We start from the raw sequence: 461,373 nt of genomic DNA on the forward strand, positions 1-461,373 counted from the left end.
TTTTTGTCAGTCCCGTGGTCACGGCCCTGCAATCCAGGCAAAGGTGTTCGGGCGGCGGAGTTTCAAGTTCAAGCTCGGCTTCCCTGGTGGTCGGATGCTCCTGCTTGAGTGCTTGAAAACCGAAGGCAAAAGAGTCGACTACTATCCCTGAAAATGGGCCTATAACAACAACCAACCGGGAGATTCGCTCTGCCTGGTGTTGACTGGCCAGTTGAAGGAGTTGGTCGATCAGGTTCTGGGCAAGCGATAGTTCGTGCATGGTTACGAGGTGCTCCGTGGTGGCGGATGTGCCTTTCAGCAGATTCTCGGCAGTGGTTCGCCGGTGAGCGGTTCCAGCAACCGCTTGCCGCCAATGGTGGTAAGCAGAGTAACTCTGCCTTGTGCATGAGTGCCGGTGACCTCCCCGATGACCGTTGCCTCACGGCCTTCCGGTTGTTCGCGCATGGCTGCTATTATTCTGTCCGCCTGGCCGGGGTCGCAGATGACCACGCATTTTCCTTCATTAGCCAGGTAAAGCGGGTCAAGGCCGATCATTTCACACGCCGCATTGACCGAGGGCTTGATGAGCAACTTTGTCTGATCTAGGGTGATCTCAACCCCTGAAGCAGCGGCTATTTCACACAGGCAGGTAGCTATCCCCCCGCGAGTCGGATCGCGCATGACATGGGTGGCGCAGGGATTTTCTTCAAGAATAGCTGCACTGAGTCGGTGAAGGGGCTGGGTATCACTCTCAATATCACCGCTGATGGCGATTCCTGCCTGGCTGCTCATGATGGTAATGCCATGGTCAGCCACTGAACCGGAACAGATGACCGTATCTCCCGGTTTGGCCCGATTACCTGAAATATTGCAGCGATGAGAGACTATACCCACGCCGGAGGTGTTGATGAATATCCCATCTGCCTTCCCCTTGGGGACAACTTTGGTGTCGCCGGTAACAATGGCCACTCCCGCTGCGGTGGAGGCCTCGCCAATGGACTTAATGATTCGTTCGAGGTGTGCCATTGACAACCCCTCTTCGATGATCAGTCCGAGGCTGAGGGCAATAGGTTGCGCACCGCGCATGGCCAGGTCGTTTATTGTTCCGTGCACGGCCAGCTTGCCGATATCACCCCCTGGGAAGAAGATCGGGTCTACCACGTAACTGTCAGTAGTCAAGGCGATTTTGCCGTGGTGTTCGTCAAGTACGGCGCAGTCTTCAAGTTCATGCAATGCCGGACTGGTCAGGTAGCGCAGGAAAAGCTCGCTGATCAGGTTCTGGCTTGCCAGCCCACCGCTGCCGTGATCCAAGGTTACTGTTGTCTGTGTGTGCATACGATAAAAAGTGGTTTTATTTTCCTTGATCGCTGTATCGGTGATACGCTGCACAGGTTCCCTCTCCCGAGACCATACAGGGGCCTACGGGGGAAAGAGGGGTGCACCGTGTGCCGTAGAGCGGGCATTGGGGGGGCAACATGTGCCCTTTAAGAATGTCGCCGCATTTGCACCCCTTTGGTTCGTTGGCCGCTTCGATGGGGATGCCTAACTGGGAAAGCGCGTCGAACCGGCTGTATTTTTCTCTCAGTTCAAGGCCGCTGTCCATAATGGTTCCCAGCCCGCGCCATTCGCTGTCCGTCGGCTTGAAGACTTCATCGATCAGTTGCTGGGCCCGCAGATTCCCCTCGGCAGTTACAGCCCGGGTATAGCAATTGTCAACTTCGGCCTTCCCGCTGTTGATCTGTTGAATAAGGCTGACCAGGCCAGCGAGAATATCTGCTGGTTCAAAACCGGCGACTGTGCAGCTTATCTGGTGCGTTTGTGCAAGACGCCGGTAAGCATTGACACCGATAATGGCACTCACATGCCCGGGACAGAGTAATCCGTCCACCTCCAGATGAGGGTCCGACATGAGCATGTCCAACGGCTGGGGCATCGTCTTGCCTGCACTGATGATAAAAAAATTATCTACCCCTTGCCGGTCGGCCTGCAGCAGCGTGGCAGCTATGGTCGGGATAGTGGTTTCAAAACCGATGGCAGGAAAAACGATAGTGGTATCCTTATCCTTCATTGCCATTTGCAGCGCGTCCATGGGGGAGTAGACGACTTCCACTTGCGCCCCTTTGGTCCGTGCAGATGCCAGTGATCCTTTGCTTCCCGGAACGCGGATAAGGTCGCCAAAGGTGGCAACGGCCGTCCGGGGCAGCTCCGCGGCCCGAATAAATGCATCGATGTGGCTTGCCGGGGTTACGCATACCGGACAGCCTGGACCGGAGAGCAGGGTGATATCTTCTGGGAGAAGGGAGCGAATACCATGTCGAAAAATAGACATGGTGTGGGTGCCGCACACTTCCATGATCCTCACCGGTCGATCGAGTCTGTTGCTGATTTCCGTCAGTAGTGGCCCGGTAATGTCGCGGCTTCTGAATTCATCGGCACATTTCATGAGTCTCCACCCGGCAACCTTCCCTCTTTTTCCAGGCCTTCAGCCATCTGGCGCATGAGGTCAAGGTTGATGAGGGCTTCTTCTTCGGTCAGGGTGTGGATGGCGAAGCCGGCGTGAATAATGACATATTCGCCGACCTGCGGTATGCGGTCCGCCATTTCCAGGCGTATTTCCTTCTGGATGCCGTCAGCATTCACCAGCGCCACCAGTGGGTCAAGAAAATCATCCGCGTTTCCTTTCAGTTCAATAACCTGCATGGGGATGGCTAGGCACATATGTTTTTACTCCTTTTTCACAGGCTTTGCCCATGGAATATCAGGTTGTCAGGGAAGGGCGGAGCGACTCGTTGCGTGGAGCTCCAGCTATATAGGCCTGACCGAGGGCGATTCCGCCGTCATTGACCGGAATTAGTTCACCACTGTAGACGGCAAACCCGGCTTTACGCAACGTTTGTTCCAGTCCCTCCAGAAGAATTTTGTTTTGCATGCAGCCGCCGCTCAATACCGTGGTATTGACCATATATTGACGCTGGACTCTCTCAACGAGCAGGGTGATGCCTCTGATAAGCCAACGATGGAAAGAGTAGGCAATCTGCTCAAGCGATACCCCCTGCTGCAGGTCACCCCGTATCCACTGGGCCAACGGCAACGAATTGAGCACCCTGAGGCCGTCGTGAACATCCACTGTGGGCCGGTATTTTTCCTCATCAGGTGCGAATGCGGAAGAACCTCGGTTAAGGTGGAGTTGAGCCGCCTGTTCAAGCAGCATGGCGCCCTGTCCTTCAAAACTCGCCTCATGGCATATGCCGAGCATGGCGGCCACTGCATCAAAAAGGCGGCCGCAGCTCGAGGTAAGGGGCGAATGAATGTGCTTGCTGAGCATTTGTACCAGGAGTTCAATTTTTTCCACAGGTACCGAACTGAGTTCAGATGGCAGGTTATTCCGGATATCCCTGGAGAGAAGACCGGCTTGAAAAAGAAGCGCTGTCGCCATGCGCCAGGGCTCTCTCACTGCCTGGTCTCCACCGGGAAGCGGTAGGTGAGCGAGGCGACCCAGGCGACGGTAGCTGTTTCTGTTGGCAAGGTATATTTCACCGCCGAAGACTGTACTATCATCACCATATCCTGTGCCGTCAAGGATCACGCTGATGACTTCTCCGTCCAGGCGGTGTTCGGCCATGACTGCTGCGGCATGGGCATGATGATGCTGCACGGGCGTAAGTTCTCCCTGTAGCTTGCGGGCGAAGCGGGTGCTGGGGTAATCCGGATGACGGTCGCAGGCGACGGCGTGAGGGTGGCATTCAAGAATAGTCTGCAGGTGGGCAATACTTTCGCTGTAGAAATCCAGGCAATCGGGGTTGCTCAGTTCACCAATGTGCTGGCCTACATAGGCCTCATTGTTGCGTACGATGCAAAAGGTGTTTTTCATTTCCGCACCGCAGGCCAATATGTCTGCTGTCGCCAGAATCGGCATGGGTACCGGAGAGTATCCTCGTCCCCTGCGAAGCAGACGAACCTTCTTTCCCATTACCCTCGCTACCGAGTCATCTACTCGAGTAACAATATCCCGGTTATGGAGAAGAAAGAAATCAGCAAGGCTCTGCAATCGCTCCAGGGCCTCTTCATTGTCGGTACAGATAGGTTCGTCGGTGAGGTTGCCGCTGGTCATGACCAGGGCGTCCGGACCAAGAGGGGTATCAAGCAGTAAGGCGTGAAGAGGGGTGTAGGCGATCATCACACCCAGTACCCCCAGACCGGGTGCCAGATTCGGCGCTAGATTGCCGGCTGTTTTCTGGCGCAGGAGGACTATCGGCTGCTGCGGTGAGAGCAACAGGTCCCGCTCGATTTCGTCTACATCGCAGTATCGGGAAGCCATCGCCAGGTCCCTGACCATGACGGCCAGTGGTTTTTCGGGTCGGTTTTTTCTTTGCCGGAGGCGATGGACCGCCTCGGGAGAGCTAGCATCCGCTGCCAGGTGGAAGCCGCCAAGGCCTTTGATGGCGACAACCTGCCCATCGGCAAGAGCGAGGGCCGCGGCCTCGATGCAGTTGGTTGTGTCGAGCAGAATTCCGGAGGCGTCATGCCAACTGAGCTGTGGGCCGCATATTGGACAGGCATTGGGTTGTGCATGAAATCTCCTGTCCAGAGGGTCATCGTATTCCTGTTGGCATTGCGGGCACATGGGAAAATGTCGCATAGAAGTATGCGGACGGTCGTATGGTACCCGCTCGACTATGGTGAACCGTGGCCCGCAATTGGTGCAGTTGGTAAAAGGATAGCCATGACGGGGGTTTCCTGGAGAGCGAATTTCCTGCAGGCAGTCGCTGCAGACTGCAATATCAGGGGTGATCGGTACACTGGCTTGGTGACTGCGGTGACTGTGAATAATGGAAAACCCCTCGGTTGCAGTAGGGATACTGCACTCCTCCGTGGTAAAGGAAGTGATGGAGGCCATGGGCGGAGCTTTTTCCTGCAGCTTTCGGGTGAAGCTGTGGAGACTGGAGGAGGAGCCGGTGGCGATAATGCGCACTCCGTCGCCCGCGTTGGCAACCGAACCGTAGAGTCCCATGGAAGTCGCGAGCTTGTACACAAAGGGACGGAATCCCACCCCCTGGACAATGCCGTTGATGTTGATGGCAAGGGTCTGCCTGGTGTTGTCAGTCGGTTGCATAATTTGCCCCAATCCCTTTGCTCTGGACCTCCCTTAAGAGCTAAAAAAGCAGTGACGCTGCCTGTAACCCCGGTCGTTAAGGGAAAAGAGGGGTTTTGTATATTACTGGCACTACCTGAGTGCCTCTGCCTCTTTTCTGATCTCTTTGTAGCGCGGAGAATCGACGATTCGATGCTGTTCCAGTTCGTCTATTTCTTCCCTGCTCAGGTGAATCAGGCCGCACGCCGGACAGGCCAGGTCCACATCGTCAAGGGCGGCACGCTCTTTCAGCTCGTCAGCCGTCATGTGTCCCACATAGCCGCAAGCGCAGCCGGGGCATTCAGCCCGGACCGGTTTGCGCACTTTTTTCTTTCGTTTTCTTTCTGTCATCGTCTCTATTGGGCGTGTTGCTTCTCGTTCTTGGCGACCGTGCCTGGCGAAGTTGATTCTTTCAACTCAAGCAGGCGTTCATTCATTTCGTAGACCGCGTCAACGAAAGCGTTGGCTTCGTTTGCCGAGACCCAGATAAGCTGCACCTGGTCTTTACTGTATCCACAGTCAGTCAGCAGTTCTTCCAGGATTTCCATGCGTGCGAGCGCTTTGTGGTTGCCATCCTGGTAGTGACACTCACCGAGATGGCATCCTATGAGCATTACTCCATCGGCTCCGTGGTCGAGTGCGTGGAGAACCATTTCCGGATGGACCATTCCCGAACACATGACACGGATGATGCGAACCGAGCAGGGATACTGTATGCGAGCAATTCCCGCCAGATCTGCAGCGGGATAGGAGCACCAGTTACAGCACAAAGCTATGATTTTTAATTCGGTGGTGTCCATGGCCTTAGTCCGTCAGCGGCGTAGGCGCTGATGAAGATTTGTCGGTTTCAAGGGCGGCGTCTATTTGTGCAAGCAGCTGATTATAGGTATAACCGGTAATATTGACCCCGCGTTTTGGGCAGGCACCCTGGCATATGCCGCATCCCTTGCACAGAGCGGGGTCAATCTCTACGATCTTAGTTTCCCTGCCGTTCTCATCTTTCTGCTCAACCAGGGTGATTGCCTCGTACGGACAGGTATCTATGCAAATTCCGCAGCCATCGCAGAATTCAGGGTCGACGTGGGCCATGATGGCGTCCAGCTCGATGCTCTCCTTGGTCAGTAGCGCGGTGGCTTTGGAGGCCGCCGCCAGTGCTTGAGAGATGGACTCTTCAATCGGTTTGGGGTAGTGAGCGAGCCCGGCGACAAAAACGCCGTTGGTGTGAAACTCCACCGGTCGGAGTTTGGCATGCGCTTCCTGAAAGAACCCGTCTTTGCCCAGCGGGAGTTTGAACATTCGTGCAAGCTCGGCGCTTTCGGGGTTTGGCAGGGTGGCGGAGGCAAGAATGACCATGTCAGCCTCAATAGCCATCGGTCTATGCAGCACATGATCGTGGGTCGTCACCACCAGACCGTTTTCGCCCTCAGTAATCACCGGAGGTCCATGCTGCTCGTAGTTGATAAAAAGTATGCCCATGTCCCGCGCCTGGTTGTAGATCCTTTCCCGCTGTCCATAGGTTCGAATTTCCCGGTAGAGAATGTATATTCGTCGGGAGGGAACCTCTTTTTTCAACTTGATGGCGCTTTGGATGGAGTGGGTGCAGCAGGACTTGGAACAGTAGGGGCGCTCTTTGTTTCGGGAGCCGACGCATTGGATAAAGACAAAGTTTTTGCCGTTGGTTACCCGCATCTCGTTGTGCATATGCAGTTTGTCGAACTCGATCGAGGCGACCACATTGGGAAATTCACCGTATCCGAACTCTTCCGGGATATAGCGTTTACCGCCTGTGGTGAGAATGACTGCACCGTGTTTGATGGTTTTCTTCCTGCCGCTTGCCGTACGAATAGCGCTTGTAAAATGACCCGCCTGACCGGTCGAGTGCACCACCGAAGACTGCAGATGGAGAGTGATGTTTTTTTGCGCATAAACCTGTTCCTGCAGATCTTTGAGGTACTGGGGGACCTGTTCCCCGCTCCAGGTTTGGAAAAGATGAAGGGCATTTCCGCCAAGCAGGCGCGACTTCTCAACCAGGTGCACCGCAATGCCCTGGCTGGCCAGATTGAGTGCCGCGGTTATGCCGGATACCCCGCCACCAATGATCAACGCTGTGGGGATCACTGGGATGCGCAGAGGAAATAGCGGCTGTTGGAGACCTACCTTGGCCACTGCCATACGTATCAGGTCTTTAGCCTTTTCCGTCGCCTCTTTTGGATGGTGTCGGTGAACCCACGCATCCTGATTGCGGATATTGGCCATTTCCACCATGTATTCATTTATGCCGGATGAACGCAGGGTCCTGCGAAAGAGCGGCTCGTGAGTCTGCGGGCTGCAGGCGGCTATGACGATGCGATTAAGGTTTTTTTCCCGGACTTGGTTGCCGATGTACTGCTGGGTATCCTGAGCACAGGCGAACATGTTCTGGTCTACGTACGCTACCCCGGGAAGGGTAGAGGCATATTCAGCAAGCAGATCCGTGTCGATGACATTCGAGATATTTGAGCCGCAGTGGCAGATGAATACACCGGTTTTTACTTTTTCCGTATGCTGAGGGGTCAGCGGTGGTGCGGCAGGATTCTTTGTCTGAGTATGCCGGGCTGGGGCAAGTTGCATGGAAACGCAGGCAGCGGCGGCAGAACCACCAATGACCGACTGTGGAATGTCGCGAGGACCATTAAAGGCACCGCAGACAAATACCCCTTTCTGGGATGAAGAAACCGGCATGAATGCGGATATGGAGGCAAAGCGGTCAGGGGTGATATGCACGCCCATTTTTTCTGCCAGCCTGATGGCTGAATCAGGGGTCTCCATACCGATGGAAAGAACCACCAGGTCAACGGTCTGATCGACCTGCCTGCCCTCTTCATTGGCATAATGGATAAGGAGGGTACCCCTGTCGTCATAGGGTTGAACGCCGTGGATCTTGGCCCGTATAAAGTGAATGTTGTGTTCGTTTTTTGCCTGGATAAAGAAGCGGTCGAAATCTTTGCCGTGGGTGCGAACATCGCTATGGTAAATGGTCGCCTCCGCATCCGGCAGGTGTTCCTTGATTATCACCGCCTCCTTAATGGCGCACATGCAGCAGACCGAGGAGCAGTATTCATTATTGCTGCGGTTTTTGTCCCGACTGCCTATGCACTGGAAAAAGGCAACTTTTCTCACCGGTCCTCCATCTGAAGGCCTGGTAAGCCGGCCACCTGTGGGCCCGGTGGAGGCCAGCATTCTTTCCAGTTGCAACGAGGTGACGACGTTGGGGTAGTTGCCAAATCCCCAGATCCTGCTTTTTCCCGGATCAAAAGAGCGAAAACCAGGAGCCAGGATGATCGCGCCTACGTGCAGGGTATGTTTTTTCTCGCGGTCATTGAAATCGACGGCTTCAGCTGGGCAGATTTTGGCACAGGCACCGCACCTTTCCTGGCCGTTGAGTTGCAGGCAGTGTTGCTGATCTATTTGGTAGGTGAGGGGAACGGCCTGTGGGTATTTGATATAGATGGCTTTGCGAAAGCTCAATTTGTCGTTGAACTGATCATCCACCTTTATCGGGCATGCTTGGGTGCACAGGCCACAGGCTATACATCGCTCCTGGCTGACGTAGCGGGGATATTCCTTTACCCGGACGGTGAAGTTCCCCTCCTCACCCTCAACATCAAGAACCTTGCTCAGGGTCATGATGTCAATATTCGGGTGACGGCTGCATTCGACGAGCTTGGGGGCAATGATGCACATCGAACAGTCGTTGGTGGGGAAGGTTTTGTCGAGCTGGGGCATGGTGCCGCCAATTGCCCCTGTCTTTTCGATCAGGTGGACGAAAAATCCTGAGTCGGCTAAGTCCAGCGCGGCTTGCATTCCGGAGACCCCGCCGCCGACGACCAACACAGCGCCTTTTGTATCAGTCTTGACCATTGAGGGTACCTCTCTTTCCATGGGGATGCGACCGTACTGCACTCAGGCTTGCCCACCTGTGGATACGGGAGCGAATGGTAGTATTCATTGTTTTTGAGGCAGCACCAAGGCCTGGGATACAAGTTCCCAGAGGTATTTGACATCGATGTTCAGATTAAATTCACGGGCAAGGGACTTTTCCAATTGATCTCTGCAGCTGTGGCAGGAAACCACCACCAATTGCGCCCCTGATTGACGTATCTGCCTGGCTTTTTCTTTTCCGTAGTAGGTCCGCTCTGCTGCATAGGGCGTTGCCCAGGCACCGCCACCTGCGCCGCAGCAGTAATTGTCACGCCGGTTGGGTTCGAGTTCTGTGAACTGGCTGCAGCACGTGCGAACAATGGATCTTCCCTCTTCAAAATAGCCATGACCAAAGGTCTTGAGGGATTTTCTCCCATAGTTGCAGGCATCATGGAGGGTCGCCAACTGGGTGTGGACCGTCGGGTCAATAATGATGCGTTTGCTCTGAATGTATTCCAGTAGTAGGTCAAACACCGAATAAATGGTGAACTTCTGCAATGTCTCCGGAAACCACTTCTCCAGGCCGTACCTGGTAGCGTAATAGGCGTGGCCGCATTCCGGCAGAAGGAGGGCTCTGCAGTTGAGTCGCTCCATGTTATCGACGATGCGTTCGACAATGGTTTTCATGGCATTGTCGTCACCTGTATACAGGCCCCAGTTAACCCCCTCCCAGTTTTCAGAAGAAATTGTCCAGGACTCGCCGGCGGCGTAAAAGATTCGCCACCACCAGGTCATGTCGTCGGGCTGGACAAAGGGTTCTTTGGAGTTAACCGTTACCAGAAGGCGAGCGCCACGAACATCTACGGGAGTAGTGAACCCGGGGCAGGTAGTCTCTGCCAGTTCTTCACCTAAATCGTGGACAAGTTCGAGAAAATCATCCTTAGGAATTCCAAGATTATTGCCTTTTTCCAGGCAGGTGGTGAGTCCCTTCTGAATCGGGTGGGGAACCTTGGAGTTGTCCCGGCCAGCTCGCAACATGCGCATAAGATCGACAATTTCGATGTTCATGGGACAGGACTCTTCGCAGCGCCCGCACAGGGTGCATTTCCAGGGCCAATCGCTGGTGATGATCTCTTCCAGGACGCCGAGGGCTGCCATGCGCACAATTTTGCGGGGGTCCAGTCGGTCTACCCCGGTAAGCGGACAGGCGCTGGCGCAACTTCCGCAGGTCGTGCAGGTAGCAGCAAGCGCAGGGATCTGTTGACGCTCGGATTGATGCAGTTTGAGCTGGATGGGTTGGACCGCGGTTCTCGGCTGAGTGTTTCCATTGAACTCGTTTTCACGGGGGCGTGACGGGATATCAATCTTGGGTTTGCGGCCGAATTTTTCGCAGAGTTTAAGATAGTCTTCCTGTTGAATGACATACCTTCTTCCTGGCGCTTTTTGCGCGGGAAGCGTACCGGAATTAATCCAGTTCCTGATGGTATTGCGATGAACGCCGAATTCTTCGGCAAGTTCATTGACCTTGACTTCGTAAACCATGCTCTAGTGTCTGGTTGCGGTCTTTCGATTGCCCTCGGCGGGCGACCGGCGGGCATGAGCGGCTGTCTGTAGAGGCAAGACTGCGCTGTGCACCTCTTGCGTGGTACGCGACATCTGCTCCACAGAGAACCTTTTTGTGCAAACTGTGCATTATGCAATATCACATGGAAGAGCAGGTTAGTGCAAGCCTAAAGTAAGTCTAATGGAAAATTAACACAGGTAAACGCAGGGGGAGGATCGTTGAAACACGCAAACGGTGAGTACGTTCCTCGGTTCCGGCAGCGTTCAATGACCGACAAAGCCGGCAAACCACATGGTGAGCGGGGGATAAAAAGTAATGAGGAGGAGATCGATCAGCAGGATGCACAGAAAAGGGATGATGCGCCTGCTCACCGCTCCGATGGTATTGCCGGAAATGGAGGATGCGACAATGAGACAGATGCCCATGGGTGGGGTCAACATGCCGATGGCCAGATTGGTGACGACAATAACACCGAGTTGGATGAGGTCGATACCCAGAATTGGCAGCATGGCGGTGATGGTGGGGACAAGCAGGATCAGCGCTGCGGTCGTCTCGACAAAGGTGCCAGCCGCCAGGAGGAGAAGGTTGATCAGCAGAAGAAGGAGAATTCGATTGTCAGTGAGTTGGAGCAGTCCAGAGGCCAGTTGCTCGGGAATGTTCTCTATGGCGGCGATCCAGCTGAAAATCGATGCCATGGCAATAATAAACATGACTACCGACGAGGTGACCGCAGCATCACGAAACAGCGGAACAAGGTCGCGCGGACGAAGCTGTCGGTAGACAAGCATACCAGTGAACAGGGCATACATTACCGCTACTGCAGCAGATTCGGTGGCAGTGAAGATGCCGCTCAGTATGCCGCCGAGAATAATAACCGGTGCTCCCAATGCCAGCAGTGCCCGGCGAAAATTTTTCCATACCAGGGCAGCTGAGAATGGGGTTGTAGCCGCATAACGGTAACGGATGGAGATGATGGTGGAAACGGCCACCAGCGAAAAACCGATGAGGATTCCGGGTAGAATGCCGGCGGCAAAAAGTTGACCGATGGAGGCACCGGTGAGAAAACCAAAAATAATCATCGGGATGGAAGGGGGGATAATAACACCTATGGACCCCCCGGAAGCCTGCACCGCAGCAGCAAAATCCGACGAATATCCGGATTTTTTCATGGCTGGAATAAGGACCGCTCCAACTGCAGCGGCGTCAGCTGCTGCAGAACCGGAAATGCCGGCAAAAAACATTGCCGAAACAATAGTGACGGCAGCGAGTCCGCCGGGTAACCACCCGACCAGGGCGTTGGCAAAATCGATAATTCGTTTGCTGATGCCCCCTGCATCCATCAGCACACCGGCGAACATGAATAACGGAACGGCCATCAGGTGAAAAGAGTCGGTGCCGGAGAACAGCCGCTGGGCGATCATCATGAGTGGAAAATCACCCTGCGCCATGATCGCCAGTACCGAGGCGGCGCCGATACTGATGGCGATTGGTACATTGAGGACAAAAAGGGCCAGCAGAGAGATGAGCAGGATTTCACTGGTCATGATCGACGCCCAGCAGGAGATCAAGAAAAAAAGTGAGAGCGTAGACAAAGAGGATGGTGCTGCTGACTGGGATGACCGCCAGGATGATCCATTTTTCAATACCCAGGGCCGGTGATATCTGATGGCGGATAAAATAGGCGAACTGTACCCCGGCCACGGTTATAACACCAAAGAGCGTCAGAGAAACCAGATGGACCCCCAGCCCGGCCCAGCGCTTCATTACGGGTGCGAGCCGGACGACAAGGCAGTCAATGCCAGGGTGGAGTCCTCTGTAATAGGCCGTGGTGGCGCCAAGGAAACTAATCCATACCAGCATGTACCTGGCGAGCTCTTCGGACCAGAAAATTGAATTGTTGAGGACGTAGCGAAAAAAAACCTGCGCCGCAACCAGGAGGGCCATGGAGAAGCCAAGAGAAAAAAGCAGGTATTCCGTGCAGCTGTTTACCAGGCGGCACCACGTATGAAGGTAACGGATCACGGCGATTGGTAGCGCGAACGGGCAGGGGTTAAGGCTGCCCGCAGCTGTTTTTGCACACGGGCAACGGTCGACCAGACAGGGAGCGGGATCAAATCGATCACATCATCAAAGGACCGGGAGTATTACGCTATCTGGTAGCTTCCAGCATTTTGGTCAGCAATCCCTGCACCTTTGGCTCCTGATAGATATCCATTTCCTTCAGGTTGGCGACTTTGTTGCGAAAGGATTCAATGGCGGGGTTTTCCTCGATCTGCATGCCTTTTTCCTTGAGCAGCGCCAGACGGGCCCCGTCCTTTTCGCGGTTGTCCTTGCGCTGGTAGAGCGCTGCTTGGTACATGGCCTCCTGGATCATCTGTTGATCCTCAGGGGAAAGGGTCTTCCACCACAGCAGGGATGCAACATCGATGTGGGCTGAATACACATGGCGAGACATGGTCATGTATTGTTGTACTTCGTAGAATTTATACACTTCCATGACCCACAGGGGATTTTCCTGGCCGTCGATAACGCCCTGTTCGAGTTCGGAATATATGGGCCAGGGCATTGGCGTCGGGTTTGCTCCCAGTGACTGCCAGATTGATTTATGGAGAGGGGAGGCCATGACCCTGATTTTCAATCCGGAGACATCATCGGCTGAAGTAACAGGCCGCACATTGTTGGTGAGGTTCCTGAAGCCGTTTTCCGAAAACGCCAGTCCTTTGAATCCTACCGTTTCAAGTTCTGTAAGTATCTGCTCGCCCAGCGGACCATCGAGAATGGTATCGGCCTGCTGGTTGTCCTTAAAAAGAAATGGGTAGTTGATTACCCGGACAATGGGAGCAAAGGTATCAAACGGTCCAACGGTGATGACACCCATCTGGACGGTGCCCATCTGTATCTGCTGGAGTATCTCGGTCTCGTTGCCGAGAGCCTTTGAATGATAAATCTTCACCGTGTATTTGCCGCCGGAAGCCTTTTCAAGCAGCTCCTTGAATTTACCAGCGGCAATATTCTGTGCTGAGCCGGGTTTAGTGACTACGCCGAGTTTGATTTCCTGGGAAGCCAGGGTCCAGTGACAGGTGCAAAAAATAGAGAGGAAAAAAAGAGCAGAGAGGAGTCGTTTCATAGGAGTTGCCTGCCGTAATGAGGTAAAGACATTGGACAGGGCAAGCAACACGTCATTGTTGGTCACCCTCCACCAATGGCCGGAAAAATAGCGACCTGATTGCCTTCTTCCACGGCCTGGTCGAGCTGGCAGTGGCGGGAGTTGATCATGGTCACCCCTATCTCGTCAATATCAATATCAAGGGCAGTGATGATGTCGCGGACAGTCGTCCCTTCGGGAAGATCCTGTTCCTGACTGATGAAGCGATCATCCCGAAAATACGCGAAGAGTTTTACTGTAATTTTCATTGGTGTCAATATAAAAGTTCCCGGAGTCAGGGGCGACTGCATCTGGCTCCGGGGTGGTTAGCTGCGCACAGGGCAAGAGGTGTTTCGGCCCTGCAGTGCAGAGTGAGTAAATCAGGTCGCGCCCAGTCTATCCACCAAGTGCCGGGAAAATAGCAACCTGATCACCTTCTTTCACGACCTGGTCGAGCTGGCAGTGGCGGGAGTTGATCATGGTCACCCTTATCTCGTCAGTATCAATGTCAAGCGCAGTGGCAATATCGCGGACAGTCGTCCCTTCGGGAAGGTCCTGTTCCTGGCTGATGAATCGATTTTCACGAAATCGCGCATTGAGTTTTACTGTAACCTTCATCGGTGTCCTGAGAAGCGTTTTCGGAGCCAGGCATGAATGCACCTGACTCCGATGTGGATTAGAAGTTCCAGAAGGTGTCGATTTCTTCACCGGAAAAATCCCACACCACGTTGTGCGGTGCAATAGGCTCTTCGGTAAAGAATTCTGGCAGCCTGTCATCCAGGTTGGTGAATCCTGCAGCCTGGTTGAAGGCACGCTCGACCTTCAGGATGTGCTTGCCCAGATTGGTGACATCGTCGGCGGTCAGATTGATACCAAAGCGGGCGTTGATCATATCGATCAGGGCCGGCAGGCAGGTGGCATCATCCAGGGCGGCAAAGGCAATGAACAGGCACATGCCGGTGGAATCGATGGCCGCCGTGGCTATCTGCAGATTCCGGGAAAGCTCCACCTGGCCTTCATGGGTGAGCGGATCCAGAGAGCCGCCGACACCAAGAATATTAGTGGCAATGGTGTAGCCCATGGTGTGATCGGCACCCTGGGTGGAGGTGGCGTAGGTGATGCCAATTCCTTTGACCGCTCGCGGATCATAGGCGGGAATCGCCTGGTTTTTAACCACCGGAACCCGGGTTACGCCAAAAGCTCTGCCCACAGAACCGGCACCGTTGCCGATGATGCGTCCAAGTGGGGTGCCCTTGGCCACCTCTTCTTTGAGAATGCGTATGATGCCCTCACCGTCGCCGAATTCGAGCACGCCTGCTTCCATGGCCACGCCTATGGCTACAGGGGTTTCAATGGAATCGAGTCCGATGTCGTCCATCAGGTTATCGGCCTCGGCAATGTGGTCCAGGTTGTCCACTGCACAATCGGCCCCAAGGGCCCAGATGGATTCGTATTCAAAACCGGAAGTACGGTATTCATTGTCCGGACCGTTGAACACCTGGGAGCACTTGATCACGCAGCCGGCATGACAGTTATGGGAGGGCTTGCCGCCGCGGGCGACAATGGTGTCGTGCATGGTTTCACCGGAGATCTTCTCGTGGCCTTCAAACTGACCGGCAGAAAAGTTACGGGTCGGCAGTGCCCCGGCTTCATTGATGATATTGACGAGCACGTTGGTGCCGTACTGACCGAGTGCCTGGCTGATCGGATTGTCAATCAGGGCCTTGGCAAAAGTGCGGTTTGCCGCTTTGAAGGCTTCGGGATCAGCAATCTCCACTTTACGCGAGGTCTCAGCCACGGAAATGAATTTTACTTTTTTGGATCCTAATATCGCTCCCAGGCCACCACGGCCGTTGGAGCGCATTTTAGAATCCGGATCCTTGATCGAGATATTGGCGGCCGCCATTTTCATTTCACCGGCAGGGCCGATGGTGATCACGCCGGTCTTCTTGGTGTAGCGTTGTTCTACTGCTTCGGCCACGGCAAAGTTGCCTTTGCCGATCAACTCTGTTTCCTCATTGATGGTGATGCCGTCATCGCTTATGTGGATGTTGTACCAGGCATCGCCTTGGGGTTGTCCCTCAATGATCAGGGCCTTGACCCCAATCCTGGCCAGCAGCTGGGCCGAAGTGCCGCCGGCATTGGCTTCCTTGATGGTGCCTGTGAGCGGACTCTTGGCCCCGCAGGAGAGGCGGCCGGAATTCGCTGCGGTGGTGCCGGAAAGCAGTCCAGGGGCAAAGACTATTTTATTTTTCTTTCCCAGGGGGTGACAGGTCGGCTCTACTTCTGCTGCCACGATGGTGGAAGTAAGTCCTCTGCCGCCATGCCCTGCCCAGTCCGCCGGCACGTCCTCGATGGAGGTGCTCAGATCGGTCATATTTACACGATAAATTTTGTCTGCCATGGGTTTTCCTCCGAATTAGGGCTGTCTTTCAGCATGTGTGTGCTGTTTATCCTGTCGGATAAATGTGCTACTTCAATTTGAGGTTGTGGGCCTCTTTCTTTTAGTGGCAGTGCAGGATTGAAAAATGTGTGTGAATAAAAGCAGCAAAGTGTCCTAGGCGGTGACATATCTGTTGGCCTCAAGAGGCGGTGCCAAGTACTTTTGCAACTATCATCTTTTTCGTATGGGTATCCGGTTCCGGTGTTTTCCAGCTGATAAACTGTTTGACTACCCGCATAAAATCGCCGTTATCCGACTTGCATTGGTCACAGATTGATTCCGCGTTGTCGCGATACATCACAACTTTACTAGCCGGTTCTCCCTGGCTGCTGACAGCGGCCATTTTTTTACAGCCGCAATCCAGGCGGATAACAGCCACACCCACACCGTCCGGGCTGCCTTCAAGAATGGCCTCTATCATGGCCTGTTCCCCGCGCTCCGGCTGGTGAAGAGGGTTGTGCAATTTTTTCTTTGTTGCCATAGGTGATATATTCCATTTTGCTGAGGTTACGACCCAACAAGTTATTCATTTCTTACGGGTTGGGCAATAGGAAAAACCATGATTGCCATAGGCGCCGGGGTGGTGAGGAGATCGGCCTCTATCAGGAGGTGCTCCGGAAAGTGAAAAAGAGTGAAAAACCATAACTGAATACTCTTGACAAAGTCGGGGCGGTCAGGTAGAGGGGAGTCACTTTTTTTACTTTTTCAACCTTGCTGGCCAAGGTTAAAGCACCAGTGTTACATCATGTAACGGTTAATTTTTTTCTGGAGGTTGTAATCATGTGGGAAATCGTTGTTGATAAAGATAAATGTTCAGGCGATGAAGAATGCGTAGCAGCTTGCCCTGCACAGGTATTTGAAATGGTTGACGGCAAAGCTGAGCCGGTTGAAGCTGATGAGTGTCTGGGTTGCGAAACCTGCGTTGAGGTTTGTCCTGAAGAAGCTATCACGGTAACTGAAGTATAAGTTACGTTCTTCGATAGCCAGGTAGTGTATAAGCCCATCCCGCTTCGGGGTGGGCTTATCGTGTTTTAGAGGGACCTGCAGCGCTATGCTGCTGGTCCCTCTGCTGCGTCTGGTGCGTGTCTCTTGTTCAAGCCTGGAGTCAGTCATTCCATTCACCTTTTTGCTGCGCCCTTTCTGTGGACGGTTATCGGGTGGATGCTCGTTTTTCGCGGGTATCGCTTTCTGGATAATGAGAGCCGCTTTCTTCTGTTGCCGATTGCCCTCCTCATTGGTTCCTGCAAAGCGCTGTTTATCCTTGATAAAGTCGCCGTGCATGCGGTAAGGCGCATTGAACGTTTTGATGATAACACCTGTCTTGGCGCAGTTTTTTCCTGGAAGTCATGGATGCTGGTGATGATGATGATGGCGCTGGGCATACTTCTGCGGCAGAGCATGCTGCCCAGGCCTCTACTTGGAACCCTCTACGTGGCCATAGGCTGGGCGCTCTTTTTTTCCAGCCGGCACGGCTGGTTGGCCTGGTACCGTAAAAAGCGATCATGAAAGAATCACTCAACAGGGTAGTGGTCAGTGCCGGCGCACTGAGAAAAAATATGGCTATCTGCCGGAACCATGCAGGTGGTGCTGATATTCTGGCCATGGTCAAAGCAGACGGCTATGGGCACGGTATGATCGAGTGCGCACAGGTGTTTGTAGAAGAAGGTGCGGCAGCGCTCGGGGTAGCGGAGGTGGCTGAGGGCGTTGCCCTGAGGCAGGCAGGGTTTACCCTGCCTGTATTTGTCCTTGCTGGCATCATTCCGCAGACCGCAAAGACGGCAGTCGAATTTGACCTTGTTCCGGTCCTTCCAGACTGCGATGCCCTGGATGCCCTTGACACGCATGCCGGTAGGGTTGGGAAAAAGATAGCTGTTCACCTGAAACTGGATGCAGGTATGGGCCGGCAGGGAACACTGCCGAAAGACATTGTTCGCCTGGCGCGCGAGGTTGAGCTTCGACCCTGGCTGTGGGCAGGTGGGGTTCTCGCTCATTTTCCCATGGCCGATGATCCTACTTCCAGGCAATCCGATCAGGTTGTGGCCACCTTCCTGCGGGCTGTCGCGTTGTTGAAAGAGCAGCTCTCCCATCCTTTTACCTGCCACCTGGCCAATTCCGGCGGCTTGATGTATGTCAACGGCGCTCAGTTTGATATGGTTCGACCGGGTATTTCCCTGTACGGATATTATCCGGATGGTGAAGCCGGCAGGTCAGCAGCACAGGAACCGAAATTGGAACCCGCCATGCGGTTCAGTAGCAGGGTCATCCAGGTGCGCTCGGTGGATGCTGGGGTCGGAATCGGTTACGGGCACAGTATGGTTACCACCAGGCCGACGACTATCGCTGTTTTGCCCATGGGGTATGAAGACGGCTATCTAAGAGTGCTGTCGAATAGGGGGCAGGTATTGCTCAATGGCTGTCGCGCCCCGGTGATCGGAAGGATATCCATGAACCTGACGCTGGTTGACGTGACGGATGTAGGGCCGGTGCGGGTTGGGGATGAGGCGGTGGTGCTTGGACGGCAGGGCGATGAAGAGATTACCGCAGATGAAATTGCCGGATGGATGGGCACTATCAGTTATGAAGTGCTCTGCCTTTTCGGCCATATGAATCAACGGCAATTTATCGACTAAGGATAGTGTAGACACACAATTGGCACTGTTACGCAGTTCCGGCGAACTGCATTCGACGGCTTTTCCGCGGCTTCTTGGTTGTTTTTTCCTGCTGCGTGCGGATAGATGCTGGAGGGGTAACAACATCTTTGTTGAAAAGAAAATTATGATAAGGTCACAAGTAAAAGCGATTGTTGATAGCTGTTTTGCCCAAGGAGTCAGTGCAGAGCTGTGGGGGGAGAATCTACGCGATAGGTATACGGTCGAAGTTCCCAAGCACGGAGGACAAGGTGATTTTTCAACCAACTTTGCCATGGTGGCTGCGGGCATTGAAAAGAAAAATCCTCGAGAAATTGCCGCACGTTTTGTAGAGCTGGCATCAGCTCAGGAGACCATTGTCGAACAATGGGAGGTTGCCGGCCCCGGGTTTATCAATATTTTCCTCAAGAAAGATGTCTGGGCGTCCATCCTGCCGCAAATCGCCGCCGCAGATGAACAGTTTGGTGTCAGCGATAACGGTGCAGGGAAAAAGGTACTGGTTGAGTTCGTCAGCGCCAATCCTACCGGTCCCCTTTCCGTGGGGCATGGGCGCAACGCAATCATCGGTGATGCCATTGCCAGGCTGCTGGCGGCAAGCGGGTACAATGTGCATCGGGAATACTACTTTAACGATGCCGGTCGACAGATGCGGGTTCTCGGGGAGTCTACCCAGGCCAGGTACCTGGAACGATTGGGCCTTGAAAACGAATTTCCCGAGGACGGATATCAGGGAGAATACATTTACGAGATTGCCCAGGCTATGATCGATGAGGCCGGCGAAGCCTTCAGAGATGCCCCGGTCGACGTCTTCAAGGATAGAGCTCAGCAAGCAATATTTAAGGAAATCGACACTACCCTTAAGCGTATAGGCATAACCTTTGACAGCTATTTCAACGAGCATACCCTGTATGAGGAAGGGCAGATAGAAGACGTAGTCGACCAGTTTCGAACCCAGGACCTTGTCTATGAAAAAGAAGGGGCTTTATGGTTTAAGACCAGTGCCTTTGGCCAGGAACAGGACCGGGTCATCATCAAAAGCAGCGGTGAGCCAACCTATCGTCTGCCAGATATTGCCTATCACCGGGAAAAATTTCGGCGTGGCTTTGATTGGATGATTAACGTCTTTGGCGCTGATCATATTGCCACTGTTCCCGATGTGTTGGCAGGCGTTCGCGCTCTCGGGTATGACGACAGTCTTATAACGGTTGTTCTCTACCAGTTCGTCACCCTGCTGCGTGGCGGCAAGCAGGTGAAAATGTCCACCCGCAAGGCGACGTTTGTCACTGTTGACGAACTCGCCGACGAAGTTGGCGAAGATGCACTGCGGTTTTTCTTCCTAATGCGCAAAGCAGACAGTCAGCTTGAATTTGATCTGGATCTTGCGAAAAAAGAAAGTCAGGAAAACCCGGTCTACTATGTACAATATGCCCATGCCCGATTGTGCAGCATAGAAAAACAGGCAAAAGAACAGCAGATGGGCTACAGAGCCGGCAATGAGGTTAACCTACACCTGCTGCAGGAAGCAGAGGAGTTCGGACTGCTGAAGGTTATGGCTGATTATCCACAGCTGGTGGCTGGTGCCGCCGCAGACCTCGCGCCCCATCGGGTAATTTTCTACCTGATGGAATTGGCTGGACAATTCCATAGCTTTTATAATAAACATAAAGTGTTAACAGATAATAAAGAACTGAGTGAAGCACGTCTGTTTCTCTGTTATTGCCTGAAAACCGTATTTCGTAACGGCCTGCACCTGCTAGGTATCAGCGCTCCGGAAAAGATGTAGCTCTCTAGATGGCAGCAAAAAAAAGGCCACGTCCCAGAAAAAAGACCCCCAAACGTTTTCAGTTTCAGCTTGGCTGGAGCGGACTTTTTGGGGTCACCGTTGTTATTTTTTGTATTTTGGTGTGGATGTTCATGCTCGGAGTATGGGCCGGACAGACTATCCTGCTGCCGTCTAAAGAGACACAACGGAGTTCGGGATACACGTCCACCCATCTGGAAACAGAAAGCGAATCGGACCTGCCCACCGTGCATGCAAACGGCAAAAAACGAAAGGTAGAAAGCCGGTAGACTCCCGCTGCATGAGGTGGAGAGCGTTCATGATTGCGGGAGGAATGGTTAGCCGTAATGGAAGATTCCATAGCGTATGATGCAGCTGCCACAGGCAGCGGACGAATTCGTCCGGCCCGGATGGGCGATGTGCGAGCGATCCATCAGCTCCTGATGGGGTTTGCTGATCAGGGCCTGCTATTGCCCAAGTCAATCAGTGCGCTCTATGATTTTCTCCGCGATTTTGTTGTGTATGAGGAGGGCGGAGATATTCAAGGTATCTGCTCGCTGCATATCTGTTGGGACAATCTGGCCGAGATCCGCTCGTTGGCGGTACTGGAAGCAGCGCAGGGCTGCGGTATCGGTCGCGAACTGGTGCAGTCCTGCCTCGACGAGGCCAGGAGCCTGGAAATCAGTCAGGTTTTTGTGTTGACTTATCAGGCGACATTTTTCAGAAATCTCGGTTTTGTCGATAAGGATAAGCAGGAACTGCCCCACAAAATATGGAGCGATTGTATCCATTGCTCAAAATTTCCTGATTGTGATGAAGATGCGCTGATCTATACAACCCCGCCTCTTCCCCAAAAACAAAAATAATGAACAATCTGTTTTCTGATTGATCGAGGCGCTGGCCTCGAGAGTGGAGAATTTTATGCTCGGCAAAGCACTTACCAAGGTTTTTGGCAGTAAGAATGATCGAATCATCAAGCAGCTGCAAAAGACTGTCCACACCATTAATTCCCTGGAATCAACGGTTGAACCGCTCAGCGATGAGGAGCTGGCCGCCAAGACCGAGGAGTTTCGTCAACGCCTGGAAGAGGGGGAGACCCTGGATCAGTTGTTGCCCGAGGCCTTTGCGGTTGTTCGTGAAGCCGCCAAGCGAGTCTTGGGCGAGCGTCATTACGATGTGCAGCTGATAGGGGGCATGGTGCTGCACAGCGGGCGCATTGCAGAGATGAAAACCGGTGAGGGAAAGACCCTGACTTCTACAGCCCCGGTGTACCTCAATGCCCTGACCGGTAAAGGCGTGCATGTGGTCACGGTCAATGACTACCTTGCCCGGCGCGATGTAGAATGGATGGGCCAGGTCTATCGTTTCCTTGGCCTGACCACCGGATGCATCCTCCACGAGATGGACGACTCCCAGCGGAGGGAGGCGTATGCTGCCGATGTTACCTACGGAACCAACAATGAGTTCGGTTTTGACTACCTCCGCGACAACATGAAGTTCGATATTCGGGACTATTGTCAGCGGGGATTTCACTATGCCATCGTCGATGAGGTAGACTCCATTCTCATTGATGAGGCACGGACACCGTTGATTATTTCCGGTCCTGCAGAACAGACCACAGACCTCTACCTTAAAGTGGATCGCATGATGCGTCATTTTAAGGATGAGGACCACTATTCCCGTGATGAAAAATCTCGCCAGATCATGCTGACCGACGAGGGCGTAGCCCTTGCCGAGGAGTTGTTGGAGGTTGAAAATCTCTATGATCCATCAAATATCAACCAGCTCCATCATATCAACCAGGCCTTGAAGGCCCACTTTGTGTTTCAGCGGGACGTGGACTACATCGTCAAAAACGGACAGGTGGTCATTGTCGATGAATTCACCGGGCGAACCATGGAGGGACGGCGTTATTCAGACGGACTTCACCAGGCGTTGGAAGCTAAAGAAGGGGTGAAGATCGAGAAGGAAAACCAGACGCTTGCTTCGGTTACTTTTCAGAATTACTTCCGCATGTATGACAAGCTTGCCGGCATGACCGGTACCGCTGACACCGAGGCGCCGGAGTTTAAGAAAATTTACGATCTGGATGTGGTGATTATTCCCACCCATATGAAAATGATCCGCATCGACTACCCGGATGTCATCTACAAGAACCAGCAGGCGAAATATCGAAATATCGTCAATGAGATCAAGGAGCTCAACCAAAAGGGACAGCCTATTCTGGTGGGTACGATCTCCATTGACGTGTCAGAGAAAATTTCCAAAATGCTGTCCAAAGAAAAGATAGAACATGAGGTGCTCAATGCCAAACAGCATGAACGGGAAGCGGAGATTATAGCTGAAGCCGGATACAAAGGCAAAGTAACCATTGCTACCAATATGGCTGGTCGAGGCACCGATATCAAGCTCGGTGAAGGGGTACGTGAATTGGGCGGACTTCATATCCTCGGAACCAGCAGGCATGAAAGTCGACGCATTGATAACCAGCTGCGAGGACGTTCCGGCCGGCAGGGTGATCCTGGATCGTCTCGTTTTTTCCTCTCCCTGGAAGATGACCTGCTGCGCATCTTCGGATCCGGCCGCCTGAGCGGAATCATGGATAAGCTCGGCATGGAGGAGGACGAGCCCATTGAGCATTCCATGGTGTCCAAAGCGATTGAAAATGCTCAGCGTAAAGTGGAAGGACACAACTTCGATATCCGTAAGCATCTCCTCGAATATGATGATGTCATGAATAAACAGCGTGAGATTATCTACAAACAGCGGCGGGAGGTGCTTGAAAGCGAAGATGTACAGCCCATCATTCAGGATATGATTGCTGAACTCGTCGAAGAGGCGTGCGAAGGCATTGCTGTGGATCGCACCCCCTCGGAAGACTGGGACTGGGAGCAGTTCCATGAACGGATCGCGCAGCTCTTTAACGCCAAGGTCGAGTGGAGCGACGATGAATACCAGGACCTTGATCGTCAGCAGCTGCTGGATAAGCTGACTGAGTCGGTTAACGGGTGGTATACGCAGCAGGAGGAACGGAACGGCAGCGAGCAGATGCGTCAGCTGGAGCGGATGGTGTTGCTCCAGATGGTGGATACGCTGTGGAAAGACCATCTCCTGCAGATGGATCATTTGAAAGAGGGGATTGGTCTGCGCGGCTATGGGCAAAAGAATCCGCTCAATGAGTATAAACGCGAAGGGTACAACCTGTTCAGCGGCATGATTCAGGTGGTGAAACTGCAGACAGTTTCCACCCTGATGCGGGTCCAGATTGTTCAGGACGACGAGATTGAACGACTGGAGGAAGAACGGCGGCTGCAGCGTGAACGGGAATTGGAAGAGGCCAAAAAGGCTTCCAACCCGCAAGCGACTGAGCAAAAAAGTCAACAGCGCAAAGAGCCAAAGGTGGGACGAAATGCCCCCTGTCCATGCGGATCTGGAAAGAAATATAAAAAATGTTGTGGCAAGGCGGCATAAGCAACTCCGCCGACAGGCACCACCAGGGGAGGCCCATCCCGCTTGATTTGTCCAGCGTTTTTGCCTGATTCACCACCCATCGGACGAATCGTCTGGCTGGCGATTGTCCGATGGGCCGATGCATTGAAGATGCAGCAGTAACGGATTGACGGTATGTGAGCCTGCGGCGCGTTAGCCCCGCAGGTCGGTTGGGTTGAACAGGTTCTCTTCCATGTGTTTGATCTCATCAATGCCGGAAATGACGATTTCCGGGTCGGGCTCCAGCTCCTTCAGGTCGATTTTCTTCTCATAATCCAGGTGGTAGAGCAGGTGCCGCATACAGTTGATCCTGGCTTTCTTTTTAACGTCTGATTTGATGATCGTCCACGGGGAATTGGTGCGGTTGGTCTCATTGAGCATCTGGAATTTTTTTACGCTGTACTCATCCCAGAGCTTTTGCGCAAGGTTGTCCACCGGTGAGAGTTTGTACTGCTTGAGTATGTCGGTTTTTCGAGCTTCAAACCGTTTTTTCTGCTCATCCTTTGACACGGAAAAATAAAATTTAAACAGCTGTATTCCGTCCTTTACCAGCAGCTCTTCAAACAACGGAACATCCTTTAAAAAGCGTTTGTGCTGTTCATCAGTGCAGAATCCCATCACTGGCTCCACCATAGCCCGATTATACCAGGAGCGATCGAAAAGAACCAATTCGCCCCCTGACGGCAGGTGGGAGGCATAGCGCTGAAAATACCACTGGCTGACTTCCTTGTCGCTGGGGGCGGCCAGAGCGACTACTCTGGCGTTGCGAGGGTTGAGAAAGGCGGTAATCCGTTTGATTGTGCCGCCTTTTCCTGCTGCGTCCCGGCCTTCAAAGATTGCCAGCACCCGCATGTTTTGTTTTTTTATTTCCAGCTGCAGTTTCATGAGTTCGATCTGCAGCTTTTTCAGCTCTGATTCATATTCAAGGTGGGAGCGTTTAATCCAGATGGAGCAACGCTTATCTGTTTTTTTCTTGTCGGCATTTTTCAGTGCCGTCCCTTCAAGGAGTTTGGTGCTTATCGGGCAGGATGCTCCGTTTTCCTTTGGTTTTTCCCCCATGGTACACTCCTTTGGTGGAATTAAATATTCGAGTTACCCGCTGTCGCTGCAGCCAAGGCCAGAGCGGGGTGCCAATTTTTACGGTCCAATCGCGAAGAACAAGAAAAGAATCGATTGACTTCAACTAGATGATATTACATACAGTATAGGTGGTGAGCCGTTGAAAAACAAGGCACACCCTCGGTGAAGAAAAATTATTGTTCAACGGTAGCAGGAGGAAAAACGTGAGTGAAGTAACAGCAGAGGTAGCAGCATTCCTTGATGGATGGGTGGAAACCGACGACCGGAACAAGGCCGGTTTTCAACGACTGTATGCGCTCTTGCAAGGGCATGAACATGGCCGGCTGGAGTTCCATCCCAGGCCGGGAGTAACCTATTCCCTGCGCGGCATCAGGTCTCAGGAGGAAGGGGACCGCTTGTATGTGATGGTTGATGTGATAGAGGATGAGCCGCGATGGCTTTCTGTCTGCTTTTACGGAGCTATGGTGTCCGATCCCCAGGAAAAGGGTGCCTTTGTCCCTGGTGGCCTTTTAGGAGAGGATGCAGTATGCTTTGACCTCGACACGTACGCCGATGAGGAGTACGAGTACGTCGAGCAACGCATTGAGGAAGCGTATACCGCGTCCGGCGGCAACGCCTGACCCCGGCAGATACTCCTCCCGGCCCGTTCAGTTCAGTTTGCGTCCTGTGCGAAACATGGTGCTGTACAGCGGGGGGAGACCGAGATGGTCTAACTGTCTGACCACCGCCTCCACATCATAGCTGCAGCGGTAATGGCGCACCTCCAGCGATCGTGTGCGGAGAGTTATCGATGCGTAGGACGCCTGGGGGTTGCCGTCGAACATGCGACCGACTGACCCAGGGTTGATGAAATGTACTCCTTCCACATGTTTGTGGTAGGGAGTATGCGAATGGCCGGTAACCACAATGGTGCAGGAGCAGGATTTGGCCAATTCCGCAAATCGGGCGGTTTCGGTGGAGGCAAAAAGAAATTCCTCGTGCCTGGCGGGGCTGCCGTGATAGAGGCAGAGCCGGTGATCGCGATATTTCCAACTGTATCTCTTTTTCAAGGCACACAGGTACTGCCTGTTGGCTTCGCCCAAAGCATCGAGGGTAGTGGTATACATGATCCGTTTTTCCGGTTTGCTCGGCTTTTTAAAGCTTTTTCCCTGCAGGAGGCGGATAACCTTATCATCCGTATTGCCGCGAATGGAATGGGCTTTATGGCGACGGAGCCAATTGAGGGTTTCTTCTGGAAACGGTCCGTAGACGGTACAGTCACCGCAGTTGAAGATGTGATCAAACTGTTCCGGTGGATGCCGATGGCTGATCGCCTCCAGGGCCGGATAATTGCCGTGAATGTCGCTGAGCAGAAGGATTTTCATGGTGTGCTGCTATGTGTGGAGTGATCATCGCTCAAAGGAGCGGGCCCAAGAGCAGTGCTATATTTTCCCGCAAACGTTCGCCAAAGTGACGACCGGTAAAGCGTTCACAGTCAATCTCCGTTGCATTGCCGATGTAGTTCATCTGGAGTTGCCGGACATGGGATGTGAATTGTCGGTCATAGATGAAAAGCGTCATCTCGAAATTGAGCCAGAAACTCCGCATATCAAGGTTTACCGAGCCGAAAAGACAAAAATCGCCGTCAATGGTGATGGTCTTGGTATGGAGCAGACCGTTGGAAAATTCCATGATCTTCACTCCAGCTCTGGTCAGCGCTTCATATCTGGCCCGGCTGGCATAGTGCACCAGGCGGGAGTCATTTTTTTGCGGAACAATGACCGTTACCTCCACTCCGCGCTGCGCAGCTGATTGAAGGGCCGCAAGAATAGCATTATCCGGAACAAAATAAGGCGTTGTGAGGATCAACTCCTTTCGTGCCGCATAGATGGTGGTCAGCAGCAGATTATGAATAGTGCCTTCCTCCAGATTCGGCCCGGATGGCACCAACTGCACTAGCGCATCCCCATGGGGTTCGACAGGGTTGATATTAGAACTGGCGTACAACTCCTCCAGCGGAATGTGACTCTCCATCCTCCAGTCATAGGCGAACGACGCGCTCATGACCTCGACCACGGGCCCCTGAATGCGCACCATGGCATCGATCCATTTTCCCACCCCATGGTTCTGTTTGAAGAACCGGGGATCAACCAGATTCTGGCTGCCGGTATAGGCAATGGTGCCGTCGATAATCGCCATTTTTCGATGGTTTCGCAGGTCTATGCGGACGAACAGTGCCCGAAAAAGGCCTGCTGGCAGGGCTTCGAGGATTTCAATGCCGGCTGTGCGCATCTGTTTGGCTGTCTCGCTTTTCAGGTATGCTTTACTGCCGATAGAGTCGACCAGAACCCTGCACAGCACTCCCCGTTGAGTGGCAGCGATCAATGCCTCGGCAACGCCATCGGCCAAGCCGCCCTCATTCCAAATGTAGAATTGCAGAAAACAGGTGGATTTCGCCTGGCGGATATCTGCAATAAGTTTGCGTAAAAAAGCGGTGGGTTCGGTAATAAGTTCAAGGGTGTTGTCCGGCATGGTAGGGATGCCGACCATGGTATTGATCTGTCGATCAATAGGGCGGCATTCCTGATTGATATGGTCCCAGTTGACCGAAAGCCTTTGAGAAAGGGCGCTAGTCCATTGAGTGATGACCGGTTGCTCTGTCAATATCTTTCGTGCTCTTCGTTCACCGAGTCTGGTTTCGCCAAAGAGCAGATACGCACCGGCACCGATAAAGGGAAGAAGCAGGATGATGATCAACCAGGCTAAAGAGACGCTCGCGGAGCGTTTACGCATAATAACGCGAAGGGAGAGGCCGATGCGAATGGTGAGGTCCGCGATGAATATGGAGGTTGTGAGAACCCAGTAGATTTTATCCATTTGCTCCCAGGGGCGCTGGTCAGTCGATGCATAAAGAGGTGGGGCGGGGCTGATTTGCCTCGCGCCAGGAAAAAAGTGTTGCTGCGCCCCATCTTCACTTTTTTTTTAACCGGTATCTGTTAGATTACACCTAATTGTCCATCTCTTAAATGAAATATTCTACAGGACTCGTATGCACGTTACTGGATTTACGTTTGCAGCCGTTGAAGCCGGGGTTCGATACGCTAATCGTCTGGATCTTGGGCTCATTTACTCCGAGGTGCCGGCGGTGACCGCCGGTGTATTCACCACCAATGCAGTCAAAGCTGCTCCTGTGCTGATTGATATCGAGCGCTTGCGTGACGGCAAGGTGCAGGCGGTGCTCGTCAACAGCGGCAATGCCAATGCCTGCACCGGAGAACAGGGAATGGAGACTGCGCTGGCCACCGGTCAGCTGGTTGCGGAAAAGTTGAAGATTGACCAGGAGCTTGTGCAGCTTGCCTCCACAGGTGTTATCGGCGAGCCTCTGCCCTTTGAACCTTTCCAGGCAGCCATTGGCCCACTGACAGATTCGCTCTCGCCGGAGGGAGCGGCTCGACTGGCCGAGGCGATGATGACCACGGACACCTACCCGAAAACTGCCTTTGCCTCTGTAGAAGTCGGTGGGAAAACGGTCTCCATACTCGGCGTTGCCAAAGGATCGGGCATGATCATGCCCGATATGGCCACCATGCTCTGTTTTGTGATGACCGATGCGCAGATCGTATTCCCGGTACTCAACACCATGGTCCGAGAAGGGGTTGATCGGAGTTTTAACCGGATTACCGTTGACGGCGATACCTCAACCAACGACATGGTGCTGGTCATGGCCAACGGTGCAGCCGGCAATCCCTGGATTGACGATGAAAACCCTGAAGCGGCGCAAAGTTTTGAGACCGCCCTTCACGGGGTGCTGCATGACCTTGCACTGCAGATCGTACGTGATGGTGAAGGGGCAACCAAAATGGTTACCTTGCGTATCCAGGGGGCCCGGGAGCAGGAAGAGGCCATGAGTGCCGCTCAAACAATCGCCAATTCAGCCTTGGTGAAAACCGCTTTTTTCGGTGAAGACGCCAACTGGGGCCGGATTATCGCCGCACTGGGACGATCGGACTGTGCCTTTGATCCCAACAAGGTTTCCATTGCCTTTGATGACGTTCTCCTGGTCGAAAACGGGGTTACACGCGGAAAAGAGGCGGCCAAAGCGGCTGACCAGGTATTGAAAAAAAAGGAATTTTCCGTGGTTGTCGACCTGCACGAAGGCATGGAAGCAGCCGAGGTCTATACGTGTGATTTTTCCTATGACTATGTCAAAATCAATGCCGATTATCGAACATAGGGGTGCAGTGACATGGAGCAAACTATAGTGTATGGCTGGTACCTGCCGGACGAAGATGCGGCGAACGCGTTCCTTACGGTGCTGGGCAAAACATTTACCCTTGCCTATGAACCGGAAGAGGAACGAACGCTTTCCTATTACGACTCATTTGACTGGCGGCTTTTTGGTGCCGGGTACCTCTTTAGCTGCAATGGAGGGAAATGGGCACTCCGTGATCGTGTGACAGGAGAGGTTACCCTCCGGGAGAATGGTCCTCAGCCCACAGAAGGCCTGTTCGCCGATGCCTTTGCTGAAGGCGGATTGCGGAACCGCCTGCAGTCGCTGTTGGAAATGCGCTGTGTCTTGCCCATGGCCTCCGGGACGGTGACGGTTCAGGAAGTTCGCCTGCTCAACAAGGACGAAAAAACCGTGGTTCGCCTTTTCCTTGAATTGCATCATATGGAGGGCGGAGACCAACCGTTGAGGGCCCTCAGGATAGAGCCGGTTCGCGGATATACCAGGCAACTGGAGAAGGTCCATTCCACGTTGAAGAATTTTGATCCCATTGACCGGCCGCTGGCAATGCTTGACCTGGAGCAAGGGAGTGCAGGCAAGGGGAGAACCCCGGGTGATTATTCATCGAAATTTGTACTCCATCTTGATCCGGACCAGACCGCCCTTTCCGCAGTCAAGGATATTTATCGCCAGTTGCTCCAGACCATGCATACCAACTTGCCGGGTATCATTGCAGACCTGGACTCCGAGTTTCTTCACGACTTCCGCGTAGCTGTGCGGCGAACGCGCTCCGGTCTATCCCTGATCAAGGACGTGTTGCCGCCGGGGGTGGTGAGCCGTTTCAAAACAGATTTTGCCACCCTTGGGAAAATAACCGGACCCACCCGCGACCTGGATGTATATCTTCTCTACGAAGAGGAGTATAAGCAGCGCCTGCCTGAGTCCTTGCAGACAGGACTGCATACCTTTTTCGAAAACCTGGCCCAGTTGCGGGCAAAGGAACAGCGCAGCATGGTCCGGGCACTTCGCGGCGATCGGGTTCAGGATATTCTCGGTGCCTGGGGGGAGTACCTGGAAAGCAGTGATGACGCAGCCGCAAAATATGCAGATGTACCGGTTATAGATATCGCGAAAAAGATAATTTTTCGTCGGTATAAGCGGCTGTTGAAAGATGGACTCGCCATTCACGCTGAAACCCCTGATCAGGAGATTCACCGCCTCCGCATCCAGGGCAAAAAGTTGCGCTATGCTATTGAATTTTTCAGCTCCATGTTTCCTGAAAATGCTATTGGCGATGCGGTGCGCAGGTTAAAGAAACTCCAAAATTATCTTGGAGATTTCAATGACCTTTCCGTGCAGCAGAAAATGTTGCGGGAATATCTGCAGCACACCCGGCCCGGATCGAGGAAGAATTTAGAGCTTGGGTCAGCCCTGGGCGGTCTGCTGAGTAACCTCCACCAGGAACAGGTAAGTGCGCGCGATCAGTTTCCACGAGTTTTCGGCAAGTTCAGCAGTGCCAAGAATAAGGCCTTATTTGAACAGCTTTTCACCTGAACAGGGGAGTGGGTATGAGCATCCTCGCGGTTTATAACATCAAGGGTGGCGTTGGTAAAACAGCTACATCCGTGAACTTGGCTTATCTTTCCGCTCAACAGGGGGTTAAAACGCTGTTGTGCGATCTTGACCCCCAGGGGTCGGCCTCTTTCTATTTTCGTATTCGATCTCCAAAAAAGTTTAATACCAAAAAGCTCCTCAAAGGCGGGGAGCATATTGAAAAAAATATTCGTGGAACCGACTATCCGCAGCTCGACCTGTTGCCAGCCGATTTTTCCTATCGAAATATCGATATCGCCTTGGATGAATTGAAAAAGTCCACGACCCGGCTCAACAGTGTTTTACGGCCGTTGTTAGGAGAATATCAGCAAATCATTCTCGATTGTCCGCCGAATCTTACCCTGCTTGCAGAAAATATTTTTGTCGCCGCCGACCGGATATTGGTTCCAATCATTCCAACAACCCTTTCGCTGATGTCGCTTAAACAACTGTTTAAGTTCATGGAAAAAATAGGTCAGCGCCGTCAAAAGGCGCTGGTGATGTTTTCCATGGTGGAAAAGCGGAAAAAGATGCACCTGGAGTTAATGACCGCAATGCACAACCGCAAGGGCGTGCTCCACGCTGCCATTCCCTACCTGGCGGATGTTGAACGGATGGGGCTGTACCGTGAGCCTGTTACTGCCGCCCTGCCCAGATCCAGAGCTGCCCAGGCGTACCAGCAGCTCTGGCACGAACTGAGTGAGCATATGACCAGACCATGAAAACTCTTCTCCTCTGTCGTCACGCCAAATCGAGCTGGAAAGATCTTTCCCTTACTGATAGAGAGCGTCCTCTGAACAAGCGAGGAAAACGGGATGCCCCCGATATGGGCAATCGGGTCCGCGAGCGAGGGGTGAAACCTGATGCTATCGTTGCCTCGCCGGCAAAGCGGACACAACGTACGGCCAAGCATCTTGCCCGAGCCCTGGAGTATCCTGTCGGAGAAATTCAGACTGTTGAATACCTCTATGGTGGAGGACCTAGCTCTATACTCCATGTGCTGCGCAGCCTGGATGATGCACTGCAAACCGTGATGCTTGTTGGCCACAATCCGGAGACCACCATGGTCGCCAATCTACTCGGAGATTTGTCCATCGACAATGTACCGACCTGCGGCATTGTGGCCCTTGAATTTTCCTTTGACCAGTGGCGGAAGGTGCAGGCAGGCAGCGGTACCCTGGCATGGTATGATTACCCGAAAAAGAAGCCCTGAATGAGAAGAGGCAAGGCGTGAAACGAAACCCACTGGGCTTGCTGCTCGATCGTCTTTCACCCCCTCAGGGTTTAGTGTTGATCCTGCTAGCTATCCTTGTCGGCAGTTTTACCGGCCTTGCCGCAGTGGCCTTCATTCATTTGATCGCCTGGATTCAGCTGGCCCTGTATACGGTTTTTCATTCCGCTGTTCCCCGTCTGGGCATATGGAGCTACCTGTTAGTTCCCCTGACCGGCGCTCTCCTTGCGGGACCGCTCATCGCCTGGTTCGCCCGGGAGGCAAAGGGACATGGTGTTCCGGAAGTAATGCAGGCCCTGATCCTGCAGGGGGGAAGGATCCGGGCGAGAGTCGCTGCTGCAAAGATTGTGGCTTCGGCCCTGTGTATCGGCTCAGGTGGATCAGCCGGGCGAGAAGGGCCGATTGTTCAGGTAGGATCTGCCCTTGGTTCCGTCACAGGGCAATTGCTGCATCTTTCCGATGAACGGATTAAGAATCTTGTGGCCTGCGGTGCGGCTGCCGGCATAGCAGCAACCTTTAATGCACCGATAGCCGGTGTGGCATTTGCCATTGAAGTGTTGATGAGCGAACTGCAGGTCAGGATGTTTGGCAACGTGGTGATCGCCGCGGTCTCGGCTTCGATCATCAGTCAGGTTTTTCTCGGCGACCAGCCTGCTTTTCTCGTGCCGGCCTACTCCATGTCTTCGCCCTTTGAAATTATATGGTATCTCTTGCTGGGACTGATTGCAGCGCTGGTGGGTATTTTTTTTATTCGCAGCCTGGATGTATCCGAGCGGATTTTTGACGGCTGGAAATTTCCGCTTGCGCTCAAACCCTCCGTTGGTGCCGTACTGCTAGGCATATTGGGCATGAGCTACGTTGCCTTTACCGGCGCCTCTCCTGAAATTCTTTTTGGATACTCGCCGCAGCAACTGGTGGAACACAAACCCCATGTCTATGGATCGGGCTTTGAATTCATCGAGCGAACTCTTCGCGGAGAGGCGAGTTTCCTTCCTTTTTTGCTGCTGGTGCTGTTAAAGCCTCTGGCCACCTCCTGTACCCTCGGTTCCGGTAATTCCGGCGGGGTTTTCGCCCCGTCTCTATTTACTGGAGCTATGCTGGGTGGAAGCATGGGGGCTCTCCTCTCCTCCCTGCTCCCGGAACTGGCCGGCCCAACAGGGGCCTATGCTCTGGTTGGCATGGCGGCAGTCTTCGCCGCGTGTGCTCACGCTCCACTCACGGCCATCCTGATAGTTTTTGAAATGAGCAGCGATTACGGATTGATTCTGCCGTTGATGATCGCCGCGGTCACCGCCTCCAATGTGGCCCAGCATTTCTTTCATGATTCCATGTACACCACCAAGCTGACCCGGCGCGGTATCCGGTTCGACCAGGGAAGGGACCTTGATATCATGCAGGGGGTGATGGTGCGGGAGGTAATGAACAGCGAGCCGGTGATTATCGAAAAAGATGCCCCTCTGGCTCGACTTTTTCAGCTGTTTCAGGAAACCAATTATCTGGGATTTCCGGTGGTGGATGAGCAGGGGCTGCTTTGGGGAATTGTGACCCTGCAGGATCTGGAAAAGGTGCTGACAGAAAACAACAAATCAGCACGAGAGTTGAAGGTTGAGGATGTGGCGGTAGTCAAACCGGTAACCGTTTTTCCCGATGAACCGATATGGACCGCAATCCAGAAAATGGCCCCTCGGGACCTGGCACGTCTGCCGGTTGTCAGCAGAAGTAATCCCGCCACCCTCATCGGGCTCATCAGTCGGAGCAATATTTTGCGGGCGTATGATGTGGGCATCGTCCGCAAGCAAAGGGGGCAGTTGCTTGACCAGAAAATGGTCCTGAGGAGGGAGGAGCAGAACGTTTTTGTTGAGGTCAGGCTTCAGGCCGGACACAAGGCAGTCGGTTTGCTGCTGAAAGAGCTGCATCTGCATGAGGATGTTAATGTTGTTTCCATCGAGCGAGATGGCGTGCTGCATATACCGAAAGGAGAAAGCCGGTTCGCTGATGGGGATATCGTGACTCTTTTTGCGAGAAAAGAGGCGGCAGAAGTTGCCACCAGCCAATTTACAGGGCGCGGGGAAGAGAAGTGGGATGAAGAGTGACAAATCCGTGGCTGTGCAGCCAAATTGCTTGAAGTGTAAGCATTTTTATGTGACTTATGAGCCGGCAATGCCTCGAGGCTGCAGGGCCTATGGTTTCAAAAGCCGGCAGATGCCTGCTGCTGTTGTTTTTGCCAGTTCCAAAGCACATTGCCAGCTTTTTCAGAAACGTTGAACGCCGCATCCTGCGAGTTGGGGTTGGGAGCTCCCTGTTTCTGCGGCCAGCCAATTTTCTTGAGAGAGTCTGATTTTTTTGTATTACCATGAGTAGTACCTGTTGCATTTAATACAGCGCTTAATTTTCGGCTGATTTGCCTGTCCGGCAATACCATCGTCCGTCTTGTGCTCCAATCCGCCATTTGAGAGGGAGGAAAAGAACCGCAGCCAGTGGTTGCAGTGGAATGTAATCGTATGAAGTTATCAAAATTTGGAGAAAAATTTTCAGGTGATGCCGGCATACTCGCACTGATGGATGACCTTGGACGTGCTATGGCTCAAGGGGATATGATCATGATGGGCGGCGGCAATCCCGGCGTTATCCCCGAAGTACAGCAGGTCATTCAGCATCAGCTGCAGGATATTGTCGCCGATGAGCAGGCAGTGCAAAAACTAATCGGCATTTATGATCCTCCCCAGGGCAAAGGGGAGTTTCTTGAGGCGCTCGCCCATATGCTGAGGGCGGAGTTCGGTTGGCCGGTATCGCCGTCCAACATTTGCCTGACCAATGGAAGCCAGGCGGCTTTTTTCCTGCTGTTCAACATGTTTGCCGGTGAATTCAGCGACGGCACACGCAAAAAAATTCTCCTGCCAATGGCGCCGGAATATATCGGCTATGCAGATCTTGGATTGTGCAGTGATTTTTTTCTCTCTGTCCGACCGCGTATAGAGTGCATCGGTGAGCATCTTTTTAAGTACAGGGTTGATTTCAATGGCATTGATATAACAGAGGAGGTCGGAGCAATCTGCGTGTCTCGACCAACCAATCCCACGGGAAATGTACTGACCGATGCCGAGATACATGGTTTATCCGAACTGGCCCTGGAGCATGACCTGCCGTTAATTATCGATTCTGCCTACGGGGTGCCTTTTCCGGGAATGGTCTATACGGATATCACCCCCCTGTGGAACGAAAACAGTATTGTCTCCATGAGTCTGTCAAAATTCGGTTTACCGGCAACGCGAACCGGAATTGTCATTGCCGGAGAACGCTATATCAAGGCCCTGTCGGGCATGAATGCCGTGGTCAATCTGGCGCCCGGCAGTCTGGGGGCCACTGTCACTACCCCATTGATCCGTTCAGGCGAGATGCTGCGGCTGAGCCGGGAGGTCATCCGTCCGTTTTATCAGCAAAAAATGAAACGTGCCCTGGATGTGGCTGCTGAGTCTTTCGCCAAGACCGACTATAAGGTACACACGCCGGAAGGCTCCATGTTTCTCTGGTTTTGGTTTCCCGGGCTGCCCATTACCAGCGCGGAACTGTATCAACGGCTTAAGCGACGCAAGGTGCTGGTTGTTCCCGGTGAAAGTTTTTTTCCGGGCATCGATCCTGAGTGGTCCCATGTTCATGAGTGTATCCGGGTGAATTATTCACAGAATGAAGAGGAAGTGCATGAGGGAATTCGGATTATTGCCGATGAAATACGAGCAATTTTTGCGACGAGGGGTTGAGATGATTTTTTCGCGGTCACGCCTGTTGTTGCTGTTTCTCATCCCTTTATCGGTTTTCGTCCTTGCCCATACCGTTCACAGCCAGTGCCTGGAAGGCGACTGCAGGAACGGGACCGGGCATCTTGTGAGCGCAGACGGGCGTGACTATGTGGGGGAATTCAGGCAGGGATACCTGTGGGGTCATGGTAAGCTGGTGTTGCCCGATGGCTCCGTGTACGAGGGCAGTTTTCAACAAGGCCGGTTCCATGGCAAAGGTACGCTGGTCAGTGCTGATGGCCGCCGCTATACCGGCACGTTCAAGGATGGGGTTATTGACGGCAAAGGCACCTTGACCCTTGCAGACGGTCAGCAGTACATGGGAGATTTTACCCTTGGCCGTTTTAATGGGCACGGGAGTCTTTTTTATCCGGATGGTCGAGAATATACCGGTGATTTTCGCAACAACATCATCCACGGAAAAGGTAAGCTGACCTATGAGGACGGCTCAACCTACGAAGGGGAATTTGTTAATGGCAAGCCTGAGGGTAAAGGTGTCCGCCGTTATCTTGATGGTACACGCTACGAAGGCGATTATATCGGAGAAAGCCGCGAGGGCTCTGGCCGACTGGTGTTTCCTGACTCAACGGTCTATGAGGGACAATTCCTTCATGATATCTACCACGGCCAGGGGCAGCTGAAATTTGCAGACGGAAGAGAGTACATCGGTACCTTTGACCAGGGAAGCATGACCGGCAGCGGTACAATGACCTGGCCCGACGGCGGGGTGTATACGGGTGAGTTTGACAATGGCATCCCCCAGGGCACCGGGATGATGGAATATGCCAACGGGAACCGGTATGAAGGCGATTTTCAACATGGCCTGCGCCATGGCCAGGGAGTACTGGTCTATGCCGACGGCAGTCGGTACGAGGGCGGTTTTGCCGATAACCAGCTCCATGGTCAGGGGAGTTTACAAAAGGCCGATGGCACCATCTTTACCGGCACCTTTGACCAGGGCATGCCGGTTGAGCCGGCAGTGGTTGTTTCAACCGAGGAGCCGAAAGAGCCCGAGGAAGCAGCGCAACAGGCTGCAGCCAGCTCTGACAAGGAAGGTGACGTGTATGGTCCGTTGCGAATCGTTGCCAGGGTACCGGAAGAGAGTGTGGTGGCTGAGGGATTGTATCTGGTCGATGGTATCGTGTTCGCAGACAGCCAGCAACGGGAGCGATTCACCGGTACGGCACGAATCACCTCTGCTGATGGCAACAGGTATGAGGGGGAATTCCGGGATGGAAAAAAGGATGGCAAGGGTACCCTGTTTTATGCTGACGGCAGAAGGTATACCGGCGAGTTTTCCCAGGGGAGCAAGCAGGGAAGCGGTCGGTTGACCTATCCCGATGCATCGGTCTATGAGGGCAACTTTATCGCTGATCGTTTTGAAGGAGAGGGCACCTATACCTTTGCCGACGGCAGTCGCTATGTGGGTGAATTTAACAGGGGCAGCTTTGACGGCCTGGGGAAATTGACCTATGCTGACGGGAAAAAATATGTCGGTACGTTTAGAGACGACTTGCCGCAGGGCTACGGTACGCTGGTTGATCCCGATGGTACGGTGTACGAAGGCGGATTTCGCAATGGCCGCAGAAACGGCACGGGAACGCTGACCTTTAAGGACGGTCGTGTTGTCGAAGGAACCTTTCGAGATGATCAATTGGTCAGAGAGTAGGGCGGCAAGACGGAGATACGCAAAATCGTGTGACGGGTTAAGACAGAGTAGATGAGTGGAGGAGTATGAACTGGCAGTATCGAACAATTATTTTTGAGTTTGCCAAAGACGGTTTGCTCGGCGAGCGGTATGTCAATGATGAAGACATGGAACAAACGCTCAATGACCAGGGCTCCATGGGATGGGAACTGGTCAGCGTGGTCATGGTGCAAGAGGGTCTGCTTGCTGTTCTCAAACGTCCCGGCAATGCTGTCGCCAGCAAACCAAGGCCTACGGCAGCGCTGGAGGAAGGGCCGGGAAGTATAAAGAACCGTGTCCCGGAGAGCATGAGTAAGGAAGCTGTAACGCAACAGGAACAGGAACATATCCGCTCCATCACCAGGGCGGAAAAGCAGACGGGAGGGCAGCCCGAGAAACGCCATGTCGGAGACATACCCATTAGCTGATAGTCATGTTGATTCACTAAGCGCCGGAGGGGAAAACGCGTATGCCGGTTGATTTATCCTTACTGCTTCACCTCAAGGAGGTGCGCCGAAAGATTCATATGCATCCGGAACTCGGCTACCGTGAGGAGAAGACAGCCGCTCTCATCCGAAACGAGCTGGACGCATTGGGCGTTTCCCACCGTCAACTGGCTGTTACCGGAATTCGAGCGGAAATTATCGGCCGCACATCCTCCATTGACAATCCGCTTCCCACCATAGCCCTGCGGGCGGATATGGATGCCCTGCCCATCCAGGAAAACACCGGATCGGCATATGCTTCGCGCTACGAGGGAGTCATGCACGCCTGTGGTCATGACGGCCATGTGGCCATGTTGATCGGGGCGGCCCACTTGCTCTGTCAACGAGATTTTGCTGGCAGGGTCGTACTCCTGTTTCAGCCGGCCGAGGAGGCTGGCAACGGGGCTTCTCAAATCATTGCCGAACAGGGGCTTGACGACGTAGAATTGATTTTTGGCGGTCATATTGATACCCATTTTCCGACTGGGTACCTGACCGTTGACGAAGGCCTGATCTGTTCGTATGCCGATCCATTCATCATACGCATCCATGGGCGCGGCGGCCATGCTGCACGGCCCCACGAGGCGATTGATTCGGTGGTGTTAGCTTCCACTCTGGTCATGAATATGCAGACCCTCGTCTCGCGCCAGATCAACCCCTCCCATGCTGCGGTGGTTACTGTGGGCAGACTGCAAGCCGGGACGGTGCTCAATGCCATTGCTGAAGAGGCCGTGCTGGAGGGAACCATGCGCAGTGCCCACCCTGAGACCCGTCGCAGCCTGAGAGGAGCGCTGCAAAGGCTTATCCTGGGGGTGAAGGATATGAGTAATGCGGAAATAGAGCTGGAGTTTCTTGATGGGTTGCCTGCGGTGATCAACGATCCGCAGGCCACAGCGATTGCTCATGCTGCGGCAGTGGATATTGTCGGCCGTGACCGGGTCGGTACCCAGGGAACTCCAAGTCTTGGCGGAGAGGATTTTGCCTTTTATCAACAGTGCATTCCCGGTTGCCTGGTTCGGTTCGGAGCACAGATACCGGGTGACAAGGTAGGGCCGGCCCATTCCGGCCGCTATGATTTCGACGAAGCCGTGTTGGGCGTCGGGGCGGAATGGCTGGCAGCTGTGGCCCGCAAAGGCCTTAGCGCCCTGGCAGGAAAGAAAACCTAACCGAGGCGACCATGGGCACTATTCCGTTTGTTTCCAGTCGATCCTTTACCCTTGGCGTGGAACTGGAGTTTCAGCTTATTGACCGGGAAACCTATAACCTGGTTCCTCTGGCCCACAAGATTATTGAGCAGATTCCTGCCGCTTTCACGGACAAGGTTGTTCCTGAGTTTCTCCAGTCCACCCTTGAAGTTCGCACCGGTGTCTGCACTGGTATTGAAGAGGCTGCTGATGACCTGCGCGCAACTGTTCTCGCAGTAAATGCTATTGCCGCGGAGCATAATTGCTTTCTCCATGCAAGCAGTCTTCATCCCTTTGCCTGTCCTGAAGAGCAGGTGCTGAGTTATGGCGAACGGTACCGGCGGATAATGCGGGAGCTGCAGTACGTGGGAAGGCAGTTCATCTGCCAGGGACTGCACGTTCACGTAGGTATCCCGGATGGCGAAACAGCGATCAAGGTATGCGATACCATGCAGGCGTATCTGCCGCTGCTCCTCGCCTTGAGTTGTTCCTCCCCTTATTTCCGGGGAGAGGACACCGGACTCAGTTCCTATCGTACCAAGCTGTTTGAAGCCCTCCCCCTTGCCGGCATTACCGGTTATCATCAATCGTGGGCGGGGTTTGAGCAGGAGGTGCAAATGCTCCGTGACCATCACATTATAGCCGAGTACCGTGACCTGTGGTGGGATGTTCGGCCAAGTCCGCTGTTGGGCACGGTTGAAATCCGGATCTGTGATTTACCGTTGTGCTTTTCCCAGATGCTGGCCCTGGTGGCATTGACCCAGGCGCTTGTGGTAGGGCTCACCAGGAATATGGCTGAGCATGAACCCGTCAGCCATCAGGTACTCAGCTGCAATAAATGGCAGGCCGCCAGATACGGGGTGGGCGGTACCTTTGTTGATCCCCTTGGTCTGGTGGGCAGCGGGACCATGCCCATAGCCTCGGCAATTAGAAGGCTTATCTCCATTCTTCAACCCATCCTGATCAGTTTTGGGAGCCAGCTTCTCGTTGCCGACCTGGAAGCCGGCATTCTCAGCGAAAACGGCGCCGACCTCCAGCGTCGGCTGGTGAGAGAGGGCATGGATTTTCATGCAATGATTCAGCACCTGCACGATGAGTATTGGCATGAGTAAGTATACGCGCTCCGTAGTAGCTACCGGCCATTCCCTTGTCTCCCGGGCAGCGGCTGTAATCCTTGGTGAAGGCGGCAACGCCTTTGATGCGGCAGTGGCAGCCGGATTTGCAAGCGCCGTGGTTGAGCCTTGCCTGACCAGCCTCGGCGGCGGTGGCTTTCTACTTGCCAAAACAGACGGTAGACGGCTGCCGGCGGCAGAGGTTTTTTTTGATTTTTTTGTCGATACCCCGGGAAGGGGACGACACAACATTCCTGAACCGCATTTTTTCCCGGTCACGGTTGCCTTTGGCGGTTCTGATCAGGATTTTAATATCGGCCTTGGCTCGGTGGCCGTACCCGGAACCCTGAAAGGGCTGCTTCATGTGCACGACCGTCTTGGTTATATGGATCTCTGTGATGTACTGCGGCCGGCGGTAGAGCTGGCCAGGGGACATGAAATCAACGATTTTCAAAGCGTGTTCATGCAACTATTGCGGCCGATCCTGACCCAGAGCACCACCGGAAAGCAGCTCTATGCTCCTGAAGGGCGCTTGCCGGCCCAGGGAGATATTCTGGTCAACGAAGAATTGGCAGCCTTTCTGGAATATCTGCCCCATGACCACGGCCAGAGCTTTTACCGGGGGGAGACTGCTGACGCCATTATCCGCGATATGCACCAAGGCGAGGGGCTGTTGACTCTGGATGATCTTGCCGCCTATACTGTCATTGAGCGAAAACCTCTACGTATCCCCTATAATGGCTACACTTTACTGACCAGTCCGCCGCCGTCGTTCGGGGGCACCCTTATCGCGCTTTCCCTTGCTCTGCATGCGCAGGAAGAGGACGTGTATGGGTTCGGCTCGGTTCCCTACCTGCTTCGCACAACCGCCATTATGCAACAGGTGGAACGGCTTCGGGAACAGGGCTGGGTTACGCCTGCCCAGCTGAGTCGGTTCATTGACTCGCCTGAACTGCAGCAGGCAGCAGCTTGTGTGCGTTTATTTTCCCGCGGGACGACCCATGTTAGTATTGCGGACCGTGAAGGCAATGTTGCGTCCATGACCTGCTCCAATGGTGAAGGGTCAGGGTATTTTGCGCCGAATACCGGAATCATGCTCAACAATATGATGGGGGAAGACGATCTCCACCCTGATGGCTTCCATGCCTCCCCGCCTGGCGAACGGGTGGGTTCCATGATGTCGCCCTCGGTGCTGCTCGACGATGACGGCCAGGTACGGCTGGTTATCGGCAGCGGGGGGTCAAAGCGAATACGTACGGCAATTATTCAGGTCCTTAGCCAGATCGTTGATCTGGGTAGAGGGCTACAAGAGGCTGTTGATGCTCCTCGTCTTTACTGGGACGGTGAACTGCTGCAGGTGGAACCTGGATTTTCCGAGGAGGTGCTCGCGACAGTCAGTCGCAAGGTGCCTATGAATGCGTGGGAACGAAAAAGTGTCTATTTTGGCGGGGTGCATGCTGTCGTACCGGGGGAAACCGGTGCCGGTGACCCACGCCGCGGTGGCAATGCCATAGTGGTGGGAGAGGCATGAGCTGGTATATTCTCAAGCGGTTGTTGCTGATGGTGCCGACCCTGTTGGGTGTGATGTTGATCACCTTTACCGTCACCCAGTTTGTTCCCGGTGGTCCGGTGGAACGCATGATGGCTGAATTGGAAGGACAGGGAGCTGCCGGTGAGGCAAAGAGCGGACGAACCCTCTACCAGGGAGACCGGGGACTTGATCAGGACCGGGTCGAGCAGTTGAAGAAGATGTACGGTTTTGATCGTCCTCCTCTTGAACGGTTTCTGGACATGATGAAACATTACCTGGTGTTTGATTTTGGCCAGTCATACTATCACCAGCAGAGTGTGGTGCAGCTGGTCGTTTCCAAACTGCCTGTGTCCATGTCTCTGGGGCTCTGGACTTTCTTCCTGGTGTATTCCATCTGTATTCCTTTGGGCATCAGCAAAGCTGTTCGTGACGGCTCGACATTTGATGTGGTTACCAGTTCGGTCATCCTTGTCGGGTATGCCATTCCCGGATTTGTTTTGGGTATCGTTTTGATCGTGTTGTTTGGAGGAGGCAGCTTTTGGAGCATCTTTCCCCTGCGGGGGCTGGTATCGGACAACTGGCAGGAGCTAACCCTGATAGGCAAAATCCTGGACTACCTCTGGCACATGGTCCTGCCGATCACCGCTTCAACGGTCGGCAGCCTGGCGGTGATGACCCTGTTGACCAAGAACTCCTTTTTGGAAGAGATACGCAAACAGTATGTGATGACTGCCTGGGCAAAAGGGTTATCCGAGCGGCAGGTGCTCTATAAACATGTTTTTCGCAACGCGATCATTCCCATTATTACCGGGTTTCCCGGTTCCTTTATCACCGCATTTTTTACCGGCAGTCTGCTCATCGAGACCATTTTTTCCCTGGACGGGATGGGCCTGCTTGCCTATGAGTCCGTGTTAAACCGTGATTATCCGGTGGTCCTCGGTACGCTCTATTTTTTCACGATCATCGGGTTGCTTTCCAGGCTTCTTTCTGATCTCAGCTATGTCCTGGTGGACCCACGCATCAGCTTTGAAGGGGTTTCGTGAAGATGGCGCTGGCACTGCGCAATAAAAACAGTCTCGGCCGCCGTCGATGGCAGCTGTTTCGGCGCAACAGGCGCGGCTTTTATTCACTGGTTATTTTTCTGCTGCTGTTTATGACCAGCCTCTTTGCCGAGGTGTTGAGTAATGACAAACCGTTGCTGGTCCAGTATGGAGGAGAGTGGTATTTTCCCCTGCTCAAGGCCTATCCGGAAACGGTTTTTGGCGGCGATTTTGAGACGGAAACCGATTATCGAGATCCCTATATTCTGGAAAAATTGACCGCAGAAGGGAATCGGGTCATCTTTCCTCCCAACCCGCATAGCTATGCGTCCATTAACCTTACCCTTGATCGACCAGTCCCCTCTCCGCCTACGCGGGAAAACCTGCTCGGTACCGATGACAGGGGGCGAGATGTGCTGGCCCGACTGATTTATGGCTTTCGATTGAGTGTTGTCTTTGGGTTGGCGCTCACTGCCATCGGCACCGTGCTTGGCATTCTTGCCGGTGCCGTGCAGGGATACTTCGGTGGAAAACTGGACCTTGTTTTTCAGCGTTTTATCGAAATATGGGGTTCAATGCCTGAGCTGTACCTGCTCATCATCTTTGCCTCAATTTTCAAACCCAGCGTAAGCCTGCTGCTGATTCTGCTCTCCCTCTTCGGGTGGATGGGACTGTCCGATTATGTTCGCGCCGAGTTCCTCAAGGGGCGCAACATGGAATATGTGAAGGCGGCAAAGGCCTTGGGCGTGAACAATGTCACCATCATGTACCGTCACCTGCTGCCCAACGGCATGACTCCGGTCATCACCTTTCTTCCATTTCGGATGTCCGGAGCAATCCTTGCCCTCACCAGCCTGGATTTTCTTGGACTAGGTGTTCCGCCATCCACCCCGAGTCTGGGTGAGCTATTGGCCCAGGGCAAAGCCAATATTGATGCCTGGTGGCTTTCACTCTCCACCTTCATCGTCCTGGTGGGTACCCTTATTCTGCTTATTTTTGTCGGTGAAGCATTGCGCGAAGCCTTTGATCCGCGGAAGCAGTAAACAATACTCTTCTCCCGCAGGCCTCAGCACCAAAAAAGAAAGGGAGGGGCCAAAAGGCCGCCTCCCTGGAAATCAGTGTATTTCTTTTCAATCAGTTCTGGCTTTTCAATGCGTCCCGCAATTGATTGAATTCCTCCTTGATTATGTTCCTGATCAGTTGAAGATCTGCTGTTTTGTCCGCCGTTTCTGCCGCTGCCTCGGGTGGGGTGGTCTTTCCGGGTGCTGCTGAAGGTAAAAGCGGCGCGGCCCCTGCGTCGGCAAGGGCCTGTACGACCCCGTTCTGCCATTGGAGATACTTTTGCATGACCTCTGCAAAGTCAGCATGCTCCGACGCTGCAGGGCGGAGTCGTCCAAAAAGGGCATTGATCACTTTTTCGGTCGCATCAAGGTCAATACATCGGCTGTGAACGAGTTGCTTGACGATGGTTTCCAGGAGCTGTGCCGTGATCTGGTCCGCATCGTCTGCAAGGACTGCCTTCAATTCGGCGATCAGGCCGCCTGTCTCTGCTATAAGGGCATCGGTGGGTGTACGGACTGTCTGCGGGAGCACCGCACCCAGGGCGGCCAGACGGATTTCTTTTTCCTCTTCTGCCGGCAGGACAGATTCAGGCACAGCAGCCGCTTCCGGTGTGCGTTCAGCGGCAGGCGGTTGCATGGGGAAGGCATCTTCCAACTCCAGGGCCGGTTCCTCTTCATCATCCTCACTGGCATCAAAAAAGAAGTCGAGTTTTTCTTCCAGCTCCTTCTCCTGTTCACTGTCCTGGTGGCTCTGGGCAGGAGCGGGCGAACCACCGGTCATGCCAAGTGCCTGGTCAAGCGCCTCCCGTTGATTGTCCTTTTCAGCAAAGAAGTCGATGGGTTCTTCAAAATCTTCCCCGATATCTGTCATCGAGTTTTCCATGAGGCTTGTCTCTTCATCCCCCTCACCAAAAAAGAAATCGAGTTTTTCCTCAATATCGCTCAATGGCGAGTCTTCAGAGGTTTCCAGAGATTCATCAATGGTAAAACCCTGTTCGTCCTCACTGCCGGACAGGGCTGGTGCCAGACCGTCATCGACGCTTTCCGCATCCACCTCTTCCGCGGTTTCAGCGGGTGCATCATCCTCTTCGGAAAAGAAAGTATCGAGCTTGCTCTCAATATCAAACGCCATTTCCTCGGATGTTTCTGTCTCTGGCGGGGAAATTTTAGGCTTGTCTGCGGGCGTAAAGTCGGCGAGGGCCTCCTCAAGAGATGGCGCATCGGCAAGGGCAGGTATAACGTCATCACCCTGTGCGCTTGTTGCTTCGTCGGCCGCTTTTTCTCCGAAAACATCGTCGGAAAAGAGTTTGTCCAATTGGTCGTTGAGGTCACTCTGGGCCGGATCGCCAAATGACTCACTGTCTTCATTGAAACCGACTATTTCGTCCATACCGGAAAGTGCCGGTGCCAGGTCTCGCTTGGAACGCAGCTGAGTTTCAATGTAGCCATCGGCGATCTCATCACTGATCGGCTGAATAGCCTCTGGCGGGACAACTTCATCAGGATATTTTTTTTCCGAGGTCTCCATCGCCGGCGAGTGGTGAACCTCTTCAGGAAAGAGGTCATCCAGCTCCGCTTCAATATCCATGGAGCCGGCAGCACGTTCTTCATGAGTTACAGGAGCTGCTGTCGTGGCGAAAGGTTGCTCAGAGACAGGCGCTTCGTCGACCGCTTGCATCTCTTCAACCAGCTCGTCTACAATTTCTTCGGTTGGAGCAGCGGGCTCTTCAACAATAAGTTCCTTCAAGGCGTTCAGGCGGCTGACGCGGTCTATCAGCAGGGTCTGCAGCTGTTCTTTGTCCCGAGCATCAGGTTCCACGTGGAGTACCTGCTCAAGGCCTTCTGAAAACGCATGCAGGAGGGTAAACGATTCCGGGTGGGCGGTTGCCGCCGACTCTTCAATATAGTCCCCCAACGCACGCAGCCCCTGCACAAGCACCATAGCCGGTTTGTCGTCCGCCAGGCGCTGGTGGAAGTGATCCACCTGCTGGTTGAACTGGTTCAGGCTCTCCTCGGTCACTTCCCAGTCCAGACTCAGGATGCTCGCTTTGAGCAGTTTCAGGTGATCTTCCTCTTCCGGAGATACCGCCGCCCTCTCTTCCACAGCCGGTTGTAGCAGGATAGGGGCTTGCGGGCTCGTTGCTGCAGCCATTGCCGATTCCCCTTCCTGGTTGATCTGGTATTGTAGGATTTTGAACTTGCGAATATCGCCCTTGAGCATCATGGCGATTTCCTCTTCGCTGAGTGAATCCGAAGAGGTTATCTTCTCAAAGTTGTAGTAAAAGGTGAGGAGCAATTTAATCGAATTAGGGTGGGCATAGGCCCCTTTGCTCCGAATATAGCGACCGATTTTATCAAGCCCCTGGAGATACACTTCGGCAACCTTGTCATCCTGCCACTCTCCTTTGAGCGCTTGCAGTTCTTGGCTGAGCTCTTCGAGGGTCTCGTCGTTAATCTCCCAATCCAAAGAAAGGATAATTGACTTGAGGCGGGTCAGGATGGAATCATCCTCACTGGAAAATTCAAAGAGATCCACATCGCCCGTGTCAAAGGACTCATCGGCAAACAGCGTCAGATCCTCATATTCACTCATGCTGTTTTGTTGTTCTTCCTGGGGTTTTTTCATTACCTGACCCATGGTTGAGTGTCACGTTTCCTTGATTACTGCAGTTTTTTCTGGATTGAAATAATGGTGGAGGAGATAATTTTTTTCAGGGTATCTGCCACGTTATATCCTGTGAGCGCACTTGCCTCAAAGGCCGGGACTTTGAGCTTGGAGTTGAGGTCCTTCTCCAGGATGGACGTTGGCAGGATGGGGATGCCCTGGTTTCGCAGGTCGACCTTGTTGTATTGCAACACAAGCGGAATGCGAAAGATGGATTCCTTGTAGTCTTGCAGGTTTTCGTGGAGCTGATTCAATGAACGAATATTTTTTTCCCGCATCTGTTCCTGAGCATCAGCGACAAACACGATACCATCAACACCTTTGAGCACGAGTTTTCGAGTAGCATTGTATTTGACCTGGCCGGGCACGGTGTACAACTGAATTTTCAGTTCATACCCTTTGATCTGCCCCATGTTAAACGGCAGAAAGTCAAAGAAAAGGGTACGGTCTCCATGGGTTTTGAGACTGACCATTTCCGAGTGGATCTGTTTGGAGAATTTTCGGTTGATATACTCCAGGTTGGTGGTTTTCCCTCCACGGCCAGGTCCATAATAGACGATCTTTACCTGAACGATTTTATCTTTGAGGTTGATGAAACTCAAAATTATCTCCTGCAGCCAGTTGAAACGATCAGAAGGAAGAGGCGATGTTGCGGTACGCGTTTTCCGTAGAACAACGCTGTACTATCCCCAAAGCTTTTTTATGCGCTCTATGGTTTCCACAACGTTGAGGCGAAGAAAGCCAAGGGAAATGTTTTTCCCGAACATGGTAATCAGCAGCAGCTCATCGTCAATTTTTGAAAAGTGGATGTTGCAGTCTGTTCCTTTATGAAACAGGAGCGAAAATTCCTGTTCACCGACAAGCTTGGCCATGGCATCCACTGTGGCAAAGTTACCGGCAGCAAGGGCGGCAAAAGAATAAACGTCATACTTTGAAGTGCCGTTGTCTTTAGCAGTGATGATGTTCCCTGCCATGTCGATAATGATAACGCAATCTACGCCGATCTTAATGAGTTTTTCGGTCAGGATGACGTCAATTTTTTCAAGCTGTTCCTGGCTAACAACTCCATAATTCATATAGCTACCTCGTGCACGTCAAAGCTGTTTATAGTCAAAGGGAAAGATGATAGTAATTAAGTTACAACGAGTATACGCCAGATAAAAAGATATATGAAGCGGTTTTTGCTGATTTTTTCTTTTTCTGATTTTGTCCTCCCACGGTGCATATATGCTCTTCTGACCCGGGGGAAACCCTGGAGGTCTGGCAGTGCTGTGTCGAGTGTAACTATCCGGTATTGTATGGGAAATTCATAAATCGCCACCGTTGCTCCGGAGGGGCAAGTGTGGCGGCGCTCTAGGTTGAAGAGGAGGCAGCCGGCTACTCCTGTGGTTTGAGCGGGTCGAGTTTTTCCTTGAATTTGGTATTCACCGAATAGACAAAGGCAAGCACTTCAGCCACTGTCTGGTACAATTCCGGGGGGAGCTCTTCACCCACAGGGACCCTTGCCAGGAGCTCCACCAGGTCGGGATCCTGCTTGATAAAGACCCCTGCCTTTTCTGCTGAGGCGATAATATTTCGAGCGACAACTCCGCGTCCACTGGCCACGACCTCCGGTGCAATGCTCTTTTGCTCGTCATAGCGCAGGGCGACCGCTGTTTCCCGTTTCTCTTTTTCCTGCATATCAGGCCCTGGTGTTGATCATTCCTGAGGACACTGCAGAGATTTTCTGCAGCAGGCTGGCTGTCGGTTCCTCGGCACCCAGGAAAAATTGGGTTGCACCAAGATCAAGCGCCGTCAACCATTGACCGAGTTCCTCCCGGTGTTCACGCAGAAACGTCATTTTTTCCCTATCCTCAGAAAAAAAACGAATATCCACCCTGCCGTCTACCTGTTCCAGCTCAATGCGGAGGTTTCCCAACCCCTCCAGGGTGAGGTGCAAGGTGTAGCGCAGCGGTTCTGAACCGGGTGCCTGTTGTTGCTGCTTTTGCGGGGCTTGATCAATCAGCATGTACCCCTGGTCGAGAAAGGGCAGGGGCAGCGGTAAAAAAAGCAGGGCCTCTCCAGCAAGGCGAAGCTGCAGCATCTGGTACAGCTCAATGGTCTGCAACAACTGTCCGACCTGCTCTCCCTGTTTAAACTGCGCGGCAAGCTGTTGGGTTTCGAGAAGGGCGGATTTCAGGGTACGGGCGGCCTCCTCGCCCCGATTTGCCAGGAAAAGCGCTTCCATATTCACTCCCAGGCGGTCAAGAAGGTGTTGCAGCTGTTGTCCGTTGGGTTCTGGCGCGGAAGTCGCTGAAGCCAAAGATGGCGTCAGGGCCAGGGAAAGCAGGGCAAAGGTTTCCCTGGAGGGGAGCAGCGAAGGGGTTTCTCTGAAATAGGCGATGAGCTGCTGGGCAAGATTCAGGGATTGACTGTCGACCTGGCCTGAGGTGGTCAGGAGTTGCTGCAGCGCCTGCACGGGGACCCCGCGGTTTGCATCTGTCACCGCCAGGAGAAGCGATGGCTCCTGGGTGAGTGTTTGAAGGAGGTATTGCGCCTGTGGGCCTTGGGGCGTGTTGTGCACAGCCTCTGCCACGGTGTGCACTACTGTTCCCAGTCTGGCCGCGAGTGTTGACGGCAGTGCTGTTTCGCCGTTGCGTAGGGCCTGGATAACAGGAGTGAGCAGGGAAGCGCCGCTTACGCTGGTGGCTGGCCGGTTGGCAACATTCAAGCGTGCAAGGGTTTGGGTTATTGCTTCAAGGGTTGCTGCTGAGCGATTTCCCAGGCCGGATGCCGAACTTTCCGCACTCAGCTGGCTAAGGGAGGAGAAAAGGAATTTCTGGGTATCAAAACCTCGGAGGGTTGAGGCAATATTTCTGGTGATCGGGTCGGTCACCACCTGCATTTCCACTCGCGGGCTGGTGGTGCTGACCTGGAGATCGAGCTGCTGCCCTATCCTGAGAGGGGCGTTGGAATGGGCCTGGAGTTGTTTGCTGCCGATAAGCAGCTGGTAAATATTGTCTGCGCTTTTGCCGGTAACCGTTCCCTGCAGGAGTTGGCCTTTGGCAAAAGGGCTCTGCTGCTGCGCACCTTGCCGGCTTTCCTGCTGAAGGTGGATCTGCTGGATATTGAGCACTGAGGCGGGGGTGACGGGAACATCCATGGGTGCCTCATCTGCGCCGGTAAACGGCGGTGAGTGTTATCTGGTGGTCGGACCGTTTATTCTCTGACCTCTATATTTTCCCGAAGCTGTCGGCGTTGTTCATGCAGGCAGCAGGAAATAACCTGATCACGAACCTCCTGGCTGATGTCGGTAAAGTGCAGGGCAACCTGGTAGCGTTTTTTGCGCATTCTGTAGGTGCGAATGACCTGGCCCATGCAGACGATGCTCTGGTCGCTGAACGGGTTGGTAATTCGGATCTGGATTCTATTGCCGTTGCCCATAGGTTTTTCTGGAAACAGGCCAAGTACGCCGCAGCCACTGAGATCCACGGTGGTGCCGGCAAGGTGCCATTTCTGCAGCCGTACCTCTTTGGGACCGGGGATGTAGCCTATTTCAATGGGGGTATTGATGGAGACCCGAAAATATTCGCGCAAGGCCTCGGGCTTGATCGGCTCCCTGGCGATGAAGCGCAGTCGTCGGCTATCGATCACCTGGTCGAGCTCAGCGATAAGGTTCACCGTCGCCCCTTTGTGCTTGACCGTCAGTTGACAGTTCAGCCCAAGCAGCAGGTCCTCCGTTTTCCATGCATTGGGGGCAAAGAAGAGTTGAAAACAGGGGCCCTCGTCATGGTTGAACAGGGCATTGAGTCGCTGGTCCTCGTTGTTGCTGCTCGGGAGATCGATGACTGCTTCTGCACCGTCCTGTAATTTTTCTATGATCTCTTCAATTTTCGCCACAACGTCGTCAATGGTGAGGAGGTTGATCTGTCTGTTGGTCTTGATTTTGGCATGCAGTGGGGGCAATGGCTCAAGGTGCACTGCTCTGTTTTCTGTAACCGATTCTTTTTATTGTTGTTATAGCAGATTTTCCGGCTATTTCAACCCGCAAGCGTGCAGGACGTTGCTCAGCTTTGCTCTGTTCCTTTAACCTGTACCTTGAGCCGCAGGTGCTTGCGTTGCAGGTGGAAACAACTTGCCATGATTCGGTCCCTGTCTTCACTGGACAGGGCATCAAAATGGAGGCCAACCTGGTAGTGCTTGTCAGGCAGCGCTCTGCACCGGACCACATGGCCGATTATCTGCATTGTTTCCATCAGGCCTGTGGGCAGGGTAAGGGCGATGCGCACTTTCTCGCCGATTTCCAGAGGGCTGGAGAAGGTGCATAAGGCCCCGCTGCCGCTGATGTCGATGGTTTCCCCCACCAGCGGCCACTGGACGGCAGTTTCAGTCGGCTGAAACGGAATCAATGGTTCAAGGGCTATGGGAGTGACCGCATCGACCCGAAAATAGTTGCGGACCTGTTCGTGATTGATCAGCTCGGTTGCCTGCAGCTCAAGGGTCTGGTTGTCACGTACCGCCTCGATATCAGCGGTAACAGACACGTTCTGGCCGCCGATGTCTATGGTCACCACGCAGCTTCTTCCCCTGGTTGCCGCGTCCATGGGCAGGTCGCCTTCGGCAAAATAGAGGAAAAAGAGGGGCGGGGTGGCTGGGCCATACACGCATTGGATTCGCTCTGTAGCCGTATTGCCCGCACCCGGCAAGGTCACCCGGACGGCTTTCTGATCTGGTATGGTGGAGAAAAAATCCTCTAACGACTGCACTGGACACCTCGACTGGGGAGAATAGTGGACTCTGCTAGGGGTAGAGTGCCACAAGGAAAGAGCAGATGCAAAGGGTTTTCTCTTCCCGGGCAGAGCAGAGCGCAGCAGGACAGCGTCAAGAAGCGGTGCGTATTCTCTCGTCAATGCGGGGAGCTCAGCCGCAGTGGGAGAGCAGACGACCGCTACTGTCGGTGTTGGAATGGTAGCGGCGCATCATGGTGCCGCCCTGGTGGAGCTTGCGGAGTTCGTTCTGCTGCACAGCCATGATGCTTCGAATCTGCGGGGTCAGGCGATGATTGGCCGTTTGTATCTGCTGCATCAGGTCTAGAAGATCCAGCATGCGTGCCTGGTTGGACACGTCTCCACTTTGGTGCAGCTGATCCAGGATATGCTGATCCAGCTCTTTGGCAATATCCTGGTTGTCCATCATCTGCTGGTAGGTTGCCATCAGTTTTTCGGTATTCCGGGTGGAGAGCAACCGCTCAATTTCTCCCATCTGCGCGAGGATTGCCTTGTAGGTGGTGATTGCTTTGTCAATGATCATGGCTTACATCGCCGTGGCTATGGACTTATACTCTGTGGATGCGGGTCCCTCGGTGCCTGTTCCCTGGTAAGGGGTTGCCTGCGGCTTTGGCGTCTGCTGCTTGTTTATCTCGATAGCCTGGGCCCAGGTGGCGCGGAGGTCACTGAGCATGGTTTTCACCTCTTCCAGGGGTTCCACACTGTTTTCCAGGGTGGCATCCTGGAGCCGGCCAAGCATGTAGCTGTAGAGGGCATCCAGGTTTTCGGCCAAATCGGCGCTCTGCGAGTGGTCAAGGGTTGCCGCGAATTCCGAGAGAATAGCCGATGCCTTGTTGATGAAATGAGCGCGCTTGTCGACTTGCTTGTTTTCTATGGCCAGGATGGCCTGGCCGGTGAAGCGGATGGCGCCGTCATAGAGCATGAGCATCAGCTGTTCCGGAGTGGCCGCATTGACTGTATTTGCCAGGTATTGGTTGGTATAGCCGTTCATATTAGCTGTTCTGGTTATAGTTCATGATATTGCTGATACTCGCCATCTGCTGGGCCAGGTAGGAAGATTGGGTATTCATGCCGCTGACAAGGGTCTCCATGGCCGCGAATTGGGATTCCAGGGTCGTCTGCCGCTGTTCCAGTCGCATTTCCATGATCTCAATGCGGTTGTCGACCCGTTTGATATTGGAGTTAATGCTTTCCCGACGGCCGGCGAGCATGCCGGTGGTGGAGCTGGTCATGGATTCCAGGTACTCCTGGAACTGTGCAGCCAGCCCTTTTTTTTCCCCTTCTCCGGAGAGCAGGGCCACCACGCTTGGCAGGTTTTCATCCACGGCTTTGGACAGTACCTCATCATTGACCTGCAGGGTGCCGTCTTTCTGGGTCTCAAATCCTAGCTCTGCAAGGGTGCCCAGCACCCCGGAGGTATCCACGGGGGTAGTGAGCATGGACTGGAGGTGACGCTTGATGGAGTTGATCCCTGAATCGCCACTGAGCAACCCGCCGCCCTCGCCGTTAATCACTGACTGGCCGGTGATAAAGCTGATGACCTCGTTGTAGCCTTTGGCAAAGGCTTCGATGTTGGACTTGATCGCTTCCTTGTCCAGGTCGATGCCCAAATTGGTGGTGGTCCCCTCTTCAGCCTGGAGCAGGTCCAGGGTGACGCCCGGAATGGCCTCGGTCAGGGTGTTGGAGTCGGCATGGATGTCAATGGTATCTACCCGGATATGGGCCTGGGTGGCCTGCTGGACCGGCGGATTGACGGTGCCGGCTGCGTCCTCATAGGCGCCAAGCACATCGGTACCGCCAGTCAGCCCGCTGTCGTCCAGGGTGAACGCGGTACCCACATCATTGCCAGCAAGCAGCAGCCGGTAGGGAGCCGCGCTGCCATCATTGATGATGGCAGCCGAGATGCCGATATCCGCTTCATTGATGGCGTTCATGATGCCTTCCAGTGAATTATTCTCACTGGTGATGTCAATGGCATGACTCACGCCGTCAACGGTCACGTTGAGTGAACCGAGGCCGAAACTGGCACTCTCTTTACTGGCGAATCCGCCTGCGGAAACCGATTTCTGGGCCTGGGCCAGGGTGACCACCTCCACCTGGTAGCTGGTTCCAGCCAGCGCTTCGCTGGAAACAGAGGCGGTGAGGAAGTCTTCTGAGCTTTGACGGATGGAGCGTTGCTGGAGGGTATCCCGGTCACCCAGGGTATCGATAGACTCAAGAAAGGAATTGAGTCGCTTGTCCAGTTCAGCAAAGGCGGACAACCGGTTGCTCATCCAGGTTTTATCCGCTTCGAGCCGGGTAATCGGCAGTCGCTCGATGTTCATCAACTGTTCGATGATGGAACCGGTGTCAAGCCCGGAAGCGAGTCCGCTAAATTGGATAGACATGGTCGTACTCCGTGAGGGACGCTCAGCTCTTCGTCTTACCGGAAGGTATTGACAAAGTTGCCGCTGAGATCCTGCAGGTGTTTGGAGAGGCTGAGCAGTTCTTCTGCCGGTATCTGTCTAATAACCTCTTCGGTCTCGTGGTCGATAATCTTTACCACCAGTTCATTGACCGCATCGTCTTTTTCGAACCGAACGCTGTACAGGCCGTCTTCGGTCAACGCCTTGATCTGGTTGAGCAGTTCTTCACTCTGGACCTGACTGGATTCCTCTTCCACCTGGGGCTGGGTCTCCACTTCCTGGCGTTGCTGCTCCACCTGCTGGTCAGCGTCCTGCACCTTGGGGGGGGAAACGGTTGCACTTCCCACTGCTTCAAGCATCATGGTTTGTTCCTCCTGTTTTTACCTTCAGATTCGGAGGAGCCTGGTGGCCCCTCCGAAGGGATAAAAATTAACCGAGCAGGCTCAGGGCCAGCTGGGGCGCCTGGTTGGCCTGGGCCAGGATGGACACGCCAGCCTGTTGCAGGATGTTCTGCTTGGTCATGTTGGAGGTTTCCTGGGCAATGTCCGCATCCAGGATTCGGGAACGGGCTGCAGAGACATTTTCCGAGATGTTCTGCAGGTTGGCGATGGTGGATTCAAAACGGTTCTGGACCGCACCGAGATCACCACGGCTGGAGTCGACTGCAGCGATTGCTGCATCGATACGCAGGATAGCTTCATTAGCACCGTCACGTGTACCAATATCAATGATATTGACACCCTTGCTTGAGTCTACTGCCAAAGAAGTGGTAGTACCGAAACCTATATCTGCAGTGGTGCCGCCCAAGGTGATCGATTTATCTGCTGTTAAAGTGAGCGTACCCCGAGTAGTAGCATCAGCTATCAATCCAGTGACATCACCTGTTTCTTCAGTTTCAATATTTCGCCCATCCTCAGCGGTTAGGACCACGTCTCCATCGTCATTAAGCGCTGCAGTGATACCAGTTTCATTGGATTTCTGATTGATACCAGATATTATATCATTGGTGGCAACCGAAGTAGTAAGAGTTGTGCCTGCGTCCCCATCATCAGCTTGGCTGATGCTGTAGACCTCCACACCATTTACTTCCAGGGTATAGGCTTCGCCTTCTCCCACGGCGTCTGTTCCGTCACCTGGAGTAACAGTATAATTGGTTTCAGCATCAGCCACCAGTCCTGTGATTCCAGACCCTGAAAGAGCTGCGGCTTTGGCGTAGGCCGAGTCTTCTCCCCGATAAGTGGTATCCGTTGCATGGGCAAATTCGGAACTACTTCGTACGGTTTGTGCATCGCCATCGCCTAATGTAACCGTGATGTCACTGGCTGCATCAGCGGTCACAGCAGCATCACTAGTTCCGGTAGCGACATTACCAATATTTACAGCCTTGATACTACTAATACCGAAATTTATCGTTTCTCCAGCATTATACCCTACTTGAAAGCTGGCGCCTGCAAAACTACCATCAAGAAGCTTTTGCCCATTGAAGGTTGTAGTAGATGCAATTCGATCCATTTCAGAAACAAGCTGGTTGACCTCGGCCTGAAGAGATTTACGGTCACTGGCGGTGTTGGTATCGTTGGCCGACTGTACTGCCAGTTCACGCATACGTTGCAGAATATTGGTGGATTCCTGCATCGCGCCTTCAGCAGTCTGGGCCAGGGAAATGCCGTCATTGGCATTCCGAACAGCCTGATTGAGGCCGCGGATCTGGGAGGTCATCCGGTCGGAGATGGCCAGACCGGCGGCATCGTCCTTTGCAGAGTTGATCCGAAGACCAGAGGAGAGACGCTGCATGGACTTGTTGAGGTTGCTCTGGGATGCGCCCAGGTTACGTTGTGCGTTGAGAGAAGCTACGTTTGTTGCGATGGTAATTGCCATGATATTCCTCCGTGAATATTGTCAGGCGTATTTGTTTTCGTTGGCATCCTTGCCGGTTGATTGTTCATGTACTGCGTGTAGATGTTTCGCTGGTTAGCGCCTCCTGGTGGATTCTCGAATGTATATTTTTTGCCTTGGTTGAAAAAGTTATCGGGAACATCCTTTTCCCTTATACCCTTCATCGACGGGTCCCATTCCATCCTTTAGTTTTTTTTTCTTTTTTTAGTGCCAGGAGCCGAGAATAATATCGTTGTTCTTGCCAATGTTTTGAATTCTCTCGATATTTTCTTGTTTTTGTTCGCGGCCATGCGCATCAATTTTGTGGTTGAGCTGGGCGAGTGGGTGGTAAGGAACCTGTTTTTCTATCCTATTTTTCGGTTCGCGGATGGCTGAATTAAACTTCTGGTGACGGAAATAGAGGATCTGCATTACGGGGTACCTTGATAAAGAGTTCCACTCCGAAGAGGAAACCTCTTCGGAGTGGAGGGGATGGATATGGAATAGTTTACCCCTGGAGCAGCTGCAGGGCCAGCTGGGGAGTCTGGTTGGCCTGGGTAAGGATGGATACACCGGCCTGCTGCAAGATGTTGTTTTTGGTCATTTCCGAGGTTTCCTGGGCAATATCCGCATCACGAATACGCGAGCGGGCAGCGGTCAGGTTTTCCGAGACATTCTTCAGGTTGGAAATAGTGGACTCAAACCGGTTCTGGAGCGCACCCAGATCAGCCCGCTGGCTGTCAATCTTGTTGAGGGCTGCGTCCACGATCTTCAGCGCATCATTGGCGCCAAGGATGTCGCTGATATCAATGGCGGTTACCTCTTCCAGTCCGGCAATGACCTGGTCGCCGCCATTGGTGTTATTGAAGACACTGCCCGCTCCGGCGCCAAGAGTGGAGGTAGCGGTGTAGGAATCCTGGGAGGAGAGTTCAACCACCCCGGCGATCTTGGTGGAATGGTTGGTATTGGTCAATGTCTGTCCCGTGTCACCATCCTGGGGAACAACCCTGATATTACCGGCACTGGTATGGGTGAAATCAGAAAGTTCAATGTCCTTTCCTTCTGCCTGTACCAGGGTCAGTTCGCCGCCGTCCACGGTGGCGGTAATCCCGGTGGTACCGCTCTGGTCGTTGATCACAGTGGCCAGTTCCGACAGGTCATTCTGGGTGACGCTGGCGTTGACCGTCGCCGTGTTGCCGCCGCTCCCCAGGGTAAGGGTGACAATCCCGTCGGCTGAGAGGGTATCCAGGGTGACCTCGGTGCGGGCGGTGGCGGTTACGCCGGTTCTGGAGGCGGAGTTGGTGATCTGGGAGGCAATATCCCAGGCCGTTGCTCCGGCGCCGATAGCGATGGTGTCAGCCCCCTGGCTGCCGGAAATGGTTATACTCTGGCCGGCAATGGTATTGTTGGCAGGTAAGGCGTTTGCCGTAGCGGTCATGGAACCGGTACCCTGCTGGGCGGTCTGGTTGATGCCCTCTGTATCAGCCAGGGTGTATCGGCCCAGATCATCGGCAGCCATGGATTTGATGGAAACGCCTATGGTTTCATTGGCATTGGGCCCTACCTGAAACTGCTGGGAGACAAAGGTGCCGTCAAGGATCTTGAGCCCGTTAAAGGTGGTGGACTGGGCAATGCGGTTCATCTCGGTCTTGAGCTGGTTGACTTCAGCCTGCAGGGCGGCCCGGTCGGCCGCTGAGTTGGTGGCATTGGCGGCCTGGACAGCCAATTCGCGCATTCGCTGCAGGATGTTGGTTGATTCCTGCATGGCGCCTTCTGCGGTCTGTGCCAGGGAGATACCGTCGTTGGCGTTGCGCGCCGCCTGGTTGAGGCCGCGGATCTGGGCGGTCATCCGGTCGGAAATAGCCAGGCCGGCAGCGTCGTCTTTGGCGGAATTGATGCGGAGACCTGAGGAGAGCCTCTGCATGGAGGTGTTCAGGTCGAGTTGGGACTTGGTCAGGTTGCGCTGGGCGTTGAGCGAACCCACGTTTGTATTGATCGTTAAAGCCATGGTTATCCTCCATGAATTTTTCTAGCCTCGGTCGTCCATTGACTGATCTAGGCTAACGATACAAACGTAACTGCTCTCTCAATGCATACTGTCTCTCACAATGCTTTTCGGAAAAAGGGGGGGGGCAGTTAAGGAGTTTTTTAAAAAAAATAAAAAAGCCGCAACCAGCATATGCTGGCTGCGGCCACACCATCTCTTTGCACGGTGGTGCTTATTTTTTTATTTCAGGGAGCGGTGTGCGGGTATCGTACCGGGCGTCTTCCAGGATGACCTGCAGCGCTCGGTTGGTGGTCGGTGCGTACAGGATAGGCCCTGCAAGATTGAGGGTAATCTGTTTGTTCTCGCCTACGCTGACGATGCTGAGCACAAAGCAGCTGTCGTTATCCCCTATCTGCAGTTTTTTTCGTTCTTCCGCATCCGGAACCACCCCATAATCAAGAAAAAAGTTGGTGGGATCGGTCACCACAAAGGCATACACCGGGTCGTCGACCGATTGAATCCAGAACAGCGGCCCCTGCTGCTCATTGGGAATGACCAGAAAATTTTTCAGTTGTTCCAGGCCTATCAGGCCTTCCGGAAAATGGAGGACATTTGCCGGGTCGAATTCAATCTCACCAAATCGGCTTTGTATTTTTTTCATTTTTTTACTTTCCTGCTGGCAAGCTCGTTACTGAGGGCATCGAGATCAGCAATATCCCAACTGGCTGCATCAATGTTTTCCTGACGGATTCGGTCGTAGACCTCCTGGCGGTAAATTTTGGTGTCCCGTGGCGCATCTATACCAATGCGGATACCGCCGCTTTTCACTTCGACAATCTTAATGGTTATATTATCGCCGATAACAATTCCTTCACCGGCTTTTCTGGTCAGGACCAGCATGGTACCACCTATAAGGTATTCCGGAGGGATCCCCGGAGAGTTGAACAAAAGGAGCTGGAAAAAGGCTGTATCGGTTGGGGCGAACGATGCGCTTCAGATCGCCAGTCAAGCCTGCGACAGCCGGTTTCCTGGGAAGTATCGTGCAAACCAGTTGAAAAAGCAAGTGTTTTTAGCTGGTTCTAGGTATCAAATAAAGTCGAGGATGGAAAGTTGCGATACCTTGGAGGTAATGTTCAGCGCGGCCTGAAAGGCGGTTTCCTGCTGAATGATGTCGTTAAACACCTCGATGGCATCGGCATCTTCGTAGCGGGAGAGCACCTGTTGCAGGTCAATACGCACATCTTCCTGGTAGAGCATGGCGCTTTCCACCCGACTGGCGCGATTGCCCAACTGGGAACGGAGGCGACGGTTCTGATCGGCCGCGCCCTTAAGGTCACTGACGCTGGATTGCATGGCTGCCTGATCATTGGCGCGAATGGCCTCTTCCGCCTGGGTCAGCTCAGCAAACAGGTCAAATCGTCCTGCTGACACACCGTTGGGCGGATTGCCGGCCGGGTCGGGCGGGTTGTATGGGCCTTCATTCCAGGTGGTCGTACCCAGAAACAGGTCGTTGCCGGTCAGGTTGACCTGGAGGCGTTCTCCAGGGGTGATTTCCAGCGAGGTCGGGTTTTCATCTCCGCTGTAGAGGACCGGCCAGGTACGGTGATCGTTGGGGTCATAGAGCAGCGGATCATAGGCGCTGTTCTCTGTAAATGGTTTCGTCTCTTCAGCATAGCCGCTGAACAGGTATTTTCCGTCCACATTGCCGTTTGCCGCATCAAGCAGTTCTTTTTTCAGTTGTACCAGCTCATCGGCGAGCACGATTCGGTCTTCATCATTGAGTGACCCGTTGATGGCGTTGACCATTATCTCTTCGGCCCGCTGCATGATGTTTTCCACGTGGTCAAGATGACCGTCAGTGGCCTCCATCACATCCAGTGATTTGCCCATGGTCTCCAGGTAGCGATCCACGTTGCTCAGCTGTTTGCGGGTGTTGAGTACCGGCCGGATCGCTGCCGGGTCGTCGGAGGCGGTGTTGAGCTTTTTACCGGTTGCGCCGATTTTGCGCAGATTTTCCAGGTCCTGGGCTACGTCATTGAGCCGGGAACCGAGCATGCGGTAGGTGGTGCCTTGGGTCGCTTTCATAGGTTACTGTTTAAGTTGAAGGAGGGCGTTCATCATTTCATCGACCGTGGACAGAAACTTGGCCGATGACTCAAATCCCCGCTGGTACTGGATGAGGTCGATCATCTCTTCCTCCAGGGAGACCCCGGAAAATCCGTCCCGCAGGTTCTGCAGCTGCACGGTTGCGTCTTCGGCGCCGGCAAGGGCGAGGTCGTTGCGGCTGGCCTCAATACCGACAGTGGAAACCATCTTGCTGAAAAAGGCATCAAAGGTGTCACCGGTACCGGTGACCTTATAGGTGGTTTCCAGTTCGGCAATGGCCAGCACATTCTGGTTGTCGCCGGCAGCAGCGTTGCTCAGGCCGGCTGCGGCTATGTAGCTGCTGTCGCTAAACGCTACGGCAATGGCCCTGCTGGGTCGGTTATCCGGGGGCAGGGCAGTGAGGTCGTTGAAAAAGAGCTGACCGGTAGCCGGTAGTCCGGTGGCCGGGTCAATGAAGTAGCCGTCATCGTGGATGTCATTGACGGCCGTGGTCAGCTCGACCGCGAGCGTATCAAGATCATTGTGCAGGTCATTGATAAACACATCGCGGATTTCGTAGATGCCGCGGAATGTTCCGCCCAGTTCCTGGCGGCCGATATCGCGGGTAACGCCGGCGATCTCCAGCTGCAGATCCACCTGGCTGCCATTGGTAACGGTCTTGATGGTCATGGCGGTATCGCCCTGCACCAGGGGGAGACCGCCGGGAAGCTGAACCGCCAGCATGCCGCGGTTATCGGTGTAGGTCTGGACGCCCAGGGATTCGGAGAGGTTCTGTACCAGCAGGTCGCGCTGATCCCGGGCCGCATTGGCTGTTTGTCCGGAAATTTCCACCTGGCGGATCCGGTCATTGAGCCGCGCCACCTCGGCGAGCTGTTCGTTAAGGGTTTCCACTGCGCCGAGAATCTCGGTATTGAGGTTCTCATTGATGGTGTTGAGCTCATCGCTGACCTGGCGGAAGGCATCGCCCAGCAGGTTGCCGCGCTGGATAACGATATCCCGTTCGACCTGCCCGCTGGGGTTAGTGGAGAGTTCCTGCCAGGCGTCAAAGAACTTGTCGATTTCTCCGGCCAGGTTGTCTTCGGATACATTAAACAGGCGTTCCAGCTCACTGAGCGGGTTGGACCGCCCCATCTCTTCGCCGTAGGCTATGGTGCTTTCCTGGAGTTGTCGGCTGATGAAGCTGCTGTAATCCCGGCTGACATCGGAAACGCTTACCCCCTGGCCAATGAAAAAATCGCCAAAGTTGACGGCCGGAATCTGAATGAGTTCGGCACGCTGGCGTGAGTAGCCCTCGGTATTGACGTTGGCAACGTTGTTGCCGACGATTTCAATGGATTTTTGGTTGGCGCTCAGGCTGGTTTTGCCTGCATTCAGCGCGTCAAGCAGTCCTGACATGGTTGTTCGTTCCCTGAGGTGATAAACGGATGAACCACAAACCGGGACCAAGGTTCCGGTGTTGTCGATGTTTCTCCGTTTCTTATCGGCTGCTCTGCAGGGAAAATTTAGAAAAGAAAGAGGGGGAAAAGATGGGCAGGGCGAGCAAATCCGTTGCAGCGCCATTCGGGCTGCCGGAAAGGGCGGAGAGCGGGGAGGAGGCTATGGTCAGATCTTGCCGGAGAGCAGGCGACCGTTGATGGTGTTGTTGGCGGTGGCACCGTTATGGCCATAGGTGGTGGGCACCGTGCGTCTGCCAAAGAACTCCATGGTCTCCCTCACCCAGCCCAGCGTAGCGCGAAAGAGAAAGGCGTTACGGCGGTTTTCTTCCTGAACCTGACGGGCCAGGTGCTGGTCCTCCGGGTGAAGCTGGCTGATCGGGCTGAGGGCCTGGATGAGCGCCTCTTTTTGCGCCATATCCTCGGTCATGGCTTTGATATCGAGCTGCTTGGCGTGTTCACGTTCCCTAATGATGGTTTCACGCAGTTGAATGAGCAACTCCTGCACAGTCTCGCGGGTCATGGTCATTATCCTTCCACAAGAAATTTCAGCAGGCTCGAGGCTACCTTGTCCAGATCCGGCTCGTAGGTGCCGTTGGCTACCTGGGCTTTGAGTTCTTCAACCCTGGCGGCGCGGTCGCTGTTTTCGACTTTGGAAGCCTGCATTTCAGTGGCCCCTTTCAGCGCAGAGGAAAACGATGTGGATTCCGCACCTTCGCCTTTGCCGGTTTTCTGAGTTTCCCCGGGACCGCCTGTCTTGTTGACTTTGACGCCGCCGATCTGGGCCATACCCTTAATTCCAAAAAATTCCACAGTCATTTGGTTCACCTGTAGTATTGGCTATCAAACCACCATTGCGGATTCAGACACCCAGTTGTCCAGTTTTTCCATTACCGTGTCGTAGGTTGCATACGAGATGTCGGGCAACCAGCCTCCGAAGGCTTCAAGCGCTTCGCTAAACCCGTTGTCAATGCCTTCTCGAATGGCATCGATACGGGAAGGGTCGCCCCCCGCAACGCCTACGGCAAAGTGGAAAATACGATCAGATGTCTGTTCAACACCAAAATACCCGTCATCGGCTATCAGCTCCTGAGCATCCTCAGGAGAGATGGAGGCGATATCAAGTGACGTGTCACCTGTGAGAATTTGGGTGTCAATGCCTTGCTCTTTCAGCAGGTTGGCTACCAGGTTTTGCAGCATACCATACGAATTCCCCGCACGTTCAGTGATGTTTACATCACTGGTGTAGGTGAGAGCAAGCGCAGATTTACTGCCCAGACTTACCGCATCCGAGGATGTCGAACCGGTGGTCCTCCTATCGCTTAGCGCATGGTAATCCGCGTCTAAACGAAGGGTCTGCTGGCTGTAAATCGTACTATGGTTGTGGTTGATGCTGTGCAACATTTTCCTGCCTCCCTGCAGTGTTAGCGGCGCTTCCGTGGCCGCATGAACAGAATATTCAACGTTCTGTCATTATTCTCATCGGCAGTGGGCGAGGAAAACTTTATTGGAAAAAAAGATTATTTATAAAAAAAATGAAAAAAATTATTCTTTGGTCTGGTTCAAGTGCTGTTCCAGCTGCCGATACACCTGCTGGGCAATGCCCAGGCTCTCGGTGGCGGCCATGGTAGAGGCCAACTCGCCGTCGAGCATTTCTTGGTACATTTCCTCGGCATTGGACTTGGGAAACAGCTTATTCTCCGGTATGGATTTGCGCATCTCCTTGAGCAGCGACCGGATAAAGACAGCCTCAAAATCCTGGCTGGATTCTTTTAACGCCTTTTTTTCTTTGCTGGTGACCGCGGAGGAGGGCGTCTGAGCGGTGGGCGGCGGCAGCATGACTGATGGCGGATAGGATTTCATCGTATTGTCCTGAAAAGTTTAGAGGATAACCAGTTCACCCTGGAAAGCCCCTGCGGCCTTGATGGCCTGAAAAATGGCGATCAGGTCACGCGGAGTGGCACCGATTGCGTTGAGCGCATTGGCAATTTCACCGATATTGACCCCCATCTCCAGCACCACCAGGTTGCCTTCTTCTTCTATGGCCTCAATGGTCGTCTGCGGGGCTGCCACTGTTTCTCCGGCGGCCAGAGGGTTGGGCTGGGAGACCTCAATGGATTCGGAGATAATTAGGTTGAGGTTGCCATGGGAAACAGCGACCGTTGAGATACGCACGTCCTGCCCCATGACAATGGTGCCGGTACGTTCATTGACCACAATGCGTGCAGGAACATCGGGTTCGATCTCTATGTTTTCCAGCTCAGCAATGAAGCCGACCATGCTGCCTGGATAATCGGTTGGCTTTTGGACTCTTATCGAAGCCGAATCAAGGGAGTCGGCAGTTGCCGGACCAAACATGTCGTTGATTGCCCGGGTCATGCGGGAGGCGGTGGTAAAGTCGGTCTGGCGGAGCTGAAAGAGCAGTTCCCCGTTGTCAGGAAGGGCGAAGTCAACACTGCGTTCAACAATCGCGCCACCGGCAACGCGCCCGGCGGTGGGGAAATTCTTCTGCACCTGGGCAGCCTTGCCGCCAAAGGCTATTCCGCCTACTGCCAGTGGCCCCTGGGCAACCGCGTAGGTTCTTCCGTCCGGCCCTTTGAGCGGGGTCATGAGGAGATTGCCTCCGGATAGACTGGTGGCATCACCGATGGAGGCGACATGGATATCGATGGTACTGCCGGGGCGGGCAAAAGGCGGCAGCTCAGCGGTGACCATCACCGCGGCGACGTTGTCGGTCTTCATCTGGTTGAAGACATCCGGGGTAATGGCCATTCCCATGCGTTTGATCAGGTTGATCAGGGCCTGACGGGTAAAAACCGATTTTTTGATGTCGTCGCCGGTACCGTTCAGGCCGATGACCACCCCATAGCCCATCAACTGGTTGTCACGCACGCCCTGAATGTCGGCAAGGTCTTTGATGCGTGCAGCGTTGGACGGTGCAGCGCAATTCACCAGGAGCAGAAGGAGCGTAAGGATGGGAAGTATAACGTTGTTCATAATTACTGTTCCATCAGCCTTTAAAATGGCCAGGTATTGTCAAGAATGCGCATCAGCCATCCAGGTTTTTGTTTATCAGAAATAACACCTTTTCCGGTATAGGCAATTTGGGCATTCAGGATTTCGCTTGAATTTACGGTGTTGGAGGCTGTGATGTCAAAAGCCCTGACAATACCGGTGAGGTAGATGACCTGGCTTTCGTTGTTGACGGTCACTGATTTCCCTCCGCGAATTTTCAGGTTGCCGTTGGGGTAGACTTCTATAACCTGGGTTGTCAAGGTGGCTGCCAGGTCCTCTGAACGGGTGGTCCTGCCGCTGCCGGTAAAGGCATTGGAAAAATTGGCCTCCACCAGCTGGGACATATCCAGATTGGGGTTGTTTTCCTCAAACACCGCCTCGTAGCCAAACAGCTTGGGAATACCGGCGGTCATGCTGCTGTCGCGGTCGGTTTCGGTGGTGGCCTCCTTGGAGGCGCTTGCCTCTTCCTGGATGATCACCGTAACAATGTCGCCGATGTTGCGTGCTTTGATATCTGCCAGCCAGTTGCCCTCATCGCCAGTCCACAGGGTGCCGGGCGACTGGGGTTGCGGTGCCTGGACAACAGGTGCCTCCAGTGGTTCGGGCACGGTTACCACCTCCTGGGTACGCTGGCTGCAGCCAAAAGACAGTGCCAGCACCAGGAATGCCGACAACAGCCCCAACAGGGAGTTTGTGCGAGGACTGGGAAAAAAGAGGGGTGTCGCATGCATGTTAGAACTCCACTGTCACTATGCCCGGTGAATAGACCCGCGCATAGATGAGTTTGTTGGAAGAAATGTTTTTGACCCTGATGACGTCTCCGGTCCGGCCTGATGCCTTGGCAATACCGTTGGTGGTGATGCGCAGGTTGCCCTTGACCGCCTTAATTTTCACCAGCTCGCCTTCCTCAATGATCGGCGGGAAGGTGATGTCCGTCTGTTCTATGGCTCGTCCTGCACGCAAGGTACTGGCTGCCTGCATCCCGATCAGCTCATTGGCAGCGGTGACCGGATGGCGCAGGCGGGTAATGTCATGCCTGCTCATGCTGATCGCATCGCGAGTGATGATCGTTCCCCGGCGAATGGTTTCCCGTGCCACGGCAACCGGAGCCATGATTTCCACCTTACCCCTGACCGTGCAGTTGTGCGTCGGTTGACCATCAACCTTGAAGAATATTGAAAAACTTGAACTGCTCACAATATCTGGCCTGGAGGGCGTAACCCGCCAACTGACCTCGCCGTAGGGAAGCAGGATCTCCGATGGTGAACGGATAGAGGTAAAGCGAACCTCTCCCTGAGGCAGTTTTTTCCGATGCTGTTCCAGGTAGTCGATGATAATGCCCTGGAGTTGTTTTTGCTGTATACGGATTGCCTGGCGGGTAACGGTCACCGTTGGAGCACCTTGCCAGTCAACCATCCCGGAATAGACGCTCTGCACGGTAGAGCGGATGGCAGCGGGGTCCAGTTGTTTTTGTCCACCAGGAGCCGGCGATGGTGCGATAATCGTCTGGCCCAGTGTACGTGCCGCCGCATTATCCGGATGCAGGACGGCAACATCTGACAGGGTAATGTCTTCGGCAGACACGATCGCTTCAGTGCTCAAGGTGATTGACACCGCAGCGGCCACCGAGTGAAAAGGCGCAGCCAGCAGCAGTGCGGTGATGCTGATCAGTAAAAAAAATCCTTGCATAGTCAGGTTAGAGATTCGTCACGGTCTGCATCATTTCATCGGAGGTAGAGACAACCCTGGAGTTGATCTCAAACGCCCGCTGACTGGTAATCAGCTGCGCCAGCTCCTCCACCACGTTCACGTTGGAATTTTCGATAAAGCCCTGGAGCAGCAGGCCGTAGCCGTCAGTTCCCGGGGTACCGACAACCGCTACGCCGGAAGCCTCGGTTTCGCGAAACAGGTTGCGACCGACGGCCAGCAGGCCGCCATTGTTGACAAAGGTGACCAACTCGATGTTGCCTAATTCCGTTGTTTCGGTTTCATCGCCGAGCAGTGCACTGACGACGCCATTTTCACTGATGGTGATCTGCCGTGCATCATCGGGAATAACAATCTCTGGCTGTAGCGGATACCCGTCGGAGGTGACCATGCGGCCATCGCCGTCAAGCTTAAAGTTTCCAGCTCGGGTATAGGCGGTGTTGCCGTTGGGCAGGTCGACCTGGAAAAAACCATCGCCCTCTATGGCGACCTCCAGCTCGTTTTCCGTCTGTATCAGGTCGCCTTCGGTAAAGACTTTGCCAACCGCTCCGGTTTTCACTCCCAGACCCACCTGAATACCGGTGGGTGATCTGGTGTCATCAGAGGTGGGACTGCCCGGCACCTTCATTATCTGATAGAGCAGATCCTGAAAATCGGCGCGGCTGCGCTTGAACCCGGAGGTGGAAACGTTGGCCAGATTGTTGGATATGACATCGATGTTGAGTGTCTGCGCCGACATGCCGGTGGTAGCTGTCCAGAGAGATCTCATATATTGCCTCGTGAGCGTTAATTTTTCCGGGTATCCCGGGTATACGGTGCGATTATGCTACTGTGCCAAGTTCATCCTGCTTTTCACTGAGCCGGGAATAATTTTCCAGGGCCTTGAGGTGCGCTTCAAACTTGCGCTGGGTATTGATCATGGTGGTCATCTCCTCCATCATATTGACGTTGGAGGTCTCCAGGCTGCCCTGGACAAGGGTAAAGTCAGCCAGAGGCCTGTCGCCCCCCTGCTCGAGGCGAAAGCGAGTCCTGTCCACCTGTTTGAGCTGTTGTTCGTCGGTCACCGCATAGAGCTGCAGCTGCTGGCCCTGGTTTACCCCGTTGATGGCAATTTCTCCCTTCTCGCCAATGTTAATTCGCTTGCCGGCAGAATCCAGCAGTTGCAGGGGCTGGTTGCCTGCGCCAATCACCGTGTAGCCGTCAGAGGTTTTGATCATGCCGTTGGCATCGATCTGGAAATGCCCTGATCGGGTATAGAAGGTATCCTGCCCCTTGCGGACTTTGAAGAAACCCTCACCGATGATGGCCATGTCCAGATCCCTGCCGGTCTCCTGCATGGCGCCCTGGCTGAAATCCGTTCCTATTCGCCGGATGCGGGCGTAATTGATGCCTTTGGCATCGGTTACCTGTTTGGCATCGCTCAGGATTGATTCGAAGCTGATGCGGTTCTTTTTGAAGCCGGTGGTATGCACATTGGCCAGATTAGCGGCAATGTTGTCCAATGCCTGCTCCCTGGAGACCGCCCCACTCAGCGCACTGTATTTTCCGGAGACCATAATTTTTCCTGTCAGCGTTTACTCTTCTTGTTGTTCTATTCGGCAATTGCTGGGTTTTTCTTAACCGGTCTTTTAGCGGACAGCCGCCCAGGCAGCGTATACCGTCAGACCGATGGACCTATGTTGGCCATGGAGTGGAGCTTGATTAATTGATCAGCTTCTACCGTGGAAATCCGCAGGATCGAGGCAATCTCCTCCCGGGGCATCCCCTGCGCAAGCAGTTTGCTGAGTATGGTGTATTTTTCCGGCGGAGGTTGATGAATCCTGGCCTGGTTGAGCAGCCTCGGGGCCTGGAGGCTGGTATGCAGGGTGGCCTGGTCCAATGTCTTTTTAAAACCGGAACCAGGGGCGAATTGTCCGTCGCTGGCAAGGGCGAGTGACAGTTTTTTTTCCAATCGTTTTAACCGTTGTTGATCCAGCTGCGATGAACGGGTACCGGTAGGCTGCTTTTTTTTCAGGGCCATCACCATGAGGCTGAAACAAAAGCCAAGCAGGGTGCAGCAGATGATGAGAACGATTTGGGTATTCACGTGTTCACCTCCTGATAGAGAACAGGTGCGCTATTCATACAGTTCCGAATTGAGCAGTTTCACCCGCAGTTTCAGCAATGCCTGGCTATGCAGCTGGGAGACCCTGCCTTCGGAAACGCTGATTACTTCGGCAATCTCCTTTTGCGTCAACTCCTCATAATAGTAGAGTGCTATAACCAGGCGTTCTTTCTCCGATAGCTCTTCCAGAATGTCGGCGAGAAGGTAGGTGAGTTCCTCCTTTTCTATGATTTCGGAAGGCGTAGGACCCTCGACATCCTCCAGGGCGTCGAGGAAACTTCTTCCTTCCTGGCTGTGATCCAGGGACTCGTGCAGGCTGACACAGCCCAGATGACTGACCTGGGTCAACAGAGAGTGGTATTCATCAAGGGTGCTGTTCATGGCTGCTGCCATCTCCTCTTCACTGGGGGATCGACCAAGGCTGCGCTCCAGGCGAAGCATGGTCTGGGTGAGCTGGTTTTGCTTGTCTCGCAGGGTTCGCGAAAACCAATCAAGTTTCCGCATTTCATCATAAATGGCGCCCCGCATGCGATATTCAGCATAGGTTTTGAACTTGACCCCTTTGGAGCTGTCGAATTTATTGGCAGCGTCAGTGAGGCCGATCATGGCTGCACTGGTCATGTCTTCCCTGGTCATGAATGACGGGACCTGGGGGACCATTCGCTGCACCACGAGTTCGACCATGGGCAGGTTGTCGCGGATCATCTGGGACCGCTCGTCAAGTGGAGGTACCGGTGGATACATAATTACCGCATCTGTCCGTTACTATTTGCTGCCGAAGTCCAGCAGTCTTTTCCAGAAAAACTGAATGGACCCTTTGGGTTCAATGGTCTGGGGCTCCTGCATGATGGTGCGAGTAAGTGCCGCAAAAGCGCTGCTGGTTTTGGAATCAGGGTAGAGCTCAACCATGACCTGTTGCTTGCGGATGGCATCGATCATCATCTTGTCGCGAGGGATGGAGCCTATATAGTCAATAGAGATATCAAGATACCTGTTGGCCACCATGGTCAGTTTACGGTAGACATCAAGCGCTTCCTCCTCATTGCGGATGAAATTTACGATCAGGTTGAAATGTTTTTCATGATACTGCGTGGACAGCAGTTTCATTAAGGCATAGGCATCGGTGATCGCCGTCGGTTCAGGGGTAGTCACCACCAGTATTTCATGGGCTGCCGTGTTGAAGTAGGTGACATTCTCCGAAATACCGGCCTCCGTATCAATGAGGACAAAGTCAAAGTCATTGTGCATGGCATCAAGCGCCTCGAGCAGTCGCATCTTTTCGTGGGCGTCCAGTCGGGTAAATCGCTGCACTCCTGAACCGGCAGGAAGAATCTTGATCCCTCTCGGCCCTTCGACCAGGATGGCGTCCAGTTCCTGCTCGCCGGAGAAAAAGTGGTTCAGGTTATAGGTGGGAGCAAGCCCGAACACAACGTCGATATTCGCCAGCCCCAGGTCGGCATCAAGAATCAGCACCCGTTTGCCCATCCTGGCAAGGAGAACCGCCACATTGGCCACCACAGCGGTTTTGCCGACACCTCCTTTGCCGCTGGTGACGGCAAAAACCCTGGTGGTCGAGGGGGCAGGGGAAGTGTCATCTTGTTCTTGGGTATTGATAGCCCGCAGGGTTTGCGCCTGGTCAAGGGGACGTTGTTGGTTCTCAGCCATCGTGCAGGGTCCTTTGATCGTTCACGATTAGGTTCGCTATGGTTGCTGGATGAGGGGCGATAATATCTTCTGGCACCCGCTGCCCATTGGTAAGAAAGGAGATGGGGGTACTTATGGTGTTATGGATATTGGCAATGATGCCCAGCTGGTCGCATTCGTCTATCTTGCTGAAAATAAACGTGCTGATCGGCAGGACACTGAAATTTTCCACGGTTTCCAAAAGCTCATATTCGCGCGTAACCGAAGAGAGCAGCAGGTGATGTTCGATGCCGTGGCCCGGTGAAAAAAAACTTGCCATCTCAGCCAGATCGTGGGCGTTTCTATGGCTTCTCCCGGCAGTGTCGATCAGGATCAGGTCGTAGTCGCTATACTTGTCCAGCAACTGGTCGACCTCCTGGGGCTTGAGAATGACTTCCACCGGCAGCCGCATGATCTCACCGTATACCTTCAGCTGTTCCACTGCTGCGATCCGGTAAGTATCAATGGTAAAGAGTGCCACTTTGCCGCCGAATCGGCTCAGGTAATTCGCCGCAAGTTTGGCTATGGTGGTGGTCTTGCCCACACCTGTCGGTCCGATAAGGCTGATTCGTTTTTGCCGCTTGAGTTTGCGCTGCAGTACCTTTTGGGTAACTATGGATTTGGCAATTGCCCCTTTGAGTGCTGATTGTTCATCAAGCTGCGCATCGGGTGGTGAGCAGCGCAAATTTTCCATGGCCTGGTCGGCAATGGAGGCTGCGAGGCGTTCATTTATCCCGAATTCCCTCAGCTGCCTGCACAGGTGGCCATCTTGGTCTGCGAGCGCAGCAGGGCGCGCCTGGACAACCGAAGAGGGGCGAGGCCTTGAGCCGGCGGCCTGGATGCTGCTTACCTGCCGGGTCAGACCGGCTATGGTATCTTTGAGGGCAGCGATTTCCTCCTGGAGATGATCCGGCTGCGGCGGGATAGACTGAGGAGGAGGCGTTTTAGGGGGCGGTTCCGGTGTATCCCAGAGGGTGTCGTAGGAAAGCTCTTCGTCCTCTGCTTGGGGAAGAGTCGTTTGCTTGGCATAGTGTCGATATGGATCGGCACCCGGTTGTTTTTCCTGGGGAGGCCAGTCATTGTCGATGGCAGCGGTAATCTCGAGCATGGGTTTGCCCATGAGGCCCAGTTTGCCGCCGCGTCGAATGGTACGGGTGGAGAGAATCAGGGCGTCGGGACCAAAGGCCTCCTTGACCTGCTTTAACCCACTCGTCATATCGGGAGCTTCAAAAACCTTAACTTGCATTGATGGTTACCGTACCGACCGATTGAATATTGACATTAGTGGTGATTTCATTGTGGGAGAGGACAGCCAGGCTTGGAAAATACCGTTCGGTCAACCGCCGGACATGGTTACGAATCTGGGGGGTGACCAGCAGTGCCGGTTGCATGCCGCCCGGATAGCCGGCAATGAGATTGCTGAGGCTATCGAGTATTTTCTGGGCAATGGTTGGGTCAAGGGCCAGATACGACCCATGTTCCCGGTGCTGGATGGCGGTTTGGATGGTGTCCTCCACATTTTTATCCATGGTCAGGATAGCCATGGTGCCGTCATCCTGGGTAAAGGCCGCTGAGATGGAGCGTGAAAGGGCATGTCGCACGTATTCGGTCAGGGTATCGGTGTCCTGGGTCATGGGAGTGTAGTCCGCCATGGTCTCCAATATCGTCCGCAGGTCGCGTATGGACACCCCTTCCCTGAGCAGGTTCTGCAGTACGCGCATGATGCTGCCCAGGTTGAGGATGTTGGGGACCAGCTCTTCCACCAGTTTGGGGTAGGTCCGGGCAAGGTTGTCGATCAGGTTCTGGGTTTCCTGCCGTCCGAGCAGTTCGTGGGCGTGCTGCTTGATGGTTTCGCTGATATGGGTGGTCATTACGGTGGTGCAGTCGACCACGGTATAGCCGGCGATCTGGGCCTGTTCGCGTTTATCCTCGGTTATCCATAGAGCCGGCAGCTGGAATGCCGGTTCCTGGGTGGGTATCCCCTTGATGGTTTCCGTTACCATTCCGGGGTCCATCGCCATGTAGTATCCGGGCATCATTTCCGCTGTGGCGATCTTCACCCCTTTCAGGCTGATGGTGTACTGGTTGGGGTTCAGCTGGAGATTGTCTTTGATATGTACCGGTGGAACAATGAATCCACTGGTGACGGCAAACTGTTTGCGGATGGACTGTATCCGTTGGAGGAGTTCTCCGTCCTGAGCGGCATCGACAAAGGGAATGAGGCCGTATCCCACCTCAAGCTCGATCAGGTCGACATTGAGCATCTTTTCATAGTCTTCGTCCGGTTGAACGACTGGCTGCGGCTCCTCGGCAAGGGCCTTGGCTTCTTCCTCTTCCCGGTCTGATTTATCGATCCTGTAGCCGGTAAAGGCAAGAGCGGCAGAGAGAACGAGAAAGGGGAAGAAGGGCAACCCCGGGATCAGGGCAAAGGCCAGAAGAATACCAGATACCACCCACAGGGCTTTGGAGTACCTGGTGAACTGGCTTTTCATCTCTGTGCCAAAGTCATCGCGTCCGGTGGAACGGGTAACCAACATACCCGCAGCCGTGGAAATGATGAGTGCCGGCACCTGCCCGACCAAGCCATCGCCAATGGTCAGGATAGTATAATTCTGGGCCGCATCAGCAATGGGCATGCCCTTCTGGAGTACCCCGATAATGAAGCCGGCACCGATGTTGATGAGGGTGATGATGATTCCGGCGATGGCATCGCCGCGAACAAATTTGGATGCACCGTCCATGGCGCCATGAAAATTGGCCTCGTTGGAGATGTCCTCGCGCCGTTGTCTGGCGGTCTGTTCGTCAATGAGGCCGGCATTGAGGTCGGCATCAATGGCCATCTGCTTGCCGGGCATGGCATCTAGGGTAAAGCGCGCGGCAACTTCAGCAATACGGCCGGCACCTTTGGTGATGACGATAAAGTTGATGATCACCAGGATGATAAAGATGACCAGCCCTACCACATAGGAGCCGCCGACCACAAACTGGCCAAAGGACTGGATCACAGAGCCTGCCGCGCTCATGCCTTCGTGACCGTGCAGCAGTATGAGTCGGGTAGAGGCCACATTGAGAGAGAGCCGTAAAAGGGTCGTTGCCAGCAGGATAGAGGGAAATATGGAGAACTCCACCGCCTTTTGGGTGTAGAGACTGATGATCAGGATCAGGATTGCCATGGTTATGTTGAACGAAAGGCAGAGATCCAGAATAATCGGGGGCAGGGGGATGATCATGAGGACCAGTATCCCCACCAGGCCGAGGGACGCGAGAATGTCGCTTCGCTGCAGAGCGTCCTTCAGGTTAATACGGGTGAGCAGAGATTGGGTACTGACACTTTCCATTATCGCTGTGTGGTTTGTAAGGAGTAAACATATGCAAGGATCTCGGCGACTGCCTTGAAAAGATCCTCAGGTATTCCCTGGCCTATTTCTACTTTTGTATGCAATAACCTTGCCACTGGTGGGTTTTCAACCAGGGGGATATCATGTTCCCTCGCCAGTTCGCGAATCTTTGCAGCTACCAATTCCTGCCCTTTGGCAATGACTTGTGGAGCATCCATGGTGGTTGCATCATACCGAAGGGCCACCGCAATACGCGTAGGATTGGTGATAACAACATCAGCTTCCGGGACAGCGGCCATCATCCGGCTACGCGCGAGTTGCTGCTGGATGGAACGAATTTTTGACTTGATGTGCGGATCACCTTCGGTTTCCTTCATCTCCTCCTTGATTTCCTGCTTGGTCATTTTCATTTTCTGCTCCATTTCCCAGCGAACGAAGCCGTAGTCAATGGCAGCGAGAAAGATCATAATGGCAGCAACTTTGGCGATGATGAGCAGGGAGGTTGTACCCAGATACTGCAGAGTTGCACTGACGTCCATTTCACCAAGCAGGAGTGCCTCGTCAAATTCTCCTGCTGCGGTGTCAAAGGCGACCCAACCGATGAGAAGGACCTTGCTTAAGGACTTGATCAACTCAACCAGGGATTTTTTTGAGAAAAACCGGCCCATACCCTTGATGGGATCAAGTTTTTTCAGGTCAGGGGTCAGGGGTTGGGCGGTAAAAAGCCACCCTATCTGCACATAGGTGGAAAAAAAACCAACCACCATGGCCACGAGAAAAAGGGGGGCCATGAGCAGCCCCAAATGCTTGCCGAGAAAATAGGACAGTTGCATGATCGATGGCGGGGTAATGGCGAATTCACCACTTTTATTCCATACCATGGCAATCACGTCCTGCAGGCTCCGGAAGAACACCGGTGCATAAAAAATCCAGAAAAGCAGCAGGATAGTAAACAGTGCAGCGGTCTGTACTTCCCGGCTCTGCGCCACCTGTCCCTTTTTGCGGAAGTCGGCTCTTCGTTTTGCCGACGGTGCTTCTGTGCGTTCGCCTGTGGAGGTTTCTTCAGCCATGAACAACAACCCCTTACGGATTCAAGGATTACAGCAGCTACATCCCAGTTCTTTGCAAATCTTGCACCTGAAAAGAGGAATAAGCAACAACGATCTGCCGACCGGTGGAGCGCGGTGGAAAAGGAGGATGAATTGGCTACTTCTGTGAGAAAAAAAGAAGGACAACCGATGGGAGAAACGGGAATGCGCCTACAGGCGTCCGAAAAGGTAGAAGAATTCCATGATATTGAACCCCATCGTGTCAAATTCACGACGCAATATAGTGACAGCTGCGTTGAGTGTCAAACCTATGACAAAAAAGGCGATGCCAATGTTCATGGGAAAGGAAAGCATGAAGACATTGAGCTGGGGAAAGACCCTGGCAAGTATGCCTAACACCAGGTTAGAGATAAGCAGCAGGGCCAGGATAGGGGCACTGAATTTAACCCCCAGAATAAACATCTGACTGCCGAGCTGCATGAGCTTGGGGACAACTTCGCCGGAGAAGTCGAGATATCCCGGTGGAAACATCCGGTAAGACTCAATGATTGCCTGAAAAAAGAAATGGTGCCCATTCAAGGCTAAAAAAACGAGAATGGAGAAGATATTGATAAACTGACTCATCAACGATAATTGCTGAGTGGTTTGAGGGTCGAATATATTGGCCGCGGCAAAACCCATCTGGTACCCGATCACCGTCCCGCCAAAGCTCACTCCGGAAAAGATAAGCTGTGCCGTCAATCCGATAAGCGCGCCGAGAATGATTTCGTTGACCAGGAGCAGACCGAGTTCAGTGGGGGAGCGAATGCCTTGGGGAGTGTATTCGGCCATCAGAGGAAAGAGCAGCAGGGCGGTAGCCACAGCAAGCCCGACCTTCAGCCGCCCGGCGAGTTGGGAACCGGCAAAGACCGGTATGGCTGCGATCAGCGCCAACACCCTGGAGAGGCAGAGGAGGAAGCTCTGAAACTGGTCAAGAGCAATGAGTTGAAGGTCCATGGCACCACTCTGTTGCCGTGCAGGCAGCCCGCTACCTGCCGATGGTTGCGATATCCGCGATCAGGGCGGTGGTGAAGGTGATGAGCAGATTCATGATCCACGGGCCGAAGATGAGCAGGGTGACGAATACCGCGACAATCTTGGGAATAAAGGTCATGGTTTGCTCGTTTATCTGGGTTGCAGCCTGGAAGATACTGATAATCAGACCAACCAGCATTGCCACCAGCAGCATAGGCGCCGAGGCAAGCAGGATGGTCTCAACCGCCTTTCTGCCGATGTGAATAACCGTCTCAGGACTCATTGTTTTTTCCCCTGTTTGCCAAAGATCAGCAGCCGCCTTCAGGCAAAACTTTTCATCAGTGAGCCGACCACCAGCTGCCAGCCATCAACCAGAACGAAAAGCAGCAACTTGAACGGCAGCGAAATGATAATCGGCGGCAACATCATCATGCCCATGGACATGAGGACCGAAGCCACCAGCATATCTATAACCAGAAAGGGGACATAGATCATGAACCCCATCTGGAAAGAGGTCTTCAGCTCCGAGAGCATGAACGCCGGGATGAGGATCATGGTGGAGATTTCCTGCGCATTTTCCGGTTGTTTTTCATCGGTGATATCAACAAACAGCTGCAGTTCACTCTCCCGGACTTGAGAGAGCATGAACTCCCGCATGATGTCAACCGCCGTTCCCAGCGCCTGCTGCTGGCTGACCTGTCTGTCCAGATAAGGCTGGAGTGCCTGAGTATTGATTTTATTCAGTGCCGGCGCCATGATGAAAAAGGTCAGAAAAAGTGCCATCCCGATGATGATCTGGTTGGGCGGGGTGTTCTGGGTTCCCATGGCCTGGCGGACAAAGCCCAGCACAATGACTATCCGGGTGAAGGCGGTGGTCATGAGCAGTATGGCGGGAGCGACTGAGAGTATGGTCAGGAGAAAGAGAATCTGCAGGCCGGTGGAGACCTCTTCCGGTGTTGCGGCATCGTTGACCCCGATGCTCAAGGTCGGCAGGTTGACAGCGCCTGCAACCGCCACCTGAACAAGCAGTAGAAAGGGCAGGGCAAAGGAGGCGAACTTCCACTTCATTGTTCTTCCTTGAGCACGGTTTCAAAGGTTTTTTCTTCCGGGACCGAGGAGAACTCGGTCAGCAGGTGCATACCGTTGGTGCTGATCCCGATCAGTATTTCCCGGTTGTCCACCCGCACCAGGGCAAGGCTGTTTTTGGGAAGCACAGGTCGTATTTCCATTACTTTGATTCTGCTGGTTGCAGAGCCGCTGTACCCCATTTTTTTTCGCAGTAACGCGTACAGCACGAGTATCAGGCCAGTCACCACCAGCAGGGCCCACACCATCTGCATGAACATGGAGCCCATGGAGGGCAGTTCCGCACTGGCAGCGACGGCAGGGGAAGAGAGCATGAGCAGGATCAAAGGAACAGCGAGCCGGCAGTACATGGTTCAACCGAGCCGCTCGAGCCGGTCAGTCTGGCTGACAACCTCTGTCAGCTTGATGCCGAATTTGTCGCCGACTTTTACCGCCTCACCCCGGGCTATCAAACGCGAGTTGACGTAAAGGTCAAGGGGATCTCCTGCATGTTTATCCAACTCAACCACATATCCCTCTCCCATTTGCAGCAGGTCTTTGAGCAAAATTTTTGTCCTGCCCACTTCCACCGACACCTGCAATGGAACATCGAACAGAAACTCCAGGTCACGGGTGTCTGATTCCTTGGGTGCGGCAGGCGCTGAAGGGGAAGGGTCCTGCAGCAGCTCGGCGGTCTCCTCCGCGTTGAGGGTTTTTTCCGGGCTCGGGGCTGCGGGGTTGTCAGCTTGTTCCATGGTGTTCTCCCAGTGTACTGCTATTCAATCGAGTGGTTATGTGAAAGGCCTTTTTTCCGTTGCGTTCGCCGGGGATGGCAAAAAATTTCGGTTTATCCTCTACAACGACCTGCAGCGGTTGATCAGGGTCGTAGGCCAGATCGATAATATCGCCTTTTTTCATCTGGAGAATGTGCCTGATAGTCATGTCGATGAGCCCGGATCTGGCTGTGATCTCGCACTCCATGTCCAGCGCCTCCCGGATGAAATTCTTGCTCCAGCCGCTGCTGGCCTGGGTAATGGTGACCATCTGCCTGAACGCCTCGCGAAACGGTTCGATGGTAAGATAGGGAATGATAAAACGCATTTGCCCGATCCGCTCTCCAGAGAGGTATACGGTAAAGGTTGTAACCAGCACCTCTGTATCAGCATCAACGATATTGACCAGACGAAAATTATTCTCAATCTTGGTCAGGCTGGTGTGCAGTTCGGTGATGGGGGCAAATGCCTTTTCCAGGTCCCCGGTGATCCCCATCATGGTGCTTTTCAGAATACTGATTTCAATGGTGGTCAGGGTTCTGTCCGGGGTGATTGAGTCGCTGTCCATCGATGACCCGAGCATTATCTCGAGCAGGGTAAAGGCCAGGGCAATGTCAAAATGAAACAGACAACCGTATTTGAGCGGGTCGGTGCTGAATATACCGACTGCCCCCTGGTTGTTGAGGTCGAGCAGGCTCTGCTGGAACGTGGTGGAGGCAATATCGGCACGTTCAACGCTGAAGGATCGCTGCAATGTATTGGTCAAGCTCGTTCCGAAATTACGGGCGAACATGTCGATGATGATATCAAAGTTGGGGATGCGTGACTCTCCGCCGGCAGCAGCCCGTTGATACACCTGAAACAGATCAACCCCGGTGGACGGAATCAACCGCGCTTTCCGGCGACCGGGCCTTGACTCCTTTTCGTCTTCAAGGCTGATATCCCCGGTTTTGATTGCCGTGAGCAGCTCAGCAATCTCCTCTTTGCTTAATATCGGTTCCATGGCATCACTGCACAACGAAATCGGTAAGAAAGATGTTTTTGACCTTACCGGATTTGAGGAACATGTTGATTTTGCTTTTCAACTCCGCCTTGACCTGTTTTTTCCCCTGCAGGTCCTGCAGCTCTTCAAAGGTCTTGTTGCCGATAAGGAGCAGCACGGCATCCCGGATCTGCGGCATACGTTTTTCCGCCTCTTCCACCACCTGTTCGTTGCTCATCTCCAGGGTTAACGACGCCTTGACATAGTGGGCGGTATCGTCACTGATAATGTTGACAATAAATTCCTCGATATTGACCATCGGGCCTATTTCCGTATCATCCAGCGCCGGTTGAATCATTTCAACCTGCTCGTTGCTGCCCTCTTCGGGAGGAGGATCCTTTTTCAGAAAGAGAAAGTAGGCGCCGGCACCAGCACCAAGGAGGACAACCAGCGCTGCTGCAATAAGAATAATGAGCTTTTTCTTACCGCCGCCTGCTCCTTCACTGCTTTTCGAGACATCTTTTTCCGCCATAGTGGGGTCCTTTGCTTGATCTGCTATGTGGTTGGTTAAAAAGGTATTGTACTTGCGGGACGATTGAATTGATCAACCTTGCGATTACTGTTCAAGATGAATTCAACCCTGCGGTTTTTCGTCTGGTTTTCCTCCGTGGTATTGGGGTGGAGCGGTCTTGAGGAACCATACCCGGCGGCTGCCATGCGGTCGATTGAAAAGAGCTTGCCGCGGTTGTAGAACCGCATCACCGATACGGCACGGGCAACCGAAATGTCCCAGTTGGTGGTTGTGGGCAAGGTCGTCGGCGTATTGTCGGTATGCCCCTCGATGCGCAAGGTCATGGGGAGGGGACGAACGATATCAGCGATTTTTCGTAAAAGGGGATACGAGGAGGGGTTCAGGGTGGTCTTGCCCTTGTCGAACAGGATCGAGTCATTGATTCTGAGCACGATCGAGTCGTCGTCCCGCTGTACAGCCTCCACCTGATCCATCAGCTTGGTCATCTCCAGGTCATTCTTCACCCGCTTGAAGTAGGTCATCTTGGTTTCTCTGGGGATGGGCGTGAATTTGGATTCAGGAGGGGATTCGATGACCGGGATGGAGAACTTTTTCGGTGCTGCCGTTGTTCGCCAGCCAAAGGTGTCTTTAATGGATGTTTTGGCCTGCACGAACTTGACCGGGTCCATGCTGGCCATGGAGAGCAGAAGGACGAAAAAGGTCAACAGCAGGGTGACCAGGTCACTGAAGGTGACCATCCACAGCGGGGCGCCAGGCGGACATTCCACATTTTTTTTTGCCATGCGTACTTCTCCTGCCAGTTATTGAAAAATCGATTCCCGCTGCTTGGGGGCAATATAAGCGTGCAGTTTCTGCTCCATAACCCGGGGGTTTTCACCGGAAAGGATCGATTCCATGCCCTCTACAATCACAATTTTCTGCAGCAGCTCAGTCTTGGATCTGGTTTTCAGTTTACCGGCCATGGGGTTGAAGAGGATATTGGCCAGGACAGCTCCGTAAAAGGTTGTCAGCAGGGCGATCGCCATGGCCGGCCCGATGGAAGAAGGGTCATCCATGGTCTGGAGCATCTGTACCAGCCCAATAAGGGTTCCCACCATGCCCATAGCCGGGGCAATAGTTCCCAGCGAAGTGAATATTTCCCCGCCGCTGGCATGCCGTTCCTGGATGTAGTCAATCTCCGTGTTGAGCATGGCTTTAAGGTCGTCCGGTTCCTGACCGTCGACAGCCATTTGCAGCGCCTTGACCAGAAACTGGTCATCTACCGTATCAATAGAACTCTGGAGGGAAAGGATTCCTTCTTTTCTCGCCTTGTTGGCAAATTCCATCAACTGGTTGATCAGCTGGTTGGTGTTTTCTTCTTTGATGAGCACTGTTTTTTTGGCAATGCCAATAGCACTGAGTACATCGGCAAGGGGAAAGTTGATCAAGGCGACCCCGGCCGTTCCCCCAAAGACAATGAGCATGGAGGGAACGTCGATGAAAATACCCAGGCTGCCTCCCTGAAGAATGGCCATGAGCATCAGGCCAAAGGCAGCGACGATTCCTATTATGGTTGCAATATCCACGTATTGTTTCCTGGTTGAAAGAAGTGAGCGATCATTGGTTCTCGGTTGTAGCAGAGTGTACCGAAAAGCCGGATCAAAAACAAGGATGCAAAAAAGACGCCAGAGAAGGCTGAAGGGAAAAAGAGTGAGAGAAAAGGAGGATATCCTGTACTGCGGACAAGGAACCTGCTGGCCGCCTGCTTCAGAGCGGGTGCGGGCGGCCAGGAGTCAGAAAAATGACTTGGGATTAACGTTTGAGGTTGATGAGTTCACTCAGCATTTCGTCGACCGTGGTGATGATCTTTGAATTGGCCTGAAAACCTCGCTGGGTGGTGATCATCTTGACAAATTCCTGACCCATATCCACGTTGGACTGTTCAAGGGAGTTGGTGAAAATCCGGCCCAGTTCCGGTCCGGGCAGGCCCACGCGAATAGTGCCTGCCTCCTCGGTGGCGGCGTAGTGGTTGGAACCGGCAAGGGAAAGCCCGCCGGGGTTCTGGAATTTGGCCAGCACCAGCTGGGCAATGTTCACCTGTTCACCGTTGGAGTAGGAGGCAACCACAATGCCTTCCCCGTCAATAGCGACATTGGTCAGTTCTCCTGCACCATAACCGTTCTGGTCCTGACCGATCACCACAGAGGCACTGTCGAACTGGGTGCAGTCAAAGGTGAGGTCAATGGCCTGGTCGATTTCGGCACCGTTGCCCCAGTCGGCAATAACAATAGGGGTGACCAGTGAGGGATCGGCACCAAGGTGCTCGCCGGTTATGGGATCGAGGTTGTCGTCACCGTTGGTATCAATGAGCCCTTTGCCGTCAAATTCCATCACATCGCCAATCTCTTCGACCGGACCATCGTCAACGGTGTAGGCCATGCCCCACTGGTTGTCGACCGTGTTCAGCAGGCGCCAGTAGACAGAGATAATATGCGGTTCCCCCAGGGAATCGTAGATCTGGCTGGAGGCACTGTAGTTGTAGGTCTGGGGAATGGCCGGATCAATATCTCCTGCCGCACCGCCCAGCTCCACCGAGTTGGCATCCAGGTTGGTGGTGAATGTCAACTCATTGGTTTTATTGGCTTCAATCAGGCCGACGTTGACCACCTGGATATCCGTGGGATCGGCAGCCACCAGCTCGCCGTTGGCATCAAACTGTTTGCCTTGCACGACGAAACCTTCCGGGTTGACCAGGTGCCCTTCCTCGTTGAACCGAAAAGCACCGGCGCGGGTGTAATACATGGTGTCGTTGTCCGGTTCGCTGACCACGAAAAAGCCTTCCCCTTCGATAGCCACATCAGTATCCGAGTTGGTGGTTTCAAAGGTTCCCTGGCTGAAGATGTTGTCAATGGTAGATAGTCCGACCCCTCGACCGACCTGGGAAGGGCCTCCGGAACCGGAGACGCTGCTCGATAAAAGGTCGGAGAAAACGGAACGTGCGCCTTTAAATCCGAGTGTATTGGTATTGGCCAGATTGTTACCGATAACGCTCATGGCCTGGGAGTTGGTGTTGAGTCCACTGACTCCGCTATACATCGCACTTTGAATACCCATTGCAACCTCCTGCGTGGGTGATGGATTGGATAATTGTCTGCCTGTAGGGTGAGTAGCCTGGTCGACTAGGTTGGCGTCGACTGGTCGCTTTCACTCTCAATTATCCCCGCGCCGTCCGTTGCAGCAGAGACTGATTCTTGGGTTGTAGCTGTTTCTGCCGTTTGATGTGCAGCGTCATCACCATCCTCTGGTGAGGACGCTGCAGCCGGCAGTCCTGATGCGTCAAACGCACCATGAATCGCTTCGATAGTATATTCGCCGGTGGTGGTTACCAGCATGGGAGCAGCACCTTCCAGGTTTACTCCTGTCACTTCTGTACGCACGAGCGGTACCACTGAAGCATCGTCTCCATCACCGGCAGTGCTTGCCTTGATGATGGCTGAATAGGTTCCCGGTTCCAGAGGGTTCCCCTGGTCGTCCTTACCGTTCCACGTTAGTGTATGGTTGCCTTCGGTCAGGTCACTGAGCGCAATTGCGGCAACCGACTTGCCTTCTGCGTTGTGAATCTGCAGTTCTGCGTCGCCCACAAGCCCGTCTACCCGATAACCGAGTTCAACCGATGCATCGGCCAGGGAGAATGATGAACCCTCGACAAGCACCTCCTTGCCGATGAGGGAAAGGGCCGATATGCGCTGCGAGTTGTTCTGGGCAACGGAAAGCTGGTCCATGCTTTCATTGAGATTGAACAGCTGCTCCAGCTGACTGTATTGGGCCAGCTGGGCGGTGAACTCGGTTGCATCGGCAGGATTGAGCGGGTCCTGATTCTGCATCTGTGCCACGAGCAGGGTGAGAAAATCATCCTGACCCAGGGTTGACCGCGATGTTTCTGCAGGGGTGGTCTGGGTCAGCTGCTGTTGGGTCGTTATTCCTGGAATGACTGCCATGGGGATGCCTCGTTGATTAGATAGTCACGTTCAGGCTTTGCTGTTCGTCTGTCATGTCATTGCTGCCTTCTTCGGCGGTGACTGCAAAGGCAGGGCTGCCCGGCTTCCCACGGAGGGTTTGGGCAAAACGGTGCCGCTCCAGGTTATCCTGAAAGCGCTGGCCGTCGTATTCATCACTGGCGGCAACCGAAATTTCGACCTGGGCCAGTTCAAGGCCCTGTTGGGCCAGGGCTTCGCGGAGACGAGGCAGGTGGCGGTCAAGTGCTTCCTGTGCCTGTGGATTCTGGGTAGTGATATGCGCCTTGATATTGTCCTGTTTGACTTCTATTTCCATCCGTAATTCCCCCAGTTCCTGGGGGTGCAGTTTCAGGCGAATAGAGCTTGACTCCAGTTTTCGATTTGCCTGGAAATGGTTGATGACCTGATCCATGACCGTACCTTCCTGCACCGTCAGGCCGGAGGGTAATCGCATGGTGGTCACCTCAGGGGCAACTGTCGAGGTGGTTTGCTGACCGGTCACTGCTGTTGTTGTCGCAGGATCGGTGGAGAAAAGTATCGGCTGTCCCTCTCTGGGCGCGGTTGCATCAGGCCCTTTGAGCTGGTCAGGCTGCAGGGCGGGAGCGGCGCCTTTGCCGGGTTGCTTCTGTTCTTCTCCGAATTGCTGCTCAGCGTCGGGCTGCAGTGTCGCCTGGATATCATTGGAGGGCATTTTCGAATGGAGATAGTTGCCGGTGGCATCCAGTCGTTGACCACTGCTCAGGGTGGTGTGGGCAGTCTGTCCGGCAGGTATCATGCGGGCAGCCATTTCCTCCTGCTCACTTGACTGATAGACAGTAATGCGCTGCCCCTCTGCAGTCGGCAGCTGGAGCTGGGTTACCGGCATCGCTTGTTCTCCGGCAGCAGCCTGGCCTCTGGCGAATCCCTGTTTCACGTTTCCTGCGAGTGCCTCCTGCAACGTGCCGGGTTCTCGTGGAGAAAAGGTGGCAGTCCACTCTTCAACAATCACTGGCCCCCCTGTGGATGCCTTTTCCCCGCCGATGAGCGCGAAATCAAGCATTCCCGGTTCACTGTTCGAACCGTTCAGCACGTAGGGTTGCGGCTGGGTGCTGCTTACTCCGTTTGCAACTGAACCGTTTGTAACTGAACCGTTTGCGAGGAGCGTTTTTGAGCTGTTTTCCTGATTGATGAGCTGAGATGAGTGCGTTTCGCCAGGGGGCAGGGGTGAGGACATGGCAAATTGTCCGCTGCCTTCCTGCAGGTGGAGACCAGTGGAACCTGGGCTGGATTGTTCAAGGACGGCATCGATCACTGCCAGCAACGGTGAAGCCTGGTTCGGCCTTCCAGCAGCATGGCCCGGCGCCCGTTGCTGCATGATATTCTGAGCGGTGTTTATTCCCGCTGCAGCCTGGTGGTATAGGCCCAGCTGGGGATCATTCACTGCAGAGGTCTCCACTTGCTCCTGTCCTGATCTGTCAGTGCCTTGGTCGGTCATGGCCAGCGCTTCTGCACCTGCAGATTCAGCTGGTGCGGATTTTTGCTGTTGAGCGGCCAAGTGGCCGGAAAACGACTCGCCAGGTTGCCCGGGTGCGCCTTGCGTCCGGGGACTGCCGGAGGGCGAGGCGGCTGCGGGCAGAAATAATTCCGCTGTTGTAAAGGAATTTGCCTGCATGCGGGTGTTTAAGGCTCCAGGGTAGAGAAAGCAGTAGTAAGGGCTGCGGCCTTATCCCTGTCCATATTGTTGAGGATTCTTGCCGCGGATTTTGTTTTCATCGTTGCAAGGATGGCAACCGCCAGGTCCTGCTCCAGGGAACTGAAAATGCTGGCCGCTTTGTCTGCTGTCATTTTTTCATACATTTTGCTGAGATCCTGAATCCTTTTCAGTTCCTGTGCGTCTTTGTCGGCAAGCAACTGCTCAAGCTCGATACGTTGCTGCCTCAATTCGTCTAACTTCTTATCGACTTCGTCCTCCAATCTCTTTAGGGTCTTTTTTCGTTCCGCCAGTTCTTCGCGTTCGTTTTGCAAAGTGATGCGCTCCTCCTGCAGGGCGGAGAGCAGTCGTCTTTCCTCAACCGAACCGTACTCCTGGCTGACATCGGTTTGCTCTGTTTCCGTATTCCCATCTTCCGCGGCCTGTGTTGGCAGTGGAGCCAGCAGGAGGGGCAGAAGAAGAATAATGGTATGGAGTTTCATCATGTTTCTTGTCAGCGAAAAGGGGAATAAGGGGGTTATTTTTTTCGGAACAGGACCGCCAACTCATCAAGCATGGTCATCTCCTTTTTATGGAGAAACTGGGCATAGGCGTGATCCTGCTTTTCTTGCATTTTTTCAATAATCCTTCTGTCCCGACTGGCTTTCAGCAGGGCCTGCCTCCTGCTTTGCACCTGCGCTTGCACCTGGTCGAGTGCCTCCTGTGCCTGTGATAGCGCCTCGCGAATCAGGTCTATCCTGTTTTCGAGCATGATCAGCCGGGTTACGGTGGTCCCTGTTACTTTTTCCTGTTGAAGAAGGGCGTAGAGGCGATCAATATCCTGAGCGTGATCGGTAACCACCTGTTTGGCGGCACGTTCATCCTCAAGGATGGCAAACAGGTGCTGTTGCGCAGTCTCTTCAAGTTGCTTGCGAAACTTGATGACAGCATGCAGTTTAAAGGGTTCCATGGATTACATCATCTTTCCTGGGGGGCAAACGGGTGGACGGGCAAAACCATTGCGGCCGGTTGCTTGGTCCACATCCACATTTATCTCTGTCCTGAAGCAGTGACGACTCAGAGCCTGATTTTTATTACCTCTTTGTTCCTAACAGAAAATACTGCAATTAAATAAACAGCTCAGGCTCACCAAGCCGCCCTTCGGGGTGCCCAACAACGGCACATTTGCTGTGTTGACAACGCATTGATATACAACGGTATTATCAATTACGTTGTCGCTTTGCATCTGCACCGCTGTTGGACGCTCACTGATTCAGGCCTGTTACCTCGCTGCCTGCATTATCCACCGCTGGTTTTCTTTCGTCTGTCCTTTCCGCGGCGACCGACTCTTCGTCTGTCCTTTCCTTCACGCTCACTCACCAGCGCCCCCATGGCGGCAATGGAATCCTCCATGGGGCATGATTCGTTGATTCCCTGGGTAAGAAATTGGTTGATCGCATCAATGCGGGAGACGGCATAATCAATTTTAGGGTTGCTGCCGGCCGCGTAGGCACCGATATTGATGAGGTCCTCTGATTCACGGTAGACGGCCATCACGTTTTTCGTTTTCCCGGCGAGTTCCATATGTCTGGGACTGACGATATCCCGCATGACCCGGCTGGTTGACATCATGATGTCAATTGCCGGGTAGTGATTTTTTGCGGCAATGCTTCGTGAAAGGACGATATGCCCATCAAGGATTGAGCGAACCGCATCAGCGACAGGCTCGGTCAGGTCGTCACCGTCGACGAGTACCGTATATAATCCGGTAATTGAGCCCTGGTTCCTGAATTTTCCGGCTCTTTCCAACAGCTTTGGCAGTGCGGCAAATACCGATGGCGTGTAGCCTTTGGTCGTTGGAGGTTCTCCAATGGAGAGCCCAATTTCCCGCATTGCCATGGCAAAGCGGGTGACCGAGTCCATCATCAGGAGCACATTCTTCCCCTGCTGGCAGAAAAATTCAGCAATAGCTGTGGCCAGATACGCCCCTCGCATGCGGAGGAGCGGAGAATGGTCGGAGGTAACGGCGATGATCACAGAGCGGGAGAGCCCTTCTTCTCCAAGGTCGCGTTCAATGAATTCACGAACTTCTCTCCCTCGCTCCCCAATCAGAGCGATAACATTTACGTCGGCCTTGGCGTACTTGGCCATCATCCCGAGGAGAACGCTCTTGCCGACTCCTGATCCGGCCATGATGCCCATGCGCTGTCCAATACCGCAGGTGAGCATCCCGTTTATCGCTCTGATGCCCAAATCAAGCGGTTCATTGATGGTATCCCGTTGCATGGGCCCCGGTGGAAGGGCATAGAGAGGCTGCTCATGGGGCAGGCGAAGAGGTGGTCCCTCGTCAACGGGTTGTTCCATTCCGTCAATGACGCGACCGAGAAGATCGTTGCCGACCCGGATGGTTGCCTGTTCTTTTTGTACCAGTATGCGGCATCCGGGTCTGAGTCCCCTGAGTTCTCCCAGCGGCATAAGCTGGGCTTTGTCGTGAGTATAGCCGACAATTTCTGCAGCAACCGGTTCGCCGCCGTTCATGGGAAAAATTTCGCAGAGCGAACCAATGGCTGACTGAGGGCAGGAGCCCTCCACCACAAGGCCGACAATACGCTGTACTTTTCCGTACACACGGATTGGCGAAAAAGTCTCCAGGGTAGCAGGGTCAGGGAGGGACATGGGCAGTAATCAGTTGCTGAGTGAAGAGGACAGGGGAGGGAAGACCGCAAGCCAGCCAAAGACGGCCTGTCTTGTTTCTCTGTATGTCGGCTGCGATGCTCACGACGCTCCCGGCGATGAGTAATCGTTGTCCTGATCTGTAAAAGAAAGCGTTGTATTCTCCAGAAAATCCCGGGCACTGTCCAGCCGGGTAGCGATGGTAGCATCAACCGAACAGCTCTTTGATTCAACCAGGCACCCGCCCCGGCCGATTTCTCGGTCGGTCTGGATGACGAGGCGTTTAAGCTCACGGACTTTACCTATCAGGTCTGTTTTGATGTTTTCAACCGTGTTCAGGTCGTCCGGATGGATGGTGACAATGAATTCTTCATCAGCAATCGCCTGTACAAGGGCATCTTCCAGGGTCTGGGCAATGACATCCCTACTGGTTGTCAGCTCTTTGCCGATAATCTTCTTACAGAGGCCAATGATAGTATTGATGATATCACCGCGATACCGTTCAAGCAAGGCGTGATGGAGTGTGTCGATTTTTTGACTTGCAGCGGAGAATGCGCTGAGTGTTGTTGCCAGCTCTTCTTCCATGCGGGCGGTGGCATCTGCCATGCCCTGATTGTACGCCTCCAACTGCAGCGCCTCCAGGTCTATCTGCGGTTCGGGTTCAGGGGGCGGCGGAGCGGGTTCCACGGTTTCAGGTTCGGGCTCTGGAGACGTCTCTACGGTGTTGTCCTCTGTGGGCTCGGAAAAAGTTTCTTCTACCGGAAAGATCTCTTCCTGTTCTTGCCGCAGTTGCTGTTCGGTAATTTCCTGTTGAACAATTTTAATTGGCACAAAAGAGCTGTCTTTAGGAAATATCTTAGACGAGCTCATCTCCGCCTCCTCTGCCGAGGACAAGTTTGCCCTCTTCCTCTAGTTTCATGGCAATCCGGACAATGGATTGCTGCATGGCCTCCACCTCAGAGAGACGTACTGGGCCAAGCGCTTCCAGGTCGTCTTTGATCATATCAGCTGCACGGGCGGACATGTTGGAGAAGATTTTTTCCTTGAGTTCGTCAGAGGCCGTCTTTAACGCAAGGGTGAGCGAGTCATTATTCACCTCTCGCAGGATCATCTGCATGGAGCGTCCGTCAAGCGCACTCAGGTCCTCAAAGGTGAACATCAGTTTTCTGATATCCTCAACCATGTCAGGATCGATTTCTTCGAGATTATCCAGGATGTCGGCATCGAGATTGTCGGTCAGGTTATCGAGAATGTCCACCACCTTGGGAATGCCGCCGACCTGCCGCTGATCCTGCGAAGCGGCCACTACTCCAATCTCTTTATTCAGGGCGTCCTCTATCTGATTGATAACCGACGGTGATACTGTATCGAGTGTGGCAATGCGGTAGATAACGTCGGCACGTTTGTCTTCCGGGAGGTGGGCAATGATGGCACTGGCATGTTCAGGAGTCTGGGTGGAGAGAACCAGTGCAACGGTTTGCGGATGTTCGCGTTCAAGCAGTCCGGCAACCATGGGCGGCTGCATTTTGGAAACCGTTTCCAGCGGTCGCCCTTCTGTGCCGGAGATAAACTGGCGCATGAGGCTGGATACTCTGGTCTCGTCGCCAGCTCCGGCAATGGTCTTTTTAGCGAATTCCTGACCGCGGACAACGATTCCTGCCTGACTCTCCACTGCCATTTCAAAATCTTCAAGAACTCGCTGTTTCACCTTTTGCGGAATGTGTTCCACCGTTGACATGTACCTGGATATTTTGAAGATTTCTTCGTCAGAAAGTTCGCGCATGATTTTTGCCGCAGTTTCTTCGCCAAGGCACATCAAAAGGATTGCCGCTTTGCTTACGCCATCAAGTTGTTTTTCCGCTGCCATACAATGTCAGGTGATCTGGTGATCGAATAGGTGTTGGATGGGAAGAGTGTAAGACTGGTCTCCACCTGTCTTTGGTTCTAGGAACCATCTATCCAATTTCTTATAATATGCGCACTAAAAACCGGATTGGCATCAACACTTTTGCGAATGCGCATTACTGGGTCCTGCATGATCAGTTCTTCAACTTCTTTTTGGGCGGCTTCCTTTTTCTGCTGATCAGCTTCTGCTTCCATCTCTTCCACGGTTTTATAATGCTGGGTTACTTCGCCCTTCAGTGTTTTTATCACCGGGCGAACCAGAAGGAAATAGATCAGCAAACCACCTGCCAACAACAGCCCGTAGCGGACAAGGGGCATGTATTGGTATAGGTCTGATGCTGCATAGCCTGCCTGCTCCTCAGATACCGAAGGACCGGTAAAAGGCATGGAGGTGACCTCTATCTTGTCTCCGCGTGCCTTGTCGAGCCCCAGAGCTGAGGCAATCATTCGTTCCAGGGTGAGGAGTTCTTCTTCTGTTCGGGCAACCACCTCCTGTGGTTCTTCACCATTAGCCGGGACAACTTTATCCGCGACGAGTACGGCGACGGAAATTTTTTGTACGGTACCCACCGGATTGATGGTTTTAGAAACGACCTTGCTGATCTCATAGTTTGTCGTCTTTTGGGAGCGGGAGGAAGGAGGCGTTGCACCGGCCACCTGAGTGGTGTTGCCCTGCAGATTGGATTGGACTCCGGGGATGCCGCCAACGATTTCTGAGCCTGATTTTTCCTCGTTGATCTGCTCGCTGCGAATGACCGGTTCTTCCGGGTCAAACAGTTCTTCGGTCTTTTCCGTGTGGGCAAAATCCAGGGTTGCCGTAACCCTGACCATTCCATTTTTTGGCCCCAGGGCTTTATCAAGCAGCGCCTGCGCTCTCTCTTCCAGATGTTGTTCCACCTGCAGCTGGAACTGGAGCATGTCCGGCGAGAGATTGCCGACCATGTTGCGGTCCCCGGTTCTGGTAAGAACATTGCCGTTTTGATCGATAATGGTGACGTTGTCCTTGCTCAGTCCCTCGATAGCACTGGAGACCAGGTGGGTGATCCCCTCGACCTGTGGCTCACCTAATCTTCTGCCCTGTGCAAGGGTAAGGATAACAGAAGCCGTCGCCGGCTTTTGCTGGTTTTTGAACAGTCTTTTTTCAGGAAGCACCAGGTGTACCCTGGCCGTTTCCACCGGGCCGAGGGTAGCAATCGTCCTTGCCAGCTCACCCTGCAGCGCCCTGGAATAGTTGACTTTCTGCACAAAGTCGGTCAGGGCAAAGGATTGTTTGTCAAATATTTCAAAGCCAACTCCTCCTCCCTGGGGGAGCCCGGCAGAGGCCAGCCCCAGCCTGGTTTCATGCACATTGGTGCTTGGAATCAGGATGTTCCGGCCATTGTTCTTGAGCTGGTAGGGCATGTTTTGGGCGCTGAGCCATTCTACCATGGCGGCGGCATCCCGTTGATCGAGGTTGCCGTAAAGGAGTTGGTAATCGGCTGTTCGCGCCTGGATGATAATGACCGCAAAGAGGGCCATGGTGACCAGTCCAACCCCTGCCAGGGCAATTTTCCGCGTTAAAGGCCACCCTTTAATGGTGGAGACAAGCAGCCTCCACCCACTCGCTGGTGATGATGCCGGGCTGGTGCTTTCTTCTGCCATAGATGTTCCTTACAGTGCTGTGATGATGTTCTAACCGCTGGATCGTTGCTTCCTGGAGCTTAGACCTGCAACCTGGAAATTTCCTGGTAGGCCTCCAGGGCCTTGTTGCGCACCTGCACCATGTAGCGGAGGGCAATATCCGCCTGTTCCATGGATATCATCGCCTCATGGAGGTTTTTTTCTCCACCGGCGTGCAACTGTTCAATAGCTTTATCCGCCTGCTGCTCCTGGGCATGCACATCAGAGATCATGTTAGTGAGCATGTCCTGAAACGAGGCCGTTGCTGCGGAAGTATCCGATGTTGGTTTGTCCACTGGCTTCAGTGCCAGTGGAGGAAGGCTCTGAATAGGTTGCATTTAGTTATCTCCCTATCTCAAGTGCTTTAAGCGCCATGCGCTTTGCAGATTTGATAACGGTGGTGTTCGCCTCATACGAACGGGTGGCGGACATCATATCTACCATTTCTTTCATGACGCTGACGTTGGGCATGCCCACATACCCTTCCTCATCCGCATCCGGGTGAGTCGGGTTGTAGATTTTTTGGGGTGGGTTGTTGTCTTCAATGATTTGTGCAACTTTTACCCCTTCGGCATGACGATTGATGGACTGCTGCAGCTGGTTGTCAAAGGAGACCGGCGTTGATTGAAAGACCACTGATTTTTTTTTGTACGGTCCACCTTCCTTAGTTGAGGTGGTTTCCGCGTTGGCAAGGTTAGAACTTATGGTGTTCAGGCGCGTTCGTTGCGCCTTGAGCCCTGAGGCTGCTATGTCAAATGTGGTGAAAATATCCATTATCTGCTCCATTGAAGGGAAATACGGTACTGAATTTAACTTCCTGCAATTTATGCACCACCATTGATGGTGTACTTCAGCAGTGATAATTTTTTGTTGAGCATGGCAACAGCCGTTTCATAGAGGATCTGGTTTTCTGAAAGTTTGACCATCTCTTGATCGACGCTGACGCTATTTTCATCGCCGATACCGGTATTATCAGGGTGTTGGGTTATCGTACCCTGGACCTGGCTGATGGAGTCGGCCTGAGCCGGAATATGGTTAGGGTGGGTCGTGGCCGGTCCCTGTCCCTGGTTAAACACTGCTGCGTGCAGCTCTTTTTCAAAATCAAACGACTTTGCTGCATATCCAGGGGTTTCAGCGTTGGCTATGTTCGAGCCGATGACCTGTTGATTTTTTGCACGCAGGTCAAGAACCTTTTGCAGCATTTGCATTGTCGAGTCGATGCCTTGCATCACGGAGACCTCCATTCTTTATCGGCGAGTTTGTAATTCCAGTAGTTTTCTTTCTTCAGCAGCGAGTTTTTTCCACAGAGGGTCTACTCCTTCATCGGCAATTTCCGAGAATCGTTTAAGGGCCAGGGGTGGATCATTGGCGTCAAGGGCGATTTGCCCCAGGCGAAACCTGGCCATGTCCCGGGTAGGGTCTTGCTCAATGACCCTGCGGAATAATGGCGCCGCTTTGGAGAGCAGGCCTACCTGAAAAAAGGATTCAGCGAGCATCAAAACCCGCTCAGTATCCGTGTCGACAGCAGCGTCGTAGGGTGGTTGGGAAAGCTGATCAATGATCATGTCCCACTGCTCCAGATCATAGTGGATGCGCAAGGCAAGCCGGTCTATTTCCACGGATACAGGGCGGTTGGGATCCTTGAGCAGCAGAGCTGCCTGTTCGATCTCGTCGCTCGCCAGCAAGGCCCGCAACCTGAGGGCAAAGATTTCCGGGGCATACTCGCTTGTCGGGTAACGAAAACTGAAACGGTCGGCGTAATCTTCAAGGACAGCGAATTGTCCGTCTTGAAAAAGCGAGCTGATCAGGGGCAGATAGATCTGCTCCTGTTTTTCTCCAGAAGAGGTATCAAACAGATATTTGTAGGTTCGGGCAGAACGGTCAAAGAAACCAAGGTCGCTGTAGGCGGTAGCCAGATCATAGAGCATATCAGAAGAGATCCATCCGCGAACAAAGAGTTTTCTGTTCTGCTGTGCCAGAACAAGGGCATCGATATAGTTTTTCTGTTCTACCAGTTTGGCGATTATTGATGACAGATTCTGGATAATGAGTGCTTGTGCCTCGACCCGCAGGCTGCCTGATTGGAATTCACGCAGCAGCCGCATGGATCGACGTATTGCTGCTTCACGGTCATCGTTAAGGAGATAGACAAGCGCAGTTTTGAACAAGGCTTCTTCCCGCAGGTCGACAGTATTTGCCACCACGGCAATTCGATCATAGGTGGCGAGTGCCTGATCACGGTTGGTTTGACCGGACAGGTAGGCCAGGTCCGCCTGTTTCATAGTGGCCCTGAAAGCGCCTTCGGTCACGGGGAAAGCCTCCAGCAGTTGATATAACCGCTGCTCGGTTTGGCGCCTGGTGGCGCCCAGTTGCATCTGGCTCATGGCCAGCCGGTACAGGGCCAGGGCATGCTCGGGTTGACTGGTGAGCTGCGCTGCAAGGTGCTGGTAATGGGTCACTGCCTGCTGGTACCTTTTATGCGTGTAGAGCAGGTCGCTCAAGCGGGCGAGGGAGTCGGGATAGTCGAAAATAAGCGATTGGTGGTCTTCCAGTTGGAGGTAGGAGACAAGCGCCCGTATTCTTTTTTCCTCAAGAAACGCTATATCTGCCAATCGCATTCTGCGTAGGGCGTTTGTGCGAGGGGCGAATCCGATGTCATCGCGTTGCAGGTGTGCTGTTGCGGTTGGGTAATCGCCTGCGGTGATCGCTGCTTCCGCCAGAAGAATGGAGAACGAATCCTGAAACGGTGCGATAGCCTTCAGTCTGCTGGTGGCGGATTTCAATTCCTGGTAACCGAGAAAATCCGGTTCGTGTTGATTACGAAGATAGGTGAACAGAAAACCCGCTATGTCGGCATAGGTGGTGTCCGGATACCTGTAGCTGATCTGCTGCAGCAGCGGGTGTGCTTCCCGATAGTTGCCGCTCCGGACAAGGGCTTCAGCGTAGGCTAAAAGCAAAAAATCGCGCAATCGCTCGCTTTCGGCAGTTTCCAATCGGTTATAAAGACTCTGGCTGACCAGTGCCCAGTTGGAGTCGAGGACGGCCTGTTGTATTTCCGGGTCCACCCAATCTTGATCGTCCACTTCAGGCGCGACGCGTGCTGCGAGGGGGAAGGTGGGCAGCGTATAGGTCGGCGGAGGGGTGATGGTGATCGGTGATTCGTACGTATCGAAGAATGATTCCCAGTTAGCTGCATAGGGAGAAAGGTTTACCGGGTTGGTGTAGTCGATACTGTCGCGATCCAGTAATGTCAAGCCTTCCAACCTGGAGGAAAGGTCAGGGTAGAGGGAAGAAAACTGGTTGCCGAGCAGGATGTCCAGCATGATCGATGCCGGTTCTTGTCTGCTTTTATCCGTCACCTTCTGGGGGGCGTAACGGAAAAAAAGGGAGAGCAGGGTTGCTCCCTGCTGCCTGCGCTGCAGTATTTTTACAATCCTGTCGTCTCCCTCAGGAAAGATAATGTCGTCGGCAACGGTGGTATTGTTCAAAAGTATGTCTACTCTTCGCTGCTGCTGGTTGATTTCATAGGCTGGTAAGGCAGAAAAGCGCAGATATATCTGAAGACTGGAGGTCTCGTCTGTTCTGTTGATGGTGGTGAGCACTGAAGCGGCCTCACTCTTTTCTTGGGAAAAGCAGGCCAGGTGCGTCAACAGTATGCAGAGGGTAATGAATAAGGGGCGCATCTTCCTCAGGTAGATTCATAGCGTTTGTTGCCAGGTATGGAACAATGAAGCAATAAACATTCCATTTCGATTGAATGAAAATAACCATCCGGAAGGGAGGCATATACCGCTGTTTTTATCTGATTGATGGAAAAATTTGTACCCAGAATCGTTGGTGGTCTCCTGAACGGTTCGGCTAGGGGAAGAAATTGGGACTGTGTCGTTTTTTTGACTTCTTCAGGGTATTCACGCTGCCTGTTATTCATTTGTACTTGATCCTGCAGGCCTGTATAATGGCCGCACGTCTTTGTGTCGACTCGAAAAACGATAAGCAGAAATGGGGTCAGTGTGAAAGTTCAGGAGCAGGATTATGATGTACTCAGACAGTTTCTTCAGGAAATACACTCCCGGGTGGAGGAGCTGGATCCGTTTCTCCGTGCATTTGCCGAAGATCCTGAACGAAGGGAAATTGAAGAAAAGGTTATAAGCGGCTGCCACCACCTGTATCATTCGATGAGAGGGACGGGAGGATTTCTTGGGTTGCGGCACATCATTTATCTGGCTGAAGCCTTTGAGCTGTTGCTTGACCATGCCAGATCAAACCTGCTGTTTTTACAGGCTCCTGAAATTGAACTCCTTCAAGAAGGGGGGGATTTGCTTAAAAGCAATCTTGCCGGAGTGTGGCAGCAAAAAAGTGATGCGCTGCTGAGTGAGGCGGTCCGGGAGTTGGCGGCAAAGGTACGGCGCAAGGCTGATTATTCTTTGCCGGATGCAGTGAGTGCGCCCGCACTGACAGAGGATATGCGACAGGACCAGCTTGAGAGCTTTCTGGAGGAAACCCGTCAACTGCTTGAAACAGCCGAACAGGAGTTTATTCTCTGGGAGTTTATTACCATCGATCATGACCGGGTTGCTGATTTATGCGCTATCGTCGGCCGTTTGAAAGGTAATTTCGCTCTGTTCGATCTCACTGAGCCCGAACGTATCTGCCAGGCCATGGAAGGCACATTACATCGTTTTCTGCAGGGCGAGGTGTATCACAGTGTCTATCCGGAGCAGGTATTTATCAGGATTGTCGACGCCCTGCGGGAAACAGTTGACCGTTTCGCACTCTCCGGCGAAGCCAATGTTACCGGAGGAAAAAAGCATCTGCAGGCACTCCAGGGCCTGGTTCGCAAACCTATTGGCGAACTGTTGATACAGGCCGGGTTGGTTGCTCCGCAGGTTGTTGAGGCCGCCCTCCAGGAACAGAAGAAAGATGACCAGCTGCATCCCCGCCGACTTGGTGAAGTGTTGGTGGATATGGGAGAGCTTTCTGAAAATGAAATAGACCAGGTGCTCGGCCTGCAGCATGAACAGCACCGGCATTCCAGAAAAGCAATGGAAGCGCAGAGCCGGCGAGCCGAACATGGCAGGGAAGAGAACAGGCCCAACGTCTTGCCTGCGGTATTGTCCATCCCGAGGGAAACAGTGGCGCGATTGTGCTCGCTGGTCAATCAGGTGATTGATGACCAGCAGGGAGATACGCTCTCGCCGCCTCTGGCTGAGCTCCAGGAATTGTGTAAACCCCTCCACAACGTCGCTCTGGGCATAATGCTTCCCCGGCTCAAACGGATTGTGCACGACATGGCGATTCAAACCGGGAAAAAGGTCTGTTTTGCGGTGACCGGTGAAAAAGCTGTGTTTACTGATGAAGTGATCGATCAGCTCTATGATCCGATAGTGGAACTTCTGGTCAACGGCATTGTCCATGGACTGGAGAAAGGACCTGATCGGGAAAAACTTGGGAAGAAAAATCAAGGTAGATTGCAACTGACGTTCATTCAAGCAGCAGACGAACTCTGGATCAGCGTTGAGGATGATGGGTGCGGGTTTCCATTTGCGAACCTGGCCAGCCTGGCAGTTGAGCGGGGTTTCCTTCACAAGGGGGACATCGGCACCGTCAACGACCGACAACTGCTCGACCTGGTTCTTGAGCATGGACTCACCACCAAAAGCTATATGGGGACCGAACAGCAGCCGTCAGCATCGGGGCTGATGCAGGTCAGACGGCAGATAATTTCCTTGGGGGGGAGAATGGAGATCCTGTCGCGAATGGAGAAGGGAACGCGAGTGACCTTGCGCATGCCCCGTGATAGCCACAAATAGGGCCTTTTCCTGCGCTATTGGTGCTCGGCCCAGCCTGTTCCGGACATTTCGAAAAACATCCGACAATAGCAAAAGGGCATGGGGCAGAAAGGAAATGTTTTTATGAAGATCCCTTGATTTCCATGATTTTGAATTGATATACTCCTAACATTCATTGCAGCATCCTGCGCCGGCACGATTGGTTGAGACATGCGCTCAAGCAGCGTACGGCATAAACATTTGATGTATAACGAGGTACAAAATGGCAAAAAATATTCTGTTGGTAGACGACTCAAGCACCATGCGCAAAATTATCAGCCGCTCCCTGCGCCAGGCCGGGCTTGCATTTGGAGAAATTTTTGAGGCTGGTGACGGGCAGGAGGCACTTGAGGTGCTGGAAAAGGAGAATATCGATATCGTCCTGAGCGACATCAACATGCCCAATATGAACGGTATTGAGTTTTTACGGGAAAAAGCCAATCGGGACAATGTAAAGGATATCCCTGTGTTTATGATTTCCACAGAAACCGGAGATGACATCATCGGTGAGGCAAAGAGTCTGGGAGCCGCAGGTGCACTGAAAAAACCGTTCACTCCCGATATGGTAAATGAGGTTCTCGGCCCGCTGGTCTGAGTATGTATAGTCAGGCAAATTTCGTCACGGAGAACCGATAACATGAACAACAGAACAACCTTCTATCGCCAGGAGGCCTCTCGATGATCTTTTCCGATGAGATACAAGAAAAGCTAGTCGAGTCAACCAACGAAATTTTCTCCGGAATGGTCATGATGGAGATTGCCCCTCTTGATTCTCCTCCTGATCGATTAGGAAAATTAAGCAATTCCATTACCGGCATGGTGGGGTTGGCAGGTATTTTTAAAGGAGTGCTTGCCATCCATCTTCCTGATGCCGTTGCCATGGCAGTGACCAGCAACTTTTTGGGGATGGATGTGGGAGAAGTGAACGAGGATGTCCATGATGCCGTTGGCGAGATAGCCAACATGCTCGGTGGTAATTTAAAGACCATACTGTCCAGTGTCGGCAAGGATATCCAGCTCTCCCTTCCTTCTACCATTGCCGGAGAAGAGTATTCCTACAACTCCCGCGACTCCGGAGAAAACCTTATCCTGGCATTTCAGGTTCCTGTCGGGGTCTTTCATGTCGAGGTGGAGCTGGAACAATAACTGCAGCCGGTCAGAGAAAGAAGGAGGAAGGGTGAAACCAGATATTGCCCAGTATATCGTGTCATCGACCAGCGAGATTTTTTCGTCCATGGTTTTTTTAGAAATAGTGCCGGGACAGACGGTCAATGACCACGTGTTTGAGACTCCATCTGAACTGAGTAGCAGTGTCGGATTGGCCGGAGATATTCGCGGACTGCTGAGTGTACATTGTTCAGCCGGTGTCGCCACCGCTATCACCTCCGCTCTCCTGGGGATGGTGGTGGAAGAGGTGGATGACGATGTCAAGGACGCTATTGGTGAAATTGCCAATATGATAGCCGGAGGCGTCAAAGCCGGCCTGAGCGGGGACAACCTGGAGGTGCAGTTGACGGTTCCAACCACTGTGTGTGGAAAGGCTCTCCGTGCCGGTGGTGGTACTGCGGGAACCAGGATTGTGGTGCCATTTGGACTAGAGGCTGATAGCTTCTTTGTTGAAATGAAATATTCCGCCTGAACCATGGCCCCTCAAACAGAGGTGCACCTTGAGGGATTTCGGTAAATTTATGTTGTAGGTCTGCCGATAGAAAGAGTGGTGATTGCCTCCACTTCGGTGGAGGCACCCATGGCATGCATGCAAAAGACACATTGTCTTGATCAACTTTTACGTCAATTCCCCATCATCTAAAGAGATAGCTGAACGCTGATCACTCCATGAAGGCTAGAGAGCGCATTGACACCATAATGGAAACCTGCAGGGGCAGGGTTGAAGAGGAGGTTTCTGCCTTACTGGGGAGAAGTCTCAAGCTTGGCAGCTTACAGACAGATGTTGGGTCCCGTGATCAGTTTTTTTCGCAACTGAGCGGAAAGTTCGTTTTCGCGCACATGCAGTTGAAGGGAGATGTTGAAGGGGACGGCGCTCTTTTAGTGAGCCTCAAGGATGCAATTCGTATCGGCGGATCCCTTATCATGCTCCCCGATGCTGAACTGCAGGAGGTGATGGCGGAACAAAATTACACCGAGGAACTGGAAGATTCCTACGGTGAAATCGCCAATATCATCTGTGGCGCCATAACCTCGACGTTTGACGAACACTATCCCAAAAAATTTAGGGCGGTTCGAACCGAGCAGGAAATTCTCTTTCCCGACAAGCTTGAGCCGGATGCAGAGCACCCGCTGGAAGCCGGCCAGTACTATTGTTGTACCGCTACCATGGAAATGGAAGGGGTGGCACTGGATCCACTTTATCTATTCTTTCCCGGGGAGCCGTTCGGATTGGTAGACGCCAAAGAAGCCTCCTCTGCCGAGCATGCAGCCCAACAGCAGGGCAGGCAGGCAAGTGGTGTTGGTGCTGGATCCCAAGAGAACAATGCCTCTGGCACCACCGTTCAGGATGAAGAGCGAGTTGCCCAGTCTGAACCGAGTACTCCCTCTGCTTCGAAAAAAGGTGCCAGGAAACTCCAGCAGCAGCTCGACCAGTTATTGCAATCCTGCTTCGTTACCATTGCTGAAGAAATCAGTGCCCTTATCGGCGGCAAGTTGCTCCTGAATAACCCCCACCAGCGGCTCTGCAATAAAGCGGAGATCCTTGCAGAGATTGAGGCCAAACAGGTGGTGGCCAGAATGGACCTGCGCGGAGAAGCAAAAGGTGAAGCGTTTCTTTTCACTTCACTGTCTTCCGCCGTTTTTCTCGGCGGCAGCCTGATCATGCTGCCTGCCAGTGAGTTGGAGGAGACGGTAGCCAATGAAGAGCTTGCCGATGATACCCAGGACGCCTACGGAGAAATAGCCAACATCATTGCCGGTGCGTACTCCGGAGTTTTTGAAGAAAAGTACCGTAAGAAAATAGGATTCGTCAAAACCTCCACCCAGACAGTGGTTCCGGAGCAGGTGGATGGAGAGAACGATGACGTTTTTCCTTGTCAGCTCTATTACCAGTCAGCAGCCGATATCGTATTTAACGACCGTGAGCTCGGCCGTTTTCGGGCAATTTTTCCGGCATCGGTGTTTGACCTGGAAGAAGAGCTGCAACAAGCGCCCATGCAGGGTGAGGGCAACGCTGGCAGGCGAGATGATGTCGGCCAGCAAGGTGAAGAGGGGCAGGGTCCTCTCCAAAGGCCTGGTGTTGGACAAACCGAAACGGCTGATGTGCTGATAGTGAGCGATGATGAGGCAGCGAGCAGGGGTATTATACAGACGCTTGAGGAACTGGGGTACACGCCCCGCATGGTTTCCTTCAAAAGTTCAATCAATGAATGCATGACGCCGGCTATCCGTCTCGTCTTTCTGGTTATGAAAGAGATCAACGAGCAAGGCTTTGGCGTGGCAATCAAAATCAGCAGTTCGAATACCCCCGCCCGTCTGGTGGCCGCAGGCCCAGCATGGACCAGAACGCTGGTTATCAAAGCAGTAAAATACGGAGCGGATGATATACTGATTACCCCGGCAACTGCCGAAGATATCAGAGAGAAAGTGGAAATGAATGTGGCGAAGATGGCAGCTTAGGCCCTTTTACAGTTCAGATTTAAGTTCCTTCTTTTTTATTTTTTCCAGCAGGGTTGTTCGCTTCAGGTTCAGTATCCGGGCCGCTTCTTTTTTATTCCCTTCGGTTACCTTCAGCGCGTGAACGATCAATTGGGTCTCAAAGTCGTTGACCAATGCATTGAAATCTATTCCATCTTCCGGCCATTGGGTCTCTGAGGGGACCTGTGGCGCACCAGAAAAGAGCGGCAGCTGTTCAGGCTGATTTCCTGCGAGTTCACCGCTCGACGGTTCCTGTTCTCTCGTCGCTCCATTCGGGGGGAGCAACTCACTGTTGCCGTTGCGGTACTTTTCAGGCAGATCACTGTGACTGACGTTACATCCGCAGTGGAGAATGGTCATGTGTTGGACCAGGTTCTCCAGTTCTCGGACATTTCCCCGCCAGTGGAGGTTGGTGAGGGTCTGCATTGCGGCCAGGTCAAATCCCAACACGCTTTTTTTTCTGGTCTTTGCGAAGTTTTTTATAAAATGATCGATCAGCAGGGGAATATCTTCCTTTCTTTCTCGCAGCGGGGGAATGATGAGGGGGATAACGCTCAGCCGATAATAAAGGTCTTCGCGAAAGGTGCCCTCCATCACCAGTTGTTCCAGGTTGCGATGGGTAGCGGCGATGACCCTGACATCCACGGGAACAGGTTTGAGGCCGCCTACCGGTTCAAACTCACGTTCCTGCAGTACCCGCAGTAATTTCGCCTGTAACACAGGCTTCATGTCCCCAATTTCATCAAGAAAAAGGGTGCCGCTGTTGGCGAATTCAATCCTTCCGATTTTGGCTCCTGTCGCTCCGGTAAATGCGCCTTTGGTGTGTCCGAAGAGTTCGCTTTCCAGAAGGTCTTCCGGAATGGCTGCACAGTTCACCGGTACGAAATTATTGTCCTTTCGCGGACTGTGAGCGTGTATTGCCTTGGCGACCAGCTCTTTCCCTGTACCGGATTCACCCTGAATCAGCACAGTACTCAGGTCATCTTCGGCCAGTTTGGCAATCAGCTGGAAAAGCTCCTGCATGCAGTTGCTTTTACCGATAAGGCCGTAAAAGTTATCCCTTGCCATAGGTATCAGATGGACATTGAGTCAGCGAGTTTACTGGTTGTGCGCCGCATATTCAAACTCAACAGGCGCATGATTTTTTTCAGTAGCGTCACCCCGAGCTTGGGGTGTTTGCGGGTAAGGATATCAAATCCTTTTTTGGTCAATAAAATGACAACGGTCGGTTGCCGGGCAATGACGCTGGCCGAGCGTGGAGACTTGTCGATTATGGACATTTCACCGATTGTATTGCCTTTTCCGAGTCTGGCAATCACTCGATAATCGCCACTGGTGGTTTTTTTCAACACATCAAGGAGGCCCCGTACCACAAAGCACATATAGTCACCTTTTTCCCCTTCCGAGAAAAGATAGTCTCCCCGTCGAATTTCCATATAGTTCATATGTCGGGAAAGGGTGTCAAGTTCATCCATTTTGAACGCATCAAAGAGGGGGAGGCTGAGTATGTAATCTCTTGTTTTTTCTTCATTTTCGGTGAGGCTGAACTCGGCCATGGAGATGCTGATCCCTGCTGTAAATGTTGCTGCGATGGTCGGTGGTGCCTTCCCCACGCGGAGAAAAACCTGTAAGGTACTGTTCAGAATACCACAGGAGGAAGAAGAAAAACAAGCTGCAACAGGAAAAAGTGTCATTTTATTGACAATACGTGCTGCCTGCAGGCTGGCACAGCAAGAATCATCTTTACAGAACAGACAGTTGACCACATGTGGACTCTTTGCTGTCGCTGCACAAGAAAGAGGAGAAAACCGAATAACTGCTCCTCTTTGGGATGGTTTGGAAAAACGATAGATGCCGGAGAAAGGAGAGATGAAACGATTGACAACAGGCGTCGCCCTTGTCCTGATTATGCTGGTTCCAGCAAATGGGTGGTGCTGGTACGGCTATGTGGTCAAGGTGCGTGATGGTGATTCGCTTCGCGTGAGAAAGGGCGGCAAGGATTATGAAATACGGCTTTATGGCATTGATGCCCCTGAATACGGACAACGTTTCGGAGACCGCGCCAGACAGTTTACCAAGGCAAGGACTTATAAGAAAACCGTGGTCGTGGAACCGATGGACATCGATCGGTATGGAAGAATTGTGGCCGTGGTACGCAGTCAGGGAAGAATCGTGAACAAGGAGTTGGTGGATAACGGCCTGGCCTGGTTTTACGAAAGGTACTGTCGTGATAAACAGCTGTGCGACCCGATGGAGAAAAGCGAACGCAAAGCCAGGGAGGCACGGCGGGGTCTATGGAAGGACGAATCTCCCGTCCCTCCCTGGGAGTGGAAAAAACAAGTGCGGGAAAAGGGATCACCCACCAGGTTCCACAGGGAGTACCGTCTCCCGTATTGGCGGTAATTCCAAAGGAGCGGAGCTGTCCGGCTGTGGTGTTGTAATGGTGTTCTGCGCTGGGCTGTCCTGGTCATGCCAGGGGTCCATGGCGTAGCCGAGAGATGGCCAGTCCATGCGTCCGTTGATCCCATGGCAGCCCATGCAGCCGACCGCATTGCTCGCCTTTGCTACTCCGTGATTTAACCGCCTGTAGCTCACGGTAGCGGCAGGAAAGGTTTTTCCGCTGAAAGGCAAACGTAATTTTTTCATCCCTGCTTCGGCCGCTTCTGCAAATTCTCCTTGGCGCAGAACCAGTCCGCCGTCTTGGTGCAGGGTTGGCGAAATGAGGTATCGGTATTTACCGTCAATCAATTGGGAGCCGTAAGCTACTGAAAAGGGAGCGATGGTGGACTCGACGGTGCGCCCGGTTGGCTCCTGGAGTACGGTAGTCTGGTTAGTTATTGTCTTTTTCCCTCTGGTGTAGAGGGTATCCGCGCCATTATCCCAGAGATATACTGGCTGCAGGTTTTTAGCCTGGAAGATACCCTCGCTGTTCAACAGCGGCGTGGCCAGGTCCTCCCCCTGTTGACGAACGGATGCAGCCGGAGGAGAGAGCCAGTTCCAGCTGATGACCGCCGGATTGGTGAGGCCATATGCGGGTATGTGGCAGGTTTTACAATCAATAAGCTGTGCGTGGTGATTGAGCTGCTGCTGACGGTGAGGAGATTCGGTATGGCAGACAGCGCAGCCTTTTGTCTGACGGATTCCTGGAGCAGAGGTCAACTCTCTGGAAAATGCATGGCTTTCGCCGCTGGGATGGCAGTGCTGGCAGCTAAGATTGGCACCGTCCGCCTCCATGTGCACATCAGGTTCCACTCCATGATGAATTTTACGCCCCTCGAGGTTTTTCCCCGTGCCATGGCATGTGAGGCAATTAGAGGTCGCTGGGCGTCCGACATTGCGAGCTATGAAAACCAGGTCCTGGTCTTCGACCGGCGCTCCAGCCTCTCGCCTGTACATGCCGGTGGAATCATGGCACACCAGGCAGTCAATGTTGGTGGGCATTGTCGGGTCAAAACGCTCGTCAAGAAGGTTGGTGCTGATGTGGCACGTCAGGCACTGGTTTGGATTGGCTCCGGCTGCAACGGCAAAAGTGGTGAGCCCGTTTTTTTTGCTGAAAAAAACCTTCTCGCCGTCAACCATGCGCTGCCGTTTCCAGGTCCAGTGACTGGAACGAAGAATATCCTCGCCAGCCTGAGGATGACATTGCAGGCACTGGACGGTGACATCCGAAATCCCGCTGAACGGGCCGATGATACCGGCGTGCTCGCCGAGGACCGTACTTTCAGCAGAGCAAGGGGTCAATACAAAGAAGGCGGCGGCAAGGAATGGAAAGATGTTTTTATTCGTCATTATCGCGTTGTGCATGTTGATGGACTAGTGCCTCTATCTCTTTGCCAGAAATGGTTTCGTTTTCCAGGAGTGCCTGAGTGATCGCTTCAAGCAGCAACCTGTTTTCTGTCAGTAGGGTGGTACTTTGTGCATAAGCTGACTGCACAAGCTTGCTTACTTCATTGTCAATCAGGAGAGCTGTTTTTTCGCTCATGATCTGACCGGGTTGTCCTTCGAGGGGAGCAGAGGGCCTGAAAGTCAATGGACCCACGGCAGGACTCATACCCCATTCGCAGACCATCCTGCGGGCAATGTCTGATACCCGTTCAATGTCGTTCCCTGCGCCGGTAGTAATTTCGTCAAAGACAATCTCTTCTGCAATCCGACCGCCGAGGAGAATACAGAGGGTGTTGAACAGGTAGGTGCGGTCCTGTGCATTGCGTTCTTCTTCAGGGAGCTGCATGGTCAACCCCAGGGCTTTTCCCCTGGGAATGATCGTTACCTTGTGAACCGGATCGGCTCCGGGGAGCATCCAGGCGACCAGCGCATGGCCAGCTTCGTGATAGGCGGTAACTTTTTTCTCTCGATCAGTGATGATAAGGCTGCGTCTCTCGGCACCCATAAGCACCTTGTCTTTGGCTGCCTCCAGGGTCTCCATGGTGATGGCCGTTTGCTTCTGCCGGGCCATGAGCAATGCCGCCTCATTGATCATATTAGCTAACTGGGCGCCGGAGAATCCAGGCGTTGCCTTGGCGACCACATTCCAGTCCACATCCTCTGCAATCGTGGTTCGCTGGGCGTGCACCTGGAGGATTTTTTTTCGACCCCCCACATCGGGCAGAGGGACCATCACCTGGCGATCGAACCGGCCGGGCCGAAGCAGAGCGGGGTCGAGGATATCCTGCCGGTTGGTGGCGGCAATGACAATCACATGGTCATTGGCTTCAAATCCGTCCATTTCCACCAGCAGCTGGTTCAGGGTCTGTTCTCGTTCGTCGTTTCCTGACGCCCCCCCCGAACTCCGGTGCCTGCCAACAGCATCAATCTCGTCTATAAACAGGATGCAGGGAGCCTTTTTTTTCCCCTCGGTAAACAGGTCCCTCACTCGGGAAGCGCCAATGCCGACATACATTTCCACAAAGTTAGAGCCGCTGATGGAAAAAAAAGGAACTCCTGCTTCTCCGGCAATGGCTTTGGCCAGCAGGGTCTTGCCGGTGCCGGGCTCCCCGTAAAGTAATACTCCCGTGGGAATTCTTGCTCCAGCCTGAGCAAAAAGTTCCGGCTGCCGCAGAAAATCGACGATCTCCTTGACTTCTTCTTTTGCTTCCTCAATGCCGGCAACATCGTCGAGGGTGACCTGGGATTTTTCCGGATCAACCAGTTTTGCCCGGCTTTTGCCAAACGCCATGGCTTTTCCCCCGCCCTGATCGCTGCCCTTACGCATGTACATAAACCAGAGCAGGATAATCAGCAGGAACGGTACCCAGTTGAGGAACGTCTGGAGGAACCAATGGGGTTTATCCTCCTGCTGTACATGCATGGTGATTTTGCCGTTGAGCAACTTGTTGACCGCATCGTTGGCCGGTGGTGCAATACTCTTGTATTTTTTTCCATCCGGCGTTTCCCAGGTAATGACATTGTTGACGATGGTTACTTCCGGGAGCAGCCCTTTTTCGGCCTTTTGCAGAAAGACATTATAGGGGACGTGGTGGTGAACTTCAGCTTGGTTGCTCAGCAGGTTGAAAATGAAGAGTGCCGCCAGGGCAATTATAAGCCATATGGATAGGTTCTTGTAAAAATGACTCACCAATAACTCCTTGATTGCAGGATAGGGTTGCAGTGGCAGTCTGTAAACGGGATTGCCAGGAGGCATGTGCATAGCTGCTTACAGCGGCTTTACATGCTGCAACTTGAGCTAACACAAAACCAAGGAAAAAGAAAGAAAGAGGGGGGACGGAAGAAAAAAATCCCTCCTGAGCCGCCACCCAGGAGGGACCTGTCACGCTTCTCGTATCTGGTGGATTTCGAGTAGCTGTTGAAAGATATGCATTATTCATTCCATTATGCACTCTGCACAGGTTTTCGGGTGAAAAGGAGGTAACCGCTTGAATACGGGAGCGAAATTGATTCTCATTCTTGATAGCATGGGCGGCGGGAGGACAAGATCGGTCGACCTGTATGGCGCTTTTTGCTTCCTTTGCTGGGGCGCAGGGAGTGTTTTGCGGCATGATGAAAAATTTGTTTGACGGGACGGATTACTCTGTATTAATGGGTAACATCCTGATTGCTTGTCTCTTTTTCGCTAACCGGCAAAGGAAATGGAAATTTCCGGTTTGTGGCCTTTCGGTATTTGGGCGCAAGTTGATTCCTCAATTTATAAAAAAAGTGACATTCGCCTGCTTTTTTCTTGACAGTTTATGGTGTGAACGATACAAATGGGAGCAAGTTGAGTGGAAGTTATAATTTTTCAATACTATGAAAGGAGGTAATTGCTGTTTGGGCGTGGCAGGCTCCTATCCGCCAATAAGAGTCGGCCGCTTAATTCGAAATAAAGGAGGAGTTCATGGAAGCTATCGTTTTTCTCGTAGTCTGGTTAGGTGGAACAGCTCTCCATACTCTGTTTGATGTGAAGGTTAAACCTGTTCTGCAATCTCTCAGAGAAGAAGGGGATATGCCCTAACCGTGAGACAGGTTTACGACGATACCTGTATCGTTGTTTGCCGTCGCGGACGTTCAATGGTTAACAAAGTTTGGAGGGAATATACTATGGAAAAGGTACTTGCGAGGGTGCTGCCTCAAGAAGGCGGGCTCGCTGGAAATGAATCGAGTGTCTATAACGGTGCAATCGGCATATTCGGCCTGTTGACCTTGGTTGGAGTTGCATTTGGCATTCATGCTTTTTTTGCCGGACACGAACATGTGTACGGTGTGACCAGGGAGGTGCCCTGGGGATTACTTCTCGCCGCCTATGTGTTCTTTGTTGTTACTTCAACCGGTTTATGCCTGGTCTCTTCCATCGGGCATGTTTTCGGTTTCACCGCATTTCAACCCATAGCAAAGCGTTCCGTTTTTCTCGCTATCTCCACCATAATCGCCGGTTTTCTGGTCATTGCCTTTGAGATTGAAAATCCATGGCGGATGGCAATCTATAATATCACCTCTCCCAACCTGACTTCAAGCATCTGGTGGATGGGGACTCTGTACGGTGCGTACCTGTTCTTTATGCTGTGCGAGTTTGCTCTTCTCCAGGCAGATAAGCATAAAATTGCTGGATTCATGGGACTTTTCGGTGTCATTGCCGGTGTTGCCGCCCACTCGAATCTGGGGGCTGTTTTCGGCCTGCTCACTGGCCGTGAGTTTTGGCACGGACCATATATGCCGATTTATTTTATTACCTCTGCCATGATGTCCGGGTGTGCGACGGTCATCTTTTTTCACTGGCTGGCCTATAAGATCAATGGCTGGAAAATGAGTCGTCAGCTGCAGGATTCCCTCTGTGCGGTTGCCAAGCTTGGAGCGTTGCTCTATGTGGTGATCATGTTCTTCACCACCTGGAAATTCATCAGTGGCATCTCCGGTCATCCGCCGGGAAAATACGAGGCCATCATGTCGCTTGTCAACGGACCTTTTGCCATGAATTTCTGGATTGGTGAGGTGGCAATGGGACTGGCAATTCCCTTTGTGATCATTCTCGCGGTCAGGGCGCGAAATATTACAGCAATGGCCATTGGTTCCGCGTCTAGCATCATAGGCATTTTCTTTATGCGCTATGACCTGGTGATTGTCGGCCAGATTGTCCCCGGTTTTCACGAGATGAACATCGTGGACCTGCCTCACCTCCTGCCATACACGCCAACCCTGCATGAATGGGTAATCACCCTCTCGGGATTTACCTTCTGTGCTGTGCTCTTCATGCTCGGGGAGCGGATGTTTCGGGGTCATCTCTCGGAAGATCACTGATAGCTTGCCGATAAGGCTGTCGGAAGGCGTATTCGGCGTATCCGCACCATCGCCTTCCGGCTAAATGGTCCTCAGAGGGAGAAGAGAAGCTATGGCAAGGAAAAAGACTGAGATACAGGCCGTGCGATCGGACGTTCCCATCTACCCGATCGGCGTTGCCGCAAAATTGCTGAACGTGCATCCCCGCACCTTACGTATATATGAGAAAGAAGGATTGATTAAGCCGACCCTCAAAGGGAGTCGCCGCATGTTTTCTGCCGACGATATTCAGTGGGTAAGTTGTATCCGTCGGTTTATCCATGAAGAGGGAATCAGTATCCCCGGGTTGAAGAAATTGCTGGAGTTTGTTCCCTGTTGGGAGATCGCCGATTGTCCGTCCGATGTGCACGAGTGCTGCGGCGCCAAGGTTGATCGTGCAGTACCGCGAACACTTCACACGGTTGGAGATACCGCTGCCCGGCGAGCTGCAAAGCAGGCAGATGAGCAGCGGAGGAAAAAAACTGCTGCGCAAAAAAAAAAGCAGCAATCATCCGGTTGAGACCAGCTGCGCAGGCCAGAAAATCTCTTTCTGCGCAGCTTTCAAACGGGTGAGAATCGGTACTTCTGCCGCCTGCTCCCGCGGAAGAGAAAGGCGTGTCATGACGTCGCAGAAGGCAGGCGGCTGCTGTGCAAGACAGTGATAACGTAGTGAAAAACAAGTGATAAAGGGCCATGCCATTGTAGAAGCGGTATGGCCCTCTATTTATTTTTCTTTTGCTGGCGTGCTGGTGTTGCACCGCCTGTCGGGGTGCTTGGGAGTTGGGACATGCGGGTTAGAAGTTCGCCAGTGCTTTGTCTGTAGGACTACGCAGGTTGTATTTTTTGATTTTTCGCCGCAAAGTGTCCTTGGAAATCTTCAGTTCGTCGCAGGTGCGCATTTTTCGCCACTTGTTCCGTTCCAAAGCGATGAGTATGGCCTGTTTTTCAACTTCCTCCAGCGACTGAGCCCCCCGGTTTTCTGTGGCCTGTTCCTGAGTATTGTCCGATGCCGCCCCGTGGGAAAAAGGCTCTGGGAGATGGTTGGCCAGGATGTAGCCTCCTTCACAGAGGATAAACGAATACTCGATGATATTTTCCAACTCGCGGATATTTCCGGGGTAATCATAGCGCATGAGGATGGACAGGGCGCTGCTGTCGATGCCGATGATGTCCTTGCCCTGTTCAGCGCTGTACTTTTTTATAAAATGGTCGATCAGCAATGGGATATCCTCTTTGCGTTCGCGCAGGGGCGGCAGGTTGATTTTTACCACATTGAGTCGGTAGAAGAGGTCGTCGCGAAACGCTCCTTCGTGCACCAGTTGCTGGAGATCCTTGTTGGTCGCGGTAATGATGCGAACATCTGCCTTGATGGGCGTATTGGAACCGAGCGGTTCGTAGACTTTTTCCTGCAGTACTCTGAGGAGTTTTACCTGGACGGCCATGGGAATATCGCCGATCTCGTCAAGAAAAAGGGTTCCCCCCTGGGCAGCGGCAAACCGCCCTTCCTTGTCTTTGCGCGCATCGGTGAAGGCACCGGCTTTGTAGCCGAACAGTTCGGACTCGAGCAGGGTTTCGGGGAGTGCACCGCAATTTACCACGACAAAGGGCTTGTCCTTTCTTGCGCTGGCAGTAAAGAGGGCTCGGGCAATGAGCTCTTTTCCGGTTCCGCTTTCACCGAGGATCAAGACGGTGCTCGGGCTGCGGGCAATGTCCGGCATGATGGAAAAGAGGCGTTGCATGGTCTGGGATTTGGAAATAATTTCGTTAAAGGTGTACTTTTGTTTGAGTTGATTGCGCAGGGCTGTAATCGTGGTCAGGTCGCGAAAGGTTTCCACCCCGCCGATGATGTTGCCCTCGTGGTCGGTAAGCGGGGCGGCACTGATGCTTATGGGGACCTGCTCCCCTGCTTTGTCGACAATGGTGATGGATCGATTGGAGGCTGCCTTGCCTGTGTAGAGGCTTTCGGCAATGGCGCAGTTTTTGCCGCAGATGGAAGAATGGAAAATGTCAGAGCAGGATTTCCCCATGGCATCCTCTCTGTCCCACCCGGTTATTTCCTCTGCTGCACGATTAAAGGAGGTGATTTTCCAGTTCCTGTCAACGGTGAACACGCCGTCGGCCACAGAGTCGAGGATCAGGTTTTCGCGAATGGAAGACGTGTTGTCGCGAAAAGTTTCTATCCCGCCGATAATGTTGCCAAAGTCGTCGAGTAACGGTGACGAACTGATCGTTACCGGAATGGAGTTTCCGGCCTTGCCTTTGATAAATATAGAGCGGTCGATAAAAGAGCTGTTGAGGTCAATGGCTTTTTGCAGCAGGCAGTCGGAACCGCAGACGCTGGAGTGAAAGATGGTGTTGCAGGGTTTGCCGAGCACCTCTTCTTTTGTCCATCCGGTAATATGTTCGGCTGCAGGGTTAAATGAGGTGATAATGCGGTTTTTGTCGATGGTAAAGACACCGTCTGCAACTGAACGCAGCAGAAGATCACTGTACAGTTCCTCCGTGCAGTCATGAAACGTTTGTACGCCGCCAACGACCTTGCCGTCAGCGTCGTAGAGCGGGGATGACCTCAAGGTCAATGGAAAGGCCACACCCTCTTTGTTGGGCATAAAGACCTTATGCACGGCAACGGGTCGCTCCTCGTCGATGGAGCGTTGAATAAGGCAGCTGTTGCCGCAGATCTCCGGGGGAAAGACGATGTTGCATTTTTGGCCAATAACTTCTTCTTTTTTCCAGCCGGTCAGTTTTTCCGCACTGTGGTTGAAGGTCGTTATTTCCAGTTTGCGGTTAACTGCCAGGACCCCCTCTTCCACCGAGTTAAGCAGCAGCTGGTGGTGGGTCGATTCCGTGGCCGGGTGGAGCAGGAGGATAAACCCTGCGCACTTGGCGGCAGGTTCGTTAAGGGAGAGCAGGGTTGCCGGGATGGATTGACGGGCTGTTTTTTCCGCAGGGGCAAGGAGGAGCGCTTGACTTGCCTCGCCCTGTTCCTCTGTTGCCCGGCACACAAGTTGTTCGAGCGTCTCGGGGAGAGCCTCTCCATGCAAAACGTGTGTTATTTCTTTTCCCTTCAGCGTGGCAAGAGGGGTTCCTGTGAACAGTTCAGCTTCCCTGTTGGCGATGGTAATTTTACGGTGTGCATCAAGAACAAAAACAGCCGGACTGTATTGATTTGTTTCTAGGGGGTGTGACATGTTCTTTGGGTTGGTTGCTGAAAGATGTTACCCTCTTCATTGGAGAGACTATTCAGCCCCAATGAAATGCATGGTGGAGAAACTTCATTCTATTCATCATTCTTTTTTCGGTCAACAACCTTGCAGGCCAGCGAGCTGCCAATTTCGAGTCTTTTGACGCGTGCTGTTAACTCTTGTCGGGTGATATGTCCGCTTGCCTTTTTTGTGCTTTCGGGTATATTTGCCGTTTTATGTCAACGTTTCGAGCCTAACCATTCCTTAAACAGTCTGTTTTGAGGCGTTACACAATGTAGTATCTTCGTTTAACGTCTTTTTTTCTTTTTTTTGAGGGCGTGTAATGAACATTAATGAATTGGAAAAAATGGAAAACGAAGGAGTAGAAAATATTTCTTCACTTGAGCGCAGAACCTTTCTTCGTGCCGGCCTGGCTGTCACCGGGCTGTTTATGGGAGGGACCGTTCTCTCGCTTACTTCTGCAGAAAAGGTCCTCGGGGCCGTCAGTGGTAGTGAGTCCATTCCTAAATATCCCTATAGTCCACATTACAGCATGGTCATGCGTCAGAACCTGTGCGTGGACTGCGAACTGTGTATGGAAGCGTGCGTGCGCACCAACCACGTGCCCTCCTATGGATACCGTACCACCATCCTTGAGCGCTACCGAGAAATCGGTCCTTCCAGCAAAGAGCGTATCTTTACGCCCGTTCTCTGCAACCAGTGCAATCGCCCCCCCTGTGTGCGGGTTTGTCCAACCATCGCCACGTATAAGGATAAGACCACCGGCATCATCATGATGGAAAATAAAAAATGTATCGGTTGCAAAACCTGCATGGCTGCCTGTCCGTATAATGCCAGATATTTTAACGAGGAAACTCGGGCAGTGGACAAATGCAATTTCTGCTACGATACCCGTCTCTCCAAGGGAATGAAAGACACTGCCTGCGTTGAGGCCTGTCCAGCTGATGTAAGGGTGTTCGGTGACCTGAGTGATACCACCAGTGAGGTGTATAATCTCGTGCATAAGCCTGGGACCGTTGTTTGGGTTCTTCGGCCGGAGACTGGTGCGCTGCCAAATGTCTTTTATATGAACGCCTAGCGGGCAAAGGAGAGATGCTATGAAGAAGTCTTTGAAATGGGTAACGATAGTTGGGGTGGCCTGCCTTGCCGGAGGAATATATATGGAGAAGGCTGCACGGGCCACTGCAACCGCCGAGTCGCAGCAGCCGACAGCCGAGGAAAAGGTACTTCATGCCTACGGCGACACCTTGGTCGTGGCCCAGGAGTCGGTTGACGGGATGTTCAGTCACTCGTCGCATGTCATAGAGTATGAGTTTTCCTGTGATACCTGTCATCCCGACATGTTTGAAAGAAGGCGCGGCGCAGCCAAGGAAGCCGGTGATTACGGTCACGAGGCGTTTGAAGAGGGGCTCTATTGCGGGGCCTGCCATGATGGGAGTTCGGCCTTTGATACAGTGGAAAAGGAAAACTGTATCAGTTGCCATGGGAGTGATATGGTTGAACCGGAGACCATCATCTTTACTAAACCGGTGAAAGCCGTTATCTTTAACCACACTGAACATACCGAAATGGGCTATGAGTGTTCAAGCTGCCATAATGAGTTGTTTGCGATGCGGGTCGGTGCCGCAGAAGAGCAGCCGGAGAAGTTTACCATGGCTGCCCTGTACGAAGGGAAATACTGTGGTGCCTGTCATAATGGTGAGGACGCCTTTGCCTCAGATACGATGTGTACCACCTGTCATATCGGGGTACAGGGGTTTGAACGGCTGCATGGAGGCGATCAGCCTGCTGAGGCCCATTAAGACCTTTTCGCTTGATGTTTATCGAGACCGTAAAGCCCTTGAGGAAGATTTTTGCTTCCTCAAGGGCTTTTTTTGGGGTGCAGTCCTGCCCACATCTATATTTTACTTCTGGTAGATAACCTGTAAATTGCTCCCTCTCTACAGTATTGCGGTATCCTGACCCCCTTTTACTGTTTTTCTTGCCAATACCCCCCCTGTCCTCCATCATTCCCTCCCTCTGGTGGCCTCCCGTTGGCTGACGTAGTCTTTTCTCGGAATTGACTGCGTCATATTTTTGCTTTTCTTCTGTTGTGACAGCAGGTTGTCCCCTGTGCACTCCCCAGTTTGAGCGCAGGGCTACAGCATCTGCGTCTGGTTTTCCCTCCCTGTCAATGCAATTCAATACGCCTTGTTGCTCACGCTGCCATATTTCCCGTTTTCATTGGGTAAGGCGCAAAACTTGTCCTTTCTCGTCTGTTATTTACTTAACTGTCTGAAAAAGTTAGTTTTTTTTAAGGCTTTTTTGTTTCAGCCTGATGAAGCGAATAAAGCGGCAAACTGAGGATTCAGCTGATATGAAGGAGTCTTGTTTTATTTAACTGCTTGAATAAAGGTGAAAAGTAAAGCGGGATGGTTTCGGTTGGAGTGTGAGTGGATGAGCGGGAGAGGTTTGCGTCTTACTGGTAGGTATTGTGGGCGTATTCTGCGTCTTTGTGGGAGATTATTTGCCTCTGTCTGTTGCCTGTAAACCCTGCAAAGAAAATATTGTAAGTGTATTAAGTGTCATAATATCGAGAGGTTATCCTGTTTTTTCTTCCGAGTGTCAAGTGAGAAGAAAAGAATGGCACGTCCCTTGCGACAGAAAAGGTAAAGATTTGATCCACCAGCAGACAACTTGAACGAGGGTAACGATGAACACGCTCAACAACAGCCAAATAAAAGAGATCGAACATGATGGCGGTCATTTTCTGATCACTTGGCTCAAGGCCCATCGAGGGCAGTTTAGTGAATGGTTCTGGTTTTGTCTTTCTTTTCTGCTTTTTCTCGCTTTGGGACCGTTTTCAGCGATTGTCGCGTTGATCGGTTTGAAGTCCCTGGCCAGTCCAGAGCAGCAACAGAAGATGATAGAACCGGCTCGGTTATAAAGTTTTTCATTTATACTACCTATGAGGAGGTACACAATGGTTAACAGCTTTCCTTTTGCAGCTACTGCAGAACCCGAAGTGGCAAGTCCTTCGGTCAACTACCTTTCCGGAGCATTTGCCCTGTTGCTCTTTGCCGGGATTGCGACCGGTTTATATGGCTTTTATGCCGGTCATGAACATGTCTATAACGTCAGCCGTGAAGTCCCGTGGGGCTTGCTCATCTCGACCTACGCCTTTTTTGCAATTACCTCTACCGGTCTTTGCCTCCTGGCTGCAATCAGCCATGTGTTCGGTGGCAACAAACTTGCCCCTCTGGCAAACCGGATGGTATGGATATCGCTGATCACCATTCTGAGTGCCTTTACCGTTATAGGTATGGAAATTGTCAGCCCCTGGAGGATGCTGCTGTATAACATTATTTCCCCTAATATCACCTCCAACATCTGGTGGATGGGGACCCTGTACGGCATGGCATTGGGTTTCATTCTCCTCGAATTCTGGCTTATCCTCACCAAGCATTATAAGCTGGCCCTGGCATTAGGAATAATGGGTGCACTTGCCGAAGTAGCCGCAAATACCTGCCTTGGCGGTGTATTTTCCACCTTGGCTGCGCGCCCGTTCTGGTATGGAGCGCAATTGCCGGTCTATTTTCTTGCCTGTGCCTTTCTGTCAGGTGCTGCTGCAGCAATCATCTTCACCCACTTTGCCTACGTGATTCGGAGTAAGCGTATGGAAAAGCAAGTATTTGAGGGTGTGCAGGCCGCTGGTAAGGTGCTGCTGCTGATGCTGATCCTGGTCAGTGTTTCCACTTTCTGGAAAATGGCTTCTTTCTACGTAGGCGGCTCCTCTGCCGGGAGAACTGCAGCAGATGCATTGTATACAGGTCCTCTGTCCACTAATTTCTGGATGCTGGAAGTGGGTGTCGGTCTGGTAGCACCGATCCTGATCCTGACCTTTACCCGAATGAAAAGTTTGGCAGCAATGACCGCAGCCGGCCTGATGGCTCTTGTGGGAATGTTTATTGCTCGCCTGGATATGGTAACTGCCGGACAGATTGTACCCCAGCTTGCAGAGTTGAATGTCAATGCACCGCTGTACCTCAATTACACCCCTTCCATTCCTGAGTGGATCGTTGCCATGGCAGGGATTGGGCTGACGGGCATGCTCTTTCTGATGGGTGAGCGGTTTTTCGGTAAGCGCTTTGCCGGTGATGAGAGTCATTGATCGAGCGACACGCGGAACCTGTGGCCGCTGCGCAACAGCAGCGGCCATACCTTCACCTAATGAGGCGTGAAATGATAGACGAGAAAAAAGCAATCTTCACCATCGGCGTTGCGGCACAGATGCTTTCGGTTCACCCTCGCACCTTGAGGATTTATGAGGAAGAAGGGCTGGTGAAACCGATGCGCAAAGGGAAGTGGCGTTACTACACGATGAACGATATCAAATGGATTGAATGCTTGCGCGAGATGATTCATGACCATGGAATTTCCATCGCAGCGGTAAAAAAATTACTCCAGTATACACCCTGCTGGAATATCACCGACTGTCCCTTTGAAAAGCGTAAGCAGTGTACAGCCTTCATGTCCAACGGGCTTATTCCCAAAAAAATCGACAAGCAGAAATCAAGAAAAGTGCAGAACCTGCAGTAACGGTGTATCCTGCAGCTGCTGCGTCATGAGCTCCTGTCAGAAGCTAGGCTTCAGGCAGGAGTTTTTTTTTACCCCTTCCTTGGCCATTGCAGGTCGTGATTCGTGGAGCAAGGTACGGATAACGGGTAACCTGGCCATGCCTTGGACCATTCGATCGTTCAGCCAGGGCAAGACATCAAGGCATGAAAAAAGGTGACTATGCTAAAAAAATGGAGGAATGAGGAATTCTTCCAGATATTCAGGAGTGTTCCCAACCGGGCAGGGGACACCTTCTGGCCGGTTCAGATTTGACGGCGATGAACAAAGGAATAATACCTGAAGTTCGCTGTTCCGTGCGAAATGAGGCCGGAAAAGAAAATGACTCCCAAAATCGGCCAGAAGGGGGGGATCGATGTATGCTGCACCGCACCAAGGATAATCAGCTTGACTAGAATGAGGAATCCCCGGTTCTGGAATATCCATTTTCCATTACTGTAGAGGTCTGCAGCCATCATGAACATGCCGCTTGCAGCAGTGGCAATGTACCAGCTGATGAGATCACTCTGCGGTATATTAAAAAAGAGTCCTCCTGTATACACCGCCATGGTGCAGAGGTGGATACTGCGGAAGATGACGTTGCCCCAGCGTTTACCTGGAAAGGTTCTCGATTCGGATGGAAAGAGAATTTTGGAAAAAGACATTGGCTGCTCTGGTTGAGTTTTGCAAAATGCGCGATTGTGCAGTAAAAGGGGCGAGTCAGGAAGGATATACCCGCAAGGAATCGGCAGCGTCAATACTTTTTGTTTTCTGCCCTTGGAGAAGGTGGTCACGAAATACTTGTTGCTGTATATATTCCGTGGTGTTGGGAATGGTGGACGACTGATTTTTCTGGTTGACTGTTCCCCTCTCCGACATATGCTGTCATGTATTCTTGTACTTGTTTCGATTGCCTGCGTTGCTGGTGGAAGGGGAAAAAGATATTTTCTTTTCGCCGGTCGTATGAGGCCTATCACCTTGTATACTACTAATTTTCTGGTTGCTCCTATGAAAAACGTTTTCTTTTCTTTCTGTTGTTTTGCCGTGGGTCTTGGGGCCGTTGCTCACGGTAACGCAGCTCCTCTTGGTTCGCCGCGGGCACAGGCGCAGGCGAATTTTGAACAGTTAATCCAGACCAAAAGCTGCCCGGGATGCGACCTTGCCGGGGTAAACCTCACCCGGGTTGATTTGAGTGACGCCAATCTTGAAGGCGCCAACCTTGCCGGGGCCAAACTCTTTCTTGCGGATCTCTCCGGGGCCAACTTGCGTGGTGCAAATTTGCAGGGAGCCGCCCTTGGAGGCACGGATCTGGCAAAGGCTGACCTTCGTGGTGCGAACCTGACCGGAGCCGTGCTCGAGGGTGCTTTTTTAGAAACAGCAATCATCGAAGGTGATTTCATCACCAGGTCACCGGTAGAGGAAGAGGGGATTGCAGGTTCCGGGGAAAAGGTACATGTGCCTGCCGGGAATCAAGGGAAGCAGATGCCCTACACCCATGATGTCAGTGTGGGGAAGCGCCAAGATCTTGATGCCCCTCCACCTGAGGTCCTCCCATCAACGGTTGAGCCCGAGGACGAGCAAGCTCCTGAGCCGCAAGAGCAACAGGCTGCAGCTGAAGCTTCGCTCGCGAGCCAAGCAACGGCAGAGGCAGGAGAACCTGTGGAGGGAAAAAAACTGACGCCCATGGCTGATGTGGTTTTACTGGAGACGGCTGACTCGTCAGAGGCAATGGAACCCGAACCCGCGCATGGCAAGCAACTGCCCCAGGTTGAGGAGGTGCAGCTGCTTGAACCCGTGTCCCCGGAAGCAGATGAGCCGGAAGAAATAATGGGTGCCGAGCAAAGTGAGGAGGCCGCTCACGTTGGGGGAGCTGGTCAGGAAATGGTTGCCGTTGCACAGGTAGAAGAAACAACCGAGCAATCAAATGGTGGACCCGAGGAGGCAAGCGACCTGCCTTCGGCGGCAAAGAAAAAGCCTGAACCCACCACCACATCGACACCAGTCGATGAGGGCGGCCAAGAACCTGATCAGGTGGCATCTACAGCGTTTGCAGCAGCGCCAACCGAGTTGGTGCCTGTTGAACGCTCTTCCGCACAACAAAAGACAACACCGCCGGTGGAACAGGCTGTGACTTCGAACATGGTTGAGCAACAGAGGGAAAGTGATCCTGCAGAGGGGCCGCAGGCAGCTTCGGTTGAAGAAATTTCGGCTGCATCCGCAGCACCATCGACACCCCCCGCAAGCCTGCTCCCACAGGATAAGGCTGCTGAATCAGCCCCTCCTGCTGAACAGGGGGCTGAAGCGGTTGTGGACGACGACAGGAAAGACGGCCTGATGTTGGAGGAAAGTCCGGAGAGAGCGGAAGAGGTGCCAGCGGTGCAAGCAGCGGCTGGCGCTCCCCTGTATACGGTGGAGACGCCTGAAGAGGCCGCGAAAAAGCAGCAGCAGGTTATTGACAGGCTCTTTGACAGCGGGCGATGTGTCGGCTGCGATCTCAGTGGGGCAGACCTGGCTGGAAAGAATTTTCAAGAGGCTGATCTTGAGCGGGTTCTATTTCAGGGGAGCAATCTGCAGGAGGCTGATTTTGAGGAAGCCAACCTCAAGGGTACTGATTTTCGCAGAGCCAACCTACAGGGAGCAGATTTTCGGGGGGCGGATCTGTACCGTGCCGACTTTAGCGGAGCAGATCTCACCGGTGCCCGTTTTGAGGATGCCCTGACAGATTCTGCCGACTTTACCGGCGCAATAGGATGGTCACCGGCGTCGGCTGATGAAGAAGAGTAAAGGAAACTGCATCTGCCCGACCATTCTCCTTGACAAACGAAGTGTGTTTCGGTATTAAACACGGTTTAAATTTACTTTTTTCATCTTTGATGCCTACTATAAGGAGTTAGGAGTTTTTCTATGGCCAATCACAAGTCCGCTCTCAAGAGAGACCGTCAGTCAAAAGTTCGTCGTCTTCGCAATCGTATGAACAAATCTGCAATGAAAACCGCTGTTCGCAAGGTGGAGGAGGCTCTTGTTGCCGGATCGGAAGAACAGGCCAAAGAAGCACTCCTGGTAGCTATTCCGGTAATCCAGAAGACTGCAGCCAAGGGAACCATTCATAAAAATACCGCTTCCAGAAAGGTATCCCGTCTCACCAGGCGAGTGAACAAAATGCAGCCGCTGGGGTAAGGTGAAAATCCTTCGTCTCCGTTGCAGTTATTAGAAATAAGAAAAAAGCCATGGAAGCATATTGCTTCCATGGCTTTTTTTTTCTGCAGCCCGGCAGTACCTGACGCCACCTCCGTTGTTGCTGCGCTGTTTGTCTGCTGTCGATCGTTGGCTGTCCCAAAAGGGAAGGGTCGAAGAAGCTCCGGCCCGTTGGTAAGCGGCGGTACGCCGCATCACCCTCAGTTTCCCGATTGTCGCTGTAAGCTCTCTGCTGTTTGAAGCAAGATAAAGATACCCTGCCATGTATTTTCCATCACAAGACGATTTTGAAAAATTGCTGCAACAGGCTGACCTGGTGCCTCTGTCCAAAACCATTGTTGCCGATCTGGATACTCCGCTAACCATTTTTGCCAAGGTCGCCGGCGAAGATGAATATGCCTTTCTTTTCGAATCCATGGAAGGGGGAGAAAAATGGGGCCGTTTCTCGTTTATCGGGATGGATCCATTGGTTGTCTTCACCAGCCGTGGCGACACGGTCAGCTGTGACTATCCCGGATACCCGCAGAAAAACACCCGTCTCTCAGGCGTCAATCCGCTGGATGAAATCCGTCGACTCCTGGATTCTTTTCAGGTAACCGATACCGCGGAAATGCCCAAGTTTTATGGTGGAGCAGTGGGCTTTCTCGGCTATGACATGGTTCGTTTTATAGAGGACATCCCCAACCGACACCAACCGTCATCTCTCCCGGACAGCGCGTTTCAAGTGCCGGGGATGGTGCTGGTACATGATTCGGTACAGCAAACCTTGACCATTGTATGCAACCTGTGGCAGGGGGATGGGCGAAGTGCTGAAGCCCTGTATGCTGAGGGCTGCGAAAGGATTGACCGGATTATTGACCAGATCCGTTCGTCAGTGCCGGCTGAAGTGGTTCAGCAGGTCCAACCGTCGCCCCCCCACACCTTTGTCGCCAACATGGAAGCAGAGACCTTCGGTTCCATGGTTAAGCAGGCCAAGGAATATATCCTTGCCGGAGATATTATTCAGGTTGTTCTCTCGCAGCGCTTTCAGGCCACGTCATCGCTCAACCCCTTTACCCTCTATCGTGCCCTGCGCCATATTAATCCCAGTCCTTATCTTTTTTATTTAAAGAATGGAAAAAACGTTCTTATTGGATCATCTCCAGAGATTCTTGTCCGGTTGGAAAACCAAACGATCGAGTTGCGCCCCATTGCAGGCACCCGAAAACGCGGACAAACTCGCGACGAGGATCAGGCGCTGGAAAAAGAGTTGCTTGCAGATCCTAAGGAACGGGCTGAGCACTTGATGCTGGTAGACCTGGGACGCAACGATGTGGGCAGGGTTGCAGAATATGGGACCGTTACCGTCCAGGACCTGCTGGTTATCGAGCGGTACAGTCATGTGATGCATATTGTATCCGGTGTCCATGGAAAACTGGCCGCCGGGAAAGATCAGTTTGATGTGCTGGAAGCCTGCTTTCCCGCCGGAACCGTGAGTGGCGCACCGAAAATACGGGCAATGGAAATCATTGATGAGCTGGAAGTGGAAAACAGGGGGCCATATGCCGGCGCTGTCGGCTATTTCGGCTTTTCTGGTAATATGGACTTTTGCATTACTATTCGTACGTTTGTGTTTGAGGAAAATACCCTGTGGATTCAAGCCGGGGCCGGCATTGTCGCCGACTCTGATCCTGAGAAGGAATATGAAGAGACCATTAACAAGTCCATGGGGCTGCGCAGAGCGGTAGAGTTGGCTGAAAAGGGGTTTTAGCAGTGATTGTCATCATAGATAACTACGATTCATTTACCTATAATATCGTTCAGACGTTAACCACCGCCCCGCCAGGTGCGCCTGCGTCATGGCAGGTCCCTGAGATTCACGTGTTTCGCAATGATAAAATATCGGTTGCGGAGATCGTGGAGCTGCAGCCGGAGCGGCTGCTGATATCGCCCGGACCGAAAACTCCAAGCGAGGCCGGGATTTCTATAGAAGCGATCCATGCGTTCAGTGGAAAGGTGCCCATTCTCGGCGTGTGTCTCGGGCATCAATCCATAGGCGAGGCTTTCGGCGGTCGGGTGGTAAGGGCAGGGCGCCTGATGCACGGAAAAACCAGCCCGGTCCACCATGATCAGCGGGGGGTCTTTACCGGCCTGGCCAACCCCTTTGAAGCGATGCGCTATCATTCCCTGATTGTAGAAGAGCAGTCGTTGCCTGCCTGTCTGATGGCCACTGCGCATTCTGATCAGGGGGAATTGATGGGGGTGCGGCACCGCGATCTGCCCATTGAAGGGGTACAGTTTCATCCTGAATCGATTATGACTGGCGAGGGGGTGCAATTACTCCATACCTTCCTTCGACCGGATTACGAGCAGTTGTTGCAATAGTGTTATGGAGTGGATAACGGGAAAAGTATGATTAAAGAGGCAATCAGTAAAATCGTTGGGCATGACGACCTTTCCGAGCAGGAGATGGTCGAGGTTATGCAGGAGATAATGAGCGGTGAGGCTACCGAAGCCCAGATCGGTTCCTTTATTACTGCCCTGCGGATGAAAGGCGAGACCATTGATGAAATTGTCGGCGCGGTCAAGGTCATGCGGGAAAAGGCCACCTTTGTCGATACCGGAGTTGATACGGCATCTGGCGAACTGCTCATGGATATCGTGGGAACTGGAGGCGATGGTTCCGGCAGTTTCAATGTCTCCACCACCACCAGCTTTGTGGTTGCCGCAGCCGGCATACCTGTCGCCAAACACGGCAACCGGGCGGTTTCTTCAACCTGTGGGAGCGCTGACGTGCTCGAAGCGCTCGGGGTCAACCTGTCCTTGCCGCCGGAGGCCGTTGGTCGCTGCGTGCGCACCGTGGGTATTGGTTTTCTTTTCGCACCGCTGCTGCACGGGGCCATGAAATACGCCATCGGTCCACGGCGGGAAATCGGCATTCGCACCATTTTCAATGTACTGGGCCCGTTGACCAACCCCGCAGGAGCCAATGTGCAGCTCACCGGTGTTTTTGCCAGGGAGTTGACCACCGTTCTTGCCGAGGTCCTGGTCAGGCTGGGCATGAAACGGACCCTGGTGGTATGGGGAGAAGGCAATCTGGATGAAATTACCATCAGCGGCACTTCCCATATAGCCGACGGCAGGGATGGTCACGTCTCCAGCATGACCATTGCACCTGAAGATTTTGGATTGCAGCGAGCGCCTATGGATGCGGTTAAAGGCGGTCGGACCGCGGAGGAATCGGCAGAGATGGTCAGGGAAGTCCTGCAGGGAACCGCGGGGGCAAAACTCGATATGGTCCTTCTCAATGCCGGAGCTGCATTGCTTGCGGCAGGGCAGGTGGAAGAAATGCAACAGGGGATTGTCATGGCACGTGAACTCATCGCATCCGGTGCCGCCCTGAGGAAACTTGACCAATTGGTTGCCTATAATGACCAAGCAGACCAATAGCAGCACATGATACTTGACACCATAGTAGAGCGAAAAAAGGAAGAGGTTGCGGAACTCTGGCAAAGAGGGGTGATGTCGCGGCCTGCGGAGATTGACCCACCCAGAGGATTTGTTTCCGCCATCACCGCGGCACCTGGCGTGGCCATCATTGCCGAGGCCAAGAAGGCGTCTCCCTCCAAGGGGGTTATCCAGCCGGATTTCGATCCCGTTGCCATTGCCACCCATTACAAGGCCAACGGGGCTGCAGCCATTTCAGTGCTCACTGATGTTGACTTTTTTCAGGGTGCCCTGGCGTATATCCCCTTGGTCCGTAAAGTCGTCGATCTGCCGGTGCTGCGAAAAGATTTCATCATTGATCCGCTCCAGATCAAGGAAGCGCACATGGTCGGGGCTGATGCCATCCTGCTTATCGCTGCGATACTGGATGCCGAACAATTACGCGAGTATAGGCAGATAGCTGAAGGCTATGACATGGATGTGCTGGTCGAGGTCCATGATGAGCAGGAACTGGAATCTGCGCTCAATGCGGAAAGCACTTTAATCGGCATCAACAATAGAAATCTCAATGATTTTACAGTCAGCCTGGAGACGACCTTCAGGCTGCTGCAGATGATTCCCGAGGGCATACCGGTGGTCAGTGAATCAGGCATCACCACGGTTGAGGATATTCAGCGACTACGGGAGCACCGAGTTGCCGCAGCCCTGGTCGGTGAGAGCCTCATGCGAAACGGTACCGCAGGGAGCCTGTTGAAGGAGTTCGTTGGCCAATGATACGACAACAGCGAATCAGGATAAAGATCTGCGGCAACACCAGGCATGATGATGCGACCACAGCAGTTCAGGCAGGGGTTGATGCACTGGGCTTTATCTTTTTTGAGAATAGTCCTCGCCATATCGATCCGGAAGAGGCCAAATTCATTATCGAGCAGCTGCCGCCGTTTGTTGATATTGTCGGCGTATTTGTCGATAAAAAACGCAAAGAGGTGGAAGAGATTATTGATTACTGCCGCCTGGACTATGTACAGCTGCATGGCAAGGAATCACCAAAATACTGTGAGCGATTAACCAGGATGGCGGCTCCCTGTCAGGTTATCAAGGCATTGCGGGTTGGGCCGCAACTGACGGCAGAACAGATCGATCCATATAAACCCCACGTAAAGGGGTTTTTACTCGATACCTATGAAAAAGGGACGGTCGGGGGAACCGGCAAAAAATTTGACTGGTCAACTATCGATGAACTCTACCTGCAAAAGCCATTTCTGTTGGCTGGCGGCCTCGGGGTGGAGAATATCATGGACGCACTGGAGCACGTCTGTCCGTATGGAGTTGATGCCAATTCCGGCCTGGAAAAAGAGCCGGGGGTAAAAGATCACGGGTTGATCAGGGCCTTTGTCAAGAAAGTGCGTGAGTATGAAAATAGGGTGCTAGCGAGCGAGGATTAACGCGTTCGGATACCCGTTTTGTTCCAGGTAGTGTTCGTAGGTTTTCACCTTGGCCATGGACGTGCCCCCAAAGACCAGTACCCGGTAGAGTTGCATGCCTGCAGCCGGGTACTGTTGAATGACAACATCCCTTCCCTTTGCGGCAAATTTCTTCGCCAGGTTCCTGGCATTCTCCAGCTTGATAAACGCCCCCACCTGCACATAGAAGTTGCCCTGCTCAAAGGGGTTGACCGCCGGTGCCTCTATCTTTTTTTGTTTTTTCGGTGGAGCAGCGGTGGGCTGCTTCTCCTCCAGGGCGACGATTTCTACCCGTGCGGTGCCGTTGTTGATCATGCCCAGGGATTTGGCCCCATTGTAGGTCAGGTCAATGATTCTGTTTTTCACAAAAGGGCCGCGATCATTGACCCGAACAACGATGTTTTTGTTGTTTTCCAGATTAGTTACCAGCAGCATGGTTCCCATGGGGAGCGTTTTGTGGGCCGCGGTATCGCCGTACATGTTGTAGGTCTCTCCATTGGCTGTTTTTCGGCCATGGAATTTTTTTCCATACCAGGAGGCAACTCCCTTTTCCCGGTATCCTTTGGCACTGGGAATAGGGTAGTAGCGATGCCTGCCGATAACATAGGGGCGTTGAGTGGGTTTGCTGTATTTTTTGGTGTCTTTCCGTCGAGAGGGTGCGTAGTCGGGGGTAGACGCACTGCAGCCAAAAAAAAGCAGAGCCAGCAGCATGCAGAGCAAAGAGAAAACCGGGAGAGGAAAGGCTGATAAACGCATGGCTAGGGGGTTTGTTCCGGCAACAGGTGGCGAAATCGCTCGCGATAATAGGCACCGGCTTTTCCTGTGGTATGAGGGGTATAGGGAAGCATGCCTTGCTTATTGCCGGTGGCATTATCAAACAACACCTCTTCATCTTCATCGACCATGGAGAGGCGAAGGTCAAGCACCGGGCGAAATATTTTAATAATACCGTCATCATCCCTTTGCACAGGAGCGGTTTCCCATCGTCGCTGGGTGAATCCCTTGTACCAGACACCGGGGCGAAGAACTCCACTGATTCCGTCAGCCATCACCGGCAGGAGCTCGTCTTCGTCGCTGTAGAGATTGTGTTCCAACAGGTATTCGACCGCGTAGCTCCCCTGCACGGTCAAGCGTTCCCACATGTCATAGTCATCGTATGCCGAGAGCATGAGGTGAGTGGTCATGTCGTTGAAAAACCATTGTGCATGACAGACCTGGCAGTCAACACGCTGGCCAAAGGCCTGATGGGCCGGATGGAGGAGTTTGGGGACCGGGTGCAGCGTGCCGTCGGCTTTCCCCGTCAGGACAAGGGTTGCTTCCTGCTCTTTCACCTGCAGTTGCGCAGGCAGGGGGGTGCCGGGCTGCCACTGATGGCAGGTAGCGCAGGAGAGGGGTGGGGTAGTTTTCTCCTGGTGCCCGGTTGCCGGATGACAGTCTCTGCAGAGCAGGCCCTTTTGCTGGTGAATATCAGGGGCGAGGTTAAGCTGTTCTACCCCGTATGGGCGAAGGTATGGTGCCCGCGTCGCGTAGGGTGTCCTGTATTCCCAATTGAAATCATTGGCAAATTTGCCATGATAGTCACTGCCTACATAGTTAGAATTATGGCAGCTGAGGCATGGTCGGTCATCAGGTTTGCTGAACTGGTGCGAGACAAGGCGCGTCTCCTGGTATTGGAGGTGGCAAGCAGCACACCCTGTTCCATGATATACATAGGGGTACGGGTCTCCAGGACTGTAGACATGGCACCTGAGGCAGCGCCTGCGCAGCATGTCGTCGGCAAGCTCGGCTTTGGTGGTGATGTTGTCGGTAACGGGAATCTGGGTAAGGGATGTCAACTCCTGGGAACTGCCAAAGTGACGGCGAACCAGGTTTATCTTATTATGCAGCGTGAAGTGGACGCTGACCTGTGCATTGTCTACATGTTCGCTGTGGCAGCTGCCGCATGCCTTTTCCATGGAGGCAGGGTGGGCAGGCTGGGCAACTAAACCCTGGTGTGCCTGCTCCTGGCTGCTGACTGTGTCGTTGCCTTGATGACAGCTGGTGCAGGCAAATGCATGGTTGGTGTCCGGCATCATTTCGACGTGGCAGCCACGACAGCCTGGAAGGCGCTGGCCGCTGGCAGAAGGCACTTCAGCAGGTGCAGAAGGCACTTGCGACTGGTCTTCCGCATCACACCCGGCCAGCAACAGAAGAAAGAGACAGAGACAGGCAAAATAGCTTTTCATAAGCTTGACACCTTACCACAAAACTGCTACATCAATAAACCTCAAATTTCCCATGTTCTATGCACGATTATGGGAGCCGATATAGCTCAGTTTGGTAGAGCGGCTGATTCGTAATCAGTAGGTCACCGGTTCAAGTCCGGTTATCGGCTCCATGATTTCAAGCACTTAGCCAGTATCTGGCTAAGTGCTTTTTTGTATGTTGAACAACTGTAAGTGCATTGTAAGCATGTTCGATCAACGTCCTTATGGCTTGCACCCTCCACAGGGGTTATACCCTGCCGCAAGCGCCCCATCCCTGCTATCAAATCCCACTGTACAGTTTTTGCAATTGAAGTGCTTGCATGATTTCTTGTTGAACCATTTGCTCATGATATGGGCAGGGTAGATTGCTCCCCTGTGGGTTTTGATCAGTGCGTCTGTCAGCCACGCACAAGGGCGTTGGTAGCCCTTTCTGCCCTGTCCTCGTGCGGGGGGCTTTCCCTTCTCCGGCGAATCAATGCCGTAGAGGCGAATTTTGAACTTCTCGGTTCCTTTTTAAACGGTGATTGTGTCACCATCTGCAACGCCGACAACCTTCCCTGTCCAAGCAAACGCAGCAGTGCAGAGGGCAAGGAGAAAGATCACTGCAGGTCTGCAGGGTGAACCTTGTTGCCGTAAATTGCATAGCTTCCTGTTTACTGCCATACGGAGTTCAACAACTCCCCCTGAAAAGTCTCATCTCTCAGTATCTTCATTGCGATTGCCTTGCAAATCTCTGCAGGTGCTCCAATGTCATCAGGGGAACCAACATCAACGGAAAAATCCCCTTCTTCGTCTATCGTCAACACAAGCGCGGCTTGGTTATGTTCAAGTTTCAAATCCACAAAAAATATCCCTGCCCTGTTGAAAAGAAATTCATTAACCTACAACAAAGAATATCACTTTCAATCATCCAATGTAAAGGTGCTGGCTGATTGAGTGACGATAGAGCGCACAAAGTTGACGGGTTAAGCGGGGAGGATATGCATGGCAAGGTAGATAGCTGGTTTTTTTCATCTGTTTTTCTTTCTCTACCGAACTCTTGCAGGCAAGTTCTGCACGGCCAAAACCTTTTTTCTTGATAGTAACTATCTGGTTCCCTTTCTTGATGTAACCGATAATGGCGCCTTGCTGCCGATGCTGGCCGGCGTATCAAACAGCGAATCGAGGAATCGGGCAATGAAGTTGCTGCAATCACTCGATGTGGAGTCGCGGGCGAAAGCTATGCCGTCACAACTTTCCGGCGGAGAGCAGCAACGGGTAGCTATTGCCAGGGGATTGGTCAATCGACCACCAGTGATTCTTGCTGATGAACCCACTGCACCACTTGACAGCCAACGGGCCTTAGCAGTGATTCGCTTGCTCAACGATATGGCGTGCCGATTCGAAACTGCCATAATTGTTGTTACTCATGACGAAAAAATCATTCCGACCTTTTAACGAATTTATCCTATCCGAGATGGGGTGACTCACGAGGAAGCGGGCGAAGGGCGAGACTTTGTGCAGCAAGCTATAACGAACTGAAAATATATACTAAATACGCATACACTTACACATATATGACCTCAGTTGTAGTGCTTGGCCATCGACATACGATAACAACTGTATGGAAGAGGAAGGGGACAGATAAATAGCAATTATATGACGTAGGTCAATTACCGAGTGCGAGATATTTGTTTTAATTCTGTGGCGCGATACCATTTGTACAAGTAAGGGCAAAAGAAGATATTTTTTTTGGGATATGGGATTGTCCTGGTAGCACAACGTAAGGAAAAATATATGAAAAAGACATCTGATGAAACATTAAATCCTGTGGGTATTTCCGAGCAGGATGTATTTGAGGCGATGAAACGCATCCCCGGCTATATAGATATCACCCCCGGCGACTTTAAAGAAATATACCAGACAGCCTATTCTCTGGCGATTACCAGACTCTTCAATAGCCTGACTGCAGCAAATATCATGAGTAAACCGGTGTTATTCGTGGAGCAGGAGATGGCTCTTGTCGAAGCTGCCCATCTGCTTGCCGAACAACAAATTTCAGGCGGACCAGTTGTTGACCATGATGGTCGGGTGGTCGGCGTTATCTCCGAAAAAGATTTCCTTAAAGAGATGGGCTTGGGCACAACCCCTTCTTTTATGCAGATAGCCACGCATTGTTTGGACAGCAAGAGCTGTATGATCGGCAGATTACGTAACCGGAATGTCGGCGACATCATGACCAAACCACCGATAACCGCTGACCCGGAGATGACCATCGGCGCCATTTCCTCTCTTTTTGCCGAACGGCAGATCAACCGTTTGCCGATTATTGATGGTGATGGACGACCGGTTGGGATCGTTACCCGCACCGATCTGGCACATTCTTTTCACAATTTACGAGAGAGGCCAACAGCATGAACTATCTGCAAAAGATGAAAGGCGGCGGACAACGTCCTCCACGAGTTGGTCTGAATGAAGTCCTTTGGTCCTGGATCGGCAGTTTTACAGGCCTGGCTGCCATTTCTCTCATCCATTATAAAATACTCGACCAAACAGGATTGATGCTGGTTATAGGCTCTTTTGGTGCATCGGCAGTGCTCATTTACGGCGCTATTCGCAGCCCTTTGGCCCAACCGAGGAATCTTCTTGGAGGCCACATTCTTTCTGCGTGTATCGGGGTTACAGCCTTCCAGCTGCTGGGTGATCACCCCTGGCTGGCAGCGGCCGTTGCCGTTTCTACTGCAATAGCAGTGATGCACCTAACCGGAACGCTCCATCCCCCGGGAGGTGCCACCGCTCTGATCGCGGTAATCGGTGGTGAAAGTGTTCACAATCTCGGCTGCCTCTATGTGTTGATGCCGACGGCCTTAGGAGCAATTGTTATGCTTATTATCGCCCTGGTTATCAACAATATTCCAAAAAACAGGAAATACCCTGAATTTTGGTATTAGTGTTGCGTAAAATATTCCCCTTGGAGGCAATACAATGAACGAAGCAAATAAAACTGTCGGCGAGATCGTCGCTGAAGACTACCGGACTGCAAAGGTATTTGAGGAGCATGGAGTCGACTTCTGCTGTGGTGGAAACACCGAACTCCGCATTATCTGCAAAGAAAAAGAGATCGATATTGCTTTGCTCACCCAAGAACTCGAAGCGGTAAAGAAGGAACCAGTTGAGCGCAGCCACGACTTTTCCTCATGGGAGTTATCATATCTTGCTGATTATATTGTAAATGTCCATCATGGTTATCTCAAAGATAACATGGACAAAATAAATGAATATACAGGGAAAATCGCCGATGTACATGGCTCCAACCATCCGGAGGTGGTTAAGATCGATGTACTTTTCAGCAAGATTGCCCTTAATTTAAAGGCTCATCTTAGAGAAGAGGAAGAAACATTTTTTCCGGCTCTCAAACGAGTTGACGTAAATAAAAAAGCAGGCACAAGGCCTTCTGCAGGGGATGTTGAAATAATGCAAGAATCATTGAAAACCCTGATGGCAGAGCATGAAGAAATCGGTGATGCCGTCCATGATATCCACCGGCTTGCCAAGGGATATACGATACCGGATGATGCCTGTAATACTTTTGCTCTTACTTATCGACAACTTAAGGAGTTCGAGGAGGATCTCCATAAGCATGTGCATCTTGAGAATAACATTCTCTTTCCAAAAGCGGTGCAACTTAAATAGTAAGTAACAAAAAGAGAAATTTTCCAATCGGTTATGGATATGAGGAAGCAGTGTGCGAAATTTCCTGAAGAAAATTTTCATATTCTGGCGAATGTTGTTTATGAGTACCTTGACTAGAACATACTCATTACCGAAGATCACTCATCGCAGTGATTATGGTGCTTCTGTAATCATAGTGTGAAAAAATAATTTTATTGCCACCTATGGAGGTGCAAAATGATTCCACGAAAAATTAAAAAGAATATTTACTGGATGGGCTCGGTAGACTGGGACAGTCGTCTTTTTGATTCGCTTATCCCGCTTCCCGATGGCACAAGCTATAATGCATATTTAATAGAAGGTAGCGAAAAGACTGTCTTAGTGGATACAGATGAACCCCATATGGCCAAAGAATTTATGGCACAGCTAGGCAGTGTTTCTAAGATAGATTACATCGTTTCGCAGCATGCAGAACAGGATCATTCTGGAATCATTATGCAGGTTCTTGATAAATATCCTGAAGCAAAGCTTGTCTGTACGCCCAAGGCAAAAGGAATGCTCATCGATCTTTTACAGATACCTGATGATTTTTTTGTCACTGTCGAAGATGGAGAAAAGCTTTCTCTGGGCGATAAAACGCTGCAGTTTATCCATACGCCATGGGTTCACTGGCCGGAGACCATGGTGACCTATCTTGAGGAAGACAAGATCCTGTTTAGTTGTGATTTTTTCGGTTCCCATATTGCGACAAGTGATCTTTTTGTCACAGACGAAGGACGGGTCTACGAGGCAGCTAAACGCTATTTTGCTGAGATCATGATGCCATTTAGGAAGGTGATTACAAAAAATCTGGAAAAACTTGCAGCCTACGACATCGAAATGATTGCCCCCGGTCATGGCCAGATATTTTCACGTCCGGAATTCATCATCGATGCCTATAATGACTGGACTCTGGGAACTCCTCAAAATACGGTGGTATTACCCCACGTATCTATGCACCACAGCACCCAACAGATGGTCGACCATTTGGTTAGCGCTCTGGTGGCTAGAGGTGTACGGGTCGAACCGTTTAATCTTGCTGTAACCGATATAGGGAAACTGGCCATGGCCCTGGTTGATGCGGCAACCATTGTTGTCGCCACACCGACTGTTCTGGCAGGACCACATCCATATGCAGCCTATGCCACATTTTTAGCCAACGCCCTGCGACCAAATGCAAAATTTCTGTCTATTATCGGGTCCTACGGGTGGGGAGGAAAGACCGTGGATATGCTTGCTCAGATGATTCCCAATCTTAAGGTCGAAATTATTGATCCTGTTCTCTGTAAAGGGGTACCGAGAGAGGAAACCTTTGACGCCCTGAATACTATGGCGGATACTATTGCAGAAAAACACAAAGAAAACGGCTTCGCGTAACGCCTGCAAAGGCGCAAACAAGTTTGCTTGATAGCACCTAGGAATGGACACGGATGTTGTTTACGGCAACGTCGTTGTAAGAAAAAAATGTTCACTCAAGATGGAGGGAAAACATGTTTTGTTTTCCATGTCAGGAAGCGGCTAACATATCGATTGTACAATAAAAGCTGCTTGGCTCAAACAAAAACTGTCTCCGAAAAAGCCGGGGTGATTCAGTGTTTCCTAGGCACCTGAAATGCCCGGTAATGTCACATTTCCCTCAATCGAGCCTGATTTTAATTGAGAAGTAGTATCCGGTGCGGCCTCTCACGCCAGCAACAGGGTTCGAGCCCCTTTGGGGGCACCATATAGCGAAAAAGGAGAAAGCCTGGCTTCCTCCTTTTTTTGTTTCTGCACTACGCTTCTCACACCACCTCCTTCCCCGCAAACCCTCTGGGGACGATCAACTTTTGTTCAAAACCTATTTTCCGCCATAAATCCATACCGTTACAGACAAAAAAAGCCTTTGAATGATCGCAGGTTATCTGCTATCGATGAGGGAGGGGAAAGGAAGAGAGCAAACCGCCTCGACGCTCTCTCTGACTGGAAGAGGAAAAAATGGGGTCTGTCCCCTATTATTTCGGAGAAAGCTGAGAGATGTTGCAGAGATAGTTGAGGTCTCTGCTGCTTATGTATCTAAAAAAAAGAAAGAAAATGATTTTCCCGCAGAATGGGCCTACAAGATTGGGAAAAAATATAATCTTTCAACAGACTGGATACTTGATGGAGTAGAGCGGCGAAGAGTAGGCTTGCTAGATGAGATCGATCAGTGGATTAAGGAAACCGGCGGGAAGAATACGGACTGGTTTGAAAATATGTTTAAGGCAGCTTTTCCCATGTTCGACAAATGGAAGAGAGGAAAGGAAGAGAGCGAAGATGATATACTTGGGGATCAATCCTCAAAGATAGCATAATCTGTATCAAGTGGCAACATGCTGAAATAAAACAAAAAATTTAATTTTTTTCTTGACTTACATTGTAATTTCTTCCCGTTTTAACTGTTCTTTCAAATCCAATGTTTGTAAATCGGGGACGAACGACTGAAAAAGTATCTTGGTCGACGAGTTGCTTGGCCAAGCCATTCGATAACCTGGGGACACTGGAATGACGTTGCTTTTCACAAAATGAGGAAATTTACAACAACCACACAGTAGGAAACGTTAAGCAACAGGGCAAATTATCTATGTAAAATTAGATAGTTTGCCCTTTTTTTTTGAGAAGATCGACGTATACTGGCTGATTGGCTCCAGGCCCACAGAATATGAAGACGCATAACAAGGTAAAAATTTTTATTGTATTAGGCGTCAGACGTATAATGGTGCTAATCACTGTTAGCGGCTGCGTGAAATTGTTGTTTTTTGCCGGTTTAAAAATGAAGCGGTTTTCGGGAGAAAGAAAATCCACTCCGTGTAATCTTAAACACCTCACAGGGGAGTTTACCTTCTAAGATAAGGAAGAAAATACGGTTTGAAGAATTGATTTTAAAAATCTTTTTTGAAGAAAATGACACCTTGAAATGATGCAATTTCAAACCGCCCGTCCAGATACAATTTCAGGTCGCCCCTGACACTATCACCAGTTTTACAGAACCAAACAGACTCAGCGCTAAAAATAAGCACACAAAATTAGATAGCTGTGTTTCGCAGAGAAAAGCCCGATTTGAGAAGAATGAATACGAATGTCCAAAAGTAGGTCTGACGCCTATTAAATGTTAAACGTAAAAACGAAAAAGGAGAACGTATGGCACTTATTCAATGTCACGAATGCGGAAAAGAAATTTCCGATAGTGCAGCTACTTGCCCTGGCTGTGGCGCACCAGTGAGAGCGAAGCAGCACAAAAAGGGAGATACGGTGCCTTACACCGATCAAGAAGTTGCTGTGATGCTCAGCAAAAAGAAGAAAACCAGCCATATACTTCATTTGCTTCTTTCAATCATTACAGCAGGTATTTGGATCATAATTTGGATCTTGGTCGCTATAAGCAACTCGTCCGAAAACGCCAAAATTGACAGACAAATAAAGAAAGGCAAAAAGATATAATGTGCCTTTGATGTAAAGCAATATATGTATTCAAAACGTTTAACAATTAGCTCCAGCGGACGCGCCAAAGGCGCGCGCCGCTGAGCAAAGCGTTCACTGTAGAAACCAGCATATAGATCATTCAGAAATGGATAAAATATTCGTAGATGAAAGTGGATACACAGGTTACGACTTGATGAATTCCCAACAACAATTTCAGGGTGCATCTGCGATATTGATATCAGAACTGGAGGCAAAAGATCTTATATTAAAACATTTCCCAGATTCAAAGGCAAGTGAACTGAAGTATAGAAAATTAGCCAAAAAAAAGAAATACTGGGCTTCACTATTAGAATTACAAAGAGAGCTCCTTTCTAAATATTATTGTGTCACTTATATTTGCAGTAAAAGATATCTTTTGATTTTATTGCTTTTGGACATTGCAATTGAACCTTTCTACTACCATCAAGATTTTGATTTCTATGAAGGTGGAAATAATTATTCACTAGCATCACTTCTGTTTTACGTTGGTCCGACATTATTTGGTAATGATCAATTTGAACACGTACTAGGTCTGTTTCAACACGCAGTTAAATCCAAAAGTGATATTGCTATAGTGACATTAGTAGAAGCTGTAAAATCTATGCCATGGAGGGAATTGCCCGAATGCTGGGGACCATTAGCAATAGAGTACCCAGCTTGTATTAAGTCAATCCAGTCGGATAAATCCAGCACTGATGCTGCTTATGTGGTTCTGTTTTCACTAATAAACAGAATCGAGAATACTAGAGATAGTGAATATCAAATTGTTCACGACAGATCAGGCAATCTCAAAAAATATCATCAACTTATTCAGAAGCTCATAACTCATAAAATTAATAAAGAGTTTATTCAATCAAAGTTGACCACACTTAATTTCCCACTGAAACTGTGTGAAGTCAAGCAAGTAGACTCTAAGTCTAGTTACGCTGTACAACTTTCAGACATACTGATTGGTGCAGCGATTGAAAATGCAAATGCGTTAATTGGGCTTAAAGAGAAGAATGAATATAATATGGCAGTTTCTACGCTCTACTCTGATGATCAATTTATACACCTAATACCCAATATAGATTTTGATGAGAACAAAGACTTTAGAAGTAATGCTCAATCTTCAGAAGTTATTGAGTATTTTGCTAAACATTTCAGTTAACAAGTAAATCAACTCGGACCGCAAAAATGTTTGCGGTATTGAAACTTTTACCTACCGCATAAAGTTGAATATTAGTTCAATTGTATCCTTTCGCATTTTGCGGCCGGTTATTAAAACGTTAGGTTACGAAAATAAGGAAGAATAATGAGTATCAATGAAACCGTACTTGAGATGCATTATCACAAGTCGTTGATGGAGCTTTTTAGTACCAATCTTGGTCTCGGCGCGGGTGCTTTCAATTTCTATAAATATTCCCCACAAAGAGAATGTTTCGTTGGTTTTGATCAGGCCTTCGTCCGTTCCGACCTGACCGATCAGGAGATGTTTGAAAAACTTAAGTCTAGTGCTCTATCAAACGGATATCGCCTTTCAAGCACATTCATTGGTTTGTTTCTGCAATACAAAGTAGTTAAACAGATGCAACGGCGCCCTGGGCATACCCCTTCAATGATCACGAACAGACCGTACTATAGAGTGTCGTTAGATACGAAAAAGAACATAAATACCGGTTTCTCTCAGCACGAGTTGCTTTACAATTTGAATAGCAATATTGGTGCTTTTGTATATTACGCATGCCCAATGCTATTTGAACGAACTGAGCTATATAGTAGCGAACCAGATCTCGAATCATTGCGCTTGGCAGATGTAACAAGCTGCCCTGATGCGTACTCAGACAATGACTCCCATTTCATTTACTTTAACGATACCAATTCAACGCCAATATGGTGCAGTGACCCAGTCGAAGGTAAGGCTATTTCGCCGAAACAGATGATCGGTGCAATCAGCCAGCAAATACAAGAAGTCGCGAGATCAGAAGAAGGTCGAAGCTTGTGGGACGAACTCTTTGCGCCGATTGAGCTCTCAAAGGGAGAAGAGAAGATTAGGCCTCTAGATCTCGTCCATGAAACGTTGACGATTCTGGAGTTTACGAATGAAGAACAAACCTAACAAGGCCGTAAACTCGGACGCATTTTTTGCTCGCTGCGCTCACTACAGATGCGCCGGTTACGGCTGGCGTTATGAAATGAAAATGAAAAATATACCTCATTTAGTTATATCGTATGACGAACATTATCCGAGTGTTATTTTCAATGAATTGAAAGAAAGTTTGGCTATTGATAATTTTGTGATTGATATTGAAGAAAGAGAAAGCTTTGGTCCTTTTGCGTGCCCTGAATGGTTTCTTCCTGCGGCAATTATGGCATACATCAGTAAATCATATTTTGATAGTTTTCTATCTGAAATGGGAAAAGACCATTACAGAATATTGAAAGAGAATTTATCGAAAATGCTGAATAGCTTGATGCCAAAACCAGATACAGAACCCCATTTAGTAACCTCAAGCGAAAAAAAATTAAGCAACAGTAATCCTTTTTCATTAGCATTTGCATTTTATGCAGACACAAACGATGGGAGAAAATTCAAACTCCTTATAGAAAAATACTCCACTGGCTCAAATTACCAGAATGATGTTGATCAATTTTTACTCTTTTTAGAGGAATATTATTCTGGAGACATTGAGTTAAAAGATATTGGCTTTGACGAGTCAGCCAGAATTCCAAGTAAAGACATTTTTATTCATTACAATAAAGATACAAAAAAAATTGAATGGCTAGATCATAGAAAATACATAAAAAGTTCACGATGGACTGTTGAGCGGAAATAAACTTTGCTGCGTTAAGAGCTGAATATACAAAGGGAGTACTAATGGATAGCTGGTGGCAACTGGGTGAATGGTCTGGAGTTTCTGGTGAAGAATTAGCTCTTTACAATATTACCTGCCCCTTTTGCATCGGAATATTAAGGGACAGACCACGGAATGAGCAGTTTGGTTCGGTAGGCGCTAGAGTATGATCATATTTTGGGAGCGATTAAGAAAAATTTTTAGGCAACTAACCTCCTTGTTACCCCTCGCTTGGTTCATTTAAATGCCTTGTTTAGGCATTATTAATTGTGTAACTATTTGTAATTATAAGGAAGTGCTGTTAATTCGTAATCAGTAGGTCACCGGTTCAAGTCCGGTTATCGGCTCCATCTTTTCAAAAGGTTAGCTTCACCAAGGAGATCAGCTAACCTTTTTCTTTTTTGCTTCTACCCTTGATGTCAAAAAGACTGTGGGTAAAGGTCATGATTCGCCCACGACAGTTGATTTAATCACTCCTTCATTGCAGATGGGGCAGGGCTTCTCAATGTAGTGCATGATGATATAGACATCCTCAGAACCGCATTCGGAGCATTGAGGCTCTTCTCTTTTCAGGTCTACGCTGAATTGCGTTTTACATGCTGCACACGCCATAGGGATGTAGGTGACTAATCGCTCTCCCAGTACTTTAGGGTCATAACCTTTACCAAGTACCTGCTCAAGTGTGGCCCGTTCTCCTGGGTGCTTGAGGGGAATGTACTCACCATGATCATCGATTACAAAATCAGGGATAGAGGGGAGGATGGTTTTGAGATTGCAGTGCGTACAGCTTGCTTCGACTATATTCATGTCTTTGTCCGTGCAGGGTTATCCCTAGTGGGCAGAACCCACCGGGGAGTGTAACAGATCGTTTTTTGGCTGAATACTCAAGGGTGCCATTTATCACGTTTGCGTCATTGCTCGATCATCTGCTTGTATTCAGGCGGGGCGAGCTGCTTTTTTCTTTTATGCTGTGTTGTGTTGCAGGATGCACAGTCCAGGCACTCGCACCCTTTGCCAAAGAATAACAGTTTACAGCAATCCACCGATGCCGATTTTCGGATTCACGTAAACAGGGCCGACCTTGAATGGAACCCCGATATCAAGACTTGCATAAGGCGAACACGCAACCATTACCACCAGTACCAAGGCTATGAGAATAAGCCGCCAGATCCATTTAGCCATTGTTTCGCTCCTCTGTGCTATTTGTATTTGTCCCATTCCTGGACCACAAAACCAGCGCCATTGGGATCGGTGAGAACTGCCACGGTTCCCTGCCGAACCGATTCCTGGGGAGCCATCAGAACCTGTCCACCGAGAGCTTTTGCTTTTTCTACCGTGGAGTTAACATCTGCAACCCGTATGTAAGCTACCCATGTATTGCCTATCTCTGGGCTCGGTTTTTCGATTACTCCTATGCGCGGTTTTCCATTGCTTTGCAGGTAACGGTAACGGATATCCCCGAAAGTCTTTTCCGCCATGTGATACTTGCCAACTTTTTGGTAAAAGGTGATGGCGGAAGGAACGTCTTCTGTCCAGATTTCATTCCATAGCCAGTCATTGATTTCCGGTTTGCGGTCAGCTGGATCGCCCTTACTACTCTGAACAATACCAAAAGATGCACCCTGTGGGTCTTTGAGTACAGCTATCCGCCCACGGTCGGCCAATGTAAAGGGTTGTAATATGGTTTTTCCTCCTGCTGTTGTCACCTCTGCGAGTGTTTGGTCAATATCGGCAACCGATAGCAGCGGCAACCAGTTGCTCGTTGTACGCGGCAGGTCAAGTTTGGCAATGCCAGCTATGTGTCGTCCGTTATGGCTCGCAAGCACATACCCACTGGAAAGCTCCTCGAATGACCAATCAAATAAAGTACCATAAAATGCTTTGGCCGATTTAATGTCGGGTGTCACCAGGTCGTGCCAAACGACTTTACCCGGCAGAAGAACTCCCGATTCGCCCAGAGGAGGAACATTCGGCAAGGTGGTCGCGCAGCTCACCATGGTAAGGACTGCCCCAAGGTAAACGGCCAGGCGACCAACCTGTTGAATTTTTTTGGTAATGCTTGACAGTCGAAGCCGTTGATAACGGAACGCCAGCTGCGTTAGGGATAATGCTTTTACCATTGGTCTTCCCCCTTTAGAGGTTTGAGCAGTGAGGATAAAAATTGGTAAAATGGTGGATCAAATCTGGAACATATCAAACCTATCAAAGTAGTCGCATGCTTGTCACCCCAATTTTTCCAGGATTCCAATGGGGCATACTCTATCGGGCGTACGACCATATAGAGAACGTTTGATGGTAAACGCGATGGTGGTTTGCTTGAGTTTACAGGTATATGGGCGTGAAGAATAAGAGGCGTACCACGAGAAGCCTGGGCTGGGACGCCCGCTTCCGTTTGTATGAGCATTCTCATCGGACCAGGTTGTAAGATGCGACATCAATGACGACGGGGATATTCGCCTCATGAGCATACATTTCTTTGAATTGTGAAATTGCTGGTGTATCGTCCTGCAGCAGGTCATCAAGGAACCGAGGGCTGCTTGATTGATATAAAAGTTGCGCTTTGACTGCTAAGGGATACCTGGCTTCCATGATAGGGATATCATACGAAACGATATCAGCGCCTGTGCCTTCTTGATCATCGATCGCATTGAAGTTCATATCAGTGGCAGCTTTTCCCGCAATCTGGGTAAATGAGGCCATCTTCCCTGACTGCTTATAGCCCCTGGGGGGAAGCCGATTGTCTTTGAGGTAGGAGGCAGCGTTCAATAAGGTACTGGTATGGTTGCCCGAGACATCGCCCATGATCGACTGGTAGATCTGTACCTGCTCCGGCGAGTTAATGACCAGGTGATGTGGTTCATAGGTGCTGTCTACGCCAACGATCTTCCCTTGAGGGGTATATTCTCCTGATGTGAAAATTATTTGTTTCTGCTGGTCTGTGACTGTGAGATAAAGCCATGCCCTTCTCGATGGAAATCCTGTAGGGAACTTGTGTCCTGTATTGTTGGTGACCCGAACATCTATGTGCAGCCGACTATTTTTTTGTTCTACTTTTACTATTTCAATTGCAGCCGCTTCACGGCTCAAGCGTTTCTCCGTTCTTTTGAGCGCCTTTGCATAAAGTGGGTTTGGCACCGGACTGCCAAGGCGATGCCTGTTATCCTTCAATAACCTCAGAATCAATGTATTGCCGCCTATAAAGTGGTGTTTCCAAAACGGCGATTGTTTTTCCTGGAACCAGGGAGGACGGTTGCTAATTTTTACCGGTTCATCGATTCTGGGCATATGGCAATCCTGGCACGAGAGGTAGCTTTCAGGTGCAGCGTATATACTGTTTGACCATTCAAGGTAGGGGGTCTGCTCTGGAAAGTTCCCTGCTATTTTCCCATCATCGGCAACAATTGGCGTGAAGAGGGTATGGCAGGTTGCACAGAACTCAGGTTTATCAACCTGTTCACCGTACATGGGAAGATAGTCAACATGATTGAGCATGGGATTGGGGAATACCTGCGTATAGGGACCAAATATTTTTCGCTCATCACTGATAGCGTAATTTCCTGAAAAACTTGACGGGTCACCCAATCCGTCTTTTTGAATCTGATGACAAAGCGAGCAGCTTACCCCGTCCTGGGCAAACACGCTGTTTTCAGCCTCAGAGAGTGAATAGGTGACAGCGCCATCCCGCTTCGCTTGGGTTCTGGCCATCGGCGCATGGCAGGTAAGGCATTTATCCTCAATTGTCTCTGCCAGTTGTGGATTGCGGACGATTTCAGATTCAAATTTGGCACGAAAGAGGGGGTCTCTAAATGAGTTGCCCATCATGGTCGGGTTCCAGTCATCAGCAATGGATAGATCATTTCCCTGACTGTCAACCAGGGCCGAAAAACTGGAGGTGTGGCAAAATGTACATTCGTCAGATGTGGTAAAAAGAGATGAAAACGCTGCAAATGCGGGCAAGCTGCCTGCAAAAAACAAAAAAACTGCGCAACTCAAAAGAATGAATCTGTTCACGGGTATCCTTGTCATCTCTTCAACCAATCCTGAATTTGTGACAGCCTAAAGCCTGGGTTGTGTGATCTATTCCCCTGTGCTCATTGGAAATGACTGGCTTGCATTAAACATCGCAGGCTCACCAGCCGCCCTGCATGGCGTCCAAGTGCGGCACATCGTACTATAATCGTCAATTTCTCCCCCTTCGTCAACAGTCGCATAGGTAATCTCCAGCGACCCTGATGATTATAGCAGGCTGGTTTGCCAGAGGAAAATTACCCTCTTTCATATTGTAGCTTATCTGTATTGTTCTTGTCGAAGTGGTCCCATTGGAGCATGGTGCATTTTGCAAAGGGGGGGCTTATGTGCAAGCGGTCCCATGAATTGATTCCAAGGGGATATCTACCTGGAGCGGTTGTGCTGATTAGAATTTGATATTTCTTTTCGCTCGTGCTATCGATATGTTAGTGTCACACAGTGGAACTGGGTGTCCATATTTCCTTTTACCGATGGCTCGTGATGGCGATGAGTGTATATAGCTATACCATTGATTCGGAAGATACCATTGTTGCAGTCTGTGATGGGTGGAATGTCTTTGCCCATAGCAATGGAGCTGATACGTCAATTATGAACCCCGCAATTCTTGGCAGTACTTTGTGGGAGTTTATAGGAAACGATGAAGTGCAGTATCTCTACAGGGAACTGGTCGTAAGAGTGAGAGAGAATAATGCTTTTGCAAATATTCCGATCAGGTGCGATTCTCCCCAGATGAAAAGGTATCTAAATATTAAGATAGCAAGCATGTATGATGGTTTTGTTCAGTTTGATAGCTCTATTTTACGGGTAGAGCAGAGGGAAGCCGTTTTCTTCTGCCCGGATGATCTCAGTGAAAACGATGAGTTTTTAAAGTGTTGCAGCTATTGTAAAAAAATTGAGACAGATGTCGATAACTGGGAGGAGCTTGAAGACGCTGTTGGTGTACTGGGCCTGTTTGAACGGAAAGCGTTGCCCAAAATAACCCATGGAATTTGCCCTGCCTGTTATGTAACCGTGCTGTCATCAATAGAGGCCCTGGATAAAGGGCAATATGCTCAACGGTGAGGGGGAGTTCTCTCCTGCACTCGGTTTTTTTCTCACCAACCTCTGTTTCCAGGTATTCTCTCCGGCCCATGTTGAGACCAAGGATGCGGGGCTAGACTACATCCATGCAGCAGTGCTGGGGTATTCCTTTTTCAATCCTGTGTCGATCAATCCAGTCAGATAGATCGTTATGCGCATCTCCACGGTCCCACCCTGTATTGCCTTCAGTTCTGCATCGGATTACGCTACAATGAATGCATGGCGGCATGAAAGGTATCCTGTTGCAGCAGGGTATTTGAAATTGTTTTTCCTTGACGTAGAGGCGCTATGCGAAACAGTATTGTAGCGATAATCGTTGTATCAATGATCATTCTGATCAGCTCGATATCTTACTTTCGACCTTTCTCTTCGGTGGTTGAGCCTGAAATTACTCCTGTCGAGCATGTGTCTCTGTATCACTATTTTTCAGGGGCCCTTGGTGGTGGTGTTGAAGAGACAGTCAACATTATCAATGGGTACAGTGACCAGGAAAAAATAATCGCCAGCGCGCTGGATCATGAGGCGTTCAAAAGCCTTATCATCTCCAATCTGGCAAAAGGAGACCCGCCCGAACTTTTTACCTACTGGGCCGGTACAAAAACACAGGAACTTGTGGCTCAGGGGTATCTTGAACCCCTCGACGATGTGTGGCAGACGTATTCCATTGGTTCTCGTCTTTCATCTTCATTGGTTGAAACAGCGGCTGTGTATGAAGGACACAAATATTTTTTGCCGCTGGACCAGCATATTGTTGTCTTTTTTTACAATGTTGCTGTTTTTGAGCAATTCGAGATTCAACCGCCCGAACATTTCAGTGAACTCGTTTCTGCGGCCGCCCTGTTGAAAGGTCGAGGGGTGACGCCTTTTGCATTGGGAGCGGTTGAGCGCTGGCCAGCCCAGTTTTGGTTTGATTACCTGTTGCTGCGCACAGCCGGGCCAGGGTACCGTGATTCACTGATGCAGGGAGAGGCCAGGTATCTTGATCCTCAGGTTGTCAGTGTCTACAAGCAGTGGGCCGAGCTCATCCGGCGCGGCTTTTTCAATACAGACGCCAATGCGCTTGATTGGGCGGCAGCCGTCAGGAAAGTGTGTACCGGTGAAGCGGCGATGACCCTCATGGGCTCTTGGGCTATCCAGGAGTTCACCGGCGATGCATGCAATGCCCAGGGAAAAAGAGATTTTGACTTTTTCGCGTTTCCCCGGATCAAAGAAAACATCAGCAACACTTCTATCGGACCGGTTGATGGCCTGGTCGTAACCAAAAAATCCGCGAACAGGGAACTCGCCAAAAAGCTCCTTCCACGCTTTCTGGACACATCGCCACAGCAGGCATTCAGCAGGGGATCCGGTGCCTTTGCAACCAGCCTGGACGTTCCAAAATCTCATTATTCACCACTCAAGCAGCGACTTTTCCAACACATTCAGCGCAGCGATTCATGGGCATTTGCTTATGATTTATCCACCTCTCCGAGTATTGCTGATTTTGGTTTAGACAGTTTTACAGAGCTACTCGCTTTTCCGGATCAGTACCTGGAAATTTTGGCCAATCTCGATCAACAGGCCCAGCACTATCATGCAATCAACTCACAATAATGTCTTTTTCGATTAAAATTGGCTTAAGTTTTGCCGTTCTCATCGTTTTTTCTGTACTTGTCGCTTCGATAAGTTGGTATGGAACGGTCGCGTCGATCAGAACCCAAAATGCCATCCATATTTTCAATAACGATCTGCAGCAGGAATTGGCGCAGTTCGCCATTGCTGAAGCGAAATACAGTACGGAAAGGCAGCCGGAGTACGCACAGAAGGTGTTTTCCTTTATCGCTTCAGTGAGGGAGCAGCTGCACCAGAAAACACATTTTTCAAGCCAGGGAGAGTCGCGGCAGCTGGTTGAAAACATTGCCAATGAACTGGAAGGTTACGAAGAAAATTTCCTGCGCTACAGCCGTTACGTCATTGACTATGAAGCATTGGAGAGCAGGCTCTACAAAGAACTCGGCAAGCTGGCCTCTGCCACCACTGTTTTTCTTCGGACTCATCCAAACCGAGGTGAGGAGGTCAGTGAGTATACATTGCAGGTAATGCTGGATAACCTCAAACATTTTTCAGCCTCTTTTGCCGAGTCCAATTCCCGAGAAAACCTTTTTCAGCAGATTGCTGAGCTGAACCATACCATAACCCCTTACCTCCAGCAGGGGGTTGAACAGGCTGTGCAGCTGCAGGCATTTAGGCTCAAGCGATCAGTCGGCGTTTATGCATCCGCTTTGAAAAAGTATTCTGCAACGCAGCTGCAGCTCAACGATCAAAAAAATCGGTTGGATCTTCAATTTCAAGCCTTACGCAAAAACGTTGAAAACTATGTTGCCTATGAACGGTTGATCGTGGAGCGGAATAATTTCAGGTACCTGTTCACGGCGCTGGGTATCACTGTATTTTCCGGTCTCCTGGCGATCTGTGCCGCCTTTTACCTGTCGAGTAGAATTGTCGTGCCACTTGCCCAGCTGAAACAATCTGCGCAGCAGGTGATTGCCGGTAACCTCGACACGGCGGTCACCGTTCACAGTCGTGACGAGATTGGCGAGCTTGCGCAAATGTTCAACGAGATGACGGAAAAGCTGCATAACTCGTTTGCCAGTTTGGATCGCTACAAAGAGCATCTTGAGGGGCTCGTTGCCACACGCACAAAAGAATTGACCCAAAAGGTAGAGGAAAAGGACCTTGCGGAAAAAAATCTGCGCACCAGCCAGAAAAATATTCAGCGTGTCATCGATCAGGTCCCATTGGGAATTATTGTCCTTGATGAAAATCTGGTTATTCAGCAATGGAATCCTGCTGCCCAGAAGATCTTCGGTTACTCCAAGAGTCAAGCGCTCGGCCAGCACACCTCTTTTATTGTCGCAGATGAAGATAAGGCGCTGGTTGCCGATGTCTTTACGAGCATAAAGAGCAAGAAAAAGGAATTGCGCAATACAAACGCAAACCTTACCCGCTCTGGTGAGCATATTCTCTGCAGCTGGTACAACGCCCCATTCCTTGACTATAAAAACGAGATCAGCGGTTTCATTTCAATAGTTGAAGACATTACCGAGAAGGATAAGGAGGAAAAAGAACATCTGAAAATAGCCAAGCTCGAGGCGGCGGGCGTACTTGCCGGTGGGATTGCCCACGATTTCAACAATATCCTTACCGGAATCCTGGGCAATATCAATCTTGCTCTCACCGATGATCAACTCAGTGAAGATACCCGCACGCTGCTCCGCAACTCAGAAAATGCATCAATACGGGCAAAATCGCTCACCGGGCAGCTTCTTACTTTTGCCAAGGGCGGTGAGCCTGTTAAAGAGACAACCTTACTTCGGGACATTATCAGCGAGTCGGCATCCTTTGTTCTCCATGGTGGCAACGTCTCCATTGAATATGCGTGCAGTGAAGAGGTCTGGCCTGTGGAAGCTGACAAGGGGCAACTCAGCCAGGTTATCCAGAATATTATTCTCAACGCCCGTCACGCCATGCCTGATGGCGGGACCATCCATCTGAGCTGTCATAACCTCCCCAAAGACCAACAGCCGCCTGAGGTGGAAGATCTTGCAGGCCAGAATTTTATCTGCCTGACGATTCGCGATCAGGGCATCGGCATGCCACAAAAAATAGTGGAGAGAATTTTTGACCCCTATTTTTCAACCAAGCAGGATGGCAGCGGCCTCGGCCTTGCCGTCACCTATTCCATTATCCAAAAACACGGAGGACATATAACCGTTGAGTCGGAACCGGGAGCTGGCACTACTTTTTACATTTATCTGCCCGCTTCTCCCCGAGAATTCCCTCAAGATCCTGATACGCCCGCCTTTGCTCCGTTTGCCGAACAGACCTGGAAAATACTGGTGATGGACGATGAAGAAATGGTTCGCAACATCCTGGAGGCTATGTTGACGAACCAGGGGCACGCCGTCTTCTGTTGTCGTGAAGGGCGGGAATGTCTGCGTATCTTTGAAAGGGAACTGCACCAGCAATCTCCTTTCGATCTGATCATAATGGATCTGACCGTTCCGGGAGGTATGGGCGGCAAGGAGACAGCACGCAAGATACTGCAGCTTGATCCCGCTGCTCAAATTGTTGTTGCCAGCGGCTACTCCAATGATCCAATCATGTCCGACTATCAATCCTTTGGTTTTATAGCCGCCCTGAGCAAACCTTTCACCTTTCAAGAGGTGCGTTCCACCATCGCCAAACTGCAGCAGGGGCAGGTCAGCAAGGAGGGTTCCTAAAAACCATAAACCGCCAGCACGATCTGGTCTGATGAAGAGAGGTGACAGAGCCGGTAGTGCAACAGCCTGACTTCCCCGCACATTTCTCATTGGTCCGCATTGCGGTACAAGTGTATGACCATCTCTGTGGAGAGGCGGTCCTCGCTGAGATTCCCCAGGGCTGGCCTCCTGGTGCTCTAGGTGGCAATCGAATGTGTCTGCAAGAATGGTGGAGGGATCCAACGCATTGTCCTTGTCAAGAGCGCACAAACAATTTAGTCTATCTTCCTGAACATAATAGATAATGTTTCTTTTTCTCCACGAGTGGTGCCCACTCTCGAAAAAAAACGAAGAACCAAAGGGGCATGTATGAAAGTGCGTTCAGTAATTATTCCTTTTTTTCTGTTGTTCCTCTCGCTCGGCTGCGCCTATGCTGCCGGCGATGTACATGATCCGCATGGGGCGGGCACCAACTTTCCGCCGACGTTTACAAGTTATCATGATGAGGAGATTCACAGTGTGCTTGGCATACTCAAGCATCGTATCGCCCATACTCCGTTTAACCTGTTAGCCAGCCTTATTTTTCTTGCAGCTATTGTACATACATTTCTGAGTAGTAAATTTCTCTCCTATGCCCATAAATGGAAGGCCGAGTACCAGAAAGAAATAGAGGCCGGCCGCAAATCAGAAAGTTCAACCCATATTCCTTCGGAAATTTTTCATTTTCTCGGAGAGATTGAGGTCGTGTTCGGGCTCTGGGCGGTGGTGCTTGCTGCGGCCATTGTTTTCTTCTACGATTGGCATACCTTTGTCGAGTATGTAAGCGGAGTGAATTACACTGAGCCGATGTTTGTGGTGGTTATCATGACACTGGCCTCTTCGCGTCCCATCCTGAAATTTTCAGAGCGGATTATGAATCGGATAGCGTCCGTTTTCAAGGGGACGTTGGCAGCGTGGTGGCTAACCATAATGACCATGGGGCCGCTTCTCGGGTCGTTTATTACTGAGCCGGCCGCCATGACCATCTCCGCCATGCTGTTGGCCCAGAAGTTTTACGAACTGCAGCCAAGCCATAGGCTGAAGTACGCCACCATTGCCCTGTTGTTTGTTAATATTTCAGTGGGCGGAACCTTGACCCATTTTGCCGCTCCCCCTGTCCTTATGGTGGCCGCACCATGGAAGTGGGACTTCTTCTATATGCTGACCACCTTTGGCTGGAAGGCGATTATTGGTATCATCATCTGTAATGGTATTGCCTTTCTCGTATTTCGCCGGGAGATCGCCGGTCTGGAGAAAAAATTTATGCTGTCCCAGCTCAAAGTGGAGATCAGGGACAAGTATATAGAGAGTGAATTTTTGAAAAATGATCTTAAACAGGCCGAAGAGCGTATTGGGCAAGATTTGCATTTGGAGCTCGATCGAATAAAGGAAGCAGCCAAGGAGTCGACCCTGACCGCGTGCAACTGTTTGGACAGCACGGATTGTTTGCTGTTGGAGGAGACCTTTGAGCAGGAGTTTGAAGACCTTAAACTGCAGCAGATGAGTGTTTCCGTTCCTGGCTTGCTTCCCCGGGACAAGCGGCCAAAGCTGTACGACCCCAACTGGGACCATCGCTGTGGAGATGTGCCGGGGTGGATCATTGCCGTTCACATAGGCTTCATGGTGTGGACGATTGTCAATGCCCATTATCCGGCAGTCTTTGTCTCCGGGTTGCTTTTTTTTATTGGTTTTGCCCATGTTACCTGGCCTTTTCAAAACACGGTCAACCTGAAGTCTCCCTTGCTGGTAGGTTTTTTCCTTGGCGGTCTGGTTATCCACGGTGGATTGCAGGGATGGTGGATAGCACCGGTACTTGGCAGCTTGAGCGAGCTGCCGCTAATGATCAGTGCCACCCTACTTACGGCGTTTAATGACAATGCCGCCATTACCTATCTGAGCACCCTGGTTCCCGGGTTTACAGAGAGCCTAAAGTACGCCGTGGTGGTGGGGGCAGTGACCGGAGGAGGCCTTACGGTGATTGCCAATGCCCCTAATCCCGCAGGCCAGGCGTTGCTGAAGAACTATTTCAATAACGGCATCTCTCCGTTGCTCCTCTTGACCTATGCTGCGTTGCCGACCCTGGTTATGGCCCTTTGCTTTCTCCTGCTTTAGCAGCAGGTGATTGCCTCAGTACCAGGGGGACGTCTGTGATGCACCCATGATCTGGTAGTGGAGAAAACGATCGTACCTGGCTGCAACATACAGACTCGCCTCGCCGGCCTTCCGGGCGTACCATAAGGGTACTTCCGCCCAGTTGATAAGGCATTGTATGGCCCAGAATCTGGAAGCGATGCGAGTCATTTTCCATCGCTGTTCAATCCGAAAGAGAGATACCTCCGCCGATCCTTGCCTGTTTGAGGAGAACAACCGAATTTTGCAATCCCTTCGGACCGTTTTCCTGACTGCTCTACGCTGACAAGGGGGAGGAGACCAATCGCATGTGCAATAGAGTGGTGGACGCAGGTAATTTCCTGCACTCGCCGCCTCAACTCCAGTCACAAGGTACATGGCTATGCAGAACAAGTGCAGGGTAGAATACAGACACAGCGTCTGTCCGCTTGATTGTCCAGACAGTTGCGGGATCATCGCCCGGTTGGAGGACGGCAAGGTGGTCTCGTTGACCGGTGATCCGGAGCACCCCATCACTAAAGGGTTTCTCTGTGCCAAGATGCGTCACTACACCGAGCGGCTCTATGCAGAGGATCGACTCCTTTTTCCTATGCGCCGGATCGGGGCAAAGGGTGAGGGGAGATTTGAGCGCATCAGCTGGGAGGATGCACTGGAACTGTTGAGCAGCCGATTACAGCAGGTTGTTGCGCAGCACGGAGGTGAGGCAATACTTCCCTATCAGTATGCAGGCAATATGGGGGTGTTGAACAGGAATGCCGGGTATGCGCTGTATCATAAGCTGGGGGCCAGCAGACTGCGGGAAACTATTTGTTCTGCAGCGGCTGGAAGGGCGTGGGACCTGCATTACGGCACCGTTCCCGGTAGTCCGCCCGAGGTCGCCGAAGATGCCGACCTGATTGTCGCGTGGGGCATAAACGTCAAGGTCTCCAATCTTCATTTCTGGCCGGTAATTCGAGCTGCCCGAAAAAAGGGCGCCCGGTTTGTGGTGATAGACCCCTACCGGAATGCGACCGCTGCCAGCGCAGACCTCCATCTGCAGGTGCTGCCCGGCGGCGACAGCGCAATGGCGTTGGGAGCCCTGAAGCACCTGGTGGAGAAAAACAGGGTGAACCGTGCGGCGATCTCTGAGCAGACGAGCGGATTTGCTCCGTTGGAGCGTTATCTGCTCCACACCCCATGGGAAGAGTTTGAAGCGCAAAGCGGGCTGAGTCGAGCAGCGTTGAAGGATTTTGCCGAGTTGCTTGCCGCCCATCCCAAAACCTTTATTCGCATAGGCATCGGGTTGAGTAGAAACAGCCGGGGCGGTATGAGTGTCCGTTCGATTCTCGCCCTAGCTGCAGCGCTTGGTTTGTTCAATGGATTGGAAGGGCAAGGCGTATTGTTGTCCTCCAAGGCTTTTCTCGGCGACAGCGCAGCTCTGCGCTCTCCTCATCTGGCATCCGGCAACCCTCGAGTGATCAATATGGCCCATCTCGGGCACGCACTGACCGCCCTCCAGCCGCCGGTTAAGCTCCTTTTGGTATACAATTCCAATCCGCTGAGTGTGGCACCAGACAGTTCCATGGTCAGAGCCGGACTGCTGCGGGAGGACCTGTATACCGTTGTGCATGAGCAGGTCATGACTCCTACGGCCCGTTACGCGGACCTCCTGCTGCCGGCAACCACCTTTCTTGAAAATGCCGATTTGTATACAGGCTACGGTCACTTTGTCCTCGGGGCAGTTGACCGGGTGATTCAACCCCTCGGTGAAGCCCGCAGTAATTTTGACCTCTTTCAGGACCTGGCCAGGACCATGGGCTTTAATGATCCTCCTTTCCGGCAGACGGCAGCGGAACGTATCCAGGCCTATATGGAGACAATCGATGGCTTGCCTGAGGAGTGTACTGCCTGGGAAGAGGGATTCAGCGGCTGGATTGAATCAACTCGAAAACGGACAGGCACCTCAGTGAAGGAACGGTGGCAGGTTCGCTTCCGGTTTAGTTGTGATGGCGAGCCTGATGTGCCCGCGTTTCCCTGTTTATTGGCTGGCGGAGAGTTTGATGACAAGGACTACGGTTCTCGTTACCCCCTGCGGCTCATCACGCCGCCGCACAGGGATTTACTGAATTCCACCTTTGGCGAAAGATTTCAGGGGCGGTTGGGCACGGTTTTGGTCCATCCACGGGATGCTGCTCTTTTTCACATCACAGACCGGATGGTCGTTACCCTTGAAAACCATCGTGGAAAGGTGAACCGGGTTGCCAGGGTGACAGAGGATACACAGAAAGGGCTTGTGGTTGCGGAAGGACTTTTCTGGTCACCCCACAGTTTAGCCCCTGCGATCAATGACCTTACCTCCCAGAAGACCACTGACATCGGTGCCGGGCCCACATTTCATGAATCAAGAGTGACCATCCGTCCTGCTGCCGACAGATGAGCCATCTTGTCGATTGCGCTCCGTTTGTTGCAATTTTTCTCTGACTGGTTTAGTTGAAAGGGAGACTATTTCCTTTGCAGAAGAGTGGGAAAACATGGACGTCATGAACGATTTTCCGGAAAATGCCAATCAGTTGTATGCACTGGCGATAGAAAGTACCTGCGATGGAATATGGGCCTGGCATGTTCCCAGCGGCAAGGCCTTTTTCAGCCCGCAATACTACGCTATGCTGGGGTATGAGGAAAATGAGCTGCCACCAACCTTCGCCTCCTGGGAGTCGTTGCTCCATCCTGATGATGACGTAAAGGTGCAGCGGGTGATCAACGACTCCCTGCAGGGCAGTACCGACCAATGGAATGTTGAGTACCGATTAAAGACCAAAACCAATGAATGGCGTTGGTTTATTGGCCGGGGCGTGGTGAGAAAGCGTGAGCAGAGCGGTGCACCCGTACTCGTGGTAGGAAGCCATGTGCGAATAGACGAGCAGAAGCGTCTGGAGCAACAGTTGCGGCAGTACCGTGAACTGCTTGAACGAAAGGTGGAAGAAGGAACGCAGGCCCTGCAGCAGGCCTCCTCATTGCTCGAGGCGACCTTTGATGCCATCCCCGATGTTTTAGGTGTTCAGGATAACCAGCACCGGATCATCCGCTATAATGCCGCCGGCTACGGGATGCTGGGCAAGTCCCATGAAGAGGTCGTTGGTAAAAAATGCTATGAACTCATCGGCCGGCAGAAAAACTGCGACAATTGTGCAACCCTGCAGACCTATATCACCAAAAAACCGGCAAATACCGTCAGATTCGAAGAAAGCCTGGGAGCCTGGCTGGATGTGCGATCCTATCCCATTCTGGACGAGACAGGCGAGGTCAGCCTGGTTATCGAACATTTACGGGATATTACCAAAGAAAAAAAGGCTGCTGAGGAAAAAGACCAGCTTAATCGGCAGTTCCTCCATGCGCAGAAAATAACCTCCCTCGGTACTTTGGCCGGCGGCGTAGCCCACGATTTCAACAACCTGCTGATGGGCGTTCAGGGGCGAGTGTCGATTATGGCACTGGAAATGGACAGGTCCGACCCCATGCAGGAACATCTTGCCGCCATTGAGGAATATATTCGCAGTGCATCCAACTTGACTGCACAGCTGCTCGGTGTTGCCCGGAAAGGAAAAAATGAAGTGGAGCCGTTCAATGTAAATGAACTGGTCGCCCATACCGCAACAATGTTCGGCAGAACCCACAAACACATCAAGATAGGCAATGAGCTGATGTCTCAACAGCTCTGCATCTCCGCAGACAGAGGGCAGATCGAGCAGGTTCTTCTGAACCTGTTCATTAATGCTTCCCAGGCGATGCCCGATGGTGGTGACCTTATCCTTCGCTCTTCATGCGTTCACTTTGATGAACATGAGCAACGACCGGGACAACTCCCCCCTGGGGCCTATGCTAAGCTCTCCATCATCGATACCGGGGTGGGGATGGATGAAACCGTACTGACAATGATATTTGATCCTTTTTTTACCACCAGGAAAAAGGAACGCGGGACTGGTCTTGGCCTTGCCTCGGCGTATGGCATCATAGAAAATCACAGGGGATGGATAGGTGCTGCGAGTACAGTAGGCAAAGGGAGCACCTTTGAAATATTTCTTCCCCTGAGTTCAGGTGTATCCCGCAAACAGCCAGTTGAGCGACCTGAAGGGCTGCGAAAAGGAAGGGAAAGCATCCTAATTGTCGACGATGAAGAGATCGTGGTGCAGGCGCTGCAAAAGGTGCTTGAGCGTCTCGGCTACACGGTATGGAGTGCAAACGGCGGGACAAAGGCGCTCGCAGATGTACGCCGGCTGGGCAGCCAGCTCGATCTGGTGATCCTTGATATGTTGATGCCGGGCCTGGACGGGAGTAAGGTGTTTGCGGGGATCAAGCAATTGAATCCAGACTTGCCTGTCCTGCTCTGCAGCGGCTATGCACCTGATGAGCAGATAGAGCGTTTGATCGGTGAAGAGTGTAATGGGTTTATTAAAAAGCCTTTTGGTGTTCAGGCATTATCTGAACAGTTGAGAGCAATCTTTGACCGGAAGTAGTGCCGCAAGGAAAGAACAAGGCAGTGCAGCAACGAATGCCTGCGCATGAAGTGTCGCTGCACTGCTCCGGATCGTTTTGGGCAATCTGTTACTGATGCGGTTTGTTCATGCGCTCACTGAGCAGTTCCGCCACGTGCTTGACCTTCATGGAAGATCCTTTGGCTTTCAAACCGCCCCGTATCTGCATAATGCACCCCGGACAGTCTGTCAGCAGGGTTGCTGCCCCGGTAGCCTCCACATTGGTCATTTTATTGTTCAGCAGTTCCCGGGAAAGTTCCGGGAACTTGGCCGAATAAGTGCCGCCGAATCCGCAGCAGACTTCTTCCTCGGCCGCCTCCCGGTAATCAGCGCCGGCTATCTGCATGAGGTTGCGCGGTGCCTCATGGACATCCAATCCTCTGCAGAGGTGACAGGGAGCATGGTAGGTCACTGACTGGTTGTCCCCGCTGAACTGTTCGGGCTCGACCTGGAGCACGTCATGGACAAAGGAGCTGAAATCAATAACCTTGGCGCTGAAGTCCTTGACCTTCTCCGTGTAGGCGGGGTAACCCTCCACCAGCTTGGGATAGCTGTGCTTGAGGTGGGAGGCGCAGGAAGCGCAAAGGGTGACGATATAGTCACACCCCTCTCCGGCAAAGGCATCGATATTGCTGCGCGTGATATCAATGGAAGCCGCTTTTTCCCCCATCATCTGTACTGGCAGGCCGCAGCAATTCTGTTCCATGGGGTAGGTCATGGCGACATTGTTGGCTGCAAAAAGTTCAACTGCCGCTTCCATCTGTTCCGGATAAACAAAGTCCTGTACGCATCCGGAAAAGAGGGCAACTTTGCAGCGCGGCTGTTTAATCTCCTGCTGCAGCTCCGGCCAGCGGTCACGAAATGGTTTGGCAGCTACCGTGGGGAGGGCCTTGTAGTCGTGCTCCTTGAAAAAAAGCATGGGCAAATGCCGCAGGAAACCATCGCCGGCTGCAACCGGTTTTTGCGCCCATTTGGCAACGCGAAGCAGGCGATGAAAGAGCTTTCTGTTTTTGAGCACCTTTCCCAGCAGAAGCGAAGGGGTTGGCTGCCCCTCTTCTTCCTGGATGCGAATCTGTACCTCTTTGATGAGTCGCGGCAGGTCAATCCCGGCAGCACAGATATCTTTGCAAGCCTCACAGTTGATACAGTTCTGGACCAGGTTTCTGGCCTTCTCGGTGCCGTGGAAAAAGTAGGTCAGGATCAGGCCGATAGCGCCGATGTAGATGTGGCCCATCTTGTGTCCACCCACCAAACGATAAACCGGGCAGACATTGGCGCAGGCTCCGCAGCGAACGCAGCTTAATACCTGCGAGAACAGCGGGTCGGCTGCCATTTCCATTCGGCCGTTGTCCAGCAGTACGAAATGGATCTCTTTCTTCTCGTTTTTGCCGGTGGCACAGTCGTTGGCCCCGGCAATCCAGGTCACGTAGGAGGTAATCTGCTGACCGGTGGCATTCTTGGGAAGCACCTTGAGGATGCGGAGCGCGTCATGCATGGTTGGGAGCAGTTTATCCAGACCAATCAGCGCAATGTGCACCGGTGGCAGGGTGGCAGCCATCCGGGCGTTCCCCTCATTGGTGACCAGACCGATACCGCCGGTTTCCGCAACAGCGAAATTGGCTCCGGTGATGCCGATGTCGGCATCGAGGAACTTTTGCCGTAGCTCGCGACGTGCTACCTTGACCAGCTGTTCGATGTCCGGCTCCTGCTGTTTACCGGTGACATCGGTGAACAGGTCCTTGACCTGGTAGCGAGACAGATGGATAGCCGGCATTACCATGTGGGAGGGGCCTTCATGGCGTAACTGGATTATCCATTCGCCCAGGTCGGTTTCGGTCACCTCAAAGCCCTGGTCTTCCATGGCATGGTTGAGCAAAGTTTCTTCCGCGGTCATGGATTTGGCTTTAATGACCCGGCTGGCGTTGTGATCTTTGCCGATTTGGCAGATGATCGCATTCGCTTCGTCTGCATCTTTGGCCAGGTGGACCTTGACGCCGGCGGCCTCGGCATTTTCCTTGAAGGTGGCATAGAGTGCCTGCAGGTCATCGGGGCCGAACTGTTTGGAATCCGCCACCTCCTGAATCAATCCCTTCACGTCCATACCCGCAAAGGCCTTTGCCCGGCCTTCGCGATAGGCAACGGCAAAGGTGTCCAGGGTCTTGCGAAGGAAGTCGTTATCCAGGGATTCCCTGCACTCAGCTTTGTATTCCTTCATGTTGTGTGCTTGTTGCATGGGCTAATCCTCCAACAGTAATATATGCAGTTCCAGCGGGCCGTGAACTCCAAGGGCAAGGACCCGTTCGATGTCGGCTGTACGGCTGGGACCGGTGATAAAGGCGGTGAAATTCGGTTTTCTTTTTGAATGATCAACCAGAAAGGATTCTGCATCATAGCTGTCGGCGACGATTTTTGATGCAGGCAACAGGCAAACGTGGAATTCGCTCAGCATGGTGGCCAACCGCAACTCCTCGTTGGAGCTGTCAATGACCAGGGTGCCAGTTTCAGCTATCCCGATGTCGGCAATCGTAAAGCCGATATCGACCCCGGCTCCATGATTACGCATGCCGGAGTTAACATAGAGAAAACCGTTTTCGGTACAGAGCTGTTCGAGCTGGGCATCGATTGCCGGTTCAAGTCCTGGTGCGGCAATGATTTTGCGCTGCTTTGTCTCGCACAGCTCTCCAGCTTTGTCAGAGAGTGGAAATTCACAGCCTGCAACCTGGATTTTACAGGCTTCTTTTTCGTCGCAGAGCGTAACCAGGTACGCAAGGGCCTGGTCTATTGAGGCTACCGGTTGGACAACCGCAGACACGGCCTCGGCTTGTTGGGTGAAGCGTGCACTAGGGTGATGTTCACCTGTCATGGTGTTTTCTCCTTACAAATCACGGGTAGAAGTGGTTATTCTCATCGATCTGTTGCTCCATGTTGAACGGGCTGGCTGTCATACAGCAGCTTTCGGGAAAAATGCAGTCTCAAGTAGATGCAACTTAGTTCGAAAAGTGCCGAGTCGGGGAGTATGAAAGGGGTACGGTATACTTGCTAGCAGATGGTATGCCATGTGTAATTTTTTTTATTAACCGTGTAAAATCTGCTGGATGGACGGGTGAAGCGGACCCAGGGGGCACGGGAAAAGGGAGAATGTGTCTTTTTTCTAGGACCGGTTTTGCCAACCCTGGAGCAGTATGGGTGAGTAAGCAGAGGGTGGCACCACTGCTGCACAGGTTCAGTGCAGATTCTTTTTTGTCATAATTGCTGGAAGAACAGTATGTTGAGTTGAAAATTCAGGGTCATTTATAAGCTTTTCAGCGAAAGCCTTGCTGTCTGTAAATCAGGACATCAGCGCTGAGAATAATACGGCAGGGGTTTATCGTTCCACCATATGCTGTTTTGTTCCTGTTGCTGCTATACCTCGAGGGTGAGGTCGTATTTTTTCAGTAACAGATAGAAGTGGGAACGGGAGAGACCTGATTTGTTTAATATATCAGGCACGTTGCCGTCGCATTGTCGAATGGTCTCCCCCAGGTAGACTTTCTCGGCCGTGGCCTTGAATTCTTTGAGCGGGGGCAAGGTGGAATCGAAAATATCCTCAAAGAGCTGTTGTCCTATTTTTCGTACATTCCCTTCCGGATCAGGGGCCCCTTCTGTTGCAGCGAGATCTTTTGCACCGGTCAACTGTTCTATTTGCTCTTTGGCAACTTTCACCCGCAGTTCCCTGGAAAGGTGGACGCTATACAGGATGCCCTCATCTCCGGCATTGATGACCGCCCGCTCCAGAATGTTGAAGAGTTCGCGTACATTTCCCGGCCAATCATAGCGCTCAAGAGTATGGAGAAAATCATCACTTGTTGCTTTGAGGGGAACACCGAATATCGAGCACAGCTGTTCAAGCCGGGAAGCGGTAAGCTCGCCGATATCCTGCCGCCGATGACGAAGAGGAGGCAGGTGGATGCGGATGGTTTTTATTCGAAACAGGAGGTCTTTACGGAAGGTTCCCTGTTCAACCATCTGGTCCAGGTCTTTATTGGTAGCGGCAATCAACCGAAAATTACTCGTCGTCTCTTGGGTGTCACCCACAGGGCGAAAATGTTGTTCCTGGAGTACCCGAAGTAATACCTTTTGCATGGAAAGCGGCATTTCGCCGATCTCGTCGAGAAAGAGCGTGCCGTTGTCCGCCAGTTTAATCAGGCCGATCCGATCGGAAAGGGCGTCGGTAAAGGCCCCTTTCCTGTGGCCGAATAGGGTTGATTCCACCAAGGACTCTGTGAGGGAGGCACAGTCTACGACAACGAATTTTCCCTTGGAGCGATTGCTGTTGGCGTGAATAGTGGTTGCAAAGAGTTCCTTCCCTGTGCCGGTCTCGCCGGTGATGAGTACGCTTGCCTCGGAGCGGGCAGCTTTGGCTGCAGTCTGCAGACAGGCGGTTATGACAGGACTTTTTCCGATAACCGTGTTGACTGCGAGTTCCTCATGTTCTTTTCTTTTTTTCTTTTCTTTACGATAGGTCAGGGCCCTGTTCAGGGTCAGTCGAATTTCCCTGACACTGGATGGTTTGAGGAGGTAGTCCCATACCCCGCTCTGAATGGCCAGTTCGGCTCCATCAGGATCACCTTTACCTGTGAGGATAATGACCTCGGGCGGATCGGCCAGTTCCATGATCTGCGGGAGCATCTCAATGCCATTGCCATCGGGCAGACGAACGTCAAGAAACACCACATCGTACGCAGAACGGCACAGTTCGTTGTATCCTTCCTCCAGGGTGTAGGTCTGGGTGCAGGTATGTCCCATGCGCGAGATAAGGCTTTCCATGGTTGCACAGGTATCCTTGTCGTCGTCGATTATCAGCATGTGTTCCATGGTCATTGTCTCCGAGCAGCCAGGGCGCTGAACGCCTGCTCTAGTTTTTGTCGGTCATAGGGTTTACGAACAACTTCAATAATATTGGGGATCCCTGCTGCAGCGGCCGCTGCCTCCTCTCTGCCTGACACCAGGATAACCGGCAAGGGAAAGAGTTTGTTGGCCAGTTCCACGCCGCTGCACTCGGGCATGTCGTAATCGGTGAGCACAACATCTATGGTGGTTGTCTCGCTGTTGGCCGTCGCAAGAGCCTCGGATGGTCGCTGGACCGCAATTACCCGATATCCCATATCCTGCAGGATTCGTGGGGTGGAGTCAAGCTGATCCATGTCATCTTCCACAAAAAGAACGGTAGCATCCTCTGTGGGCAGAGCTGTTTTCTCTGTTGGTGCAGAGAGCTGCCTTTTTTCCGTAACCGGAAAGTAAAGGGTAAATTCGGTACCACGTCCTTTTTTACTTTCCACCCGTATTACTCCCCGGTGTCCGCTGATGATTCCATGAACCACCGCCAGCCCGAGTCCGGTGCCTTCGCCGATATCCTTGGTGGTGAAAAAAGGATCAAATATTTTATCCACCACGTCCTGTGCTATGCCCGGGCCGTTGTCTTTGACCCGGAGGACAGCATAGTTTCCAGGATCAAGTCCCAGCTCCCCGGCGTGGGGACCCACCAACTCGATCTGTTCCAACAGCAGTTGCAAGCTGCCGCCGGAGGGGCTGAGGGCCTGAAAGGCGTTGGTGCAGAGGTTGAGGATGACCTGGTGCAGCTGGGTGGGGTCACCCAAAATAAAGCATTCCTTCTCCCCCAGTTCTGCTGAGACAGTGATGGAGGAGGGCATGGACGCGTCCAGGAGCATCAAGACTTCGTTGATCACTGTGCGGACATCAACCACCTGAAATTGTTCCATGGTCGGCCGGCTGAAAGAGAGAATGCGTTTGACCACCTGTCCACCACGGCGGGCGGCCTTGAGCACCCGTTGCAGATCCTTTTCAGTTTGGCTTCCGGGGGGGACGTCGTCAATGGCGAGTTCGGTTGAGTTGATGATGGAGGTAAGGATATTGTTGAAATCGTGAGCTATACCACCGGCCAGTGTACCGATGGCTTCTAATTTCTGTGACTGAAGAAGCTGTTTTTCCAGGTTTTGCTCCCTGGTCACGTTTTCGGCGGTGCTCAGGATGCCGAAGAGTTTACCCTGGGGATCACGCAAGGGGACTTTATTGACTTCTATCCAGCCCAGTTCGCCGTCCTGAAATTCGATTTTTTTTCGGATTTTACGAACCGCTTTGCGGCTATTCACCACTGCAACGTCAGCGCTGCGCGACCATTGTACGTAATCGCTGTCATACACCACATCCCTGGTGGAACGCCCTTCAATGGAATCAAGGTGTTCAATCCGGAAAAATTCCATAAAAGCGCGGTTGGCGCCGAGGTATTTGCCGGATATTTGTTTCCAGGAGACCAGTTGGGGAATCGTGTCCATCAATGTTTCCTGAAAGGCGAGCTGGTCAATTACTTTCCGTTCAACCCTGCGCCTGGCGATCATGTTGCTGCCCAGGAGGACAAGGGCGATACACAGGAGCAGAATGGAGATCATAATGGTCCAGAAAAGTTCTTTGGGCAACTCATAGAAAGCGTGGGGGGCGTTGAGGATCACTGCATCGCTTGGGAGCAGGTCCCTGTCAATCCCCAGCCGCTGCGTGACCGTGTAGTCAAACATATACCTGCCGGCAGCCCCATGGACAACAGGGATTGCCTCAGCCGATTCTCCTTGCAGCACCCTCAAGGCCATCTCCGCCGCCTGCCTGCCGTGAATGATGCCGGAGAGCATGTAACCGCCGACAGCTCCATGGCCAAGTAAAAAATCCCAGGCCGTGTAGATAGGGATGGTGGAGTGTCTGTAAATTGCAGCCATCACCTCTTCTGCAACATAAAACTTACCCTCAATAGTCTGGTACCAGGGGGTGAAGAAGAAAATGGTGTCGTCGGAAAGCTGTTGAGCACGCTGCAGTGTTTCTTTGAGGGGAAGCTGAAACCAGAATTCAACCTGAATATCGTTTTCGTGGGAGTGCATCATGGCATGAACCTGCCGTTCTATCGCTCTTCCAGCAGTGGATTGGTCGCCGACTACCACCATGTTTTTTACTTGCGGATGCAGCGTTCTGGCTATGGCGATGGTAGCGGGAAGATCAAAGCTTTCCACTACACCGGTGATGTTACCGCTGGAGAGATCAACGGAGGCAATATCGTTAACGCCGCAGAAAATGATCGGTATACCTGCAAACAGCTGGGAACGATAGTGGAGGACAAAGTTGAGGGCATCGTTATCGGATACGATGATCACATCAAACTGTTCGTTCCGGAATTTTTCTCCATACAGGGTTGCCAGGTGAGAGTTGATGTAATCATAGTTGTACTTTTTGGCATCCATATACTCTATCTGCAGATCCACCTTGTAGTTGCTTTCATCCACTACCGAGCGTATTCCCTCCAGCAGTTGGTCCGACCATTGATACCCGTGGTGGTAGGAATTGAGATACAGAACATTTTTATTTTCAGGGGAAGCGGTTGCCAGTGACAGGGGGAAAAGGCCGCTAATGCAGGTCGCCAGGATAAATAATCGAAAAGCAGGCATGCGTATAGAACTCGGTAAAAGGGATGTTTGCAGTTAAAAAAGGCTTGGATATTCACACTATGATAAGCATATTTCAGGCCGGATGATCAGAAAAAATACTCCTTGCACTCAGGAGGCTGGAGAACAGCTGGGAAAAAATTCAGACAGGATGTGCTCCGTTTAAGGCCGGAAAACAGAACCGTTTTGAGAGAAAGGGAAAGCGATTCAGTTGCTTCTTGCCGGCGGGTTGAGTTGGAGAGGACTGTTTCGGATACCTGGCCATATACGCAGAATGCCGAGGCAGGCCCTGATGGCAATCCACGCGCCGATGGTCACCCATATGTACTCCAGGGTGGTGGTACTGGTAAGATGCATAAGCCAAAGAACTGCAGCGGCGAACACCGTAGCCACCAGGACACCATTTCTCAGGAAGGGAAAATCACCGGTGCCCCAATGGATGCCGTCAGTGATAAAGGCCATGGCGGCGATGGGTTGCAGCATCGCGGCAATGGTCCAAGCAGGGTAAAAATAATCGAGCCCGGAAGGTGGAACAAACAGTACTGCTGCTCCTGAAGAACCGGTAAGCATCGCACCCATCAGCAGCGTGCCGACCAGGAGGCTTTGCATGGTGACAAACCTGGCGACCTGTCTGGCCTGCCAGCGCTGTCCTGAGCCAAAGAAAAAGCCGACAACACTTTGGGCGGTGATAGCTGAAGCATCCAGAAAGAGATTGGTGAATACCCAGACCTGACGGACAGCCTGGTGAGCAGCACCGACGTTAGCTCCCAGCAGGGTAGCCATCCGGGTGGCAAGGAGGAGAAAGAGGATCAATGTCCCGGTTCGAATAAACATATCCCTGCCGATCTGCAACAGTCTGGTGATATCGCCGACCCGTATGGCACGGGTAAAGCCAAGCTCCCTGTAGACCAGGAAAACAGCCCATGCCGCGCCCATAGCCTGGCTGATCACGCTGGCCAGGGCTGCCCCGGCTATACCCATAGCCGGAAACGGTCCGGGGCCGAAAATCAGCAGCCAGTCCAGGATAATGTTGAGCGCATTCACGGCCACTGCAATGGAGAAGGGGGAGCGCATGTCGCCCAAACCGTAAAGAATGCCAACGGCGGTCATGGTAAGGAGCACCGATGGTGCCCCCAGTGCACGAATGTGTATGTAGGTTGACGCATGACGCAGGACCGTTCCCTCCGTCCCCATCAAGGCTGCCAGCAGTTCAGCGTAATGCCAGGTTATTGCTGCCATTACCAGGCCAATCGCCGCTGCCGTAACCAGGGCCAGGCTTCCTATTCGTCTGCCCTGCAGCAGGTTATCGCTTCCCTGAGCGTGCGAGATTTCCGTCTGGCTGCCTACACTGAGAAAGTTGAAGACCCACAACCCGCTGGTAAGGATAACGGTACCAGCACCAAGGGCGGAGAGTGCTTCTGCCCCCAGCCTGGAGATACATGCGGTATCCACCAGGCCGGTCAACGGTTCGGCAAGCAGCGAAAACAGGACAGGAGTCCAGAGGAGCAGAAAATTGCGATAGGGAGCGCTCAGAAACTCCTGTATGGAGGAGGCCTTCATTGAGTAAGTATGGAACGAAGAGGAGGGCGGTGGCAGTCGAAAAACGACGCTGCCTGGTGCTCTCCCAAGGAGAGGAGCAGGCTACGGAGCCGGGAAGCGGAGAGTTTCAGCACTTTTACGCTTCAGCATGATCCTTGGATTGTTTTCCGCATATATGTTCAATGACAATTTTCCAGACGCGGACGTTGTCCGTTGAAAGAGCGCTGAAATCCCATTCCCGGTCCGAATAATGGGCCATGATCTGGTGGAGACCGGCAACTTTTTCCTCAGCGGTTAGCAGTTCGGTTATGGCACCGTATCCGATAACCGATTGGAACGAAAAGGACCAGTGGCAGGGTTTCTCCGAATGTTGAACCAGCTTGACCTCACGTTCGCACTCAAAACAGACTTGGGGATTTTCCTGGATATACTCAATCTTTTTCCCGGCATGAACCGCTGAATGAAAGTAGATTGCCTGCCCGTCATAGCCAAAGGAAACCGGTACAATGTAGGGGCGATTATCTTTTGCCAGGCCGATCCGGCAAATCATGCTGTTGCGGACAACCTCTGAGATAACCTCGGGGTCTTTGATTTGTTTATCTGCTCGTCTCATGATGGTTTTTCAAGGAACCTTGTTCCCACGCCGGGAGGAGTGAGTGTTGAGAAAAGAGCCGGACGCATGGCGGCTCCGCGATCCACCTGGAGTGCTGTCCTGTCCCAACCACCGGCGCGGGCCAATATACGCCATTCTTTTTCATGGACTGATCAATCTACATATCTTTTCGAAAAATGACAAAATGCTTAAGAGAATGCGGTCTAGGAAGAATGGGCAATCACAATGCGACATTTTTCATTCTGCTCAAGGGCTGCTACCAGCGCCTCACGGGCATAGCCCTGGGCATCCTCTATGGCTATTTCCTGTACCTGATCGAGCAGCCATGGACGTGTTTGAAAAAAGGTCAGGATGGTACCTGTCTTCATCGTGACCCCGCCGCGCAGCAGCTCTGCTCCTCTGTCCTTGGCAATAGAGTTAAACAATTTGAGGTATATGGCTATTTTTTCATGGTTCACTTCGGCTTGGTCAGCGGTATGGTGCACAGATCGAAGGTGCGAGTGAATGCTGTTTTTGCGGTATATGGCTCCTGAGAGACCGGGCATGGCCGCAGAAAGAGCGACCACCGCATCTGACTCCGTCAACGGGGCATGGACATCATCCATGGCCGTGCCATTGAGAAAAATGGTCTGCACTTCGTTGTCGATATATTCGGGGGTGAACCCCGGGATTTTCTCCAGAAACGAGAGAATGGATTCCCCGGCAGTGGTTTCAATCTCAATCCCTGACTGCAGAAGGGTGGTGAATTTTTCCATTCCTTCATCACTCAACTTGATCGTGATCGTCGGTGGCTGGGGCACGGAAACGGGAGTGGCCGCATTGATGGGAGTGGTCATTGATATTCTCCTGGGCTTAACGTATTGAAGAGGTGGTGTTGTCTCTGGAATAAGCGCTTGCAAGCAAAGCAGACAGTGCGTTGACTGTACAGGTGATAAAGCCGGTTTCCCCAGCTGTACCCCTCCAGAAAGGTTGTTCAACCGGTTGCCTTATGGGTTCCGGGGAAAAATGGATGCAGTCGCAGGGGCATGGCAGTTCCTGGCACATGTTTAAAACACCTTTCAGATAAAGCGTTGGATAATGGTGTCGATTATCTGGTCCATGTTTTCTACGGTGGCACCGAATTCGTCACACATTTTTTGTGCGTATCCCCGTAGCGCTGGATCTTTAAGGTCGCGAAGACGTGCCATGCGGTGCGTACGCCGGCCAATGCAAAAAAGCAGTTGCTCTTTTGGCGGCAATTGCAGAAACTCTTGAACCGGGGCAAGGATTTGTTGTCGTTGTTCCGGAAGGATCCCATCGACCTCGGGCAGGAGGTTGAGGATATGATCGCTGCGTATGGTGCTGCTTATTCCATCCAGGTTTTCCAGAAACAGCAGCAGTTCCCTGGCAGTTTCCACATCCCCCATTTTGTCAAACTGTCCCTGGAGGTAGGTGCTGGTGAGCGGTGCTCCCTGGGGAAGGGCCAGGGTACGCAGCCTGATATAATCCGGGTTGATCTGATTAAGGGCATCAGCGGTTTCCAGAGCGTTTTCCCGTGAGAGGCTCCTGCCTCCAAGACCGGGCATGTAGTACTCGGATAACTGGATGCCAGCTTTTTTCACCTTCTGTCCCGCCAGTACCTGGGTTGCCTTGTCGACACCTTTATGTACCATTGCCAGCACGGTATCTGAACCGGATTCCATCCCGATGTGGATGCGATTGAGCCCTGCCTCTGCAATCCGCTGCAGGTCGGCATCGCTGATTTTTGCAAGCGTCTGTGAACGGGCGTAGGAGGTGATGCGTTCTATCCCCGGAAATGCTTCACGTAACCTGTTGAGGATGCGGATAAGGTCTTGCGGGCGAATGATCAGGCTGTTGCCATCCTGCAGAAAGACGGAGCGCATGCCTCCGGCAACGAATGCATGTGCTGCATACAGTGCCTGCTGGTCGGTGGTATCGTCAATTTGTCTGTGCAGTCGGTTTGCGCCGGAGCGGTTCGGGTGTTCCCGCTTTTCGAGAATGGCGTCGACGTGAGCGCGGACCGTATCAATGTCCCGCAGGACATGGTCAATGGGACGCCTGCTGAACTGTGCCCCCTTGTATACCGGGCAGAAGGTGCACCTGTTCCATGGGCAATTGCGAGTGATACGGATAAGCAGACTTTCCGCCTCGCTCGGCGGACGTATGGGGCCCTGCTCAAATCCTGTATAAGGTTGCTGTTCTTTGCTGTTTGGCTGCGGCATTTTCCGTATTATTCAAGGAAGTGGTTAGAGAGGGCGATCGCCGTGGCAGACTGTGTTTTTCTCCCGGGAGGCGTAGGAGGTGATCAAGGTTTCCGTTGCCCTGCGGAAGGCCGGAACCCCGCCGGAAGAGCGTGCTACAATCTGAACCCCAACCAGAAAAGAGAAAAAAGCATAGGCAGCGTCTTGCTCTTTTCCACTGAAAAATAATGAGTTGTCTTCTCTTCCCTGGGAAAAGACAGTGGAAAAGGTTGCAACAGTATGCTGGATAGTTTGTTCTAAAATATGCACAGAGCCCTCTGCCAGGGTATTGCTGTCCGTACTGATTGAGCCGACAAGGCAGAGTTTGTTGGCGGCAAGGCCAGCTTCAAAGACAGCTGCCAGTTTGCACAGTTTTTCAGGAGCAGCCCCTTCACCGTCTACTATTTGGCTGTAATCCGCCCCATAGGTGAGTCGGCACCGCTCAAGCAGGGCGTCGATCAGGTCTGTCTTTTTGGGGAAATGGTGATGAATGCTAGCTTTTCGAATCCCCACGCTGTCACTGATGTGTTTATAGCTCATGGCATTCACACCAACAGTTTGTATGAGGTCTTCTGCCACGTCAAGGATTTGTGTTCGAGTATCGTTCATAGGTTACCAGCCTACTAAAAGGTAGGTTTCGTGTCAAGTGTTTTGCATAAGGCATAGCTGGCAAAAGGTGAGGATCGAATCACGTCCATTGCTGCAGGGAATGCTGGCTACAAGGACGAGGTGGGGTAGGGTGAGTGAGGACACTGCGCCGGCATCCGGCTTATTTTTTCATCTTGTGGAAGTATATGGGCACCAGGGCTATCCATTCCAAACGGTCCTCAAAACTGATGGCCATGCCCCCCTCGACCAGGCGAACAACCTTTCCTTTCAGCTGATCGATGACCAATCGACTGCTGGTACCCTTGAGCGCAATGTGCAGTTCACAGGCACAGCCCATTTCAGGCGTGTTTTCTGCCTCGACAAAGACTCCTAGTGCACTGATATCACGTAATCTCCCGTGATACGTACTTTCAGTGGAAGGTACATGGCAGACGATATCCGCATTAAACGGCATGCGAAACGCTTTTCTTCGATCCTTTGCTTCGTTCAAAGTCCGTTCCTGTAGAGTGGGTGGTTGACAAGTGAATGGACAATGCAGCTCACGCTGTGACCATGGCCAAAACAGCCTATATTACCCTGTTTGCTTGGCTTTACAAGCAGAGAATCTCGGCCTGTGAACCGGGGAGGGATGGAACGAGCAGGGGGGTATGGATATTGGCCGCCCAATTGTACTACTATAATAATCTAATTAAATTGTAAAATTTTTTAAAAAGAGTATTTTTACATAATGGTTGACCAATTTTTAGAAAAGGTGAGCAGTGACCGATAAACAACCACCCGAAAAGCATGGAAGCGGGTACCAAAGCGTCATCGAGCAAATTCGACAGCTTGTTGTTGACGGCGAGCTGCATCCTGGGGATCGATTGCCACCTGAGAGAATTCTTGCCCAGTCCTTTGGCGTTACGCGGAGTGTTGTTCGTCAGGCCCTCCAGGCGCTTGGCGAGCGAGGTATTGTGGAAAGCAGGCAGGGTGACGGCACCTATCTTATGGCAGAAGGGCGAGCCATTGCCCCAGTTGCGGCCTTACTTAGAGAGATGCTGCGATCCGGTGAGGATCTGCCCTCTATTCTCGAGTTTCGGCAATTGATCGAACCGCAAATAGCCGCTCTTGCTGCAGAACGGATTACCCCAGACCAGCTGGACAAGCTGAAGGTAGTGCTCTGTGATCAGCAGAACGCTCTTCTTCAGGGGAAGCCGGTCCAGCATCTGGATGCCGAATTTCATCGTCTGCTTACGCTCAGTACGGCGAATCCTGTCCTGTGCCAGGTGATGGAGACCGTCCGGTCGGTGGTTGATCAGACCCGGTCAGCATGGCTGCAAAGCCGGCAGCGGGCCTTGCAATCGGTGGAAGGGCACCTGCACGTGATTCAGGCCCTGGAAACAGGGGATGCACAGGCGGCCTACACGGCTATGCAGCGCCATATCGCCCAGGTGGAAACTTCCATCATGGGATGCACGCCCGAAGATGAAGAACAACGAGAGTGACCCGAACCTGAGACGACGCAGAGCCTGGGCGTCACAGGTCCGGGAAACATTGAGAAATGATTCAGTAAATCATAATCCGGAGCAATGGATGCGCCTCTTGCTGCCATTGTCGACCGGTAAGGAGGCCACATGTCGCTGGAACTCGTGTTGATGTATCTGCCTGTTGGATTTATTGCAGGTATTCTTGCCGGATTGCTTGGTGTTGGCGGAGGGTTGATTATCGTTCCTATGCTGGTGTTTTGTTTTGTCAAGCAGGGCATTCCAACCGAGGTTATCATGCATTTGGCCTTGGGGACCTCGCTGGCAAGCATCATTTTCACCTCCATCTCCAGCTTTATGTCGCATCACCGCCGCCGAGCTGTTGACTGGTCGATTGTGCGCGTGATCATTCCCGGTATCCTAGTTGGGACCTATCTCGGCACACTTGTGGCCTCGAAACTGTCCACGGAGTTTTTAAAGGTTTTCTTTTGTATCTTTCTCTACTCGGTCGCCACTCAAATGATTCTCAGTAAAAAACCCAAAGCCTCTCGAGAACTTCCCGGCTTTGCCGGTATGTTCGGTGTCGGCAATGTGATAGGGGTGGCTTCGAGCCTGGTCGGTATCGGCGGTGGTTCTCTTTCTGTTCCATTTATGATCTGGTGTAATATTCCAGCCCACCGGGCCATTGGTACTTCTGCTGCCATCGGATTTCCCATAGCCGTAGCAGGTGCATTCGGGTATATAGTCAACAATCTTGGTGCGACCGGGCTTCCTCCCTATAGTCTTGGCTATGTCTATCTGCCCGCCTTGGTGTTTATTGTCAGCCTGAGTGTGCTCACCGCTCCCCTTGGCGCCAGGTTGGCCCATGCCCTGCCAGTGGACAAGTTAAAGCGGATTTTTGCGCTTTTTCTCTGCGCTGTTGCCACCAAAATGGCGTGGGGGGTAATACAGTAGCCTCCGACAATCGGGCAGCAGAGGATCGGAATCCCGCGGGGTATTTTGTTAATCACTCTTCGTTGACCTCGAGGAAATCCCGGCGCACGGAACATGGTTTGATCACAGTGCACCTGTGGTCTCGTAAAGGAAACTTGTGACTATCTTTTTTGTGCTGCTGGGAAAAATCCTTCCCCTCTACGCCAACATCATTCTAGGCTACCTTGCCTCCCGTTACCTTGGGGTACAGCGGGAGGCCGTCGCCACGGTGGTTTTTTATCTTATCGGGCCCATGGTGGTGTTCAGCGCCACCCTGGGCGTGACCATTAATGCGGCCGTGGTCTTTCTGCCGGTTTTTTTCTATATTTTTTGTTCACTACTCGCTTTTCTTACCCATTGGCTTTTCCAGCACAAGTGGCAGGATGCCACGAGCAACATCCTTGCCTTTACCGCTGGCACAGGCAACACAGGCTACTATGGCATTGCGCTGGCATTGGTTCTTTTTGAACCGGACCTGGCCAATATCTTTATATTTACCGTCCTGGCTTCCTTTTTTTATGAGGCCACCACCGGTTTCTACATTACCGCAAAAGGCGCATTTACAGCTGCCGAAAGCCTGAAAAAGGTGGTCAGGCTGCCGGCGCTGTATGCGTTTTTATCCGGACTGCTGCTCAACCTTTCCGGTGTTACCCTGCCGGACCCCGTAACCGGGTACGCCGGGCAATTCAAAGTAGTCTTTTCCATACTCGGCATGATGGTTATTGGCATGGGACTTGACGGCGTGCGTCAGCGAGGTGGGGTGGATGCACGTTTTTTGAAGATAGCTCTGGCGTTCAAACACCTGCTCTGGCCCCTGTTGATCAGTCTGCTGATTTTCGTGGACGCAACCGTTACACATCTGTTGTACAGAGAGCTGTATGTGGTGATGTTTGTTTTTGCGATCGTGCCAATGGCCGGCAATACGGTCACCCTGGCTGTGCTGCTCAAAGCCCACCCAGAAAAGGCGGCATTGGCCGTGCTGTTGTCTAATCTACTCTCGTTATTTCATGTACCGGTCATGCTGACGCTGTTTTCGTACTGCCTGCCATTGAACTGATGGCCCAAGACGGGACAGCTCAACGCCTGCGGCTTGTTTTTGTTTGTGCCCGTATGCAGCTGCGCTCCGGTAGAACCCTCTTGATGCAGACTGATAGCAACCGGCGAAAAGTGTAGGAAGCTGCACTGTTGCGGGGGACGGCACAAGAAAGCTCTTGAAACTCATGGCCAGAGAAGCTTTTATACGGAGGTGTGGCTGTTCGGTCTCCACCGGTAAGGCATCTCCACGGTTTTTTTCGCTGCCGAAAACGAGATGGCCGACCAGTGGGTTGTGAGGGGAGCGCAACGCCCATAAACCTGTTGCCCCTTTGTCTTTTCTTCGCAGGGGAGGCTGCGCTCTTGGGAAAGAAAAAGGAAATGATGCAAGCATTCACACCTGAAGATAATATTGAAAAAATAGTTACCTCTGATGCACTCTTCATCGATGTTCGAGCACCAGTGGAATATCAGAAGGCAACATTGCCCGGTGCAGTCAATCTGCCGATATTGAACGATACAGAGCGGCACCTGGTCGGGAAGAGGTACAGGGAGCAGGGACAGGACGCTGCGGTTCAACTGGGGCATCAATTGGTGGGAGGCGCGGTTAAGGCAGAACGGGTCAATCAATGGGTGGAGCAGGTGACCCGACATCCCAACGCGTTGATATTCTGTTCTCGGGGTGGGATGCGTTCCCAGATCGCGCAACAATGGATCAGGGAAGCTTCAGGGCATGAGCTGCCTCGTATCGCCGGCGGCTACAAAGCGGTACGCCGGTATCTGCTGCAGCGGCTCGACCCCGACGCTCTTGTCAGTCGACCCGTTATTCTTGGCGGACGCACCGGTTCAGGCAAAACCCTCCTGCTGCAGCAGCTCGACAATGCTATCGATCTGGAGCACCTTGCCAATCATAGGGGGTCATCTTTTGGCCATCATATTGACCCACAACCCGGACAGGCCGACTTTGAAAACCGGCTCGCTTTCGCCCTGATCCACCATGGGCTGCAGGGACATTCGACCATGGTCCTCGAAAGTGAAGGAACCCATGTGGGCCGCTGTTATCTGCCTGCGCCGCTGGCCCGCTATTTCAGTTCCTGTCCACTCGTCCTTCTGGAGGCTCCCCTTGTCGACCGGGTAGAATTGACCTACACGGAGTATGTCCTCAACGGGCAGGCCGCCTTTTGTCGGGTCTATGGCGAGGAAAAGGGAATCGAACAATGGCTTGATACCATGCAGGCGGATGTGCGGAAGATTGCCCGACGACTTGGTGCACAGCGGACAGTCTCAGTACTTGACTTACAGGCCAACGCCCACCGTACCCAGCTAGTCAGCGGGAATGCTGATTGTCACCGGGAGTGGATAGAGGTACTGTTGCGCGATTACTATGATCCGACCTATGATTACAAACTGAACAAGAAGCAACCTCAGGTAATCCACTCAGGCAATTATCAGTCGGTGCTTCAATTTCTGCAGCAATACAAGTGAGCAGCAACACCGGCAGGCCGGCTCGTTGCATTGTGCTTGCGGAGGTGCAAAGTTGCTTGGAGGGTGTCATCCGACACCACGATTCGGACAAGAGGAGGGGAGGTATGGAATACAGGGTCAAAACGGTCAAGGTAACAGAAGAGTTCAAGCTGTGTCCCACCTGCGGGTATGAGGATGGATTTCATTCCATGTTCAAAGCAGATGGTGATGTGGTCAGGTGGTTGTTCATCTGTCCGGCATGTCACGATATTTTCGACATTGGATATACTGCGCCGCCATTTGCCTAATCCTCGTCCGTGAGATGTGGGAGCCGAGCAGATACAAGCGGCTGCAGTGAAGAATACGGCTTTATTGCAGGTGCATGGCGATGGAACACGGCGAGAATGCGTTTTCGTTGGTTGGTGGATACATACAGGGAGGGGAGATGGTTAAGTGGCTTGTAGCAGTTGGTGGGCTGATTTTTTTGTTGGCTGGTTGTGCGGAAAAAACCCTTCCGCCCATCGCAATCACCATTCCTCAACAGAAGGTGGATTATCTCCGGGAGGTCAAACCGGTTCTTGACAAGCGCTGCGTGGTCTGCCATTCGTGCTATAATTCCCCTTGCCAACTTAAACTGAGCTCCTATGAAGGGGTGGACAGAGGGGCAACCAAAAAAGCCGTTTACCAGGCCTCGCGGCTGCAGACCATGGATCCGACACGGCTCTTTGTTGATGCGCAAACCACTGAGGAGTGGCGAACAAAGGGTTTTTACAGCGTGACCGACAGCGATGCCGGGCAAGGGTATAGCAACGCGCTGATGCTTCAATTGCTCAACCATAAAATGGAGCATCCGGAAAATAGCGGCGAGTATTTTTCAGAAGCCGGTGACCTGACCTGCGCTGAGAACGGTGTTGAGTTGCAGAGCTATCTGCAAAAGCATCCCAACCGTGGCATGCCGTTCGGCTTTCCTCCCCTCAAACAGGACGAATACAACCTCATTGCCGGGTGGATCGCGCAAGGCGCCCATGGGCCCACTGCAGAGGAGCAGGCACAACTGACTGCCGTTGATGATCTTGATTTGGGGATGGTGCAGCAGTGGGAGCGTTTTTTTAACCGTACCGAGCCCAAGTACGTCGTGACCGCCCGTTACCTGTATGAGCATCTGTTTCTTGCCCATCTGAGTTTTCGCACCGGTTCAGGCGCTTTTTATGAACTCGTCCGCTCCAGCACCCCTCCGGGAGTCCCTGTAGAAGTTATTCCCACTGTTCGCCCCTATGATGATCCTGGCCCAGGGCCCATGTACTATCGGTTCAGGCGTATTCATTCCACCATTGTGCATAAAACCCACATGGTCTTTCCGCTTGATCAGCAGCAGTACGACCGTTTTCACTCCCTGTTTATCGACACCACATGGCTGCAGACCCCGCACGTGGTAAGCTACGATCCCGTGCTGAGCGCTAATCCATTTGCCGCTTTTGAGCAGATTCCCCCACGCTCGCGCTATCAGTTTCTGCTGGATAATGCCAATTATATTATCATGACCTTTATTCGTGGACCGGTATGCAAAGGGCAGGTTGCCCTCAATGTCATCCACGATCATTTTTGGGTGCTGTTTCTTGACCCTGATCACGACCTGACTGTTCGCTACCCCGGGTTTCTCAAGTTGCACAGTGCCGACCTGGTAATGCCCACAGAAAAAGGTAGCGATAGCGGGTTGTTTACGGCCTTGAAAAACCAATACAGTGAGGCTGCTATCCGGTTTTATACTGCCCGCCAGAATTTTTATGCTGCTCACCATTACCAGGGGCTGGGAATGGAGCATATCTGGAAAGGCGCCCGGGCCGCCGATACTCCCATGCTTACCGTTTTCCGTCATTTTGACAGCGCATCGGTGCATAAGGGGGCCTTGGGAGAGCTGCCGCGCACCGCCTGGGTGATGGATTTTCCCTTGCTTGAACGAATATATTACGCGTTGGTGGCGGGTTTTGATGTGTATGGAACCGCCGGCCATCAGCTGTCCATCCGGCTCTACATGGACAGGTTGCGTATTGAGGGAGAGAGTTATTTCCTCGATTTTCTTCCCCGCGACCAACGCAGCAACCTGATGGCGGAGTGGTACAGCGGTATAGCGATCGACGAGGTGAACTATTATCCGGCCCCCATGCCAACCCGGGTGTCCTATGCGACTGATGAACCCCAACGGGAGTTTATAGAGCAGGTCGTCGGCAAGCACCTTCTGCCGGCTGTGGGTATCGGGTTTGATCAAAATTATCTCTATGCGGACGAGGGCCACCCTCCGCTTCCGCAAACCTACGCCACGGTAGAGGATTATATTCGCGGATTTCATGCAGTCTCGGCACCTGGCACTGCTTTTTTTCGCTATGTGCAGGATGAGCATGTCAATGTGGCCCATATGCGCATTCGGATTCCCGACAAGGACGATGTGGTAATTTCCATTGTCATCCATCGCTGGCACGATAATGTGACCTTTCTGTTCAGTGAGAAAAAGACCCTTGACCCGACAAAAGATAAGGCCGACTTTATTCGCGGTTTTGTCGGATCATATCCCAATAATTATATTGACCTCCATCTGGACGATCTGCCCGATTTTTTACAGTTGCTGCAAACGTTTGAAGGCCGCGAAGAGCAGCTGCAAATCCTCAGGCGATTCACCGTTAATCGTGCGGATGAACATTTTTGGGAAGAATATGACTGGTTTCAGGAGCGTTTTTTACACGATAGCCCTGACACCGCCGGATTATTTGATCTGAATCGGTACTATCACCGGGCCCATACCCAAGAGGTGAACTGGTAGAGCCCAAAGAAGCCATGGGAGGAAAGATGAAAAATATCATAGTCGTGTGCAGGGAGTGTGGTGCAAAAAACCGAGTGCCGGAAGAAAAAAAGCAGCTGCAGGCAAAATGCGGTCGCTGTGGCACCAGTCTCGAAGGTGCGCCGATGACAGGGATAGTGAATGATGTGACCGATGCGAGCTTCAGCCGGATTGTCGAGCAATCGCCGTTGCCGGTGCTGGTTGATTTCTACTCCCCAACCTGCGGGCCCTGCCAGATGGTTGCCCCCCTGATCGAGAACATTGCTGCGGCTTACGCCGGTAAAGCGGTGGTCTGTAAAGTAAACACTTCCCTAAACGGAACAACCGCTTCCAGGTTTCAGATACGTGGAGTGCCGACGCTGCTCTTTTTTTCTGGTGGCAAGGTCGTCGATCAGCTGGTTGGCGCTGCATCGCAGGCTGATATCGAAAACCGGCTCAGGGGTTGCCTGTGAAGACAGTACAGCAGCCGACCTTAAAAAGAGTGCTTTATTTTGAGCGGGATACGACCGACAAGGAAGATAGGTACAGATGAGCTATTTTTCTTTCGGAGCCGCCATGACCAAGTTTGCGCTTGCTGCAGCCCTGTTTTCCGCAATGTTGTTTTCCGCAGGTTGTATACGTATTCCGCAGCCTGTAGGCTACGAGTATTCCAAGCAGCAGAAAATGCAGGCCGCCCATCACTGGGAGGTTCTGGCCAATGACATCGCCAACCAGATCAACAGGGAGCTGATCGACCGGGATTATCTGGTTACCCCGGTGTATGTGCGCCATACCTGCGGGCTGCCCGATGGCTGCGGGCCAGGGGAAACCTTTGCCTTTGACGAGGGGTTTAACGATCTGCTGGTTTCCCAGTTGGTCAGGTTCGGAGTACCCACTCAGGCTGCCATGGAAGAGGGCGGATTGGTGGTGGATTACAAAGTACAGGTGCTGTATCACCAGACTACCCGGTACCAGTGGCCTCAGCCGGGGGTAATCACTGCCCTCACTGCCGGTATTCTGGTGTTCCGAAACGCTCCCGGTGAAGTGTTAGCCCTGGCCACTGCCGCTGCGGTGGATGCCGCCCGGGCTACCTCTGTTATCAATGGGCATTATGAAGTGATTATCACCACCTCCATTGTCGACAATAATCGCTACATCATGCGCAGCTCCAATATTTATTATATCAATGATGCCGATTTCTGGCATTACCAGCAGAACTCGCCGGCCATGGAAATCGAACTGACCCAATCTACCTCTACGGAGTAATGCTGTTTATGCGTGTGCGTCAATTTGCCGGACTCTTTACCTCAGCCCTACTGCTCGCATGTCTTTGTTTGGTTTATGGCTGTTCCAGCTTCAACGGTACCCGCCTGGAGCCGTTATTAGGCGGCGATGTCAACCTGGTCAAGCTCGGAGACCAGATCGCCAAAACCCTGGTCGAGCAGGCGGAGCCGCCCCTTTACCCGCGACAGCCGGACCAGCCGGTCATGGTCACCACCTTTGTTGATAACCGTCGCCTGGGTCAGACGTCTGATTTTGGCCGTCATTTGCAGAACACGGTCATCAGCGGCCTGGTACAGCGGGGGATTACCTCCAAGGAAGTGAAGCTCCGCGGTGACGTCCTGATAAAAGCCGAAGGCGGCGAGTTTATGCTTTCACGGGATCTCAGTGAGATAATGCGCAAGCAGCAAGCCCAGGCCGTTGTGGTCGGCACCTATACCATGGCTAATCGGGTGATGTATCTTTCCGTCAGGCTCGTCTCTCCTGAAGATCGGGTCATCCGGGCCGCGTTTGATGACCGTTTGTACCTGGACGAAAATACCCTGCGTATGCTCAACCTGCAGTATGCGGATGCCGCCAAAGGTGGAGTGGCGCCTCCCTCGCCTTCCTTTCTTGATTCCATCTTTTACTAGCTGCCACCGGTTCAGGGCCAGAGGTGTATCATGGCATTGATTAACATCGGGGCTGTCAGAAAAAAAGCGCTTGCCGCCCTGAGCGGCATTGATCCTCCGGGTGGGGTTGAGCTCCTGAGCTACAAGCGAAACCGGTTCATTTCCATCGTCCGAGTGGATGATGAATCCTATCTTGTTCGGGAGCGCGGCTACAGGGATCAGGAAATAAGGGTCATTGGCGAAGAATTGCCGCGACTGCTCCGGGGCCTGATAAAACGGGAGTTTCCCCGCAGTCGCAAGGTCCGCCTGGTGAAGTTTACCGATCCCGGAGAATTGGATCGGCTTCGTCAGAAAATTTGAGTGTATTGCCGATGAATCGCTCTTTCTCCCCTGTTCTGCCATGCTGATTGTCCGCTGTTCTGCCTGCAAGCAAAAACTGTGGCGTTACGATAAAATTGGGCCAGGTGAAGTACTGCGCTGCCATAAAGCAAGAATAAAGCGTGTTTACAGCATTGAACAAAAGGATGGCAAGGTGTACTGTGTCTGCGGTAAACCGGTAGGGATCGATAAAGGTGGATTTTATAAAATGATTGCCAAGGCCTTTACCTACAGTGGCACCAAACGAAGCAAGTAAGAGGAGTGTTCCGCCTGCCCGTCCTTGAACAAAGGAGGCTCTCTCACCAATCCAACCCGGTCTCTCCAGCGTGAAAACCCTGCTCATTGACAGTCTACGCTCTGCACTCGCCAGTGCCTGGTTGATTCTCAGGTTGGTCGTTCCCCTCTATATTCTTTCCGATCTGCTGCTCTACTTTCACCTACTGCAGTCTGTCAGCTTCCTCTTTACCCCGGTTACCGCCCTCCTTGATTTGCCGCCTGAGGCAGCCGGGGCTATCGCCGGGGGCGTGCTGATCAATGCGTATGCCGCCATTGCCCTGGCCGCACCCCTGGGGTTGTCGGCCGCACAGTGGACCGTGCTGGGAATCTTTATCGGCGTGTGCCATGCGCTGATCATAGAAAGCGCCATCATGGCCCGGCTTGGAGTTGCTTACGGCTATTCGATCCTTCTGCGCCTTGTCGGTGCCTTTGCGGCCGCCATCCCGGTGGTACTCCTGCTTCCGGAGCAAGTGAGGACTGGCGTCATCCCTGATCAGCCGCCGGCCGGGGCAACAGCGGAGGGGATCGGCCAGGTTCTCCTGGGCTCAGCCGCAACCGCACTGGTACTTTCCCTGAAAATTATCCTCATCATCACCGCCATTATCGTCATCATGGATCTGGTGCGGGCATCGCGGGCGGTGCAATCCCACCTGGAGCGGGTCAGTACGTCTTTTTCCATTATTGTAGGCCAGTTGCTGGGCATTACCTACGGGGCTGCCATTCTTATTCGGGAAGCCCGACAGGGAAATCTATCCCAGCGTGATATTTTTTTTATCAGTACCTTTCTCATGATCTGTCATTCGGTCATTGAAGATGTGCTGCTGTTTGTTTTGTTCGGGGCCAGTTTCTGGATTATTGTCACTGCCCGTCTGTGTGCGGCTATTGTTCTGAGCTGTCTGTTATTGTTTCTTGTCCCCCGATTCATCTCGCTGGATCGGTTTGTTCGCCTATGAGCGCTGGAACCAAGCATAGAGGAGGTGTAGCGGTGCAAACCCAATCCAAGCGCCGGCAGCTCTGGGGCCGTAACCGGCGCATGGTGGTCGGCCCATTGCCGGCCATCTATTTCTGTACAGTCGTTACCTTCTGTTCTCTCTATGCAGCCCAGCCCATTCAGCCGGTTTTTCAACACGAATTCGGGCTCAATCAATTGCAGGCCATTCTGTTCACCACGCTGATGATGATGCCACTTGGTTTTGCCCCGTTGGTGTATGGCATCATCCTGGAATCCTTTTCCGCTCGTCGGCTCGTACGTTCGGCCCTGTTTTTGCTGGGGATCCTTGAACTGCTGTTCTGCATGACCGATACGTACCTGCTGCTGCTTCTGATCCGTGGACTGCAGGGCCTGGTCATTCCGGCAATCCTGACCTCCCTGGTAAGCTACATCTCCTTTACCTCTTCAAAAGAAATGGTACAGGCAGCGGTGGCCCGCTATATTGCGGCCACGATTATCGGTGGATTTCTGGGGAGGTTGCTTTCAGGGTTTTTTACTGACCTGTTCGGGTGGCGGTTTTTTTTCTTTGTTCTGGGCGTTCTGCTGTTGTGGGGCTGCCATCTCCTGCGCATGCTGGAGAAGGATGCCAATTTACAGTACAGTAAGCCGCGCCTCGGCGAGGCAATACGCCTGATTGGGCAGCCTCGTTTTCTGTGGCTCTACCTGGCAATTTTTTGCGTCTTTTTTGTGTTTGCCGGTGCGCTGAATTTTCTTCCCTTTGCGTTGAAGAGCATTCAGCCTGATGTGCGTGAGACCGGGATAGGCATCATGTACAGCGGGTATGTGATGGGCGTGGTGGTTTCCCTGAATGTCAGCCGGGTGATACGCTTTTTCGGCAGTGAGACACGAGCGGTGACTGCCGGGATTCTGCTCTATGCCATCGGAGCGGCAGGTTTTATGATCATGGATTATAACAGCATGTTCCTGAGTATGTTTGTCTTTTGCACCGGCATGTTTACCGCCCACTCTATTTTGTCCGGGTATGTCAACACGCTTTCAGAAGGAAAAAAGGGTATAGCCAATGGCCTCTATATCTCCTTCTACTACCTCGGCGGCACCATCGGTTCCTTTGCCCCGGGGATTGTATACAGCCTCTTTGGCTGGAGAGTGTTTCTGGCAAGCCTGTTGCTGGTACTGGGGGGCTGCCTGCTGTGCGTGCTCCAGCTGCAGCGTCAGGTAAGGATCGTGAAAAAGGGGCAGGTGAAGGCACCCGCGTAACAGAGGAGCGGGGAATTATCCCGCCAACCCTCCGTTCACATAGATGTTCTGTCCGGTGATCCAGGAGGCCTCATCGCTGACCAGGAGGGCTACCGCTCCGGCAATATCGAGCGGTGTGCCTATCCGGTTAAAGGCTGACATGGCGGCCATGCCGGCAATCTGCTCCTCACTTTTTCCTTCTCTGAACAGTTCGGTGTCCGTGGGGCCAGGCGAGATGGCATTGACCGTGATGTGTTGAGGGCCGAGTTCCCTTGAGAGCACCCTGGTTATCTGATCCACCGCTCCCTTGCTTGCTGCGTAGAGACCGTATCCCGGCATCATGACCTTGGTAACGGTTGTTGAAATGTTGATGATTCTCCCTCCGGAAGAGACCTTGGATGCGGCTTGCTGGCAGGCAAAGAACACGCTTTTCACATTGCTTGCAAAGAGTCGGTCATACGCTTCTTCGCTGACGTTTTTGATTTCCTCGGTAATGAGTATGCCGGCATTGTTGATCAGTATGTCGATCCTTCCCAACTGTTCCAGGGTTTGGTCAAAGAGGTGCTCCAGCTGGGCGAGCACCCCTACATCGGCCTGTATGGCCACTGCCCTACCACCTGCTGCCTCAATTTCCTGAACAGCCTCTTTGGCAGCCTGTGCGCTGGTGTTATAATTGATGACCACAGCTGCCCCCATGGAGGCAAGTTTGTGTGCTATTGCCCTGCCAATACCGCGGGAGGCACCTGTCACCAGGGCGACTTTTCCAGTGAGTTTGATCTGCATAGAGTCCTCTTCTGTGTGAGTTGTCATGGCGCCAGCCGGTTGATCTCCCACTCCCCCGATTCCTTGAGCGTGTAGAGAAAACGATCATGCAAACGGCTGGTTCTTCCCTGCCAGAATTCAATGGTGCCGGGAACCACCCGGTATCCACCCCAGAAATCGGGTAAGGGGATTTTCCCTTGCAGAAATCTTGCTTTTGCCTTCTCCAGCTGCTCCATGAGAAGACTTCTGGAGGTGATCACCGAACTCTGGCTGCTGATCCAGGCCCCAAGCTGGCTTTCTCTGGGGCGGCTGGCGAAGTATTTGGCCGAGTCTGCCACCGAAATCCTGGCTGCGGTTCCGGTTATGCTTACCTGTCGTTCAAGGGGGATCCATGGAAAAAGGAGAGAAACACGAGGATTTGTGGCTATTTCCCTGGCTTTTCTGCTGGTATAGTTGGTGAAAAAGACAAACCCTTTGTTGTCAAATATTTTCAGGAGTACCGTCCGCAGGCTGGGTTGCCCCTGGTCGTTGACGGTTGCCAGTGACATGGCGTTGGGTTCTGGAATGTTTTTACTGCATGCATCGTTGAACCATTGTTCAAATTGCACAAACGGATCTGGATCAAGCATATGCCGTTGCAGGACCGGAGAGGTATATTCTTTACGAAACCCTTTGATATCCATCGATCAGTCCGTCATGTGAATGGTTGTCTCTTTGTCACTGATAGGGCTTTTCTTCCGCCCAGTCAACATTAATTAACCGTTGGCCTAGCCAGGGGTAAAGGGGGGAAACAACAAAAAATGACCATGGTCGAATTTTGGTTGAACTTTTATGGTACTATGGTAAGGGCAGGACAACGTATAAGGGAAGCAGCAGGATGTCGGGAATTCGTGAAGAAAAAAAACAACTGACCCGCCAGGCTATTCTGGCCGCCGGAGATCGACTGTTCCGCAGCCGGGGATATGACAATACAAGTATCAGCGCCCTGGCGGCTGAAGCTGGAGTTGGCAAGGGAACCGTTTATTCCTATTTCAGGACCAAGCAAGAGGTATTTTTAGCTTTTTGCCGGGCACAGCTGTTCAGAGCTCACAACCAGATTGTCGCCTCCGCCGATACCAATGCCCCTGTGATCGATCAGATGATGGCAGTATTTGCCGAGACCTTTCGGTTTGCCTGCCAGGATAAGGAGTTCGGTCGCCTCTTGCTGCGCGAATCTTTTTTTCCAGATCAGCAGAACCTGGAACAGTCACAGAAAATAGAAGACCTCTATATTGAAATGCTCGTGCCTTTCCTCAAGCGGGCGCAGGAGCGCGGTGAGTTGCGCCCAGAACTCGACCTTACGCTGGTGATCGGCCATTTTTACGGGCTCTATCTTATCACCATATCAGCATGGTTCAGTGGGCGGCTGAAACGGGAAAACGAATTTTACGAGACATTACATCAACTGCTGCAACAGGCCATGTACGGTCTCTCGCCAGTCTACCTTACGGAGAATTGTGATGCATGCAAAGGAAAACCCTGAAGACCGTCGGGCGCGTTCAGGGGTTTTGTTTTTTATCTGGAACAACCTCCCCCGGTTGGGGCTGGTTCTGTTCATCGCCGTGATTTTTATGCTCTCCGGTACGGTCGGAGAGAAAAAGGCCAAGCTGGAGGCTGCAAAAAAAGAGGGACAGGTCGCACAGCGAAGATTGGTCAATACGGTGCTGCTTGAGCTCGTTCCGCGAACCATCTACGACGTGATCAATCTGCCCGGTACCATCGAACCATGGACGGAGTTACAGCTGCTTGCCAAGGTGAGTGGTGCCATTACCGAGGTACTGGTTGAAGAGGGGGATTCTGTGAAGGCTGGCACGGTGATGGCGAGAATCGAGGAGGATGATTACCGGCTTGCTCTGGATGCCGCAACAGCTGCCTACAACCTGGCACGCTCCGAGTTTGCCCGTAACCAGGAGATGCTGAAAAAGCGCGTTATTCCGCCTGCAAGCATGGAATCAAGTGAAACTGCACTGCTTAAGGCCAAAACCGACCTGGAAAAAGCTCGCCTGCAGCTTTCTCGCTGCGCGATTACCGCCCCCATGGACAGCGTGGTGAGGCGGATCGACGCCAAGGTGGGGACGTATCTGAGCGTGGGGGATCCTTTGATCGAGTTGCTGGAGCTTGACCGGGTCAAGGGGGTCGTCGGCATCCCAGAATCAGACGTGGCCGCTGTACGCAACATTTCCGAGGTAGACATAACCATCAATGCCCTCAACGGGAGGCAGTTTACCGGCAAGGCCCATTTTCTCTCACCATCCCCGAAGACCACAGCCTACCTGTATCGATTTGAGCTGGCACTGGACAATCCCAGCCATGAAATTCTGCCCGGGATGTTTTTACGTGCCAATATTGTCAAGGAGCAAGTCGATAATGCCGTCATGGTGCCGCTTTATGCGATTATCAGCCAGGGGGAAGAACAGTTTGTCTATGTTGCCGTGGACGGAGAGGTTGAGCGGCGCCCGGTGCAGCTCGGCATCATTGAAGGGTGGCAGATTCAGGTCGCCAAAGGGTTGGAAGCAGGCGAACGGGTTGTCATTGAAGGGCATCGTGAAGTGGAAGACGGGCAGCAGATTAATATCGTCAAAGTGGTCAGTGACCCTGCAGAACGACTGTTATGATAGTCTCCGATACAGCGGTAAAAAAGAGTATATCGGTCGTGGTATTGGCCGTTCTGATCCTGGTCTTCGGCGTGTACTGTTACCGGGTCCTGCCAAGAGAGAGTGATCCGGATATCACCATTCCCAATGTGTTTGTTTCCACCAATTACCGGGGGGTGTCCTCCACAGATATTGAGACCTCGGTAACCATTGAGATAGAGAAAAAACTCAAAGGGCTCGATGGATTGAAGAAACTCCAATCCGTCAGCACCGAAGGGATGTCCAATATCAATGTGGAGTTTGTCACCGGTACGGATATTGATCAGGCCCTGCAGGATGTGAAGGACAAGGTGGACGAGGCGTTAGGCGAGTTGCCGACTGACCTGGATGAAGACCCCTCTGTTTTTGAAGTGAATTTTTCTGAAATGCCGATTGTCGTTTTCTCGCTTTCCGGCACCTGCGGGCTTCCCTGTTTAAAGCGCATAGCCGATGATCTTGAAGATGACATCGAGGCGGTGACCGGTGTCCTGGAAGTGGACGTCACCGGCGGGCTGGAACGGGAGATCAGGGTGGAGGTGTTTCCGGAAAAGCTCGGATATTACGGCCTGACGTTCAATACGCTCCAGCAGGTCGTGCAAAGCGAAAATATTAATACCTCCGGTGGCGCCATCCGCTTGGGAGCTGGCCGGTTTTTACTTCGTGTTCCGGGGGAGTTCACCACCCCGGAGGAAATATACTGGTTGGTAGTCGGCATGAATAACGGCGAGCCGGTATATCTCAAGGATGTGGCCAGGGTGGTCGATTCCTTTAAGGAGGAAACCAGCAGAGCTCGGCTCGATGGGCGGGATGCCGTTAACATTGCGGTAAAAAAGCGTTCCGGGGAAAATATTATTGCCATCAGCGAGGCTGTTGACAGGATTGTTGCCAAGCGGCAGCAGACATGGCCCCAGGGCACCCAGATTACCAAGGTAATGGACAAGGCAAAAGATATCGGCCAGATGGTTGCTGATCTGGAAAACAACATCCTGTCCGGATTGGTGCTGGTTGTGGTGGTTATCTTTTTTGCTATGGGGATACGCAATGCCATTCTCGTAAGCCTGGCTATCCCTTTTTCCATGCTGCTCACCTTTATTGTGCTGTACCTCATGGGGATAACCCTGAATATGGTGGTTCTGTTCAGTCTTACTCTTGCCCTGGGGATGCTGGTCGACAATGCAATTGTAATTGTAGAGAATATCTATCGGTTCATGGAGCAGGGAGCTTCTCGGGTAGAGGCCGCCATGAAGGCTACCTCGGAGGTGGCCTATCCGGTTATCGGCTCCACGCTGACGACTCTTGCCGCCTTTTCTCCCATGCTTTTCTGGCCCGGAATCATGGGGGAATTCATGAGCTATCTTCCGCTCACCCTTATCATTACCCTTTCCTCGAGCCTGTTTGTTGCCCTGGTGATCAACCCGGCACTGGCGTCTCTGTTTATCAAGGTCAAGGGGGGCAGCCCGACAACGGCTGCCGGGGTAGGAGGGTTTGAGCAACCGGTTGCACTCGACTCCCCCCTGCTGAGGCATTACGCACGATTGTTGCGTTTTGCCCTGCAGCGACCGCTGGTGATCATCGGTTTTTCGGTCTGCGTCCTCATCCTGATGGTTCAGGGCTGGCTGCTGGTGATTGGCCTGGAAAAGCCGGTGGAGTTTTTTCCTGAGATTGAACCCAAAGGCATGTATGTGAACGTGGATGTTCCTGAGGGGGCTGACCTGGAGTACATCGATCGGGTAATGCAGCGAGTGGAAATGGCCGTTGCCGGTGCCGATGAAGAGACCATCGCCAGCGATGCCTTTGATCATGCTGCATACAGGCAGGCCCTGCAGCCAAAAGAATACACTGATGCCTCGGGAAAGGACTATCTTGGTCCGAGCGACCTGGAAAACGTAAAAAATATCTATATGAAAGGCGTGGTGACAGGCGGACCGGGATCGGCCTTTGACCCCAACCTGCCAAACCATATCGGTGTGCGCTTTATCGACTTGAAGGATCGGCATCGGTCGACCTTTGCCACGCTTGAGACCATACGGGAGCGGGTGGCCAACATTGCCGGCGGTAAAATTACCATCGCCAAAGAGGAAGAGGGACCGCCCACCGGGTCTCCGATCAATATCGAGATTTCCGGGGACAATTTTCTGGTCCTCGGCAACCTGGCCAAAAAGGTGAAAAATATCCTTGAAGACATGCCTAATGTAAAGGATGTCCGCGATGACTTTAATGAGGGAACGCCTTCGGTTAAGGTGGTGGTCGACCGACAGAAGGCGGCGTTATTCGGACTGACCACCGACAATATCGGTTTTGCCCTGAAAACAGCCTATAATGGACTGGATGTCTCTTCGTACAGGGAAGGAAGCGATGACTACGACATCACCGTGCAGTTGGCAGAGAGTGACCGCAAGGTGGTCAATGTCCTCAATGAACTGATTATTCCCGCCCCTACCGGTTTTCTTGTTCCTCTCTCCACCTTTGCCGAATTTAAGTTTGCCGGCTCCATTGGCGACATAACACGCATAAATAATGAGCGGGTGGTCACCGTAAAGGCAAATGTCGACGAAGCCAAAACAACCGGTCCGGTGGCGCGGGCAGAGGCAGAAGCGTTGCTTGCCTCCCTGCCACTCCCTGCGGGCTATGCAGTCAAGTTTACCGGTGAATTCGAATTTCAGCAGGAATCCGAGGCATTTCTCACCAAAGCCTTTGTGATCGCCTTGCTGGTTATTTTTCTTATTCTGGTGGCCATGTTTAATTCGGTCGGGCAACCGTTTCTGATCATGAGTTCGGTCATTCTCTCGCTTGGCGGTGCATTTCTCGGGCTGATGCTCTTTCGTCAACCTTTTGGGATTATCATGACCGGCGTGGGGGTGATTTCTCTTGCCGGCGTGGTGGTCAATAATGCGATTGTGTTGATCGATTACACCAATAAACTGCTTGACCGCGGATATCCGCTTATGGAGGCGGTTACCTCCGCAGGCGCCACCCGGCTGCGTCCTGTATTGCTTACCGCGGTTACGACCATCCTCGGCCTGGTGCCGATGGTCACCGGTATCTCCTTTGACTTTCACCTGATGACCATCTCCTGGGTGAGCGAATCCAGCCAATGGTGGAGATCCATGGCGGTTGTGGTAATTTTCGGCCTGGTGGTCGCCACGTTTCTTACCCTGGTAGTGGTACCTACCATTTACTATCTGCAGCAGCGGATTATTGCAGCTTCCGGTCAATTCAGGCAGATCGTTCACGACCGATACTGGGGGGTCTATGACAAACTCACCGGACGCTGAACACAGGGCTGCCATAGCTGCCCAGCCCAACTCTCCTCTGGGAGCGTAATGGGGAAGCAAACCCTGTTTACTGTCCTGTTCGCCGTTTTTACAGCGATGCTCGGGGTTGGTATTATTATCCCGGTGATGCCGCTTTTTGCAGAACAGCTTGGTGCCACCGGCCTTTCCCTGGGGTTTATTGTTGCCGTTTTTTCCATAACCAGAGGCTTTTTTCAACCTGTGATCGGCAGCTGGTCCGACCGGTGGGGAAGAAAAGGCTTTCTCCTGACCGGGCTGACCATTTTTGCTGCCGTCGGTCTGCTTATTCCCAACGCCACTGCTGTCGGACATCTACTCTGTATTCGATCCTTTCAGGGGATGGGGTCAGCGATGATTGTTCCTATTGCCATGGCCTATGTCAGCTCGCTGGCTCCCAGTGGTCATGAAGGACGTTTTATGGGATACCTCAATGTCGCTCTTTTTTGCGGCATTGGCGGAGGGCCGATAATCGGCGGCCTGGTTTCAGACCACTGGGGCATGGCCTCTGTGTTTTATGTGATGGCCGTGCTGAGCAGCTGTGCGTTTCTGCTGGTGGCCTGCTTTTTACCCGGGACCGGCCATCAGGAGGAGGTCAACTCGCTTGGCTTGTTCCGCAACCTGAAAAAAATGGTGCGCCGGCGGAGAACGGTCGGCATGCTGCTTGCGCGGTTTTCAACCATGATTATGATGGTGCCCACCATGGCTTTTCTTCCCCTGCTGATAAACCGGGAGTATGCGGGATCGGGGATGGAGATCGGCATTATCATCGCCGGACGTACCCTGGTCAATGCGGTACTGCAGGTACCTTTCGGCAAACTGGTCGACCGCTACAGCAAGGTGCGGCTGCTGGTACTCGGGTGTTCCTGCATGGGGGGCGTTATCCTGCTCATTCCCTCGGGCAGCTCGATCATGTCCATCATGGTGTTGTATATGCTGCTCGGGCTGGGGGAAGCGGTTATATGGCCGGTGCTTGGGGCCTTTGCCACTGAAGAGGGGCGTCTGCATTACGGGCATGGAACCATGATGGGCGTCTTCAACCTCGCCATGAGCATAGGCGTTTTTTCCGGGGCCATTCTTGCCGGCGTGGCTATGGATTTTTTAGGAATCGCATGGGCTTTTTACCTCAGCGGGGCTGCCCTGCTGGTAGTGAGCTATATAGGAGCGTACCTGATCAGCAACGGAGAGGATGAGGATCTCGACACAGCTATAGACCGCTGATTTTCCAGGTTGCTCTAACCTGCCAAAGTCGTTGGTAATCCAATTTTTTCCTCCTATGGACTACTTGACGTATGCCACTATGTTGGTTATTAGTACGAGGTTAACGCGAAAGTGGCGGAACTGGTAGACGCACTGGATTTAGGATCCAGCGAGCCAAGCTTGTGGGGGTTCGACTCCCCCCTTTCGCACACCTATCAATACTGCGAAAAAAACATCGCTGATCATTATAAATTTTCCTGTGCTATGAGTGTCGCAGGGCAACAAAGGAACTGCAGTCAATGGAAATCGTTGTTGAAAATGTCTCGGATTTAACCAGAAAGCTGACCATTACCCTTCCGGAAAAAGTCGTACAAAAGAAGCTTGATAAAGCCTACAACAAACTCAACAAAGACGTTTCACTCAAAGGGTTTCGTAAAGGCAAGGTTCCTCGCACGGTACTGGAAAAGAATTTCAAGGATCAGGTGCAGGCCGAAGTCGGTGAAACACTTGTGCAGGAGAGCTATTTTGATGCGGTTGAGCAGGAAAAGATCGAGCCGGTAGTGCATCCCGAGATAACAGAGCACTCCTTTCCCGATGCTGGCACCTTCGTCTATGTGGCGATGGTTGATATCAAGCCGGAATTCGATATGACCCAGTATAAAGGACTTGAGGTGGAAAAACCGGTTACAACGATTACCGATGAAGAAGTTGATGTTGAAATCAAGAAACTTCAGCGGGAGAATGCGGTTCTGCAGACAGCCGAAGAAGGGCATGAAATAGCCATTGATGACCTTGCTGTCGTTGATTTTCAGGGTTTTCATGAAGGGAAAGCCATGCCGCAGGTGAAAAATGAAGATTTCACCGTCGATGTCGGGCTTAACCAGTTGGGTGAAGAGTTTGAGGAAAAACTCCTTGGGCTCAAGAAAGGTGACAAGACCTTGTATGAAATTGATTTTCCCGCTGACTATCCCAATCCGATCCTGGCCGGGAAAAAGGTGGAATTCAAAGTTGATGTCAAGGAGGTGAAGGTCCGCCTGATGCCCGAGCTTGATGACGAGTTTGCCAAAGATATTGATGATAAGCATAACAGCCTTGATGACCTGAAAGCCGCTGTGAAACAACAGCTGGAAAAAGCCAGGGAAGAGACACTGCAGGGCGACCTGGATGACCGTATCATGAATAAGCTCATAGAACTCAACGAGTTCGACGTTCCTGAACGGCTGGTTAAGTACGAAATCCAGGAGATGTTGAAGCAGACCGAAGAAAACCTGAAGCGCAGTGGTCTTACCTTGGAGTCCGCGGGTATAAACGTGGAAGAACTGGTTGCCAGTAACCGTGAAGTTGCGGTCAAGCGGGTGAAAGGTGATTTTCTGCTTAAAAAGATAGCGGAACTTGAAGATATCAAGGTGGGCGACGAAGACCTGCAGCGAGGGTATCAGCGTATTGCCGATCAGTACAATATGACCGTTGACCAGGTAAAAGGCTACTTTAAGCGTCGTGAGGAGATCCTGCCGTTCATGAATGAATTGCTCAATGAGAAAATTCTCGAATATCTCCGGGATGCCGCCCAGTTTATCGAAGTAGAAGAGGTCAAAAGCGAGCCGGCTACGGAAACAACCGAGGAAAAGGCAGCCGAATAAGAAGAGAGGTGCTTTCGGGTGCCGCTCTGTTGCGTTATATTTGTGGAGAAGAACATATGAACCTGGTTCCCATGGTTGTAGAGCAAAGCCCACGCGGAGAACGGGCTTTTGATATTTATTCCAGGCTGTTGAAAGAACGGATTATTTTTCTTGGGTCCCAGGTCAATGATGACGTGGCAAGCCTGGTTATCGCGCAGCTGCTCTTTCTTGAAGCAGATGATCCGGATAAGGACATAACTTTCTATATCAATTCCCCCGGTGGTGCCGTTACTGCCGGGATGGCCATATACGATACCATGCAGTACATCCAGTGCGATGTGGCAACCCTGTGTATGGGACAGGCAGCCTCCATGGGGGCTTTACTGCTCGCCGCCGGCGCCGATGGCAAACGTTTTGCGTTGCCTAATTCCCGTATCATGATCCACCAGCCCATGGGTGGATTTCAGGGTCAGGCTACGGATATAGACATCCATGCCAGGGAAATCCTGCGCATGCGCAAGGATCTCAATACCATCCTTTCCCGTCATACCGGCCGGACATTGAAAAAAGTGGAAGCCGATACGGAAAGGGATAATTTCATGAGTGCTGAAGAGGCCAGAAAGTACGGCATTATTGACAAGGTCTTGACCAGCCGTCAGGAAGTAGACGGGGAGAAATAAGAGTGAACGACGAATTCCATGATGAACATGGAGGCAACTGTACCTGTTCGTTCTGCGGAAAGAGCCAGGAAGAAGTAGGGAAACTGATTGCCGGTCCGAATGTATACATCTGCGATGAATGCATAGAGCTCTGCAATGAGATAATCGTTGATTCGGCAGAGGAAAATGCCGAGGGTGCATCTATTGCTCAGGCGGTGCTCAAGCCTAAAGAGATAAAAGCTCATCTGGATGACTACGTAATCGGGCAGGACTATGCCAAGCGGGTTTTGTCCGTCGCAGTGCACAATCATTACAAACGGATTGATGCAGGGCCTGCTGAGGGAGAGCACGATGTGGAGCTGCAGAAGTCCAACATCATTCTCATTGGCCCCACCGGCAGCGGAAAGACCCTGGTAGCCCAGACGCTGGCGCGTATTTTAAATGTTCCCTTTACTATTGCCGATGCCACCACCTTGACCGAGGCAGGGTATGTTGGCGATGATGTGGAGAACATTCTGGTCAGTCTGCTCCAGGCTGCTGATTACGACATCGAACAGGCTGAGCGCGGAATTATCTATATCGATGAGATTGATAAGATCGCACGTAAGTCTGACTCTGCCTCGCTTACCCGTGACGTATCTGGCGAAGGGGTGCAGCAGGCATTGCTGAAGATCATAGAAGGCACCACCGCTTCAGTTCCGCCCAAGGGCGGTCGCAAGCATCCGCAGCAGGAATTGGTACGCATTGACACCACCAATATTCTGTTTATCGTCGGAGGGGCCTTTGTCGGCCTCGATACGGTGATCAAGAGAAGATCCGGGACCAAGGCGATCGGTTTTGGCGCCAAGGTCGTCAGCGATACTGAGCGGAGCGTTGGCGAAGTTCTCAGTACTGTGCAGCCCGAGGACTTGCTCAAGTTCGGCTTGATTCCTGAACTGGTTGGCAGGTTGCCGGTCATCGCCACCATGGAGGAACTGGTCGAAGAAGACCTGATTCGGATTCTGAAGGAGCCGAAAAATGCACTGACCAAACAGTATATTCGGCTTTTTGCCCTGGAAGGGATTCAGCTTCGGTTTACTGAAGGCGCACTGGAGGCAATTGCCAAGAAGGCGCTGGAGCGAAAGTCCGGAGCGCGGGGGCTTCGTTCTGTGATGGAAGAGGCAATGCTTGAAGTCATGTATGAACTGCCTTCTGATACCAGTGCCACAGAATGCGTGATCAACGAGCAGGTTATCACCGAAGGTGAATATCCGGTCATATTATACGAAAGCGCAGAGAACAAAAAAAGCGCCTAAGCAGGTAGATGAATCAATTGAATACTGAAAGACTTCCCCTCATGCCATTGAGGGACATCGTGCTGTTTCCCGGAATGGTTGCTCCCCTGGTTGTGGGGAGGCAGAAATCCATCCTGGCGCTGGAAAACGCCATGGAGGAGAGCAGCATGGTTTTTCTGGTGACCCAGAGAGATGCCGGTGTGGATGACCCTGAGCAGCACCATCTCTACTCCATTGGTACCGTCGCCTCGGTCATGCAGCTGCTTCGGCTCCCTGACGGAACGATCAAGGCACTGGTCGAAGGAAAGCAGCGGGCGCGAATTATTGACAGTGTCCTTGTTGGCCACGGAGAGGACGTCTACTATGCCAGTCACCTGGAAATGGTGGAAGACGTCGATGCTCAGGGCCCACAGGTTGCCGCTTATGTGCGGGAGTTAAAGAAGACCTTTGAACTCTTTGGCCAGGGGAATAAAAAACTGCCTCGAGAGGTCCTGAATACCGTTAACGCCATCGAAGAACCGTCAAGGCTTGTCGATCTTGTCTCCTCCCATATTTCGCTCAAGACCGAGGAAAAACAGCAGATACTGGAAGAAGCTTCTGTACCTGTCCGTATCACCATGGTCTTGGAAATTCTCAATCGGGAACTGGAGCTGTCTGCCTTGGAAAAGGATATCCACTCCAAGGTCAAGAAAAAGATGAGCGCCACCCAGCGCAACTACTTTCTTTCGGAAAAGATGCGGGCCATCCAGGAGGAGATGGGCCAGGGCGAAGGCGGCGATGATCTCTCAGAGCTTGAGGAACTGATTAACCGGAAAAAACTGCCCAAGCTTGCCAAGGAAAAGGTTGCCAAAGAGTTTAAGAAGCTTCGTCAGATGCCGCCCATGTCCGCCGAAACAACGGTGGTACGTAACTATATCGATACCCTGCTGGAACTCCCCTGGAAAAAGAAATCCAGGTCCAAAATTGATATCGACAAGGCAGAGGTTGTTCTGGACGAGGATCATTACGGTCTGGAAAAGCCCAAAGAGCGTATCCTCGAATACCTGGCTGTGCAGACCAAGGTAAAAAAACTGAAAGGACCGATCCTCTGTTTGGTCGGCCCCCCTGGAGTTGGAAAAACTTCTGTCTGTAAATCCATTGCCAGGGCAATGGGGCGGCGGTTTATTCGTCTGTCCCTTGGCGGGGTGCGTGACGAAGCGGAAATCAGGGGCCATCGCCGAACGTATATAGGTGCCATGCCTGGCAAAATAATACAGTCCATGCAGAAGGCCGGGGTAGTGAATCCTGTGTTTTGTCTTGATGAAGTCGATAAAATGAGCGTGGACTTCCGCGGCGATCCATCGGCAGCGCTGCTGGAGGTACTGGACCCTGAACAGAATTATGCGTTCAACGACCATTATCTGGACCTGGACTACGACCTCTCTGAAGTTTTTTTCATTACCACTGCCAATAACCTGCACGGTATACCCTTGCCGCTGCAGGATCGAATGGAAATCATCCAACTCAACGGCTATACGGAAGAGGAAAAGCTGCATATTGCCGAAGATTTTCTTCTCCCCAAGCAACTGGAAGCCAATGGTTTTACACCGCGGCAGATTGCTATTGACCAGCCTGGGTTGCTGGAGATCATTCGCCGCTATACCCGTGAGGCCGGGGTACGGAGCCTGGAGCGAACCATAGCCAGTATTTGCAGGAAGGTTGCGCGCGAGGGGCTCAAGCAGAAGGATCCCCAACAGCAGTATCTACTGGATTCGGAAAAGGTTATCGACTACCTCGGGGTGCCCAAGTACCGTTTCGGTTTGATGGAGAAGTATGACGAAATTGGGTTGACCACCGGCATGGCGTGGACCGAAGTCGGGGGGGAATTGCTGCAGATTGAGGCAACCATTATGCCCGGGTCCGGTAAAATGATTGTCACGGGAAAACTTGGTGACGTTATGCAGGAATCTGCCCAGGCCGCGCTTTCCTATGTCAGGTCACGCTCAATCCGCCTCGGGCTGGAACCGGACTTCTACAAGAAGATCGATGTGCATGTACATGTTCCGGAAGGGGCCATTCCCAAGGACGGACCCTCTGCAGGCATTACCATGGCCACCAGTATTGTCTCTGCCATTCTGAAACTGCCGGTGGATAGGAATATTGCCATGACCGGTGAGATCACCCTCAGAGGAAGGGTGCTGCCCATAGGCGGATTGACGGAAAAACTCCTTGCCGCCAAACGGGGTAATATCTCCAGGGTGCTGATTCCTAGAGAGAACAAGCCAAATCTTGAAGATGTTCCCAAGCAGATACGGGACAGTCTGCAAATCGAGTTTGTTGATGACGTCAGCGAGGTGCTGCAGAAAGCGCTGCTGGCGAAGAAAGGGGAAACACTGTTTAAGGATGTATCGCTGGAATCCATATACGGTGATTTTACCTTGTCCTCGCACAATACGCCTGCCCAATAACCGGCGCGCACTTCTTGTGTTCGGTAAGTGGGGAGAATAGTTGCTACGTGATCCTTTTTTTCTTGACTGGCAGGTGCTATCCTGCTAAATACCTTCTTCACTGTTGGGGCGAATAGCTCAGCTGGGAGAGCATCGGCCTTACAAGCCGAGGGTCACAGGTTCGAGCCCTGTTTCGCCCACCACAGTTAGGGATCGTAGTTCAGTTTGGTTAGAACGCCGGCCTGTCACGCCGGAGGTCGCGAGTTCGAGTCTCGTCGGTCCCGCCACTAGATATTCAAGGGATTACCTCTTCGGGTAATCCCTTTTTTTATTGTCTTGTCGTTACCCTGCTTGCTTTTCTTCAAACAAGCCGGTCATGAGGATGACATGGGGGAAACTTTACCGGGGCTGGATAATTAGCTTGACTGGCAGGAGTTATCCTGCTAAATACCTTTTTCACTGTTGGGGCGAATAGCTCAGTTGGGAGAGCATCGGCCTTACAAGCCGAGGGTCACAGGTTCGAGCCCTGTTTCGCCCACCACAGTTAGGGATCGTAGTTCAGTTTGGTTAGAACGCCGGCCTGTCACGCCGGAGGTCGCGAGTTCGAGTCTCGTCGGTCCCGCCATTCCAGATGTACAACGGGTAGCTGCAACTGCGGCTACCCGTTTTTTTTTACCTTTTTTGGGACCTGATTGGGTACCCCTTCCTCTACCCGCAATCTATTGTCAGAGCTTTTGTGCTGCAGTTTTCACAGCTGCTCATCGAACCGGGTTTGGCTGCTGGTGTTTGCTTGTTCAGATAGTAGCAGCTCGTCGGAGCTCCTGATTGAGGAGGTCCAGGTCAACATCCACAAACGGTCGCTGTTCGAGAATTTCCAGGCAGAAGGTGCGGGCTACGGCATATCTGTTGGACAGTGAATCAATTTTTCCGGCGATACGCGGTGAAAGCCCTGACATGCGCCAGAAGTCTCTCCCTGTTCCCAGCATAATGATCACCATCAGGAAAATAATCGACCAGATGAGTCGTGCGTCCGGACCTGTTGCGGAATGCAATGCCCAGAAGGAGAAGAGCATTCCTGCAGTAAAACCGCAAACCACGCCTACCCATCTGACACAATCCAGGTGAGGCTTGAGGTTATACTTCGGGTTGTCTGCCTTCAACACGTTCAGATATTTGGGGATCTGTTCAAGTTTAATGAAGAAGTGCACCATGGTCAGGGTGTAGCCAAAGGTAACCCATCCGCGAACAAAGGTGACTGTTTCTTCGGAATAACTGGCAAGCAGGAAAAAGGCTTCACCTGTCTGCCATGATTGGACAAGAATAGAAAGGAAAGACCCGTAAATAACGGCCTGCAGGCAGCTGATGATGTAGGAATTTCGGCACACTCGGGTCAGGGTTTGCAGCTGCGCTTGACGACTGAATAGTCTCTTCATTGGTAGCACCCCTTGGTTGCAGGGAGAAAGGAAAGCAAGCTCTTTTCGGTAAAAAATTCCGAAACATCACTTGAGTACGCCCATACCACCACCATAATCATTATTATTTATTTTTCCTTTTTTTGGTCAATTAATCTGTTCCGCAGGGTGTTGTCTCCTTGGAAAGACCTACCATTAAATCATTGCTCTGTGTTGGCAGGTGAATATTCTCCCGCATGTCTGTGGGGCAGAAAAATGTATTATTGTTGGTATGTTGCGAGTGCTGGTGTCGCAAGGCGAGGGACTGTTGTTGCTTTGCTGCCTTCTTTGGGGCTGGTGCCGCTTGGAGTTGCCGGCAGGTAGAAGAGGGCCAACGTTGGCACCATTGCTCATTGCTCATCACCGCAGGTCAGCGGGAAGAGGGCACGCGTCTTGCTTCTATTTTTTTCGTTTCCCTTAATTGTTCTATCTCCACCTTTTTCCATAATTAATTTTTCGTTTTCCTCTGCATGCGGTTTGAGTGCGGTCGCTGTTGTTGGTTGGATTGGACTCTGTTGGCGGTTACCTCCCCTGTTTTCGGTCTGGGCATAAATAATACTTATATGGGCAATAGAAAATGTGCAAAATGTGCAATTTGTGTTAATTGGCATTTCGTGCTGGGGCAGCTATTTGGAAAGGTGCGTACCTGTCGCGTGGCCCAGGTCTTTGCCATTCAGGTCGCCTTGTTTTCTGAATTTAATGTGCTTGGCTGTTTTTTATGTTGCTGAATATATTTAAAAAAAGTTTTTTCAGCTATGTTCTCTGCGTTTTTCTGTTCGGCTGCCAGTCTGGAGAACAGTGTCAGCAGCTGCTTGTTGCCAAGTGTACTCGTTGTCATCCGGTTTCAACAAGTTGTGCAAAAGTAGGCGAGAGTGAGCGACGATGGCTAGGCATTATCGATGCCATGGTACAGCTCAATGCAGACGTTTCATCCACAGAACGGGTACAGCTTGCCCGATGTCTGAGCAATTCTTCTCCAGCCACACAGGAGTTGTGCAGGTAAGACAAGCTACCCAGGAAAAACGCAATCAGCGGCCTCGTATGTGCAGGAGGGGTCGTCAAGCGAGAGGGAGAGTATGAAAGAAGAAAATTTTAAACGGCTTCAGGGGCGTCTCAACGGTGTAACACGAAGAGATTTCATGAAATTCTGTTCAGCGGTAGCGGCCGGCATGGCGCTTCCTGAGGCAATGGCACCCAAAATTGCTCAGGCAATAACCAGCCCGCAACGGCCGCCGGTTGTCTGGCTGCATGGTTCAGAGTGTACCGGGTGCAGCATGTCACTCCTGCGCTCAGAACATCCCTCCTTAGAGAAGTTGATTTTCGATCTTATCTCACTGGATTTTCATGAGACTGTTTCCGCCGGCGCAGGCCATCAGGCCGAAGAAGCATTGCATCGCACCGTTGAGGAAAACTACGGAAAATTTATCCTGGTGATCGAAGGGGCGATTCCGTTGAAAGATGGCGGTATTTACTGCCAGGTAGCGGGCAAAAATTTTGTTGACACGGTAAAAGAGATCGGTTCCCAGGCCGGTGCTGTCATAGCTGTAGGTTCCTGCGCTTCCTGGGGTGGAGTAGCGGCAATGGAACCGAACCCTACCGAGTGTGTTGGCGTGGCTGATGTGCTGACCGATACCCAGGTTGTCAGTATTCCGGGGTGTCCGCCCAACCCGTATAACCTGCTTTCTACTATTATTCATTATCTTACCTTTCATGCCTTGCCGGCGTTAGACGCGAAGAATCGTCCGACCTTCGCCTATGGCCGTTTGATCCATGAGCACTGTGAAAGGCGCCCTCATTTTGACAATGGTCGGTTTGCCCGCCAGTTCGGTGATGAGGGGCATCGTCAGGGGTATTGCCTCTACTATCTCGGCTGCAAGGGACCGGTTACTTATGCCAACTGTTCAACCAGTCAGTTTGGCGATGCAGGCTCCGGATGCTGGCCGGTAGCCACCGGTCATCCCTGTTTCGGATGTGCCGAGCAGGGGGTAGGGTTCCAGATGCCGCAGTTTGCTACCAGCCCGGTACTGCATACAACACCGGCAGCCGAGCATGCGCCAATAAGCGTAGAACGTGGCCAGGGGGTAACCCCTGGTTCTGCTGCGCTTATGGCCGGATTGGGTGGTGCGGCAATTGGTGCTGGCGCTGTATTTACCGCGAAGCTTGGAAAGAAGAGGTCCGACCATGAAGATGAAAAGGCGTGAGTTTCTGAAGGGAGCTGCTGGTGGATTGGCGCTGCTGACCATTGACGGTCAGGCTGTTGATGCCCGGACAGTCGAAGCACTGCCGCCCAACGCCCTTGGGATTCTCTATGATTCAACCCTGTGCGTGGGGTGTAATGCCTGCATGTCGGCATGCAAAGAGGCCAACTCCATGCCGGCTGAACTGGATGAACAGGACGGCATCTGGGACAAACCCCAGGACCTTTCCGCCAAGACGCTGAACATTATCAAGAAGTACGCAGACGGCAAGGGCGTAAATAAGGATGAGGTGGAGGACGGGTATGCCTTTATCAAGCGCCAGTGCCTGCACTGTGTTGACCCTTCCTGCGTAACGGCATGTCCTGTGTCGGCCCTTACCAAGGATAAAGACAACGGAATCGTCAGCTATAACAAGGATGCCTGCATAGGGTGTCGGTATTGCCAGGTAGCCTGTCCGTATAATATCCCCAAGTTCGAGTGGGAAGATCCCTACCCGGAAATTGTCAAGTGCCAGCTGTGTTCGCATGTGATCGAAAAAGGCGGTATTTCGGCCTGTTGTTCTGTTTGCCCGACCGGAGCATCTCTATTCGGGCAGGTTGAAGAACTGCTTGAAGAGACCAGAAGACGATTGCAGATGAAACCCGGCAAGACCTATGATTTTCCTGTTTCCTCCATTGATTCGGGGAAAGTGCATGCGTTCAAGGCACCTCAATACGTTCGCCACGTATATGGCAAGGAAGAGCTGGGAGGGACCCAGGTAATGTACATGGCAGCGGTACCTTTTGAAAAGTTCGGTCTGCCCAGTTTTCCCAAGGAGTCCTTTGTCTCTATGGCAAGTGGTATCCAGTACGCTATTTACAAGGGAATGGTGTATCCGCTCGTCGTTCTTGCCGGCCTCGTCTTTATGGTGAAGAAAAATAAACACAGCGAAGAACAGGAACAGACGAAATCAGCCTCAGTCACTAAGGGAGGGAGTCATGAGTGATGCAGCAAAACCCCTGGGCGGAAGAATTTTTACCCCCACCTTTGCCATCTGCCTGATCATAGTGGGGATTGCCGGTTATTTTGCGGTCAAGCGGTTTATTTTTGGTATCGGCTCGGTTTCCAACATGAATGACGGGTTTCCCTGGGGCATTTGGATTGCCTATGACGTGGTTGTCGGTACGGCCTTTGCGTGCGGCGGCTATGTGATGGCCCTGATGGTCTATATTCTCAACCGGGGAGAGTTTCATCCGTTGGTCAGACCGGCATTGCTGGCCTCCATGTTCGGCTACACCCTTGCCGGGGTCTCGGTCTTCCTCGATATCGGCAGGTACCTCAATGTCTACAATCTCTACCTGCCATGGAAGATGAATTTTCATTCGGTCATGTTCGAGGTGGCAATGTGCATTGGAACCTATATTTTTGTCCTGTGGCTCGAATTCACCCCGGCTTTTGTCGAAAAGTGGAAGTTGAAGAATTTCGGCAAACGGCTGAATCGAGTTATCTTCGCCCTGATAGCCCTGGGCGTGCTTCTGCCCACCATGCACCAGTCTTCCCTGGGCACGATGATGCTGATGGCCGGGTACAAGCTCTCTCCCCTTTGGCACACCAGTACCTTGCCGCTCCTGTTTCTGCTGACCGCCATGTTCATGGGGTTTGCCATGGTAATCTTCGAAGCCACTGTTTCATCTAGGGTGTATGCGTTGGGTGATGAGACGGATATGCTGGCCAAGGTGGCCCGAATCATGTCGTGGGTGCTGGGATTCTACCTGATCATTCGTTTCCAGAATATTTTCATGCGCGGTGAAATGGCCAATGCCTTTTCCGGCTCGTTTCTCGGCAACATGTTCCTGATCGAAAACTGCATGCTGCTCATCGGCCTGGTGATTCTTGCCTATCCTCACTATCGCGCCAACCCGCGGCTCCTGTTTGTTGCCGCACTCTGTGTGTTGGTCGGCGGCTCCCTGTTCCGCTTTAATACCTATATTATCGGTTTCGATCCGGGAACCGGGTGGAAGTATTTTCCCTCCATTGGCGAACAGATGATCACCTACGGGCTTATAGCCTTTGAAATTGCAGCCTATACACTCTTTGTCAAAGTATTCCCTGTTTTCAGCGTTCACCACGCCGCTGATTCCAATCAGTAAGGAGTTTTACCATGTCTGAACATATTGTAATTGATCCAATAACCAGAATTGAAGGGCATCTGCGCATAGAGTGTGAGGTGGAAAACGGCCAGGTGCTCGATGCCCGTTCCATCGGGACCATGTGGCGCGGTATTGAAACCATCCTTAAAGGAAGGGACCCGCGCGAGGCCTGGCTCATTGTCCAGCGTATTTGCGGGGTGTGCACCACTGTTCATGCCATGGCATCCGTGCGGGCCGTGGAAAACGCCCTTGACCTTGAGGTACCGCTCAATGCCCAGTACATTCGCAACATGATCGTCGGAGCGCATTGCCTTGCAGACAATATCATTCATTTTTATATTCTGTCCGCCGTTGACTGGGTGGATATCGCCTCAGCAGCGCTCAAGGCAGACCCGAAAAACGCCGCTGCGTTGGCTCAGCAACTTTCTCCCTGGAAACATAACAGCGCCCAGGAATTCCGGCAGACCCAGGAAAAACTCAAGAAATTCATCGATTCTGGGCAGCTTGGACCTTTTTCCAGCGGCTATTGGGGCCATCCGGCGATGGAGCTTGATCCGGACGTCAACCTCATTGCAGCGGTGCATTACTTCCAGGCCCTGGAGTATCAGCGGAAGATCAATAAGGTTGTCACCGTTCTCGGGTCGAAAACACCCCATATCCAGAATCTGGCCGTCGGTGGTGTCGCCAATCCCATTAACCTGGACAGTCCCGCAACCCTCACCATGGAGCGGCTCTACTACATCAAGACCCTGATGGACGAGGTGCGTGATTTTGTGCAGCAGGTGTACATGGTTGATGTGGCAACCATCGGTGCCCTTTATCCCGAGTGGTGCAGTTATGGCAAAGGGAACGGGAACTATCTCTCTGTGCCGGAAATGCCCATGGATGAAAAAGGCAAGCAGTTTGCCATGCCCGGCGGATACATCAAGGCTGGCGATAGGGGCGCGTTCCGTACGATCAGCAGTTCTCAGGATCCCTTTTTCGAGGAGAATGTCAAAGAGAGCGTCAAACACTCCTACTATGCCGGGGACTGGACCCGCCACCCATACGTGGAGGAGACGGAACCCAAATTTACCGAAAAGGATGCAGATGGAAAATATTCCTGGGTGAAATCGCCATCGTTTATGAACGAGCCCGCCGAGGTAGGCCCTGTTGCCAGTGTGATGGCCATGCTGGCTGCCGGCCATGCTCCTGCAGTCAAGTATACCAGCCAGATGCTTGAAAGAATGGCCTCTATCGGCCGACAGACGTTCGATGAGGACATCCTGCCGTCGACCATGGGACGGCATATTTCCAGGAGCATCAGGGCGGCGGTGGTTCAGGATGCCATGACCGCTCAGTGGGATGCGTTGATTGCCAACATTGACTCCGGCGATTTCACCACGTTTAATGCCCCTCACTTTCCCGAAGGTGAGCAGCGAGGGGTTGGCATTCATGAGGCGCCCCGAGGCACGCTCTCTCACTGGATCGTTATTGAAAACGGGAAAATCAGGAATTACCAGGCTGTGGTTCCATCAACCTGGCTGGCATGCCCTCGGGATGGAAATGATGAACCGGGATATTATGAGCGGTGCCTGGTGGGCAATCCGGTGGCTGACCCGGAAAAGCCCCTGGAAATTCTGCGCACCATTCACTCCTTCGATCCGTGCATGGCCTGCGCCGTGCACATGCTCAACCCAGACGGGCGAGAGCTCTCCACTGTCAAAGTGATGTAGCCTCCGGGAATGCATCGTTACGTGATTGCCCCGACCCGCTCGTTTTCCCCCTTGCTGCGGGCTGGGGCGGTCATCCTGTTATCCTGTCGGAGATACTATGGTTAATGGTAACCAAGAGAAAAGAATAGGGGTACTCGGTATAGGCAACATGCTGCTCGGTGATGAGGGGTTTGGTGTCCATTGCGTCCATGCTCTTGAAGAACAGTATGCCTGCCCTGAGCATATTCGTGTGTTCGATGGCGGGACAGCCGGCATTCTGCTTGCACCCTTTATTGAAGAGTGCGACTACCTGTTTGTGGTGGATGTGGTCGCCCTTGATGATGCTCCTGGATCAGTCCATTGCTTTACCGATGAAGATGTCCGCTCTGGCAGCATCCAGACCCGAATGTCGCCGCACCAGATCGGCATGCTGGAAATTTTGGATATCTGTGCGATTCGAGGCCAGGTACCCGAGCGAATACAGTTTATAACGGTCGTCCCCCAGCAATTGGAGCCCGGTATGGAGTTGACCCCTCTGCTGCAACAGCGGGTGGGCGACGTTTTGGGTATCCTGCTGGAGCAGCTGGCAGCGGTGACCACCGACCTTCCGATCAGCAGGCGCGCTGCCTGACGGTTGCCGCGTTGCTGGCAGTTAATGCTTTGTGCTGGTGTGTTCTTTTTCTCTGCGCGGTTCAACCTGATACCCTCCGCTGTTAATAACCCTGCCGCAACGGGGACAGGTAAGCACCAGTCTGGCATTGGAGAACCCCGCGCCATATTCGGCCGCCATGGTCGCGCTGGCTCCGCAGAGGTCACATGTTGCCGGCAGGGTTCCCTTTCGCAGCCGGTCGCCCACGGCTACAGCAGCCATGGTTATCAGGGCAAACCCTGCAAGTGCCGTCTTTTCCTGCCCCATCAGGTAGAGCAGGGCCAGGATCAGCACAACTATAGCCGTGCCTATACGGAGCTGGTGAATTCTGCGAAACGTCATGGTACCATGTAAGGAATTGGGTGAATGAGCACGCGGGATCTATTCCCGCAAATTATTGCCAGGGTGGAGCCTCCCGTTATTGCAGCAGGTTGAGCAGCTTCCTGGCTTCGTCTCGATTGAGCAGATTGTTCCAGGGGGCGTTTTCTTCCGCCAGCAAGGCCTGGGTGTTTTGCAGCGGAAGTTCGACATCGCCAAAAAGACGTTTGAAGCTCTGTAATTCAGCCTCAGAGAATGCCGACGCGCTGTTGATATCCAGAATGGCGTCCGCTTTTTTGCCCAGTTCCGCATAGGCAACCCCGCGAACCAGGTGCGCTATTCCACGTTCGTTGTTATGGATAAGCGCTGTTGTCAAGTCATCTATAGCCTGTTCATACTCACCGAGCGCTGCCGATGCAACACCGCGGTAGTAGGCGGCTCGTTCGTGATCGCTGTCGGTTGCCAGCACCCGGGTAAAATCCTCTTTTGCCGCTTGGGGATCCCCCAGCGCCAGCAGCGCCGCCCCCCTGCTCAGGCAGACGTCAACAAGGTCGCACCCGGCCTGTTCTGCTGCAGTAAAAGCGCTTACACATTTTTCCAGCTGTCCCGATGCAAAGTATATTTTCGCCTGGCGAAGAAGTTCTGCTTTTTCCATTTGCCTCTCTCTTCTTTTTTTGGTTGAGGAAATTTAGGGAAACTATAGCCATTTTCCCCGGATTGTCTGAAAAATCATCCTGTGTTCAGAGAACTGCCCCATTTGCGGGTAATGGAAAGAGCAGAAGGGGGACCGGGTAACTGTTGTTTTTCGGCACTCACTCGAGTCGATGGACGCACCGCCTGCCGTAGCTTCCTGTACCTGATAAGCAGGGAGCTGCGGTACCTCGTTGTGGCACAACCAGACAAAAAGATTGACAAATCGTTGGTACAAGGATTATTTTTTGCCATTTTTTAGAGAGAAAGAGTGCTTTTACCGAAAACTAAACGAGGGGTGCTTTCCATGCTACACAGAAAAGGAATTCTGGCTTTGACGTTCTGCTGCATCGTCATGGCCCTTAACGTAACTGCTGCCTCTGCTGAGGGAAAATTTGTCTGGAAAATGGCGACGTCCTGGCCCGAGGGGACCATTCTTCAGGAGCTGGCCGATGATTTTGCCGCCAGGGTAACCACCATGACCAATGGGCGGCTGACCATCAAAAGCTATCCTGCCGGGGTCCTCATGGGTGCTTTGGAGGTTACCGATTCAGTGCGCATGGGAGTCATCGATGCAGCACACAGCTCACCCAGCTATTCCGTAGGTCAGCTTCCCGCGGCTCCGTTGTTTGGCTACATCCCCTTTGGCATGGAGGTTATTCCTTACCTGACCTGGCTGTATGAAGGGGAGGGGAATGCTCTTCTGACCGAACTCTACGAGAAATACAATCTCGGATTTGTGGCTCCTTGCGGGATTCTCCCTACCGAGAATCTTGCCTGGTCCAACAAGCCGATCACTAAAATGGATGATTTCAAAGGCTTGAAATTCCGTACCTCCGGCTACTGGGGGGAGATTTTGAGCGAGGCCGGGGCATCAGTGATGATGCTTCCTGCGGGAGAAGTATATGAAGCGCTCCAGCGCAAGGTCCTTGATGCCGGCGAGTTCAGTATTCCCAACATTGATAAGGATCTTGCCTTTTATGAAATTGCCGACTACCTGCTGGTGCCCGGCATCCACCAAACCAGCACCATTCTGGACCTGAAGGTCAATAAACGCTCCTGGGAGAAGTTGCCTGCAGATATTCAGGAGATCATTCGCACCGCCGCCAGGGCTGCCACCCTGGACATGTTGACCCGCTGCATTGCCAGAGACATACCCGCGCTTGACTTTTTTCGGGAGAAAGGGGTGAAAATCGAGTATCTTGACCCGGAGATTCAAAAAGGACTGGCTGTCAAGGCTGCTGCGCTGATGGAAAAGAAAAGCGCCAAAGACCCGTTTTTCAAAAAGGTGTATGAATCACAGCAAAAGTTTCGGGAAGGGTATGACAGTTACAAGGAACTCATGACCCCATCGTTCAAATAGGGAAACACGGTTTTCGTTTTTCCAGGAGCCCCGGAGTGTTCTCCGGCGGCTCCTTTGTTTTTGTGCAGGTATATTTATGAAAGTGATCCGCGCTATAGTCAAGGCCATCGATGCCCTCAGTGAGGCCACGGCCACACTGATCGTCTGGCTGGTTCTGGTGCTGACGGCTATCATTGGGTTTGAAATTTTCTCCCGGTATGTGCTCAATCAACCCACCAAGTGGGTATTTGATCTCAGCTACATGATCGGCGGGACATTTTTTCTGCTTGGCGAGGCCTGGACGTTGAAAAAACGGCATCATGTTCGGATCGACATCCTCTACAGCCGCTTCTCGCCAAAGACCAAAGCACTGGTCGACCTCCTCGGGTACCTTGTCTTCTTTTTTCCCCTGTGGGGAGGAATACTCTACGCTCTTTTTCCGTATGTCGCCTTTTCCTGGGAGATAGGAGAGCGCTCCATGCAGGGATACTGGCAGCCCATCATTTATCCCTTTAAAACCGTGATGCCCATCGGCGTCGGGATGCTGCTGCTGCAGGGGGTTGCCGAGTGTTTACGCAATATCGTGATTATCTGCAACGGAGGTAAGGTGTCGTGAGTCCGGAAATTTCCGTTGTGTTGATGTTTGCCACCCTTTTTACCGGTATTTTTCTCGGTTTTCCCACCGCGTTTGTCCTTGGAGGCGTAGCGTTTCTCTTTGGCGCCAATCTGATGGGTGCCGATATATTCGGTTTGTTCATCGCCCGCCTGTTTGGACTGATGAAAAATTATACCCTGCTGGCGGTCCCGCTGTTTTTATTCATGGGCGTATTCATGGAGAAATCCGGGATGGCAGAGCGGCTTTTCCATGCCATGCATATTCTCTGGGGACGTTTCCGTGGAGGATTGGGTATTTCAACCATTGCCATTTCCGCTGTCTTTGCCGCGGCAACCGGGGTGGTCGGGGCTTCGGAAATAACCATCGGGCTCATGGCCCTCCCGGTAATGCTGGCAAAAAAATACAATAAGTCCATGGCATGTGGGGCTATTTGTGCGGGTGGAACCCTGGGCATCCTGATTCCACCGAGCGTGATGATTATCGTTTACGGTCCCATTGCCCGGATTTCGGTGGGGAAATTGTTTCTTGGCTGCCTGGTACCCGGTCTCCTGCTGACCTTGCTGTATATGCTCTATATTGGGGTACGCTGTTACCTGCACCCTGAAGACGGCCCGCCCATACCTCCCGAAGAGCGCCAACAGACGGGAAAAGAAAAGCTGGTGATGCTTGCTACCTCCATCATCCCCCCGGCATTGATCATCTTCTCCGTCCTGGGGAGTATATTTTTCGGCATTGCCGCCGTCACCGAAGCCGCGGCAGTAGGGGCCTTAGCCAGCATGGTGCTGGCTGCTTCGTACAAGCAACTCAATCTGGCGGTGGTAAAGGATGCCTGCAGGCAGACCCTGACCATCACGGCCATGATCATGATGATTGCCATAGGAGCGACCTTTTTTTCCACCGTTTTTGTCGCCCTGGGCGGTGATGAGGTTATCACCAGCCTGTTTCTGAATCTGCCCATGGGGAAATGGGGTATCCTGTTCACGATCATGCTGCTGCTTGTTTTCTGCGGTATGTTTATTGACTGGATGGGCATCCTGTTCATCATTGTTCCACTGATTACCCCGATCGCCGCCGAGTTGGGGTTTGACCCGGTGTGGTTTGCGGTGCTGGTGATGGTCAACCTGCAGATCTCCTTTCTTACTCCGCCCTTTGCCTACTCCATTTTTTATCTGAAAGGGATCACTCCGCCCAATGTTGAGACCGTGGATATCTATCGTGGGGTGATGCCCTTTGTCGCCTTGCAGGTACTGGCCATCATCCTTTTGATCGTTTTCCCCTCACTGATTACCTGGCTGCCTGCTCATCTCATTAATTAAGCGAACGCACATGCAACAACACAAAGTTACCTTATTTGTACAGTGTTTGGTCGACACTATGTTCCCGGAAGCCGGGGAAGCAATGGTAGAGGTCCTTGAGCGACAGGGGGTGGAACTCAGTTGCCCGACTGATCAGACCTGTTGCGGGCAGCCGGCCTATAATGCAGGGCATCAGAAGGTAGCCCGGGCTGCGGCAGAAAAATTTCTCGATCTGTTCGAGGACGCCGGCACGATCGTGTGTCCCTCCGGTTCCTGCGTCGATATGGTGCGCAACCATTATCCGGAACTGTTGAGCGGTGACCCGTCCATGCTGGCCCGCGCGCAGCGTATCGCTGCCAGGACCTTTGAGTTCACCGAATACCTGGTGGATGTGCTCCAGGTCGTTGATGTGGGTGCGCGTTTTTCCGGTAAGGTCACCTACCATGCCTCCTGTCACCTGAACCGCATGCTGGGGGTCGATCGACAGCCAAGGGCGCTGCTGGAAGGTATCCGGGATATGACGCTGGTAGAGATGAAGGATGCCGATAAGTGCTGCGGGTTCGGCGGGACCTTTGCCGTGAAATATTCTGAGATTTCTGCCGCCATTGTCGAGGAAAAGGTCAACAATATTCTCGCTACCGGAGCGGATGTCGTCACCGGCTGCGACATGGGGTGTCTGATGAATATCCAGGGCGCGCTCAGCCGACGGCAGGCACCCGTGCAGGTCATGCATATTGCTCAACTACTGGCAGGTCAATAAGGATGAGTGAGATAACTTCAGAAAAGTATACAGAGGTAGCTCGGCAATCCATTGACGATCCGGTGCTGCAGTCGGCATTGGAAAGTCTGCAGGCCCGTTTGGGCCCGGCAACCCAGCAGTTGTACCGTGATTTGCCCGAGGGCCAGGAGCTGAGAAAAATTGCCCACGGCTATCGCCGCAAGGCGCTTGACAACCTGGATATCCTGCTGACAACCCTGGCCGATAGGGTAGAACAGCATGGCGGCCAGGTACACTTTGCCGCTAATGCAGAGGAGGCGGTGGAGATTTGCCTGAGCATAGCCCAAGCGCACAAGGTGCGAACCGTGGTCAAGGGCAAGTCCATGGTCACCGAAGAGATCGGCCTCAATGAAGCCCTGGAAGCAGCAGGCATGGAGGTGGCTGAAACCGATCTTGGGGAATACATCATTCAGCTGGCAGGCGAAAAACCCACCCATATTGTTGCTCCGGCCATACATAAGACCAGAAAGGAGGTCGGGAAGCTTTTTACCGAGAAGCTGGGTACACCCTACACCGAAGATCCGCCGACTCTGACCCATGATGCCCGCAAGGCCCTGCGAGAGAAGTTTCTTACCGCTGACATGGGGATTTCCGGGTGCAACCTTGCCTGTGCGGAAACAGGCCACATCACCACCGTGTCCAATGAGGGCAACATCAGGATGGCCACGACCCTGCCCAAGGTGCATGTAGCGTTTATGGGGATGGAGCGGATTGTCGCCAACCTGGAAGAGCAGCAATCGATTCTCAGGCTGATGTCCATGGGAGCGGCAGGCCAGCAGATCGGCGGGTATGTCAGTTACATCGGCGGTCCCGCAGCCGCAGACCATGCCGACGGCCCAGAGGCCTTTCACCTGGTTATCCTGGATAATGGTCGTTCAAAAATGCTTGCTGACAAGGAGTTTCGGGAAATGCTCTGCTGCATCCGCTGCGGCGCCTGTTTGAATGTCTGTCCGGTCTATGGAAAGATTGGAGGCCATGCATACGGGTCTGCTTATACCGGTCCTGTCGGGGCTGTGGTAACACCTTTGCTGTTCGGGGTGAATAATGCCGCTGACCTGTGCACCGGAGAAACCCTGTGCGGAGCCTGCCGTCAGGCCTGTCCGCTGGAAATCAACCTCCCCCGGATGCTGCTGGCGCTGCGGGCCAAGTTGTCTGAAGGCGACGAGCAGTGGAATGTGAAGCCAAAGGGAAGAGGGGAAAGGCTGCTGTTTTCCGGATGGCAGCAGGTTATCCGCCATCGAAAAGTGTATAACGCCATGCTCAAAGCGGCTGCGCTTCTCCAGCGGGCCTTGCCGACCCAAGACGGGATGATCAGGCGGCTTCCTTTTCCCTTCAGCGGCTGGACCCGGACCCGTAATCTGCAGCCTCTGGCCGGCAAAACCTTTATGCAGCGTTGGCAGGAAAAAGAGTCGAGGAAGAAGTGATGGACAACCGAAAAACGTTTATTGCCACCATTGAAAAGGCATTGGCAAGGGGAGGCGATAATGTGGCAGACCCCTCCCTCTTTACCACCTCGCCATCTGCCGAAGAGAGAGAAACCCTCGTACGAATCAAAAGCAGGACCGCGACAGAAAGAAACGAGCTGCTCCAGGTGCTCACCCAGGTCGCCGGTCCTCTGCATATCGATTTCCACCCCGAACGCAGTGTAAAGGACATTGCTGCAGCCATCTGCCGGCTGATCGTCACCAAGGAGCCCGAATGGGGCACAGACCGGCATGTTGCACGCTGGGACCACCCCCTGCTTGATATGCTGCAGCTGGAAGACAGTCCTGAACTCCACGGTGTGGGCATGCATATAACCTCCGCACCCCCGGCAGGCGGAGATGCTGTTGTCAGCCGCGAGCAGCGGGCGGCGGTGAGGGAGGATGTGGAGGCCTCCTTTATCGGCATCACCTCGGCAGACTACCTTGTGACGGCCACCGCCACCCTGGCCATGCGCAGTCGGCCCGGTCATGCCAGATCTGTATCGCTGGTGCCGTCCATCCATGTGGCAGTGGTCGAGGAAGATAAAATCCTTGCCAACCTGGCCGAGCTGTACACCCTGCTCAAGTGGGACCCGGAGGAACGCGCACAGGGGTTGACCTCCAACCTCTCTCTGGTTTCCGGCCCCAGCAAAACCGGCGATATTGAGCTGCACATGGTGCATGGAGCCCATGGACCCCGAGAGCTTCATCTTTTTGTTGTTCAGGAAGGCGCGGCAACCCCGTAACCTTCTCGCCATTGTCGACAGCGTCGCAACTGCAGAGCCGTATTCCTTTTCTTTATCAGGTCCGTGACAGCCAATGAAATCTGCCCTCTTGCAACAGGTCTTTTCTCCCCGCATGCTGGTATCCCTGCTGATGGGGTTTTCCTGTGGGGTGCCGCTGCTCCTGACCCTGTCGGTGTTGCAGGCGTGGATGAAAGAGGAGGGCGTCGACCTGTCGGTCATCGGGCTGTTTGCCCTGGTCGGCCTCCCGTATACGCTGAAGTTCCTGTGGGCGCCGGTGCTCGACCGCTTCACCCTTCCATTTTTCGGACGAAGGCGTGGCTGGCTGCTGGTAGTTCAACTGCTGCTTATGCTGGCTCTGGTGGTGCTTGGCAGCACCAACCCGAGCCAGAATCCCTGGATGGTTGCGCTGGCTGCCCTGCTGGTCACCTTTTTTTCCGCCTCACAGGATATTGTGGTTGACGCCTACCGGCGTGAGGACCTCAGCGATAATGAACTGGGACTTGGCAGCTCGCTCTACGTCAACGGTTACAGGGTGGGGATGCTGCTCGCCGGAAGCGGCGGCCTGATTCTGGCCGATTATATATCCTTTGGTCAGGTCTACATGGTTATGGCAGCAAGCCTCGGGGTAGGTGTCCTGACCACCGTTTTATGCCGCGAACCGACAGTGGAGGAAACACTGCCCACCACGTTCCGTGAGTCGGTTATCCAGCCCTTTGTCGAATATTTCAGCAGGAGCGGCGCCTGGCTTATTCTCCTGTTTATCCTCCTCTACAAGGTCGGGGACCAAATGGCGTCCACCATGACCGTCCCGTTTTATCTGGATATAGGGTTCACCAAAACCCAGATCGGGGCTGTGGCCAAACTGTTTGGCTTCTGGGCCACCATCATCGGCGGACTGCTTGGCGGGATCATCATGCTCCATGCCGGGATTATTCGCAGTCTCTGGATTTTTGGCGTGCTGCAGGCGGTTTCTACAGTCGGCTTTTCAATCCTTGCGGTTTGGGGTCCCAGCCTCAGCGGGCTGGCGGCCGTGATCGCGTTTGAAAATCTGAGCGGTGGTATGGGAACCGCTGCCTATGTCGCCTATATGGCATCGCTCACCAATAAAAAATTCACTGCTACCCAGTATGCGCTTCTCTCCAGCCTCATGGGCGTTCCCAGGGTGCTGGCTTCCGCCCCAACCGGTTTCATGGCCCAGTCCATGGGGTGGGTCCTGTTTTTTGCCTGTTGTGCAGCTGTTGCCATTCCTGGTCTGTTTCTGTTACATTGGGTTGCCAAGCTATACCAGCACAAAGGAGAAAAGGCTGTGGACCATTGAATTTTTTTCCAACAGTCCTTACTTATAGATACGTATTCTTTCTTTAGCCTCCCAAACGACGATGCCACTACGAATATACAACACCCTCACACGGACCAAAGAGTTGCTGCAGCCCCTAGAAGACAATCACGTCAAACTCTATGTCTGCGGTATCACTTCCTACGACTACTGTCACATAGGCCATGCTCGTTCCGCCCTGGTCTTTGACATGGTTGTCCGTTACCTGCGGTATCGAGGCTACAAGGTTACCTTTGTCCGTAATTTCACTGATATTGATGATAAGATCATTCAACGGGCAAATGAGCAGGGGGTGGATTCCTCTGCGTTGGCGCTCCGGTTTATCAACGAATTTTATACGGACATGGATGCACTGGGCACCCTGCGGCCGGACATTGAACCCAAGGCCACCGAGCACATCCAGGAGATGACCGGGCTGATCCAGACCCTTATCGACAAAGGCATGGCATACCCCTCGGGCGGAGATGTCTATTTTCGGGTGGACCGGTATGACGCATACGGACGCCTCTCCGGACGATCGCTGGAAGACATGCAGGCCGGTGCCCGCATTGAGGTCAATGAGCAGAAAGAAAATCCCATGGATTTTGTGCTCTGGAAAGGGGCCAAGCCCGGCGAACCCTCGTGGCCCAGCCCATGGGGTGATGGCCGTCCCGGGTGGCATATCGAATGTTCAGCCATGAGCAAGAAATATCTTGGCGATACCTTTGATATCCATGGCGGCGGTAAAGACCTGATATTTCCCCACCACGAAAATGAGATTGCCCAGAGTTGCGGCGCAACCGGCAAAGAGTTTGCCAACCTGTGGATGCACCACGGTTTTGTGACCATCAAGGACGAGAAAATGTCCAAGTCGCTGGGTAATTTTCTCACTATCCGCGACGTGCTCCAGCAATATAGTCCTGAAGAGCTGCGGTTGTTCATCTTTTCCACTCAGTACCGCAATCCGTTGGATTTTTCCGAGCATGCCCTGCAGGACGCCCAAACCGGCCTGGACCGCATGTATGATTGTCTTGCCCGCATTGAGCAATTGCAGCTTGGGGAAGCTGGTAACGGTCAATCATTCAGCCCCAAGGACCGGTCAAAGGTCGAAAGCCTGGAAGAGCGTTTTCAGCGGGCCATGGACAATGATTTTAATACCGCCCAGGCCATGGGGTTGCTGTTTGATGGCGTAAAGGTCCTCAATAAACTGCTTGGTCAGGTGGGGGAAACAGCAGCTGAAGCGGAGTATGCGTTGCTCAAGGATGCCGCGGCAACCTTGCAGCGGCTGGGCTCGGTTGTCGGCATCCTGCAGCAGGATCCGGTCGCTTTTATTGCCCAGAAAAAGGAAAAACTGCTTGCAGCAGCAGGTCTTTCCGAGGCGGAAATAGTTGCCCTGATCGATAAACGCAATCAGGCCCGGGCCGAAAAAGACTGGGCAACCAGTGATGAGGTCCGTGATAGCCTGCTGGCAAACAATATTATATTAAAAGATGGCCCCCAAGGAACGACCTGGGATGTAAAATAGCCAACCCAAACCACATCGGGGGCATCGGCAATCAAAAGGGAGGAGGAGACTATGTTTCGTCAACCAGTTGTTGCTGATCGATTTTACCCGGGAGATCCAGGTCAACTCGAACAAACGGTCGCCAGTTTAATTCCTCAGGTGGCGTCGGGTGAGAAAATAACGGCACGGGCCGTGATCATGCCCCATGCCGGCTATGTGTATTCCGGTGCCACTGCCGGGTTGACCATCAGCCGGGTGGTGGTGCCTGAGACGGTACTGATCCTGGGGCCAAATCATCACGGACGCGGAGCAGCTGTTGCCATGGGCACCAGAGATTGGGAGATGCCCATGGGCCAGGTCCCTCTTGACCGGGAACTGGCTGAGCGTCTTTTGCAGACTGATGCGACCATCATGGCCGATGACAATGCCCACGGCAGCGAGCATTCCCTGGAAGTGCAGGTACCCTTTCTTCAGTTTCTGCAGCCCAACCTACATATCGTCCCCCTCTGCATCGGCCACATAGAGTACGAAGCGTGTGAACGGGTTGCCCAGGGCATTGCTGATGCCATCAAGGGGAGCGACTCCCCGGTACTGCTCCTGGCTTCTACCGATATGACCCACTACCGTTCACGGGAGCAGGCATCACGCCAGGACCACCTGGCCATCGACAGGATGTGCGCCTTTGACCCGCACGGGTTGTACCACACGGTCCTGGAGCAGCGCATTTCCATGTGCGGCGTCATGCCAACGGTGATTACCCTGTTGGCAGCCCGTCAACTGCACGCGACTACGGTTGAACTGGTCCAGTACACTGATTCCGGCGAGGCGAGCGGTGATATCGACCAGGTGGTTGGCTATGCCGGGTTAATCGTCAGATAGGTGGCTGCTGGTTTTCATTTTTATTGACAAGTGGTGTATTTTTCTCTATATACTCCCTACTCCAAGCCGCTGGGGGATGGTCTAATGGCAAGACAGCAGACTCTGACTCTGCCTATCGGGGTTCGAATCCCTGTCCCCCAGCCAGCTTTTCTTTCTTTTCCCCCTATTAAGTCCTTGCTTTTTTCCTGATTTTCACAATAATTAAACCAAGATAACCAGTCTTCCTTCCCTCTCTTTTTTAGGAGTGCTGCCTTGGGTGACAAACAATCGTATGAAATAACTGTCTTGCTCCCTGCCTACAATGAAGGGCAGGTGATAGGTGAGACGGTTCGCAAGATCCGCGCACTCTATCCTGCGTTTGAAATACTGGTGGTTGATGACGGCTCCACCGACAACACCTTGCAGGAAGCCATGGCCGCAGGGGCCAATGTCTGGCCGCATCCCTATAACATGGGCAATGGCGCGGCCATTAAATCTGGCCTGCGGGTAGCCCAGGGGGAATGGGTAATCATGATGGATGCCGATGGCCAGCACCAACCTGAGGATATCGCCAGATTACTGGAGCACAGGGATCGGTATGATATGGTTATTGGGGCCAGGACAAAACAATCGACCACCTCTGTGCATCGAGACCTGGCAAACTTTCTCTATAACCGTTTTGCCACCTATGTAACCCGTTTTAAGATTGAAGATCTGACTTCAGGATTTCGCCTGCTCCGAAAGTCCACCGCCGAGCAGTACATTTACCTCCTGCCCAATACCTTTTCCTACCCCACCACCCTTACCATGTCCTACCTGCGCAGTGGCAGGAGTATTAAATACATCCCCATAGAAGCTAAAAAGAGGGTAGGGAGCAGCAAGATCCGGCTGGTCGAAGACGGTATACGCTTTCTCCTTATTATTTCCAAAATTGCCACGCTTTATTCACCATTTCGAATTTTTATGCCGGTCAGCTTTCTCTTCTTCCTGATCGGTATCTGCTATTATGCTTATACCTATTTCTCCTTCGGGCGATTTACCAACATGTCGGCACTCCTGTTGAGTACCTCGATCATTGTTTTTATGATCGGCCTGGTTTCAGAACAGATATCTCAGCTTCGCTATGATCGGGTGAAATGATCCTTTAAATGAAACCGAAGCTGCTTGTCCTTACCACCACCTTCCCACGGTGGCAAAACGATGTTATCCCCCTGTTTGTCTATGAATTGAGTCGGCGACTGACTGACTCGTTTGAGGTGCATGTATTAGCTCCCCATTATCCACAGGCAAAGTGCACAGAGGAGATGGATAATGTCCGTGTTCATCGCTTCCGATATTTTTTTCAAAAGTATGAGATACTTGCCGGAGCTACCGGCGTGCTCCCAACGCTCAGAAAAAAGAAGTGGATGTATCTCCTGGTCCCCTTGTTTCTTGCCGCGCAACTGGTTGCTGGGTTGCGACTGGCAGTGCGCCTTCGGCCGGATGTTGTTCATGCACATTGGTTGATTCCCCAAGGAGTTGTCGCCGCTGTTGTGCGGAAGTTTTTCGGTATTCCGTTTGTCGTTACTGCTCATGGAGCCGACGTTTTCGGTTTGCGTGGCAGCTTCCCCGCAGCTTGTAAACGATTGGCCATCAGCAACGCTTGTCGAGTGACGGCGGTAAGCGCCTCGCTGAAGCGAACACTGGTGGAGATTGACCCGCACCTGGGGCAACCGGTAATCTTGCCCATGGGCGTTGATACCAGCCTTTTTACATCATCATGCGAAACAGCTGGAATTCGGAAGAAATATGGAATGGAAGGGCCGTTTTTACTCTATGTTGGCAGATTGACCGAAAAAAAAGGAGTAAATTTTCTGATAACAGCCATGGAAGAGGTCGCCAGGCAATCCCCATCGGCAAAGTTGCTCATAGTCGGTGGCGGTGAGGCTGAACAGGATTTGCGAGACCAGGTTAATGCGCTGTCGCTCTCCTCCCATATAATGTTTGCCGGATGGCTTGAGAACAGCGCTTTGCCCGAGTACTATGCCCAAGCAGATGTATTTATCGGGCCCTCCATAGAAACGGCAAATGGAGATACTGAAGGCTTTGGTTTAACATTTGTTGAAGCGGCCCTCTCAGGGTGCGTGACGATAGGAACTGATGCCGGTGGGATAGGCGACATCATCGTTGACGGAAAAACAGGGTTTCTTGTTCCGCAGAAAAACGTACATGCACTGAGTGAAAAAATTGTATGGGTGATTGAAAATTACGAAGAGTTGGCGCCAATTAGGGAAAATGCACGAAAAAGGTGTATTGAATTGTGTGATTGGCAGCATATTGCTCAAAGCTATGCTGCTCTTTTTTTTGAATGTCTTGAAGAACGTGTATAATAACCTAAATGGGTGACGGCTTGGTGAGCATGATTTTTTAATTCGTATCATTTATTTTACGTAATAACAAATTGTTAGGTGGGATTTGGCTCTAAGCAGTTACGGATTAAAGGTAGAATAAATTCCAGAAAAGAAGACGAGCAATCTTATGGCCTTATCAGAAAAAATAGTTGTTACATTCGGTACATTTGATCTTTTTCATATAGGGCATCTGCGTATCCTGGAGCGTGCCGCAGCGCATGGAAACAAGCTGTTAGTCGGGGTATCCAGCGACGAACTGAATTTTAACAAGAAAAAGATGTATCCCACCTATAATCAGCAGGATAGGATGGATATCGTGCAGTCTATTTACTGCGTAGGTGGTGTCTTTCTTGAAGAAAGCCTGGAGAAAAAACGAGAGTATTTACTTGAGTATAACGGGTCAGTGCTCGTTATGGGTGATGATTGGCAAGGCAAGTTTGACGAATTGTCTGATATTGTAGAGGTCGTCTATCTCCCCCGCACTGCGTTGATTTCAACCTCTGCGGCTAAACGAAGAATTATCGACGAAGCCGAGAAAATTTACGATCCGGTTTTTCCCTGTAGCTCTCCATGATCCGTCAGGATGACGCTTCTCCATGGAGCAGGGTGGTTAGACGTTCCATATACCGATCTGTTGAGTGCCCGTCAAGGGTGTCGTCATAGACTGCTTTTTTTACTCGCTCATATGCGGTACGATGTTTTGCTGTATAGCTTTCCTTGTCGTAGCAGGCTTGCTCAAGCGATGCAAGAAGCTCAGGGAGACTCCCGACGATATCGCCTGCCCTGAAATCAGCTGGGAGGGAGAGCCCATGTTTAAAGGGCGGTGGGACATCAAGAAAAACTATCGGATTGTCGGTGACCATCATGTCAAAAGCAATGGAGGACCAGTCGGTGATCAACACGTCAGAGACGCCAATGATCATCTCGGTATCGGGAAATTGGCTTAGCGGTAGGTGGACCATATGTTCCGAGTCAAAGGCGGAACCAAGTGTGGTGTTGAGATGAAACCGGACAATAATACAGGCATCCTGCATCCGAGCGAATTCGTGCAATGCGGAAATAAATTCCTCGGTTGATAAGCCAAAGGGAATCTCGTTTCGGTTTGCACTGTCTTGCTTCCAGGTGGGTGCAAAAAGGATAATTTTTTTATCTGATGGCAGCCCTATTTGTGCTTTACAGTCTTGAGCTGCATCTTGATAGTTGAGGATCAGATCTGTTCTCCCATACCCTGTTGCAAAGACTCGTGAAGCATCAAATCCGAATGTCTCCCTATAGAGCTGCCTTATGCGTTGAGACGACACCCATACTTCCTCATATTGCCTCTGCACCGTGAAATCATCGGGAACAAATCCCTTGAAAGGGATTCCATGCCAGACATCGATAAAATGAATGTTGCTCAATTTAAATAGAAGAATCAGGCTGTGCAGACCATGGTCGGATATAATGCAATCAGCAAAAACCACCTTGCTTAAATCAACAGGATTCAGGGCAAGCAGAATGTTTTGTTGGTGTTCAATCTCTCTGTAATACTGAGGATCAAGCGTAAGAAAGTATATTTTTTCATGAGTTGACAGGTTCTCCTGGCGACGTGCATGCGTATAGAGCGCGTTAAGGTTACCATGCAGCTTGTGCCCGTAAAGAATGATGGATTTTCTAGAGTTTCGGCTAGCAAAAATTCTGATAGGTAAAAGGAAAAAGCAGAGTAGCCCGGCCCATAGCAAATATATCCAGTGTAATGGATTCTTTGTGTTTATTTTCATAAGGTTATACTCGTACCGGTCGGAGAAAGAATGGTCTATAAGAACTAAATTAAGAAATAATAAACGAAATTAGTCGTATGGATATTGATATTGTTTATACATGGGTCAATCACGAAGATCCTGAATGGCAAATAGAATATAAAAAAGCATTGTTTGAAGAGAGAAACATAAAACCATCCCATCCAAGTGTTAAAGATATAGCTCGTTTTTGGAATAGAAATGAACTTTTTTATAGCATTAAATCTGTATATAAGTATGCACCATGGGTGAGAAATATTTATATAGTGACAAATTGCTTACTGCCGGAATGGACAAAAAAATATAAAAAAATAATTAAAATCGATCATCAGCTAATATTTAAAAATAAAAAATCTTTGCCAACATTTAATTCGAGAGCTATAGAGGCGAATCTTCATAGAATTCCTGGGGTTTCTGAAAAATTCATTTATTTCAATGATGATGTTTTTTTATGTAAATCAGTTAAAGATGAAGATTTTTTTTCTAGAGAAGGTAAATCTTATATTTTTCAATCCAAACATGACGTTCCCTACAAAAAAAATAAAGGTTTAAGGCCAATAGATTATGGAATTCTTAATGCGTGTAACTTGCTAATTAGGGATTATCGCTATAAGCCTTTAAAAAAATTACATCATGCTCCTTTTCCTATTTTAAAAAGCACTATGTTTGAGATTGAAGATAAATATATAGATATTTTAGATAAAACAGCAAGTCATAAGTTTAGGAATAATGAAGACTTGCCACTCGCAACCACTATGCATGCTTATTACTCGTTAATAAACGGGTATGGCGAATTAAAAAAAATTGATGCAAGGTATATTGATATAGGTGATCCTTTGTTTATATTCCTTGTAAACAGATTTTCCCCTCTGCGTAGAGGAAAATATACAACTTTTTGTTTGAATGAAATTAGTAGTATGAAATATTTTAATAGTATTAGAGATATTATTGTTGAAAAATTTCTGATAAAAATGTTTGAAGATTAAATTAAAAGTTAAAATATTTTTTGATATCTGGGTAAGCATCTAGTATCCAATTTAATTGGATGTCATTTTGAACTCGATTGATAGCTGTTAAAGACTGCCCATGTGGTGAAGGAATTTTCACATAATGTTTCAAAGGGGTAGGGAATGGTATCAATTTGCATAGAGTGTTATTTTTGGCTGACATCATTTTTAACCAAATGTCATCGGCAAATGGACATAATTTCATGAACGCGTTTTTGTTGAGCACTTCTTCATGAAAACATCCTGGGAAATATATAGCTCCAGCTCCTGTTGTAGGTAATATGAACTTGGAAGCAAATTGGTGACTTGTCTCGTATTCCCATTTTTTATACGGTTTAATTATTTTTGATTTATTAATTTTAATTAAGTGAGCTCTGTTGCAATGTATAATATTTGGTTCTTCAATGTGTGCATTATATAAACGTTCAATGTGATCAATAGGGTATATTAAATCATCATCTGCGGTAATAATTAAATCATCAGGATGTTTTATAAGAGTTGGTATGATTTTTTTGTAAGATTTTAAATCTTCACAAAAATTAATTGTCAATCCTCTTTTTTCTTGGTTTTTTAATAATTTAGGTAAATTTTTATTTTTAAATTCATCGACACTAAGCCAAAGAATTATCTTGTCCGCCTTAACGGTTTGTTGCATCAGGCTTTCAATTACACAATGAACTTTGTTTACTCTCGCACCATAGCTAGTAAGTGAGATAGTAATTTCTTTTTTTCTCTTGTTTTTTTCTATACCTATTTTTTTTGAATGGAGTGCAGCAAGAGAGTAGGGTTCTAATCGGGCATATGTTGTATGTATTTTAAGCCATTCTGAAAATATTTTTGCTTTATTATATAATCCAAAAGATAATAGGTTAGCAAAATATAACGATGTTTTTTTCATCTTGATAAAAAATGACTGTTTTTGTCTGGTAATAATTGCACCTCTTTATGACGAGAGGCTTCGTTACTTGGGCCATTTACGGCGTTTTTAATTGGAATGTTTTATCTATCAGTCGTCTTTGACATCGTCATAAGAAGAGGTCTCCCCTTTGGTTCTGTTTACGCCGTAAATCTCCCAGCGTTTAATACAAAATGAGGGCTCCGGTTGTTATTGAATTCAAATCACCCGCCAAGCGCCGACCGAAATTTCCTAGTAGTCATCTTCTAAAGCCAACTTTTAATAAAAGTTGTGCAGCTTTTTCCAAAAAATTGGCGTAACCTTTTCGTCCATGGCTTAACAAGCTGGAAATCATCATTGGCATCAAAAAGATGACAAAGCCGATAGATCGCTTCAGGGTGGACACGCATAAGTCTTTCCAGTGTTGCGGCAATATGTTCTGAATAATCGCTCAGCTTTTTTGGCTCCGGTACGGTATATGACTTAAACTTTAATTGCTTCCTATATAATGCATCACAAGCCTCAAGGACATCGTTACCCATGTGTCCATAGGTTTCCAAACAAACTGCATAAGCCCTTAGCATATAAGCAAAACTTTTTGCACGGTCAGGTTGGTAGGTGACACTCGATTGGTGCTGTCTGTAGAAATACAAGACACTCGAAAGTGCTAAAACTCGTTTCGATTTCTGAAAAACGCCAAAATTAACTAAATAATCTTCATTAATCGAAATTGTCTCGCCAAAATCTTTCAGAAAAGGAATGATAATTTCTCGCCGATAAATTTTATTACACATCGAACCAGTTCCAAGTTCCCACGTGCAGTAATGCGAGAGGATACCAGTCCTGTAAAGGCGATTATGCGGAAACCTCAGTTTGTATTTACCAGGGATGCCATCTTCAGAAATGAAGCGGATGCCGCTAATAACCACATCTGCATCATGGCGTACACTTGCGGTGACCAAATATTCTATAGCGTTTTCGTCCATCATATCATCAGCATCAAGAAAGCAAAGATACTGGCCACATGCCTTTTTCATGCCATGTATACGTGCTCGATGAACTCCTTTGCGCTGCCTTATCATCTCTAACCTTAGGCGACCCTCGTGTTTTTTATATGCCAAAACCTGGGAAACTGTCCCGTCCGTCGAGCCGTCATCGACCACGATGATTTCAATATTTCTATAAGTCTGTCTTGAGAGGGATTTCAGAGCAGCGACAATGAACTGAGCGCCATTGAATACCGGAACAATGATGGAGATAATCGGTTCTTTCAAAGCGTCAATTGGCTGATTTGTTAACTGTATTTCGAAGCAATTCTCTTAAGGTGTCCAGGTATTCTCGACCAAACTCTCGGTCTGGTTCCAAATAGTTACCCTCTGCCCATTCGTTCCATGACTTTATAAAAACAAGCCTACGTTGAAAAGGACGACTCATCACTTTTGCAATTTCTCTCTCCAACATCTTTTCGAAGAGCTGGGGAGTTGGCCTGGTGAGAACCAATCCACGATTACCGCACCTCGGTGTGTTATCCCAATTTGGGATAACGCAAGGAAAGATGTCTTTATCTATGGATCGATTAGTCCATCTCTCTACAAAGTCAGAGTACGAACAGCGTAAAGGTTTTTGGAAATATTTTGACCATTTTAAATATTGGAAACGACCAAGTCGGCATAGCCATCTTGAAAGTTGGTTGTCTGGCAGTTGTGCCATTGTCTCGTGGATATCTCTTGGAATAGCGCCGAAGATTGCAGGATGTCTTCGGTGATCAAAATGAATGTTGGCAGACAAAAAGAAAAAACCGTTTAAGCCATGCAGTCTGGCACGCTCATTCCAGCAATTCAAAAACTCATCTATATCAGGGATTAAATCAGGTCGATAGATTATGAAGAGTTTTTTCCCATCTACCTCAATATACCTATCATCCTTGAATGCCATTAAAAGTGCATCGAAATGACGCTCATAGTCTGCAATACCTGGATATGTCTGTTCGAGGATAATCTCGGAATCGAGCCCATGCCATCGTCCTGTCCAGGACTCGTTGGCCCATCCTAAGCAAAATGGGAAATCCGGCGTCCCCTGTTCCACGACCTCAGAGAAAACACGCTCAAGTACTCGCTTGCCGTTTCCGAACCAATAATGCCAGTAGCAAAAACCTTCAATACCAGCTTCCCGAGCAAGATTGGCCTGCTGTACTCTAACTTCGGGTACTCGCAGGTCATAGAAACCGAGGTCGCCAGGAAGTCTCGGCTGTTCATGGCCTCTGAACAGAGGTCGAGCTTTAGCAACGTTCGTCCATTCGGTAAAGCCTTTCCCCCACCATTCATTGTTCTCAGGGATTGGGTGGAACTGCGGAAGATAAAACGCTATCAATCGCGCTGTTGGCATATTCATAATTACATTGTAGGTTAAAGAAAATGTAGTAGTGTAATCAAGCGCAAAATTTTTTTCGAAACCATGATGCAAATGATCGGAGCAAAGAGAAGACGGTAAGTTTTATTATCGATAAACCGTCACCCAGCATCAAGTTTAGTCGTTCACGGTTACCTGGGGCCAACTTCAGACATCGCAAAAGATTCTTTTGTGCATGACTTAGCCAGTAGGATTTGGTCATTTCGTCGAAGACTAGGCTACGTATTAACGGTGGATATTGTCCCAGCGATAATAGTCCTTGCTCGAAACGATTTCGTTGAGACCATACTCCGTTTCTGTGGACCTGATAAACCCCCATGACTTCACGGCAATAATGAAGATCACCCTTTGTCGCTGTGAAAAGGTGCAGTGGCCAATCACCTATGCTGACTTTCGCCATATAGTCCGGTACCCCTTCCTCACGGACCCAGTTCCGAAATAATACGCCTGGGGTGTGCACGTAGTTACCTTTTATGAGATCAGCGAATGATGTCCGTTCATTCGGGTGGGCAAAGATACGAAGCCTGTTACCCTTCGGCAAGTGAGCCACCTCCTGATATGCGTTGTGAGGTGGTTGACCGGAATCATCATAAATAACCTTAAGATTGCAGAATGTAAGTCCGAATGTTGGGTCACGGTCAAGTACATCGACTTGCTTTTGTAGTTTCAGTGGGTCTGTCCAGTAGTCATCACCTTCGCAAATAGCTATGTACTTCCCTCTGGCTCTTGGAAGATTGAATTCAGCATTTGGGCGGACGCCCTTTGACCATTGGTTCTCTTCTTGGCAGATGGCCTTTATCACATTTGGATATTTTTTTTGATATTCGCGAATAATGGCCGCTGTTTGATCAGTTGATGCATCATCATGAATTAATATTTCTACCGGGAACGACGTCTCTTGGATGAGGAAACCGTTAAGGCAGTCTAGAATGAAATTTCTATGATTGTAAGTGATGCAGCAGACACTGACTACAGGTGTAGTGTCTTCTGGCCAATTATGTTCACTAATAGGAGTCGGTGTAGACAACAACTGAGTAGCAATCTGATCCGTCAGCGCCTCCTTGCCTTGCTCAGGAAAAGCAAGCCCCTTTTTCAAGCGTAACTCATGGCGCCATTTGTAGAGAAGGTCTTTTGATTTTCGTCGTTTAACACTCACGTTTTTCTCCTGCCAATTTTCATAATATTGGCTTAACCGAGTGTCCACTCTTATATAGCAGGATCACTTGGAGGAATATGGCATAGCGGATTTATCATATGGCGATAACCCTAAAAATGAAAGTGGCTGACAATCAGTGGTAATCACAATTTTAAGCGTTTCCTCTACCCTTGAGAAAACTGACCGTTTCCTTGAAAGCGGTAACGCCCACCACAAGGTTGCCTAATATGTAAACTACTGCACCTAAGGAAGTCAGCATCAGCAACGCCAAAGGCCCAATGACTTCAAACACTGTGCCCGCAAGTGCCACGAAAACCGCCATTACGGTACTCAGGATGATACTTGGTGAACAGTCTACCAGTTGGTCTCGTATGCTGTATTTCAAAATTTTATTTGTGTAATACCCGTTAATCATTAATGCGACGCAACTTTGGATCACACGACACCAGGCAATACCCATCACTCCCCAGTAACTGCCGAGTAGAAGCAAAGATACGCCGGTCACCTTCTTTGCTATTGACACTTTGAGATAAGGTTTCCCTTGACCCTGTGCCTGCAAAATATTCAAGTTGATAACCTGCAAAGGATAAAGCAAACCAGTAAAACAAAGCACCTGCATTATCGGCACTGCAGGCAACCATTGGTCGCCGAACACCACCTGAATGAGTGGCTCCGCCAATACCGCCAGACCAGTAATTATTGGTGCAGTAATAAGCATTATGCTGCGGATGGACATTTTTACACCCTGGCGCAGCCGATCTTTGTCGTCATTTATAGACGAGAAGAGGGGGAAGAGCACACGGGACAAGACTCTGCTTATAATATTGATTGGCAACGCTTGAGTGCGGTCGGCACGATTATAAATACCCAGCTCTCGCATGCCATAGAACTTGCCAATCAATAATGCGTAGCCGCGCTGGTAAAATGTGTCCAACAATCCAGCCGCAAATAGCCAACCACTGAAATTGAATAATTGCCTTAACGAATTTCGGTTGAATATAAATGACGGACGCCAAGCACTAAAGACCCACATTAAAGTAGTGTTGGCCAGAGTGCCTACAAACGCTTGTCCCGCCAGGGCCCAGACGCCATAATCGGCCCAAGCCATGTACACGCCAGTGCAGCCGGAAACTAGCGTAGAGGTTGTACCAACCTTCATCTGCACTTTGAATTCCAGTTGTTTGGTCAACAAGGTGGCTTGGACGGAGCCCGCGGAGCTTATCAAGATGTTGCAGGCCATCAGCATAGTTAATGGCATCAGAACGGGCAGAGAAAAGAACTCTGCAATCCATGGTGATGCAACTATTAAACCGGCTGTCATTAGTAAGGCAACACCGATGTTAAACCAAAACACCGTCGATTCATCGACATGTGTTGTAGACTGCTTCTGAATCAGCGCCTGCGAAAAACCGGCATTTACAAATAAGGTAGCTAGCCCCATAAATAGAGATAATAGCGCAATTGTCCCAAAATCCTCCGGCACTAACAATCGTGCTAAAAAAACTGAAATGACAAATCCGATCCCCTGATTGGAGAAAGTGTAAATTCCACTCCATATCACAGCTGATCTGGCTTTATTCTTCAACATTTATACACTTCGAAAGTGAAAATCGAGTTGAAGGATATTGAACTCTTTTGGTTACGCAGGCAATTCAAGTTTTGTTCTCCCAGGGAAAATCAAAATAAGGAGAGTCAATATCAAGAAATCTTATAAATTTGCTATAGCTTGATTTTTCCGACAAATTTATGACTAGCAAGTCATTCGGCCTTTCATTAAAATAGTTGCGAACCGTTTGGTTGTATCTGTTAAAGTGGTCAATCAATATTTTCTTGTTGTATATATCTTCGTCGGGAGCGCCATGCAGCTTTACTGCCCTATAAATGAAACCCTTGCTAACATATTTTGCTGCCTGCAGGTCAACAGCTGTAGGGATTTGTCCATTGCCAAATTTCTTAGCATGAAATTGAGTGATTGATTGGTACCAACTGGCATCATCACGAATCGTAAGGATGAACTTACTTCCAGGGTAAGCATGATCGAGATGTTTGAATGTTTCTGACCAACTAAAGGGTGCATCCTGGAAAACCTGGGCAGACTTACAGTAGGCAACGATAGGAGCAAAGTTACCCTTAAAGTAGTACTTATCAGAAAGAAGTTCTGCTGAACGCTGATCACCAACTCGATAACCCAAATCCTCAAATGCTTTCTTGATGGATGTCGTTCCTGTCTTGTTGCGGCCAATACAAAAATATTTGGTCTTGTTCTTCGCCAGCAACTTGTTTCTTTGTATTCTGAAAAAGAATGCGGTTTTTGAAATTATTTGATGGAGCACTACTGTTCTAGGTAGTAGAAATTTATTTGATGAACATGTCGAGAAAGCTCTGACGGAATGATCCATACCAAAATTATACAAGATAATAGGATTATTCAGCCCTCGAAAATCGCCAATGCTTGCTTGATCTTTCTACAGTCCGCTAGCTTGGTTCTACGCGACACTACGAACGATTGCGGCCCGTTATAACGACTATTAGGGAGGTCGATTTTCTCAATTAATTCTCTGAACACCAGGGTAGGGTCCTGACAGAAGTCTTCATATTGGACAACGATTTTTTTCTGCTCTGCAACTTTTGCCATGCCCGTAGACACTGCTTGATTGATGTAGTGAACTTGTCCTGAGGCTTGCGTAACTGGGTCGAAGTCTTTCAGTGAGTTATATTCAGGAATTTTGAACGAATACCAAGCTTCCTCACTGCCAAACTGGCGCTTTCTTGCCTCCAGTACCGAAGCCACATTTGTTACAGGGTCGCGTTTCATCTGAACGAATATCACTTTGTCGAAAATAGAATCGAGGAAAGGAATATTGTAATTAAACAGCATTCCTTTAGCAGCGAAAGGTTTCTGGAACACATCCATGATGCCTGCAAGTTCAGCGAGCATGGTTTCCGTAGCCATGCTCTCCCGTAGTTCATCATCGCTCCAGACATCACGACCGTTTTCCGGCAGAAATCGACGCCAGAAATACCAAAACTCATTGGGTGCCAAAACTCCTTTTGTTTTACCATTTTCTGAGCTGTATTCTGTCTGCTGCACAAACTCACCCAGTTCATCGCGGAAGTTGTAACGCTGGTCGGTAAGAAGCAGTTGTATCTTGGCCCCGATGATCGGTGCTTGATAAAAACGCGAGAGCAGGTTGCTTGGATAGGCTACCAGACCAGTATTGGCAAGCCATTGCGTAAATAATGTTGTACCACTGCGCAACGGTCCCATTACGTATATAAGCGGGTAATGCATCTTTATCTGATCGTACTGTGACCTGATAAGATGTTCTGCAGGCTGTAAATCACTATTCAGATCAGTCAGTAGCTTTTCAAGCAGCTCATTTCGGCGGAAGTTCGTTCTCCTGATTTCAGACAAGTTTATACTCCTCGAGCAGCTTTAAACACTGGCCCTGATCATTGAACATCATGACATCTATGATGGAGAGGTCCGGCACAAATTCATTGCCGAATTGACGGTAAATAATAGGTTTGGGCTGAATAAAAGATAGCTGTATACCCCTACTAGAGAAAACATCATGATCGTAAAGCAATTTGCCTCCCAGAGTGTTGATGTAGTGTGCCGCTCGAAGCTCTTCGCATATGGCAAGCACTTTTTCCTGCCCGCGCAGACTGTTATTTTTTTTTAACGCTGAGGAGACGTACCAATGGGGATTCAGCCCGAGATAGTTACAGATCTGGCATAATCCGTTATTGAGAAACTGCGCGAGGTTCTGCTCTTGTTGCATGAGCAATTCTTCGATTAAAGGAAACACTGAAGGAAATTGTGGAGCTTTGCTATAACTATGCCGTATGGTTTCCAATAACGTTTTCTGCCTGTTACCTATTGTAATCTGATTTATCAATTTATTCCGACTGGCGCCGTGCAACGGTAAAGTGAGGAGCTTTTTTTTTCCTTGTGTAAGAATGGAGTTGCGATTGACCCAGCCACGTGTGATGTAGTTAACGTCATCGAACACCACAAAGGTGTCCACTGCCGCGATAAGTTGGAAGTACCCTAGGTACGGAAAAAAATAGGGTTGCATGATAGCGAGTCTCATGCGTTTTCACCAAGCAATATGTGTATCAGAGAACAAACCGTGTTGACAATATCTCGATCCACCGTTGACCCGGTTGGCAACACCACCACCCTCTCCGCCACCTCCTGGGTGTTAGGAAGCAGCAACCCAGCGTGAGGATATAAATCACGATATGGTTTCATGTTGTGGCATCCTGGCCAGAAATATTTGCGTGCCAGGACATTCTCGGCGTGCAGTGTTTTGACAATCTGGTCTCTAGATACCGGGCACTCTTTGCCTATTTCCATCACCACATACTGGTAGTTGTTATGCTCTGCATCGTCAAAGGTCAGCAGGCTGATACCAGGCAGATCGGAGAGTCCTTCCCGGTAGGCATGATGATTGGAACGGTTGGCATCAATGACGCTATCGATGGCATCTAGGTTGACCAATCCCATCGCGGCGGCGACTTCAATCATTTTACCGTTAGTGCCAGGGTGGATGACATTATCCTTACCCGAAAAGCCAAAGTTACGCATCAGGCGCATGGTTTCGGCAAGCTCGTCGTCATTAGTGACGACAGCGCCACCTTCGAAGGTGTTAAAAACTTTCGTAGCATGAAAACTGAGTACCTCACAGGCCCCGAAATTGCCGATCATCCTTCCCTTGTGTGAACAGCCGAAAGCATGAGCGGCATCAAACATCAGCTTGAGACTATGCTCTTCGGCAATTTCTAGCAAGGCCTCGACCTGAGCGGAGCGCCCCCACAAATGCACACCTATTATACCGGTGGTACGTGGGGTGATCATATTCCGAACGGCAGTGGGATCGAGTGTGTGGGTGTCCGGATTAATGTCGGCGAAGACAGGCGTGATGCCCTGCCAACTTAAGGCATGAGCGGTAGCGATAAAGGTGAAGGAAGGAATTATGACTTCAGCTTCCAATCCCAACGCTCGGGTAGCGATCTCGAGTGCGATTGTACCGTTGCACATTGACACACAGTGTTTTACATCGTGATAATCAGCTACACGCCGTTCAAATTCCTGCACTAATTGACCGTTGTTTGTCAGCCAGCGGTGATCGAAAATCTGCCCGGCATATTGCAAAAACAACTCGCGGCTGCCAATGTTGGGCCGACCGACGTGTAGCGGTTGCGAAAAGGCTGGTGGGGCCCCGTTGATGGCCAAGTCTTGAGGGGTTCTAATTTGTTTCAACAGGATCACTCACTTTCATAATTGGAAATCATGTATCATTGAATTGGACATTTTTTGACATGTATGGTGCCCATGGTTCTTAGTCATTTATGTTTTCTCTTTGCCATAAAATAAACTGCGGCCGCTGGTCAAGATTGGGTGCCAGCCATTTAAATTCATCTGCAGTTAATGGGAGGGTCCTGATTTTTCGATTAATATACTTCTCAGTCTTTCTTGTAAGGTCCTGTAGATTATCATGGTCAAGGTCGCCGACAAGGATAAGGTCTATGATGCCTGTGTCCTTGCCCTCGGCATAGTCATCAATAAGCAATGCTTTTTCTAAGTTGCCAAGCCGTTTAAGCACTGACTCGAGAATGCGATCCATTCCCAAGGATTTCTTGACCATGGAGTGAAGCTCATTGAAAACAGGGTGCTTTTGATTGGCAGAAAACAATACCTGGCGTCCGCTTTTTTTGCTTGTCAACAGGTCTGCTTCTTTCAATTGATCTAACTCGTTTTTGATATGGCTAGGGGATGCATTGAATTCATCAGCGAGTTCCCGTAGATAGGCGGTTCTTTCCGGGTTGAGAAAGAGCCGCATGAGGATCCGTATCCGAGTTTTAGAGGTAATCAGTCCTGAAAGCATGGTGTTTGTATTTTTTGTTCTGTTATTTAGAACATTTTATGGGGGCAAAATTTTATTGTAAAGTAGATTTTTTTTTGTTTTTAGGCTTTGCTGAGGTATTATGCAAAGATAAAAGGTCGGCAACATTGCAAGGATTTATCTGTCCTTATGGGGGCCTGTTGTGCCGTTTATTTTTGGTGCTGATCCAGGCCCTTGCCCTGTTGCAGGAATTTTGCCATTGGTGAATTTGTTCCGGATGCTAGCCGCCTTCTCGGCAGTACGCTGACCAATCGGCCTCATTCAGCGCTACTCTTTTCATGACTGCGGCAAACTTGTCATTGGATTCTAGCGATGGGGTGCGCAGTCACTGTCGGGCATCAGCCGACTTTCAGCTCGTACAGCATTTCACCACTTATATTGAGTGGCTTCGGAGATGCATACTTATGTAGCCAACTTCTTTTTAGTTTCGTTGTTCGATGACAGCATCTCTTCAAGACCGTCTCTTTTCGTGCTTTCGGATAGCACATGTTTCCTCTTTTTCGCGTTTGATTTTCTATTAGAAGCCATGTCAAGAGCACGGCAACTATCCTAACAGAGGGAGCCGCCAGTCTTAGTTCGTGCCGCATTCCTTTGGGGCTTCTTGAGTGATTATTACAACTAAATTGGCTCCCCCCCCCCGGAGCCAAACAGAACGCGCTGAAATATAGCTAATATGCTAAGGGCTCTATTCTGAAAATGAATGTTTTGAAAATGAAAAATAAACAATTTGTTAGCCTTGCCATTTGTTTGATTATCTTGCTGTCCACGATAATTTACTCAAATTCTTTCAGTGTACCTTTTTTATTTGATGATTCTCATAATATCGAAAATCCGAATTTAAGGATTACAGAACTCAATTATGAGAATTTCACCAAGGCCATTTCAGGCGGTACGTTGAGCGAACGACCTGTAAGTAACTTCAGTTTTGCGCTCAACTACTATTTTGGCGAATATAGGGTGCAGGGGTATCATTTGGTTAATTTATTTATTCATATATGTACCGCGATATTTCTGTACTATTTTTTAAAGCTTACACTTTCATTACGGCCAAATTCCAAATTAGCTCCACATGCTGAAGTCTTAGCGCTATTGGCATCACTATTATGGACCTGTCATCCTTTGGCCACTCAGTCGGTAACATATATAGTTCAGAGAATGAACAGTATGGGGGCAATGTTTTTCCTCTTGTCGCTTTTGTTCTATGCACAGGCCAGGGTTCACCAAAATGGCGATACACCCAAAACGCCTGTCTATCTGGCTAAGTTTTTGCTTAGTATGCTCTTCGGGCTGCTAGCGCTAGGATCAAAAGAGAACACAGCAACGCTGCTTTTAATCATCCCTCTATATGAATGGTTTTTCTTTCAGAACCTCAGTTGGGGGTGGTTGAAAAGGAAAGCTATCTATGTCCTTTTTGGCTTGTTTGCCTTTCTGACAGCAGGCTATTTGTACATGGGAAAAGCTCCATGGCTTGCTTTTGTTAGTCAGTGTTCGACTCGAGATTTTACTGCTCTTGAAAGGTTGATGACTCAGTTTCGAGTTATCGTTCACTATATGGGGCTATTGATATATCCTGAGCAGAGTCGGCTCGTTTTTGATTACGATTTTCTTACTTCAACGTCGCTGACCTCTCCACCAACGACACTTTTGTCATTGCTGTTCATAGTATTTGTACTGGTGGCTACATGTTTTTTTGCTCGAAAATATAGAGTGGAAGCCTTTTGCGTCCTCTGGTTTTTCCTGAACTTGTCGGTCGAATCTTCAGTTATTTGCCTTGAGATGGTATTTGAGCATCGAACTTATTTACCTGCCATGGGATTCTATCTTTTTCTTACAATAGTTTTCTGGAGATTTTTCAACAATATCAAAGCAAAAATAGCATTTTTGGTAGCTATAACCCTTGTCTTTTCATATTGGACGTTCAAAAGAAATCAGGTCTGGCAAGACCCGGTTGTTTTCTGGCAGGATAGCATCGATAAAAGCCCACTGAAAAGTCGACCATACGCCAATCTCGGTTATGTTCTGTCAGAGGCAGGACAACTGGAACAGGCTGAGGAGGCTATTCTTGAATCGCTGCGCATTAAGCCACGACAGCCGAGAGCGCTTAATAATTTAGGAATTATTAAACTCAAGCAGTTTGAGTTGCGGGAGGCTGAGGAATATTTCCAAAAATCATTAGCGGCTGACCATGATTATCTGGATGCGTTGTACAATCTTGGAATGATGTACGACAAGCAGGGAAGATATGATGAAGCACGGGAACTTTTTGAAATCATATGGCAGAAGACACCGGAAAAACCACTGTCCAACAAATTGTATGGTAACGCCTTGCTGAGAAACGGAATGCTACAGGAAGCAGTAGTCCATCTGGATAAAGCGTTGGAGCAAAGACCAAATGACATTGGACTATTGAGCGATTTGGCTGAGGCTCATATCAAAATGAACCAGATAGATGAAGCGATTACGTACCTCAGGAATGTGACTCGACTCGAGCCTAATTCTAAAAGACCTCACTACAATCTTGCTATGCTTTACACTGGCAAAGGGATGACAAACCAGGCGCTGAAACACTATACTCTTGCAATTGACTTTCAAGAGGAAGTGCCGCCAATTCGTTATAATTATGCCAACCTTCTTTTTAGAATCGGCCAACATGAAGCCGCGGTTTTGCAATACGAACAGTATCTGGAAAACGAGACAACCATTGCTAAAGCCTACAACAATCTTGGCTTGATATACGCTCAGGGGGGAGAGTTGGAAAGTGCCAGAGAGTATTTTATTAAAGCTGTAACCATTCTGCCCGAATTCAAATTGGCGCAGGGCAATCTTCACCTTGTCGAAAATTTGCTTTCTGGTGATGATTAAGTTTATTTTTTTACTTTTACAAGTTTAGAAGTCGTGTAAACCCTGCCTGGAGCAATTATGTAAAATCTTCCCCCATAAGGGTCTTCAGGAATTTCTGGAATGATGTTTTTTATTACCAGTTCTTTGAGATTGAGAGGGGGCCTTTTATAGGTTTCTATGAATTGATCTATTCCATTTTCCAAGTAGTTGATTCTTTCCAAAGCGTCTATTCTAACGAGAAGGTAATCTTTCATCTTCAAGTCTGATGTCTCCTGTAGAAGCGATTTCAGAAAGATTACAGAATTGTCAATCTCTCCTGCCATCAACTGCATGCGCGAAACCAACGGGCCAAAATAATCGGGAGCGTTGGGCTTTTGCGATGCTTTTTGGAGATAATGCCCTGCCGTCTTTGGATCTTTTAAAAAATGGAAATGATTAAACCAGAGGAAAAAGTAAGGCCTGTAGTCGTCGCCTCGTGTTTGAGCTGATTTAAGTAATATCTTGTTGGTCTCTTCAATCATACCCGCTTCCCATGGTAAAACTGTGGTCGCGAGGATAAAGGGGTCCGAGGCTTCCGGGTCCAGTTCTTGTATCTGTACCAGGAGCTTATATACCGTCTCCCAATCCTGCTCTTCGATTTTTTTTCCCCTGAGAACTTTATCTCCCGTAAAAGAGAGCACATTCATAAATAGGTAATCGGCCAGGACACCCTGGTACTCTAATGAGGCTACTTTTAAAAAGGCTGGCGGTATTTTAGAGATTCGGCTTAATCGGAGATCGCGTCTGTAGTCATGAAGATTGTAGAGTTTTTGTAAACTTATGGACGCAGAGAGAAAAAGCAGAATGAAGAGGAGGGTGGTGGAGAGGGGTTTCAACATCATGTCAAATCTAATCTCTTAAAAGACAAAGTTGAAAGCAATAACATTATGCCTGTGTAAGCTACACCATAAATACAGAGGAAAAGTGCTTCTTGGGTGGGAATAGCATGGCCGTATGCAGCCAGCTGTTTGAGATCAAAAGCTGCTAAGTTGGGGAAAATATATTGGACAAAATGAATGAGGTTTTTCAAGGGTGGAGAAAATTCGACCCCTTCCAACTGAAGAGATATGAAATAAATAACATCTTCTATAGTGTGTCCTATTATGTACGTTGCCAGTGTTAAGAGAGTAACCAGAAAAGAGCTGGTGGTAAGTGTGCACCAGAGTATGACGACACTATTGAGAACAAGAATGCCTAAGAGTCCCATGGTAGAGGACAGCAAAATTGCAGAAAGTGAAAAGTTTTCAAACAACTGTTCATAGAAAAAGAAAGTGGCTGAGTAGACGGCTATGACAGATGCCACGGTCAGTATGCCTACAACGAGCACACTTAACATTGCAAAGCCGAGATATTTGCCCAAAAGATACTCGGCTCTGGATATTCGTTGTGCAAGGATGAAGTAGGCTGTCTTGTTTTCAAGATCGTTCAAGAAAAGGGAGATGACAAAGAAAAATGGTATGAGCAGGCTCCCCAGGCTAACCGCGGATAAGCATATATCGAGAATGATTTTGAGGAGGTCGCGCATGTACATGCCGCCTATGACTGTCGAGAGCGAAATCACGAACAGTGCGGCTACAAAGGTTCCGTATATGACCCGATGCCTCAGGCATTCTTTAAAAGTTATCAGGGCGATGTGAAGGATGTTATTCATTCGCTTCCCGGATGCTGTTGAGAAAGAACGTTTCAAGTTTATTGGGAGGTTTGGGCACTGATGCCGCCGATTCAGGAAACAGGGTACTAGAATCTATCTCATTCAGAAGCTTGCCCTGGTGCAGGATTCCTATACGGTCACAAACCTGCTCCACATCGGTTAGTATATGAGAACAGAATAAAATAGTTTTCCCCGAGTTTTTCAGTTCAAGGATGATGTCAAGGACCAGTTTGCGGCCGATCGGATCAAGCCCTGACATCGGTTCATCCAGTATGACAATAGATGGATCAAGTATCAATGCGCATGCGAGAGCTGCTCTTTGGGACATACCTTTTGAGCAATGCTTTATTTTTCTGTGCTGCGCGAATGTAATTTTTAGTTTTTCTAAAATTTCCGATATTTTTTTCGAGGATTTGCCTTTATTCCACCTTGTAATCCTGCATAGAAACTCTAAATGCTCATGGATAGTGAGGTGGCGATAAAGACTTGGGTTTTCAGGGAGAAAGCCGATCTCTAGGGGAGAGGTGGAGGAAGCAGGTTGCCAACAACCGACGTTGAAGCTTCCGCCTGTTGGCCTGACAAATCCAAGGAGGATTTTCAGGATAGTAGATTTGCCAGCACCGTTAGGCCCAATTATACCGTAAACCTCATTTTCTCCCACCATGAAGGTGACTTGATCAAGGGCGGTTTTATCAGGGCTGATTCGGAGGTCTCTTTTATAAACTTTCGATAGTTTATGACATTCAATAATCGGCATTCAATAACCGGCATAGAAAAACTCCCCCCAATGTAGAGGGGAGTTTCATATAGGTATGGTGAAAAATGAAGCTTACATTTTTTCGTAAGCTGCGTTCAGATCACCAGAGTTGGTGCCCGTCCCGACGACGTATGTGGAAGCTGCAGTGCTGCTGATATCTGCAAACCACATGGCAGAGGAGTCAGAGGCCATGGCAAACATCTTACCGGATTTCTTTTGATCGACCTGCAGGTGGTAGCCGGTCAAGGCGAAGCTTGTTGCGCTAGTGGCGCCCTCCATGACGACATTTGTCGATACGCTAAAAGGATCAATAGTCGGGCCGGTAGTACCAGTAACATTTACTGGCTGGCCGGCCTTAGCGGTTGCATCTGCTCCTGTCTGGCTGATGACACCGTCGGCAAATGCACTTTGGGTGATGAATAGTGTTATAGCCATACCAAATAAAATGCTGGATGCTTTTTTCATGTCTTATACCTCATATCTTGTAATGATTTGTATAGTAGTCGGCTGCTTTGTGTTTGAGCCTCGGCAATTCTTAGTTGGGGTACTCTTGATACTCGGCAGCAAATGCATGCAGTTCGGTCGACATGTTCCTTACGTCACTCTGAGAGGCTTTATTCTGTGCGCGTGCTCTGTACGCTGCAAACTGCGGGATAGCAATAGCTGCCAGGATACCGATGATGGCTACAACGATCATCAGCTCGATGAGGGTAAAACCTTTGCTGCCGTTTCTTCTTTTGAGTTGCTTGTTGAATGCTCGAATCATGTGATCCTCCTGTTATTGGTTATGTTCAAGATGAGCATAGTTTGTTTCTGTTGCCTGCTTTCTAGCAGGGCGCGTGCCAGATTTGCCGAATTTGTTTGTTTTGATGTGATGGCAGAGGATTGAAGCCATTTTGTTCGTCATAGGCAAAATGTAGCGGGTGACAAAAACTGCATCTTGCGCTGTTGTTGCTGACATTATTTGGCACCTCTAGTCGCCGATGTGACAAAAAAAGTCACTATGGCTTTGTGTTTTTCTTCGTGCGTATTCCTAATTTTTCTTTTCTCTCTTGAGCCTGTTGCTTTTTTATCCTAATATTGAGTGTATACATGTATTTTACCCTGACGGTTAACTGTTAATATATTTTATATATACTGTGAAAAGTCTCAAGCTCTCGGTTGGTTTTTCGAGTTTCTGTTTTGCTCTTGTTGCGATGCTGCTTGCCAACGGACTGGTATATATATTCTGGCAGAAAGATGCGGTTGTTCGAGAGATCACAAGCATTGAGCGTCAAATAGACCTGGTCCATGCCGTTGGGGCTAACCGTGGAGAAAGTACGGTGACCGAGGTCGGCAATTTGCTCTTGCAGATTGGTGAGGAGGCTGGTGCTACCTGTGTGTATGCTGGTGCTGGGGATACCGGGATTTGGCTCAGCGAGCGACTATCCTGTAGAGCTGCTCTTGAAAAGGTTATCGAGACGGCACTAGCCGAAGGCACTGGAAAACGAATAGTGAACCCGGCATTGCTGCCTTTTGTGGGTTCTCGTGCATATGTCCAGGTGGCAAAATCTTTTCAGGCTCAGGGGGAGGGCATGCGGGTGTTGGCTCTTTCCGTACCGCTACAGAAAGTGACCAGCGCCCTGTGGACCCAGGAGAAGCTTATTTTTGTTTATCTTCTGGTCAATGCATTAATCCTCTCGATACTCTTTTTCTTTCGCTTTTCCCGTCGGGCTCTTCGTCCTCTTGATGATCTGGTGGAGTTGGCCGATGGGTATCAGCAGGATGGAAAGATTCTGTTGTACGACACCTTTAGCGGCAATGAAATAGAACAGCTCTCCCGCTCAATTCATGCCATGCTCACCCGGATAGATTCTGATCGGCAGGAATTGGAGAAGACCGTCCTGCAGCTCACCCATGCCAATAAGGAGTTACAGGCGAGCAGGGAAGAAATGGTGCAGACGGAAAAGCTTGCTGTGACCGGAAGGCTGGCTGCCGGGCTCGCCCATGAAATCGGCAACCCACTGGGGATTGTTGGCGGGTATCTTGAGTTGGTGAAAAAAGAGGATATTCCCTGGCCGGAAAAGCAGGACTACCTCAAGAGAGTTGAGGGCGAACTCAAGAGAATCCATGGGCTGGTAAAGCAGCTTGTCAATTGCAGTCGACCGACCAGGTCGCGGCAGGAGCACTTTCACGTGCAGGGCGTGGTTGAGGAGGTGGTGACCACTCTGCAGCACGGGAAGAGCGGGGATGGGGTTGATGTTACGATCAACTTCGGTGCGCAGGACGACCACATCGTTGCAGAAGTTGATGGAGTGAAGCAGGTGATCTTAAATTGCCTGCTCAATGCCCTGGATGCGGTCAGGGAACGTTATGGCGAGCAAGGCGGTAAGGTAACCATTGCTACCGGAAATGGGGATGACCAAGGCGGTAGCTATTGGCAGGTAACGATTACCGATAATGGCCCGGGAGTACCTCCAGACAAGCAAAAGATTCTGTTTGATCCCTTTTATACGACCAAGCCACCTGGAAAGGGGACAGGTCTGGGGTTAACGGTTTCCCGTTCCTTGGTTGATGGCTATGACGGACGACTAGATTTTACCAGTGATGGAGTGCATGGTTCCACCGTGACTCTGCAGCTCCCCCTGGCAAATGCTCTCAAAAGAGGTGAGGCTGATGTGTAAGGTGCAAGGCAGGTGAGAATGAGCGCTGAAGAGAAATCGTTGCTGGTGATTGATGATGAAGAGAACATGCGGCATATGCTCTCCACTCTCCTGGAACGTCACGGCTACAGCGTCAGATCGGTCGCCGATGGGACAGAGGCGCTGCAGCTTGTCAAAGAGCAGGTCTTCTCGTTTGTGCTGTGTGACATCCGCATGCCGGAAATGGATGGATTGGAATTTCTCCAGGCCGTAAAGGGGCTCGGCTTGTCCTCCACTATTATTATGATGTCGGCGTATGGCACTATTGAAGACGCCGTGCGTGCCATGAAGCTTGGAGCCTATGACTACATTGCTAAGCCTTTCAGCGAAGATGAGATCTTGATCGTGCTTGAAAAAGCACAGGAACGATCCAGGTTGCTTGAGGAGAACCGCGAACTCAGGGCGCGAGTGGCCAGCGCCCGGGAGAATGCAGGGTTTGGTGCAATGATCGGTCGGTCGCCCGGCATGCGGCAGGTTTTTGAGCTGGCCTTGAAGGTCGCTCCTTACGATACTGCCGTTCTCATTACCGGTGAGTCAGGCACCGGCAAAGAACTGGTTGCTCGCGGCATTCATCAGGAAAGCGAGCGTAAGAGCGGGCCGTTTATTGCTATCAACTGCGGGTCTATTCCTGAAAATCTTCTGGAAAGTGAGTTGTTTGGCTATATGCGGGGGGCGTTCACCGGTGCTGTTGATAACAAACCGGGATTATTTGAAGAAGCTGCCTCTGGCACGCTTTTTTTGGATGAAATAGGAGAGTTGCCGCTCGCTATGCAGGTGAAACTGCTGCGTGTGTTGCAGGAACATGAAATCCGGAGAATCGGTTCCGCAAAAAATATTTCGATCGATGTGCGGGTGGTTGCCGCTACAGCACGTAACCTTGAGCGAATGGTAGGGGAACAAGCATTCCGTGAGGACCTCTACTATCGGCTGAATGTGGTGAATATTGAGTTGCCGCCCCTCAGGGAGCGCCGGGATGATCTTGTTTTGCTCTGTAATCATTTTATCGACAAAATGAATCAGCGCCTGGGCAAGCAGGTGGTTGATTTCTCTCCCAAGGCAATGGAGTTGTTAATTAAGTATGAATGGCCCGGCAATGTACGAGAACTGGAAAACGTTATTGAGCGGGCGGTAATTCTGGCTGAAAAGAGTACGATCCTTCCGGAAAATCTTCCAGAGAGCTTTGGCGCCATATCCAAAAATCGTCGTATTAACGACTTTCTCGGCACCTATTCGTTGAAAAAAGCCAAGGTCATTATGGAGGAGAAGTTGATTAACAGGGCCATGGAGGCTTCGGGCGGCAACAAGAGCAAGGCATCGAAAATGCTGGAACTCAGTTACCCCTCCTTGCTGGCCAAATTAAAACAATACAACCTGCATGAACGAAAATACCGTTAAACTCTGCTTGCGCAACTTTGTCTGCACTCGTCCATGAAGAATTCTCACCGCTCGTGGCCAGTATATTTACTGCTCACAGCCATTCTCGTGGCAGGAATGGTTGTCCGCCTGTATCCTCTTGGCTCCTGGTTGGAGCACCAGGACAGGTTTTTTTTTGAGAGCCAGGACGTGCCCCTGCTGGTGACGGTTGACGGCTATTTTTATCTCGAGGCTGCGCAAGCCGTACAGCAGGGGACCTATGGTCCCATTGATCACCGGCGTCATGTTCCTGTCGGACATGAACGGGCGCCTGTTCCGCCACTGCTGTCACTACTCGTTGCCGGGGTAAATGCACTGACCGGTGTTCCGCTCGAATGGATAGCTGTCCTGCTCCCAGGTATCCTTGGCCCATTGTTGGCAGTACCAACCTGGTTGGTCTGTACGGCGCTGCTGGAGAAGGTGCGGCTGCCGGGACAGAAGAGAGACGTTTGTTCGTCTGTCATCCCCTGGGCGGGTCTGGTCGCCGCCTCCCTCGCCATATTCTCTCCAATGTATCTTGAGCGCAGTGCCATCGGCTGGCTTGACACCGATATCCTCAACATCTCCCTGGCCCTGACTTTATGCTTTCTTGGAATGAGGATAGCTGAGAGTCAATCGGATAAAGAGGGCGGCGTTGCCCTGGGGATATTTATCACTGTCGCCGCGCTCTTTGCATGGTGGTGGGATCAATCGCTGACAGCGGTAGTCGCGCTGGCTGCCATTCCTCTTAGCGTGGCTTTGTCTTTTTTATTTTTTCGGGAACGAAAAAGGTGTGTGCTTCTTTTTCTCTGCCTCATGCTTTGCTGTGTGGGTATTGGCTGGTGGAAGGGGTGGGGCACTATCAACCCTAAAGAGCATGTTGATTACCTTGTTAATACCTATCGCTATATACAGGCAGATGGGGTTTGGTCGGTTTTTCAGCCGTCAGGCAGGACCGTCTCCGAGCAGGCCAGTGCTCACCTTGGCACTATTATCGATAAAGGTTTCGGGTGGTTGCCGGCATTTATCGTTGCCGGTTCCTTTTTCGTTCTGCTTGCTTTGTTTACCCGGGGGTATGCACTTTTTTTAGCCGGTATTGTGATAGTTGGCCTGCTGTCCTTCAATGGCCTGCGGTTTATTATTTTTCTTGCCCCGCTTTTTGGTCTGGGGGGTGGTTTTGCCGTATACACAATCTGTTGCTTAATACGCCGTCGGTGGGTACAGCTGGCCGTTGTTGCTACTGTGTTGAGCATTGTGGGCTATGGTTTACTCGATCCGGTGAAAAGCCTTCAGTGGAGGGTGCCTCGTCGGCTGCCGATCCTTTTTGAAGCCATGGCCAACATAAAAGAGCATGCTCCTGAAAAGAGTGTGGTGTGGGCCTCCTGGGGACACGGTCATCCGCTTGTTTTTTATACAGATCGGGGGGTCATTGCCGATGGAATGTACCACTCTGCTGAACTGCAGTATGTATTGAATTTTCCCCTCGCTGTTGCCAGTGACAGATTAGCTGCCAATTGGATAGCTTTTTATGTCGCTCGCGGGCCCGCAGGGTTGCGACGGATCAATGCCAGTTTAGGGAAGGGTGGTGATGATTGGGAGGGTGGTCTTGGCGGGTTGCAGCGCATTCTTGCTGCCGGCCCTGGTGAAGGGCGAACAATCCTCCGTGAGAAGTATGGAAAGCATGGTGCGGAGGGAGAAAAGCTGTTGCAGTTTATTTTCCCGGTTCAACAGAGGCCTGTTTTTCTCTTGCTCGATTACCTTATGCTTAACCAGGCATGGTATTCGACCGGACAATGGGGTGTAGCAGGGAGAAAACGAGCTGCCCGGCAACATTTTATTACCATGGATCGGGTCCAGTTCAACAACGATGGTACCCTTCGGGCGAGAAACCTTGGCAATGATATAGTTTTTGATATCAGAACAGGGATGATGAATGTGGACGGCAGCAAAATACCATTGCGTTCTGTCGCAATCCGCGCCGGAGAAAAAATATTGAGAAAAAAATATAATCGATTAGAGGGGATGGTACTATCTGCACATCTCGCCGGAGCCGTCGGTGCAGTGGGAAGCCCAGAGGTCACAAATGCATTGCTTCCCAAGCTGTTTTATGAAATGATCGCGTCCAGGTACTTCACCCCGGTTGATAAACAGATGCCTTTTTATGTTCTTTTGCAAGTGAATGGGGAAGCGTATCATTGATCTGGGAGATTGTTAATTTTTTTTATAATTGCTGATGATCTGTAAAGTTTGTTGCTATCTTGTTGTTGCTTGAAGATACATTGCCACTGCAGTAGTGCAGTTTATATTGTTGTTTTTTTGATTTTTTTTGTTCTTTGTTTTTCTTCTTCATCGTTCGGAGTGTAAATTGCATGTCAGATGCTGTTGCTAAGTTTTTTCTCGCACTCCATGGAGCTGGATTGGATATGTATCGGGCTATTTACGCTCAACTTGTTATTTTCGGGAAGACGCCATGAGTTCAGAAACACAAAGTAATCAGTATGATTGCCAGGATGGATTCACGCTCATTGAACTGGTGTGGATTTTAGTGATTATCGGGGTGCTCAGCGCAATCGGCTACTCGCAGATAACCAAATGGCTGCCCGACATGCAGCTTAAGGATGCTGCTCAGGATGTGTATGGCCACATGCAGAAAGCACGGCTGGGAGCAGTCAAAACCAATGACAACTGGGCAATAGTTTTCGATAAATCTAGCAATTCTTACTCCCTTTTTTCCAGCTGGGGAGCAAACAATGACAATGAGGGAACCGTCGACTTGGGTATGTATAAGAATGGCATTACCTATGGCCACGGTGCTGCCACCTCTGCTGTCGGTGCCGGCTTTGATGATGATATTACCTATACGGACAACACGGTCGTCTTTAACCCGCTTGGTACAGGAAGTGCAGGGTACATTTACCTCGAACATAAAGAGAGCGACACTACCTACGCCATAGGTTCACAGACAAGCGGAGTGCTGAAAATAAAACGCTGGCTCGGAGGAGGGTGGCAATAATGCGATGCGCAAATATTCCTTCTCAGCACGGAGAAAGGGGCTTCACCCTGATTGAACTCCTTATTGCCATGGTTATTTCATCCATGGTCCTTGGCGCCGTGTATGGGGCCTATAAAGTGCAGCAGGATCATGGCCTCGCCCAGGAGCAGGTTACCGAGATGCAGCAGAACCTGCGGGTAGGCCTCAATGCCCTCGTTCGCGAGGCAAGGCATGCCGGGTACGACCCTGATGACAATGGATATGGGATCACCGGGCTAGATGCAAATTCGTTTCGTTTTACCATGGATAACGATGACGGCGGGATGGACAGTCGTGAATTTGCTCTCTATTCTCCAGGAGATGCCGATGCAGATGACACCTCATCGGTCAGGATAACCAGTGGTGGCTCAGCGGTTGCTGATAACATTGAAGCGTTGGAGTTTCGTTACCTGAATGAGGATAATGATGTCACAACCATTCCACAGGATGTTCGAACAGTGACCATAACTATGCTGGCTCGTGCAGACAACCCGGACCAGAAATTCACCAGTGTGCTGAGCTACTCTTCTCCGTCGGGCACCACCTGGGGACCGCATAATGACAACTTCCGCAGGAGAATGCAGTCCGTGACCGTCAAGCTGAGAAATATGGGGTTAAACGATGAATAAGAATTGGCTGCGGGATAGTGGCGGTTTTACACTGATTGAGGCGCTGACAGCAATCGCCATAAATTATCGATTGGGATCATTACCCTGTATACCATGCATATCGTGGCCATCAAGGGTAATTCAGTGGCCAATAGCCTGACAGCAGCAGCCAATTGGGGCGTGGATACAATAGAGGAGCTGCAGGCCCTGCCCTATGATGCCCCGGAGCTGGATGATGGTGGTGGAACCAATAACGGCTGTGCAGGCCTGGATGACTATCCCAATGCCGATCATGGGCCCGTGACCGATGGTATTTATTCCATTTACTGGAATGTGGCTACAGATTGTACCCTCACTCCCGTGCCGTTGGAACAGCGGCCAAAGCATATTCGGGTCATCGTCAACAGGTCTATGCTGGGTATCGATAAACAGGTGGTGTTTAACTACATCAAGCAAAACTCTATGTGAGAGGCAGCCTTGAAATATTTTTTTGTGCCCAAAGAAGAGGACGGGGGCTATGTCCTCGTTGTCACCTTGCTCATTATGCTGGTCCTGACCATTATCGGTATAGCCGCCAATCGCAACACCACGATCGAACTGCAGATTGCCGGCAACGACCGAACGCAAAAAGAAACCTTCTATGAGGCTGACGGGGGAACGGAACTGGCCCAGGAGCTGTTGGAACAGAATATCGCCTGTCTGAGCTTTGCTTCAGGCGAGTTGAACGGATTTAATGCCGACAGTGCCTACAAGATAACGGTGGACAATGATTCCCTTGGTTTTTGGCGTGCCTTTTCCCCTGTCTCGCCGCCGACCGATGGAGATAGAACGTTCTATTTTCCGGACTACAGCGGGGATGAGCCGCACACCAATTTCAATCTTGGCGGGAGCACGAAGCTGACCACTGGTGCTGCTATTCAAATGGCTGCCGGCTATGAAGGCCGCGGTAAAGGTATAGGGACCGGCGGTGCCTCCCTTGTCTATGATATTTTTTCCAATCGTATAGGCAAAAATAACAGCGAATCTCTTATCTATGTCGAATATTATCATATTCTTGGACAGGAAGGGGATTGTTACTTTTAGTGTATATTCGTCATCCAGAGGCTCGAATAAACCATGAGTGATCGGCAGAGAAGGAGATCTATGATGAAAAGTAAACAGATTGCACAAAGAGTCCTTTGGACAGCGGTGATAACGTGCTTTCTTTCTTTTTCAGCAGGCGCGGCTTCAGCAAGTGTGTGTTCCGAGGGAACAGGCGTGCCGCCTTTTCTTCAGGGAGGAGCGGACCCGAATCTCCTGTTGATGATTGATAACTCAGGCTCCATGCTCGACCTTGCCTATACTGATCCTGCTGCCCAGTGTTTTGACGATACGTTTTTAGTCGATGCCGATGGCAACCCGGACACTACCCTGCAGTATGCAGGGAATTTTGATCGGGATACCTGGTATGCGTGGAGCTTCGGCCTCTATGAGCCATGGCAAAGCAATACGGATTACGGGGGAAATAATGCCGATGGCACCGCCCAGGATAAGCGGGTGTATGTCAACGGTATTATCTATGAGGTAGCATCTGCCTGCACCTCCTCAGGTGAAAATATTCTCGATGATTCCGGCTGTGAGTGGGAAAAAATTGCTGACTTTGAATTCTGGGGTAATGGTAAAACCTACGCAGCCGGGACAATCCTGTTTCGAAACAATCAACTGTACAGCAACCAGGCGGCCTGTACCAGCTCTGGAGCCAACCTGGAAACCGACTCAGGGTGTGTCTGGGAGCCCGTTGATTCCACCTACCGGGGCGGGCACGTGGACGGGGAGATCGTCAGCTACAAAGGCGCCTTTTACGAGGCCATTGGTACGCCCGATGAAACGCCTGAGGAGGATACCGACGCCAGCGACTGGCTGCTGCTTGATGAGGGCAAGTTCGTTGCCGTGACCGTCAATGATATTACCACCCACTGCGATGCGGCAGATGGAACAGCGGAATATAATGATAACCTCTGTATATCCATAGATACCTCCACCACCCCGGATTCGGTTACCCAGTTTGTAGCCAGGGGGAATTTCCTCAACTGGGCCTCTGCTTCGAAGTTTGACGTGCAAAAGCAGATCCTTACCGGCGGGAAATATGATTCGACCAACCAACGACTCATATCGGAAAGCAGAGGGTGCTCAGGGCTTGGCTTCACCAAACAGGTGAGTCTTCAAAGTACGAATATGCTCACCCTGCGGGTCAGAGGGAGGACTACTGATGGCAACCTTATGCTGTGGGACCAGGTAGACTCCACCGACGACACCACCCGTATCGAGATCCTGGGGATAACCTCTTTTGGTTTTGATTATTCAAAATGCGAAGACGCGGTCACCAAAATCCTTGATCATGGCCTGAACGGCGCACAGAGCGACATTGATACTTGCCTGGAGGCACCGGCAGGGGTCACCAATGGCGATCAGCGGGCGGCTCTCAACCATGCCCTGCAGTACTGTTGGCAGAGTAATCCCCAGCTGGGCAAGGTGTATAAGACAACCGGTACCGGAAGCGGGACCTGTGATGTGGTTTACGATGCCTTTGCCCCGTCAAACATCCAGCCTTGGTACAATGCCTACCACTGCTACGGCATCTACGATCCCAACCTTCCCCACGATGAGCGCGTTGGCTACGTCGGGCGCTGCTGGAATCAGGGGATTACTGTTGTTGATAATGATGACAGCGGGACCGGGACCCCGGCAGTCTGTGGTCCTAAGGCCGCTGTTCCGGCAAGTGAAGGCGGCTGTGACGGCGACTGTGAGTATGGCGTGGACTTTGCCATGTTCAAAAATGAAGATGGATATAATTACCAGTGTACCAACCACCACAGCAGTGGGCGTTGTCAAAACGACAACTCTTACACCCTCCTCTATGAATGGAGTGACGGTTCCGGCTCCTGTCTGCCCAGTGATGTCGCTGCCGGCGACCCGGACGATGACCTGGCGGAGATCATTGCCGGATGGAGCGGTGAAATTGACGGCGATCCGGTAACCACGCCTGCACCGGACAGCGTGTCTGCGGCAGAGGCCGCTGCCGCGGCTATTCCTAATTCCACGCACCTGGACAGCGATGCCCAGTACCTCTGTATATGGCAGGCAATGGAAGATTACTGTGATGACCTGACCCGGCCCGAGGTTATTGATCCATCGGAAGAGGCTAACACCACCACTTCCTATGGCAACATTCCGGCTAACCTCATTGATGCCGGGGTAATGAACCAGTTGGGTATAGAGTACCCGCTTCTGGTGATGAAGGGATATATTGCCCGTGATACGCGGCCGGAAAATATTATCCAGAGTCAGGCCGGCAAGGGGCTGCGTATTGGTGCCATGGCGCTCAATTTTGTCGGTGCCCAGACAGAATGTGCTGCAGGGTATGTCACTACGGGAATTGAGCGTTACTGTCCTTCGGAAAACCTGGACGGCGCACGGGTGATTGCTGCCATCAAATCTGGGGAATCCATCACGGACAATGATGATGCCACCTATGACCTCGGATACCGGCGTCATGTGGATGATGTAGCCGCCAGCATCAACGAGATGCGGGCAACCTCATGGACCCCTCTGGGAGAGGCTCTTTTTACCGCGATAGGCTACTTTACCCAAAACAACGAGCTGTGCCTTAATCGTGATGCCAATGGTGACTGCATAGACTTCCCCATTGGCGAGGCGGACAGCGACCCTGTGCAGTATTCCTGTCAGGACAACCATATTATTTTGATTACTGAAGGTGAATCCACCGCAGATGTAAATACCACGCTTACCTCGTTTATTGCTGACCCCAGCCTCTATTTTGGCGAAGGGGCTGTAGCGGGCGATAACACAGCGGGCGATGATGATGCAGATGATACGGTGAATAGCTGCTCATCACTTCTGGGGAGTACCTTTTTTGATGATATGACCTGGTGGGGGAAAAATGCCCTGCCGCTTTATGCGGTCAGACAACTGGAAGGAAATGATAAGCAACCGATTTTGACCCATGTGGTGACAACCGGTGACCTGGAGGATAGTGGCAGTGGTGAGTGTAACCCCACAACCCTGATGGAGCAAGCTGCGCTGAACAGCGGGGTGGCATTGTATACAGGGGAAGACCCGGACGACCTCGAGGCCAACCTCGAAGCAGCCCTTGCCGATATCCTCAGTCGTGCCTCAGCCGGATCTGCGGCCTCGGTCATCTCCAGCTCGCGTAGCGGTGCCGGAGCTGTATACCAGGCTATTTTCTGGCCCGAGATAACCGATGGCGACGGAAACAGCGTCCAATGGGTAGGCGATGTGCATGCTCTTTTCTTGAGTTCCGACGGGTTGCTGTATGAAGATACCAATGGCGACGGCATCCTGGATCCTTCCGGAGATCTCAATAATGATGGTGATGTTGATGACCCTGGGGATATTGACGATGGTTTCGGCAATGATATTGGTACGGATAAACGGCTTATTTTCTATTACAGTGATGTCGCCAACCGCACCCGGGCCTGCTACGATATCACCAATTATGATTTCAGCACCGGTACCTGCTCTCAAGACCCTGATCCTGGAAATATTGTTGAAGGAGACTGCGGGCAGGGTGGCTTCACCAGCTGTGCAGAACTTGATGATGTCAAATTCCTCTGGGCTGCCAATCAGCGGTTGCGGGAAAAGGATCCAAATAATCGCTGGATATTCACCTGGAATGACCTGAACAATGACGGCATCGTTGATGCAACCCAGGGTGAAGTGATCAATTTCAACACCTCCAGCGTGACCGACTGGGCGGCATTGAATACTGCGGCCCTGGCCAGCGGCCGTGGCTCGGTAACAGGGGACTTTCTCTCCAGTGACGTCGGCAAATGGGCGAACCTGGTCGACAATGACGGTTCCGACATGGAGCTGGATGCGATGGACGCCCTGGTCAGTTGGGTGCGAGGGGAGGATAGTCTGCTGACCGAAGACAACGATGACTTTAATGTCAACGGACGCCTGGACAAGGCCTTACGGAGCAGACAATTCAGTTTCAACGGCATCACCCAAGAGTGGCGCCTGGGCGATATCATTCACTCGACCCCGGTGGTTGTCGGCAGACCTGCCGAAGCGTACCAGTTTATCTATCGGGATCCCACCTACGCCTTGTACGCCAAGGCCTGGAGTGAAAGACGGCAAACAGTCTATTTCGGTGCCAATGACGGCATGCTCCATGCCGTCAATGGCGGGCACTATTATGAGCATCTTGGTGGGTTCTGCTGCAACCCGGTCAATGAAGACGGAGAATGCGAGGCCAATGACCAACCGGTCAACGGTGTGTGCGCCTCGGCTCCCGACCTGGGCGAGGAATTATGGGCCTACCTGCCCTATAACCTGCAGCCCCATATAAGCTGTTCTGGCTGATCCCAACTATACTCACAAATACTATGTGGATCAGCGACCGCGTCTTTTCGATGTCCAGATATTCGAGGCTGATGCCACTCATGTGGGTGGATGGGGAACCATACTTGTCGGTTCCATGCGTTTTGGCGGGTCCCCGGTTAATGCTTATGAACAACACGGTTTTGCCGATGCGAGCAGTGATAATCGTATATTTACCTCAGCCTTTTTTGTGCTTGATGTAACCGATCCCGATGCACCGCAACTGCTCGGTGAAATGACCATGACCTCTGCCCAGGACGGCAGTGGAAATGATGAGTACGTTGACCTCAACTATACGACCTCTTCGCCGACCATGGTGGTGATGAAGGACAATGACGGCGGGGTAGAGTCTAGCTGGTACCTTATCCTGGGCAACGGCCCGACCGATATCGATGGTTCAAACGATGCCGGCGAACAGGGTAGAATTGCAGTGATTCCTCTGCAATGGCTGGTAGGAGACATAGCCGGTTGGACAGATGGGATACCCGTATTGGTTGATGAATCTGTAAGCGCCAAAACCGCGTTCAGGATTCCCAATCGCCGACCGCTTTCATCAAGCGAAGGGGGGCGTTTTCTGGTCCCGATGTCGAGCGAGAATGCAACGTTTATCTCCGACCTGATTACGGTTGATTTTGATGTTGAAAATGTTTCCGGCGATGTTACCACCGGAGCACTGTACAAATCGGATGCCGTCTATTTCGGTACCACCGACGGCGTGACGTTTAATACCTATGACAACGATGATACCAAATACTGGAACGGGGGAGGCCGACTGTTTCGGTTGGTCACTAAAAAGCTCGACCTGAGCGGGGTGGAACAGGTTTCAACCCCGTCAGAGTGGCCTGCCAGGTGGAGCTCTGTAGATAACGATCCGGTACGGTTACTGATAGATGCCAAGTCGCCTATTACCGCAGCCCCCTCGGTCGGCTATGACGGATACAGCTTCTGGGTCTATGGCGGAACCGGCCGGTTTTTTGACAAGGATGATAAAACCGACCGGGAAGAACAACGATTTTTCGGCATACGCGAACCTGTTGCCACCTCGGCTGTGGGTGGATTTCCTTGTGCTGACAATATTTTTACCTGGGGTGAGATCGAATGGGATGTAGACAATGATAACATCGATAATAATCAGACCCTGTCGAGAAACGGCATACCCGGCAGCAGGGGGTTGATGCGGACCGATACATTTCTTGTCGCTGATGAAGATCAATCGTCCATTTTCAGCGGGTTGTTATCCACGCCTGTCTCCTATCTCAGGTTTGGTTACTGCTATGATGATGATGAGGATTCATCCACTCCTGATTTCTGTGAATACAATACAGGTGACATCGCCGCATTAGCAGGCGTAAGCGACTATCGACATATCTATTGGCCTGACGATATGCCGCGTACGGTTATTTATCTCGATCCTGACAATCCTGCGGATAATGACGAAATGGCCACTTTTGACGACCTGCAAAACTATATTGCGGGGACCGGGTGTATTGGTGAAGATACATCCACCGGCATTGACGGCTGGTATCGTGTCTTCCATGACGAACGGGAGCGAAATATTGGTCAGGCTTCATTGCTCGGTGGTTTGCTGGTGTATACCGGGTATAGGCCTGATGACGATATATGCGAGCCGGAGGGGGAGAGTTTCCTCTATGGGGTCCATTTCCAGACAGGTACTGCGTGGAAGGAAAATGTTTTTGGAACCTTCTCCAATGGGAGTGGCGAAACATTTGTTATGGATCGCCTCGGGCTCGGAAAAGGGGTGGCTACTACGCCGAGTATGCATGCTGGTACCGGAGAGAATGAATCCAAGGCTTTTATCCAGACCAGTACCGGTGAAATTATTGAAGTGGAGCAGGAAAATCTACCGCTGAGCAATACCAGGAGCGGGCGGTCAGCCTGGTCTGATAATAGACAATAAGAAAGTCTGGGCGTGAGTGTTAGCCTATCTGTCCCGACTCTGTGATACTTTACCGTGTCGGGGCAGATATCTTTGAAACATGGAAGTTTTTTTCTTTACTGTTCAGATAATTTGATCAAATAATTTGATCAAATCCATGAGTTTTTTTTCTTGACTTCTATTGCTCTCCCTTATAAATAGAGACCACCTACTGAATAACTATTCAGTCTATCGTTCTGGCCATCGTATCACTGGCAGCTTGGGTACCGGCAGGGCGATTATTTATTATAGGCTACACTTCCTATTATTACTAAACAGAGAGGGAAAATTATGAGTAAGTTAGTTGCGCCTCATGGCGGAAAAGGTCTCGTATGTGCTCTGCTTGAAGGTGCCGAGCTCGAAGCTGAATTGGAAAAAGCCAAAGGCCTCAAGCAGGTTGAAGTAACTGATCGTGCAAAAGGCGATCTGATCATGATGGGTATTGGTGGATTTTCCCCTCTTGAAGGTTTCATGACAAAAGCTGACTGGAAAGGCGTATGCGAAAATTTCCAGATGGCAGACGGTACCTTCTGGCCTGTACCGATTACCCTTGATGTTTCCGCTGCTGATGCTGCAGAGATCAACGAAGGCGACGAAATTGCTCTGATCAATGATGGCGAAGTATACGCCACCATGAAAGTCACCGAGAAGTATGAAATGACCGACGCCGACAAAAAATGGGAATGCGAAAAAGTATTCATGGGCGAAGGCGAAGAGTCTGTAGACGGTAAGTTCTGGGAAATCGCTCCGGAAGATCATCCTGGCGTTATCATGGTAATGAACCAGAAAGAATTCAACCTTGCCGGTCCTGTAAAAGTGCTCTCTGAAGGCGAGTACAAGAAAGAGTACCCGGGAGTTTACCTGAAGCCTGCAGAAACTCGTGCAATGTTTGATGAGCGCGGATGGGCCAATGTTGCTGCACTGCAGCTGCGTAACCCCATGCATCGCTCCCATGAGTTCCTTGCCAAGATCGCTGTAGAAGTATGCGACGGCGTACTGATTCATTCTCTGATCGGTAACCTCAAGCCTGGCGATATTCCTGCAGACACCCGTGTAAAAGCCATTGAGATCCTCATTGAGAACTACTTTGTCAAAGAAAACGTAATCAATGCCGGATATCCTCTGGATATGCGTTACGCCGGTCCTCGCGAAGGCCTCCTTCATGCCACCTTCCGCCAGAACTATGGTGTAAATAATATGCTTATCGGTCGTGACCACGCTGGTGTTGGTGACTTCTACGGTCTGTTCGAAGCACAGGAAATCTTTGATCGTATTCCTGAAACCGGTGACGCAGGAAAAGACCTCCAGTGCAAGCCGATGAAGATCGACTGGACCTTCTACTGCCACAAGTGTGACGGTATGGCTTCCCTCCGTACATGTCCGCATACCAAGGATGACCGTGTTATCCTTTCCGGTACCAAGCTGCGTAAAGCACTGTCCGAAGGCGCTGAGATCGTAGATCACTTCGGTCGCGACGAGGTACTCGATCACCTGCGCAAATACTATGCAGGTCTGACAGAAAAAGTTGAAGTGAAGATGCAGGGTGCCGCCTCTGGCGATTCCATGTAATCAACTGACTTTTTCTTCGTTGTTGTTCAAGGAGATGCCGCTGAGCGGCATCTCCTTTTTTTTTATTGTTTTCGCTTTGCTTTCCCCGTTTGACAGGGTAAACGACCATAATGTAAAAACAAACCAATCAGCACAAGGAACCCATGAAGGAACAAACCATAACTGTCGGTTTAGGTGAGAGGAGTTATCCCATCATCATCGGTACCTCACTATTGGAGGGCATCGGTCCTCGCTTAGCCGCCTCACCAGTGGGCAAACGGTATGGGGTCATCAGTGATGACAATGTGGCTCCCCTCTACGCTCAGCACCTTGTCGATTCATTGGCCGCTGCCGGTGTTGCCTGCGAGGTGTTTACCTTTCCGGCCGGGGAAGAGCAGAAAAATACAACCACTGTTACCGATCTGGCCAGGCAACTGGCTGCTCGCGGTTTTGACCGGGGAGATGCACTGATCGCTCTCGGTGGCGGGGTAGTCGGCGATATTACCGGGTTTGTGGCATCCATTTATATGCGTGGTATCCCTTTTGTGCAGATCCCTACCACCCTTCTCGCCCAGGTTGATAGCTCTGTAGGGGGAAAGACCGGGGTTGATATTCCCGAGGGAAAGAACCTGGTTGGTACCTTTTATCAGCCCCAGGCGGTGTTTATTGACATTGATGTGCTCAAGACCCTTCCTGAGCAGGAATACAGGGGAGGGCTGGCGGAAGTCATTAAATACGGGGCCAGCATAGATCAGACCTTCTTTGCCTATCTGGAAGACAACGTCAGCGCCATTCAGGCGTTGCAACCCGGTGTCCTGGGTACCGTGATACGGCGTTGTTGCGAAATCAAGGCCAAGGTCGTGGAGCAGGACGAACGGGAAGGGGGCGTGCGACGGATACTGAATTTCGGCCATACCATCGGTCATGCAGTTGAGGCTGCCTCCGGCTATACCATAATTCACGGAATGGCTGTTGCCATCGGCATGCATGCTGTCGCCCGACTCGCGTACCTGGGCGGACATATTGAACCTCCCATCGTCCAGCGCCTGGATGCCCTGCTTCAGGCTTATGGGCTGCCCATCACCATTCCTGAAGCCCTTGACCGTGAGCTGATCCGCGGATACCTGCAGACTGATAAAAAAACCGTTGGCGGGCGGGTTTATTTCGTCCTGCCGACAGCGATCGGTGAGGTCACCATCACCGATGAGGTGCACGGCGCTGATATTGACCTGGTCCTCAACAATGGTTAAATTCGTGCCTGCGAAACCAGAGGTTTTTTCTGCAATTTTTTTTACTAAAGAACAAGCATTATGCCTATCTACGAATTTTTTTGTGATGAGTGCAACACGGTCTTCAATTTTTTCTCCAAGCGTATGCAGACCGACCGGCGACCTGATTGCCCACGATGCGGCAAGAAAAATTTGCAAAAAATGATGTCTACCTTTGCGACCATTGGCAAAGCAAAGGAAGAGGATGCAGACGACCTTCTGGCAGGCGTTGACGAGACGAAAATGGAACAGGCCTTTGAGAGCCTGATGCGGGAAGCCGAAGGGATGAACGAGGACGATCCCCGCCTGATGGCCCAGCTTATGCGCCGTTTTTCCGATAAAACCGGGCTCTCCCTGGGTGAGCAGATGGAAGAGGCCCTGGCAAGAATGGAGGCAGGGGAAGACCCGGAGCAGATTGAACAGGAAATGGGCGATCTAATGGATGCTGATGATGCCTTCAGCCTGGAAGCTCTCAAAAAAAAGGCAGGCACGGTTGGACCCAGGCCCCCGGTGTACGACGACACCCTTTACGAGCTGTAAGCACGCTCGGTGCAGGCGTGTACCCATTGAAACTGCCGTCATCAGCCTCTTTCGATCAACGTATGACCATCCTGGCACCTATTTTTTGCTTTGCAGCCTGAGCGCATACGCGTACACTGGAGGAAATAATCCAATGGATTCTGTTGCAAGAGGCATAGGAGAATGAAGCGGAAGCTCGTTATTGTCATGGTTGGACTGCCTGCCCGTGGAAAATCAACCATGGCGCGCAAGTTGAGTCGTACCCTGGAGCTGGATGGCATAAAAAGTGCCATCTTTAATAATGGGGAACTTCGTCGCAAGATGAGCGAGGAGGATACATCGTCCTCCACCTTCTTTTCCCCGAACAACCCTGCCGGTGTTTCCCTGCGGGAGAAGATCTCGGCCATTAATCTTGAAAAAGCGCACACCTTCCTGCAGGGGGAAGGCTGCGTTGCCATTCTCGATGCCAGCAATGTTACGCGCAAAAGGCGTCAATCAATACGCGAGATGTTTCCGGAGACACCGCTGCTCTTCATCGAATGCATGAATACTGACGATGAAGCGCTGGAAGCCAACCTGGAACGAAAGGCTACCCTTAAGGAGTTTCGCCACCGCTCCAAAGAGGAAGCCATCGCCAGTTTCCTGCGGCGGATTGAATACTACGAATCGATCTATGAACCGCTGGACGTGGAGCCGAACCGGATTCTGGTTGATTCATTTGACAACTGTATCCTGCAGGAACAGGCCAGCTACGAAGTTCCTTATTACGACCGCATTCGCGACATCCTTACCACCAGGGTTGTACGCAACCTCTTTCTCGTCCGTCATGGGCAAACCTTTTTCAATGTAGAGGATCGAATCGGCGGCAACAGCGAATTGACCGAAAAAGGGATGGAGCAGGCCCAGGCCCTGGCAGAACATTTTGCCACCCAGCGCATTCCCATCATCTTTACTTCCAATTATAAGCGTACCCTGCAAACAGCGGAAATAATCAGCGAACGTCAGGACCACTGTTCCATCATTTCCCTGCCTGAATTCAACGAGATCCATGGCGGCATCTGCGAAGGGATGACCTACAAGCAGATCAGCGAAAAATATCCGCTTGTGGCCCGTGCCAGGGGTTTAAATAAGTATAATTATGTCTATCCTGATGGAGAGGGATACCGGACCATGGAGGAGCGAGTTTCCCGTGGCCTGAAAAAGGTCTTTTACCTGAATAATTATGATGAAAATATCATGATTGTCGGGCACCGGGCAGTGAACCGGGTCATCCTCTCCAAGTTCCTGTCACGTCAGGAAGAGGAAATACCCTACATCTACATGCCCCAGAATCGCTACTACCATATCCAGATCAATCCGCATAAACGAATATTTGAGCTCGTTTCCTATTATGCGGTCTCCACCTGATCTGCCCCGTCGCTACTGGAGCGGGGCGGTATCTTCCGGGTCCACCAGATGGCGCATGCCGTGTTTTTTTTCCTTTTTCTCCAAAATTGCTTCCGCCTCCTCCTCGCTGATGCCCAGCGAATCGGCCAGCTGCTCCAGCGAGTAGCAGGGGGTGCCATCCTTTCCGAAACCAATGGGCTCGAGGTGGGGAAAGCTTTCCATGGTGGCGTGGCTCGATGCCTGCTGTAGGAGCTCCTGTACTTCAGGCGGGCCATACACCAGCAGCCACTCTACGGCTTCTGCCCAGGTTTTACTGTCAACCGTCGGGTGGTTGAGGATCTCCATTGCTGTTGCCAGGTCCCATTCTTTTTTAAACTCTGTCATCGCCTCTCTCGTAAATCAATTTGGTCACATACCTCTTGTGGGCTATACTATAGGCAGTCGATAGTAAAACTGCCACCTTGTATCTCTGGAGATGTTCCCGATGGACGCTGACACCCTTGTTTTTTTGGAATCCCTTGAATGGTTTGACGAATCCGGTCAGGAGCTGCTTCATCGGCTGCCGCAAAAGGGGTCAGGGGAAATCAAGTTCGGTGCGCAACTCACGGTGCGAGAGTCCCAGGCCGCGGTGCTTTTTTATAAGGGACGGGCCTGCGACGCCTTTCCGCCTGGGCGTCACACCCTGAAGACCGGGAATATTCCCATTGTGACCAAGCTCCTGTCCATCCCATGGAAGATGACCAGTCCGCTGCGCGCTGAGGTCTATTTCATCAACCTCAAGGTGTTTACCAACCTGAAATGGGGAACCAGGGAGCCGGTCGCTTTTCGTGATGCCCAACTCGGTCTGGTTCGCCTGCGGGCGCACGGCGTGTTCAATATCAGGGTGGTGCAGCCGGTGCTGTTTATTCATACCCTGGCTGGCACCATGGGCAAGTACACTACCAGTCAGATTGAGGAGTACCTACGCCGGGTCATCGTATCCCGTTTTAACGACTACCTTGGTGAACAGCTGGAATCGCTGTTTGATCTGCCCGGTTGCTTTGATGAGCTTTCTGCAGGTCTGAGCCAGCGACTTGCCGGAGATTTCAAACGTTTTGGGCTGGCCCTTGACGCCCTCTACATCACCTCGATCACCCCGCCTCCGGAGGTGCAGGAAGCCATTGATGATACGGCCCGCCTCCGTCTCATTCGCGATATGGACGGCTTCGTGCGCATGAAGGCCGGTATGGCCATGGAGAAGGCTGCCCTTGCCGGAGGAGACGCCGGCTCCGGCCTTGGATTGGGACTGGGGATGATGGTGCCGGCGATGTTCAACAGCGGCGCAAGCGTTAAGGGGCAGGAAGCGCAGGTTGCTTCCCACAGCTGTGACGAATGTGAGCGTTCCATACAGCCTGATGCAAGGTTTTGCCCCTACTGCGGACACCAGCAGCTTGTGTTCAAGCAGTGCAGTCATTGCGGAAAAAACCTCACCCCGGGGGCCCGCTTCTGTTCCCGCTGCGGTCACTCCGCAGAAGAACAACCCAAAGGTGTTCGTTGCCCCCAGTGCGGCACCGAGAACCTTCCAGGCGCCAGTTTCTGCAACCAATGCGGAATGGGCCTGTAGCCTTTTTCCAGCTTTTCACCAATCATGAACCTGCGCATCTCCCAAGAGTGTCCCCAGTGCGGGGCGCCTTCACCTCTACAGGAAGGGGACCGGTTATTGACCTGCAGCTATTGCGGGGTGCGCAATTTTCTCCATACCTCGAGCACCTTTCGCTATCTCCTGCCGCCGCAGTCAGCACCAGGGGATGGTTCTGCTTACCTCCTGGTCCCTTATATTCGCTTGAAAGGTACGTTTTTTCAGGTCAGGGACAGTGGAATATCTCACCGGGTCATAGATACCACCCGACTGGCGGCTTCGGTTGCAGGAGCACCTCCGACCCTTGGCGTACGGCCCCAGGCCATGCAGCTGGAGCATGTGGGAGCAGCGACCCCCGGCAGGTTTCTGCCGCAGACCATCAAACCACGCACCATCCTGGATGCAGCCGCTACCCTTTCCCCACTGAAGAGGCATGCTGCGAGCGCTGCGGTGTACCGGGAATATATCGGGGAAAAGCTTTCCATTATCTATCTGCCCCTCAACCAAACCGGGGAAGGTCTTACAGACGCAGTGAACAAGCAGCTCCTGCCGTCGTTGCCCCGGGAAGAGGTGGGAAATGACAGCGGCTTAAAGACAACCGGTTTTCATCCCCAATGGCAGACCAGGTTTATTGCGACCCTCTGCCCCCATTGCGGAGCAGATCTTCACGGTGCACCAGACACCCTGGTGGCGCATTGCCTCAATTGCACTCGAGCCTGGCTCCTTACCGGCAGGGGACTGCAATCAGTATCGTGGCTGGCCCTGACCGACACCACTCACAGTGGACCGCACCTTCCTTTCTGGCGGATGACCGGAACGGTTGCCGCTCTGGACATAACGAGTTTTGCAGACTTTGTGGTGCGTACCAATCAGCCGGTTGTGTGTCGCCGGCAATGGCACAGACAACCCATGGCCTTTTATGTGCCGGCGTTCAAGCTCAGGCCGAAAACTTTTCTTCAGGCAGGGCGTAGGGCCACGACGGCACAGATACGACTTCCCAATGGATCGGGTCCATTTGATGCTCCCGGGTTCCCGGTGACCCTTCCACCGGGTGAGGCCAGGCAGGCAGCTGCCCTGGTGCTGGCGGCGGCAGCTGCCAGCCCGCGTCAGGTCATCCCCCTGCTGCCCCGGGCACGCCTGCAGCTCCACGCCCTTACTTTGGTTTATCTGCCGTTTACTGAGCAGGGCCATGATCTGGTCCAACCGCATACTGGCGTGGTTCTCGGCAGGAATCACCTCCGTTTCGGACGTGCCATGTAGGTTTTTGACAGCGGAAAACGATCATGGTATAGAGCGTCTTTAGCCGACACTATCAGATAACCACCATCGTTCCAATGAATCACGAATACTATATGGGCAAGGCCCTGGAGCAGGCGCGAACCGCCCTTGCGGAAGGGGAATTTCCAGTGGGATGTGTCTATGTTGTTGACGGCGAGATTGTCGCAGCCGGCAGGAGACGCAACAGCAGTGAAGACCAGCGCAATGAAATCGATCATGCGGAGATTGTGACCCTGCGGACCCTGCTCGCAGGTCCGAATGGTGTTGATCCGGCAGGGATTATTGCCTACACGACCATGGAACCGTGTCTCATGTGCTATGCCACCATGCTCCTTTCCGGTATTCGTACCTTTGTCTGGGCCTATGAAGATGTCATGGGCGGAGGCACCAGCCTTTCCCTGACAGAGCTGCCCCCCCTGTACGCCCGCATGCAGCCTACCCATTTCGGCGGAGTACTGCGTACCGAAAGCCTTAAGCTTTTTCAGCAGTTTTTCAGTCGTTTTTCCTACTGGCAGGATAGTCTGCTGTCGCAATATACCCTGGAACAATCCATAGAGGATACCTCATCATGACCACCCTCCCTGCCGCCCGCACGGTCGGTTTTCAAAGCGGCGAACGAAATATTTTCTTCCACCTGCTGACTGCCTGCAACCTCTCCTGCCGTCATTGCTACATCAATCCCGAGCAACACGGGGTGCAGACGCTTCCCCTGGAAACAGTGCAGCGTTGGCTGCGGCTCTTTGCCGACCCTGATCGACCAACCAATCTCATTCTGCTGGGTGGTGAACCTACCATGCACCCCGACCTGGCCCCAATTATCCGGAGCGCCAAATCGTTGAAGTATGCAGTCACCGTTGATACCAACGGTTATCTTTTCCACGACCTGCTCGACCGTGTTTCGCCGGCGGAACTGGATTACCTGAGTTTCAGCCTGGACGGTCCGGATGCACTGGTCAATGATCCTATCCGGGGCCAGGGGGTGTTTTCCACCTGTACAGCCAATATCAAGCGGGCCGTGTCCCTGGGCTTTACCACCAGCCTTATTTATACGGTCTCCAATCTCAATATCGAGCACCTGCACCGCATGCCGGCATTGCTCAGTGAGTTGGGGATCACCCGATTTTTCATCCAGGTGATCGGGTTGCGCGGCAAGTCAGCCGGCTTGGGAACAGGGGAAGACGTGGCCTGGCAGGTGGACCCGCAGCGCTGGCTTGATATTGTTCCTCAGGTTGCAGCGGATGCCGCTTCACGGGGTATGCATGTGGTCTATCCAAAAGTCTATCTTGACCCTGATGAACCCTTTGAGTGTGCTGGGGTGGTTGCGGACAATTATTTTGTTTTTCCCAACGGCAGGGTGTATCGCTGCCCGCTGTGCGAGGATCACCCCATTCACAGCCTGGAGATTATCGACGACCAGTTATGCCATCGTCAAGGGTTGAATGAAGACCGTTTTTTCCCGCTGCAGATTCCTGAAGGCTGCGTGATGAACAGACTGCTGCAGCCGGACAACATCGAATATCTTGCCGATGGGTCCCCGGTACATCGTATCTCCTGCTGCCTGTTGAAGCAGGAAATGACTCCCTCCGTGTAGCCCACTGTTCCAATGTCCGTCGATAACCACCTTGAACATCTGAGTAAGCCATATGCCGAGGCGCTGCAACTGCACGCCCGAGGGGAGCTTGAGCAGGCCGTACGACTCTACGAGGACGTCTTGCGGGAGCTGCCCCATGCCGATGTGGTGGCATATAATCTCGGCCTTGCCTGGTATCAGCTGCACGAGTACGACCGTGCCAGGGAGTGTTTTTCCCAGGCCACCAGCCTCAACCCGGCAGAGGGTGATTACTGGTTTAATCTGGCCCTCAGCTATAACCGGCTTGGCGACTTTGCCGAGGCTGTACGCGCCTATCGCCGAGCCCTGGAGCTGCATCCCGATGATCTGGATATCCTGTACAGCCTGGGGTGTTGCTGTAAAGATTGTGGGGCGGAAAAAGAGGCGATCACCGTTTATACCCATATCGTGGAACGCAACCCGCAGTATACTCCGGCACTCGGCAATCTTGCCTATCTCCTGCACCGTAGAGGGGAATATGCCGAGGCGAAACAGTATTATCAGCGCCTGCTGGCCATTGATCCTGATCATCCGGGGGCGCGTCATATGGTCAAGGCGCTGCAGGGAAAGGCACATGCCGCTCCGCCCCCCCAGTACGTGCAGGACTTGTTTGACCAGTACGCCGAAGGGTTTGAAGAAAACCTGGTGGAGGAGTTGGATTACCGGGCGCCGCACCATTTATGGAGGTTGTTTACCCGTGGGCCACGACGGGATCGCTATGCCCATTGCCTCGATCTTGGGTGCGGTACCGGCCTGTGCGGTGAGCTGTTTCGAGCCTGTAGCGACGTGTTGACCGGTATCGATCTTTCCCCGAAAATGATTGAGCAGGCGGAGAACAAGAGGTTGTATGATCATCTGCAGGTGGCGGAAGTGGTCGCCTACCTTGGGGAGCCTCGGCCCGCGTTTGACCTGGTGCTTGCGGCCGATGTGTTCGTCTATCTCGGTGACCTGGAACCGGTCTTTGCTGCGCTGATCAGGACCTGCAGCGATCGGCTTCATTTCTGTTTTTCCATTGAAACCGGTGATCAGGGCCAGTGGCAGCTGCTGCCCAGTGGCAGGTACAGCCATACGGACGGATATATTCGCAGGTTGGCTGAGGACTATGGGATGCACGTCCGTGCGGCAGAACGAGTGGACTTACGGATGGAAAAGGGAAGGGGGGTTGAGGGGATGGTGTATTTTCTTACCCTTACACCATGAACACAGCGCGCCCGAATCCGGAGCAGGACGCGCTGTGTTGTGCGGATTGAGTCGTTATACCGTGAATCTGGCCATCATGGCCTTGAGTGACTCGGCGATGGCGGAAAGCTCACGAGCACTTTCCGTTACCTGGGTACTGGCGTTGTTCATCTCGTTGGCACTTCTGTTGACTTCAGCGATTTCAGCAGCGATTTCCGAGGCCACTGCTGAGCTCTGGGCCACGTTTTCGTTGACTTCGCCGATGCCGGTCGATGCCTGGCTGACGTTCTCGGCAATTTCCCTGGTGGTGGCGGTCTGCTCTTCCACGGCTGTGGCAATGGTGGCCACAATCTGATCCACATCGGCGATAACCGTGCTGATCTGGTTGATTTCCTTGACCGTTATCTCGGTGGCATGTTGAATGCCCTCAATCTTGTTCTTGATGTCCAGGGTTGCCTCGGCGGTCTGCTTGGCCAGGTCCTTGATCTCATTAGCCACAACGGCAAACCCTTTGCCGGCCTCACCGGCTCGTGCCGCCTCAATGGTGGCATTGAGGGCCAGCAGGTTGGTCTGTTCGGAGATTTCGGTGATGGCCTCGGTCACTTTGGTGATTTCGTTGGCTGCTTTCCCCAGTTCATCAACCCGGTTGGAAGCGGTTTCCGACTGATCAACCGCCTGGGTGGTTATCTCTTTGGCTTTGCCCGAATTTTGTGCGATTTCGGCGATGGTGGCATTCATCTCCTCAGCGGCCGAGGCAACCATGTTGACATTGACCGAGGCCTGCTCCATGGCCGCAGCCACTGAATCCTGATTGGCACTCATCTCTTCGGCTGCCGCTGCGACCTGGTTGGAGCGGTTGGCAGTATCTTCGGCACCGCTGGACATCTGGTCGGCGATGGCTGCCAACTGGGTGGAGGATTCGTCCACGGTCCCCACCCCGGTATTGATGTCGGTGATCATGGTGCGCAGGTTGGAGGCCATATTATTGAGCGAGGAGGCGAGGATGCCGATCTCATCTTTCTGATCGACGTCCATGGTGCGGGTCATGTCGCCGTCAGCCATGGCCTGGGAAAGTTCCACCCCTTTTCTCAGCGGTCGGGTGATGAGTGCAGTCAGTGACAGGCCGAGAAGTAAGGCCAGAACAATGCCGATGGCGATGCCGACGATGTTGATGGTCCGGCTGGTTCCGGCCACCGTTTCTGCCGCTTCAGCCGTCTGTGCTGCGCTCTGTACCGCCTTGTTTACAATCGTGTCGATACTGTTGAAGGTATTTGTCTGGTGTTCGGCGGCATCCTTCAAGAGCAGGGTGTTCATCTCGCTAAAAGACGCCAGGATAGGCTGGGTGAACGCCTCAAGTTCATGGACAAGGGCAAAAACCTCCTCTGAAGCAGGCAGCAGCTCTTTTTCCAGCAGATCAAGCGCATCCATGGCCCGGCTTTCCCCGTGATACTTTTTGATTGTTGCCACTGTCTGATGCAACTTGGCGTGTACAGGGCGGAGGCGCTGGGCCAGATCGACGATGGTTGGATTGGTGGTATTGATGTTGTCCAACCATTCACCAAGTGGACAACTTGAGTGGTCGGCTCCGCCTGCGAATTCCTGATCAAAGTAGAGCAGCTCGGTGGTATTGTTGATTAAGCGGAGGTGCGCAATTTCAAATTCATTGAGCATGTCATGAAATTCACTCGGGTTGGCTAAGTCCGCTTCAATGAGTCCTTTGGAGATTTCCACTGCCCGGTTGTTGGCCACCACCCATTTACTGATATGGCTGTTGAATTCCTGCCACTCCTTATCTACCTCCTGAAAAAAATCCAGTTCCATGAATCGCTGCTTGGCCGCGCCATAGATCTTGCGGGCATCGAGCAGCCCCTGGTGGGCGGCGGCCCGCTGTTCTTTGGAAACATAGGGGGAGAGGAGGGTGCGCATCAACATGGCTATATAATTAGCCTCTGACTTGATGATCAGCATATTCTCCACAGCCGGCAGGGCTTCTATTGCCAGGTGTTCGGTTTCATGGTGCATCTTGGTGCTTTGCCAGATGGCGGTCAGGCCGACGATGAGAATGATTAATGCGGTGAGCACAAACCCGCCGACCAGTTTGACTCCGATTTTCAGATTTTTCATGTATGGCTCCTTAAAGAAACTGTTCCTCTCCTGCAGGCATCTCTTCCCTTCCTCTCACAGGGACGCCTGAAATCGTTACCTTCATTATCGGGGTCGGGAGAAACAAATGTCAAGGAAGGGAAGAAAAAAAAAGCCGTAGGAAAAAATGAAGGCACAGAAGGGTTCTGGAGCTGTGCAGGCCAGCAGGGAAAAAAAACGATCAACGTGTACTGCTGCTGATCCGAATGCTACCGGTCAGGGGTGCTCTTTTTTCCGCCGAAAACGGAACCGGCGACAATGCCTGCTTCATAGAGGAGGAAAAGCGGAATGCTCAGGAGGACCGTGGCGGTCAGCTCTCCGGCGGTAAGCAGGAAGGAGAGCACAAGAATCGCAGCATAGAACCAGAGCCGTTTCTGCTTGAAATACTTGCTGCTGACCAGTCCCGTACGCCGCGCCATGACCATGAGAAAGGGGATCTCAAAGGCCAGGCCGAAGGCGAGCACCGTCCGTCCGACAAAGGTGAGGTAGAGGCCGAACTTTGGCATGGGAATCAAATGGGGACCGGCATAACTCATAAAGAAGGCGAGTATCCTGGGCAGGGCGATGAAAAAAGCAAAACATACTCCACCGGAAAAGAGCGAGGTCGCCCACAGGACGACCCGGCGGGCGGCTTGTTTTTCACCGGCCAACAGACCAGGGGAGACGAACATCCACACCTGGTAGAGTATGTAGGGGAAACTCCCTGCCAGGCCGGCCAGGAGCGACAGCTTGATATAACTGATAAAGGCTTCGGTCAGTTTTGTATAGACCAGCTTTTCCAGCTCAGGTGCGGCTGCAAAGAGAGGGCGCATGCAGAGCGCCGCAACCTGGTCCTTGAACAGGTAGGCAACCACTGTACAGATAGCCACTGCGGTAATGGAGCGGAGCAGCCGTTTGCGTAACTCCTCATGGTGAGGACGGAACTGGTCAAAGGCGGAGATCATTTCTCTGCAGGGGCGACAGGGGTACTTTTTTGTTCAGTCTCCGACTCCTCGGATGCTGGTTGGGGTGTATCGTCGCCAGTTGATTCGTCTGCCTCCGGTGAACGTTCGGCATCAACTTCCCAGGGGCGGGGATTGTCAGGTGAGAGCTCGATGAGTTCCCCCTCATCAGTGCCGGGCAGGGAACGTTGCTGGGGATTGACCCCGTCCCAGGTGCGGGTTTCGTTATCCAGCACCCGCTCCTTGAGATCGGCGGCGGTTTTGCGCAGGTCGCGCTGTACCTCGTTGAGGGTGTCGTCCTCTTCGCTCAGGCCATCTTTGAGCTGGTTGACGGTTTTCTTCAGGTCCATCAGTCCCTTGGCCAGGGATCGGGCAAGTTCCGGGAGTTTGTCCGGGCCGACCACGATCAGGGCGACGGCAAAGATAACTATCATTTCAGGGAGACCGATACCAAACATGCTGCTGCTCTCAGGAAAAAGGAAAGGGAGTGCTGACAAAACTCACAACTTTACGGGATTTGTCTACCCCTGTCAAGCAACCGGATCAGCCCTTGGTTGGTGGTTTCCTGCGTCCGTCAAGAAAGTGGAAGAATGCCCTAAGCGGGTGGGAAAACAGCATCCGGGGACCGACATAACGCATCACTTGGCGAATTTTCTTCTGCATTTCAGGGCGGTAGCAGTGGACTGTGCATTTTCCGCATGTGCTTTTCTGGTCCTGAAAAGGGCAGTTACGCAGTCGTTGTCGGCTGTATTCCAACAGTTCACGGCATGATTTGCAGGGTACAGTCTCTGGATGATGGTGGTCAGCACAGTAGCGGCGGATCATTAATTCCACGGTGTGTGCTTCCCTTGCCACCCGTTTGGATGCCCATGGTGAATCAGCGTTTTTCATAGTACGTATCCACAGGAGAATGAAAGATTTTTCTTCTGTACAGACGTAACAATGTAGCATATATTACGACTTTCATCCTTGATACACATCAAAAGTATGAGGTTTTTTCCTCTTTGTTTTTGGCGTTCGTTGCCACTGCCCTACTGCCTAACTGCCCAGTGGTGCTGAAAACTGCTTCAGGGAAGCTTCTACTTTTTCTGCTCGTTCATCGTCCTCTGCCGTGCGTTTAAACGTATGGTGCAGATAATTTTCTCCGCCCATTGTTTGGGTGTGAGCGCAGTGCAGACTATGGCTTTAAGTGGAGTGGTCATAGTCACCAGGAGGAATGGATGCCACCTTGGGGAAGGCGGGATTCATGTGTGTTGATCAACCTAAAAGGAGGAAAATGTATGCGAACACTCGGTGTAGTTGGATTACTGTTCCTCTGCAGCGTGGTGATGTCCGCCTCGGCCATCGCTTCCAGCAGTGAGGACTGTATCAGTTGTCATCAGGAAAATAACCCCGGACTCTACCACCAGTGGCGTAATTCAGCCCACGGTGCCAGCGATGTCGGATGTTTTGAATGCCATGGAGCAGATGCCGGAGATGTGGATGGGTTCGAGCACAATGGTGCCTTTATCGCGACCATGGTCACTCCGAAGGACTGCGGTAAGTGCCACGAACTGCAAACCGAACAGACGACCAACTCCTATCATGCCCATGCAGGTGAAATTCTTGAATCCAGTGATGCCTATCTGGCTCATGCCGGCGGTGGGCATCCCATAGCGATCGTCGGGTGTGAGTCATGCCACGGGGCCAAAGTGAAAATCGATCCGCAAGCGCCCAATAAATTATCCAAAGAGACCTGGCCCAACAGCGGCATTGGTCGTTTGAATCCTGATGGGTCAAAGGGAGCATGCAATGCCTGCCATTCCCGTCATTCGTTTTCCAAATACCAGGCCCGGCAGCCGGAAAATTGTGGTAAATGTCATCTCGGACCGGATCATCCTCAAAAAGAGATATTTGAGGAATCCAAGCACGGTATCGCCTATTTTGCCTATCGTGATAAACTGAATATGGATCAGGATGAATGGGTTGTGGGGCAGGATTATTACGACGCCCCGACCTGCGCGACCTGTCATATGTCCGCCAGTCCCAACCAGCAGGTTACCCATGATGTGGGTGATCGTATTTCCTGGACTCTCCGGCCGCCGATCTCCAAGTACAAGGAAAATGCTGCAGCCAAGCGCCAGGAAATGCGCATGGTGTGCAGTACCTGTCACCAGGAAAATTTTGTTGATGGCCACTATTACCAGTATGATGCGGTGGTGAAATTGTATAATGAGAAATTTGCCAAGCCAGCCACCGACATCATCAAAATGGTGAAAGCCAAGGGGCTGCTTGAGAATAAGGCGGCTTTTTCCAATGATATTGAGTGGGAATACTGGGAGCTGTGGCACCACGAAGGGCGCAGAGCTAGGATGGGGGCCGCCATGATGGGGCCTGATTATGCCTGGTGGCATGGCATTTATGATGTGGCGCACAACTTCTACTTCAAGTTCATCCCGGAAGCGCAGCATTATAAAGATGCGGAAATCAATGCCTACATAGACGACCTTTTTACCAATGATCCGATGCATAAATGGTTCAACACCAATACCGATGAGATCAAGAAGGCTATAAAAAGCGGTCAGTTCCAGAAAATCTATTCACAGTTGTTTGAACAGGACATCAAGTAATCTCCCTTCCTAACCCCCTTTTCGCCGGTAAGCACTGTTCTCCAGGTGCCTGCCGGCGTTTTTTTCCACGTGCATATGTTCTGTCACCACTCCATTTTTCTCTCACCACGAGCTGACTGATGGGAAAGAGTCTTTTCATCTGGCTGTATTCTCGTATTTTTGCATAAGTTTGACAAGCTTGGTCAAGTTTGCTATATTAGTCCGGTTGTCGTGAGGCTGGACACCGGGGTGTGGTCGGCCTTTTCTTTTGTGCACAGAGAAAACACGCGATTGCTCGCTCTTGCCGCACTGTTACGGTAAATGACACGGGTATGTTCCGGGTCGATTGTGTTCCCTCGGGACATTGCATATCCGGTGCAGGAGTGAGGACAGCAGCGACTGATGTTCTCTTGTGTGCGCTTGTTATCCAGTTCAATTCCAGGAGATGTCATGGCCAGTGTTGTGGTGGTCGGTACCCAGTGGGGTGATGAGGGAAAGGGAAAGATTGTCGATCTGCTGACGGAATATGCGGACTATATCGTACGTTTTCAAGGCGGAAACAATGCCGGGCATACCCTGGTCGTAGACGGAAAACAGTACATTTTCCATATCATCCCCTCAGGCATTCTCTATCAGGAAAAAACCTGCGTTATCGGTAATGGCGTCATTGTTGATCCCGATGTGCTGCTCAAAGAAATCGCCGAACTCGATGCACGGGGGTTACCCGTTACACCGGACCGGCTGCTGATCAGCAGCAATGCTCACCTGATCATGCCGTATCACCAGCGCCTTGACCAGGCACGTGAGGCTTCACTTTCCCAGGGCAAGAAGATAGGTACCACCGGCCGTGGGATAGGTCCCTGTTACATGGATAAAGTGGGCCGTGTGGGCTTAAAGGTGGGCGATCTGCTTGATCCTTCACTGTTCAAGGATAAGCTCGAGGCGGTGGTTGAAGAAAAAAACTTTATCCTCACCCGGCAGTTTGATGCCGAACCGGTCGATGCAACGGCAATCCTTGAGCACTTCTCCCGGTTGGCTGAACAACTGGCACCGTATATCGGTAACGTCTCCATGGTGCTTGACAGTGCACGTCGGCAAGGAAAAAATATTCTTTTCGAGGGTGCCCAGGGGACCCAGCTGGATATTGATCACGGCACCTATCCCTTTGTCACCTCTTCCAATACCATAGCCGGCAATGCCTGTATCGGATCTGGATTCGGTCCTGCCCATATTGATGAGGTCATTGGAATACTCAAGGCATATACAACCCGAGTCGGCGAGGGACCGTTTCCCACTGAGCTTCCCGAGGGGGACCCTGTAGGGGATACGCTCCAGCAGCGAGGGCATGAATTCGGAGCCACTACCGGTCGTCGTCGTCGTTGTGGCTGGTTTGACGGGGTTGTGGCCAACGATGCGGTACGACTCAATGGGCTGACCGGCTTTGCGATCACCAAACTGGATGTACTTTCCGGGCTGTCCACGCTGAAAATCGCCACCCACTATCGTGTCGGTGACCAGGAATATACGCACATGCCGGAGAATATCTCTCAGGCACAGGCTGTCCGTCCCGTGTATGAGGAGACCAAAGGGTGGACAGAGGAAATTTCCGGCGTTCGTTCCTATGACGACCTGCCTTCACCGGCAAAAGATTACCTCAAGCGACTGGAGGACTTCACCGGTGTGGCGCCGGCAATTGTCTCTGTAGGTCCCGACCGGGACGAGACCCTGTTGCTCAGAAATCCATTTGAAAAATAATTGGTATAACAGGAGCATATTGTTCCCTTGCCATATTTTTCAAAATGCTTAAAAAATGTAACCAGCGTTGGATTCCCCTATTTCACTCAATACTCAGCGGAATCCACAGCAATCAATTCATGCGCCCGAACACGACAAAGGTTTGGGGATTTTCATCTGGAGGAACAAGATGGCTCGAATTACTGTAGAAGACTGTCTTGAAAAAGTTGGTGATGACAACCGTTTTTCTCTGATTCATCTCGCGGTAGAGAGAATCCGTCAGCACCGCAAAGGGGAGCCTTTTCTCGCTGCAGGAAAAAATAAGGAAATCGTCATGACCCTGCGCGAAATCGCTGCCGGTGAAGTGACCTTTGATAACATTCACGACCTGCCGCGTAAGCGAAAGACGGAACTTGCCGACGAAGAAAAGGATGTCAGCGAAAATAATTAACAGATGCGTTAAGTTATGAGCGATAGTTACTACGATATTCTCGGTGTATCCAGGGATGCCTCGGGCGAAAAAATAAAAAAGGCCTACCGCAAATTGGCAATGCAGTATCATCCGGATCGCAACCCCGGGGATACGGAGGCCGAGGCCAAATTTAAGGAGGCGGCCGAAGCCTACGAGGTGCTCAGTGATTCGCAGAAGCGTCAGATTTACGACACCTATGGCAAGGAAGGGCTTCGCAACAGCGGGTACAGCGGTCCGGGTAATAGTGAGGATATCTTTTCCCATATCAATGACCTGTTTGGCGATATTTTCGGGTTTGGCGGGCGCGCCCGTCAACGCGATCCCAACGCGCCGGTTCAAGGTGATGACCTGCGTTACGATATCCAGATTTCCTTCATGGAGGCAGTGCATGGTGTCAACCGGGATGTGACCATCACCAAAAAAGAAACCTGCTTCACCTGCGACGGCAGCGGCTCCCGGCCGGGATATAGGCCGGAAACCTGCCCAACCTGCCATGGGCGGGGACAGGTTGTTCGTTCTCAGGGATTTTTTCAGGTCAGTACCACCTGTCCCCAGTGTCATGGTGCAGGTCAGGTAATAACCGAACCGTGTAATGACTGTCATGGCCAGGGACTGGTCAACAAAAAGAAAACGGTCAACATCCGTATTCCCGCCGGTGTTGACACCGGGTCTCGAATGCGCCTTACCGGTGAGGGTGAAGGAGGAAGGCGCGGTGGCAGGCCCGGCGACCTGTATGTGATCATTCATGTCGAAGAGCATGAATATTTTCAGCGTGAGGGACAGATTATCTTCCTTCGGTTGCCGGTACCGATGGTCAAAGCGGCGCTGGGGTGCGAGCTTGAGGTGCCGACTATTCACGGCACAGCCAAACTGAAAATTCCCGCCGGCACCCAGTCAGGGGACCATTTTACTCTGCGCGGTGAAGGTGTTCCCAGTCTGCGCGGTGGTGGCAAGGGAGACATGATTGTTGAGGCGCAAGTGAAAACGCCGGTCAAGCTCACCAAGCAGCAGAAAGAACTGCTCAGAGAGTTTGAGGACTTGAACAAGGGTCAGGAAGAAGAGGGCTTTTTTTCGCGTCTTTTTCACGGCCATATTGGCAAACAGAAAAAAAAAGAAAGTCAAACCGGTAAGGTAGCAAATGGCTGATGAAACACTGACCCACTTTGATGCCGCCGGCAATGCGCGTATGGTTGATGTGGGAGAGAAAAATAATACCCGACGCGAGGCTACTGCCGAGGGAACCATCACCATGTCCAGCCGTGCATTTGCCCTTGTGCAACAGGGCAATATGAAGAAAGGCGATGTGCTTGGGGTCGCACGTATTGCCGGGATCATGGCCGCGAAGAAGGTGGATCAGTTGATCCCCCTCTGTCATCCCCTGGCCATTACCGGGGTGGATGTTACCTTTACGTTGGATGAAGCACGATGCGCCATAGGCATTAAAGGGACGGTTTCCATTACCGGCCAAACCGGTGTGGAAATGGAAGCCCTTACCGCTGTATCTGTTGCAGCGCTTACCATTTATGATATGTGCAAAGCGGTTGACAAGGCAATGGAGATCAGCGATGTGCGGTTGCTGCGCAAGAGCGGTGGAAAGAGCGGCGTTTTTGAAAGGTCGAAACCAGTTGAATAGAACGAGTATAGTTAAATTTTTTGCTGGAGTATGCTGATATGGATGAAAAGGATTTGCAGGAATTGAAGGCACAGTTAGAGGCACTGAAGGAAGAAATTTCGTCCGACGTTGAGCAAACCCTGACAGATATGACCCATCAAGACGGCAACATACCTGATCCCAACGATCGTGCGACCGTCGAATCCGACCGAAGCTTCGAGCTGCGTATTCGCGGGAGAGAGCGCAAATTGATGGATAAAGTGGAACAGGCACTTAATCGTATTGAAGAAGGCACCTACGGTATATGTGAGGGATGCGGAGAGGATATTTCCGTAAAACGCCTCAAAGCCAGGCCGGTTGCCACCTATTGCATAGACTGTAAGACCCAGCAGGAACAACGGGAAAAGGCTCAAGGGAATTAAACGGTATGCCGCAATTACGCAAAGATCCGATACTTGGACGTTGGATTATCATTGCTCAGGAACGGGGGAAGCGTCCCACCGACTTTCTGGTGGAAGAGTACACGGTCAAAGGCGGGTTTTGCCCATTGTGTCCTGGCCACGAAAAAACAACTCCCGATGAAGTACTGGCCTACGGTCGAGAGGGAGGGGCAGCCAATACACCGGGGTGGATGACACGAGTTGTGCCCAATAAATATCCGGCTCTGGTTATAGAGGGAGAACTCGACAAGCAGGGCGAGGGACTGTATGACCGAATGAACGGCATTGGTGCCCATGAGGTTATTGTGGAAAATCCCAATCATGATATCCCGTTCGCACAGCTTTCCCCAGAGGAGATGATCCTTACCTTCCGCGCTTTTCGCGACCGCATCCGTGACCTTGCCAAGGATGACAGGTTTCGCTATGTGATGGTGTTCAAAAATTTCGGAAAAGCAGCCGGTGCCTCGCTGGAGCACTCCCACTCACAGCTGGTTGCCCTGCCGGTTCTGCCCCGAATGGTCTCTTCGGAGCTCGAGGGCAGCCTGTCTTATTATAACTACAGGGATCGGTGTATTTTCTGTGATATCATTCGCCAGGAAATGCAACAGGACATTCGCCTGGTCTGTCAGAATGACCAGTTTGTTACCATTACCCCCTATGCACCACGTTCTCCCTTTGAAATGTGGATAATGCCACGCTACCACCACTCCAACTATGCTGCCCAGGATGAGACATCCCTGCAGGCGCTTACCGATATCTTTTCCCAAAGCCTGCGAAGACTCGATGCCTGTATTCCCAATGCACCGTACAACTTTGTTTTGCACACGCAGCCATTACGCTCTCCGCTCCTCGATCACTACCACTGGCATTTCGAAATAGTACCGAAACTTACTTCCATTGCCGGTTTCGAGTGGGGTACAGGGTTTTACATCAACCCCATGCCACCGGAAGAAACCTGCAAATACCTCAAGGAAGTTGACCTGTAGGAGGAAGTCATGCAGCAAAAACGTATACTACTCGTTGACGATGAACAGGGCATCCAGCTCCTTTATCGGGGAGAATTCGAGGACGAGGGGTTTGAAGTCGTCTCAGCCTATAACGGTGAAGAGGCCCTGCAGCTTTTTCAGGAACAGGCGTTCGACCTGGTCATACTCGACATCAACATGCCGGGAATGAACGGTATAGAGGTGCTGGGCCAAATGAAAGAGACCAATCCGCAATTACCGGTCATTCTCTGTTCTGCCTATCCGGAGTTCAAGCAGGATTTCGGAACCTGGGCATCAGAGGCGTATATCGTTAAATCAGCAAATATTGATGAGCTCAAGGCTGCGGTCCGCAAGTATCTTTCCTGAGCACACGCGACATCCCTGAGCTTTTCCGGTAGGTCATTGCCTCCTTTTTTTGCTTGGGGAGGGGAAAGCCCCTGCTGTGGTAGTTATTCTGAACAATGAAAGATATCCAGAGCCTGCGAGACACCCGACGTATTGATATCCGTAAAGTGGGGGTCAAAAATATTTCCTATCCCGTAACGGTTCTGGATAAGGCAAAAAAGACTCAGCAGACCGTCGCCACCATTAATATGTATGTCAACCTGCCTCATCGGTTCAAAGGAACCCATATGAGCCGGTTTATCGAGATACTCAATGGATACCACGGTCGGTTCAACCTGCAAACGTTGCATCTTATTTTGCAGGAGATGAAAGACCGCCTTCATGCAGAAGCGGCGCATATGGAGATCGCTTTTCCCTATTTCTATTATTCCAATCCACATGCAGTTCCTTTCCAATCCCAGCGGTATGATTGCCGAATGCTTGGTTCGCTTGAGGAAGAGCTTGATTTGGTGGTGGAGGTCGAAGTGCCGGTTTCCCTGCAGTGGAACAATGCTTCTGAGGGAGGCAGCGAGCCTGCCGGCGGTTACTGGGGCACTGTTCGGGTTTCTGTTCGATTGAGTCATTTTCTCTGGTTGGAAGACCTGATCAGCCTTATTGAACAGGGCGCGGTTTCCCGGGGCGAAAAGCAGGAATCCGCTGAATCCATCTGCCGACAAATCGGCCATTCCCTTGCAGAAAATTCCGCTTTTTCCTGGTTTAAGGTGGTGGTGGAGAACATCGCCAGGGGGTATACGACTTCAGCTTCCATAGAAGGGCCGAGGGGCATTTAAGCAGGTTGCCCCCTGATGCAGTAACCGTTCGGGCACGCTTGCAGAGGAAAAATACCCACGCAAGCGGGAAAGCGCAGATCGCCGCTCCACGTCGCAGTCCCTGGTTCAGACGGCTTGCCGTGCTGGGGGAATTGCATCGACTGCTGGACAGGCATGGTGCTGGGAGATATCGGCGTTTGGGGAGGGAAGACGATGATACCCCCTGGTTGGGGCAAGCCCGCTTTTCTTGAAAAGTCTGTAAAAAGAGGCTATACATTTTGAGCTGCTCATCGATTTCTGCAATCTATAATGGCAGTTACACCTATATAACAGTTAATTTTATCAACGGACTGCAATGAGTGAACTACTTTTTGAAATTGGGACTGAGGAGATTCCAGCGGGATATATTCAACCGGCACTCGATTTTTTACAGGCAGGGGCTGGCAAAAAGCTCCAGGAACTTGGCCTCAACTTCAGCGGTATCCGCACCTATGCTACTCCCCGCAGACTCACGTTGACCATAGACGAAATCGAAGAGCGGCAACCTGACCGACATCAAGAACATATTGGCCCGTCGGCCAGTGCCGGATTTGACGCCGAGGGGAATCCTACCAAGGCAGCCATAGGGTTTGCCAGGTCCCGAGGCATTTCCCCCGAAGAACTGCAGGTCGTAACTACGCCAAAAGGTGAATACCTGATGGCGGTAGAAGATGTACAGGGGAAGGATACCCGCACGCTGCTCCCTGCACTTCTGGAATCACTGACCAGGGACCTGGTCTTTCCCAAATCCATGCGCTGGGCAGATACCACCCTTGCATTTACTCGTCCGATCCAGTGGCTGGTTGCCCTGTACGATGGTCAACCTGTTGATTTCAGCATTGAGGGGATTGCCGCTGGAAAGGTTACCCGTGGGCACCGGTTTATGGCCCCGGATCCGGTTGAGGTGGACGGTGTGAGCGGCTATCTCTCTGCCCTTGAACAACGGCAGGTTGTGGTTGATCCCGTCAAGCGCCGGGCGATGGTGGTCGAGGAAGTTGAACGTGCGGTGCAGATGTATGCCGGGATAGATGGAGCCGTTCCAGTGCTCCATGAAGGACTTATTGATACGGTGACGAACCTGGTGGAAAAACCTCACGGAATTTGCGGTAGTTTTGATGAAAAATTCCTTGAACTCCCTGACGAAGCATTGATTACCTCCATGCGTGAGCACCAGAAATATTTTCCGGTCGCCGATAAGACGGGCAATCTGCTGCCTCGCTTTGTCGCGGTGAATAACACGCATATCGCTGATCTGGAACTTGCGGCAAGCGGACATGAACGTGTACTGCGCGCCAGACTGGAAGATGGACTGTTCTTTTTTAATGAAGACAGAAAAAGAAAGCTCGGTGACCGCATTGATCAGTTGGAAGGGATTATCTTTCAGCATAAACTTGGCACCATGCTGGCAAAAAGTAAACGGATGGAACGACTCGCTGCTGCCCTGGCGAAAGAAATAGCCCCCGAGATGGTTGCTGATGCCGTCCGTGCCACCCAATTGGCCAAAACCGACCTGCTCACAGAGATGGTTGGCGAGTTTCCTTCACTCCAGGGTGTTATGGGAAGGGAGTATGCACTGAATGATGGCGAGCAGTCGGCTGTGGCCCAAGCGATTCAGGAACACTACATGCCTGTCCGTGCAGGCGGGGAGTTGCCGCAGGGCATGCTGGGCGCCATCGTCGGGCTGGCCGACCGACTTGATACGCTTGCTGGTTGTTTTGCCATTGGCGAACGGCCTACAGGCAATAAGGATGCGTTTGGTTTGCGCAGGCAGGCCATCGGGCTGCTCCATCTGCTCAACGGACTGGGTATTGCCATCTCGTTGCGCACTTATGTGGATGCCGCTCTTGCCGGATATGGTGACCAGGTGAGCGTGCCTGCGGCAACTGCCGCAGAGGTGCTTGACTTCATTCGGGGACGTTTTGAAAATGAACAGGTGGCCTCTGGGGTATCCCAGGAGGTGGTTGGTGCCGCTACGGCCTCCGGCTTCGATGATCCCTTGGATTGCCTGAGGAGAATGCAGGCATTGGAGACCATTCGGACCCAGGAAAATTTTGGTGTTCTTGCCGGTTCGTTTAAGCGCATCAGGAACATCATCAAGGATAATGCGACGAACGTTGTCGATCCCCAGCTTTTTACCGATCAGGCTGAGGAAGATCTTTTTGCGACCCTGGAGACTGTTCGAGGGGAGGCGTTGCCGTTGGTTGAGCAGAAGGATTACATGGGAGCGCTCACGGCCATGCTGAAGATGAAATCACCTGTAGACCGCTTTTTTGATGAGGTGATGGTTATGGCCGACGACCAGCGGATTCGTCAGAACCGGTTGAACCTGTTGACCGCGCTGGGTGAATTGGTACTGCTGGTTGGTGATATTTCAAAAATGCATGCTGACTGAGCGTCCTTGCCTGCAATAAGGCTTGACGAGGCATAAAAAAAAGCTGCTCCGAGGAGCAGCTTTTTTTTTGACCTGTTGGTGAAGGGGGCGCCCTTCACCGCTCAGCAGGGTATTACTTTTTGGGATGACAAACGCTGCATTTTGCCAGGGCCTTGTCATTCTTCGCGTGACATCCTTTGCACTGCTCATGGGCTGCACCCTTGTAGGTGGCGAGCTTTTTAGGCATGCTTTCGTTTGAAGAATTATGGCAGGACTCACATTTTTCTATTTTCTGTCCCTCCACATAGGCAACCTGCTTGCCATCAGCGTCCTTGGAATGGTGACATTCGCCACATTCCAGGCGTTCCTGATGAGCAGCATGCGGGAAAATAGCAGGCTTCGGCTTTTTTGCCTTATCAATTGTTGATTCCAGGACCATATCAGCCGGTCCCTTATCGCTGGCAGTTGCGATTCCGAAACCAACCATGCCCATCAGTGCCAGGACAGCACAACACGCAACAAGCTTCTTCATACCAATCCTCCTTTTAAATTGTTGGTATATGAACATAATGCAGCTATTAAACGTTTGTTGTATAGCTCTTTCCCCATCCCTTGTCAACAGGTGTCAGGTGAAGAGGTGGCCGATCTTCCATTTTTCAACGGTATATTTTCTATGCGAATCAGGTTGATATACACTCAGCTTGCCCCATAGCTGTGGAGGCCGGAGAGGAGAAAGTTGACTCCAAAATAGGTGAAAAACACTGCTACAAACCCGACGATGGCCAGCCAGGCGATTCTTTTTCCGCCCCAGCCTCGTGTAAAGCGGGCATGGAGGGTAATGGCATAGACAAACCAGGTAATGATCGACCAGGTCTCCTTGGGGTCCCAACTCCAGTAGGTCCCCCAGGCTTCATTGGCCCAGATAGCACCGGTGATGATACCTGCCGAGAGCCACATAAAACCGAATACAATGGTTTTATGGGTCAGGTCATCAATCATTTTCAGTTCCGGCAGGGAGGAAAACAGGCTGCTGGCAGCGGTTCCCTTTTGATCTGCCCGGGTGCGCAGCAGGTACATGAATCCCAATGAACCGGCAACGGCAAATGCCCCGTATCCAATAAAGCAGGTGACAACATGGGCAATAAGCCAGTTGGACTGCAATGCGGGAATAAGTGGAGTGATCTGGTCGTTGATATGGTCGGAAAAAGATGCATACGCCAACGCGATAAAGGCAAAGGGCATGACAAAGGCCCCTATGATCCTGGTCTTGTATTTTATTTCCATCAGCAGATAAAAGATGGCGATGCACCAGGAGAAAAACACCAGGGATTCGTACATGTTGGTCAGCGGTGCGTGGCCGATGCCTAACTGGTAGGACTCATACCAGCGCAGACCCAGACCTGCGGTCTGCAGCACAATGCCCGCTGCTGCCAGAAGCATACCGATGAATCCAACCTTTCTGTTTTTAAAGATAAAAAGTGCAAGGTAAAAGGCTGTAGACAGCAGGTAGGCTATCATTGTAACGCCGAAGAGTTGTGAGCTGTTCATAAATCGACCATTATTCGTATGGATTATTGAAAAAGCATTTCACTGTTGCTGAGCATTGTCCACTGCGCGGGAGCAACAGCAAACAAAGGTTTGCCCGGCAACAGAAGGGCTGAGAGGATCGAGGCTCGCTTTTTTACTGCTGATGCGCGGAAGGAAAGCCGTCGGTTAAAGCGGTAAACTGTTTCTCAAACCCTATCTTATTTTTATTGGCGGTGCCTGTGAAAAGGATGGTTGTTTCTTTTTTATTTTTTTCGATAAAAACAAATACTTTTTTGTGGGACATGAAAAAGGCGATGTAGAGGCCCGCCAGCATCATGATGCACCCTCCGTAAACAAGCCACACGCCTGGATCTTTGGTCACCTGCAGACCGGTTGCGTAAAGTTGTTTGGCTGAAAACAGATACGTGCCCGATGGACGTTCAACCCGTGCTTCCTGGCCGGCATTCACCCAAAAGGTTGAAGGCGCCCCCTGATTATCGGTAAACCATACTTTGACCCGCTGGATCACATTTCTCCGTGCTTCCTGGTTGATAATCCCAAAAGAGACCCCCCCATCTGCCCATGCAGCCTGTTTCTCGGGCTGGACAAGCATGGTTGTGTTTTTGGCTGATTGTTCATGGGCAACTGAAATAACAAAGTCCTGGTAAGGTTGATAGCTTGACTGGTAAAAGGTCACGCCCTTGTAGGTGAGCGGGGTATTGACCTCTATATCGGTGGAGAGCATCTCCTGACCATCCTCCACTACAGTCACCTTGGAGAGGTAGGTTTTGGGCATACCGTTTTCGTAATACTCGATGGTGAAATAATCACACCGAATGGAAAAACCCAGGTCAATGGGCTGGTTGTCTCGAAAGCTGTAGATTGCGCTTGCTTCCCTGGTTTCAGGAAGCATGATCGAGCCTTTAAAGGCAAAAGAGGGCTTTTTCAGGACGTTTTGGGCAATCATGGCCGAGCCGACCACTGCCCCGAGCAGTACGACAAGAATAGATAGATGGACAATATAAACCCCAAAACGAGTCCATGCCCCTTTTTCGGCAAAAAAGAGGACGCCGTTCTCTGTAGCGCGCTGTCTGGGGCGCCAGCCCGCTGCCTGAAGCAGTGTAGACACCTCTGTCTGAGCAGTTTCAACGTTGTCGCTCCCCCTGACGCTTTTCTGCAAAGGCATCTTCTTGAGACGTTCCAGGGAGGTGTCGAGATTATCCTGGCGAATGATTTTCAGCACCCTCGGAATGCGTTCCAGGCTGCATACAATCAGGTTGATGGCAAAGAGGACCAGCAACAACAGGAACCACCAGGCATTGTACATGTCTGTCAGGTGCAGCAATTCCATGAATTGTGCCATCTGCGGGCCATACTGCTTGATGTAGAATGCACCAGGGGAATTTTGAGGGATGATGGTGCCTATTATAGAGGTCCCTGCAAGAAAAATGAGGAGAAACAGGGCGAGCTGCACCGAAGAGAAAAAAGCGAATACAGGGTTTTTTGTTTGCTTGGTCATGGGATGATGAATTTTTAGTTATACAAGGGAACACAACCGCAGGCAACTTCCCTGTAAGTCTGGTGGAAAGAGGGCGTACCCGTGAGCAGATGTGGAATTGTTGTGCGCATGGAAAGTTTTACTTAGCTGATAGCGGGAAAAATCGCAAATACTTGTTGTCCATTTGTTTCCGAGTGGCAGCGAGCAGCAGTGTCCTCGGGCTGCCTGTGCTGCGGGGACTATTTCTCTTCTCCTGCAGCGCGAAGAAGGTGGGGCACGTGACGTTCCAATGCCTGCTGAATCAGGTCTAGACTATGAACAGCCTGAACCGGAAGTTGAGCATGGTTTATGCTGTCCTGAAGTTGCAGCATGCAGCCTGGACAGGCGGTCGCCACTATGTCAGCCCTGCTGTTTTTAATCCCCTCTGCTTTCCGTTGACCGATACGTCTGCTGTATGCGTAATGGGTCACCGAAAAACTCCCGCCCAGGCCGCAGCACAATGCACTGTCTTTCATTTCCACATACTCAACGTCCGGCAAGGCTTGCAGCAGAGCACGGGGCTCGTCGGTTATGCCTTTGGTTCGGAGATGGCAGGGGTCGTGGTAGGTGATGCGGCGTTGATTCCCGGTACCTGGAAGGGCGGCCAGCTGCTCCGGGACCCCTTCTCTGCACAGGAGGGTGTGGATATCGATTACCTTGTCGGCAAAGGCCGAGGCATCGTCGGGGCAATCCGGTTCCATGGCGCGGAGCCCGGAGTTGCAGGATGCACAGGCGGTGACTATGTACTTCAGCTTCTGGTTGCTGTAGGCGGCACGGTTGGTCGCCGTGAGTCGCTCTATCAATGGTGCATCGCCGGTGGATCGGGCGGGAATGCCGCAGCACCCCTGTGCATGGGGAAAATAAACGGTGTATCCCAGGCGATGGAGCAGCGAGGCCATGGCTACTCCTATTTCCGGGTAGAGGTAGGTTATGGCGCAGCCGGCAAAAAGACCGACCACCGGTTTATCCGTTCGCCCCTGGATCCATTCAGGCAGTCGAGAGAAAAGATTGCTGGCCGCAATCGGGGGGAGCGTTCGCTGGGCGGATTGACCGGCCAGAGGAAAACGCAGTCGCAAACCACTGGTCTGGGGAATCCGTCGAAACAGGGCGGGGGTGATTACACGCAGGGTCTTGGTCACGGCCTGCAGCATTGCTGGTGAGCCGGTCAGGGTGGCAATGGCTTTTCCGGTGGAGGTGAGCCCTCTGGCTCGCTTGATTTCCCTTCGCATCGCGCCAACGATGGCGTCAGTGGGGACCTTGTTGGGGCATTTATCAACGCACGATCCGCACATGAGGCAGAGGCTGATATCCTGTTCCACCCGCCGGTCCAGAGGCAGCCCTCCGGACAACAGGCCTTTGGCGAGCGCCACCTTGCCTCTGGCGACCGCACCTTCATGGCGGTCCAGGTGATACACCGGACAATGGGCCTGACAGGCCCCGCAGCGAACACATTGGTCGATGGCCGTGGTGTAGGGAATGAGTGCAGGATAGCGGCTCATTGCCTGACCTCGGAGGCGGAAGGTGCTGTTGGAAATATTTTCCCAGGATTGAGGATATTGAGCGGATCCAGCGCCTGTTTTATGGTCAGCATACAGGTGCGGGTTGCATGGTCTATCTCCAGTGGCAGGTAGGTCGCCTTTGCTGTCCCGATGCCATGTTCACCGCTGATGGAACCGCCAAAATCAACAGTCGCCTTAAAGATAGCTCCAAGTATCTGGTCTACGGTTTCCTGCATCCCAGGCTCTCGGAGGTCCACCATGACATTGACATGAATATTTCCATCCCCGGCATGGCCGAAATTAACGATGGGAACGCCGAATTTTTCCGACAACTGTTCCAGGGTTCGGATCATGTCCGGTACTTTGGAACGGGGGACAACAATATCTTCATTGAACTTGTCCGGATTGATCTTTCGCATATTCGGGCTTACGCTGCGCCGTACTGCCCAGATATCGTCAGCTTCCTGTTCCGTGGTTGCAACATCCGTGTGCAGTAGGTCGAGTGGGGCAAGCAGTGCGGCGATGTCGCTCACCTGACGTTCAATGGTTGAAGGATCACCATCCACCTCGATGATCAGCAAGGCCCTGCAGGCATTCGGAATATTCAGCGCCGGATCATTGCGTATGCAGGAGAGGGTGGTGGCATCGAGAAATTCCAGGGTGGTGGGGATGATTTTTCCGCGTATGATTGCGGAAACGGCCTGTGCTGCCCCTTCAATGGAACCAAACTGGACCAGCATGGTTTTTTTGGCAACTGGCTTGGGCAGGAGGCGAACCGTTATCCGGGTAATTATTCCCAGGGTCCCCTCAGAGCCGACAAAGAGCCTGGTCAGGTCATAGCCCACCACATTTTTCATTGTCAGCCCACCGGTATGAATGATTTCCCCGGTGGGGGTTACAACCTCCAGGCCGAGAATATAATCACGGGTCACGCCATATTTAACACATCGCGGCCCACCCGCACATTCGGCAACGTTTCCCCCAAGGGTGCAAAACGCTCGTGATGCCGGATCTGGCGGATAGAATAGACCGCGGGCTTCCACCGCCTCCTGCAGGTGGGCTGTGACCACCCCGGGTTCAACGGTAGCGGTAAGGTTTTCCTCATCAATGTCGATAATGGTATTCATCTTGGTCAGCACCAGGACAATCCCACCCTGCACGGGAAGGGTTCCCCCGGTAAAGCCACTGCCCGCCCCTCGGGGAATCACCGGAATGCGCTGAGTATTGGCAAGCTTGACAACAGCGCTGACCTGGTCGGCGTTGCCGGCATAAACGACAACGTCCGGGAGGTGTTCCTTTTGGGTCGCATCGTAGCTGTGAGTGAGCAGGTCAGCCGGTTCAGCCGATACATTTTCCTGGCCGACTATATTCTGCAATGCTGTAATGGTGGATGTACGGAGCATACGGGGTTACCCAATGACTGTAGAAAAGAAACGGGAAGAGAAAAGATACAACTGACTGTCCTGGTGATGGTGGGAGAACGCGCTTTTTTCTGGCAAAGCAATTATTGCTCAACATAATAAAAATCAATGAGCAAAGAATCAAGGCTCTGAGGGGAAAACGTAAAAAGTCGTTAGGAAGCCTCCAGATTCGGCCTGCCGGCAGCGGCAACCAGTTGCGCTGTTTCTTCCTGATCGGTCTCGGTGCAGGGAATAATGGTGTCGGCATATTTCCGATAAAGGTTTTGGCGTTCGGTGAACAGTTCAAGAAACGTCTGGTTTTCCGCTTTGGCAATACCCCTGGTTTCGAAATTTTTAATCCGTCTCTTTATTTCTTCGTACTCCACCTGCAGGAAAACAACCGTGGATATCTTCCTGAGGTGCTGCATGGCCTTATCACTGTAAGCAGCGCTTCCACCGGTGGCAATTACATGATTATCCACATTGAGTTTGCAAATCTCCTGTTCCTCTATCCTTCGCAGGTTGAGGTAATCACTGGCATTGAGAATATCTTGAAGCGACTGCTGCTGGTTGATTTGGATCAGGATGTCGGTGTCAATGAATCCCATGGAGAGGTTTTTTGCCAGGATGATACCGACAGTGCTTTTTCCTGCACCAGGCATACCTATGAGCGTCAAATTGGTCTTCATGAAAACTCCACGTGCGAAAAGGATGGGGCCGACCGCTGGGCAGGCATGCTGTCTTCTCTACCATACCGTACAGGCCTTCATGGGGCAACCGTCTCCTGTCTATGAGGTGCAAGGACGAATGCAGTACCCTGAAACTGAAAAAGCAATGGGGAGGTGTCGCCTAGTTCCCTATCTTTCAAGCGCTGCCCATTGCCCTGCACCGAATGGCGCTTGCTACCAGGCAGATTCGCCGATTATCTCTCCTCTGGTGGACACGGTTACCTGCCTGACGGGAATGTTGGGTTTGACCGCGTCATAGGCCTTTTTGACAAGGTGCACCATTGAGCTGCAGCAGGGTACCTCCATAATGAGGATGGTCAGAGATCGGAGATGAGCGGATTGAAAAATCTCGGTAAAACGCTGCGTATACAGTTCCTGGTCATCGAATTTTGGGCATCCCATCATTACCACCCTGCCGGCGATGTAATCCTGCTGAATGCGGGGATAGGAGACGGCGGTGCAATCAGCGGCAATCAGGAGATCACTGTGTTGCAGGAAGGGTGCGCTGGCAGGTATAAGGCGTATCTGTACCGGCCAATGGGACAGGGCGGAACAACTGTCATTGCTCGCCGGCATATTGGCCTGTTGGCAGGGGGAGGAAGGTTGCAGGGTCTGCAGCCGGGCAGAGGGACAGCCTTGTTGTGGGGGAGAGGCAGGCGTATTTTTTAGCGATGCCAAGTACTCTTCTACAGCCTGCTCGTCAAAGGCATCGGCCTCACGTTCAATGATCTGCAGCGCGCCGGTCGGGCAGGATCCAAGACATGCGCCGAGGCCGTCACAGAGTTTATCGGCGACTAATCGCGCTTTGCCGTCAATGATTTGCAGGGAGCCTTCGGCACAGTCAGGGACGCATTGTCCGCAACCGTCGCAGAGTTCTTCATTAATTTCTATTATTTTTCGTGTTGTTTTCATTGCTAAGCTCGTGGTGTTGAAGATGGCGTGGTCCGTGGATGTGCATCAGGGGCTGACTGCTGCCCTGAGAGTGGCGAGACCTATCTGTTCCATAAAACGCGCACTCCGGGTTTTGCTCGCAGCAGTGAGTGCATAGTAGCGTAAGGTTGGGATTATAAGGGCGACTGCCTCCTGGTCGTTCAGGCCTGAGGCGATCAGGTCGCCGATTCGCGGTCGGCCGGCAGCATTGCCGCCAAAAATAAAACTCCAGCCTCCACGACCGGCAATCAGTCCAACGTCGCGGACCCAGGAGGCCGCGCAGCACCTCGGACAGCCGGAGATGCCAACTTTTACCTTGGCAGGGAAGGTGAATTCGAACTGCAGCTCAGCCAGGCGGCGGCGCATTGCCCTGGTATCTCCTTGAGCATGCCTGCATTGTGGTTTCCCGGGACACGCCTCAAGCGTATGAAAACTTTTGCATAGGCTGGTTGGGAGATCTTCTTCGTGCAGCGCACGGCTGATTGCAGCATACTGTTCCGCCTTCATGCCCACCAGGGTCACACGTCCGTCCGTGGAGATCTCTACTCCGGGAAGAGTATGCCGTCTGACGATAGTGGCAAGGGTTTCCAGCTCGGCGGCTGTCAACACTCCAGAATCAGCAGCAGGAAAAACCAGTTTGCTCAGGCGACTGTTGTTATGCATGGCTGTTGAACGTGGAGATGGGTGCCGGCCGGACTGCGTATCCGGCCGGCAGAGGCTTTTGCTTGGAGAAAAGGGCAACCCTTAGCCTAAAATGGCCTCCAGGTCTTCCTCAGGCGTGGCGGCCACCGGTTTGATATCAAAAGTGTCGACCAGGAACTGGAGGACATCCGGGGTGATAAAAGCCGGCAGGGAGGGTCCGAGGCGTATGTCCTTGACCCCCAGGTAGAGCAGGGTCAAAAGAATCGCTACCGCCTTTTGTTCATACCAGGACAGAACCATTGACAGGGGCAGATCATTCACCTCGCACTCAAAAGCATTGGCCAGGGCGACTGCGATCTGGATAGCGGAGTAAGCATCATTGCACTGACCCACATCCAGGAGGCGGGGAATGCCGCCAATTTCTCCCAGGTCCTTGTCAAAGAAACGAAACTTGCCGCAGGCTAGGGTAAGGACCATGCAGTCATCGGGTATCTGTTCAACCAGCTTGGTGAAATAATCGCGTCCCGGTTTTGCTCCGTCGCATCCGCCGACAAGAAAAAAGTGACGGATAGCTTTGGACTTAATCGCCTCAATCACGGTATCGGCGACGCCGAGAACCGTGTTGCGGGCAAACCCGACCATGACGGTGCCGTTATCCACGTCATCGGTGAACCCGTCCATACTGAGGGCCATGTCGACCACGGCACTGTAGTCTTTGTCAGTGATGTGCTTGACCCCGGGCCAACCGACGAGTCCGTTGGTAAAGATACGATCTTTGTATTCATCACGGGGTTTTTGGATGCAGTTGGTGGTAAACAGGATCGGTCCGGGAAAGTTCGGGAATTCCTTGTGCTGGTTCTGCCAGGCGGTACCAAAATGCCCGTAAAAATGGTCATACTTTTTCAGTTCCGGGTAGCCGTGGCAGGGCAGCATTTCTCCATGGGTATAAATGTCGATACCTTTGCCTGCTGTTTGTTTGAGCAGGAGCTCCAGGTCATGGAGGTCATGGCCGGTGATCAGGATGCACTTGTTCTTGCGGTGGCCCAGCGGCACCTGCGTGGGGACAGGATGTCCATAGGTTCCGGTGTTGGCTGCATCGAGCAGTTCCATGGCGCGCAGGTTTATCTCTCCGGCTTTCATGGCCACGGGAACGCACTGTTCGACGGTGAGGCCCTCAGTGAGTAAAGCTATCAGCGCGTCGTAGCAGAATTCGGCAACTGCCGGGTCCTTTTGGCCGAGGATGGCCGCATGATCCGCGTAGGCGGCAATGCCTTTGACTCCGTAGAGCAGGGTCTGCTTGAGGGAACGAATATTCTCATCGCTATCCAGGTTTTCGATCAGGTGCAAAGCCTCGCCCTGGGCCGCCATGGCTTCGGCCGAATCCGCAGGAAGGAAGGTGGCCGGAGCCTCGCTGAAATCTGTTTTTCCTCCAGCCTCGGCAACTTTTTTCTTCATCGCTTCCCGCAGTTCAACAGTTTGGTTGATGAGTGCAAAAAAACGGTCCGGATCAAAGTCTACATTGGTAAGGGTGGAAAAAATAGCCTCATAGGTAAACAGGTCGGTGGCTTCGTCGATGATGCCGAGTCGGCGACCTTCTTTGGCATAGAGCGCCAATCCCTGCAGCGCATATATCAGCAGATCCTGAAGGTCCGCCACCTCTTCGTTTTTCCCGCACACGCCCGCTATATTGCACCCGGTGCCCTTGGCGGTTTGCTCACATTGGTTACAGAACATGGTAGTTTCTCCTCAAATACGTTATGGTTGATGGGTTGCTTGCATGGACCACATACTACACCTTAGGACGTTCTTTTCTTTGATCTAGGTCAAATCGAGATAATTTCTGTGAAAAAACAAGAAATTTTTCAGCAAAGCCTGCTCTTCAGCGGTCTTTCCGAGGAACAACTCTCTGTACTCTGCGGCATATCCATTGCCAAAAAATATGCAAAAGGGGAAACCGTTTTTCATGAGGGTGAGCCGGGAGACGGTTTTTACATGGTGGCTTCCGGGAAGGTCAAGATTTATAAGGTGTCCATGGAGGGCAAGGAGCAGATCCTGCATATATTCGGTCCTGGGGAGCCGTTTGGCGAGGTGCCGGTATTCCATGGGACTCCTTTTCCTGCTTCGGCGGTTACCCTGTCTGCAGCAGAACTGGTTTTTTTTCCGCGGCAGGAGTTTGTCGGCCTTGTAACGACCCAACCAACCCTTGCCTTGAGTATGCTTGCAGTTCTCTCCATGCGCCTGCGCCGGTTTGCCACCCAGGTGGAAAATCTGACCCTCAAGGAAGTACCTGGCCGGCTTGCTGCCCATCTCCTGTATCTGGCAGAAGAGCAGAAACGTACCGATCGGGTTGTACTCGACATTCCCAAAGGCCAACTGGCCAGCCTGCTTGGAACCACTCCGGAGACCCTATCGCGGATTTTTGCCCGCATGACCGATGAAGGGCTGATCAGCGTACAGGGAAAAACCATTGATTTGCTTGATCTGGAAGGCCTCAAGCAGCGATAAGACGCTGCTTCCTGCTGAACAATACCCTGTGAGGCGTGTACGTCATCAGGTTGCCGGCGGTTGGGTGTCAGCAAAGAAAAGGTATTGGTTCTTTCCCTGACTTTTTGCCAGGTACATTGCCGAGTCGGCTCGCTTTACCAGGGTATCGACTCTGTCTCCGTCATTGGGAAAAAAAGCGATGCCGATGCTTGCTCCGACCTGTACCTTATTGCCTCTAATATCAGTGGGCTGCGAGAGAATGGCAATCACTTTGGCGGCCACTGTGGCAATACTTTCCTGGGTGCCGGCATTGGGGAGCAAAAGGGCGAATTCGTCACCACCCAGCCTGGCGACAGTGTCTGATTTGCGGCATATTTTTCGCAGACAATCAGCAACATGGCACAGCAGTATATCGCCGATCTGGTGACCAAAGGCGTCATTGGTCTGTTTGAACCCATCCAGGTCGATATACAGCAGGGCCAGTCTGTCATTGTAACGGCTGCCATGAGAGACCGCCTCTTCCAGGCGATCAAAGAAGTGGCGTCGATTAGGGAGGTCGGTCAACGGATCAAAATAGGCCATGGCTCTGAGCTTATCCTGTACTTTTTTCCGCCTGGTGATTGCCAGCGAGAGCAACCAGGAGCCGGCGGCTGCTATGAGCGTGAGTCCTATGGCCAGCGGGTACAGCTGAACGAGTGCCTGTTGAGAGTATCGGTCCAGCTCCTGGCGTGATGCATGGCTTATCAAATGCCAGTGGTACGAGTCAACGCTGGGCGCTTTCCCGGTAAGTGCAGCAGCATTGACCGCTGTTATTTTCCTGGTGAGCAGCTCAAGAGGGCGAATGGTGGCAAAGGTATACAGTCCGGTTGCTGTCATGAGTTGTCCGTCATCTGCGGACTGTATCGATTTCCACACGGCAGGGTTTTGTACAGCAAAGGAAACCTGCTGCCGGTCATCAAACATGAATCCCCAAGATTTTTTCTTCTCAGGGTGGAGCAGCCAGTATCCATCCTTGTTTAACAGCATGGTCCGACCTATGGCGATTTTTTCGGAGGCGAGAATAATTCGCAGCAGATCCTGACCCAGGTAGTTGAGCAGGATGACCCCCCGACGGTACCCCATGGAGGAGAAAACCGGGGTGCAGAGTCGGATTACCGGCTTATAGGGAATTTCTACCAAGCCGTGTTCAACGTTCAGGTCAAGGGGAGAAAGAAATATTTGGTTGTTAGCCAGTGCAGTACATTCTTGAAAGTAATATCGTCCAGATTTCAGTTGAAGCTGTTCTATCGGAACGAGTTCCGGATTACCGGCATTGAAATTGACCCGCAAACGCTCCAATCCCTGTTGATCTAGATAGCGAATCTGGTCATAGGCACGACTTCTCCGGGCGAGGGAAACATATTCCACTCCTGCTTTTTTCAGGTAGCTGGTGTCATTTGTTTGCAGATACTGGTCCAGTTCGTTTTGATCCCTAAGGAAAAAAAGATCACTGAGCAAACCCTCCATGACCAAAGCAATCTGCTGTTGCTGCAATTCGATCTTGTAGGATTCCTGCTCCTTGGTAATGTGCAGAAAATCACGGTATTCTTTTTGAAAGAAAAGCCAGAGTAAGATGCTGAAAAGGGTAACGGTGGTGGCAAAAAGCAGGAGGAAGAGGCGTAAATTGGTGCGATAGTGATCAGGTATGAGCAGTTGCATGATAGCCGGGCGTACTCTTTATTGGTCGGGTTGGGCAGATGGGCTGCAGCAAAAAAATATGTCCAGGGGAGGTTGGTTTCCGTCAATACTTTCCAGCCGGCGGATGCAGGGAGCCTTCAGGAGGGTGAGGTTCCCTCTTTTGTTCGCGAGGAAATATTGATCAGGTTGGTGATATGTGCATAGCTGTCGGCATTGATGTCGGTAAAGGCAATAGCCATGCCCTCCGGGGCAATCCGGCTGACAATTCCCCTGATTGAAAAATGCAGCGTACTCGTTGCGCCATTAATCTGTATTTCAACGGTACAGGCGGTATGTAGGGGTAAAGACTGGGCGGGCTGCAGAAAGACCCCCTTATGACTTATATTTTTTGTCTCCACCGCTGCCGACACACGCTGATCGTGATCATGGTGAATGACGGCTGCAGTTTCGAAGGCGATGCGTTGCGCGTAACGGCGTTCTCTTTCCATGAGCGAGCGGTACCTGGTGATTAGGGTTGGGTGTTGGCGGAAGGGCTGCTGTTAAGCGCATACCCCTCGAGGGTGACTGCGACATCCGGCAGGGTCCGGTTGGTCTCAAAAAAACGGTAAATCGGTGCAAGTGACCTCCAGAATTCTATCCAGGGAGACTTGGCGTAGGCTGTAAGGTTTGCCTGAGTGAGGGGAAAAGGAAAAATATGCACCGGAACCTGCGGCTGCCCGTTGGCAAGGGACTGGTGTAGAAGCAAATAGACTTCTTCAATCCTCTTATCTCCCATGGCAAAACAACCGGTGGAAGAGCAGCCGCCGTGGACCATGATGTGACTTCCGCTTCTCCCGTTGAGGGTATCATACTGATTGGGATACCCTATATTAAAGGCCAGGTGGTAGCTGGAATGGGGATGGAGGTGCTCAGCCCGGACCTGGTAGATTCCCTCTGGGCTCTGCCAGTCACCCTCTCTCGTTTTTGGACCGGGGTATCCCGAATAGCGGCAAATGGGGTGACTGGTAAAGAGCACGTATTCCCGGCTTTTTTTCACCCACACCTCCAGTTTTCCCGGAATTTTGAAAATGCGGAGCAAGATTTCGTTGCCCAGAGACAGGCCTTCAGCCTCAAGCCGTTGCTGTATTTCCTGCTTGCGTTCGAGGAACACGGCATCGGCATGTGTAGAGCCTGGTATATCCATGGCAGCCGACGAAAGAGGACAGGTGAGCAGCAGCACCAATACAATCGGTATTTTCAGCAGTGATACCAAGCTGATACAAAGGTGCTGCACAGCCACATCGACGCCAGTTATTGCCTACTGAGCCTGGGCATAGGCCGTAGCCGCACACTCATTTTTGCCCAGATCAAGCTCTTCCTGTTTATCCTCATCAAACTGTTTCAGGTTGGCGTTTACCAGACGGATGGTTGCATATTCTTCTGGCTGAGCGCGGATGTGTGTCTTGATGAAGGCAATAAAGTCGGTCAACTCTTTGAGTTGATAAATGTCTTTATTGTGCTCCAAAATCTGTCCCAGCGGCAAGGTGAAAAGGAGACTGCTGTTGGCTTCCTGCCAATCCATGTAGTGGCCGGGAAGCACGCTTAACTGAGGGTCGAGCTGCTTGATCAGCTGGATGGTGTTGAACAGGAGGCCGGACCATTCCTCGGCTTTCCCGCCGAGGTCGGGGCGACCAACAGAATTGATGAATATGGTATCTCCGGAAACAATGTACTTTTCATCGATGATAAAGCAGGTTGAGCCGGGCGTGTGTCCGGGAGTAAAAAGCGCCCTGACACGTGGTCCGCCGCTGGCAAAACGAATTTCTTCCCCATCCTGTAGTGGGGAGTAGGGGTTTTTGGAACCTTTAAAATCATTTTCGTTGGCATGAAAAATGGCCCCGGTCTGTTGGGCAATATCGCGGCTGCCGGCGATGTAATCTGCCTGGAGATGGGTTTCAAAAGTATGGGTAACAACGCACTCCTTGCTTTTGGCAAAATCAAGGTAGAATTCGACGGCTCGGGTCGGGTCAAACAGCATCATTTCACCATTGCAGGCCAGACCATAGCTGCAGGAGGCTTTTCCAGGGCGGATAAACTGGTAAAGTTCATAGGTGGCTGTCGTTTCCAATGGGAACGGGACGAGCAGGTTGCCCCAGGATTTGATGCCGCCAGCCAGGTAACCGACATCCTTAAATCCATGTTTTTCTAGAATTTCAGCAACATATTTTGCAGACCCTTCCTGTGCGCACACGATTTTGATATCTCGGTCTTTGGGAAGGCGGGCCACCGATTCCTCTTCTATTTCCATAAAATCGTAATAAGAGACGTTCAACATGGTGAAAGGGTATGGACTTTCTACTTGAAATCGCTTGAAGTCCTTGTCGTTTCTTACGTCCAGGACGACAATTTCCTCCTTGTTGATCAACCAGTGAAAAAGGTCTTTTGCCTCGTATTTGTGAATTGCCATGGGGTATCTCCTTACACGCTGTGTATTGAGCGCCACTGTCTCGTGGGTACGATTGAGCTGAACGTTTATTCTTCTATGCCTCAGTATAACAGGAAAAAAACAAAAGAAAATGATTGTTTGGCGCTGTTTTACCGGGAAACGGCAAGCAATGCCGCAACAGGTAGCCCCGCAGCCACTTTCCGGGAAGATTATGTGAGGTTCAGACGCTGTTGGACGTAGGAAGCAGCAGGGAAAAGGCAACAGCACTGGCCGTTAGAGCGGCGGCGACAAGGTATCCCAGTCGAAAATCGCCAGAGTGCTGAGCAAGAATGCCTGTCAGTAGCGGGCCGGCAATCTGTCCGACGGCAAATATCAGCGTAATGGAACTGAACATAGCCACGGCATGACCGGGCCCGGCATAATCACTGCACAGGGCGGCCATGGTCGAAGGAATGCTCCAGGCGACGATACCGAAAAAGGCAATGGAGCCGTACAGGGCGATGCTGGAAAGGTCGAGACCGACCAAGAGAAAAGCGAATGTCTGGATGGTGAATATGGCTGCCAGGATATATTTTCGAGGAAACCGATCGGAAAACCAACCGGCTACAGGACCGGAGAAGAGGCCCAGGAGACCAACCCACGACCAGAAGTTGCCGGCTGTCTGTTGAGTGAATCCATACTGCTCGACCATGGTGGTGACGATGAAGGTGACATAGCTGATAAAGGTAAAGCCAAATAAACCATAGAGCAGACCGCAGTGGAGTGTCAGCAGCGGCGGGACCGGCGAGATATTTTCCTCTTCGCCATGCATTACCGCTGATTCCCTGCTCGGTTCTCCAAGAGGCGCAAGTCTGCAGTCAGTTGGACTATTGCGGACGATTCGAAAAAAAAGCCAGGCGATCAGCAGCACGACTGCGCCAAGGACAATCCAGTGAATGCGCCAGTTGTCTACAGCATGGGTATGCAGGCGTGGGATCAACTGGCCAGAGAAGATAATGGCTATGGCATTTCCGGTAACCATATACCCGGCGGCTTTTCCCCGCATTGTCGGGGTGAACCAGGCCGCAACCAGGGCCATGATCGGTATATTGGCAAGAGCCCCGCCTGCACCGGTAATGAAGTAGAGTGCGGTTATTGCGTAGAGCTCGCTGCACAAGGCCACGCCTACCATGGATACGCCTGTGAGCAGGAGACCTGCAGCGGCAAGATGGCGAATGCCGAACCGTTTGACCAGCGGCGTACAGCAAAGGATACCTGTCAAGTAGCCGCAGAAGTTGGCTGTAGAGATAGTACCCATCTGCTGATAGTTGAGCTCAAGGGCCAGACTCATGGAGGGCAGCAGCATACCCAAAGCAAACCGGCCAAGCCCAAGGCATCCGAAGATGCCGGCAGCAGCCATGAAGATTATCTTCCAGCCATAATGTATTTGCCGCATGCTAAAATTCCTCTACTTTATCCCGGCATGCATCTTTGCCGCCAACTCCCGCACAGTTGCGTTGAAGGGGCACAGAGGCAGGCTATTCTGCACGAGCATGAATTCGTCCACCAAGGGCCGCCGGCGAGGTGATGAATGCTGGCGCGAACCATACCGGGCTGGATGCTTGCATTTTTCGGATTCACCATCTTTATTTTGACAAATGTTCAGCAGAAAGCCTAGACTGTACAGTAGTGTCGAATGATATGCTCTCTTTGTATTTAAAAAATTTCGGTGGGTTGTGGGTTGTGATATCTTCTCTGCAGTTGATGATGGCAGTTGCACGGCGCAAGGGAGCGATAGGACTGCTGGTACTTGGCATGGTCCTCTTCGCTGATGGTGGCCGCTGCTTCGGGCAGGTGACGGTTACTGCTGCTCAGGAAGAAATGAAGATCGCAGGGGGCAAACAGACGTCAATGGCTTACGCCCAGGACCGCCAACCCAACTTGCCTCCAGCTCATGAACACGGGTCCAAGCTTGTTGCGGCCGCCTTTGTTGCTGACTTTCCTCGCGTTGATACCGATCAGTCGGAGCATTTCTTTCTCATTAGCGGACTGATACTGGTCATCGTCCTGCTGGTCATTTTGACCGTCATTGCCTACCGCCAGAAAAATATTATTACCACTACCAGTAAAGAGCTCCAAAAAGCCGAGGCCAGGTATCGCCTACTGTTTAAACAGTCCCCCATATCCTTGTGGGAGGAGGACCTGTCGGCAGTTAAAAGCTATCTCGATGACCTCGCTGCCGAGGGGGTCACAGACTTTGGTCTCTATTTTGATCGCCATCCCCGGGCGCTGCGCACCTGCGCGGAAAATATCAGGGTAACTGATGTCAATGATCGTACGCTAGAGCTCTATGAGGTCAAACACAAGCAAGATCTCTCCTCAATCTGGGAAATTCTCCCCCAGGGATCGGAATGGATCATACGCGATGAAATACTTGCATTCCTGAAGCATGGTTCTTTTGAAATTACCATTGAAAACCGTACGATCTCGGGCAGAGACCTGACCTTGGAGCTGCGCGCTGTCATAGCAGAGGGGTATGAAGAGACATGGGAAAAGGTGTATGCCTCTGTCGTTGATATTACCGAACAGACGCAGCTGAAACAGGAGAAAAAAGCGTATGAAAAGCAGATGCAGCAGTCGCAAAAATTAGAAGCCATTGGCAGTCTTGCCGGCGGCATAGCCCATGATTTTAATAATATCCTTTCTCCTATCATGGGCAGGGCAGAATTAATGCTCATGGAGGCCGGGGACAATAGCGCCTTGCGTGAGCATTGTCAGACCATATTGGATGCATCCAAAAGGGCGCGTGACCTTATTAAACAGATCTTGACCTTTAGTCGGGAAGTGGATCAGGAAATTAAGCCTGTCTCTTTGCGCAAAGTGGTGGAGGAGGTTATACACCTTGTCCGTCCCACTCTGCCGACCACTATTACGTTGCAGAAGCATTTCAAGGCAAAACTGCCGTACGTGATGGCAGATGTCACCCAGCTTCACCAGGTGGTAATCAATCTTGTGACCAATGCTTTTCATGCCATGGAAAACACGGGTGGAACCCTGTCGCTCAGTCTCAGGGAACAGACCATCGGCGTAAACAATACTGGCGATGGGACCCTGACGCCCGGGAGATACCTGACCCTGGATGTTGCCGATACCGGGCATGGAATTGATGCGACAACCATCAGTAAGATATTTGATCCCTATTTTACCACCAAGGCCAGACATAAGGGAACCGGGCTTGGCTTATCGGTGGTGCATGGGATATTGCGCGGCTATGGAGGTGGTATCAGAGTGTTGAGCGAGGTTGGGGTTGGGACCACCTTCCAGGTGTTGTTGCCGATTATTGAGTTTGCAGACGGTGAAGAAGTACGGCAACAGCGAACCGGTCCTTTGCCACGGGGAAATGAGCATATACTGCTGGTTGATGATGAAAAATCCGTGGCTGAAGTGACGAAGAGCATGCTGGAAAAACTCGGCTATCAGGTTACGGTGAGGGTGAGCAGCCTCGAAGCCCTGGAGGCGTTTCGTAACCTGAACCGGCAATTCGACATGGTAGTGACCGACTTGACCATGCCCCGGATGACAGGGCTTGAACTGTTTGGGGAGATTCGGCAGCTACGGGCAGATATTCCTGTTATCGTAACCACCGGGTTCAGTGAACAGCTCGATAGTGCAAAATCAACGGCAGTTGGCGTCGATGGTTACCTGAACAAACCAGTGCTTATTGAAGACCTGGCCTACACTGTACGCCTAGCGCTTGACCGGCACGAGCAGGGAGCCTCTGCCGAATAATTCGCGACGTAGTGTGGTCGAGTCTATCGCGTGCCTGCCGGCGACCGGTCAGGGTGAGCAAACCGGTGGGTGACGCATCCAATGAAGAGGATTCTGCAGAGCCAGGTGATGCTTGCATTTCCCCATCGAATATGCTTTGTAGGGAAAAGAGGTCGGGCCGCCGCTTAAGACAGCATATAAATACATTGGGATGAGTTGAAGGGAGAGAACGATGTCAAGCGTACTCAATTTACTGATGGTGTTTTTCCTGCTGTGCGCCAGCGGATATGCTGCCGAATTGGAATTGGGCGCGCCCCTGACCCTGACTAAAATCACCAAGGTCTCGATGATCAATGCTCATCCGGAAAAGTATGTGGGCAAGCGGGTAGTCATTGAAGGGCTCGTGATTAGTGTCTGCACCAAGCAGGGATGCTGGATGGATATTGCCAGTGACGTACCTTTTGATAAAATTCAGGTCAAAGTTGTTGACGGCGAGATTGTTTTCCCCATGGAAGCAAAAGGCCGGATGGCAAAGGTGGAAGGTGTGGTCGAGGAAATGAAACTCTCCCAGGAGCAGGCCATTGCCTTTTCCCGTCAACTCGCTGAAGAACAGGGACAACCCTTTGACCCCGCGACCATCACCGGGCCTATGACCTATTACCGGGTGCGGGGGCTCGGTGCCGTGATTGAATAAATATGGGGTGGCGGAGAGGGGCGTTATATCTTCCAACGGGATGTTGGTACCTGTGTATCGGCCTTACCTTGATGTATGCTGCAAGTGGGGGAGCCGTCAGCCATTACTGTCCACGTTTTCAATCCCAGTTATACCGACCGCAGCCAGGGTAACTCTTCTGCGCATTTGGGCAAAGAGACATGCCATGGGCATCTTCCTGGTCGGTGGGAGCACAGTACTGGAAGAGGCGAGCCGCAGTCCGTTTTGTTGGCGTTCAACCTCCTTCATTTTACCAGATCTACGGTGCCTGGGTCTGGATTGCTGACGCGCATGCCCTGGCGGTTGCCGTGTAGGCTTTCAGCGGCCTGCTGATGCTTCGGGGGAGATCCCCTTTTTGATACCTTCTCCTCAACCGGCATAGCTTTTTTCCCCTGGGGTTTCTTCTGCTTATACTGTAACCGGCCACGGTCTTTTCCCGCCCTTTGTCAAAATAACCACCGCGACTTTTTTTCAGTTTAATCCAAAGAACCTGAAAAGGTCACGTTGAGGAAATATATCGAACAGGTAACGGGCATGTTGCGTTTCATGTTTGATTGTACATTAGCGAGTACACAATGAGTAAAAAAAAGGTCATTGTCATTGGCGGCGGTGCTTCCGGGTTGATGGCAGCTGGTATCGCGGCCGCAGGTGGCGCAGAGGTGCTGTTGCTGGAGAAGATGAAGTCGCCGGCAAGAAAACTGCGTATCACCGGTAAGGGACGCTGTAATATCACCAATACAGCGTCACTCCCTGATTTTCTTCATCATTTCGGTCCGTCCGGTCGTTTTCTTCGCCAGGCTTTTCACCGGTTTTTTGTCCGGGACCTCATTGGTTTTTTTGAGGCCAGGGGGGTGCAACTCAACCAGGAAAGGGGAGGGCGGATTTTTCCGGCCACAGCTGATGCTCCTGCGGTCGCTCAACTGCTAATCGATTGGGTGAAGTCGGTGGGGGTGACAGTGCAGACGGGTGCAGCGGTAGAAAAATTACTGATCGACGACAGTGGCATAAGCGGCGTACTCTGCAACCGGAAGGAAATACCAGCTCACGCAGTAATTCTCGCCACAGGCGGGGCAAGTTATCCGCGCACCGGATCCTCCGGTGATGGGTACCGATTGGCTGAAGAGGCGGGACACACTCTGGTTGCGATTCGGCCCGCGCTGGTTCCCCTGCGTACCGCAGAGACATGGTTTGACCAGCTGGATGGTCTGCTGCTGAAAAACGTCAATGCGCGCTTGTTTATCAATGGAAAACGAAAGACTCAGGCCTTTGGTGAGGTGGGGTTTATCCGCAGTGGACTGAGCGGACCGGTGATTCTTACCCTGAGTGGCATGGTTGTCGATGCCCTGCGGGCTGGCCAGCAGGTAAGCATCAGCCTAGACCTGAAGCCGGCCCTTGATGAGAAAAAGCTTGAGGCTCGCCTCTTGCGCGACCTGCAACAGCGCGCCCATGACCCCATGGAAAGCTTTTTGCGCGGCTTGATGCCTCATCAGTTGGTTGCTGTCTGCCTGGACAACATCGGGGTTGACTCCACGATGGCGGCAGGGCAGCTTCGGGCTGGAGCGCGAAAAAAACTGCGGCAATGGCTGAAGAATTTTCGCTGTACAATTACCGGTTACGGGTCAATGGACGAGGCTATCATCACGGCTGGCGGTATCCGGACAACAGAGGTGGACCCGCGGACAATGGAGTCCAGGAAGGTTGCAGGCCTGTATATTGTAGGGGAAGTACTGGATATACAGGCGGATACCGGTGGATACAACCTCCAGGCCGCATTCAGCACCGGATGGATAGCCGGGAAGGCGGCAGCTGTATGACCTGGACCGCAGGCATTGTTCATGAGCAATGCAGGAACAGTTTGGCAGCAGCAATGGTGGGCCGTATAATCCGCCAATATGCCGCTGCCAGTGGTGCACTGTACCGTGTCGGTGCTGACACAGGTGGGTGCGCCCCCATTACCGTCGTCGCTGTTGAAGAAAATAGAGGAAGTAGCCGTTAACCTTGCCAATCAGGTTGAGTGTTTCCTTGTACTGCGGTGGACGGTTGTTGGTGATCGAATTCTCCCCGGCATTCCAAGCCGCAACCACCAGGTCAAGCTTTCCCTGAAAAACATGGTTGTACTTGCTGATCAGGTAACAGGTGAGCAGGATATTTACCGCCGGACTGTATAGATCCTGAGGACGAAGGTTGAGCAGTCTTCGCCTGGAGACATATCGAAATTGCATGTTTTTTGCAGCCAGCTCGGATGCAGCCCGCTTCCCCGTTGGAAAGGTGATTTGACACAGCCCCTTGGCATCCTTGTGAGAGGTTGCCTGCGGATTGCCGTTGGATTCCGCCAGCATGAGGGCGCGGATAAAGTTGGCATTGACCTTGTGATTCGGGCGAAAATAGGCAAAAGAACTGAAATATTTGATCAGGTGGTCATAACGGGCGATGCTGGTGGCCTGCTGCTGGGAAACAGAAATGTTGCGATGTTTCTTCACGTAGGCTGTAAGTGATGCTGTCGCAGGGCCTGCGCTCAGTACAATGGCGAGTATTATCGCCAGCGAGCGGATAGGGTAAGCGGAAAAAGTGTGGGTCATATATCCTGCAGCCGAAAATGGTCGTCGTTTTCCTGGAAATAGGTTGCCAGTGCCTCAAACAGGTACCATCCATCCAGGCTGCCAACTGTTTCACGGATGGAATGCATGGCCAGGGAAGGCACGCCGATATCGATGGTAGGCACGCCAACGGCAGCAGCTGTCAGGGGACCAATAGTCGAGCCGCATGCCATGTCGTTGCGCATGACAAACTCCTGCACAGGTATATCCGCCCTGGCGCACAGGGATTTGAACAGTGCTCCGGTAACACTGTTGGTTGCATAGCGTTGATTGGCATTCTTTTTGATTACCGGACCCTGGTTCAGTGTGGGAAGATGGTTGGGTTCGGACTTGGCCGGGTAATTGGGATGTACGGCATGCGCATTGTCGACTGAAATGAAGAATGATCGGCTGACCACCCGGTTTCGGTCCGAAGGATCCGGGTAGAGTCGCTCCAGCACTGATTGGAGAAAGGTTCCCTGCGCACCGGTGGTTGAAACCGAACCGGTTTCTTCGTGGTCATTGAGGACAATGAGCATATCGTGGCAAGATTCCTGTCTAGTTGCTGCGGCAATCAGTGTGTAACAAGAGAGGAGATTGTCCAGGCGAGCTCCGGTAAGGAGCTCGTTGTGAAATCCGACCCTTGCCGGCGGCTGAGCATCGTAGAAAAAAAGATCATAATCGAGGATGGCTACAGGTGCGGCGCCCTGGTGCTGGCGGCGGAGCTGTTCCATGAGCAGTTCATGAAAATCGGGATGGGTGCTGTCGTGGGCCAGGAGTGCTATGGGGACGAGATCCGTTTGTCGGTTTATGGAACGGTTCTCGTTTGCTTCTCTGTCCAGGTGAATTGCAAGGCTGGGAATGACCGCTACCGGATGACGAAAATCAATGAGCCCGGATTGCAGGGAGCCCTGCTCCTGTTGCCAGGTAACCCGACCGGCAAGGGAGAGATCTCTGTCGAACCATGGATTGAGGAGTGCCCCGCCGTACACTTCAACCCCAATCTGCACATAGGAGTGATTCACACTGAGCGGGATCGGTTTCACTTTGAGGCATGGGCTGTCCGTATGCGCACCGGCCATGCGTAGCGCTTGGTGGGGATGCGGTGACTGGGTCAGGTTGAAAGCGATCAGGCTTGAACGGTTTCTGGTTACATAATAAGCCCCCGGTGGCAGCTGCTGCCAGTCTGCGTGTTCTTCGAGACGCTGGAACCCATGCAGGGAAAGCATCTTCTCGCTTGTTTGTACCGCATGGAAAGGGGTGGGGGCATTGTGAATATAGTCGAAAAGTCCATGTACAAATTCAGTAGATTCCATTGGCTACACAGGTGGAGGTCAAGGGGGGGAGACAGTCCCGGTCATCGTTGGTCGTTGGTACTGGAACCAGGCAATGGCGAAGAAAAAAGATGATTGGTATCGATTGGTCAAACCACCATTGAAAAACGTGAAGAGGAGTTCGCGTCGGTCCCCTCGGTATTGACCGTATTGCCGGCAGGTTGAACGTGTTCAGCGGTCATCTCGATGGTTGTCCCTGGCAGGTCTTCTGCTTGTTCCTGTTGCTGGATTTCCTGGCGCGCCAACGCCTCTTTGCTGGTCGCTGCCGCTGCTATCCGTCTATCTGCTGCTGAAGGGGAAGCAGGGGCCAGCGCCGCTTTTCTGACAATCTGCATCTTTTGAATAGTAGCCTCCGGCGTCGGTTCTTTGCTGAGATCAATAGGCACTTCACCGCCGACAGCGTACCGCTTTCCATCCGGCCCTTGCTGGTAGGTGTAGCTGGCGCCGCCGGCTGCATAGGCGCCCGCACTGGCAAGATGCGCCTGTTCATGGGCACGTACTTCGCGGTCTCGCTGTTCGAGTTGTTCAACCATCCGTACTTCTTCGGCATCCAGCGATGAGGCCTGCGCTGGGGGCTCGTGATCAGCTCTGAAGGGCGAAGACTGCTCTGCGTGGCCCGTTGCAGAACGCTCCCTGGAACGTTCCGATCCTTCCTGCGAGAGGCTTACGCGGTCACCAAGAGATGCACCGCTCGTACCCAGAGGACCGCTTACTTCCGCTGTGCTCGAAGCACGGGAAACCGGGCGAGCTGGCTGGGCATGTAGCTTAGCCTGCGCGTCAGTGCCGTTGGTGACCGAGAGAAAAAGAGAGGTGGTTGTTGCGCTCTGTACAGATTCCATCATTTTGTTAAACGTGTTACTGTTTTAAAAGAAATATACGGTAAATCGCTGGAGATGTACAAGCTGAAAAGCAGCGTTTTGGTGGAAAACCAGTCTCCCTACATGCACACAGAAGAAAAAAATACAGAAACAGAACAGCCCATGCGCTCTATCGGTATGGAAACGCCTGAGCCTATCACCAATCCTTTGCCCCTCAATCAAGGATATCCATGCTGACGAGACAACGCCATTTTTTACTGCTTGAGCCCTATTATGGTGGCTCGCATCAACGTTTTTTGACTCAACTCCAGGCGCATCTTCCCGCCAAGTTCATGCTTCTCCACCTGCCGGCAAGAAAGTGGAAAATGCGCATGCAGCTCGCTGCCCCCTGGATGGCGGAACGGATTATCGCGCTAGTTAACGACGGTCACCATTTTGACGCCATCTTCACTTCAAGTTTTATCGACGTGGCTGTTGTACGATCAATGCTTGCCCAGGCAGGAATACACTTGCCAATCGGTGTCTATTTTCATGAGAACCAATTTGCCTATCCCTCCAGGCCCGGAGATACGGCAAGGTATCAGTTTACGGCAATTAATTTTACCTCTGCGCTCTGTGCAGATAGAGTTGCCTTTAACAGTGAATACAACCGATCGACCTTCCTGGCCGGAGTGCAGCGCTATCTGAAAAAGGCAGCTGATATCTCTCTCGATTATCTCTGTGACGGATTGGAGAAAAAAACCACTGTCCTCTGGCCTGGAATGGATTTTAGTTCACTGGATGCTGCGGGCTTGACAGAAAAAGCTGCCGGCCCGGTAATCGTCTGGAATCACCGATGGGAGCATGACAAGAATCCGGTTGCTTTTTTTGATGCCCTTTCCATCTTATCTGAGCAAGGCATTGACTTCCAGCTCATTGTCCTGGGAGAATCTTTTCGAAAGTCTTCTGAAATTTTCACCCGCGCGCAAGTTCAGCTCAAGCCACACATCCTTCATTTTGGCTATGCACCGGATCGGGCTGACTACCACCGATTGCTTCATCAGGGCAGTATTGCTGTCTCAACGGCGCTTCACGAGTTTTTCGGTATGGCTGTCCTTGAGGCTGTAAGGGCAGGGTGTATTCCGCTGGTGCCTGATCGTCTTGCCTACAGGGAGATTTTTCCTTCTGCATTTCGTTATCGGCGCGATCAATTCCTCGACCAGCTCCTGGCACTTATCAACAGGAATGAACGCCTGTCGCCGGACCAGGCACATTCGCTGACCGCCCCCTATTCCTGGGAGGTTATGGCTCCTGCATTTGATCAATGGCTTGAAGAGCTTGCCATGAGTTCCAGTGCGCTGAGCACCGGCATGTTGAGGAAGAAAGAGATATTGAGCAGATGAAAGAGAAAGGAGTAGACTGGTGGTCCGGAACGAATCATCAGGTGATAGCAGAAAATCATCAAGGTGCATAAGGCGCCACCAGCAACGTAAATTTTTGAATACAATGAGAGAAAAACAGGGAGCACTGTGAGGGCAAACGCTGTCGTTACATAGGCCAGGGTCCACAGGAGCAGAAGGTGATGGAGTCGCTTTTCGGAAAACAACACTGCCAGAGTACATCGACTGACGCTTTGATAATCACTTCTATGCATCAACAACACCATCAGGTAATGGGGAATCTGCCAGAGGTAAAATAAAACGGCAATACCGGTAATACGTGGGTCGATTGGGTCACCGCCTGCAGCGCACCATCCGATAACCGGGGGGAGGGCGCCTGCCAACCCTCCGATGAGCAGGGAGAGGGTGGTCTGCTGTTTTAGCGGTGTGTACAGGCCGTTGTAGATGACAACGCCCACAATGCCGAGCCAGGTCGGCAGCAGTGAACCGGCACCGCTTGTTGCAAGTAAAACCAGCGCAACGCACCCAAGCACAAGAGCGCAGAGAAGCGCTGCTCGTGTTGAGAGGGAACCGATAACCAGAGGACGTCTGCTTGTCCGGACATACATGCCATCGGTTTGCCTTTCCTGAACACTGTTTAATGCCGCCGCTGCGGCGGCTAATAAGTACATCCCCAGGATGAGGGACAAGAGACGGAGGTCAAGACTGCGGCTGTACAGGATGTAACCGAAACCTGCAGACAAGGCGATAGGAAGACAGAGCAGCCACTTAATCAGGTGCATCCACGGTCCAAGCCTGGTCTGTATGCCCTTGGCCGCTGCAAGGTGTCTAATAATCTTCCTCTTCAAGCCATTGCTCATATTCCTCCCTAGGTACGACTTTGAGCTTGGCTACCATCTGTGAATGGTCGATCCCGCAGTACTCGGTACAGAGGATGTCGTATTCTCCGGGATCTTTTGTTCGAAACCAGACATAGGTTGGAAAGTTCTTTACTGCATCCGCCTTGACCCGGAAAGCGGGGATATAGAAACTGTGCAGTACATCCAGGGATTCGATATTGATCTGGATCGGTGAATGCGCCGGTACAACCAGCTCGTTTTCTGTTTCCTTGTCGTTTTCATAGATGAATATCCACGAGAACATTTGCCCGAGGGTGTCCACCTGGACGGTTCCTGAGGGAACATTGCGCAGCCCGGTATATGACTGCCAACCTACCCAGAACATGGAGAGGGCAATAACAGTGGGGATGAAGGTCCAGAGAAATTCCAGCTTCCAGTTGCCCCGTATGTCCGCTGGATTGGGGTGACGACTCCGTCGGTACCGTATGACGAAATAGATCATCACGGCTGTAATGCCGACCAGAAAAAAAGCTGATATAACGAATATATACCAGAATGCTCGATCAACGCCTAATACTGGATCCATTCTTTATCCTTTCCTTGTGGTGATTACCGGAATGCCACGTCCCAGAAGGTGAAAGTGATCATTATTGCGAGAAAAAAAATCGTTCCCAGAAAGGAGACGGTTATGGCCTTGCCCTCGTACTTGAGGTGCATGAAGAACAGCAGCACAAAGCTGACTTTGGTCGAGGCTATGATCAGGGCGATGGGAACATTGAAAACGCCTAAATCGATATAGCTAACCGCGACAGTGAGAACGGTAAGCACCAACAGCGTGAGCAGGACCAAGGCCAGGGTTGAGTACTTCATCAGGTGTTGAGGTGCATCTTTTTGCATGGCAGCTCCTAAATCGTTACAGAACCAGGTAAAACAGGGGAAAGACAAAAATCCAGATCAGGTCAACCAGGTGCCAGTACAACCCCGAGTTCTCCAGCATGGAAAAACGGTGAGCATGAATTTTTCCTCTGGCAACCAGGAAGAAGCTGAGCGCCAGCAGGCACATGCCGATGATCACATGCAGTCCGTGCAGCCCGGTAATAACGTAATAGAGTCCAAAAAAAATATTCTGCCCCGGAGGTCCGCTGACCAGCGTATCGGAATTAGGGTAGATGTCATGGTGGAACTTGTATCCCCATTCGAAGTACTTGTTGACCAGGAAGACAATGCCACAGCCAAATGAAAAAGCGAGCAGCCCCATGGAGAGTTTTTTACTCTGCAGGCGAATGGCGGTGATGGAAGCTGCTACCGTAAAACTGGACACCAGCAGGATGATGGTATTGGCTGCACCAATGACCCGGTCGAGTTGCTTGCCCCCGGCAACGAAATCTTCGGGATACATATGAAAATAAACGGCATACAGCACAAACAGCCCTCCGAAGAGAATGATCTCTGTATAGAGGAAGAGCCACATGCCTATGCGTATCCCTGTAAGGTCACTCTTTTTTTCCATGTATTGTCCTCTGTGAGAGAAACGAGTACCTCTCAACCTCGGTTCTTGTTCCTGCTTTATCTACCTGCCTGCCTGGTAGCAAGGATGTCGGAGAAATCGTAGGGGTAGTCGTGTATCACGGGCTCTGAAACAAAATTATGTACTGGTGGGGGAGAGGGAACACTCCACTCCAGAGTGCAGCCGCCCCATGGGTTGGCAGTGGCTGGTTCCCGTTTTCTCAAACTCATAAACAGATTAATGAGCATAAGCATGATTCCAGCAAAGAGCAGGAGGCCGCCGATGGCCGCAAGGGTATTCCCCTGGGAGAACTGCGGCAGATAATCGTAGTACCTGCGAGGCATGCCCTGCATGCCGAGAATCAGCATGGGGACATAGTGAAACATGAAGCCGACAGTTGCCAGGGTCGCAGCTATATAGGCTCGTCGGAAATCGTACATTATGCCGAACATTTTGGGCCACCAGTGATGAAGAGCGGCAAAAAAGGCAAAACCGGTCCCACCGAACATGGTGAAATGGAAATGAGCGACCACAAAGTGGGTGTCATGGACATGGATATCTGTGCCCGCTGCCCCCAGGACCAGGCCGGTGAGACCGCCAACAGAAAAAAGATATATAAAGACAAGGGCATACAATAGCGGGGGGGTCATCTCTATCGATGCTTTGTAGAGTGTCGACACCCAGGAAAAAACCTTGATCGCTGTGGGGATGGCGACCAGAAAAGTGAGCAGGGAAAAGACAAAGACCGCGGTATCGCTCATGCCGCTGGTATACATATGATGCGCCCAGACCAGAGAGCCGGCAACTGCAATTCCCAGGGAAGAGAACACCATCGCCTTGTACCCGAAAATGGCTTTACGAGAAAAAGTGGCAATGACTTCTGAAATAACGCCCATGCCGGGCAGGATCATCACATATACTGCGGGATGCGAGTACATCCAGAACAGGTGTTGATACAGGAGCGGGTCACCGCCTTTGTCCGGGTCAAACAGGCCAATGTTAAACGCCCGTTCAAAAATGATCAGCAGTAGGGTGATAGAGATGACCGGAGTGGCTAAAAGCTGTACCCAGGCGGTTGCGTAGAGCGACCAGGTAAAGAGTGGAATCTGCATCCATCCCATGGAGGGCATGCGCATCCGGTGGACGGTGGTGATGAAGTTGAGGCCGGTGAGCATGGAAGACATACCCAGAATAAATGCCGCAAACACGGTCAGCGGGACATTGTGGTTTGTTCCGATGCTGAATGGAACGTAGAAGGTCCATCCCGTGTCCGGGAAACCGCCGGCGGTGAACAGGGAGATGATCGCCAGCAGGCCGCCGATCATGTACAGGTACCAGGACAGGAGGTTCAGGCGGGGAAAGAACACATCGTCCGTTCCGAGTTGAATGGGAAGGAAAAAATTGCCGAATATTGCGGGAATACCGGGAATAACAAACAGGAATATCATGATCACCCCATGCAGGGTGAAGGCGGAGTTATACACCCCGGCGGACATAATGGTCCTGCCTATGCTCATCAGCTCAATGCGAATCAGGAAGCCGATGGTCAGGGCAATAATAAACCAGAAAAGAACCGCCCACAGATACATCAGCCCCAGCCGTTTATGGTCATGAGTCAGCAACCAGGACTTAATACCGGTAAGGCCTGGCGGTGAGGACACGTGAAAAAAGGATTGTGTATCTGATGACATGGCAATACCTATACTTCAGGGTTAGCGTTTTCTGCGAAGAAAGAAAAATACGAAGTAGATCCCGCCTGCGGCGAGCAGGGTTATGGTTCCCAGTTTGAGGTAGGTGAAGACCGTCTGGTTTTGGCTAGGGCTGTAATTGAAACAGAAGGAGAGAAAACGGCGGATGGATGTGGCCGGTGTGCCTTTTTCCGCCTCAGCAATAGCCAGGTCCACGTCTCCGGGGATAAAAGAACCGTAGATGTATTTGATTATTTTTCCGTCACTCCCCAAGGCCACCATGGCCGATGGGTGAATGAAAATTTGGTCGCTTTGTTTTTTAAAGCTATAGCCGATGGCATTGGTCACCTGGAGGATATTTGCCTGGTCGCCGGTTAGAAATTTCCAGCCGTCGTCCGGAAAATCGTCGCCGAGAAGCGCTGTATAATTGGGCTTGACTGCTGCTGCGACTTCCGGGGTCTCCATCGCATTGAAGCTGAGGGAGATCACCCGGAAGGATCCGCTTGGATGGGTCGTCTTGGCGATGGCGTCAGCCAGGTTGGCCAGGTCAAAGGAGCAGGCTCGGGGACAGAAATAGTATACCGGCAGCAGCAGGGTAGGTCGGTCGATAATTTCCTGGAGGGAGACCGTCTTTCCGTGTTCATCCTTGAAGGTTGCTTCCAGAGGAATGAACTGTCCGGTCTTTTCTTCCACCCATTCACTGTCATTCACTTCCTGCTGGAGGGCCATGATCTTTGCGTGGTCATCACCGTGGCCCTGGTGGTCGGCATGGCCGTCACTCTCTCCTGCCATCATCTGCCCGTGATCGTGGTGCTCCATGGTCATCTCCTCTGCCGAGAGCGTGCCGGCAAACAGCAGGAGACAGCAGGCAGCGGTTACAGCCATCAAGCAGACAGCAACCGGGTGCCGGTATAGAACGGTTGGCAACCCCTCCGGTACTCTTCGATGGCCAGAGGGGCTTGATTCAGTGGAAAAAAATATAGGGCGCAATCGCATTACTTGACGCTACCGTTGCTGAGGTTGACTGTCAATGTTTCGTGGGCACTATGCTTCATGCGGGTGGAGTCTCTGTCCGGCCCGTAAGCAAGCAACACGACCGTGTCGCCATTTGGGTCGATGGTGCCGTCAAATTCATCACCGGAGTTGAGGGGAATGGTGAACTCCAACACGGTCTGTTTGCCCTGCTCGGTTCCACCGACCACCGTGACATTGTCTGCACCGCCTCTTTTCGTATCTTGCGCATGCCTGGCGGCTGCGACGCCGTATTCATCAAAAACGGAGACCTTGCCGTTTTTAACATAGCCGACAATAAAGTTGGCATCCTTCATCTGGTTGCTCGGATTAAACCCGATACCAACCCACCCTGTGGTTGGAGCAGCTATCTTAACAGCCAGTGTCTCCCCCTCCAGCGACCAGTCAAACGTCATTTTTCCGGCAGTCAGGGAATGTTGATAGTCATTGGCATGAACAGTAGCCAAGGTCAGGAGACTGCAGAGGAAAAAAGCAGAAAGGGTGAAGAAAACAGATGGTCGGTTGTGTACAAACATGTAATTCTCCTTTGTAATAAAAATCTAGGGGTTACCCGCCATACACCATTTCTCCACCGGAAAATCCAAGGCCGGTGGCGCAGGCAAGGCAGAGCGCATAGATAATGAATAAGTTTTTGTTGCTGGCAGTCCCCAAATTCATTTTGATGGAAATAGCCAGCAATACGGTTAGAACAACGGCAAGAACCATTTTAATGATAATCAGGGGCTGCATGATACCACCGTAAAAATATTGCCAGTCCAGCACACCCGCGACGATGGTTGGAAAAATAAAGATCAGGGCCAGGATGGAGGAGTGCAGAGCGGTTTTTCGCAGGTCCTGTTTTTTGAAATACCAGGCAACTATGCCAAAGAAAAAACACCCCATGACCATGCCCATGGGGATATGGGTCAGTGCAGGATGAAGAGGATGGGTAAAACCAACACTTTCCAACAGGCCGTAAATGGATGCAATCATAAGCTACCTCATGGGTTGTGAAGAGAACAGTTGTTATTTCCTGTAGGTACGTGTAATGAACACAGTCAGCGTCTGCCGGCAGATCGCCCTATTCACTGCAACGCAGTATGCTGTACAGAGCAGGCTAAACCTCAAAGATAGACTGATAACAATAGCATATCTGTTTAATAGAACACAATAAGCTATTTTGATCTGAGGGCAATGGGCAGTACTTTATTTCCCTACTGGCGACCAGCTCTGCGGGTAAAAATACAGTGAGAGGAGAGGCCTCGGTTATCCGACACCGGTGAGTCAAGAGGATGTGAGGAACAACAGTCATCTGTCGGTGGTGACTACGGCGACAGTGAGCAGCCTAAAAAGGAACAGTGGGACAAGCAGTCCAGAGAATGGAAAGGATAGAACCTGATGACTAATATTCTGCTTATAGGGTTTATGGGGGTCGGCAAGGGGCGGACAGCAAGGGAACTGGCCAGGCAAACCGGGCTTTTTGCCCTTGATACCGATGATTTAATCGAGTCCATGACCAAACAAAAAATTCGTCGTATTTTTCGTGAAGAGGGAGAAGCTGCCTTTCGGCGACGAGAGCAGGATGTGGCTCGGTGGCTTGAGGCAAAGGTTGCAAGTACCATTGTTTCCACTGGAGGAGGCTTTTTTCAGGTGCCAAATATCCAGCGACTGGGCAGGATCGTCTACCTGCATGCAGAGGTAGAACACATTCTGGAGCGCATGTTGACCAGCCCAAAAGCAGAGAAGAAGTTGAAAAAGCGTCCACTGCTCAAAGATATGGAAAAAGCAAAGGCATTGTTTGCCGATCGGCTTCCCCGCTACCGGGGGGTGGCTGATCATGAGGTCCAGGTCGCCCATCAACCAATCGAACAGGTTGCCGAGGATATTGCAGCGTTGCTTCAACTGGAGAGGGGAAAAGGATGAAACTGCCAACACGGTACCAGAAGGGGGTTGATCCTGACATAGATGCCTGGGTGACCAATTTTTTTACCGAGAACCATCTTGCCTACGAGGCGTATCCCGATATGGTGGCTTCACCGGAGCAACTCAACTTCATGGTGCACCTGGACCCCGATCATCTCTACTATCCCTGCTCCGACGCCCTGTTCAATGCGATTATTGAAAAGCGGGCCGACACGCTCCTGACCTCCGCATATATTAAAATTTGGAGTCGGCTGGAACGGCTGGTGCAAGAGGTGGTAAAAGATCCCTACAAGCAGCAGTATCTGCTCAGCCTGCTGTCCATAAAATACAATCATGAAATTGCCCACAAGGTTCACTTGCCCGGCAGGCTTGAAAAACGACTGCTCGGCATTTTCACCACCATCAGTGAAATAGATCGTCCCCTGGCAGAGGTAAAGGAACTCGAGAACCGAAGGGTTGCAGCTTTCCTGGAATCAGCGACCTTTCAATCGGTGTTTGAATCCCCAGAGGGATTGAAGATCGAGCAGCAAACCACCCTTTTCGATCTCGATCTGCAGTTGCACCTTCTTCGCCTCAGGCGCCTGTTACTGTTATCCTCTGTCCGTTCTATTTGGAAAACTGACGCACCGCCCGATATCCAGACTCTCAAAGAGGTCATGGGGCGCAGCCTGCAGGGCGAAGAGTGGCAATGGCTGCAGGATTGGCTGCGCGACGTCCTCTCCGGAAAACGCCGGCCATGCATGCTCTGGCTGGCGGGACGCTCTGGTGAAATAGTTTTTGATCTGGCCCTCATCGCCAACCTGATGAAACTGGGGATTCGGGTAATCCTTGCTGTGAAACAGGATTTTTATTACCATCGCGTTTCATTTGTCGATCTGCTGGAAGACACGACCCTGTCAGGGCTGATTGAGGATGCGATTATTATCGGGGACCAGGCCATCTCTAAAAATGCGTTGCTTCGTCACCTCGACAGTGATAAGCGCCTGCTGGTTATCTCGGACGGGACCAGAGAACCGTTTAATCCACTGCTGACTTCAGTAACGTTTGCCCGCGCATTCAAGGAGGCCGATATTGTCATCAGCCGAAGTCCGGGCTGCCGTGAAATAGTTACCAACAGCTTTCAGTTTACCCGCGATATCCTCTCCGTCATTCCCGGCGATGACGGGCATATTGACATGGAATTGAAACCGCATTATCCCGGTACGATCCGTTTTCCGCAGTCCGTATTACGCCGAAAAGCGGAAGATATGATTGCCAAGGTGAGAAGGGAGAAGGAGTCCGGGAAAAAAATAATGTTTTATTCAGCTATTGTCGGCTCCATTCCCGGGCAGCTGCAGACTGCCAAAGAGGTGCTGGATGTATTTGTCGCCCATCTGCGCTCAACGCTGCATGATGTGGTGGTCATCAACCCTGCCGAGCATTTCGAGGAGGGGATGGATGCTGATGATATAATGTATATGTGGGAAATTTTTCAACGTTCTGGAACCATTGACATTTGGCGTTTTCAAAGTGTGGCTGATGTGGAGCAAACCTTTGCCCTGATGAAAAAAAAGGTGCCGCCAGAGTGGAGCGGAAAGGATGCTACTTATTCTACCGGATGTACCAAGGAGATGGATATTGCCATGGAAATGCAGCAGCAGAATCCGGAGATGCAGCTTATCGGTCCCTCATTGGAAAAATTTCGACGTCGCCGGGAGTATGGGGTCGGGAAATTGTGGGACAGGACGTTGGTTGAGAGTATATGAACACACCGCTTGATGCGGTCCCTGCGCAGAAAGGAAAGGGTCTCCCTTTGTTTTCTGTATAGCTTTTCAGCAGGGAGCAAGCTTGAAAAAAGAACAGTTTTTATAAAGGGATGTGAGGAGATGAGCGTGACGCAGCAGCAACAGGAAGAAGGATTTGTGCAATCTGTCTGTCGAAAGATTTATCCCCAGGATTCCACCTGGCGGGACCAGGCGACCGATCGCCTACAGCAGCTGACCATGCCTCACTGGGCTCTGGGCGATTTGATGGACTTGGCAGTTGACCTCGCTGGCATGACCAGGACCCTTCAGCCGCCCACACAGAGGAAAACCATTGTGGTAATGGCAGGCGATCATGGAGTGGTCGCCGAGGGGGTATCCGCTTACCCGATGGAGGTAACCACGCAGATGGTGCATAATATCATGACTGAGGGGGCCGGAATAAACGCGCTCGCCCAGCAGGCTGGCGCTGATGTGATAGTGGTCGATATGGGAGCTGTGGATGAGTTTACCTCCCTGCAGGGTGCCTCGGGGTTTATCAGTAAGAAAATAGCCAAAGGGACGCAGAATATTGTCAAAGGTCCGGCAATGACCAGGAGTCAGGCAGTCATGACCGTTGAAGCCGGAATAGAGATTGCCCAGTCATTGGCCGATCGTGTTGATGTTTTCGGTACCGGAGAAATGGGAATTGGCAATACCACCCCAAGCAGCGCTATAGCAGCAGTGGTTACAGGCACACCCGCAGACAAGGTTACCGGTTCAGGCACGGGCCTGGAAGCTGATCGTTTGTCTCATAAAGTGGCAGTTGTGGAACAGGCCATTGCGGCAAATAAACCCAATGCAAAAGATGGCATTGATGTTCTGGCAAAAGTCGGCGGGTATGAGATAGGAGGAATAGCCGGGATGATCATCGGCGCGGCGGCTGCAAGAAAACCGGTGGTCGTGGATGGGTTCATTGCCACGGCCGGGGCGCTGATAGCCTACCTCATCGAGCCTTTTGTTCGCGATTATATCATCTGCGCCCATCGAAGCGTTGAGCCCGGTCATGCCGTGATGCAGGAAAAATTGCATCTTCGCCCATTGTTGGATCTGCACTTCAGACTGGGGGAAGGCACAGGTGCCGCATTTGCGATGAATGCCGTAGAGGCTGCCCGCAGGGTATTGACAAACGTTCGGACTTTTGCTGAAGCCGGGGTCAGTGGCCAGGAGGAGAACTGACGCAATAGTATAAAAAATTGTACTATGCGGGGACGGCTGCTTGACACAGAGATTTTGAAGTGTTACCCTACTTAATAAATATTCTTAAAGGTTGGTTTGGCGACGGAGTGCAAATGAAAATATCGCATATATCTGGCATCACCATAGGCCTGCTGCTGCTATCCTTGGTAGGGAACGCTGCTGCCCAGGACGCACAGGCCGCGTTGATACATCCTGCTTCTCCCTCGATCGGTTATACTGTCCCTACAGAGTTGAGTGCCGATGAACGGCACTGGTTCGTTAAGTTCCAGGAGGGGAACCTCTTTGTTGATGGGTGGCAGGATATCACCGCCTCGATTCTGGAGAAGGTACCTGCTGAACAGAAAGCACAGCAAAAAGCACTGCTTGATACGCTTGGTATGCGAATTGGTATTGAATGGTGTAAAGACAATGCTGTCCGCAAGGTTAACACCGATATGTTAAAGATGTGGGGCAAACAGCTCAAAACAACCGTCAAAAACAACCCAGAAAATATCGGAGCCGTTCTGAGCTCCATCAGCAGCAAGGTGGACATGCTCAACAACTGAACAGGCCTCCCCTGTTCATCCTTCCTCATCTGTTGACTCTACCCGGCAGTAGATACTTCCGTGCTTCACTTGCACGTTCAGCGGCTGCCCGGAGCGCACCTGGCGCGCATCTGTCACAATCCTGCCGCCCCTTGGGCCGACTGTCCGGGCAATGGCATATCCCCTGGCAAGGGTTGCCAACGGACTGACTGCATCCAAAACCCCGGCAATCTCACGATAGTGCTGCTCTTTTTCCTGCAGAAGAATATGCATTGCATGGGCCATTCGTTGGACGATTAATTCCAATTGCTGTTTTTTACCGTTCAGGGCAATAAGCGGATTTTGCTGCTCAAGTTTTCCTGCAGCTGTCTGCAGTTGATAGCTTTTTCTCTCGATCAGGACCTCGAAATTGTTTTCCAGTGAAAGGCTCAGGTGGCCCAATCGCAGGAGTAATGCGTCCAGAGGGTGAGGCATGCGCTGCATACGCTGACGGACATAGCGCAGCCGATGTTCCGCCTCTCTGCGAATTCTCTGCAACGCCTGGCAAAGGGAGCCTTCAATTGACTGGAGTTGGCGGAGAACTGTTTGAGCATCGGGAAGGAGCAGCTCGGCAGCACTGCTGGGTGTTGGTGCGCGAAGGTCTGCAGCGAAATCGGCAATGGTAAAGTCAATTTCATGGCCGACCGCGTTGACTACAGGAACGGATGAAGCGCGGATGGTCCGTGCAAGCTCTTCAGCGTTAAACGGCCAGAGATCCTCGATGGATCCTCCGCCTCGGCACAGAACAATTATATCGGCCTCCTGTCGCTGATTTATGTGATGTATGGCCTGGATTATCTCCTGTGTTGCCGTTGGTCCCTGCACCGTGACCGGATAAATTGTCAGCGCCGTCAAGGGGTACCGTCGAGCGGCAATGTGAAGAAAATCGTGGATCGCGGCACCGTTGGGCGAAGTGACCAGGGTGATGTGCCGGGGGAAGGGAGGGAGAGGGCGTTTGGTGCTTTGATCAAAAAGCCCCTCTGCCGCCAGTTTATTCTTCAACTGCTCATAGGCAGCCTGCAGATTGCCGGCACCGTGAAAATCAACGGTATCGACAATAAGCTGATAATCGCCCCTGGGTTCATATACCGAAATCCTCCCGTGGCAGATTACCTGTTTGCCATCTTCCAGCGGTTGGAGGAGGTATCGGTGCTGCATTTTGAACAGCACGCTTTTAAGCTGAGCGCTCTCATCTTTGAGTGTGAAGTAGCAGTGGCCCGATGAAGGCCGCCGCAGGTTGGATATCTCGCCGGAAACGCTGAGAAAGGGGTAGCGCCCTTCCAGGAGTCCACGAATTTGCCTGTTGAGCTCAGAGACTGTGTAAATTGTTGCTGGTCCATTCATAAGGGCAGTGACAGATAAGATGGTTGGACAAAGGAACGCTTGCGCGCCGCTGACCGACAAAAACAAGGGGTGCGCCTGGGCAGAAGCGCTGCGGGCGTGGTTGTTTTTCTGCGGGAAAAAGAGCACGCCTGGGTTTTTCTTTTTTCATGCCGATTGGTTAATGCATTTTTTGTGGCGTACAGTATAATCCTTTCTGTTTTTACTGTGAACACAAGCAATCAGTGTAATGCCGGGGACGCAGCAATGCAACACCCGTTGACATGCAGAGGCCAAAGCGAGAGGAGATTATGGCAGATCAGAATGCCTTAGACAGGCGGGCACTTGAAATGAACCGAATGGCAGAACCCGAGGGATTACTTGAGCAATTCAACCTCCCTCCCTCTCTCATTGCCTTTCTCCGCAGAAACAGCCGCACTATCTGGATTATTCTCGCTTGTGTTGCTGTGGTGGTCGTGGCCGTTTCACTGTGGGATTCATACAGAACCTACACCATCAACAAAGCAGCCTCAGCGCTCGATACAGCCCTGCAGAGTGAGGGAGAAACCGAACTGTTGCTGCAAGCGGTAGCCGAGGAATATAGTTCCACCCCTTCAGCAAATCTTGCCAAAATAGAATTGGTAAAACTGTACCAGGGAGAGGAGAATTACACCGAAGCGATTGCGTTGTTAACCCAAATGGAGGCGGATACATCGTTGAGTCCGCTGTTACAGCCTCTCGTCACCTTTAAGTTGGCCAGTCTGTATGAACAGCAGGGTGAGTTGACAAAAGCCCTTGGCGCCTATACCGTCCTCTCCTCTGTGGAAGGCTTTGAAGCGGCAGCCCATAAAGCCATGGGCAGAGTACAGGAGTCTCTGGGCAACAACGAACAGGCTGTTGCCATGTACACAAAATATCTTGAACTCACGGAAGTGGCAGCCGCCGGAGGACAGGCTGATCCTGAACGGCAGATTATCCAGTCACGCCTACAGGCCCTACAGTTGTAAGAACTTTTTTCAGTCGTTTTCGGTTAATATTGCATTCTATTGCTCCCTCGTGTTCAAGCGTAAACAAGCAGAGGGCATGAACAAGCCGAAAAGCGGACGTATGTACATCAGGAGGTCGCATGCCAGGATTTGAAGTTTTTGGTGAAGAAGAAAAAAAACAGGTTCAGGAAGTATTAGATTCCGGGGTACTTTTTCGGTATGAGTTTGCCGGGCAGCGTAATGATACTTACAAGGTAAGGGAATTTGAGGAGGCCTTTGCCGCGTATACCGGGGCGGGCTACGCCCAGGCTGTCACCTCGGGTACCGCAGCCCTGAAGGTGGCCCTTACCGCACTCGGAATAGGACCGGGGGATCACGTTATTACCCAGGGCTTTACCTTTGTGGCAACCTGGGAAGCGATTTTGGATACCGGTGCAATCCCCGTTTTCACTGAAATCGATCAGACACTGAATATGGATCCGGAAGACTTGCAACGCAAAATCACCCCGGAGACAAAAGCCATTATCGTGGTGCATATGCTTGGTGCGCAGGCACGGGTCGAGCAGATAAAAGCCATTGCCGATGCGCACAATATACCGTTGATCGAGGACACCGCCCAGGCGGCGGGTGGCACCCTGCACGGCCGTCATCTCGGTACCTATGGTACATGCGGAACCTTTTCCTTTGACTCTGTCAAAACCATTACCACTGGTGAAGGGGGGATGTGTATTACCAGCGATCAGCAACTGTGGCAGCGAATGTCCGAGTACCATGATCATGGCCACGACCACCTGCCCAATCCCGGCGGTAGAGGAGGAGAGGGGCGGTCTTTTATCGGCTTTAATTTTCGGATGATGGAAATTCAGGGCGCCATTGGACTCGCCCAGTTGGCAAAACTTGATCAGATGGTGGCAAGCCAGCAGGCGAATAAGGCGATCCTGAAGAGTGCCGTGCGGATGATTCCCGGGGTTCAATTTCGGGAAATTCTTGATGAGCAGGGAGATTCCGCCACTTTTTTCGCCTTTATGCTGGAAAACAGTGAGCAGGCAGCGGCAGTGAACGCTGTACTCAGGGAACACGATGCCGGTGCCATCAACTGGGGTGAAAACAGTTGGCATTTTTATCCCAAGTGGGAAAATCTGCATGGAGCGAAAACCCTGTGCCATAATGGGTGGCCTTTTAAGGTCGACGGCAGAAGACGCTTCCACTATGATCCTTCGGCCTTACCTGTTTCTGCAGCACTGATGGCGCGAACCCTGTGCTATCCGGTTCCGGTCCGCCTTGCGGACAACGACAGAAAACGAATCCTGGAGGCCATTGAAGCCGTCAGCCGCATGCAGTGGGCGTGAAGGGGGCGCCTGAGGTAAAGCGAATATCCACTGCTGATCAATGGTCAAAGAAGGTCGGAAGGCAGGCGTAGGTTGACGGTATATACATGTCAAAGCGAACGGCCTTTCCCTGCAGGGTGGCGCTTGGTTGCACGTTGCACAGCCAACTGCCGTGAACAGGTCGTTTCACCACAATTTTTCGAGGTCCTGCATTCCAGGCTGCGGCAAAAAGTTCCTGCTCGCCCTCTTGACCTTGGGCTATGCACTGAAGGAGCGACAGGTCCAGCTTGACTTTGGCCCGTTTGGTCCGCGCAGGGAACATGGGGTCAAGGTAAATGACTTCCGGAGCATCCGTTGTTTCGTTGATATGGGATACCATATCAACAGGGTGCAGAATGATACGGGCACATATATCAGCAGTAGCATGATCGTATGACGCCCGGCGCAACCCATCCAGTAGCAGCACCGCCATGATCGGATTGCGTTCAAAAACATCCACCGTGCAACCGGCAGCAGCCAGGAGAAAGGCGTCTTTTCCCAGTCCGCCGGTCGCATCGACCACTCGCGCCGGGAGTCGTTTTCTGACTTTTACAGCCCGCACTACCAGTTCGCTATGAGCCTTCCTCGCCCGGTACAGGTTTTTTCCCTCGGTAAAATCGACCTTAAGCCGTAGGGGCTTTCCGCCTTTTTCCCCATAGGCCAGCAGTTCAAGCCAGGCCGATGTCTGGTGCAGATAAATCCCATCGGGTTCGAGGTGTTGAATCAAGGGGAGGTCGACGGTTTGCGCCAGTTGTCGGGCCTTGGCAAGAGGAATGTCGGGGTCGGCATACACTGCAATGGGCGCCTTGGGTAGCATCGACTGAAAGCATATGGAGATGTTGATGGGGTTTGCCTTTTAACTATCCTCAATGTATCATAAAAATAGAGTTTGTAAATATCCACCTCATTCAAGCAGGCTTCTTCATGAGTGAAAAATCTCCCAAGGTCGTCGCCGTCATCCCGGCACGGTATCATTCTAATCGCTTCACCGGTAAGCCTCTTGCGCTTATCCACGGGAAACCAATGATTCAGCATGTGGTTGAGCGTGCCCAGCAGGTCAGTCTGCTCAGCCGGGTGGTTGTGGCCACAGACGATGATCGCATTGCCAGGGTTGTGAGCGGATTCGGCGGGGAATACGTGCTTACCAGAAACGATCACGTCACCGGCACCGATCGGTTGGCGGAAGCAGTGGAATTAATGGATGTGGATGAACATGATGTTATCGTCAATATTCAAGGTGACCAGCCCCTGTTTCCCCATGAGGTTATCGGACAGGTTGCCACCCCCCTGCTTGACGACCCGGCGTTGCCCATGTCCACCCTGATCTATAAGATCATCCGGCCAGAAGAGATTCATGACCCCAATCATGTGAAAACCGTTTTTGACTGCCATAGAAATGCTCTCTATTTCTCGCGCTCGCCCATTCCTTTTCAGCGAAATCCTGAAGAGGCGGAGCAACCAACCTATTACAAACACCTGGGTATTTATGCCTACCGGAAAGGCTTTCTGGTTACCTTTGTTGGCCTCCCGGAAGGAGAATGGGAAAAATTTGAAAAACTTGAACAGTTACGGGCGCTTGAATTCGGCTATACCATTCGGGTTATCTTAACGGAACATGATTCGGTTGAGGTTGATACGCCGCAGGATATCGACCGGGTCGAACAGCTTCTCCGTCAGTCTGCAGCTCAGCCTGCCCAGTCATAATCTTTTTTCGGGTTTCGCGGTGAGGGTATGTCACAAATGCATACGCTGAAAGAGCGGTTTCTGCAGCTTACTGATAACCGGCAGTATACAGCGCTTGATTTTCTCCCTGGTGACAATCTTACGGAAAAGGTGACCTCGCTTATTCTGGAAGGAACCAAAGCACCTGCGCAGACACCAATTAGTGATACCTGCCAGGTCATTCGCAAGTTGGTGCATGCTGTTGATATTTCGAGGACAAAAGTCGTTGTCTTGGGTGGTGGAACCGGATTATCCAACATAATTGGCGGGGACTCCAAACATGCTGTCTGGCGAGAAAATCCCTTTTCAGGGCTGAAAAGTATTTTTCCTGTTATCCATTCGGTCGTGTGTGTCACTGATGATGGCGGTTCCACCGGTGAACTGCTCAAAGATCTCCCATTAATTGCCCTGGGTGACCTGCGACACGTCCTTCTTTCATCCATTCGCCGGGAGGTGCTCGCACGACGCTATCGACTCGACAGGAGTGCCGCCGTGGACGTCGCTTCTACCCTGCATGCCGTATTCAATTATCGGTTTATCTCACGTCCGCAGTCCCCGGAAATGCTGCTGCAAGATACCGGGGCACTCATGGATCGCCTGCCAGCGTCGCTCCGTGCCTACCTTATCGATCTGGCAGAGCAACTCTTTACCGACTCGCGCCTGATGCCAACCCTCGATCGTCCGCAATGCCTGGGAAACCTCCTCATGGCCTCTGCAATCTACAGCGAGCTCGACCCACAGCTCACGGCGACCGACCTGATTGCCTCCCACCACGTTGTCAGGACTGCAACCATGCTCGGATTGGCCCAGCTAGAGTATAAGGTAGGAGCCAGTAAACACAGTGTGCTTCCCTGTACAACAACCTCATCTCAACTCCAGATACTCTATGACAACGGGGTGCTCATCACCAGCGAGTACAAATCCGGCCACGCCAAGCGCGGGTATCCGGTGGACAGGGTACTGATTGAATATTCGAGAAAACCCTCGCTCCAACCTGACGTCGCTCAGCTGATAACCGAAGCTGATATCATTATCTTTGCTCCGGGTAGTCTCTACACCTCCATCATTCCCATACTGCAGGTGCCTGGAATTGCAGCAGCCATACGCGAAAACAGCAATGCCCTCAAGCTGCTCGTGGCCAACATCTGGGTTCAGAAAGGAGAAACCGATACTGCCCGCGACTCACCAGACAGGAAATTTCACGTATCTGACCTGATCCGTGCCTATCAGCGAAATATTCCGGATGGGGTGCGAGGATTGTTCACTCATATTCTGGGATTGAAAATGCGCGATATCCCAGGCTCGATTCTCCAGCGATACGCTTTGGAAGAAAAAGAACCGATTTTTCTTGACCGAGGTCGAGTGAACGACTTTGGGTTAACGACCGTTGCCGCTCGCATTTATTCGGAGAGACAGCTTCAGGAAAGGGGAGTCATACAGCACGATCCCGATAGTCTGGCTGCGGCCATAAAGACCCTTTGGTGCATGAAGAAATATGGCGTGTTTGCAGAGCAGAAAGCCTCTTCTGCACTGCCACCTCCAGACTTTTGCTTTCCCGCTGTTTATCCGGAGAGGCATCTCCCGTGTTTTCGATATGAAAAAATCCGTACCCTTGTGCACGGGCTGAGTACGGAAGTCATATCCGGAAACAGTTCCACTCCACGGAGCATGGACGGAGAACAACGAGGTCGGCTGCTTGAACGGCTGGTGGAACTTATCTGGCCCCATCCGGATATACTTTTCGAACATCTGCAGTATTTTCGCGGCATCACGCTTATAGACGACGAGTACTGGAAAAGGAGTCAGCAGTGGGATAACGTCTGTTCTTTTTTTGATCCCATTGACCAGAAAATAAAAATTCGCCAGGATCAGAGTGTGGATCTTAATCGCTTTGAAATCGTTTTTCTCATTGCTCTTGGACAGTCACTGCTCGGTAACTATGCCAGGAGAAAAGAGATGGTGAAAATTCGTCATCAGGGAAGGAAGGTCGGTAAGATGTTCGTGCTTACGCTGCAGGACCCGGCGCAGCTTGCCAGTTTTTTTACACTTGAACAGATTGCAACATACCTTATCCTGTGCAAGATGCAGTCTGCAACCCATACTGCCGACCAGTTTACCAGGGTCCTCAACGCTGAAGAAGGGTTTACCCCTCCGGGTTTATTTTTCGGTCTTTTTTACGCCTGGTATCTGGACAATCGATTTGCACCGCACATCGAGTACAAGATGTCGATTATGAAAAATGACATTTCCGACCTCATTCCTGAACAAGTACGTATTCTCTCCACCCGCCAGTCGAGCATTGCATTTTTCCGGGAACAGGTTTTTCAACATCGGTTGCCACCCTTCACGCGTTCAGAAGAAGGAGGAACAACATGATTTTTTGGATCTGGCTGTGCGCCATACTCGCCGGATATGCGATTTTTACCATTGTTTACTACCTGAAAAAAATAAAACCAGCCCTCTTCACGGGACAAACCTCTTTCGCCACCTCTCCTGCTGAACCCGTGAACGATGAGCAAAAGGCAGCCGATCATGAAAAGTTGCTTGACCAATTTCTCTGCGATTGGCGGTATACCTTTGATGTCATAGATGATCCGGTGATAATCGCAGACGCCTCGCTGCGGATAGTCCGGGCCAATGCTGCCGCCCGCAAGCTCTTTTCCGTCGAAGATGAAGAAATCATCGGTAAAAACTGTCATCACCTGATAGATGGTTCCAACGAGCAATGCAGCCTGTGTGCGTTAATCAAGGGGCAGCAGAACAACAGCCCCAACACCCAGGAAATAAAGAGTGCGTATCTCGGCAAGGTATTTTCCATTACCTGTACCCCGATAAACAACACGAACAGCGTGGAGGGGTATCTTTTTTCCATAAAGGATATCAGTCATCAACGCCAGCTGGAACGGCAGCTGCTGCAAGCCCACAAAATGGAGGCTATTGCCACTCTTGCCGGAGGAATAGCCCATGACTTCAATAATATCCTCGGGGCAATTCTCGGCAATGCCGATCTGCTCCTGTACCGATTGCCGGATGATTCGGGAAAACCCCATTCTGCTTCCCCAGCCGGCGCAAGCGCTATTACCAACCAGGAAGTGGTGGAACATATCGAGTCCATAAAACGTGCCGGTAACAGAGCTAAGGAATTGGTCACCCAGATCCTTGCTTTCAGCCGCCAGTCAGCAAGCCAGAAAAAAGCGATCAATATTGCTCCGCTGGTCAAGGAGAGCTGCAAACTCCTTCGCTCTTCGCTGCCGGCGACTATTCGTATGCACGTTGCGGTTGCAGAAGACCTGGGGCTCATCATGGCCGATCCGGGACAGATCCAGCAGGTAGTGATGAATCTGGTCAACAATGCGGCACAATCCCTGGAAGGAAATGTGGGTGAAATTGATATCTCACTGCGAGCAACCGAAACCGGAAGAGCGGAACAGAAGCGTTATCCAGATTTGCAGCCCGGCCGCTATATTGTACTTACAGTAAAGGATACAGGAAAGGGGATCAAAGAAGAGGATGTTCAGCGTATATTTGATCCTTTTTTCACCACGCGGTCAGTGGGCGATGGCAGTGGCATGGGCCTTGCTGTGCTCCATGGCATCATTGTCGACCATGAGGGGGTGATTGATGTGAAGTCTGCGGTGGACAAGGGAACAGCGTTCACTATATTTTTCCCCAAGATGGAAGAGGAGGAAACAAGCGAGGAAAACGTGGTCGTTGCCATGCCAGGAGGGACGGAGACCATCCTTTTTGTTGATGATGAGGAAGAAATTGTTACTATGCGGACAAGGATGCTTGAATATCTTGGTTACACGGTCTTACCTGCCACCAGCCCCGAAGAGGCGCTGCAATATTTTCAGGATGGTAAAATACATATCGACCTGCTGATAACAGACCATACCATGCCGAGAATGACAGGGCTTCAGCTGGCCCAGGCTGCTTTACATTATCAGCACAATTTACCGGTGATTCTCTGTTCCGGGTATAGTGACCCCATCACTCCCGAAGCGGCACAGGCAATCGGTATTTGCCGGTTTCTTGCCAAGCCGCTGGATATGCGATTGTTGGCAACTGAAATACGGGAGATTTTACCGGATACCTCAAGGGAAAAAGTATGAGAATCTTAGTCATAGACGATGATGAGCAAATGCGGAAACTGCTTCGCCAGGTTATGGAATGGTCTGGATATGAAGTTGTGGAGGCAGAAGACGGGCGTGCCGGCATGCGTATGCAGGAGCAACTGCAGGCTGATCTTGTCATAACAGATCTCATCATGCCGGAACAGGAAGGGCTGGAAACTATCACCGCTCTTAAAGAGATGTATCCAGGTGTGAAAATCATTGCCATCTCCGGTGGGGGCAGAATCGGACCGGAAGCCTATCTTCCCGCGGCCAAGGAATTGGGCGCCGATAAAGTGTTCAGCAAACCGTTTGATGTCAAGGAACTTGCAGAGGCGGTTAAGGAGCTACTCCAAAATGGGTGAACGTACCTATGCGCTCGTCGTTGATAACAGTCCGGTTATTCGTAAAATTGTGGAGTCAGTCCTGGTCAAGGAAGGGTGGGAGGTTCAGACGGCTGAAAACGGGCTTGAGGCTCTGGACTTCATAGCGACCAGAAAGCCGGACATTATTTTCACCGACTTGATCATGCCGAAAATCGATGGCGAGAAGCTCTCCTATATAATTCGCCATACTCCTGAATTAAAGGACATTTTTTTGGTGATACTCTCTGGCGTAGCCATGGAGGACGATGACCGTACCCGTCAGATCGGCGCTGACGTCTGCATAGCGAAAGGACCCGCAACGCATATGCAGAAACATATTTGTTCCGCGTTGCAGATGTATGCCACGGGCGAGGGCAGCGCTGGCGGGATAGAAGGGCTGGAAGGACTGTATCCTCGTGAAACCACCAAAGAGTTGTTGACCAGCAAAAGGCATCGTGATGTTATTCTCGCCAACATGGCGGAAGGGGTGGTTGAGTTAAATCACGAGGGCCGAATTGTGATGGCCAACCGTGCCGCTATTCGTCTTTTCCGGCTCGAGGAGGCCAAGGTACTTGGCCAGCGCATTTATACCCTGTTTCCAGAGCAGGAACAACAGCAGGTTAAAACCTGGATAGCCGCTCTTGAGCCAACGGGTGAAATAGAAAGCCTGTTGTTCAGTTACGATGAACCGGTGAAGATTGCCGGCAATCAGGTTGTGGTAAATTTTATACCCGTCGCAGAGGGGGAGAGTGTTTTTATTATCGGTATTCTTACGGACATAACCCAACGCAAGGTGCTGGAAAAAAGACAGAAGAAACTGGAGAAAGAGTTGCAGCGTATCCAGAAAATTGATGCCATGTCGGTTATGGCAGGGGGGATTGCTCATGATTTCAACAACCTGTTGACTATAATCAGTGGCAATGTTGAGATGTCACGTTTCCAAACAAAGGACAAACGGCTGGCTGATCTGTTGGAGGAAGCGGGGAAGGCCCTGCATTTGACCACAGAGCTTATTCGCACATTCACTACCTTTTCCGATAACTATCTGCCTGATAAAAGACGGGTGAAGCTCATTGATCTTATTACTGATACCTTGGAGCATGAACTTGCCGAATATGACATATCCCTGGACGTCGAGGATAAGAGTTTAGATACCCTGCTGAGACTGGATGCTTCGCTGATGCACCAGGTACTGACCAACCTTGTCAGCAATGCTGTCGATGCCATGAATGGGAAAGGAACCATTCGCATAAAAATGGATATTGTTGACGGTGAAATTGAGTCAGGGCAAACCGGGCAACCGCTGCCCAGCGGTGATTTGGTCCGTATCCTGTTCCAGGATAACGGCCCGGGGATTGACCCGGAAATTATCGATCAGGTTTTTGACCCCTATTTTTCCACTAAAGAGAAGGGGGCGAAAAAAGGTATGGGTTTAGGCCTGACCATCGTTCATTCCATCGTCAAAAAGCACCGGGGGATGGTCTGGGTGGCATCCCCCCCCGGACAGGGGTGCACCGTCTACCTGTATCTTCCTGTTAGCGAAGCATTGGTAACCGATACAAACCTGGAGATTGAACTCACTGCCGATAAACCGCGTATTTTGGTCATGGACGATGACGAAATGATGCGTATGATAAATAAGAAGATGTTTGAACATTTTCAGTGTGAGGTCACTCTTGCCACCACCGGTGAAACGGCTGTTGAGTTGTTTCAGGAAGGGGAAAAGAGTGGAAAAGCGTTTGATCTTACCCTACTCGATCTGCGCACCAGTGAAGGGATGGACGGCTTGCAGACCGCAGAAGCGCTTCTCGCCTGTAACCCAGCGTCGAAAATCATCCTTATCAGCGGCGACGCCGGCAACGAAATCATGATCAATTATTCGCAGTACGGATTTGCCGCGGCACTGGCCAAACCATTTTCCCTTGATACCGTTGAAGACTTGATTCATCGTTTTGTTTTGATGAAAAAATAAAGGTGCTGCACACACGCTACAGGGCACGACCACAGTCTATGTATTTTGCACGGAAAAACACTGCTGGAGCTACCCATTACATCCTACGGCAGTCGTTCCAGGAGGGCGGTATCTTTAAATCCCGTGATCTGCTCGATCTCGGCTCCCACCCGGCATCGCATATTGTCTATACCGGTGATGTGCACTATGAGATCGACCCGGCGCTGCTCACCCACTTGCAAACCCTTGGGGTCAAGTTCAATGAGCGCGAACTTGAGGAGCTGTTTTTTCCATTTCTTGACGAGTATATCCGTTATAAGCTGGAGCCCTTTATTAACCGCCATAAGTATCGGCACTGGCGGCCGATGTCAGCGGCTTTGAGAAAAGAGGCTCTTGCCACGACGCATATCATGGATCGCCGCAGGGTTCATTTCCTTCGTTTTGGTCACTGTTCCCCCGACCTCCTCGATAAATCCCCACCACTGTTTAAAGTGCTGCTCCATAAGTCACGAGATGAAATCGAGCAGCTGATCATGCAAAGGGAGATGGACCTGCGTCCTGGAGAATATAAGCGCTATCTTTTTACCATTTTTGACCTGCAGCGATTTTTTCCTGAAAAGTTGACCCGCTCCATACCCTCAGCTCTCGATCAACAGCAGGTCGACGAGTATTTCTTGCAGGAATATTGTCGGCTTGATCAAGATACTGATTTTTGGGCAGGATACGAAACTGAAGGTGCCTCTTCCCCGTATCTGCTGCGCTATCTGTTCATGTTTTTCGATCTTGCAGAAGAGGGCGATCTTCTGTGGAACACCCTTGGTGGACGGCATCGTCGGCAGAGATTCCGAGGACATCGTCCGCAGCCGGTTGCACAGAGGATGAATCTCTCGGAAGCCGCTGCGGCCTTTGGGCTGAGTCGTGAGCAATTCGCCGCTTTGTCCAAAAAGGAACTCACTGCTCTTTATCGTAAAAAAGCACATATTCTCCATCCGGATAAAGGCGGCGATCACGATCAGTTTGTCAAATTGACGGCAGCGTACAACGAATTACTCAAGTCACGTCCATGAGCGCAGCCGGTCCGGACAAGCCTGTTGGTATCGGCAGAATCCTTACCATGCTTGTACCGCTCTTTTTGCAGTATAGGCAGCGGTTGCTCCTCGGCTTTTTCGCATTGGTCTGTGTCGACCTGATCCAACTCATCATTCCAAAGTTCATACGATTCGGTGTCGATGCTCTTGCCCAGGGGAGCGCTTCCCGTGTTTCGCTTCTTGGATTGGGCGCTGCCATTATCGGCGCTGCGTTGTGCGTGGTCCTGTTGCGTTTTGTATGGCGGTTGCTGATCATCGGGTTTTCCAGAATACTTGAGAAAAGCATAAGAGATCGGCTCTTTGCTCATATTCTCCGGATGGATCAACCTTTTTTTGAACGTTGGAAAACCGGTGACCTCATGGCCCATGCCAGTAATGATCTCAATGCCATCCAGATGGCCTGTGGCATGGGGCTCGTTGCGGCTGTCGATGCCTTGGTCATGACTGTTGCCGGTATCGGCTTCATGGTTGCCATCAGTCCACGGTTGACGGTAATTGCTCTCTTGCCGATGCCCTTGCTGGCTGTCTCCACCAGGATACTATCAGCCAGGCTGCATCATCGCTTCAATCTGGTTCAGGAGCAGTTTTCACTGCTCACGGAATTTGCCCGCACCACCCTTGCCTCCATTCAGTTGATACAGGGCTATACCCTTGAACGTTTTCAAGGGCAGCGCTTTGCAAAATTGGGCAACCAATACGTGCGGAGCAATCTCAACGTTGCCGTGGTCCAGGGTGCCCTGTTTCCGTTGTCAACCCTGATTGGCAATACCGGAATGCTCCTGGTGCTGTATTTCGGAGGCAGGCAGGTCATGACGGGAGTGATTACCATCGGTGAATTTGTAGCCTTTGTCACCTATATGCAGATGCTTATCTGGCCGATGATGGCCGTGGGCTGGGTTGCAAATATTGTTCAACGGGGCGCAACATCGCTTCGGCGAATCCACCGGCTGCTCAGCGAACGGCCAATTATCACCGATGGAACCTGCGAACTGACTTTGCCGGTGACCCAGGTGGAATATCGACTGCAAAACCTCAGTTTTTCCTACCCTGGCACCAACAGACAGGTCTTGACCGATATCACCCTTGACATTGAGCCGGGGGTATTGGGAATGACCGGAAAAACCGGGTCTGGCAAATCGACCCTGTGCAAACTGCTGCTTCGTATTTACCCGGTTAAACAACAGTCGTTATTTTTTAATGGACAGGATGTCAATGATCTCCCGGTAGACGCCCTACGAGCGCACATCGCGTATGTTCCTCAGGAGGCCACCCTTTTTTCCGACACCATTGCCGGCAATATTGCCTTTGGGGTTGCCGATGCTGAAAGGGAAGAGATTATACAGGCAGCAAAGGCAGCGGCCTTCCATACGGAGATTATGCGTCTTCCCAAAGGTTATGATACGCTTGTTGGTGAACGGGGAGTCAAACTCTCCGGTGGGCAGAGGCAGCGTCTTGCCCTGGCTCGCGCGTTGCTCTGCAATCGACCGTTTCTTCTCATTGATGATGGACTCAACGCTATTGATGTGGAGACCGAGCAGGAGGTGTTGCAGGGACTGCTCACGGCAACAGCCCTCAAGACAGTGGTCATCGTTTCCCATCGACTGAATGTGCTGCAGTTGGCCGACAGGATCCTTATCCTCGAAGACGGAAGGATTGCCGCAGAGGGCACCCATGCCGACCTGCTTCATCATGCTTTCTATCGTACAATGATCCACAAGCAGAAGGCAGATGCATAATTACGGCTACTCCGAAGAGGGGCATCAGGGAAATGTAGGGGACCTGCGCATGTGGGGAAGGATCCTCGGTTACTGCAGGGATTACGCTCTCTACCTGGTGATCGCACTCGCTCTTTCGCTGCTCATAACGGCAGCTGGGTTGATGCTGCCTAAATTGATGCAGATTGCCATAGACTCCTACATCACTCCTCTGGAAAGCGTTGAGCTGTCTGAGCGATTGCATGGTCTCGGAAAGATTGTTTTTTTCTATGGCGCGTTGGTGATACTTGCCTTTTGCGGCACGTTTGTCCAGACAGTATTGCTTGAGTGGGTCGGCCAGTCGATCATGAATCGACTGCGGCAGACTTTGTTTGACCATATCCTCGGTCTGGATATGTACTTTTTCAAAGAGCAGAAGGTCGGACGACTGGTGACCAGGTTGACCAATGACGTGCAGAACATGCATGAAATGTTCACCTCGGTCATGGTTACTCTGTTCAATGATGTGCTCAAGCTTGCAGGGATTTTTTGCGTGCTCTTTGCCATGAATGCGCGGCTGGCCCTGGTGATGTCGGTCTTTGTTCCCCTGGCATTGTGGATGACCGCGTATTTTTCCAGGCTTGCCCGGGAAAAATTTCGTCGGATACGCAGCCAACTTTCCCTGCTCAACGGTTTTTTGGCTGAATCGCTGACATCAATGAATATCATTCAGGTGTTCAACAAGCAGGAGGCAAGCAGAGAAAAGTACGTCGAAGAGACGGATGAATACCTCACCAGAAACCTAAGTCAGATTAGGCTGTTTGCTGCGTTCATGCCGCTTACCGATTTGATGAGTTCAACAGCGGTTGCCCTTATCCTATGGTACGGAGGCGGTGAAATCCTCCGGGACCAGTTAACCTTGGGTGAGCTGGTGGCCTTTCTCTCCTATATGCGCCTGTTTTTCCAACCGTTGCGCGAACTGGCGCAGAAATATTCCATTGTCCAGTCAGCAATGGCTTCGGCAGAGAGAATTTTTCACCTGTTGGACACCCCGCCGCGCACGCTCTCCAGTGAATCGACGCAGGGGAAAACGGCTGCAACGCCCCTGCGGCAGGGTGATATCCACTTTGATCATGTATGGTTTGGCTATAGCCCTGAGGAACCGGTGCTGCAGGGAATTGATCTGCGAATCCGAAACGGCGAGTCCGTAGCATTGGTCGGGGCCACCGGTGCCGGCAAATCAACCCTCATTCATCTGCTGACCAGGTTTTATGACCCGGACCAGGGGCGCATTATCGTTGGCCAGCAGGATATTCGAACGATTCCCCTGCATGAGCTTCGCAACCATGTGGGAATTATCATGCAGGATATATACATCTATGAGGATACTGTTCTGGCCAACATCGTCCTCGATCATGCCCATGATGAACAGCGCCTGCAGGCTATCCTCCGACGAACCGGGCTGCAGCCGTTTATCGATAAACTCCCTAAAGGGCTACAAACGGTTATTGGTGAAGATGTCAAAGACCTTTCAGTGGGGGAAAAGCAATTACTCTCTTTTGTGCGGGCGCTCTACAGGGACCCGATGATCCTTGTTTTGGATGAGGCTACTTCTTCCATCGATGTCGAGTCCGAAAAATTGCTTGAGCAGGCGGTGGCTGTCTCCTTTCGCAAGAGAACGTCCCTCATCATTGCCCATCGGCTTTCCACCATCCGTCAGGTTGATCGAATCGTTGTCCTGCATGAGGGACGGATTGCCGAACAGGGAACCCATGAGGAGCTGGTAGCCGCCAATGGTATCTATAGTACATTCCTCGCCTATGACCAGGAATTGGAGCATAAGCAGGATGAGGCATCATCCGTTGGATTGGTGTGAGGACTGATCCCGTTTTTTGTTCTTGCCTTTCCCGTAATGGCGGAGGACAAAATCCACCATTTGGCTGGGCGACAGGCGCATTGAGGAAGGACCGGAGCGGATGTAAAATTCCTCATTTTTTCCGATGCGTAAAAAGACCGGTGTTTCGGCCGCATGCACCTCGATCATCAGCGCCCTGTTGTTCTCCATCGTCACCAGGTTGGTACTGATAAGCGCAGAAAATTCAGCACCAATATGCTGGTTGACAAGGTTCTTGACATGTAGCAGCAGTTTATCTTCGTTTTCAAATTCGTCGGCATCCAGTCCCTGTAGTGTTCCGTTGTCATCAACACCGATCAGTACCGCGCCGCCCTTACTGTTGAGAAATGCCACCACGGCTTTCAGCCACGCCAGCTCAATCTCCTTTCCCTGCTTACCGGTGCGGATGTTTTTGCGGAGCGTGGATTTATATTCAACCCCTGGTCCTTCACCGGCAGCCAGGTAAGCCATGAAGCGCTGCACAGGAGAAGAGGTGGAGGATGCCCGACTAAGGAGACCGGTTTGCCACAACACCAGAGATAAAACGAGAGCGGCAGTCAGGGCTATCCCTACATCGAACAGGTCAATGGTAAATAGTTTTCGGTCAAGCTCCCCCAGGAGAGCCTGTTCGGTGGCCAGCACGCCAATCCAGGTATTGTCGTCTCCTGGAAAAAGAGGTTGAAAGGAAGCCAGCCAATTCTTGTTGGCGGCGTGGTGATGAATCGCTTGTGCACGGGGGCTGCCCTCCTTTTTCCAGGTAGTGATTATTTGCGGAATAACGGTTGGATCGTGAACGGTATGGGCGAGTGGGGCTGTACTTGTAGGCGAGGAGTTGCCGAGAATATGGGCGCCGGTCTGCGCGTTGACTAAAAAGAGTACCGTTGAGGTGGTGGTATTCACGCTGTCCATCAACGCTTGGATATCATCAAGCAGGAAATCGATGGCAAACACATGGGTATGGAGATGGGTGTTTCCCGAATCCCATGCAATAGAGGCGGTAATACCGGGTTTCTGCGTATGGTGGAAGGAATACACTCCCGAGAGAAACATTCCATTGCCGGTTGTGTCCCCACGAAACCATGGCCTGTTGCGGGGATCATAGATGGTGGACTCCTTCCATTTTTTAACCGCCTCCTCCGGGGATGCCCATTGGGTAAACTCAAAGACGGACCCATTGTTGGTTTGCGTGGTCCTTCTGCTCACCAGAGCGGATGATTCTTTTATCAGCAGGTATTCTTCGCCAGCACTGTTTGCAAGCAACACTCCGCTGAAATACTCCTGGTGACTGAAGAATGGCATGAACTTTTTATTCAGGTCTGCCGTATCCTTGATATCGAGAACACCGTTTTTTCCCCAGTCCTTGACTATATTGAGCTGAGACTTCACTTTGGTGAAGAAAGATCGCATCTCTGTGAGTTCTGCTTTGCCTGCTGTGGTAATGAGGCTGGTGCTGATGGTTTGTTTGACCTTCAAGTACTGATAAGTATTGATAGCGATGAAGATGAAGACAAAACTTGCCACCGGTACGAAGAATTTGAGATATCGACGGAGTATATTCATAACACATGGGGAATGATAAGAAAGGGAAGGGGCACGGATGCTGCGCCGTAGAGGAGCATGTTGTCCGCTCATAACGCCGCCAGGACCAACGCTCTGAACAAAGTGCTGGCAACGGTTTTTCAGGTCGAATCGGTGTTTGGCTTCATCCGGTTCTGTCGTCAGCTTTGACTGCCGGATCGATCAAACAGACGAGAGTAAAACGGGATCCAATGTTCAACGGCTTTTTGAAGGCTGCCGTCCTTGCGAATCGTTTCAAGGTACCTGTTTGCTGTTTGCAGCAGCGCGCGGTTCTGGGGATGTACCGACCAGGCGATTTTTTCACTGGTCATGGGCACCAGTACAGGTGCAAGATCCTGAGCGTAGCGTGAGGCAAAATACAGGTTGCCGGGCAGGTCATACACCAGGGCATCAATGGTGTTTTCCTGCAGCGCTTTCACTGCTTTGAGCGACGTCGGGTATTGAAATTGGCTGCCACCGGCCTTGTTGGTCTCTATTAAGAGGTCGCCAGTGGTGCCGGCGATGGTTCCAACCCGCACGTGCTGGGGGAGAAGAGAGGGCAATCCTCCCTGGTAGCGTTGTACTTCGTTGCGCCGGACAAGCACTATCTGGCCGGAGACCAGGTAGGGCTCGCAGAAGCTGATACGGTAACTGCGGGCAGCGGTAATGGTCATTGCTGACATGATAATGTCGATCTTGCCGGCAAGGAGAGCAGGTATCTGCTCTTCCCAGTCGAGTTCGACAAAAGTGAGCTCTTTTGCAGCATACCGGGCCAATCCTGCGGCGAGCTCTGCCTCCAGGCCGGTGACCTTTCCCCTGCTGCGAAAAGCCATTGGCGGCGAGTTTGTTGAGATACCCACCCGCAGTGATGAAGCAGCCGCATCGTCAACCGGGGAAGCGGTGGGGGAAGGCTGGGTGCACCCTGCCAACAGGAGAATCCAGCCGACAAAAAGAAGAAAGAGAGGAGAGTGGCGCATAATAAAGTTGTGGAGGAGGTTATTGGGTTTTTCCTTTGATGACTCTTCCGCGAGAGATAAAGGAAATGCCTTGCTGCATTTTTGTCCCGATCATAATCGATTCAATGATTGGTTCGGTAATCGCTTTTGGTGCATCCCATACGACAAGAAACTTTGCTCCGGAGCCGCCCTTGGTCTCAGATTCCTCAACGATATAGCGGGTCGAGCCGAGCGGTCCTATGGTCAATGGCTGATCGAGATAAGCCTGGAGCAGATTCCCGGTGGAGTCATAGTATTTTACACTTCGCAGAGTGAGTGATTGATCAGGGTCAGTGTTGCGAATGGAGAGGGTGGCGGTGAGCAGAAATGGTTTATTGCGAAAACGCTCATCAGCATAAATATGGGAATACAGAGGGACATAGACCGTTTGTTCCCGCCACAGGTTCACCGCCTCAGCAGAGGTCGTCGATGCGGAGGATAGCAGGAGCAGGGTAGTGAGAAAGAGGGAGATGGTCCAGATATACGTTTTCATGGTTGGTGCCTCTCTGCAGAAAAGGAATCAATGGATGACAAATAGAGTGCAATCTCTCTGCTCAGTTGTTCTACCGCCATTGATGCAGCAACGGCATGCGCGCTGTAATCTCCAGCAGTGGTAGGAAAAGTGGCCGAAAAAGCGGCTCTTTTCCATATGCTGTTTTCAGACACATTATTGACCGTCCACACGGAACGCAGAACAAAGGTGTCGTTCAGGGGGGAGAATTCCTGGATGTCCACCTCGATGGAATAGTGGAAAGTTGCATACCGCGGTCCGGGCGAAACAACAATACTGGAGGTGTTTAATAACTGGGAAATATTATCACCCAGAGTTGCGGTAAGTTGTACACCGAGGGGCGCGCTCCAGAGGTGAGAGACCGAAACCACCGCTTTTTCGGGAGAGGGGCGGGTGTACATTCCCTTTCGGTCCAGTCGTTGCGGTAAATGAACAGGCAACAGGACAGTCATGGGGAAAAAAGACCTGGCATGCTCTTCCGGAGAGGGGGGAGGCATCACTGCCAGAGAATAGAGGTGAACCCTACCTGTTGAGCGAATGCAGCCGGAGAGCATCAGTGAAAGGATAAGGAACAGGAGATATTGTTTTCCTCGGTGCTTCATGGAACAGTTGTTGGTTTTCCGAAGATGAAAGAATCTGGATATTGCATAAGGTACTCGACAAGCAGCCGGGTTGAGCGAGCTGCTGCTTCAATCTCCCGGACAAGCCTGCCTGCGTCATAGGCGAGATCAGAATCTTCGCCAACCAGCGCCTGCATGTCTTCAAGGGTGGTGATAATGGCCGCTATGGCCTCGTCGATACCGGCAAGGGTTGTGTCAAGACGTTGTGCAGTCGGCTCCAGAGAACGTTCAGCAGAAGAGAGTAGCGTCGTTGCATCATTAGCGAGTCGGGCAAAGGCCTCTAATCCCTGTTGCAGTTGCTTATAGGCTTCCGGAAGAGCAGGCTGTGCTTCGCTCAGTATATCGTCAAGCCGGGTAACGGCAGACGCAAGATGGGTGAGCCCTTCCCTGCTTTGGCTTGAATTGAGGAGATGATCCATGCCTTCAAGGACAGTGGAGATTTTTTCTATCAGTTCATTGATCGGCAAGTCGGTTATTGCCTGCGTGAATTGCTCAAGGCCTGAAGGCAGGGTCGGAATTTCCAGCAGCCCTCCGTCACTGTTTTTCCCGCGGAGGTTAACGGGTGTGTCCGGGTAAAAAGCCAGGTCAATGTAGAGCTTTCCGGTGACGATGCTGCGCATTTTCAGTGTAGCCCGCAGTCCTTTTTCAATGAGCTGGACGGCTGTTTCTCTGGTAGTGGCAAAATGGGCAGAAGGCATATCCTCTGTTGACTTTTCGGTGATTTCAATGTGGACCGGGATGACAAAACTGTTTGCTTCTGGGTCATAGACTACACTGATGTCCTTGACTTTTCCGATCTGCACCCCACGCATGGTTACCGGGGCACCCGGATCGAGTCCGTGCAGGGAGCCGGGGAAATAGAGGATGCATTGGTACGCTTTTTCCTGGAGGGTGACATTGCCTAGAACCATGATGGCAGCAAGAGCCAGGGCACAGGCTGTGATAACGAAGGTGCCGATAATGGTGGGGTTGGCATGTTTACTCACTGGTCGATATCTCCTCTGTGCCCAGTTCCGCGGGTGAGAAAATCGATGACTTTGCCATCTTTTTCACTGTGCACCAGGTCGTGGGGATTTCCAGTGGCCAGCATGGTTCGTGCTTCGCTGTCAAGAAATACCGAGTTGGTCGCAATGGCGAAGATGGATGCGAGTTCATGAGTAACGATAATGACCGTTGCTCCCAGGCTGTCCCGAATTTCAACAATAAGCTCGTCGAGGTTTTTTGCACTGATGGGGTCCAGCCCTGCCGAAGGTTCATCAAAAAACAGATAGGCCGGGTCCAGGGCGATTGCCCTGGCGAGAGCAGCCCTTTTGCGCATTCCCCCTGATAACTCCGCAGGGTAATAGGTTTCGTATCCGGCGAGGCCGACCAGGGCCAACTTATATCTGACCACTTCAGTGACCAGGGGCGCGGAGAGTCGGCTATAGCGTTGCAGCGGGAGGGCAATGTTTTCGCCCAGGGTCATGGAACTCCAGAGCGCTCCTGACTGATAGAGAATTCCTGTGTCTCGCAGCACCACAGCCCGCTCTTCTTCGGCAAGTTCCCAGAAATTCGTGGAGCCGTAAAAGACTTCACCACGCGCTGGCCGTTTCAATCCGATCATGTGGCGGAGAAGGGTGGATTTTCCGCAACCACTTCCGCCCATGATAACAAAGATATCGCCCTTGTTGACAACAAAATTTAATTTTTCCTGGAGAATGAAATCGCCATAGGCCATGGTCAGGTTGTTGACGGTAATTGCCGGTTCCATGGTTTTTTTCGTCTGCCCTCAGGAATGAAAGAGAAAGGTTAAGAGGGCATCTGCAATAATGATCAGGACGATGCCTGTTACCACGGCCGAGGTGGTCGCCACGCCCACGGCTGCTGCACTTCGCCCACATTGCAGTCCTCGCAGACACCCGGCATAACCCACCAGCACTCCGTAAACACAGCTCTTAATCACCCCCTGAAAGCATTGGTCAAGGGTGATCGCCTTCTGGGTATTGAGAAAATATTCGGTCAGGGATAAGTCAAGCATGACCACTCCGATAAAGGCACCTCCTAAAATGCCGATGATGTCGGCATAGATGCAGAGCAACGGCATCATCAACATCAACGCCAGCATACGTGGGAGGACGAGATAGCCAACCGGTGAAATGCCAAGCGTGCGCAGCGCATCTATCTCTTCATTAACCTGCATGGTGCCCAGCTGGGCCGCATAGGCCGCGCCGGTTCTGCCGGCCATGATGACGCCACTCATCATGGCGCCCATCTCCATTACCATGGCGAGACCGACCAGGTTGGCGACATAGATTTGCGCTCCGAACATCTGTAATTGTACCGCCCCTACGAAGGCAAGAATAATTCCAACAAGAAAGGAGATCAAGGAGACGATGGGCAGGGCTGCGGCGCCTGCAGATTGGAGAAAATAAAAAAAATTTCGGAAGGGAAAAGGCGCCCTGCCGCGAAGCAGTTCTGCGCATGCAAGGCTGATTTCTCCGGTAAAAGTAGCCAGCTGCCTCCCTTGTTCATACGAGTTGATTGCTCCCTGCCCAATCCGTGCAAGAGGAGATGGGGTGGTTTTTGAGGCGGGTGGCGTGCGGGGAGGAACTCTTGATGCCATATCCACCAGTGTACGCGTCCCTTGAGGAAGTTGGCGGAGATCAATCGTAATATGGTGCTGCCGGCAAAGTTGCTCTACCCTGTGCACAAAGAGCAGCAGCAGGGTGTCCCACTGCTGCAGGTCTTGACAGTTAAACCTTACGACCTGAATATGCCGGTCGAGACGCTCGCGCAGCGGTTTGATATCCGGCAGATCAGCATCCAGAGTCCACTGCCCGGTAAGGGTAAGCAGGAGTTGATCCGATGCAGAGACTTCACATGTAAAGCGAGGGGGAGCTGTTTCCGGCATGGTTTATTGATATAGCATCGGTTTGCACCAACAGTATCTCGCACAGACACGGCAGGAAGGGGAGAGATTCACACCCCACCGGTCAGCTGCCAAGGGGTTTGCCAGAGCTTCGTCCCTGGGGTAACAACTGACGTAAGGGATCAGCACCCGGGTTGTGCACACTCTGGTTGATCAGGATATCAACCGGGGCGACAGGCTTCCCATAGTAGCTTTGGTTCCAGGAATCGCGGGGGGTGATGACTGCGCCCTCAATGCTTACACCACCAAAGACGCCCTTGGATCGTCCAAAAGCGAGGATATCTGCAGTTTGCGCTTTTGCCGTTTTTCCCACCGGACCGGCGGCAACGGATACATCCCCTCCAAGCTTGAATTCGGTGGAGAGCATAGCTTCAATTCCCTTTTCGGTCATGATCATCAGGATTATTTCTGAAGCGTCAGCACCTATCTGTAGGCCAATGGATACAGAGCCCATGGTATAGAACGCCGGAGAACTCCACTCGGCGGTACGAAAATTCTGGTTCAACAGTACTCCGCTTCCTCCTGATCCGCCGACGATAAAGCCGCCCCGCAGCATTTGAGGAACGATAAAAACACCGCGGGCTTTGGAGACGTTTTGGTGAAACCACTGCATATTGGGATCAGCCATAAAACTCTGCAGTACGGTTGTGCTTTTCGCAACAAGATCCTGTGGCTGCCCGAAATCGGAGCACAAGCCATTAGCAGAGGAAAAAATCAAAAGGACCATGACAAGAACAGGAAACCGTTTCCAGATAGGCAGCATGTGTATTCTCCTGATGGCTACAATTGAGTGGATAGCTAATTTTAATCTGCAGGTGGAAGGGAGCAGGGGCTGTTTCCTCCATTACGATTCCGCTTGAATTTTTGGAATAATTTTTCCATGGGGATCCTGGGTTGGTTTTCCTAACTTTTCGTCCAGGTAGGCAACGGTTTCGGCACCCTGCAGATGTTCCAGTTGGTGGGCGGTGGAGTGCAGTACTTCTCGGGGTGTACCTATGGACTCCAGGTAGGTTTCCCATAACCGATGAGCACGCAGTACCCGTTTCGCCTCTTTTTGCCCCTTTTTCGTCAGGATGTAGGTGTTGTCCTTTACCTGGAGGTATGCTTCCTGGGTCATTTTTTTAAGTGCTTTGGGGACCTCCCTGTGCTGCTCCACGTGATCGTTGATGATTGCAACGGGAGTAGGACCCTCCTGGCGAAGGATAGTTGTGAGGATATCTTCCACCAGCTGTTGTGGAACCATTCTCCGCAGGCGGAGCCAACGGGCAAGCAACCCATACTGCGGAGCCAGAGCGAGAACAGTGAGAAACTGCAGGGTACAGAAAAGAATGATTGCCCCGCCACCGGCAGAATCAAGCCACACGCAAAGGTAGAGCCCGCCGACAACACTCGTCACCCCGAACAGGGCAGAAAGGACCATCATTTTGTCGAGTCGGTCGCACAGCAGATAGGCTGTGGCCGCGGGTGTAATCAAAAAACCGACAACAAGAATAACCCCGACCATGCTGACCGCGCTCACGACCACCAGGGAGACGCAGGTGGTGAGCAGGTAGTCCAGTAAAAGGACGGGCAGACCAATAGAGGCGGCCATGATAGGGTCAAAAGTGGTGATTTGAAAATGTCGAAAAAACAGGATGATTATTGAAAGGACCAGTGCTGCGACAAAGGCGCTGACCCAGAGATCGCTATCAGCGACGCCGAGAACATCACCCATGATGAAATGCATGAGGTCAATATGGATGTAATGACGAAAAATAGATACCGCCACCACTCCCAGGGCAAAAATCCCGGTATACATGATCCCTATGGCGGTATCTTCTTTTATTCGTGATATCCGGGAGACGAAGCTGATAAGGGCCACCGTGGTGACAGCAGCGATGAGTGAACCGAGCAGCATTCCGGGTGCATGCGCCTCAAGTCCGAACAGCAGCTTCATAAACAGGTAGCCTCCGGCGACCCCGGCGATCATGGCATGGGAAAGGGCGTCACCCAGAAAAGCCATCCGTCGCAGGACGACAAGGCAACCGACAACGCCTGAAACGATGGCAACAATGGAACCACCGATCAGTGCTTTTTGAAAGTAGGTTTCGGTCAGGGGAGCAATGAACAGTTCATACATCATTGTGCCGCCTCTTTTTGCAGAACATGACTGAATATGCGCAGCCTACCCTCATACACCTTGCTGAGCAACTCCTCTTGAAGGACAGCCTGGGATGGACCGTAGGCGTACAGGCGTTGCTTGATCAGGATGAGCTTGTCAAAATATTCGGCTGCAGTGGAAAGGTCATGGTGCACGACCACCAGGGTTTTTCCCGCATCTTTCGCCCGCTCAAGTACATCGAGTATGGCGCGTTCTGTGGCCGCGTCCACCCCGGCAAAAGGTTCATCGAGCAGGAGGATGTCGCTTCCCTGCGCAAGGGCCCGGGCAAGAAAAACGCGCTGCTGCTGCCCCCCGGAAAGCTGTCCGATTTGCCGGTCGGCAAAAGCTTCCATGCGGACCATTTCCAGCGCCTGCATGGCCGCTTCCCGGTCCCTGCGTTTGGGGTGCGTGTACCACGGAATCCACTGGTACCTTCCCATGAGGGCTACTTCAATGACCGTGATGGGGAAATCCCAGTCAACAGCTCCGCGTTGGGGAACGTAGGCGACCTGCCCCTTGACCTGTTGAACATTTTTTCCTTCGATCCGTACAGAACCGATATCAGGTTTGATAAAACCAAGGACCGCCTTGATAAAGGTCGATTTGCCCGCACCGTTGGGCCCGATTACACCAACCAGCTGATCACGTTCGATATTTACGGAGATATCCAGCAGTGCCGGTTTGGCCTGGTAACTTACCGTCAGGTGACTGACCTCGATGGCATAGGGCGCCTTAGTGGTCATGGGATGATTCCTCATGGGCTATGGTAAACATGATGCTCCCGGTGACCAGCGACCCTTTATGGCTCCATAGGGTGCGGTCCAAGATCAGCTGGTTATCATCGGCGAGGGTTATCCTCACCGCATGATCTCGGTTTGCTGCATCCAGAGGCGGGCTGGCCTGAAGAAAGAGTTCGTTGTATCCATAGACTACCTGCTCCACCTGATCAATGCGATACGGCTGTCCCTGTTCAAGGGTATCCGGCAGGGACAGTCGCTGACCATTGATAGCGATGGTCAGCGACTGAGCGCCACTTCTTTCGTCCAGGTTCAAAGCGAAGGGGTCTTTTTCCAGGGAAAAAGTGGGGGTCACCGTCAGCTGATAGGTGGTCTCAGTCTTCTGCAGCTCAGGGGCTGATCTGTTGACTAGTGTGGAATAGGAGGCATCCCGGTGTTGAACATAGGTCCACAACCCTCCTACCAGTACTATCCATACCAGGGCCGCGAGTACAATGCGCATGATTGGCCTCTACAGCAGAGCGGTCACGATGGTGAGGATATTTTCACGCATCATGCCGATATATGTTTCCCCCGCAGAGTGCTCGGGTCCCATTGAGTCAGAATAGAGTGTGCCGCCGATCTTAACTCCGGTTTCACTCGCAATTTCCCGTATCTGCTTGGGGTTGATGGTGGTTTCAACAAAGATTGCCGGTGCACCAGAGGCGGTAATGGAAGCCACTACCTTCCGCCTGCGCTCCGGCGTCATACCTGCACCAACCTCTGCTCCGGTGGACCAACCGACAGGAGCTATGCTGAGAAAATTATTGTCGGCATTGAAGCCGAATTCGGTACAGAAATAGTTAAAGGCATCATGGGTGGTAACTAGAACACGACGCTGAATGGGAATACGCTGGACCTGTTCGCGAATCCAGGCGTCAAGTACCCGCAGCTGCTGCAGGTAAAGAGAAGCCCGTGCCGTATACTCCTTTGTGTGTTGAGGATGCAATGCAATCAGCGCTCTGGTGATATTACTTACATACACGCCCACGTTTTTTGGGGAAAACCAGGCATGGGGATCGGCAATGGTTTCTCCGTCATCGGCAATAGTGAGTGGTTGTATTCCGTCAGTAGCAGTGACGAGCGGTTTGGCGGCGTCTTTTGCAAGGGTCGCCATCCAGTTTTTTCCTTCCAGGTGCAACCCGTTTTCTATGCATAAAGCGGAACCCAGGACAATCTGTACATCATCCGGGGTAGGTTGGTAAGTATGGGGATCGGCGCCAGGGGCGAGAATGGAAACGACCTGCACGGAGTCACCGGCGATCTGTCGGGTAAAATCAGCAATCTGCGTTGTGGAGGCGACAACGATTGGTAATTCCTTTTCGCCAGCCAAGACAGGGACCTGGAGAATGATGAACAGAAGTAACAGGAAGGTGCTGAGAACAGAAGACAGCTTCATGACAGACTCCTACGTTTTGACAACGTGCATTATCTTTGGAGATAAAGGTCCTCTGAAATTTCAGAGGTTAAATGTAATCGGGATGTTACAGTGTGGTTATACTACATAACCGGAAGATGAATTGCAAGTGCTACGAGCAAGAGTCTGGCAAGGGAGATGAGCTATCAACCTGGAGGCAATTACCTGATATTGTTGGTGGCGTGGGAAAGAAAAGCGACAGGCGTGGCAATTGACAGCAAGCGGCAAGACAGGCCGGCGCTCAGCGACCGCCGGCCTGTTATGGTGTCTTAATCGGCAGGATAGAAGTATTCTTTTTCCGCACCGCATTTGGGGCAGACCCAGTCATCCGGCAGATCGGCAAAAGCCGTACCTGCAGGAATACCAGTTTCAGCGTCGCCTTCTTCCGGGTCGTAGATATAGCCGCATGGGCATTCCATTTTTTCCATGCTGTTCTCCTATGGTAGCAGTTGTGTTAAATTGAGAGGAGGTGATTCGGGTAGTGATTTTACCCAGTCGGCGTAAAATATACTTATTTTCATAAGTGATGACAAGAAAAAGCGAAGATGCCCTCTAACTGCGTAAAGTAATACGAAAAAATTAAACATCATCGCCTGAAGGTTAAGGTTGACATACTGTTTTTTTTGTGGTTAATTTGTACGTTCTGCAAAATTATATTATTTGAAGTTATTGAGGAGATAGTCGCATGTATGCAATAATTCGAACCGGCGGGAAGCAGTATCAGGTGGAAGCCGGTGATACGCTGCGCGTTGAGAAGCTTGAAGGCGAAGTTGGCGAGACTGTAGAGCTGGCGGATGTGCTGCTTGTAGCTGATGGCGAGAATGTTTCCGTTGGACAGCCCGTTGTCGATGGCGCCAAGGTCGTAGCCACGATAGCTGAACAGGGACGGCATAAAAAGGTCATCGTCTTTAAAAAGAAGCGACGGAAAGGCTACAGTGTCAAAAAGGGTTTCAGGCAACCGTTTACAGCCTTGACCATTCAGGAAATCTCGGCATAATTTTTTAGAGTATTTACGGAGAATATCCATGGCACATAAAAAAGCAGGTGGTAGTTCGAGGAACGGGCGCGACAGTGCCGGTCAACGGCGTGGTGTAAAACGTTTTGGCGGTCAGGCTGTGCGGGCCGGAAATATCATTGTTCGTCAGCTTGGCACCAAGATTCATCCCGGAGAAAATGTAGGATGCGGACGTGATTACACCTTGTTTGCAAAGGTGGACGGCACAGTCAAGTACGAAACCTTTGGCAAGGATAAAAAGCGAGTGTCTGTCTATCCCGAATGATAGTCATGTTGCCTCTTTTGCAGAGGATGTAAAAGCGCAGCACCACGTTGCATACCGAATCGAAAAGACTCGGCATCAATATTGTTATTGGTGCCGGGTCTTTTTTTTTCGTATGGTAGTATACTATACTGCCTCTCCATGTCACAATAGACCGATGTGCGGTGCCGTCCAGAGATCCGCATATCGGTTCCTGCCGACCGTGAGATGCAGTTTTTCTCCTTAAGCAGCAAAAATACCCGTCTGCCGGCTTTGCGGGATACTATGGCCGTGCAATGTACGTGACCAGTTAATAAGGGCAGTGATCATGGGCTTTGTAGACGAAGCAAAATTTTGGGTGAAAGCCGGTGATGGTGGCAATGGATGCGTCAGCTTTCGTCGAGAGAAGTTTGTTCCCAAAGGGGGACCGAATGGCGGCGACGGCGGCAAAGGGGGAGATGTCTATCTTGTCGCTGACAGACAGCTGCGATCACTGATTGATTTTAAATATCGTTCTCATTTTAAAGCAGAACGCGGTATGAATGGACAGGGGAGCGATCGCCACGGCAAGGGTGGAGCAGATTGCGTGGTAAAGGTTCCTCTGGGATCAATCATCAAGGATGCCGAATCCGGCAGGGTACTTGCTGATCTCACCGAGGATAAGCAGACATACCTTGCCGCTCATGGCGGTAAGGGAGGACTCGGCAATTCCCGATTCGCCAGTTCCACCAATCGTGCGCCGCGTAAGGCAACGCCCGGTGAGGAAGGAGAGGAGTACTGGCTGCGGATTGAGCTCAAATTACTTGCCGATGTCGGACTGGTCGGGTTACCCAACGCAGGAAAATCCACGTTGCTTTCACGCTTGTCCGCAGCCAATCCAAAAATTGCTTCCTATCCTTTTACCACCCTTGATCCCCAGCTCGGCGTCTTGCATTTTCCATACACTGAGTCATGTATTATTGCCGATATTCCCGGCCTGATTGAAGGCGCCCATCAGGGAGTCGGGCTCGGTCACCAGTTTCTCCGCCATATCGAACGAACGTCCATTTTACTCCATGTTATTGATATCTCAGTTGATGATGAGCAGTTGATGAAAGACTATGCCACCATCAAACAGGAAATGACGGCCTATAACGAGGAGCTGCTTACCAGAAAACAGATTGTGGTGGCGAATAAAGTTGATCTGGTCGACAGCGAAGAAAGAGCGTCACGCATAGCGCTGCTTGCCGATAAGGGGGAGACGGTATTGTCGCTTTCTGCTGAAACCGGAGAAGGGCTTGAAGAATTGAAAAATGTGCTGGGCGACCTGCTGGAAATCCAGCGAGCAGAGGTGAACAATGACCTTTCAGGTGAGTAGAGAGGAAGGATTGTTTCTCCGACAAACCCTGTTTGACCAGGCCAAGCGGGTCGTCATCAAGGTTGGCAGTGCCGTGCTGACCGACAGAGAAGGCATTGATCTGCAGATTATCGCTGCCATCGCTCGTCAGGTCGCTTTTCTCCAACGTACCGGAAGGGAAGTGATCCTGGTGAGCTCGGGTGCTATAGCAGCGGGAAGACAGAAGCTGGAGATCGCAAAAAAGGTCAACGAGGAGTTACGAGTTAAACAGGCCCTGGCCGCGACAGGGCAGGGACTGCTGATGCATGCCTATGAACAGGCTTTTGGCGAACACCAGCAGCAGGTGGCGCAGGTCCTGCTCACCCACGACGATCTTTCCGACCGCCATCGCTACCTGAACGTCCGCAATACCATTCTTACGCTGTTTGAATTCGGCGTGGTCCCGATCATTAATGAAAATGACACTGTTTCCGGTGAAGAACTGCGTTTCAGTGACAATGACACCCTGGGTGCGTTGATCACCAACATGATCGGTGCTGACATGTTTATTATTCTCACTGACGTGGATTGTCTGTATACAGCCAACCCCAGTGACGACAGTTCTGCCATGCCGGTCTATACCGTGGCGCACATTGATACAGAAATAGAACAGATGGCCGGGCATTCGACCAGTCTGCTGGGAACTGGAGGCATGCTGGCTAAAATCAATGCCGCCAAGATGGTTGCTGCCTGCGGCGGCAGTTCGTTTATTGGACCTGGAAAAAATACTCGTATTCTGCAGGAGCTGTTCAGTGGAGAGATGATCGGCACCTTTTTTCTGCCTGCCGAGGAAAAGATCAATCAGCGGAAACACTGGATTGGCTATGTGCTGCGACCTGAAGGGACTCTCGTCATCGATGACGGTGCGTGCAGAGCGCTGGTCGCCCGCGGACGCAGTCTGCTACCCTCAGGTATCGTAGCGGTGGAGGGCGAATTTGATGTGGGGGCACCGGTGGTCTGCGAAAACCTCGCCGGTGAGATGATCGCCTCCGGCCTGAGTAATTACGCCTCAAAGGATATTGAGCGGATTAAAGGGTTGAAAAGTTCGCATATATTTCAAGTGCTCGGCTATAAGGATAGCGATGAAGTCATTCACTGCGATAATCTGGTGATCAAGAAAGGGGCAGCAGAGTAGAGGACCTTACCATTTACCGGCTGGTAATTCTTCTTCCCCGCTGTGCGGTGGAGTGCACATATCCATCAGGCCTCGCCGCCGAGCAAAGGGATGAACGGCAATCGTTTTACCTTGAACAGACCATGACCCTGTCTCGACTATCTGAGTAGGCAACCGGTCAATTTTATAGAGATAAGGAGGAACAATGGAGAGTGCGCAGCTCGAAACCGCAATCATTGATATCACCCGCAAAGCCCGTGCCGCTGCCCGGCACATGGCAGCCCTGCCCACTGCTGTCAAAAACCAGATCCTGCTCGATACGGCCAAGGAGTTACAGGCCAACCGCGACCATATCATCGCAGAAAACGGCAAAGACCTGGAGGCGGCCCTCTCCAAAGGCGTCTCCGGAGCCATGCTTGATCGACTCAAGATAACGGACAAGGGCATCAACGACATGGTGCAGGGCCTGCACGAAATTGCTGCCCTGGAGGATCCGGTCGGCGAAATCGGCGAAATGCGCAAACGTCCAAGCGGTATTTTGGTCGGTCGCATGCGTGTGCCTCTTGGGGTTATCTGCATGATCTATGAGTCCCGGCCCAATGTGACCATCGATTCAGCTGCCCTCTGTCTGAAGGCTGGTAATGTGGTGATACTGCGCGGAGGATCCGAGGCTATTCATTCCAACCTCGCCCTTGCGGCCATAATGCAAAAGGTGCTGTCCAACCTCGGTGTTGCCGGTGCTGCGGTCCAGGTACTTCCCTTTACCGACCGTGCGGCGGTGGATATTCTCTTGCGGCAAGAGGCTGACATTGATCTGGTAATCCCGCGTGGTGGTGAAGGCCTTATTCGTGCAGTGACTGAGAAATCCATGATTCCCGTTCTCAAGCATTACAAGGGGGTCTGTCATGTGTTTATCGATAAGAATGCGGATAAGGAAATGGCGGTCAACATTGTGCTCAACGGGAAGGTGCAGCGTCCTGGAGTATGCAATGCAGTTGAAGGTGTACTGGTCCATAAGGAATGCGCCGAAAAAATCCTGCCTGCACTGGCAGCCGCACTTGCCCGGGCTGATGTGCAAATGCTCGGCTGCCCGGTAAGCTGTGAGCTCAGTGAGGATATTGAGCCAGCACGTGCAGAAGACTGGGGGCGGGAATTCCTCGACCTGAGTATTGTGATGCGAGTCGTGGACAGCATGGACGAGGCAATGGATTACATCGCTGAGCACGGGTCCCAGCATACCGAGACCATCATCACTGACTCTTACCAGCGCAGCCAGCGGTTTCTGCATCAGGTTGATGCCTCAGCCGTTATGGTGAACGCTTCAACCCGTTTTAATGACGGGGGACAATTCGGTCTGGGGGCAGAGATTGGTATTTCAACCACCAAGTTGCACGCATATGGCCCCATGGGACTGCAGGAACTGACCACCCGAAAATTCATTGTTTTCGGCCAGGGTGAGATTCGCGGCTGATATACCGATGATGGAGCATGGCAAACAGAAAATTGGTCTGTTTGGCGGTACGTTTGATCCAGTACATGACGGGCACCTCGCTGTTGCCCGTCATGTGCTCACCAGCTGTGATATTGATTCCTTACTCTTTATTCCCGCCCCCTATCCACCCCACAAAAAGGCGATCAGCGCCTCCTTCGAGCATAGGGTTGCCATGTTGCGCCTTGCGCTGGTTTCGGAAGAGCGGATGAGCTTGTCGCTTATCGAAAAGGCGTACCCGGGGCCTTCGTATACTGTCCGTACCGTCAAGGAAATCAACCGTCAGTCGCCGCACCTGGAACTTTTTCTGATTATCGGTGCTGACTCACTGGTGGATCTCCCCCACTGGCACAGGGTTGAGGAATTACTCCATATGGTGCACCTGATAGTTGCCGGAAGAGGAGCTGCCGACACCGGGACGATAACCTCCACACTGGATACTCTCCAGATACCCTTCAGCAATACCGCACAAGGGAACACCTGGCATCTGGATAATGGGCGAACAGTGAGGTATCTCCCCCATGTACGCTACCCTGTTTCCTCTTCTGAACTCCGTCTTCAGTTATCCCGTGGAGAGATTCCCTCCATGCTGCCAAAGACGGTGTATCACTACATTCAGGAACATAACCTTTATCAGGGTGGTTAAAGCTCATGAAGTATATAGCCGACCTCCATATTCATTCCCTGTTTTCCAGAGCAACCAGTAAGGCAAGTACCCTGCCCGGACTTGCCGCATGGGCGGCGGTAAAAGGGATTCATGTCATCGGGACCGGAGATTTTACCCACCCTGGGTGGTTTGGCCAGATAGCAGAGCAGCTAGTGGAGGCGGAACCCGGTTTTTATCAACTTGCCCAGCCCCTCCAGGATACAAAAGGACTCCTTCCTGAAGGGATCAGGCCGCGTATTCCGCCGGAATCCATTCGTTTTGTGCTGACCACGGAAATCAGTTCCATCTACAAGAAAGGGGATCGGGTACGAAAAAACCATAATATCGTATTTGCCCCTGATCTGGAGAGCGCCCAGCGCGTAAACCGCACCCTGGCTGATATCGGCAACCTGGAATCAGATGGCCGACCCATTTTAGGCCTTGATGCGAAAAAGTTACTTGAAATTGTTTTGGAGCAAGCTCCGGAGGGGTTTCTTGTTCCGGCGCATATCTGGACTCCGTGGTTTTCTCTTTTTGGTTCAAAGTCGGGATTTGACCGAATCGAGGACTGTTTTGAGGAGCTTACTCCCCATATTTTTGCACTGGAGACAGGTCTTTCTTCTGATCCTGATATGAACAGGCGGGTGTCGGCCTTGGATCGATTCACCTTTATTTCCAACTCGGATTGCCATTCCCCTGGCAAATTAGGCCGAGAGGCCAATGTTTTTGCTACCGGGTTTGATTATTACCATATGCGCAGGGCAATGCAGCATCCGGTTGACAGTGAGGGCAACCAGGTCTTTCAGGCAACGGTGGAATTTTATCCCGAAGAGGGAAAATACCATTGCGACGGTCATCGAAAGTGCGGGGTCTGTCTTGAACCCCAGGAGACCAGCAATGTATCCGGAAAGTGCCCAGCGTGTGGAAAGCCGCTAACCATAGGGGTGCTCCACAGGGTCATGGACCTGGCTGATCGGCAGCAGCCCCTCTATCAACCGCATGACCCCGCTGTCTACAGTTGTATTCCCTTGACCGAGATACTCAGCGAGTTACTTGGGACCGGGCCTGCCACGAAAAAAGTCATGGCCGCTTATGCCAAGCTGATCAATCTCTTTGAATCCGAATTTTCCTTGTTGCTCGATGTGCCGCTTGAGGAGATCAACCGTTCGGCCACCCCGCTTATTGGTGAGGCCATTCGGCGAGTGCGGGAAAATGAGGTGGTAAGGACGCCGGGGTACGACGGACAATTCGGCGTCATCAGAGTCTTTGCTGAAGGGGAGCGTGAACAGATTGCCGGGCAACTGAGTATGTTCGCACCAATTCAAAGAAAAACCAAATCAAAAAAAGCGGCCGGCATCAAGAGGAAAAAACACCACCAATTACCTGCAGCGATACCACAGCAGCCGCCACCTTCTGTTCAATCGCTCAACAGCGAGCAACAGGCTGCCGTTGATGACCCGAGCCAGGTGGTAGTGGTTAAAGCAGGCCCTGGTACCGGCAAAACCTATGCTCTTGTTCAACGGGTTTCCAGGGTGATGGCGCATGATGCACGACCCTGCACCATTTTCTCCTTCACCAACAAAGCTGCAGACGAGGTCAGCGAACGTATCAAGCGCCTGGTCGGCACCAGAGAAGGGAAAATACGTGTTTCGACCTTTCACGGGTACTGCCTCCATTGGTTAAAGAGGCAGGAACGGCAGCTGCAGACCATCAGCCCGGACTCCAGGATGCAGATTTGTGCCATACTCTTTCCGGAGATGGCAAAAGGAAGGCTGCGTCAATTCGCTCAAAGCCTGTATACGGACTCTTCACTTGGGGAATACCGCAATACATATCAGAGCTACCTTACCAGTCAGAAGCTGATCGATATTGATGCCATTATACCGGCCATGGTCGAACAGATGGGTGAAAACAATGAGTTGGCGTGCCAGATACGTGAGGAAACCGGCAACCTGTTTGTCGATGAATTCCAGGACATAAACGGTGACCAGTACAAGCTGGTGGCTGAGCTGGCAAAATCCTGCCCGGTCTTTGTGATTGGAGATCCGGATCAGGCCATATATGGCTTTCGAGGTGCTGATTCACGTTGGTTCAGCCAGTTTATTGATGAGTGGCAAGCCAGTACCCACCAACTGGTGAAAAATTACCGTAATGGCCGTTCGATTCTAGAGGCGGCCTCCCACCTGATAGCCAACAACGGTGAACGCCCCTTCACCATTCCCATGGAGGCGGTAAGCAGCCGTTCTGGTTCTCTCCATCTCCACCGGTGTACCACTCCTGAGCATGAAGCGTCTTGGATTGGCGATCGTATCGAACAGTTGCTGGGTGGGACCTCCCATCGTGAAATCGAACGTATGGAACTCGTTGAAGGGGCAGAATATTCGTTGCAGGATATTGGTATTCTGTTCAGAACTACCTCGCAGATGGAGGCTGTCCGTGAGGTACTTGCCCGACGGGGAATTCCCTACCAGACCGTTGATGTTCGTGCATTTTATACGCGCGGCAGGCTCCGTTTGCTCTATGCTGCAATGCTTTTGGTGGCCGGAATTGCCGATGCTGAACTCCAGGTATGGCTGCTTGCACAGATAAAAGGAGTCGGTCAAACAACGCTTGAAAGAATCCGAACGTTCCTCATCGACCATTCTCGTCCTTTTACGCAGTTGACCGCCCTTGAAGTTGATGGGCTTATCCCGGAGTCTGGCAGAGAAGGCGTTCGCCAGCTACAGGCCTTATTGCTGGAGTTGCAGACAGCAGCTGATGCAGCATCAGGTGTTGAACAGATTGTTGACCGACTGGCCACTTATTATGCGATTTCCGACGAACAGGAAGAACTGACACGATTTAGAGACCTGTGCATCAGTTTTGGTCCATCATTGCTGGAATGTGCCCGATATCTGCTCCGCTACAGCGATTCAATCATCTATGATGCTGCTGCAGAATGCATCACCCTCTCTACCCTTCATGCGGCAAAAGGGCTGGAGTATAAGGTTGTATTCATAGCAGGTACAGAACAAGGGTTGATCCCGCTTGATCCCCGGGAGGAGCTTTCTTCCGAGGAGCATGCAGAACATCAGCAGGAGGAGCGGCGCCTGTTCTATGTGGGTATCACCAGAGCAATAGATAAACTCTATTGTTCCCATGCGACCACGCGGATGGTGCACGGCAAACGCTCAACTAACCGACAACCATCCCCTTTTCTTGATGAAATACCAAAAGCATTGTTTTCTCCGATCAAAGCAGTGTATGCACACACAGGGAAAAGAAAAACCCGTAAGCGACAACTTTCACTCTTCTCTTAGGTGAACGAGTTGGATTTGAAAATTGCCGAGCTTCAGGCTGAAATATTACGTCTCAAGGAGCAGAACGCCCTGCTCAAAAAGCAGGCTGAGCGTGCCGACAGCGCCAGCAAAGCGAAATCGGATTTTCTTGCCATGATCAGTCATGAAATCAGGACGCCGATGAATGGGGTCATTGGCCTCAGTAAATTGCTCCTGGGGACGGATTTGGAACCTCGCCAACGCCATTTTGCGGAACTTATCCATAGTTCTGCCGAAAGTTTGTTGTCCCTGATTAACAGTCTGCTGGATTTCAGTAAAATTGAAGCCGATAAAATGGTGCTGGATATAGCACCGTTCAATCTGCAGCAGCTTGTCGACGAGCTCGTCTCCCTTTATTCCGTTACCGGAAAGCAAAAAGGGTTGAACCTGTATCACGCCGTCGATGAGGAGATGGCTACGCACTACCATGGTGACGCCCACCGTCTCCGCCAGGTTCTTGTCAACCTGCTCGGCAACAGTATCAAGTTCACCGATGAGGGGCATATTTCATTGACCATACACAAAGAGGGGCAGGAAAACGGGAAGCATGTACTTCACTTCAGTATCCGTGATACCGGGATTGGCATCGAACCGGACATGAGAGCTGCTCTTTTTCAACCGTTTATCCAGGCAGACTCTTCTTCGACCCGTCGATATGGAGGGACTGGCCTCGGGCTTTCCATCTGTGCCAAACTTATACAACTTATGGGAGGGGAGATAGGTATTGATCCCAAGGTGAGCAAAGGAAGCAGGTTTTGGTTCCGCATTCCTCTGCAGCCGTCAACCACTGTTCATGCCACTACAGGGAAGCAAAGCGCTACAATCCGGCAGCTTTCCCTGCCCACAACGCATGTAGAAAGGCCAAAAGAAGCTGCACCGCAGGAACCGGACAAGGTAAAGATCCTGATCGTTGATGATGACAGCACCAACCGGGTCGTGCTGGAGGAGTTTTTCAGCGCCTCCAACGCACATCTCGTTTTTGCAGGCAATGGGAAAGCAGCGGTCAGTGCATGTCAAAAGCAAAATTTCGCGTTGGTGTTCATGGATTGCCAGATGCCGGTCATGGATGGATTTGATGCAACAAGAAACATTCTTGAGCTGTCACCGTCAACGGGCGACGCCGCAGTCATTCCGCCGATAGTTGCCCTTACAGCTGATGCGACGACCAAAACCAGGGAAAAATGTTATGATGTCGGCATGGTTGACTACCTGGTCAAACCCATTGACTTCGAGAACCTGCAACAGGTGCTGCGAACATGGTTGCCCGAACTGCGCCTCTCGCCGGCTGTTGGCAGCAAAGGGGAGGGAGGAGATGGCGAAAAAGAAAGTTCCAGCCAGGGCGAGGAAACAATCAACATTGCCGCGCTCAACAGGCTCAAGCAGCATGTCGGCAATTTGGATCAGGTAGCCAAAGTATTTGTCGCTTCCATGGAAGAGCGTTTTAGTGAATTGCAGCAGGCCGCTGCTCGCCGGGATACTGAGCGAGCCCAGAAGATCGCTCATACACTGAAAGGCAGCAGCAGCCAAATCGGTGCCGAGGAGTTAAGCAGACTGTGCTCCATGGTGGAAACAGCTGGCCGGAGAGGAAATATTCACCAGATTGAACGGTTGCTGCCGGTAATGAGTAACACCGTGAAAAAAGTGGCTCTATTTTTTCAAGAACACCTTGATTAAGCTGTTCCTTATTTCGTACAATATAATTGTCGTAGATAATCGTCTTCACCTATACGACAGATTGCTTTTCCCTGCCACTTCGTGAGAGTTTCCTTTACTGATGTGGCTACGCCGTCTTTCTTGGTACCCATTGTCCAGGATCAGGCGACAGAGGCACACAGTCGATTGACCATTTTCGGAAACTGCCAGCTGATTCTCTCTGTTTGAGGGCAGCAGTAAACGGACAACAGCTCATTATGAATGCATCAATTTTTCCGGAAGCGACCCCTCGTATGCTTATCGTGGACGACGATGAGGTTATCCGTATGTTGCTGCGGCAGTTTCTTGAAAGTGAACACTACAAGGTGGAAGAGGCGGTAGACGGATATGAGGCACTTGACCTGATCGGGAAAAATGTCTACGACTTGGTGATCCTCGATATTGCCATGCCTGGAATAGACGGTCCAACGGTGTGTGAAAACATTACCACCTCCTTTGCCAATCCTCCCCCAGTATTGATGATCACTGCCCTTGACGATGAGGCAACTATCGATCGTTCCTTTGGTGCCGGCGCGGTAGATTATATCCGCAAACCCATTCGATGGCCGGTGTTAAAGAATCGTATTCGCTATATTCTTGGTTCGTATAGGTCAAAAATAGAACAGGAGCTGTTGTCAAAAAATTATGAAATGATTCTTGGTGCCGCAGCGAATGGAATCTGCGGCGTCAATGCTGATAAAACTATCAGCTACATCAATCCGGCAGGCCTGAAAATGCTCGAGTATGAGGAAGAGGAGGTCGTTGGCCGGGAATACATGACCATCTTTCGGCTCTCCACTCCCGGAGGTGACGAGTTCGGTGTGGATTGCTGCCCGTTTTTTCATTCCTCCCACCACAGGGATATCACCCATTTTGATGAAGCGCGACTGACGCGCAAGGATGGTACCAGCTTTCCGGTGGAATTCACCTCAACCCCGATTCTCCGAAGGGGAGAGCTCAGCGGTGGTGTCCTGGTCTTTCAAGATATTACGGAACGACAGGAGGCAGAAGAACTCATCCGTTATATGGCCAACCACGACACCTTGACCCAACTACCCAATCGGAATTATTTCCGCCGACGACTACCCCAGGCCATCTCCCTGGCACAGCGCTATCACCGTAAGCTCTGCCTGCTCTTTATCGACCTGGACCGGTTTAAGCCGATTAACGATACCTATGGCCATGGAATAGGAGACCTGGTGCTTGTGCAGGTTGCAGAGAGACTCCGATCCACCCTGCGGTCCTCTGACTCGGTCTGTCGGCTGGGCGGAGATGAGTTTGTGATCCTGCTCGAAAGTACTGAAACAGCGGAAGGCGCCAGCCATGTTGCACAAAAAGCGATCGAACTGCTCAATGAGCCCATTGAAGTGAAAAACCATATCTGTTACATCGGCGCCAGTGTGGGAGTGTCTGTCTTTCCGGATGATTGTGAGGATGCGGAAACCATGCTCCGTCATGCTGACATTGCCATGTATCAGGCCAAAAAAAATGGGCGTAACTGCTGGTGTTTTTACGAAAAACCCGAAAGCGGCGAAGGGAATTGAGCCAGGTGAGACAAGGGGGCGAATGGAGTCGCCATTCGCCCTGCCTGTGCCGGTGGTATCAGTATGAGGGGCGGCTTATGAGCCGTGGGCAATAGTCTTGATGATGTCTGTCTGACCGATCACACCAACGAGCTCTCCGTTTTCCAGAACCGGGAGTGTATGCACCCGTTTTTCTGCCATCAGGGTCGCTATATCATCGATCGGGGTATCCGGAGCGACGCTGATAATCTCGTAGGAGCAGATATCGCTCACCTGCGAGCCTGCAATCTTTTTCATTTCCTCCTCCATCTTGTTCGGTCGTTCAAGAAAAAGAAAGGAATCCAGAATAGCCACGGCAGTGGGGATGTGGACCTTTTTGTTTTGAAAAATTAGATCGCTCTCAGTAACCACCCCTACAACCTGATTTTCATCGTCCACCACAGGAACTCCGTTAATTTTGTGGGTGATGAGCGTGACCGCCAGGTCGCGAACCGAGTCCGACTCATTAATGACAATGACTTCACTCGTCATAATATCTCTTGCATTCAACATGGCGTAACCTCGCTTGCCGTGTGTTAATCTTGTGGCGTTGTTATTGAGTTATTCTGCATGTCCAGAACAGCAGCGTATGTTTGGGGAAAGGCTGTAGCTACTTCCGAAGCGGTATACCCCAGGGGCGAAGTCTTCGCAAGCTGATCTGCGCTCATTCCATGCAGAAATACCCCGAGGCAGGCGGCATCCCATGGGGTATACCCCTGGGCAAGCAGGCTTCCCAGCAGCCCGGAAAGGACATCTCCCATCCCCCCGGTGCCCATCCCCGCGTTGCCCGTCGTGTTGATACACCATTGGCCCTTATTGGACGCAATGACTGTTCCTGCGCCTTTGAGGATAGTTATGAGCGGAAAGTCGATATGCTCCTGCCAATCGTCAACCCATTGGGCTGCCTGGAGGCGATCGGTCTGGACCTCCGCAACCGATGAACTGAGCAGGCGGGCCATTTCTCCGGGATGCGGGGTGAAGAGGCGGGGGCCGGCGGGGCGTTTAAGTGTTTCCGGTTGTGCCGCCAGAATAGTCAGGGCATCTGCGTCGATGACCTGGGGAAGCGGACATTCCGAATAGAGATGCATGACCACTTCAGCCGGTCCCTTACCGGTTCCCATGCCGGGACCAAGAACAATAGCATCTTTACCGTGGGTAACAGCTACTATCTGTTCCAAGGCCTCTCCGGACAGTTCTCCGCTCGACTGATCCAGGGCGATGGTCATGGCTTCGGCCAGTGAGGTTTCAAAAACAGGGTTCAAGTCATGGGGAACCGCGAGAGTAACCAGTCCGCAACCGCTGCGTAAACTTCCGCGGGCACTCAGGATTGCGGCTCCGGTTCTTCCGGTGGAGCCTGCCAGAATGAGGAGGTGACCGTTGGTTCCTTTATGGGCGTTCAACGGTTTAGCACGGAGGCGAGGCAGGGTTTTTCCGGTCAGGGCGTAGCCGTCTAGGCCTACTTTCTGGTGGAGAAAGGGAGGAATACCGATATCAACCGTGTGTACGCTTCCCATTCCGTCACCGCCATGATGAAAATGGCCAGGTTTTGGGAGGCCGTAAGTGATGGTAAGGTCTGCCTGAACAGCACAGCCAAGCACCGTGCCGGTGTCACTGTTTCTGCCCGAGGGAATATCAACCGCCACCACTTTTATTTGTTGTCTATCACGCAGAGTGTTGATCAGGGAGATCGCGGCCTCAAAGTGGCCACCGACCTCCCGGCAAAGTCCGGTGCCGAAGAGGGCATCCACCAAGGAGTGCACAGGCAATCTGCTGCAGTTTTCTTCGAGTGCAGCGCATGTCGCTTCAACGGCTTGAGTGGTGTCGAGCACCGTGTAGGCAATATTCCAGCTCCTGAGGAGAACAAAGTTGTGAGCCGCGTCACCGCGCAGCGTGTTAGGGTCAACCAGAAAGTATACATGAGGGAGAGCGCCCATATTGGCAACTGTTCGGGCAATAACCAAACCATCGCCGCCGTTGTTTCCAGGTCCGGCAAAAATAATAACCTGCTTTCCCTCTACCGGGCCAAACGCTTTGACCATATGCTCGACTGTTCCCCTGCCGGCAAGTTCCATGAGTACCACACCCGAGACCTGGAGTTGTTCTATGGTCGTATGGTCAAGCCGCCGCATCTGGTGGGCTGTAGCAAGTTTCATCGGTACACGCTCTTTTTGGTTTGTAGTGTGATGACCTATGTCAGGAGCGCTAGTCTCCCGGGAGGAACAATTCCTCGCAGTGCCGCTCTTTCGGCTTTTTTTCAGAGCAAGGAAGAACGTTCCTGCTGCTCCTTTTTCGCCTGTTGTTTCTTTTTTTTCAGGTACTGTTCATAGGCCTCAGGGGAATAGGTACGAATACAATCCATACATACCCCATCAATGAAGTGTTCATGACGAAATGTGTCGGCAGTCTGCCGCATCATTTCCCAGAATTCGTCATTGTCGTAAGCCTTTCTACAGGAAGGACACGTGGGGATGATAGTGGCTATTCGGTTGAGTTTGGAGAGTATTCGTCGGTTAAAACTGATAATCAGTGCACCGATAATCAAAACGATGGCACTTTCAAGGGTCGCCTCCTGCCAGTTGACCGGAGACGGTTCCGCACCCAGGAGTAAAAAGGGGATATCAAAGAGTTCGTCACTCCAGATGATACCGATCACGCAGCCGATGGCCAAACACTCAAAAAACGTGACTTTCCTGGTAATGGTGAAAACACTGGATGGTTTCAAGGCCCCTCCTCCGACTTGCTGCTCGCGGCAACGGTAACGTTAATCAGGAAAAACCAAGCAGGTATGCTCTTTACTCTACGGTAGCACTGCGCCGCCTGTGCAGCAAGTATATTTAAGATTGTGCTCTTGGCTTCTCCAAAGGATGGGCACCATGACAGGCGTTCAGTGTGCAGCTTGCTGGTCGGTTGCTCGAATATCATCCACATCGCGGGGCTGCCAGCGTAGACCGCCAAGAAAACCATAGCCGCGAAAAAGGTACACCGTTTGCACTGCCTGCTCACCAAACCAGGGGGAATGTCTGGTAAGCGTAATCGCTTCGATCGGGTCAGTCTCAGCAAATAACTGGGCGAGATGTTTTTCCATGCCGGGATAGCTGAAGACCCCAATCGCATCCTGACCAATGACCATGCTGTCATCAAACCAGAAATCATACACATTGGGCCTGGCCCATCGATTAATGGAGAGCGTTCGTGGTTGACCTGGGGTGTAGAAAGCCAGCTCGCTTGCATACTGATACCGCAAGCCGAATATGAACGTTGATTCCGGTCGAGGCATGACAAGAGAAGCCTGGTTGATTTTTTGGCCAAGCATGTCCCAGCCAACGGTTTCTCGGGCGGTTCTGTCCCACGCTATGGGGAGCGGCAGCAGGGGATAAACGACCTGTACCATCACCGGGAGAGAAAAGAGCGCTGCCACGGCAAGCGTTGCCTTCCAGAGCCGGGAAGGTCGTTGCCTTTGGTTTCCCTTCGGGGCATAGGCGGCCGCGACAAGGATAAGGCCGGTGGTATATACCGGTGCCGGCCAATTCCCATAGATCCGAACATGAAGGGAAAGCAGGAGAAAAACCAAAAAACCGGGAAGAGACATCCAACGGAGATAGGCAGTACCACTCTGGGGGAGCTGATCCTGAACCGATGGCCGGAACCAGCAGAGAAGCAGGAGCGTAAAGCAGACAGGAGTCAGCAAAAGCAGCTGCGAACCAAAAAAGTCACCGATAAAGGCAAGGGTGAACAGTTGCTGGTTATCCACTCCACCTTGAAAGAGAACATGACGAAAGGTCGCCCACTCATTGAGGCTGTTCCAGATCAGCACGGGAGAGAAGATAAGGACACTTAGCAAGATGCCCAACCAGGGCCAGGGCGAGCAAAGCATGGACCTGTACCGGGGGGTTGTCAGCATATAGAGAAAGAGGCATGCCGGAAAAAGGAGCATGGTATACTTGGACAGGAGCCCGAGGCCGAACCATGTGCCGGTTAATAACCACTGGGAGGGTCGATTGTGGTCAAGGGCCCGGTAGGCATGATACGAGGCAGCAGCCCAGCATGGAAGCAAAAGACCATCCGGGGTGGCGATGAGTGCCGTTCCGTTGATGAGCAGGATAAGCTGCAGCAGCAGTCCTGTATGCATGGCGCACCGCCAGCTCAACAGGCGTGCAGTCAACAGGCACGTGTACGCCGAGAACAGTGCCGTTCCAAGAATCGTGGGTAATCGTACCGCCATCTCCGTATGCCCGAGGAACTGGGTGGCCAGCCAGATGGTCCAGGCTATCATCGGCGGGTGATCATGGTATCCGAGGTCCAGATACCTGCTCCATTGCCAGTAGTTCGCCTCGTCAGGGACCAGCAAAAAATGAGGACTGAGTAGAAGACGGCCAAGGCATGCACCAAGGATAACCAACACCGTAGCGGTCTGATAGGTTCGTTGTGTTGCTGTCATTGCGGGTAGTATGAAAAACAGAAGCGTACCGATGCTGATAAACACAGGACGGTGACGACAGAGAGTGATTGCCGATATGTGCCAATGCGACTATATAGGGTTTACTCATGACAGGCAATCGGAAGGTGACCAGTCCACCTGATTATCTGCAGTTGCTGCTGTAAAATGACCATATATCCGTGGAGAAGAGTGTAATGCCGGACAAGTTGAACGAACTCTTTGCCGTACTGTTGGGACTGATTGCGGCAACCATAGTGATCTGGTTGACCGGAATTGATTTACTGGTTGCTGATCTGGCGTTCACTGCGGAAAGCGGATGGTTCGGCGTCAATGCCTATCTGTGGGAGCTTGTCTACCGTTGGGCGCCTGTCCCGGCGTGGCTCATGGGCGGTATTGCATTGCTGATCCTCATTGGCGGTTGGAGGCTGGAAAAATGTCGCCGGTGGCGCAAACAGGCGCTCTTTATCCTCCTTTTTCTGTTGTTGGGACCAGGCCTGATAGCGAATGTCATCCTGAAAGATAACCTGGGACGACCACGACCTCGCGAAGTGAAGGTTTTTGCCGGTGAATACAGGTATCATCAGTTCTGGGAGCCCGGCGAGGCAGGCCGCAACAGCTCTTTTCCCTCTGGGCATGCCTCCATCGCTTTTGCACTCATAGGGCCATGGTTCCTGTTACGAGAAAAACACAGAGGGGATGCATTGTTCTGCCTGGCTATTGGGTTGGGCTGGGGAGGAGTGGTAGGGCTTGGCCGGATACTTCAGGGCGGACATTTTGTCAGCGATACCCTCTGGGCTGGAGGGATAGTGTATCTCACCGGTCAACTACTGGCGATTTGGTTGTCCCCGGAAAAGGGCATAGACGATTAGACGCTGGCTGCCCTCTATGAGGTGCTGCCATTAGATGGTGCGCAAACACCGTCCATGGCAGGGGCAATAAAGAGGGGCAGAGCCGGACTGGAGCGTCCTATGCCCGGTGGGCACTGGACGCTCTTGAACAGCAGGAGAGCGGAGCACAGTGTCCTGTTCGCTGTTACGGAACAGAGGTCATGCTCATGAATGGTTGGAGCTCGGTATCGGCAGGAGTCAGACCGCTTCGATGAGCGTATACTGTTTCTTGCCTTTTTGAATCAGCAAGTACGCCTCATTGATCAAATCTGCGGTTGTGACATCATAATCCTGATTGGTTATCTTTGCCTTGTTCAGGCTGAGACCGTTTCCTTGTATGGTCCGTCGTACTTCACTTTTACTGGGAAAAGCTGCTGTCTCTGCTGCGAGCAATTCGATGATCGGCACTCCGTCATTGAGCTTGGCACGATCGATTGCAAAGGTCGGCACGCCCTCAAATACCGAGAGAAAGGTCTCTTTGTCCAGCGCAGCAAGACTTTCAGTCGTTGCCTTGCCAAAGAGAATCTGCGAGGCATCGACCGCCTTGTTATACTCCTCTTCGCCGTGCACCATGCATGTCACCTCTTTGGCCAACCGTTTCTGCAATGGTCGAAGGTGCGGTGCGGCCTCATGCTCCTTGCTTAACTCGGCTATTTCTTCCCTGCTCAGCAGGGTAAAGATTTTGATGTATTTCTCGGCATCAGCGTCGGATACATTGAGCCAGAACTGGTAAAATTTATACGGGGTGGTCAGTTTCGGATCAAGCCAGACATTCCCGCTTTCGGTTTTACCGAATTTTCCCCCGTCGGCTTTGGTAATCAGGGGGCAGGTGAGGGCAAAAGCCACCCCGCTTTCTTTGCGACGGATTAGCTCAGTCCCGGTGGTGATGTTTCCCCACTGGTCGGATCCTCCCATCTGCAACTTGCAGTTCTTTTCCCGGTACAGGTGCAAAAAGTCGGTTCCCTGAACCAGCTGGTAAGAAAATTCCGTGAAAGACAGCCCCATCTTGGACTCATCACCGAGACGCTGCTTTACACTCTCTTTAGCCATCATGTAATTAACAGTGATGTGTTTGCCAATATCCCTGATAAACTCAAGAAAACTGAAATTTTTCATCCAGTCGTAATTATTGACCAACTCAGCTGCATTAGGTGCATCCGACTCAAAATCCAGAAACTTGGCGAGCTGTTTTTTCAAGCATTGTTCATTATGACGAAGGGTCGGCTCATCCAGCAGGTTGCGCTCTGCTGACTTTCCGGACGGGTCCCCGATCATTCCGGTTGCTCCACCGACCAACGCAATGGGCTTATGGCCGGCTATTTGAAAATGTTTGAGCATCATCACGCTGACCAGGTGGCCGATATGGAGCGAGTCGGCTGTGGGGTCAATCCCCACGTAGGCAGATGTCATCTCTTTTTGCAGCTGTTCTTCCGTTCCGGGCGCGATGTCATGGATCATGCCTCGCCATGTTAATTCTTCGACAAAATTCATTGTTTCGTATGATTGAGGTGTAATGTTAGTGTTTCTTGTAGATGAGAGGAGCAAAGACGCTAGGTCACGCAATCAAAGGGGAGCAATATGGTGTTTTGTGCTTTTCCACCTTCGTCAGACAGATGTGTTCTGTCCCATCCGGGAGCCTGAACAAAGGCGTGCGGACACCGTATCGAGCTGGCGTACTCTGGCAGCTGTTTTTCCTCCTCTTTACCCGAGTTGAGACAAAGGTGCATTGGTCATCTTTTATACCATGCGCGTGCGGATTTGTCCTGTCCATCTTTGCTGTTGAACACGGTTAAGCAGAAATCTCACTTCGACAGCTCCTCTTGTACAAGGGTAAATACCTGCTCTACGGAAATCGCCTTAAGGCACCGGTTGTCTCGGCATGCGGTCTTTCTGTGGTTGGCGGCACTGACGCAGGGGGAACAGGCGAGGCCTGCATAAATTGATGTGGAGTTGCCCAGCGAACCATAAAGGGCCGGAGTCTCGGGGCCAAAAAGGACAAACGTACGAAGTCGAGTGATCGACGAAAAATGTCCGGGACCAGAATCGTTCGTCACCATGAGGTTCGCAACGGAATAGAGTGCCGGGAGCTGTTGAAGTGGTGTCGCTCCTGCGAAGTTAAGGCATCGATCATTGCCAACATTGCGGCACATGGCAGCAGCCTCATCTTTTTCTGCCGGTGCGCCGGTAATCAAAACAAGGACGTTTTCATTTTCTGAGAGTATGCGTTGAATAAGAGCAACGTACCTCTCCGGCATCCAACGGCGTTGCGGCAGCAGTTCGCTGGCATTGGGATTGATCAGAACCAGGCGATGGCTGCCTGCGGTGTATTGCGCAAAGCGCTGTTGAATGAGGGCATGAATGGCTGCCTGCTCCTGATCACTGACAGAGACTACCGGGAGTTGCAGTTCCTGGTCGTCAATATGTGTTTTGGAGTAGGGGATTTCTTTTTTTTCAGCCAGCAGAGCGTTAACCAGGGCTATAAAGTTTTTTGCAATGTGTATGTGTGGGTTATAGGCGACCCGGTGGGTCAGCAGATTCCCCCTGTACAGGCCTTCGTTATGAAAACTGTGAAATCCTACTCGGTTTGCGGCTCCGCTGAGCCCGGTGAGCAGGGCGGTAAAGCGCGAAAACAGCTCAAGATCGACCACTGTGTCTATTCCTTGTTTTCTCGTCCAGACCAGGAACCGAAGTGTATCAACAGCCAGGACATAGAGGTTGTTTTCTCTGATGGTGCAGACGTGGGCAGAAGGAATGGTATCGAGCAGCTCCAGGCTGGGCTTGTTTTTTTGAAAAATTACAAAAAACAGGTCTGCGCCGAGTTCCTGTCGAGCTTTCATCAGTGCCGGATTGACCAGAATGGTCGAGCCCATTTCCGAGAGCTCGATAAACAGGATGCGTTGCGGTTTTCGCCGACGGGCGCGTTTTGTACAAGCTGCAAACAGGATAATGGGTATGGACAGGAGAAACGTGAGCGGAATTCCGGCCCACTTATCAACTGCTCGCATGGTGTCAACATTCATGAGTGTTTTGTCGTGTATGCATGGGGTGAGAGGTTAAATACGCTGTCGTTGGGTCAGGTAAACGAGCAGTCCTGGCAGGGAGGCAAACAGTGCCATAAGTCCATACAGGATGGAGAGGGAAAGCACTGCTGGTTTATCCGCTCCGATAAGGAGGAATAAACCAACCATGGCTCCTTCCCGCACTCCCCAGCCGGCGAGGGAGACCGGCAGTATTGTCAACAGAATCACCGGTGGGACAAGTGCCAGATAAATCTGGATCGAGTAGTGCATCCCCACTCCCTGACCGAGAATAAAAAAGGCACTCATTGCCAGGAGGTGAGTGACAAGGCTCAAGCCCAGTTGTATCGATATTGAGCCCACTGTGGAATAAATAGTGGCGTATCGTTGTGAAAGACGGTGGATGTAGCCAAGGTATCGCAGTGTATGCAGGCGGGGAATGCGATGGAGAAAAAACAGGGCAACCAGCCCTCCGAGAGAGAGCAGGACGACAACCAGCAGAGGCTGGTGGATCTGAGGCGGCAGCAGGGTTCGATTGTGGAGTAAGGCTGCTCCGTTGAGCAATAAAAGGCCGGCTAACCCTATGATACGGTCGATGAAAACACCGTTGAAAGCATCTTCTTTATTTTCCGTAATTCGCGCAGCGTCAAGGATTCGCAGGCCGTCGCCGCCGATGCTTGTCGGCAGTCCTTGATTGAAGAATGCACCCTTGAAGTAACTTTTAAGAAAGAAAAGAGGTGGACGGTGTATTCCTATCTTTGCCATGATGATACCCCAGCGTAACGAGGCAACGCAGCTGCTGCCCATCAGGAGGAAGACAGCAAGAACCAGGGTGGGCATCTTCACAGTGGCTGCGGCAGAGAGGGTTTCGCTGACGTCTATATTGCGGAAAATGAGAACAAAGAGCAACACGGTGACGGCAAGTTTGGTTACAAATTTCACTTCTCTTTCACTTTATGCTGTGCATCAACCAAGGTCTTGCAGAATGGGCAAGGGGTAAACCCGGATTCCTCGGCAATCGCGGGGGTGATGAAGTTAATGGTACAGTGCGGGCAGTCGTAGTCAGTGCATTGGGGAAAGTGGTAGTGCATGGTTGTTCCGTCGGCATGCACGGCCTGATTCCTCTGATCTTTGGATGGATCATCAGTATGCTGCTGTCGAGGTCTTCTGCTGATAATGCGTTGCCACCACTGTTGCAGGAGCATAACCATCGGTCTGGCTAGGCGGTCATACAGTAAGGCAAGGCCGTTCATCAGCCGCTCTGGAAGCAGACTTTTTTCTCGATTGACTCGATAAAAAATATAGACGGTTATGAACAGGAACAGCAGGTTAGGTGTCCACATGCCGACAATGAGCGGCACTACCAGGTCTTCTGTCAGCACCCTGCCGGTAGTAAAGGCCACGTAGTAGAGAACAAAAAAACCGAGCCCTAAAGGTATGCCTGCTGCCCGTTTGCCCGGCCCTGCCTGCATGCCCAGCGGGAGGCCGAGCAGGCTGAGAATAAAACAACCAACCGGAAGGACCAGTCGGTGATGATATTCGGTCAGGTAGACAACACCCTGTTTGGTGTCAGGGCCGAATTGGGCGGCTGCCTGGAGCAGTTGAGGTTGACTCATGGCGCCTTTGCCGATTTGGGTGACATCATCGCCGTCAATTCTTTTTGGCGGCTGCAATGGTATCTGCAGCCGGTAGCGTTGGAAGCGTATCACCTGATTGTCAGGGCCGTCCACATTGTGCAGCGTCCCGTCGTTAAGGACGATGGTGACCAGCAAGTCCTCGACATTGGCTTGCATTCGTCCGGCTTTGGCAACCGTGATGATCGGCTGATCGCGATTACGCATGTCGGAAACATAGACACCATGCCAGTTTTCCTCGGCATCAATTTCATCGACATAGACAACCAGGTCTCCGAGCGCTTCAGTAAATTTTTTCTCTTTGAGACCTTTGTCGACCTTTTCTTTGGCCAGCTGGAACATCAGCAGTTTGATGCCCTGTTCGCCGGCAGGGATGAGACGAATGGAGAAAAAACCGGTGAGGGTTGCAATAGCAGCAGCGATAAGAATCACTGGCGGAAGCATTTTACGCAGGCTGATGCCGCAGGCCTTTAAGGCCAGGATTTCCCTATCGTTTGTAAGCCGGGTAAATCCGATAATAACTCCGGTCATGCTCGCCATGGGAATGACGTAGAGGAGCATGTGCGGGAAAATGTAGCTGAAGAGGCGGATGAAATCCGCCAACCCGATACGCAGCTCTAAAACCACCTCCAGCAGGGGAATGAGTCTGACCAGAAAAAAAACCGAATAGAGAATGATAAAGCTGGCAAAAAAGGGCGCAAGCAGCTCGGCAGCTATATAGCTGTATAGCAGAAGTGGCAGGCGTAATTGTTTCACGGCGAAACAGGAGGGCAGCGCGGTTGAGTTGAAGGAGGAATCAGGACTGTTGGCCGCTGATGAATGACTCGATATTGACGTCTATCCAATGCTGGTCCCACCATTCAATAGGATTGACGAAAATACCGTGAACGAGCATGGAGAAGTGCAGGTGGTCTCCTCCGGCCATGCCGCTGGTGCCGGTGTGGCCAATGTGCTGATCGGTCTCGACTATGGCTCCCTGCTCCGTGTCAATGCGGCTGAGATGCGAATAGAGGCTGAAGATGCCCTGGCCGTGGTCTATGAGTACCATGTTGCCGTAAATGCCGAGATAGTCAGCATACACGACCTTCCCCTTATTGGCCGCCCGAACATCGGCCTGGGCGGTTGACGCGATGTCAATCCCAAGGTGCGTCTGACTGTCGATCGCTCTACCATCAAAATAGTAGGTTCGCTGATCGGCAAATCCTGCCCTTTTTGCTCCGGGCATGCGCAGAAAACGACCCTGCCACATTCTCTCAAGACTCGGGGAAGCACAAAGCTCGGCAATGGTCGCGGCATTTTGACGGCGGACTTCATTATTAACAAAGAGGTATTTTTCGATCAACTGGCCGCTCATTTGCGGGTAATGCGCCTCAAATTCAGGAGTTTTCTTTTGCAGAAAACCCTGGCTGACATTGATTTTGTCTGTTTTCTCCTGGACAGGTTTAAAGGTGACGGCTATCGGTGATGCGCCCTGATTGCCCGCCCGGTCAACAGCAAGCACTTCACTCCGACCGGGTTTATTGCTGTCCCACGGAAGGGCGATATAGGCAATAAACTGTTTTCCGCTTTGATCCAGAGGAAACCCCTGAAAGAAAGAATCGTCGAGTTGCACGCCATGACGTGCCGCCGGTTCGGTGAGTTGGTAGGTGACGATCCCGCTGCCACCAGGCCGAATATATCTTTGGGAGTGGGTAACGACCACCTTGGGCGGTTTGGTGTCTATCATCACCGGTATAGTGTGGACAGTTTCATTACCGCTGAACATACCGTTGAGGGAAAAATCTCTGACCTTGATGATCAGGGCGGCCTGTCCTTCGGCCAGGCGGGCCTTTTTGGCGTCTACAACCAACGTCTCGGTTATCTCCTTGGGCCCTGCGTCTTTAAACCAGGCCTGACGTTGGAAAGAACGATTGAACAGTTGGCTGTTTTTTCCGTTTTGTTCAAGAAGGACCTCCACTGACCGCACCCCGCTTTTTCCGTCGGTAACGTGAAGAGTGAATTCAACGTTGGTGCCGAGGTATTCGAGGTGCTGGTCCATCGAAAGGGAGGGCTTTTCGGTCTCAAAAAGGATATACGCCGATACTGCTGACCCTACGATAATGCAGCAGAGCAGTATGAGAAAGAATTTACGAAAAAATCCGCCTTTGGCGGCTCGTGTTGAGCTTCGTCTTCGGTTTCTTCTCGCCATAATTATTCGTTTGCTAGAGAAAATAATTCTGTTTTTTAACAGATGGAGCAGATGTTTCGGCGGCTTGCCTGCGCAACCGGCAACCGCAACAATCGGTCGGTTCAGCTCGGCCGACTACTCGCGCTGTATTGAAGAGTGGAGCATGATGGGATGATCACCGTCTCTTTACTTCCACAAAATATCGTAACGCTTTATATGCATATCAGGAACAGCTGTAATGGTAAACCGTTTTCCTGTTTCCTGTTCCAGGTGTTCCACATGGGCTGCCTCCTCATTGAGCAGCATTTCGGCCACGTGGGGGTGAACCTTGAGCGTGGCCGTGTTACAGGTGATTTTTCTCGCGTCCCTGGATATTTTTCTGAAAATTTCGTAACATATGGTCTGGCCCGATTTGACAAAACCGTCTCCGCCGCAGTAGTAGCAGGGTTCGCACATTGTCTGGGTCAAACTTTCGCACAGTCGTTTTCTGGTCATCTGTACAAGGCCGAATTCCGAGAGCTTTAAAATATTGACCTTGCTCTTGTCATCTTCCATCGCCTTACGAAAGGCATTGTACAGATCTTCTCGCTCCTGTTCGTTATCCATGTCGATAAAATCAATGATAATGATACCGCCAATATTGCGAAGGCGCAGCTGGTAGGCAATTTCTTTCACCGCCTCCATATTGGTTTTGAAAATGGTTTCTGCCAGATCATTTTTTCCCACATACCTTCCGGTATTCACATCGATAACGGTCAGGGCTTCGGTGGGCTCGATGATGATATATCCTCCCGAGCGCAGCCAGACCTTCTTCTCCAGTGCGGAGTTAATCGCCACCTCTATACCATAGGTCTCGAAAAGAGGGCATTCTTCATCGTGATAGACGATTTTACGCTCCAGGTGCGGGGCGAACGTTCGTGCATAGGTGATAAGCTGGTCATAGACCTCCCGGTTATCAACGGTGAGTTGATTGATGCTTTCAGTAAAAAAATCACGAACAGCTCGCCTGATGAGGTCAAGATCCTGATAGATCAGGCTCGGAACGGAGGCTTTGGCTGATTTGGAGACAATTTCATCCCATTGCAGAAGCAGGTATTCCATATCAGCTTCCATGTCTTCATTACTGATGTTCTCCGCCACGGTTCTGATAATAAAGCCGGCCCCGGATGGACGCAGGTGTTCAATTTTTTCCCGCAATTGGAGTCGGACATCTTCGTCTTCAATTTTTCTTGATATGCCGATATGATCAGTCAGCGGCATATAGACAAGATTGCGGCAGGGGATGGTGATATTGCATGTCAGACGGGCGCCTTTGGTGCCAATGGGCTCTTTGGCAATCTGCACCAGGATTTTCTGGTTTTCTTTCAGCAACCGGTTTATGGGCAGTGACTCTGCTCTGGTGGAGCCCGCTTCATTTGCGGTTTGTTGATCTCTGCGGGCAGCTTGTCCGCCGTTGACGAAAGGAACGATGACATCGTCTACGTAGAGGAACCCTGTTCTTTCCAGACCGATATCGACAAAGGCGGCATCAATGCCGGGAAGGACCCGGACTACCCGGCCAAGATAGATATTGCCTATCAGGCCTTTATCGGAGAGGCGTTCAGTGAAAAATTCGATTAAGTTGCCGTTTTCAACCAATGCAATGCGGTTTTCGTACGAGGTTGCATTGATGAGAATGTCTGTGTACATATATGGACGATTTGTACGTAAGCGGAGAAGAGACTTGGGAGTCGGTAAACGGATTTAAACCTGTTAGTATACTACATCCCCGAGTATTCTGCCAAAAATATTTCCTGAGCAGATCTCTCTAGCCTGTAGCCGTTCATTGCAAGTGTCAAAGAGTAACCCTGTGATTTCCGTTATAATTCCAACGTACAACCGAGTTGAGCGTTTGTCGCGAGCCATCCGCTCCGTGGTTAATCAGACCTTTCCGGCAGGGGAGTGTATTGTGGTCGACGACGGTTCAGGCGATACCACCAGAGAGGTTGTCGAAGGAATAAAGGGGCAAAGCGCTGTCCCGCTTGTGTATTATTATCAGGATAACGCGGGGGCATCGGCTGCCCGGAATCGGGGCATAGCGGTCAGCCGCTATCCGTTTATCGCCTTTCTGGATTCCGACGACTGGTGGCTGCCGCAAAAACTAGAGCAACAATATCAGGCGATGTGCGATTCTCCTGCCTACCTGATATCCCATACCCGCGAAATATGGTACCGCCATGGGAAACGGGTGAACCAGAAAAAAAAGCATGACCCGCCGCAAGGAGATATTTTTTCTCCCAGTCTGCGTATGTGCATGGTGGGGATGTCCACCGTCATGGTCCGGCGGGAATGCTTTGAGCGCTTCGGCATGTTTGATGAGCGGTTTCCCTGCTGTGAGGATTATGATCTCTGGCTTCGTATGAGTTGCAGGATTCCTTTTCTGCGGGTAAGGGAAGCGCTCACCTGTAAAGATGGCGGGAGGGAAGATCAGCTTTCGGCCATATATCGCCAGGGGATGGATGTTTACCGGATCCGGTCTTTATGCAAGTTGCTGGACAGCAGCCGTTTGACCCCTGAGCATTATCGATTGGCAGCCGAGGAGCTTACCCGAAAATGCAGAATTTACGGGGAAGGATGTGTAAAGCACGGACGACCGGAAGAAGGGCGTCAGTACCTGGAGTTGTCGAAGCGTTATATGAAAATTGTTATTGGAGATCAACGAGGGTGAAAAAAGGTGTATCCTACGGTGACCCTGCCAGATTTATTACCCGTCTGCATGTAGCCGAAGATTGTATTGACCATCCGTATACCCAAGAGATCATAGCCTCTTCCCGCTTGCCTGTCTCTTATCTAGATAAGGGAAAGCTTCCCGATATTCCGGGGGATTATCCCAGCAACCTCACCCAGGGAAAACGACACCTGTTGCTTTGCCGAAACCGTGGTGCATTCTTCAAACCCTGCCCTGGGACCAGAGAGTATACCTGTTGCGGATACCAGGTCCTCAATATCGGAATGAACTGCCCTATGGATTGTGTGTATTGTATTCTCCAGGCATACCTAAACAATCCATGGCTCAGTTTTTTTGTGAATATCGAGGATCTGTTTGCTGAAGTGGATGCGGTAATCCAACAAGGCTCTCTGCCCTTTTATCGAATTGGTACCGGAGAATTTACCGACAGTCTTGCCATCGATTCCCTCACCGGACTCAGTGGACGACTTGTTGAGTATATGCGCAGCAAGACCAATGCCATTCTTGAATTGAAAACCAAATGTAACGTTGTTTCGCAATTAAAAAATTTGGATCACAATGGTCGTACTGTTGTTGCCTGGTCGTTGAACAGTCCGGAAATAATGGCAGGAGAGGAATTGCGAACCGCCACCCTTGAGGAACGACTGGAAGCAGCGGCGCGCGTCGCCGAATGGGGGTATCACCTTGCTTTTCATTTTGACCCCATCATTTATCATGACAACTGGAGGCAGGGCTACAGCGAAACCATCAGGCGTCTCTTTGCAGCCGTCCCTGCAGAAAAGATCGTGTGGATGAGTATGGGAGCGCTCCGTTTTTTACCGTCGCTCAAGTCCATTGCCGTTGACCGCTTTCCCCGATCCAACTTTTTTTATGCTGAGTTTATCAATGGTCTGGACAATAAGTTTCGCTATTTCAGACCGCAGCGGGTCAATATGTACCGTTTTATTCTGGAACAGCTGCAAACCTATGCAGCAGCCAGGACATGTATTTATTTTTGTATGGAAAGTGAGGAAATATGGCAGGAGGTCTTTGGCTATGTTCCAGAGCAGTTGGGTGGGTTGCCACAGATGCTGGACGCGGCGGTAAATTTTGACGGGCACTGATTTTTTTGTATTTTTTGCTGATCACAAGTATATGTGCTTGGTACACAGCGAACATGTAACCAACAGGTGAAAAATGATTAATAAAGTAATCCTTATTGGAAATCTGGGTGCTGACCCGGAAATTCGTTATACCCAGAACGGCGCGCCGGTAGCCTCTTTTAATGTGGCAACTACCGAAAGGTGGAAGGGGCAGGACGGGCAGATGCAGGAACAGACCGAGTGGCACCGTATTGTCGCCTGGCAGCGTCTCGCAGAGATCTGCGGCGAATACCTGTCCAAGGGGTCGCGTGTGTATATTGAAGGGAAGCTGCAGACCAGAAAGTGGACCGACCAGAATGGTAATGACAGATATACGACCGAGATTGTTGCCCGAGAGATGAAAATGTTGACCCCGCGAGGGGCGAATGGCGGGGCCGGGGCTGGTGGCGGAGGCGGCCGATATGATGATTTTCCCCCTGAGCCGCCCAACATGGGAGACGATGTACCGTTTTAGCAACGAGTGCTACCTTTCCTTTCACACAACGATGAGCCTGCAGGCAGTAACTCCAGTTCTGGAGGACCCCCTGTTTGCGGGCAATCATCAAAACGACTACACCCGGGCAAATACATGTTCACCGCTTTACTTCGGACCGGGGTGGAGGAAAATCAGGTGTAAAGTGCCGTGGCCCGCCGCCGTTGCTTGTCCCATGTAAACCGCTCTATTCCAGCTGCCTGGCTGTTTTGTACGCCGAGCAGCGCAGAATCTGCTCCAAGAGAGGCTGAGTATATTCCCGTAATCGCCAAACCTTGGCAAGACCGACGCAATGATTGGCTATGCGGGGAATATCCGAAGAGGGGATGTTGAGTTCGGTAAGCGATGTCGGCACCTTGATATGGAGCAGCCATCGTGTGAGCGAAGCAATAAAGTGGTCGGCCAGCTGCTCAGGCGTTGCCTGGTGGAGGGCTTCAGCGGGAAACACATGGCTACCCAATGCTGCAAGGCGTTGAGGGGCCTCTTTTTTGTAATATTCCATCCATCCGGGCAAGAGTGCCGCAAGGCCTGCACCGTGCGGTGTGTTGTACCGTCCACTGAGTGAGTGCTCCAGTAAGTGCATTGGAAAACCTACCCGGCCTAGTCCGGCGGCTGTCAGTCCATTAAGAGCCAGGGTGGCAGCCCACATGAGGTTTGCACGTCCACCGTAGTCTTTTGGGTCTTTCAGGCAGCGGGTGCAGGAATCCATGATAGTGGTTAACAACCCTTCTATCAGGCGACGTTGTACCGGCGTATCTTCGTCCCTGGTGGTGAGGTAGAATTCCAGCAGATGACAGGCAGCGTCAACAGCACCATAGGCCGTATAGTCGGGCGGGACAGTAAAGGAGAGTTCTGGGTCGAGAATAGAGGTCTTGGGGAAGAGCAACCTGTGGCCAAACCCGAACTTTTCCTGACGTTCGTCGTGAGTAAGGACCATGCCGGAATTCATTTCAGAGCCCGAAGCGGGCAGGGTGAGTACCGTTGTCACAGGAAGTGTTCCTTTGACGCTTTTTTTTCCGGTGAAAAATTTCCACACGTCATGTTCGACCACCGCCCCGGCGGCAATAGCTTTGGCCATATCGATAACCGATCCTCCGCCGGCACCGACGAGTACTTCAACCTTTTCTTTTTTTGCCAGGTTGATGCCTTCCCGAGCCTTGGAAAGCGGGGGGTTGGAGGGGATGTTGGCAAAATCGATCACCGCTACCCCGGCTTGGTTCAGCGACTGCAGAATAGAGGCGTATGCACCACTGGCTCTGAGACTGCGACATCCATAGACCAGCATGGCCTTGACGCCGAATAGGCGGGTTTCCTGACCTATGGACTGCAGGGTGTTTTTTCCAAAAAGGATTTTGGTGGAATTGTTGAACACAAAGTTCTGCATCTGGATTACGCCATTTTTTTTCTGTCGTTGAGCAACTGTTTTTCTCTGCGCTTAAGGTGGATAGCCACAAAAAAGCGCATCCCAACGATATAAAACAGTATGCCTGTTGGAATGGCCAGGAGAAGGCCGCCCGTCATCATGACCGCTACCGCATTAAACCCAACTTCCCAGATGGTGTGTATGCTTTCCATGACCCCGTTGCTGTTGAGTTCGGCAAGCAGCTGTTTAATTTGCAGCCAGGTCAGTCGATCTGGAAAAATCATGTTGCCCAGCCACCAGGCGGCATAATATTGAGGGATAAAGGTTAAGGGGTTGCTGACAAGAGTTCCGGCAATAAGAGCGGAAATGGGATTGACGCGCAGAAGCAGCGTAGCGGTCAGTATCATGACGGTGTGAAAAGGCAGGGTGGGTGTAATGCCGATCGCCGCACCGATAGCCGCGCCAACGGCCAGGGATCGAGGGTTTCCCTGCAGCCGTTTGAGACGAAGATAATAATAGGCTATGATTCGTTTTGTTTTCACAGCATGCCTGGGTCATTCCGGTGGAAATGCCACCGCAGCAAAGAGAACGGTTGGCTTCAGACAGACGGTGGCTGGCCTTTCTCCGGTTTGTCTGGGAGAAAATGAGTGAGTTCGACGAAGTCTTCCAACGTGAGTTTTTCTGCGCGAATCCCGGGATCAATTCCTGCCTGTCTGATGGCGTCGGCAATGGCCTGTTTGTTTATTTCATGAATGGTTCCGGAGAGTGCGTTGACCAGGGTTTTTCTTCGCTGTCCAAAGGCAGCATTGACGATACGTTTGAGTTTGCGCTTATCATGTGCCCGTACCAGCCGTACCCGTTCCGGAAGGGGGGAAAAAGTAATCCTGACAACCATGGAGTCCACTTTGGGCCGTGGATGAAACTCTTCCGGCTTGACCAGCAATAGGGGGGTGATCTCTGCACAGCTTGCCAGCAATACGGTCGGTGCGCCGTAGGTCTTGGTTCCCGGTTCTGCCATCAGTCGTTCCGCCACCTCCCGTTGAATCATAATCACCGCAAAATCCATGCAGCTGCTCCACGCTATCAGGCGAAAGAGAAAAGGAGAGGAAATCGAATAGGGCAGGTTGGCAACGATTTTAAGCGGTGTGCCTATTGATCTGTGGAGCTCGGCCAGGTCGGTTTTGAGAATATCCTGATGGCGCAGGGTAACGTTGTTCGGGAGGGTTCCCTGCTCCTGATGCATCCTGATGATGCCGGCGTCCGCTTCAATACCGATGACTCTGGCCGAGCGATGTGCCAAAGGGAGTGTCAGAGCGCCAAGGCCAACACCGACTTCCACCACCGTATCATCGGGACTGAGTCCGGCGAGGTCGGCAATCCGTTCGGCTGTATGTTTGTGGACCAGAAAATTCTGGCCTAGTTTCTTCGTAGGAGCAAGGCCTTCTTTTTTCAGGGTTTTTCTGGTTTGTTGATAGGTCATATGTCAAGGCTTGGTTATGCTCGCCACTTCCCTGAAGAAAACTACGGGGGGCAGGGGTCTGGCTAGTTGAGCGGTGAGCGGGAATATGCATCAGCATCGGGTTGTACCGTTTGACCGTTCAGGAAGTGATAGTAGCCGGCAAGGCCAATCATCGCTGCGTTATCGGTACAGTAATGCGGCCTCGGTATGAAAAGGTCGATCCCCGCATGGGCGCAGTGTTGCTGCATTGTCTCTCTCAGCCTGGCGTTGGAAGCGACGCCGCCGCCCATGACTACCCGTTGATGCCGGTTTTGTTTGGCGGCGGCAATGGTTTTGGTCACAAGCACTTCAACAACCGCTTCTTGAAAAGAGGCACACACGTCGGCAATATCAACCTCTTGCTGTTTTTGTCTGCAGGTGTGGACGTAATTCATAACAGATGTTTTGAGGCCGCTAAAGCTGAAATCCAGACTGTTCTTGTCAAGCCAGGCCCGGGGAAAGGCTATCGCCGCTCGATCACCGGCACCTGCCTCCCGGCTGATCACCGGTCCACCGGGATAACCCAGGCCGAGCAGTTTGGCCACCTTGTCAAACGCCTCTCCGGCCGCATCATCTCTGGTACGACCAAGCCGTGTGTAGGAAACGAAACTATCCACGGAAAACAGGGAGGTGTTGCCCCCGGAAACAATCAGGGCGGTGAATGGAAAGGACGGCCGGCGCTCCTCAAGCATACACGACATCAGGTGTCCGGCCATGTGATCAACCCCTACGCAGGGGATGTCTTGTACCATTGCCAGCGACTTGGCAAAGGTAAACCCTACCAGCAGCGAGCCCACTAGACCGGGGCCCTGAGTGGCACTGATCAGTTCGACCTGAGGCAGCTCAACCCGGGCTTCTGTCAACGCTTCCTTGACTACTGGCCAGATCATTTCAATATGGCAACGTGAGGCCAGTTCCGGAACAATTCCGCCAAATCGGGCATGGACTGTGTTTTGTGAGCTGACGATGCTGGCTAAAACTGTATTCTTTTCTCCATCAACGACAGCGGCGGCTGTATCATCGCAGGAGCTTTCTATGGCGAGAATGAGCATAGGTTGCTGGAGCAGTTGCAATCAGAGCAATTCAGTGGTATCTCTGGTTTGAGGTATCGGATAATTTTTTTTGTGGATATACTACTCGATGAATCAAGAAATAGCCAGTTCCCCTGACAGTGAAAGCAGACTGATTGACATGTTTTCACGCTCCATTTCCTACCTGAGGCTCAGTCTGACCGATCGTTGTAACCTGCGCTGCATGTACTGCGTCACTGAAAAAGATGCCGTGAATGGACCGACGAAGCTGCAACACGACGACCTGCTGACCTACGAAGAGCTGCTGCGGTTTGTACGGGTGGCTGTATCCATGGGTATTACCAAGGTCAGACTCACCGGTGGAGAGCCGCTGGTGCGCAGAAATGTCCTCGGATTTATTCGCGATATGGCTGCCATCGAACAGCTGACCGACATCCGGTTAACCACCAACGGTGTGCTCTTGGCCCGTTACGCCGAGGAACTTCTTGCTGCCGGCATCACCAAGGTCAATGTCAGTCTGGATACGCTGAAACCGGAGCGGTTCGCCTCCATCACCGGCGTGGACTGCTTTGAGACCGTGTGGAAGGGGTTGCAGCGAGCGCTGGAAATAGGTTTTCAACCGGTGAAGGTCAATGTTGTCGCCATGCGCCATATCAACGACGACGAAATCGGTGACTTTGTTCGCCTGTCGCAGACCATGCCCCTGCAGATACGGTTTATCGAGTTTATGCCTATAGGCGAGTCGAGCCGGTGGAATGATGAAACCTTTATCTCAACCGATGAGATCAAACAGCGGTTGGAAGCCTATGGCGAACTGATTGCCGAACCTCGTCAGTTGGCAGACGGCCCTGCCCAGGTCTTCCATGTTGGCGCCGATTCCGTCGGCTCGATCGGTTTCATCAGCCCCATGTCCCACCATTTCTGTGACCAGTGCAATCGCCTGCGTCTTACTTCGGCCGGAGGCCTCCGGTCATGTCTGCTCCATGATGAAGAAGTGGATCTCCGTACCATTCTGCGCCACGGAGGGAGTGATGCCGATATCCGCCAGGCCATCGTACAGGCTGTTCGCAATAAACCGCAGGGGCACCAGCTGGAGCAGCGGCTCAAAAATTCGGGCAATAGTTGTCATGGACAAATGTCCCGCATTGGCGGATGAGGCGTTACGGGTGACCGTTGGTTTCCAACCACTGTTCGAGCCTGTCGAATGCCTCTCGGATTTCTTTGATTTCCCCGCCAAAGGATAGCCGCAGGTGCCCCTCACCACCTGGACCGTAAGAACTGCCTGGTACAGTAATGATTCCGGCCTGATCAACAAGGCGGTCTGCGACCTGCTGGGAAGGGGCCGTGGTGAAGTGATACCTGGCCATTACGTAAAATGCACCTTGGGGTTCAATGTAGCTGAAATCAGGGGAGAGACGGTCCAACCGTTGGCAGCAGAATGTTTTTCGTCGGGCCAACTCCCTGCAGCATGCTTCCACCCATTGCTGATCGCCTTCCAGAGCCGCTAAAGCAGCATATTGCGAAGGGGTTGGGGCGCAGATGGTGGTCGCATCATGCACTTTGCTGATGTGTTCCATCCACTGGACGTCGGCTGCTACCCAGCCAATTCGCCAACCGGTGAGGCAGTATTTCTTCGAGAGCGAGCCAATGGTGATGACATGCTTTCTATAAGCGGCGTTGCCAAGTGGATTGAGTGTTTTCTCCCCGCTGTAGACAATGTAGTCATAAGCTTCATCGATGATGACGACCAGGCCGTGGACAATGGCAAGCTCGCACAGGGCGCGTACCTGCTCATCTGTATACACGTTCCCTGTGGGATTGCCGGGGTTACAGATGAGGATGGCTGTCGAACGGGGGGTGATGGACTGAGCGAGTCGTTCCAGGTCCAGTTCCCATTGCTCATTCAGAGGGACACCCACCGGAGTGGCCCCTGCCAATTGGACCTGTTCAAAGTAGGATGCATAGGTAGGTGAGGGAAGGAGCACTTCGTCACCAGGATCTGCTACAGTCAATACTGTCGCCAACAGTGCTTCCATGCCGCCGACAGTAATGCACAATTCACTCTTCGGATTGACAGGAACCTCTTTTTCCTGGAGCAGGTAATCACTTATTCGTTGGCGTAACTCGGGCAGCCCGTTTTGCAGGGTGTACCTGTTGATGCCGGGATCACACTTCACCAGACGGGCTATTGTTTCCGTTACATGCGCGGGTGGGGGAAACCCCGGTAATCCCTGTCCCAGGGAAACGCACCCTGTTTGCTGGGCAGCCCGTTGGGACATCAGTTTGGTGGCCGAGGGCGCAATGTGCCTGGTTCTCCTACTCGGCCGGCAGATACGGGTGGACATGACTTTACTTAACCGAAAGTGGAGGCCGAACCCCTATCAGGAAAAATTTTTCCAGGGTTCAGTATATTGTTGGGGTCAAAGAGTGCTTTTATGTCGCGTTGCAGGTCGATGCTGACAGGTTCAAGCTCCATGGGGAGGAAGGCTTTTTTTGCCAGACCAATACCATGTTCTCCAGAGATGGTGCCTTTCATTTCAAGACAGGAGGTAAGCAGCTCGCGAACCGCCGCCGTCGCCTTGATCCGGTCAGCATCATTGTGTGCGGTTACGCTCAGGTGGATATTGCCGTCCCCGGCATGGCCAAAAGCAAATATCTCTACCCCGTGTCGCTGTTCAAATCGAGGAAGAGCTTCTACCAGTTCAGCAATTCTGCTGATGGGGACAGCCACGTCCTCAGGCATGTAGACGGTTGCATAATCGTGGATGCGAAGGCTGACCTGGCGGCGAACTTCCCAGATGTTCTGCCGCTGGGCTTCGTCATCGGCAGCGAGAACAGCAGTCGCTCCACCCGCCCTGACCAGGGTACGAATGGTTTCCCGTTCCCCTGTGATCAGCTCCGCCGGTCCGTCAAGTTCAATGATGAGCACTGAAGGCATCGTACCGGGCAGCGGGAAGGGGAGCAGATCACCCACCAGTTCAAGGCATCGATAATCAAGAAACTCGATAGCGCACGGGAGGTGACCGGCCGACATGATGGCGGTGACGCTCTGCATGGCATCGGTCATGCTGGCGAAGACGCACATCAGGCTCGTTACGGCTGGTGGTTTGGGGATGAGCTTCAGCCACAGACTGGTGATAATGGCCAGCGTTCCCTCACTCCCTACAAGCAGGTTGGTCAGATCGTATCCGACAACACCCTTTCTCGTCTGAACTCCGGTAGAAATACGTTCGCCGTTGGCCAGTACCGCTTCAAGGCCAAGGATGTAATCCCTGGTTGTCCCGTATTTGACACAGGCCGGTCCACCTGCATCGGTGGCGGCATTGCCGCCAATGGTGCTCAGGTCCATTCCCGCAGGATCAGGCGGGTAGAACAGGCCATGTGCAGCCGCAGCTTCTTTTACCTGTTGACTGATGACCCCGGCCTCCGCATGGAGTATGCCGTTGACTGGGTCGACCAGCGGGATGTCTGTCAGTTTTTCCAGAGAGAGAACGACCCCGCCCTTATCGGCGAGGCAGCCTCCTGCAAGGCCAGAGCCGGCGCCTCGCGGCGATACCGGAAAATTATGCCGGTTTGCCAGGCGTAGCAGGATCTGGATATCGGTAATGGTACGGGGGCAGACAACCATTTCCGGTACAAACCGCAATTTGGAGGCATCGCCCTGGTACCGTTGTTCGACATGGGTGCCGGTGAAGACGGTCTCCGGTTCCAGGGAGGAAAGTATAGTGTCCTGTAGCTCGGGCGTGAGCGGGGAGTAAGGTGCTGGCATGGGAATCCTACAGAGGTCTATGGAGCCGTTGGTTACTCGTAGCCGAACCCTGGGATATAGAGGCGTTTCTCGACCCAGCGCAAGAGAAAGGAGGCACAGCTGACCAGAGCGAGGTAATAGAGTCCGATAATGAGAAAGACTTCGGTAAAACGAAAATATTCAGTGGCAATGGTTTTCCCCTCGCCGGTAAGTTCCATACAGGTAACTATATAGGCAAGCGAGGAATATTTGATGAGATAGATGATCTCGTTACCACATCCGTGCAGGGCTCTTCGGATGGCCTGGGGAACAATAATCCAGAAAATAGTTTGAAAAGTGGTAAATCCAAGGGCTTGAGCGCCGGCGTACTGACCTCTTTTAATGGAGAGCAGGGCGCCACGGATATATTCTGACTGGTATGCACCGCTACAGAGGATAAAACCTATGACCGCTGCTGCATAGGGAGAAAGGTACAGCCCGATGTTGGGTAGCCCAAAATAGAGAACAAAGAGCTGCACGACAAGCGGGGTGCCGCGAAAAACCGCTGCATACCCGTTAGTGGCCATTCGGGTCGGCCGGTTGCCGAAGGCCCGGAGGCAGCCGGCAAGAATCCCGATCAGAATTCCCCCCAGGGCTGAGGGGACGATCAGGGTCACGCTCGTGAGCAGTCCGCGGTTAAGGCTGGTCAACAGCTCCTGGTAAAACGGTGAGAATTCCACGCCTACTGTTCTCCGGTGGAGAGTTCGTTGAGCCGGTCGCAAAATCCACGGGTTTTATTGTTCCTGCCCGGTGCAAGCAGTTCAGCAGGCGCACCAGCCTCAACAATTCTGCCGTTTTCCATAAAAAGAATGTTATCGGCCAGGGTGGAGATCAGGCTTATCTGGTGGGTAGCCATGATCATGGTCATGCCTTTGGCTGCTAACTCCTTGATTACAGTAATTACCTCACCGATCAGGTCCGGATCCAGCGCAGAGGTAGGCTCGTCTAGCAGTAATATCTTGGGATCCATGGCCAGGGCCCTGGCGATGGCCACCCGTTGTTTCTGTCCGCCGGAGAGTTGAGCCGGGTAGAGGTTGCCTTTTTCGCCAAGGCCTACCTGCTTTAATTCCTTCCACGCGCGTTTTTCAGCTTCCTGACGATCAAGCTTTCTTACTTTGCGTAAGGCAATGGTGATATTTTTAACTGCTGTGAGGTGGTCAAACAGGTTGAACTCCTGAAAGATCATGCCGACCTGTTGACGAAGGTGGTAGAGTTCCTGCTTGTTTGTGACATCAACTTGCCGCTGTTCCAGTTCAATGGTGCCTTCATCGGGAAGAACGAGACAGTTGATACACTGGAGCAGAGTGCTTTTCCCGCCACCGGAAGGACCGATGAGGACGATTATCTCCCCTTTGTTGAGTTCGAGGCTCACCCCATCGAGGATGGTGTTGCCGTTATAAATTTTTACGATATTCTCTGCTTTGAGAATAGGCCCATGGGTGGTCATTCTTTCATGCCTTGATGACTGTAGCCGGGAATACGGACAGCCAGATAAAGTTTATTCAATGCGTATACACCTGCCCATGTGAGGATAAAGTAGAGTACACCTGCAGCTATGTACAGTGGAAGGTGCTGATAGGTTCGGGAGGCGACAAACTGTGTCCTGGCCATGATTTCCGGTGCACCAATAACAAAGGCAAGGGCCGAATCCTTGAGAATTATGGAGTATTCGTTGGACCAGGCCGGAATGGACATGCGCAGAATCTGGGGGAGAATGATGGAACGGATGGCCTGTCCGTTGCTCATGCCCAGGGCGCTGGCAGCTTTGAACTGGCCTTTGGGCAGGGCGAGAATGGCTCCTTTGAATATATTGGCCTGATAGGCGCCGGTGGTCATGCCGAGGACGATGGTTACCGAGGTGAAGGCGCTGAACTGAAGATCAAAATAGGAAAACAGACCAAAATAAAACAGGAAAAGCAGGACCAGGACAGGCACGCCACGGAAAAACCACACGTAGGTTCGCAGCAGCAGCTGCAGCGGTTTGTTCCCGTATACCATGCCGACTGCAACGCAGATTCCAACCAGCAGACCTATAAACATGGCCGCAAAGACAATGCCGGCAGTATTCAGCGATCCTTGCAGCAGGTAAGGAAAGGAATCGAGTATGACGGAAATGCTGGCCTGCATAATGAAAAAGTGTAATCGCCAAGTTGGAGTAGAGAGATGAGAATAGCCCGGGCACCGGGCAGCTCAAGGGTGAAGCCGACCCAGCGGTCCACCTTTGAGCGTATGGATCACTGGTTTAATTCATACTTCTGAATCAGTTCGTCCCACAGCGGAGAGGCCATGAGCTTGGCAAGCGCCTTGTTCACTTTTTCAAGCAGCTCGCTGTCCTCTTTGCGGACAGCATAACCGAAATTCTCCTCATGCATGCCAAAGGTGCCTACTATCTGGACATCCTTTTTCGAGACAGCATCATTTGCTGGGGCATCGTCCATTGCTGCGGCCGCAATTCTGCCGTTCAGCACATCTTCCACTGCCAGCGGCGAAGAGCTGTAGTAGCGCAGCTCGAAGTTCCATCCCTGTTTTTCCGCCTCAGCCTTCAGCCATTTGGCTTCAGACGTGCCTTGCTGTACACCGATGATCTTGTTGGTGGTCAACAGCTCTTCAATGGTCAGGGGCGAACCCTTTTTGGTAACCATGACCTGCTTGATCACCCAGTAAGGGATGGTAAAGTTGACTTTTTTTGCGCGTTCCTCGGTAATACTCATACCCGAGGCAATAATATCGATTTTCTTGGTCAGCAGGCTGGTAATGATACCGTCCCATTCAATGGGCTGATGCGTAACCTCCAAGCCTATCTCCTTGGCAATCCAGTCCATTGCCTCTACGTCGAAACCACTGGGCTTGCCGGTTTTATCAATATAGGCAAAAGGGGGAAAGTTTGCGTCAATACCATTGACGATTTTGCCGGCGTCGGCCATGGCAGCGCCACAACAAGCGAGCATGCCGATTGCGGCAAGACAAGCGAGAACTTTTTTCATCATTAGCATCACCTCATAAGCGACTGTATTGGGGGGAGACCATTGCTGTCAGGAGCAAGGTCGCTGCGAATTAACGCCCCTGGTATATTAAAAAAGCTTTGGCGTGTCAACGAGATTAGGGGGGAGTGGTAGCGACAACGACAAAAGCTCTCCGATGAATTATCCCTGTTTGCACTGCTCCAGTTCATCCCAGCGTGCGTACAATTGGTCGACTTCACCCTGGAGCTGCTGTTCCTCTTTCCAGTAGTCTTCGAGCAGTGCGGGGTCTGATGCCGCTTCTGGAGTGGTCATCAAGCGCTGTAATTCTGCTATTCGTTCTTCCCGTTGCCCTATTTCATCTTCCATGGCGTCGTATTCACGCTGATCGAGATAAGAGAGTCGCCCTGCTTTCGGTCTGTCTTTTTTAGCAGGGGAAGCGGGCGAGGCAGCTTTTGCTTTTGTGCCAGCAGACTGCTCAAGGCTCCGGATATCTGCAAGCCATTGTTCGTAATCGGCATAAAAGTGCGCTTCGCCGTGGCCATTGAACCCCAGTACGGCATTGCAGACCCGATCAAGAAGAAATCGATCATGGCTTACCAGGACCAGTGCACCTGGAAATTCGGTCAGGCTTTCCTCCAGTACGTCAAGGGAGGGAATATCAAGATCATTGGTCGGTTCGTCAAGCAGAAGGATGTCGGCAGGCCTGAGCATCAGTCGTGCAATAAGGATTCTTGCCTGCTCGCCCCCGGACAGGCGGTGGACCGGGGTGTCCAGTTGGTCGGGTCGGAAGAGGAAGCGTTTTGCCCAGGAGACCACATGGATACTGCGTTCCTGGTAGGTCACGGAGTCGCCATCCGGTGCGAGCGCCCGGCGCAGGGTGTCGGATTTATCTAGCTGTTCTCTGCGCTGATCAAAGCTGACGATCCGGACGCCATCGGCGGCGGTGATGGTTCCATTGTCAGGAGAGGGCCCCTGGTCCTCTGTAGAGGCTGCGAGCAACTTCATCAAGGTCGATTTACCTGTCCCATTACGGCCAAGGACACCGATACGGGTGCCTGGAGCCAGCACAAGATTCAGGTCATGAAAAAGAGCAATATCGCCAAAACGCTTGCTGATGCCGCTGCAGACCAAGAGTTTTTTGGTTCGCCTGCGGGTGGCGTCAAAGGCTATGCCGACCGCCCCTGAAGCACGGTTGCGGGAGCGTACATCGGACAATTCGTCCTGCAGTCTGCCTGCTTCATCGATCCGGTATTTTGCCTTACTGGTTCGGGCTTTCGGTCCTCTGCGAAGCCATTCCGTTTCTCTTCTGACCTTGTTGGCCAACCGCTCTTCAACCTGCTGCTGCTGATGGAGAAAAGCGGTCTTTTTTTCCAGAAAATGAGAATAGGTGCCGGCTACTTCAAATGCACCTTCAGGATATGCAGGGCTGAGTTCAATCAGACGATTAACGGTATTTTCCAGAAAACGTCTGTCATGGCTGACCATGAGTATGGCTGACGGGCTCTCCGGTAGGTTGGCACGAAGGAGTTTTTCCAACCAGAGGATACCTTCGATGTCCAGGTGATTGGTTGGTTCATCCATGACCAGGACATCCGGGTAAACAACGAGTGCTCGGCAAATGGCAAGCCTTTTCCGCCAGCCGCCGGATAACTTAGCCACAGGGCTGGCGGTATCGGTAAATTCGGCCCTGCTCAGAACAGCATACACCCGGTTGTACTGTTCTGCCTGATCGATATCAAGGTCCTGAACGGCCGGAAGGAGGTTGTCTACACTGTTCAGGTCTTCTCGAAAAGTATCCTCCTGCGCCACGTAACTGAGGCGGGTGTGTTTGGGTACATTGATCTCGCCGCTGTCGCTCTCTGTCAAGCCGCATATGATTTTTAGCAAGGTGGATTTACCAGAACCGTTGGGGCCGATCAGGCCGGCACGGTCACCCGGGTGAAGGTTAAGGGATATATTGGAAAAAAGGGTTTGCGCACCAAAGGCTTTACTCAGGCCTTTGCAACTGACAAGTGGCACCATGGGGTATCTTTTGATGTTGAAGAAACACTGCGGTGGAGACATCGTGAGCGCTGTGGCGCTCACTGCTGCCGGGCACCACAGCAGGAGTGTGATTGCTGCAGGAGGACAGGGGCGTGATTAGAATTCGCCCCGGTTGAAATCAATATTGTCTGCGCGGGGATAGGATCCCAACCATTCAAAGTAGGCACAGATCTGCTTGAGGATGTTGCATGCTTCATGGATAACCGGGTCGTCCATATGGCCGATCATATCGAGAAAGAAAAGATATTTCCATTGTTTGCCCTTGGTAGGGCGTGACTCAATCTTTGCCAGGTCTATATTCTTGGCAGAGAGAATAGTCAGAATTTCGTTGAGCGCTCCCGGACGGTTGATGAGGCCGAGAAGGACGGAGGTTTTATCAATCCCGCTTTTCTGTGGCGACTGCTTGCCAAGTACTAGAAACCTGGTTGTGTTTCCCTGGTAGTCTTCAATGCCTTTTACCACCACCTGCAGATCGTATTCCGTTACCGCCAAGTTACTGGAAATGGCGCCAACATTGGGGTTGTTAGCGGCCATCTGGGCCGCAGCCCCAGTTGAAAAAACTGGTAGGGTTGGGGTTGAGGGTAAGTTCTTTCGCAGCCATTCCCGACACTGGGCCAACCCCTGGGCATGAGAGGCCACCGTCTGGATATCTTCCATGTTGCCTGACCTACAGACCAGGTTATGCGTGATGGGCAGTTGGATTTCCCCGCAAATCTGCACTTTATACTGGAGAAAGGAGTCAAGGCAGGAAGTGACCGCCCCTTCGATGGAATTTTCTACCGGAACGATACCAAACTGGACCCGTTCCTTTTCCACTTCCTGAAAGATTTCCACAATGGATTCCAGTGGTCGATACGCCGCAGATTGACCGAAATAACTCACTCCAGCCTGGTGGGTGAACGTTGCCTCGGGACCGAGGTAGGCGACAATGGCTTTTCGCTGGGAGAGTCGACAGGTGGTGATTATTTCATGAAAAATGGAATGAAGGGCCTTGTAGGGAAAAACGTCCTGGTTGTATTTTTTAAGCCGGTTATAAATTTCCAGCTCCCGTTGCGGATCCCATTTTGCTCGGTTGGTTTCACTTTTCAATTTTCCGATGGTGCGGGCAAGGTCCAACCGCTCTTTGAGCAATTCAAGGATGGTGTCGTCAATTGCATCTATGCGGTTTCTAACCTGCGTGATATTTACTTTCTGGGACATTTTTTTCTTCAGCAGTGAAAAGAGATAAACAACCGAGTGCGTTGTCATGCGGATGAGAGGGAATGTATCCTCTGCATCCGAATAGATGAATGGTAAAGACTAAAGTATTTACCTGTGGTTGAAAAGAAAAAACTGAAAATGGTTGCAGGGGGGGATAATTTCATTCATTATCCAGGTACTGTTGTCCCGAGGGGCTCCGCTGAGGGACAGTTCTCGCGGATATTGCATTGCGATCACCTCTTAGACCATTTTATGTGAGGGAAACTGATTGGACCACCTTCAAGAGAAGCTCGACCGGTTAAAGAACGTCCTGCTTGGTTATGGGCGAGTTGGTGTGGCATTTTCGGGAGGATCGGACAGCTCATTGCTCTTGAAATGCGCACTCGACACGCTTGGTGCCGGCAATGTCCTTGCCCTTTTCGGGTCTTCGGTACTGCTGACGGACAAGGAAATCGCTCGCGCCAAAGAGTGGCTGGAGGCCAACGGTTATTCTCGGGGGGTGGATATTCACGTGATCGCGTTGCAGCCCTTGGGCTGGAAAGAGTTCGTCTCTAACTCCGAAGAGCGATGTTATCAGTGTAAGTTGCGGATTTACAAGCGATTTAAAGAAGAAATGGAGAAAAAGGATTTTTTCCTTCTTCTGGATGGAACGAATACTGATGATCTCAAGAGTAGCCGTCCCGGACTGCGCGCCATTCATGAGTTGGGAGTGAAGATACCCCTTGTGGAGGCCGGCTTGAATAAGGCTGATGTCAGGGCATGCAGCAGACATCTCGGGTTGACCAATTGGGATCTCCCTTCAGCCTCCTGTCTGGCGACGCGTATACCGCACGGTCTGTCGATAAACGAAGAACGATTACAGCAAATTTCGTTCTGGGAAAGTGAATTATCCCGTTTTGGTTTCCAGGGATGCCGGGTACGTCTGGACAGGCAGAGTACGGATGTCGTCTATGTACAACTGGCCGAGGCTGACCTGGCAAAAGCCATCACCCCAGATATCAGGGTGGCAGTATTGCGTTTCTTTTCCAATAACGGAGTGCAGAAAGTCTACCTGGATTTGGAAGGAAGGTAAGGACGAACTGTGGGTGGACATGGCGGAAAGCCTGTTCCGTTGGGCATTCAAGGGCGTAAAAAACAATTTTTTTTCTTTGACAAAGAAATAAAATTTTATTTTACTTCCACCGTCTTCGCTGGTGCCCGTTCAGGAATAAACTTGAACGTAGAGGCAGTGTCAAAATCTTTGGGAGGGAAGAATGAATAAAAAGGAACTCGTAGAATCCATGGCTGGAGCAGCAGATATAAGCAAGGCCGCTGCAGAAAAAGCATTAAACGGAATGCTCATGTCGATCACAGATGCTCTCGCCAAAGGAGACAAGGTAACGCTTGTTGGGTTTGGAACATTCTCCACGGTCAACCGTTCTGCTCGCAAGGCAAAAAATCCCCGCACCGGCGACATGATCAGTATCCCCGCAAAGACAGTAGCAAAGTTCAAACCGGGCAGCAAACTTGCTGACGCTGTGGAATAAGCAGCGAGATATTCCGCTCTTTCTTTAGCAGTCCCACGCTGTGTGGACTGTGTTACTATATACTCCCTAATTACAGGTCGGGAAGTGGCTCAGTCTGGTAGAGCACAGCGTTCGGGACGCTGGGGTCGGAGGTTCGAATCCTCTCTTCCCGACCAAAAAATACAATAAAGGCCGGTTAAGCTCACAGCTTAACCGGCCTTTATTGTATTTTTCATGTAAAAAAATCTGAGTATACACTCCCTGTTTGTTTCAATCCTACCCCAGCATCTTCTGTATCATCCGGACCGCCAGGAGAATGAGCGTGCCGCCAAGAAATTTTCGTACGGTAGTTGGATGCATATTCTTCTGCATCACCATTGTTCCCAGATACCCACCGCCCCATGCTGCCGCTCCAGTAAAGAAAAGAATCTGCCAACTGACAGACCCCATGGCAGCGTAGGCGAGAAAGGCGGTAAATGAGGAGAAGGGCACAGCAAAGGCTGTGACCGTGGCTACTTTTTTAGGGTTGAACCCCTGAAGGATCATGAGCGGAGAGATCAATCCGCCTCCTCCCACACCCAGCAGGCCAGAGAGAAAACCCGAGCCGACTCCGACCAGCAGTGGTCCTGTAACGGGTCTGTCTTCTCGGTACTGGTGCTTGAATTTCGCACCGTTGAAAAACAAGATCATGAGCCCGGAAAAGGTGAGAAAGGCGATAAATGCATACATCACGTACCTGGTCGGAATGTGGATACCCACCCAGGCGCCTACCGGAGCAACCAGGATGGAAGCTATGATGATAGGAACACCAAGGCGGTACTCAAGCCGCTTCTGCCGGATATTGGACCATGTTGCCCCCGCCATACTGACGCTGTTAACAAATAGCCCTACTGATCTTGCCTGAACAAAAGGCAAACCTAACCAGGTAAGTGCCGGTATGAGCACCATTGCAGATCCGACCCCACCCAGAGCAAAAATAAAACTCAGGGCAAAAGACATGCCGCTGATGACAAGCAGTGATGATTCCATGCATAAACCCTTATTATGCAGACATTTTTGCAAGTGGGCCAGGCTTGAAGGCGCCAACCATTTCTTCCATGGTGGCCGTCAGGCACTTTACATCCTCAAAGCCGCTTGCGCGGAGGTAGGTGTAGGCGACAGCACCGCGAAAAATGGAGGAACAGAAGGGGACGATACACTTGTCTTTCGGGAGTTCATCCAGCCTGTCGGGCAATTCATGAAGGGGAATGTGGGTGGTAAAAGGTATGGTCAGATGGGCAGTTTCCTTGTCTGTTCGGACATCCAAGAGTAGAAAATGATCGTTTTTCATGTTGTTGCGCATTTCGTCTACGCTCATGGAGTGTTTGCCTTTTCCAAGGAAATCGAAATTCATTTCCGCGAGTGCCTGGTCGAGTGATTTCATAATTGTTCCTTTGGTGTTTATTTTTCTATGAGCCTATTACATATACATTCCACAAGCGCATTGTTGACGCGCTGAGAAAGGATATTTTTTCCCCATCCGTTTTTCAGCCGTTTACGCCAGTGCTTGGATGCCATACCGGTTGAGGACCTGCTTTACCTCCCGCGGAATCAGGCATCGATGTTGTCACCCGGCGTGAAGAGTGTTTACAGCTGTTGTGACGCCGAGAAAAAGAATGGCTATTTATGGTGTGCAGAGTGAGCGTGGATTATTCTCTTTTTCGTACATGGCAGACACCGGTGACGGTGTTTTGGACATGAGGGAAATATTTTTTCCGTAAACGAAGTGCAACATTGACAAGCGCTATAAGTACAGGCACTTCTACCAGAGGACCAATGACCGCGGCAAATGCTACGCCGGAGTCGATGCCAAAAACCGCAATAGCCACGGCAATAGCCAATTCGAAATTGTTTGATGCTGCCGTGAAGCTGAGAGTAGTGGTCTGTTCGTAGGTTGCGCCGACCTTCATTGACAGGAAAAAAGAGACCATAAACATGACCAGGAAATAGATGGTCAGCGGTACAGCAATGCGTAGGACGTCAAGTGGGAGCTGGACAATATATTCTCCTTTGAGAGAGAACATGACGAAGATAGTAAAGAGCAGGAATATGAGGGTCAACGGCGAAATCTTCGGTATAAAAATTGTCTCGTACCACTCCTTGCCCTTGCGCTGAATGCCGATAAAACGGGTTATCATGCCGGCAAGAAACGGTATTCCCAGGTATATAAATACCGATTTGGCAATGTCACCGATCGAGATATCAACAACAGCACCTGCCAGACCAAACCATGATGGGACAACGGTGATGAAAATCCAGGCATAAAGGGAAAAAAAGAGGACCTGAAAAAGTGAGTTAAACGCAACGAGCCCTGCACAGTACTCGGTGTCGCCATCTGCCAAATCGTTCCAGACAATGACCATGGCAATGCAGCGAGCCAGACCGATAAGGATCAGACCGACCATGTATTCATGGTGGCCGGAGAGAAAAGTTATGGCCAACAGAAACATCAGCACAGGGCCGATAATCCAGTTCTGGGCCAGTGAAAGCATGAGGACTTTGGTATTTCTGAATACCTGGCCCAGTTCTTCGTACCTCACTTTTGCCAGTGGCGGGTACATCATCATGATGAGGCCGATGGCAATGGGAATGTTGGTGGTGCCGACCTGAAAGGTATTGATGATTGCATGTATCGGTGGGTAAAGGTAACCGGCCATAACGCCGGCAAACATGGCCAGGAAAATCCAAAGAGTGAGGTATCGGTCGAGAAACGACAGCTGTTTTCTGTTTTTCATGGTGATTGTCGCTGTTGATGCGTTGTCTTTTGACATGGTATGTTGTCTTTGGTGGAGAGAAATTTGAGGCACCGCTCTTGGTCTTGCTGGGCGTTCTCCAGTCTGGAACAGTGTTTCTTGAGAGCATGAAGGATTGCCGAGCCCAGTTTCTGGTCCTCTACAACCCGGTAATACATCCAGGTCCCGCGTCTTTCCCCGTCGACGAATCCGGCGTTGCGAAGAAGTGCAAGATGCCGTGATGCGGTTGATTGAGGAATCTGCATGGATTCCATCAGGTCGCAGACGCATAGCTCTCCATTGTTCAGGAGGAGCAGAAGTATGCGTAACCTGGTGCTGTCGGAGAGTGCCTTGAATAGCTGAATCTCATTTTGCATGGGATCTTTCCTGTTCCGCAGGGAAGCGTATTGAATATCCTCAAGGAGTTGTTTCACTGTATCCGCATATCCGGATGAATATCTAATGTGTGTATATCCGGATATGCGGATATGGTGCAAGTGTTTTTTTATTTTTCTGTTGGCTGTGCCTTCAACGACCCAGGAGAAGACCCAGGTCGGTCAGAGCAGCAACAGCTACGCCGGGACCCTGTGAGTGGTAGCTTGCAGTTTTCGGATTCTCCTGGATCAGAGGCATCGCCTGGCAGGGCATCGTCAAAGACGGCGATTTCAGCTGTGGACAATCCCTGCATAATGCGTGGTCAGGAGGAAGGGAAATTGACGTAGCGGTGCAGGTTGGCAAAAAAGAGATGCGTACCAAGCAGTATGCTTATTGTGTTGATGAGCGCCCCGGTATTGTCCACTGATTCCTCTACCGAAAGGGATTGCGCGCAAGGAGAAGAAATGGTTTCACCCCGTTGATGAGAATTGGATAAGCTGACGTGGTGATTGCCGGAAAGCCCAGCTCGGATTTGCAGCACCTGCATCATTACGGAAAACCCCTTTCCATCGGTTCGGATCAACAGAGTGCTGGTCAATGAAGACCATCCCCGTTAGGATGCTTCAGGTCAGGGGGATTACGGAGCTCAGTTCAAGTGCAGAGTAAATGTAAACGGTACCATGAAATCAGCCAAAGTGAAGAGGGCGGAGGTAAATGGGGCGTTGGTTTGCCGGAGGATACGCCGTGCTGAATATTGCACAGAAGTCCCTGATTGTGAACCTTATTGTGCGGCTACAGGGTGATGCGTAACGGTGAAGATTGCTGAAAAAATTGAAATTCTGGCAGATGCCGCCAAATACGATGCTTCCTGCTCTTCCAGTGGAGAGGGGAGAAAGGCTGTACCCGGCGAGATAGGCCATGGCTCCATTCGCGGTATCTGTCATAGCTGGGCAGCTGATGGACGCTGTATTTCTCTGCTGAAAATTTTACTGTCCAACGACTGTATCTATGATTGCGGTTACTGTCCCAGTCGCCGATCCAACAATCGCGAACGCGCAACCTTTACAGCCCAGGAGTTGGTTGACCTCACGATTAATTTTTATCTCCGCAACTATATTGAAGGATTGTTTCTCAGTTCAGCCATCTACGGCTCACCGGATACTACCATGGCCGATATGGTTGAAGTGTGCAGAATCCTGCGTACTGAGCACAAGTTTAACGGCTATATCCATCTTAAAATTATTCCTGGGAGCTCGGCAGATCTTATTCATGAGGCGGGATTGCTCGCCGACAGGATGAGCGTCAATATTGAGCTGCCTTCAGAGTCTTCTCTGCAACAGCTGGCTCCGCAAAAGTCGAAAAAGAAGATATTTCTTCCCATGCAGCAAATTGGTGAGCAGCATCAAGGCTTTCAAAAGGAGAGGAGAAAGAACAGAAAGGCGCCCCGCTTTTGTCCGGCAGGTCAGACAACCCAGATGATCGTTGGTGCATCAACGGAAAATGACCTCCAAATTCTCCATCTCACCGAAAATTTATACCGGAAGATGGCATTGAAACGGGTCTACTATTCCGCGTATATACCTGTCAATGACAACCCACTTCTCCCTGCACTCTCGTCTCCACCGCCGTTGGTGCGCGAACATCGTCTCTACCAGGCCGATTGGCTGCTCAGGTTTTACTCGTTTCAGGCCCACGAAATCCTCTCGCCCTCCTTTCCGAACCTTGATGAAAACCTTGATCCTAAGGCATCCTGGGCGCTGCGTAACTTTGACCATTTTCCCATTGATATTAACCGGGCAAGCTATGAGGAACTCCTTCGCATTCCCGGTGTGGGACTCCTTTCAGCAAATAGAATCATCAACACCCGCAGGATAAGCGCTATCCGGGAGCAGGATTTGAAAAAAATCGGGATGGTACTGAAACGAGCCCGGCACTTTATCACCATAGGTGGAAAATACCTTGGGGATGCATCATATTCCTATCACCACATAGTCAGCGCGCTGTGCAAGGCGGAGCCATCCAAAGCCAAACAATTGCAGCTCCAGTCTCGCCAGTTACGCCTTTTTTAACGTGAACACCGTTGTCTTTCTTCACGATGGGTCATTTGAAGGTCTGCTGACCGCTGTAGCCCGTGCAATTAAATCAGATCAATCCGTTCAGGCCATTTACAGCCGCAACAGCCATAATCCGAAACTTTTTGAGACGGTCGTTGAGGTGACGACCGATTCTGAGCAGGCCTTTCGACTGTTCGATTATCTGAAAAGGGTAAGAGGAAAAGCTCTGCGATTTGCCATTGACGGCTATTTCAGTGAGAAGCCGGAAATCGGATGGCATCTGTATCAGATGGTGGGTGAATGTCTTACCCACGGAACCAAGGCAACGGAGTTCTATACCAATGACTCCATTCGATTTCTCCATGCAGTTTCACAACAGGTGCAGGTTGAGGCGGATCGCTACACCGGGCTTATTCGTTTTCGCATGCTCGAGGATAAACTCCAGTATGCGCCCTTTGCGCCGAATCACATGATTATCGGTTACCTTGCCCAACATTTCAAAAAACGGTTCAACAGTAGACGGTGGATTCTGCATGACCTTCGTCGGAATTTTGCTCTGTACTGGGACACGACATCATTGCAGACAGTAGAGGTAGACCAGGAGTTTACTGATCATGTGTGCCGATATGGCGAGGTTCCCGAGCATCAGCTACACCATGAGGAACGTTACTACCAGGATTTATGGAGGAGGTATCATACCCGGATAGCCATTGCAAACAGGTCGAATCCCCGCTTACAAGCTCGGTTTATGCCTCAACGGTATTGGAAATACCTCGTTGAAACAAGATGATGTCCTGGCGATTGAGCTGCTCGTGACCTACAGACCAAGGGTATAAACACAATTATTGTTCCCGCGTCGCCTCGCTCAGGAACCTGTCGACAGCTTTGCCCGCCTGCACCCCTGAAAAGAGCGCCCATTGGATGGCCGGGAGGCTGCCGAATTCACCGCAGACAAAACGCCCCTTTTCCACCTGAGTGACCGCCTGATGCGGGTCAGCGGTAGGCGGTTTCTGCGTGGGGAGGGCGTGGAGAATCCGGTAGGTCGCCAGATGTTGCCACTCGGCCGTTTCTGGCCCAAACCATTGTCTCAGCTGTTTTTCAACCTCGCCCAAGAGTGTTTTTTCTTCGGTGGTTGTATTCTCCAGAACCACTACGCTGAACAGTGACTGCCCCTGGGGGGCATAGGCCGGCGAAACCATGCTGGGGATGGCTATGTTGTTGATAGGACCATCGCCGTTGCCGTTGAGGAGAAGGTACGCAGAGTGCCACGGTTTTTTTTCCGCGGCAAAATAGAAACAGGTTTCTCCAACCGACGAGCGTGTATACGGTCTATCGAGGAGTCTGGCGGTTTCAGGTCCCTCGGTTGCAAGGACAATGGCTTGGGCCGAGCAGACAGTGCCATCCTGCAGCATAACCCTGTCGTCCTCAATGCGCTTAACCCTGCTGTTGGTTCGCACGGTTTCAGGAGGCAGCATCGACGCTATCTGTCGAGGAATCTGTTCCATGCCGTGCAAGGGCAAGGCGGCATTGCCTCCAGCGAACATTTTGAGAACATAAAGAAATACATGATGCGAGGTGTCGAGCTTCCGCTCAAGGCAGGCGCCACCAAAGAATGGAACAAAAAAACGATCGATCATCCGATCGGAAAAACCATAATGGCGCAGAAAGTCCATGGTGGTGGTCTCCGGCTCTCTGAACAGGTCCTCCAGGGAGCTTTTCATCACCTTGCGGGCCAGCTTGACCAGTCGCAGACGGTCGCTCATGCTACCGATGGGTGCGCTGAGAGTTTTCAGTATTTCCGCTGGACGCCGTAAAGGGTCTGCAACAGTATGAAACGTTGAGCCTATCCTGATGCGGGTGCCTGGCGCAAAGGACTGTAGCGACAGGCGAGCATAATCAAGGAGTTGCTGTGCCGCCGGATAGGCTGTCTGCAGGACCTGAAAGCCTCTGTCCAGCAGGTAGCCGTCACGGTTGTCCGTTTTCAGTCTTCCTCCTACACGCTCCGAGGCCTCCAGTATGCGGCACTGCCTTCCTTTGCTGGTGAGTTCGTGAGCGCAGGTTAACCCGGCTATTCCACCGCCAACTATGACTACCTCCGTCTCCGATTGCCTCATGTACGCCTCCTGTTTGCATCCTCCGGTTGTATATACACCCTTAAGTGCAGTGCCTATACTGTGCAACCCGAATAAATGAGAGTATTGGTTATCTATCTATCCAGAATGTGTTCTTATTGTTGATGAAGCGGTAAGTGGTTATCATTTCCAGCTATAAAAGGGGGTTGTTTCCCTGCCGATTGCTGATCGGGCGGTATCTGCCCTGGGGGCTCTACAACCAAGGACAATACACTATATGCGAAATGTTCGACTTGGCCTCTGCTGTATGTTTCGTAACATTCCTATACGTTTTAAAGTGCGGCAGGCTCGATATATCACACAATGTGATCCCTCTCGACGGCTGGAATTGCTGTCAGAGACGGTAATGGCTAATTCTCAGGCACTCCTTGAAGCTGTGCACGCCTGTCACGATCTGAACATTGGCAGTTTTCGGATCAACAGTCGCTTTTTTCCCCTTATCACCCATCCGGATGTTGGCTATGCGGTGCATGACCTGCCGGACTGGAAAGCTATTTTGCATACGCTGGGTGAAGTGAAACAATTTTGTGCGCAACAGGACATACGGTTAACCTTTCACCCCGATCAATTTATTCTCCTCTCCTCACCAAACAAGGAAATTGTTGAACGGTCCATTGCTGATCTCCTGTACCATGACCACCTTGCAGAGACTGTAGGAGCGGACGTTATAAATATTCACGGAGGGGGAGGGTATGGAGATAAAAAGGCGGCGCTTAATCGGCTCATGCGGGAGGTCGCATCACTTCCTGCCTCTGTCCAGCGACGATTGACCCTGGAAAATGATGACCGGGTATACACCCCCGAAGATTTGCTGCCTGTCTGTCGATCCCTGGGCATTCCTTTTGTCTATGATGTGCATCATCACCGTTGTCTCCCGGATACGCTTTCCCTGCAAGAGGCAACAACCCAGGCGATGCTGACCTGGGATCGGGAACCGCTTTTTCATCTCTCCAGCCCCAAAGACGGTTGGGTGGCAAGTAATCCGCGACCACACCACGATATGATCAATCCTGAAGATTTTCCACGCTTTTGGCAAGACCTGCAAGTGACAGTGGATATCGAAGCGAAAGCAAAGGAAGTTGCCATAGCCAGGCTTGTGCAGGATTTGGAGAAAATGGTTCAGTGAGCAACGATGAATCTATGCAGGGGTGTAGGGGATTGCGGTTGAGCCGGAAGCAGAGTCCATCTCCAATTTTCTCGCACACCAGAGAAAAAGTGGAAAAGAAAATTTGATTTTTTCTAAACATTGTCTATTGTTGTATTTGTATGTAGTCACATCATTAACCTATCAAAAGAGGTGAAACCATGACTGACGAAAGTAAAGAATACCAATCGATGACCAGTGAAGGTGGTGGCTATGAATCAATGGTTTGGATCCGTGATAAGGATGGCAAGGAGTATGCCTGTTACCTGAAAGACGTGAAGGGGATCAAGACCAAGGAAGAGTTAACCGAGGAAGAAAAGGCCAAGTGTATGGATGTCAGCCAGATTGTCGGCACTGAAAGATGGTAGACGCTTTGCGCTACTGGTCGCTGAAACGTATCCACGCCTCGAGTGACCGTCATTGAATTCCACTGCATATCCTTTTCGTCCCGAGATGGGAACAAAGGATATGCAGTCTTACCCTCAAGTTTGCCGCAGTTCGCCTGAGTATTTCACAGGCCCCATCTTGTTTTGAAAGAGATCAGGCACGTTAGCCCCTGAAGATAGACAAGGTCAGCCTCCTGCCAGCGGCAGAAGGGCCACCCACCTGGTAACCGTCTGCAATGAGGGTGCCCCAGGGGCCTTGAGATATGGTCATTGCCCTGCTGTAACAGACCGGCTATGCGGCCGGGTTGCCTTTGAGCCCTATGGAGTCGGCAACTTCCCGCATTCCCATGATAGTGTCGGTGATAAGCTCACTGAGTTCTACTTCCAGCATTTTGGCACCTCGCTCGATAATAGAGCGATCTACTCCTGCCGCAAACCGTTTATCCTTCCATTTCTTTTTTACTGACTTGGCTTTCATGTCCAGCACACTTTTTGAGGGACGAACAAGGGCGGACGTTGCAACCAGTCCTGTCAACTCATCAACGGCATAGAGTACTTTTTCCATTTCGCTTTCCGGCTTGACTTCGGTGCAGATTCCATACCCGTGACTCAGGGCTGCCCGAATATATTCTTCCGGCCAGTCGTGTTTTTTGAGGATTGCTTCTGTCTGCGCGCAGTGTTGATCCGGAAACTGGTCATAGTCCAGGTCGTGTATGAGGCCGACAATGCCCCATTTATCCTCATCAGCTCCTCGTTTACGGGCAAAATAGCGCATGACGCCCTCAACTGCCAGGGCGTGCTTTATCAGGCTTTCCGAAGTGGTATACTGTTGAAGCAGAGCAAATGCTTCTTCTCTGGTAGGTGTACTCGGCATAGTCATCCTCCTGGACTGGGCCATTGGGGTGCAAGCATGGGACGTTTTCATACGGTAGAGGCAATCTCGCCAGCGGTACAAGGTATACCACTTTTTTTAGAGAATGTTCCAGCAATAATCCCGCTCAATCCCGCCCTTTGTGCTGGTCGTATCCACCTCACCGTCAGCAAGGCATTTCCTCAGTTTTTTTGTTTCTGCTGGCCATTGAACAGCACATAGCGGCCAGGGATTGCAAGCATCGATGGATGGAGAAAATGATTTGCAATTGTCTCAATCCTTATTAAACACACGGTTGCCCAGCGGATTGTTCATGGGACCTCCGCTGTTAATGAACTAGGCGGGTGTAATCAATCCTTTGCTGTCCGACACTTGCATCATTGGTGGGGCTCTCTACACACACATGCTGGTCTGAAGAATACATACCCAGTTTGGAGAAAAAAATGGCCACAAAATTAAAACCAGAGGTATCCTTTGACGAATCATTTGCCAAACTTGATATCCGTGTTGGGCGTATTGTTGAAGCGGAAAAGGAGACGCGAACCCATAAACCCACCTACCGGATGGTGGTCGATTTTGGAAAGTATGGCAAGCGGGTCAGCTACGGCCGCTTTACCTGCCATCCGCTTGATGAGGTGATTGACCGGCTGGTTTTGGGGGTGCTCAACTTTGCTCCGCGTCAGATGGGACCGGTTACCTCGGAGGTGCTGATCATTGGCGTGCAATACCCCAAGGCTGAAAGCGGAGAAGCGACCTTTGTCTCTCCTGCGGTACCTGTCAAACTCGGTGGTAAACTTTTCTAACAAGAAATACCTTTTCCCTTTCCCTTGAGCAACAAGGGAGCCATACTACGCTTTCGGAGTAAGGCAGGCCGCATTAGCGGTGGCGACACTATTGCAAGGAGGACAACCTATGCTAAAGGCTGTTGATGCGTTGTTGGCGATGATAGCAGAGAGGGTCTCGCAACAATATAGCGGAGCTGTATTGATCGTTTCGTTTTTTATTATCTTAAACGTAATCAATTACCTGATACATGATCTGCAGGTCTACAGTGTAACCGGGGCGGTCCTCCTGGTTGTCTGGATGCTGCTGGGGATGCGGCTCAATGAGGTCTATCGGCGTAAAAAGTAGTCAGTTAGCGATTGAAGGCATAGAGCAGCAAGCCTATTGAACATCCGCTGATGCCGACTATTTCTCGAAAAACCAATGCCTCCTGTAAAAACACCCAGGCAAAGAACGCCGTGACCACAGGCACAAAGGACATGAACAGAGAAACAGTCATGGTCCCGAGGTGCCGCAGTGCGTATGCGACACACATCAATGCCAGGACATTGACCACCACTCCCTGGTACACGGCTTGCGTCAGTATTTCAGGGATCGGACTATGAACAAGGTGGGTGGGGAGCATGAACCACAGCGGGAAAAAGAGCACAACATTTACCACCGCGACCGTCACTATGGTATCCTGCCAGGTAAACCCCCATAATTTTACCCCGGTCATATGCAGGGTGTATACGGATGCAGCCCCTAACAGGAGAAAAAGACCCAAGAGATGATCCATGGCCAGCAGTTCCCTGCCTGCCATGGTGAGATTGGCCACCAGGATAAGGAGTACTGCCAGCCATCGTTGCAACGATATCTTCTGAGAAAAAACAAACAGGGCGACAACGGCTCCCATGACGGGCAGCATGCCATTCACCAGCACGCCGGCCTGAGCCGCCTTTACTGCCTGCAATCCATAAAAAGAAAAAAGCGTATAGGGAAACCCCACGCCAAGTCCGATAACCAGGTATTGGTAGAGGCTATATTTCTGCCAGCGGTGGCGGAGAATAAGGGGAAGGATGACGAGACCTGCTGTTGTATAGCGTAAAAGCGTTATATCAGCCGGTTGCAGGGTCGTTTGGACACCATGTCTGGAAATGGTAATCCATCCTGACCAGATGAAAACCACCAGCACAGCCGCAGCGTAAGGCATAAATGCATGTCGAAGCGGCAATTGGGCCACGGTGTTCGGTTGGTCAAGGGAGAAAAGGGAGGGCGTCTTGGGCAATTCTGCAGTTTAAGGGTCTTTCTATCCCTTTGATGTGCTGTAATTCATGCGTTAATCGCATTTGCCGCCAAATTTAGCTAGCATTCGCCTGGAGACGGTAGGAGGGACATACTCCTTGATGATTTCCTCCCAGCCGTCTGCACCCACCAGCCCTTTTACCAGGCTGGAACTGACTTCAACCAGATTTCGGGGGGACATCATGAACAGCGTCTGGATGGTGGCATTCATATTGCTGTTTACATAGCGCATGCCGCGTTCGTAGGTATAGTCACCCTCGTTGCGGATCCCGCGGAAAATGTAGTCGGCATTGACGGATTCGGCGTATTTTACCAGGTATTTGTTTTCTATGGTCACTACCTCGACATTTTTTTCATCAATGCAGAGTTCCTTAACCATCTCAACACGTTCGGCAAGGGAAAAAGAGTAGGTTTTATGCGCATTCTGCCCAACAGCTATAAAAAATTTATCGAATAGCCGAATACCCTGTTTGAACATCCAGAGGTGGCCGTTGGTCGGTGGGTCATAACTGCCAGCGTAAATGCCTATCATGACAAATCGATCAGCTGATTATTCCTATGCTGTGAAGCGTTGAACATTCTCCTCGGGGTAGCTGGAAAGCGAACCTACTCAGTGTTGAATCAACTGTCAATCCATAATAGCTCGGATTGACGAGTTCTCCTGCTTTGATTTTTTGACAATCTGCCGGCAACCACGTACAATGGAGTCATTCTGGGGAAAAATATAACTCCCTAGATATTTTCATAAAAAATTATACCAATGAATTTTGGTTATTTCCCGCGCCTGCCAGCAATCCGTCATGACACGACCTGAATATATAAGGGATGAACATCTATGCTTCCTCGATGAACTGATGCAATCCGGCGGTATGACTTCTTTTACCGTCAGTCAAATCCTGATGCATCGATTTCCCCAGCTGAGCTATGAGCAGGTCAATACGACGCTCGCTTTTTGGCTCCTCTCCTATGGTGAGCGTCAAGGGGAGGGGACAGAGTAGGAGAGGGGGCAACAGTGGTAATGCGCACCCGGATAGCGGCATGGTGTTGTTGCCTGCTCGCCCTTTTACCTGGCTGCTCATATGCATGGGACGATACCGTTTTCACGGTAGATGCGGGAGATTTGCTGCGCGTATACCGAAAGGGCGAGGTGGTCAGGGTTGGCCTGTATGGTATACAATGCTTACCGCCTAATGCAATTGCAGGAAAGAGGGCAATGCGGTATACAGCCGGAAAGGCGGAACACCGGCGGGTCAAAATACATCCCTATACCAAGGACAGCCAAGGCCTGGTTTACGCAGTGGTCTACATTCAGGGCAACAACCTTAACGAAAGCCTTCTGCGCCGTGGCTTGGCCTCTGTCGACCGCCAGCAATGCAGAGAAACATTCTGTGCTCGTTGGCTTGCCGATGAAGAGCGCGCGCGAGCACAGCGCAAGGGGATTTGGAACGAATGAGAAAAGTTGTTGTGACGGTGCTGGGGCTTTGTCTGCCTTTGGCCTTTGCTTGCGCACCGATATCTACCGACTCGCCGGAGCAGGATGTGACCCCGGTGGTCACGCTCAGCGAAAAGAAAAAAAACGAACCTCCTGTGATGGCTCCCGAAAAACCGGCCGCGATCAAATCAGTGGAGCCGGCTGTCGAGCCTGTACCTCCCCTGGAAAGTGTAGTTATTGACGGCAAGGAATACATCGTTCCTCCACAGTGGCAGGGGCGCCGGATTGATGCCAAGCCCTTGGCTCCGCCGGCCCTCACCAGGATACCGCTGCGTATGACCTATGAAGGAAGCAGCCTTTACATGCTGGAGGCAGCCAACAAGGCCCTGCAGACTATGGAAGCAGCAGCCGGAGATGATCAGGTCCGTCTGGTCGTTCATTCTGCCTACCGATCGGCGTGGTACCAGCGAAAGATCTTCAAGCGATACCTGAGCCAGGGAAGAACCTTTGATGACATCGTGCGCTATGTCGCTCCTCCCGGTTACTCGGAGCACGCCTTGGGCACAACGGTTGATTTTTATCCGAGTGACTGGCGTTTTGCCCAGACAGCTGCCTATAACTGGCTGAAAAATAACGCCAACCGTTTTCATTTTTATGCCAGCTATCCTCAACACGGCGAACCCGGCCTGCCCTGGGAGGCCTGGCATTGGCGATGGATACCGCCTGAGCAGGACGTCCGGTAGGTCTGTCTGTTGGGCGTTATGTGGTCTGGTGAGAAGGCCTCCGACTCATCCAAAGATTGAGGGGATACCGCGCCAGCAGGGGAAGCTATGGCGGAGCGATAGCTTTGCTTTACCCAGAGTATCCCTGCTCCCGGCTCCATGTGGGGGGGGCGCGACGGCCACCTTTACGTCAGGTGATGATCAACGCTTGACTTCATTTTTGAATTTTCCTATAGATTCCAGAGATGCACGGTATCTGTCCACCGGTAACTTCACCGGTTGAGGCACAGACTGTAGATGCCGCAGGGATAAACTCACATTGTAGGGGCTTCATGACCACACTTGCCCATAAAGCTGCGGAGAATCTTTCCAGGATTCGGGAAGAAAAACCGCTTATTCACAACATTACCAACTATGTGGTAATGAATTACACCGCCAATGTTCTCCTAGCCATGGGGGCTTCACCGGTCATGGCTCATGCAGAGCACGAAGTGGAAGACATGGTCGCTTTTGCCGGTGCCCTGGTACTGAATATCGGAACTTTGTCCGAGCACTGGGTGGCCTCCATGATACAGGCCGGTAAAAAAGCTTCCGCATTGCAGACGCCAATCATTTTTGATCCGGTGGGGGCAGGGGCAACCCCTTTTCGAACAGCCACCTCCAGGCAAATACTCCAGGAAACCAAAGTGACCGTGGTAAGAGGAAATGCCTCGGAGATACTTTCGCTGCGTGATGAACGTTCAGTGGTCACCAAAGGGGTCGACAGTCTTCATTCGGTAGAGGAAGTTGCGGCGACGGCTGCGTTGCTTGCTGAAGAGTTGGAAACGACGCTGGCCGTGACCGGTGCCGTGGACCTGGTAACCGACGGTGAGCGGGTGTTCCACGTTTCCAACGGCCATTCGTTTATGCCGATGGTGACAGGCACCGGCTGTTCAGCCACCACAGTGATCGGTGCATTCGCAGCGGTGGATCAGGACCCTGTTACCGCCGCTGCAACCGCATTAGCCTTTTTTGGTCTTGCCGGAGAACATGCTGGCAAAGCCGCTCAGGGGCCAGGAACTTTTATGACTGCTCTCCTGGATAGCCTCTACACCATGACCCCGGAAGAACTGGCAGCAGGAGCCACGATAACTGAAGGCTAACCATGAGGGTGGATTATTCGCTCTATCTGGTGACTGATAGGGAATTGTCACGTGGACGGCCCACCGAGGCTATTGTAAGCGCTGCTGTCAAGGGAGGCGTTTCCTGCGTGCAGCTGCGGGAAAAAGGCTGCACTACTCGCGAGTTCATTCGGCAGGCTCGTCGGCTCAAAGTGCTCCTTCAACCCTCTAAGGTTCCCCTCATAGTCAATGACCGGATAGATGTGGCTCTGGCAGTGGGGGCCGAAGGTGTGCATCTTGGGCAGAGCGATATGCCCCTCCGTTATGCCCGAAAGATTGTCGGCAGGGACATGATTATCGGCATATCGGCGGAATCGCTTGAAGATGCGGTTGCCGCTGAGGCGGGCGGTGCCGATTATATCGGTATCAGCCCGGTCTTTGCCACGGCAACCAAAAAGGATACAGCATCGCCATTGGGGCTTGAGGGTATTCGTGCCATCCGCGCGACTGTCGGTATTCCGCTCGTGGGTATTGGGGGGATTACCGCGGCTAACGCCCACCGCATCCGCCATGCCGGCGCCGACGGGGTAGCTGTTGTTTCCGCAATAGTCGCTGCCGATTGCCCGGAGACAGCTGCCGCTGAGTTAAAAAGCAGGGTGCAGGGATGGTGACGGGCGGCGGGTTCCCCTCTCGTTTCTAGACGGATCAATTCTTTCAGTACAATGGATTATGGACAACAAGAGTGAGAAAAAATATCAAAGAGTGTTGACCATCGCTGGCTCAGATAGCGGCGGTGGTGCCGGCATTCAGGCAGACCTGAAGACCTTTGCCGCCAATGGCTGTTACGGGCTCAGTGTGATTACTGCGCTGACCGCCCAGAATACGGTTGGTGTCAGCGGGATTCATCCTGTGCCAGTGGATTTTGTTCGCCAGCAGATGGAGGCCGTGCTTTCGGATATTGGCACTGATGCCGTCAAAATAGGAATGCTTTTCTCACCGGAGCTGATCCATACCGTTGCCGAGGTGCTCACGGCGTATGAGGTGAGCAACATTGTCCTTGACCCGGTCATGGTGGCAACCAGTGGCGATAAACTCCTCCAGGATGAGGCAATTGAGGCCTTGAAAATGACCTTGATTCCAATTGCCGATATTATCACCCCTAATTTGCCGGAAGCTTCAGTATTGCTAGATAGAGAGATGGTATCTCCAGACCGGATTGATCAAGCGGCCAGAAATATCTGCCGATTGGGATGCGGCAGTGTTTTGATCAAAGGGGGGCACCTCCAAGGGCAGGCCAGCGACGATTGCCTCTATCTCGGTGACAGCGACCAATTCCATTTTTTTCCTGCAAAACGGGTTGCCACGCGCAATACCCATGGTACCGGCTGTACCCTTTCATCGGCTATTGCCGCCAATATCGCCAAAGGCAACGATATCCTGGCAGCGGTGAAGAACGCAAAACACTACATTAGCGGTGCCATTGCCGCAGGGGCCGCATACACCATTGGTCGAGGACATGGTCCTGTCCATCACTTCTATCGTTTTTTTTAGCGCATCAGCTGATTGCTGTACCTGGAATGGAATATCGTGCCCGCAATGCTCCGCCTATTCATTTTCGCGAAATTTCTCTCGCTTGGGGGGGGGATGCACTTTTTCAGCGCTTCTCTCTCGACATTGAGGCGGGGAAATGCACCTGTATTCTCGGACCGAGCGGGTGCGGAAAATCGACCTTGCTGCGATTGGTCTCCGGATCACAATCCCTTGCTCACGAGGGGAAGGTACACATACAATCGCGTTCCCCTGCTGAAAGCAGCGTAGCCTGGATGAGTCAGGATGACTTGCTGCTGCCCTGGTTTTCGTTAATGGACAACGCGTTACTTGGCGCAAAGTTACGGGGTACCCTTTCAGCTGAAACCCGCAAGAGGGCACAGGAACTCATTGTCGCAGCCGGGCTTGCAGGGTACGAGCAGGCACTCCCGTCAACGCTCTCCGGTGGGATGCGCCAACGGACGGCCTTGCTGCGAACGCTGATGGAGGATCGCCCGATTCTTCTCATGGATGAGCCGTTTTCCGCTCTTGACGCACTGACGCGAATGCGGCTGCAGAACCTGTCTTCAACGCTTACCCGCGGTGCAACGGTGATGCTGGTGACCCATGACCCCATGGAAGCCCTGCGCATGGGTCATCGCATTGTTTTACTTTCCGGAAAGCCTACTCAGGTGAAGAGAATCATTCATCTTGTCGGAGAGCCCTACAGGGAAGCGGATGATCCGCAGGTGCAGGAACATTTCAGTGCTATCCTCCACGAACTCATGGACGAAGAGCAATGAAGAAAGGGGGAAGGCTGTTGCTGCTCACGTGCTGGTTGCTCCTGGCCTGGCAACTGGTTGTCTTGCTCACTGATGTGCCTCACTATATCCTGCCCGGGCCTGCCTGCGTACTTCAGGCGATAATACAGCATGCCCCGGTGCTTGGGCGACATCTGCTAACAACAGCGACGGAAATACTTATTGGCTTTATTCTCGGTACCCTGCTTGGAACAGGAACGGCGCTGACCATGTTCCTTTCGCCATTTATTAAACGCTGGTTATTGCCGGTACTGATCGTCAGTCAGGCCATTCCCGTCTTTGCCCTGGCGCCTCTTCTTGTCTTGTGGTTGGGCTACGGCATGGCATCCAAAGTTGCCATGGCCGTGCTGATTATCTATTTTCCGGTTACAGCCTCTTTTTATTACGGGATGCAGCGCACCAACCCTGATTTACTTGAACTGGCGAGAATAATGAATGCCCGTCCGCTTGCCGTTCTGCGATGTATCGTCATCCCTTCCGCTTTACCGGCCTTTGGCTCAGGAATAAGGGTCGCCATCGCCGTGGCCCCCATTGGAGCCATTGTCGGAGAGTGGGTCGGTTCAAGCAGCGGGCTGGGATACTATATGCTGCATGCCAATGCTCGCATGCAGATTGATGTGATGTTTGCGGCGTTGACGGTGCTTGCCGTCATTGCCCTGTCATTTTATTTTTTGGTCGATTTTCTCATGGAGAGGATCGTGTATTGGGAATCAGCGCGGGAGAGAATGGAATGAAAAGAATGCGGTTGAAGATCATGATACTACTCTGTGCCGGTATATTGGGATCCGGTGCGACAGTGACGGCCAAGGAAAAGGTCACTGTTCTTTTGGACTGGTTTGTCAATCCTGACCATGCACCGCTGTTTGTTGCCCAGGAAATGGGGTATTTTGCAGAAAAAGGATTGGAAGTGGAGATGATCGCCCCATCCAACCCCAATGATCCGCCTAAACTGGTGGCTGCCGGAAAGGCTGATATCGCAGTTTCCTATCAGCATCAACACCAGATGCAGGTAGATCAGGGCTTGCCGCTGGTGCGCATCGGAACCATCATTGCCACCCCGCTCAATTCACTGGTTGTCATTGAGGACGGACCTATCAACTCAATGGCCGACCTGAAAGGAAAGACTATCGGCTATTCGGTTGGTGGATTTGAAACGGTTTTGCTCAAGGTAATGCTCGAGCGTGCGGGGCTGACCCTTGCCGACGTCAAGCTGGTGAATGTCAACTTTTCCCTCTCACCCTCCCTCTTTTCCGGTCAGGCCGACGGAGTGATCGGTGCCTTCAGGAATTTTGAGTTGAATCAGATGGCCATCGAGAAACGGCCCGGTCGGGCGTTTTTTGTCGAGGAGTTTGGTATTCCCGCCTACGATGAGCTGATTTTGGTGACAAATAAGAAAAACATAGCTCAGCAGAAACTGCGACGGTTTATTGATGCTCTGGAAATGGGCGTTCAATACCTGGTGAATCATCCTGAGGAGAGCTGGCAGCTGTTTATTCGGGGCGAACGTAAAAACCTGGATGATGAACTCAACCGCAGGGCCTGGCGCGATACCCTGCCGCGATTTGCCCTTCGCCCGGGTGCGCTGGATAACAACCGCTATAGGCGGTTTGCCGAATTCTTGAAAGCGCAGGGGACGGTGACCAACGTTCCCCCCCTGCAGGAGTGGGCGATCGAACTGCAATAGGCAAGTACATTGCTGCTGCCGGCCGGGTGCCTCTGCACAGTGGCAACCGGCCGATGACTCTTGTTTTTCTCCTTCAATCTGCTGAGGCTGATTGGTGGAGAAAGGTTGCTTTGGACTGCTTCTCCATAAGCAGGATACACTGGCGTATTGCCTGACGGTTTTCCTGCCATGCAGCATAATCCGGGGTACGGAGAAGAAGCCCGTACAACTTGAGCACATGTTCAAGCCCGAACCATGTATCCAGCTGTTCGGCGGGAAAATTTTCATCCACTGCTGAAGGCTCAGGCTCCTGCTGGTAGAACGCGAGCACCCCGAAATAGAGCGCGAGTTCTTCCAGAAAAACCCAGAAAATTTCGCGCAGTGCCGGTACGGAGTCGGCCGCGGTTAACTCGCCCAGGCTGCGATGGAGGCCGTGATCATCAATGGAAATGCCCTCAAACTGGTATCGCCCGTCCGGCGGCGGATCCTCTCCGTTTTTTTCATGCCACAGCATAAGGGAAAACGTCCGTGTACTGATTTTCTTTGCCTGAAAGATGGACCACAGGAGCATTTCATAGTAATAGCGCTCAATCATCTTTTCCTGGGAAAAGGTGTACAGGTGACCGTTATCTTTGAAGTATTGAGAGAAGTTGCACAGGTGGATCAACTCGCCGGTAATGGCGTGAACGTAGGATATCCCGTGTATCTTCTCCTGGTTGACCAGTACCTTATGGGTTGCGGTCTTGGCATTGGGAAAGACAACGGTGGCGCTGGGATTTTCCGTGCCAAGCGTCCTTTCCGGGTCAAGAAACTGTTCGCATTCACTCAGGTAATTTTCGGTCTTTATAACCGGTAAGTCGTTGGGAATATATGATGTATCAAGTTCTTTTTTTGACGTGAAAGTAAGCGCTTTCTTTATTGTGTTGATTTCTTTATCAGAGAAATTAAAAAATTCCATGAGCTTCCTCGTTCGACCACTGGATGCATTGTCATCTCATGCACCCCTCTTTCTTTCCGGTTATGCTTCTGTGTCAGTGGCTTAAAATAGTATCCCAGGGGTTACCTCGCCTCTCGGGCTGTCTCCTGTTCAAGTAATTCTCCCAGCACACAGGCGGTGTCCCCGACCAGTTGAATGCAGATTTGGCGGCGACTCTCCGGGTCCTTGTAGAATGTCCGCGCCTGCTCCCTGTCCTGCCAGTTCACCCTGGCAATGTCCTTGCAGTGTATTCCACCATGTACTTGACAGAGTTCGGCGAACCTGTCCATAAAGAGATGGCTCAACTTCCACATGCGTGGATTTTCCTTCTCTTGCAGGTTGCTGCGGCTATACAGGCTCGAAATAACGGCAACTCCGGCCAACAGGGCGCCGCATACATTGGCCGAGCCACCGATACCGCCCCCGAAAGCACCAAACGCCCTGATGACCTCGGGCTCATCTTTTCCCAGTTTTTCCAGACCCACGGCCAGGACGGCCTGGCTTCAATGCATGCGTTGGCTGTAGAGCGCACTCGCTTTTTCTCTCATGTCTTCCGGGGTCATTTTTCCTCCATGGTAGTTTTTTTAAAAATTTTGGAACACTACCCTATTTTATCGAAAAAGTGTATGGAATACACGGTTGGTGGTCGCAGGCAGGGGAAAATATCACAAGACAACATCGCCTTGGTAGTTTACATCATTGACCCAGGGCCGACTGGTGCGGGTGCGGGGACCCTGACCCGGGAGACTTTTCTTACGCAAGCCAACAGCAGGATCCTATTATGCGCGAAGAGGACGTTATTGTTTTTGATTTCGAAACCACCGGAGGGTCGCCCAGATTGGGTGATCGGCCCATTGAAATAGGAGCGGTTCGAATAGAAAACAGGATAATTGTTGATCGGTTTCAACGGCTAATGAATCCGGGCTTTACCATTACTTCCTTTATCGAATCCCTGACCGGGATCGCCAACGAGCAGGTGGCGGCCGCCCCTCCGTGCGAGGAGGTGATGGAGGAGTTCGTAGCATTTATGGGCACTACCGCCCTGGTTGCCCATAATGCCGCCTTTGACCGTCAATTTCTTGATTGGGAGCTGGAAAATCTCAATCGCTGGCGGGAAAACAGCTTAGCCTGTTCTATGCTCATCAGCAGGAGGGTGTATCCCGGTGCCCCTAATCATAAGCTCAGCTCACTGGTCGATTTTTGCGGTCTGCCCTCGAACAATGTCTATCATCGTGCCCTTGAGGATGCCGAGAAAACGGCATACCTGTGGGTTGCCATGTGTGATGCACTCGAAGAACAGTATGGTCTACAAAGGGTGCCGTTCAGCCTGATGGCAACACTGCAGAAGATGCGGCGACAACAGGTGCCAGCTTTTCTTCAACAGGCTGCACTCAGGCAGCGAAGCAGCCTGTTTGACGGTGGCTGAGCTCATCACTACTCATCGAGGCGGTATATGACCATGGAAAATATGACCGTTAGACAACAGATCAGGGAGCTGCTTGGGGCCGGGCCGATAAGCGCACGGGAAATTTCCCAGGAGGTGCATATCAGCGAGAAGGAGGTCTATGAACACCTGGAGCACCTTCAGCGTTCGCTAGCCGCCAGTAACAAGACCCTGCAGCTGCACCCGCCGGTCTGCCTCCATTGCGGGTATGTTTTTCATGAGCGGAAGCGGCTAAAGCCTCCAGGAAACTGCCCGAAATGCCGGAATACCCGCATTCGAAGGCCGTTGTACTCAATCTCTTCCTCTTAACGGGCCATCGTTCGTCCGTCCCGGTTTGCACCTTCAATCTTAACGTACGAGGCATGCGTCATGATGGTTCTCAACGCGCTTTTTCCTGTTTTTGTTCTCATCCTCGCTGGAGCCGGACTGCACAGGATGCGCTTTCTTGATGCGGCATTTTTTCGCAGCAGTGACCGCTTTGTATACAATGTGCTTTTCCCGGTCCTGCTGTTTTGGAAAATTGGTGGATCGCCCCTGGTCCCTGCCAGCGATCTGCGTTACCTGGTGGCGGTGGGAGGGGCCGTGGGAACGGTTTTTTTGCTCAGTTTGCTCTACATCAAACTTGCGAGGGTGGATGCATTTAAAGCCGGATCATTCAACCAGAGCTGTTACCGGTTCAACACCTACATAGGCATGGCGGTAGTCATTAACCTGTTTGGAGAGAAGGGGATTCAACTTTTCGGCATTCTCATCGGTCTGGTTATTCCGGTGATCAACGTGCTCTCGGTGACCGTGCTGATCTGGTATTCGGGTAAAGATGAAAATATTGCAGATAAAGTTGTCGCAACGTTGAAAAGCCTGCTGGTCAATCCGCTGATCATCGGTTGTTTGTGCGGCTTGCTCTATGCTGGATTCATTGGCGGGTTTCCTACATATGTCGGTAATTCGCTTCAGTTGTTGGCCTCAACGACCCTGCCGCTGGCACTGCTGTCCATCGGGGGGTCGCTGACCTTCCACGGTGTACGGGAAAATTTCGGCTTGGCACTGGTGGGTGCCGCCCTGAAACTGGTGGCGTTGCCGCTCATCGGCGTGGTGTTTCTCGCTTTGCTTGGCGTTTCCGGCGCGGCATGGCAGGTAAGCCTGCTCTATTTTTCTCTCCCCACTTCGACAGCCATTTATGTGCTCTCATCCCAGCTGCACTCGGATACGGACTTGGCCTCTGCAGCTATTGTTGTATCAACCTGCTGCGCCTTTGTGACCATGTCGCTGGCTATTTTTCTGATTACGGTGGTTTCACCATAGGTTTCTCCTGTACGGCCGGCAGCAACGGCATGACTCAAGGATTCCCTGTCTCTGAGGTGTCACGAACTGCAGGAGAGCATGGAGCAGCCAGGGCGATTTCTTGCCCACTCTGGACGTTTCTGCACGTACTCCTCGCGTTCAGGCTGCTCTATGACTGGAGGACGGCAATGGCGTCAATTTCAATCAGCACATCCTTGGGCAGCCTGGCCACCTCAACACAGGATCGTGCTGGTGGTTGATCAGGAAAATACTGGGCGTAGACGTCGTTAAAGCGGGAAAAATTATCCATGTCGCTGAGATAGCAAGTCGTTTTCACCACTGAAGCGGTAGTCGCGCCGGCTGCGGTAAGTACCTGGACCAGATTATCGAGTACCTGCCTGCTTTGTTCATCTATGGTGCTGCCATTAATTGTGCCGGTATCCGGATCAAGGGCGATCTGACCGGAAGTAAAAAGGAAGTTGCCAACCGAGACAGCCTGAGCGTAGGGGCCGATGGCTGCGGGTGCGGCAGCCGTGGAAACGATGGTTTTGTCCATGGGTGTTCTCTCCTGCGGATGATGAATGGAATCGCTTGAAACCGGTCAAGGTAATTGTTTGCCTTTTCCTGGTTGGTTACTTAACCAACGTATGCATGAACCGTCGAAAGGTATACCCTTGGTATGGGCATCACGTTTTTTTACGGCAATAAATTACAACTGGTTGACACACCCTCACCATCCTTTTAGGGTACGTATCCAAAAGGATGGTGAGGGGTGGGTTACCTGCCGCTAGGCGCTACTTTTTGGAGGACGTGATGAAATTCCTGTTGCAGCCCACAGATGCACTGCTGCTCGTTGATGTACAGAATGATTTTCTTGGTGGCGGCAGCCTTGCCGTTCCTGATGCCGATGCAATTCTGCCAGTGATCACGGCCTATATCGAGCTGTTCAGCCGCCGTGCACTTCCTCTTATCGCCACACGTGATTGGCACCCCACCAACCACTGCTCGTTCGTAGATAATGGTGGGCAGTGGCCGCCTCACTGTGTTGCCGACACACCTGGAGCGGCATTTGCCAAAGACCTGCCGCTGCCGACCTCGTGCCATATTGTTTCCAAAGCCACTACGGCAGACCACGAAGCCTATTCCGGATTTGAAAGGACAGACCTTGCTGCTTATCTCCGCCAGCAAAACATTCAGCGATTATTTGTCTGTGGACTGGCCACTGATTACTGCGTGCTGCAGACGGTCATTGATGCACGGAAAAACGGATTCGAAGTGGTCCTTCTTGAGGATGCTGTCCGGGCGGTGGATGTTTCAGCCGGAGACGGGATTCGTGCCATCGGGCAGATGCGTGAGCGTGGTGCGCGCACCGCAACTTTGGCCGACGTGCAGCCATGATGACCCACTCACCACTCTTTACCGACCTGTATCAGTTTACCATGATGCAAGGGTATTTTGATCAGCAGATGGAGCAGGAAGCGGTATTTGAATTTTTCGTTCGCCGACTGCCGGCGCAGCGTAATTTTCTGATTGCAGCAGGACTTGATCAGGTTGTCGACTACCTCACGGGATTGGCTTTTACCGCCAGTGACATCGAGTATTTACGATCCACAGGCTTTTTTCACGATCGATTTCTTCAGCATCTCCAACAGGTAACTTTCACTGGAGATGTCCACGCTATTCCCGAAGGCAGCATTGTCTTTGCCGATGAACCGCTTTTGCGGGTTACTGCGCCGTTGCCGGTGGCACAACTGGTGGAGACCCGCATCATCAATCTGTTGATGTTTCAAACCATGATCGCTTCCAAGGCGGTCCGCATGCGATTGGCGGCACCTGAGGCCGTCCTTATCGATTTCGGACTCCGGCGGGCCCATGGTGAGGAGGCTGGGGTATTGGCCGCCCGGGCCGGTTTCCTGGGAGGGTTGGATGGCACTGCAACCGTGCAGGCTGGACAGTTTTTCGGGATTCCCCTGTTCGGTACCATGGCCCACTCCTTTGTTCAAGCCCATGACTCGGAAAGCGAGGCTTTTCTGCACTTTGCCACCAGCCAGCCCAAAAACGTCGTATTGCTTATCGACACCTATGACACCGAAAAGGGTGCCAAAAAGGTGGTTGCTTTGGCCGCTGAACTGCGAGAGAAAAATATTAACATCAAGGGCGTGCGCATTGACAGCGGTGACCTGGCAAGTTCTGCGCACAGGGTTCGTTCCATTTTAGACAACGGCGGACTTGCCGACACAAAAATATTTTTGAGCAGCAGCCTGGATGAATATGCCATCTCCTCCCTGACTGAGGCCGCCGCCCCTGTTGATGGATATGGTATCGGTACACGGATGATCACTTCTTCCGACTATCCCTACCTCGATTGCGCGTACAAGCTGGTGGAATATGCAGGAAAGGGGCGGCGAAAGCGTTCTGCCTCCAAGCAAACGTGGCCTGGCCGTAAACAGGTGTATCGACAGTATAACGAACAGGGTCTATTGACGAGGGACACCTTGACCATTGAGAGCGATCATCTACCGGGAAAACCACTCCTTGAGCCTGTCATCGAAAGAGGGAAGTGCACAGGCAACCGGCCACCCCTTGCAGCGATCAGAAATCATGCGCTGTCTGAACTGGCGACCCTGCCAGAACCATTTCGACAGCTTGAAGCCTCTGTCGATCATACCCTTGCAATTTCACCGGCCCTGCGTGCATTGACTGCTAGCGTTGATGCGGCTCAGGCCGAGGCGGAAAAAGCGGGATAACACCTTCAGGTGAGTGAAAGCTTGTTTTTGCCGCTCAAGTACTGATGCTATGTTTATCATTACCCGTAAGAGGTCGTCGGTCAACGCCCGGCCGGCCGAGGGCCTGTGCGGAGAATTACGGAGGGAATTTTGAAAAATGACAGACGCATTGCGCTGTTGATTGACTGCGATAATGTCAGTCATCGTTCGGTGGAGGGAGTGCTGGAGGAGTTGGCCAGGTATGGGACGGTCAATGTTCGTCACGCCCACGGTGACTGGAAAAGTGATTTACTTTCCGGATGGATCGAGAAGCTGCACCCACATGCCATTCGTCCGGTTCAACAGTTTGCCTATACAACCGGTAAAAATGCCACTGATGCTGCCATGATCATCGATGCCATGGACCTGTTGTACAGCGGCAGCATTGATGCCTTTGCCCTGATGACCAGCGACAGTGACTTTACTCCGCTGGTGTTGCGTATCCTGGAAAGCGGTCTGCCCGTGTATGGATTCGGGGAAAAAAAGACGCCGCTTCCCTTTGTCCATGCCTGCTCACAGTTTATTTACACCGAAAACCTGGAAAGTGAGGGGGAAGAGCGGGAAGCAGAGAAAAAGACTGTCACCAAAAAAACACGCAATGAACTGCGGGGTGATTCCGGGCTTGTTCGCCTGCTGAGAACGGCTGTTGAACAGACGTCCGATGAAGACGGATGGTCTTCGCTGAGCAGTGTGGGTAAATTCATTTCCAATAACAGTTCCTTTTCGCCGATTAATTACGGGTACAAAAAAATGAGTGACCTGATTCGAGCCAGTGAACTGTTTGACATCTCCATCAGAAAAAAGAACACCATCTTTATTAAAGACATCAGGCAATAGGAGGAACATGCGAACTATCGGCCTGTTGGGAGGCATGAGTTGGGAGAGTACGCTTGCCTACTATCGGATTATCAACAGCTGCGTAAAAAGTCGTCTGGGCGGCCTGCACTCAGCCCAGGTTGTCCTCTACAGTGTTGATTTTGATCCGCTGGAGCGAGCCCAGCACCGCGGTGACTGGGGGCAAGTAGCTGGTATACTCACCGCTGCGGCACGCAAGGTTGAAGCGGGAGGAGCCGACTTCCTGCTCATATGTACCAACACCATGCATAAGGTGGCAGCAGAGGTTGAGGCTGCGGTGAATATCCCGCTTCTGCATATTGCCGATGCCACAGCAGTAGCGCTCCAGCAAGATGGTATAGAGCGGGTCGGGCTGCTGGGAACAGCGTTCACCATGGAGCAGGATTTCTATCGGGCTCGATTGGAGGACAAGTATGGACTCCAGGTTATGCTACCCGGCCTGGAAGACAGGCAGGATGTGCACACCGTGATTTACACAGAACTCTGCCAGGGAATTATCAGCGAAGGTTCCAGGAAAAAGTATTTGGACATTGTCGGGGCATTGGCAGCTGCAGGTGCAGAGGCAGTAATTCTTGGATGCACTGAAATAGGAATGCTGATCAGCCAGGCGGACACCTCCGTGCGTCTCTATGATACCACGGCCATTCACGCAGAAGGCCCTGTCTCAATGGCCCTGACAGCGCCGCCGATATGAGCAGGGTGCGGGTATGCCGATAACCGGGAGCGGGCTATTGCCGAACAGCCGGCCAGGGGTGCAATGATCAGCCGGCCAGCAGGCTTGCTTTCCATTCATTCGGCGGTCTTTTTTTTCGGTATGGCGGGACTGTTCGGTAAGTTTCTTGCCAACGAGCCGATGGTGATTGTCTTTGGCCGAACATTTTTTGCTACGGCTGCACTGATTGTCGCCCTGGTTCTGCTGAAGGTTGAGATTCGTCTGCACCGTTGGCGTGAACTCGGCGGCTTTTTCCTTATGGGTGGAATCCTTGCCGTTCACTGGGTGAGCTTTTTTCATTCCATTCAACTGGCTTCGGTGGCCATCGGATTACTCACTTTTTCCACCTTTCCCCTTTTTGTCACGTTTCTTGAACCGCTGTTTTTTAAAGAACGCCTGCGCCGGCGCGATATACTCCGTGCCATCGGCGTATTTGCTGGCCTGGTACTGGTGGTGCCGGACCTGGACATGAGCAATGCCGCGACTGAAGGAGCACTCTGGGGTATCCTCTCCGGTTTCACTTTTGCCCTGCTTGCACTCTTTAACAGACGCTATGTGGCAGTGTATTCACCGCTGACCATTGCCCTGTACCAGGATGGTATTGCCTGTATGGTCCTGCTGCCGTTTGCTGCGCCGCTCCTCTCGACGGTGACGGCAAAGGAGTTGCTTTTGCTCTCCCTGCTCGGAATTGTTTTTACTGCTATAGCCCATGTCCTCTTCATTCGCGGGATGTCTGTGGTCAGGGCACAGCTGGCGAGTCTTATCTCCTGCATGGAGCCGGTTTACGGTATTGTTTTCGCCCTGTTTCTGCTCGGAGAGAAACCCTCCTTAAAAGAGCTCCTTGGCGGTTGCATCATCCTCGGTATAGTGGCGGCCACCACCATCCGCTCCGGAAAAGTATCTACCCTGTCCACGTCAACTGACAACTGATTTCAGCGCTCTTTGGTTGTAAAAGTTTCACATGTCCTTACTTTTTCACTTAGGGAAAAACAGAACATACAGTCAGACAGTTCAACAAAGGGTAAGGCTGGTTGTTGTGCAAATGTTTTTGTTCTGTTTACCCTGCACAACAAAGCTGGAGTAGGACAAAACCGGCACTGAGTGTAAAATAAGGCAGTATGCTGCACCTTTGCACATTTTTCCCGACGGATGTCCCTCCCCACCCGATCCCGTGTTGAACGAGCTGTCGCTGAAGAGCGATATGACAATGGAGGTAAACCATGGGTTCTGCACCAGATAAAAATACTGATGTCGCTTTTGACAGTGAAGGTTTTCTTCTTCACAAAGAAGCATGGAACGAGGATGTTGCTCGTCGGATAGCAGCCAATGAAGGACTGGATGACCTGAGCGAAGAACAGATGGAAATCATCAGTTTTATGCGCAGGTACTATACTAAATACAAAGTGTTCCCCATACTCAATAACGTCTGTAAAGTAGTGCATCAGCCCAAGCACTGCGTCAATGAGCAGTTTATTAATCCGGAATTGGCCTGGAAGATTGCCGGCCTGCCAAAGCAGGAGGGGTTTCACTTTATCACGCTGGATGGCGGGAAAAGCTATAGGATGGAGTCCTGCTGCTAATCAGGTCGTGAGGCTTTACTGGAGGTAGCATTATGCATTCAAGTCAAGAAATCTGTGAACGAATAACGGCAATGTATCCGGACATCGGCAAATGCGGTGCTGAACTCAATGTATCGTTTGACGAGCCCAGCAACGCCTGGGTTGTGCACATGCGGAAAGGTCAGCATGAGCTGAAGCATTTTCTTGAGATCAGCGATGCAGAGGATTGCCTGCAGGGCCAGCAATGTGTTTCCCTTGGGCTGGATATTGCCCAGATGCTGCATCACATCAAGGAGGAACAGTTCTAAGGTAATATTCTTATTACATATCATTGGCTTGTGTCGACACTTCCCTTGAAATGGGAGCGAACATCGGCTATGTCATGAAGGTGAACTTATCTGCCCGAACGGGAACGGGTGTGGGGGCACCAGGCACCCACACTCCATACCTTCAGAATCAGCATGGTGTACGTTTCTTAGCAGGAGAATGGTCGGTAAAAGCACACAACAGCCTCAGACAGCAGGCAGGGTAAAGGGTTCCATTCGCAGGAATCTGGCTTTGGTCGTGTTTACGGCCATTATCCCTGCACTGCTGCTAATGGTCTATTCCGGAATCGAGCAGCGCCGAGGTTCCATTGATTCTGCCAAGCAGGATGTGCTGCTCCTCAGTAGGACGCTTGCCGAGATACACCTGCGCAATGCGAGTGCCGCACAACAGATGCTGGTGACACTCTCCCTCCTGCAGGAGGTTCATTCGTCTGACTTGCAAAAGTGTACGTCCATCTTTCAATCGCTGTGTGCGAAGTACCCCCAGTTTCTCAATATTGCTCTTTCCTCTGCCTCAGGGCAGGTATTGGCTGCCGCCAATCCATTTTCTCCCGGTACCACCCTCGGCGACCGTAAACATGTTCAAGAAGCGCTGGAAAAAAAACGGTTTACTGCCGGTGAATTTATAGTCAGCAAATTCGCGCCGAAATTGCCTGCTTTTCCGTTTGCATACCCGGTGCTGGATAGTGAGGGACAGGTCAAGTCCGTCCTGACGACGGCTATTAATCTGAGCGGTATCGGTCGGTTTCACGACATTTCCAATTTACCTGAATTGTCGTTTATCGCGGTGACCGACCATCAGGGCATCAGGCTGTTTTATTATCCTGCAAACCCCGCTACCAATCCCATTGGCAGTCCGATCAATCCTGCATCGTGGAATATGGTTGACCAGGAGGCAGACAGCGGTATTTTCATCGGTCAGGGATCAGATGGCATTCGACGTATTTTTGCCTATCAGCGGGTGTCCCTTACTACGTATGAAGACCCTAATATTTATCTGTGGGCAGCTGTGCCTGAGGAGAAAATCATTGCCCCTGCCAATGCCGGAGCAAATAGGAATCTCATCGTTTTATCCCTAACAGGTCTGGCATCCCTGTTGGTTGCTTATCGTATAGGATCGATAACCCTTGTAAAGCCAATTAACCGCCTGTTGAGCCTGACCAAACGATTTGCCGAGGGCAGTTTAACCCTGGACCAGCGACCGCAAGTGAGCGCAGATGAGCTGGGTACGCTCACCCAATCTTTTTACCACATGGCCGACAGCCTTTCCGCCAGTCAAAAAAATCTGCAGGAAAACGAAGCGCGATTTCGCTTGCTCCTCGACAGCCTTGATGCGCTCATTTATGTGGCCGATATCGCCACCGATAAAGTGCTTTTTATCAATAAACAGGGAAAAAATATTTTTGGCGATATTACTGGAGAGATTTGTTGGAAGGCCCTGCAGATTGGGCAAAACGGGCCATGTGCGTTTTGTAGCAACCGATTGTTGCTCAACAGCGACGGAACACCCGGAAAAGTCCACACCTGGGAGTATACCAATCCGAAAACAGGATCGACCTATTACATTCACGACCGGGCGATTTACTGGGTTGATGGTCGGGTGGTCAGGCTGGAGGTAGCGGTTGATATAACCCAAAGGATGAAGGCAGAAGCGCACCTGGCAGAAGAAAAGGAGCGATTGGCAGTTACCATGCAAAGCATTGGTGATGGGATTATCACCACCGATGCTGAAGGAAAGGTCGTGCTGCTTAATCAGGCTGCCGAGAGCATGACCGGCTGGAGCCAAAGCGAGGCCAGGGGATTGCCTCTTGACAGGGTCTTCACCCTGGTAGACGAACAAAACCAGCAGGCCGTCGGCAGTGTGTATTTACGGGTGAAGAAAACCGGAACGGTTCAGGGCCCTACGGCCAATGCCTTGCTTGTGGCACGAACCGGGGACCGAATCAATGTTGCAGAAAGCTGTTCGCCGATCCTCGATCCACAGGGAGGGCATGTGGGCGTTGTCCTGGTATTTCGCAACATCAGTGAGGAGCTGCGAACCGAAAAAGAACTGCTACGCATGCAAAAATTGGAATCCCTCGGGGTGTTGGCTGGAGGCATAGCTCATGATTTTAACAACATCCTTGCTGCCATTCTCGGTAACATCAACCTGGCGTTGTTGGATAAAGGGCTGGTGGAATCCACTCGAACATTGATGCAGGATGCAGAAAACGCAACCGTCAGAGCCCGTCGTCTCACCCAGCAGCTGCTCACCTTTGCCAAGGGTGGCGAACCGGTAAAGGAAACCGCTTCGCTGAAAAAAGTTATTACCGACTCTGCTGACTTTGTGCTCCACGGTGATTCCGTTGCGTGCGAGTACGCCATTGCCGATGATCTCTGGCTCACTGCAGTGGATACCGGTCAGATCAGCCAGGTCGTGCATAACATGGTGCTGAATGCCAGCCAGGCCATGCCCGAAGGCGGGACCATACGCATCACGGCGGAAAATGTGTACCGTGAGCAGGAACAATCCCTCTCACTGGCTCATGAACAATACGTCAAGGTCGTTATCCAGGATAGCGGTACCGGCATACCGGCAGCATATGTCGATACAATTTTTGATCCCTACTTTACCACCAAAAATGAGGGAAACGGGCTTGGACTGGCTATTGCCCAGTCCATCATCACCAAGCATGAGGGACTTATCGAGGTGACATCCGTGCCTGGTCAGGGAACGACATTCAGTATTTACCTGCCTGCCAGTGCCGACGATCGTCCCGTCCATAAGGCTGTTGATGCGCCCGGCCATCAGCCATCCGCACTCCGGATCCTGCTCATGGATGATGATCCTCTGGTGCGTTCCATGATCGAAAGCATGCTTCATCATCTGGGCCATGAGGTTGTTGTCACCGGTGGGAGCGATGAGGCTGTCTCAGTCTTTGCATCTGCTCTGCTTAACGGTGCCCCTTTTGACCTGGTCATCCTGGATCTTACCATCCCGGGCGGTATCGGCGGCAGGGAAACAGCCCAGCGTCTCCTTCGGCTCGCCCCTGACAGCAAACTGATTGTTTCCAGTGGGTATTCAACAGACCCTATTATGTCCGAGTATGCAGCGCACGGTTTTTGTGCGGCACTTGCTAAACCGTTTGTATTGAATGATGTGAAAGCGGCCATCCATCAAGCGTTCTTAGAGCTGCACCCGACACACGCCCAGTGAAAGAAAAAGGGCCACAGGTGAGGGGCATTCCCTCTATTCATGCAGGAGGATATCGAGGATACTGTGGAACTCCACCTCAGTATAGTGCAAGAAGCGTCTACCGAAGAATAGAGATCAGGACAGAACCTGTGCAGATGAAATAAGCGGGGAAAGGTATGGAACAATGGCAGGTATGGATTGATCGGGGAGGGACCTTCACTGATATTGTTGCCCAGGCGCCCGATGGTGCCGTGCACACCCATAAATTGCTTTCAGAAAACCCGGAACAGTATCAGGATGCAGCCGTGCAGGGCATCCGGGACATTCTGGGACTCAAAAACGGGCAATCGCTTCCGGCATATGCGCTGGAGTCGGTTAAGATGGGCACCACCGTTGCCACCAATGCCCTGCTTGAACGCAAAGGTGATCGCACCCTCCTGGTCATTACCGCTGGATTTGGCGATGCGCTGCGTATTGGGTATCAGAATCGTCCCGATCTGTTTGCCCTCCATGTTCAGTTACCGGAAATGCTCTATGAACAGGTAATTGAAGTAGAGGAACGTATCAGCGCCTCCGGTGAAATCATTACCCCGCTTGCTGCAGAGGATGCCCGCCGCAAAATGGAGGTTGCCTATTACGACGGCATACGTGCTGTTGCCATTGTCTGCATGCACGGATACCGCTATTCGCAGCATGAAGAGGCCCTGCAGGAGATAGCCAAGGAGATCGGTTTTACGCAGATATCTGTCAGCCACAGGGTCAGCCCGCTGATGAAGCTGGTTTCGCGCGGCGATACCACGGTTGTCGATGCCTACCTGTCACCTATCCTCCGACGCTATGTCAACCAGGTTGCCGACCAGCTGGGCGCTTTTCATGCGGGTGGTCCACGATTGATGTTTATGCAATCCAACGGCGGGCTTACAGATGCTCACCTTTTTCAAGGCAAAGATGCGATTCTCTCCGGTCCTGCCGGCGGGGTGGTGGGCATGGTGAAGACTGCCGAACGCGCGGGGCTTACCCGGCTCATTGGTTTTGATATGGGCGGGACCTCCACCGACGTTGCCCACTATGACGGTGAATATGAGCGAAGCTTTGAAACCGTGGTTGCCGGAGTCCGCATGCGAGCGCCAATGATGCATATCCATACGGTGGCCGCCGGTGGCGGGTCGATCCTAACCTTTGATGGTACCCGCTACCGTGTGGGGCCGCAGTCTGCCGGAGCTAACCCGGGACCGGCATGTTACAGAAGAGGCGGCCCGTTGACGGTTACCGACTGCAATGTCATGCTTGGCAGAATCCAACCCCGGTATTTTCCCCATGTTTTCGGGCCCGACTCCGAACAGCCTCTTGATGACCAATTAGTGCGTGAAGCCTTTTGTGCTCTTGCAGACACCATTGCCGAGGCGACCGGCTCCCCCCTGCAGGAGCCTGAAGCGGTGGCTAGCGGCTTTTTGCGGATCGCTGTGGAAAATATGGCCAATGCCATAAAAAAGATATCCGTGCAGCGAGGCTACGATGTTACCGAATATGCCTTGAACTGCTTTGGCGGGGCAGGAGGACAGCATGCCTGTATGGTTGCCGATGTGCTCGGCATGAAAACCGTTTTTCTGCATCCGTATGCCGGGGTGCTATCCGCCTATGGGATGGGCTTGGCCGACATTCGGGCTTTGAAGGAACACCAGTTGGAAATACCCTTTGATCGGCATGCACCTGAGGTGATCGAAAAAAGTGCTGCCACCCTGAGTCGTCAGGCGAAACAGGAGGTGGAACGCCAGGGGGTAGCCCCTGCCCAGATTCATCTGCTCTGCAAGGTGCATCTTCGATATGAGGGGACGGATACTGCCCTGCTCCTTGACTATACAGACCAAAACACCATGCAGCTCGATTTTGAGGCCGCTCACCAGCAGCGTTTCGGCTTTATTGCCCGTGACCGGAAACTGATCGCCGAGGCCCTTTCTGTAGAAGCAGTCGGGACGAGCGGTTCGGTGGATGTCGGCAGCCGAAAGACCAGGCTTTTTCCACCACCGCCGCCGATTGCCGATGACCATGTAGAGATGGTGTGCGAAACGACCTCCAGGCGGGTGCCGCTGTTCAGACGCAATCAACTCGAGCCGGGACAGGAAGTGCGAGGTCCGGCAATTATTGTCGAGCAAACAGGGACAGTGATTGTGGAACAAGGATGGAGGGCTGAAATTGATGAATACGACCACCTCCTTCTGCATCGCTATACGGAAAAACAACGCCAGCATGCCGTCGGTACGACCGCTGACCCGGTGCTGCTTGAAGTCTTCAATAACCTGTTCATGTCCATAGCCGAGCAGATGGGGGCAACCCTTGCCAATACAGCCTACTCGGTCAATATCAAGGAACGGCTGGATTTTTCCTGTGCCTTGTTCGATCAGCAGGGCAACCTGGTTGCCAATGCACCCCATGTGCCGGTCCATTTAGGATCCATGAGTGAATCCATCCACGCCATAATCCGGGAAAACCGGGAAACCATGGTGCCAGGAAACGTCTACATGCTAAACGCGCCCTACAACGGCGGCACCCATCTCCCCGATGTCACGGTCATCACCCCGGTCTTTGCAGAAGATGGTTCACGCCTCCTCTTCTATGTTGCCTCCAGGGGGCATCACGCCGATATCGGGGGGAAGACACCAGGGTCTTCACCTCCTGACAGTACACAAATCGAGGAGGAAGGGGTACTGATCGATAATTTTCTGTTGGTAGAGCAAGGAACTTTTCGGGAAGAAGCCGTACGGGAGTTGCTCGCTTCCGGGCCCTATCCCTGCAGAAATATTGACCAGAATATTGCCGACCTCACCGCTCAGGTGGCTGCCAATGAGACTGGCCTGCATGAATTGCGCAAGATGGTGGATACTTTCGGGTTGGAGGTGGTGCAGGGCTATATGCAGCATGTGCAGAATAACGCCGAAGAGTCCGTACGAAGGGTCCTGGATGTATTGGACGATTGCAGCTTTTCCTATCCCATGGACCAGGGACGACGAATCAAGGTGAGCATCACCGTTGACCGGACGCTGCGTCAGGCAACCATTGATTTCACCGGGACCTCTCCTCAGGATCGAGGTAACTACAATGCTCCGACATCGGTCTGCAAGGCTGCCGTGCTCTATGTCTTTCGAACCCTGGTTGCCGACAACATCCCCCTTAACCAGGGGTGCATGAAGCCATTGCAATTGGTGATCCCTCCAGGAACCATGATCAGTCCCCGGTATCCGGCTGCCGTTATTTCCGGCAATACTGAAGTTTCCCAGGCCATTACAGATGCCCTGTTCGGAGCCCTCGGGGTATTAGCTTCATCCCAGGGGACAATGAATAACTTCGTCTATGGCAATACCACCCATCAAAACTATGAGACCATTTGCGGCGGTACTGGTGCCGGTCCGGACCATCCGGGCACAAGTGCCGTCCACAGCCATATGACCAATACCAGGATGACCGACCCCGAGGTGGTTGAATGGCGCTTTCCGGTTCGAGTCGACGCTTTTTCCATTCGTCGCGACTCCGGAGGCAGAGGGTATTTTTCAGGCGGGGACGGGGTGGAACGGCGTATCCGCTTCCTTGAGCCGATGACGGCGACGATCCTTTCTTCCCATCGGGAAACGGCACCATATGGTTTGGAAGGGGGCGAGGATGGAAAAACAGGGGAAAACAGTGTTATACGTGCCAACGGTGCTCTTGTGCAACTCGCCGGTAACGATGAAATTGCTGTATCTCCCGGCGATGTGTTTGTTATTAAAACGCCTGGAGGCGGTGGCTACGGCAGTTGTTGAATAAATATCCAGAGACCAGAGGAACCGACCATGTCTTCACCTCGTGTCACAGCCGGAACTGATCTTTCCCCTTGGGAATTTGTTTCACCCTCTGCTTACGCACTGCCGACCCCACCGGTGACCCATAGTGCCCGGGAACGATTTGCCACGTTTCGTCGCCTGTTTCATCGTGCCGCCCCTCAATCCAATGCCCCTGTAAAAGCCCAGGACAAGCTATCGGCAATACCTGGCAGCCGGCTGGAAAAGATCGTCTCCCCTCCAGATTGGCCGGTTGCGGCCGCAGCACTGGATGCTGCATTAGTTGAATGGCTGGAAAAGGACAGCAGGCAGGCACCGGTGATGATTATCATCGGTGCGCCATTCAGCGGCAACCGAGACGCGCTTGAAGCCTGGGCGGAAATGCACTCCTTGCCAATACTGCCCTGTCCAGCTCCCTCCCAAGTGCTCGAGGGGCAGGGCACCTGGCTTGCAACCTTGCCTGCTCAAGGTGCTCTCTGGGTTTTACCGAATCTGGAAAAAGTGTATCTGCGCCATGTAGAAGGGCTGCAGCTCTTTCGCCGATTTATTGATCATGTATGCACCGGGAAGATGGGCAAAGGCATTATCGGCTGCGACAGCTGGGCATGGGCTTTTCTGCAACACGTTTGGCCAGGTCCCGCCCCGGCGATGCTCACTCTCCAGGCCGCTGATGCATCCCGGTTGAGCAATCATTTTTACGGGCAGTTCAATGCTTCGACTGAGGATCGGCTGTTATTTCGACAGTCAGATAGCGGGCAGTATATTTTCCCGCCGGGTGAGATCGAGGCTACTGAAGGGAGGAGTAATTTCCTGCAGATAGTGGCTGCTTACAGCCGGGGGATATACGGTGTCGCACAGGCGGTTTGGCGTACCAGTATGCAGGCTGAACCGGAAGAGCAGCCAGGTGGATCAGATGACGGCGAGCAGTCATATAATATTCCTGAGCAAACGGTGTGGATTCTCCCCTGGGAACAGGTCACGCTTCCTGCTCTTCCCTCAGGCGCTGGGCGTGATGAGGCCTTTGTTCTTCAGACGCTCCTTCTGCATAACGGGTTGCCCCTGGAGTTGCTGCATACCATGATGCCATTAACGCACAAGCAGGTCACGGAGGCTCTCTATCGCCTGGAGGCATCGGAGCTGGTAGGCGAGGGGGAGGGCTCAGATTGGCAGATTGCACCGCAAGGGTATCCGGCAGTGCGCCAGTTTCTGCAGAGCAGAAGGTACCTGGTGGATCAATTTTAGGAGAAATCGATGAACAACTCTGTTGCTGCAACTGAAATACTGCAGGCGTTACTGGACGTTGACTTTCTTCAAATGGGATTGATCGTAGCCGGTACATGGCTGCTGATTGTCGGCTCATCGCGCGCGCTCTCGTGGCTTGCCGCCAAGATAGACGGTCATTACCGCTATTATCTTCTTTCTGCGATCCCTGTTTTTCGGCTCCTCATTATCCTGAGTGCCCTGCTCCTGTTTATCAGCTCGATTATCGAGCCCACAGTGGAAAACCTGATGGTCCTGCTGGGAGCTTTGGGCCTGGCATTGGGCTTTGCTTTTAAAGATTATGTGAGCAGCCTGCTGGCAGGGGTGGTCATCTTGTATGAAGCTCCGTTTCGGCCCGGCGACTGGGTTGAAATCAATGGCGCCTACGGGGAAGTTCGATCTATCAATATGCGGAGCACGGAAATAATCACTCCTGATGATACAGTGGTGGTTATTCCCCACCTGAAAGTCTGGAATGAACTTGTTTTCAACGCCAATGACGGCAGCCGTAATCTTCAGTGTGCCGCCGATTTTTATCTTCATCCTTGCCATAATGGCGATCAGGTCAGGCAAATACTTTATGATGTTGCACTTACCAGCCCATTTCTCCAACTTGAGCAGCCGGTCCGTGTCATTGTAAAGGAAAGACCGTGGGCAACCCATTACCGGCTCAAGGCGTATCCGATCGATCCGGGGGAGCAGTTTCATTTTGTGTCCGATTTGACTATCCGTGGCAAAGACGCATTACAGGGAATCGGCGTGGAGTACAGTCGTACGCCTCCTAGTGTTTCTGGAGAGGAAAAAGCGTAGTGCTGAGCGAAAAAAAGTGCACCGCTGCAATCGGTAAAGGACGGCCATGCCCGGACGAGTTCTCTTGCACCCTGCAACATTGGTGCGGAAGACCCCTCTTATATTCCCAGGTAGCGTTTCTGCAGCTGTGGCGCGGCAGCAAGTTCCGCTGTGCTGCCCCTCCACGCTATCTTGCCTTTTTCCATGATATAATGACGTTCGGCAATCTGTAGCAGGGCCTGGATATTTTTATCCACAATCAAAATCGCCAGGCCTTTTGCCTTCAGGATACCCAGGCCTCGCCATATCTCCTGACGAACCAGGGGGGCCAAACCTTCCGTGGCTTCATCCAGAATGAGCAGCCGGGGGTTGATCATCAACGCTCTGCCGATGGCAAGCATCTGCTGCTCGCCGCCGGAGAGTTGGTTGCCGTAATGCCCCAACCGTTCTCCCAATCGGGGAAAGATGACGAGGATGTCCTCAACCGTATACGGCTCTGTGGAACGGGTATAGTTGGCGGCAGTAGCCACCAGATTTTCGCGAACCGTCAGGTTGGGAAAAATCTGTCTTCCCTCTGGCACCAGGCCCAACCCCTGGCGGGCGATGCGAAAACTTGGCTTGTCGTGTAGCGCCTGTTCATTCAGCGTGATGGATCCTTTACGTGGAGGGAGTAAGCCCATAATGGATTTAATGGTGGTGCTTTTACCCATGCCGTTGCGGCCGAGCAGCGTGACCACTTCCGCCTCACCTACCTCCAGAGACACCCCGAATAAGGCCTGACTCTCACCGTAGAAGGCGGTAATCCCCTCAACCTTCAACATGGTGCCCCTCCCCGAGGTAGGCCTGCTGGACTTTTTTGTCAGCTCTGACGGTTGCAGGGTCGCCAGTGAGGATGTGCTCACCATAGACCAGGACCGTCACCCGGTCAGCGAGGGCAAAGACCACATCCATGTCATGCTCAACCAGGAGAATGGTATGTTTTCCTTTCAGCGAAGCTATCAGGTTGGACAGCTCAACTGTTCCGCCAGGCCCCATGCCGGCCATAGGCTCATCGAGGATGAGTAATTGGGGACGCCCGACCAGAGCCATGCCGACCTCCAGCTGTCGTTTTTCCCCATGAGAAAGATTGCTGGCCTTCAGCTCGGAGCGTTGGGCGAGATCAACACGTTGCAGAGCCTGAGGCAGCAGCCTGTTGACCTCCTGAGCAGCGGCTGCTTTACGAAAAAAGCGAAAATTGTGGCCGCGGTTGGCATTGATGGCCAGGACCATGTTTTCTGCAACCGTCAGGTTTTCAAAAATATGGGTAATCTGAAAAGAGCGGGCAATCCCCAGACGTGCCCTTTTAAAGGCTGGAAGACGGGTAATGTCTCGTGATTGATAGCAGATGCTTCCGCTGTCCGGTAAGATATCGCCGGCGAGTTGGTTCACAAGCGTTGTCTTCCCTGCTCCGTTGGGGCCGATCAGGGCGTGTACATGCCCTTGCTCCACGGAAAAGCTGACATCTGTGGTGGCCTGCACCGCCCCGTAGGATTTACGCAGGTTGCGAATGTCGAGCAGTGGCTCACCCATGGGTGGATTCCTCCCTCACCAGTGCTCCCCACAGTCCTTTTTGGGCGAACATAACGACCAGAATGAGAAAAGGACCCATGTATACCATCCAATGTTCTGTATACATGGCAAGCGTTTCTTCAAGGAGCAGGAACACGGTAGCCCCAAGTACCGGACCGAACAGACTGCCAAGTCCACCCAGCAGAACCATCACCATCAGCTCGCCGGAGAGGGTCCAGTGGAGGAGTCCTGGGCTGACATATTCGGTCTGGTTTGCGAGAAGAGCACCGGCCAGTCCGGCACCTGCACCAGCGATGATAAAGCAAACGAGTTGGTAGACTGTAGCGTGAATACCCAGCGCCCGGATGCGTCGTTCATTATTACAGCAGCCGCGAATTACCAGGCCGAACTGAGAGTGAACGAGCCGGTTTGCAAAAAAGAGGAAGACGACCAGGAAGCTGAAGCAGAGATAATAAAAATGGGTGTCGTTACCCAGGTCCATTCCGGGAACAGTCGATCGGCTATAGAGTGACAGGCCGTCGTCGCCGCCATATTTCTCCAACGAGACAAAAAAGTAATAGATCATCTGGGCAAACGCCAGGGTGATCATGATAAAGTGCATGCCTCTTGTCCGTAAGCTCAATGCGCCGATAAGCAATGCGGCGAGGGCGGAGACGAGCATGGCCAAAGGAAAGATGATGAGGCCGTTTTCGGTTCCCGGTATGGTCAGAGGAAAAGTGGTGATCGGCTCCAGGGCTGAAGCGTGAAAAAAGCCGATCCCGACCACATAGGCGCCGATGCCGACAAAGGCAGCATGTCCGAGACTGATCAAGCCGGCGACTCCGATCAGCAGGTCCAGACTGGCCGCTGCAAGACCGTAAATCAGGGCGCGGGAAAACAGTGAAATGTAATATTCCTGTCCAAACAGGTGGGTGAGGGGAGGCAGGCAGGCAAAGAATATCGCTCCTGCTGCAATGCATCCATATTTTCGCCAAAGAACGTTCATCAGTGGTGGGCAGGTAATAATCCTGTTGGCTTCCAGACCAGAATAGCCGCCATCAGAATGTAAATGGACATGGAGGCAAGGGAAGCGGCTGCTCCATCAGCGGTGGCCGAGTCAAACAGCAGGCGAAAAAGCGGAGGGAGAAAGGCCCTGCCGAGCGTATCGACCATGCCCACCAGCAGTGAGCCGACCACTGCACCGCGGATGGAGCCGATACCGCCGATCACAATGACGACAAAGGTCAGAATAAGGATACTCTCTCCCATGCCCGCTTCCACCGCCAGTATGGGACCGGCCATCACCCCGGCCAAACCTGCCAAAGCAGTACCAAGGCCGAATACCAGCGTAAAGAGCAGCCGTATGTTGATGCCGAGCGCCGCTATCATGTCACGATTGGCGGCCCCGGCACGGATCTGCATGCCGATTCGGGTATGGGCAAAGAGCAACCATAAAAATATGGCAACCGCAATGCCGACACCTATGACAGCCACTCGGTAAAGCGGGTACATCAGACCTGGAAGGAGTTCGATACTGCCGCCGAGCCAAGCAGGTACATCCATGAACAGCGGTTGCCTGCCCCAGAGTATGCGGGTTAGTTCGTTGGCGAACATGATCAGCCCAAAGGTGGCAAGCACCTGGTCGAGATGCTCCCTGTGATAGAGCCTGCGCAGCACAATCCATTCAACGATCATTCCACATGCAGCCGCGGCAGGCAGGGCAGCGATTACCCCCAGGACAAAAGAGTCGGTGACAGCGGCAACCGTGGCACCCACATAGGCTCCGATCATATAAAAAGAGCCATGGGCAAGGTTGATAACCTGCATGATCCCGAAGACCAGGGTAAGGCCGGCGGACAGGAGAAAGAGGGTGATGCCGAGCTGGAACCCGTTGAGCAACTGTTCAACTACAAGGAGCATAATTCATCCCGGAACCGGTATCCGGCTCTCGAAAGGGAAGGGAGTTACATGCCGCACTGGGCAGCGTAAGCGTCAACATGATTGGTAAAGACCTTTTGCACGGTACGGTTGGTGAAGGTTCCGTCTTCAGTCTGGATGACTTCACGAATATAGAGGTCCTGCACCGGATGCTGGTTGTTCCCAAACTGAAAATTTCCGCGGACCGAGGCGAAATCGGCCTTTTTCAGCGCGGCCTTGAAGGCCTCCAGGTCTTTGAGATTACCGTTCACCTGTTGCAGGGCACTGCCGATGAGCCGGGCGGTATCATACCCCTGGGCAGCGTAAAGGGTGGGCATGCGGCCGTACTTTTCCTTGTAAGCCTGTACAAAGGCAACGTTGGCCCTGTTGTCCAGGTCATGGGTCCACTGGGAACCGTTTTTGACTCCAACAGCCGGCTGGCCAACTGCTTTCAGGATACGCTCATCAAAGGAAAAAGCCGGGCCGTAAACAGGGATCTGCTGGCTCAGGCCCGCCTGGGCATATTGTTTGAGAAAATTGATGCCCATGCCGCCGGGGAGAAAAAAGAAAACCGCCTCCGGCTTGGTGGCCCTGAGCGCAGCTATCTCCGCAGCATAGTCGGCCTGTCCGAGCTTGGTGTAAACCTCACCCACGACTTCTCCTGTATAATAGCGTTTGAAACCGGCCAGGTGATCCTTCCCCGCAGGATAATTCGGGGCAAGAAGATAGACGCTTTTATGGCCCGCATCACTGACATACTGGCCGACCACCTCATCAAGGTTATCGTTTTGATAGGAGACGCTGAAATAATTGGGGCTGCAGCCTTTGCCTGCCAGTTTTGAAGGAGCAGCGTTGGTGCTCAGGTAGACTACATCCTGGCGCACCACCTTGGGGACAACGGCCATTGCCACGTTGGAGAAAACAATACCGGTAAGTATTTTTGCCTGTTCTTTTTTAATAAATCGCTCGGCGATCTGCTTGCCTTTTTCTGGTTTTCTTCCGTCATCTTCAACCATGAGGGTAACAGGAATATCTCCCAACCGACCGTTTTCCTGGTCAATGGCCAGTTGAAAGCCATCCCGGATATCTTCGCCCAGGTATCCGGCCTTAGTGGACAGGGTGGTAACCATACCGATTTTAACAGGTTCTGCGGCTGCCAAGTGTGCGCATGCGCAGAACATTATCAGGAATATGCATACCTTTTTCATTGTTCTCTCCTTCACTTTAACTGCAATAAATGATGATTGTGGATACACGATGGACACCGACAGGTGGCATACGCATCACAGCGAGCAGCAGGCGGGCCTGACGGGAAACGGTCGGCGGACCAGCAGAAAAACTGCTTGTTTCTATGAGGAGAAACTAGAGAAAGCGCGCAAAAGTTGCAACAAAAAAAGATCCTCGCTGGTGCAAAGCAACTATTGGGCGCAAACATGCCGTGCGTGGAAAGGAGAAAATGAGTATGGTTTTGCCGATTGTACGCCTCTGGCGGATCAATAGGTTGGTAAAGGAAGAGTATAATACGGAATGCCTGACCTGGATGTGCCATGAATAAAACAGAACCAAAGCAGCGTGCGCTGAGCAGGCGCCTCAAACCGTGGCATCTGGTGGTGTTGATTGCCTTCTCCTTGTGTTTTGTGATTGCCCAGTATGTGCTGAGTCTGCGTGCCGATTCGGAACCTGGTGATATAACCCGCTCGGGTGACCACCTGCAGTCACCGCATGGGACTGAAGAGAGGGCCTTAAATCGCAACCGGGCAGAAGAGGAATAATCCTTCGTGAAAGGACCAAACAGGAGAAGGATCCTTGTTACCGGATGTCCCTCCCTTGGTGCTGAAGGGTGGCTCCTATTAAAAGGAGATGATGCGTGAGTGAGTGGAATTTTGACGGAGTAAGCTTTACACACTCTGTCTGCCTGCCCCAGAAGACCATGGAACGGCTCAATCAACTGGACAGCCCGTTGGATGCTATGCGGCGGCTTAATCGTGAGCATGATCAACTGCCCTTCCTGCTCCAGAATGCACAGGCCTTCCTCGAACAGGGCGTGTTGGAACAGGCAGTGGTGGAGGTGTACACCTGGCTGCTCTTTCCGTGCGCGGAGCAGGGAGTGCAGGCGTGGGAAAAACTCTTTCAGTTGAGCGATCAGGAGAGCCTGCGGGCGACTCCCCAACGGTCTTTTTGTCCTCTAAAAAGAGAGAGATTTGCAATGTATCGTGCTTCCTCTCTCAACGATTTAAAAAAAGACCTGAGCTGGACACTCAGCATGAATCAGGCTCAACACGATATGGAGCAGCAATGGGGAGGTGCCCAAGAGCCCAGGGTCTACCGAATCATAGCCGGTAGGGACGACATCGCCTTTTTCACTAATGCCCGAGGAAAACTTGAAGGCGTTCTTAACCCAGGGTCTGCGCTTTTTTCCCACTTGCCCGAGGGGGCAGAGGAAGTGACTGGTCTGGATGAAAAGGAGATCTGAACAGGGGTAGAGTGTAGATGAACTATGAAGTATAACTTTTTGTAATACCTTACTTGTTGTCTTTTTACCCCCTGGGTTGTTGTGACTGTCCACTTACCTTTTATTCTTCAGTCGTTGGCCTTTACTGGTACCATTTGCTGGTTGTGTCCATGGGTAAAGGGGGGCATCTTATGGTTTGCAACGGTGCCTTTCTTCTCCATTAAAAACCGTTTTTCAGCAGGCAGTGCGAGGTAATCATCTGCAACCTCTGTATTTCTCGGGTTCTTCATTGGCAAAAAAATGGTATACTTCTCCTCGCGTTAGCAGCCTTTCGTTTTTTCGGCAAGCAGTGCTGAGGATCACACCAGGTTCTGCAGGCATGACAATTGGAGTATGGAAAGAGTGGATATCTCGCCACGAACGGGTCCATTAGAATATATCGAGCCAACTATTTGTTTTACTGATAAACATCTGAAAGTTGGTGAAAATTATCCTCTAGAAAAACTGCCGGTATCAGCCTTGGTGAAAAAGGGGCAAAGTCTGGTCGAGTTTTCGCCTGCTGATCTGCCGGAAACAGGCAAACTCTTGCGCAGGAAAGTGTCCACCGGCCCCAACGTCTCCCTTTCCGAGGATGGAACGCAGATCATTGCCAATAGCGTCGGTTACCCTCGGATAGAATTCCGTCCTGTCGAAGAAAGCGAAGAAAAGGTGCTCCATGTGTCGGTGGACCCGCTTTTTCGACTCACTAAAAAACGGATGGAAGCCCTTCTCGTCATCAAACCCCTTCTTTTTCATTACACCATCGTTTCCAGCGAAGATCTCTACCGTTTACTCATTGATGAAGGGATAGTCCACGGTGTGATGTACAAACAGCTCAACAAGGCAAAGGAGTGCATACGTGCCGGTGTCGCTGATCCTGATCAGATTGTCGTCGCACGTGGAACCGAGCCGACCCCTGGGGTGAATGCCCATCTCTCTTTTCACCTGGAAATCGGTCCCATAGCCGGTGAGCTGCTTAAAGATGGCAGTATTGATTTCAGGGAACGAAAAATTATGGTTCCGGTTGCTCAAGACCAGGTCATTGCCACCAAGGTTCCTGCTACTCGAGGGCGCCCTGGGATGACGGTGCTGGGAGAACGGGTTGCTCAACGACATGGCAGGGACATGGAGGTGGAAACGCTTGACCATGCAACCTACCTGCCGGACCGGCAGCAGGTCGTTGCGACCAGCGACGGGGTGCTGTCCGTCGTCAATAGAAATGTCATCAAGGTGTGCAGCAAGCTCGAAATCCCGGGTGACATTGACTATTCAACCGGCAATATTGAATCTCGGTCCAGTGTGGTTATTCACGGTTCAATTATGCCGGGATTCCAGGTCAAAGCCGGAGGCGACCTGGAAATACGAGGCAGTGTGATGTCCACGCAGGTTACCGGACTGGCCAACACGGTCATCAAAGGGGGCATAACTGGCAGTACCAGCACCATAACCGGGACCGGAGATGTTGATATCCATTTTATCGAACAGGGCAGGATTGACTGCGGTGGCAACTGCGTTATACGAAAACAGTGTTATTACAGCCGGGTCTACGCAGGCGGTTCTATTCGCTGCAAGGAGCATGGCGCGGTTGTCGGCGGCGAACTGGTGGCTGAAGGCAGCATTACCCTTGGGGACGTCGGCGCCCCGGACGCCGAACCTGCCTTTATTGCTGCCGGAGTAAATGCCGAACGGCTTACCTACTCAAGAAAACTGCTCCAACGGCTGAAAGAAGATAAGGAGTCGATCATGCAGCGCATTAAGGGCTACACCGGGGTAGCCAGGTCCAAGAAACTTCGATCACTCAAGGGCAGCATTGAACAGATGCGGTTGCGCTATCTGCGGATTAATCTTATTCCAGGTACAGGGCTCTACTCCCGATCCAATGAAATGTTACCCGCCACAGGGTCGGGTGAGGCCGCGAAGCATCCACAGCCTGCCGAAGCTGCTGGTATTGGTTCGATCACCATCGATGTGCATGGCAAAGTGTATGCTGGAACAATGCTCCAAGTAGGAAATCGCTCCATGACGGTGGAACAGACAGCAGCTGGTCAACGTTTTCAGCTCGATGATTCCCTGGAGCATATCGTGGCCTTTCCCCTCAGGCACGGACGTGCGTAGGGCTGGGGCCAATTCGGATCCGATTTTCCTCCCCTTGCAGTGCCGTTGAACGGCATTTCTTCACCACCTGTACCAAAACCTATAGGCCAGCTGCTTTCTTCCTGCTGCTGACGGTGAATGGATCAGGAAACCTGGTGCTGCTGTTTTCCTTTGAGTGCCAAACCGAGAACAAGGATGATAATGGTGAGCAGAAGAAAATGGAGAAACATCTCTTTATGGATTGCTCCCCAGATAATGTAGAGCGAGCCGGCTGCGGCAAATAATGGAGCGCAGAATCGGCTGAACAGGCCCAAATCGGCAAAACGCCGCATAACATGAAGGTAAATAAAAAGATAGATCACGTAGAGAAAGGCAATGGGCAGTTCAGAGATGTCCATAACCCTGCCCCACCATTCGGCAAAATTACCGTACCACACGAGTAGCCAGAACAGCGACATGATACACCCGATCAGGGCCGAGTTGACGGTGCTGTTGGTGGAAACATTGACGCGCTTGAAAATATGGGGATATGGCCCCAGGTCTCTGGATGCAAGGGCAAACATGCCCCGCGCCGAACCCATGACCAGGCCGTTGAGCGTTCCCAGGCATGAGATGACCACAAAAACCGATAAAAGGGTGCCGCCGAATCTGCCGAAGACCAGCCCGAGTACCTGCACCGGCGCCTGGTCACCGGCGGCAATCACTTCCTCGTTGGACAGGACCCCCGAGATACCCAGGTAGTACACCATATACACCAGGGCCACTAACAGGGTTCCGAACACGAGCGCCTTTGGCAGGGTCTTGGTGGCATCCCGTAATTCGGCGTTAATCGAGGTGGCAATAATCCACCCCTCATAAGCAAAGGCTGTTGCCAGGGTTGCCACTGCCAGGCCCCCACTGCTGGCGACAATGTCAGCGCTGTGGGCAAAGCTTTCCATGGTCTGGCCGCTGATAAGCCCACTGGCTGTTCCTACTGTAGCCACCACTGCCAGTGGGATCAGTTTAATAATCGTAGCAGACACCTGCCACTTGCCTGCCAGCGCAGGTGATGCGCAATTCAGCAAGAAGAAACCAATCAGGTAGATCACGGCCAGAATCCACACGCCCCCCTCCAGGCCAAGCAGGCCGATACTATAGTTGGCAGAAACCCAGGCCAGCACCGCCACCAGGGTCGGATAGTAAACAAAGGTCATGAACCAGGCAACCATATAGCCGGCGGTCGGGCCATAGGCGTCTTCAAAATAGTCGACCACGCCGTTTACCCTTTCAATCCGGGTGGCTATATTGGCAAAGACAAACGCCGTAAATACCATAATGGTTCCACCGATCAACCAGGCCAGCAGGGCCACCGGCAGGCTTCCACCGGCAGCGACGAGGACGTCGTCTGCCTTGAAAAACACACCGGACCCGATGACAATGCCGACCACCATGGCGGTTGCCGTCCAAAAACCATATCTTCGTTGCAGGGCTTCCATTGTTTATCCTACCGTTTCTCTTTGTCGTCCATCTTGTGATAGTATTGGGTCTACCGTACGATCTGACCATGCCGGACAGGAGAATAAAAGCGGTTACTCAATCAATCCGGCTGGTGTTTACAAAATGTGATCGTATACCACGATCGATACGGCTGAGCAAAAAAATATGCACAGTCCTTCCCATTCGTTCTATCAATCAAATATATTTTTTCAGCACTTTGGAGATGGTAATTGCTTCCTTTTTACAGAACGCTTCACACAGGCCGCACTCAGAGCACAAAAAAGGTGAAAAGGATATTTTTTTTTCACCATTGGTGCGTATTCTTTTCAGGGCTCCTGTAGGGCACATTCCTGTGCACTGCGGACAGAAGGTACATGCAGCAGTCAGTGACATTTGGGGGCGGAGAAGGGGAGAGATGGCTGAATCTCGAAAGAGGGGGCTGGTGTGAAGAAGCGATAGTTTAGCAGGTAGTCTCTTCTCTACATGGTGTGAGACCTTTTCATGGTTGCTTTTTCTTGAAAGGTATGTGGAAACGAACTCTGCAACACCACTCCCCATGGTGCGCAGAAATGAACGCCTTGCCCTTGATGTTATTTTGCTGTTTTGTGTTTGTTCATCAGAAATATGAATTTCGGTATTCAAATAGCCGGAAAAATCAGCTACCAAAAGGTTCATTGATTTGAGCATTGCGTCTTTGACGCTCCTATTGATACATGTATCACAACTCCTGGTGTTCAAAGAGACGGTCGTATATGCTGAACCAGTAAGATAGAGAATAACTTCCGGAGAGAGAATGCCTAAACAGGGGACGACCACCTCATTATGCGTTCCATGCTGTTGAAGGTAACAGGAAATAAACAGGGTTCTTGTCTTTTTGTTTTTGATATCACTGTAAATATCTGATCGGTTTGATACAAATGTTTCACCCGGGCAAACAGCAACACAGCGCCCGCAATCAGTGCATTGAAAGTGGTCAAGATGGATAAAACCTTCCCATAGGCTCAGTGCCTGGGAAGGGCAGTTGTCGATACACAATGTACAGGAGTACCTGTTAAGCCGTCGACGTAAGCAGCGCTGAGGATGAACCTCAATCTTGTTGGCAGTATTTTCCCAAGAATTTGAAATCACAAAAGTTTCCTATCAGTCAGACAGGTGTAATGACTGGTCACTTCTCTTGGAGGTATAGGTTTTTTCGCAAGTGGTGTGAAAATGGCCCAGACATTCGCTCAGTGATCGATAATACTGAGTCTGCGCTCCACCGTGAATTGTTGTGCAAAATACTGGTAGCCAACTCATGACAGAACGAAAAAAATTACATTGCAATGAATAGAGTCTGGCTGATTCTGTTTTATTTTTCTGCTCCATGGCTACAGCCTGTTTTTTGGCGAGAAAAGACATAAATTCCAATTCTACAGCAACGTGATCCGGGGGTTCTTTTGTCTCCACTTTAAGGCCTTCATCCCTGTAAAATCGCTGAACGGCAACAGTGGTGTCTCCCATTAATCGCCTGGTATTTTCGAGATAAACGGAGCCGTAGGGCGCTGCGATTAATTCAAAGGGACCAACAAACAACGCTGCATAATCCAAGATCAAATCATGTTGAGTGGCGCCTTCCAGTGCTGTGTGCATGTTACAGGCCGCCGATGCAGCTGCCGGGGAATCGGTCAACAGACGAGCAAGGTTTAAGCAGACATTTTCATCAAGAAACAGGTCCTTCTCCGGTTCATAGAAACAGGCTGAAAAGAGTCTGAAACAATCACTTGTGTCCAATATTTCTTTGGAGCTTCGCATGAAAAAGATGTGGTCAAAGTGTGGCACTTGTGTATACATCACAAGTGCCACACTTTATTGGTAGAGTTATCTGGCAGAATATTCCCGAATATAATGTACATTGGGTCGTGTTCCTTCTTCTTCCTTGAGAACAAACCCCTTGTATTTTTTCAGCAGTTTTGCAGCAGCACTAGTGGAATCTTCCAGGTCCCCGAAAATGCGTGCTCCAGAAGGGCAGGCCTCTACACAGGCAGGGAGTTGTTGGTTTTTAAGGCGATGGTCGCAGAGGATGCATTTTTCGACGACATTATCTCGCCGTACGCTCTCATAGTCAGGGTGAAAATATTCCGTTTTATGCGGTGGGTTTGCGCCAGTTATCGCTGTAAGTTCAGCACCGGAAGTAGAGCAGCCATTTATTAACTGCTTGGAATCTAGATAAAAAGGATGGGTAGGTTCACCTTCCTCATTATAGCTGATAACGCTATACTCGCCTGCTGATCCATCCTTTTCAACTTCATCCATACTATAAGGACAAGCCTCCTGGCAGGCACGACAGCCTATGCAACGGTGATCGTTGTGCATTGTTATGCCGTCTGGAGTTTTATACATTGCCTTTGGTTCCACGGGACAGGCATCAACACATGGTGCATCTGAACAATGGTTGCATAGCACAGGCAAGGTCCTGAATTTTGTGTGGGGAAAGGTTCCTATTGTTTCATGCAGAAAATCTGCCCAGTTGAATGTTTGTCCGTTTTTTCTCAGGGCAGTATTGTTTTCAGTTTTGCATGCAAGTGCACAGGCTCCGCACCCAACGCATTTTCTCAGATCAATTAACATTCCATATTGAGTCATATCTCAGCCCTCCTCTCTAAACCTTTTCTATACGAACTGCTGCATGTCCGCCGTTTCTGGCATTAGAGCCGGACAGGCGCTCTAGTTCCCAAGGAATGATGGTATTATTATTCACGCCTCTTGTTGCGCTTTTGGCAAAGTCATCTGTGGCAGTTTTCCCATATGCCCAGTGACCTTGGCCAAATGCTTTACTCACTGTACCGGGACGTACGCCCTCCCATGTGCGAGCAACACACTCACCACTGCCGCCTTTTGAGGTGATGCGTATCTTGTCACCATCCTTGATCCCTAGTTTTGCCGCGTCAGCAGGATTCATTCGCAGGGTATCCTGGCCGCCTACATCTCCTGGGTCGACATGTTTAAACTCATAATACCATGGGCTGTTCTGGCTCCTCCCTTCCCTGTTTAATCGAGACTTGTAATCAATGAAAACAAAGGGATATTCTTTTTCACTTCCGTGACGTATTGGCGGCTCATAGTGCGGCACAAACGCTAACTCGCCACGGGCAGTGTAGTTCGCCTTCCCCATGACGGTATCCACGCTGACATTGTGTTTTTCTGCATGTCCGGTCAGGGCATTTTTAAGGGTCTCGCTGTAGAATTCGAATTTGTTTGTCTTGGTTTTAAAATTACCGCCCCAATGGGATTTATAGGCATATGGCGCCGAGTTCCACATGCCTTTGTGGAGCATATCGTCCCAACCGTTAATTTGATCACCATGGGTGTCTTTTTTGCCGTCCCAAAGAGGTTTGGTGTAATACTTCAGCGCGTAGACAGTAAATTCTTTGGAGTTTTTTGGTTTTGCTCCGGTTTCAGGGTCCGAATACATCTCGACCAGACAATCATAGAGGTTTGCAAATCCCCGTTGCTTCAGTTTCTCAGCAAGCAGGAAGGGGAATTCAGTTTCATCCTCAATGACATTCCACATCGGCTCAACAACCGGTTGGAGCAAAGTGCATGCTGCGTAGCGATTTGCTTTCGTTTTCACAAAACCATATCGTTCGTATTTGCTGACCGTACAGGGGAGCATAATATCGGCAAACATTGTAAATTCGGATGCATTTGTCGTGAGATGCACGGTGAAAGGTACAGAGGACAATGCGTCCTCCCAGAGTCCCGTACCATTACAAGAGAAGACAAAATTGTTCATGTAGCCAACAAGGACCTTGATATCATATGGATCTTTATCAAGAATACCCTTAGCTGCGTTATTTGTCGAAACCCCGCCACCTGATTTACCTTTTGCAATTACCGGCAACTCAAGGCGGCCTCGCTGATCAATTTTCTCCAGCTTAGAATGCTTTGCAGCAAGTTCATCCTGATGTTTTTTAAGGATGTCCGTATTTAATTTATTCACAGGGATTTTTGCTGTCTGCAATGACCCGCCTACGTTATCAATACTCCCGAGAATTCCGCCTAACGCATGAACGGCCATGGCAGAATAAGCGCCTCGAGCCTGCATTGCAGCGCCAGGCCCCATCCATACGGCGACGTTCGGTGCTGCCTTAACAAGTCCTCGTGCTACTCGAATGATTTGGTCTTCAGGAACTCCGCTTATAGCGGCTGCCTTTGCGGCGGACATATCCTTAACTGCTAAATTCCACCATTTTACCAAACCGTATGTTTCTTTCTCGGCAAAGTCTTGTTCACTTACTGCAACGCCTGGCTTGAAACGGTTCATTCCGTCAACAAAGTCACCGACAAATTCCTTGTTCCAGCTTCCTTCTGTTAAAATGACATGCGTGATGCCAAGAGCCAATGCACCGTCGGTACCTGGTATTAATGGCAGCCACTCATTAGCTTTTGCTGCACTCGTTGTGAGCCTGGGGTCAACAGCAGCGACGGTCGCTCTGTCCAGCGCATCCCCTAGGCGTTGGATAGTCGCCGGTACCATTCGATTACTGGAAACCGGGTCGCACCCCCATATGAGAATATATTTTGAATTGGAAAGATCGTAATCTCTATAAGCCCAATAGCCTTCCGTGTAGTAAGAACCGAATTTTTCAGCTTCAGCGCATGTTGAGCTATGGGAGATATTATTGGGTGATCCAAAAACCTTTGGCATGACATCATATATGATGTCGCGTAGATATGTGTATCGACCACGCATCAGACAGAACTTTTCGGGTTCTTTGTCGCTACGCAATGCCATCATTTTGTCTGCAATGGTATTTAGCGCTTCATCCCAGCTAATAGGAACGAACTGCGGGTCGACCCCTCTCCCTTTTTTGGGGTTAGTCCGTTTCATGGGTACTTTTATTCTGTCCGGATCATAGAGCTGCTGCAAAGATAAGTGGCCCCTGGGGCAGACCGTACCATCATTTTGTTTAGAATATCGATTCCCCTTGACCTTAACGGCTCTACCTTCCTGGACAAAGACTTCAACAGGGCACCACGTGGTACAGCCTTGACATGTGGATGGTTTCCATTCCCCGGGGGCATCACCAACAGGGCCACTTTGTGATAATGCACTCAGTTCCGGATCTTTGTTGGTGCAACCGGCAAAAGCCGTGGCCGCACCTGCAGCAACAGATAGCTTGAGAAATTCCCTTCGCTTGAGTTTCATACCCCCTCCTTGAATTGTCTAAGGCAAACGATTTTACTGCACAAGCCACATTGTGAACACTGGGGCTGGATGAAATGGATTTTACTGATTATATGTTGATCAGCTAACACTATGGATTAATAATCGTCAATAATATATTTACATATCCGGATATGATGGGGTGTTGGTTGGGAGTATTCGACCTACAGCATCAAGGAAAGAAAGAGATTAAATGAGTAAAGCCAGAGAAGAAGAAATAGAGGAATTTTCTCAACAGGTTAAAGTGTTAGGTGATGTCAACAGGCTCAGGATCCTTGCTTTGTTGCGATATGGGGAATTGTGCGTATGTGACATTATGGCTGTTCTCCAGCTTCCCCAATCTACCACGTCAAGACATTTGACCAGTCTCAAGAATGCCCTCTGGGTGAAAGGTACCAGGCGCGGAAAATGGATGCACTACCGGCTGAACGATAATTTTCACAACGCTGTCATTTTGTCCTCGCTTCTGAAAGGCCTTGTTGAGTTAAAACAGATGAAAAAAGACCAGCGAGAGTTAACAATCTATTTAAACGAAAAGAAAAAAGACGCCTGTAGATGATGCCTGAATTATAGCGAGTCACAATAATACCATTTGTGTATGGGGTCAGCGGGGATTGGAAATCTTTCATCTCCGCCTTGCCTTACTCCGCTAAAAAATATTTCCTCTTCAAGTCGCAGCAGGACGATTAAAAGAAAGCGTTGTTCATCCTATCTACAACAGTAGCCTGAAAATGGAGGCGGCCGCATCGTATCAACCACGGTGCATTCTGCGATAACAACATCTTGTGCCAACTCGATGTCGGTGCGGGTGATATCCTGCATGCACATTGACTCAGTACCCACATAGCTCAAAGCCAGGTTATGGTCGGAGGTTACCGTTACCCCCTTTTTGTGGAAACTGTTGAAGAGACACCTCCTGTCAGACCCATCAAGGAGAATGAAAGGTTTTGACTCAGCGGTGCTTGGGATGGTCAACTGACTGTCCTGGCTTGCAGTCCAATACCACAGGGCTTTTCCCGCAAGCATCAGTTTCTGGGCAGCGATCCAGGTAATGAAACCTGCTGCCGAGTGATCATTGCAGGGGCAAATAACAATTTTATGCTGTATGTTTTGTCCTTTCCTCTGTGGTTTTGCGTGTCCAGGCTACCCTTGTATACCCTCAATACGTTTTGAATCTTGTCAGGTGACTTCTCTGCTTACCTGTCAATCGCTGAAAAACGCTGCATGTCATTGTCAGCGTAGCGGCACTCTAGGAATTGCCAGCCATGCCCGATGGCGGAAGTCCTCAGCATCATAACACCCCCCGTTTGTTCTGTTTTGGAGAATTATGACATAGCCGGTATACTCTATTATGATGGGTAATGAACCTTAAAATATAAATGGCTTAAAGTCGGTGGTACTCACGAAATGATCAATATATTGATGTTTTACGGGGTGTGGATCTTCTGCAGCCTGATCATGCATGGTGCAGGCGTATGGGTTCCACCTGCCTGGACCGTGCCACTTTCTTCTCTTTTCACCGTAGCCTTTCTCTTTGGTCTATCCTGCCTCACCCATCAATACCAGCGTCGTATTGAACCTGCATTAGTGCAGAACCTTCAACAACGCTTGGTTCTTCTTGCCGCATGCGGCCTGGTGTTTATCGGCAGTTCCGCTGCGGTGTTGCTCTTTGGGGAAAAATTAGATCTGATCATCGCACTGCATACAGCAAACCTGCTCTTTTTTGCCTGCGTATTCGGACACTGGCTAACCACTCCACTGAAGCGTCCGGCTGAACTGGTCCCCCTGTGCCTGATTATGTCTTTTGTTGATGTGTACAGCGTATTCAAAGGTCCCAGCAAAGAGCTCACCTCCAGCCTGGCAAGTCATTACAGCAGCGGCCAGATCGGCCCCCCGCCCATGGTTGATTTCATCCTGATTAAACTGCCGATGCCCGGGCAGGCGGCATTGATGCCGGTATTTGGGGTAGCAGACTGGATTGTAATCGCCTTGCTCTCTGGGGCTGCTGCAAAATTCAATTTGAACGACAACCTCTTTGGCCGATCAGGTGCGATATATGTACCCATGGGAGCCATTGGCCTGATCGTTTCGATTCTGGCAGCCAGGGGGCTTGGAGTGTATCTGCCAGCGCTCCCTCTGATTACTGCCTTTTTCCTCACCGTAATGGTATTTCGATCACCCGAAATCCTACGCTTAACGCGTAATGAGTTCCCGGCAATGGTTCTTTCTACAGCCGTCGCATCTGGCCTTTTTGCACTGATCCTCCTTTAGGAATATTTTGTGAAATGCTATGTAATGTAGTCAGGTAGTCAGCGAGCGAGCCACGAGTCACCTTGTACAACAAAGCTTTTCAGGGGTTTATTATCAATGAATCAACATGTCCATTTCAAGGCGCCTCCTGTCACGGTTAAAGGTGACGGTACTCCCCGTATGGTGGGGTTTGAGTTAGAGTTTTCCGGCCTCACCCTGGATCAAGCCGTTGATGCTCTCCGGTCGTCGTTAGGTGGGAAGCTGAAGAATGGAACCGCAGCCGAACAGGTTGTGCACGTGGAATCAATGGGCGATTTTCATGTCGAACTTGACTGGGCCTATCTGAAGCGAAAAGCAGTGGAAAAGGATCAGGATCAAGAAAACGGGGAGTGGATCGAGCAGGCAAGCAAAGCGGCAAGTCTGCTCGTCCCCGTGGAAGTGGTCTGTCCGCCGATTCCCATAGCTCATCTCAATGCCCTGAACCCGATGGTATCTGCGCTGCGCAAAGCTGGAGCTGTTGGAACCGAAGAATCTTTGTTTGCAGCTTACGGAGTACATATTAATACCGAAATTCCCTATCTTGATGCGGCCACCATGTTTTCCTATTTGCGGGCGTATTCGGTCCTCCAGTGGTGGTTGGTTGAAGCGCATGAGGTGAACACAACCCGTAAAATAAGCCCCTACATCGATCTGTACCCTGAAGAATATGTCAAGCGGTTGCTGTCTCGGTCCAATCCAGGTATTGATATGGTTTGCGCCGATTATTTGGCATACAATGCATCCCGCAATCGAGGGTTGGACATGTTGCCCTTGTTGGCAGAGATCGATGACGAGTGCGTGCGCAGTGTGGTGGATGATGCCAAAGTAAAGGCACGGCCGGCCTTTCACTATCGTTTGCCCAACTGCAATATTGAGCGGGCGGATTGGTCTCTGGCTCAATCGTGGAATAAATGGTGCATTATCGAGCAGTTATCCTGTCGACCAGATGACCTGGACGAATTGGGTGCAGCGTTTCTTGATGCAGACCGGCCGGTTCTCGGCATTAACCGCAAAAAATGGGTAGCATTTATTGATCAATGGCTGAAAAACCGCGGATTGGCATAACCGGCAACGCAAAACATTGGTCTCCAAGTTGGTGGTGTACTTCCTTTGCACTTAAGTTGGCTGGTGCCATCCCGGAGCGGATCAGCGTTCGTCACCCGCCAAGCGGCAACACCCTTGATGCGTTGATCATCGGTGGTGGTGACGACATCAGCCCGGAACACTACAATGGCGACATCAACAACGCGAACAAGATTGATCCTGGGCGCGACCTGTTGGAAATCGAATGGATCAACAAAGCGCTGGAAAGAAATATCCCGTTATTGGGCATCTGTCGAGGCGCGCAACTGATCAATGTTGTCCTGGGCGGCAACCTCTACCAGGACATCCGTTCCCTGCGCCGCTACACCTATAACAGGCCTGGTTTGCTGCCGACCAAGCAGGTTCGACTCTTGCCAGACTCGCAACTGGCCAAAATATGTAACAAAGTGCACCTGCGAGTCAACAGTCTGCATAGTCAGGCAATCAAAACCGTCGGGACTGACCTTCAGGTTGTCGGATGGGATTTGGATGAGATTACCCAGGCCGTTGAGTCAAATAAGAACAGGATCATCGGTGTACAATGGCATCCTGAATATCTTATCTACCTCCCATCACAATTTGCATTTTTTCGTTGGCTTGTGAACTGTACGAGATAACCTCACATTTCCTATTTTTTCTGTATATTCAGCAGATACCTTCAAGTGAGAGAGTGACCAGGGAGCCGGATCGTGGAGGGGCAATAGACCCAGGTCTCCTCTTTTAGAGTCTGCGTCGGGTTGTTTTTTCGTTATTGGTGGAACCCGTTGGTATACATTAAAAAAATCAGGATCACCAGCCGTTACGGATGCAGGTTGCAGTTTGATTTTCAGTTTTCAATAAAAGAGATGCATACGCTCAGCACATTCCACATCAAGTGAGGTTGAGGCTAATGTCCTTTGAACAACTATTGTTTGATATCTCATCACGGTACATCAACTTACCGGTTGATCTCATAGATACATGCATCGAGGCGGATCAGCGACGCATCTGCGAATGGTTCGATTTCGATTTATCCTCACTGTGGCAGTGGGAGGACATAAACCGAAGATATATGATATTGACTCACCTCTACGGTGACTCGGGAGGCCTGGAACACCCAGGCCGGATAGATGCGCATAACGTCGTTCCCTGGATTATGCGTAAGGTGGAAAAAGGTGAACCATTCATCCTCTCCACAAAAGATATGGGAACTGAGGCCCGTAGAGATCAACAATTCAGGGAGGGGTATGGAGTAAAGTCCTCTGTTATTATACCACTTGCCGTTGGCAGAGAGGCGCCTCACGCCGTTGTCAGCTTTGATATGATACGAGATGAAAGGCAGTGGGCAGATATGACCATAAACAGGTTGGTCATGGTTTCTCAAGTTTTCAACAGCGCTTTGGCACGTAAAATTACCGAAACAAAACTTCGCGCCAATGAAGCGCGGCTTCGACTTGCCGCAGAATCGGCTGAAGCTGACCTCTGGGAATTTGATATGACCACGGAAGAGCTCAGGGTAACAGACAAGGCCGTGCAGATGACAGGCAAGGCACTGCACCTGACAGATACCATTGACAGCTTGGTGCAGATTATCCACCCTGATGATCGTCATTCATTCTTTCAGGCCATATCAACAGCCTTTAACCAGCGCAAACAACTGAAAATTGAATATCGCATTCTGGATAAAAGCGGTCCACCCAAATGGATATGTTCTATGGGAAAACCCTACTTTCGGGAAGATGGTACTCCTGAAAAGCTGCTGGGGCTGTCCATTGACATAACCAAAGATAAAAAGATGGAAGAAGAGCTCAGGGTGAGCAGGAAACGTTTAGCGGTAGCCATTGATATTGCTGAACTGGGCTTTTATGAGATGGGTGAGCACTTTCAAATGGTATTTCTTGATGAAAGAATGCGCAGTTTTCTTGGTCTTCCTCGGGAATATGAGGGCGACCCCCGCCAATACTGGTTGGAACACATACACCCTGCTGATCTTTCTTTTGTACAGCGTTCAGTTCACAAGGTTATTGAGGAAGGGACGGATCACCTTGTTCTCGACTATCGCTATCGGCACCCTCAGCGCGGGATAATCCATCTCCATCATTTATCAAGTGTACTGCAGCGAAACGATACAGGGCATGCCTCCAGGATTATCGGTGTGTTGCGCGATATCACTGAACAAAAGAAGGCAGAGAATGCACTACAAGCCCATCAGCAAACTATTCTGGAACATAAAAAAGAGCTCCAGCAACTGACCGGACGATTGATCTTTGATCAGGAGAAGGAATTACGAAGATTGTCCAGAGAACTGCATGATGATCTGACCCAGCGACTTGCACTGATGGCAATAGAAGCCGGAAAGCTGGAACTGCAGATGAGTACGCCGGGGACAGCTTTTGATGAATACCTATACGGTGCAACCAGGATTAAAGAGCAATTAATCCGAATTTCTGAAGATGTCCATCGGTTATCCCGGCAACTGCACCCGACAATTATTAATGATCTCGGCCTTGTTCCTGCAATCAATGTGGAACTGGATGCATTCATGAAGCAGAATGCCACCCAGGTCTTATTCACCCATGACAACATCCCCGACAACATAGATCAGGATATAGCTCTTTGCCTGTACAGAATCATTCAGGAAGGGTTGAGGAATATAGCCTCCCATTCCAAAGCTGATCAATCGGAGCTTTTTTTACGGTATAGTGACCAGCGTTTTGATCTTACCCTGCAGGATAATGGCAGAGGCTTTAATCCGAAGCAAGTAAAATCCGTGCCGGGTCTGGGGCTCTCCAGCATGCGTGAACGGGTGCAGTTTGTTCATGGGGATTTTTTTCTGCAATCCGCGCCCGGTCAGGGAACCTCACTGCGGGCCAGCATACCCTTTCAAGAAGGCGAAAAATGAACCGACCACGAATTATACTTGCTGACGATCACCGTATAGTAGCCGAAGGATTGAAGAGTGTTATTGAACCTGAGTTTGAACTTGTTCAAATCGTTGAAGATGGACGAGCACTTATTGATGCCGTGACTAAGCTGCAGCCTGATGTCATTATTGTTGATATATCGATGCCTTTACTCAACGGAATTGAGGCTGTTGAGCAAATTCGTCGACACAATGAGAAGGTCAAGGTCATCTTCCTTACCATGCATCCTGATATAAGTTATGCCATCAGGGCCCAGGAAGCAGGAGCAGATGGATATGTTTTGAAGCATTCTGCACCGCATGAGCTCCTTGAAGCAATCCGTCATACCTTACTTGGGAAATCGTACATCACTCCGCTTCTTGAAAACGACTATATAGAAAAACAGAAAAAAGGGTCAAAAGAACGGTATAAGGAAAAAGCCTTTCTCACCAAACGTCAGCGGGAAGTACTGCAACTCCTCTGTGAAGGGTATGCGACGAAAGAAGCCGCGTCAATTCTTGATATCTCCACCAGGACCGTCGAATACCATAAATATCAAATGATGAAGGATCTCAATATCAACAGTGTCGCTGAGTTGATCCGCTATGCAGTCAAACACAATGTTCTTTCTGCTGACCGCGATGGAATCTTAAAAACCCCGTAATTTTCCTAGTACCCTTTCCCCGTATCATACGTTACCTATCAGACGAATATTTCGCTTTCGGCTGTACAGGCCATTTTCACACCATTTTCGTTATATCGCTAGAGCCAAAGGGTATTTTGAATACTCCGGGTGAAGAGGGCTTCACCAGCGAGCGATGGAAAATCATATCAACAACAGAGAATGTACCAAAGGAGAAGCGCCATGAACCTATATCAGTTCATTACCAAGGCGATGATTGTTATTGGTCTGTGTTCTGTATTTATTGTTGGACCACCTCTTCATGCAAGTGAATCGCAACAAACAGTCGATGAGATGGTAAAAAAAAACCAGGCTCATTTGAAATCTTTTTTTTCCCATAGCCAGTCTGAAGCGATGAGAAATCTTCTTGGTGCTGCCCGCGCAATCTTTGTAGCACCTGAGGTAACTTCAGGTGGTTTTCTTATCGGTATGCAGAAAGGCGAGGGGATGTTGTTGCGAAGACACGGCAAAGAATGGAGTGATCCGGTATTCATGTCGCTTTCAGAGTGGAATGTCGGTCTACAGGCAGGGATTATGGAATCGTCAATCATTATGCTGATTATGACCGATAGGGCAACTGATGATCTTATCAGCGGTGTTGCTAAGCTCAGTGGTACCGGAGGATTCGCTTTAGGTGCATGGGGGCTGGGTGCTACCGGATCTGGTGGAATTGAAGGGGGACTCGAAGTCATTCTTGTGTCGACATCCAAGGGTGCGTATCTCGGTACTGTAATGGGGGACCAGGATATCAACGTGCTTCAGTCACTCAACGAGCAGGCGTATGGAAAGGGGTATGATATCGCCACAATACTCTCGCAGTCAGGCGGTTCGCTGGCTGTGGCGGATGGACTTCGTAATGACTTGAAAGATGCAGTCATTCAATCGTGGGCTCAATAAGAAAATTTGGGGTACTTCTTGAGAGTGGAGCATCATTTCATCTGCTGTTTGTGGAACAGAACAGGGGAGGCTAGTGCTTTTAACAATTGTTAACAACGTCCTAAGTGACCTCTAGGGGGCTTTCAGGGTCCAGCCCAGCCCTCTGTGAGGTCGATCGTGATTAATCTCAAGCATGACAATCCTGCCTAAAATACTTTTTCTCAGCAAATAACTGGAGCTGTTGGCTCGAAGATCAAGGAAGTATCTCAAGCCAGCGTTTGCTCACAACCTGTTAACTTTGCCCCCTTACATCTTTGATCGCATGAATCGGAAGGGATAGAGGGAGGCAGGCAACTTTCTCGTAGGCTGAAGTTCAACCCTCTCATGGATAAGGTAAAACCCAAAAGTTCCTTTTCTTTGATAGGATGTTAGAACGGAATACGTGTATGGAACAGGGGTAATCTAAACTTCCTGAAGCTTAAGATACTCGCGGCCTTTTCAGATAACATTCTAACAGGAGTTTAACATTTAACGACCTTTTTCGAAGAAAATCCATATAATATCAGCATGTTGCATCGCTCTTTCACGTAAGACCCCGCCTTTTTCAAATCTCCCCAATTAAAAAATCATGAAAAAACAGAAAGTTCGCCTTTTTTGTCTTGAATTTGTAAGACCTAATTAGTACAATGCCAACATGGCACATTTACACAAGAAAACGAAAAATGGCAGACCCTATTACTACGTCCGAGAAATGGCAAGGGTCGACGGGAAACCCAAGGTCATCAATCAAGTGTACCTGGGGTCTCCAGAGCGTATACTGGAAATGGCGCAGGGAAAAGCAGGCATTCCGAGCAGGCTCCAGGTCCAAGAGTATGGGGCTCTGTGGCTTGCAAATTTGGTAGAAAAACAGATCGACTTAGCTGGGCTGGTCGATGCAGTCGTTCCCCAGAAGAGAGAAAACGGCAAACCGACCGTTGGCGAATATTTTGTGTATGCAGTCTATAATCGCATGATCGCTGCCTGCTCCAAAAGAGCGCTGCCTGAGTGGTACAGGCAAACTGCTGTTCAGCACATTCGGCCAGTACAGACCGATCAGCTCAACTCGCAGATGTTCTGGCGCAAATGGGAGAAAGTTGAAGAAGGACACCTGCAGGCCATGGCTCAAGAGTTTTTTAACCGCGTCAACCAGCTGGAGCCTCCCGGATCAGACTGCTTTCTTTTCGATACGACCAACTTCTACACTTTTATGGCCAGTGATACGGATTCGGAGTTGGCGCAGCGAGGAAAGAGTAAGGAGGGGCGAAACTGGTTGCGCCAAGTCGGCCTGGCACTCCTCGTCAGCCGCGATAAACGCCTCCCGTTTTTTTACAAAGAGTACGAAGGGAACAGGCATGATTCAAAGGTCTTTCTCCAGATGGTTGATGATGTCTTTGAAGCCATGAAAGAAGGGGCTCAACAACAAGCTGAGTTGACGATTGTTTTTGATAAAGGAATCAATAGCGAAGAAAATATATCTGCCATTGACGCGAGAGAGCATGTTCATTTCATAACGACCTACTCGACGTATTTCAGCAAAGAGCTGATTCACGTACCGTTGAAACAATTTGAACCTGTTGACACACGTAAAAACAAAGAACTGGCAAGAAAAGGACGAAAAGACGACCTGCTGCTGGCATGGCGGACCAAGGGCAGCTATTGGGGACAGGATCGCACAGTGGTCGTCACCTACAATCCACTGACGGCAACAAAACAGCGGTATGGTTTTGAAAAGAAACTGATCCAGCTGCAGGATTTTCTGTTTGCTGTTCAGCGCAAGGTGAACAGTCAGGCGCCGCAATGGCGAAAGGCCTCATGCATACAGAAACGATACACCGATAAATGCCTCGAACTCCACCTGCCACCAGACCTGTACAAGGTGGAAATATCTGATATCAATGGTTGCCTGGAGTTAAATTTCAGGAAGAATCACTACAAAATAAGCCGATATATCGACAAGTTCGGCAAAAATATTCTCATCACGGATCTTGGCGAGTGGCCCACAGAAGAGATTGTTCAAGCCAGCCTTGACCGATGGGCAGTGGAAGATGGTTTTCGCCTGACAAAAGATGAAGAGCAGGTATGCCTGCGACCAATACGCCATTGGACGGACAGCAAAATCAGATGCCACATCTTTACGTGCGTGGTGGCGCTCACATTACTTCGTCTCATTGAATTACAATTACGGAGAGCTGATCTTGATATCACCGCAAAAAAGGCAATGCAGAGCATGCGCAACCTGCACTCGTGCCTTCTGTGGATGCCCAAAAAACGAAAAGCGGTGAGAATGCTGGAGGAGCCGGATGATTTACAGGCGCATATCGCCAAAGCATTTGGATGGCAGATAAAAGATGGGGTCTTACAGGAGCTGTAGCTCTATATACTTGTACTTGTATACTTTTGGATGGTTAAGTGAAGCGGTAGCGGTAAACTCCTGTCTAAGATTAAATGCATTCTCAAAGCAACCACTCCATGGTCATGTAGAGGTTTAAGATCTTGCCTGTTCAAATCTTGACAGGATGGTTAACCACCCGGATTTTACATGTTTCCATGGAGTGTAAAAGGAAAAGTGTATTTTCACTGTTTCAGAGGCTCGTATTGGAAAGGTTAACTATTTAAGAAAATTTGCAAATTCACCTTATTCTTTCCATTTCGGAAATACCAATTGATGAACGGCAGCCATTTCTAGTAATACCTGTGTTGCTGGCGGGAATACCATGCTGACTAATATAGATGGGTCGAGAATTGTTTAGCAGGTAACACGGTTAGAATGGTGACCACATTGAACAGCATTGCTGTTCAATGTGGTATTCACCTGGTACAACTTCAGAGCGATGAGAACGGTTATTCACTCATCTTGTTGTTGCGTTGCGCCTGTTGGAGCTTGGCAATGTCAGCCTTGCTAAGTTCTGGTCTGTCGACTTTAATCGTCAGTTTATTCAGTGTGGCGGTCAGGGGAAAGGGTGGCAGGTAATCATCGTCATTGACTCCGGTCAGTGTATCAGAGCCAATATCAAACGCCTCATCCCACTGCAGAATCATCGGCAGTGTCTTCTCCATCTTCTTGGTGTCAACCACTTTTCCGTTAACTTTCAGTGTACCGGTCCCGCTGCGACCAAGACCAGTCATACTGTTAAAAGCAAGTGTGCCAGCACCAATACCATCATATTTAAAATCAAATTCAACGGTGTGCGTTCCCGGCGCAAGAACTGGTCCTTCCCACTTAATCCGCTCAAGATTGAGCATGTTCCAAACAAAAACCGGTTTGGATTTGAGCAGGTAGAATCCGTAGCCTGCGAAACGTCCTCCTGAAGTGAGAATCATTCCTTCGGCGCCCTCATTTACCTCAATGTCGGCTGTAATAGTATAGGAACTATTGAGAATACTGGGTGAATCACCTTGCGGAAGCCCGGTCATTGGTCTGGTATAAACAAACTCACTACGTCCGGCAGTAATGTTGGGGCGAGGCTGGGCGAGCCGGGTTGCGACAGAAGCATCCATGGGAAATACCTGATACTTGTTCGCTTCCTCAATGAACATCTCTTTCAGCTCTTTCAACTTGTCTGGATGTTGATCAGCAATGTTATTGGACTGACTGAAGTCTTCATTGAGGTTGTAAAGCTCGAGCACCTGGTTGTTGAGAGGATCGGTATTGGCGGTCTTGAAGCCTTCCCATGGTGCGCGATCAACCTTTGTGCTGAGTAGCCAACCTTCATGATACAGGGCCCATTGGCCCATCATTTCAAAATATTGAGTCTTGTGGCGGGAAGGTGCCTTCGCATTTACCTTATCAAAAGTGTAAGCAAAGCTGGTACCTTCGATTGGCGCCTGTTTGATGCCGTTGACTTCCTCCGGAGCAGAGATGCCAGCGGCTTCAAGGATGGTGGGAACAACGTCGATGACATGCACGAACTGTTCACGCATTTCTCCTTTGTCTTTAATCCGTGCCGGCCACATGATCGCCCCGTTCTGCTTAATGCCGCCCAATTTGGAGGCGTTCTGTTTGAACCAGGTAAAAGGCGTGTCGAATGCCCATGACCACCCTGCAGACATGTGGTTGTAGGTTTGCTCGGTTCCCCAGACATCATACCATTTCATTTGCTCCTCAGCTGGCATATTCGCGACACCGTTGAACCAGGCAACTTCATTGGGGGTGCCCATCGGACCACCTTCAGCACTGGTGCCGTTGTCACCGTTGATGTAGATGATCAGGGTGTTGTCGAGCTTACCCATATCTTCAATAGCTTGGATCACCCGACCTATTTCATGGTCAGTATAAGCTGCATATGCAGCGAAAACCTCTGCCTGCTTGATGAATAGCTTTTTTTCTGTCTCGGTGAGTTTGTCCCAAGGTTTCAGCAAATCCTTTGGCCAGGGCTCGAGTTGGGCATCCTCTGGTATGATCCCCATTTTTTTCTGGTTTTTATAGATAGTCTCACGTAGCGCTTCCCAGCCTTCATCAAACAGACTCATGGCACTGATTTTTTCTACCCACTCCTTAGTTGGGTGGTGAGGCGCATGCGTAGCCCCTGGCGCATAGTGGATTAAGAAAGGTTTGTTGGGGTCGATTTGATTGAGGCGATGCATATAGGAGATGGCATCATCAGCCATGGCCGTGATTAAGTTCCAGTCTTCTTTACCCTTGAATGGGTAGATCTGGCTGGTGTTGCGGAACAGGTTAGGTTCCCATTGGTTGGCGTCTCCCCCCACAAAACCGTAAAAGTACTCGAAACCTAAGCCAATTGGCCACTTATCAAATGGACCCGCCTGACTAGCGGCAAATGCTGGTGTATTATGGTTCTTGCCGAACCAGGCTGTTGAATAGCCGTTGTCCAGCAAAGTTCGGCCGATAGTAGCCTTCTCCTTTGGAATAATGCTGTTGTATCCCGGATACCCAGTGGACTGTTCGGAAATCACACCGAAGCCCACCGAGTGATGGTTGCGGCCTGTCAGCAGTGCAGCCCGCGTTGGCGAGCAAAGGGCTGTCGAATGGATATTGTTGTATCGTAAACCGTTCTCAGCAACCCTGTCTAGGGTTGGCGTTGGGATCACCCCGCCAAAGGTACTGGGGATACCATACCCTGCGTCATCGGTAATTATGAGCAGGACGTTAGGTGCATCTTTGGGAGGTACCACTTTTGGAGGCCACCAAGGAGTGGAACTCAGGGCATCTTCCTTGATCACTCCATCAAATTTTGGTGATGGTGGTGGCAGTTGTTTACCATCAATAGTAGTAGTGGTGTTGGCGGTATTCTTTGCAGCACCAAAAACCGGTACTGCAAGGCATCCGCACAGGCCAAGCGTGAGGCCCACCCAGATGAGCTTACGTCTTCTTGCTTTTTTTAACATGTCCCTCCTCCCAGTTGTGTTGATAAATATACCGGTAAAAGAACTTCTCCGGTTTTCACTGTTCCCTTGAACCTTTGAACAAATCCTTACTCTAGCGACTTCAAATTGTTGTCAAAGGTGACGTTAAGCCTCAAAAAAACAGTTAATTAAACTATTTTAGGACCAGAACATCGAAATATAATGAAATGTATGATCAATTTATACCATTTAATGGATTTAATTTAACGGGAGGGATAGAGAAGTTGTACTAGGAAAAATACTAGTTTTTAATGTTTTATCTCCGGCAGATTAGGTTATTGGTCATTTTCACTGGGTAGGTTAAATAAGAAATGAAATTCAAAAATAACTATGGCTCAGATATTATTAAAGTATATTTTTGCTATGTTAATATTTGCATGGAAACCATTAATCTTTCATTGAAATGTTAAATGCGAGAACAAGAGGTAAACGTAGAGCGCAATCAAAATCTTGGTTAGGGTAACATCTTTTCTGTAAATTCAAGAAAGTAGTTGGCAGGAGCAGGCCACCGTTTATCCATTCGCTTTCATCTTTGCGAAATAAGATTGAGATCTGGATCAGTTAACCTCATGAAAAATTATTTGTACTTACTTACGTTTTTATGAATTACCACTGCATGAAAATATATACTGATCAAAAGAACATTAAAAACTAGTATTTTTCCTAGTACTACTTCTTTGTTTTTCCTTTTAAATTTTATCACATTGACCACACGTTTTCTGTTTATTTGACCTTTAGATCCAAAATCGTTTTTTTGTACGGATAGAGATGTTGTTGTTGAGACAGGGATAACTAGGTAATCATCAATAACGGCACTTTGTTAAATACTCGGGTCATAAATGGCTCTGAGTGAGGGCTGAAACTTGAACATACTATGCATAACTTCTCTCAACACCCCCAATCCCATACAAAAAATTGTTTTCTGGTTGGATCGTTCTGGCAAAAAAAAATATTAAGATTGTAAGGAGGTACGTATGAAAATTCTTCGATTCGGCATATTTGCCACGATAGTTGCCGTAATGACAGCTTTCTCTCTTCCTTTATCCGCCGAAACGTTCCCTGGTTCTCTGGCCCAGCTAGCGCCCGGTCAGAGCCTTGGACGTGTCCTGGGAATTCCTACGGTGCCCAACCTGCGTGACATAGGCGGATACAAGACGCAAGACGGTGTGACTGTGGCATATGGACTGGTGTATCGCTCTGACACCTTGACGTGGTCAAGTAAAAATGGACACTTTTCTTAGGCGGCTTTTTTAAATTCCATTTGTTTTTCGAATTCTGCAGGGCTGAGATAGCCCAGGTAAGAATGCAGTCTATTGCTGTTGTAAAACATCTCAATGTAATCAATCACATCACTCTTTGCCTCTTCCCTGTTCGGGTAGGGATAATCAAAAATTCGCTCAGTTTTGAGACTGCCAAAAAAACTTTCCGCGACACTATTGTCCCAGCAATCTCCTTTGCGGCTCATGCTGCTTTTCATCTGGCTTGTAGTGAGAAGTTTTTGAAAACTATGGCTACAGTACTGACTGCCCCGATCTGAGTGAAAAATAAGTCCTGGCTCGGGGCGGCGGCGGAAAATTGCCATTTGCAAAGCATTGATGACCAACTGTTTTTTCATTCTTTTGCTGAGAGACCAACCAACAACTCTTCTGGAATACAAATCAATTACAACAGCAAGGTAGAGCCAGCCCTCAGCAGTCCAAATATAGGTAATATCAGAGCAATAAGCCCTGTCTGGCTGAGAAATGGCAAAATTGCGTTTGAGTAAATTTGGGGCTACCGGAAGATTATGCTTGCTGTCTGTTGTCGCTTTGAATTTCCTTTTCTGCTTAGCTGAAATATTAGCCAATTGCATAAGGGTTGCGGCTTTGGTTCGCCCACAGGATTCACCTGTCGCGGTTAGCTCCTCAGAGATCCTCCTTGCCCCATATGAGCCTCTGGCGCGCTCATGAATTACTTTTACTTTGGGGATGAGCCGTTCTCGCTCTCTCTGGCGATTTGATTTACCCCTTGAACACCAAGAGTAATAACCACTGCGACTCACGCCCATTACATCACACAAGTTGGAGATTGGGTAGGCCTTCTTCTCGGCATCGATAAACTGATACCTTACTCCTTTTCCTTTGCGAAGAAGACCGCTGCCTTTTTTAAAATTTCACGCTCCATTTTGAGCTGCTTGTTTTCTTTGCGAAGGCGTTTGAGTTCGGCTTGCATTGCTGTCAGCTGACCTGGTGATTGATTATCATCATTCGGCTGCTCCGATTCCCTCTTCCACCGGCCAAGCAGGTTTGCGTTCACACCTAAATTACGTGCAGCTTCTGCTATAGAGTAGCCTTGCTCGGTGACCAGTTTCACCGCTTCATTTTTGAATTCATCTGTGTAGTTACGTCTTGATCGTTTACTCATGGATTTCCTCCCTCAAGATTTGATATTTCACTCCTAAGGAAGTGTCCACTAAATTCCTACCACATCACCTTCAACCCGATGAGCGCTGAGGAGATAAAAAAACTTGAACGACTCAATTTGAAGAACAATTACGACCTGCGTACTACTGAGGAGGTCAAGGTCAAACCCGACCAGATACCGTCCGGGGTACAGTACCACCTGTTGAACGTGCTTTCCGATGCCAAATCCGCAGCCCCGGCTCAGCTTGAAGCGCTGCTGCACCAGCCGAAGAAGGCCAACACAGTACTAGGTGGTGGCAAAATAGAGGAAAAGTTTATAGAGGGCTACCGTGAATTCGTTTCGTTGCCGAGTGCGAAACAGTCATACCGCACACTTTTCCTGTCACTGGCCGATCAGCATAAGCTGCCAGCTGTTTTCCATTGCACCACAGGGAAGGATCGTACCGGATGGGCTGCCGCTGCGCTACTCATGCTCTTAGGCGTACCTGAAGAGACAGTCATGGAGGATTTTTTGGCCTCGAACGAATATACTCTGCCACAATTCCAGCATGCGATCGACGGCTTTGTCGCGGCGGGCGGTGATCGCGACATTCCCGTTGCCATTTTTGGTGTGAAAAAGGAGTATCTGGAAGCATCATTTGATGAAATGAAGAAACGTTACGGAACCATCGAGAATTATTTCGCAGATGGGTTGGGCATTGATGCAGGCGTGCAAAATAACTTGCGAGACCTTTTTCTTCAGAAGAAATAGCGGCGTTGGGACGACCCAGCATCCTTTTTAAGAGGGGTGGGTATATATCCGCTACGTTTTTTCGCCAACCGCTTAGCTCGGACATTATCGGTTGCCAATCGAAGGTCTGAATATCCTGCCAGCACATTAATTTTACCTTCTTTTTTGTTTTTGGGCAGGGCAGCCAAACTTGAGGTTATCCTGAGGTATATTCGTAAAGTAAAGTTCCTGGTAATGCCTCCTTGGTATTATTTTAGGTCGTACTATTTGCTACTATTAGTTCAAACTTATTGAATACACTGAACGTATTGAGTCGATCGTAACTTTTTGAAATTACTATAGATGATTAGTATTTCTATATTCTTGAAAAAGCTGCTCCTGGCTCATAACCCGAAGGTCGGGGGGGGCAAATCCCTCCCCCGTTAGCAAGCACTTTCAAGGACTTTGTCAGTTTCCGGCTAAGTCCTTTTTTTATACAGCAGGCAGTTACCGTTATTGTGTTTTTTCCGCGGGCCGTCGAAAGGGGGAGCTAAAAAACACGCTTGGAGCAAGGCGATCTCATGATTGTGTTTCGCAGTAGGGCCTGACAAGCTGCAAAAACGTATCCTCTTTCGTGGTAGGATTGTCATGCAATCTTTAAAACCCCGTAATTTTGCTAGTACCCTTTCTCCAGCGTATACGTTACCTAACAAAGAGTAATTCATTTTAGTCTGTTGCAGTCTGTCTTTACTTCAATCGTCTTCGCAACTTTAGCATTAAGGTTTCTTTCATTCTTGTGCAAATAACTATAGAGCGCATTCCCAGCGTCAGGAGGAACGGCTCAATGAAGCAATATGGAAAAGTGCTTCTCGCAGATGTTCATCAAAATATGCTGGCAGGGGTACGTTCTCTATTGGAGGGGTTATTTGACAAAACTTTTATGGTTGCAGATGAAGCTTCGCTTGTCGAGGCAATTGAGAAAATTGCCCCGGATCTCATTATTGCAGACTTAACCTTCCCGGTAATAGAAGAAGGTAACATTTTGCGCATACTGCAAAAATATTGCCCTCAAATCAAATTCATTATTTTAAGCGTATACGATAGCGAGGCCGTGGTTTCAGAATGTCGTCGAGCTGGAGCCGGGGCGTTTGTTTTCAAACGAACAGCTGTCGATGACCTGACGCTGGCTATTGAGAGTGTGATGAAGGGTGATTGGTATGTTTCTAAAAATGATTGTCTGTAGTTAGGCGGTTTTTTCATGTTGGCCGGGTGTATACCGGTCTTTAACCTAAACGTTACCGGAGGTGTAGAATGGGTAAACGAATTGTTGGTGTGAAACAAGCAACGGTAGTTCTTTTTGCGTTGTCCATGATGTTGCTGGCAACCGTGGCTATGGCAGAAGAAGTCGGCTTCAAGGATGTTGAAGGCTCTGCAGTAGCAATTGATGTGATAACAGATATCGATAAGGAGACTCGGGTCATAACCTTGAAAAACGAAGCTGGCGAAAAGCGATCTTTCACCGCAGGACCTGAAGTCCGTAATTTTGATCAGCTTAAACGTGGTGATTTAGTTATTGCAGAGTATTATCAAGGGTTTGCTGTGGCACTTGAGCCACGTGGTAGTGGCTTGAAAGAGCGTGTCTCCGAGCTTACGGCAGAACGGGCGAAAGAGGGAGAAAAGCCGGGCATGCAGGTTACGGCAAGTATCTATGCCGCTGCTCAGGTTACGGCTATAGACCTGGAGCACAGAGTTGTGAGTCTTGAAGGGGCCGAGGGAGTACTCGTTCTCAAGGTTCAGGACGATATTGATTTGGCGCAAGTAGAAGTCGGACAGGAAGTCGAGGCATTATACACCGAATCGTTTGCAGTGAGCGTGATACCAGCGCCTGAAGTTTCAGGAAAGGTCACCATGAGCATTAAGGCTGTTGCTCTTGGCGTTGGCGTTGAGTGGGGAGAGGGGACGTTCTCCATGTATGACGGAACAAACCACGCATTCAAGGTATCAGGGGTATCGCTCGTCGATGTCGGTATTTCAGGGGTAGAGGCCAATGGAGAAGTGTACAATCTTGTCGAGGCCAAGGACCTTGAAGGCACCTACCTGGTAGGGGAAGCGGGTGCCGCGCTCGTTGGCGGGGGATCTGCTCTTGTCATGAAAAACAGTAAAGGGGTGGTCTTAAAACTGCAGACCGCGCAAAAAGGTGTGCGCCTTACTTTTGCAGGCCAAGGACTGAAAATTTCACTGAAATAAGCAGGACATCGATCAGTTGTACACACTGGCAGAGAAAGGTGTGCTAAATTTGCAATAAATTTTTTCGAAGCTACTGAGTAGATGGCGTCCCGCTGCGCGACGCCATCGTTTCAATACAGCAATTCCCGGTATAGCCGCAAAACGTGAAATAGCGTAATGCCGGCAGGTTCGCTTTCGTAAACTTTTTGCTGTATCTTGTTGTATTTATGATAAAAAATGTAAGTTCGATGTTTTCTTGACAAAAACGTAAAGGCAGTTCGTGATTTTTCACGTGATAACAAAACATTACAAGGAGAATCGCAATGTCTTCACTGCTACGACAGTTTGTTCACAAACACCACTACGCAGGGATTCAGAGATATGGAATATTTCAAATTCAGAATCTATGACATGCATACTTCTAGGTACGCGTTTATCGGATGAACCTGAATTGCTTAATTGACACGACTTGTAGGCCATATGACGTTTAAACCGGGAATAGCTGCGCTTTTCGAATGTCTGGCGAGGTGTTTGCTGAACATATCGGTCAATCTATAACGTCCCCCTCAACCCATGAAGCGGTTTTCTTTTGGCAGGGCAGTAGATGCTACCATCTTTACTGAAGGGAGATGATAACAATATGGAATGGACTGTTTTTAAGGAAAAAATAATCAAGGAGTTGAGTAGCTATATTATTAATTTTGTATATCTGGCACTGTTTTTTTGCATATTTAGCATATATCGAGCATTGCTGATGGCAGAATACAATTTAAGCTTCGCTGACTACGGCGTTAATATTATTAAAGCCCTTGTGTTGGCAAAACTCATTATGATTGGCGACTTGCTTCATTTAGGAAAAAGGTTAAAAAATTTTCCTCTTTGCAAAGTCGCTGTTTATAAAACCATAGTTTTTTCAATTTGGGTCTTTATCTTTCGAGTGTTTGAGTCATTTGCACGGAGCTTTTTTCATGGAAATGGTATTTTTGAAGAATTAAAAAATGCTCTGGAGAAAAACCCATACGAAATGGCAGCTCAGGTACTTATGGTTTTTTTTGCCTTTCTGCCTTTTTTTGCGTTTCGTGAATTAGGAAATATATTAGGAAAAGAAAAGCTGTTGAAAATATTTTTTAACAGGTAGTCCTCATAAAAGATATTTTGTGTGTAAAAATTATTTAAAAAAAACTATGACATAAACTTGGTTTGAATAAAATTATAAATGATTTTATAGTTGTTTGTAGAACAAAAGAATCATGCAAACGTATAAGGAGGTGCACTCAAATGAAGAAGTTTATCCAAATGTTGGTAAGAATTCTCCAGGGTGGCGTGTTCACAGTGGCAATACCATTGCTGCTTGTAGTGTATTCGTCTGCTGAGGTAAAAGCTGATGATGCAGATGCGAAAAATATCTTTAAAGCCATGTGCGATTATGTGCAGTCGCAGAAAAGCCTCTCGTTTGAATATGATTCTATTCTTGAGGTCGTTACAACCGATGGACAAAAGCTTGGATTGGCGAGTTCCGGTTCAGTGATTCTCAAGCGGCCTGATAAAATTCGGGCCATCCGTTCCAGCGGATTTGCTGATGTTGAGATGACTTTTGACGGAAAAACATTAACTTTGCTGGGTAAATACCTCAATATCTATTCGCAACTCGAAATACCTGGAACCATCGATCACTTGGTAAACGCATTGAAAGATACCTATAACAGGCCGTTACCAGCAGCGGATCTGCTTTTGTCGAATTCTTATGACGAGATGATGCTTGATGTAGTTGATGTAAAGGATCTTGGTAGTGGCGTAATTGGCGGCGTTGAGTGTGATCATCTTGCCTTTAGGAAAAAGGAGGTTGATTGGCAGATATGGATTGCCCATGGTGATTATCCCTATCCTGTTCGATATGTCATCACCTCCAAATTTATTGAAGGTGAACCCCAGTACTCTATTCAAACCAGAAACTGGAAGACCGGGAGTGAGGTGCCGGCAACGAGCTTTCACTTCATGAACTCTACCAAGGCCGAAAAAGTCGAATTAGCCGATCTCCAAGGCACAGGTGACTTGCCAGGACATTTTACAATCGGAGGCGCAGAATGAATACATGGAAACTGGGAGGAATCGTCTTTGTTTTTGCACTCATCGTATCTTTCGGGTCTGAGGTTGGTGAGCATTTCAAACTTCCCTGGGCGCAGCACCTGGTGCCGAGTGTCGAAGCCAGGGTTGGACGTCCCTTAACCCCAGTGAGTGTCGCTGGTGTCGGGCGTCGCACTGTAAGACGCTGCGCGGTAGGCGTGTATAACTGCAGTTTTCCACAGTCACAACCTGGAGACAACGTAATTGTGCAGACTGGTTCAGGACTGACAGGCTCTGCGAAAAGTGACAAAGCCTCTTCTTGATTGGTTGTGGAGTTATGTCTCTCGGTTGGACTTGAAATCAAGTGAGATTTGATGTGACGAGGAGGTTTGCCTATTGGTTTAAAAGTACTAGGTGAAGATTGTTACCCAAGATGCACATGTTGAATGATAAAATACCAATGATCTGATGGAGATAGAAAATGAAAAATAAATTATGCGCAGTTGCCATTTCAAGTATATTCATCGCAGGTACGAGCTGTTTAGCAGCCGATGGTTTGTACGTTAAGGGTAATCTGAAATATGCAATGCCTGGTGATCCGACAATTGAAGGCGTAAATATTAAAAGTGATGATGGATACTGATTTGGTGGCGCAATTGGCTATGCAGTCGAAGCTTTCCGTATAGAGGGAGAATTATCAACTCAAAAAACAGATATTGATGCCCTTGGAATAGGGAGTAACGATGCCGGAAAAATTATTGATTCTGGCGATATTCGTATGACCACTTTTATGGTTAACGGCTATTATGACTTTCATATTCGTGACGGGTTTGGAATCTATATCACTGGTGGAATAGGCTGGGGGCAAGCCACTGTCAGTGTCTATAATGTAGACGGAGATGATGGCGGGTTCGCGTGGAAAGGAGGAGCAGGAATCTTCTACGCCTTTGACGATAACGTTGCAGTAGATCTTGGCTGGGAGTACATGTCACTTGATGATGCCGATTTAGACGAGGATGTCAGTGACCTTACATCCAATAACATTGTGCTGGCTTTAAGATATGCATTTTAAAAGCTAACCTATCTGGCCTGAGTATGTAGCCAGTCGCTCGGCTGGCTACATAACAGGCTGGTCCATTTTTTCCGTAAAGACCTGGAACACATGTATCGATTACGGGTTACCCTATCGGCCAAGGACAAACCCGTACCAGGCAGATAGACTATTTTTCATTTTATCTCTGCCAGTGCGGCGGGCTAGATAAACCTTTAAAAACAGGTCTGGCGTGACTTCGTCGATACAGAACAGCAGTGATACTTTCCAGTCCCCTGCAGGACTTCATATTGTAGCTAAACCTATTGGCCCGCTCTGCAACCTCTCCTGTGATTATTGCTTCTTTCTCGAAAAAAAAGCTCCCCTTGCAAAGGATGAAGAGTTTCGAATGGATGACGAGGTACTGGCTGCCTATATCCATCAGTACATAACCCTTCAACCAACCCCTGAGGTGGAATTTGTCTGGCAGGGAGGAGAGCCTACCCTCGTGGGGCTCTCTTTTTACCGACGGGTGGTTGAACTGCAGCATCAATATGCCGGGCAAAAAAATATCACCAATGTGCTGGAGACCAACGGAACCCGACTGACAGATGAGTGGTGCCGTTTTCTCAAGGATCATAACTTTTTTGTCGGTCTAAGCCTGGATGGACCGCAGGATATCCATGATCGTTACCGACGGCATCGAAACGGCAAGGGTTCATTTGAACAGGTAATGGCCGGGCTCCGAATGCTGCAACACTACGATGTTAAATATAACGTGCTTGCCAGTGTTGGCAGGGAGACCGCCAGACGACCGCTGGAAGTGTACCATTTTTTCAAGCAGTGCGGGGTCGAGTACATCCAGTTCGCTCCAATTGTGGAACGAATTGCATGTGAAGCAAGCCGCATGAGGGGTCTATCGCTTGCTGAGCCGGCAACTCTCGATAGACCAGAGAGGGTTAACGGAAGTAACCCCCTGGACCGAGCTGCCCGAGGAGTATGGTGCTTTTCTCATTGCAATATATGAAGAATGGGTACGTCAAGATGTTGGCAAGATCTTTGTTATGAATTTTGAATGGGCCTTAAACGCCTGGCTTGGCGAGCCTTCACCGGTCTGTGTTCATGCACAGCAGTGTGGTGGTTCCCTGGTGCTTGAACAGAATGGCGATGTGTATGCCTGTGACCATTTTGTCTATCCCGCATACCGGCTTGGCAATATTTTGACCGATTCACCGCATACTCTTGCGGAACTTTCCCGTCAGGCAGGATTTGGGAGAGCAAGAGAAAAGGGGCTGCCCAGCTATTGCCGAGAATGTGGAGTGTTGGCTGCCTGTAGGGGAGGGTGCCCAAAACACCGTCTCAGTATGACACCAGGCGGTGAACCCGGACTTCAGTATCTCTGCCCGGGATACAAAACATTTTTCTGCCATACTCGTAAATACCTGCATGCAATGGCGCAACTGATTGAAAATGACTTGCCTGTGTCCTACATCATGAAAGTCGTTCAGGGGCCTCTGGTAGTAAAGAAACCCGGCTAGAGGGTGGGGATTGGAAAACAAAGGAGAAACTCTGGCAAAAAAGGGTCACGCCAACAGATCTAAGTGAAGGAGGAAGAGAAATGAAGAGGATGAAAATGAGAGACAGTTCGATCTTACCCGGTCTTATGGCTGCGCTGGCGTTTGCCTGCTGGAGTATTCCATCATCAGCTACGGCCACGGATTGGGAACTTGAGGTTGCAATTTATGGTTGGTTTGCCGGTATTGACGGCACGGTACAGCATCCAGGCGGACCAGGTCCCGGGGTGGACTTCTCGTACGATGCCGATGATATTCTTGAGAACCTGGAAATGATCTTCATGGGCGGGGTTGCATCCACATATGGCAAATGGTCCATACTCGCCGATGTTGTGTACATGGACGTCGGCGACTCAAAAACAAAAACCTTCCCAGCCGGTTCTGGTTCCGTAGATCTTGATCTGAGTTCCTGGATCGTGAGCGGTGCTGTGGCGTATCAAGTTGCCAAGGGTGACCATGGAACACTCAACGTGCTTGGCGGTGTCCGCTATACCACGGTCGATGTGGATAGTGACCTGGGCATACAGTGGGCACTCCCTGCAGCCGCACCCCAGGTAAATATTTCTGAATCCGAAGCTGTGCTCGACGGAATAATTGGTCTTCGGGGAGAAATCACGCTCAATGACGACTGGTACCTCCCCTATCATGCTGATATCGGAACCGGCGGATCAGAGCTCACCTGGCAACTTTTTGCAGGGGTTGGCTACCGATTCAGCTGGGGCGATATCCGGGCTGGCTACAGGTACCTGAGCTATGACTTTGATGATGATAAAACCATGGAAGATATGGCATTAAGTGGACCTGTAGTGGGCATAGGGTTCAGGTTTTAGGACTACCGGGAAGCACCGTCCCTTTTACTGAAATAGTGTACAGGCAACAACTGCTGAAGTTTTGAGCGGTTACGCTACTGGTGATAAGAGACTATCATGACGAATCAATATAGGTATACACTCTTTCTGCTCATGCTCTCTACAGGTATTTTGCTCTTCGCTCTGCCTGCATCGGGAAGTGGCAGCTATGAAGCTGCGGCAACACTACGAGCCTCACAGGTATTGCCTCAAGAAGTAGTGCACAGCAAAAGCTATTCAATAGAGGAAAAGGTTGAAAATGATGGGTTTACGAACACCTATACCGTGAGTTCAAACAACGGAAAATACACTGTTCGATCCAACATCGGTCTTTTTAAATTGCTGCTTGAAATTGAAGCTATTGAGGCGATGCAGCGAGTGGAACAGAGTGATGTTTTTGTCAACTCATTGAAGGCGTCAGGGGATGCAACGGTTGAGGGCATCAAGAAGCTTGTCACTGATCCAGGGACGACCTTGCAACACGCTGCCACCGGACTCAGTAGTCTTTTCGGACGGGCTGAAGAATCTCTCTTGCATAGTACTCCGGGCGATACTGAAGATTCTCGAGTCGAGCAGACCATCGGTTTTTCGCAAGCCAAGCGGGAGATAGCCTATCGCTACCACGTTGATGTGTATTCACGCAACCAGCTGCTCCAACAGAATCTTGATCGTATCGCCTGGGCTGACTATGCCGGGGGCATAACCCTTGGCGCAGCTACCATGCCCATAGGTGGTCTTGCCGGCGGCACACTTACTGTATCAGGTACTGCCCGTATTTTAGGAGAGGCTGTTGCCACCTCTCCGCCAGCAGAGCTGAAGAGGCAAAACAGAAAAAGGTTGGATCGGTTGCATATCGATCCAGCCCTGGCCAACCTCTTTATTGAAAATCCTCACTATTCCCCCTTACAGCAAACCGCCTTTGTCATGGCATTGGAGAAAATACAAGCAAAGAGAAACGTTGCGTTACCCCTCCATGTTGCAGTACATGCCTCTAACCCGGAAAGCACATCTATCATGACTTCTCTTATGCTTATGCTCTCAGGGTATGATAAAAACATTACACCCGTGGTCGAATTTCGATCTGTTGGGCGCATTTTTTGTGGTGTTAATGAGAAAGGAACAATGATTGTCACCTTACCCGCTGATCATGTCACATGGAACAGGCGCCTGGCAGGTGGAGTGGCGAGTATTGGAAATCATCCGGGAGAATTATGGATAACAGGAACGTTTTCCGATTTGGCTAAAGAAAATCTGCAAAAGAATCATTGGACGCTTGAGGAGAAGGTCGCGGGCCGCATTGGATTTGAGTACAAATAGCTACGGCACGAACCAGGAAAAAAATCACCATGCAGGGGCGATATTACTGGCAACCAATTGCTGGGCTGAATCACCCGGCCACTGACCGGGAGGATGGAAAGCAAAATTTCAGTTCGCAGTTGTCCTCCACAAACACAAACAAGGAGATCTATGCGCGATGAATTTTTATAAGTATTGTATTGCAATGGTTGCTTTGCTCCTTTTCAGCGCTGGAGCAACCCCTTCTTTGGCTCAAGAACCGTCAGCGAAGGCGAAGATAGACCCAACTGCAACGGCCATATTGAAACGAATGTCAGCATTTATTGGAAATGCCGAGCAGTTTACCGTGACAACAGAAAATGCGCTTGAATACCTTCTTGATTCAGGGCACTTGATCGATATTGACGTATCGGCCGACGTTATGGTGCATAGGCCCAATAAATTGAGGGCGGAACGTCACGGCAAGTTGGTGGAGCAGGTTTTTTACTATAATGGCAATGTCCTGACTTTACACAATCCAGAGACGAATGTATACGCAACAGAGGTTGTCCCGGATAATTATCTCGAGTTATTCAGATTCATGGCAAACACACTTGGATTTGCCGTACCAGTCTCCGATTTGATCCTGGAGAATTCTTACGCATTACTGACGGAAGAAGTTACCTCCGCACAATATCTCGGTCAAAGCAACATTTATGGTGTGCTCTGTGACCAGCTGCTTTTCAGCCGCCCTGGGGTTGATTTTCAGGTATGGGTTGCTGTGGGTGACCAGCCGATCCCTTATAAATACGTTGTCACCGACACATCTACACCCGACCGTATGAGTATACGAACAGTGTTGCGTGAGTGGGATTTCACCCCTGAAATCAATACGTCCAAGTTTACATTCACTCCTCCTGATGGTGCTCATAAAATTGAATTTCTCCCATTCTAACTATTTATGCAGGAGCAGCCAATGAAACGACTTTCTCGAGTACTGGTCCCCATGTTGCCTGTTGCAGCGATGTTAACTATTGACATCCCGATGTTACCCTTAGAACTTGTACCAGATGCACAGGCGATTTTTGGGGTGCGTCGCAGAACGGCTGTTGTAGCCTATTCAGCCGGAAGATCAACAGGAGCTGCCGCGGCCTCTGCTTCCCAGCAACAAGCTGCTGCCGCCCAACAGCAGGCGGCTTACTCTCAGCAACAAGCTGCTGCCGCTCAACAGGAAGCGGAAGCGGCAAAGCAGCAGGCGGCCTCACCACCACCCTCCTCAGGTGTACCCATGGGTACCGTACTGGAAACGCTTCCCAAGGAAGGGTGTTTGCCCATCACGGTAGGAAACACCCAATACCAGAAGTGTGACGATACCTTTTATCGTGCCGCCTTCATGGGGAACAAGCTTGTATATGTTGCAGTTGAAAAGCCAATTTAAATCGCTAAATTCAAAGCCGATACCGTGGAGAGTAAAAGAACTATATCCCTGCTAATGCTCTGCGCGTTAACCTTCTGTCACCTTCTCGCAGTTGGGATGGGCGCTGTCACTACTATGTTCGCCCCGGAGTCAATTTATCCTCAGCTGATTTTGGACACTTTGCAGACTACCCATGCAGAATAATACTGAAGCCAAGCAACCGGCGTTGCAAGCTGCGGACCCGGTTATCAAAGCCCATCGCTCTTTCTCCATTGTTTGGTTGGTGCCAATTGTCGCCTTACTTGTTGGCGGCTTGCTCGCCTACAAGGCGATTACTGAAAAAGGCCCAATGATAACACTGTCATTTGCCACTGCCGAAGGTCTTAAAGCCGGCGAAACAAAAGTCAAGTACAAATCGGTTGACGTTGGCGTGGTTGAATCCATTCATATTAATGAAGAGCTATCTCGGGTCATCCTGGATGTGCAAATGAACAAAGGCAGTGAATCATACTTAACTGACCAGACAAAATTCTGGGTTGTTCGGGCACGTGTTACAGCCGGTGAGGTGAGTGGTCTCGGCACACTCCTTGGGGGCGCCTATATTGGAATTGAGCCGTCAACAAAAGGTAAAGAGCAGAGAGATTTCGTCGGACTTGAAACCGCCCCCATTGTTACCAGTGCCGATAAAGGAAGTTTTTTTCAATTGGCTGCACCTCGCCTTGGTTCACTCAACCCCGGCTCCCCGGTGTATTTCCGGCAGGTAAAAGTAGGCCAGGTGGTGGAATATGAAATGGATACTGCTGGCAATAGCGTTGATGTCAGCATCTTCATAAATGCTCCCTACGACAAGTTTGTCCGTAAAAATACTCGGTTTTGGCTCGCCAGTGGTCTTGATGTACAACTCACCGCAAACGGCATTAAGGTGGATACTGAATCCGTCGTCTCCCTGATTATCGGTGGAATTGCCTTTGGCACCTTTAACGAAGAACCTCTTGCTGAACTGCCGTCTGCAGAGAATACGTTTCGACTGTACGAAACACGCGATGAGGCCAAAGATGATCAGTACCGGATGAGACATCAGTATTATGTAGAATTTTTCGAGTCTACTCGCGGTCTGTCTATCGGTGCACCTGTTGAATTTCGTGGAATACAGATAGGGAAAGTCAGAGATATCTCAATGAAGCTCTCTTCTGACAAACTCAATTTCTCCACCATGGTGCTCTTGGATGTTGAGAGGGATCGACTTGGTTTGCTAGATGAAAAGCAGAAAGATCTTGATCAACAGGTCAGAGAGATGATGAACAATGGTCTTCGGGCACAACTCAAGACAGGGAGCCTTTTGACCGGTCAGCTGCTGATAGATGTTGATTATTATCCAGATGCCGCAAAAGTCAATGAGCAACGGTACAATGGCTTGCTGGTCGTGCAAAGCGTGCAGTCTTCAGCACAGGAAGTGATGACCGGGGTGGTCAGTTTTATCAACAAGGTGGACAAACTCCCCATTGAAGAGATAGGTCAAAGCCTGCACAATTCGTTAACAGGGATCGAACGTATAGTTGAAAATCCCGATATTGTGGAATCCATTCATGCTTTACGCAGCGTCCTCTCTGCACTTGAGGAAACTGCAAAGCATGTTAATGCGGATACAATGCCCGAAATAACAGCGACACTACAGGAACTGAATCAACTGACCAATGAGGTAAAAGGGTGGTTGAGTGCGGACTCACCTGTGCAGAGCAACCTGATTAAATCGCTCGAAGAAATCGCCAAGGCGTCCAGGTCTATAAATAATCTCGCCGATATGCTTGAGCGTCATCCGGAGGCATTGATTCAGGGCAAAACACTGAAGAGGAACTAGTGGTTGTGAGATCTCCTACTATATTACTGGTTGTTATCCTGCTGTCGGCAGGCCTGTCTGGCTGTATCGCATCAAGTCCAGAATCTGTCTACTACACGCTCACATCACCCGATCCAGGTGAAACTAGCCTATCCCCTTCCCAACAGTGGCCTTTAGCTCTCGGCATCGGCCCGGTTTCCTTGCCCAGTGAACTTGATCGTCCCTCCATTGTTACCCGTTCACAGAAAAATCGTTTAGTCATAAACGAGTTTCATAGATGGGGTGGGTCACTTGAGAGTGATTTTGTACGGGTTCTGACTGATAACCTGCGCAGGATACTGCAAACCGACAAAATAATGGTTCGACCATGGGAGGGATATTTTGACCCTGACATTCGAATGAGTCTGGATGTGCATCGACTTGACGGTCGTTTGGGAGAATACGCATCGCTCAAGGCAACATGGACTCTATACGATAAAACAGCAGACGAGTTGCTTGTGATTCGTCATGGAGATTTCACCGAGCCTGTTCAACAGGATGGGTATGATGCGCTTGTTGAGGCACAGAGTATTCTTATCATGAGGCTTGCCGAAGAAATCTGCACCACCCTCTTTGATATTGGGACGCTTCAATAAACAGCTATTCGCTTTGAGAAGCTCAGGATGGCTTTTATTGCATGGATCAGTTCAGGTGGCTGCAAAGGACGTTCTTTTCGGAGGGACCGTTGAAGCCTCACTCGCTATTACCGGCTTATTTGACCACAAAAACCGACATGGAGGAGTAACGCAATGAAACATTGTTTGCTCAGTATTATCGTCTTGGGGTTGTTCCTTTCGCTGGCGAGCTTTGTCAATGCATCAGAAATGGTAACCGTTGATAACTTCATCCGTGCAGAGACGGATGTGACAATGAACAGTTATGTTCAACAGGGAGCACTGGGAAAATTCCTCCACATTCGAAATCCCACACCAATTGATCAACAGAAAGTTATTCGTATGAATCGCGATACAATCTATTCTTTTGGTGTTTTTGACCTCACAGAGCCGGTCACTGTTGTGAAACCTGACAACAAGGGCCGGTTTCAGTCGATGCAGATCATCAATCAGGATCACTACACGCTTGAGGTCGACTATGGCCAAGGTGAATACACTTTTACCAAGGATAAGGTCGGCACGCGCTACCTTTGCATTCTTATAAGGACATTTGTTGATGCCGGTAATCCTGCTGATATTCAAGCCGCAAATGATCTGCAAGATCAGGTAATCGTACGGCAAAAGGATCCAGGAAGTTTCGTGATACCTGAGTGGGATGAAGCATCGCTGCACAAGGTCCGAGACGCAATCAACGTTTTAGCAGGAACCCGAGGCAGTGCCAAAGGCATGTTTGGCAATATAAATGAAATCGACCCGATTAGTCATCTGCTGGGGACGGCGTATGGCTGGGGTGGAAACCCGGATAAGGATGCCACCTATCTCAACGTGGTTCCAAAGAAAAATGACGGCAAAATTCCTTATGTCCTCACCGTAACAGGGAAAGTACCGGTTGATGGTTTCGTGTCAGTCTCTGTCTACAACGCCAAAGGATTCATGCAGAAAAATGACAGGAATGCGTACTCAGTGAATAATGTGACTGCCGAGAAAAATCCGGACGGGTCGGTGACCGTTCATTTTGGTGGCGACCCTTCCAAGAGGAACTACCTGCCAATCACCCCGGGCTGGAATTACATCGTCAGAATGTACCGGCCACAACAGAAAGTCATCGACGGATTGTGGACTTTTCCTGAAGCTACACCGGTTCTGTAAGGATGGT

Annotated in this window: 435 protein-coding genes, 8 tRNA genes and 4 pseudogenes (1 of these 447 cut by a window edge); 230 read left to right on the top strand and 217 right to left on the bottom strand. The window is 51.4% G+C overall.

Annotation, left to right across the window (positions count from 1 at the left end):
* The 16 genes from ACZ52Z_RS01090 to ACZ52Z_RS01165 all read right to left on the bottom strand — a co-directional run.
* Positions 1–259: the 5' portion of a hydrogenase maturation nickel metallochaperone HypA/HybF gene (locus tag ACZ52Z_RS01090; RefSeq protein WP_464268916.1), read on the bottom strand. It extends 128 nt beyond the left edge of the window; the window shows 259 of its 387 coding nt (coding positions 1–259); its start codon is at positions 257–259; its stop codon lies beyond the left edge, outside the window.
* A gap of 35 nt (positions 260–294) precedes the next feature.
* A complete protein-coding gene (gene hypE / locus ACZ52Z_RS01095) occupies positions 295–1,368 on the bottom strand; it encodes a hydrogenase expression/formation protein HypE (protein ID WP_464268917.1) in 1,074 nt (357 codons plus the stop codon).
* The gene (gene hypD, locus ACZ52Z_RS01100; RefSeq protein WP_464268918.1) at positions 1,331–2,422 is read right to left on the bottom strand and encodes a hydrogenase formation protein HypD; all 1,092 of its coding nucleotides are present in this window, start codon (positions 2,420–2,422) and stop codon (positions 1,331–1,333) included. Before hypD ends, hypE begins: the two co-directional genes overlap by 38 nt.
* A complete protein-coding gene (locus ACZ52Z_RS01105) occupies positions 2,419–2,697 on the bottom strand; it encodes a HypC/HybG/HupF family hydrogenase formation chaperone (RefSeq protein ID WP_464268919.1) in 279 nt (92 codons plus the stop codon). Before ACZ52Z_RS01105 ends, hypD begins: the two co-directional genes overlap by 4 nt.
* A 40-nt stretch (positions 2,698–2,737) precedes the next feature.
* The gene (gene hypF, locus ACZ52Z_RS01110) at positions 2,738–5,092 is read right to left on the bottom strand and encodes a carbamoyltransferase HypF (RefSeq protein ID WP_464268920.1); all 2,355 of its coding nucleotides are present in this window, start codon (positions 5,090–5,092) and stop codon (positions 2,738–2,740) included.
* Positions 5,093–5,203: 111 nt separating this feature from the next.
* Entirely contained in the window at positions 5,204–5,461 is a 258-nt protein-coding gene (locus ACZ52Z_RS01115) for a hypothetical protein (protein WP_464268921.1), read from the bottom strand.
* Positions 5,462–5,466: 5 nt separating this feature from the next.
* Positions 5,467–5,910, bottom strand: a complete 444-nt coding sequence (locus ACZ52Z_RS01120; protein WP_464268922.1) for a hydrogenase iron-sulfur subunit — start codon at positions 5,908–5,910, stop codon at positions 5,467–5,469.
* Between the two features lie 4 nt (positions 5,911–5,914).
* On the bottom strand, positions 5,915–9,010 hold the full coding sequence (locus ACZ52Z_RS01125) for an FAD-dependent oxidoreductase (protein ID WP_464268923.1): 3,096 nt from the start codon (positions 9,008–9,010) through the stop codon (positions 5,915–5,917).
* Between the two features lie 84 nt (positions 9,011–9,094).
* Positions 9,095–10,552, bottom strand: a complete 1,458-nt coding sequence (locus tag ACZ52Z_RS01130) for a (Fe-S)-binding protein (RefSeq protein WP_464268924.1) — start codon at positions 10,550–10,552, stop codon at positions 9,095–9,097.
* Between the two features lie 285 nt (positions 10,553–10,837).
* Positions 10,838–12,118, bottom strand: a complete 1,281-nt coding sequence (locus ACZ52Z_RS01135) for a TRAP transporter large permease (RefSeq protein WP_464268925.1) — start codon at positions 12,116–12,118, stop codon at positions 10,838–10,840.
* The gene (locus tag ACZ52Z_RS01140; RefSeq protein WP_464268926.1) at positions 12,108–12,596 is read right to left on the bottom strand and encodes a TRAP transporter small permease; all 489 of its coding nucleotides are present in this window, start codon (positions 12,594–12,596) and stop codon (positions 12,108–12,110) included. The genes ACZ52Z_RS01135 and ACZ52Z_RS01140 overlap by 11 nt, the downstream gene beginning before the upstream one ends.
* A gap of 127 nt (positions 12,597–12,723) precedes the next feature.
* Positions 12,724–13,767, bottom strand: coding sequence for a TRAP transporter substrate-binding protein (locus ACZ52Z_RS01145; RefSeq protein WP_464268927.1), 1,044 nt, complete (start codon positions 13,765–13,767; stop codon positions 12,724–12,726).
* The gene (locus ACZ52Z_RS01150; RefSeq protein WP_464268928.1) at positions 13,764–13,988 is read right to left on the bottom strand and encodes a MoaD/ThiS family protein; all 225 of its coding nucleotides are present in this window, start codon (positions 13,986–13,988) and stop codon (positions 13,764–13,766) included. Before ACZ52Z_RS01150 ends, ACZ52Z_RS01145 begins: the two co-directional genes overlap by 4 nt.
* A gap of 127 nt (positions 13,989–14,115) precedes the next feature.
* The gene (locus ACZ52Z_RS01155; RefSeq protein WP_464268929.1) at positions 14,116–14,337 is read right to left on the bottom strand and encodes a MoaD/ThiS family protein; all 222 of its coding nucleotides are present in this window, start codon (positions 14,335–14,337) and stop codon (positions 14,116–14,118) included.
* Between the two features lie 58 nt (positions 14,338–14,395).
* Positions 14,396–16,123 carry an aldehyde ferredoxin oxidoreductase family protein gene (locus ACZ52Z_RS01160; protein WP_464268930.1) on the bottom strand — a complete coding sequence of 576 codons (1,728 nt, stop codon included), beginning with the start codon at positions 16,121–16,123 and terminating at the stop codon, positions 14,396–14,398.
* 178 nt (positions 16,124–16,301) lie between these two features.
* On the bottom strand, positions 16,302–16,643 hold the full coding sequence (locus ACZ52Z_RS01165; protein WP_464268931.1) for a hypothetical protein: 342 nt from the start codon (positions 16,641–16,643) through the stop codon (positions 16,302–16,304).
* Positions 16,644–16,942: 299 nt separating this feature from the next.
* Between ACZ52Z_RS01165 and ACZ52Z_RS01170 the strand changes: the two genes are divergently transcribed.
* From ACZ52Z_RS01170 to secA, 7 genes are all read left to right on the top strand, one after another.
* Positions 16,943–17,128, top strand: coding sequence for an indolepyruvate ferredoxin oxidoreductase subunit alpha (locus ACZ52Z_RS01170; RefSeq protein ID WP_464268932.1), 186 nt, complete (start codon positions 16,943–16,945; stop codon positions 17,126–17,128).
* A 123-nt stretch (positions 17,129–17,251) separates the two neighbouring features.
* Positions 17,252–17,668 (top strand): hypothetical protein, encoded by a 417-nt coding sequence (locus ACZ52Z_RS01175; protein WP_464268933.1) that lies wholly within the window; start codon positions 17,252–17,254, stop codon positions 17,666–17,668.
* Positions 17,665–18,792 (top strand): alanine racemase, encoded by a 1,128-nt coding sequence (gene alr / locus ACZ52Z_RS01180; RefSeq protein ID WP_464268934.1) that lies wholly within the window; start codon positions 17,665–17,667, stop codon positions 18,790–18,792. The genes ACZ52Z_RS01175 and alr overlap by 4 nt, the downstream gene beginning before the upstream one ends.
* A gap of 145 nt (positions 18,793–18,937) precedes the next feature.
* Complete coding sequence (gene argS, locus ACZ52Z_RS01185; RefSeq protein ID WP_464268935.1) at positions 18,938–20,593, top strand: arginine--tRNA ligase; 1,656 nt, start codon at positions 18,938–18,940, stop codon at positions 20,591–20,593.
* A gap of 8 nt (positions 20,594–20,601) precedes the next feature.
* Positions 20,602–20,880 carry a hypothetical protein gene (locus ACZ52Z_RS01190; protein ID WP_464268936.1) on the top strand — a complete coding sequence of 93 codons (279 nt, stop codon included), beginning with the start codon at positions 20,602–20,604 and terminating at the stop codon, positions 20,878–20,880.
* A gap of 57 nt (positions 20,881–20,937) precedes the next feature.
* Positions 20,938–21,456, top strand: coding sequence for an N-acetyltransferase (locus ACZ52Z_RS01195; RefSeq protein WP_464268937.1), 519 nt, complete (start codon positions 20,938–20,940; stop codon positions 21,454–21,456).
* 55 nt (positions 21,457–21,511) lie between these two features.
* Complete coding sequence (gene secA, locus ACZ52Z_RS01200) at positions 21,512–24,061, top strand: preprotein translocase subunit SecA (RefSeq protein ID WP_464268938.1); 2,550 nt, start codon at positions 21,512–21,514, stop codon at positions 24,059–24,061.
* A 171-nt stretch (positions 24,062–24,232) separates the two neighbouring features.
* Here the strand turns inward: secA and ppk2 are convergent, their stop codons facing one another.
* Positions 24,233–25,138, bottom strand: coding sequence for a polyphosphate kinase 2 (gene ppk2, locus ACZ52Z_RS01205; protein ID WP_464268939.1), 906 nt, complete (start codon positions 25,136–25,138; stop codon positions 24,233–24,235).
* Between the two features lie 224 nt (positions 25,139–25,362).
* Between ppk2 and ACZ52Z_RS01210 the strand changes: the two genes are divergently transcribed.
* The gene (locus tag ACZ52Z_RS01210) at positions 25,363–25,779 is read left to right on the top strand and encodes a hypothetical protein (RefSeq protein ID WP_464268940.1); all 417 of its coding nucleotides are present in this window, start codon (positions 25,363–25,365) and stop codon (positions 25,777–25,779) included.
* 27 nt (positions 25,780–25,806) lie between these two features.
* On the opposite strand, the gene ACZ52Z_RS01215 is transcribed toward ACZ52Z_RS01210, so the two are convergent.
* Together ACZ52Z_RS01215 and cls are read right to left on the bottom strand one after the other, a co-directional pair.
* Complete coding sequence (locus ACZ52Z_RS01215) at positions 25,807–26,523, bottom strand: metallophosphoesterase family protein (RefSeq protein ID WP_464268941.1); 717 nt, start codon at positions 26,521–26,523, stop codon at positions 25,807–25,809.
* A gap of 31 nt (positions 26,524–26,554) precedes the next feature.
* Positions 26,555–28,015 (bottom strand): cardiolipin synthase, encoded by a 1,461-nt coding sequence (cls, locus tag ACZ52Z_RS01220; protein WP_464268942.1) that lies wholly within the window; start codon positions 28,013–28,015, stop codon positions 26,555–26,557.
* Between the two features lie 172 nt (positions 28,016–28,187).
* On the opposite strand from cls, the gene argJ reads away from it, so the two are divergent.
* From argJ to ACZ52Z_RS01245, 5 genes are read left to right on the top strand one after another with little or no spacing between them, the layout of a single operon-like run.
* Complete coding sequence (gene argJ / locus ACZ52Z_RS01225; protein ID WP_464268943.1) at positions 28,188–29,372, top strand: bifunctional glutamate N-acetyltransferase/amino-acid acetyltransferase ArgJ; 1,185 nt, start codon at positions 28,188–28,190, stop codon at positions 29,370–29,372.
* A 12-nt stretch (positions 29,373–29,384) separates the two neighbouring features.
* A complete protein-coding gene (locus ACZ52Z_RS01230) occupies positions 29,385–30,920 on the top strand; it encodes a CYTH and CHAD domain-containing protein (protein WP_464268944.1) in 1,536 nt (511 codons plus the stop codon).
* Positions 30,921–30,934: 14 nt separating this feature from the next.
* Positions 30,935–31,681, top strand: a complete 747-nt coding sequence (locus tag ACZ52Z_RS01235) for a ParA family protein (RefSeq protein WP_464268945.1) — start codon at positions 30,935–30,937, stop codon at positions 31,679–31,681.
* On the top strand, positions 31,678–32,172 hold the full coding sequence (locus ACZ52Z_RS01240; RefSeq protein ID WP_464268946.1) for a SixA phosphatase family protein: 495 nt from the start codon (positions 31,678–31,680) through the stop codon (positions 32,170–32,172). Before ACZ52Z_RS01235 ends, ACZ52Z_RS01240 begins: the two co-directional genes overlap by 4 nt.
* Positions 32,173–32,189: 17 nt before the next feature.
* A complete protein-coding gene (locus ACZ52Z_RS01245) occupies positions 32,190–34,283 on the top strand; it encodes a chloride channel protein (RefSeq protein WP_464268947.1) in 2,094 nt (697 codons plus the stop codon).
* Positions 34,284–34,378: 95 nt separating this feature from the next.
* On the opposite strand, the gene ACZ52Z_RS01250 is transcribed toward ACZ52Z_RS01245, so the two are convergent.
* Positions 34,379–34,612: a hypothetical protein gene (locus ACZ52Z_RS01250; RefSeq protein WP_464268948.1), complete on the bottom strand. Its 234-nt coding sequence runs from the start codon at positions 34,610–34,612 to the stop codon at positions 34,379–34,381.
* A gap of 79 nt (positions 34,613–34,691) precedes the next feature.
* Between ACZ52Z_RS01250 and ACZ52Z_RS01255 the strand changes: the two genes are divergently transcribed.
* The 8 genes from ACZ52Z_RS01255 to ACZ52Z_RS01290 all read left to right on the top strand — a co-directional run bounded on the left by ACZ52Z_RS01255 (position 34,692) and on the right by ACZ52Z_RS01290 (position 44,066).
* Positions 34,692–35,948: a valine--pyruvate transaminase gene (locus ACZ52Z_RS01255; RefSeq protein ID WP_464268949.1), complete on the top strand. Its 1,257-nt coding sequence runs from the start codon at positions 34,692–34,694 to the stop codon at positions 35,946–35,948.
* Between the two features lies 1 nt (position 35,949).
* On the top strand, positions 35,950–37,653 hold the full coding sequence (locus tag ACZ52Z_RS01260) for an MORN repeat-containing protein (RefSeq protein ID WP_464268950.1): 1,704 nt from the start codon (positions 35,950–35,952) through the stop codon (positions 37,651–37,653).
* A gap of 65 nt (positions 37,654–37,718) precedes the next feature.
* Complete coding sequence (locus ACZ52Z_RS01265) at positions 37,719–38,099, top strand: DUF4177 domain-containing protein (protein WP_464268951.1); 381 nt, start codon at positions 37,719–37,721, stop codon at positions 38,097–38,099.
* 41 nt (positions 38,100–38,140) lie between these two features.
* Positions 38,141–39,322 carry a M20 metallopeptidase family protein gene (locus ACZ52Z_RS01270; RefSeq protein WP_464268952.1) on the top strand — a complete coding sequence of 394 codons (1,182 nt, stop codon included), beginning with the start codon at positions 38,141–38,143 and terminating at the stop codon, positions 39,320–39,322.
* Between the two features lie 11 nt (positions 39,323–39,333).
* Positions 39,334–40,452: a carboxylate-amine ligase gene (locus ACZ52Z_RS01275; protein WP_464268953.1), complete on the top strand. Its 1,119-nt coding sequence runs from the start codon at positions 39,334–39,336 to the stop codon at positions 40,450–40,452.
* Complete coding sequence (locus ACZ52Z_RS01280; RefSeq protein WP_464268954.1) at positions 40,445–41,983, top strand: gamma-glutamyltransferase family protein; 1,539 nt, start codon at positions 40,445–40,447, stop codon at positions 41,981–41,983. The genes ACZ52Z_RS01275 and ACZ52Z_RS01280 overlap by 8 nt, the downstream gene beginning before the upstream one ends.
* Positions 41,980–43,026, top strand: a complete 1,047-nt coding sequence (locus ACZ52Z_RS01285; RefSeq protein ID WP_464268955.1) for a microcin C ABC transporter permease YejB — start codon at positions 41,980–41,982, stop codon at positions 43,024–43,026. The genes ACZ52Z_RS01280 and ACZ52Z_RS01285 overlap by 4 nt, the downstream gene beginning before the upstream one ends.
* 2 nt (positions 43,027–43,028) lie before the next feature.
* Positions 43,029–44,066 (top strand): ABC transporter permease, encoded by a 1,038-nt coding sequence (locus tag ACZ52Z_RS01290; protein WP_464270741.1) that lies wholly within the window; start codon positions 43,029–43,031, stop codon positions 44,064–44,066.
* Positions 44,067–44,157: 91 nt separating this feature from the next.
* Here ACZ52Z_RS01290 and ACZ52Z_RS01295 read toward each other — a convergent pair whose 3' ends face one another.
* The 56 genes and pseudogenes from ACZ52Z_RS01295 to ACZ52Z_RS01570 all read right to left on the bottom strand — a co-directional run bounded on the left by ACZ52Z_RS01295 (position 44,158) and on the right by ACZ52Z_RS01570 (position 94,167).
* On the bottom strand, positions 44,158–46,710 hold the full coding sequence (locus tag ACZ52Z_RS01295; RefSeq protein WP_464268956.1) for a hypothetical protein: 2,553 nt from the start codon (positions 46,708–46,710) through the stop codon (positions 44,158–44,160).
* A gap of 35 nt (positions 46,711–46,745) precedes the next feature.
* On the bottom strand, positions 46,746–47,351 hold the full coding sequence (locus ACZ52Z_RS01300; protein ID WP_464268957.1) for a GTP-binding protein: 606 nt from the start codon (positions 47,349–47,351) through the stop codon (positions 46,746–46,748).
* Between the two features lie 81 nt (positions 47,352–47,432).
* The gene (locus tag ACZ52Z_RS01305) at positions 47,433–47,825 is read right to left on the bottom strand and encodes a roadblock/LC7 domain-containing protein (protein ID WP_464268958.1); all 393 of its coding nucleotides are present in this window, start codon (positions 47,823–47,825) and stop codon (positions 47,433–47,435) included.
* A 301-nt stretch (positions 47,826–48,126) separates the two neighbouring features.
* The gene (locus ACZ52Z_RS01310; protein WP_464268959.1) at positions 48,127–48,429 is read right to left on the bottom strand and encodes an EscU/YscU/HrcU family type III secretion system export apparatus switch protein; all 303 of its coding nucleotides are present in this window, start codon (positions 48,427–48,429) and stop codon (positions 48,127–48,129) included.
* Position 48,430: 1 nt separating this feature from the next.
* Entirely contained in the window at positions 48,431–49,891 is a 1,461-nt protein-coding gene (locus tag ACZ52Z_RS01315) for a flagellar hook-length control protein FliK (RefSeq protein WP_464268960.1), read from the bottom strand.
* Between the two features lie 56 nt (positions 49,892–49,947).
* Positions 49,948–50,709: a PilZ domain-containing protein gene (locus ACZ52Z_RS01320; RefSeq protein ID WP_464268961.1), complete on the bottom strand. Its 762-nt coding sequence runs from the start codon at positions 50,707–50,709 to the stop codon at positions 49,948–49,950.
* A gap of 86 nt (positions 50,710–50,795) precedes the next feature.
* Complete coding sequence (locus ACZ52Z_RS01325; protein WP_464268962.1) at positions 50,796–51,494, bottom strand: flagellar brake protein; 699 nt, start codon at positions 51,492–51,494, stop codon at positions 50,796–50,798.
* Between the two features lie 154 nt (positions 51,495–51,648).
* Positions 51,649–52,038, bottom strand: a complete 390-nt coding sequence (locus ACZ52Z_RS01330; protein ID WP_464268963.1) for a hypothetical protein — start codon at positions 52,036–52,038, stop codon at positions 51,649–51,651.
* A gap of 3 nt (positions 52,039–52,041) precedes the next feature.
* A complete protein-coding gene (fliS, locus tag ACZ52Z_RS01335; RefSeq protein ID WP_464268964.1) occupies positions 52,042–52,506 on the bottom strand; it encodes a flagellar export chaperone FliS in 465 nt (154 codons plus the stop codon).
* 1 nt (position 52,507) lies between these two features.
* Complete coding sequence (gene fliD, locus ACZ52Z_RS01340; RefSeq protein ID WP_464268965.1) at positions 52,508–53,902, bottom strand: flagellar filament capping protein FliD; 1,395 nt, start codon at positions 53,900–53,902, stop codon at positions 52,508–52,510.
* A gap of 35 nt (positions 53,903–53,937) precedes the next feature.
* On the bottom strand, positions 53,938–54,282 hold the full coding sequence (locus ACZ52Z_RS01345; protein WP_464268966.1) for a flagellar protein FlaG: 345 nt from the start codon (positions 54,280–54,282) through the stop codon (positions 53,938–53,940).
* 67 nt (positions 54,283–54,349) lie between these two features.
* Positions 54,350–55,798: a flagellin N-terminal helical domain-containing protein gene (locus ACZ52Z_RS01350; protein ID WP_464268967.1), complete on the bottom strand. Its 1,449-nt coding sequence runs from the start codon at positions 55,796–55,798 to the stop codon at positions 54,350–54,352.
* Between the two features lie 222 nt (positions 55,799–56,020).
* Positions 56,021–56,227 (bottom strand): hypothetical protein, encoded by a 207-nt coding sequence (locus tag ACZ52Z_RS01355; protein ID WP_464268968.1) that lies wholly within the window; start codon positions 56,225–56,227, stop codon positions 56,021–56,023.
* A gap of 76 nt (positions 56,228–56,303) precedes the next feature.
* Positions 56,304–56,933: a flagellin gene (locus tag ACZ52Z_RS01360; protein ID WP_464270742.1), complete on the bottom strand. Its 630-nt coding sequence runs from the start codon at positions 56,931–56,933 to the stop codon at positions 56,304–56,306.
* Positions 56,925–57,803 (bottom strand): annotated as a pseudogene (locus ACZ52Z_RS01365) (flagellin N-terminal helical domain-containing protein); the annotation flags it as partial. The pseudogene ACZ52Z_RS01365 and the gene ACZ52Z_RS01360, both read right to left, overlap by 9 nt.
* A 211-nt stretch (positions 57,804–58,014) precedes the next feature.
* Positions 58,015–58,443 carry a flagellar assembly protein FliW gene (locus ACZ52Z_RS01370; RefSeq protein WP_464268969.1) on the bottom strand — a complete coding sequence of 143 codons (429 nt, stop codon included), beginning with the start codon at positions 58,441–58,443 and terminating at the stop codon, positions 58,015–58,017.
* Complete coding sequence (csrA, locus tag ACZ52Z_RS01375; protein ID WP_464268970.1) at positions 58,440–58,682, bottom strand: carbon storage regulator CsrA; 243 nt, start codon at positions 58,680–58,682, stop codon at positions 58,440–58,442. Before csrA ends, ACZ52Z_RS01370 begins: the two co-directional genes overlap by 4 nt.
* 186 nt (positions 58,683–58,868) lie before the next feature.
* Positions 58,869–59,867, bottom strand: a complete 999-nt coding sequence (flgL, locus tag ACZ52Z_RS01380) for a flagellar hook-associated protein FlgL (protein WP_464268971.1) — start codon at positions 59,865–59,867, stop codon at positions 58,869–58,871.
* A 3-nt stretch (positions 59,868–59,870) separates the two neighbouring features.
* Positions 59,871–61,283 (bottom strand): flagellar hook-associated protein FlgK, encoded by a 1,413-nt coding sequence (gene flgK, locus ACZ52Z_RS01385; RefSeq protein WP_464268972.1) that lies wholly within the window; start codon positions 61,281–61,283, stop codon positions 59,871–59,873.
* A gap of 207 nt (positions 61,284–61,490) precedes the next feature.
* Positions 61,491–61,844 (bottom strand): flagellar protein FlgN, encoded by a 354-nt coding sequence (locus ACZ52Z_RS01390; RefSeq protein ID WP_464268973.1) that lies wholly within the window; start codon positions 61,842–61,844, stop codon positions 61,491–61,493.
* 5 nt (positions 61,845–61,849) lie between these two features.
* Positions 61,850–62,140, bottom strand: coding sequence for a flagellar biosynthesis anti-sigma factor FlgM (flgM, locus tag ACZ52Z_RS01395; protein ID WP_464268974.1), 291 nt, complete (start codon positions 62,138–62,140; stop codon positions 61,850–61,852).
* Between the two features lie 24 nt (positions 62,141–62,164).
* On the bottom strand, positions 62,165–62,725 hold the full coding sequence (locus ACZ52Z_RS01400; protein ID WP_464268975.1) for a hypothetical protein: 561 nt from the start codon (positions 62,723–62,725) through the stop codon (positions 62,165–62,167).
* Between the two features lie 141 nt (positions 62,726–62,866).
* Positions 62,867–63,184 carry a rod-binding protein gene (locus ACZ52Z_RS01405; protein ID WP_464268976.1) on the bottom strand — a complete coding sequence of 106 codons (318 nt, stop codon included), beginning with the start codon at positions 63,182–63,184 and terminating at the stop codon, positions 62,867–62,869.
* A gap of 18 nt (positions 63,185–63,202) precedes the next feature.
* Positions 63,203–64,318, bottom strand: a complete 1,116-nt coding sequence (locus tag ACZ52Z_RS01410) for a flagellar basal body P-ring protein FlgI (RefSeq protein ID WP_464268977.1) — start codon at positions 64,316–64,318, stop codon at positions 63,203–63,205.
* 20 nt (positions 64,319–64,338) lie between these two features.
* Positions 64,339–65,067 carry a flagellar basal body L-ring protein FlgH gene (locus tag ACZ52Z_RS01415; RefSeq protein WP_464268978.1) on the bottom strand — a complete coding sequence of 243 codons (729 nt, stop codon included), beginning with the start codon at positions 65,065–65,067 and terminating at the stop codon, positions 64,339–64,341.
* Between the two features lies 1 nt (position 65,068).
* A complete protein-coding gene (gene flgA, locus ACZ52Z_RS01420) occupies positions 65,069–66,025 on the bottom strand; it encodes a flagellar basal body P-ring formation chaperone FlgA (protein ID WP_464268979.1) in 957 nt (318 codons plus the stop codon).
* Positions 66,026–66,032: 7 nt separating this feature from the next.
* On the bottom strand, positions 66,033–66,812 hold the full coding sequence (gene flgG, locus ACZ52Z_RS01425) for a flagellar basal-body rod protein FlgG (protein ID WP_464268980.1): 780 nt from the start codon (positions 66,810–66,812) through the stop codon (positions 66,033–66,035).
* A 52-nt stretch (positions 66,813–66,864) separates the two neighbouring features.
* Positions 66,865–67,599, bottom strand: coding sequence for a flagellar basal-body rod protein FlgF (flgF, locus tag ACZ52Z_RS01430; protein WP_464268981.1), 735 nt, complete (start codon positions 67,597–67,599; stop codon positions 66,865–66,867).
* A 104-nt stretch (positions 67,600–67,703) separates the two neighbouring features.
* The gene (locus ACZ52Z_RS01435) at positions 67,704–68,129 is read right to left on the bottom strand and encodes a hypothetical protein (RefSeq protein ID WP_464268982.1); all 426 of its coding nucleotides are present in this window, start codon (positions 68,127–68,129) and stop codon (positions 67,704–67,706) included.
* 30 nt (positions 68,130–68,159) lie between these two features.
* Positions 68,160–68,891 carry a FliA/WhiG family RNA polymerase sigma factor gene (locus tag ACZ52Z_RS01440; protein WP_464268983.1) on the bottom strand — a complete coding sequence of 244 codons (732 nt, stop codon included), beginning with the start codon at positions 68,889–68,891 and terminating at the stop codon, positions 68,160–68,162.
* 21 nt (positions 68,892–68,912) lie between these two features.
* The gene (locus ACZ52Z_RS01445; RefSeq protein WP_464268984.1) at positions 68,913–69,812 is read right to left on the bottom strand and encodes a MinD/ParA family protein; all 900 of its coding nucleotides are present in this window, start codon (positions 69,810–69,812) and stop codon (positions 68,913–68,915) included.
* Positions 69,805–71,076 (bottom strand): flagellar biosynthesis protein FlhF, encoded by a 1,272-nt coding sequence (gene flhF, locus ACZ52Z_RS01450; RefSeq protein ID WP_464268985.1) that lies wholly within the window; start codon positions 71,074–71,076, stop codon positions 69,805–69,807. Before flhF ends, ACZ52Z_RS01445 begins: the two co-directional genes overlap by 8 nt.
* The gene (gene flhA / locus ACZ52Z_RS01455; RefSeq protein ID WP_464268986.1) at positions 71,066–73,168 is read right to left on the bottom strand and encodes a flagellar biosynthesis protein FlhA; all 2,103 of its coding nucleotides are present in this window, start codon (positions 73,166–73,168) and stop codon (positions 71,066–71,068) included. The genes flhF and flhA overlap by 11 nt, the downstream gene beginning before the upstream one ends.
* The gene (flhB, locus tag ACZ52Z_RS01460; RefSeq protein ID WP_464268987.1) at positions 73,168–74,238 is read right to left on the bottom strand and encodes a flagellar biosynthesis protein FlhB; all 1,071 of its coding nucleotides are present in this window, start codon (positions 74,236–74,238) and stop codon (positions 73,168–73,170) included. Before flhB ends, flhA begins: the two co-directional genes overlap by 1 nt.
* Positions 74,239–74,427: 189 nt before the next feature.
* A complete protein-coding gene (fliR, locus tag ACZ52Z_RS01465) occupies positions 74,428–75,213 on the bottom strand; it encodes a flagellar biosynthetic protein FliR (RefSeq protein ID WP_464268988.1) in 786 nt (261 codons plus the stop codon).
* Positions 75,214–75,244: 31 nt separating this feature from the next.
* Complete coding sequence (fliQ, locus tag ACZ52Z_RS01470; RefSeq protein ID WP_464268989.1) at positions 75,245–75,514, bottom strand: flagellar biosynthesis protein FliQ; 270 nt, start codon at positions 75,512–75,514, stop codon at positions 75,245–75,247.
* A gap of 38 nt (positions 75,515–75,552) precedes the next feature.
* Positions 75,553–76,299: a flagellar type III secretion system pore protein FliP gene (fliP, locus tag ACZ52Z_RS01475; RefSeq protein WP_464268990.1), complete on the bottom strand. Its 747-nt coding sequence runs from the start codon at positions 76,297–76,299 to the stop codon at positions 75,553–75,555.
* On the bottom strand, positions 76,296–76,667 hold the full coding sequence (locus ACZ52Z_RS01480) for a FliO/MopB family protein (RefSeq protein WP_464268991.1): 372 nt from the start codon (positions 76,665–76,667) through the stop codon (positions 76,296–76,298). The genes fliP and ACZ52Z_RS01480 overlap by 4 nt, the downstream gene beginning before the upstream one ends.
* A gap of 3 nt (positions 76,668–76,670) precedes the next feature.
* Positions 76,671–77,051, bottom strand: a complete 381-nt coding sequence (fliN, locus tag ACZ52Z_RS01485) for a flagellar motor switch protein FliN (RefSeq protein ID WP_464268992.1) — start codon at positions 77,049–77,051, stop codon at positions 76,671–76,673.
* Positions 77,038–78,072 carry a flagellar motor switch protein FliM gene (locus ACZ52Z_RS01490; protein WP_464268993.1) on the bottom strand — a complete coding sequence of 345 codons (1,035 nt, stop codon included), beginning with the start codon at positions 78,070–78,072 and terminating at the stop codon, positions 77,038–77,040. Before ACZ52Z_RS01490 ends, fliN begins: the two co-directional genes overlap by 14 nt.
* 4 nt (positions 78,073–78,076) lie before the next feature.
* On the bottom strand, positions 78,077–78,583 hold the full coding sequence (locus ACZ52Z_RS01495; protein ID WP_464268994.1) for a flagellar basal body-associated FliL family protein: 507 nt from the start codon (positions 78,581–78,583) through the stop codon (positions 78,077–78,079).
* A 35-nt stretch (positions 78,584–78,618) separates the two neighbouring features.
* On the bottom strand, positions 78,619–79,365 hold the full coding sequence (locus tag ACZ52Z_RS01500) for an OmpA/MotB family protein (RefSeq protein ID WP_464268995.1): 747 nt from the start codon (positions 79,363–79,365) through the stop codon (positions 78,619–78,621).
* Between the two features lie 18 nt (positions 79,366–79,383).
* Positions 79,384–80,148, bottom strand: coding sequence for a motility protein A (locus ACZ52Z_RS01505; protein ID WP_464268996.1), 765 nt, complete (start codon positions 80,146–80,148; stop codon positions 79,384–79,386).
* A 226-nt stretch (positions 80,149–80,374) separates the two neighbouring features.
* Positions 80,375–81,676, bottom strand: a complete 1,302-nt coding sequence (locus tag ACZ52Z_RS01510; protein WP_464268997.1) for a flagellar hook protein FlgE — start codon at positions 81,674–81,676, stop codon at positions 80,375–80,377.
* 65 nt (positions 81,677–81,741) lie between these two features.
* Positions 81,742–82,560, bottom strand: a complete 819-nt coding sequence (locus tag ACZ52Z_RS01515; protein WP_464268998.1) for a flagellar hook assembly protein FlgD — start codon at positions 82,558–82,560, stop codon at positions 81,742–81,744.
* Positions 82,561–82,576: 16 nt separating this feature from the next.
* The gene (locus ACZ52Z_RS01520) at positions 82,577–84,229 is read right to left on the bottom strand and encodes a flagellar hook-length control protein FliK (protein WP_464268999.1); all 1,653 of its coding nucleotides are present in this window, start codon (positions 84,227–84,229) and stop codon (positions 82,577–82,579) included.
* 8 nt (positions 84,230–84,237) lie between these two features.
* The gene (locus ACZ52Z_RS01525) at positions 84,238–84,753 is read right to left on the bottom strand and encodes a MotE family protein (RefSeq protein WP_464269000.1); all 516 of its coding nucleotides are present in this window, start codon (positions 84,751–84,753) and stop codon (positions 84,238–84,240) included.
* Positions 84,754–84,785: 32 nt separating this feature from the next.
* Positions 84,786–85,217: a flagellar export protein FliJ gene (fliJ, locus tag ACZ52Z_RS01530; protein WP_464269001.1), complete on the bottom strand. Its 432-nt coding sequence runs from the start codon at positions 85,215–85,217 to the stop codon at positions 84,786–84,788.
* A gap of 329 nt (positions 85,218–85,546) precedes the next feature.
* The gene (locus ACZ52Z_RS01535) at positions 85,547–86,923 is read right to left on the bottom strand and encodes a FliI/YscN family ATPase (protein WP_464269002.1); all 1,377 of its coding nucleotides are present in this window, start codon (positions 86,921–86,923) and stop codon (positions 85,547–85,549) included.
* Between the two features lie 99 nt (positions 86,924–87,022).
* Positions 87,023–87,790 (bottom strand): FliH/SctL family protein, encoded by a 768-nt coding sequence (locus tag ACZ52Z_RS01540; protein ID WP_464269003.1) that lies wholly within the window; start codon positions 87,788–87,790, stop codon positions 87,023–87,025.
* Complete coding sequence (gene fliG / locus ACZ52Z_RS01545; RefSeq protein ID WP_464269004.1) at positions 87,777–88,787, bottom strand: flagellar motor switch protein FliG; 1,011 nt, start codon at positions 88,785–88,787, stop codon at positions 87,777–87,779. Before fliG ends, ACZ52Z_RS01540 begins: the two co-directional genes overlap by 14 nt.
* Positions 88,788–88,864: 77 nt before the next feature.
* Positions 88,865–90,466, bottom strand: a complete 1,602-nt coding sequence (gene fliF, locus ACZ52Z_RS01550) for a flagellar basal-body MS-ring/collar protein FliF (protein WP_464269005.1) — start codon at positions 90,464–90,466, stop codon at positions 88,865–88,867.
* Between the two features lie 59 nt (positions 90,467–90,525).
* Positions 90,526–90,822, bottom strand: a complete 297-nt coding sequence (gene fliE, locus ACZ52Z_RS01555) for a flagellar hook-basal body complex protein FliE (RefSeq protein WP_464269006.1) — start codon at positions 90,820–90,822, stop codon at positions 90,526–90,528.
* A 4-nt stretch (positions 90,823–90,826) separates the two neighbouring features.
* Entirely contained in the window at positions 90,827–91,258 is a 432-nt protein-coding gene (gene flgC, locus ACZ52Z_RS01560; protein ID WP_464269007.1) for a flagellar basal body rod protein FlgC, read from the bottom strand.
* Between the two features lie 50 nt (positions 91,259–91,308).
* A complete protein-coding gene (gene flgB, locus ACZ52Z_RS01565) occupies positions 91,309–91,713 on the bottom strand; it encodes a flagellar basal body rod protein FlgB (protein ID WP_464270743.1) in 405 nt (134 codons plus the stop codon).
* Positions 91,714–91,731: 18 nt separating this feature from the next.
* The gene (locus ACZ52Z_RS01570; RefSeq protein ID WP_464269008.1) at positions 91,732–94,167 is read right to left on the bottom strand and encodes a tetratricopeptide repeat protein; all 2,436 of its coding nucleotides are present in this window, start codon (positions 94,165–94,167) and stop codon (positions 91,732–91,734) included.
* A gap of 327 nt (positions 94,168–94,494) precedes the next feature.
* Here ACZ52Z_RS01570 and ACZ52Z_RS01575 point away from each other — a divergent pair, with 327 nt between their 5' ends.
* The 5 genes from ACZ52Z_RS01575 (at position 94,495) to ACZ52Z_RS01595 (ending at position 99,939) form a co-directional block, all read left to right on the top strand.
* Complete coding sequence (locus ACZ52Z_RS01575; protein ID WP_464269009.1) at positions 94,495–96,294, top strand: Hpt domain-containing protein; 1,800 nt, start codon at positions 94,495–94,497, stop codon at positions 96,292–96,294.
* Between the two features lie 241 nt (positions 96,295–96,535).
* Positions 96,536–96,907 (top strand): response regulator, encoded by a 372-nt coding sequence (locus ACZ52Z_RS01580; protein WP_464269010.1) that lies wholly within the window; start codon positions 96,536–96,538, stop codon positions 96,905–96,907.
* A gap of 83 nt (positions 96,908–96,990) precedes the next feature.
* Positions 96,991–97,458, top strand: a complete 468-nt coding sequence (locus tag ACZ52Z_RS01585) for a chemotaxis protein CheX (RefSeq protein WP_464269011.1) — start codon at positions 96,991–96,993, stop codon at positions 97,456–97,458.
* A 31-nt stretch (positions 97,459–97,489) separates the two neighbouring features.
* The gene (locus ACZ52Z_RS01590; protein WP_464269012.1) at positions 97,490–97,951 is read left to right on the top strand and encodes a chemotaxis protein CheX; all 462 of its coding nucleotides are present in this window, start codon (positions 97,490–97,492) and stop codon (positions 97,949–97,951) included.
* Positions 97,952–98,148: 197 nt separating this feature from the next.
* Complete coding sequence (locus ACZ52Z_RS01595; protein WP_464269013.1) at positions 98,149–99,939, top strand: hypothetical protein; 1,791 nt, start codon at positions 98,149–98,151, stop codon at positions 99,937–99,939.
* 6 nt (positions 99,940–99,945) lie between these two features.
* On the opposite strand, the gene ACZ52Z_RS01600 is transcribed toward ACZ52Z_RS01595, so the two are convergent.
* Together ACZ52Z_RS01600 and ACZ52Z_RS01605 are read right to left on the bottom strand one after the other, a co-directional pair.
* Positions 99,946–101,025, bottom strand: a complete 1,080-nt coding sequence (locus ACZ52Z_RS01600) for a sigma-54 interaction domain-containing protein (RefSeq protein WP_464269014.1) — start codon at positions 101,023–101,025, stop codon at positions 99,946–99,948.
* Positions 101,026–101,030: 5 nt separating this feature from the next.
* On the bottom strand, positions 101,031–101,513 hold the full coding sequence (locus ACZ52Z_RS01605) for a cyclic nucleotide-binding domain-containing protein (RefSeq protein WP_464269015.1): 483 nt from the start codon (positions 101,511–101,513) through the stop codon (positions 101,031–101,033).
* Between ACZ52Z_RS01605 and ACZ52Z_RS01610 the strand changes: the two genes are divergently transcribed.
* Together ACZ52Z_RS01610 and ACZ52Z_RS01615 are read left to right on the top strand one after the other, a co-directional pair.
* Positions 101,512–101,808: a hypothetical protein gene (locus ACZ52Z_RS01610; RefSeq protein ID WP_464269016.1), complete on the top strand. Its 297-nt coding sequence runs from the start codon at positions 101,512–101,514 to the stop codon at positions 101,806–101,808. The two genes, ACZ52Z_RS01605 and ACZ52Z_RS01610, sit on opposite strands and share 2 nt — an antisense overlap.
* A gap of 18 nt (positions 101,809–101,826) precedes the next feature.
* On the top strand, positions 101,827–102,360 hold the full coding sequence (locus tag ACZ52Z_RS01615; RefSeq protein ID WP_464269017.1) for a thermonuclease family protein: 534 nt from the start codon (positions 101,827–101,829) through the stop codon (positions 102,358–102,360).
* Here the strand turns inward: ACZ52Z_RS01615 and ACZ52Z_RS01620 are convergent.
* Entirely contained in the window at positions 102,313–103,746 is a 1,434-nt protein-coding gene (locus tag ACZ52Z_RS01620) for a multiheme c-type cytochrome (protein ID WP_464269018.1), read from the bottom strand. The genes ACZ52Z_RS01615 and ACZ52Z_RS01620 overlap by 48 nt on opposite strands.
* On the bottom strand, positions 103,736–105,532 hold the full coding sequence (gene ftsH / locus ACZ52Z_RS01625; protein WP_464269019.1) for an ATP-dependent zinc metalloprotease FtsH: 1,797 nt from the start codon (positions 105,530–105,532) through the stop codon (positions 103,736–103,738). The genes ACZ52Z_RS01620 and ftsH overlap by 11 nt, the downstream gene beginning before the upstream one ends.
* Before the next feature lie 371 nt (positions 105,533–105,903).
* On the opposite strand from ftsH, the gene ACZ52Z_RS01630 reads away from it, so the two are divergent.
* The 3 genes from ACZ52Z_RS01630 (at position 105,904) to ACZ52Z_RS01640 (ending at position 108,223) form a co-directional block, all read left to right on the top strand.
* A complete protein-coding gene (locus tag ACZ52Z_RS01630; RefSeq protein WP_464269020.1) occupies positions 105,904–106,188 on the top strand; it encodes a hypothetical protein in 285 nt (94 codons plus the stop codon).
* 303 nt (positions 106,189–106,491) lie between these two features.
* The gene (gene nrfD / locus ACZ52Z_RS01635; protein WP_464269021.1) at positions 106,492–107,685 is read left to right on the top strand and encodes an NrfD/PsrC family molybdoenzyme membrane anchor subunit; all 1,194 of its coding nucleotides are present in this window, start codon (positions 106,492–106,494) and stop codon (positions 107,683–107,685) included.
* A 91-nt stretch (positions 107,686–107,776) separates the two neighbouring features.
* Complete coding sequence (locus ACZ52Z_RS01640) at positions 107,777–108,223, top strand: MerR family transcriptional regulator (RefSeq protein WP_464269022.1); 447 nt, start codon at positions 107,777–107,779, stop codon at positions 108,221–108,223.
* 274 nt (positions 108,224–108,497) lie between these two features.
* On the opposite strand, the gene ACZ52Z_RS01645 is transcribed toward ACZ52Z_RS01640, so the two are convergent.
* Entirely contained in the window at positions 108,498–110,894 is a 2,397-nt protein-coding gene (locus ACZ52Z_RS01645) for a sigma 54-interacting transcriptional regulator (RefSeq protein ID WP_464269023.1), read from the bottom strand.
* Positions 110,895–111,231: 337 nt separating this feature from the next.
* Between ACZ52Z_RS01645 and ACZ52Z_RS01650 the strand changes: the two genes are divergently transcribed.
* From ACZ52Z_RS01650 to ACZ52Z_RS01670, 5 genes are all read left to right on the top strand, one after another.
* Positions 111,232–111,987, top strand: coding sequence for a 4Fe-4S dicluster domain-containing protein (locus ACZ52Z_RS01650; protein ID WP_464269024.1), 756 nt, complete (start codon positions 111,232–111,234; stop codon positions 111,985–111,987).
* A 19-nt stretch (positions 111,988–112,006) separates the two neighbouring features.
* Positions 112,007–112,711 carry a c(7)-type cytochrome triheme domain-containing protein gene (locus ACZ52Z_RS01655; RefSeq protein WP_464269025.1) on the top strand — a complete coding sequence of 235 codons (705 nt, stop codon included), beginning with the start codon at positions 112,007–112,009 and terminating at the stop codon, positions 112,709–112,711.
* Between the two features lie 890 nt (positions 112,712–113,601).
* A complete protein-coding gene (locus ACZ52Z_RS01660; RefSeq protein ID WP_464269026.1) occupies positions 113,602–113,835 on the top strand; it encodes a hypothetical protein in 234 nt (77 codons plus the stop codon).
* A 36-nt stretch (positions 113,836–113,871) separates the two neighbouring features.
* Positions 113,872–115,059 (top strand): NrfD/PsrC family molybdoenzyme membrane anchor subunit, encoded by a 1,188-nt coding sequence (gene nrfD, locus ACZ52Z_RS01665; RefSeq protein WP_464269027.1) that lies wholly within the window; start codon positions 113,872–113,874, stop codon positions 115,057–115,059.
* A 71-nt stretch (positions 115,060–115,130) separates the two neighbouring features.
* The gene (locus tag ACZ52Z_RS01670; RefSeq protein ID WP_464269028.1) at positions 115,131–115,487 is read left to right on the top strand and encodes a MerR family transcriptional regulator; all 357 of its coding nucleotides are present in this window, start codon (positions 115,131–115,133) and stop codon (positions 115,485–115,487) included.
* A gap of 281 nt (positions 115,488–115,768) precedes the next feature.
* Here ACZ52Z_RS01670 and ACZ52Z_RS01675 read toward each other — a convergent pair whose 3' ends face one another.
* Positions 115,769–116,167, bottom strand: coding sequence for a hypothetical protein (locus tag ACZ52Z_RS01675; protein ID WP_464269029.1), 399 nt, complete (start codon positions 116,165–116,167; stop codon positions 115,769–115,771).
* A 343-nt stretch (positions 116,168–116,510) separates the two neighbouring features.
* Here ACZ52Z_RS01675 and ACZ52Z_RS01680 point away from each other — a divergent pair, with 343 nt between their 5' ends.
* The 7 genes from ACZ52Z_RS01680 to ACZ52Z_RS01710 all read left to right on the top strand — a co-directional run bounded on the left by ACZ52Z_RS01680 (position 116,511) and on the right by ACZ52Z_RS01710 (position 123,568).
* Positions 116,511–118,286, top strand: coding sequence for a pentapeptide repeat-containing protein (locus ACZ52Z_RS01680; RefSeq protein ID WP_464269030.1), 1,776 nt, complete (start codon positions 116,511–116,513; stop codon positions 118,284–118,286).
* Positions 118,287–118,406: 120 nt separating this feature from the next.
* The gene (rpsT, locus tag ACZ52Z_RS01685) at positions 118,407–118,679 is read left to right on the top strand and encodes a 30S ribosomal protein S20 (RefSeq protein WP_464269031.1); all 273 of its coding nucleotides are present in this window, start codon (positions 118,407–118,409) and stop codon (positions 118,677–118,679) included.
* 280 nt (positions 118,680–118,959) lie between these two features.
* Positions 118,960–120,447, top strand: coding sequence for an anthranilate synthase component I (trpE, locus tag ACZ52Z_RS01690; RefSeq protein WP_464269032.1), 1,488 nt, complete (start codon positions 118,960–118,962; stop codon positions 120,445–120,447).
* A 2-nt stretch (positions 120,448–120,449) separates the two neighbouring features.
* On the top strand, positions 120,450–121,061 hold the full coding sequence (locus tag ACZ52Z_RS01695; protein ID WP_464269033.1) for an anthranilate synthase component II: 612 nt from the start codon (positions 120,450–120,452) through the stop codon (positions 121,059–121,061).
* Positions 121,062–121,088: 27 nt separating this feature from the next.
* Positions 121,089–122,126 carry an anthranilate phosphoribosyltransferase gene (trpD, locus tag ACZ52Z_RS01700; RefSeq protein ID WP_464269034.1) on the top strand — a complete coding sequence of 346 codons (1,038 nt, stop codon included), beginning with the start codon at positions 121,089–121,091 and terminating at the stop codon, positions 122,124–122,126.
* Between the two features lie 6 nt (positions 122,127–122,132).
* The gene (trpC, locus tag ACZ52Z_RS01705) at positions 122,133–122,897 is read left to right on the top strand and encodes an indole-3-glycerol phosphate synthase TrpC (RefSeq protein WP_464269035.1); all 765 of its coding nucleotides are present in this window, start codon (positions 122,133–122,135) and stop codon (positions 122,895–122,897) included.
* A complete protein-coding gene (locus ACZ52Z_RS01710) occupies positions 122,894–123,568 on the top strand; it encodes a phosphoribosylanthranilate isomerase (protein WP_464269036.1) in 675 nt (224 codons plus the stop codon). Before trpC ends, ACZ52Z_RS01710 begins: the two co-directional genes overlap by 4 nt.
* On the opposite strand, the gene ACZ52Z_RS01715 is transcribed toward ACZ52Z_RS01710, so the two are convergent.
* Complete coding sequence (locus ACZ52Z_RS01715; protein WP_464269037.1) at positions 123,551–124,342, bottom strand: septal ring lytic transglycosylase RlpA family protein; 792 nt, start codon at positions 124,340–124,342, stop codon at positions 123,551–123,553. The genes ACZ52Z_RS01710 and ACZ52Z_RS01715 overlap by 18 nt on opposite strands.
* 2 nt (positions 124,343–124,344) lie before the next feature.
* Complete coding sequence (locus ACZ52Z_RS01720) at positions 124,345–125,811, bottom strand: cytochrome c3 family protein (RefSeq protein WP_464269038.1); 1,467 nt, start codon at positions 125,809–125,811, stop codon at positions 124,345–124,347.
* 75 nt (positions 125,812–125,886) lie between these two features.
* Between ACZ52Z_RS01720 and ACZ52Z_RS01725 the strand changes: the two genes are divergently transcribed.
* Positions 125,887–125,963: transfer RNA gene (locus ACZ52Z_RS01725), tRNA-Thr, on the top strand.
* Between the two features lie 522 nt (positions 125,964–126,485).
* On the opposite strand, the gene ACZ52Z_RS01730 is transcribed toward ACZ52Z_RS01725, so the two are convergent.
* Positions 126,486–126,674, bottom strand: coding sequence for a twitching motility protein (locus ACZ52Z_RS01730; RefSeq protein ID WP_464269039.1), 189 nt, complete (start codon positions 126,672–126,674; stop codon positions 126,486–126,488).
* 244 nt (positions 126,675–126,918) lie between these two features.
* On the opposite strand from ACZ52Z_RS01730, the pseudogene ACZ52Z_RS01735 reads away from it, so the two are divergent.
* The 10 genes and pseudogenes from ACZ52Z_RS01735 to ACZ52Z_RS01780 all read left to right on the top strand — a co-directional run.
* Positions 126,919–127,353, top strand: a pseudogene (locus ACZ52Z_RS01735) (ABC transporter ATP-binding protein); the annotation flags it as partial.
* Between the two features lie 255 nt (positions 127,354–127,608).
* Entirely contained in the window at positions 127,609–128,229 is a 621-nt protein-coding gene (locus ACZ52Z_RS01740) for a CBS domain-containing protein (RefSeq protein ID WP_464269040.1), read from the top strand.
* Positions 128,226–128,762 carry an HPP family protein gene (locus ACZ52Z_RS01745; RefSeq protein WP_464269041.1) on the top strand — a complete coding sequence of 179 codons (537 nt, stop codon included), beginning with the start codon at positions 128,226–128,228 and terminating at the stop codon, positions 128,760–128,762. The genes ACZ52Z_RS01740 and ACZ52Z_RS01745 overlap by 4 nt, the downstream gene beginning before the upstream one ends.
* A gap of 34 nt (positions 128,763–128,796) precedes the next feature.
* Positions 128,797–129,504: an iron-sulfur cluster repair di-iron protein gene (gene ric, locus ACZ52Z_RS01750; protein WP_464269042.1), complete on the top strand. Its 708-nt coding sequence runs from the start codon at positions 128,797–128,799 to the stop codon at positions 129,502–129,504.
* 216 nt (positions 129,505–129,720) lie between these two features.
* Complete coding sequence (locus tag ACZ52Z_RS01755; RefSeq protein WP_464269043.1) at positions 129,721–130,899, top strand: FprA family A-type flavoprotein; 1,179 nt, start codon at positions 129,721–129,723, stop codon at positions 130,897–130,899.
* A 509-nt stretch (positions 130,900–131,408) separates the two neighbouring features.
* On the top strand, positions 131,409–131,852 hold the full coding sequence (locus tag ACZ52Z_RS01760) for a hypothetical protein (protein WP_464269044.1): 444 nt from the start codon (positions 131,409–131,411) through the stop codon (positions 131,850–131,852).
* An 826-nt stretch (positions 131,853–132,678) separates the two neighbouring features.
* Positions 132,679–132,978: a zinc ribbon domain-containing protein gene (locus tag ACZ52Z_RS01765; RefSeq protein WP_464269045.1), complete on the top strand. Its 300-nt coding sequence runs from the start codon at positions 132,679–132,681 to the stop codon at positions 132,976–132,978.
* 127 nt (positions 132,979–133,105) lie between these two features.
* Positions 133,106–134,149 (top strand): DUF3800 domain-containing protein, encoded by a 1,044-nt coding sequence (locus tag ACZ52Z_RS01770; protein WP_464269046.1) that lies wholly within the window; start codon positions 133,106–133,108, stop codon positions 134,147–134,149.
* A 144-nt stretch (positions 134,150–134,293) separates the two neighbouring features.
* A complete protein-coding gene (locus ACZ52Z_RS01775; RefSeq protein WP_464269047.1) occupies positions 134,294–135,097 on the top strand; it encodes a hypothetical protein in 804 nt (267 codons plus the stop codon).
* Complete coding sequence (locus ACZ52Z_RS01780; RefSeq protein WP_464269048.1) at positions 135,081–135,815, top strand: hypothetical protein; 735 nt, start codon at positions 135,081–135,083, stop codon at positions 135,813–135,815. The genes ACZ52Z_RS01775 and ACZ52Z_RS01780 overlap by 17 nt, the downstream gene beginning before the upstream one ends.
* A gap of 459 nt (positions 135,816–136,274) precedes the next feature.
* Here the strand turns inward: ACZ52Z_RS01780 and ACZ52Z_RS01785 are convergent, their stop codons facing one another.
* The 4 genes from ACZ52Z_RS01785 to ACZ52Z_RS01800 all read right to left on the bottom strand — a co-directional run bounded on the left by ACZ52Z_RS01785 (position 136,275) and on the right by ACZ52Z_RS01800 (position 139,790).
* Positions 136,275–136,640 carry a hypothetical protein gene (locus ACZ52Z_RS01785; RefSeq protein WP_464269049.1) on the bottom strand — a complete coding sequence of 122 codons (366 nt, stop codon included), beginning with the start codon at positions 136,638–136,640 and terminating at the stop codon, positions 136,275–136,277.
* A gap of 222 nt (positions 136,641–136,862) precedes the next feature.
* Positions 136,863–137,015 carry a hypothetical protein gene (locus ACZ52Z_RS01790; protein WP_464269050.1) on the bottom strand — a complete coding sequence of 51 codons (153 nt, stop codon included), beginning with the start codon at positions 137,013–137,015 and terminating at the stop codon, positions 136,863–136,865.
* Positions 137,016–137,032: 17 nt separating this feature from the next.
* Positions 137,033–137,953, bottom strand: coding sequence for a VOC family protein (locus tag ACZ52Z_RS01795; protein WP_464269051.1), 921 nt, complete (start codon positions 137,951–137,953; stop codon positions 137,033–137,035).
* A 286-nt stretch (positions 137,954–138,239) separates the two neighbouring features.
* Complete coding sequence (locus ACZ52Z_RS01800; RefSeq protein ID WP_464269052.1) at positions 138,240–139,790, bottom strand: hypothetical protein; 1,551 nt, start codon at positions 139,788–139,790, stop codon at positions 138,240–138,242.
* Between the two features lie 558 nt (positions 139,791–140,348).
* Between ACZ52Z_RS01800 and ACZ52Z_RS01805 the strand changes: the two genes are divergently transcribed.
* From ACZ52Z_RS01805 to ACZ52Z_RS01825, 5 genes are all read left to right on the top strand, one after another.
* Entirely contained in the window at positions 140,349–140,924 is a 576-nt protein-coding gene (locus ACZ52Z_RS01805; RefSeq protein WP_464269053.1) for a hypothetical protein, read from the top strand.
* Positions 140,911–141,087 (top strand): hypothetical protein, encoded by a 177-nt coding sequence (locus ACZ52Z_RS01810; RefSeq protein ID WP_464269054.1) that lies wholly within the window; start codon positions 140,911–140,913, stop codon positions 141,085–141,087. The genes ACZ52Z_RS01805 and ACZ52Z_RS01810 overlap by 14 nt, the downstream gene beginning before the upstream one ends.
* 143 nt (positions 141,088–141,230) lie before the next feature.
* Positions 141,231–142,535, top strand: a complete 1,305-nt coding sequence (locus tag ACZ52Z_RS01815; protein WP_464269055.1) for an ABC transporter substrate-binding protein — start codon at positions 141,231–141,233, stop codon at positions 142,533–142,535.
* The gene (locus ACZ52Z_RS01820) at positions 142,535–145,204 is read left to right on the top strand and encodes an ATP-binding protein (RefSeq protein WP_464269056.1); all 2,670 of its coding nucleotides are present in this window, start codon (positions 142,535–142,537) and stop codon (positions 145,202–145,204) included. The genes ACZ52Z_RS01815 and ACZ52Z_RS01820 overlap by 1 nt, the downstream gene beginning before the upstream one ends.
* Before the next feature lie 348 nt (positions 145,205–145,552).
* Positions 145,553–147,334, top strand: a complete 1,782-nt coding sequence (locus ACZ52Z_RS01825) for a putative Na+/H+ antiporter (RefSeq protein WP_464269057.1) — start codon at positions 145,553–145,555, stop codon at positions 147,332–147,334.
* 15 nt (positions 147,335–147,349) lie between these two features.
* On the opposite strand, the gene ACZ52Z_RS01830 is transcribed toward ACZ52Z_RS01825, so the two are convergent.
* Positions 147,350–147,523 (bottom strand): hypothetical protein, encoded by a 174-nt coding sequence (locus ACZ52Z_RS01830; RefSeq protein WP_464269058.1) that lies wholly within the window; start codon positions 147,521–147,523, stop codon positions 147,350–147,352.
* A 211-nt stretch (positions 147,524–147,734) separates the two neighbouring features.
* Between ACZ52Z_RS01830 and ACZ52Z_RS01835 the strand changes: the two genes are divergently transcribed.
* Positions 147,735–149,768 (top strand): molybdopterin-dependent oxidoreductase, encoded by a 2,034-nt coding sequence (locus ACZ52Z_RS01835; RefSeq protein WP_464269059.1) that lies wholly within the window; start codon positions 147,735–147,737, stop codon positions 149,766–149,768.
* Between the two features lie 94 nt (positions 149,769–149,862).
* Positions 149,863–151,845: a PAS domain-containing hybrid sensor histidine kinase/response regulator gene (locus ACZ52Z_RS01840; protein ID WP_464269060.1), complete on the top strand. Its 1,983-nt coding sequence runs from the start codon at positions 149,863–149,865 to the stop codon at positions 151,843–151,845.
* An 88-nt stretch (positions 151,846–151,933) separates the two neighbouring features.
* On the opposite strand, the gene ldhH is transcribed toward ACZ52Z_RS01840, so the two are convergent.
* The 10 genes from ldhH to ACZ52Z_RS01890 all read right to left on the bottom strand — a co-directional run bounded on the left by ldhH (position 151,934) and on the right by ACZ52Z_RS01890 (position 164,835).
* Positions 151,934–154,096: an L-lactate dehydrogenase (quinone) large subunit LdhH gene (ldhH, locus tag ACZ52Z_RS01845; protein ID WP_464269061.1), complete on the bottom strand. Its 2,163-nt coding sequence runs from the start codon at positions 154,094–154,096 to the stop codon at positions 151,934–151,936.
* 3 nt (positions 154,097–154,099) lie between these two features.
* On the bottom strand, positions 154,100–154,726 hold the full coding sequence (locus tag ACZ52Z_RS01850) for a LutC/YkgG family protein (protein WP_464269062.1): 627 nt from the start codon (positions 154,724–154,726) through the stop codon (positions 154,100–154,102).
* Between the two features lie 539 nt (positions 154,727–155,265).
* Entirely contained in the window at positions 155,266–156,717 is a 1,452-nt protein-coding gene (locus tag ACZ52Z_RS01855) for a sigma-54-dependent transcriptional regulator (protein ID WP_464269063.1), read from the bottom strand.
* Positions 156,718–156,719: 2 nt separating this feature from the next.
* Positions 156,720–159,347, bottom strand: a complete 2,628-nt coding sequence (locus ACZ52Z_RS01860) for a hybrid sensor histidine kinase/response regulator (RefSeq protein WP_464269064.1) — start codon at positions 159,345–159,347, stop codon at positions 156,720–156,722.
* Positions 159,348–159,551: 204 nt separating this feature from the next.
* A complete protein-coding gene (locus ACZ52Z_RS01865) occupies positions 159,552–160,904 on the bottom strand; it encodes an MATE family efflux transporter (RefSeq protein ID WP_464269065.1) in 1,353 nt (450 codons plus the stop codon).
* Between the two features lie 115 nt (positions 160,905–161,019).
* Positions 161,020–161,496: a pyridoxamine 5'-phosphate oxidase family protein gene (locus tag ACZ52Z_RS01870; protein ID WP_464269066.1), complete on the bottom strand. Its 477-nt coding sequence runs from the start codon at positions 161,494–161,496 to the stop codon at positions 161,020–161,022.
* A 203-nt stretch (positions 161,497–161,699) separates the two neighbouring features.
* Complete coding sequence (locus ACZ52Z_RS01875) at positions 161,700–162,332, bottom strand: hypothetical protein (RefSeq protein ID WP_464269067.1); 633 nt, start codon at positions 162,330–162,332, stop codon at positions 161,700–161,702.
* 222 nt (positions 162,333–162,554) lie between these two features.
* Positions 162,555–163,718 carry a radical SAM protein gene (locus tag ACZ52Z_RS01880; RefSeq protein WP_464269068.1) on the bottom strand — a complete coding sequence of 388 codons (1,164 nt, stop codon included), beginning with the start codon at positions 163,716–163,718 and terminating at the stop codon, positions 162,555–162,557.
* A 24-nt stretch (positions 163,719–163,742) separates the two neighbouring features.
* A complete protein-coding gene (locus ACZ52Z_RS01885) occupies positions 163,743–164,345 on the bottom strand; it encodes a TetR/AcrR family transcriptional regulator (RefSeq protein WP_464269069.1) in 603 nt (200 codons plus the stop codon).
* A gap of 160 nt (positions 164,346–164,505) precedes the next feature.
* Positions 164,506–164,835, bottom strand: coding sequence for a PilZ domain-containing protein (locus tag ACZ52Z_RS01890; RefSeq protein ID WP_464269070.1), 330 nt, complete (start codon positions 164,833–164,835; stop codon positions 164,506–164,508).
* A gap of 268 nt (positions 164,836–165,103) precedes the next feature.
* Here ACZ52Z_RS01890 and ACZ52Z_RS01895 point away from each other — a divergent pair, with 268 nt between their 5' ends.
* The 12 genes from ACZ52Z_RS01895 (at position 165,104) to ACZ52Z_RS01950 (ending at position 176,843) form a co-directional block, all read left to right on the top strand.
* Complete coding sequence (locus ACZ52Z_RS01895) at positions 165,104–165,829, top strand: FadR/GntR family transcriptional regulator (RefSeq protein WP_464269071.1); 726 nt, start codon at positions 165,104–165,106, stop codon at positions 165,827–165,829.
* 129 nt (positions 165,830–165,958) lie between these two features.
* Positions 165,959–166,762, top strand: a complete 804-nt coding sequence (locus ACZ52Z_RS01900; RefSeq protein ID WP_464269072.1) for a sulfite exporter TauE/SafE family protein — start codon at positions 165,959–165,961, stop codon at positions 166,760–166,762.
* Positions 166,763–166,898: 136 nt separating this feature from the next.
* On the top strand, positions 166,899–167,837 hold the full coding sequence (locus ACZ52Z_RS01905) for an AEC family transporter (protein ID WP_464269073.1): 939 nt from the start codon (positions 166,899–166,901) through the stop codon (positions 167,835–167,837).
* A 356-nt stretch (positions 167,838–168,193) separates the two neighbouring features.
* Positions 168,194–169,297 (top strand): tRNA 2-selenouridine(34) synthase MnmH, encoded by a 1,104-nt coding sequence (mnmH, locus tag ACZ52Z_RS01910; protein WP_464269074.1) that lies wholly within the window; start codon positions 168,194–168,196, stop codon positions 169,295–169,297.
* A 104-nt stretch (positions 169,298–169,401) separates the two neighbouring features.
* Positions 169,402–169,584 carry a transposase family protein gene (locus ACZ52Z_RS01915; protein WP_464269075.1) on the top strand — a complete coding sequence of 61 codons (183 nt, stop codon included), beginning with the start codon at positions 169,402–169,404 and terminating at the stop codon, positions 169,582–169,584.
* A 137-nt stretch (positions 169,585–169,721) separates the two neighbouring features.
* Positions 169,722–172,091, top strand: coding sequence for a fatty acid cis/trans isomerase (locus ACZ52Z_RS01920; protein ID WP_464269076.1), 2,370 nt, complete (start codon positions 169,722–169,724; stop codon positions 172,089–172,091).
* A 26-nt stretch (positions 172,092–172,117) separates the two neighbouring features.
* Entirely contained in the window at positions 172,118–172,561 is a 444-nt protein-coding gene (locus tag ACZ52Z_RS01925; protein WP_464269077.1) for a thioredoxin family protein, read from the top strand.
* A gap of 76 nt (positions 172,562–172,637) precedes the next feature.
* Positions 172,638–173,354: a hypothetical protein gene (locus ACZ52Z_RS01930; protein ID WP_464269078.1), complete on the top strand. Its 717-nt coding sequence runs from the start codon at positions 172,638–172,640 to the stop codon at positions 173,352–173,354.
* Positions 173,355–173,362: 8 nt separating this feature from the next.
* On the top strand, positions 173,363–174,001 hold the full coding sequence (locus tag ACZ52Z_RS01935; protein ID WP_464269079.1) for a FlgO family outer membrane protein: 639 nt from the start codon (positions 173,363–173,365) through the stop codon (positions 173,999–174,001).
* A 30-nt stretch (positions 174,002–174,031) separates the two neighbouring features.
* A complete protein-coding gene (locus ACZ52Z_RS01940) occupies positions 174,032–174,340 on the top strand; it encodes a hypothetical protein (protein ID WP_464269080.1) in 309 nt (102 codons plus the stop codon).
* 344 nt (positions 174,341–174,684) lie between these two features.
* Entirely contained in the window at positions 174,685–175,587 is a 903-nt protein-coding gene (locus ACZ52Z_RS01945) for a nucleoside recognition protein (RefSeq protein ID WP_464269081.1), read from the top strand.
* Between the two features lie 32 nt (positions 175,588–175,619).
* Positions 175,620–176,843 carry an MFS transporter gene (locus tag ACZ52Z_RS01950; protein ID WP_464269082.1) on the top strand — a complete coding sequence of 408 codons (1,224 nt, stop codon included), beginning with the start codon at positions 175,620–175,622 and terminating at the stop codon, positions 176,841–176,843.
* 15 nt (positions 176,844–176,858) lie between these two features.
* Here the strand turns inward: ACZ52Z_RS01950 and ACZ52Z_RS01955 are convergent, their stop codons facing one another.
* Positions 176,859–177,605, bottom strand: a complete 747-nt coding sequence (locus ACZ52Z_RS01955) for an SDR family oxidoreductase (protein WP_464269083.1) — start codon at positions 177,603–177,605, stop codon at positions 176,859–176,861.
* A gap of 23 nt (positions 177,606–177,628) precedes the next feature.
* Entirely contained in the window at positions 177,629–178,267 is a 639-nt protein-coding gene (pdxH, locus tag ACZ52Z_RS01960) for a pyridoxamine 5'-phosphate oxidase (protein ID WP_464269084.1), read from the bottom strand.
* Between the two features lie 194 nt (positions 178,268–178,461).
* On the opposite strand from pdxH, the gene ACZ52Z_RS01965 reads away from it, so the two are divergent.
* The 13 genes from ACZ52Z_RS01965 (at position 178,462) to ACZ52Z_RS02025 (ending at position 191,349) form a co-directional block, all read left to right on the top strand.
* Positions 178,462–179,106 carry a TetR/AcrR family transcriptional regulator gene (locus ACZ52Z_RS01965; protein WP_464269085.1) on the top strand — a complete coding sequence of 215 codons (645 nt, stop codon included), beginning with the start codon at positions 178,462–178,464 and terminating at the stop codon, positions 179,104–179,106.
* The gene (locus ACZ52Z_RS01970) at positions 179,084–180,238 is read left to right on the top strand and encodes an efflux RND transporter periplasmic adaptor subunit (protein ID WP_464269086.1); all 1,155 of its coding nucleotides are present in this window, start codon (positions 179,084–179,086) and stop codon (positions 180,236–180,238) included. Before ACZ52Z_RS01965 ends, ACZ52Z_RS01970 begins: the two co-directional genes overlap by 23 nt.
* Entirely contained in the window at positions 180,235–183,531 is a 3,297-nt protein-coding gene (locus ACZ52Z_RS01975) for an efflux RND transporter permease subunit (protein ID WP_464269087.1), read from the top strand. Before ACZ52Z_RS01970 ends, ACZ52Z_RS01975 begins: the two co-directional genes overlap by 4 nt.
* Before the next feature lie 48 nt (positions 183,532–183,579).
* Complete coding sequence (locus ACZ52Z_RS01980) at positions 183,580–184,767, top strand: MFS transporter (protein ID WP_464269088.1); 1,188 nt, start codon at positions 183,580–183,582, stop codon at positions 184,765–184,767.
* A gap of 105 nt (positions 184,768–184,872) precedes the next feature.
* A tRNA-Leu gene (locus ACZ52Z_RS01985) sits at positions 184,873–184,955 on the top strand.
* Between the two features lie 90 nt (positions 184,956–185,045).
* A complete protein-coding gene (gene tig, locus ACZ52Z_RS01990) occupies positions 185,046–186,386 on the top strand; it encodes a trigger factor (RefSeq protein WP_464269089.1) in 1,341 nt (446 codons plus the stop codon).
* 56 nt (positions 186,387–186,442) lie between these two features.
* Positions 186,443–187,045, top strand: coding sequence for an ATP-dependent Clp endopeptidase proteolytic subunit ClpP (gene clpP / locus ACZ52Z_RS01995; protein WP_464269090.1), 603 nt, complete (start codon positions 186,443–186,445; stop codon positions 187,043–187,045).
* Between the two features lie 2 nt (positions 187,046–187,047).
* Complete coding sequence (gene clpX, locus ACZ52Z_RS02000; RefSeq protein ID WP_464269091.1) at positions 187,048–188,319, top strand: ATP-dependent Clp protease ATP-binding subunit ClpX; 1,272 nt, start codon at positions 187,048–187,050, stop codon at positions 188,317–188,319.
* A gap of 8 nt (positions 188,320–188,327) precedes the next feature.
* Positions 188,328–190,745 carry an endopeptidase La gene (gene lon / locus ACZ52Z_RS02005; RefSeq protein ID WP_464269092.1) on the top strand — a complete coding sequence of 806 codons (2,418 nt, stop codon included), beginning with the start codon at positions 188,328–188,330 and terminating at the stop codon, positions 190,743–190,745.
* 106 nt (positions 190,746–190,851) lie between these two features.
* A tRNA-Val gene (locus tag ACZ52Z_RS02010) sits at positions 190,852–190,927 on the top strand.
* A gap of 6 nt (positions 190,928–190,933) precedes the next feature.
* Positions 190,934–191,011: transfer RNA gene (locus ACZ52Z_RS02015), tRNA-Asp, on the top strand.
* Between the two features lie 178 nt (positions 191,012–191,189).
* Positions 191,190–191,265, top strand: a tRNA-Val gene (locus ACZ52Z_RS02020).
* Between the two features lie 6 nt (positions 191,266–191,271).
* Positions 191,272–191,349: transfer RNA gene (locus ACZ52Z_RS02025), tRNA-Asp, on the top strand.
* Positions 191,350–191,518: 169 nt separating this feature from the next.
* Here ACZ52Z_RS02025 and ACZ52Z_RS02030 read toward each other — a convergent pair.
* Together ACZ52Z_RS02030 and ACZ52Z_RS02035 are read right to left on the bottom strand one after the other, a co-directional pair.
* Positions 191,519–192,157, bottom strand: coding sequence for a hypothetical protein (locus tag ACZ52Z_RS02030; RefSeq protein WP_464269093.1), 639 nt, complete (start codon positions 192,155–192,157; stop codon positions 191,519–191,521).
* 368 nt (positions 192,158–192,525) lie between these two features.
* Complete coding sequence (locus ACZ52Z_RS02035; protein WP_464269094.1) at positions 192,526–192,786, bottom strand: hypothetical protein; 261 nt, start codon at positions 192,784–192,786, stop codon at positions 192,526–192,528.
* 107 nt (positions 192,787–192,893) lie between these two features.
* On the opposite strand from ACZ52Z_RS02035, the gene ACZ52Z_RS02040 reads away from it, so the two are divergent.
* The 6 genes from ACZ52Z_RS02040 to ACZ52Z_RS02065 all read left to right on the top strand — a co-directional run bounded on the left by ACZ52Z_RS02040 (position 192,894) and on the right by ACZ52Z_RS02065 (position 198,827).
* Positions 192,894–193,178, top strand: coding sequence for a hypothetical protein (locus ACZ52Z_RS02040; protein WP_464269095.1), 285 nt, complete (start codon positions 192,894–192,896; stop codon positions 193,176–193,178).
* Between the two features lie 73 nt (positions 193,179–193,251).
* Positions 193,252–194,376 (top strand): hydrogenase small subunit, encoded by a 1,125-nt coding sequence (locus ACZ52Z_RS02045; RefSeq protein WP_464269096.1) that lies wholly within the window; start codon positions 193,252–193,254, stop codon positions 194,374–194,376.
* On the top strand, positions 194,357–195,358 hold the full coding sequence (gene hybA / locus ACZ52Z_RS02050) for a hydrogenase 2 operon protein HybA (protein WP_464269097.1): 1,002 nt from the start codon (positions 194,357–194,359) through the stop codon (positions 195,356–195,358). The genes ACZ52Z_RS02045 and hybA overlap by 20 nt, the downstream gene beginning before the upstream one ends.
* Positions 195,351–196,502 carry a Ni/Fe-hydrogenase cytochrome b subunit gene (hybB, locus tag ACZ52Z_RS02055; RefSeq protein WP_464269098.1) on the top strand — a complete coding sequence of 384 codons (1,152 nt, stop codon included), beginning with the start codon at positions 195,351–195,353 and terminating at the stop codon, positions 196,500–196,502. Before hybA ends, hybB begins: the two co-directional genes overlap by 8 nt.
* A gap of 11 nt (positions 196,503–196,513) precedes the next feature.
* On the top strand, positions 196,514–198,217 hold the full coding sequence (locus ACZ52Z_RS02060) for a nickel-dependent hydrogenase large subunit (RefSeq protein WP_464269099.1): 1,704 nt from the start codon (positions 196,514–196,516) through the stop codon (positions 198,215–198,217).
* A 97-nt stretch (positions 198,218–198,314) separates the two neighbouring features.
* Entirely contained in the window at positions 198,315–198,827 is a 513-nt protein-coding gene (locus ACZ52Z_RS02065) for a HyaD/HybD family hydrogenase maturation endopeptidase (RefSeq protein ID WP_464269100.1), read from the top strand.
* Positions 198,828–198,848: 21 nt separating this feature from the next.
* On the opposite strand, the gene ACZ52Z_RS02070 is transcribed toward ACZ52Z_RS02065, so the two are convergent.
* A complete protein-coding gene (locus tag ACZ52Z_RS02070) occupies positions 198,849–199,187 on the bottom strand; it encodes a hypothetical protein (protein ID WP_464269101.1) in 339 nt (112 codons plus the stop codon).
* Between the two features lie 76 nt (positions 199,188–199,263).
* Entirely contained in the window at positions 199,264–199,818 is a 555-nt protein-coding gene (locus tag ACZ52Z_RS02075) for a tetratricopeptide repeat protein (protein WP_464269102.1), read from the bottom strand.
* Between the two features lie 342 nt (positions 199,819–200,160).
* Between ACZ52Z_RS02075 and dctP the strand changes: the two genes are divergently transcribed.
* From dctP to ACZ52Z_RS02140, 13 genes are all read left to right on the top strand, one after another.
* Positions 200,161–201,216, top strand: a complete 1,056-nt coding sequence (gene dctP, locus ACZ52Z_RS02080; RefSeq protein ID WP_464269103.1) for a TRAP transporter substrate-binding protein DctP — start codon at positions 200,161–200,163, stop codon at positions 201,214–201,216.
* 76 nt (positions 201,217–201,292) lie between these two features.
* Positions 201,293–201,811 carry a TRAP transporter small permease subunit gene (locus ACZ52Z_RS02085; protein ID WP_464269104.1) on the top strand — a complete coding sequence of 173 codons (519 nt, stop codon included), beginning with the start codon at positions 201,293–201,295 and terminating at the stop codon, positions 201,809–201,811.
* Positions 201,808–203,127: a TRAP transporter large permease gene (locus ACZ52Z_RS02090; RefSeq protein ID WP_464269105.1), complete on the top strand. Its 1,320-nt coding sequence runs from the start codon at positions 201,808–201,810 to the stop codon at positions 203,125–203,127. The genes ACZ52Z_RS02085 and ACZ52Z_RS02090 overlap by 4 nt, the downstream gene beginning before the upstream one ends.
* Before the next feature lie 10 nt (positions 203,128–203,137).
* A complete protein-coding gene (locus ACZ52Z_RS02095) occupies positions 203,138–203,866 on the top strand; it encodes a (Fe-S)-binding protein (RefSeq protein WP_464269106.1) in 729 nt (242 codons plus the stop codon).
* A gap of 2 nt (positions 203,867–203,868) precedes the next feature.
* Positions 203,869–205,308 (top strand): LutB/LldF family L-lactate oxidation iron-sulfur protein, encoded by a 1,440-nt coding sequence (locus tag ACZ52Z_RS02100; protein ID WP_464269107.1) that lies wholly within the window; start codon positions 203,869–203,871, stop codon positions 205,306–205,308.
* On the top strand, positions 205,308–206,093 hold the full coding sequence (locus ACZ52Z_RS02105) for a LutC/YkgG family protein (protein ID WP_464269108.1): 786 nt from the start codon (positions 205,308–205,310) through the stop codon (positions 206,091–206,093). The genes ACZ52Z_RS02100 and ACZ52Z_RS02105 overlap by 1 nt, the downstream gene beginning before the upstream one ends.
* A 73-nt stretch (positions 206,094–206,166) precedes the next feature.
* Positions 206,167–207,411: an AmpG family muropeptide MFS transporter gene (locus ACZ52Z_RS02110; protein ID WP_464269109.1), complete on the top strand. Its 1,245-nt coding sequence runs from the start codon at positions 206,167–206,169 to the stop codon at positions 207,409–207,411.
* Positions 207,412–207,472: 61 nt separating this feature from the next.
* A complete protein-coding gene (gene cysS, locus ACZ52Z_RS02115; RefSeq protein WP_464269110.1) occupies positions 207,473–208,933 on the top strand; it encodes a cysteine--tRNA ligase in 1,461 nt (486 codons plus the stop codon).
* 51 nt (positions 208,934–208,984) lie between these two features.
* Positions 208,985–209,791 (top strand): AmmeMemoRadiSam system protein B, encoded by an 807-nt coding sequence (amrB, locus tag ACZ52Z_RS02120; RefSeq protein WP_464269111.1) that lies wholly within the window; start codon positions 208,985–208,987, stop codon positions 209,789–209,791.
* 70 nt (positions 209,792–209,861) lie between these two features.
* Positions 209,862–209,935, top strand: a tRNA-Gln gene (locus tag ACZ52Z_RS02125).
* A gap of 108 nt (positions 209,936–210,043) precedes the next feature.
* Complete coding sequence (locus ACZ52Z_RS02130; RefSeq protein ID WP_464269112.1) at positions 210,044–210,910, top strand: glycosyltransferase family 2 protein; 867 nt, start codon at positions 210,044–210,046, stop codon at positions 210,908–210,910.
* Positions 210,911–210,918: 8 nt separating this feature from the next.
* Positions 210,919–212,139: a glycosyltransferase gene (locus ACZ52Z_RS02135; protein WP_464269113.1), complete on the top strand. Its 1,221-nt coding sequence runs from the start codon at positions 210,919–210,921 to the stop codon at positions 212,137–212,139.
* 148 nt (positions 212,140–212,287) lie between these two features.
* Positions 212,288–212,734, top strand: a complete 447-nt coding sequence (locus ACZ52Z_RS02140) for an FAD synthase family protein (RefSeq protein ID WP_464269114.1) — start codon at positions 212,288–212,290, stop codon at positions 212,732–212,734.
* A gap of 4 nt (positions 212,735–212,738) precedes the next feature.
* On the opposite strand, the gene ACZ52Z_RS02145 is transcribed toward ACZ52Z_RS02140, so the two are convergent.
* On the bottom strand, positions 212,739–213,920 hold the full coding sequence (locus ACZ52Z_RS02145; RefSeq protein WP_464269115.1) for a CDP-glycerol glycerophosphotransferase family protein: 1,182 nt from the start codon (positions 213,918–213,920) through the stop codon (positions 212,739–212,741).
* Positions 213,921–213,997: 77 nt separating this feature from the next.
* Between ACZ52Z_RS02145 and ACZ52Z_RS02150 the strand changes: the two genes are divergently transcribed.
* A complete protein-coding gene (locus tag ACZ52Z_RS02150; protein ID WP_464269116.1) occupies positions 213,998–214,924 on the top strand; it encodes a stealth conserved region 3 domain-containing protein in 927 nt (308 codons plus the stop codon).
* Position 214,925: 1 nt separating this feature from the next.
* On the opposite strand, the gene ACZ52Z_RS02155 is transcribed toward ACZ52Z_RS02150, so the two are convergent.
* From ACZ52Z_RS02155 to ACZ52Z_RS02200, 10 genes are all read right to left on the bottom strand, one after another.
* The gene (locus ACZ52Z_RS02155) at positions 214,926–215,843 is read right to left on the bottom strand and encodes a hypothetical protein (RefSeq protein WP_464269117.1); all 918 of its coding nucleotides are present in this window, start codon (positions 215,841–215,843) and stop codon (positions 214,926–214,928) included.
* A gap of 263 nt (positions 215,844–216,106) precedes the next feature.
* Positions 216,107–217,114, bottom strand: coding sequence for a glycosyltransferase family 2 protein (locus ACZ52Z_RS02160; protein WP_464269118.1), 1,008 nt, complete (start codon positions 217,112–217,114; stop codon positions 216,107–216,109).
* A 4-nt stretch (positions 217,115–217,118) separates the two neighbouring features.
* Complete coding sequence (locus ACZ52Z_RS02165; RefSeq protein WP_464269119.1) at positions 217,119–218,231, bottom strand: glycosyltransferase WbsX family protein; 1,113 nt, start codon at positions 218,229–218,231, stop codon at positions 217,119–217,121.
* 37 nt (positions 218,232–218,268) lie between these two features.
* On the bottom strand, positions 218,269–219,258 hold the full coding sequence (locus ACZ52Z_RS02170; RefSeq protein WP_464270744.1) for a glycosyltransferase family 2 protein: 990 nt from the start codon (positions 219,256–219,258) through the stop codon (positions 218,269–218,271).
* 298 nt (positions 219,259–219,556) lie between these two features.
* Positions 219,557–220,993 carry a lipopolysaccharide biosynthesis protein gene (locus ACZ52Z_RS02175; RefSeq protein ID WP_464269120.1) on the bottom strand — a complete coding sequence of 479 codons (1,437 nt, stop codon included), beginning with the start codon at positions 220,991–220,993 and terminating at the stop codon, positions 219,557–219,559.
* A 64-nt stretch (positions 220,994–221,057) separates the two neighbouring features.
* A complete protein-coding gene (locus ACZ52Z_RS02180; protein ID WP_464269121.1) occupies positions 221,058–221,681 on the bottom strand; it encodes a sulfotransferase in 624 nt (207 codons plus the stop codon).
* Positions 221,682–221,833: 152 nt separating this feature from the next.
* Positions 221,834–222,820 (bottom strand): sulfotransferase, encoded by a 987-nt coding sequence (locus ACZ52Z_RS02185; protein WP_464269122.1) that lies wholly within the window; start codon positions 222,818–222,820, stop codon positions 221,834–221,836.
* Positions 222,813–223,487: a WbqC family protein gene (locus tag ACZ52Z_RS02190; RefSeq protein ID WP_464269123.1), complete on the bottom strand. Its 675-nt coding sequence runs from the start codon at positions 223,485–223,487 to the stop codon at positions 222,813–222,815. The genes ACZ52Z_RS02185 and ACZ52Z_RS02190 overlap by 8 nt, the downstream gene beginning before the upstream one ends.
* 11 nt (positions 223,488–223,498) lie before the next feature.
* On the bottom strand, positions 223,499–224,674 hold the full coding sequence (locus ACZ52Z_RS02195; RefSeq protein ID WP_464269124.1) for a DegT/DnrJ/EryC1/StrS family aminotransferase: 1,176 nt from the start codon (positions 224,672–224,674) through the stop codon (positions 223,499–223,501).
* 79 nt (positions 224,675–224,753) lie between these two features.
* A complete protein-coding gene (locus tag ACZ52Z_RS02200; protein ID WP_464269125.1) occupies positions 224,754–225,254 on the bottom strand; it encodes a winged helix-turn-helix domain-containing protein in 501 nt (166 codons plus the stop codon).
* A 774-nt stretch (positions 225,255–226,028) separates the two neighbouring features.
* On the opposite strand from ACZ52Z_RS02200, the gene ACZ52Z_RS02205 reads away from it, so the two are divergent.
* Positions 226,029–228,179, top strand: a complete 2,151-nt coding sequence (locus ACZ52Z_RS02205) for a tetratricopeptide repeat protein (RefSeq protein WP_464269126.1) — start codon at positions 226,029–226,031, stop codon at positions 228,177–228,179.
* Positions 228,180–228,181: 2 nt separating this feature from the next.
* Here ACZ52Z_RS02205 and ACZ52Z_RS02210 read toward each other — a convergent pair whose 3' ends face one another.
* The 6 genes from ACZ52Z_RS02210 to ACZ52Z_RS02235 all read right to left on the bottom strand — a co-directional run bounded on the left by ACZ52Z_RS02210 (position 228,182) and on the right by ACZ52Z_RS02235 (position 231,566).
* Entirely contained in the window at positions 228,182–229,039 is an 858-nt protein-coding gene (locus ACZ52Z_RS02210; protein WP_464269127.1) for a hypothetical protein, read from the bottom strand.
* A complete protein-coding gene (locus ACZ52Z_RS02215; protein WP_464269128.1) occupies positions 229,036–229,848 on the bottom strand; it encodes a hypothetical protein in 813 nt (270 codons plus the stop codon). The genes ACZ52Z_RS02210 and ACZ52Z_RS02215 overlap by 4 nt, the downstream gene beginning before the upstream one ends.
* Positions 229,841–230,605: an ABC transporter ATP-binding protein gene (locus tag ACZ52Z_RS02220; RefSeq protein ID WP_464269129.1), complete on the bottom strand. Its 765-nt coding sequence runs from the start codon at positions 230,603–230,605 to the stop codon at positions 229,841–229,843. The genes ACZ52Z_RS02215 and ACZ52Z_RS02220 overlap by 8 nt, the downstream gene beginning before the upstream one ends.
* A gap of 72 nt (positions 230,606–230,677) precedes the next feature.
* Positions 230,678–231,070 (bottom strand): hypothetical protein, encoded by a 393-nt coding sequence (locus ACZ52Z_RS02225; RefSeq protein WP_464269130.1) that lies wholly within the window; start codon positions 231,068–231,070, stop codon positions 230,678–230,680.
* A gap of 70 nt (positions 231,071–231,140) precedes the next feature.
* Positions 231,141–231,371: a type IV pilin protein gene (locus ACZ52Z_RS02230; protein WP_464269131.1), complete on the bottom strand. Its 231-nt coding sequence runs from the start codon at positions 231,369–231,371 to the stop codon at positions 231,141–231,143.
* 12 nt (positions 231,372–231,383) lie between these two features.
* Entirely contained in the window at positions 231,384–231,566 is a 183-nt protein-coding gene (locus tag ACZ52Z_RS02235) for a hypothetical protein (protein WP_464269132.1), read from the bottom strand.
* A 178-nt stretch (positions 231,567–231,744) separates the two neighbouring features.
* Between ACZ52Z_RS02235 and ACZ52Z_RS02240 the strand changes: the two genes are divergently transcribed.
* From ACZ52Z_RS02240 to ACZ52Z_RS02300, 13 genes are all read left to right on the top strand, one after another.
* Positions 231,745–233,268, top strand: coding sequence for a sensor histidine kinase (locus ACZ52Z_RS02240; protein ID WP_464269133.1), 1,524 nt, complete (start codon positions 231,745–231,747; stop codon positions 233,266–233,268).
* An 18-nt stretch (positions 233,269–233,286) separates the two neighbouring features.
* Positions 233,287–234,681 (top strand): sigma-54-dependent transcriptional regulator, encoded by a 1,395-nt coding sequence (locus ACZ52Z_RS02245; protein WP_464269134.1) that lies wholly within the window; start codon positions 233,287–233,289, stop codon positions 234,679–234,681.
* A 33-nt stretch (positions 234,682–234,714) separates the two neighbouring features.
* Entirely contained in the window at positions 234,715–236,877 is a 2,163-nt protein-coding gene (locus tag ACZ52Z_RS02250) for an STT3 domain-containing protein (RefSeq protein WP_464269135.1), read from the top strand.
* 271 nt (positions 236,878–237,148) lie between these two features.
* Positions 237,149–237,691 (top strand): GspH/FimT family pseudopilin, encoded by a 543-nt coding sequence (locus tag ACZ52Z_RS02255; RefSeq protein WP_464269136.1) that lies wholly within the window; start codon positions 237,149–237,151, stop codon positions 237,689–237,691.
* Complete coding sequence (locus ACZ52Z_RS02260; protein ID WP_464269137.1) at positions 237,691–238,338, top strand: prepilin-type N-terminal cleavage/methylation domain-containing protein; 648 nt, start codon at positions 237,691–237,693, stop codon at positions 238,336–238,338. Before ACZ52Z_RS02255 ends, ACZ52Z_RS02260 begins: the two co-directional genes overlap by 1 nt.
* 93 nt (positions 238,339–238,431) lie before the next feature.
* On the top strand, positions 238,432–238,785 hold the full coding sequence (locus ACZ52Z_RS02265) for a hypothetical protein (RefSeq protein WP_464269138.1): 354 nt from the start codon (positions 238,432–238,434) through the stop codon (positions 238,783–238,785).
* Between the two features lie 9 nt (positions 238,786–238,794).
* The gene (locus ACZ52Z_RS02270; RefSeq protein ID WP_464269139.1) at positions 238,795–239,400 is read left to right on the top strand and encodes a pilus assembly PilX family protein; all 606 of its coding nucleotides are present in this window, start codon (positions 238,795–238,797) and stop codon (positions 239,398–239,400) included.
* 60 nt (positions 239,401–239,460) lie between these two features.
* Positions 239,461–243,702 (top strand): hypothetical protein, encoded by a 4,242-nt coding sequence (locus tag ACZ52Z_RS02275; protein ID WP_464269140.1) that lies wholly within the window; start codon positions 239,461–239,463, stop codon positions 243,700–243,702.
* Positions 243,703–243,727: 25 nt separating this feature from the next.
* Positions 243,728–245,638 (top strand): pilus assembly protein, encoded by a 1,911-nt coding sequence (locus ACZ52Z_RS02280; RefSeq protein WP_464269141.1) that lies wholly within the window; start codon positions 243,728–243,730, stop codon positions 245,636–245,638.
* 309 nt (positions 245,639–245,947) lie between these two features.
* Positions 245,948–247,225 carry a sulfate adenylyltransferase gene (gene sat / locus ACZ52Z_RS02285; protein ID WP_464269142.1) on the top strand — a complete coding sequence of 426 codons (1,278 nt, stop codon included), beginning with the start codon at positions 245,948–245,950 and terminating at the stop codon, positions 247,223–247,225.
* A 143-nt stretch (positions 247,226–247,368) separates the two neighbouring features.
* Complete coding sequence (gene aroB / locus ACZ52Z_RS02290; RefSeq protein ID WP_464269143.1) at positions 247,369–248,454, top strand: 3-dehydroquinate synthase; 1,086 nt, start codon at positions 247,369–247,371, stop codon at positions 248,452–248,454.
* Positions 248,455–248,514: 60 nt separating this feature from the next.
* On the top strand, positions 248,515–249,012 hold the full coding sequence (locus ACZ52Z_RS02295; RefSeq protein WP_464269144.1) for an FmdB family zinc ribbon protein: 498 nt from the start codon (positions 248,515–248,517) through the stop codon (positions 249,010–249,012).
* Between the two features lie 162 nt (positions 249,013–249,174).
* A complete protein-coding gene (locus ACZ52Z_RS02300; RefSeq protein ID WP_464269145.1) occupies positions 249,175–250,398 on the top strand; it encodes a bifunctional nucleoside/nucleotide kinase/histidine phosphatase family protein in 1,224 nt (407 codons plus the stop codon).
* Positions 250,399–250,410: 12 nt separating this feature from the next.
* On the opposite strand, the gene ACZ52Z_RS02305 is transcribed toward ACZ52Z_RS02300, so the two are convergent.
* On the bottom strand, positions 250,411–250,761 hold the full coding sequence (locus ACZ52Z_RS02305; RefSeq protein WP_464269146.1) for a hypothetical protein: 351 nt from the start codon (positions 250,759–250,761) through the stop codon (positions 250,411–250,413).
* A 100-nt stretch (positions 250,762–250,861) separates the two neighbouring features.
* On the opposite strand from ACZ52Z_RS02305, the gene ACZ52Z_RS02310 reads away from it, so the two are divergent.
* The 5 genes from ACZ52Z_RS02310 (at position 250,862) to ACZ52Z_RS02330 (ending at position 256,082) form a co-directional block, all read left to right on the top strand.
* Positions 250,862–251,980, top strand: a complete 1,119-nt coding sequence (locus tag ACZ52Z_RS02310; protein ID WP_464269147.1) for an SPFH domain-containing protein — start codon at positions 250,862–250,864, stop codon at positions 251,978–251,980.
* A 24-nt stretch (positions 251,981–252,004) separates the two neighbouring features.
* Complete coding sequence (locus ACZ52Z_RS02315) at positions 252,005–253,255, top strand: TFIIB-type zinc ribbon-containing protein (RefSeq protein ID WP_464269148.1); 1,251 nt, start codon at positions 252,005–252,007, stop codon at positions 253,253–253,255.
* 74 nt (positions 253,256–253,329) lie between these two features.
* A complete protein-coding gene (locus tag ACZ52Z_RS02320; protein WP_464269149.1) occupies positions 253,330–253,845 on the top strand; it encodes a nucleoside deaminase in 516 nt (171 codons plus the stop codon).
* Entirely contained in the window at positions 253,842–254,864 is a 1,023-nt protein-coding gene (locus tag ACZ52Z_RS02325; protein ID WP_464269150.1) for a radical SAM protein, read from the top strand. The genes ACZ52Z_RS02320 and ACZ52Z_RS02325 overlap by 4 nt, the downstream gene beginning before the upstream one ends.
* A 12-nt stretch (positions 254,865–254,876) precedes the next feature.
* Complete coding sequence (locus ACZ52Z_RS02330) at positions 254,877–256,082, top strand: class I SAM-dependent DNA methyltransferase (protein ID WP_464269151.1); 1,206 nt, start codon at positions 254,877–254,879, stop codon at positions 256,080–256,082.
* 54 nt (positions 256,083–256,136) lie between these two features.
* Here the strand turns inward: ACZ52Z_RS02330 and ACZ52Z_RS02335 are convergent, their stop codons facing one another.
* The 4 genes from ACZ52Z_RS02335 to ACZ52Z_RS02350 all read right to left on the bottom strand — a co-directional run bounded on the left by ACZ52Z_RS02335 (position 256,137) and on the right by ACZ52Z_RS02350 (position 260,035).
* Positions 256,137–258,185 (bottom strand): methyl-accepting chemotaxis protein, encoded by a 2,049-nt coding sequence (locus ACZ52Z_RS02335; protein ID WP_464269152.1) that lies wholly within the window; start codon positions 258,183–258,185, stop codon positions 256,137–256,139.
* A 227-nt stretch (positions 258,186–258,412) separates the two neighbouring features.
* Entirely contained in the window at positions 258,413–259,147 is a 735-nt protein-coding gene (tatC, locus tag ACZ52Z_RS02340) for a twin-arginine translocase subunit TatC (RefSeq protein ID WP_464269153.1), read from the bottom strand.
* Positions 259,144–259,602, bottom strand: a complete 459-nt coding sequence (locus tag ACZ52Z_RS02345; RefSeq protein WP_464269154.1) for a twin-arginine translocase TatA/TatE family subunit — start codon at positions 259,600–259,602, stop codon at positions 259,144–259,146. Before ACZ52Z_RS02345 ends, tatC begins: the two co-directional genes overlap by 4 nt.
* A gap of 85 nt (positions 259,603–259,687) precedes the next feature.
* Positions 259,688–260,035 carry a nitrous oxide-stimulated promoter family protein gene (locus ACZ52Z_RS02350; RefSeq protein WP_464269155.1) on the bottom strand — a complete coding sequence of 116 codons (348 nt, stop codon included), beginning with the start codon at positions 260,033–260,035 and terminating at the stop codon, positions 259,688–259,690.
* 389 nt (positions 260,036–260,424) lie between these two features.
* On the opposite strand from ACZ52Z_RS02350, the gene ACZ52Z_RS02355 reads away from it, so the two are divergent.
* The 10 genes from ACZ52Z_RS02355 (at position 260,425) to glyS (ending at position 270,561) form a co-directional block, all read left to right on the top strand.
* A complete protein-coding gene (locus ACZ52Z_RS02355) occupies positions 260,425–261,753 on the top strand; it encodes a multiheme c-type cytochrome (RefSeq protein WP_464269156.1) in 1,329 nt (442 codons plus the stop codon).
* 429 nt (positions 261,754–262,182) lie between these two features.
* The gene (locus tag ACZ52Z_RS02360; RefSeq protein WP_464269157.1) at positions 262,183–263,487 is read left to right on the top strand and encodes an adenylosuccinate synthase; all 1,305 of its coding nucleotides are present in this window, start codon (positions 262,183–262,185) and stop codon (positions 263,485–263,487) included.
* 169 nt (positions 263,488–263,656) lie between these two features.
* A complete protein-coding gene (gene rpoZ / locus ACZ52Z_RS02365; RefSeq protein ID WP_464269158.1) occupies positions 263,657–263,917 on the top strand; it encodes a DNA-directed RNA polymerase subunit omega in 261 nt (86 codons plus the stop codon).
* 15 nt (positions 263,918–263,932) lie between these two features.
* Positions 263,933–265,084: a molecular chaperone DnaJ gene (gene dnaJ, locus ACZ52Z_RS02370; protein WP_464269159.1), complete on the top strand. Its 1,152-nt coding sequence runs from the start codon at positions 263,933–263,935 to the stop codon at positions 265,082–265,084.
* Positions 265,077–265,571 carry a cyclic pyranopterin monophosphate synthase MoaC gene (gene moaC, locus ACZ52Z_RS02375; protein WP_464269160.1) on the top strand — a complete coding sequence of 165 codons (495 nt, stop codon included), beginning with the start codon at positions 265,077–265,079 and terminating at the stop codon, positions 265,569–265,571. The genes dnaJ and moaC overlap by 8 nt, the downstream gene beginning before the upstream one ends.
* Positions 265,572–265,609: 38 nt before the next feature.
* Positions 265,610–265,972 (top strand): RNA polymerase-binding protein DksA, encoded by a 363-nt coding sequence (gene dksA, locus ACZ52Z_RS02380; protein WP_464269161.1) that lies wholly within the window; start codon positions 265,610–265,612, stop codon positions 265,970–265,972.
* Between the two features lie 5 nt (positions 265,973–265,977).
* The gene (gene galT, locus ACZ52Z_RS02385; RefSeq protein WP_464269162.1) at positions 265,978–266,976 is read left to right on the top strand and encodes a galactose-1-phosphate uridylyltransferase; all 999 of its coding nucleotides are present in this window, start codon (positions 265,978–265,980) and stop codon (positions 266,974–266,976) included.
* A gap of 9 nt (positions 266,977–266,985) precedes the next feature.
* Positions 266,986–267,342, top strand: a complete 357-nt coding sequence (locus tag ACZ52Z_RS02390) for a response regulator (RefSeq protein WP_464269163.1) — start codon at positions 266,986–266,988, stop codon at positions 267,340–267,342.
* Between the two features lie 95 nt (positions 267,343–267,437).
* The gene (locus ACZ52Z_RS02395) at positions 267,438–268,151 is read left to right on the top strand and encodes a GTP cyclohydrolase, FolE2/MptA family (protein WP_464269164.1); all 714 of its coding nucleotides are present in this window, start codon (positions 267,438–267,440) and stop codon (positions 268,149–268,151) included.
* Positions 268,152–268,485: 334 nt separating this feature from the next.
* Positions 268,486–270,561: a glycine--tRNA ligase subunit beta gene (glyS, locus tag ACZ52Z_RS02400; protein WP_464269165.1), complete on the top strand. Its 2,076-nt coding sequence runs from the start codon at positions 268,486–268,488 to the stop codon at positions 270,559–270,561.
* A 112-nt stretch (positions 270,562–270,673) separates the two neighbouring features.
* Here glyS and ACZ52Z_RS02405 read toward each other — a convergent pair whose 3' ends face one another.
* The 9 genes from ACZ52Z_RS02405 to hcp form a co-directional block, all read right to left on the bottom strand.
* Positions 270,674–271,072 (bottom strand): cytochrome c3 family protein, encoded by a 399-nt coding sequence (locus tag ACZ52Z_RS02405; protein WP_464269166.1) that lies wholly within the window; start codon positions 271,070–271,072, stop codon positions 270,674–270,676.
* A 164-nt stretch (positions 271,073–271,236) separates the two neighbouring features.
* Positions 271,237–272,088, bottom strand: coding sequence for a c-type cytochrome biogenesis protein CcsB (gene ccsB, locus ACZ52Z_RS02410; protein ID WP_464269167.1), 852 nt, complete (start codon positions 272,086–272,088; stop codon positions 271,237–271,239).
* 133 nt (positions 272,089–272,221) lie between these two features.
* Positions 272,222–273,586 (bottom strand): cytochrome c biogenesis protein ResB, encoded by a 1,365-nt coding sequence (locus ACZ52Z_RS02415; RefSeq protein ID WP_464269168.1) that lies wholly within the window; start codon positions 273,584–273,586, stop codon positions 272,222–272,224.
* A gap of 218 nt (positions 273,587–273,804) precedes the next feature.
* Positions 273,805–275,103 (bottom strand): (Fe-S)-binding protein, encoded by a 1,299-nt coding sequence (locus ACZ52Z_RS02420; protein WP_464269169.1) that lies wholly within the window; start codon positions 275,101–275,103, stop codon positions 273,805–273,807.
* Positions 275,100–276,506 (bottom strand): FAD-binding oxidoreductase, encoded by a 1,407-nt coding sequence (locus ACZ52Z_RS02425; RefSeq protein WP_464269170.1) that lies wholly within the window; start codon positions 276,504–276,506, stop codon positions 275,100–275,102. Before ACZ52Z_RS02425 ends, ACZ52Z_RS02420 begins: the two co-directional genes overlap by 4 nt.
* Positions 276,507–276,676: 170 nt before the next feature.
* Positions 276,677–277,192 carry a shikimate kinase gene (locus tag ACZ52Z_RS02430; RefSeq protein ID WP_464269171.1) on the bottom strand — a complete coding sequence of 172 codons (516 nt, stop codon included), beginning with the start codon at positions 277,190–277,192 and terminating at the stop codon, positions 276,677–276,679.
* A gap of 213 nt (positions 277,193–277,405) precedes the next feature.
* The gene (locus ACZ52Z_RS02435) at positions 277,406–278,143 is read right to left on the bottom strand and encodes an ATP-binding protein (RefSeq protein WP_464269172.1); all 738 of its coding nucleotides are present in this window, start codon (positions 278,141–278,143) and stop codon (positions 277,406–277,408) included.
* Between the two features lie 45 nt (positions 278,144–278,188).
* Positions 278,189–278,824, bottom strand: a complete 636-nt coding sequence (locus ACZ52Z_RS02440) for a nitrite reductase (RefSeq protein WP_464269173.1) — start codon at positions 278,822–278,824, stop codon at positions 278,189–278,191.
* Between the two features lie 81 nt (positions 278,825–278,905).
* Complete coding sequence (gene hcp / locus ACZ52Z_RS02445; protein WP_464269174.1) at positions 278,906–280,537, bottom strand: hydroxylamine reductase; 1,632 nt, start codon at positions 280,535–280,537, stop codon at positions 278,906–278,908.
* 102 nt (positions 280,538–280,639) lie between these two features.
* Here hcp and ACZ52Z_RS02450 point away from each other — a divergent pair, with 102 nt between their 5' ends.
* Positions 280,640–281,308 (top strand): Crp/Fnr family transcriptional regulator, encoded by a 669-nt coding sequence (locus ACZ52Z_RS02450; protein WP_464270745.1) that lies wholly within the window; start codon positions 280,640–280,642, stop codon positions 281,306–281,308.
* 45 nt (positions 281,309–281,353) lie between these two features.
* Here the strand turns inward: ACZ52Z_RS02450 and ACZ52Z_RS02455 are convergent, their stop codons facing one another.
* From ACZ52Z_RS02455 to ACZ52Z_RS02475, 5 genes are all read right to left on the bottom strand, one after another.
* On the bottom strand, positions 281,354–282,985 hold the full coding sequence (locus tag ACZ52Z_RS02455; protein WP_464269175.1) for a diguanylate cyclase domain-containing protein: 1,632 nt from the start codon (positions 282,983–282,985) through the stop codon (positions 281,354–281,356).
* Between the two features lie 116 nt (positions 282,986–283,101).
* Positions 283,102–283,452 carry a PilZ domain-containing protein gene (locus ACZ52Z_RS02460; protein WP_464269176.1) on the bottom strand — a complete coding sequence of 117 codons (351 nt, stop codon included), beginning with the start codon at positions 283,450–283,452 and terminating at the stop codon, positions 283,102–283,104.
* Positions 283,453–283,472: 20 nt separating this feature from the next.
* Complete coding sequence (locus ACZ52Z_RS02465; protein WP_464269177.1) at positions 283,473–284,237, bottom strand: L,D-transpeptidase family protein; 765 nt, start codon at positions 284,235–284,237, stop codon at positions 283,473–283,475.
* Between the two features lie 24 nt (positions 284,238–284,261).
* Positions 284,262–285,410 carry an MBL fold metallo-hydrolase gene (locus ACZ52Z_RS02470; RefSeq protein ID WP_464269178.1) on the bottom strand — a complete coding sequence of 383 codons (1,149 nt, stop codon included), beginning with the start codon at positions 285,408–285,410 and terminating at the stop codon, positions 284,262–284,264.
* A gap of 199 nt (positions 285,411–285,609) precedes the next feature.
* The gene (locus tag ACZ52Z_RS02475; RefSeq protein WP_464269179.1) at positions 285,610–286,824 is read right to left on the bottom strand and encodes an MFS transporter; all 1,215 of its coding nucleotides are present in this window, start codon (positions 286,822–286,824) and stop codon (positions 285,610–285,612) included.
* 287 nt (positions 286,825–287,111) lie between these two features.
* On the opposite strand from ACZ52Z_RS02475, the gene ACZ52Z_RS02480 reads away from it, so the two are divergent.
* On the top strand, positions 287,112–289,157 hold the full coding sequence (locus tag ACZ52Z_RS02480; RefSeq protein WP_464269180.1) for a hybrid sensor histidine kinase/response regulator: 2,046 nt from the start codon (positions 287,112–287,114) through the stop codon (positions 289,155–289,157).
* A gap of 211 nt (positions 289,158–289,368) precedes the next feature.
* Positions 289,369–289,830 (top strand): DUF4920 domain-containing protein, encoded by a 462-nt coding sequence (locus tag ACZ52Z_RS02485; protein WP_464269181.1) that lies wholly within the window; start codon positions 289,369–289,371, stop codon positions 289,828–289,830.
* A 96-nt stretch (positions 289,831–289,926) separates the two neighbouring features.
* On the opposite strand, the gene ACZ52Z_RS02490 is transcribed toward ACZ52Z_RS02485, so the two are convergent.
* Positions 289,927–290,097: a hypothetical protein gene (locus tag ACZ52Z_RS02490; protein ID WP_464269182.1), complete on the bottom strand. Its 171-nt coding sequence runs from the start codon at positions 290,095–290,097 to the stop codon at positions 289,927–289,929.
* Positions 290,098–290,423: 326 nt separating this feature from the next.
* Between ACZ52Z_RS02490 and ACZ52Z_RS02495 the strand changes: the two genes are divergently transcribed.
* Positions 290,424–291,662 carry a BaiN/RdsA family NAD(P)/FAD-dependent oxidoreductase gene (locus ACZ52Z_RS02495; protein WP_464269183.1) on the top strand — a complete coding sequence of 413 codons (1,239 nt, stop codon included), beginning with the start codon at positions 290,424–290,426 and terminating at the stop codon, positions 291,660–291,662.
* 138 nt (positions 291,663–291,800) lie between these two features.
* Here ACZ52Z_RS02495 and ACZ52Z_RS02500 read toward each other — a convergent pair whose 3' ends face one another.
* The 3 genes from ACZ52Z_RS02500 to ACZ52Z_RS02510 form a co-directional block, all read right to left on the bottom strand.
* The gene (locus ACZ52Z_RS02500) at positions 291,801–292,427 is read right to left on the bottom strand and encodes a lytic transglycosylase domain-containing protein (RefSeq protein WP_464269184.1); all 627 of its coding nucleotides are present in this window, start codon (positions 292,425–292,427) and stop codon (positions 291,801–291,803) included.
* On the bottom strand, positions 292,424–293,740 hold the full coding sequence (locus ACZ52Z_RS02505; protein ID WP_464269185.1) for a M18 family aminopeptidase: 1,317 nt from the start codon (positions 293,738–293,740) through the stop codon (positions 292,424–292,426). The genes ACZ52Z_RS02500 and ACZ52Z_RS02505 overlap by 4 nt, the downstream gene beginning before the upstream one ends.
* A 107-nt stretch (positions 293,741–293,847) precedes the next feature.
* The gene (locus ACZ52Z_RS02510; RefSeq protein ID WP_464269186.1) at positions 293,848–294,600 is read right to left on the bottom strand and encodes a putative metalloprotease CJM1_0395 family protein; all 753 of its coding nucleotides are present in this window, start codon (positions 294,598–294,600) and stop codon (positions 293,848–293,850) included.
* Positions 294,601–294,806: 206 nt separating this feature from the next.
* Between ACZ52Z_RS02510 and ACZ52Z_RS02515 the strand changes: the two genes are divergently transcribed.
* Positions 294,807–295,958, top strand: a complete 1,152-nt coding sequence (locus tag ACZ52Z_RS02515) for a tRNA-queuosine alpha-mannosyltransferase domain-containing protein (protein WP_464269187.1) — start codon at positions 294,807–294,809, stop codon at positions 295,956–295,958.
* Here the strand turns inward: ACZ52Z_RS02515 and ACZ52Z_RS02520 are convergent.
* The 8 genes from ACZ52Z_RS02520 to ACZ52Z_RS02555 form a co-directional block, all read right to left on the bottom strand.
* Positions 295,877–296,815, bottom strand: coding sequence for a UbiA family prenyltransferase (locus tag ACZ52Z_RS02520; protein WP_464269188.1), 939 nt, complete (start codon positions 296,813–296,815; stop codon positions 295,877–295,879). The two genes, ACZ52Z_RS02515 and ACZ52Z_RS02520, sit on opposite strands and share 82 nt — an antisense overlap.
* The gene (gene coxB / locus ACZ52Z_RS02525; protein ID WP_464269189.1) at positions 296,784–297,380 is read right to left on the bottom strand and encodes a cytochrome c oxidase subunit II; all 597 of its coding nucleotides are present in this window, start codon (positions 297,378–297,380) and stop codon (positions 296,784–296,786) included. Before coxB ends, ACZ52Z_RS02520 begins: the two co-directional genes overlap by 32 nt.
* Before the next feature lie 23 nt (positions 297,381–297,403).
* Positions 297,404–297,691 carry a cytochrome C oxidase subunit IV family protein gene (locus ACZ52Z_RS02530; protein WP_464269190.1) on the bottom strand — a complete coding sequence of 96 codons (288 nt, stop codon included), beginning with the start codon at positions 297,689–297,691 and terminating at the stop codon, positions 297,404–297,406.
* 16 nt (positions 297,692–297,707) lie between these two features.
* Positions 297,708–298,304: a cytochrome c oxidase subunit 3 family protein gene (locus ACZ52Z_RS02535; protein ID WP_464269191.1), complete on the bottom strand. Its 597-nt coding sequence runs from the start codon at positions 298,302–298,304 to the stop codon at positions 297,708–297,710.
* Positions 298,305–298,360: 56 nt separating this feature from the next.
* Positions 298,361–299,992 (bottom strand): cytochrome c oxidase subunit I, encoded by a 1,632-nt coding sequence (locus ACZ52Z_RS02540; protein ID WP_464269192.1) that lies wholly within the window; start codon positions 299,990–299,992, stop codon positions 298,361–298,363.
* A gap of 21 nt (positions 299,993–300,013) precedes the next feature.
* Entirely contained in the window at positions 300,014–300,916 is a 903-nt protein-coding gene (locus ACZ52Z_RS02545) for an SCO family protein (protein ID WP_464269193.1), read from the bottom strand.
* Positions 300,917–300,984: 68 nt separating this feature from the next.
* Positions 300,985–301,536 carry a DOMON domain-containing protein gene (locus tag ACZ52Z_RS02550; RefSeq protein ID WP_464269194.1) on the bottom strand — a complete coding sequence of 184 codons (552 nt, stop codon included), beginning with the start codon at positions 301,534–301,536 and terminating at the stop codon, positions 300,985–300,987.
* Between the two features lie 31 nt (positions 301,537–301,567).
* Positions 301,568–301,993 carry a DUF2231 domain-containing protein gene (locus ACZ52Z_RS02555; protein WP_464269195.1) on the bottom strand — a complete coding sequence of 142 codons (426 nt, stop codon included), beginning with the start codon at positions 301,991–301,993 and terminating at the stop codon, positions 301,568–301,570.
* A 405-nt stretch (positions 301,994–302,398) separates the two neighbouring features.
* On the opposite strand from ACZ52Z_RS02555, the gene ACZ52Z_RS02560 reads away from it, so the two are divergent.
* The 4 genes from ACZ52Z_RS02560 (at position 302,399) to ACZ52Z_RS02575 (ending at position 306,449) form a co-directional block, all read left to right on the top strand.
* Positions 302,399–302,923, top strand: a complete 525-nt coding sequence (locus ACZ52Z_RS02560; protein ID WP_464269196.1) for a shikimate kinase — start codon at positions 302,399–302,401, stop codon at positions 302,921–302,923.
* Positions 302,920–304,668 (top strand): ARMT1-like domain-containing protein, encoded by a 1,749-nt coding sequence (locus ACZ52Z_RS02565; RefSeq protein WP_464269197.1) that lies wholly within the window; start codon positions 302,920–302,922, stop codon positions 304,666–304,668. The genes ACZ52Z_RS02560 and ACZ52Z_RS02565 overlap by 4 nt, the downstream gene beginning before the upstream one ends.
* Before the next feature lie 126 nt (positions 304,669–304,794).
* Positions 304,795–305,883, top strand: a complete 1,089-nt coding sequence (gene cobT / locus ACZ52Z_RS02570; protein WP_464269198.1) for a nicotinate-nucleotide--dimethylbenzimidazole phosphoribosyltransferase — start codon at positions 304,795–304,797, stop codon at positions 305,881–305,883.
* Positions 305,884–305,996: 113 nt separating this feature from the next.
* Positions 305,997–306,449, top strand: coding sequence for a hypothetical protein (locus tag ACZ52Z_RS02575; protein ID WP_464269199.1), 453 nt, complete (start codon positions 305,997–305,999; stop codon positions 306,447–306,449).
* 15 nt (positions 306,450–306,464) lie between these two features.
* Here the strand turns inward: ACZ52Z_RS02575 and xseA are convergent, their stop codons facing one another.
* A complete protein-coding gene (gene xseA, locus ACZ52Z_RS02580; RefSeq protein ID WP_464269200.1) occupies positions 306,465–307,811 on the bottom strand; it encodes an exodeoxyribonuclease VII large subunit in 1,347 nt (448 codons plus the stop codon).
* 287 nt (positions 307,812–308,098) lie between these two features.
* Between xseA and ACZ52Z_RS02585 the strand changes: the two genes are divergently transcribed.
* Together ACZ52Z_RS02585 and ACZ52Z_RS02590 are read left to right on the top strand one after the other, a co-directional pair.
* On the top strand, positions 308,099–308,794 hold the full coding sequence (locus tag ACZ52Z_RS02585; RefSeq protein WP_464269201.1) for a YfgM family protein: 696 nt from the start codon (positions 308,099–308,101) through the stop codon (positions 308,792–308,794).
* A gap of 119 nt (positions 308,795–308,913) precedes the next feature.
* Positions 308,914–310,122 (top strand): DegT/DnrJ/EryC1/StrS family aminotransferase, encoded by a 1,209-nt coding sequence (locus ACZ52Z_RS02590; protein ID WP_464269202.1) that lies wholly within the window; start codon positions 308,914–308,916, stop codon positions 310,120–310,122.
* Between the two features lie 37 nt (positions 310,123–310,159).
* On the opposite strand, the gene ACZ52Z_RS02595 is transcribed toward ACZ52Z_RS02590, so the two are convergent.
* Positions 310,160–310,957, bottom strand: a complete 798-nt coding sequence (locus tag ACZ52Z_RS02595; protein WP_464269203.1) for a class I SAM-dependent methyltransferase — start codon at positions 310,955–310,957, stop codon at positions 310,160–310,162.
* Positions 310,958–311,064: 107 nt separating this feature from the next.
* On the opposite strand from ACZ52Z_RS02595, the gene kdsB reads away from it, so the two are divergent.
* Genes kdsB through ACZ52Z_RS02635 form a run of 8 tightly spaced genes read left to right on the top strand, consistent with a single transcriptional unit; the run spans position 311,065 to position 322,948 of the window.
* Positions 311,065–311,844 carry a 3-deoxy-manno-octulosonate cytidylyltransferase gene (kdsB, locus tag ACZ52Z_RS02600; RefSeq protein WP_464269204.1) on the top strand — a complete coding sequence of 260 codons (780 nt, stop codon included), beginning with the start codon at positions 311,065–311,067 and terminating at the stop codon, positions 311,842–311,844.
* 27 nt (positions 311,845–311,871) lie between these two features.
* Positions 311,872–314,238 (top strand): gluconeogenesis factor YvcK family protein, encoded by a 2,367-nt coding sequence (locus ACZ52Z_RS02605; RefSeq protein ID WP_464269205.1) that lies wholly within the window; start codon positions 311,872–311,874, stop codon positions 314,236–314,238.
* On the top strand, positions 314,235–315,974 hold the full coding sequence (locus ACZ52Z_RS02610; protein ID WP_464269206.1) for a hybrid sensor histidine kinase/response regulator: 1,740 nt from the start codon (positions 314,235–314,237) through the stop codon (positions 315,972–315,974). Before ACZ52Z_RS02605 ends, ACZ52Z_RS02610 begins: the two co-directional genes overlap by 4 nt.
* Positions 315,971–316,339, top strand: coding sequence for a response regulator (locus ACZ52Z_RS02615; RefSeq protein ID WP_464269207.1), 369 nt, complete (start codon positions 315,971–315,973; stop codon positions 316,337–316,339). Before ACZ52Z_RS02610 ends, ACZ52Z_RS02615 begins: the two co-directional genes overlap by 4 nt.
* Entirely contained in the window at positions 316,332–318,311 is a 1,980-nt protein-coding gene (locus ACZ52Z_RS02620; RefSeq protein WP_464269208.1) for an ATP-binding response regulator, read from the top strand. Before ACZ52Z_RS02615 ends, ACZ52Z_RS02620 begins: the two co-directional genes overlap by 8 nt.
* A 38-nt stretch (positions 318,312–318,349) precedes the next feature.
* Entirely contained in the window at positions 318,350–319,357 is a 1,008-nt protein-coding gene (locus ACZ52Z_RS02625) for a hypothetical protein (protein WP_464269209.1), read from the top strand.
* On the top strand, positions 319,354–321,114 hold the full coding sequence (locus ACZ52Z_RS02630; protein WP_464269210.1) for an ABC transporter ATP-binding protein: 1,761 nt from the start codon (positions 319,354–319,356) through the stop codon (positions 321,112–321,114). Before ACZ52Z_RS02625 ends, ACZ52Z_RS02630 begins: the two co-directional genes overlap by 4 nt.
* Positions 321,107–322,948 (top strand): ABC transporter ATP-binding protein, encoded by a 1,842-nt coding sequence (locus tag ACZ52Z_RS02635; RefSeq protein ID WP_464269211.1) that lies wholly within the window; start codon positions 321,107–321,109, stop codon positions 322,946–322,948. Before ACZ52Z_RS02630 ends, ACZ52Z_RS02635 begins: the two co-directional genes overlap by 8 nt.
* Here the strand turns inward: ACZ52Z_RS02635 and ACZ52Z_RS02640 are convergent.
* The 13 genes from ACZ52Z_RS02640 to ACZ52Z_RS02700 form a co-directional block, all read right to left on the bottom strand.
* Positions 322,928–324,526: an AlbA family DNA-binding domain-containing protein gene (locus ACZ52Z_RS02640; RefSeq protein WP_464269212.1), complete on the bottom strand. Its 1,599-nt coding sequence runs from the start codon at positions 324,524–324,526 to the stop codon at positions 322,928–322,930. The genes ACZ52Z_RS02635 and ACZ52Z_RS02640 overlap by 21 nt on opposite strands.
* A 158-nt stretch (positions 324,527–324,684) precedes the next feature.
* Positions 324,685–325,500, bottom strand: coding sequence for an ABC transporter substrate-binding protein (locus tag ACZ52Z_RS02645; RefSeq protein WP_464269213.1), 816 nt, complete (start codon positions 325,498–325,500; stop codon positions 324,685–324,687).
* Between the two features lie 19 nt (positions 325,501–325,519).
* On the bottom strand, positions 325,520–326,011 hold the full coding sequence (locus ACZ52Z_RS02650) for a DUF3124 domain-containing protein (RefSeq protein ID WP_464269214.1): 492 nt from the start codon (positions 326,009–326,011) through the stop codon (positions 325,520–325,522).
* Entirely contained in the window at positions 326,008–326,631 is a 624-nt protein-coding gene (locus ACZ52Z_RS02655; RefSeq protein ID WP_464269215.1) for a PqiC family protein, read from the bottom strand. The genes ACZ52Z_RS02650 and ACZ52Z_RS02655 overlap by 4 nt, the downstream gene beginning before the upstream one ends.
* Positions 326,628–327,635 carry an MlaD family protein gene (locus ACZ52Z_RS02660; protein ID WP_464269216.1) on the bottom strand — a complete coding sequence of 336 codons (1,008 nt, stop codon included), beginning with the start codon at positions 327,633–327,635 and terminating at the stop codon, positions 326,628–326,630. Before ACZ52Z_RS02660 ends, ACZ52Z_RS02655 begins: the two co-directional genes overlap by 4 nt.
* A complete protein-coding gene (locus ACZ52Z_RS02665) occupies positions 327,632–328,399 on the bottom strand; it encodes an ABC transporter ATP-binding protein (RefSeq protein WP_464269217.1) in 768 nt (255 codons plus the stop codon). The genes ACZ52Z_RS02660 and ACZ52Z_RS02665 overlap by 4 nt, the downstream gene beginning before the upstream one ends.
* A gap of 18 nt (positions 328,400–328,417) precedes the next feature.
* Positions 328,418–329,539, bottom strand: a complete 1,122-nt coding sequence (locus tag ACZ52Z_RS02670; protein WP_464269218.1) for an MlaE family ABC transporter permease — start codon at positions 329,537–329,539, stop codon at positions 328,418–328,420.
* 82 nt (positions 329,540–329,621) lie between these two features.
* The gene (locus ACZ52Z_RS02675) at positions 329,622–330,185 is read right to left on the bottom strand and encodes a lipid-binding SYLF domain-containing protein (protein ID WP_464269219.1); all 564 of its coding nucleotides are present in this window, start codon (positions 330,183–330,185) and stop codon (positions 329,622–329,624) included.
* A 216-nt stretch (positions 330,186–330,401) separates the two neighbouring features.
* A complete protein-coding gene (locus ACZ52Z_RS02680; protein WP_464269220.1) occupies positions 330,402–331,679 on the bottom strand; it encodes a metal ABC transporter permease in 1,278 nt (425 codons plus the stop codon).
* Entirely contained in the window at positions 331,676–332,440 is a 765-nt protein-coding gene (locus ACZ52Z_RS02685; RefSeq protein ID WP_464269221.1) for a metal ABC transporter ATP-binding protein, read from the bottom strand. Before ACZ52Z_RS02685 ends, ACZ52Z_RS02680 begins: the two co-directional genes overlap by 4 nt.
* Complete coding sequence (locus tag ACZ52Z_RS02690; protein WP_464269222.1) at positions 332,430–332,936, bottom strand: hypothetical protein; 507 nt, start codon at positions 332,934–332,936, stop codon at positions 332,430–332,432. Before ACZ52Z_RS02690 ends, ACZ52Z_RS02685 begins: the two co-directional genes overlap by 11 nt.
* Before the next feature lie 9 nt (positions 332,937–332,945).
* On the bottom strand, positions 332,946–333,872 hold the full coding sequence (locus tag ACZ52Z_RS02695) for a metal ABC transporter solute-binding protein, Zn/Mn family (RefSeq protein WP_464269223.1): 927 nt from the start codon (positions 333,870–333,872) through the stop codon (positions 332,946–332,948).
* A gap of 287 nt (positions 333,873–334,159) precedes the next feature.
* Positions 334,160–334,318, bottom strand: a complete 159-nt coding sequence (locus ACZ52Z_RS02700; protein WP_464269224.1) for a rubredoxin — start codon at positions 334,316–334,318, stop codon at positions 334,160–334,162.
* A gap of 257 nt (positions 334,319–334,575) precedes the next feature.
* Here ACZ52Z_RS02700 and rplU point away from each other — a divergent pair, with 257 nt between their 5' ends.
* The 9 genes from rplU to ACZ52Z_RS02745 all read left to right on the top strand — a co-directional run bounded on the left by rplU (position 334,576) and on the right by ACZ52Z_RS02745 (position 346,323).
* Positions 334,576–334,887: a 50S ribosomal protein L21 gene (gene rplU, locus ACZ52Z_RS02705; protein ID WP_464269225.1), complete on the top strand. Its 312-nt coding sequence runs from the start codon at positions 334,576–334,578 to the stop codon at positions 334,885–334,887.
* A 28-nt stretch (positions 334,888–334,915) separates the two neighbouring features.
* Positions 334,916–335,170 carry a 50S ribosomal protein L27 gene (gene rpmA / locus ACZ52Z_RS02710; RefSeq protein WP_464269226.1) on the top strand — a complete coding sequence of 85 codons (255 nt, stop codon included), beginning with the start codon at positions 334,916–334,918 and terminating at the stop codon, positions 335,168–335,170.
* 304 nt (positions 335,171–335,474) lie between these two features.
* On the top strand, positions 335,475–336,503 hold the full coding sequence (gene obgE / locus ACZ52Z_RS02715) for a GTPase ObgE (RefSeq protein WP_464269227.1): 1,029 nt from the start codon (positions 335,475–335,477) through the stop codon (positions 336,501–336,503).
* Entirely contained in the window at positions 336,484–337,656 is a 1,173-nt protein-coding gene (proB, locus tag ACZ52Z_RS02720; protein ID WP_464269228.1) for a glutamate 5-kinase, read from the top strand. The genes obgE and proB overlap by 20 nt, the downstream gene beginning before the upstream one ends.
* A 184-nt stretch (positions 337,657–337,840) precedes the next feature.
* A complete protein-coding gene (locus ACZ52Z_RS02725) occupies positions 337,841–339,106 on the top strand; it encodes a glutamate-5-semialdehyde dehydrogenase (protein WP_464269229.1) in 1,266 nt (421 codons plus the stop codon).
* Positions 339,107–339,113: 7 nt separating this feature from the next.
* Positions 339,114–339,770 (top strand): nicotinate (nicotinamide) nucleotide adenylyltransferase, encoded by a 657-nt coding sequence (gene nadD, locus ACZ52Z_RS02730; RefSeq protein ID WP_464269230.1) that lies wholly within the window; start codon positions 339,114–339,116, stop codon positions 339,768–339,770.
* A gap of 5 nt (positions 339,771–339,775) precedes the next feature.
* Complete coding sequence (locus ACZ52Z_RS02735) at positions 339,776–343,069, top strand: UvrD-helicase domain-containing protein (RefSeq protein ID WP_464269231.1); 3,294 nt, start codon at positions 339,776–339,778, stop codon at positions 343,067–343,069.
* Between the two features lie 9 nt (positions 343,070–343,078).
* Positions 343,079–344,761: an ATP-binding protein gene (locus tag ACZ52Z_RS02740; protein ID WP_464269232.1), complete on the top strand. Its 1,683-nt coding sequence runs from the start codon at positions 343,079–343,081 to the stop codon at positions 344,759–344,761.
* A gap of 236 nt (positions 344,762–344,997) precedes the next feature.
* On the top strand, positions 344,998–346,323 hold the full coding sequence (locus ACZ52Z_RS02745; RefSeq protein ID WP_464269233.1) for a response regulator: 1,326 nt from the start codon (positions 344,998–345,000) through the stop codon (positions 346,321–346,323).
* A 75-nt stretch (positions 346,324–346,398) separates the two neighbouring features.
* On the opposite strand, the gene ACZ52Z_RS02750 is transcribed toward ACZ52Z_RS02745, so the two are convergent.
* The 4 genes from ACZ52Z_RS02750 to ACZ52Z_RS02765 all read right to left on the bottom strand — a co-directional run bounded on the left by ACZ52Z_RS02750 (position 346,399) and on the right by ACZ52Z_RS02765 (position 350,779).
* Positions 346,399–346,833: a CBS domain-containing protein gene (locus ACZ52Z_RS02750; protein ID WP_464269234.1), complete on the bottom strand. Its 435-nt coding sequence runs from the start codon at positions 346,831–346,833 to the stop codon at positions 346,399–346,401.
* Positions 346,834–346,877: 44 nt separating this feature from the next.
* The gene (locus ACZ52Z_RS02755) at positions 346,878–348,494 is read right to left on the bottom strand and encodes an NAD(P)H-hydrate dehydratase (protein ID WP_464269235.1); all 1,617 of its coding nucleotides are present in this window, start codon (positions 348,492–348,494) and stop codon (positions 346,878–346,880) included.
* A 101-nt stretch (positions 348,495–348,595) separates the two neighbouring features.
* Positions 348,596–349,063: a hypothetical protein gene (locus ACZ52Z_RS02760; protein ID WP_464269236.1), complete on the bottom strand. Its 468-nt coding sequence runs from the start codon at positions 349,061–349,063 to the stop codon at positions 348,596–348,598.
* Between the two features lie 162 nt (positions 349,064–349,225).
* On the bottom strand, positions 349,226–350,779 hold the full coding sequence (locus ACZ52Z_RS02765) for a glycosyltransferase family 39 protein (RefSeq protein WP_464269237.1): 1,554 nt from the start codon (positions 350,777–350,779) through the stop codon (positions 349,226–349,228).
* 194 nt (positions 350,780–350,973) lie between these two features.
* Between ACZ52Z_RS02765 and ACZ52Z_RS02770 the strand changes: the two genes are divergently transcribed.
* Positions 350,974–351,648 carry a phosphatase PAP2 family protein gene (locus ACZ52Z_RS02770; protein ID WP_464269238.1) on the top strand — a complete coding sequence of 225 codons (675 nt, stop codon included), beginning with the start codon at positions 350,974–350,976 and terminating at the stop codon, positions 351,646–351,648.
* Positions 351,649–351,864: 216 nt separating this feature from the next.
* Here the strand turns inward: ACZ52Z_RS02770 and tyrS are convergent, their stop codons facing one another.
* The 6 genes from tyrS to ACZ52Z_RS02800 all read right to left on the bottom strand — a co-directional run bounded on the left by tyrS (position 351,865) and on the right by ACZ52Z_RS02800 (position 360,173).
* Positions 351,865–353,157, bottom strand: a complete 1,293-nt coding sequence (gene tyrS / locus ACZ52Z_RS02775) for a tyrosine--tRNA ligase (RefSeq protein WP_464269239.1) — start codon at positions 353,155–353,157, stop codon at positions 351,865–351,867.
* 311 nt (positions 353,158–353,468) lie between these two features.
* On the bottom strand, positions 353,469–354,686 hold the full coding sequence (locus tag ACZ52Z_RS02780) for a glycosyltransferase family 9 protein (protein ID WP_464269240.1): 1,218 nt from the start codon (positions 354,684–354,686) through the stop codon (positions 353,469–353,471).
* A 33-nt stretch (positions 354,687–354,719) separates the two neighbouring features.
* The gene (locus tag ACZ52Z_RS02785; RefSeq protein WP_464269241.1) at positions 354,720–355,625 is read right to left on the bottom strand and encodes a lysylphosphatidylglycerol synthase transmembrane domain-containing protein; all 906 of its coding nucleotides are present in this window, start codon (positions 355,623–355,625) and stop codon (positions 354,720–354,722) included.
* Positions 355,622–357,073, bottom strand: a complete 1,452-nt coding sequence (locus tag ACZ52Z_RS02790) for an LptF/LptG family permease (protein ID WP_464269242.1) — start codon at positions 357,071–357,073, stop codon at positions 355,622–355,624. Before ACZ52Z_RS02790 ends, ACZ52Z_RS02785 begins: the two co-directional genes overlap by 4 nt.
* Before the next feature lie 40 nt (positions 357,074–357,113).
* Positions 357,114–358,505, bottom strand: a complete 1,392-nt coding sequence (locus tag ACZ52Z_RS02795) for a M23 family metallopeptidase (protein ID WP_464269243.1) — start codon at positions 358,503–358,505, stop codon at positions 357,114–357,116.
* Between the two features lie 165 nt (positions 358,506–358,670).
* The gene (locus ACZ52Z_RS02800; RefSeq protein WP_464269244.1) at positions 358,671–360,173 is read right to left on the bottom strand and encodes an Rne/Rng family ribonuclease; all 1,503 of its coding nucleotides are present in this window, start codon (positions 360,171–360,173) and stop codon (positions 358,671–358,673) included.
* 160 nt (positions 360,174–360,333) lie between these two features.
* Between ACZ52Z_RS02800 and ACZ52Z_RS02805 the strand changes: the two genes are divergently transcribed.
* From ACZ52Z_RS02805 to ACZ52Z_RS02815, 3 genes are all read left to right on the top strand, one after another.
* Positions 360,334–361,191: a glycosyltransferase family 2 protein gene (locus ACZ52Z_RS02805; protein WP_464269245.1), complete on the top strand. Its 858-nt coding sequence runs from the start codon at positions 360,334–360,336 to the stop codon at positions 361,189–361,191.
* A complete protein-coding gene (locus ACZ52Z_RS02810) occupies positions 361,188–362,315 on the top strand; it encodes an SPL family radical SAM protein (RefSeq protein WP_464269246.1) in 1,128 nt (375 codons plus the stop codon). Before ACZ52Z_RS02805 ends, ACZ52Z_RS02810 begins: the two co-directional genes overlap by 4 nt.
* A gap of 73 nt (positions 362,316–362,388) precedes the next feature.
* A complete protein-coding gene (locus tag ACZ52Z_RS02815) occupies positions 362,389–362,808 on the top strand; it encodes a single-stranded DNA-binding protein (protein ID WP_464269247.1) in 420 nt (139 codons plus the stop codon).
* A 205-nt stretch (positions 362,809–363,013) separates the two neighbouring features.
* Here the strand turns inward: ACZ52Z_RS02815 and ACZ52Z_RS02820 are convergent, their stop codons facing one another.
* The 4 genes from ACZ52Z_RS02820 to tsaD all read right to left on the bottom strand — a co-directional run bounded on the left by ACZ52Z_RS02820 (position 363,014) and on the right by tsaD (position 366,739).
* On the bottom strand, positions 363,014–364,210 hold the full coding sequence (locus ACZ52Z_RS02820; RefSeq protein ID WP_464269248.1) for an iron-containing alcohol dehydrogenase: 1,197 nt from the start codon (positions 364,208–364,210) through the stop codon (positions 363,014–363,016).
* Between the two features lie 5 nt (positions 364,211–364,215).
* Complete coding sequence (locus ACZ52Z_RS02825; RefSeq protein ID WP_464269249.1) at positions 364,216–364,731, bottom strand: DUF2062 domain-containing protein; 516 nt, start codon at positions 364,729–364,731, stop codon at positions 364,216–364,218.
* A 56-nt stretch (positions 364,732–364,787) separates the two neighbouring features.
* The gene (gene rsmA / locus ACZ52Z_RS02830) at positions 364,788–365,669 is read right to left on the bottom strand and encodes a 16S rRNA (adenine(1518)-N(6)/adenine(1519)-N(6))-dimethyltransferase RsmA (protein WP_464269250.1); all 882 of its coding nucleotides are present in this window, start codon (positions 365,667–365,669) and stop codon (positions 364,788–364,790) included.
* Between the two features lie 62 nt (positions 365,670–365,731).
* Positions 365,732–366,739: a tRNA (adenosine(37)-N6)-threonylcarbamoyltransferase complex transferase subunit TsaD gene (gene tsaD / locus ACZ52Z_RS02835; protein WP_464269251.1), complete on the bottom strand. Its 1,008-nt coding sequence runs from the start codon at positions 366,737–366,739 to the stop codon at positions 365,732–365,734.
* Between the two features lie 88 nt (positions 366,740–366,827).
* On the opposite strand from tsaD, the gene moaA reads away from it, so the two are divergent.
* Positions 366,828–367,874 carry a GTP 3',8-cyclase MoaA gene (gene moaA, locus ACZ52Z_RS02840; protein WP_464269252.1) on the top strand — a complete coding sequence of 349 codons (1,047 nt, stop codon included), beginning with the start codon at positions 366,828–366,830 and terminating at the stop codon, positions 367,872–367,874.
* Between the two features lie 4 nt (positions 367,875–367,878).
* Here the strand turns inward: moaA and ACZ52Z_RS02845 are convergent, their stop codons facing one another.
* The 8 genes from ACZ52Z_RS02845 to pheA all read right to left on the bottom strand — a co-directional run bounded on the left by ACZ52Z_RS02845 (position 367,879) and on the right by pheA (position 376,711).
* Positions 367,879–368,997: a pyridoxal phosphate-dependent aminotransferase gene (locus ACZ52Z_RS02845; protein WP_464269253.1), complete on the bottom strand. Its 1,119-nt coding sequence runs from the start codon at positions 368,995–368,997 to the stop codon at positions 367,879–367,881.
* A gap of 74 nt (positions 368,998–369,071) precedes the next feature.
* Positions 369,072–370,487: an FAD-binding oxidoreductase gene (locus tag ACZ52Z_RS02850; protein ID WP_464269254.1), complete on the bottom strand. Its 1,416-nt coding sequence runs from the start codon at positions 370,485–370,487 to the stop codon at positions 369,072–369,074.
* 32 nt (positions 370,488–370,519) lie between these two features.
* The gene (locus ACZ52Z_RS02855) at positions 370,520–371,185 is read right to left on the bottom strand and encodes an amino acid ABC transporter permease (protein ID WP_464269255.1); all 666 of its coding nucleotides are present in this window, start codon (positions 371,183–371,185) and stop codon (positions 370,520–370,522) included.
* A 2-nt stretch (positions 371,186–371,187) separates the two neighbouring features.
* Positions 371,188–371,952, bottom strand: a complete 765-nt coding sequence (locus tag ACZ52Z_RS02860) for an amino acid ABC transporter ATP-binding protein (RefSeq protein ID WP_464269256.1) — start codon at positions 371,950–371,952, stop codon at positions 371,188–371,190.
* Complete coding sequence (locus ACZ52Z_RS02865) at positions 371,949–372,632, bottom strand: amino acid ABC transporter permease (RefSeq protein WP_464269257.1); 684 nt, start codon at positions 372,630–372,632, stop codon at positions 371,949–371,951. The genes ACZ52Z_RS02860 and ACZ52Z_RS02865 overlap by 4 nt, the downstream gene beginning before the upstream one ends.
* 107 nt (positions 372,633–372,739) lie before the next feature.
* Positions 372,740–373,492 (bottom strand): ABC transporter substrate-binding protein, encoded by a 753-nt coding sequence (locus ACZ52Z_RS02870; RefSeq protein WP_464269258.1) that lies wholly within the window; start codon positions 373,490–373,492, stop codon positions 372,740–372,742.
* Between the two features lie 156 nt (positions 373,493–373,648).
* Positions 373,649–375,490: an ABC-F family ATP-binding cassette domain-containing protein gene (locus ACZ52Z_RS02875; protein WP_464269259.1), complete on the bottom strand. Its 1,842-nt coding sequence runs from the start codon at positions 375,488–375,490 to the stop codon at positions 373,649–373,651.
* Positions 375,491–375,607: 117 nt separating this feature from the next.
* Entirely contained in the window at positions 375,608–376,711 is a 1,104-nt protein-coding gene (gene pheA, locus ACZ52Z_RS02880; protein ID WP_464269260.1) for a prephenate dehydratase, read from the bottom strand.
* A gap of 268 nt (positions 376,712–376,979) precedes the next feature.
* Between pheA and larE the strand changes: the two genes are divergently transcribed.
* The 3 genes from larE (at position 376,980) to ACZ52Z_RS02895 (ending at position 378,392) form a co-directional block, all read left to right on the top strand.
* The gene (gene larE / locus ACZ52Z_RS02885) at positions 376,980–377,783 is read left to right on the top strand and encodes an ATP-dependent sacrificial sulfur transferase LarE (RefSeq protein ID WP_464269261.1); all 804 of its coding nucleotides are present in this window, start codon (positions 376,980–376,982) and stop codon (positions 377,781–377,783) included.
* Positions 377,784–377,964: 181 nt separating this feature from the next.
* Complete coding sequence (locus ACZ52Z_RS02890; RefSeq protein WP_464269262.1) at positions 377,965–378,237, top strand: HU family DNA-binding protein; 273 nt, start codon at positions 377,965–377,967, stop codon at positions 378,235–378,237.
* Between the two features lie 78 nt (positions 378,238–378,315).
* Positions 378,316–378,392: transfer RNA gene (locus tag ACZ52Z_RS02895), tRNA-Pro, on the top strand.
* Positions 378,393–378,492: 100 nt separating this feature from the next.
* Here ACZ52Z_RS02895 and ACZ52Z_RS02900 read toward each other — a convergent pair.
* The 5 genes from ACZ52Z_RS02900 to ACZ52Z_RS02920 form a co-directional block, all read right to left on the bottom strand.
* The gene (locus ACZ52Z_RS02900; protein WP_464269263.1) at positions 378,493–379,245 is read right to left on the bottom strand and encodes a sulfite exporter TauE/SafE family protein; all 753 of its coding nucleotides are present in this window, start codon (positions 379,243–379,245) and stop codon (positions 378,493–378,495) included.
* Between the two features lie 13 nt (positions 379,246–379,258).
* On the bottom strand, positions 379,259–379,639 hold the full coding sequence (locus ACZ52Z_RS02905; RefSeq protein WP_464269264.1) for a rhodanese-like domain-containing protein: 381 nt from the start codon (positions 379,637–379,639) through the stop codon (positions 379,259–379,261).
* 265 nt (positions 379,640–379,904) lie between these two features.
* Positions 379,905–381,026 carry an ACR3 family arsenite efflux transporter gene (gene arsB, locus ACZ52Z_RS02910; protein ID WP_464269265.1) on the bottom strand — a complete coding sequence of 374 codons (1,122 nt, stop codon included), beginning with the start codon at positions 381,024–381,026 and terminating at the stop codon, positions 379,905–379,907.
* Entirely contained in the window at positions 380,987–381,364 is a 378-nt protein-coding gene (locus ACZ52Z_RS02915; RefSeq protein WP_464269266.1) for an ArsR/SmtB family transcription factor, read from the bottom strand. The genes arsB and ACZ52Z_RS02915 overlap by 40 nt, the downstream gene beginning before the upstream one ends.
* Before the next feature lie 320 nt (positions 381,365–381,684).
* The gene (locus tag ACZ52Z_RS02920) at positions 381,685–381,912 is read right to left on the bottom strand and encodes a hypothetical protein (protein WP_464269267.1); all 228 of its coding nucleotides are present in this window, start codon (positions 381,910–381,912) and stop codon (positions 381,685–381,687) included.
* Between the two features lie 262 nt (positions 381,913–382,174).
* Here ACZ52Z_RS02920 and ACZ52Z_RS02925 point away from each other — a divergent pair, with 262 nt between their 5' ends.
* A complete protein-coding gene (locus ACZ52Z_RS02925; protein WP_464269268.1) occupies positions 382,175–383,431 on the top strand; it encodes a putative DNA modification/repair radical SAM protein in 1,257 nt (418 codons plus the stop codon).
* Between the two features lies 1 nt (position 383,432).
* Positions 383,433–384,206, top strand: a complete 774-nt coding sequence (locus ACZ52Z_RS02930) for a TIGR03915 family putative DNA repair protein (RefSeq protein ID WP_464269269.1) — start codon at positions 383,433–383,435, stop codon at positions 384,204–384,206.
* Between the two features lie 52 nt (positions 384,207–384,258).
* Here ACZ52Z_RS02930 and ACZ52Z_RS02935 read toward each other — a convergent pair whose 3' ends face one another.
* Positions 384,259–385,530 carry an NAD(P)/FAD-dependent oxidoreductase gene (locus tag ACZ52Z_RS02935; RefSeq protein WP_464269270.1) on the bottom strand — a complete coding sequence of 424 codons (1,272 nt, stop codon included), beginning with the start codon at positions 385,528–385,530 and terminating at the stop codon, positions 384,259–384,261.
* A gap of 235 nt (positions 385,531–385,765) precedes the next feature.
* Between ACZ52Z_RS02935 and uvsE the strand changes: the two genes are divergently transcribed.
* The gene (gene uvsE / locus ACZ52Z_RS02940) at positions 385,766–386,674 is read left to right on the top strand and encodes a UV DNA damage repair endonuclease UvsE (protein WP_464269271.1); all 909 of its coding nucleotides are present in this window, start codon (positions 385,766–385,768) and stop codon (positions 386,672–386,674) included.
* A gap of 179 nt (positions 386,675–386,853) precedes the next feature.
* Positions 386,854–387,060 (top strand): hypothetical protein, encoded by a 207-nt coding sequence (locus tag ACZ52Z_RS02945; protein ID WP_464269272.1) that lies wholly within the window; start codon positions 386,854–386,856, stop codon positions 387,058–387,060.
* Between the two features lie 310 nt (positions 387,061–387,370).
* On the opposite strand, the gene ACZ52Z_RS02950 is transcribed toward ACZ52Z_RS02945, so the two are convergent.
* Entirely contained in the window at positions 387,371–387,952 is a 582-nt protein-coding gene (locus tag ACZ52Z_RS02950) for an HD domain-containing protein (RefSeq protein WP_464269273.1), read from the bottom strand.
* A gap of 440 nt (positions 387,953–388,392) precedes the next feature.
* Between ACZ52Z_RS02950 and ACZ52Z_RS02955 the strand changes: the two genes are divergently transcribed.
* Together ACZ52Z_RS02955 and ACZ52Z_RS02960 are read left to right on the top strand one after the other, a co-directional pair.
* Complete coding sequence (locus tag ACZ52Z_RS02955) at positions 388,393–388,752, top strand: tRNA-binding protein (RefSeq protein WP_464269274.1); 360 nt, start codon at positions 388,393–388,395, stop codon at positions 388,750–388,752.
* Positions 388,753–388,861: 109 nt separating this feature from the next.
* Entirely contained in the window at positions 388,862–389,080 is a 219-nt protein-coding gene (locus ACZ52Z_RS02960; RefSeq protein ID WP_464269275.1) for a hypothetical protein, read from the top strand.
* Positions 389,081–389,084: 4 nt separating this feature from the next.
* Here ACZ52Z_RS02960 and ACZ52Z_RS02965 read toward each other — a convergent pair whose 3' ends face one another.
* Positions 389,085–389,999, bottom strand: a complete 915-nt coding sequence (locus ACZ52Z_RS02965; RefSeq protein WP_464269276.1) for a DMT family transporter — start codon at positions 389,997–389,999, stop codon at positions 389,085–389,087.
* Positions 390,000–390,050: 51 nt separating this feature from the next.
* Complete coding sequence (coaD, locus tag ACZ52Z_RS02970; RefSeq protein ID WP_464269277.1) at positions 390,051–390,548, bottom strand: pantetheine-phosphate adenylyltransferase; 498 nt, start codon at positions 390,546–390,548, stop codon at positions 390,051–390,053.
* 268 nt (positions 390,549–390,816) lie between these two features.
* Here coaD and ACZ52Z_RS02975 point away from each other — a divergent pair, with 268 nt between their 5' ends.
* The 9 genes from ACZ52Z_RS02975 to ACZ52Z_RS03015 all read left to right on the top strand — a co-directional run bounded on the left by ACZ52Z_RS02975 (position 390,817) and on the right by ACZ52Z_RS03015 (position 397,302).
* On the top strand, positions 390,817–391,014 hold the full coding sequence (locus ACZ52Z_RS02975; protein ID WP_464269278.1) for a hypothetical protein: 198 nt from the start codon (positions 390,817–390,819) through the stop codon (positions 391,012–391,014).
* Positions 391,015–391,229: 215 nt separating this feature from the next.
* Positions 391,230–391,469, top strand: coding sequence for a thermonuclease family protein (locus ACZ52Z_RS02980; RefSeq protein ID WP_464269279.1), 240 nt, complete (start codon positions 391,230–391,232; stop codon positions 391,467–391,469).
* Positions 391,466–392,191 carry a M15 family metallopeptidase gene (locus tag ACZ52Z_RS02985; RefSeq protein WP_464269280.1) on the top strand — a complete coding sequence of 242 codons (726 nt, stop codon included), beginning with the start codon at positions 391,466–391,468 and terminating at the stop codon, positions 392,189–392,191. The genes ACZ52Z_RS02980 and ACZ52Z_RS02985 overlap by 4 nt, the downstream gene beginning before the upstream one ends.
* 311 nt (positions 392,192–392,502) lie before the next feature.
* A complete protein-coding gene (gene thiM / locus ACZ52Z_RS02990) occupies positions 392,503–393,312 on the top strand; it encodes a hydroxyethylthiazole kinase (protein WP_464269281.1) in 810 nt (269 codons plus the stop codon).
* Positions 393,313–393,314: 2 nt separating this feature from the next.
* Positions 393,315–393,941 carry a thiamine phosphate synthase gene (gene thiE, locus ACZ52Z_RS02995; RefSeq protein ID WP_464269282.1) on the top strand — a complete coding sequence of 209 codons (627 nt, stop codon included), beginning with the start codon at positions 393,315–393,317 and terminating at the stop codon, positions 393,939–393,941.
* 58 nt (positions 393,942–393,999) lie between these two features.
* On the top strand, positions 394,000–394,821 hold the full coding sequence (gene thiD / locus ACZ52Z_RS03000; protein ID WP_464269283.1) for a bifunctional hydroxymethylpyrimidine kinase/phosphomethylpyrimidine kinase: 822 nt from the start codon (positions 394,000–394,002) through the stop codon (positions 394,819–394,821).
* A gap of 26 nt (positions 394,822–394,847) precedes the next feature.
* Positions 394,848–395,600, top strand: a complete 753-nt coding sequence (locus ACZ52Z_RS03005; protein ID WP_464269284.1) for an ABC transporter ATP-binding protein — start codon at positions 394,848–394,850, stop codon at positions 395,598–395,600.
* On the top strand, positions 395,597–396,352 hold the full coding sequence (locus tag ACZ52Z_RS03010) for an ABC transporter permease (protein WP_464269285.1): 756 nt from the start codon (positions 395,597–395,599) through the stop codon (positions 396,350–396,352). Before ACZ52Z_RS03005 ends, ACZ52Z_RS03010 begins: the two co-directional genes overlap by 4 nt.
* Complete coding sequence (locus tag ACZ52Z_RS03015) at positions 396,349–397,302, top strand: ABC transporter substrate-binding protein (protein WP_464269286.1); 954 nt, start codon at positions 396,349–396,351, stop codon at positions 397,300–397,302. The genes ACZ52Z_RS03010 and ACZ52Z_RS03015 overlap by 4 nt, the downstream gene beginning before the upstream one ends.
* Positions 397,303–397,375: 73 nt before the next feature.
* Here ACZ52Z_RS03015 and ACZ52Z_RS03020 read toward each other — a convergent pair whose 3' ends face one another.
* Complete coding sequence (locus tag ACZ52Z_RS03020; RefSeq protein WP_464269287.1) at positions 397,376–398,239, bottom strand: hypothetical protein; 864 nt, start codon at positions 398,237–398,239, stop codon at positions 397,376–397,378.
* A gap of 101 nt (positions 398,240–398,340) precedes the next feature.
* Positions 398,341–398,748, bottom strand: a complete 408-nt coding sequence (locus ACZ52Z_RS03025; protein WP_464270746.1) for a C-GCAxxG-C-C family protein — start codon at positions 398,746–398,748, stop codon at positions 398,341–398,343.
* 290 nt (positions 398,749–399,038) lie between these two features.
* On the opposite strand from ACZ52Z_RS03025, the gene ACZ52Z_RS03030 reads away from it, so the two are divergent.
* From ACZ52Z_RS03030 to ACZ52Z_RS03040, 3 genes are read left to right on the top strand one after another with little or no spacing between them, the layout of a single operon-like run.
* Positions 399,039–399,683, top strand: a complete 645-nt coding sequence (locus ACZ52Z_RS03030; RefSeq protein WP_464269288.1) for a 3'-5' exonuclease — start codon at positions 399,039–399,041, stop codon at positions 399,681–399,683.
* A 27-nt stretch (positions 399,684–399,710) separates the two neighbouring features.
* Complete coding sequence (locus ACZ52Z_RS03035) at positions 399,711–400,010, top strand: transcriptional regulator (protein ID WP_464269289.1); 300 nt, start codon at positions 399,711–399,713, stop codon at positions 400,008–400,010.
* Positions 400,011–400,070: 60 nt separating this feature from the next.
* A complete protein-coding gene (locus tag ACZ52Z_RS03040) occupies positions 400,071–401,003 on the top strand; it encodes an AEC family transporter (protein ID WP_464269290.1) in 933 nt (310 codons plus the stop codon).
* 148 nt (positions 401,004–401,151) lie between these two features.
* On the opposite strand, the gene ACZ52Z_RS03045 is transcribed toward ACZ52Z_RS03040, so the two are convergent.
* Positions 401,152–401,538, bottom strand: a complete 387-nt coding sequence (locus tag ACZ52Z_RS03045; protein WP_464269291.1) for a RidA family protein — start codon at positions 401,536–401,538, stop codon at positions 401,152–401,154.
* A 257-nt stretch (positions 401,539–401,795) separates the two neighbouring features.
* Between ACZ52Z_RS03045 and ACZ52Z_RS03050 the strand changes: the two genes are divergently transcribed.
* The 11 genes from ACZ52Z_RS03050 (at position 401,796) to ACZ52Z_RS03100 (ending at position 416,256) form a co-directional block, all read left to right on the top strand.
* On the top strand, positions 401,796–402,380 hold the full coding sequence (locus tag ACZ52Z_RS03050; RefSeq protein ID WP_464269292.1) for a nicotinamidase: 585 nt from the start codon (positions 401,796–401,798) through the stop codon (positions 402,378–402,380).
* Positions 402,377–403,729: a nicotinate phosphoribosyltransferase gene (locus tag ACZ52Z_RS03055; protein ID WP_464269293.1), complete on the top strand. Its 1,353-nt coding sequence runs from the start codon at positions 402,377–402,379 to the stop codon at positions 403,727–403,729. The genes ACZ52Z_RS03050 and ACZ52Z_RS03055 overlap by 4 nt, the downstream gene beginning before the upstream one ends.
* A gap of 129 nt (positions 403,730–403,858) precedes the next feature.
* Complete coding sequence (locus ACZ52Z_RS03060; protein ID WP_464269294.1) at positions 403,859–404,584, top strand: NYN domain-containing protein; 726 nt, start codon at positions 403,859–403,861, stop codon at positions 404,582–404,584.
* A gap of 7 nt (positions 404,585–404,591) precedes the next feature.
* Positions 404,592–405,296, top strand: a complete 705-nt coding sequence (locus tag ACZ52Z_RS03065; RefSeq protein ID WP_464269295.1) for an aspartate/glutamate racemase family protein — start codon at positions 404,592–404,594, stop codon at positions 405,294–405,296.
* A gap of 63 nt (positions 405,297–405,359) precedes the next feature.
* The gene (locus ACZ52Z_RS03070; protein ID WP_464269296.1) at positions 405,360–406,244 is read left to right on the top strand and encodes a DMT family transporter; all 885 of its coding nucleotides are present in this window, start codon (positions 405,360–405,362) and stop codon (positions 406,242–406,244) included.
* Positions 406,245–406,534: 290 nt separating this feature from the next.
* Entirely contained in the window at positions 406,535–406,894 is a 360-nt protein-coding gene (locus ACZ52Z_RS03075) for a TusE/DsrC/DsvC family sulfur relay protein (protein WP_464269297.1), read from the top strand.
* A gap of 32 nt (positions 406,895–406,926) precedes the next feature.
* A complete protein-coding gene (locus ACZ52Z_RS03080) occupies positions 406,927–407,181 on the top strand; it encodes a hypothetical protein (RefSeq protein WP_464269298.1) in 255 nt (84 codons plus the stop codon).
* A 178-nt stretch (positions 407,182–407,359) separates the two neighbouring features.
* Positions 407,360–410,395 carry an ATP-binding protein gene (locus tag ACZ52Z_RS03085; RefSeq protein WP_464269299.1) on the top strand — a complete coding sequence of 1,012 codons (3,036 nt, stop codon included), beginning with the start codon at positions 407,360–407,362 and terminating at the stop codon, positions 410,393–410,395.
* Between the two features lie 155 nt (positions 410,396–410,550).
* The gene (locus ACZ52Z_RS03090; protein ID WP_464269300.1) at positions 410,551–414,168 is read left to right on the top strand and encodes a hydantoinase B/oxoprolinase family protein; all 3,618 of its coding nucleotides are present in this window, start codon (positions 410,551–410,553) and stop codon (positions 414,166–414,168) included.
* Between the two features lie 30 nt (positions 414,169–414,198).
* Entirely contained in the window at positions 414,199–415,428 is a 1,230-nt protein-coding gene (locus ACZ52Z_RS03095) for a hypothetical protein (protein ID WP_464269301.1), read from the top strand.
* A 9-nt stretch (positions 415,429–415,437) separates the two neighbouring features.
* A complete protein-coding gene (locus ACZ52Z_RS03100) occupies positions 415,438–416,256 on the top strand; it encodes a mechanosensitive ion channel domain-containing protein (RefSeq protein WP_464269302.1) in 819 nt (272 codons plus the stop codon).
* A 98-nt stretch (positions 416,257–416,354) separates the two neighbouring features.
* On the opposite strand, the gene ACZ52Z_RS03105 is transcribed toward ACZ52Z_RS03100, so the two are convergent.
* The 5 genes from ACZ52Z_RS03105 to ACZ52Z_RS03125 are packed head-to-tail and all read right to left on the bottom strand — an operon-like array spanning position 416,355 to position 420,908.
* Positions 416,355–417,056, bottom strand: coding sequence for an ABC transporter ATP-binding protein (locus ACZ52Z_RS03105; protein WP_464269303.1), 702 nt, complete (start codon positions 417,054–417,056; stop codon positions 416,355–416,357).
* A complete protein-coding gene (locus ACZ52Z_RS03110; protein WP_464269304.1) occupies positions 417,043–417,804 on the bottom strand; it encodes an ABC transporter ATP-binding protein in 762 nt (253 codons plus the stop codon). The genes ACZ52Z_RS03105 and ACZ52Z_RS03110 overlap by 14 nt, the downstream gene beginning before the upstream one ends.
* Positions 417,797–418,789 (bottom strand): branched-chain amino acid ABC transporter permease, encoded by a 993-nt coding sequence (locus ACZ52Z_RS03115; RefSeq protein WP_464269305.1) that lies wholly within the window; start codon positions 418,787–418,789, stop codon positions 417,797–417,799. The genes ACZ52Z_RS03110 and ACZ52Z_RS03115 overlap by 8 nt, the downstream gene beginning before the upstream one ends.
* Entirely contained in the window at positions 418,789–419,703 is a 915-nt protein-coding gene (locus tag ACZ52Z_RS03120; protein ID WP_464269306.1) for a branched-chain amino acid ABC transporter permease, read from the bottom strand. Before ACZ52Z_RS03120 ends, ACZ52Z_RS03115 begins: the two co-directional genes overlap by 1 nt.
* Before the next feature lie 44 nt (positions 419,704–419,747).
* A complete protein-coding gene (locus tag ACZ52Z_RS03125) occupies positions 419,748–420,908 on the bottom strand; it encodes an ABC transporter substrate-binding protein (protein ID WP_464269307.1) in 1,161 nt (386 codons plus the stop codon).
* Between ACZ52Z_RS03125 and ACZ52Z_RS03130 the strand changes: the two genes are divergently transcribed.
* The 4 genes from ACZ52Z_RS03130 (at position 420,892) to ACZ52Z_RS03145 (ending at position 424,306) form a co-directional block, all read left to right on the top strand.
* Positions 420,892–421,200, top strand: a complete 309-nt coding sequence (locus ACZ52Z_RS03130; RefSeq protein WP_464269308.1) for a hypothetical protein — start codon at positions 420,892–420,894, stop codon at positions 421,198–421,200. The genes ACZ52Z_RS03125 and ACZ52Z_RS03130 overlap by 17 nt on opposite strands.
* Positions 421,201–421,247: 47 nt before the next feature.
* Positions 421,248–421,472 (top strand): hypothetical protein, encoded by a 225-nt coding sequence (locus ACZ52Z_RS03135; protein ID WP_464269309.1) that lies wholly within the window; start codon positions 421,248–421,250, stop codon positions 421,470–421,472.
* A 95-nt stretch (positions 421,473–421,567) separates the two neighbouring features.
* Positions 421,568–422,173 carry a hypothetical protein gene (locus ACZ52Z_RS03140; RefSeq protein ID WP_464269310.1) on the top strand — a complete coding sequence of 202 codons (606 nt, stop codon included), beginning with the start codon at positions 421,568–421,570 and terminating at the stop codon, positions 422,171–422,173.
* A gap of 372 nt (positions 422,174–422,545) precedes the next feature.
* Positions 422,546–424,306, top strand: a complete 1,761-nt coding sequence (locus tag ACZ52Z_RS03145; RefSeq protein WP_464269311.1) for a DUF342 domain-containing protein — start codon at positions 422,546–422,548, stop codon at positions 424,304–424,306.
* A 122-nt stretch (positions 424,307–424,428) separates the two neighbouring features.
* Here ACZ52Z_RS03145 and ACZ52Z_RS03150 read toward each other — a convergent pair whose 3' ends face one another.
* The 6 genes and pseudogenes from ACZ52Z_RS03150 to ACZ52Z_RS03175 all read right to left on the bottom strand — a co-directional run bounded on the left by ACZ52Z_RS03150 (position 424,429) and on the right by ACZ52Z_RS03175 (position 430,949).
* Positions 424,429–425,760, bottom strand: coding sequence for an APC family permease (locus ACZ52Z_RS03150; protein WP_464269312.1), 1,332 nt, complete (start codon positions 425,758–425,760; stop codon positions 424,429–424,431).
* 196 nt (positions 425,761–425,956) lie between these two features.
* The gene (locus ACZ52Z_RS03155; RefSeq protein ID WP_464270836.1) at positions 425,957–426,448 is read right to left on the bottom strand and encodes a 4Fe-4S dicluster domain-containing protein; all 492 of its coding nucleotides are present in this window, start codon (positions 426,446–426,448) and stop codon (positions 425,957–425,959) included.
* A 252-nt stretch (positions 426,449–426,700) separates the two neighbouring features.
* Positions 426,701–426,889 (bottom strand): annotated as a pseudogene (locus tag ACZ52Z_RS03160) (hypothetical protein); the annotation flags it as partial.
* Between the two features lie 12 nt (positions 426,890–426,901).
* Complete coding sequence (locus ACZ52Z_RS03165; protein WP_464269313.1) at positions 426,902–427,552, bottom strand: TorD/DmsD family molecular chaperone; 651 nt, start codon at positions 427,550–427,552, stop codon at positions 426,902–426,904.
* Between the two features lie 66 nt (positions 427,553–427,618).
* Positions 427,619–428,383, bottom strand: a complete 765-nt coding sequence (locus ACZ52Z_RS03170) for a 4Fe-4S dicluster domain-containing protein (RefSeq protein WP_464269314.1) — start codon at positions 428,381–428,383, stop codon at positions 427,619–427,621.
* 16 nt (positions 428,384–428,399) lie between these two features.
* On the bottom strand, positions 428,400–430,949 hold the full coding sequence (locus ACZ52Z_RS03175; protein WP_464269315.1) for a molybdopterin-dependent oxidoreductase: 2,550 nt from the start codon (positions 430,947–430,949) through the stop codon (positions 428,400–428,402).
* A 211-nt stretch (positions 430,950–431,160) separates the two neighbouring features.
* On the opposite strand from ACZ52Z_RS03175, the gene ACZ52Z_RS03180 reads away from it, so the two are divergent.
* Complete coding sequence (locus tag ACZ52Z_RS03180; RefSeq protein ID WP_464269316.1) at positions 431,161–431,526, top strand: ArsR/SmtB family transcription factor; 366 nt, start codon at positions 431,161–431,163, stop codon at positions 431,524–431,526.
* Positions 431,527–431,675: 149 nt separating this feature from the next.
* On the opposite strand, the gene ACZ52Z_RS03185 is transcribed toward ACZ52Z_RS03180, so the two are convergent.
* A complete protein-coding gene (locus ACZ52Z_RS03185) occupies positions 431,676–432,074 on the bottom strand; it encodes a putative zinc-binding protein (RefSeq protein ID WP_464270747.1) in 399 nt (132 codons plus the stop codon).
* A 300-nt stretch (positions 432,075–432,374) separates the two neighbouring features.
* On the opposite strand from ACZ52Z_RS03185, the gene ACZ52Z_RS03190 reads away from it, so the two are divergent.
* From ACZ52Z_RS03190 to ACZ52Z_RS03220, 7 genes are all read left to right on the top strand, one after another.
* Complete coding sequence (locus ACZ52Z_RS03190; RefSeq protein ID WP_464269317.1) at positions 432,375–433,238, top strand: hypothetical protein; 864 nt, start codon at positions 432,375–432,377, stop codon at positions 433,236–433,238.
* Positions 433,239–433,334: 96 nt separating this feature from the next.
* Positions 433,335–434,321: an amidoligase family protein gene (locus ACZ52Z_RS03195; RefSeq protein WP_464269318.1), complete on the top strand. Its 987-nt coding sequence runs from the start codon at positions 433,335–433,337 to the stop codon at positions 434,319–434,321.
* On the top strand, positions 434,294–434,956 hold the full coding sequence (locus ACZ52Z_RS03200; RefSeq protein ID WP_464269319.1) for a gamma-glutamyl-gamma-aminobutyrate hydrolase family protein: 663 nt from the start codon (positions 434,294–434,296) through the stop codon (positions 434,954–434,956). The genes ACZ52Z_RS03195 and ACZ52Z_RS03200 overlap by 28 nt, the downstream gene beginning before the upstream one ends.
* 272 nt (positions 434,957–435,228) lie before the next feature.
* Positions 435,229–437,220, top strand: coding sequence for a PAS domain-containing sensor histidine kinase (locus tag ACZ52Z_RS03205; RefSeq protein ID WP_464269320.1), 1,992 nt, complete (start codon positions 435,229–435,231; stop codon positions 437,218–437,220).
* Positions 437,217–437,885 (top strand): response regulator, encoded by a 669-nt coding sequence (locus tag ACZ52Z_RS03210; protein WP_464269321.1) that lies wholly within the window; start codon positions 437,217–437,219, stop codon positions 437,883–437,885. The genes ACZ52Z_RS03205 and ACZ52Z_RS03210 overlap by 4 nt, the downstream gene beginning before the upstream one ends.
* A gap of 201 nt (positions 437,886–438,086) precedes the next feature.
* Positions 438,087–438,800, top strand: coding sequence for a lipid-binding SYLF domain-containing protein (locus tag ACZ52Z_RS03215; RefSeq protein WP_464269322.1), 714 nt, complete (start codon positions 438,087–438,089; stop codon positions 438,798–438,800).
* Positions 438,801–439,473: 673 nt separating this feature from the next.
* Positions 439,474–441,189 carry an IS1634 family transposase gene (locus tag ACZ52Z_RS03220; RefSeq protein ID WP_464268289.1) on the top strand — a complete coding sequence of 572 codons (1,716 nt, stop codon included), beginning with the start codon at positions 439,474–439,476 and terminating at the stop codon, positions 441,187–441,189.
* Positions 441,190–441,659: 470 nt separating this feature from the next.
* Here the strand turns inward: ACZ52Z_RS03220 and ACZ52Z_RS03225 are convergent, their stop codons facing one another.
* Entirely contained in the window at positions 441,660–444,164 is a 2,505-nt protein-coding gene (locus ACZ52Z_RS03225; RefSeq protein ID WP_464269323.1) for an arylsulfatase, read from the bottom strand.
* 992 nt (positions 444,165–445,156) lie between these two features.
* On the opposite strand from ACZ52Z_RS03225, the gene ACZ52Z_RS03230 reads away from it, so the two are divergent.
* A complete protein-coding gene (locus ACZ52Z_RS03230; protein WP_464269324.1) occupies positions 445,157–445,423 on the top strand; it encodes a tyrosine-protein phosphatase in 267 nt (88 codons plus the stop codon).
* Here the strand turns inward: ACZ52Z_RS03230 and ACZ52Z_RS03235 are convergent.
* Positions 445,420–446,585 (bottom strand): IS3 family transposase gene (locus ACZ52Z_RS03235; protein WP_464269325.1). Its coding sequence is split into 2 segments (ribosomal slippage): positions 445,420–446,330 and positions 446,330–446,585, totalling 1,167 coding nucleotides; the frame shifts between segments, so codons are not numbered across the junction. The two genes, ACZ52Z_RS03230 and ACZ52Z_RS03235, sit on opposite strands and share 4 nt — an antisense overlap.
* Before the next feature lie 78 nt (positions 446,586–446,663).
* Here ACZ52Z_RS03235 and ACZ52Z_RS03240 point away from each other — a divergent pair.
* From ACZ52Z_RS03240 to ACZ52Z_RS03320, 17 genes and pseudogenes are all read left to right on the top strand, one after another.
* Positions 446,664–447,335 (top strand): tyrosine-protein phosphatase, encoded by a 672-nt coding sequence (locus ACZ52Z_RS03240; protein WP_464269326.1) that lies wholly within the window; start codon positions 446,664–446,666, stop codon positions 447,333–447,335.
* 802 nt (positions 447,336–448,137) lie between these two features.
* On the top strand, positions 448,138–448,536 hold the full coding sequence (locus ACZ52Z_RS03245) for a response regulator (RefSeq protein WP_464269327.1): 399 nt from the start codon (positions 448,138–448,140) through the stop codon (positions 448,534–448,536).
* Positions 448,537–448,604: 68 nt separating this feature from the next.
* Entirely contained in the window at positions 448,605–449,540 is a 936-nt protein-coding gene (locus tag ACZ52Z_RS03250; protein ID WP_464269328.1) for a hypothetical protein, read from the top strand.
* A 619-nt stretch (positions 449,541–450,159) separates the two neighbouring features.
* A complete protein-coding gene (locus tag ACZ52Z_RS03255) occupies positions 450,160–450,657 on the top strand; it encodes a hypothetical protein (protein WP_464269329.1) in 498 nt (165 codons plus the stop codon).
* Positions 450,658–450,797: 140 nt separating this feature from the next.
* Positions 450,798–451,607: a DUF2092 domain-containing protein gene (locus ACZ52Z_RS03260; RefSeq protein ID WP_464269330.1), complete on the top strand. Its 810-nt coding sequence runs from the start codon at positions 450,798–450,800 to the stop codon at positions 451,605–451,607.
* Positions 451,604–451,813 (top strand): annotated as a pseudogene (locus tag ACZ52Z_RS03265) (hypothetical protein); the annotation flags it as partial. The gene ACZ52Z_RS03260 and the pseudogene ACZ52Z_RS03265, both read left to right, overlap by 4 nt.
* Positions 451,814–452,064: 251 nt before the next feature.
* Entirely contained in the window at positions 452,065–452,226 is a 162-nt protein-coding gene (locus ACZ52Z_RS03270; protein WP_464269331.1) for a hypothetical protein, read from the top strand.
* Positions 452,227–452,238: 12 nt separating this feature from the next.
* A complete protein-coding gene (locus tag ACZ52Z_RS03275; protein WP_464270748.1) occupies positions 452,239–452,655 on the top strand; it encodes an outer membrane protein in 417 nt (138 codons plus the stop codon).
* Between the two features lie 211 nt (positions 452,656–452,866).
* Entirely contained in the window at positions 452,867–453,640 is a 774-nt protein-coding gene (locus ACZ52Z_RS03280; RefSeq protein WP_464269332.1) for a radical SAM protein, read from the top strand.
* Between the two features lie 37 nt (positions 453,641–453,677).
* Positions 453,678–454,151 (top strand): SPASM domain-containing protein, encoded by a 474-nt coding sequence (locus ACZ52Z_RS03285; protein ID WP_464269333.1) that lies wholly within the window; start codon positions 453,678–453,680, stop codon positions 454,149–454,151.
* An 80-nt stretch (positions 454,152–454,231) separates the two neighbouring features.
* On the top strand, positions 454,232–455,017 hold the full coding sequence (locus tag ACZ52Z_RS03290; protein ID WP_464269334.1) for a porin family protein: 786 nt from the start codon (positions 454,232–454,234) through the stop codon (positions 455,015–455,017).
* Between the two features lie 96 nt (positions 455,018–455,113).
* Complete coding sequence (locus tag ACZ52Z_RS03295) at positions 455,114–456,352, top strand: hypothetical protein (protein ID WP_464269335.1); 1,239 nt, start codon at positions 455,114–455,116, stop codon at positions 456,350–456,352.
* Between the two features lie 157 nt (positions 456,353–456,509).
* The gene (locus tag ACZ52Z_RS03300; RefSeq protein WP_464269336.1) at positions 456,510–457,265 is read left to right on the top strand and encodes a DUF2092 domain-containing protein; all 756 of its coding nucleotides are present in this window, start codon (positions 456,510–456,512) and stop codon (positions 457,263–457,265) included.
* A 21-nt stretch (positions 457,266–457,286) separates the two neighbouring features.
* Positions 457,287–457,748 carry a hypothetical protein gene (locus ACZ52Z_RS03305; RefSeq protein WP_464269337.1) on the top strand — a complete coding sequence of 154 codons (462 nt, stop codon included), beginning with the start codon at positions 457,287–457,289 and terminating at the stop codon, positions 457,746–457,748.
* Positions 457,749–457,920: 172 nt separating this feature from the next.
* Positions 457,921–459,585, top strand: coding sequence for a PqiB family protein (locus ACZ52Z_RS03310; RefSeq protein ID WP_464269338.1), 1,665 nt, complete (start codon positions 457,921–457,923; stop codon positions 459,583–459,585).
* Positions 459,586–459,590: 5 nt separating this feature from the next.
* Positions 459,591–460,199, top strand: coding sequence for a PqiC family protein (locus tag ACZ52Z_RS03315; RefSeq protein WP_464269339.1), 609 nt, complete (start codon positions 459,591–459,593; stop codon positions 460,197–460,199).
* 228 nt (positions 460,200–460,427) lie between these two features.
* Entirely contained in the window at positions 460,428–461,366 is a 939-nt protein-coding gene (locus ACZ52Z_RS03320; RefSeq protein WP_464269340.1) for a DUF1214 domain-containing protein, read from the top strand.
* Positions 461,367–461,373: the final 7 nt, after the last annotated feature.

It is taken from the genome of Desulfogranum aggregans (assembly GCF_055398265.1).

Coding starts and splice junctions, on each gene's coding strand:
- ACZ52Z_RS03125 (WP_464269307.1), bottom strand. CDS start 420,908: ATGAAAAAGGTATGCATATTCCTGATAATGTTCTGCGCATGCGCACAC.
- ACZ52Z_RS02890 (WP_464269262.1), top strand. CDS start 377,965: ATGAATAAAAAGGAACTCGTAGAATCCATGGCTGGAGCAGCAGATATA.
- flgB (WP_464270743.1), bottom strand. CDS start 91,713: ATGCAAGGCATCGACTCGACAATGCAAATGCTGCAAAAGGTTCTTGAC.
- ACZ52Z_RS02725 (WP_464269229.1), top strand. CDS start 337,841: ATGGAGAGTGCGCAGCTCGAAACCGCAATCATTGATATCACCCGCAAA.
- flhF (WP_464268985.1), bottom strand. CDS start 71,076: ATGCAAGTTAAGGTTTTTGAAGCTCCCGATATGACGAGTGGGTTAAAG.
- ACZ52Z_RS03220 (WP_464268289.1), top strand. CDS start 439,474: ATGGCACATTTACACAAGAAAACGAAAAATGGCAGACCCTATTACTAC.
- argS (WP_464268935.1), top strand. CDS start 18,938: ATGATAAGGTCACAAGTAAAAGCGATTGTTGATAGCTGTTTTGCCCAA.
- ACZ52Z_RS03075 (WP_464269297.1), top strand. CDS start 406,535: ATGGGTTCTGCACCAGATAAAAATACTGATGTCGCTTTTGACAGTGAA.
- ACZ52Z_RS02425 (WP_464269170.1), bottom strand. CDS start 276,506: ATGCTCCGTACATCCACCATTACAGCATTGCAGAATATAGTCGGCCAG.
- ACZ52Z_RS02205 (WP_464269126.1), top strand. CDS start 226,029: ATGAAAAATAAACAATTTGTTAGCCTTGCCATTTGTTTGATTATCTTG.
- ACZ52Z_RS02795 (WP_464269243.1), bottom strand. CDS start 358,505: ATGGCGAGAAGAAACCGAAGACGAAGCTCAACACGAGCCGCCAAAGGC.
- ACZ52Z_RS02235 (WP_464269132.1), bottom strand. CDS start 231,566: ATGTCAGCAACAACAGCGCAAGATGCAGTTTTTGTCACCCGCTACATT.
- ACZ52Z_RS03190 (WP_464269317.1), top strand. CDS start 432,375: ATGATCAATATATTGATGTTTTACGGGGTGTGGATCTTCTGCAGCCTG.
- ACZ52Z_RS01165 (WP_464268931.1), bottom strand. CDS start 16,643: ATGGCAACAAAGAAAAAATTGCACAACCCTCTTCACCAGCCGGAGCGC.
- ACZ52Z_RS01780 (WP_464269048.1), top strand. CDS start 135,081: ATGAAGAACAAACCTAACAAGGCCGTAAACTCGGACGCATTTTTTGCT.
- ACZ52Z_RS02255 (WP_464269136.1), top strand. CDS start 237,149: ATGAGTTCAGAAACACAAAGTAATCAGTATGATTGCCAGGATGGATTC.
- ACZ52Z_RS02455 (WP_464269175.1), bottom strand. CDS start 282,985: ATGCAACTGCTCATACCTGATCACTATCGCACCAATTTACGCCTCTTC.
- ACZ52Z_RS03165 (WP_464269313.1), bottom strand. CDS start 427,552: ATGCGAAGCTCCAAAGAAATATTGGACACAAGTGATTGTTTCAGACTC.
- ACZ52Z_RS03230 (WP_464269324.1), top strand. CDS start 445,157: ATGAAAATTCTTCGATTCGGCATATTTGCCACGATAGTTGCCGTAATG.
- ACZ52Z_RS03245 (WP_464269327.1), top strand. CDS start 448,138: ATGAAGCAATATGGAAAAGTGCTTCTCGCAGATGTTCATCAAAATATG.
- nadD (WP_464269230.1), top strand. CDS start 339,114: ATGATGGAGCATGGCAAACAGAAAATTGGTCTGTTTGGCGGTACGTTT.
- ACZ52Z_RS02620 (WP_464269208.1), top strand. CDS start 316,332: ATGGGTGAACGTACCTATGCGCTCGTCGTTGATAACAGTCCGGTTATT.
- ACZ52Z_RS02800 (WP_464269244.1), bottom strand. CDS start 360,173: ATGTACACAGACATTCTCATCAATGCAACCTCGTACGAAAACCGCATT.
- ACZ52Z_RS02590 (WP_464269202.1), top strand. CDS start 308,914: ATGCCAGGATTTGAAGTTTTTGGTGAAGAAGAAAAAAAACAGGTTCAG.
- ACZ52Z_RS01885 (WP_464269069.1), bottom strand. CDS start 164,345: ATGAACGATACTCGAACACAAATCCTTGACGTGGCAGAAGACCTCATA.
- ACZ52Z_RS01345 (WP_464268966.1), bottom strand. CDS start 54,282: ATGATGCTTGAAGCAGTGGGAAGTGCAACCGTTTCCCCCCCCAAGGTG.
- ACZ52Z_RS01195 (WP_464268937.1), top strand. CDS start 20,938: ATGGAAGATTCCATAGCGTATGATGCAGCTGCCACAGGCAGCGGACGA.
- ACZ52Z_RS03115 (WP_464269305.1), bottom strand. CDS start 418,789: ATGAACGTTCTTTGGCGAAAATATGGATGCATTGCAGCAGGAGCGATA.
- ACZ52Z_RS02765 (WP_464269237.1), bottom strand. CDS start 350,779: ATGACAGCAACACAACGAACCTATCAGACCGCTACGGTGTTGGTTATC.
- tig (WP_464269089.1), top strand. CDS start 185,046: ATGGAAATCGTTGTTGAAAATGTCTCGGATTTAACCAGAAAGCTGACC.
- cysS (WP_464269110.1), top strand. CDS start 207,473: ATGCCACTACGAATATACAACACCCTCACACGGACCAAAGAGTTGCTG.
- fliR (WP_464268988.1), bottom strand. CDS start 75,213: ATGGACCTTCAACTCATTGCTCTTGACCAGTTTCAGAGCTTCCTCCTC.
- ACZ52Z_RS02330 (WP_464269151.1), top strand. CDS start 254,877: ATGTCCGTCGATAACCACCTTGAACATCTGAGTAAGCCATATGCCGAG.
- ACZ52Z_RS01330 (WP_464268963.1), bottom strand. CDS start 52,038: ATGATCATTGACAAAGCAATCACCACCTACAAGGCAATCCTCGCGCAG.
- ACZ52Z_RS01790 (WP_464269050.1), bottom strand. CDS start 137,015: ATGGCTAAATGGATCTGGCGGCTTATTCTCATAGCCTTGGTACTGGTG.
- ACZ52Z_RS01805 (WP_464269053.1), top strand. CDS start 140,349: ATGAGTGTATATAGCTATACCATTGATTCGGAAGATACCATTGTTGCA.
- ACZ52Z_RS02860 (WP_464269256.1), bottom strand. CDS start 371,952: ATGACCACCCATGGGCCTATTCTCAAAGCAGAGAATATCGTAAAAATT.
- moaC (WP_464269160.1), top strand. CDS start 265,077: ATGGCTGATGAAACACTGACCCACTTTGATGCCGCCGGCAATGCGCGT.
- ACZ52Z_RS03135 (WP_464269309.1), top strand. CDS start 421,248: ATGAATAAAACAGAACCAAAGCAGCGTGCGCTGAGCAGGCGCCTCAAA.
- galT (WP_464269162.1), top strand. CDS start 265,978: ATGCCGCAATTACGCAAAGATCCGATACTTGGACGTTGGATTATCATT.
- ACZ52Z_RS01215 (WP_464268941.1), bottom strand. CDS start 26,523: ATGAAAATCCTTCTGCTCAGCGACATTCACGGCAATTATCCGGCCCTG.
- ACZ52Z_RS02595 (WP_464269203.1), bottom strand. CDS start 310,957: ATGCTACCCAAGGCGCCCATTGCAGTGTATGCCGACCCCGACATTCCT.
- ACZ52Z_RS03255 (WP_464269329.1), top strand. CDS start 450,160: ATGGAATGGACTGTTTTTAAGGAAAAAATAATCAAGGAGTTGAGTAGC.
- ACZ52Z_RS03090 (WP_464269300.1), top strand. CDS start 410,551: ATGGAACAATGGCAGGTATGGATTGATCGGGGAGGGACCTTCACTGAT.
- ACZ52Z_RS01510 (WP_464268997.1), bottom strand. CDS start 81,676: ATGGGTATTCAAAGTGCGATGTATAGCGGAGTCAGTGGACTCAACACC.
- ACZ52Z_RS03250 (WP_464269328.1), top strand. CDS start 448,605: ATGGGTAAACGAATTGTTGGTGTGAAACAAGCAACGGTAGTTCTTTTT.
- clpP (WP_464269090.1), top strand. CDS start 186,443: ATGAACCTGGTTCCCATGGTTGTAGAGCAAAGCCCACGCGGAGAACGG.
- ACZ52Z_RS02505 (WP_464269185.1), bottom strand. CDS start 293,740: ATGGAATCTACTGAATTTGTACATGGACTTTTCGACTATATTCACAAT.
- ACZ52Z_RS03180 (WP_464269316.1), top strand. CDS start 431,161: ATGAGTAAAGCCAGAGAAGAAGAAATAGAGGAATTTTCTCAACAGGTT.
- ACZ52Z_RS02780 (WP_464269240.1), bottom strand. CDS start 354,686: ATGAATGTTGACACCATGCGAGCAGTTGATAAGTGGGCCGGAATTCCG.
- ACZ52Z_RS01620 (WP_464269018.1), bottom strand. CDS start 103,746: ATGACGAATAAAAACATCTTTCCATTCCTTGCCGCCGCCTTCTTTGTA.
- ACZ52Z_RS03010 (WP_464269285.1), top strand. CDS start 395,597: ATGAAGAAAGGGGGAAGGCTGTTGCTGCTCACGTGCTGGTTGCTCCTG.
- ACZ52Z_RS02200 (WP_464269125.1), bottom strand. CDS start 225,254: ATGCGGCTCTTTCTCAACCCGGAAAGAACCGCCTATCTACGGGAACTC.
- ACZ52Z_RS02550 (WP_464269194.1), bottom strand. CDS start 301,536: ATGTTTGTACACAACCGACCATCTGTTTTCTTCACCCTTTCTGCTTTT.
- ACZ52Z_RS01350 (WP_464268967.1), bottom strand. CDS start 55,798: ATGGCAATTACCATCGCAACAAACGTAGCTTCTCTCAACGCACAACGT.
- ACZ52Z_RS03030 (WP_464269288.1), top strand. CDS start 399,039: ATGCGCGAAGAGGACGTTATTGTTTTTGATTTCGAAACCACCGGAGGG.
- ACZ52Z_RS02035 (WP_464269094.1), bottom strand. CDS start 192,786: ATGCCAATTAACACAAATTGCACATTTTGCACATTTTCTATTGCCCAT.
- rpoZ (WP_464269158.1), top strand. CDS start 263,657: ATGGCTCGAATTACTGTAGAAGACTGTCTTGAAAAAGTTGGTGATGAC.
- tatC (WP_464269153.1), bottom strand. CDS start 259,147: ATGATCTCCGCCTTTGACCAGTTCCGTCCTCACCATGAGGAGTTACGC.
- ACZ52Z_RS03285 (WP_464269333.1), top strand. CDS start 453,678: ATGAATTTTGAATGGGCCTTAAACGCCTGGCTTGGCGAGCCTTCACCG.
- ACZ52Z_RS01975 (WP_464269087.1), top strand. CDS start 180,235: ATGATAGTCTCCGATACAGCGGTAAAAAAGAGTATATCGGTCGTGGTA.
- obgE (WP_464269227.1), top strand. CDS start 335,475: ATGGGCTTTGTAGACGAAGCAAAATTTTGGGTGAAAGCCGGTGATGGT.
- ACZ52Z_RS01980 (WP_464269088.1), top strand. CDS start 183,580: ATGGGGAAGCAAACCCTGTTTACTGTCCTGTTCGCCGTTTTTACAGCG.
- ACZ52Z_RS02750 (WP_464269234.1), bottom strand. CDS start 346,833: ATGACGAGTGAAGTCATTGTCATTAATGAGTCGGACTCGGTTCGCGAC.
- ldhH (WP_464269061.1), bottom strand. CDS start 154,096: ATGCAACAAGCACACAACATGAAGGAATACAAAGCTGAGTGCAGGGAA.
- xseA (WP_464269200.1), bottom strand. CDS start 307,811: ATGAATGGACCAGCAACAATTTACACAGTCTCTGAGCTCAACAGGCAA.
- ACZ52Z_RS03050 (WP_464269292.1), top strand. CDS start 401,796: ATGAAATTCCTGTTGCAGCCCACAGATGCACTGCTGCTCGTTGATGTA.
- thiM (WP_464269281.1), top strand. CDS start 392,503: ATGACCACACTTGCCCATAAAGCTGCGGAGAATCTTTCCAGGATTCGG.
- ACZ52Z_RS01850 (WP_464269062.1), bottom strand. CDS start 154,726: ATGACAGGTGAACATCACCCTAGTGCACGCTTCACCCAACAAGCCGAG.
- ACZ52Z_RS01835 (WP_464269059.1), top strand. CDS start 147,735: ATGCAGAACAAGTGCAGGGTAGAATACAGACACAGCGTCTGTCCGCTT.
- ACZ52Z_RS02420 (WP_464269169.1), bottom strand. CDS start 275,103: ATGAGCCGCTATCCTGCACTCATTCCCTACACCACGGCCATCGACCAA.
- ACZ52Z_RS01810 (WP_464269054.1), top strand. CDS start 140,911: ATGCTCAACGGTGAGGGGGAGTTCTCTCCTGCACTCGGTTTTTTTCTC.
- ric (WP_464269042.1), top strand. CDS start 128,797: ATGAACGAAGCAAATAAAACTGTCGGCGAGATCGTCGCTGAAGACTAC.
- flhB (WP_464268987.1), bottom strand. CDS start 74,238: ATGGCTGAAGAAACCTCCACAGGCGAACGCACAGAAGCACCGTCGGCA.
- trpD (WP_464269034.1), top strand. CDS start 121,089: ATGATTAAAGAGGCAATCAGTAAAATCGTTGGGCATGACGACCTTTCC.
- ACZ52Z_RS02360 (WP_464269157.1), top strand. CDS start 262,183: ATGGCCAGTGTTGTGGTGGTCGGTACCCAGTGGGGTGATGAGGGAAAG.
- fliJ (WP_464269001.1), bottom strand. CDS start 85,217: ATGGAACCCTTTAAACTGCATGCTGTCATCAAGTTTCGCAAGCAACTT.
- ACZ52Z_RS02645 (WP_464269213.1), bottom strand. CDS start 325,500: ATGCGCCACTCTCCTCTCTTTCTTCTTTTTGTCGGCTGGATTCTCCTG.
- ACZ52Z_RS02490 (WP_464269182.1), bottom strand. CDS start 290,097: ATGAAGGAGGTTGAACGCCAACAAAACGGACTGCGGCTCGCCTCTTCC.
- ACZ52Z_RS02605 (WP_464269205.1), top strand. CDS start 311,872: ATGTCACAAATGCATACGCTGAAAGAGCGGTTTCTGCAGCTTACTGAT.
- ACZ52Z_RS02415 (WP_464269168.1), bottom strand. CDS start 273,586: ATGACCAAGCAAACAAAAAACCCTGTATTCGCTTTTTTCTCTTCGGTG.
- ACZ52Z_RS01250 (WP_464268948.1), bottom strand. CDS start 34,612: ATGGTATTGCCGGACAGGCAAATCAGCCGAAAATTAAGCGCTGTATTA.
- csrA (WP_464268970.1), bottom strand. CDS start 58,682: ATGCTGGTCCTGACCAGAAAAGCCGGTGAAGGAATTGTTATCGGCGAT.
- ACZ52Z_RS01840 (WP_464269060.1), top strand. CDS start 149,863: ATGGACGTCATGAACGATTTTCCGGAAAATGCCAATCAGTTGTATGCA.
- ACZ52Z_RS02870 (WP_464269258.1), bottom strand. CDS start 373,492: ATGATGAAAAAAGTTCTCGCTTGTCTTGCCGCAATCGGCATGCTCGCT.
- ACZ52Z_RS01745 (WP_464269041.1), top strand. CDS start 128,226: ATGAACTATCTGCAAAAGATGAAAGGCGGCGGACAACGTCCTCCACGA.
- ACZ52Z_RS01235 (WP_464268945.1), top strand. CDS start 30,935: ATGAGCATCCTCGCGGTTTATAACATCAAGGGTGGCGTTGGTAAAACA.
- ACZ52Z_RS01930 (WP_464269078.1), top strand. CDS start 172,638: ATGAGCTATTTTTCTTTCGGAGCCGCCATGACCAAGTTTGCGCTTGCT.
- ACZ52Z_RS03040 (WP_464269290.1), top strand. CDS start 400,071: ATGATGGTTCTCAACGCGCTTTTTCCTGTTTTTGTTCTCATCCTCGCT.
- ACZ52Z_RS02345 (WP_464269154.1), bottom strand. CDS start 259,602: ATGTTTGGTATCGGTCTCCCTGAAATGATAGTTATCTTTGCCGTCGCC.
- ACZ52Z_RS01605 (WP_464269015.1), bottom strand. CDS start 101,513: ATGGCCGAGTTCAGCCTCACCGAAAATGAAGAAAAAACAAGAGATTAC.
- ACZ52Z_RS03170 (WP_464269314.1), bottom strand. CDS start 428,383: ATGACTCAATATGGAATGTTAATTGATCTGAGAAAATGCGTTGGGTGC.
- ACZ52Z_RS01260 (WP_464268950.1), top strand. CDS start 35,950: ATGATTTTTTCGCGGTCACGCCTGTTGTTGCTGTTTCTCATCCCTTTA.
- ACZ52Z_RS01155 (WP_464268929.1), bottom strand. CDS start 14,337: ATGAAGGTTACAGTAAAACTCAATGCGCGATTTCGTGAAAATCGATTC.
- ACZ52Z_RS02100 (WP_464269107.1), top strand. CDS start 203,869: ATGAGTGAGATAACTTCAGAAAAGTATACAGAGGTAGCTCGGCAATCC.
- ACZ52Z_RS02320 (WP_464269149.1), top strand. CDS start 253,330: ATGAATCACGAATACTATATGGGCAAGGCCCTGGAGCAGGCGCGAACC.
- ACZ52Z_RS02085 (WP_464269104.1), top strand. CDS start 201,293: ATGAAAGTGATCCGCGCTATAGTCAAGGCCATCGATGCCCTCAGTGAG.
- ACZ52Z_RS02875 (WP_464269259.1), bottom strand. CDS start 375,490: ATGGTGCCACTTGTCAGTTGCAAAGGCCTGAGTAAAGCCTTTGGTGCG.
- ACZ52Z_RS01310 (WP_464268959.1), bottom strand. CDS start 48,429: ATGCAGGAAAAAGAGAAACGGGAAACAGCGGTCGCCCTGCGCTATGAC.
- ACZ52Z_RS03215 (WP_464269322.1), top strand. CDS start 438,087: ATGAACCTATATCAGTTCATTACCAAGGCGATGATTGTTATTGGTCTG.
- ACZ52Z_RS02850 (WP_464269254.1), bottom strand. CDS start 370,487: ATGCCAGCACCTTACTCCCCGCTCACGCCCGAGCTACAGGACACTATA.
- ACZ52Z_RS02845 (WP_464269253.1), bottom strand. CDS start 368,997: ATGTCCCAACGGGCTGCCCAGCAAACAGGGTGCGTTTCCCTGGGACAG.
- ACZ52Z_RS01495 (WP_464268994.1), bottom strand. CDS start 78,583: ATGGCGGAAAAAGATGTCTCGAAAAGCAGTGAAGGAGCAGGCGGCGGT.
- ACZ52Z_RS02900 (WP_464269263.1), bottom strand. CDS start 379,245: ATGGAATCATCACTGCTTGTCATCAGCGGCATGTCTTTTGCCCTGAGT.
- nrfD (WP_464269027.1), top strand. CDS start 113,872: ATGGTTAACAGCTTTCCTTTTGCAGCTACTGCAGAACCCGAAGTGGCA.
- ACZ52Z_RS01875 (WP_464269067.1), bottom strand. CDS start 162,332: ATGACCACTCCCATCAATGCGGCCACTCCCGTTTCCGTGCCCCAGCCA.
- ACZ52Z_RS02865 (WP_464269257.1), bottom strand. CDS start 372,632: ATGCAGGCCAGCATTTCCGTCATACTCGATTCCTTTCCTTACCTGCTG.
- ACZ52Z_RS02405 (WP_464269166.1), bottom strand. CDS start 271,072: ATGAAGAAGCTTGTTGCGTGTTGTGCTGTCCTGGCACTGATGGGCATG.
- ACZ52Z_RS02535 (WP_464269191.1), bottom strand. CDS start 298,304: ATGGAAAAAAAGAGTGACCTTACAGGGATACGCATAGGCATGTGGCTC.
- ACZ52Z_RS02635 (WP_464269211.1), top strand. CDS start 321,107: ATGCATAATTACGGCTACTCCGAAGAGGGGCATCAGGGAAATGTAGGG.
- ACZ52Z_RS03175 (WP_464269315.1), bottom strand. CDS start 430,949: ATGAAACTCAAGCGAAGGGAATTTCTCAAGCTATCTGTTGCTGCAGGT.
- ACZ52Z_RS01900 (WP_464269072.1), top strand. CDS start 165,959: ATGTCGCTGGAACTCGTGTTGATGTATCTGCCTGTTGGATTTATTGCA.
- ACZ52Z_RS01315 (WP_464268960.1), bottom strand. CDS start 49,891: ATGGATGTTCCCGTCACCCCCGCCTCAGTGCTCAATATCCAGCAGATC.
- ACZ52Z_RS02245 (WP_464269134.1), top strand. CDS start 233,287: ATGAGCGCTGAAGAGAAATCGTTGCTGGTGATTGATGATGAAGAGAAC.
- ACZ52Z_RS02530 (WP_464269190.1), bottom strand. CDS start 297,691: ATGCAAAAAGATGCACCTCAACACCTGATGAAGTACTCAACCCTGGCC.
- ACZ52Z_RS03020 (WP_464269287.1), bottom strand. CDS start 398,239: ATGGAATTTTTTAATTTCTCTGATAAAGAAATCAACACAATAAAGAAA.
- ACZ52Z_RS01290 (WP_464270741.1), top strand. CDS start 43,029: ATGGCGCTGGCACTGCGCAATAAAAACAGTCTCGGCCGCCGTCGATGG.
- secA (WP_464268938.1), top strand. CDS start 21,512: ATGCTCGGCAAAGCACTTACCAAGGTTTTTGGCAGTAAGAATGATCGA.
- pdxH (WP_464269084.1), bottom strand. CDS start 178,267: ATGGATATCAAAGGGTTTCGTAAAGAATATACCTCTCCGGTCCTGCAA.
- ACZ52Z_RS02155 (WP_464269117.1), bottom strand. CDS start 215,843: ATGAAAAAAACATCGTTATATTTTGCTAACCTATTATCTTTTGGATTA.
- proB (WP_464269228.1), top strand. CDS start 336,484: ATGACCTTTCAGGTGAGTAGAGAGGAAGGATTGTTTCTCCGACAAACC.
- ACZ52Z_RS01670 (WP_464269028.1), top strand. CDS start 115,131: ATGATAGACGAGAAAAAAGCAATCTTCACCATCGGCGTTGCGGCACAG.
- ACZ52Z_RS02960 (WP_464269275.1), top strand. CDS start 388,862: ATGCTAAAGGCTGTTGATGCGTTGTTGGCGATGATAGCAGAGAGGGTC.
- ppk2 (WP_464268939.1), bottom strand. CDS start 25,138: ATGGGGGAAAAACCAAAGGAAAACGGAGCATCCTGCCCGATAAGCACC.
- ACZ52Z_RS01760 (WP_464269044.1), top strand. CDS start 131,409: ATGATCGCAGGTTATCTGCTATCGATGAGGGAGGGGAAAGGAAGAGAG.
- ACZ52Z_RS02950 (WP_464269273.1), bottom strand. CDS start 387,952: ATGCCGAGTACACCTACCAGAGAAGAAGCATTTGCTCTGCTTCAACAG.
- arsB (WP_464269265.1), bottom strand. CDS start 381,026: ATGTCAAAAGACAACGCATCAACAGCGACAATCACCATGAAAAACAGA.
- ACZ52Z_RS02145 (WP_464269115.1), bottom strand. CDS start 213,920: ATGAAAATAAACACAAAGAATCCATTACACTGGATATATTTGCTATGG.
- ACZ52Z_RS02105 (WP_464269108.1), top strand. CDS start 205,308: ATGGACAACCGAAAAACGTTTATTGCCACCATTGAAAAGGCATTGGCA.
- ACZ52Z_RS02065 (WP_464269100.1), top strand. CDS start 198,315: ATGGTTAATGGTAACCAAGAGAAAAGAATAGGGGTACTCGGTATAGGC.
- tyrS (WP_464269239.1), bottom strand. CDS start 353,157: ATGAATTTTGTCGAAGAATTAACATGGCGAGGCATGATCCATGACATC.
- ACZ52Z_RS02495 (WP_464269183.1), top strand. CDS start 290,424: ATGAGTAAAAAAAAGGTCATTGTCATTGGCGGCGGTGCTTCCGGGTTG.
- ACZ52Z_RS02225 (WP_464269130.1), bottom strand. CDS start 231,070: ATGAAAAAAGCATCCAGCATTTTATTTGGTATGGCTATAACACTATTC.
- ACZ52Z_RS01520 (WP_464268999.1), bottom strand. CDS start 84,229: ATGCAGGCAAATTCCTTTACAACAGCGGAATTATTTCTGCCCGCAGCC.
- ACZ52Z_RS02610 (WP_464269206.1), top strand. CDS start 314,235: ATGATTTTTTGGATCTGGCTGTGCGCCATACTCGCCGGATATGCGATT.
- ACZ52Z_RS02390 (WP_464269163.1), top strand. CDS start 266,986: ATGCAGCAAAAACGTATACTACTCGTTGACGATGAACAGGGCATCCAG.
- ACZ52Z_RS03290 (WP_464269334.1), top strand. CDS start 454,232: ATGAAGAGGATGAAAATGAGAGACAGTTCGATCTTACCCGGTCTTATG.
- ACZ52Z_RS01860 (WP_464269064.1), bottom strand. CDS start 159,347: ATGCCTGCTTTTCGATTATTTATCCTGGCGACCTGCATTAGCGGCCTT.
- ACZ52Z_RS01415 (WP_464268978.1), bottom strand. CDS start 65,067: ATGCATGCGACACCCCTCTTTTTTCCCAGTCCTCGCACAAACTCCCTG.
- ACZ52Z_RS02945 (WP_464269272.1), top strand. CDS start 386,854: ATGACTGACGAAAGTAAAGAATACCAATCGATGACCAGTGAAGGTGGT.
- ACZ52Z_RS02745 (WP_464269233.1), top strand. CDS start 344,998: ATGAATGCATCAATTTTTCCGGAAGCGACCCCTCGTATGCTTATCGTG.
- ACZ52Z_RS02395 (WP_464269164.1), top strand. CDS start 267,438: ATGAAAGATATCCAGAGCCTGCGAGACACCCGACGTATTGATATCCGT.
- ACZ52Z_RS01515 (WP_464268998.1), bottom strand. CDS start 82,560: ATGGCAGTCATTCCAGGAATAACGACCCAACAGCAGCTGACCCAGACC.
- ACZ52Z_RS01600 (WP_464269014.1), bottom strand. CDS start 101,025: ATGGCAAGGGATAACTTTTACGGCCTTATCGGTAAAAGCAACTGCATG.
- ACZ52Z_RS02975 (WP_464269278.1), top strand. CDS start 390,817: ATGACACGACCTGAATATATAAGGGATGAACATCTATGCTTCCTCGAT.
- ACZ52Z_RS02510 (WP_464269186.1), bottom strand. CDS start 294,600: ATGATGGAATCTGTACAGAGCGCAACAACCACCTCTCTTTTTCTCTCG.
- ACZ52Z_RS03205 (WP_464269320.1), top strand. CDS start 435,229: ATGTCCTTTGAACAACTATTGTTTGATATCTCATCACGGTACATCAAC.
- ACZ52Z_RS02475 (WP_464269179.1), bottom strand. CDS start 286,824: ATGCGGCAAATACATTATGGCTGGAAGATAATCTTCATGGCTGCTGCC.
- ACZ52Z_RS01275 (WP_464268953.1), top strand. CDS start 39,334: ATGGGCACTATTCCGTTTGTTTCCAGTCGATCCTTTACCCTTGGCGTG.
- fliG (WP_464269004.1), bottom strand. CDS start 88,787: ATGGCAGCGGAAAAACAACTTGATGGCGTAAGCAAAGCGGCAATCCTT.
- ACZ52Z_RS01280 (WP_464268954.1), top strand. CDS start 40,445: ATGAGTAAGTATACGCGCTCCGTAGTAGCTACCGGCCATTCCCTTGTC.
- ACZ52Z_RS03260 (WP_464269330.1), top strand. CDS start 450,798: ATGAAGAAGTTTATCCAAATGTTGGTAAGAATTCTCCAGGGTGGCGTG.
- ACZ52Z_RS02575 (WP_464269199.1), top strand. CDS start 305,997: ATGAAAATATCGCATATATCTGGCATCACCATAGGCCTGCTGCTGCTA.
- ACZ52Z_RS01645 (WP_464269023.1), bottom strand. CDS start 110,894: ATGTCACACCCCCTAGAAACAAATCAATACAGTCCGGCTGTTTTTGTT.
- dctP (WP_464269103.1), top strand. CDS start 200,161: ATGCTACACAGAAAAGGAATTCTGGCTTTGACGTTCTGCTGCATCGTC.
- ACZ52Z_RS01500 (WP_464268995.1), bottom strand. CDS start 79,365: ATGGCAAAAAAAAATGTGGAATGTCCGCCTGGCGCCCCGCTGTGGATG.
- mnmH (WP_464269074.1), top strand. CDS start 168,194: ATGATGCAAGCATTCACACCTGAAGATAATATTGAAAAAATAGTTACC.
- ACZ52Z_RS02515 (WP_464269187.1), top strand. CDS start 294,807: ATGCTGACGAGACAACGCCATTTTTTACTGCTTGAGCCCTATTATGGT.
- fliP (WP_464268990.1), bottom strand. CDS start 76,299: ATGAAGTGGAAGTTCGCCTCCTTTGCCCTGCCCTTTCTACTGCTTGTT.
- rpsT (WP_464269031.1), top strand. CDS start 118,407: ATGGCCAATCACAAGTCCGCTCTCAAGAGAGACCGTCAGTCAAAAGTT.
- ACZ52Z_RS02695 (WP_464269223.1), bottom strand. CDS start 333,872: ATGAAGCTGTCTTCTGTTCTCAGCACCTTCCTGTTACTTCTGTTCATC.
- ACZ52Z_RS02165 (WP_464269119.1), bottom strand. CDS start 218,231: ATGAATATGCCAACAGCGCGATTGATAGCGTTTTATCTTCCGCAGTTC.
- ACZ52Z_RS03195 (WP_464269318.1), top strand. CDS start 433,335: ATGAATCAACATGTCCATTTCAAGGCGCCTCCTGTCACGGTTAAAGGT.
- ACZ52Z_RS02980 (WP_464269279.1), top strand. CDS start 391,230: ATGCGGTATACAGCCGGAAAGGCGGAACACCGGCGGGTCAAAATACAT.
- glyS (WP_464269165.1), top strand. CDS start 268,486: ATGAGTGAACTACTTTTTGAAATTGGGACTGAGGAGATTCCAGCGGGA.
- ACZ52Z_RS01615 (WP_464269017.1), top strand. CDS start 101,827: ATGAAACGATTGACAACAGGCGTCGCCCTTGTCCTGATTATGCTGGTT.
- ACZ52Z_RS01740 (WP_464269040.1), top strand. CDS start 127,609: ATGAAAAAGACATCTGATGAAACATTAAATCCTGTGGGTATTTCCGAG.
- ACZ52Z_RS02565 (WP_464269197.1), top strand. CDS start 302,920: ATGAAACTGCCAACACGGTACCAGAAGGGGGTTGATCCTGACATAGAT.
- trpC (WP_464269035.1), top strand. CDS start 122,133: ATGATACTTGACACCATAGTAGAGCGAAAAAAGGAAGAGGTTGCGGAA.
- ACZ52Z_RS01370 (WP_464268969.1), bottom strand. CDS start 58,443: ATGAAAAAAATACAAAGCCGATTTGGTGAGATTGAATTCGACCCGGCA.
- ACZ52Z_RS02920 (WP_464269267.1), bottom strand. CDS start 381,912: ATGATGCAGGTGCTGCAAATCCGAGCTGGGCTTTCCGGCAATCACCAC.
- ACZ52Z_RS02665 (WP_464269217.1), bottom strand. CDS start 328,399: ATGGAACCGGCAATTACCGTCAACAACCTGACCATGGCCTATGGCGAT.
- ACZ52Z_RS01150 (WP_464268928.1), bottom strand. CDS start 13,988: ATGAAAATTACAGTAAAACTCTTCGCGTATTTTCGGGATGATCGCTTC.
- ACZ52Z_RS01880 (WP_464269068.1), bottom strand. CDS start 163,718: ATGCCGCAGCCAAACAGCAAAGAACAGCAACCTTATACAGGATTTGAG.
- flgL (WP_464268971.1), bottom strand. CDS start 59,867: ATGAAAGCGACCCAAGGCACCACCTACCGCATGCTCGGTTCCCGGCTC.
- ACZ52Z_RS02735 (WP_464269231.1), top strand. CDS start 339,776: ATGAAGTATATAGCCGACCTCCATATTCATTCCCTGTTTTCCAGAGCA.
- ACZ52Z_RS01105 (WP_464268919.1), bottom strand. CDS start 2,697: ATGTGCCTAGCCATCCCCATGCAGGTTATTGAACTGAAAGGAAACGCG.
- ACZ52Z_RS02315 (WP_464269148.1), top strand. CDS start 252,005: ATGAACCTGCGCATCTCCCAAGAGTGTCCCCAGTGCGGGGCGCCTTCA.
- flhA (WP_464268986.1), bottom strand. CDS start 73,168: ATGGAAAGTGTCAGTACCCAATCTCTGCTCACCCGTATTAACCTGAAG.
- ACZ52Z_RS02500 (WP_464269184.1), bottom strand. CDS start 292,427: ATGACCCACACTTTTTCCGCTTACCCTATCCGCTCGCTGGCGATAATA.
- ACZ52Z_RS03120 (WP_464269306.1), bottom strand. CDS start 419,703: ATGCTCCTTGTAGTTGAACAGTTGCTCAACGGGTTCCAGCTCGGCATC.
- ACZ52Z_RS01190 (WP_464268936.1), top strand. CDS start 20,602: ATGGCAGCAAAAAAAAGGCCACGTCCCAGAAAAAAGACCCCCAAACGT.
- flgK (WP_464268972.1), bottom strand. CDS start 61,283: ATGTCAGGACTGCTTGACGCGCTGAATGCAGGCAAAACCAGCCTGAGC.
- ACZ52Z_RS02670 (WP_464269218.1), bottom strand. CDS start 329,539: ATGCCGGAAACAGCTCCCCCTCGCTTTACATGTGAAGTCTCTGCATCG.
- ACZ52Z_RS01130 (WP_464268924.1), bottom strand. CDS start 10,552: ATGGTTTACGAAGTCAAGGTCAATGAACTTGCCGAAGAATTCGGCGTT.
- ACZ52Z_RS01240 (WP_464268946.1), top strand. CDS start 31,678: ATGAAAACTCTTCTCCTCTGTCGTCACGCCAAATCGAGCTGGAAAGAT.
- ACZ52Z_RS01285 (WP_464268955.1), top strand. CDS start 41,980: ATGAGCTGGTATATTCTCAAGCGGTTGTTGCTGATGGTGCCGACCCTG.
- ACZ52Z_RS02625 (WP_464269209.1), top strand. CDS start 318,350: ATGTATTTTGCACGGAAAAACACTGCTGGAGCTACCCATTACATCCTA.
- ACZ52Z_RS02520 (WP_464269188.1), bottom strand. CDS start 296,815: ATGAGCAATGGCTTGAAGAGGAAGATTATTAGACACCTTGCAGCGGCC.
- fliF (WP_464269005.1), bottom strand. CDS start 90,466: ATGGCAGAAGAAAGCACCAGCCCGGCATCATCACCAGCGAGTGGGTGG.
- ACZ52Z_RS01765 (WP_464269045.1), top strand. CDS start 132,679: ATGGCACTTATTCAATGTCACGAATGCGGAAAAGAAATTTCCGATAGT.
- ACZ52Z_RS01870 (WP_464269066.1), bottom strand. CDS start 161,496: ATGAGACGAGCAGATAAACAAATCAAAGACCCCGAGGTTATCTCAGAG.
- ACZ52Z_RS02325 (WP_464269150.1), top strand. CDS start 253,842: ATGACCACCCTCCCTGCCGCCCGCACGGTCGGTTTTCAAAGCGGCGAA.
- ACZ52Z_RS02650 (WP_464269214.1), bottom strand. CDS start 326,011: ATGAAAACGTATATCTGGACCATCTCCCTCTTTCTCACTACCCTGCTC.
- alr (WP_464268934.1), top strand. CDS start 17,665: ATGAAAGAATCACTCAACAGGGTAGTGGTCAGTGCCGGCGCACTGAGA.
- ACZ52Z_RS02305 (WP_464269146.1), bottom strand. CDS start 250,761: ATGACAGAGTTTAAAAAAGAATGGGACCTGGCAACAGCAATGGAGATC.
- ACZ52Z_RS01580 (WP_464269010.1), top strand. CDS start 96,536: ATGGCAAAAAATATTCTGTTGGTAGACGACTCAAGCACCATGCGCAAA.
- ACZ52Z_RS02150 (WP_464269116.1), top strand. CDS start 213,998: ATGGATATTGATATTGTTTATACATGGGTCAATCACGAAGATCCTGAA.
- hybB (WP_464269098.1), top strand. CDS start 195,351: ATGAGTGATGCAGCAAAACCCCTGGGCGGAAGAATTTTTACCCCCACC.
- ACZ52Z_RS03055 (WP_464269293.1), top strand. CDS start 402,377: ATGATGACCCACTCACCACTCTTTACCGACCTGTATCAGTTTACCATG.
- ACZ52Z_RS02260 (WP_464269137.1), top strand. CDS start 237,691: ATGCGATGCGCAAATATTCCTTCTCAGCACGGAGAAAGGGGCTTCACC.
- dksA (WP_464269161.1), top strand. CDS start 265,610: ATGGATGAAAAGGATTTGCAGGAATTGAAGGCACAGTTAGAGGCACTG.
- ccsB (WP_464269167.1), bottom strand. CDS start 272,088: ATGAACAGCTCACAACTCTTCGGCGTTACAATGATAGCCTACCTGCTG.
- ACZ52Z_RS02905 (WP_464269264.1), bottom strand. CDS start 379,639: ATGAAATCACTCGACCAGGCACTCGCGGAAATGAATTTCGATTTCCTT.
- argJ (WP_464268943.1), top strand. CDS start 28,188: ATGCACGTTACTGGATTTACGTTTGCAGCCGTTGAAGCCGGGGTTCGA.
- ACZ52Z_RS02680 (WP_464269220.1), bottom strand. CDS start 331,679: ATGATGTATGAACTGTTCATTGCTCCCCTGACCGAAACCTACTTTCAA.
- ACZ52Z_RS02820 (WP_464269248.1), bottom strand. CDS start 364,210: ATGCAGAACTTTGTGTTCAACAATTCCACCAAAATCCTTTTTGGAAAA.
- ACZ52Z_RS02275 (WP_464269140.1), top strand. CDS start 239,461: ATGATGAAAAGTAAACAGATTGCACAAAGAGTCCTTTGGACAGCGGTG.
- ACZ52Z_RS01955 (WP_464269083.1), bottom strand. CDS start 177,605: ATGCAGATCAAACTCACTGGAAAAGTCGCCCTGGTGACAGGTGCCTCC.
- dnaJ (WP_464269159.1), top strand. CDS start 263,933: ATGAGCGATAGTTACTACGATATTCTCGGTGTATCCAGGGATGCCTCG.
- ACZ52Z_RS02460 (WP_464269176.1), bottom strand. CDS start 283,452: ATGGAAAGAGAACGCCGTTACGCGCAACGCATCGCCTTCGAAACTGCA.
- ACZ52Z_RS01775 (WP_464269047.1), top strand. CDS start 134,294: ATGAGTATCAATGAAACCGTACTTGAGATGCATTATCACAAGTCGTTG.
- ACZ52Z_RS02265 (WP_464269138.1), top strand. CDS start 238,432: ATGCATATCGTGGCCATCAAGGGTAATTCAGTGGCCAATAGCCTGACA.
- ACZ52Z_RS01265 (WP_464268951.1), top strand. CDS start 37,719: ATGAACTGGCAGTATCGAACAATTATTTTTGAGTTTGCCAAAGACGGT.
- hybA (WP_464269097.1), top strand. CDS start 194,357: ATGAAGATGAAAAGGCGTGAGTTTCTGAAGGGAGCTGCTGGTGGATTG.
- ACZ52Z_RS03210 (WP_464269321.1), top strand. CDS start 437,217: ATGAACCGACCACGAATTATACTTGCTGACGATCACCGTATAGTAGCC.
- ACZ52Z_RS01540 (WP_464269003.1), bottom strand. CDS start 87,790: ATGAGCTCGTCTAAGATATTTCCTAAAGACAGCTCTTTTGTGCCAATT.
- ACZ52Z_RS01610 (WP_464269016.1), top strand. CDS start 101,512: ATGGAGATGCTGATCCCTGCTGTAAATGTTGCTGCGATGGTCGGTGGT.
- ACZ52Z_RS02045 (WP_464269096.1), top strand. CDS start 193,252: ATGAAAGAAGAAAATTTTAAACGGCTTCAGGGGCGTCTCAACGGTGTA.
- ACZ52Z_RS01650 (WP_464269024.1), top strand. CDS start 111,232: ATGAACATTAATGAATTGGAAAAAATGGAAAACGAAGGAGTAGAAAAT.
- ACZ52Z_RS03240 (WP_464269326.1), top strand. CDS start 446,664: ATGAGCGCTGAGGAGATAAAAAAACTTGAACGACTCAATTTGAAGAAC.
- ACZ52Z_RS01830 (WP_464269058.1), bottom strand. CDS start 147,523: ATGACTCGCATCGCTTCCAGATTCTGGGCCATACAATGCCTTATCAAC.
- ACZ52Z_RS01595 (WP_464269013.1), top strand. CDS start 98,149: ATGAAGGCTAGAGAGCGCATTGACACCATAATGGAAACCTGCAGGGGC.
- ACZ52Z_RS03155 (WP_464270836.1), bottom strand. CDS start 426,448: ATGCTCAAATCAATGAACCTTTTGGTAGCTGATTTTTCCGGCTATTTG.
- ACZ52Z_RS01655 (WP_464269025.1), top strand. CDS start 112,007: ATGAAGAAGTCTTTGAAATGGGTAACGATAGTTGGGGTGGCCTGCCTT.
- amrB (WP_464269111.1), top strand. CDS start 208,985: ATGTTTCGTCAACCAGTTGTTGCTGATCGATTTTACCCGGGAGATCCA.
- ACZ52Z_RS03095 (WP_464269301.1), top strand. CDS start 414,199: ATGTCTTCACCTCGTGTCACAGCCGGAACTGATCTTTCCCCTTGGGAA.
- ACZ52Z_RS01640 (WP_464269022.1), top strand. CDS start 107,777: ATGGCAAGGAAAAAGACTGAGATACAGGCCGTGCGATCGGACGTTCCC.
- ACZ52Z_RS01355 (WP_464268968.1), bottom strand. CDS start 56,227: ATGCAGATCCTCTATTTCCGTCACCAGAAGTTTAATTCAGCCATCCGC.
- flgF (WP_464268981.1), bottom strand. CDS start 67,599: ATGGTCTCCGGAAAATACAGTGCGCTGAGTGGGGCGGTCTCCAGGGAG.
- ACZ52Z_RS01680 (WP_464269030.1), top strand. CDS start 116,511: ATGAAAAACGTTTTCTTTTCTTTCTGTTGTTTTGCCGTGGGTCTTGGG.
- ACZ52Z_RS02430 (WP_464269171.1), bottom strand. CDS start 277,192: ATGAAGACCAATTTGACGCTCATAGGTATGCCTGGTGCAGGAAAAAGC.
- fliQ (WP_464268989.1), bottom strand. CDS start 75,514: ATGAGTCCTGAGACGGTTATTCACATCGGCAGAAAGGCGGTTGAGACC.
- hcp (WP_464269174.1), bottom strand. CDS start 280,537: ATGTTCTGTAACCAATGTGAGCAAACCGCCAAGGGCACCGGGTGCAAT.
- ACZ52Z_RS01795 (WP_464269051.1), bottom strand. CDS start 137,953: ATGGTAAAAGCATTATCCCTAACGCAGCTGGCGTTCCGTTATCAACGG.
- trpE (WP_464269032.1), top strand. CDS start 118,960: ATGTATTTTCCATCACAAGACGATTTTGAAAAATTGCTGCAACAGGCT.
- ACZ52Z_RS02040 (WP_464269095.1), top strand. CDS start 192,894: ATGTTGCTGAATATATTTAAAAAAAGTTTTTTCAGCTATGTTCTCTGC.
- ACZ52Z_RS03320 (WP_464269340.1), top strand. CDS start 460,428: ATGGTAACCGTTGATAACTTCATCCGTGCAGAGACGGATGTGACAATG.
- ACZ52Z_RS02435 (WP_464269172.1), bottom strand. CDS start 278,143: ATGAAAACAACACGAAAAATAATAGAAATTAATGAAGAACTCTGCGAC.
- ACZ52Z_RS03130 (WP_464269308.1), top strand. CDS start 420,892: ATGCATACCTTTTTCATTGTTCTCTCCTTCACTTTAACTGCAATAAAT.
- ACZ52Z_RS03295 (WP_464269335.1), top strand. CDS start 455,114: ATGACGAATCAATATAGGTATACACTCTTTCTGCTCATGCTCTCTACA.
- ACZ52Z_RS01135 (WP_464268925.1), bottom strand. CDS start 12,118: ATGACCAGTGAAATCCTGCTCATCTCTCTGCTGGCCCTTTTTGTCCTC.
- flgM (WP_464268974.1), bottom strand. CDS start 62,140: ATGACTGTGGAATTTTTTGGAATTAAGGGTATGGCCCAGATCGGCGGC.
- ACZ52Z_RS03200 (WP_464269319.1), top strand. CDS start 434,294: ATGGCTGAAAAACCGCGGATTGGCATAACCGGCAACGCAAAACATTGG.
- ACZ52Z_RS01675 (WP_464269029.1), bottom strand. CDS start 116,167: ATGTCTTTTTCCAAAATTCTCTTTCCATCCGAATCGAGAACCTTTCCA.
- fliN (WP_464268992.1), bottom strand. CDS start 77,051: ATGGAACAAGCTGACAACCCCGCAGCCCCGAGCCCGGAAAAAACCCTC.
- ACZ52Z_RS02210 (WP_464269127.1), bottom strand. CDS start 229,039: ATGATGTTGAAACCCCTCTCCACCACCCTCCTCTTCATTCTGCTTTTT.
- ACZ52Z_RS01305 (WP_464268958.1), bottom strand. CDS start 47,825: ATGAATTATGGAGTTGTTAGCCAGGAACAGCTTGAAAAAATTGACGTC.
- ACZ52Z_RS02655 (WP_464269215.1), bottom strand. CDS start 326,631: ATGAAGCACCGAGGAAAACAATATCTCCTGTTCCTTATCCTTTCACTG.
- tsaD (WP_464269251.1), bottom strand. CDS start 366,739: ATGCTCATTCTCGCCATAGAAAGCTCCTGCGATGATACAGCCGCCGCT.
- ACZ52Z_RS02355 (WP_464269156.1), top strand. CDS start 260,425: ATGCGAACACTCGGTGTAGTTGGATTACTGTTCCTCTGCAGCGTGGTG.
- ACZ52Z_RS01585 (WP_464269011.1), top strand. CDS start 96,991: ATGATCTTTTCCGATGAGATACAAGAAAAGCTAGTCGAGTCAACCAAC.
- ACZ52Z_RS01970 (WP_464269086.1), top strand. CDS start 179,084: ATGCATGCAAAGGAAAACCCTGAAGACCGTCGGGCGCGTTCAGGGGTT.
- ACZ52Z_RS01295 (WP_464268956.1), bottom strand. CDS start 46,710: ATGAAAAAACCCCAGGAAGAACAACAAAACAGCATGAGTGAATATGAG.
- uvsE (WP_464269271.1), top strand. CDS start 385,766: ATGCGAAATGTTCGACTTGGCCTCTGCTGTATGTTTCGTAACATTCCT.
- ACZ52Z_RS02770 (WP_464269238.1), top strand. CDS start 350,974: ATGCCGGACAAGTTGAACGAACTCTTTGCCGTACTGTTGGGACTGATT.
- ACZ52Z_RS02560 (WP_464269196.1), top strand. CDS start 302,399: ATGACTAATATTCTGCTTATAGGGTTTATGGGGGTCGGCAAGGGGCGG.
- flgG (WP_464268980.1), bottom strand. CDS start 66,812: ATGAGATCTCTCTGGACAGCTACCACCGGCATGTCGGCGCAGACACTC.
- ACZ52Z_RS01920 (WP_464269076.1), top strand. CDS start 169,722: ATGGTTAAGTGGCTTGTAGCAGTTGGTGGGCTGATTTTTTTGTTGGCT.
- ACZ52Z_RS01400 (WP_464268975.1), bottom strand. CDS start 62,725: ATGTTGCACAGCATCAACCACAACCATAGTACGATTTACAGCCAGCAG.
- ACZ52Z_RS02335 (WP_464269152.1), bottom strand. CDS start 258,185: ATGAAAAATCTGAAAATCGGAGTCAAACTGGTCGGCGGGTTTGTGCTC.
- ACZ52Z_RS01230 (WP_464268944.1), top strand. CDS start 29,385: ATGGAGCAAACTATAGTGTATGGCTGGTACCTGCCGGACGAAGATGCG.
- fliS (WP_464268964.1), bottom strand. CDS start 52,506: ATGAACGGCTATACCAACCAATACCTGGCAAATACAGTCAATGCGGCC.
- coxB (WP_464269189.1), bottom strand. CDS start 297,380: ATGGATCCAGTATTAGGCGTTGATCGAGCATTCTGGTATATATTCGTT.
- ACZ52Z_RS02250 (WP_464269135.1), top strand. CDS start 234,715: ATGAAGAATTCTCACCGCTCGTGGCCAGTATATTTACTGCTCACAGCC.
- ACZ52Z_RS03035 (WP_464269289.1), top strand. CDS start 399,711: ATGACCATGGAAAATATGACCGTTAGACAACAGATCAGGGAGCTGCTT.
- ACZ52Z_RS01755 (WP_464269043.1), top strand. CDS start 129,721: ATGATTCCACGAAAAATTAAAAAGAATATTTACTGGATGGGCTCGGTA.
- ACZ52Z_RS01490 (WP_464268993.1), bottom strand. CDS start 78,072: ATGGAACCGATATTAAGCAAAGAGGAGATTGCTGAGCTGCTCACGGCA.
- ACZ52Z_RS02075 (WP_464269102.1), bottom strand. CDS start 199,818: ATGGAAAAAGCAGAACTTCTTCGCCAGGCGAAAATATACTTTGCATCG.
- ACZ52Z_RS01785 (WP_464269049.1), bottom strand. CDS start 136,640: ATGAATATAGTCGAAGCAAGCTGTACGCACTGCAATCTCAAAACCATC.
- ACZ52Z_RS01535 (WP_464269002.1), bottom strand. CDS start 86,923: ATGTCCCTCCCTGACCCTGCTACCCTGGAGACTTTTTCGCCAATCCGT.
- sat (WP_464269142.1), top strand. CDS start 245,948: ATGAGTAAGTTAGTTGCGCCTCATGGCGGAAAAGGTCTCGTATGTGCT.
- ACZ52Z_RS02440 (WP_464269173.1), bottom strand. CDS start 278,824: ATGCATAACAACAGTCGCCTGAGCAAACTGGTTTTTCCTGCTGCTGAT.
- ACZ52Z_RS03045 (WP_464269291.1), bottom strand. CDS start 401,538: ATGGACAAAACCATCGTTTCCACGGCTGCCGCACCCGCAGCCATCGGC.
- thiE (WP_464269282.1), top strand. CDS start 393,315: ATGAGGGTGGATTATTCGCTCTATCTGGTGACTGATAGGGAATTGTCA.
- ACZ52Z_RS02540 (WP_464269192.1), bottom strand. CDS start 299,992: ATGTCATCAGATACACAATCCTTTTTTCACGTGTCCTCACCGCCAGGC.
- ACZ52Z_RS03105 (WP_464269303.1), bottom strand. CDS start 417,056: ATGTTGAAGGTTGAGGGGATTACCGCCTTCTACGGTGAGAGTCAGGCC.
- ACZ52Z_RS01940 (WP_464269080.1), top strand. CDS start 174,032: ATGGCATTGATTAACATCGGGGCTGTCAGAAAAAAAGCGCTTGCCGCC.
- ACZ52Z_RS03065 (WP_464269295.1), top strand. CDS start 404,592: ATGCGAACTATCGGCCTGTTGGGAGGCATGAGTTGGGAGAGTACGCTT.
- thiD (WP_464269283.1), top strand. CDS start 394,000: ATGGACAACAAGAGTGAGAAAAAATATCAAAGAGTGTTGACCATCGCT.
- ACZ52Z_RS02675 (WP_464269219.1), bottom strand. CDS start 330,185: ATGGCTGATCCCAATATGCAGTGGTTTCACCAAAACGTCTCCAAAGCC.
- ACZ52Z_RS02685 (WP_464269221.1), bottom strand. CDS start 332,440: ATGACCACTAAGGCGCCCTATGCCATCGAGGTCAGTCACCTGACGGTA.
- ACZ52Z_RS03070 (WP_464269296.1), top strand. CDS start 405,360: ATGATCAGCCGGCCAGCAGGCTTGCTTTCCATTCATTCGGCGGTCTTT.
- ACZ52Z_RS02555 (WP_464269195.1), bottom strand. CDS start 301,993: ATGATTGCATCCATTTACGGCCTGTTGGAAAGTGTTGGTTTTACCCAT.
- ACZ52Z_RS01170 (WP_464268932.1), top strand. CDS start 16,943: ATGTGGGAAATCGTTGTTGATAAAGATAAATGTTCAGGCGATGAAGAA.
- ACZ52Z_RS01525 (WP_464269000.1), bottom strand. CDS start 84,753: ATGATGAAACTCCATACCATTATTCTTCTTCTGCCCCTCCTGCTGGCT.
- ACZ52Z_RS02700 (WP_464269224.1), bottom strand. CDS start 334,318: ATGGAAAAAATGGAATGCCCATGCGGCTATATCTACGACCCGGAAGAA.
- ACZ52Z_RS01630 (WP_464269020.1), top strand. CDS start 105,904: ATGGCGCTTTTTGCTTCCTTTGCTGGGGCGCAGGGAGTGTTTTGCGGC.
- ACZ52Z_RS01720 (WP_464269038.1), bottom strand. CDS start 125,811: ATGAAAAGCTATTTTGCCTGTCTCTGTCTCTTTCTTCTGTTGCTGGCC.
- ACZ52Z_RS02310 (WP_464269147.1), top strand. CDS start 250,862: ATGGACGCTGACACCCTTGTTTTTTTGGAATCCCTTGAATGGTTTGAC.
- ACZ52Z_RS02030 (WP_464269093.1), bottom strand. CDS start 192,157: ATGAAGAGACTATTCAGTCGTCAAGCGCAGCTGCAAACCCTGACCCGA.
- ACZ52Z_RS02690 (WP_464269222.1), bottom strand. CDS start 332,936: ATGCGCATTGTACTCGCGGCCCTGGTATGGATAGTACTGGTAGGAGGG.
- aroB (WP_464269143.1), top strand. CDS start 247,369: ATGAAGGAACAAACCATAACTGTCGGTTTAGGTGAGAGGAGTTATCCC.
- ACZ52Z_RS03085 (WP_464269299.1), top strand. CDS start 407,360: ATGGTCGGTAAAAGCACACAACAGCCTCAGACAGCAGGCAGGGTAAAG.
- ACZ52Z_RS03150 (WP_464269312.1), bottom strand. CDS start 425,760: ATGGAAGCCCTGCAACGAAGATATGGTTTTTGGACGGCAACCGCCATG.
- ACZ52Z_RS01770 (WP_464269046.1), top strand. CDS start 133,106: ATGGATAAAATATTCGTAGATGAAAGTGGATACACAGGTTACGACTTG.
- ACZ52Z_RS01715 (WP_464269037.1), bottom strand. CDS start 124,342: ATGCGTTTATCAGCCTTTCCTCTCCCGGTTTTCTCTTTGCTCTGCATG.
- ACZ52Z_RS02140 (WP_464269114.1), top strand. CDS start 212,288: ATGGCCTTATCAGAAAAAATAGTTGTTACATTCGGTACATTTGATCTT.
- ACZ52Z_RS03100 (WP_464269302.1), top strand. CDS start 415,438: ATGAACAACTCTGTTGCTGCAACTGAAATACTGCAGGCGTTACTGGAC.
- ACZ52Z_RS02060 (WP_464269099.1), top strand. CDS start 196,514: ATGTCTGAACATATTGTAATTGATCCAATAACCAGAATTGAAGGGCAT.
- ACZ52Z_RS03145 (WP_464269311.1), top strand. CDS start 422,546: ATGGAAAGAGTGGATATCTCGCCACGAACGGGTCCATTAGAATATATC.
- ACZ52Z_RS01915 (WP_464269075.1), top strand. CDS start 169,402: ATGGAATACAGGGTCAAAACGGTCAAGGTAACAGAAGAGTTCAAGCTG.
- moaA (WP_464269252.1), top strand. CDS start 366,828: ATGAATCAAGAAATAGCCAGTTCCCCTGACAGTGAAAGCAGACTGATT.
- lon (WP_464269092.1), top strand. CDS start 188,328: ATGAATCAATTGAATACTGAAAGACTTCCCCTCATGCCATTGAGGGAC.
- ACZ52Z_RS02755 (WP_464269235.1), bottom strand. CDS start 348,494: ATGAAACTTGCTACAGCCCACCAGATGCGGCGGCTTGACCATACGACC.
- ACZ52Z_RS01125 (WP_464268923.1), bottom strand. CDS start 9,010: ATGGTCAAGACTGATACAAAAGGCGCTGTGTTGGTCGTCGGCGGCGGG.
- ACZ52Z_RS01820 (WP_464269056.1), top strand. CDS start 142,535: ATGTCTTTTTCGATTAAAATTGGCTTAAGTTTTGCCGTTCTCATCGTT.
- ACZ52Z_RS01925 (WP_464269077.1), top strand. CDS start 172,118: ATGAAAAATATCATAGTCGTGTGCAGGGAGTGTGGTGCAAAAAACCGA.
- ACZ52Z_RS02135 (WP_464269113.1), top strand. CDS start 210,919: ATGAAACCGAAGCTGCTTGTCCTTACCACCACCTTCCCACGGTGGCAA.
- ACZ52Z_RS02190 (WP_464269123.1), bottom strand. CDS start 223,487: ATGCAACCCTATTTTTTTCCGTACCTAGGGTACTTCCAACTTATCGCG.
- ACZ52Z_RS02215 (WP_464269128.1), bottom strand. CDS start 229,848: ATGAATAACATCCTTCACATCGCCCTGATAACTTTTAAAGAATGCCTG.
- ACZ52Z_RS03225 (WP_464269323.1), bottom strand. CDS start 444,164: ATGTTAAAAAAAGCAAGAAGACGTAAGCTCATCTGGGTGGGCCTCACG.
- ACZ52Z_RS02935 (WP_464269270.1), bottom strand. CDS start 385,530: ATGAGGCAATCGGAGACGGAGGTAGTCATAGTTGGCGGTGGAATAGCC.
- ACZ52Z_RS02095 (WP_464269106.1), top strand. CDS start 203,138: ATGCAACAACACAAAGTTACCTTATTTGTACAGTGTTTGGTCGACACT.
- ACZ52Z_RS02985 (WP_464269280.1), top strand. CDS start 391,466: ATGAGAAAAGTTGTTGTGACGGTGCTGGGGCTTTGTCTGCCTTTGGCC.
- ACZ52Z_RS02295 (WP_464269144.1), top strand. CDS start 248,515: ATGCCTATCTACGAATTTTTTTGTGATGAGTGCAACACGGTCTTCAAT.
- ACZ52Z_RS01865 (WP_464269065.1), bottom strand. CDS start 160,904: ATGAAGGCCTCCTCCATACAGGAGTTTCTGAGCGCTCCCTATCGCAAT.
- ACZ52Z_RS02630 (WP_464269210.1), top strand. CDS start 319,354: ATGAGCGCAGCCGGTCCGGACAAGCCTGTTGGTATCGGCAGAATCCTT.
- fliD (WP_464268965.1), bottom strand. CDS start 53,902: ATGTCTATCCAATTTAGCGGACTCGCTTCCGGGCTTGACACCGGTTCC.
- ACZ52Z_RS02585 (WP_464269201.1), top strand. CDS start 308,099: ATGGCAGATCAGAATGCCTTAGACAGGCGGGCACTTGAAATGAACCGA.
- ACZ52Z_RS03080 (WP_464269298.1), top strand. CDS start 406,927: ATGCATTCAAGTCAAGAAATCTGTGAACGAATAACGGCAATGTATCCG.
- ACZ52Z_RS02815 (WP_464269247.1), top strand. CDS start 362,389: ATGATTAATAAAGTAATCCTTATTGGAAATCTGGGTGCTGACCCGGAA.
- ACZ52Z_RS02955 (WP_464269274.1), top strand. CDS start 388,393: ATGGCCACAAAATTAAAACCAGAGGTATCCTTTGACGAATCATTTGCC.
- ACZ52Z_RS03310 (WP_464269338.1), top strand. CDS start 457,921: ATGCAGAATAATACTGAAGCCAAGCAACCGGCGTTGCAAGCTGCGGAC.
- ACZ52Z_RS02070 (WP_464269101.1), bottom strand. CDS start 199,187: ATGACGTTTCGCAGAATTCACCAGCTCCGTATAGGCACGGCTATAGTT.
- ACZ52Z_RS01815 (WP_464269055.1), top strand. CDS start 141,231: ATGCGAAACAGTATTGTAGCGATAATCGTTGTATCAATGATCATTCTG.
- ACZ52Z_RS01855 (WP_464269063.1), bottom strand. CDS start 156,717: ATGGAACACATGCTGATAATCGACGACGACAAGGATACCTGTGCAACC.
- ACZ52Z_RS01120 (WP_464268922.1), bottom strand. CDS start 5,910: ATGGACACCACCGAATTAAAAATCATAGCTTTGTGCTGTAACTGGTGC.
- ACZ52Z_RS01405 (WP_464268976.1), bottom strand. CDS start 63,184: ATGAAATCCTATCCGCCATCAGTCATGCTGCCGCCGCCCACCGCTCAG.
- ACZ52Z_RS01825 (WP_464269057.1), top strand. CDS start 145,553: ATGAAAGTGCGTTCAGTAATTATTCCTTTTTTTCTGTTGTTCCTCTCG.
- nrfD (WP_464269021.1), top strand. CDS start 106,492: ATGGAAAAGGTACTTGCGAGGGTGCTGCCTCAAGAAGGCGGGCTCGCT.
- rplU (WP_464269225.1), top strand. CDS start 334,576: ATGTATGCAATAATTCGAACCGGCGGGAAGCAGTATCAGGTGGAAGCC.
- ACZ52Z_RS01660 (WP_464269026.1), top strand. CDS start 113,602: ATGAACACGCTCAACAACAGCCAAATAAAAGAGATCGAACATGATGGC.
- ACZ52Z_RS03300 (WP_464269336.1), top strand. CDS start 456,510: ATGAATTTTTATAAGTATTGTATTGCAATGGTTGCTTTGCTCCTTTTC.
- ACZ52Z_RS01410 (WP_464268977.1), bottom strand. CDS start 64,318: ATGAACAACGTTATACTTCCCATCCTTACGCTCCTTCTGCTCCTGGTG.
- pheA (WP_464269260.1), bottom strand. CDS start 376,711: ATGTCCCAGAAAGTAAATATCACGCAGGTTAGAAACCGCATAGATGCA.
- ACZ52Z_RS02485 (WP_464269181.1), top strand. CDS start 289,369: ATGTCAAGCGTACTCAATTTACTGATGGTGTTTTTCCTGCTGTGCGCC.
- ACZ52Z_RS01440 (WP_464268983.1), bottom strand. CDS start 68,891: ATGTATCCACCGGTACCTCCACTTGACGAGCGGTCCCAGATGATCCGC.
- ACZ52Z_RS01255 (WP_464268949.1), top strand. CDS start 34,692: ATGAAGTTATCAAAATTTGGAGAAAAATTTTCAGGTGATGCCGGCATA.
- ACZ52Z_RS01115 (WP_464268921.1), bottom strand. CDS start 5,461: ATGACAGAAAGAAAACGAAAGAAAAAAGTGCGCAAACCGGTCCGGGCT.
- ACZ52Z_RS01445 (WP_464268984.1), bottom strand. CDS start 69,812: ATGGCTGAGAACCAACAACGTCCCCTTGACCAGGCGCAAACCCTGCGG.
- ACZ52Z_RS02230 (WP_464269131.1), bottom strand. CDS start 231,371: ATGATTCGAGCATTCAACAAGCAACTCAAAAGAAGAAACGGCAGCAAA.
- ACZ52Z_RS02640 (WP_464269212.1), bottom strand. CDS start 324,526: ATGAATATACTCCGTCGATATCTCAAATTCTTCGTACCGGTGGCAAGT.
- ACZ52Z_RS02470 (WP_464269178.1), bottom strand. CDS start 285,410: ATGGCAATTCACAAATACGAGGCAAAAGACCTTTTTCACTGGTTGATC.
- ACZ52Z_RS03305 (WP_464269337.1), top strand. CDS start 457,287: ATGAAACGACTTTCTCGAGTACTGGTCCCCATGTTGCCTGTTGCAGCG.
- ACZ52Z_RS01270 (WP_464268952.1), top strand. CDS start 38,141: ATGCCGGTTGATTTATCCTTACTGCTTCACCTCAAGGAGGTGCGCCGA.
- ACZ52Z_RS01935 (WP_464269079.1), top strand. CDS start 173,363: ATGCGTGTGCGTCAATTTGCCGGACTCTTTACCTCAGCCCTACTGCTC.
- ACZ52Z_RS03110 (WP_464269304.1), bottom strand. CDS start 417,804: ATGGGTGAGCCACTGCTCGACATTCGCAACCTGCGTAAATCCTACGGG.
- ACZ52Z_RS01160 (WP_464268930.1), bottom strand. CDS start 16,123: ATGGCAGACAAAATTTATCGTGTAAATATGACCGATCTGAGCACCTCC.
- fliE (WP_464269006.1), bottom strand. CDS start 90,822: ATGCAACCTATTCAGAGCCTTCCTCCACTGGCACTGAAGCCAGTGGAC.
- ACZ52Z_RS02615 (WP_464269207.1), top strand. CDS start 315,971: ATGAGAATCTTAGTCATAGACGATGATGAGCAAATGCGGAAACTGCTT.
- rsmA (WP_464269250.1), bottom strand. CDS start 365,669: ATGACCTATCAACAAACCAGAAAAACCCTGAAAAAAGAAGGCCTTGCT.
- ACZ52Z_RS01480 (WP_464268991.1), bottom strand. CDS start 76,667: ATGTACTGCCGGCTCGCTGTTCCTTTGATCCTGCTCATGCTCTCTTCC.
- hypF (WP_464268920.1), bottom strand. CDS start 5,092: ATGCAACCGACTGACAACACCAGGCAGACCCTTGCCATCAACATCAAC.
- ACZ52Z_RS02220 (WP_464269129.1), bottom strand. CDS start 230,605: ATGCCGATTATTGAATGTCATAAACTATCGAAAGTTTATAAAAGAGAC.
- ACZ52Z_RS03270 (WP_464269331.1), top strand. CDS start 452,065: ATGAAAAATAAATTATGCGCAGTTGCCATTTCAAGTATATTCATCGCA.
- kdsB (WP_464269204.1), top strand. CDS start 311,065: ATGAGTGAAAAATCTCCCAAGGTCGTCGCCGTCATCCCGGCACGGTAT.
- ACZ52Z_RS02350 (WP_464269155.1), bottom strand. CDS start 260,035: ATGAAAAACGCTGATTCACCATGGGCATCCAAACGGGTGGCAAGGGAA.
- hypD (WP_464268918.1), bottom strand. CDS start 2,422: ATGAAATGTGCCGATGAATTCAGAAGCCGCGACATTACCGGGCCACTA.
- ACZ52Z_RS01390 (WP_464268973.1), bottom strand. CDS start 61,844: ATGACCCGCGAGACTGTGCAGGAGTTGCTCATTCAACTGCGTGAAACC.
- ACZ52Z_RS02915 (WP_464269266.1), bottom strand. CDS start 381,364: ATGCAAAATGAGATTCAGCTATTCAAGGCACTCTCCGACAGCACCAGG.
- ACZ52Z_RS01570 (WP_464269008.1), bottom strand. CDS start 94,167: ATGCGCCCCTTATTCATTACCCTCTGCATACTGTTGACGCACCTGGCC.
- ACZ52Z_RS01965 (WP_464269085.1), top strand. CDS start 178,462: ATGTCGGGAATTCGTGAAGAAAAAAAACAACTGACCCGCCAGGCTATT.
- flgC (WP_464269007.1), bottom strand. CDS start 91,258: ATGGATATTTTCACCACATTTGACATAGCAGCCTCAGGGCTCAAGGCG.
- ACZ52Z_RS02300 (WP_464269145.1), top strand. CDS start 249,175: ATGAAGCGGAAGCTCGTTATTGTCATGGTTGGACTGCCTGCCCGTGGA.
- coaD (WP_464269277.1), bottom strand. CDS start 390,548: ATGATAGGCATTTACGCTGGCAGTTATGACCCACCGACCAACGGCCAC.
- rpmA (WP_464269226.1), top strand. CDS start 334,916: ATGGCACATAAAAAAGCAGGTGGTAGTTCGAGGAACGGGCGCGACAGT.
- ACZ52Z_RS01710 (WP_464269036.1), top strand. CDS start 122,894: ATGATACGACAACAGCGAATCAGGATAAAGATCTGCGGCAACACCAGG.
- cls (WP_464268942.1), bottom strand. CDS start 28,015: ATGGATAAAATCTACTGGGTTCTCACAACCTCCATATTCATCGCGGAC.
- ACZ52Z_RS02175 (WP_464269120.1), bottom strand. CDS start 220,993: ATGTTGAAGAATAAAGCCAGATCAGCTGTGATATGGAGTGGAATTTAC.
- ACZ52Z_RS03015 (WP_464269286.1), top strand. CDS start 396,349: ATGAAAAGAATGCGGTTGAAGATCATGATACTACTCTGTGCCGGTATA.
- ACZ52Z_RS03005 (WP_464269284.1), top strand. CDS start 394,848: ATGGAATATCGTGCCCGCAATGCTCCGCCTATTCATTTTCGCGAAATT.
- ACZ52Z_RS02110 (WP_464269109.1), top strand. CDS start 206,167: ATGAAATCTGCCCTCTTGCAACAGGTCTTTTCTCCCCGCATGCTGGTA.
- flgA (WP_464268979.1), bottom strand. CDS start 66,025: ATGCAAGGATTTTTTTTACTGATCAGCATCACCGCACTGCTGCTGGCT.